This is a genomic window from Catenovulum sp. SX2 (assembly GCF_052056295.1).
In the GTDB taxonomy this organism is placed as follows: domain Bacteria; phylum Pseudomonadota; class Gammaproteobacteria; order Enterobacterales; family Alteromonadaceae; genus Catenovulum.
The window spans coordinates 3,517,958-3,979,330 of record NZ_CP182493.1 but is presented as its reverse complement, the minus strand read 5'-3'; the positions used below and the strand labels follow the sequence as shown (position 1 = coordinate 3,979,330).

At 39.9% G+C, this 461,373-nt stretch carries 393 protein-coding genes, 16 tRNA genes, 4 rRNA genes, 3 pseudogenes and 1 riboswitch (2 of these 417 only partly in view); of the genes and pseudogenes, 171 read left to right on the top strand and 245 right to left on the bottom strand.

What is annotated here, in order from left to right:
- Positions 1-157, top strand: partial view of a cytosolic protein gene (locus ACMZOO_RS16845; RefSeq protein ID WP_440904454.1) — the end only. It extends 875 nt beyond the left edge of the window; only the last 157 of its 1,032 coding nucleotides appear in the window; its start codon lies beyond the left edge, outside the window; the stop codon is at positions 155-157.
- A gap of 18 nt (positions 158-175) precedes the next feature.
- Here the strand turns inward: ACMZOO_RS16845 and ACMZOO_RS16840 are convergent, their stop codons facing one another.
- The 4 genes from ACMZOO_RS16840 to ACMZOO_RS16825 are packed head-to-tail and all read right to left on the bottom strand — an operon-like array spanning position 176 to position 4,619.
- A complete protein-coding gene (locus ACMZOO_RS16840; protein WP_440904453.1) occupies positions 176-766 on the bottom strand; it encodes an outer membrane beta-barrel protein in 591 nt (196 codons plus the stop codon).
- 38 nt (positions 767-804) lie between these two features.
- A complete protein-coding gene (locus tag ACMZOO_RS16835) occupies positions 805-1,278 on the bottom strand; it encodes a hypothetical protein (RefSeq protein ID WP_440904452.1) in 474 nt (157 codons plus the stop codon).
- 34 nt (positions 1,279-1,312) lie between these two features.
- Positions 1,313-3,847, bottom strand: a complete 2,535-nt coding sequence (locus ACMZOO_RS16830) for an ABC transporter permease (protein WP_440904451.1) — start codon at positions 3,845-3,847, stop codon at positions 1,313-1,315.
- 25 nt (positions 3,848-3,872) lie between these two features.
- Entirely contained in the window at positions 3,873-4,619 is a 747-nt protein-coding gene (locus ACMZOO_RS16825) for an ABC transporter ATP-binding protein (protein ID WP_440904450.1), read from the bottom strand.
- On the opposite strand from ACMZOO_RS16825, the gene ACMZOO_RS16820 reads away from it, so the two are divergent.
- From ACMZOO_RS16820 to ACMZOO_RS16810, 3 genes are all read left to right on the top strand, one after another.
- Positions 4,620-5,246, top strand: coding sequence for an arylesterase (locus tag ACMZOO_RS16820; RefSeq protein WP_440904449.1), 627 nt, complete (start codon positions 4,620-4,622; stop codon positions 5,244-5,246). It abuts the gene before it with no gap.
- Between the two features lie 78 nt (positions 5,247-5,324).
- Positions 5,325-5,834 (top strand): DUF2058 domain-containing protein, encoded by a 510-nt coding sequence (locus ACMZOO_RS16815; protein ID WP_440904448.1) that lies wholly within the window; start codon positions 5,325-5,327, stop codon positions 5,832-5,834.
- A gap of 20 nt (positions 5,835-5,854) precedes the next feature.
- Complete coding sequence (locus tag ACMZOO_RS16810; protein ID WP_440904447.1) at positions 5,855-6,520, top strand: YceI family protein; 666 nt, start codon at positions 5,855-5,857, stop codon at positions 6,518-6,520.
- Between the two features lie 37 nt (positions 6,521-6,557).
- On the opposite strand, the gene ACMZOO_RS16805 is transcribed toward ACMZOO_RS16810, so the two are convergent.
- The 4 genes from ACMZOO_RS16805 to ACMZOO_RS16790 form a co-directional block, all read right to left on the bottom strand.
- Positions 6,558-7,178, bottom strand: a complete 621-nt coding sequence (locus tag ACMZOO_RS16805; RefSeq protein WP_440904446.1) for a hypothetical protein — start codon at positions 7,176-7,178, stop codon at positions 6,558-6,560.
- Between the two features lie 105 nt (positions 7,179-7,283).
- Positions 7,284-7,691, bottom strand: a complete 408-nt coding sequence (locus ACMZOO_RS16800) for a GNAT family N-acetyltransferase (protein ID WP_440904445.1) — start codon at positions 7,689-7,691, stop codon at positions 7,284-7,286.
- Between the two features lie 22 nt (positions 7,692-7,713).
- The gene (locus tag ACMZOO_RS16795) at positions 7,714-8,070 is read right to left on the bottom strand and encodes a GFA family protein (protein WP_440904444.1); all 357 of its coding nucleotides are present in this window, start codon (positions 8,068-8,070) and stop codon (positions 7,714-7,716) included.
- Between the two features lie 17 nt (positions 8,071-8,087).
- Positions 8,088-9,071 (bottom strand): LysR family transcriptional regulator, encoded by a 984-nt coding sequence (locus tag ACMZOO_RS16790; RefSeq protein ID WP_440904443.1) that lies wholly within the window; start codon positions 9,069-9,071, stop codon positions 8,088-8,090.
- A 130-nt stretch (positions 9,072-9,201) separates the two neighbouring features.
- Here ACMZOO_RS16790 and ACMZOO_RS16785 point away from each other — a divergent pair.
- The 4 genes and pseudogenes from ACMZOO_RS16785 (at position 9,202) to ACMZOO_RS16770 (ending at position 16,001) form a co-directional block, all read left to right on the top strand.
- Positions 9,202-10,402, top strand: a pseudogene (locus ACMZOO_RS16785) (efflux RND transporter periplasmic adaptor subunit).
- 14 nt (positions 10,403-10,416) lie between these two features.
- Entirely contained in the window at positions 10,417-13,587 is a 3,171-nt protein-coding gene (locus ACMZOO_RS16780; RefSeq protein WP_440904442.1) for an efflux RND transporter permease subunit, read from the top strand.
- Positions 13,588-14,997 (top strand): TolC family protein, encoded by a 1,410-nt coding sequence (locus ACMZOO_RS16775; RefSeq protein WP_440904441.1) that lies wholly within the window; start codon positions 13,588-13,590, stop codon positions 14,995-14,997. It abuts the gene before it with no gap.
- Between the two features lie 2 nt (positions 14,998-14,999).
- The gene (locus ACMZOO_RS16770; protein ID WP_440904440.1) at positions 15,000-16,001 is read left to right on the top strand and encodes a zinc-binding dehydrogenase; all 1,002 of its coding nucleotides are present in this window, start codon (positions 15,000-15,002) and stop codon (positions 15,999-16,001) included.
- Between the two features lie 93 nt (positions 16,002-16,094).
- On the opposite strand, the gene ACMZOO_RS16765 is transcribed toward ACMZOO_RS16770, so the two are convergent.
- Positions 16,095-18,092: a carbohydrate-binding module family 20 domain-containing protein gene (locus ACMZOO_RS16765; protein WP_440904439.1), complete on the bottom strand. Its 1,998-nt coding sequence runs from the start codon at positions 18,090-18,092 to the stop codon at positions 16,095-16,097.
- A gap of 518 nt (positions 18,093-18,610) precedes the next feature.
- On the opposite strand from ACMZOO_RS16765, the gene ACMZOO_RS16760 reads away from it, so the two are divergent.
- The gene (locus tag ACMZOO_RS16760) at positions 18,611-19,480 is read left to right on the top strand and encodes a diguanylate cyclase (RefSeq protein WP_440904438.1); all 870 of its coding nucleotides are present in this window, start codon (positions 18,611-18,613) and stop codon (positions 19,478-19,480) included.
- A gap of 64 nt (positions 19,481-19,544) precedes the next feature.
- A complete protein-coding gene (gene pepB, locus ACMZOO_RS16755; RefSeq protein ID WP_440904437.1) occupies positions 19,545-20,825 on the top strand; it encodes an aminopeptidase PepB in 1,281 nt (426 codons plus the stop codon).
- Between the two features lie 67 nt (positions 20,826-20,892).
- Here pepB and ACMZOO_RS16750 read toward each other — a convergent pair whose 3' ends face one another.
- The 3 genes from ACMZOO_RS16750 to purL all read right to left on the bottom strand — a co-directional run bounded on the left by ACMZOO_RS16750 (position 20,893) and on the right by purL (position 27,050).
- Complete coding sequence (locus ACMZOO_RS16750) at positions 20,893-22,146, bottom strand: hypothetical protein (protein ID WP_440904436.1); 1,254 nt, start codon at positions 22,144-22,146, stop codon at positions 20,893-20,895.
- Positions 22,147-22,459: 313 nt separating this feature from the next.
- Positions 22,460-22,870 carry a xanthine phosphoribosyltransferase gene (gpt, locus tag ACMZOO_RS16745; RefSeq protein WP_440904435.1) on the bottom strand — a complete coding sequence of 137 codons (411 nt, stop codon included), beginning with the start codon at positions 22,868-22,870 and terminating at the stop codon, positions 22,460-22,462.
- Between the two features lie 289 nt (positions 22,871-23,159).
- Positions 23,160-27,050 (bottom strand): phosphoribosylformylglycinamidine synthase, encoded by a 3,891-nt coding sequence (purL, locus tag ACMZOO_RS16740; protein ID WP_440904434.1) that lies wholly within the window; start codon positions 27,048-27,050, stop codon positions 23,160-23,162.
- 167 nt (positions 27,051-27,217) lie between these two features.
- Between purL and mltF the strand changes: the two genes are divergently transcribed.
- Both mltF and ACMZOO_RS16730 read left to right on the top strand, forming a co-directional pair.
- Entirely contained in the window at positions 27,218-28,585 is a 1,368-nt protein-coding gene (gene mltF, locus ACMZOO_RS16735; protein WP_440904433.1) for a membrane-bound lytic murein transglycosylase MltF, read from the top strand.
- Positions 28,586-28,675: 90 nt separating this feature from the next.
- A complete protein-coding gene (locus ACMZOO_RS16730; RefSeq protein ID WP_440904432.1) occupies positions 28,676-29,854 on the top strand; it encodes a GNAT family N-acetyltransferase/peptidase C39 family protein in 1,179 nt (392 codons plus the stop codon).
- Positions 29,855-29,950: 96 nt separating this feature from the next.
- On the opposite strand, the gene ACMZOO_RS16725 is transcribed toward ACMZOO_RS16730, so the two are convergent.
- The 3 genes from ACMZOO_RS16725 to ACMZOO_RS16715 all read right to left on the bottom strand — a co-directional run bounded on the left by ACMZOO_RS16725 (position 29,951) and on the right by ACMZOO_RS16715 (position 33,886).
- Positions 29,951-31,039, bottom strand: coding sequence for a hypothetical protein (locus ACMZOO_RS16725; protein WP_440904431.1), 1,089 nt, complete (start codon positions 31,037-31,039; stop codon positions 29,951-29,953).
- A 110-nt stretch (positions 31,040-31,149) separates the two neighbouring features.
- Positions 31,150-32,418: a hemolysin family protein gene (locus tag ACMZOO_RS16720; RefSeq protein ID WP_440904430.1), complete on the bottom strand. Its 1,269-nt coding sequence runs from the start codon at positions 32,416-32,418 to the stop codon at positions 31,150-31,152.
- Between the two features lie 4 nt (positions 32,419-32,422).
- Entirely contained in the window at positions 32,423-33,886 is a 1,464-nt protein-coding gene (locus ACMZOO_RS16715) for a RimK family protein (RefSeq protein WP_440904429.1), read from the bottom strand.
- A 204-nt stretch (positions 33,887-34,090) separates the two neighbouring features.
- Between ACMZOO_RS16715 and ACMZOO_RS16710 the strand changes: the two genes are divergently transcribed.
- On the top strand, positions 34,091-34,519 hold the full coding sequence (locus ACMZOO_RS16710; RefSeq protein ID WP_440904428.1) for a GNAT family N-acetyltransferase: 429 nt from the start codon (positions 34,091-34,093) through the stop codon (positions 34,517-34,519).
- Positions 34,520-34,617: 98 nt separating this feature from the next.
- Positions 34,618-36,282 carry a DNA repair protein RecN gene (gene recN / locus ACMZOO_RS16705; protein ID WP_440904427.1) on the top strand — a complete coding sequence of 555 codons (1,665 nt, stop codon included), beginning with the start codon at positions 34,618-34,620 and terminating at the stop codon, positions 36,280-36,282.
- Here the strand turns inward: recN and ACMZOO_RS16700 are convergent.
- Together ACMZOO_RS16700 and ydiJ are read right to left on the bottom strand one after the other, a co-directional pair.
- On the bottom strand, positions 36,279-37,010 hold the full coding sequence (locus ACMZOO_RS16700) for a TerC family protein (protein WP_440904426.1): 732 nt from the start codon (positions 37,008-37,010) through the stop codon (positions 36,279-36,281). The genes recN and ACMZOO_RS16700 overlap by 4 nt on opposite strands.
- A 281-nt stretch (positions 37,011-37,291) precedes the next feature.
- Positions 37,292-40,351, bottom strand: coding sequence for a D-2-hydroxyglutarate dehydrogenase YdiJ (gene ydiJ, locus ACMZOO_RS16695; protein ID WP_440904425.1), 3,060 nt, complete (start codon positions 40,349-40,351; stop codon positions 37,292-37,294).
- 213 nt (positions 40,352-40,564) lie between these two features.
- Here ydiJ and ACMZOO_RS16690 point away from each other — a divergent pair, with 213 nt between their 5' ends.
- Positions 40,565-41,185, top strand: coding sequence for a substrate-binding periplasmic protein (locus ACMZOO_RS16690; RefSeq protein ID WP_440904424.1), 621 nt, complete (start codon positions 40,565-40,567; stop codon positions 41,183-41,185).
- Here ACMZOO_RS16690 and ACMZOO_RS16685 read toward each other — a convergent pair.
- The 4 genes from ACMZOO_RS16685 to ACMZOO_RS16670 all read right to left on the bottom strand — a co-directional run bounded on the left by ACMZOO_RS16685 (position 41,171) and on the right by ACMZOO_RS16670 (position 44,624).
- Positions 41,171-42,133 (bottom strand): diguanylate cyclase domain-containing protein, encoded by a 963-nt coding sequence (locus tag ACMZOO_RS16685; RefSeq protein WP_440904423.1) that lies wholly within the window; start codon positions 42,131-42,133, stop codon positions 41,171-41,173. The two genes, ACMZOO_RS16690 and ACMZOO_RS16685, sit on opposite strands and share 15 nt — an antisense overlap.
- 149 nt (positions 42,134-42,282) lie before the next feature.
- Positions 42,283-43,101, bottom strand: a complete 819-nt coding sequence (locus ACMZOO_RS16680; RefSeq protein WP_440904422.1) for a segregation and condensation protein A — start codon at positions 43,099-43,101, stop codon at positions 42,283-42,285.
- 25 nt (positions 43,102-43,126) lie between these two features.
- Entirely contained in the window at positions 43,127-43,747 is a 621-nt protein-coding gene (locus ACMZOO_RS16675; RefSeq protein WP_440904421.1) for an L-threonylcarbamoyladenylate synthase, read from the bottom strand.
- 10 nt (positions 43,748-43,757) lie between these two features.
- Entirely contained in the window at positions 43,758-44,624 is an 867-nt protein-coding gene (locus ACMZOO_RS16670) for a PHP domain-containing protein (protein WP_440904420.1), read from the bottom strand.
- A gap of 422 nt (positions 44,625-45,046) precedes the next feature.
- Here ACMZOO_RS16670 and ACMZOO_RS16665 point away from each other — a divergent pair, with 422 nt between their 5' ends.
- From ACMZOO_RS16665 to ACMZOO_RS16630, 8 genes are read left to right on the top strand one after another with little or no spacing between them, the layout of a single operon-like run.
- The gene (locus ACMZOO_RS16665) at positions 45,047-46,582 is read left to right on the top strand and encodes an anthranilate synthase component 1 (RefSeq protein ID WP_440904419.1); all 1,536 of its coding nucleotides are present in this window, start codon (positions 45,047-45,049) and stop codon (positions 46,580-46,582) included.
- 1 nt (position 46,583) lies between these two features.
- Positions 46,584-47,177, top strand: coding sequence for an aminodeoxychorismate/anthranilate synthase component II (locus tag ACMZOO_RS16660; RefSeq protein ID WP_440904418.1), 594 nt, complete (start codon positions 46,584-46,586; stop codon positions 47,175-47,177).
- A 12-nt stretch (positions 47,178-47,189) separates the two neighbouring features.
- Positions 47,190-48,197, top strand: coding sequence for an anthranilate phosphoribosyltransferase (gene trpD, locus ACMZOO_RS16655; RefSeq protein ID WP_440904417.1), 1,008 nt, complete (start codon positions 47,190-47,192; stop codon positions 48,195-48,197).
- Positions 48,190-49,554 (top strand): bifunctional indole-3-glycerol-phosphate synthase TrpC/phosphoribosylanthranilate isomerase TrpF, encoded by a 1,365-nt coding sequence (gene trpCF, locus ACMZOO_RS16650; RefSeq protein WP_440904416.1) that lies wholly within the window; start codon positions 48,190-48,192, stop codon positions 49,552-49,554. Before trpD ends, trpCF begins: the two co-directional genes overlap by 8 nt.
- A 13-nt stretch (positions 49,555-49,567) precedes the next feature.
- Entirely contained in the window at positions 49,568-50,761 is a 1,194-nt protein-coding gene (gene trpB / locus ACMZOO_RS16645; protein WP_440904415.1) for a tryptophan synthase subunit beta, read from the top strand.
- Positions 50,754-51,566: a tryptophan synthase subunit alpha gene (gene trpA / locus ACMZOO_RS16640; protein WP_440904414.1), complete on the top strand. Its 813-nt coding sequence runs from the start codon at positions 50,754-50,756 to the stop codon at positions 51,564-51,566. The genes trpB and trpA overlap by 8 nt, the downstream gene beginning before the upstream one ends.
- A gap of 32 nt (positions 51,567-51,598) precedes the next feature.
- A complete protein-coding gene (locus ACMZOO_RS16635) occupies positions 51,599-52,147 on the top strand; it encodes a septation protein A (RefSeq protein WP_440904413.1) in 549 nt (182 codons plus the stop codon).
- Positions 52,147-52,446: a YciI family protein gene (locus ACMZOO_RS16630; RefSeq protein ID WP_016957656.1), complete on the top strand. Its 300-nt coding sequence runs from the start codon at positions 52,147-52,149 to the stop codon at positions 52,444-52,446. The genes ACMZOO_RS16635 and ACMZOO_RS16630 overlap by 1 nt, the downstream gene beginning before the upstream one ends.
- A 96-nt stretch (positions 52,447-52,542) precedes the next feature.
- On the opposite strand, the gene ACMZOO_RS16625 is transcribed toward ACMZOO_RS16630, so the two are convergent.
- A complete protein-coding gene (locus tag ACMZOO_RS16625; RefSeq protein ID WP_440904412.1) occupies positions 52,543-53,334 on the bottom strand; it encodes a DUF2189 domain-containing protein in 792 nt (263 codons plus the stop codon).
- 314 nt (positions 53,335-53,648) lie between these two features.
- Between ACMZOO_RS16625 and ACMZOO_RS16620 the strand changes: the two genes are divergently transcribed.
- Both ACMZOO_RS16620 and yfbR read left to right on the top strand, forming a co-directional pair.
- Positions 53,649-54,863 (top strand): pyridoxal phosphate-dependent aminotransferase, encoded by a 1,215-nt coding sequence (locus ACMZOO_RS16620; RefSeq protein ID WP_440904411.1) that lies wholly within the window; start codon positions 53,649-53,651, stop codon positions 54,861-54,863.
- A complete protein-coding gene (gene yfbR / locus ACMZOO_RS16615; protein ID WP_440904410.1) occupies positions 54,863-55,462 on the top strand; it encodes a 5'-deoxynucleotidase in 600 nt (199 codons plus the stop codon). The genes ACMZOO_RS16620 and yfbR overlap by 1 nt, the downstream gene beginning before the upstream one ends.
- Here the strand turns inward: yfbR and ACMZOO_RS16610 are convergent.
- The 3 genes from ACMZOO_RS16610 to prmB are packed head-to-tail and all read right to left on the bottom strand — an operon-like array spanning position 55,452 to position 58,652.
- Positions 55,452-56,609: an MFS transporter gene (locus tag ACMZOO_RS16610; protein WP_440904409.1), complete on the bottom strand. Its 1,158-nt coding sequence runs from the start codon at positions 56,607-56,609 to the stop codon at positions 55,452-55,454. The two genes, yfbR and ACMZOO_RS16610, sit on opposite strands and share 11 nt — an antisense overlap.
- 4 nt (positions 56,610-56,613) lie before the next feature.
- Positions 56,614-57,708 (bottom strand): chorismate synthase, encoded by a 1,095-nt coding sequence (aroC, locus tag ACMZOO_RS16605; protein ID WP_440904408.1) that lies wholly within the window; start codon positions 57,706-57,708, stop codon positions 56,614-56,616.
- 14 nt (positions 57,709-57,722) lie between these two features.
- Positions 57,723-58,652 (bottom strand): 50S ribosomal protein L3 N(5)-glutamine methyltransferase, encoded by a 930-nt coding sequence (gene prmB, locus ACMZOO_RS16600; RefSeq protein WP_440904407.1) that lies wholly within the window; start codon positions 58,650-58,652, stop codon positions 57,723-57,725.
- Positions 58,653-58,711: 59 nt separating this feature from the next.
- Between prmB and smrB the strand changes: the two genes are divergently transcribed.
- Positions 58,712-59,239: an endonuclease SmrB gene (gene smrB / locus ACMZOO_RS16595; RefSeq protein ID WP_440904406.1), complete on the top strand. Its 528-nt coding sequence runs from the start codon at positions 58,712-58,714 to the stop codon at positions 59,237-59,239.
- On the opposite strand, the gene sixA is transcribed toward smrB, so the two are convergent.
- Positions 59,228-59,716, bottom strand: a complete 489-nt coding sequence (gene sixA, locus ACMZOO_RS16590) for a phosphohistidine phosphatase SixA (RefSeq protein ID WP_440904405.1) — start codon at positions 59,714-59,716, stop codon at positions 59,228-59,230. The two genes, smrB and sixA, sit on opposite strands and share 12 nt — an antisense overlap.
- Before the next feature lie 288 nt (positions 59,717-60,004).
- Between sixA and ACMZOO_RS16585 the strand changes: the two genes are divergently transcribed.
- Entirely contained in the window at positions 60,005-62,803 is a 2,799-nt protein-coding gene (locus tag ACMZOO_RS16585; protein WP_440904404.1) for an insulinase family protein, read from the top strand.
- On the opposite strand, the gene ACMZOO_RS16580 is transcribed toward ACMZOO_RS16585, so the two are convergent.
- The 3 genes from ACMZOO_RS16580 to dnaK form a co-directional block, all read right to left on the bottom strand.
- Positions 62,784-63,218 (bottom strand): hypothetical protein, encoded by a 435-nt coding sequence (locus tag ACMZOO_RS16580; protein WP_440904403.1) that lies wholly within the window; start codon positions 63,216-63,218, stop codon positions 62,784-62,786. The two genes, ACMZOO_RS16585 and ACMZOO_RS16580, sit on opposite strands and share 20 nt — an antisense overlap.
- A 100-nt stretch (positions 63,219-63,318) precedes the next feature.
- Positions 63,319-64,440: a molecular chaperone DnaJ gene (gene dnaJ / locus ACMZOO_RS16575; RefSeq protein ID WP_440904402.1), complete on the bottom strand. Its 1,122-nt coding sequence runs from the start codon at positions 64,438-64,440 to the stop codon at positions 63,319-63,321.
- Between the two features lie 72 nt (positions 64,441-64,512).
- On the bottom strand, positions 64,513-66,435 hold the full coding sequence (dnaK, locus tag ACMZOO_RS16570) for a molecular chaperone DnaK (RefSeq protein WP_440904401.1): 1,923 nt from the start codon (positions 66,433-66,435) through the stop codon (positions 64,513-64,515).
- 292 nt (positions 66,436-66,727) lie between these two features.
- Between dnaK and xthA the strand changes: the two genes are divergently transcribed.
- The 5 genes from xthA (at position 66,728) to yaaA (ending at position 72,465) form a co-directional block, all read left to right on the top strand.
- On the top strand, positions 66,728-67,534 hold the full coding sequence (gene xthA / locus ACMZOO_RS16565; protein WP_440904400.1) for an exodeoxyribonuclease III: 807 nt from the start codon (positions 66,728-66,730) through the stop codon (positions 67,532-67,534).
- 9 nt (positions 67,535-67,543) lie between these two features.
- Complete coding sequence (locus ACMZOO_RS16560) at positions 67,544-68,176, top strand: energy-coupling factor ABC transporter permease (RefSeq protein ID WP_440904399.1); 633 nt, start codon at positions 67,544-67,546, stop codon at positions 68,174-68,176.
- Between the two features lie 54 nt (positions 68,177-68,230).
- A complete protein-coding gene (locus ACMZOO_RS16555) occupies positions 68,231-69,949 on the top strand; it encodes a proline--tRNA ligase (protein ID WP_440904398.1) in 1,719 nt (572 codons plus the stop codon).
- A 134-nt stretch (positions 69,950-70,083) separates the two neighbouring features.
- On the top strand, positions 70,084-71,622 hold the full coding sequence (locus ACMZOO_RS16550) for a DUF3369 domain-containing protein (RefSeq protein ID WP_440904397.1): 1,539 nt from the start codon (positions 70,084-70,086) through the stop codon (positions 71,620-71,622).
- A 69-nt stretch (positions 71,623-71,691) separates the two neighbouring features.
- Positions 71,692-72,465 (top strand): peroxide stress protein YaaA, encoded by a 774-nt coding sequence (gene yaaA / locus ACMZOO_RS16545; RefSeq protein ID WP_440904396.1) that lies wholly within the window; start codon positions 71,692-71,694, stop codon positions 72,463-72,465.
- 40 nt (positions 72,466-72,505) lie between these two features.
- Here yaaA and ACMZOO_RS16540 read toward each other — a convergent pair whose 3' ends face one another.
- The 3 genes from ACMZOO_RS16540 to folB are packed head-to-tail and all read right to left on the bottom strand — an operon-like array spanning position 72,506 to position 74,174.
- Positions 72,506-73,303 (bottom strand): undecaprenyl-diphosphate phosphatase, encoded by a 798-nt coding sequence (locus tag ACMZOO_RS16540; RefSeq protein WP_440904395.1) that lies wholly within the window; start codon positions 73,301-73,303, stop codon positions 72,506-72,508.
- A 3-nt stretch (positions 73,304-73,306) separates the two neighbouring features.
- Positions 73,307-73,795: a 2-amino-4-hydroxy-6-hydroxymethyldihydropteridine diphosphokinase gene (gene folK / locus ACMZOO_RS16535; RefSeq protein WP_440904394.1), complete on the bottom strand. Its 489-nt coding sequence runs from the start codon at positions 73,793-73,795 to the stop codon at positions 73,307-73,309.
- A gap of 4 nt (positions 73,796-73,799) precedes the next feature.
- Positions 73,800-74,174, bottom strand: a complete 375-nt coding sequence (folB, locus tag ACMZOO_RS16530) for a dihydroneopterin aldolase (protein WP_440904393.1) — start codon at positions 74,172-74,174, stop codon at positions 73,800-73,802.
- Positions 74,175-74,283: 109 nt separating this feature from the next.
- Between folB and plsY the strand changes: the two genes are divergently transcribed.
- Positions 74,284-74,889, top strand: coding sequence for a glycerol-3-phosphate 1-O-acyltransferase PlsY (plsY, locus tag ACMZOO_RS16525; protein ID WP_440904392.1), 606 nt, complete (start codon positions 74,284-74,286; stop codon positions 74,887-74,889).
- Between the two features lie 40 nt (positions 74,890-74,929).
- Here plsY and ACMZOO_RS16520 read toward each other — a convergent pair whose 3' ends face one another.
- The 11 genes from ACMZOO_RS16520 to rluD all read right to left on the bottom strand — a co-directional run bounded on the left by ACMZOO_RS16520 (position 74,930) and on the right by rluD (position 86,676).
- Positions 74,930-75,253 (bottom strand): GIY-YIG nuclease family protein, encoded by a 324-nt coding sequence (locus ACMZOO_RS16520; protein ID WP_440904391.1) that lies wholly within the window; start codon positions 75,251-75,253, stop codon positions 74,930-74,932.
- Positions 75,254-75,337: 84 nt separating this feature from the next.
- A 5S ribosomal RNA gene (rrf, locus tag ACMZOO_RS16515) occupies positions 75,338-75,451 on the bottom strand.
- A gap of 43 nt (positions 75,452-75,494) precedes the next feature.
- Positions 75,495-75,608: ribosomal RNA gene (rrf, locus tag ACMZOO_RS16510) — 5S ribosomal RNA — on the bottom strand.
- A gap of 216 nt (positions 75,609-75,824) precedes the next feature.
- Positions 75,825-78,703 (bottom strand): 23S ribosomal RNA (locus ACMZOO_RS16505).
- Positions 78,704-78,975: 272 nt separating this feature from the next.
- A tRNA-Ala gene (locus ACMZOO_RS16500) sits at positions 78,976-79,051 on the bottom strand.
- 129 nt (positions 79,052-79,180) lie between these two features.
- Positions 79,181-79,257 (bottom strand) — tRNA-Ile (locus tag ACMZOO_RS16495).
- A gap of 101 nt (positions 79,258-79,358) precedes the next feature.
- Positions 79,359-80,886 (bottom strand): 16S ribosomal RNA (locus ACMZOO_RS16490).
- Together the 16S, 23S and 5S rRNA genes with 2 tRNA genes alongside form the textbook arrangement of a ribosomal RNA operon.
- Before the next feature lie 477 nt (positions 80,887-81,363).
- On the bottom strand, positions 81,364-82,227 hold the full coding sequence (pssA, locus tag ACMZOO_RS16485; protein WP_440904390.1) for a CDP-diacylglycerol--serine O-phosphatidyltransferase: 864 nt from the start codon (positions 82,225-82,227) through the stop codon (positions 81,364-81,366).
- Between the two features lie 43 nt (positions 82,228-82,270).
- Positions 82,271-84,850, bottom strand: coding sequence for an ATP-dependent chaperone ClpB (clpB, locus tag ACMZOO_RS16480; protein ID WP_440904389.1), 2,580 nt, complete (start codon positions 84,848-84,850; stop codon positions 82,271-82,273).
- 106 nt (positions 84,851-84,956) lie between these two features.
- A complete protein-coding gene (gene pgeF, locus ACMZOO_RS16475; RefSeq protein WP_440904388.1) occupies positions 84,957-85,709 on the bottom strand; it encodes a peptidoglycan editing factor PgeF in 753 nt (250 codons plus the stop codon).
- Positions 85,702-86,676: a 23S rRNA pseudouridine(1911/1915/1917) synthase RluD gene (rluD, locus tag ACMZOO_RS16470; protein ID WP_440904387.1), complete on the bottom strand. Its 975-nt coding sequence runs from the start codon at positions 86,674-86,676 to the stop codon at positions 85,702-85,704. The genes pgeF and rluD overlap by 8 nt, the downstream gene beginning before the upstream one ends.
- Positions 86,677-86,781: 105 nt before the next feature.
- On the opposite strand from rluD, the gene ACMZOO_RS16465 reads away from it, so the two are divergent.
- A complete protein-coding gene (locus tag ACMZOO_RS16465) occupies positions 86,782-87,540 on the top strand; it encodes an outer membrane protein assembly factor BamD (RefSeq protein WP_016957281.1) in 759 nt (252 codons plus the stop codon).
- Between the two features lie 422 nt (positions 87,541-87,962).
- On the opposite strand, the gene ACMZOO_RS16460 is transcribed toward ACMZOO_RS16465, so the two are convergent.
- The 6 genes and pseudogenes from ACMZOO_RS16460 to ACMZOO_RS16435 all read right to left on the bottom strand — a co-directional run bounded on the left by ACMZOO_RS16460 (position 87,963) and on the right by ACMZOO_RS16435 (position 91,046).
- On the bottom strand, positions 87,963-89,381 hold the full coding sequence (locus ACMZOO_RS16460; protein ID WP_440904386.1) for a hypothetical protein: 1,419 nt from the start codon (positions 89,379-89,381) through the stop codon (positions 87,963-87,965).
- A gap of 103 nt (positions 89,382-89,484) precedes the next feature.
- Positions 89,485-89,721 (bottom strand): annotated as a pseudogene (locus ACMZOO_RS16455) (DUF4172 domain-containing protein); the annotation flags it as partial.
- Positions 89,715-89,843 (bottom strand): hypothetical protein, encoded by a 129-nt coding sequence (locus tag ACMZOO_RS16450; protein ID WP_440904385.1) that lies wholly within the window; start codon positions 89,841-89,843, stop codon positions 89,715-89,717. The pseudogene ACMZOO_RS16455 and the gene ACMZOO_RS16450, both read right to left, overlap by 7 nt.
- Complete coding sequence (locus tag ACMZOO_RS16445; RefSeq protein ID WP_440904384.1) at positions 89,843-90,295, bottom strand: helix-turn-helix domain-containing protein; 453 nt, start codon at positions 90,293-90,295, stop codon at positions 89,843-89,845. Before ACMZOO_RS16445 ends, ACMZOO_RS16450 begins: the two co-directional genes overlap by 1 nt.
- Before the next feature lie 156 nt (positions 90,296-90,451).
- Entirely contained in the window at positions 90,452-90,751 is a 300-nt protein-coding gene (locus tag ACMZOO_RS16440) for a HigA family addiction module antitoxin (protein WP_016957280.1), read from the bottom strand.
- Between the two features lie 7 nt (positions 90,752-90,758).
- Entirely contained in the window at positions 90,759-91,046 is a 288-nt protein-coding gene (locus ACMZOO_RS16435) for a hypothetical protein (protein WP_440904383.1), read from the bottom strand.
- A gap of 563 nt (positions 91,047-91,609) precedes the next feature.
- Here ACMZOO_RS16435 and ACMZOO_RS16430 point away from each other — a divergent pair.
- Positions 91,610-95,128 (top strand): AAA domain-containing protein, encoded by a 3,519-nt coding sequence (locus tag ACMZOO_RS16430; protein WP_440904382.1) that lies wholly within the window; start codon positions 91,610-91,612, stop codon positions 95,126-95,128.
- Positions 95,129-95,373: 245 nt separating this feature from the next.
- Here the strand turns inward: ACMZOO_RS16430 and ACMZOO_RS16425 are convergent, their stop codons facing one another.
- Both ACMZOO_RS16425 and ACMZOO_RS16420 read right to left on the bottom strand, forming a co-directional pair.
- Positions 95,374-96,474 (bottom strand): Fic family protein, encoded by a 1,101-nt coding sequence (locus ACMZOO_RS16425; RefSeq protein ID WP_440904381.1) that lies wholly within the window; start codon positions 96,472-96,474, stop codon positions 95,374-95,376.
- 111 nt (positions 96,475-96,585) lie between these two features.
- Positions 96,586-97,668, bottom strand: coding sequence for an AI-2E family transporter (locus tag ACMZOO_RS16420; RefSeq protein ID WP_440904380.1), 1,083 nt, complete (start codon positions 97,666-97,668; stop codon positions 96,586-96,588).
- A gap of 80 nt (positions 97,669-97,748) precedes the next feature.
- On the opposite strand from ACMZOO_RS16420, the gene folX reads away from it, so the two are divergent.
- From folX to ACMZOO_RS16405, 3 genes and pseudogenes are all read left to right on the top strand, one after another.
- Entirely contained in the window at positions 97,749-98,117 is a 369-nt protein-coding gene (folX, locus tag ACMZOO_RS16415) for a dihydroneopterin triphosphate 2'-epimerase (RefSeq protein WP_016957273.1), read from the top strand.
- Positions 98,118-98,174: 57 nt separating this feature from the next.
- A pseudogene (locus ACMZOO_RS16410) lies at positions 98,175-99,087 on the top strand (TIGR01777 family oxidoreductase).
- Between the two features lie 214 nt (positions 99,088-99,301).
- On the top strand, positions 99,302-99,568 hold the full coding sequence (locus tag ACMZOO_RS16405; RefSeq protein WP_440904379.1) for a helix-turn-helix transcriptional regulator: 267 nt from the start codon (positions 99,302-99,304) through the stop codon (positions 99,566-99,568).
- 14 nt (positions 99,569-99,582) lie between these two features.
- On the opposite strand, the gene ACMZOO_RS16400 is transcribed toward ACMZOO_RS16405, so the two are convergent.
- Positions 99,583-100,089, bottom strand: coding sequence for a DNA-deoxyinosine glycosylase (locus ACMZOO_RS16400; RefSeq protein ID WP_440904378.1), 507 nt, complete (start codon positions 100,087-100,089; stop codon positions 99,583-99,585).
- Positions 100,090-100,224: 135 nt separating this feature from the next.
- Between ACMZOO_RS16400 and ACMZOO_RS16395 the strand changes: the two genes are divergently transcribed.
- From ACMZOO_RS16395 to ACMZOO_RS16350, 10 genes are all read left to right on the top strand, one after another.
- Positions 100,225-101,181, top strand: coding sequence for an AAA family ATPase (locus ACMZOO_RS16395; RefSeq protein WP_440904377.1), 957 nt, complete (start codon positions 100,225-100,227; stop codon positions 101,179-101,181).
- A gap of 8 nt (positions 101,182-101,189) precedes the next feature.
- Positions 101,190-102,149 carry a DUF58 domain-containing protein gene (locus tag ACMZOO_RS16390; RefSeq protein WP_440904376.1) on the top strand — a complete coding sequence of 320 codons (960 nt, stop codon included), beginning with the start codon at positions 101,190-101,192 and terminating at the stop codon, positions 102,147-102,149.
- Positions 102,146-102,643 (top strand): DUF4381 domain-containing protein, encoded by a 498-nt coding sequence (locus tag ACMZOO_RS16385; protein ID WP_440904375.1) that lies wholly within the window; start codon positions 102,146-102,148, stop codon positions 102,641-102,643. The genes ACMZOO_RS16390 and ACMZOO_RS16385 overlap by 4 nt, the downstream gene beginning before the upstream one ends.
- Positions 102,636-103,670 (top strand): vWA domain-containing protein, encoded by a 1,035-nt coding sequence (locus ACMZOO_RS16380; protein ID WP_440904374.1) that lies wholly within the window; start codon positions 102,636-102,638, stop codon positions 103,668-103,670. The genes ACMZOO_RS16385 and ACMZOO_RS16380 overlap by 8 nt, the downstream gene beginning before the upstream one ends.
- Entirely contained in the window at positions 103,670-105,637 is a 1,968-nt protein-coding gene (locus ACMZOO_RS16375; protein ID WP_440904373.1) for a vWA domain-containing protein, read from the top strand. The genes ACMZOO_RS16380 and ACMZOO_RS16375 overlap by 1 nt, the downstream gene beginning before the upstream one ends.
- On the top strand, positions 105,631-107,349 hold the full coding sequence (locus ACMZOO_RS16370) for a BatD family protein (RefSeq protein ID WP_440904372.1): 1,719 nt from the start codon (positions 105,631-105,633) through the stop codon (positions 107,347-107,349). Before ACMZOO_RS16375 ends, ACMZOO_RS16370 begins: the two co-directional genes overlap by 7 nt.
- A gap of 9 nt (positions 107,350-107,358) precedes the next feature.
- On the top strand, positions 107,359-107,922 hold the full coding sequence (locus ACMZOO_RS16365) for a sigma-70 family RNA polymerase sigma factor (RefSeq protein ID WP_440904371.1): 564 nt from the start codon (positions 107,359-107,361) through the stop codon (positions 107,920-107,922).
- Entirely contained in the window at positions 107,915-108,628 is a 714-nt protein-coding gene (locus tag ACMZOO_RS16360) for a DUF3379 family protein (protein ID WP_440904370.1), read from the top strand. The genes ACMZOO_RS16365 and ACMZOO_RS16360 overlap by 8 nt, the downstream gene beginning before the upstream one ends.
- Before the next feature lie 134 nt (positions 108,629-108,762).
- Entirely contained in the window at positions 108,763-110,538 is a 1,776-nt protein-coding gene (locus ACMZOO_RS16355) for a choice-of-anchor I family protein (protein ID WP_440904369.1), read from the top strand.
- Positions 110,539-110,781: 243 nt separating this feature from the next.
- Positions 110,782-111,660: an HDOD domain-containing protein gene (locus tag ACMZOO_RS16350; protein ID WP_440904368.1), complete on the top strand. Its 879-nt coding sequence runs from the start codon at positions 110,782-110,784 to the stop codon at positions 111,658-111,660.
- Positions 111,661-111,677: 17 nt separating this feature from the next.
- Here the strand turns inward: ACMZOO_RS16350 and ACMZOO_RS16345 are convergent, their stop codons facing one another.
- From ACMZOO_RS16345 to ACMZOO_RS16265, 17 genes are all read right to left on the bottom strand, one after another.
- Positions 111,678-112,478 (bottom strand): PhzF family phenazine biosynthesis protein, encoded by an 801-nt coding sequence (locus ACMZOO_RS16345; protein WP_440904367.1) that lies wholly within the window; start codon positions 112,476-112,478, stop codon positions 111,678-111,680.
- A gap of 26 nt (positions 112,479-112,504) precedes the next feature.
- Positions 112,505-113,434 carry an AgmX/PglI C-terminal domain-containing protein gene (locus ACMZOO_RS16340; protein ID WP_440904366.1) on the bottom strand — a complete coding sequence of 310 codons (930 nt, stop codon included), beginning with the start codon at positions 113,432-113,434 and terminating at the stop codon, positions 112,505-112,507.
- Positions 113,435-113,445: 11 nt separating this feature from the next.
- On the bottom strand, positions 113,446-113,970 hold the full coding sequence (locus ACMZOO_RS16335; RefSeq protein ID WP_440904365.1) for an ExbD/TolR family protein: 525 nt from the start codon (positions 113,968-113,970) through the stop codon (positions 113,446-113,448).
- Between the two features lie 2 nt (positions 113,971-113,972).
- Positions 113,973-114,515, bottom strand: coding sequence for a biopolymer transporter ExbD (locus tag ACMZOO_RS16330; protein WP_440904364.1), 543 nt, complete (start codon positions 114,513-114,515; stop codon positions 113,973-113,975).
- A gap of 362 nt (positions 114,516-114,877) precedes the next feature.
- Entirely contained in the window at positions 114,878-115,039 is a 162-nt protein-coding gene (locus tag ACMZOO_RS16325) for a hypothetical protein (protein ID WP_440904363.1), read from the bottom strand.
- Between the two features lie 243 nt (positions 115,040-115,282).
- A complete protein-coding gene (locus ACMZOO_RS16320; protein WP_440904362.1) occupies positions 115,283-115,930 on the bottom strand; it encodes a MotA/TolQ/ExbB proton channel family protein in 648 nt (215 codons plus the stop codon).
- 6 nt (positions 115,931-115,936) lie between these two features.
- On the bottom strand, positions 115,937-116,290 hold the full coding sequence (locus tag ACMZOO_RS16315) for a hypothetical protein (RefSeq protein ID WP_440904361.1): 354 nt from the start codon (positions 116,288-116,290) through the stop codon (positions 115,937-115,939).
- Between the two features lie 3 nt (positions 116,291-116,293).
- Entirely contained in the window at positions 116,294-117,112 is an 819-nt protein-coding gene (locus ACMZOO_RS16310; RefSeq protein WP_440904360.1) for a tetratricopeptide repeat protein, read from the bottom strand.
- Positions 117,096-120,125 carry a tetratricopeptide repeat protein gene (locus ACMZOO_RS16305; protein ID WP_440904359.1) on the bottom strand — a complete coding sequence of 1,010 codons (3,030 nt, stop codon included), beginning with the start codon at positions 120,123-120,125 and terminating at the stop codon, positions 117,096-117,098. Before ACMZOO_RS16305 ends, ACMZOO_RS16310 begins: the two co-directional genes overlap by 17 nt.
- The gene (locus ACMZOO_RS16300; protein WP_440904358.1) at positions 120,115-122,169 is read right to left on the bottom strand and encodes a hypothetical protein; all 2,055 of its coding nucleotides are present in this window, start codon (positions 122,167-122,169) and stop codon (positions 120,115-120,117) included. Before ACMZOO_RS16300 ends, ACMZOO_RS16305 begins: the two co-directional genes overlap by 11 nt.
- A 71-nt stretch (positions 122,170-122,240) precedes the next feature.
- Entirely contained in the window at positions 122,241-122,780 is a 540-nt protein-coding gene (locus ACMZOO_RS16295) for an AraC family transcriptional regulator (protein ID WP_440904357.1), read from the bottom strand.
- A gap of 34 nt (positions 122,781-122,814) precedes the next feature.
- Positions 122,815-123,963 (bottom strand): DUF3570 domain-containing protein, encoded by a 1,149-nt coding sequence (locus tag ACMZOO_RS16290; protein WP_440904356.1) that lies wholly within the window; start codon positions 123,961-123,963, stop codon positions 122,815-122,817.
- Complete coding sequence (locus tag ACMZOO_RS16285; RefSeq protein WP_440904355.1) at positions 123,950-124,177, bottom strand: DUF4266 domain-containing protein; 228 nt, start codon at positions 124,175-124,177, stop codon at positions 123,950-123,952. The genes ACMZOO_RS16290 and ACMZOO_RS16285 overlap by 14 nt, the downstream gene beginning before the upstream one ends.
- A complete protein-coding gene (locus ACMZOO_RS16280) occupies positions 124,170-124,700 on the bottom strand; it encodes a peroxiredoxin family protein (RefSeq protein WP_440904354.1) in 531 nt (176 codons plus the stop codon). Before ACMZOO_RS16280 ends, ACMZOO_RS16285 begins: the two co-directional genes overlap by 8 nt.
- An 11-nt stretch (positions 124,701-124,711) precedes the next feature.
- Positions 124,712-125,347 (bottom strand): outer membrane beta-barrel domain-containing protein, encoded by a 636-nt coding sequence (locus ACMZOO_RS16275; RefSeq protein WP_440904353.1) that lies wholly within the window; start codon positions 125,345-125,347, stop codon positions 124,712-124,714.
- The gene (locus ACMZOO_RS16270; protein WP_440904352.1) at positions 125,317-126,084 is read right to left on the bottom strand and encodes an SH3 domain-containing protein; all 768 of its coding nucleotides are present in this window, start codon (positions 126,082-126,084) and stop codon (positions 125,317-125,319) included. Before ACMZOO_RS16270 ends, ACMZOO_RS16275 begins: the two co-directional genes overlap by 31 nt.
- A gap of 17 nt (positions 126,085-126,101) precedes the next feature.
- Positions 126,102-128,840: a hypothetical protein gene (locus ACMZOO_RS16265; protein ID WP_440904351.1), complete on the bottom strand. Its 2,739-nt coding sequence runs from the start codon at positions 128,838-128,840 to the stop codon at positions 126,102-126,104.
- A gap of 798 nt (positions 128,841-129,638) precedes the next feature.
- Here ACMZOO_RS16265 and ACMZOO_RS16260 point away from each other — a divergent pair.
- From ACMZOO_RS16260 to ACMZOO_RS16250, 3 genes are read left to right on the top strand one after another with little or no spacing between them, the layout of a single operon-like run.
- Positions 129,639-130,811, top strand: a complete 1,173-nt coding sequence (locus tag ACMZOO_RS16260) for a hypothetical protein (protein WP_440904350.1) — start codon at positions 129,639-129,641, stop codon at positions 130,809-130,811.
- Entirely contained in the window at positions 130,811-133,294 is a 2,484-nt protein-coding gene (locus tag ACMZOO_RS16255) for a LamG domain-containing protein (RefSeq protein ID WP_440904349.1), read from the top strand. Before ACMZOO_RS16260 ends, ACMZOO_RS16255 begins: the two co-directional genes overlap by 1 nt.
- A 24-nt stretch (positions 133,295-133,318) precedes the next feature.
- Positions 133,319-134,884 (top strand): hypothetical protein, encoded by a 1,566-nt coding sequence (locus tag ACMZOO_RS16250; protein WP_440904348.1) that lies wholly within the window; start codon positions 133,319-133,321, stop codon positions 134,882-134,884.
- Here ACMZOO_RS16250 and ACMZOO_RS16245 read toward each other — a convergent pair.
- The 10 genes from ACMZOO_RS16245 to ACMZOO_RS16200 form a co-directional block, all read right to left on the bottom strand.
- Complete coding sequence (locus ACMZOO_RS16245) at positions 134,874-135,509, bottom strand: adenylate/guanylate cyclase domain-containing protein (RefSeq protein ID WP_440904347.1); 636 nt, start codon at positions 135,507-135,509, stop codon at positions 134,874-134,876. The genes ACMZOO_RS16250 and ACMZOO_RS16245 overlap by 11 nt on opposite strands.
- A gap of 187 nt (positions 135,510-135,696) precedes the next feature.
- Complete coding sequence (locus tag ACMZOO_RS16240; protein ID WP_440904346.1) at positions 135,697-136,254, bottom strand: YiiX/YebB-like N1pC/P60 family cysteine hydrolase; 558 nt, start codon at positions 136,252-136,254, stop codon at positions 135,697-135,699.
- A 286-nt stretch (positions 136,255-136,540) separates the two neighbouring features.
- A complete protein-coding gene (locus ACMZOO_RS16235) occupies positions 136,541-137,020 on the bottom strand; it encodes a globin family protein (RefSeq protein ID WP_016957239.1) in 480 nt (159 codons plus the stop codon).
- 178 nt (positions 137,021-137,198) lie between these two features.
- Positions 137,199-138,191 carry an FAD:protein FMN transferase gene (locus ACMZOO_RS16230; RefSeq protein WP_440904345.1) on the bottom strand — a complete coding sequence of 331 codons (993 nt, stop codon included), beginning with the start codon at positions 138,189-138,191 and terminating at the stop codon, positions 137,199-137,201.
- A complete protein-coding gene (locus ACMZOO_RS16225) occupies positions 138,184-138,804 on the bottom strand; it encodes a uracil-DNA glycosylase family protein (RefSeq protein ID WP_440904344.1) in 621 nt (206 codons plus the stop codon). Before ACMZOO_RS16225 ends, ACMZOO_RS16230 begins: the two co-directional genes overlap by 8 nt.
- Before the next feature lie 72 nt (positions 138,805-138,876).
- The gene (locus tag ACMZOO_RS16220; RefSeq protein WP_440904343.1) at positions 138,877-139,386 is read right to left on the bottom strand and encodes a hypothetical protein; all 510 of its coding nucleotides are present in this window, start codon (positions 139,384-139,386) and stop codon (positions 138,877-138,879) included.
- Positions 139,387-139,801: 415 nt separating this feature from the next.
- Positions 139,802-140,521, bottom strand: a complete 720-nt coding sequence (locus ACMZOO_RS16215; RefSeq protein ID WP_440904342.1) for a transglutaminase-like domain-containing protein — start codon at positions 140,519-140,521, stop codon at positions 139,802-139,804.
- Positions 140,522-140,560: 39 nt separating this feature from the next.
- Positions 140,561-140,848, bottom strand: coding sequence for a hypothetical protein (locus ACMZOO_RS16210; protein WP_440904341.1), 288 nt, complete (start codon positions 140,846-140,848; stop codon positions 140,561-140,563).
- Positions 140,849-140,910: 62 nt separating this feature from the next.
- A complete protein-coding gene (locus ACMZOO_RS16205) occupies positions 140,911-141,630 on the bottom strand; it encodes an SIMPL domain-containing protein (protein WP_440904340.1) in 720 nt (239 codons plus the stop codon).
- A gap of 299 nt (positions 141,631-141,929) precedes the next feature.
- The gene (locus tag ACMZOO_RS16200; protein ID WP_440904339.1) at positions 141,930-143,159 is read right to left on the bottom strand and encodes a nucleoside recognition domain-containing protein; all 1,230 of its coding nucleotides are present in this window, start codon (positions 143,157-143,159) and stop codon (positions 141,930-141,932) included.
- 74 nt (positions 143,160-143,233) lie between these two features.
- Here ACMZOO_RS16200 and rsmF point away from each other — a divergent pair, with 74 nt between their 5' ends.
- Complete coding sequence (gene rsmF / locus ACMZOO_RS16195; RefSeq protein ID WP_440904338.1) at positions 143,234-144,697, top strand: 16S rRNA (cytosine(1407)-C(5))-methyltransferase RsmF; 1,464 nt, start codon at positions 143,234-143,236, stop codon at positions 144,695-144,697.
- 139 nt (positions 144,698-144,836) lie between these two features.
- On the opposite strand, the gene ACMZOO_RS16190 is transcribed toward rsmF, so the two are convergent.
- The 4 genes from ACMZOO_RS16190 to ACMZOO_RS16175 form a co-directional block, all read right to left on the bottom strand.
- Positions 144,837-145,853, bottom strand: a complete 1,017-nt coding sequence (locus ACMZOO_RS16190) for a hypothetical protein (protein WP_440904337.1) — start codon at positions 145,851-145,853, stop codon at positions 144,837-144,839.
- The gene (locus tag ACMZOO_RS16185) at positions 145,843-146,286 is read right to left on the bottom strand and encodes a hypothetical protein (RefSeq protein ID WP_440904336.1); all 444 of its coding nucleotides are present in this window, start codon (positions 146,284-146,286) and stop codon (positions 145,843-145,845) included. Before ACMZOO_RS16185 ends, ACMZOO_RS16190 begins: the two co-directional genes overlap by 11 nt.
- The gene (locus ACMZOO_RS16180) at positions 146,280-146,783 is read right to left on the bottom strand and encodes a hypothetical protein (protein WP_440904335.1); all 504 of its coding nucleotides are present in this window, start codon (positions 146,781-146,783) and stop codon (positions 146,280-146,282) included. The genes ACMZOO_RS16185 and ACMZOO_RS16180 overlap by 7 nt, the downstream gene beginning before the upstream one ends.
- A 426-nt stretch (positions 146,784-147,209) precedes the next feature.
- A complete protein-coding gene (locus ACMZOO_RS16175) occupies positions 147,210-147,683 on the bottom strand; it encodes a DUF4442 domain-containing protein (protein WP_440904334.1) in 474 nt (157 codons plus the stop codon).
- A gap of 114 nt (positions 147,684-147,797) precedes the next feature.
- Between ACMZOO_RS16175 and fur the strand changes: the two genes are divergently transcribed.
- Complete coding sequence (gene fur, locus ACMZOO_RS16170) at positions 147,798-148,226, top strand: ferric iron uptake transcriptional regulator (RefSeq protein ID WP_440904333.1); 429 nt, start codon at positions 147,798-147,800, stop codon at positions 148,224-148,226.
- A 28-nt stretch (positions 148,227-148,254) separates the two neighbouring features.
- Here the strand turns inward: fur and ACMZOO_RS16165 are convergent, their stop codons facing one another.
- From ACMZOO_RS16165 to ACMZOO_RS16120, 10 genes are all read right to left on the bottom strand, one after another.
- Positions 148,255-148,908: an endonuclease/exonuclease/phosphatase family protein gene (locus tag ACMZOO_RS16165; RefSeq protein WP_440904332.1), complete on the bottom strand. Its 654-nt coding sequence runs from the start codon at positions 148,906-148,908 to the stop codon at positions 148,255-148,257.
- 180 nt (positions 148,909-149,088) lie between these two features.
- Complete coding sequence (locus tag ACMZOO_RS16160) at positions 149,089-150,057, bottom strand: PstS family phosphate ABC transporter substrate-binding protein (RefSeq protein WP_440904331.1); 969 nt, start codon at positions 150,055-150,057, stop codon at positions 149,089-149,091.
- A gap of 210 nt (positions 150,058-150,267) precedes the next feature.
- Positions 150,268-151,200, bottom strand: coding sequence for a porin (locus ACMZOO_RS16155; RefSeq protein ID WP_440904330.1), 933 nt, complete (start codon positions 151,198-151,200; stop codon positions 150,268-150,270).
- Positions 151,201-151,436: 236 nt separating this feature from the next.
- The gene (gene phoU, locus ACMZOO_RS16150) at positions 151,437-152,150 is read right to left on the bottom strand and encodes a phosphate signaling complex protein PhoU (protein ID WP_440904329.1); all 714 of its coding nucleotides are present in this window, start codon (positions 152,148-152,150) and stop codon (positions 151,437-151,439) included.
- Between the two features lie 76 nt (positions 152,151-152,226).
- Positions 152,227-153,048 (bottom strand): phosphate ABC transporter ATP-binding protein PstB, encoded by an 822-nt coding sequence (gene pstB, locus ACMZOO_RS16145; protein WP_440904328.1) that lies wholly within the window; start codon positions 153,046-153,048, stop codon positions 152,227-152,229.
- Between the two features lie 19 nt (positions 153,049-153,067).
- Positions 153,068-154,708: a phosphate ABC transporter permease PstA gene (gene pstA / locus ACMZOO_RS16140; protein WP_440906315.1), complete on the bottom strand. Its 1,641-nt coding sequence runs from the start codon at positions 154,706-154,708 to the stop codon at positions 153,068-153,070.
- Positions 154,709-154,722: 14 nt separating this feature from the next.
- Complete coding sequence (locus ACMZOO_RS16135; RefSeq protein ID WP_440904327.1) at positions 154,723-156,963, bottom strand: ABC transporter permease subunit; 2,241 nt, start codon at positions 156,961-156,963, stop codon at positions 154,723-154,725.
- A 158-nt stretch (positions 156,964-157,121) separates the two neighbouring features.
- Positions 157,122-158,399, bottom strand: a complete 1,278-nt coding sequence (locus ACMZOO_RS16130) for an inorganic phosphate transporter (protein ID WP_440904326.1) — start codon at positions 158,397-158,399, stop codon at positions 157,122-157,124.
- Positions 158,400-158,427: 28 nt separating this feature from the next.
- Positions 158,428-159,105 (bottom strand): TIGR00153 family protein, encoded by a 678-nt coding sequence (locus ACMZOO_RS16125; protein ID WP_440904325.1) that lies wholly within the window; start codon positions 159,103-159,105, stop codon positions 158,428-158,430.
- 108 nt (positions 159,106-159,213) lie between these two features.
- A complete protein-coding gene (locus ACMZOO_RS16120; RefSeq protein WP_440904324.1) occupies positions 159,214-161,175 on the bottom strand; it encodes a methyl-accepting chemotaxis protein in 1,962 nt (653 codons plus the stop codon).
- A gap of 213 nt (positions 161,176-161,388) precedes the next feature.
- On the opposite strand from ACMZOO_RS16120, the gene ACMZOO_RS16115 reads away from it, so the two are divergent.
- The 3 genes from ACMZOO_RS16115 (at position 161,389) to ppx (ending at position 165,597) form a co-directional block, all read left to right on the top strand.
- Positions 161,389-161,901 carry a glycine cleavage system protein R gene (locus ACMZOO_RS16115; RefSeq protein WP_440904323.1) on the top strand — a complete coding sequence of 171 codons (513 nt, stop codon included), beginning with the start codon at positions 161,389-161,391 and terminating at the stop codon, positions 161,899-161,901.
- 106 nt (positions 161,902-162,007) lie between these two features.
- A complete protein-coding gene (gene ppk1 / locus ACMZOO_RS16110; protein WP_440904322.1) occupies positions 162,008-164,074 on the top strand; it encodes a polyphosphate kinase 1 in 2,067 nt (688 codons plus the stop codon).
- Between the two features lie 20 nt (positions 164,075-164,094).
- Entirely contained in the window at positions 164,095-165,597 is a 1,503-nt protein-coding gene (ppx, locus tag ACMZOO_RS16105) for an exopolyphosphatase (RefSeq protein WP_440904321.1), read from the top strand.
- A 26-nt stretch (positions 165,598-165,623) separates the two neighbouring features.
- On the opposite strand, the gene phoR is transcribed toward ppx, so the two are convergent.
- The 5 genes from phoR to ACMZOO_RS16080 form a co-directional block, all read right to left on the bottom strand.
- Complete coding sequence (phoR, locus tag ACMZOO_RS16100) at positions 165,624-166,970, bottom strand: phosphate regulon sensor histidine kinase PhoR (protein ID WP_440904320.1); 1,347 nt, start codon at positions 166,968-166,970, stop codon at positions 165,624-165,626.
- Between the two features lie 3 nt (positions 166,971-166,973).
- Positions 166,974-167,663: a phosphate regulon transcriptional regulator PhoB gene (phoB, locus tag ACMZOO_RS16095; protein WP_026016920.1), complete on the bottom strand. Its 690-nt coding sequence runs from the start codon at positions 167,661-167,663 to the stop codon at positions 166,974-166,976.
- 222 nt (positions 167,664-167,885) lie between these two features.
- Positions 167,886-169,385, bottom strand: coding sequence for a ribosome biogenesis GTPase Der (der, locus tag ACMZOO_RS16090; RefSeq protein ID WP_440906314.1), 1,500 nt, complete (start codon positions 169,383-169,385; stop codon positions 167,886-167,888).
- A gap of 124 nt (positions 169,386-169,509) precedes the next feature.
- The gene (locus ACMZOO_RS16085) at positions 169,510-170,265 is read right to left on the bottom strand and encodes a UDP-2,3-diacylglucosamine diphosphatase (RefSeq protein WP_440904319.1); all 756 of its coding nucleotides are present in this window, start codon (positions 170,263-170,265) and stop codon (positions 169,510-169,512) included.
- Positions 170,266-170,383: 118 nt separating this feature from the next.
- Entirely contained in the window at positions 170,384-170,878 is a 495-nt protein-coding gene (locus tag ACMZOO_RS16080; RefSeq protein WP_440904318.1) for a peptidylprolyl isomerase, read from the bottom strand.
- A 159-nt stretch (positions 170,879-171,037) separates the two neighbouring features.
- On the opposite strand from ACMZOO_RS16080, the gene cysS reads away from it, so the two are divergent.
- On the top strand, positions 171,038-172,429 hold the full coding sequence (cysS, locus tag ACMZOO_RS16075; RefSeq protein WP_440904317.1) for a cysteine--tRNA ligase: 1,392 nt from the start codon (positions 171,038-171,040) through the stop codon (positions 172,427-172,429).
- Between the two features lie 149 nt (positions 172,430-172,578).
- Here cysS and ACMZOO_RS16070 read toward each other — a convergent pair whose 3' ends face one another.
- The 3 genes from ACMZOO_RS16070 to ACMZOO_RS16060 form a co-directional block, all read right to left on the bottom strand.
- Positions 172,579-173,004, bottom strand: a complete 426-nt coding sequence (locus tag ACMZOO_RS16070; protein WP_440904316.1) for a DUF6174 domain-containing protein — start codon at positions 173,002-173,004, stop codon at positions 172,579-172,581.
- A gap of 114 nt (positions 173,005-173,118) precedes the next feature.
- On the bottom strand, positions 173,119-174,396 hold the full coding sequence (locus ACMZOO_RS16065; RefSeq protein WP_440904315.1) for a DNA recombination protein RmuC: 1,278 nt from the start codon (positions 174,394-174,396) through the stop codon (positions 173,119-173,121).
- 133 nt (positions 174,397-174,529) lie between these two features.
- Entirely contained in the window at positions 174,530-176,056 is a 1,527-nt protein-coding gene (locus ACMZOO_RS16060; RefSeq protein WP_440904314.1) for a fumarate hydratase, read from the bottom strand.
- A gap of 95 nt (positions 176,057-176,151) precedes the next feature.
- On the opposite strand from ACMZOO_RS16060, the gene pabB reads away from it, so the two are divergent.
- Complete coding sequence (gene pabB, locus ACMZOO_RS16055) at positions 176,152-177,579, top strand: aminodeoxychorismate synthase component I (RefSeq protein WP_440904313.1); 1,428 nt, start codon at positions 176,152-176,154, stop codon at positions 177,577-177,579.
- A 7-nt stretch (positions 177,580-177,586) separates the two neighbouring features.
- Complete coding sequence (locus tag ACMZOO_RS16050; RefSeq protein WP_440904312.1) at positions 177,587-178,165, top strand: NUDIX hydrolase; 579 nt, start codon at positions 177,587-177,589, stop codon at positions 178,163-178,165.
- Positions 178,166-178,177: 12 nt separating this feature from the next.
- Here ACMZOO_RS16050 and cysB read toward each other — a convergent pair whose 3' ends face one another.
- Positions 178,178-179,152, bottom strand: coding sequence for an HTH-type transcriptional regulator CysB (gene cysB, locus ACMZOO_RS16045; RefSeq protein WP_016957202.1), 975 nt, complete (start codon positions 179,150-179,152; stop codon positions 178,178-178,180).
- 265 nt (positions 179,153-179,417) lie between these two features.
- Between cysB and ACMZOO_RS16040 the strand changes: the two genes are divergently transcribed.
- Positions 179,418-180,107: a sensor histidine kinase gene (locus ACMZOO_RS16040; RefSeq protein ID WP_440904311.1), complete on the top strand. Its 690-nt coding sequence runs from the start codon at positions 179,418-179,420 to the stop codon at positions 180,105-180,107.
- A 107-nt stretch (positions 180,108-180,214) separates the two neighbouring features.
- The gene (locus tag ACMZOO_RS16035; protein ID WP_440904310.1) at positions 180,215-180,982 is read left to right on the top strand and encodes a hypothetical protein; all 768 of its coding nucleotides are present in this window, start codon (positions 180,215-180,217) and stop codon (positions 180,980-180,982) included.
- Positions 180,983-181,078: 96 nt separating this feature from the next.
- Here ACMZOO_RS16035 and ACMZOO_RS16030 read toward each other — a convergent pair whose 3' ends face one another.
- From ACMZOO_RS16030 to ACMZOO_RS16010, 5 genes are all read right to left on the bottom strand, one after another.
- Positions 181,079-183,334, bottom strand: a complete 2,256-nt coding sequence (locus ACMZOO_RS16030; RefSeq protein WP_440904309.1) for an Orn/Lys/Arg decarboxylase N-terminal domain-containing protein — start codon at positions 183,332-183,334, stop codon at positions 181,079-181,081.
- Positions 183,335-183,540: 206 nt separating this feature from the next.
- Positions 183,541-184,041 carry a YcgN family cysteine cluster protein gene (locus tag ACMZOO_RS16025; protein ID WP_440904308.1) on the bottom strand — a complete coding sequence of 167 codons (501 nt, stop codon included), beginning with the start codon at positions 184,039-184,041 and terminating at the stop codon, positions 183,541-183,543.
- Positions 184,010-184,672 carry a fumarylacetoacetate hydrolase family protein gene (locus ACMZOO_RS16020; protein WP_440904307.1) on the bottom strand — a complete coding sequence of 221 codons (663 nt, stop codon included), beginning with the start codon at positions 184,670-184,672 and terminating at the stop codon, positions 184,010-184,012. Before ACMZOO_RS16020 ends, ACMZOO_RS16025 begins: the two co-directional genes overlap by 32 nt.
- Positions 184,673-184,685: 13 nt before the next feature.
- Positions 184,686-185,747, bottom strand: coding sequence for a lytic murein transglycosylase (locus ACMZOO_RS16015; protein WP_440904306.1), 1,062 nt, complete (start codon positions 185,745-185,747; stop codon positions 184,686-184,688).
- The gene (locus ACMZOO_RS16010; protein WP_016957195.1) at positions 185,728-186,027 is read right to left on the bottom strand and encodes a YcgL domain-containing protein; all 300 of its coding nucleotides are present in this window, start codon (positions 186,025-186,027) and stop codon (positions 185,728-185,730) included. Before ACMZOO_RS16010 ends, ACMZOO_RS16015 begins: the two co-directional genes overlap by 20 nt.
- A 166-nt stretch (positions 186,028-186,193) precedes the next feature.
- On the opposite strand from ACMZOO_RS16010, the gene minC reads away from it, so the two are divergent.
- The 5 genes from minC to ACMZOO_RS15985 all read left to right on the top strand — a co-directional run bounded on the left by minC (position 186,194) and on the right by ACMZOO_RS15985 (position 190,951).
- Positions 186,194-186,928, top strand: coding sequence for a septum site-determining protein MinC (gene minC / locus ACMZOO_RS16005; RefSeq protein ID WP_440904305.1), 735 nt, complete (start codon positions 186,194-186,196; stop codon positions 186,926-186,928).
- Between the two features lie 15 nt (positions 186,929-186,943).
- Positions 186,944-187,753 (top strand): septum site-determining protein MinD, encoded by an 810-nt coding sequence (gene minD / locus ACMZOO_RS16000; protein ID WP_016957193.1) that lies wholly within the window; start codon positions 186,944-186,946, stop codon positions 187,751-187,753.
- Between the two features lie 6 nt (positions 187,754-187,759).
- Positions 187,760-188,023 carry a cell division topological specificity factor MinE gene (minE, locus tag ACMZOO_RS15995; protein WP_016957192.1) on the top strand — a complete coding sequence of 88 codons (264 nt, stop codon included), beginning with the start codon at positions 187,760-187,762 and terminating at the stop codon, positions 188,021-188,023.
- A 96-nt stretch (positions 188,024-188,119) separates the two neighbouring features.
- Positions 188,120-188,758, top strand: coding sequence for a GTP cyclohydrolase I FolE (gene folE, locus ACMZOO_RS15990; protein WP_440904304.1), 639 nt, complete (start codon positions 188,120-188,122; stop codon positions 188,756-188,758).
- Positions 188,759-188,980: 222 nt separating this feature from the next.
- A complete protein-coding gene (locus ACMZOO_RS15985; protein ID WP_440904303.1) occupies positions 188,981-190,951 on the top strand; it encodes an acyltransferase family protein in 1,971 nt (656 codons plus the stop codon).
- A gap of 56 nt (positions 190,952-191,007) precedes the next feature.
- Here ACMZOO_RS15985 and guaA read toward each other — a convergent pair whose 3' ends face one another.
- Positions 191,008-192,585 carry a glutamine-hydrolyzing GMP synthase gene (gene guaA / locus ACMZOO_RS15980; protein WP_440904302.1) on the bottom strand — a complete coding sequence of 526 codons (1,578 nt, stop codon included), beginning with the start codon at positions 192,583-192,585 and terminating at the stop codon, positions 191,008-191,010.
- Positions 192,586-192,665: 80 nt separating this feature from the next.
- Positions 192,666-194,135 (bottom strand): IMP dehydrogenase, encoded by a 1,470-nt coding sequence (gene guaB / locus ACMZOO_RS15975; RefSeq protein ID WP_440904301.1) that lies wholly within the window; start codon positions 194,133-194,135, stop codon positions 192,666-192,668.
- Positions 194,136-194,308: 173 nt separating this feature from the next.
- Here guaB and xseA point away from each other — a divergent pair, with 173 nt between their 5' ends.
- The 3 genes from xseA to ACMZOO_RS15960 all read left to right on the top strand — a co-directional run bounded on the left by xseA (position 194,309) and on the right by ACMZOO_RS15960 (position 197,340).
- Positions 194,309-195,646, top strand: a complete 1,338-nt coding sequence (xseA, locus tag ACMZOO_RS15970; protein ID WP_440904300.1) for an exodeoxyribonuclease VII large subunit — start codon at positions 194,309-194,311, stop codon at positions 195,644-195,646.
- A 62-nt stretch (positions 195,647-195,708) separates the two neighbouring features.
- Positions 195,709-196,632 (top strand): LpxL/LpxP family Kdo(2)-lipid IV(A) lauroyl/palmitoleoyl acyltransferase, encoded by a 924-nt coding sequence (gene lpxL / locus ACMZOO_RS15965; protein WP_440904299.1) that lies wholly within the window; start codon positions 195,709-195,711, stop codon positions 196,630-196,632.
- Between the two features lie 66 nt (positions 196,633-196,698).
- Positions 196,699-197,340, top strand: coding sequence for a TcpQ domain-containing protein (locus ACMZOO_RS15960; RefSeq protein WP_440904298.1), 642 nt, complete (start codon positions 196,699-196,701; stop codon positions 197,338-197,340).
- 17 nt (positions 197,341-197,357) lie between these two features.
- Here the strand turns inward: ACMZOO_RS15960 and ACMZOO_RS15955 are convergent, their stop codons facing one another.
- The 3 genes from ACMZOO_RS15955 to ACMZOO_RS15945 all read right to left on the bottom strand — a co-directional run bounded on the left by ACMZOO_RS15955 (position 197,358) and on the right by ACMZOO_RS15945 (position 200,629).
- A complete protein-coding gene (locus ACMZOO_RS15955) occupies positions 197,358-199,019 on the bottom strand; it encodes a DUF342 domain-containing protein (protein WP_440904297.1) in 1,662 nt (553 codons plus the stop codon).
- Positions 199,020-199,077: 58 nt separating this feature from the next.
- Positions 199,078-199,764 (bottom strand): DUF2982 domain-containing protein, encoded by a 687-nt coding sequence (locus ACMZOO_RS15950; protein WP_440904296.1) that lies wholly within the window; start codon positions 199,762-199,764, stop codon positions 199,078-199,080.
- Between the two features lie 193 nt (positions 199,765-199,957).
- Positions 199,958-200,629: a methyl-accepting chemotaxis protein gene (locus ACMZOO_RS15945; protein ID WP_440906313.1), complete on the bottom strand. Its 672-nt coding sequence runs from the start codon at positions 200,627-200,629 to the stop codon at positions 199,958-199,960.
- Between the two features lie 586 nt (positions 200,630-201,215).
- On the opposite strand from ACMZOO_RS15945, the gene ACMZOO_RS15940 reads away from it, so the two are divergent.
- The 7 genes from ACMZOO_RS15940 to ACMZOO_RS15910 all read left to right on the top strand — a co-directional run bounded on the left by ACMZOO_RS15940 (position 201,216) and on the right by ACMZOO_RS15910 (position 211,404).
- On the top strand, positions 201,216-201,443 hold the full coding sequence (locus ACMZOO_RS15940) for a FeoA family protein (protein ID WP_440904295.1): 228 nt from the start codon (positions 201,216-201,218) through the stop codon (positions 201,441-201,443).
- Positions 201,444-201,447: 4 nt separating this feature from the next.
- Positions 201,448-203,793 (top strand): Fe(2+) transporter permease subunit FeoB, encoded by a 2,346-nt coding sequence (feoB, locus tag ACMZOO_RS15935; RefSeq protein WP_440904294.1) that lies wholly within the window; start codon positions 201,448-201,450, stop codon positions 203,791-203,793.
- 243 nt (positions 203,794-204,036) lie between these two features.
- Positions 204,037-205,737 carry a DUF4856 domain-containing protein gene (locus ACMZOO_RS15930; protein WP_440904293.1) on the top strand — a complete coding sequence of 567 codons (1,701 nt, stop codon included), beginning with the start codon at positions 204,037-204,039 and terminating at the stop codon, positions 205,735-205,737.
- 128 nt (positions 205,738-205,865) lie between these two features.
- Positions 205,866-207,089 (top strand): imelysin family protein, encoded by a 1,224-nt coding sequence (locus tag ACMZOO_RS15925; protein WP_440904292.1) that lies wholly within the window; start codon positions 205,866-205,868, stop codon positions 207,087-207,089.
- A 32-nt stretch (positions 207,090-207,121) separates the two neighbouring features.
- Positions 207,122-209,326 (top strand): TonB-dependent receptor family protein, encoded by a 2,205-nt coding sequence (locus ACMZOO_RS15920; RefSeq protein WP_440904291.1) that lies wholly within the window; start codon positions 207,122-207,124, stop codon positions 209,324-209,326.
- Positions 209,327-209,331: 5 nt separating this feature from the next.
- On the top strand, positions 209,332-210,324 hold the full coding sequence (locus ACMZOO_RS15915; RefSeq protein ID WP_440904290.1) for a sterol desaturase family protein: 993 nt from the start codon (positions 209,332-209,334) through the stop codon (positions 210,322-210,324).
- A gap of 15 nt (positions 210,325-210,339) precedes the next feature.
- A complete protein-coding gene (locus ACMZOO_RS15910) occupies positions 210,340-211,404 on the top strand; it encodes an SPOR domain-containing protein (RefSeq protein WP_440904289.1) in 1,065 nt (354 codons plus the stop codon).
- On the opposite strand, the gene ACMZOO_RS15905 is transcribed toward ACMZOO_RS15910, so the two are convergent.
- The gene (locus ACMZOO_RS15905; RefSeq protein WP_440904288.1) at positions 211,401-212,201 is read right to left on the bottom strand and encodes a TatD family hydrolase; all 801 of its coding nucleotides are present in this window, start codon (positions 212,199-212,201) and stop codon (positions 211,401-211,403) included. The two genes, ACMZOO_RS15910 and ACMZOO_RS15905, sit on opposite strands and share 4 nt — an antisense overlap.
- A 167-nt stretch (positions 212,202-212,368) precedes the next feature.
- Between ACMZOO_RS15905 and ACMZOO_RS15900 the strand changes: the two genes are divergently transcribed.
- On the top strand, positions 212,369-212,833 hold the full coding sequence (locus ACMZOO_RS15900) for an Hsp20 family protein (RefSeq protein WP_440904287.1): 465 nt from the start codon (positions 212,369-212,371) through the stop codon (positions 212,831-212,833).
- A 714-nt stretch (positions 212,834-213,547) separates the two neighbouring features.
- On the opposite strand, the gene ACMZOO_RS15895 is transcribed toward ACMZOO_RS15900, so the two are convergent.
- Complete coding sequence (locus ACMZOO_RS15895; protein ID WP_440904286.1) at positions 213,548-214,654, bottom strand: lactonase family protein; 1,107 nt, start codon at positions 214,652-214,654, stop codon at positions 213,548-213,550.
- Between the two features lie 152 nt (positions 214,655-214,806).
- Between ACMZOO_RS15895 and ACMZOO_RS15890 the strand changes: the two genes are divergently transcribed.
- The 7 genes from ACMZOO_RS15890 to ACMZOO_RS15860 all read left to right on the top strand — a co-directional run bounded on the left by ACMZOO_RS15890 (position 214,807) and on the right by ACMZOO_RS15860 (position 221,761).
- Positions 214,807-215,181, top strand: a complete 375-nt coding sequence (locus ACMZOO_RS15890) for a cytochrome b562 (protein WP_440904285.1) — start codon at positions 214,807-214,809, stop codon at positions 215,179-215,181.
- Between the two features lie 294 nt (positions 215,182-215,475).
- Complete coding sequence (locus ACMZOO_RS15885) at positions 215,476-216,966, top strand: xylulokinase (RefSeq protein WP_440904284.1); 1,491 nt, start codon at positions 215,476-215,478, stop codon at positions 216,964-216,966.
- Between the two features lie 38 nt (positions 216,967-217,004).
- Positions 217,005-218,339: a xylose isomerase gene (gene xylA, locus ACMZOO_RS15880; RefSeq protein ID WP_440904283.1), complete on the top strand. Its 1,335-nt coding sequence runs from the start codon at positions 217,005-217,007 to the stop codon at positions 218,337-218,339.
- A 168-nt stretch (positions 218,340-218,507) separates the two neighbouring features.
- Positions 218,508-219,065: an RNA polymerase sigma factor gene (locus ACMZOO_RS15875; protein ID WP_016957168.1), complete on the top strand. Its 558-nt coding sequence runs from the start codon at positions 218,508-218,510 to the stop codon at positions 219,063-219,065.
- Between the two features lie 21 nt (positions 219,066-219,086).
- Entirely contained in the window at positions 219,087-219,794 is a 708-nt protein-coding gene (locus ACMZOO_RS15870) for an anti-sigma factor family protein (protein ID WP_440904282.1), read from the top strand.
- Between the two features lie 6 nt (positions 219,795-219,800).
- On the top strand, positions 219,801-220,295 hold the full coding sequence (locus ACMZOO_RS15865) for a hypothetical protein (RefSeq protein WP_016957166.1): 495 nt from the start codon (positions 219,801-219,803) through the stop codon (positions 220,293-220,295).
- 143 nt (positions 220,296-220,438) lie between these two features.
- The gene (locus tag ACMZOO_RS15860; RefSeq protein ID WP_440904281.1) at positions 220,439-221,761 is read left to right on the top strand and encodes a tetratricopeptide repeat protein; all 1,323 of its coding nucleotides are present in this window, start codon (positions 220,439-220,441) and stop codon (positions 221,759-221,761) included.
- A 118-nt stretch (positions 221,762-221,879) separates the two neighbouring features.
- On the opposite strand, the gene ACMZOO_RS15855 is transcribed toward ACMZOO_RS15860, so the two are convergent.
- Positions 221,880-224,786: a glycoside hydrolase family 2 TIM barrel-domain containing protein gene (locus ACMZOO_RS15855; RefSeq protein ID WP_440904280.1), complete on the bottom strand. Its 2,907-nt coding sequence runs from the start codon at positions 224,784-224,786 to the stop codon at positions 221,880-221,882.
- Between the two features lie 322 nt (positions 224,787-225,108).
- On the opposite strand from ACMZOO_RS15855, the gene ACMZOO_RS15850 reads away from it, so the two are divergent.
- From ACMZOO_RS15850 to ACMZOO_RS15840, 3 genes are all read left to right on the top strand, one after another.
- The gene (locus ACMZOO_RS15850) at positions 225,109-225,663 is read left to right on the top strand and encodes an RNA polymerase sigma factor (RefSeq protein WP_440904279.1); all 555 of its coding nucleotides are present in this window, start codon (positions 225,109-225,111) and stop codon (positions 225,661-225,663) included.
- Positions 225,660-226,745, top strand: coding sequence for a FecR family protein (locus ACMZOO_RS15845; protein WP_440904278.1), 1,086 nt, complete (start codon positions 225,660-225,662; stop codon positions 226,743-226,745). The genes ACMZOO_RS15850 and ACMZOO_RS15845 overlap by 4 nt, the downstream gene beginning before the upstream one ends.
- 264 nt (positions 226,746-227,009) lie before the next feature.
- The gene (locus tag ACMZOO_RS15840) at positions 227,010-229,844 is read left to right on the top strand and encodes a TonB-dependent receptor (protein WP_440904277.1); all 2,835 of its coding nucleotides are present in this window, start codon (positions 227,010-227,012) and stop codon (positions 229,842-229,844) included.
- Positions 229,845-229,928: 84 nt separating this feature from the next.
- Here ACMZOO_RS15840 and ACMZOO_RS15835 read toward each other — a convergent pair whose 3' ends face one another.
- Entirely contained in the window at positions 229,929-232,934 is a 3,006-nt protein-coding gene (locus tag ACMZOO_RS15835; protein ID WP_440904276.1) for a TonB-dependent receptor, read from the bottom strand.
- 54 nt (positions 232,935-232,988) lie between these two features.
- Positions 232,989-233,441, bottom strand: a complete 453-nt coding sequence (locus ACMZOO_RS15830; protein WP_440904275.1) for a YaiI/YqxD family protein — start codon at positions 233,439-233,441, stop codon at positions 232,989-232,991.
- Between the two features lie 135 nt (positions 233,442-233,576).
- On the opposite strand from ACMZOO_RS15830, the gene ACMZOO_RS15825 reads away from it, so the two are divergent.
- Positions 233,577-234,458, top strand: a complete 882-nt coding sequence (locus tag ACMZOO_RS15825) for a hypothetical protein (protein ID WP_440904274.1) — start codon at positions 233,577-233,579, stop codon at positions 234,456-234,458.
- A gap of 104 nt (positions 234,459-234,562) precedes the next feature.
- Here the strand turns inward: ACMZOO_RS15825 and ACMZOO_RS15820 are convergent.
- From ACMZOO_RS15820 to dnaQ, 6 genes are all read right to left on the bottom strand, one after another.
- Positions 234,563-234,639, bottom strand: a tRNA-Asp gene (locus ACMZOO_RS15820).
- Between the two features lie 53 nt (positions 234,640-234,692).
- Positions 234,693-234,769, bottom strand: a tRNA-Asp gene (locus ACMZOO_RS15815).
- A 41-nt stretch (positions 234,770-234,810) separates the two neighbouring features.
- Positions 234,811-234,887, bottom strand: a tRNA-Asp gene (locus tag ACMZOO_RS15810).
- A 32-nt stretch (positions 234,888-234,919) separates the two neighbouring features.
- Positions 234,920-234,996 (bottom strand) — tRNA-Asp (locus tag ACMZOO_RS15805).
- A gap of 119 nt (positions 234,997-235,115) precedes the next feature.
- A complete protein-coding gene (locus ACMZOO_RS15800; protein WP_440904273.1) occupies positions 235,116-236,561 on the bottom strand; it encodes a TIGR03503 family protein in 1,446 nt (481 codons plus the stop codon).
- Between the two features lie 11 nt (positions 236,562-236,572).
- Positions 236,573-237,286 carry a DNA polymerase III subunit epsilon gene (gene dnaQ, locus ACMZOO_RS15795; RefSeq protein WP_440904272.1) on the bottom strand — a complete coding sequence of 238 codons (714 nt, stop codon included), beginning with the start codon at positions 237,284-237,286 and terminating at the stop codon, positions 236,573-236,575.
- A 133-nt stretch (positions 237,287-237,419) separates the two neighbouring features.
- Here dnaQ and rnhA point away from each other — a divergent pair, with 133 nt between their 5' ends.
- Positions 237,420-237,881 (top strand): ribonuclease HI, encoded by a 462-nt coding sequence (gene rnhA / locus ACMZOO_RS15790; RefSeq protein WP_016957295.1) that lies wholly within the window; start codon positions 237,420-237,422, stop codon positions 237,879-237,881.
- On the opposite strand, the gene ACMZOO_RS15785 is transcribed toward rnhA, so the two are convergent.
- Positions 237,878-238,630 (bottom strand): class I SAM-dependent methyltransferase, encoded by a 753-nt coding sequence (locus ACMZOO_RS15785; RefSeq protein WP_440904271.1) that lies wholly within the window; start codon positions 238,628-238,630, stop codon positions 237,878-237,880. The genes rnhA and ACMZOO_RS15785 overlap by 4 nt on opposite strands.
- A gap of 41 nt (positions 238,631-238,671) precedes the next feature.
- Between ACMZOO_RS15785 and gloB the strand changes: the two genes are divergently transcribed.
- Together gloB and ACMZOO_RS15775 are read left to right on the top strand one after the other, a co-directional pair.
- Entirely contained in the window at positions 238,672-239,433 is a 762-nt protein-coding gene (gene gloB / locus ACMZOO_RS15780; RefSeq protein ID WP_440904270.1) for a hydroxyacylglutathione hydrolase, read from the top strand.
- Positions 239,434-239,494: 61 nt separating this feature from the next.
- Positions 239,495-241,105, top strand: a complete 1,611-nt coding sequence (locus ACMZOO_RS15775) for a LysM peptidoglycan-binding domain-containing protein (protein WP_440904269.1) — start codon at positions 239,495-239,497, stop codon at positions 241,103-241,105.
- Positions 241,106-241,169: 64 nt separating this feature from the next.
- On the opposite strand, the gene ACMZOO_RS15770 is transcribed toward ACMZOO_RS15775, so the two are convergent.
- Positions 241,170-242,372, bottom strand: coding sequence for an ABC transporter permease subunit (locus tag ACMZOO_RS15770; RefSeq protein WP_440904268.1), 1,203 nt, complete (start codon positions 242,370-242,372; stop codon positions 241,170-241,172).
- Positions 242,369-243,148, bottom strand: coding sequence for an ABC transporter ATP-binding protein (locus ACMZOO_RS15765; protein WP_440904267.1), 780 nt, complete (start codon positions 243,146-243,148; stop codon positions 242,369-242,371). Before ACMZOO_RS15765 ends, ACMZOO_RS15770 begins: the two co-directional genes overlap by 4 nt.
- 70 nt (positions 243,149-243,218) lie before the next feature.
- On the opposite strand from ACMZOO_RS15765, the gene ACMZOO_RS15760 reads away from it, so the two are divergent.
- Positions 243,219-243,908, top strand: coding sequence for a YIP1 family protein (locus ACMZOO_RS15760; protein WP_440904266.1), 690 nt, complete (start codon positions 243,219-243,221; stop codon positions 243,906-243,908).
- A gap of 9 nt (positions 243,909-243,917) precedes the next feature.
- On the opposite strand, the gene ACMZOO_RS15755 is transcribed toward ACMZOO_RS15760, so the two are convergent.
- From ACMZOO_RS15755 to ACMZOO_RS15740, 4 genes are all read right to left on the bottom strand, one after another.
- Positions 243,918-244,361, bottom strand: a complete 444-nt coding sequence (locus ACMZOO_RS15755) for an ATP-dependent zinc protease family protein (RefSeq protein ID WP_440904265.1) — start codon at positions 244,359-244,361, stop codon at positions 243,918-243,920.
- Positions 244,358-244,855 carry a mechanosensitive ion channel domain-containing protein gene (locus ACMZOO_RS15750; protein WP_016957303.1) on the bottom strand — a complete coding sequence of 166 codons (498 nt, stop codon included), beginning with the start codon at positions 244,853-244,855 and terminating at the stop codon, positions 244,358-244,360. Before ACMZOO_RS15750 ends, ACMZOO_RS15755 begins: the two co-directional genes overlap by 4 nt.
- A 3-nt stretch (positions 244,856-244,858) precedes the next feature.
- Positions 244,859-245,764: a 30S ribosomal protein S6--L-glutamate ligase gene (gene rimK, locus ACMZOO_RS15745; protein WP_016957304.1), complete on the bottom strand. Its 906-nt coding sequence runs from the start codon at positions 245,762-245,764 to the stop codon at positions 244,859-244,861.
- A 138-nt stretch (positions 245,765-245,902) separates the two neighbouring features.
- A complete protein-coding gene (locus ACMZOO_RS15740; protein ID WP_440904264.1) occupies positions 245,903-247,150 on the bottom strand; it encodes a valine--pyruvate transaminase in 1,248 nt (415 codons plus the stop codon).
- Positions 247,151-247,418: 268 nt separating this feature from the next.
- Between ACMZOO_RS15740 and purE the strand changes: the two genes are divergently transcribed.
- From purE to ACMZOO_RS15705, 7 genes are all read left to right on the top strand, one after another.
- The gene (purE, locus tag ACMZOO_RS15735; RefSeq protein WP_016957306.1) at positions 247,419-247,913 is read left to right on the top strand and encodes a 5-(carboxyamino)imidazole ribonucleotide mutase; all 495 of its coding nucleotides are present in this window, start codon (positions 247,419-247,421) and stop codon (positions 247,911-247,913) included.
- 21 nt (positions 247,914-247,934) lie between these two features.
- Positions 247,935-249,017 (top strand): 5-(carboxyamino)imidazole ribonucleotide synthase, encoded by a 1,083-nt coding sequence (gene purK, locus ACMZOO_RS15730; protein WP_440904263.1) that lies wholly within the window; start codon positions 247,935-247,937, stop codon positions 249,015-249,017.
- Positions 249,018-249,216: 199 nt separating this feature from the next.
- Positions 249,217-249,783: an outer membrane beta-barrel protein gene (locus tag ACMZOO_RS15725; protein WP_016957308.1), complete on the top strand. Its 567-nt coding sequence runs from the start codon at positions 249,217-249,219 to the stop codon at positions 249,781-249,783.
- A gap of 188 nt (positions 249,784-249,971) precedes the next feature.
- Positions 249,972-251,135 (top strand): N(2)-acetyl-L-2,4-diaminobutanoate deacetylase DoeB2, encoded by a 1,164-nt coding sequence (gene doeB2 / locus ACMZOO_RS15720; protein WP_440904262.1) that lies wholly within the window; start codon positions 249,972-249,974, stop codon positions 251,133-251,135.
- A 77-nt stretch (positions 251,136-251,212) separates the two neighbouring features.
- Positions 251,213-252,457 carry an aspartate aminotransferase family protein gene (locus tag ACMZOO_RS15715; RefSeq protein ID WP_440904261.1) on the top strand — a complete coding sequence of 415 codons (1,245 nt, stop codon included), beginning with the start codon at positions 251,213-251,215 and terminating at the stop codon, positions 252,455-252,457.
- Positions 252,458-252,467: 10 nt separating this feature from the next.
- The gene (gene doeA / locus ACMZOO_RS15710; protein ID WP_440904260.1) at positions 252,468-253,709 is read left to right on the top strand and encodes an ectoine hydrolase; all 1,242 of its coding nucleotides are present in this window, start codon (positions 252,468-252,470) and stop codon (positions 253,707-253,709) included.
- 16 nt (positions 253,710-253,725) lie between these two features.
- Positions 253,726-255,090: an NAD-dependent succinate-semialdehyde dehydrogenase gene (locus tag ACMZOO_RS15705; protein ID WP_440904259.1), complete on the top strand. Its 1,365-nt coding sequence runs from the start codon at positions 253,726-253,728 to the stop codon at positions 255,088-255,090.
- A gap of 57 nt (positions 255,091-255,147) precedes the next feature.
- Here ACMZOO_RS15705 and ACMZOO_RS15700 read toward each other — a convergent pair whose 3' ends face one another.
- The gene (locus tag ACMZOO_RS15700) at positions 255,148-255,897 is read right to left on the bottom strand and encodes a DUF599 domain-containing protein (RefSeq protein ID WP_440904258.1); all 750 of its coding nucleotides are present in this window, start codon (positions 255,895-255,897) and stop codon (positions 255,148-255,150) included.
- A 151-nt stretch (positions 255,898-256,048) separates the two neighbouring features.
- Between ACMZOO_RS15700 and ACMZOO_RS15695 the strand changes: the two genes are divergently transcribed.
- A complete protein-coding gene (locus tag ACMZOO_RS15695) occupies positions 256,049-256,429 on the top strand; it encodes a hypothetical protein (RefSeq protein WP_440904257.1) in 381 nt (126 codons plus the stop codon).
- 431 nt (positions 256,430-256,860) lie between these two features.
- Here the strand turns inward: ACMZOO_RS15695 and tpiA are convergent, their stop codons facing one another.
- Genes tpiA through ACMZOO_RS15665 form a run of 6 tightly spaced genes read right to left on the bottom strand, consistent with a single transcriptional unit; the run spans position 256,861 to position 261,659 of the window.
- A complete protein-coding gene (gene tpiA, locus ACMZOO_RS15690) occupies positions 256,861-257,637 on the bottom strand; it encodes a triose-phosphate isomerase (protein ID WP_440904256.1) in 777 nt (258 codons plus the stop codon).
- A 9-nt stretch (positions 257,638-257,646) separates the two neighbouring features.
- Positions 257,647-258,288 carry an FMN-dependent NADH-azoreductase gene (locus tag ACMZOO_RS15685; RefSeq protein ID WP_440904255.1) on the bottom strand — a complete coding sequence of 214 codons (642 nt, stop codon included), beginning with the start codon at positions 258,286-258,288 and terminating at the stop codon, positions 257,647-257,649.
- Between the two features lie 31 nt (positions 258,289-258,319).
- The gene (locus ACMZOO_RS15680; RefSeq protein WP_440904254.1) at positions 258,320-259,501 is read right to left on the bottom strand and encodes a hypothetical protein; all 1,182 of its coding nucleotides are present in this window, start codon (positions 259,499-259,501) and stop codon (positions 258,320-258,322) included.
- 12 nt (positions 259,502-259,513) lie between these two features.
- Positions 259,514-260,233 (bottom strand): outer membrane protein OmpK, encoded by a 720-nt coding sequence (locus tag ACMZOO_RS15675; protein ID WP_440904253.1) that lies wholly within the window; start codon positions 260,231-260,233, stop codon positions 259,514-259,516.
- The gene (locus ACMZOO_RS15670; protein ID WP_440904252.1) at positions 260,233-260,925 is read right to left on the bottom strand and encodes an HAD family hydrolase; all 693 of its coding nucleotides are present in this window, start codon (positions 260,923-260,925) and stop codon (positions 260,233-260,235) included. Before ACMZOO_RS15670 ends, ACMZOO_RS15675 begins: the two co-directional genes overlap by 1 nt.
- Before the next feature lie 2 nt (positions 260,926-260,927).
- Entirely contained in the window at positions 260,928-261,659 is a 732-nt protein-coding gene (locus ACMZOO_RS15665) for an AfsA-related hotdog domain-containing protein (protein ID WP_440904251.1), read from the bottom strand.
- Between the two features lie 129 nt (positions 261,660-261,788).
- On the opposite strand from ACMZOO_RS15665, the gene ACMZOO_RS15660 reads away from it, so the two are divergent.
- On the top strand, positions 261,789-262,631 hold the full coding sequence (locus ACMZOO_RS15660; protein WP_440904250.1) for a LysR family transcriptional regulator: 843 nt from the start codon (positions 261,789-261,791) through the stop codon (positions 262,629-262,631).
- Between the two features lie 26 nt (positions 262,632-262,657).
- On the opposite strand, the gene ACMZOO_RS15655 is transcribed toward ACMZOO_RS15660, so the two are convergent.
- The 11 genes from ACMZOO_RS15655 to ACMZOO_RS15605 all read right to left on the bottom strand — a co-directional run bounded on the left by ACMZOO_RS15655 (position 262,658) and on the right by ACMZOO_RS15605 (position 270,150).
- Positions 262,658-263,725, bottom strand: a complete 1,068-nt coding sequence (locus tag ACMZOO_RS15655; protein WP_440904249.1) for a hypothetical protein — start codon at positions 263,723-263,725, stop codon at positions 262,658-262,660.
- A gap of 46 nt (positions 263,726-263,771) precedes the next feature.
- On the bottom strand, positions 263,772-264,284 hold the full coding sequence (locus ACMZOO_RS15650; RefSeq protein WP_440904248.1) for a DUF2165 family protein: 513 nt from the start codon (positions 264,282-264,284) through the stop codon (positions 263,772-263,774).
- Positions 264,278-264,598 (bottom strand): putative quinol monooxygenase, encoded by a 321-nt coding sequence (locus ACMZOO_RS15645; protein WP_440904247.1) that lies wholly within the window; start codon positions 264,596-264,598, stop codon positions 264,278-264,280. The genes ACMZOO_RS15650 and ACMZOO_RS15645 overlap by 7 nt, the downstream gene beginning before the upstream one ends.
- Before the next feature lie 92 nt (positions 264,599-264,690).
- Positions 264,691-265,326 (bottom strand): hypothetical protein, encoded by a 636-nt coding sequence (locus ACMZOO_RS15640; RefSeq protein ID WP_440904246.1) that lies wholly within the window; start codon positions 265,324-265,326, stop codon positions 264,691-264,693.
- 22 nt (positions 265,327-265,348) lie between these two features.
- The gene (locus ACMZOO_RS15635) at positions 265,349-266,359 is read right to left on the bottom strand and encodes a TauD/TfdA family dioxygenase (RefSeq protein WP_440904245.1); all 1,011 of its coding nucleotides are present in this window, start codon (positions 266,357-266,359) and stop codon (positions 265,349-265,351) included.
- Entirely contained in the window at positions 266,356-267,024 is a 669-nt protein-coding gene (locus ACMZOO_RS15630; RefSeq protein ID WP_440904244.1) for an SDR family oxidoreductase, read from the bottom strand. Before ACMZOO_RS15630 ends, ACMZOO_RS15635 begins: the two co-directional genes overlap by 4 nt.
- A gap of 127 nt (positions 267,025-267,151) precedes the next feature.
- Entirely contained in the window at positions 267,152-268,324 is a 1,173-nt protein-coding gene (locus tag ACMZOO_RS15625) for a thiolase C-terminal domain-containing protein (protein ID WP_440904243.1), read from the bottom strand.
- A 327-nt stretch (positions 268,325-268,651) separates the two neighbouring features.
- On the bottom strand, positions 268,652-268,969 hold the full coding sequence (locus ACMZOO_RS15620; RefSeq protein WP_440904242.1) for a S24 family peptidase: 318 nt from the start codon (positions 268,967-268,969) through the stop codon (positions 268,652-268,654).
- A 30-nt stretch (positions 268,970-268,999) separates the two neighbouring features.
- Positions 269,000-269,503 carry a superoxide dismutase, Ni gene (gene sodN / locus ACMZOO_RS15615; RefSeq protein WP_440904241.1) on the bottom strand — a complete coding sequence of 168 codons (504 nt, stop codon included), beginning with the start codon at positions 269,501-269,503 and terminating at the stop codon, positions 269,000-269,002.
- A gap of 8 nt (positions 269,504-269,511) precedes the next feature.
- Complete coding sequence (locus ACMZOO_RS15610) at positions 269,512-269,706, bottom strand: hypothetical protein (protein WP_440904240.1); 195 nt, start codon at positions 269,704-269,706, stop codon at positions 269,512-269,514.
- Between the two features lie 18 nt (positions 269,707-269,724).
- Positions 269,725-270,150, bottom strand: coding sequence for a hypothetical protein (locus tag ACMZOO_RS15605; RefSeq protein ID WP_440904239.1), 426 nt, complete (start codon positions 270,148-270,150; stop codon positions 269,725-269,727).
- Positions 270,151-270,309: 159 nt separating this feature from the next.
- Between ACMZOO_RS15605 and ACMZOO_RS15600 the strand changes: the two genes are divergently transcribed.
- A complete protein-coding gene (locus ACMZOO_RS15600; protein WP_440904238.1) occupies positions 270,310-270,606 on the top strand; it encodes a hypothetical protein in 297 nt (98 codons plus the stop codon).
- 37 nt (positions 270,607-270,643) lie between these two features.
- The gene (locus ACMZOO_RS15595) at positions 270,644-271,207 is read left to right on the top strand and encodes a CBS domain-containing protein (RefSeq protein WP_440904237.1); all 564 of its coding nucleotides are present in this window, start codon (positions 270,644-270,646) and stop codon (positions 271,205-271,207) included.
- A gap of 86 nt (positions 271,208-271,293) precedes the next feature.
- On the opposite strand, the gene ACMZOO_RS15590 is transcribed toward ACMZOO_RS15595, so the two are convergent.
- The 11 genes from ACMZOO_RS15590 to dapA all read right to left on the bottom strand — a co-directional run bounded on the left by ACMZOO_RS15590 (position 271,294) and on the right by dapA (position 285,284).
- Positions 271,294-273,363, bottom strand: a complete 2,070-nt coding sequence (locus ACMZOO_RS15590; RefSeq protein ID WP_440906312.1) for a TonB-dependent siderophore receptor — start codon at positions 273,361-273,363, stop codon at positions 271,294-271,296.
- Positions 273,364-273,761: 398 nt separating this feature from the next.
- Entirely contained in the window at positions 273,762-274,946 is a 1,185-nt protein-coding gene (gene nspC / locus ACMZOO_RS15585) for a carboxynorspermidine decarboxylase (RefSeq protein ID WP_440904236.1), read from the bottom strand.
- A gap of 104 nt (positions 274,947-275,050) precedes the next feature.
- Positions 275,051-276,259, bottom strand: coding sequence for a saccharopine dehydrogenase C-terminal domain-containing protein (locus ACMZOO_RS15580; protein ID WP_440904235.1), 1,209 nt, complete (start codon positions 276,257-276,259; stop codon positions 275,051-275,053).
- A 122-nt stretch (positions 276,260-276,381) separates the two neighbouring features.
- Positions 276,382-277,935, bottom strand: coding sequence for a lysine--tRNA ligase (gene lysS, locus ACMZOO_RS15575; RefSeq protein ID WP_440904234.1), 1,554 nt, complete (start codon positions 277,933-277,935; stop codon positions 276,382-276,384).
- A gap of 25 nt (positions 277,936-277,960) precedes the next feature.
- A protein-coding gene (prfB, locus tag ACMZOO_RS15570; protein ID WP_440904233.1) for a peptide chain release factor 2 occupies positions 277,961-279,059 on the bottom strand; the annotation gives its coding sequence in 2 pieces (ribosomal slippage) (positions 277,961-278,983 and positions 278,985-279,059; 1,098 coding nt in all).
- A gap of 103 nt (positions 279,060-279,162) precedes the next feature.
- A complete protein-coding gene (locus tag ACMZOO_RS15565) occupies positions 279,163-280,302 on the bottom strand; it encodes a JmjC domain-containing protein (protein ID WP_440904232.1) in 1,140 nt (379 codons plus the stop codon).
- A gap of 54 nt (positions 280,303-280,356) precedes the next feature.
- Positions 280,357-280,959: an HAD family hydrolase gene (locus ACMZOO_RS15560; RefSeq protein WP_440904231.1), complete on the bottom strand. Its 603-nt coding sequence runs from the start codon at positions 280,957-280,959 to the stop codon at positions 280,357-280,359.
- Entirely contained in the window at positions 280,959-281,822 is an 864-nt protein-coding gene (locus tag ACMZOO_RS15555; RefSeq protein WP_440904230.1) for a nitrate- and nitrite sensing domain-containing protein, read from the bottom strand. Before ACMZOO_RS15555 ends, ACMZOO_RS15560 begins: the two co-directional genes overlap by 1 nt.
- Positions 281,823-281,833: 11 nt before the next feature.
- Positions 281,834-282,985, bottom strand: a complete 1,152-nt coding sequence (locus tag ACMZOO_RS15550; RefSeq protein WP_440904229.1) for a methyl-accepting chemotaxis protein — start codon at positions 282,983-282,985, stop codon at positions 281,834-281,836.
- Between the two features lie 336 nt (positions 282,986-283,321).
- On the bottom strand, positions 283,322-284,407 hold the full coding sequence (bamC, locus tag ACMZOO_RS15545) for an outer membrane protein assembly factor BamC (RefSeq protein ID WP_440904228.1): 1,086 nt from the start codon (positions 284,405-284,407) through the stop codon (positions 283,322-283,324).
- Complete coding sequence (gene dapA, locus ACMZOO_RS15540; protein WP_440904227.1) at positions 284,400-285,284, bottom strand: 4-hydroxy-tetrahydrodipicolinate synthase; 885 nt, start codon at positions 285,282-285,284, stop codon at positions 284,400-284,402. Before dapA ends, bamC begins: the two co-directional genes overlap by 8 nt.
- A 208-nt stretch (positions 285,285-285,492) precedes the next feature.
- Here dapA and bcp point away from each other — a divergent pair, with 208 nt between their 5' ends.
- The gene (gene bcp, locus ACMZOO_RS15535) at positions 285,493-285,969 is read left to right on the top strand and encodes a thioredoxin-dependent thiol peroxidase (RefSeq protein WP_016955724.1); all 477 of its coding nucleotides are present in this window, start codon (positions 285,493-285,495) and stop codon (positions 285,967-285,969) included.
- 95 nt (positions 285,970-286,064) lie between these two features.
- On the opposite strand, the gene ACMZOO_RS15530 is transcribed toward bcp, so the two are convergent.
- Genes ACMZOO_RS15530 through ACMZOO_RS15520 form a run of 3 tightly spaced genes read right to left on the bottom strand, consistent with a single transcriptional unit; the run spans position 286,065 to position 290,515 of the window.
- Positions 286,065-287,141 (bottom strand): AI-2E family transporter, encoded by a 1,077-nt coding sequence (locus tag ACMZOO_RS15530; protein ID WP_440904226.1) that lies wholly within the window; start codon positions 287,139-287,141, stop codon positions 286,065-286,067.
- Between the two features lie 24 nt (positions 287,142-287,165).
- The gene (gene uvrB, locus ACMZOO_RS15525) at positions 287,166-289,184 is read right to left on the bottom strand and encodes an excinuclease ABC subunit UvrB (RefSeq protein ID WP_440904225.1); all 2,019 of its coding nucleotides are present in this window, start codon (positions 289,182-289,184) and stop codon (positions 287,166-287,168) included.
- Positions 289,185-289,186: 2 nt separating this feature from the next.
- Complete coding sequence (locus tag ACMZOO_RS15520; protein ID WP_440906311.1) at positions 289,187-290,515, bottom strand: MATE family efflux transporter; 1,329 nt, start codon at positions 290,513-290,515, stop codon at positions 289,187-289,189.
- 900 nt (positions 290,516-291,415) lie between these two features.
- Between ACMZOO_RS15520 and ACMZOO_RS15515 the strand changes: the two genes are divergently transcribed.
- The 10 genes from ACMZOO_RS15515 to nth all read left to right on the top strand — a co-directional run bounded on the left by ACMZOO_RS15515 (position 291,416) and on the right by nth (position 300,198).
- Positions 291,416-291,492 (top strand) — tRNA-Asn (locus ACMZOO_RS15515).
- Between the two features lie 24 nt (positions 291,493-291,516).
- Positions 291,517-291,593, top strand: a tRNA-Asn gene (locus ACMZOO_RS15510).
- A 160-nt stretch (positions 291,594-291,753) separates the two neighbouring features.
- A complete protein-coding gene (locus ACMZOO_RS15505) occupies positions 291,754-293,673 on the top strand; it encodes an EAL domain-containing protein (protein ID WP_440904224.1) in 1,920 nt (639 codons plus the stop codon).
- A 128-nt stretch (positions 293,674-293,801) separates the two neighbouring features.
- On the top strand, positions 293,802-294,383 hold the full coding sequence (gene rsxA, locus ACMZOO_RS15500) for an electron transport complex subunit RsxA (protein ID WP_440904223.1): 582 nt from the start codon (positions 293,802-293,804) through the stop codon (positions 294,381-294,383).
- The gene (gene rsxB / locus ACMZOO_RS15495; protein WP_440904222.1) at positions 294,380-294,943 is read left to right on the top strand and encodes an electron transport complex subunit RsxB; all 564 of its coding nucleotides are present in this window, start codon (positions 294,380-294,382) and stop codon (positions 294,941-294,943) included. Before rsxA ends, rsxB begins: the two co-directional genes overlap by 4 nt.
- Positions 294,944-294,967: 24 nt before the next feature.
- Positions 294,968-297,166, top strand: a complete 2,199-nt coding sequence (gene rsxC, locus ACMZOO_RS15490; RefSeq protein ID WP_440904221.1) for an electron transport complex subunit RsxC — start codon at positions 294,968-294,970, stop codon at positions 297,164-297,166.
- Positions 297,166-298,221: an electron transport complex subunit RsxD gene (gene rsxD, locus ACMZOO_RS15485; protein WP_440904220.1), complete on the top strand. Its 1,056-nt coding sequence runs from the start codon at positions 297,166-297,168 to the stop codon at positions 298,219-298,221. Before rsxC ends, rsxD begins: the two co-directional genes overlap by 1 nt.
- A 14-nt stretch (positions 298,222-298,235) precedes the next feature.
- Positions 298,236-298,859, top strand: coding sequence for an electron transport complex subunit RsxG (rsxG, locus tag ACMZOO_RS15480; protein ID WP_440904219.1), 624 nt, complete (start codon positions 298,236-298,238; stop codon positions 298,857-298,859).
- On the top strand, positions 298,856-299,557 hold the full coding sequence (locus tag ACMZOO_RS15475; protein WP_440904218.1) for an electron transport complex subunit E: 702 nt from the start codon (positions 298,856-298,858) through the stop codon (positions 299,555-299,557). Before rsxG ends, ACMZOO_RS15475 begins: the two co-directional genes overlap by 4 nt.
- Positions 299,558-299,562: 5 nt before the next feature.
- Positions 299,563-300,198 carry an endonuclease III gene (gene nth, locus ACMZOO_RS15470; RefSeq protein ID WP_440904217.1) on the top strand — a complete coding sequence of 212 codons (636 nt, stop codon included), beginning with the start codon at positions 299,563-299,565 and terminating at the stop codon, positions 300,196-300,198.
- A gap of 7 nt (positions 300,199-300,205) precedes the next feature.
- Here the strand turns inward: nth and ACMZOO_RS15465 are convergent, their stop codons facing one another.
- Positions 300,206-302,596, bottom strand: coding sequence for a TonB-dependent receptor (locus tag ACMZOO_RS15465; protein WP_440904216.1), 2,391 nt, complete (start codon positions 302,594-302,596; stop codon positions 300,206-300,208).
- 509 nt (positions 302,597-303,105) lie between these two features.
- Between ACMZOO_RS15465 and gloA the strand changes: the two genes are divergently transcribed.
- Entirely contained in the window at positions 303,106-303,504 is a 399-nt protein-coding gene (gene gloA / locus ACMZOO_RS15460) for a lactoylglutathione lyase (protein ID WP_440904215.1), read from the top strand.
- Between the two features lies 1 nt (position 303,505).
- Here the strand turns inward: gloA and ACMZOO_RS15455 are convergent, their stop codons facing one another.
- On the bottom strand, positions 303,506-305,563 hold the full coding sequence (locus tag ACMZOO_RS15455) for an ATP-binding protein (protein WP_440904214.1): 2,058 nt from the start codon (positions 305,561-305,563) through the stop codon (positions 303,506-303,508).
- A gap of 9 nt (positions 305,564-305,572) precedes the next feature.
- Positions 305,573-307,309, bottom strand: a complete 1,737-nt coding sequence (locus ACMZOO_RS15450) for a putative bifunctional diguanylate cyclase/phosphodiesterase (RefSeq protein WP_440904213.1) — start codon at positions 307,307-307,309, stop codon at positions 305,573-305,575.
- Positions 307,310-307,560: 251 nt separating this feature from the next.
- Between ACMZOO_RS15450 and ACMZOO_RS15445 the strand changes: the two genes are divergently transcribed.
- From ACMZOO_RS15445 to lepB, 7 genes are all read left to right on the top strand, one after another.
- Positions 307,561-310,308, top strand: coding sequence for an ATP-binding protein (locus ACMZOO_RS15445; protein ID WP_440904212.1), 2,748 nt, complete (start codon positions 307,561-307,563; stop codon positions 310,306-310,308).
- On the top strand, positions 310,301-310,633 hold the full coding sequence (locus ACMZOO_RS15440) for an Hpt domain-containing protein (protein WP_440904211.1): 333 nt from the start codon (positions 310,301-310,303) through the stop codon (positions 310,631-310,633). The genes ACMZOO_RS15445 and ACMZOO_RS15440 overlap by 8 nt, the downstream gene beginning before the upstream one ends.
- Complete coding sequence (locus ACMZOO_RS15435; protein WP_440904210.1) at positions 310,634-311,962, top strand: response regulator; 1,329 nt, start codon at positions 310,634-310,636, stop codon at positions 311,960-311,962.
- A gap of 157 nt (positions 311,963-312,119) precedes the next feature.
- The gene (locus ACMZOO_RS15430; RefSeq protein ID WP_440904209.1) at positions 312,120-313,037 is read left to right on the top strand and encodes a LysR substrate-binding domain-containing protein; all 918 of its coding nucleotides are present in this window, start codon (positions 312,120-312,122) and stop codon (positions 313,035-313,037) included.
- A 94-nt stretch (positions 313,038-313,131) separates the two neighbouring features.
- Positions 313,132-313,689: a YqgE/AlgH family protein gene (locus ACMZOO_RS15425; RefSeq protein ID WP_440904208.1), complete on the top strand. Its 558-nt coding sequence runs from the start codon at positions 313,132-313,134 to the stop codon at positions 313,687-313,689.
- A 52-nt stretch (positions 313,690-313,741) separates the two neighbouring features.
- Complete coding sequence (ruvX, locus tag ACMZOO_RS15420; protein WP_440904207.1) at positions 313,742-314,185, top strand: Holliday junction resolvase RuvX; 444 nt, start codon at positions 313,742-313,744, stop codon at positions 314,183-314,185.
- Between the two features lie 69 nt (positions 314,186-314,254).
- Positions 314,255-314,905 (top strand): signal peptidase I, encoded by a 651-nt coding sequence (gene lepB, locus ACMZOO_RS15415; RefSeq protein ID WP_440904206.1) that lies wholly within the window; start codon positions 314,255-314,257, stop codon positions 314,903-314,905.
- 5 nt (positions 314,906-314,910) lie between these two features.
- On the opposite strand, the gene ACMZOO_RS15410 is transcribed toward lepB, so the two are convergent.
- Both ACMZOO_RS15410 and ACMZOO_RS15405 read right to left on the bottom strand, forming a co-directional pair.
- Positions 314,911-315,834 (bottom strand): hydrogen peroxide-inducible genes activator, encoded by a 924-nt coding sequence (locus tag ACMZOO_RS15410; protein WP_440904205.1) that lies wholly within the window; start codon positions 315,832-315,834, stop codon positions 314,911-314,913.
- A gap of 226 nt (positions 315,835-316,060) precedes the next feature.
- Positions 316,061-316,543, bottom strand: coding sequence for a Spy/CpxP family protein refolding chaperone (locus tag ACMZOO_RS15405; protein WP_440904204.1), 483 nt, complete (start codon positions 316,541-316,543; stop codon positions 316,061-316,063).
- 162 nt (positions 316,544-316,705) lie between these two features.
- Here ACMZOO_RS15405 and ACMZOO_RS15400 point away from each other — a divergent pair, with 162 nt between their 5' ends.
- Positions 316,706-317,392: a response regulator gene (locus ACMZOO_RS15400; protein ID WP_440904203.1), complete on the top strand. Its 687-nt coding sequence runs from the start codon at positions 316,706-316,708 to the stop codon at positions 317,390-317,392.
- A complete protein-coding gene (locus ACMZOO_RS15395; RefSeq protein ID WP_440904202.1) occupies positions 317,385-318,794 on the top strand; it encodes an ATP-binding protein in 1,410 nt (469 codons plus the stop codon). The genes ACMZOO_RS15400 and ACMZOO_RS15395 overlap by 8 nt, the downstream gene beginning before the upstream one ends.
- Positions 318,795-318,814: 20 nt before the next feature.
- On the opposite strand, the gene ACMZOO_RS15390 is transcribed toward ACMZOO_RS15395, so the two are convergent.
- The 19 genes from ACMZOO_RS15390 to ACMZOO_RS15300 all read right to left on the bottom strand — a co-directional run bounded on the left by ACMZOO_RS15390 (position 318,815) and on the right by ACMZOO_RS15300 (position 339,166).
- The gene (locus ACMZOO_RS15390) at positions 318,815-320,566 is read right to left on the bottom strand and encodes a glycoside hydrolase family 9 protein (RefSeq protein WP_440904201.1); all 1,752 of its coding nucleotides are present in this window, start codon (positions 320,564-320,566) and stop codon (positions 318,815-318,817) included.
- A 43-nt stretch (positions 320,567-320,609) separates the two neighbouring features.
- Complete coding sequence (locus ACMZOO_RS15385) at positions 320,610-323,051, bottom strand: GH36-type glycosyl hydrolase domain-containing protein (protein WP_440904200.1); 2,442 nt, start codon at positions 323,049-323,051, stop codon at positions 320,610-320,612.
- 4 nt (positions 323,052-323,055) lie between these two features.
- A complete protein-coding gene (locus ACMZOO_RS15380) occupies positions 323,056-324,909 on the bottom strand; it encodes a sodium:solute symporter family protein (protein ID WP_440904199.1) in 1,854 nt (617 codons plus the stop codon).
- A gap of 179 nt (positions 324,910-325,088) precedes the next feature.
- Positions 325,089-325,164 (bottom strand) — tRNA-Lys (locus tag ACMZOO_RS15375).
- A 20-nt stretch (positions 325,165-325,184) separates the two neighbouring features.
- Positions 325,185-325,260 (bottom strand) — tRNA-Lys (locus tag ACMZOO_RS15370).
- 22 nt (positions 325,261-325,282) lie between these two features.
- Positions 325,283-325,358: transfer RNA gene (locus ACMZOO_RS15365), tRNA-Lys, on the bottom strand.
- Between the two features lie 189 nt (positions 325,359-325,547).
- Complete coding sequence (ybgF, locus tag ACMZOO_RS15360; protein ID WP_440904198.1) at positions 325,548-326,342, bottom strand: tol-pal system protein YbgF; 795 nt, start codon at positions 326,340-326,342, stop codon at positions 325,548-325,550.
- Between the two features lie 23 nt (positions 326,343-326,365).
- On the bottom strand, positions 326,366-326,920 hold the full coding sequence (gene pal / locus ACMZOO_RS15355; protein WP_440904197.1) for a peptidoglycan-associated lipoprotein Pal: 555 nt from the start codon (positions 326,918-326,920) through the stop codon (positions 326,366-326,368).
- 48 nt (positions 326,921-326,968) lie between these two features.
- Entirely contained in the window at positions 326,969-328,312 is a 1,344-nt protein-coding gene (gene tolB / locus ACMZOO_RS15350) for a Tol-Pal system beta propeller repeat protein TolB (RefSeq protein WP_440904196.1), read from the bottom strand.
- Between the two features lie 18 nt (positions 328,313-328,330).
- Complete coding sequence (tolA, locus tag ACMZOO_RS15345) at positions 328,331-329,230, bottom strand: cell envelope integrity protein TolA (RefSeq protein WP_440904195.1); 900 nt, start codon at positions 329,228-329,230, stop codon at positions 328,331-328,333.
- The gene (gene tolR, locus ACMZOO_RS15340; RefSeq protein WP_440904194.1) at positions 329,230-329,655 is read right to left on the bottom strand and encodes a protein TolR; all 426 of its coding nucleotides are present in this window, start codon (positions 329,653-329,655) and stop codon (positions 329,230-329,232) included. The genes tolA and tolR overlap by 1 nt, the downstream gene beginning before the upstream one ends.
- Before the next feature lie 6 nt (positions 329,656-329,661).
- The gene (tolQ, locus tag ACMZOO_RS15335; RefSeq protein ID WP_440904193.1) at positions 329,662-330,357 is read right to left on the bottom strand and encodes a protein TolQ; all 696 of its coding nucleotides are present in this window, start codon (positions 330,355-330,357) and stop codon (positions 329,662-329,664) included.
- Positions 330,347-330,754: a tol-pal system-associated acyl-CoA thioesterase gene (gene ybgC / locus ACMZOO_RS15330; RefSeq protein WP_440904192.1), complete on the bottom strand. Its 408-nt coding sequence runs from the start codon at positions 330,752-330,754 to the stop codon at positions 330,347-330,349. Before ybgC ends, tolQ begins: the two co-directional genes overlap by 11 nt.
- Complete coding sequence (gene ruvB, locus ACMZOO_RS15325) at positions 330,754-331,773, bottom strand: Holliday junction branch migration DNA helicase RuvB (protein ID WP_440904191.1); 1,020 nt, start codon at positions 331,771-331,773, stop codon at positions 330,754-330,756. Before ruvB ends, ybgC begins: the two co-directional genes overlap by 1 nt.
- Before the next feature lie 2 nt (positions 331,774-331,775).
- On the bottom strand, positions 331,776-332,396 hold the full coding sequence (gene ruvA / locus ACMZOO_RS15320) for a Holliday junction branch migration protein RuvA (protein ID WP_440904190.1): 621 nt from the start codon (positions 332,394-332,396) through the stop codon (positions 331,776-331,778).
- Between the two features lie 8 nt (positions 332,397-332,404).
- A complete protein-coding gene (gene ruvC, locus ACMZOO_RS15315; RefSeq protein ID WP_016955686.1) occupies positions 332,405-332,926 on the bottom strand; it encodes a crossover junction endodeoxyribonuclease RuvC in 522 nt (173 codons plus the stop codon).
- Between the two features lie 69 nt (positions 332,927-332,995).
- Positions 332,996-334,768, bottom strand: coding sequence for an aspartate--tRNA ligase (gene aspS, locus ACMZOO_RS15310; RefSeq protein WP_440904189.1), 1,773 nt, complete (start codon positions 334,766-334,768; stop codon positions 332,996-332,998).
- A gap of 124 nt (positions 334,769-334,892) precedes the next feature.
- Positions 334,893-338,012, bottom strand: coding sequence for an efflux RND transporter permease subunit (locus tag ACMZOO_RS15305; RefSeq protein ID WP_440904188.1), 3,120 nt, complete (start codon positions 338,010-338,012; stop codon positions 334,893-334,895).
- Entirely contained in the window at positions 338,009-339,166 is a 1,158-nt protein-coding gene (locus ACMZOO_RS15300; protein WP_440904187.1) for an efflux RND transporter periplasmic adaptor subunit, read from the bottom strand. The genes ACMZOO_RS15305 and ACMZOO_RS15300 overlap by 4 nt, the downstream gene beginning before the upstream one ends.
- Positions 339,167-339,354: 188 nt before the next feature.
- On the opposite strand from ACMZOO_RS15300, the gene cmoA reads away from it, so the two are divergent.
- The 6 genes from cmoA (at position 339,355) to ACMZOO_RS15270 (ending at position 345,727) form a co-directional block, all read left to right on the top strand.
- Positions 339,355-340,086, top strand: a complete 732-nt coding sequence (cmoA, locus tag ACMZOO_RS15295) for a carboxy-S-adenosyl-L-methionine synthase CmoA (RefSeq protein WP_440904186.1) — start codon at positions 339,355-339,357, stop codon at positions 340,084-340,086.
- A gap of 12 nt (positions 340,087-340,098) precedes the next feature.
- The gene (gene cmoB / locus ACMZOO_RS15290; RefSeq protein ID WP_440904185.1) at positions 340,099-341,058 is read left to right on the top strand and encodes a tRNA 5-methoxyuridine(34)/uridine 5-oxyacetic acid(34) synthase CmoB; all 960 of its coding nucleotides are present in this window, start codon (positions 340,099-340,101) and stop codon (positions 341,056-341,058) included.
- A 77-nt stretch (positions 341,059-341,135) separates the two neighbouring features.
- A complete protein-coding gene (locus tag ACMZOO_RS15285) occupies positions 341,136-341,546 on the top strand; it encodes a hypothetical protein (RefSeq protein WP_440904184.1) in 411 nt (136 codons plus the stop codon).
- An 85-nt stretch (positions 341,547-341,631) separates the two neighbouring features.
- Positions 341,632-342,696, top strand: a complete 1,065-nt coding sequence (locus ACMZOO_RS15280; protein WP_440904183.1) for a polyamine ABC transporter substrate-binding protein — start codon at positions 341,632-341,634, stop codon at positions 342,694-342,696.
- Positions 342,693-345,323: an ATP-binding protein gene (locus tag ACMZOO_RS15275; RefSeq protein WP_440904182.1), complete on the top strand. Its 2,631-nt coding sequence runs from the start codon at positions 342,693-342,695 to the stop codon at positions 345,321-345,323. The genes ACMZOO_RS15280 and ACMZOO_RS15275 overlap by 4 nt, the downstream gene beginning before the upstream one ends.
- A complete protein-coding gene (locus tag ACMZOO_RS15270) occupies positions 345,323-345,727 on the top strand; it encodes a response regulator (RefSeq protein WP_440904181.1) in 405 nt (134 codons plus the stop codon). Before ACMZOO_RS15275 ends, ACMZOO_RS15270 begins: the two co-directional genes overlap by 1 nt.
- On the opposite strand, the gene yfbV is transcribed toward ACMZOO_RS15270, so the two are convergent.
- On the bottom strand, positions 345,724-346,170 hold the full coding sequence (yfbV, locus tag ACMZOO_RS15265) for a terminus macrodomain insulation protein YfbV (RefSeq protein ID WP_440904180.1): 447 nt from the start codon (positions 346,168-346,170) through the stop codon (positions 345,724-345,726). The genes ACMZOO_RS15270 and yfbV overlap by 4 nt on opposite strands.
- Before the next feature lie 126 nt (positions 346,171-346,296).
- Entirely contained in the window at positions 346,297-348,783 is a 2,487-nt protein-coding gene (locus tag ACMZOO_RS15260; RefSeq protein WP_440904179.1) for a VolA/Pla-1 family phospholipase, read from the bottom strand.
- A 510-nt stretch (positions 348,784-349,293) separates the two neighbouring features.
- Here ACMZOO_RS15260 and ACMZOO_RS15255 point away from each other — a divergent pair.
- Positions 349,294-350,205 (top strand): gluconeogenesis factor YvcK family protein, encoded by a 912-nt coding sequence (locus tag ACMZOO_RS15255; protein ID WP_440904178.1) that lies wholly within the window; start codon positions 349,294-349,296, stop codon positions 350,203-350,205.
- Here the strand turns inward: ACMZOO_RS15255 and dcd are convergent.
- Both dcd and apbC read right to left on the bottom strand, forming a co-directional pair.
- On the bottom strand, positions 350,180-350,773 hold the full coding sequence (dcd, locus tag ACMZOO_RS15250; protein WP_440904177.1) for a dCTP deaminase: 594 nt from the start codon (positions 350,771-350,773) through the stop codon (positions 350,180-350,182). The two genes, ACMZOO_RS15255 and dcd, sit on opposite strands and share 26 nt — an antisense overlap.
- A 13-nt stretch (positions 350,774-350,786) precedes the next feature.
- On the bottom strand, positions 350,787-351,731 hold the full coding sequence (gene apbC, locus ACMZOO_RS15245; RefSeq protein WP_440904176.1) for an iron-sulfur cluster carrier protein ApbC: 945 nt from the start codon (positions 351,729-351,731) through the stop codon (positions 350,787-350,789).
- Positions 351,732-351,833: 102 nt separating this feature from the next.
- Between apbC and metG the strand changes: the two genes are divergently transcribed.
- Together metG and ACMZOO_RS15235 are read left to right on the top strand one after the other, a co-directional pair.
- A complete protein-coding gene (gene metG / locus ACMZOO_RS15240) occupies positions 351,834-353,876 on the top strand; it encodes a methionine--tRNA ligase (RefSeq protein WP_440904175.1) in 2,043 nt (680 codons plus the stop codon).
- A gap of 2 nt (positions 353,877-353,878) precedes the next feature.
- Complete coding sequence (locus ACMZOO_RS15235) at positions 353,879-355,066, top strand: class I SAM-dependent rRNA methyltransferase (protein ID WP_440904174.1); 1,188 nt, start codon at positions 353,879-353,881, stop codon at positions 355,064-355,066.
- A 23-nt stretch (positions 355,067-355,089) separates the two neighbouring features.
- On the opposite strand, the gene ACMZOO_RS15230 is transcribed toward ACMZOO_RS15235, so the two are convergent.
- The 8 genes from ACMZOO_RS15230 to ACMZOO_RS15195 form a co-directional block, all read right to left on the bottom strand.
- Entirely contained in the window at positions 355,090-355,419 is a 330-nt protein-coding gene (locus ACMZOO_RS15230; RefSeq protein ID WP_440904173.1) for a hypothetical protein, read from the bottom strand.
- Between the two features lie 378 nt (positions 355,420-355,797).
- Positions 355,798-357,507, bottom strand: a complete 1,710-nt coding sequence (locus tag ACMZOO_RS15225) for a TonB family protein (protein ID WP_440904172.1) — start codon at positions 357,505-357,507, stop codon at positions 355,798-355,800.
- Positions 357,508-357,635: 128 nt separating this feature from the next.
- The gene (locus tag ACMZOO_RS15220) at positions 357,636-358,655 is read right to left on the bottom strand and encodes a succinylglutamate desuccinylase (protein WP_440904171.1); all 1,020 of its coding nucleotides are present in this window, start codon (positions 358,653-358,655) and stop codon (positions 357,636-357,638) included.
- Between the two features lie 33 nt (positions 358,656-358,688).
- Positions 358,689-359,084, bottom strand: coding sequence for a hypothetical protein (locus ACMZOO_RS15215; protein WP_440904170.1), 396 nt, complete (start codon positions 359,082-359,084; stop codon positions 358,689-358,691).
- Positions 359,056-359,841, bottom strand: coding sequence for a methyltransferase domain-containing protein (locus ACMZOO_RS15210; RefSeq protein ID WP_440904169.1), 786 nt, complete (start codon positions 359,839-359,841; stop codon positions 359,056-359,058). The genes ACMZOO_RS15215 and ACMZOO_RS15210 overlap by 29 nt, the downstream gene beginning before the upstream one ends.
- A 19-nt stretch (positions 359,842-359,860) precedes the next feature.
- Positions 359,861-360,910, bottom strand: a complete 1,050-nt coding sequence (gene rlmM / locus ACMZOO_RS15205; protein WP_440904168.1) for a 23S rRNA (cytidine(2498)-2'-O)-methyltransferase RlmM — start codon at positions 360,908-360,910, stop codon at positions 359,861-359,863.
- Positions 360,911-361,270: a DUF423 domain-containing protein gene (locus ACMZOO_RS15200; protein ID WP_440904167.1), complete on the bottom strand. Its 360-nt coding sequence runs from the start codon at positions 361,268-361,270 to the stop codon at positions 360,911-360,913. It abuts the gene before it with no gap.
- Complete coding sequence (locus tag ACMZOO_RS15195) at positions 361,263-361,880, bottom strand: alpha/beta fold hydrolase (protein WP_440904166.1); 618 nt, start codon at positions 361,878-361,880, stop codon at positions 361,263-361,265. Before ACMZOO_RS15195 ends, ACMZOO_RS15200 begins: the two co-directional genes overlap by 8 nt.
- Positions 361,881-362,195: 315 nt before the next feature.
- Here ACMZOO_RS15195 and ACMZOO_RS15190 point away from each other — a divergent pair, with 315 nt between their 5' ends.
- The gene (locus ACMZOO_RS15190) at positions 362,196-362,447 is read left to right on the top strand and encodes a hypothetical protein (RefSeq protein WP_440904165.1); all 252 of its coding nucleotides are present in this window, start codon (positions 362,196-362,198) and stop codon (positions 362,445-362,447) included.
- 25 nt (positions 362,448-362,472) lie between these two features.
- Here the strand turns inward: ACMZOO_RS15190 and kdsA are convergent, their stop codons facing one another.
- The 5 genes from kdsA to ACMZOO_RS15165 form a co-directional block, all read right to left on the bottom strand.
- Positions 362,473-363,327, bottom strand: a complete 855-nt coding sequence (kdsA, locus tag ACMZOO_RS15185; protein ID WP_440904164.1) for a 3-deoxy-8-phosphooctulonate synthase — start codon at positions 363,325-363,327, stop codon at positions 362,473-362,475.
- Positions 363,328-363,402: 75 nt separating this feature from the next.
- Positions 363,403-365,709, bottom strand: coding sequence for an efflux RND transporter permease subunit (locus ACMZOO_RS15180; RefSeq protein ID WP_440904163.1), 2,307 nt, complete (start codon positions 365,707-365,709; stop codon positions 363,403-363,405).
- Positions 365,710-365,720: 11 nt separating this feature from the next.
- Positions 365,721-366,722, bottom strand: a complete 1,002-nt coding sequence (locus ACMZOO_RS15175) for a WD40/YVTN/BNR-like repeat-containing protein (protein ID WP_440904162.1) — start codon at positions 366,720-366,722, stop codon at positions 365,721-365,723.
- Positions 366,723-366,729: 7 nt separating this feature from the next.
- Entirely contained in the window at positions 366,730-368,097 is a 1,368-nt protein-coding gene (locus ACMZOO_RS15170) for a DUF1329 domain-containing protein (RefSeq protein ID WP_440904161.1), read from the bottom strand.
- A 10-nt stretch (positions 368,098-368,107) separates the two neighbouring features.
- On the bottom strand, positions 368,108-370,210 hold the full coding sequence (locus tag ACMZOO_RS15165) for a DUF1302 domain-containing protein (protein ID WP_440904160.1): 2,103 nt from the start codon (positions 370,208-370,210) through the stop codon (positions 368,108-368,110).
- 397 nt (positions 370,211-370,607) lie between these two features.
- On the opposite strand from ACMZOO_RS15165, the gene ACMZOO_RS15160 reads away from it, so the two are divergent.
- Positions 370,608-370,684, top strand: a tRNA-Met gene (locus ACMZOO_RS15160).
- Positions 370,685-370,728: 44 nt separating this feature from the next.
- Positions 370,729-370,805 (top strand) — tRNA-Met (locus ACMZOO_RS15155).
- Between the two features lie 188 nt (positions 370,806-370,993).
- On the opposite strand, the gene ACMZOO_RS15150 is transcribed toward ACMZOO_RS15155, so the two are convergent.
- Complete coding sequence (locus ACMZOO_RS15150) at positions 370,994-373,012, bottom strand: methyl-accepting chemotaxis protein (protein WP_440904159.1); 2,019 nt, start codon at positions 373,010-373,012, stop codon at positions 370,994-370,996.
- Positions 373,013-373,126: 114 nt separating this feature from the next.
- Between ACMZOO_RS15150 and ACMZOO_RS15145 the strand changes: the two genes are divergently transcribed.
- The 8 genes from ACMZOO_RS15145 to ACMZOO_RS15110 all read left to right on the top strand — a co-directional run bounded on the left by ACMZOO_RS15145 (position 373,127) and on the right by ACMZOO_RS15110 (position 377,102).
- Positions 373,127-373,528, top strand: a complete 402-nt coding sequence (locus ACMZOO_RS15145; protein WP_016955655.1) for an acyl-CoA thioesterase — start codon at positions 373,127-373,129, stop codon at positions 373,526-373,528.
- A 4-nt stretch (positions 373,529-373,532) separates the two neighbouring features.
- Complete coding sequence (locus ACMZOO_RS15140) at positions 373,533-373,952, top strand: gamma-glutamylcyclotransferase family protein (RefSeq protein ID WP_440904158.1); 420 nt, start codon at positions 373,533-373,535, stop codon at positions 373,950-373,952.
- A gap of 6 nt (positions 373,953-373,958) precedes the next feature.
- A complete protein-coding gene (locus tag ACMZOO_RS15135) occupies positions 373,959-374,615 on the top strand; it encodes an HAD family hydrolase (RefSeq protein WP_440904157.1) in 657 nt (218 codons plus the stop codon).
- A gap of 129 nt (positions 374,616-374,744) precedes the next feature.
- Positions 374,745-375,056: a hypothetical protein gene (locus tag ACMZOO_RS15130; RefSeq protein WP_440904156.1), complete on the top strand. Its 312-nt coding sequence runs from the start codon at positions 374,745-374,747 to the stop codon at positions 375,054-375,056.
- Between the two features lie 18 nt (positions 375,057-375,074).
- Positions 375,075-375,398, top strand: coding sequence for a hypothetical protein (locus ACMZOO_RS15125; RefSeq protein ID WP_440904155.1), 324 nt, complete (start codon positions 375,075-375,077; stop codon positions 375,396-375,398).
- 66 nt (positions 375,399-375,464) lie between these two features.
- On the top strand, positions 375,465-375,596 hold the full coding sequence (locus ACMZOO_RS15120) for a DUF3149 domain-containing protein (protein WP_440904154.1): 132 nt from the start codon (positions 375,465-375,467) through the stop codon (positions 375,594-375,596).
- Positions 375,597-375,683: 87 nt separating this feature from the next.
- A complete protein-coding gene (locus ACMZOO_RS15115; protein ID WP_440904153.1) occupies positions 375,684-376,115 on the top strand; it encodes a YacL family protein in 432 nt (143 codons plus the stop codon).
- Positions 376,116-376,118: 3 nt separating this feature from the next.
- Positions 376,119-377,102 carry a hydrolase gene (locus ACMZOO_RS15110; protein ID WP_440904152.1) on the top strand — a complete coding sequence of 328 codons (984 nt, stop codon included), beginning with the start codon at positions 376,119-376,121 and terminating at the stop codon, positions 377,100-377,102.
- 116 nt (positions 377,103-377,218) lie between these two features.
- Here ACMZOO_RS15110 and ACMZOO_RS15105 read toward each other — a convergent pair whose 3' ends face one another.
- The 6 genes from ACMZOO_RS15105 to ACMZOO_RS15080 form a co-directional block, all read right to left on the bottom strand.
- The gene (locus tag ACMZOO_RS15105; protein WP_440904151.1) at positions 377,219-378,352 is read right to left on the bottom strand and encodes a sodium ion-translocating decarboxylase subunit beta; all 1,134 of its coding nucleotides are present in this window, start codon (positions 378,350-378,352) and stop codon (positions 377,219-377,221) included.
- A 9-nt stretch (positions 378,353-378,361) separates the two neighbouring features.
- Entirely contained in the window at positions 378,362-380,143 is a 1,782-nt protein-coding gene (gene oadA / locus ACMZOO_RS15100) for a sodium-extruding oxaloacetate decarboxylase subunit alpha (RefSeq protein ID WP_440904150.1), read from the bottom strand.
- Between the two features lie 14 nt (positions 380,144-380,157).
- On the bottom strand, positions 380,158-380,421 hold the full coding sequence (locus ACMZOO_RS15095) for an oxaloacetate decarboxylase subunit gamma (protein ID WP_016955645.1): 264 nt from the start codon (positions 380,419-380,421) through the stop codon (positions 380,158-380,160).
- A 427-nt stretch (positions 380,422-380,848) separates the two neighbouring features.
- Positions 380,849-380,925, bottom strand: a tRNA-Arg gene (locus ACMZOO_RS15090).
- A 27-nt stretch (positions 380,926-380,952) separates the two neighbouring features.
- Positions 380,953-381,029, bottom strand: a tRNA-Arg gene (locus ACMZOO_RS15085).
- Between the two features lie 20 nt (positions 381,030-381,049).
- Positions 381,050-381,142: transfer RNA gene (locus ACMZOO_RS15080), tRNA-Ser, on the bottom strand.
- A gap of 256 nt (positions 381,143-381,398) precedes the next feature.
- Here ACMZOO_RS15080 and ACMZOO_RS15075 point away from each other — a divergent pair.
- Complete coding sequence (locus ACMZOO_RS15075; RefSeq protein ID WP_440904149.1) at positions 381,399-382,064, top strand: hypothetical protein; 666 nt, start codon at positions 381,399-381,401, stop codon at positions 382,062-382,064.
- Between the two features lie 73 nt (positions 382,065-382,137).
- On the opposite strand, the gene acs is transcribed toward ACMZOO_RS15075, so the two are convergent.
- Positions 382,138-384,081: an acetate--CoA ligase gene (gene acs / locus ACMZOO_RS15070; RefSeq protein ID WP_440904148.1), complete on the bottom strand. Its 1,944-nt coding sequence runs from the start codon at positions 384,079-384,081 to the stop codon at positions 382,138-382,140.
- A gap of 565 nt (positions 384,082-384,646) precedes the next feature.
- Here acs and ACMZOO_RS15065 point away from each other — a divergent pair.
- Positions 384,647-384,985: a P-II family nitrogen regulator gene (locus tag ACMZOO_RS15065; RefSeq protein ID WP_440904147.1), complete on the top strand. Its 339-nt coding sequence runs from the start codon at positions 384,647-384,649 to the stop codon at positions 384,983-384,985.
- Between the two features lie 27 nt (positions 384,986-385,012).
- Positions 385,013-386,299: an ammonium transporter gene (locus tag ACMZOO_RS15060; RefSeq protein ID WP_440904146.1), complete on the top strand. Its 1,287-nt coding sequence runs from the start codon at positions 385,013-385,015 to the stop codon at positions 386,297-386,299.
- Positions 386,300-386,432: 133 nt separating this feature from the next.
- Here ACMZOO_RS15060 and srmB read toward each other — a convergent pair whose 3' ends face one another.
- Positions 386,433-387,683, bottom strand: coding sequence for an ATP-dependent RNA helicase SrmB (gene srmB / locus ACMZOO_RS15055; RefSeq protein WP_440906310.1), 1,251 nt, complete (start codon positions 387,681-387,683; stop codon positions 386,433-386,435).
- 113 nt (positions 387,684-387,796) lie between these two features.
- On the opposite strand from srmB, the gene ACMZOO_RS15050 reads away from it, so the two are divergent.
- The gene (locus ACMZOO_RS15050) at positions 387,797-390,970 is read left to right on the top strand and encodes a DEAD/DEAH box helicase (protein ID WP_440904145.1); all 3,174 of its coding nucleotides are present in this window, start codon (positions 387,797-387,799) and stop codon (positions 390,968-390,970) included.
- Between the two features lie 25 nt (positions 390,971-390,995).
- Complete coding sequence (locus tag ACMZOO_RS15045; RefSeq protein ID WP_440904144.1) at positions 390,996-391,442, top strand: NUDIX hydrolase; 447 nt, start codon at positions 390,996-390,998, stop codon at positions 391,440-391,442.
- A gap of 78 nt (positions 391,443-391,520) precedes the next feature.
- On the opposite strand, the gene murD is transcribed toward ACMZOO_RS15045, so the two are convergent.
- The 6 genes from murD to fabB all read right to left on the bottom strand — a co-directional run bounded on the left by murD (position 391,521) and on the right by fabB (position 401,560).
- Positions 391,521-392,831 carry a UDP-N-acetylmuramoyl-L-alanine--D-glutamate ligase gene (gene murD, locus ACMZOO_RS15040; protein WP_440904143.1) on the bottom strand — a complete coding sequence of 437 codons (1,311 nt, stop codon included), beginning with the start codon at positions 392,829-392,831 and terminating at the stop codon, positions 391,521-391,523.
- A gap of 9 nt (positions 392,832-392,840) precedes the next feature.
- A complete protein-coding gene (locus ACMZOO_RS15035; protein ID WP_440904142.1) occupies positions 392,841-394,187 on the bottom strand; it encodes a hypothetical protein in 1,347 nt (448 codons plus the stop codon).
- A gap of 168 nt (positions 394,188-394,355) precedes the next feature.
- The gene (locus ACMZOO_RS15030; RefSeq protein ID WP_440904141.1) at positions 394,356-394,631 is read right to left on the bottom strand and encodes an HU family DNA-binding protein; all 276 of its coding nucleotides are present in this window, start codon (positions 394,629-394,631) and stop codon (positions 394,356-394,358) included.
- A gap of 137 nt (positions 394,632-394,768) precedes the next feature.
- Entirely contained in the window at positions 394,769-399,031 is a 4,263-nt protein-coding gene (locus ACMZOO_RS15025; RefSeq protein WP_440904140.1) for a FimV/HubP family polar landmark protein, read from the bottom strand.
- Positions 399,032-399,121: 90 nt separating this feature from the next.
- Positions 399,122-400,276, bottom strand: a complete 1,155-nt coding sequence (locus ACMZOO_RS15020; protein WP_440904139.1) for a 4-phosphoerythronate dehydrogenase — start codon at positions 400,274-400,276, stop codon at positions 399,122-399,124.
- A gap of 69 nt (positions 400,277-400,345) precedes the next feature.
- Positions 400,346-401,560, bottom strand: coding sequence for a beta-ketoacyl-ACP synthase I (fabB, locus tag ACMZOO_RS15015; protein WP_440904138.1), 1,215 nt, complete (start codon positions 401,558-401,560; stop codon positions 400,346-400,348).
- Between the two features lie 138 nt (positions 401,561-401,698).
- Between fabB and mnmC the strand changes: the two genes are divergently transcribed.
- The 5 genes from mnmC (at position 401,699) to ACMZOO_RS14990 (ending at position 407,064) form a co-directional block, all read left to right on the top strand.
- Positions 401,699-403,777 carry an FAD-dependent 5-carboxymethylaminomethyl-2-thiouridine(34) oxidoreductase MnmC gene (gene mnmC / locus ACMZOO_RS15010; RefSeq protein WP_440904137.1) on the top strand — a complete coding sequence of 693 codons (2,079 nt, stop codon included), beginning with the start codon at positions 401,699-401,701 and terminating at the stop codon, positions 403,775-403,777.
- A 75-nt stretch (positions 403,778-403,852) separates the two neighbouring features.
- Positions 403,853-404,446, top strand: coding sequence for a DNA endonuclease SmrA (gene smrA, locus ACMZOO_RS15005; RefSeq protein WP_440904136.1), 594 nt, complete (start codon positions 403,853-403,855; stop codon positions 404,444-404,446).
- Positions 404,447-404,580: 134 nt separating this feature from the next.
- Complete coding sequence (gene trxB / locus ACMZOO_RS15000; RefSeq protein ID WP_440904135.1) at positions 404,581-405,534, top strand: thioredoxin-disulfide reductase; 954 nt, start codon at positions 404,581-404,583, stop codon at positions 405,532-405,534.
- Positions 405,535-405,629: 95 nt separating this feature from the next.
- On the top strand, positions 405,630-406,337 hold the full coding sequence (gene aat, locus ACMZOO_RS14995) for a leucyl/phenylalanyl-tRNA--protein transferase (protein ID WP_440906309.1): 708 nt from the start codon (positions 405,630-405,632) through the stop codon (positions 406,335-406,337).
- On the top strand, positions 406,327-407,064 hold the full coding sequence (locus ACMZOO_RS14990) for an arginyltransferase (protein ID WP_440904134.1): 738 nt from the start codon (positions 406,327-406,329) through the stop codon (positions 407,062-407,064). The genes aat and ACMZOO_RS14990 overlap by 11 nt, the downstream gene beginning before the upstream one ends.
- Before the next feature lie 18 nt (positions 407,065-407,082).
- Here the strand turns inward: ACMZOO_RS14990 and ACMZOO_RS14985 are convergent, their stop codons facing one another.
- Positions 407,083-409,962, bottom strand: coding sequence for a chondroitinase-B domain-containing protein (locus ACMZOO_RS14985; RefSeq protein ID WP_440904133.1), 2,880 nt, complete (start codon positions 409,960-409,962; stop codon positions 407,083-407,085).
- 331 nt (positions 409,963-410,293) lie between these two features.
- On the opposite strand from ACMZOO_RS14985, the gene infA reads away from it, so the two are divergent.
- Positions 410,294-410,512, top strand: a complete 219-nt coding sequence (infA, locus tag ACMZOO_RS14980; RefSeq protein WP_016955625.1) for a translation initiation factor IF-1 — start codon at positions 410,294-410,296, stop codon at positions 410,510-410,512.
- Between the two features lie 75 nt (positions 410,513-410,587).
- Here the strand turns inward: infA and clpA are convergent, their stop codons facing one another.
- Both clpA and clpS read right to left on the bottom strand, forming a co-directional pair.
- Positions 410,588-412,858 carry an ATP-dependent Clp protease ATP-binding subunit ClpA gene (clpA, locus tag ACMZOO_RS14975; RefSeq protein ID WP_440904132.1) on the bottom strand — a complete coding sequence of 757 codons (2,271 nt, stop codon included), beginning with the start codon at positions 412,856-412,858 and terminating at the stop codon, positions 410,588-410,590.
- A 45-nt stretch (positions 412,859-412,903) separates the two neighbouring features.
- Entirely contained in the window at positions 412,904-413,227 is a 324-nt protein-coding gene (gene clpS / locus ACMZOO_RS14970) for an ATP-dependent Clp protease adapter ClpS (RefSeq protein ID WP_440904131.1), read from the bottom strand.
- Positions 413,228-413,453: 226 nt separating this feature from the next.
- Here clpS and cspD point away from each other — a divergent pair, with 226 nt between their 5' ends.
- On the top strand, positions 413,454-413,669 hold the full coding sequence (cspD, locus tag ACMZOO_RS14965; protein ID WP_016955622.1) for a cold shock domain-containing protein CspD: 216 nt from the start codon (positions 413,454-413,456) through the stop codon (positions 413,667-413,669).
- Positions 413,670-413,792: 123 nt separating this feature from the next.
- On the opposite strand, the gene ACMZOO_RS14960 is transcribed toward cspD, so the two are convergent.
- The 9 genes from ACMZOO_RS14960 to ACMZOO_RS14920 form a co-directional block, all read right to left on the bottom strand.
- On the bottom strand, positions 413,793-415,364 hold the full coding sequence (locus ACMZOO_RS14960) for a hypothetical protein (protein ID WP_440904130.1): 1,572 nt from the start codon (positions 415,362-415,364) through the stop codon (positions 413,793-413,795).
- Positions 415,365-415,515: 151 nt separating this feature from the next.
- Entirely contained in the window at positions 415,516-415,740 is a 225-nt protein-coding gene (locus ACMZOO_RS14955; RefSeq protein WP_440904129.1) for a DUF2835 family protein, read from the bottom strand.
- A gap of 22 nt (positions 415,741-415,762) precedes the next feature.
- Positions 415,763-418,363: an aminopeptidase N gene (gene pepN, locus ACMZOO_RS14950; RefSeq protein ID WP_440904128.1), complete on the bottom strand. Its 2,601-nt coding sequence runs from the start codon at positions 418,361-418,363 to the stop codon at positions 415,763-415,765.
- Between the two features lie 39 nt (positions 418,364-418,402).
- Positions 418,403-419,779: a sodium-dependent transporter gene (locus ACMZOO_RS14945; RefSeq protein ID WP_440904127.1), complete on the bottom strand. Its 1,377-nt coding sequence runs from the start codon at positions 419,777-419,779 to the stop codon at positions 418,403-418,405.
- Positions 419,780-419,887: 108 nt separating this feature from the next.
- Entirely contained in the window at positions 419,888-421,933 is a 2,046-nt protein-coding gene (prc, locus tag ACMZOO_RS14940; protein ID WP_440904126.1) for a carboxy terminal-processing peptidase, read from the bottom strand.
- A 57-nt stretch (positions 421,934-421,990) separates the two neighbouring features.
- Positions 421,991-422,692 (bottom strand): RNA chaperone ProQ, encoded by a 702-nt coding sequence (gene proQ / locus ACMZOO_RS14935; RefSeq protein ID WP_440904125.1) that lies wholly within the window; start codon positions 422,690-422,692, stop codon positions 421,991-421,993.
- Positions 422,693-422,706: 14 nt separating this feature from the next.
- Positions 422,707-422,979, bottom strand: a complete 273-nt coding sequence (locus ACMZOO_RS14930) for a hypothetical protein (protein WP_016955616.1) — start codon at positions 422,977-422,979, stop codon at positions 422,707-422,709.
- Positions 422,980-423,065: 86 nt separating this feature from the next.
- Positions 423,066-423,770: a DnaA regulatory inactivator Hda gene (gene hda / locus ACMZOO_RS14925; protein WP_440904124.1), complete on the bottom strand. Its 705-nt coding sequence runs from the start codon at positions 423,768-423,770 to the stop codon at positions 423,066-423,068.
- A 6-nt stretch (positions 423,771-423,776) separates the two neighbouring features.
- Positions 423,777-424,871, bottom strand: coding sequence for a DUF2066 domain-containing protein (locus ACMZOO_RS14920; protein ID WP_440904123.1), 1,095 nt, complete (start codon positions 424,869-424,871; stop codon positions 423,777-423,779).
- Between the two features lie 148 nt (positions 424,872-425,019).
- Between ACMZOO_RS14920 and suhB the strand changes: the two genes are divergently transcribed.
- Both suhB and ACMZOO_RS14910 read left to right on the top strand, forming a co-directional pair.
- Positions 425,020-425,823, top strand: a complete 804-nt coding sequence (gene suhB, locus ACMZOO_RS14915) for an inositol-1-monophosphatase (protein ID WP_440904122.1) — start codon at positions 425,020-425,022, stop codon at positions 425,821-425,823.
- A 129-nt stretch (positions 425,824-425,952) separates the two neighbouring features.
- Positions 425,953-427,917: an OPT family oligopeptide transporter gene (locus ACMZOO_RS14910; protein ID WP_440904121.1), complete on the top strand. Its 1,965-nt coding sequence runs from the start codon at positions 425,953-425,955 to the stop codon at positions 427,915-427,917.
- 5 nt (positions 427,918-427,922) lie between these two features.
- Here the strand turns inward: ACMZOO_RS14910 and ACMZOO_RS14905 are convergent, their stop codons facing one another.
- Complete coding sequence (locus ACMZOO_RS14905; RefSeq protein ID WP_440904120.1) at positions 427,923-429,044, bottom strand: hypothetical protein; 1,122 nt, start codon at positions 429,042-429,044, stop codon at positions 427,923-427,925.
- 204 nt (positions 429,045-429,248) lie between these two features.
- Here ACMZOO_RS14905 and ACMZOO_RS14900 point away from each other — a divergent pair, with 204 nt between their 5' ends.
- Positions 429,249-430,445, top strand: coding sequence for an IS4 family transposase (locus ACMZOO_RS14900; RefSeq protein WP_440903923.1), 1,197 nt, complete (start codon positions 429,249-429,251; stop codon positions 430,443-430,445).
- A gap of 54 nt (positions 430,446-430,499) precedes the next feature.
- Here ACMZOO_RS14900 and ACMZOO_RS14895 read toward each other — a convergent pair whose 3' ends face one another.
- Together ACMZOO_RS14895 and moeA are read right to left on the bottom strand one after the other, a co-directional pair.
- A complete protein-coding gene (locus ACMZOO_RS14895) occupies positions 430,500-433,796 on the bottom strand; it encodes an Ig-like domain-containing protein (RefSeq protein ID WP_440904119.1) in 3,297 nt (1,098 codons plus the stop codon).
- 217 nt (positions 433,797-434,013) lie between these two features.
- Positions 434,014-435,252 (bottom strand): molybdopterin molybdotransferase MoeA, encoded by a 1,239-nt coding sequence (moeA, locus tag ACMZOO_RS14890; RefSeq protein ID WP_440904118.1) that lies wholly within the window; start codon positions 435,250-435,252, stop codon positions 434,014-434,016.
- A 61-nt stretch (positions 435,253-435,313) separates the two neighbouring features.
- Here moeA and ACMZOO_RS14885 point away from each other — a divergent pair, with 61 nt between their 5' ends.
- A complete protein-coding gene (locus ACMZOO_RS14885) occupies positions 435,314-437,197 on the top strand; it encodes a methyl-accepting chemotaxis protein (RefSeq protein WP_440904117.1) in 1,884 nt (627 codons plus the stop codon).
- On the opposite strand, the gene ACMZOO_RS14880 is transcribed toward ACMZOO_RS14885, so the two are convergent.
- Positions 437,190-438,122: a LysR family transcriptional regulator gene (locus ACMZOO_RS14880; RefSeq protein ID WP_440904116.1), complete on the bottom strand. Its 933-nt coding sequence runs from the start codon at positions 438,120-438,122 to the stop codon at positions 437,190-437,192. The genes ACMZOO_RS14885 and ACMZOO_RS14880 overlap by 8 nt on opposite strands.
- Positions 438,123-438,285: 163 nt before the next feature.
- On the bottom strand, positions 438,286-438,630 hold the full coding sequence (locus ACMZOO_RS14875; RefSeq protein WP_440904115.1) for a Grx4 family monothiol glutaredoxin: 345 nt from the start codon (positions 438,628-438,630) through the stop codon (positions 438,286-438,288).
- A 268-nt stretch (positions 438,631-438,898) separates the two neighbouring features.
- Between ACMZOO_RS14875 and sodB the strand changes: the two genes are divergently transcribed.
- The 4 genes from sodB to ACMZOO_RS14855 all read left to right on the top strand — a co-directional run bounded on the left by sodB (position 438,899) and on the right by ACMZOO_RS14855 (position 444,516).
- Entirely contained in the window at positions 438,899-439,480 is a 582-nt protein-coding gene (gene sodB, locus ACMZOO_RS14870) for a superoxide dismutase [Fe] (RefSeq protein WP_440904114.1), read from the top strand.
- Positions 439,481-439,705: 225 nt separating this feature from the next.
- Entirely contained in the window at positions 439,706-441,628 is a 1,923-nt protein-coding gene (locus ACMZOO_RS14865) for a PrkA family serine protein kinase (RefSeq protein ID WP_440904113.1), read from the top strand.
- A gap of 89 nt (positions 441,629-441,717) precedes the next feature.
- Positions 441,718-442,986: a YeaH/YhbH family protein gene (locus tag ACMZOO_RS14860; protein WP_440904112.1), complete on the top strand. Its 1,269-nt coding sequence runs from the start codon at positions 441,718-441,720 to the stop codon at positions 442,984-442,986.
- A 9-nt stretch (positions 442,987-442,995) separates the two neighbouring features.
- Positions 442,996-444,516: a SpoVR family protein gene (locus ACMZOO_RS14855; protein WP_440904111.1), complete on the top strand. Its 1,521-nt coding sequence runs from the start codon at positions 442,996-442,998 to the stop codon at positions 444,514-444,516.
- Positions 444,517-444,648: 132 nt separating this feature from the next.
- Here ACMZOO_RS14855 and fadR read toward each other — a convergent pair whose 3' ends face one another.
- Positions 444,649-445,371 carry a fatty acid metabolism transcriptional regulator FadR gene (fadR, locus tag ACMZOO_RS14850; RefSeq protein ID WP_440904110.1) on the bottom strand — a complete coding sequence of 241 codons (723 nt, stop codon included), beginning with the start codon at positions 445,369-445,371 and terminating at the stop codon, positions 444,649-444,651.
- A 276-nt stretch (positions 445,372-445,647) separates the two neighbouring features.
- Between fadR and ACMZOO_RS14845 the strand changes: the two genes are divergently transcribed.
- From ACMZOO_RS14845 to ACMZOO_RS14830, 4 genes are all read left to right on the top strand, one after another.
- Positions 445,648-446,421 carry an alpha/beta fold hydrolase gene (locus ACMZOO_RS14845; protein WP_440904109.1) on the top strand — a complete coding sequence of 258 codons (774 nt, stop codon included), beginning with the start codon at positions 445,648-445,650 and terminating at the stop codon, positions 446,419-446,421.
- 68 nt (positions 446,422-446,489) lie between these two features.
- Positions 446,490-446,684: a DUF2788 domain-containing protein gene (locus ACMZOO_RS14840; RefSeq protein WP_440904108.1), complete on the top strand. Its 195-nt coding sequence runs from the start codon at positions 446,490-446,492 to the stop codon at positions 446,682-446,684.
- 21 nt (positions 446,685-446,705) lie between these two features.
- On the top strand, positions 446,706-447,227 hold the full coding sequence (fldA, locus tag ACMZOO_RS14835) for a flavodoxin FldA (RefSeq protein ID WP_440904107.1): 522 nt from the start codon (positions 446,706-446,708) through the stop codon (positions 447,225-447,227).
- A gap of 161 nt (positions 447,228-447,388) precedes the next feature.
- The gene (locus tag ACMZOO_RS14830) at positions 447,389-448,525 is read left to right on the top strand and encodes a patatin-like phospholipase family protein (RefSeq protein WP_440904106.1); all 1,137 of its coding nucleotides are present in this window, start codon (positions 447,389-447,391) and stop codon (positions 448,523-448,525) included.
- Between the two features lie 99 nt (positions 448,526-448,624).
- Here the strand turns inward: ACMZOO_RS14830 and asd are convergent, their stop codons facing one another.
- The 3 genes from asd to ACMZOO_RS14815 form a co-directional block, all read right to left on the bottom strand.
- On the bottom strand, positions 448,625-449,737 hold the full coding sequence (asd, locus tag ACMZOO_RS14825; protein ID WP_016955595.1) for an aspartate-semialdehyde dehydrogenase: 1,113 nt from the start codon (positions 449,735-449,737) through the stop codon (positions 448,625-448,627).
- 101 nt (positions 449,738-449,838) lie between these two features.
- A complete protein-coding gene (locus ACMZOO_RS14820) occupies positions 449,839-450,687 on the bottom strand; it encodes a pirin family protein (RefSeq protein ID WP_440904105.1) in 849 nt (282 codons plus the stop codon).
- A 35-nt stretch (positions 450,688-450,722) separates the two neighbouring features.
- The gene (locus ACMZOO_RS14815) at positions 450,723-451,331 is read right to left on the bottom strand and encodes an FMN-dependent NADH-azoreductase (RefSeq protein WP_440904104.1); all 609 of its coding nucleotides are present in this window, start codon (positions 451,329-451,331) and stop codon (positions 450,723-450,725) included.
- 112 nt (positions 451,332-451,443) lie between these two features.
- On the opposite strand from ACMZOO_RS14815, the gene ACMZOO_RS14810 reads away from it, so the two are divergent.
- The gene (locus ACMZOO_RS14810; RefSeq protein WP_440904103.1) at positions 451,444-452,331 is read left to right on the top strand and encodes a LysR family transcriptional regulator; all 888 of its coding nucleotides are present in this window, start codon (positions 451,444-451,446) and stop codon (positions 452,329-452,331) included.
- Positions 452,332-452,333: 2 nt separating this feature from the next.
- On the opposite strand, the gene ACMZOO_RS14805 is transcribed toward ACMZOO_RS14810, so the two are convergent.
- Positions 452,334-453,185, bottom strand: a complete 852-nt coding sequence (locus ACMZOO_RS14805) for a 23S rRNA (adenine(2030)-N(6))-methyltransferase RlmJ (protein WP_440904102.1) — start codon at positions 453,183-453,185, stop codon at positions 452,334-452,336.
- A gap of 216 nt (positions 453,186-453,401) precedes the next feature.
- Between ACMZOO_RS14805 and ACMZOO_RS14800 the strand changes: the two genes are divergently transcribed.
- The gene (locus ACMZOO_RS14800; protein ID WP_016955590.1) at positions 453,402-453,953 is read left to right on the top strand and encodes a DUF6702 family protein; all 552 of its coding nucleotides are present in this window, start codon (positions 453,402-453,404) and stop codon (positions 453,951-453,953) included.
- A 34-nt stretch (positions 453,954-453,987) separates the two neighbouring features.
- On the opposite strand, the gene lysC is transcribed toward ACMZOO_RS14800, so the two are convergent.
- Positions 453,988-455,340, bottom strand: a complete 1,353-nt coding sequence (lysC, locus tag ACMZOO_RS14795) for a lysine-sensitive aspartokinase 3 (protein WP_440904101.1) — start codon at positions 455,338-455,340, stop codon at positions 453,988-453,990.
- Between the two features lie 63 nt (positions 455,341-455,403).
- Positions 455,404-455,578, bottom strand: a riboswitch (Lysine riboswitch).
- A gap of 189 nt (positions 455,579-455,767) precedes the next feature.
- Between lysC and ACMZOO_RS14790 the strand changes: the two genes are divergently transcribed.
- On the top strand, positions 455,768-456,793 hold the full coding sequence (locus tag ACMZOO_RS14790; RefSeq protein WP_440904100.1) for a hypothetical protein: 1,026 nt from the start codon (positions 455,768-455,770) through the stop codon (positions 456,791-456,793).
- A 343-nt stretch (positions 456,794-457,136) separates the two neighbouring features.
- Here ACMZOO_RS14790 and ACMZOO_RS14785 read toward each other — a convergent pair whose 3' ends face one another.
- The 4 genes from ACMZOO_RS14785 to flgL form a co-directional block, all read right to left on the bottom strand.
- Positions 457,137-457,964, bottom strand: a complete 828-nt coding sequence (locus ACMZOO_RS14785) for a flagellin N-terminal helical domain-containing protein (RefSeq protein WP_440904099.1) — start codon at positions 457,962-457,964, stop codon at positions 457,137-457,139.
- 401 nt (positions 457,965-458,365) lie between these two features.
- The gene (locus ACMZOO_RS14780) at positions 458,366-459,190 is read right to left on the bottom strand and encodes a flagellin N-terminal helical domain-containing protein (protein WP_440904098.1); all 825 of its coding nucleotides are present in this window, start codon (positions 459,188-459,190) and stop codon (positions 458,366-458,368) included.
- 518 nt (positions 459,191-459,708) lie between these two features.
- The gene (locus tag ACMZOO_RS14775; protein ID WP_440904097.1) at positions 459,709-460,533 is read right to left on the bottom strand and encodes a flagellin N-terminal helical domain-containing protein; all 825 of its coding nucleotides are present in this window, start codon (positions 460,531-460,533) and stop codon (positions 459,709-459,711) included.
- A gap of 315 nt (positions 460,534-460,848) precedes the next feature.
- On the bottom strand, positions 460,849-461,373 hold the 3' end of the coding sequence (gene flgL / locus ACMZOO_RS14770) for a flagellar hook-associated protein FlgL (protein WP_440904096.1). The gene runs 702 nt beyond the window's last position; only the last 525 of its 1,227 coding nucleotides appear in the window; the start codon falls outside the window, past its right edge; it ends in the stop codon at positions 460,849-460,851.

The following is a 461,373-nucleotide window of genomic DNA, read 5'->3' as shown; positions in this document are numbered from 1 at the left end:
AGAACATCAAGCGCAAATTGATGTGCAACCTTTGGTTGAAATAGCGCTTAAACATGAAGAAGAAAATCCTCAAGACGCGATTCAGCTGTTAGAAGTGGCGCAACAATTAGCGCCGGATGATCCTCTGATTGATCACAAGTTAAAACAGCTTAAATAACCATTAAGCTATATGGCATTAAAAGTTATAGCCAAGACTTATAGTGATATTGTGTGATTTATATGCAGAAAAGTCCGCACTTTTCGCATTAAAGCGGAAGCTAGAATAGTCTAAACCCATGTAAATGTTCTGGGTAAATCTTCTTTCTATACCCAATGAATAATAACTGCCTAAACCACTAGTACTAGCTGATTGTTTCTCTGTTCGTTTTGGATTGGCAACATCCGATTGCCAAGGCAGGGTTTGGCTGTAGTTTTGTTGTTGCAACTGCGAATATGCTAAACCTAAACGCAAGTTTAATGAGTAACTCGTAGAGATTTCGGTGCTACCTTTTATGCCAAAACTGGTAGCGGTATAACGCTCAACGTCAGTGTGCAAAGAGGTATCGCCTTCTTCGTCGTAAGTGCCTTTCACTTGGCTATAACCTAGTTCAAATGAAAGCAAGTGATTATATGCATAGGCTGCTCTGGCACCATATAATGAGGCAAGTTCTAAATTGGATTTTTCGCTACTGAACGAACCTCCATATAATAAATCGACTGACAGATCCGACTCAGCGTAAACTTTAGGTGCAAATGCTAACACAGAAATAACTATCCCTGTTTTCAATTTATTCTCCGTTTAAAATGTTGAATGAAAAGGATTATTTAACCTGAACTAGCGCGGGATTCTAATGTAGATAAAACTTTATTTAAAGCATTTTGGTTAATATGTTCAGTTTGGGTGATGCGAATAAACGCAAACCGCCCTTGCATCAAATTTTTCAGCCATTCGCCTTGTTGTTTGGCTGATTCGTCCAATGCAAGTTCAAATACAACAGTCACTTTGCCTTGCGTATCAGTTATCACGGCATCAAGCGCTTTTTGCTGACAGTATTTTTGCAACGCTTTGTCTTTTACATCCAACAACTGACTGAGCAATACATCTTGGTGAACATGATATTGCTCACCCAACATCTGCTTTAATAACAAAGTCAGTTTATGTTTAGCGGATAGCTCCAAAACGTCTTTGGTTTGTGCTTGGCTAAATTTGAGTGATCCTCGCGTTTGGTTATACACCTGCCAAAGTTTTACCCCAACCAGCAAACTGACAAATACAGCAACTACAATTAAAATTTGCATAAAACAGCCAACTAAATTTTTATTTTTTCAACATTTACGACAGCGAGCGCAACAAAGCTTGAGTATTAATTTGCATCATGCGCCAACAACTCATTAAACCTAAACAACCAACAAGTGCAGCACCGGTAATGATACCAACTAACCAGTATTCAAGGTGGAAACTCGCTTGCATTTTAAATACTTCGGTTTGCAGAATATACAAAGCAACCTCATTGGCAAGCGCGGCAAACAAACCAGCCAAGGCACCGAGTACCACAAACTCAATTAATACACTGGCGCGTAAAAATTTGGATGATGCGCCAAGGGTACGTAGTATGACTAACTCTTGTTTGCGCTCAAACATGCTCGCTTGTGTTTGCGCGATAAAGACTAAAATACCAGCACAAACCACTAGAATTAAAATAAACTCAACCGCAAGCGATACTTGCTGAATAATTTCGCGTATTTGCTGAATAATCGCATCAACGTCAATCAAACTAACACTAGGATAATTCATCAACAAACCTGATAACTCGGGCTTTTTATCACTCGGTACATAAAAACTAGCAATATGTGTTGCGGCAAAATCTTGCATTGTTTGAGGGTTAAAAATCATAAAGAAGTTAGGTTTCATCGACTCCCACTTGACAGTGCGAAGACTGCTAATGATTGCGGTAAACTCAATGCCACCAACATTGAAAGTCAGCTCGTCGCCTAAGTTTAATTTCATACGCTCAGCGAGTCTTTGCTCTACTGACACATGATTTTGTGCTTGCTGTTCTGCTGGTAAATCGCTGAACCAAGTGCCCTGCACTATTTCATTTTCATCGGGTAAATCCGCTCCAGCAGTTAAGTTGAGCTCGCGGCCAATTGAACGCGGTGCATCTTCATCTGCCACTTGCTCTTCTTCTTTACTGACTCTATCTCGAACAAACTCACCATTAATTGCAATTAAACGACCACGAGTAACAGGATAAGTCTGCTCAACTTCAATGCCTTTTTCTGCAAAGTCTGCTTTGAAATTATCAATGTCAAAATCATTTACGTTAATCACAAAATGATTGGGCGTTTGTTCTGGTAATTGCGATTGCCACTGCGCTAATAAATCGTTGCGTAATACCAACACAATTAACAAGAGTTCAATAGCTAAGGTAAAACTAATTAACTGCACGCTATTAGAAGTTGCGCGACGATACAAACCCGCAACGGCGAGTTTAAAGGCACTGCCTGCATTCGCCCCAGCTTTGCGGCTAGTCCAAATAGTGCTGCGCGCCAGTAACAATAATACTAAGGTGATACCACCAGCCGACAACAACAAGGCTAAACTGAGTTTAATATTTTGGCTATAAATCCACATTAATAAGAAAATTGCCAATGCAGAAACCAGCCAATTTAACCAATCTTTCGCTTGAAAACCTTCAATATCACGGCGCAATACCCTAAGTGGAGGAATGGCAAAAAGTTTTAACAAAGGATAAACCGAAAACAGAGCCAAACTAATAGAGCCGGTTAATACCGCGAGCCACCATGGACGCATTCCCACTTGCGGAATTTGTTCAGGTAAATATTCAGCCAATAGCTGCATAATCACAATTTGCCCGACATAACCTATGCTCAATCCCAGCACAATGCCGATAACCATTAATGAAACCAGTTGGCTGTTAAAAATCCATTTAATTTGTTTGGTTGAACCACCAAGTGTTTTAATTATCGCAACTAAGTCAAAATGGCGCTCACAAAAACGACTGGCAGCTACGGCTATGGCTGTTGCCGCTAGTACTATGCCTAATAAACTTGCCAATAAAAAATACTGCTCTGCACGCTCGACTGCTCTTAACATAGCCGATTCGTCAGATTCAGTTGAACGCCAACGGTGAATATCTCTATTCAATAGGGGTAACAGATAGTCTTCGTATTCAGTTAACTGATCAAATTCGCCGGAAAAACTTAATAAATAGCCAATACGCGAAGCTGGTTGAATAACTTGGGTCGCGGCAACATCGTCAATATGCATTATCGCCATGGCGCTGGCGTTAAATACGTTCAAATCAGCATCTGGCACTGTATCTATAATTTGACTGAATTTAAGTTTAGTTGCGCCAATTTCTATCCAGTCACCCAATTTAACTTTGAGCTGGCTAACTGATTTACTATCGAGCCAAATTTCACCTGCTTTTACATTTAATTCTGTTTCTTGACCCGATGTCCAAGCAGCGTCAGTTAACATCACTTTGCCGCGCAACGGATAATATTCATCAACCGCCCGAATTGCTGTAAGCTGCATATAGTCGTTGGCAAATAACATAGAAGAAAAGCGAATTTGCTCAGAGGTATTCAGTTCAAGTTGCTGTGCTTGAACCTGCCAATTGGGGTCTATTTCCCTAGATGATTCTAACACCCTGTCTGCTGCTAGAAATTCCGCGCTTTTAACCTGCAAAGCCATTTGTAGCCGTTCGCTAAACATAGCTAGAGCAAATACACTGGAGACAGACAGCACCAGTGCCAACAACATAATAGTTAATTCACCACGTTTAAACTCTTGCTTAAGCAAGCGCCATGAAAGTGAAAACGACACAGCTAATTGGTTCATTAAAAACTCCTAAATCCTTTTAATCTTAGGCAACTTGCACATTTTTATCTGTAGCTTGCTCGTCTGCATCGCTAGCAACTTGGTCACTTTCATCAGATACAGTGCTTTCAGTTAAATGCCCTGCTTGCATGGTTAATTGGCGTTGACAACGTTTCGCCAATTGAGTGTCGTGTGTGACTAATACCAAAGTCGTGCCTGCTTGTTGATTCAATTCAAATAGTAGGTTTTCAACTATTTTGCCGTTTTCCGCATCTAAATTACCTGTAGGTTCATCGGCAAATAAAATTTTAGGCTGGCTAGCAAATGCGCGGGCAACCGCAACTCTTTGTTGTTCACCACCAGATAACTGATTCGGGTAATGGTGGCCGCGTTCTTTTAAACCGACTTTTTCGAGTAGCTCTAGCGCATGTTGTTTTGCGTCCGTTTTGCCCGCAAGCTCTAATGGCAACATCACATTTTCCAGCGCTGTTAAACTTTGCACCAACATAAAAGATTGAAAGACAAAGCCGACATATTGTTTGCGCAGCGCAGCTCTTTGTTCTTCATTTAGCTTGTGCAGCGCGTGTTCACCTAAACTGATTTCGCCCGATGAAACCACATCTAATCCAGCCAACAAACTTAATAAAGTTGACTTACCTGAGCCTGAACGACCAATAATAGCAACACTCTCGCCAGCAGCTATTTGAAAACTAATCGGGTGTAATATCTTGAGATCTTCTCCATTTGACCTTACTGTTTTAGTAATCTGCTCAACTTTTAATAATGTGGTCATATGTACAATCCTGTATCTGCTAAGTGGTTTCGGTTTATTTTATTCATTACGTTCAGTGTACCTTTATTGGTTCATTCTGCCCAATCACAAGTCAAAATATTAATTTTAGGTGACAGCTTGTCAGCAGGTTATGGTTTAGAGCTAAAAGACGCCTGGGCAAGTCAACTCGACCAAGCCACACCCAATTGGCAAATTATTAACGCCAGTATCAGCGGCGACACCACCCAAGGTGGTTTAAACCGCTTACCTAAACTATTACAACAATATCAACCAGACTATGTTTTTATTGAACTCGGTGGTAATGACGGTTTACGTGGATTTCAGCTCCCTGTTATTAAACAAAATTTAATTAAATTAGTTCAATTAACTCAAGAAAATGGTGCAAAACCTATCTTAGCCGAAATTAAAATTCCGCCGAATTATGGGCAAAGATATCTAACCACCTTTATCGCTCAATACCAACAAATTGCTGAGCAATTTCAAATTCCGTTGATCCCATTTTTTATTGAACAAGTGGCTCTAAAACCAGAATTAATGTTAAAAGACGGCATTCACCCTAATTTAGATGCACAAGCGATTATCGCCGAGCATATGAAAAAACAATTTAGCAAAGTGATTGAGGGTTGAATACTGTTAAGCCTTTAAGCACAATACGCGACAAAGATTCATCCAGAATAATCAAAAACTGAATTACGAGAACAAACGATGGCTAAATCACTCGCAGAACAGCTTATGCAAGCTGGTGTTGTAAACCAAAAACAAGCTAAAAAAGCTTCGAAAAAAAGCAAAAAGAACCGCGAACTTAAACGTGAAGTACAAGCAGCTGTGCAACAAACTCAACAGCAAAATGTGCAAAAATCTGATGAACAAAACGAAAAAATTCGTCTTGAAGCACAACAAAAAGCCATAGCTGCACAAATAAAACAATTGATTGAAGTGAACGCAATTGAAAGCAAAGGTGATGTTGAGCACAACTTTAGTTTTGACGGCAAAGTAAAAACCTTACGTGTATCGAACCAACAAAAACAACAACTGGCGAATGGTTTTGTTGCGATAGCTCACTTAGGCGAGAAGTTTTATATGTTGCCTGCTGCAGTTGCTGAAAAAATTGAACAACGTGGTGAAGGTTATATCGTGTTACTCAACGATAAAATCGAAGAAGACGAAGACGACCCGTACAAAGATTACCCAATTCCGGACGATTTAATGTGGTAAATCATTAAGGATTAGCGTTTATGACCAGTCGCCAACAGTGCTTAAATAAACCAAGCAAGCTAGGCCGAATTAGCCGAGTGTTAGTATGCGCCGGTTCGCTGTTATTGCTTAATAGCTGCTCTAGCCTGTTGGAGTTGGTTCAACCCAAATTAGCCACGGATATGGCAGTGTTTAAATCGGGCGACTTTCAATTAGACACAGCGCATAGCTCACTTGTTTTTAAAGTAAAACATATGGGCTTGTCTTATTTTGTAGGTCGTTTCAACCAATTTGACGCCAACCTAGCTTTTGATGCAACTAAGCCAGAACAAGCAAAACTAGGTGCTGTGGTTGATATGACATCACTTGATGTTGTAGATGATAACTTTGAAGAAACCATTAAAAGTGACGAATGGTTAGATACTGAAAAATTCCCCAAAGCTTATTTTGAAACAAGCTCAGCCAAACAAATTAATTCTGAAACCCTAATATTTAACGGCAACCTGACCTTTTTAGGGGTAACTAAACCTGTTGATGTAGCTGTTAAATTTCACGGTGCAGGCACAAACCTACTGACCTACAGCTATACAATCGGCTTTTCAGCCGAGATGAAATTTAACCGCTCTGACTTTGGTTTAGATAAATATATACCAACGGTTGGTGATGAGATTTTGATTGAAGTAGAAGCTGAGTTTCAGCGCAATTAAGTAAGTGACAAGTATGCCTAGCGACGACGGAGCACAACTACTCACCACCACAATATACCGAAAAAGCCTTTCCACCAATAAAACAAAATTTCTTATCTTTAGCTCTAAGAACATCGTATGTGAGAGAAATCAACGCATTTGTTTGCAAATTGCCTCTGTTTACAAGGCTCGACGATTCAATACTTGCAATGTTTTTTAATATCAGATTTTCGACATTCTCGAAATTCAATTCATTTACTTCGGTTGCCAATAAGTGGTTTATTTGGTCGACAGTAGATTGCTTTCTGTGAGGTAAAACCCTTATTGGAAAATCTACATTAGCCAGAACCGGCTTCTTTATTTTTACTAAAGTAAATTTTTTATATTGCTCTGGATATTTGGATTGAACCTTATCCCTTAAAATTAAATATTTTCCACCTAATGGTTCGCACCATTTGCTACTGTAGTGATTAATATATCTAGATTTTCTCGGTTTTCCGTCGAAACCACACAGAATCTTGCATACGAGCTTATTTTCAAATTCATCTCCAAGACCATAACTTGGATATTCTTTTTGAAAAAAGGGTTCTACTACGTATTTTTGAGAACCTAAAACTTGGCAAACCCCGTCTTCAGTTACCAGCCAATCATTTAGTTCGAACTCTCGGATATTATCCATAACTTAACAGTACTTATAAGCCTTACTATTAGACGTAAATAAACTTGGCTATATTAGTGAAGAATGAGCGCAGCCAAGCTTTTTAGTCCGCCTTTTATAAAATTGTTATACGTTTACAAACCGCATTAACTTGATATTACCCACGTCAGTGGTGAAACCTTGATTGATATAAAAAGGCTCAAGTTCAGGTAAACAATATAATTCAAAGCATTTAACGGCCCTTAATTTTTGATGCTCTTTGATTAGGCGAATTAACTCATTACCTAAACCTGTTTTTCTTTGGTCAGGTGCTACAATTACATCAAAGATTAACGCCTTAAAAGTAAAGTCCGTTAAAACACGTGCAAAGCCATTTAAACGTCCATTTAAATCGACTAACGCCACACATATTTGCGAACCAGAAACACAATTTTGAGTTTCCTCAAGAGTCCTTCCTTTTGTCCACCATTCATTTTGGTATAGAGCATGTAGCTCACTAATTTGCTCAGCATTTAATTGGTAGATTATATCCATGAAAATGTTACTTCCCTTCTTGTCACCAACACATTTTAGATTCAACAAATATGTTTTTCACCGATTTTGGCTCAAATTCCACATCTAGCGAGGCAATTGCTATAGATACCCAATCAGGAAATTTTGTGCCACTACGCCACTCGATATTAGAACCACAATTACCGCAGAATTTGCGTACGACGTTATCTGAAGATGTATAGGACGATAAGGCTTCTTCACCCGCCACATAGAAGAAATCATTGATTGGAACGCTCGCATACGTAGCGAAAGCTGCACCGTGTTGTTTTTGACACATGCTACAATGGCAATTGGTGACATTTTTCAATGCACTTAGAATTTGATATTTAACTTTACCACACAAACAACTTCCATTATACATAACCAATTTCCTATTCTTTACGCCGTCCACCGGCCTATCGGGCTTGCATCTCTAACTTCAAAGCCATACATATTTTCAAAACCTGGAATATTCTTTTCCCAACAAGGAATACCTTTGCCGATATAATCTCGCACCGCTTCCAAAAACAACTGGGTACGCACTGGTAATCCCCTGTGCGGGTATACGGCTTGCACTGTATGATAATCAGGTAATTTAATATGGGTTAAAATGGGTTTAAGCGCGCCACTTTTTACTTCATCGTTAATGGCAAATGCGGGTACTGCACAATAGGCTGTGCCAGAGACAGCTTTGGCAATTAGTACATCACCATCGTTAGCTCTAAACACACTGTTTATGTCAATTGTCGTGTCATTGCCTTTGTCATCAAAGTAAGGTAATTCGGATATTCGTAAACCATCACTAGCGTAAGTCGCAGCCGGTAACTTTGCCAGCTCTTGCATGTTTTTTGGTTCACCGTATGTTTGCAAAAATTTTGGCGCGGCAACTATCAACATTCTGTTACGCGCTATTGCTCGTGAAATTAAACTGGAATCGCGTGGTGGCCCTACTCTAAATGCCAAATCGTAGCCTTCTCCCACTACATCGACCAATCTATCTTCAAGGCGCATTTCAACTTGTACTTGAGGAAAGCGCTGCTGAAACTCAATCAGCACAGGCAAAATATAACGTTTGCCGATAATGGTTGAACTGGTAATTTTTAATAAGCCTTTAGGTTCTGTGTGGTAATTTTGCGCAATTGTCAGCGTTTCACCGAGTAAATCCCTTAACTCTTTGGCTTTTTTTAACATTTCAGAGCCCGCAGCCGTTAGCGAGAACGAGCGAGTTGAACGATTTAACAAACGCACGCCTAAGTCGTCTTCTAGCTTATTCATCTGTTTTGAAACGACGGATCTATCTATATTTCTCAGTTCGGCAACTTTAGCAAACGAGCCCTGCTCGACCACTTCAAGAAACATTAAAATTCGACTGGTTGTATCCATATCATTGCCTATGAAAGCGTAAACACAAAATCTATTGTTGCCATTGTGGCACTAATAAATGGAAAAATGAATGCTTTTTCTTTGCTTGGTCAGTTTTTAATATGGTGTCATTGATATTAGGAGAAAAAATATGTTCGTATTAAATAAGACTATCACCCAACTGGTTTTCGCAACTGGTTTTGCTATTTCAGTGGTAGCTTGTAGCCAACCGGAGCAGAGCCAGCAAGCACAAGCGGGTCAGCAAATGGCGTTACCAATAGAAGTTGCGCAAGTAGTATATAAACCATTACAAAGTTGGTTTACCTATTCAACTCGCCTAGAAGCGCCAGAAAGAATTGCATTACGTCCACGTGTTTCAGGGGTAATAGATTCAGTTGAGTTTACTGAAGGCCAGTTGGTTAAAAAAGGTCAATTATTATTTACCTTAGACCCTCGCCCATTCGAAGCACAAGTTGCACGTTTAACGGCCGAATTAGCCAGCGCACAAGCAGCTTTTGAGCAAGCTCAAAATGAAGCTGAGCGTGCACAAAGATTACGCAGCCGCAACGCAATTTCAGCCGAAGAAGCGGAAGCGCGCACTACAGCCGTTAAACAAAGTGAAGCGCATATTGCAGCAGTTCAAGCTCAGTTAAACACAGCTGCACTTGATTTAGAGTTTAGCCAAGTACGCTCACCAATTGATGGCATTATCTCACGCGCTGAAATTACTAAAGGTAATACGGTAAACGCCAATCAAAGTGTATTAACTAGCATAGTTTCAGATGAAAAAATGTATGCGTACTTTGCGCACTTGGAACCAACATTTTGGTCAACAAGCCTATCAAGCAGGTTTATCTGTGGTTATGCAGTTGTTAGGTAATGACAGCTTCCCACACCAAGGTGAAGTCGACTTTATCGATAACCAAATTAATACTTCAACCGGTACTTTGCGAGTACGTGCTGTATTTAGCCAAACAGATGGTGATTTACGCTCAGGTGCCTTTGCGCGGATAAAAATTGCAGGGCAAAAAGCCTATGAGCAAGTGTTGATACCGGAAAAAGCCTTAGGCACAGATTTAAAAAATCGTTTTGTACTAATTGTTGATGAACAAAACATTTTGCAATACCGACCTGTTACTTTAGGCGATAGATATGGCGAATTTAGAGCCATTACCTCTGGCTTACAACCGCAAGATACCATAGCAGTAAACGGCCCAGCACGTGTTGGCCCAGGTATGCCAATTGCGCCACAAGTTACCCATTTAGATACGTCAAAAATTGCTTTAACACTTGAACATTTTCTGCCGAATAAAGACGGCGCAACAACATTATTAACGGCTCAAGCGCAATAAGGGTCTGATACTACATGAACTTTTCACATTTTTTTATTAAGCGGCCGATATTCGCGGCCGTGCTTTCAATGATAATTTTTATTGGCGGCGCAATATCTTTGTTCCAATTACCTATTAGTGAATACCCTGAAGTTGTGCCACCAACTGTTGTAGTTAGCGCTTCATACCCAGGTGCGAACCCAAAAGTAATTGCTGAAACAGTCGCAACGCCATTAGAGCAAGAAATTAACGGTGTTGAGAGCATGTTATATATGTCATCTCAAGCAACTGGTGATGGTCGTATGTCACTCACTGTTACCTTTGCATTGGGCACAGATTTAGATAAAGCACAGCAACGTATTCAAAATCGCGTAAATGCTGCATTGCCGCGTTTACCCGAGGAAGTTCAGCGTTTAGGTGTTATTGCGCAAAAATCTTCACCAAACTTAACTATGGTTGTGCATTTATATTCGCCAGATGAAACGCGCACTTCGGATTATTTATCTAACTACGCTGATTTATATGTCAAAGACCAAATTGCCCGTATTGGTGGTGTTGGTCAAGTTCGTGTATTTGGTGGCGGTAAATATGCAATGCGAGTGTGGTTAGAACCTGACGCATTAGCCGCACAACAGTTAACAGCATCTGATGTGGTATCTGCATTACGTACGCAAAACCGTCAAGTAGCGGCTGGTAGTTTAGGCTCTCAACCTGTGCCAAGTGATGCACAATTTCAATTATTGCTAAACGTTAAAGGTCGTTTAGAGAGTGTTGAAGAATTTGAACAAGTTATCATTAAAGTTGGTGAAAATGGCGCAATTACGCGTTTGCAAGATGTTGCACGGGTAGAAGTTGGTCAAGACAGTTACGCCCTTCGTTCGTTATTAAACGGCCAACAAGCTGTAGCTATGCCGGTTTTCCAACGCCCTGGTTCCAATGCAATTGAATTATCCGATCAAGTTCGTGCAACTATGGCTGAATTAGCCAAAGAATTTCCGGCTGGCATGACCTACGACATAGTATACGATCCAACTGTATTCGTACGTGGTTCAATTGAAGCGGTAATTAAAACTCTAATTGAAGCCATTATCTTGGTTGTAATTGTTGTTGTGGTGTTTTTACAAACTTGGCGCGCATCCATCATACCGCTAATTGCTGTACCTGTATCATTAGTGGGTACCTTTGCAGTAATGCAATGGTTAGGCGTAAGCATTAATACCTTATCCTTATTTGGTTTAGTGTTAGCCATAGGTATTGTTGTTGATGATGCCATAGTGGTAGTCGAAAACGTTGAGCGTAATATCGCAAATGGCTTGTCGCCTTTTGAAGCGACTAAAGTTGCGATGACCGAAGTTACAGGGCCAATTATTGCAATTGCACTGGTATTGTGTGCGGTATTTATTCCAACTGCTTTTATCACAGGTTTAACCGGACAGTTTTACAAACAGTTTGCATTAACCATTACCATTTCTACGATAATTTCTGCATTTAACTCGTTAACTTTATCACCGGCATTGTCTGCGATATTGCTAAAACCGCATGGGGCAAAACCAGATTTATTAACGCGTGTGTTAGATAAATTGTTCGCCAACTGGTTATTTAAACCCTTTAACCGTTTATTTGACCGTAGTGCCAATGCGTATCAATTTACCGTTAAAAAACTGATTCGTTTTGCTGCTGTTGTTGGTGTGGTTTATGTTGGTTTATTAGCCTCAACTGGCGGGTTATTCACCTCAGTTCCGGGTGGGTTTATTCCAGCGCAAGATAAACAATATTTGGTTTCTATTGCGCAGTTACCTGACGCATCTAGCTTAGACAGAACCGAAGCTGTGGTGATGCAAATGTCGGAAATAGCCCAACAAGTTCCGGGTGTTGCAAACTCAGTCGGCTTCCCAGGTTTGAATATTAACGGCTTTACCAATAGCCCAAACAGTGCAGTAATTTTCACTCCACTTGAAGATTTTGACAAACGTAACGATCCAAGTATGTCAGCCGCAGCGATTGCCGCTGAATTAAACAAACGTTACGCGGTAATTGATGAAGCTTTTGTCGCTGTATTCCCGCCACCACCAGTATTGGGTTTAGGCACTACAGGTGGGTTCAAACTACAGCTAGAAGATAGAGGGAATTTAGGTTTTGAAACTTTATTTAATAGCTTACAAACAGTTATGGCTGCGGGCAATCAAAGACCTGAATTAATGGGCTTGTTTTCAAGCTTCCGAATTCAAGTACCACAAATGGATATTGATATCGACCGTGAACAAGCTTTATTACAAGGCATTCCATTAACTGAAGTATTTAACGCCTTGCAGGTTTATTTAGGCTCAGTTTATGTAAACGACTTTAATATGTTTGGCCGTACTTATCAGGTAACAGCGCAAGCTGATGCTGAATATAGGTTGGATGCTAAACAAATTTTAAGCTTAAAGGTGCGTAATAACCGAGGTGAGATGGTACCGCTGGGCGCAGTTATTAAAGTTACACCAACAACTGGGCCAGATCGGGTAATGCATTACAATGGTTATCCGAGTGCTGAATTAAATGGTAGCCCTGCGTTTGGCTACAGTAGCGACCAAGCCAAACAAGCAATCGAACAAGTATTGGCTGAAACCTTACCTGAAGGTATGGCGTATGAATGGACAGAAGTAACTTATCAACAAATATTGGCCGGCAACACCATGATATATATCTTCCCACTAGTTGTGTTGTTGGTATTTATGGTGTTAGCGGCTCAGTATGAAAGTTTGCGTTTACCGTTGGCAATTATTTTAATTGTACCTATGACAATATTCTCAGCACTTGCGGGCGTATGGTTAGTTGGTGGCGACAATAATATCTTCACCCAAATAGGCTTAATTGTATTGGTAGCCCTGGCCTGTAAAAACGCAATATTAATGGTTGAATTTGCCAAAGACCAACAAGATGCAGGCATTTCAAAACTGCAAGCCATTATTGAAGCAGGTCGTTTACGTTTACGCCCAATTTTAATGACGTCAATAGCCTTTACCGCTGGTGTGGTGCCACTTGTATTAGCATCTGGTGCAGGCTCAGAAATGCGTCAAGCCATGGGTGTCGCTGTATTCTCAGGCATGATTGGGGTCACTGTGTTTGGTTTATTATTCACTCCTGTGTTCTATGCATTAGTTGCAAAAGAAACAGACAAAACCATTGAATCGAAAGAAAGTTTATCAAGCGAGTCGAAATAAATGAACAACTTGTACACTAAGCCAAAAGCGGTATTTGCTGCAGTTGCAACCAGTTTATTATTGGCAGCTTGTAGCAGTACGGCCGATTACCAGCAACAAATGGCGACAGAAACAGCTAAACATAGTTATTTTAGTAGCCACCCTCTGTTGCAACAAAACAAAGCAACAGGCGAAATAAGCCAGAACAAACAATGGTGGTTTAACTATCAAAGTGAACAGTTAAACGCTTTGGTGGTAAAAGCACAGCAAAATAATCTTAATTTACAAAGTGCGGCAAAACGTTATTTGGCTGCGCAACAGAGACTAGGTGCCAGCGAAGCGCAATATTTACCGCAAGGTGGATTAAATGCTGAAGCGACCCGCGCATCTGTTGCCAATCAAATTAGTGAAGAAGCCAGCTTTGGAATTGGTTTGTCTTGGCAGCTTGATTTATTTGGCCGCATTTCCGCCCTAGTAGATGCGGCGCATGCGGCAAAAGCGAGCGCATATGAAACTCAAGTGGCGATCAATACGCAAGTCACCTCTGGTGTTATCCGCAGCTTTATTGAGTGGCAAGGTTTGTCACTCAAACAACAAATTGTTCAAGCGCAAATTAAAGCGTTAGAAGAAAGTGTTGAAGTATTACAAGCACGTGTGGATGAAGGTTTTGCGTCTAATTTAGATTTAGACAGAACCTATGCTCAGTTAAATCAACAACTCGCAATATTGCCACAGTTAGACAATCAAAGGTTTAACTTGCAAGCAAGCATTGCTGTGTTATTAGCAAGCACACCAGAGCAAATTAAACTTACTTTTGAACCTGAACTATTCGCTGATGGATTATCAACTCAGTTAGACATAGCCGACAGCAAACAAGCTTTATTACTGCGCCCAGAAATTGGCCAAGCATATTATCAACTTATGCAACAAACGGCTTTGTCTGATTCAGCTAAAGCCGCGCTGTGGCCGGATATTTCGATTGGTGGTTTTGCTGGCTTATTAAACCCAACGAATGTCAGTTTATCGACACGTGATGATGCTTGGTCGGTTACCCCAAGCATTAGCTGGTCTATTTTAAGTTGGCCAGCGCTTAAGCAACAAGCTGATGCGCAACAAACCTTAGCAAAAGCGGCTTACGACAATTACCAACAGAGCATTGTTGAAGTAATTGCAGAGTCTCAAGTCGCGTTAAATAGTTTGGCACAATCGCAAAAGCATACCGAATATGCAGATGCCAGATTGGGTTTTGCAGACAATGCGTTAAACCAAGCACAGGCTATGTATGAAGAAGGACAAGTTCCATATTTAGATTTATTGTCGGCTCGGCAAGATGCTTTACTTGCCAAACAGTCTGCAGTAGATGCTAAAATTAACCTAATGTTAGCTAAAGTTACAACGTACAAAGCTTTTAGCGGTATGTGGAGTCGTTAATCATGCAAAATTTACCCAAGTTTATGCAAGCCATAGCGCTTGAATCAGCTAATGAAAACTTTAAATTAGTTGAAGTTGAATTGCCTGTCCCTACTCCAGCTGATAACGAATTATTGGTTAAAGTTGAGTATGTAGGTTTGAATCCGGTAGATGCCAAACTGGCTAAAAAAGGATTTCCAGATTGGCAATATCCACATATTCTTGGGTTAGACGCGGTTGGCACTGTAGTTGAAGCGCCAGTTGGCGCATCACCTGGTGTTGGCGAGCGAATCATGTGGCACGCTGATTTGTCTGGGCAAGGCGTATTAAGTGAATACACCACAATTGCCAATTACGCAGCAACCGCTGTTTCAAACAGTATTGAACCGCAAGATGCAGCAACATTGCCTTGCGCTGGATTAACAGCAATGTTTGCGTTAGATAAAATGCAAATTAAACAAGGTGACTTATTTTTTGTTGATGGTGGTGCCGGTGCTGTTGGCCAATATGCTATTCAATTAGCTGCAAAACGTGGTGCAATTGTGTATGCAAGTGCTTCAAAAAAGAATCATGCATTATTACAGAAGCTCGGTGCAGAAATGGTGTTTGACTACAAAGAGAAAGACTTTGTAAAACACGTGCAACAACAAATTGGCCAAACCCAATTTGATGCTGTGTTAGATACCATAGGTGGTGACAACACAGCGCGTAACATAGAAATGATGCGTTTTTGTGGACGCATTGCTTGCTTGAACGGTTTACCACCACTAGACAATAATATGTTATTTAGGAAAGCACCTAATATCAGTATTGTTGCTTTAGGCGGCGCATGGTTAACCAAAAGTTTATGCGCACAACAATGTATGAGTATGTGTGGGAAAAGTTTAATTGAAGAAGTGCAACAAGGCGACCTACAAACTCTAGAAGTTATTCCAGTTGATTTTAACGCCTCTGCTATTACCCAAGCTCTGCATGATCAATTAGCGTTTAAGCAAGTTGGTAAGCGAGTGGTAAAGGTAAGCTGAACTCGGGATAAGCAAAAATAAAAGCCCGCGTTAATCTAAACCGCGGGCTTTGTTTTAAGCAAGTTTATCGGAACTTGTTAAATCATTTCAAAGTTAGAAACTACCTTGAGCTTGAGTCACGTCACAATTACCTGTGTTAAAGTTATTGTTCGGATCTTGCTCCCATTGACGTACAGTAAATGGTGAATCTTCTTGGCGAATAATACATTTCCACGATACTTGCGTATTTGTAGGTAGATTGATTACACCTTCCCAAGTTGGATAGTTAGTTGGATTTAACTTAACCGCAGCTGCTGCATCCCAGCTACCTATTGCAGCATCACTACCAACAACATACACACTGTCACCCATATTGGTATTACCATTTGCACAACTGAAGGTAATTGGGCATGAACCACCCGTGATTGGCTGCTCAACTTCTACTGATAACCCAGCGCAGTTCGCTACAGCAGGATCAAAAGTGATTTTGTAGGTTGTATTAGCATTTACGGTAAAATCAGCAGTTGGGCAGCTATTGTTCCAGTTAGTATTTGAGTCACGTACTTTAAAGCGAGGGCCACCATTCGCATCACCCGTACCAAAAGTTTTAGTGATAGTATAAACACTGCCTTCTTGGGTCATAACATCAGCGCCCCATTCATTTTCAGTGCCACTGAAATACCAAGCAGCCGGAGGTGGTGGAGGTGGATTTCCGCCGCCCAACCACATACGCGCCGAACGAGCCGGAATTGTTACGCCTTGGCTAGCACCAGAAATGGTTAAAGTTGAACCAGAAATTTGATCTGTGTAAGTGCCTACATTTAAGCCTGTGGTATTAAGTGTATGAGTAACAGCGTTACCACATTTGTTGATACCGACTAAACCAGAATCACCACGGCGGAAGTAGATAACACAGCCATCAGAAGACAAGACTTCCATAGTTGTGCCTTGCACTGTGTTGTGGAAATTAATCATGCTGGTTAGATCAACATCTTTATATGCGTCAACCCAACGGCCGTTAAATTTAGTTGTTTCATTGTTATCGGTGTAAACCAATGGCACACCACCATCACGACCTAAAATATAGGCATAGGCTAGCTTTTCATCTTCTTCTGAAAATAAGAAGCCATTAAAACCATCGTTTTGTGGCATATCATGGGTGATTACAAAGGTAACAGCTCTATCGTTTGGTAAGGTGTTCGGTTGAGCTAACGAAGACAAACTACCACTCACATCCATAGCGTGGTCAATATCGTTAAATAAACGGAAATCGTACGCGCCCATGCGCACATCTGTATTGTCTAGATATGGCTGCAAATAAGTGCTGTCATCTGCACTGCTGTGAGAAATAATTTCAGAGAATACATGAATGCCATCTAACACATCTGAGTTAAACACCCAATTTAAATGTTCCCATTTCATGTGTTTAACCGCATCGATACGGAAACCGTCTACACCTAAAGCTTTTAGCGCTTCTAAGTAGGCGATTTGATTAGTACGTATCCATTCGCCAGAGCCATCAGTCGCTTCGCCACGTAAATCTGGTAAACCAACATCTGGAGCAGCACCACATAAACGGTTCCAAGTTGAATCCCACCAGTTGCCCCAATCAGAAATACAATTTGCATTTGCACCATCATGAAAATCACCCGGGCCAAATAAACCACCTGACAAATCGCCATATAGTTTGTTCGCATTGTATTCAGGCGTATTAACATCAAAGCCTGGATACTGCTCTTGGCCTTTGGTCATGCCCATATTAGCCATATGGTTAAAAATAACGTCAACATATAAATTAACGCCACGTGCTTCTAATGCGTTAACCATATCGATAAAGTCTTGTTTATTACCTAAAGGGCCTAACAAAATTCGGTAATCTAATGGCTGATAACGTGCCCACCAAGAGCTACTTGGATTTGAAAGATAAGGTGGTGACACTAAAACTGATTTATAGCCTAATGCTGCAATTTCATCAGCACGCTCAGTAACTGAGTCATATTGCCAGTTAAATGCATGTAACATTACGTCTGCCGACGCTGTATTGGAAAAAGTAGTTGATAATACGGCGGCCGCAAGTGCGCCCTTCACCGCTTGTGTGAGTTTTTTGTTCATTTTAATCCCTCGGTTTTTGTCATGTGTATGTATGCTTGTTAGATTCAAAGAAACATTTAAGTAACATTTAAATCACATACATTAATACCTAACAAAACCTAGGTCTGGCAATTTGAATACGTATGCATTTTTGCAAGTGAAAGTTAATTTTCGAGAAAATAAAACCATGGCTTAAACATTGCTATAACGAACAAAAACATACTAAACAAATGATTTTAAATAAGTTAATTTCCACACACAAAACAACAAACTCGATAAGTTCACAACAAAGAGCCAGCAATATTTTTTATATAAAACTAGAGTTCGAACAAATTAATACTTGCATTATTGAATTAGTGGAAATTAAAAGCTGTTACAAAATATACATAAAAAGATACGTAACGTAAGTTTTCAGCTGTAACAGCAATAGAAACAAGCTAGCTAATGAGTAAAAATAAACAGTGCCACCGATAGACACGGTTAGGTAAAATCCGTATATTTAGTCTAGAGTGTTAATAACTCTTTAAGGTTTTGTGTGTATGCTGCAAATTTTCAAATTAAAATCGATTCGCTCTGTCTTGGTTATAGTCATCTCTAGTTGCTGCTTTAATGCCATTGGCGCAACAGATGTTGTAACCAACAAAAAATCAAACGCAAAAAGCAATTATATGACAGGCTTACTTGAACTCGCTCTGTCATATTCAGATAAAACTTACAGACTAACCGACACCGACGAATTGTTATCAAAATCTCGGGTATTAGAGTCAATGAAAAATGGAAGCGTTCATGTGACTTGGGGTGGTACATCTGAAAAAATGGAGTCGGATTACATCCCTGTTCGAATAGATACCTATCGTGGCCTTATGAGCCACAGAATATTGTTAATCCGTAGTGGTGATCAAGCAAAATTCAGTCAAATAAAAACAGCCGCAGACTTACAAACTATTAAGTTCGGCCAAGGCCGTCGCTGGCAAGATACAAAAATTCTTGAAGCGGCTGGATTAAAAGTTATTAAGTCGAACAAGAAAAATAATTTGTATTTTATGTTGGATGGCGATCGTTTTGATGCCTTCCCTCGAGGCGCAAGCGAAGCGATAGTTGAGGTAAACAACCACCCGGAATTACCACTGGCTATCGAACAAGATCTAGTGATTATTTATCCTTTACCAACCTACTTTTTTGTGTCCAAACACTATCCAGCATTAGCCAAAGATCTTGAATTTGGAATGGAAGCTATCTTAGCGGACGGTAAATTTGATGAATATTTTTACGGTAGCCCTGAAATACAAGCAACACTTGAGGGGGTTAAGCTAAGTCAACGTCGCGCTATTCGCTTGGAAAACCCATACTTACCAAAAGCGACCCCTTTGCACCGTAAGGAGTTATGGTTAAATTTAACCAGTAATTAGCGGCTGCTGAGTCGCGAAAAAAAGCGTATATTAGCCAGGTGAAAAATCACTTTGGTTAATAACAATGACGGACAAATTACAGGTATCTCTTTCAAACGACACCCCAACAGCACATTGGGGTGACGACGCTATTCTTTCCACCACTGAACTCGGTTTTGTGATCCATGGTGCATTTAAAAAATCCGAACAGTTAGAATTAATTCAAACATGCGCACGTAAAATTCAAAGTTTTGGTGTAAATGATGTTCAGCTAGCTGGCCCTTGGGGCGTTGAACAACAGTGGGCTTTCTACCAAGGTTTTGCCACTGCCAAACTAAAACAAAATGTAGAATGGACAGCTGTTGGTGCGCCTATTTTACAAGATTATAAAACTGTTTATGATTGGGCAAAACTGCTAATTAACCTACCCCCACAAGACATTTACCCGCAAAGTTTAGCTGAACAAGTACAAAGCTTTATATCTTTGTTGGCACCTGATTATGTCTCTAGCGAGATATTGGTTGGTGACGAATTGTTAGAGCACGGCTGGGTTGGCACCCACACTGTTGGCCGCGCCAGCGTTAAACCACCAGTTATGCTGATTTTAGATTACAACCCTACAGGCAATGACAATGCGCCGATTGATTATGCGTTAGTCGGTAAAGGCATCACCTTTGATAGCGGCGGTTATTCGCTTAAATCGTCAGAAGGTATGCTGAGTATGAAATGCGATATGGGCGGCGCGGCAACTGTAGCTGGCGCGCTGGCACTAGCTATTTTGCAAGGTAGCACAAAACGCATCAAGCTCATTTTATGTTGTGCTGAAAACTTAGTGGCCGGCAACGCAGTTAAACTAGGCGATATTATTACCTACAAAAACGGCACAACGGTTGAAGTTGTTAACACTGATGCTGAAGGGCGTTTAGTATTAGCCGACGGGCTTATTTTGGCAACTGAACTTGGCGCTAAACATATAATTGATGCTGCTACTTTAACGGGTGCAGCCAGTGTTGCGCTTGGTCGTGACTACAATGCTTTATTCGCACTCGATAAAAACATTCTAAAACGTACCATAGAAGTAGCTGATGAATGTAATGAAGGTGTTTGGCCACTACCACTTGAAAAGTTCCATCGCGACAGGTGCCCTTCTCCATATGCCGAAACAGCGAACAGCCGAGCAGTTAAAGGCGGCGGTGCTGGCGGCGCATCTAACGCAGCAGGTTTCTTATCAAGATTTGTAAATGAAGAAGGTATTGGCTGGTTACATGTAGATTTAGCTGCTGCATTTAACCAATCCGATACTCCCCTATTTGCCGCAGGTGCAACTGGCGTGGGCATTAGAACAATTGCGGCGTTAATTGTGTAACTGTCTCGTAAAATCGATAAGCCCTCTAAACATAGAGGGCTTTCACAGTTTAACTTTGCTAATCAGTTTATTTAGTCCAAGTATAAGTTAAGTTTTGAGTCTGTGATGAGGTAACACCACCGGCACTCACAGAGATAGTTGCAGAGTATTTAATTACGACTTTATTGGCTGTTCGCTCAACTTCTTCAAATGAAAAATCACTAACAGTAACCCCTTCAACTTCAGTGATTTCTTTAAATTGACTGCCTATCTGATCTGTATTTGTCGGAGGTGTGGTGTTTTGAATAGTAATGCTCGGTATATCCACAGTAACCTCAACAGGCGAAGTAACAGTCGATGTACCGGTAACGACTAAAGTCCAGTCACCGTCACCACCCACACCAGGGTCGATTACTATTCCATCACCTTCAAAGGTGATATTGTCTGGCCATGCGAATTGTGCCAAATCAGGAATTGTAATGCCTGTAGGTAATTCACCAGATGCGTTTAACGCACTATATAAATCATCATATCTTGCTTTTAACGTGGACAAGTAACTTGAAAAATCAGTGGTTAAGCCATTATTGTCCAATGAAGCACTAATGCCCATATAAAACTTTTCAATTTCTGCAGTTATGTCTGTCTCAGTGGCAAAGCTAGCATTTAGCATGGCAAGCTGAGATTTAAATGATGACTGTGAATCTGAGCTCAAAGCAGTCGCCAACATAGATGCATCAGGGATCTCAATATCAAACAGATTGGTATTGGCATCCGAAGATAAACCAAAAGAAGTCATAACAACCTCAGTGGCGACTTTTTGTAAATTTTCTAACGCAGCAGGCGTGATATTTTCTAAACTGCCGACTTGCGACAGAATAACCTCTGTAGCAGCGCTGGTGAGTGAATTGACAGGAATATCACTGACTGCACTAGCCCCTTGTTCAAGTGAAAAATTCGACTTTAATTCTAAACCAGCTAACTCAGTTGCTGTCATGGTATCACCGCGATTAACCGAGCCACATTTGTCGGCATCACACACCATAGTTGTATTAGCGTTTGTCGTTACTTTAACAACCATTGCCATATCACCAGAAGCAGCAGGAATAGATATATCAAACTGACCATTTTCATCTGTCATCCCTGAGCCAACAGAAGTACTCATGTCACCACCAGCATACAAGTTAACATCAGCATTTGCCAAAGTGCCTTTTACAACTTTACCTTGAACGCTGACCTGCTGAACTTTGTCATCGTCATCATCACCCAAACAGGCAGTTAAACCACTAATCAATATAAGACTGCAAATGAATCTAGTGGTATCCCAACTAAATTTTGTGCTCATTTTTATGTTTCCTTATAAGTTAATCAGAACTAATCCCAAGCAACTTTAATCTGCTGAAACACAGCCTAAAGCCAACATATTAAAGTTGTTAAGAAGATGCCCAAACGAGGGAAGGATTGAACTCACAGCTTCGATGCAGTGTGCTCAAGTCGTCTGGGTAATTAAAAGGTTAGTAGAGGTGTGGGGTTATTTCGCGCAAAAACTTGTACTTTGTTAGACAAATAACCAATATATTTAGTCTAAAAAACTATACAAAAATATTAAATTTTGGCGCGTTAAATGCGTAACATTGTAGACGTGATACTTAGTGGTTCTAATTCTCCCAAGGAAAATCTATCCAGATCTCTTGCTCGACTTGCTCCACGCTGTACTTAACCAAATCAGCGCCTTGGGGTTTCACATAGACACAGGCAAAATCAGCATGCGGATAAGACTGCTTTAAGAATTTAACCGTACTGCCAGTATCCACTAAATCTTCAACAAACAACCAACGTTGCGGCTGTATACGCGCGCTTTCTAGCAAATAAGCGGGTTTAACTAACTCTATTTTACCTTGCTGTGTACCTCGATAGCTTTGCACACCTATAGTTTCAACCATGCGAATATCTAACTCACTCGATAAAATAGCCGCAGGCACTAAACCACCTCGAGTTACGGCAACGATACCGTCATATTTTTCTAGCGGAATTAATTGTGCAAGCCGTTTACAAGCAAAGTTTGCCAATCTAATACTAATTTTTCTGTCATTTTACGCTCTTTTTAACACCTTTATTTCAGTATGAATTTGATATAAAAAACCGATGTTAGTGGAAGTGATGGGGTAGTTATTTAGAGCAAAACTTCTTTTTCATGGATGAAAAAGCAGAGCGTACAAGGACGTATTCACAGCGTTTTTGCGAAAATAACTACCTCATCTCTTCATTTGCACTGTTTATCCCAAACACAAATAAAAAAGGCGTGATCATCAGACCCCGCCTTTTAAACATAGTCAAATTATAGAATAAATTCGACTATTAACCCGCAAATACTCGCGCATTACGGAACATACGAACCCATGGGCTATCTTCTTTCCAGTCATCTGGATGCCAAGAGTTACTTACAGTTCTAAATACACGCTCAGGGTGTGGCATCATAACAGTCACACGGCCATCTTTACTTGCAAGTGAAGTAATACCAGCTGGTGAACCATTCGGGTTAGCTGGGTATTGAGTCGTCGGCTGACCATAGTTGTCTACAAAACGTAATGCTACTGTGCCGCTAGCTTCAGCTGCTTGTAATGCTGCATCGTTAGCAAATTCCGCACGACCTTCACCGTGAGAAACGGCGATCGCCATACGTGAACCTTCCATACCTTGGAAGAAAACTGAGTTAGACTTTTGTACTTCAACCAAGCTGAAACGCGCTTCAAAACGCTCAGAAATGTTGCGTACAAAACGAGGCCAGTGATCAGTACCAGGAATTAACTCTTTTAAGGTACTTAACATCTGACAACCATTACACACACCTAATGCAAAGGTGTTGTTGCGCTCAAAGAATTGTTGGAACTGCTCACGTGCACGGTCGTTAAATAAGATTGATTTAGCCCAACCTTCACCCGCACCTAAAACGTCACCGTATGAGAAACCACCACAAGCGACTAAACCAGCAAATTGGTCTAATGATATGCGGCCAGATAAAACGTCACTCATGTGTACATCAATTGCTTCAAAACCTGCACGGTCAAATGCCGCTGCCATTTCAACATGAGAGTTAACGCCTTGCTCACGTAAAATCGCCATCTTAGGATTAACACCTTTAGCAATATAAGGCGCAGCTACATCTTCATTTAAATCAAAAGTTAATGAAGGTTGTAAACCTGGGTCTTTCGCATCCGCTTTAGCATCAAACTCTTGTTTAGCACAGTCAGGGTTATCACGTAACGCCTGCATTTGGTAAGTTGTTTCCGCCCAAGCTAAACGGAAGTTTACGCGGCTATCTGCTAATACAGTTTCACCGTTAAAGCTAAACTCAACTTGGTCAGTGTCGTTTAGTGTACCAATATCTGTGCTTAACTCAGCTAAGTTGTGTGCTGCTAATACAGCTTCAACTGCAGCTACATCTGTTGCTTTAACTTGAATAACAGCACCTAACTCTTCTGCGAATAAGGTAGATAACGCATCAGCACCTAAGTTAGAAACATCAACAGTTACACCAGTCTTACCTGCGAATGCCATTTCAGTAACAGTTGTGAATAAACCACCGTCTGAACGGTCGTGATAAGCCAATAATTTGCCATCTGCAATTAATGCTTGAATTGCATTGTAGAAGTTAGCCAATAGTTCAGGTTTATCTAAGTCTGGACCTACAGAACCAAGTTGTTGGTAAACTTGCGCTACACAAGATGCACCTAAACGGTTTTGTTTGTTACCTAAATCGATTGCGATTAAACGAGTTTCACCTTGGTCAGTGCGTAATTGAGGTGTTACGGTTTTACGTACATCTTCAGTACGTGCAAACGAAGTAATAATTAACGACATTGGCGCAGTAACAGATTTGTCTTCACCGCTTTCATTCCAAGCGGTTTTCATCGACATTGAGTCTTTACCAACTGGAATAGTTAAGCCTAATGCAGGACATAACTCTTCACCAACGGCTTTAACCGCTTCGTATAAACCAGCGTCTTCACCCGGGTGACCGGCAGCAGACATCCAGTTAGCAGATAATTTAATGCGTTTTAATTCGCCAATGTTTGCTGCCGCAATATTGGTAATACTTTCAGCAACAGCCATACGCGCTGACGCACCAAAGTTAAGTAGTGCAAGTGGTGTACGCTCACCCATTGCCATTGCTTCACCGTGGTAGCTATCTAAAGATGCTGTTGTTACCGCAACGTTAGACACTGGCACCTGCCAAGGACCAACCATTTGGTCACGTGCAACCATACCAGTAACAGAACGGTCACCGATTGTGATTAAGAATGTTTTTTCAGCGATAGTTGGTAAACGTAATAAACGATATGCAGCTTCTTTTACATCTACATCTAACGATAATTCTTCAGCGGCTAATTTAGCAGACTGAACATCACGATGCATTTTCGGCGCTTTACCTAATAAAACTTCTAACGGTAAGTCGATAGGTTTGTTATCAAAATGGCTATCGTTAAGCGTTAAGTGACGTTCTTCAGTCGCTTCACCAATCACAGCATATAAGGCGCGCTCACGCTTACAAATTGCTGCGAAGATATCAATTTTTTCAGCTGGAATTGCTAATACATAACGCTCTTGTGACTCGTTACACCAAATTTCTAATGGTGACATGCCAGGTTCGTCGTTTAATACGTCACGTAATTGGAAAATACCACCACGCTCACCGTCATTTACTAGCTCAGGCATAGCATTAGATAAACCACCCGCGCCCACATCGTGGATAAACGCGATTGGGTTGTCATCACCCATTTGCCAACATTTGTCGATAACTTCCTGACAACGGCGTTCCATTTCTGGGTTTTCACGTTGCACAGAAGCAAAATCTAAATCAGCACTTGATTGACCTGAAGCCATAGATGAAGCAGCACCGCCACCTAAACCTATGTTCATTGCTGGGCCACCAAGCACAACTAACTTAGCGCCAACAGGAATAATACCTTTTTGTACGTGATCAGTACGGATATTACCTAAACCACCCGCCAACATAATTGGTTTGTGATAACCACGAACTTCTTTACCGTTAAAGCTAGATACTTCAGCTTCGTAAGTACGGAAATAACCCAATAATGCAGGACGACCAAACTCATTGTTAAATGCTGCGCCACCTAATGGGCCTTCAAGCATAATTTCTAATGCGTTAACAATGCGCTCTGGTTTACCGTAGTTGATTTCCCATGGTTGAGTGAAATCAGGAATATTTAAGTTAGAAACTGTGAAACCAACTAAACCCGCTTTTGGTTTAGAACCTCGGCCTGTTGCACCTTCGTCACGAATTTCACCACCAGAACCTGTTGCTGCACCTGGGTATGGAGAAATAGCAGTTGGGTGATTGTGCGTTTCAACCTTCATCAAAATTTCGATATTTTCTTGATGATAGTTATAAATGCCTGTATCTGCATCGGCAAAGAAACGACCACCAAAAGAACCATCCATTACAGCGGCGTTATCTTTATAAGCAGACTGAACATAATCAGGTGTAGTTTCGAACGTATTTTTGATCATTTTGAACAATGATTTAGGTTGTGCTACCCCATCAATTGTCCAATCAGCATTGAATATTTTATGACGACAATGCTCAGAGTTTGCTTGTGCAAACATGTATAATTCGATGTCGTTCGGGTTACGACCTAATTTTTGGAAGTTTTCAACTAAATAGTCAATTTCATCTTCCGCTAGCGCTAAACCCATTGCAACGTTGGCAGTGGCCAAAGCTTCACGGCCACCGCCTAAAATATCAACCGAACGATGTGGCGCAGGTTGCGCTTTTTCAAACAATGCATTCGCTTGGTCAAATTCAGCAAATACAGTTTCCATCATGCGGTCGTGTAATAAATCTTTTAATACATCAAGTTGCTCAGCAGATAATGCATCAACACCTTCAACATAATAAGCAATACCACGTTCAATGCGTTTAACTTTGTCTAAACCACAGTTGTTGGCAATATCAGTTGCTTTAGAAGCCCAAGGTGAAATAGTACCTGGACGTGGCGTTACCAATAACAAAGTGCCAGCTGGCTCATGTTCTTCAATAGTTGGGCCGTACTTTAATAAGCGCGATAACTTTTGATATTCATCTTCAGTTAGCTGTGCAGTTACATCAGCAAAGTGCATGTATTCTGCATAAATATTGGTAATAGCTAAGTTGTTTTGTTCGCAACTGGCAAGCAGTTTTTTAACGCGAAAATCGGACAATGCGGGAGCGCCACGCAAGATTTCCATAAGCAGTTTCACCTGAAAAATATGTCGATGGGATGTAAAGGCGCACATTATACTCAAGATCCACAAAAATGCACGTAAACCATAGCTGCAAATCAAGCTTTGATTGACCAGCTAAACTAGATTCAGCTACTCTTAACACTCAACTCATAATTTTATAAAAATAAATTTTGCAAAACAAAGCAGTTAACCTAATAAAAATAGCCACCTTGATACTTGCTTTTATGCTTGTTGGATGCGAGCAAGATAGCTATCAAAGTAAAGCTGAACAAATTGTTGAAGCAGGCAAAGTGCGTGTGGGTACTTTGTATGGCTCGTCAACCTACTACCTAACTTCGGATGGCGCGGCAGGTTTTGAATACGAACTGGCAAAATCTTTTGCTGATTATTTAGACGTCGAATTAGAAGTTGTGCCTGTTTACGATTTATCTGACTTATTTCCACTGCTAGACAATAATAAAGTTGATTTTTTAGCCGCAGGTTTAACTGCGACCCAAACTCGTGAACAAAAGTATCGTTTTGCCCCAGCTTACCAAGATATCAGTGAAAAACTAGTGTTTAAACAAGGCAAAGAGCGCCCACGTGATTGGACTGATTTAGCCGGCAAGCTAGTTATCACAGAACAAAGTAGCCACCAAGAAACCTTAGAAGCACTCGCTTTAGAAGGCTTTGAATGGCATGTTACCAAAGAGCAAGACGTCGAGGAGTTGATTCAAGCTGTACTCAACGAAGAAATAGACTACACCATAGTCGATTCTAATTTATTAGCGGTCAACCGCCGTATTTACCCTGAACTGAGCATAGGTTTTACTGTATCTGACGACCAACGCATTTCATGGGCCTTAGCGCGTGAACAAGATGATAGTTTGTACGCTTTATTAATCGACTTTTTCGGCAGTGTGCATGCAAGCGGTCATTTTGCCCATTTAGAAGATAAATATTTTGGCCACGTACGTGATTTTGATTACGTTGATACGCGCGTATTCATCCAAGAAATAGATAAAACTCTGCCAAAATATCGTGCTTGGTTTGAACAATATGCCGAAGAATACAAACTCGACTGGAAACTACTCGCGGCGCAAAGTTATCAAGAAAGCCACTGGAACCCGAGAGCTAAATCCCCTACTGGCGTGCGCGGTATTATGATGTTAACCCTACCGACGGCTAAACAGATGGGGGTTAAAAGCCGATTAGATGCTGAAGCGAATATTCGTGGTGGCGCTCGTTATTTATCATCGCTAATTAAACGCATACCTGAGCGCATTCAAGAGCCTGACAGAACTTGGTTTGCCCTTGCCGCATACAACCAAGGCATGGGACATATGGAAGACGCAAGACGCATTTGCCAAAGTTTAGGCGGCGATCCTGACAAATGGCATGAAGTTAAAAAATACCTACCTCTGCTACAAAAGAAAAAATACTATAAATGGACACGCTACGGCTACGCCCGTGGCCAAGAAGCCGTGACTTATGTAGAAAATATTCGCCGTTACCACGATTCATTAATCTGGTTTTTTGGTAGTCAAAACCAGCAATAATTTTTAGTCCAACACTATTGGAATTTGCAATTTCGCTGTAGAATAAATCATTGTTATTTTGCAGCAAATTGCTGCTGTGAGTGTAGAGATTTGACCACAGAATCCACCAGCCAACTGTCCCCTACTTATGCTCCAATTGATGGACAAAACATCCGTATTGAACGTGCAAATTTAGACGATTTAAAAGCGCTAGTAACACTAGAAAACCAAGCGTTTGAAGGTGACAAACTGACTAAACGTCGTTTAAAACACTGGATAACAGCGCAAAATGCGATTTTTATTGTGGCCAAACATCAACAAGATATTTTGGGTTACGCCTTAACTATTTTACATAAAGGTAGCGCGCTCGCTCGATTGTATTCGTTAGCAGTTTCGCCTCTCGCTCGTGGTTTGGGTATAGCTGCCAAACTTATTCAAAAATGCGAGAAATCAGCGTTTAAACAAGGCCGGTTATATTTACGTTTAGAAGTAGCCGAAAACAACCAAGCGGCAATTTCCCTGTACCGCAAACTTGGTTTTGAAGAATTTGGTTTTTACCAAGACTATTATCATGATCATCAGGCGGCATTACGTATGCAAAAGCGTTTATATTTCGCCCACGACACAATTGTTGAACAAGATAATTCACAACAGTCGATAGCTGTGCCTTGGTATCAGCAAACCACACCTTTTACCTGTGGCCCAGCTGCTGCCATGATGGCTATGGCCACGTTGGATAACAACTACACCCCTAACCAAAACGACGAACTACATTTATGGCGTGAAGCAACCACCATATTTATGACATCAGGCCATGGCGGCTGCCACCCCGTGGGGTTAGCGTTAGCACTGCAAAAACGCCAATTTAACGTAAAAGTATTTTTGAACCAAAGTGATACTTTGTTTTTAGATGGCGTACGCAGTGATGACAAACGCACCATTATCGAATTAGTCGAAAAAGACTTTAAACAAAGAGCTGTAGAACAGCAGATTGCCGTTGAATATTATGGTTACCAATTACAAGATTTAGAAACTTGGTTCAACCAAGGCGCTATGATTATATTGCTAATATCAACCTATCAACTAGACGGTACCAAAGCACCGCATTGGGTTTGTGTATCTGGTATTGATAATGAGTGTGTATACATTCACGACCCAGACCCAACAGACGAAGACGACAACCAACTCAACTGCCAATATATGCCAATAGCACGTGACGTGTTTAGCCGTATGAATCGATATGGCAAAAATAAGTTGAGTTGTGCGATAGTGGTTGAGCGTGAAAGTTAGAATATTGTGTAAACACCCCCAACGAGTTTGCTACTCTTGAATATCAATCATATGTCCGACAGCGCATGCTAGTTCTTCCCAGAGCTAGCGGGTACTTCACCTGTCTTCACAAAACTCGTCGTATTTTGGCTTACTCTTGCCATAACCTTGAGTGATGGATACTTCGAAATAGCCACATGCTGAATCTTTATCCCCGGCCACCAAACTGATTAATCCCAAAGAATGAGCAGCTTTCGTTAGTCCCAGTTTATGCGATTTATAAATATTTTGATAAGCGAGTTCAATATACCGGACGTCATCGGTTTCCGAAAAAAGCGAAAAATAATAAGAGCCGAGACTGAATAAAGCGTCTTCAATATTAGCCTGTGCCGCTGTTTTTAAATGGGCAATAGCTTGCTCTTCGGACATAAACTCACGTCCTTCGCTAAATTCGCTGTACAGCTTATACAGAAAATAAGAAGCTTTCGGGTACTTTTCAATAACAGCTAAGCTTGAAAATTCATGGTAGATACTTTCCCAAGTTCCACTTGTGATTAGCGAATACATTTTCATCTGATTCAACATTAATCTAGCTTCCAGATGATTCGCATTTGCTGCAAACTTATAATGTTTTCCAGCCAACTCATAGTTGGCTAAACGATAATAATAAGTCGCTAATAAATAGTGTGAATTTATTTCGCCATTTCTGGCGCTTTTTTCTAACAGAGAAACACCGATTGCTTTCTTCTCAGCTGAATATTGAGAAAATACATACAAACGTCCTAGGGGTTCATTCAGCCGTTCACCATTTAATTTACCAAAATCGATAAGTAAGTCTTCTACTCGAGTTTTTAATTTTTCATCCTCAAGACTATGCGAAATTATGATATTGACAGCGCTTTGCAATATACGTGGTAGTTGCTCGATACAACTGGCTGAGTAATTTAAGTACTCGTCCGTTAAAGATAATAACCTCTGCCGAACCGTGGTTTCTAGTAATTCAATTTCCAGTTTGTACAAGTTTTTACAACTATCGCGTAAATTTGAATCACTAGGCTCGTATGCTTCAACGGGAAAAGAACCCAACAATAAGAAAAATAAGGCAGATAAAGTTACCCAAATAGAAGAATTTGTATTCATAGTCATAATGCTCTGTTGCTTGGCTAATTGACGTAATACGAGGATACCTAAGCGAATACCAGACATTTTAACCGTAAGGCACTGAATTAAACAGCCAATCAAATAAAAACAAACTCATCAATCTTTATGCAAGATCAGCTTTAAAATTAAGCAGTAACTTATAGTGTGAAAATACTTTAGGTTGTTCGACGTATCTCAATCAACTCCACGGTCAAATCAGTTACCTCAAGTGCAACCAATACATATCCATCAATTTCAACCGTATCGGTTGCTTTTGGTATGCGTTTAAATTCGTGAATAAACAGGCCTGAGAGCGTTTCGATACTTTCATAACAGTCAGGCGCAAAGTCGGCAGCTATTTGTTGAAAATCGCGCACAGCAAGATCGCCGGGCACAGTCCAACCGCCATCAGAATTTTGTTCTATTTGGTTTTGAATCGCTTCAACATCATTCAGTGCAACTAACTGCAATACTTGCCATAAAGTTACCATACCGACAACTGTGGTAAATTCGTTAATAACTAACGCCACTTCAACCTCTTGCTGTTTAAAGTTGGTAATGGCATCGGCCAAAGTTAAGGTATCAAGCAAATATACGGGTTGAATAAGCGCAGATTTATCTGCTAATAATGGCTTGTTTTGCAGCAGTTGGCTCAAAATAACGCTTGATTCAATCAAACCTAAAACCTTATATAAACCGCCATCACAAACTAAATAATAGCGCTGTGAGCTTTGTTCAATTTGCCGTTTAAGTTCGGTTTGGTCGGCGTTTATATCTAACCAATGAATATCCGCAGGCAAAGTCATAGCTTGGGTTATATTGGTACTCGGTAGCTCTAATACATTGCCTATCATGTGATATTGTTGCTGCTCAATACTGCCGTGCTCTATGCTTTGGTCAACCACTGCCACTAAATCTTCAAAGGTTATTTGATCGTCTCTATGCAGTGGTACTCTAAACAATTTAAGCAATACATCAGCTAATTTATTAAATAACCAAATTATCGGTTTAAATAGCCAGACACTAAAACGCATTAAATAAATCAACCTAAGTGACGCGGCTTCTGGCAGTACAAAACCTATGCGTTTTGGCAGTAAATCACCAAATAAAATAAATAATCCAGTTACGGTTAAAAAAGATAAGGTAAAAGCTGTTTGGTTTAACCAAGCTTCACCTACCCAATTTTGTAAAAGGCTTTGAAATATAGGGGTAAAGGCAGACTCACCAATAATACCGGCGATAATAGCCAACGCATTTAGCATTATCTGCACAGCCGCAATAAAATCTTTCGAATTATTTTGTAGTGTCATCACAGCAAGCGCTCTTGGGTCTTGCTGATCTAACAAAGGTTGTAATTTTACTTTGCGCACTGCCGCCAATGAAATTTCGCACAGTGCGAATAGCGCACTTAATACAATTAAACCCACTATCCACACGAGTTCCATATAATTAACGACCTCTGTTTTCTAAACGACGTGCCATTTCTGACATTATCATCATGTATAACTCGTCACCTAGGTACAAATCTTCTACTTCCCAATCCAAACTTGGGTTGTCGTTAATTTCAATGACATAAGCTTGGTTACCATGCTGTTTTACATCAACACCATACAAACCATTACCTATTACTTTAGAGGCTTTAATGGCTGCATCTAACACAACCCTTGGCACTTCAAACGTTGGTAAAGTTTCAAAACCGCCGGAATCTGCTGTGGCGTTTTCATGTTTATAAATTTGCCAATGGCCGCCCACCATATAGTACTTACAGGCATATAAAGGTTTGTTGTTTAAAATACCAATGCGCCAATCAAAGTCGGTATATAAATAGGTTTGCACTAACACCAAAGCGCTTTGTTGCAATAGCTCATCTAAACGAAGCTTAAGCTCGTCGCGATTTTTAACCTTGTACACCCCACGTGAAAAAGCACTTTCTGGTACTTTTAATACGATTGGGTAATCAAAGTTACTTTCAATATTGTCTAAATCATCATCATTCGAGCTGCTAACAGACCAAGTTTTTAACGCTGGTACTTTGTTGTAAGTAAAGGCGTCTTGTAAAAAAACCTTGTTACAACAGCGCAAAATAGAGGTTGGATCGTCTATTACCACCAAACCTTCTAATTCAGCCTTGCGCGCAAATTTGTAGGTGTAATGGTCTATTGCTGTTGTCACCCGTATGAACAAAGCATCGTATTCGTTTAAACGCCCATAATCTTGCTCACCAATAAACTCAGCTTTAATCCCTACTTTGGCCGCTGCTTTTACCATTTTGTTTAACGCAACTTTGTCACTTGGTGGCAATTGTTCGTTTTCATCCACCAATATTGCCATTTCCCAACGGTGTTGTTTTTTCGGCTTTTTCGGTTGCCATAATCTGTGGTTAAAGCTTAACAATGCGTCCGCAAATTTGGCGTATTGTTGTTCATTTAACTTGTTGTAGCTTTGGCAAGAAATTGAATTAATTTTCCAGCTAGCTGTGTCTATATCTAAAGCTAAAATAGGTGCAGGAAATTGACTAAATAATTTTTTAGCTAAAGCTTCAAAACCTTCAAAATCAGGGGTGCCAAAATAGATATATAAAGTAAATTGCTCTGGATGTAACGAGCGCACTTTTTTCGCAACACTTGGCAATACAGTATCGGATAACTGAGGTTTGTATAAAGCTTCGTTACGTAGGTCATTAATGGTATTAACTGACGGCAATACCTTATGGCCACGCGCTTCAGCTAATAACGAGCAGTAATAGCCTTTACTCAAATATTGTTCGATATCACACAAGTTAATAATTTTAACTTTGCGTAAGTCTTTGCGAGGGTGATCGGCAAGATACTGCTCAAAAGTTAAGACAAAATCTTCGTGCGCTTGTGCATCGAATGAAATTGGTTGGTCGGCAACTACAAAGCTGCTAATCATGGTCGCTCCTACTATAGAAAATAACAATAAATAAACGTGGAGATCTAGATGGGAGAAACGACACTTAACACTCTTGCCTAAATCCATTTTTTCGCGAAGTTTAAGGCATATTTTTCAAATCACAATATTAATTTTGATTAATTTGTTTAATTTTTTTTGAACTAAGATTAGACTAAGTTCATCGCCTAAAACCTGAGCGGCGCAATGCAAATTAGAGAAGCCCAAGCACTTGATATAGTTGACTTTAACCGCATTAGAAATCAACACAGTGACAATGCTTTACCAAGTAAAATATCCATCTCACCAAACTGCTATCTCAACTACCTAACTAAATATGGCAAAGGTTGGGTCGCAATGCAAAATAACCTGATAACGGGTTACGTAATTTGTTCAAAAAAAGAAAGCAGCATATGGGCGTTATTTGTTGATCAGCAGCATCATAGACAAGGCATTGGCTCCGCCCTACTCGCTCAAGCAATTCAATGGTTGAATCAAAATGGCATAAATAAAGTTTACCTATCCACTGGGCAAAACAGTCAAGCTGAGCAGTTTTACCAAAAACAAGGATGGCAAAAAGGCAGTTTATTAAACAATGGTCAAGTGACCTATATTCACACCACGTCTTTCAGTTAATCTTTATCAATTTCAAAATACTGTTTGACTATACAGTAAAAGTCATCTTTAATACTGTTTATACGAACAGTGCAATTCAGTAATTGGAAAATTGAATTATGTTGACTCACTTATATGTTAAAGACTTTGCCATTGTTGATAGTTTAGATATTGAAATAGACGCAGGTATGAGCACAATTACTGGCGAAACCGGCGCAGGTAAATCTATCTCAATTGATGCTTTAGGGTTATGCTTAGGTAGCAGAGCTGAAGCCGCTATGGTTAGACCAGGTGCGGATAAAACAGAGATCAGCGCAACCTTTAATATTCAACATATTCCATCAGCTAAAAATTGGTTGGCCGAGCAAGACTTCCTGCAACCAGAACAAGAAGAATGTATTATTCGCCGTGTTGTTACCGCCGAAGGTCGTTCGCGCGCTTATATCAATGGTGCGCCTGTTCCCGCACAACAATTACGTAGTTTTGCCCCTCATTTAGTGAATATTCATGGTCAGCACGCGCATCAGTTATTGATGAAAGCTGATTATCAACTCAGTTTGCTTGACCAATATGCCGATCATAAACACCTATTAGCGCAAACTGAATTGGCATATAAAGGCTGGAATAAACTTAAAACTGAATTAAAACAACTAGAAGAAATGCAATCGCAACGTGATGCGCGTTTACAGTTATTAGAATATCAAGTGGCTGAATTAGATGAATTCGCGCTCGCTGAAGGCGAATTTAGCCAAATTGAAGCTGAGCATAAAAGGTTATCTAACGCAGTTACTTTGCTCGCCGACAGCCAACAATGTTATAGCTTGTTATACGAAAATGATGAACAAACCATAGTCAGTATGTTGCAACTGGTTCAACATAAACTAGCTGATTTATCCCGCTACGACGAAACGCTATCCAACATAGCTGGAATGTTAGATGAAGCTGAAATTCAAGTGAAAGAAGCCAGTTATGAATTACGTGATTACATTGATAGCCAAGAGCCAGATCCTGAACGTTTACTGCAAATTGAAGAGCGTATGTCGACAGCTTTGGAGCTAGCACGTAAACATAAAGTAACACCAGAAGAATTGCATATTGAACATGAAAAGTTATCGGCTGAACTTGCAGAAATAAAACGTTGCGACGAACAAAACGAAGCTTTAATTCACCAAGTAGCAGAAGCAGAAGCCCATTATTGGCAAACTGCTGAACAATTGCGTGAAAGCCGTTTAGTTGTAGCAGAGCAATTGTCAGAGCTAGTTACACAAAGCATGCAAAAGCTCAATATGAAACAAGGCCAATTTAAAGTAACGGTTAACTCAATTGAAAAACCATCAAAATTGGGCTCTGATGCGATTGAGTTCTTAGTCAGTGCCAACCCAGGTCAACCTTTACAAGCCATGCATAAAGTTGCATCTGGTGGTGAATTATCACGTATCAGCCTAGCAATGCAGGTATTAACCGCGGAAAAATCTGATACACCAACCTTAATTTTTGATGAAGTTGATGTAGGTATTAGCGGACCAACAGCTGCTGTAGTCGGCCAAATGCTACGCAAAATTGGTGAATCAACCCAAGTTATTTGTGTAACTCACTTACCGCAAGTTGCAGCTTGTGGTCATCAACAAATGTTGGTGAGTAAATCTAACGACGAAACCAGTACCCAAACAACTATGCGTAAACTCTCTACAGAAGAGCGTATTTACGAACTAGCACGTTTATTGGGTGGTGACACTATCACCAATAATACGCTAGAAAATGCACGTGAGTTGTTGGTCGGCTAAATTGAATATGACTTTTTAGCTTTAAGTTTTCGTATGCGCATGTTCATTAGCTCGACGCTGACTGAGAAGAACATTGCAAAATAGATATAACCTTTGGGTACGTGCATATCTAATCCTTCCCCTGTCAAAGTAATGCCAATTAACATTAAGAAAGACAAAGCTAAAATTTTAATTGCAGGGTTACTGTCAACAAAGTCAGATATTGCTTTAGCAGTTAACAACATCACCAAAACAGATATCAAAACAGCAATAACCATAATCGAAATATGCTCAACTAAACCTACTGCGGTAATAACAGAGTCGAGTGAAAACACCACATCTAATAAAGCAATTTGCACTAATACCGCAATAAAACCAACTTTTACTTTGCCGTCTTGTGGTGAATGGTCTTCCCCATCTAACGCATTGTGAATTTCTAGAGTTGACTTAGCCAATAAGAACAAGCCGCCTATTATCAATACTAAATCTCGGCCGGATATTTCTTCGTTTAAAACGGTAAATAAAGGTGTAGTAAGCTGAACTATCCAAGCTATGCTCATAAGCAATAATAGCCGACTTAGTAGCGCTAACCCTATACCAAGTTTTCGTGCTTTTTCTCGCTGCGCTTCAGGTAATTTCGCCACTAAAATTGAAATAAATATAATATTGTCGATGCCGAGCACTATTTCTAAACCAATTAGCGCCGCCAGTGCTATCCAAGCGTTAACATCCGTTACCCATTCAAACATATTTGCTCTCCATTTTACTCTCTACACACTTTAATTTGTTTTCAATTCACAAAGGTGTAGCAGAACAATAACTTAGAGCAAAACTTCTTTTTCAGGGATGAAAAAGCAGAGCGTACAAGGATGTATTTACAGCGTTTTTGCGAAAGTTATGTTCTGGTGCACCGTTCTACCCCAAACCCGCAAACTATGACACGACTACTAGCGATTTAAAATATGCCTGCACAAATAAAAACGGGCGTATCAATACGCCCGTTTTTAACTATCAAATCAATAAACAAAATCTAGCTACTTAATAACTTCAACAAAGCCTGTACAGGATGTTTTGGTTTAAATCCATCTTCACGTTTAACTTGTGAGCGACAAGAATAACCAGTTGCCAATACAACTTCTTGTGGCAACTTAGACACTTTGTCACCCCAGCTCATTTGATAAATTTGCTGAGAATTTTCAAGGTGTGAAGCTTCATGCCCATATGTACCAGCCATACCACAACAACCAACAGCAACTGGGGTTAACTTAGCCCCCACTTTGGCAAAAATGTTTTGCCAATCTTTTTGGCTTGCCGGAACTGCAGTTTTTTCAGAGCAGTGGCCGAATAATTTAAATTCAATCTTGTATTGTTTCGCTTCAGGGAAGGCAACATCTTTAAGCCACTCATGCGGTAGCAATACTTCAAACTCACCGCGATCTTCACCTAAAGCTTTAGTATATTCATCGCGATAACATAATACTAAGCTTGGGTCAGTTCCGACCATAGTAATGTTTAAATCAGCTAATTGATTTAAAAACTCAGCGGCAGTTTTGGCTGTGTTTGCAAAACGTTTTAAGAAGCCTTTTACGTGCTGCGGTTTACCATTTGGTACAAATGGTAACAAAATTGGCGTATAACCAAGTTTGCTAATAAGTTTTACCCAATCGGCCACTACATCCGCATCATAAAATGAGGTGAATGGGTCTTGCACTATCGCAACCACTTTTAAGCGCTGAGCTTCGGTTAAGTTACGAATGCGATTAATGTCCCAATCTAATACATTTAATTCACCTACTTTAGCCACCTGCTGTTTTAGCGTTGGGTAACTTAATGTTGGTGTATCAACATAACCTAAAGTACTTTTAATTGCGCCCTGCACTAACTTAGTATTTAAAAAGAAGTTAAACAAACGCGGTGCTTTCGCCATTAATGGCGCGCTGTTTTCTATGCTACCAACTAAATAATCTTTTAACGGACGGCTATAACGCGAATAATAAAGCTGTAAAAAACGCGCTCTAAAACCAGGCACATCCACTTTAATTGGACATTGGCTAGAGCAGGCTTTACAGGCCAAACATTCATCCATAGCTTCCATGACTTCGTGCGAATAATCGTATTCACCGGCATTTTTATTTTTAGTATTTTGCCAACGCGCAAACCAAGAAGAATCGTCTTCACCTTTTAACAAAGCTTTTTCTTCGTTGTTAAAGTCTATACCTTGATTACTTAACTGGCGCAGCCACTCACGCATCAATCCTGCACGGCCTTTAGGACTATGGCGACGATCACGCGTCACTTTATACGATGGACACATAGGACTGTTCGCATCCCAGTTAAAGCACAAACCATTACCATTACAGTTCATTGCGGTTTCGACACTTTCTTTAACTTTAACTGGAATTTGTCTGTCGTAAAAACCACGTTTGGTATCATCAACCGATACTAACTTTTCGCTAGAATCAACTGGTGTACAAATTTTACCTGGGTTAACCCTATTTAACGGATCAAATGCCGCTTTTATTTTACGCAGTTCTAAAAATAGCTCGTCGCCGAAAAATTCTGGGCCATATTCACTGCGATACCCTTTACCATGTTCGCCCCACATTAAGCCGCCATATTTTGCTGTTAATGCAACAACTTGGTCAGATATTTTGCGCAAAGTCACTTCTTGTTCAGGATCGCACATATCCAAAGCTGGACGCACATGTAAAACACCTGCATCAACATGACCAAACATGCCGTAATTTAAACCATAACCATCTAACAAATCTCTAAACTCCATAATGAAGTCAGCTAAGTTTTCTGGTGGTACAGCAGTATCTTCGGCGAATGCGAGTGGCTTTTTAGTACCTTTGGTATTACCCAATAAACCAACCGCTTTTTTACGCATTTCGTAAATTGTTTGAATACTAGCTAAATCAGCTGTGACTTGGTAACCAATAATGCCAGCTTGCTTATTGGCAACTAAAGCATCTAACTTGTCGGTTAACGCAGTTATTTTGGCTTCGCTGTCAGCCGCTTCCACCGCGTTAAATTCAACAATATTAATGCCTTCCATAGTTTTGCCAGGTACATCGGTAATTAAATGTTTAACCGATTCCCAAATAATATCTTCACGCGCTAGGTTTAAAACTTTGCTATCTATGGTTTCAACCGATGTTGCGTTTGCTTGCACAAGGAAAGGTGCGTTACGCAACGCAGACTCGAAACTGTCGTACTTAACATTAATCAGGGTTTTAAATGGCGCAATTGGTGTAACATTTAATTTTGCTTCAGCAACAAAAGCTAATGAACCTTCAGAGCCGGTAATGACCCGGCCTAAATCGAATTCGGTTAAATCGTCATTAAAAACGTGCTCTAAATCGTAACCAGTTAAAAAACGGTTCAAACGAGGGAATTTTTCTAAGATCTGTTGGCGTTTGTCACGACAGCTAGATAAGACTTGCTGATAGATTTTACCTATGCTGCTGTCTTGTTTCGCAAGCGCTTCTGCTTCAGCAATTGGCATTTTTGCTGTTTCTAAAACATCACCACCTAACAGGATGTTTTTTAGCGCTAATACATGATCACTGGTTTTGCCATAAACTAAAGAGCCTTGGCCAGATGCATCTGTATTAATCATGCCACCAATAGTTGCACGGTTACTAGTACTTAAATCAGGTGCAAAGAAAAATCCATGTGGCTTTAAAAAAGCATTCAGTTGGTCTTTAACCACACCTGATTGCACACGTACCCAATTTTCTTCAGCGTTAAACTCTAAAATTTGATTCATGTGGCGGCTCATGTCCACCACTATGCCTTGAGTTAACGACTGACCATTAGTGCCTGTACCACCTCCGCGCGGCGAAAATTTAACTGCGGCAAATTCAGCTTTGCCAGCGACTTTAGTCACTAGCTGCAAGTCAGCAATATCTTTAGGCAATACAACTGCTTGCGGCAGGCTTTGATAAACACTGTTATCCGTCGATACCGAAAAACGACTGGCGTAACTGGTTTCTATTTCACCTTTAAATCCGTTTTGTTGTAGTTCGTCTAAGAAATCTAAGTAAATTTTTTCTATGGCATCAACTTGGGTTAAACGTGGGATCATCTGTCTATCAAATTCTCTAAAGCTTTGTGAGAGCGAATTATATAGAAATTTAACCGTGGAAGCTAAGCTTTGTTTGGCAAAAGCGCTCGCTTGGGTCTAGGCTAATATAAAGCTGAACGAAAGTGAGTTGATATGTGTAAACTTGTTGTATGGGTGTTATTAATAAGCTGCTGCTTAACAAAACATATAGCTGCCAACACACAAGACACACTTGTGTTCGCAGTCCCGCAATTCCCGCCCTACACATATAAAGACAATGGCACTTGGCAAGGTAAAGGATATGAGCTAGCAACCAAAGCGCTAAAAAAAGCTCAGATAAAATACACTATTCGTCCTGTCGCCAATTATGCACAAGCATTTGATCAGCTAAAACGAAATTTGGTTGATGGTTTTTTTCTAGCGTCTAAAAATGACGTACGCGACCAAATAGCCGAATTTTCAGCTCCTATCATGGTTAATAAATGGAACTGGTATGTATCACCCGATATAGTAGAGTCGCCTCTTTCGGAAACATTTATTCAAAAGTATCGAGTGGCTAGTCACTTCAAAACCAACACTCACCAATGGTTAATAAAACACAATTATCAAGTAGAAGCAGTTATTGAACTGATAAACATACCAAGCATGTTAGATAAAGGCAGAATAGACGCGGTTATGCTAGCCCAATGGGTTTTTGAAGATGCCGCAGCCAAAACAAACGTTCCTATCGAACAATTTAGAGTTTATTTACATAGCAGCAGAGATTTTGGTTTTTACGTGAGTAGACGCGTAACAAAAACTAACCCGACTCTGATGTTAAAACTTAATAGTGCTATTTTATTAGTTCGAGAGTAACTTGATTAAACGCTCACCCGATGTTTTGTGCACGCCCGCATACACCACGGATTGGTTACGCCCTAATTTTTTAGCTTGATATAAAGCTTTATCTGCGCTTTCAATAAAACTAAATACTGTGTCGCAAGAATCAGGTATGGCAGTGTAAGCACCAATAGTTAAGGTTATATAATCTGAGATCAACGAGGCGGAATTACTTAATTTGAGGTCTTTCAACGCTGAGTGACACTTTTCAGCCAATGCTTCTAAGTCCACTTCAGTTACTTGATTAAGTGCAACTATGAATTCATCACCACCAAAACGGGCCACAATGTTCTCGTGTTCAGAAAAAACTTCAACCAAGGTCTGTGCTATACGTAGCAGGCAATCATCGCCCGATAAATGTCCATATCTGTCGTTGTACTGTTTGAAGTAATCTATATCTACCAGTAGTACACCAACCTGAGTTTGTGAAATCATTGCATCCATAAAAGAGACTTCAAATGTCTCGTTAAAGTATCTCCGGTTATGGATTTTGGTCACAACATCATGATTTGAGGTATAGAGTAATTTTTGATTTAACTGCTCAATTTTTTCTAAACAGCGTTTTTTCTCAGTAATATCTCGGCTAATACCAACCAAAGCTGTTGTTTGGCCTTGTTCATTTTTGAAAGGATATTTGACGGTATCGAACAAAACTTTACTACCGTCAGGCAAAGTGCACCATTCTTCAGTTTGCTGCGCTGCATCTTGGTTAAATAGTTTAGTGTCCCACTCTCTGAACCACTGAACTACTTTTGGATCTGGAAAGAGGTCTTCGTCGAAAGCACCAACAACCTGGTTGTACTCTTTACCAACAAAGTCGCAAAAAGCCTGATTGCAGGCAATATATTTAAAGTTGCGGTCTTTAACAAAAACCAGATCATCGATTGAATCTATGATGTTTTGCAGTAACTGTTGCATGTTCATTTTGGTTAGAAACTAACCATCTCCTTTACTACTTGTATGAGAGTTGAATCTAGACATCAACTGTGTTCCGTTACCAATTCGGTTAAAGATTAACCGTTTTTTTGAGTATTTCAATTTCTCAAATAGAATTATTAAGCCTAATTTATTACTTAATATTGGCGATCGCTTAATTTAATATGAATATCTGTAAAGACTTGGTTTTGAATTAAAACCACCAGCTTTTCTTTGACCAGTTCTAAGATAGCCAAAAAGGTCACAACCACACCACTTTTACCTTCCTTTACTTCAAAAAAATCAGCAAAAGGTTGGTAGGTATCACTGGATAACTTTTCAAGGATAGCCGTCATTCTAGCGCGTGTCGACAATAACTCTGGTCTAATCTGATGATGCTTAAAATTTGATGCACGTTTTAATATAGATGAAAACGCTAACACCAGCTCTTTTAAATCTACATCAGGCTGAATCACCACAGGTTTGCAATTTTCCGCCACCATCACAGTACCGGCAAAAAAATCGCGTTCCTCTCGCGGTAAGTTATCAATTTCTTCAGCGGCTTTTTTAATAACTTCGTATTCTTGCAAACGGCGGATAAGCTCGGCTCTAGGGTCTTCTTCCTCGTCTTCATCTTGCTTCAATTTTGGCAGTAATACACGCGATTTAATTTCAGCTAAAACAGCAGCCATTACTAAATATTCCGCAGCCAATTCTAAGTTGACGTCTTTCATAACTTCTACATATTCCATGTACTGCGAAGTTATTTGAAAAATAGGAATATCCGCCACTTCAAATTTTTGTTTGCGAATTAAATACAGCAATAAATCTAATGGCCCTTCAAAGGATTCAAGTATCACCTCTAAAGCTTCAGGTGGGATAAATAAATCTTCAGGCTTTTCAATAACAGCTTCGCCTCGCACATAAGCAAGGGGTAACTCTTGTTGAATAGGTACAGATTCTACGGCTGTATTCATTTTTATTAACGACTGTTATTAGGGTTTATTCGAAAGGCTCAGGATCACCTTGGCCAACACGAATCACCTCAGCTTGATCTTCTGATAAATCGATAACAGTTGTTTGGCTTTCTGCTAAATAACCACCATGGATAATTAAATCAACCGCGTGCTCTAAGCTGTCTCGAATCGATTCAGGATCAGACTCTGCAAAAGTTTGTCCGGGCAATAACAAGCTTGAACTCATTAATGGTTCACCCAAAGTTTCTAATAACTCTTGCGCAATAATATTATCAGGAATACGAATGCCTATAGTTTTGCGCTTAGGATTTTGTAAACGTCTTGGCACTTCACGGGTTGCTTTAAAAATAAAGGTATAAGCACCCGGAGTATTGTTTTTTAACATTCGAAACGCCGTGTTACCCACTTTGGCGTAAGTTGATAGTTCAGATACGTCTTTACACATTAAGGTAAAGTCGTGATCCATATCTATTTTTCGAATTTGGCAAATGCGCTCTAATGCGGCTTTATCCCCTACTTGGCAGCCAATGGCATAACCTGAGTCAGTTGGATAAATAACCACACCGCCATTTCGAATAATTTCGCACGCTTGGTTTAATAGTCTTTTTTGTGGATTGTCTGGGTGAACATAAAAAAATTGGCTCATGAAATACTCCTTAAGCTGGATTGACCATATTCCAGTCAGTCCATATCGGCTCACAAAATTCTGGTAAAGGTAATAGGCTGCCTAATTCAGTATAGGAAGAAACTCGATGAAAGTCAGAACCTTGTGAAGATTTTAATTTAGCTTGCTGCGCGTAGGTGGCTAATTGAATCAATTCGTTATTATTTTGCCTAGGTAATCCAACTTCAATAGCATCACCTTTATGCTCTGCAAAATAATCAACTAATTTGCGTACCCATTTATTTTTAAGATCATAACGTGTTGGATGGGCAAGTACTGCATGTCCACCGGCTGCTTGTATCGCTGCAATAGCTTGTTCAACACTTATCCATTCAGGTGCAGCATAAGCTTTGCCTTTGCGCCCTAAATACTTATCAAATGCTTGTTGCATGCGATCAACTATGCCTGCTTCCAACAGTGTTTTGGCAAAATGCACACGTGAAATGCTCTGCCCTTGCGCTTTTTCTAACACTTTTTGCATAATTATTTCTGCAGTAAAACCGTAAGATTCAGGCAATACGCGTGCAAGTTTGGCAGCAATTTTTTCAGCACGTTTATCACGCGTGTTTTGTTGTTGTGTTAATAAAGCGACTAACTCTGGTTGTTTGTCATCAATATTTAACCCAACCACATGAATTTCAAAGCCGTGCCAACGTGTTGAAATTTCCACCCCAGCTACTAACTTAAGCGGCAACTTATGTTTGTGAATTGCATCACGTGCGGGTTCAAGCGCTGATACTGTATCGTGATCTGTAATAGCCAGCACATCAACACCTTTGTTTGATGCTCTTAACACTAGCTCTTCTGGCGATAATTCACCGTCTGAACATTTTGTATGGCTATGTAAATCAATTTTCATGCAAATCACGCTCTTTTTTCAATTAACGGTTGACTTTACCACAGATATGCGTTTCATTATGCATATATTTTTTAAGTACAGATTCAATTACACAGCCTTATGCAAAACTTAACTACAAACAAATCATTAGTATGGTGGTGGAGCCTCACATAAAGTGCGGGCCGGTTGTGTATTATTTATACAAAAACAAGAAAGCCCGCAAATGCGGGCTTTTTTGTTTTTAAAGCTTAGGTACAATAGGCACCCAATTATAATAGAGCGCGGAAAATTTGCTTCTATAAACTTCGGGTACAAGGGTATGGATTTAATCCGAAAATAGGTATCAGAATGACATTAGGCACTAGATTACTAATACGATGGCGAAATTGATTAAGGTTTTTTCTCATTATTTTTCTTAAACTTAATCAAGACGAAATTAAATTATGACAACACAACTTATTACCAATCAGTTAGCCACTGAATATATAGCAGACCCACTTACCGTCTACTATAACTTGGCTAAGGATCATACCAATTCATTGTTATTAGAATCGGCTGAAATTGATAGCAAAGACAATCTTAAAAGTATTTTGTTATTAGATGCCTGTTTGCGCGTGGAATGTAACGGCTTAAGCGTTAGTGTAGATGCACTCAATAGTAACGGTTTACCGGCGCTGCAATTTTTAAACGACAAACTTGCACAGCATCTTAACAGCCAAAATAACAGTCACAGTGAGTTTGTGTTTACTCGCCCCCTGCACAATTTAGAAGAAGATCAAAGATTAAAATCTGCTAACCCTTTTGAAGTATTGCGCTCACTATTAACCATTCCAACCGACAACAAACCCGTGTTTTTAGGTGGTGTATTTGGTTATGACTTAGTAGGTGTCGTTGAAGAGTTACCAAATGTGCCGGATGGCGAAAATAGCTGCCCAGATTACGCATTCTATTTAGCTGAAACCATTTTAGTTTGTGATCACCAAACACAAACTGCTGAATTAACCAGTTATAGTTTTTGCCCTGAACATGCTGCAAAGGCTAAAAGCAGTTTAGAAAATTATCATCAAGCATTAAGCAAACTCGAAGATTTTCATCCAGAGTTAGCTCCTATCAGTCAACAAGACGTAAAAGTGGACGTGAGTGATGAAGATTTTTGCCAATCTGTTATCGCGTTAAAAGAAAATATTCGTTTAGGTGATATTTTCCAAGTTGTCCCTTCGCGCACTTTCAGCTTGCCTTGTAAACACTCAGTTGCAGCCTACCGCAAACTGAAAAAACAAAATCCTAGCCCATATATGTTTTATATGCTCGACCAAAATTTTGAGTTGTTTGGTGCATCACCTGAGTCGTCGGTCAAATATACCAAAGCCAGCAATGAAGTAGAGATTTACCCAATTGCTGGGACACGTCGTCGTGGTTTTAAACCTGACGGTACAATCGACTTAGATTTAGATTCACGCATAGAACAAGAGCTTAGAAGCGACCACAAAGAATTGTCTGAACATATGATGCTAGTTGATTTAGCCCGTAACGATGTTGCTCGCGTTTCAGAGCCTGGCAGTCGATATGTATGTGATTTACAAAAAGTCGATAGATATTCATTTGTAATGCACTTAGTTTCGCGTGTTAAAGGTCAATTACGCAGCGATTTAGATGCGCTACATGCATATCAAGCCTGTTTAAACATGGGTACACTAACAGGTGCCCCAAAAGTCAAAGCGGCCGAGTTAATTCGCTTAACCGAGAAAAAACGCCGTGGTAGTTATGGCGGAGCAGTGGGTTATTTAACTAGTGATGGTGATATGGATACCTGTATCGTTATTCGCTCAGCTTTTGTTAAAGATGGTACAGCCCATGTACAGGCTGGTGCAGGAGTGGTTTACGATTCTAAACCACAAGCCGAAGCAGACGAAACCCGCAATAAAGCGCAAGCGGTATTAAACGCAATCATTTCAGCATCTACAGCATCGGAGGCGTAACATGAGCACAACCGTATTTTTATTAGATAACTTCGACTCATTTACTTACAACCTCGTAGATGAACTAAAAACCATGGGTTTTGAGCTTGTGGTTTACCGCAATAATGTTGACGCCAAGGTCATGTTTGAAAAAATGCAGGCTTGCGAAAACAACGTAGTATTAATGTTGTCCCCTGGCCCTGGTAGCCCATCACAAGCTGGTTGTATGCCAGAGCTTATCCAACTATGTAAAGGCAACTTCCCAATTATCGGTATTTGTTTGGGCCATCAAGCAATTGTCGAAGCTTATGGCGGCACAGTTGGTACTTCTGGTGAAATTATGCATGGTAAAGCTTCAGCTATTACCCACAATCACCATCCTGTGTTTACTGATATGGTCAGCCCACTCTTTGTTGCCCGTTATCACTCGTTAATGGCAACTACAGTACCTGATACTCTAGATTTAATTGCCGAAGTAAATGACATTCCTATGGCGGTAATTAATGAGCAAGACAGAGTTTTAGGTTACCAATTTCACCCTGAAAGCATTTTAACCACTTTTGGTTCAAAATTGCTGAAACAGAGTTTGAACTACCTAACCCGCCCAGCAGAATAATAAGGATTAATTATGCAAGATTTTATCAATAACGCTTTTGCCGGAGAAAGCTCAGACAAAGCGCAAACCCAAGCATTTTTTAACCAAGTGATGTTAGGCGAAGTTGAGCCGATATTATTAGCAGGTGTGTTAGGTGCGTTAAAAGTAAAAGGTGAAACACCCGAAGAAATCGCAGGCGCAGCAGGCGCTATGCGTGCAAATGCACTTGAGTTTAATCGCCCTGATTATCTAATTGCCGATAGCTGTGGTACAGGTGGAGATGGTGCCGACACTATCAATATTTCAACCACAACAGCCATAGTTGCCGCTGCTTGTGGTTTAAAAATGACAAAACATGGTAACCGCAGTGTTTCAAGCAAATCAGGCTCGTCAGATTTGTTAGAAGGTTTAGGCATCAACCTAACACCTAGCCCAGAGCAATCGCGCAAATGTTTAGATGAAGCTGGTATCTGTTTCTTCTTTGCCCCGCAATATCACTCGGGTGTAAAACACGCGATGCCAGTGCGTCAAACTATGAAAACACGTACTATTTTCAACATTTTAGGCCCGTTAGCTAACCCTGCAGCACCGGACATTCAATTGCTTGGTGTTTATTCAGCAGATTTACTTAAACCTATTGCGGAAACCTTAAAACAGCTAGGTTTAAAACGCGCTATGGTGGTTCATGGTACAGGCTTAGACGAAATCGCTTTACATGGCGAAACGCAAGTATGTGAACTTAAAGATGGTCAAATCAGTCAATATAGCCTAAGCCCCGCTGACTTTGGTGTAAGCGAATGTGCCTTAAGCGACATTAAAGGTGGCACGCCAGCTGAAAACAAAGAGATTTGTCTCAACATGTTATCTGGCGAAGGTCAACAAGCGCATTTAAATGCTGTTGCTATCAACGTATCTGCCCTTTTATATATGGCAGGTTTAGCAACTGATTTAAAACAAGGTACCCAAATCGCGCTTGATGCAATGCAATCAGGTAAAGCGCTAGCAACTTTAAACAAATTTGTGGAGCTGTCGAATGGCTAATGTATTAGAAAAAATTTGCGCGGATAAACGCGAAGAAGTTGCGGCGCAAAAACTAGCAAAACCATTAGCGAGTTTTGTTGATGGCTTAACACCTTCTGATAGAAGTTTATTTGCTTCACTATCAAAACCACAAAAAGGTTTTATTTTAGAGTGTAAAAAAGCCAGTCCATCTAAAGGGTTAATTCGCGCTGAATTCAATTTAGATGAAATAATTGATGCGTATTTACCATATGCCAGTGGCATCTCGGTATTAACCGATAAAAAATACTTTCAAGGTGATCATGAGTATTTAAAATACGTGCGTGCAAACGTAACCCAGCCTTGTTTATGCAAAGACTTTTTTGTTGATGAATACCAAGTGCACTTAGCGCGTTATTACGATGCGGATGCAATCTTATTAATGTTATCTGTATTAAACGATGAAGAATACGCAAAACTAGCGGCTTTGGCTGACAGCTACAAGTTAGATATTTTAACTGAAGTATCTAACGAAGAAGAATTGGCACGTGCAATTAAACTGAACGCGAAAATTGTTGGTATCAATAATCGTAACTTGCGCGATTTATCAACTGATTTACAAACCACTCGCGATTTAGCACCAAAAATTCCAGCAGACAGAATTATCATCTCAGAATCTGGCATTTATACCCACGACCATGTGTCTGAATTATCTAACTATGCTAAAGGCTTTTTAGTCGGCAGCTCGTTAATGGCGCAAGATAACTTAAAACAAGCCGTGCATAAGTTAGTGATTGGGGAAAACAAAGTATGTGGTTTAACCCGTGCTGAAGACGCAATTGCAGCTAAACAAGCAGGCGCTGTGTATGGTGGTTTAATCTTCGCGGAAAAATCACCACGTTGTGTAGATATTGAAAAAGCCAAACAAGTAATTGCTGCTGCCGAATTAGTTTACGTAGGTGTTTTTGTAAACGCACCAGTGTTAAAAGTAGCCGATACCTGCAAAGAATTGGGCTTAAAAGCCATTCAATTACACGGTGAAGAAGAGCAAGAATATATCGACAAGCTCCGCCCTAAATTGCCAGAAGATGTGCAAATTTGGAAAGCACATAACCCGACTATCTCGCCGTTACCTCAATTAACTAAAATTGATCGCTGGTTGATTGATTCGGGTACAAAAGCACGGCCAGGTGGCACAGGTAAAAGCATTGATTGGCAAATTTTGTCACAAATAAACTTTGAAATTCCATTTATGTTAGCGGGCGGTATTAGTGAAGAAAACGCCAAACTAGCCGCGAAACAAGGTGCATTGGGTTTAGATATTAATTCAGGTGCAGAAGACGCACCAGGCATTAAAAACCCAGCAAAATTAACCGCTATTTTTAACGAATTACGATAATACCGAGGAAAGTATGACACAGAAATTAGACGCCTATTTTGGCGAGTTTGGTGGCATGTTTGTTCCAGAGCTTTTAGTTCCAGCTTTAGAGCAATTAGAACAAGAATTTATTGCATCACAAAACGACCCAGCTTTTAAACAAGAATTCGAAAGCTTATTAAAAGAATATGCTGGTCGTCCAACGCCATTAACCTTAACACGTAATTTTTCGCCAAATCCGTTAGCGAAAATCTATTTAAAACGTGAAGATTTATTGCACGGTGGCGCACATAAAACCAACCAGGTTTTAGGCCAAGCGTTATTAACTAAACGTATGGGTAAATCACGTGTAATCGCCGAAACAGGTGCAGGCCAACACGGTGTTGCTACCGCATTAGCTTGTGCTTTATTAGGTTTAAAATGTCGCATTTACATGGGTGCAAAAGACTGTGAACGTCAGCAACCAAATGTATTTAGAATGAAATTAATGGGCGCTGAAGTTATCCCAGTAGATGCAGGCTCTGGCACATTAAAAGATGCGGTAAACGAAGCGCTACGCGACTGGTCAGCTACATACGAAGACAGCCATTATTTATTGGGTACAGCAGCAGGCCCTCACCCATTCCCAACTTTAGTGCGTGAATTCCAAAAAATGATCGGCATCGAAGCGAAAGAACAAATTGTTCAAGCTGAAGGTAGATTGCCTGATTATGTTGTCGCTTGTGTTGGTGGCGGTTCAAATGCCATTGGTATGTTTGCTGATTTCATTGACGAAAAAGACGTTAAACTAGTTGGTGTTGAGCCAGGTGGTCACGGTTTATCAACCCTCAAACATGGCGCTACTATTTGTAAAGGGACTAAAGGTATTTTACACGGCGCTGTTACTTACATAATGCAAGATGAAGACGGTCAAATTGAAGAGTCTTATTCTGTATCAGCGGGTTTAGACTATCCAGCAGTTGGCCCTCAGCATGCTTATTTACATGCAACAGGCCGCGCGCAATATGTAGCAGCAACCGATGAACAAGCATTAGACGCCTTCCAAACACTTTGTCGCTGTGAAGGTATTATTCCTGCACTTGAATCGTCACATGCGCTTGCTCACGCATTAGAAATTGCTAAAGCTGCTACAGAAGAAACAGTTATTGTTGTTAATTTATCAGGACGTGGCGATAAAGACCTTGCACATGTTCACCGTGTATTAGAGCAAGGAGGTCACTATGAGTAATAGATACAAGCAAATGTTCACCAAGCTAAAAAAACAAAAACAAGGTGCGTTTGTACCTTTTGTAACTATTGGTGATCCAAACTTAGCAATCTCTTTAGACATTATTAAAGGTTTAATTGACGGTGGTGCCGATGCACTTGAATTAGGTATTCCTTATTCAGATCCAATTGCCGATGGCCCAACTATTCAAAAAGCCAATATTCGTGCGCTTGAAGCTAAAGTAACACCAAAAGACTGTTTTGAATTAATCAAACAAGTGCGTGAATACAATGCTGATATTCCAATTGGATTGTTGTTATACAGCAACCTAATTTTCGCTAAAGGTTTAGATAATTTTTATGCTTTATGTGCAGAAGTAGGTATTGATTCAGTATTGGTTGCTGACGTACCAGCGCGTGAAAGTGCACCATTTAAACAAATGGCTGAAAAGCATGAAATTGACGCGATATTTATTGCGCCACCAAACGGCAGTGAAAAATCGCTTAAACAAATTGCCGAAAAAGGCTCAGGTTATACTTACCTGCTTAGCCGCGCTGGTGTGACAGGTACAGAAACTGTTGCCAATATGCCAATTGAAACTGTTATTGCAGCACTGAATACCTATAATGCGCCACCTGCATTGTTAGGTTTTGGTATTTCAAAACCAGAGCATGTAAAAGCAGCAATTGAAAGTGGTGCTGCGGGTGCAATCAGTGGTTCAGCCGTAGTTAAACTAATTGAAAACAATTTAGATAACCCTGCAGCTATGGTTGCGCAAATCACAGAGTTTGTGCGTGTAATGAAAGCTGCAACTCAAATTGATTAGCTAAATAATCGCCAATAGGAAACTAAAGCTTTATGGCTAATATTTTTGAATTTTTACATATAGGTGTATTTTTTGTAGTTTACAAAATGGTTGATATCTATTGGGCGACTGCCGCCCTAATAGGTACAACAGGGCTACATTTGATCTACGAATGGATAAAACAAAAAACCATGCCGAAAAAACAAATGGCATTGTTTTTAATTGTGTTAGTAATGGGTGGTTTAACCTTGTATTTCCAAGATGATGCATTTATCAAATGGAAAGTAACTGTGGTTAATGGCCTGTTTGCTGTCGGTATTTTTGTCAGCCAAGCTGTATTTAAAGTTAGCCCAATGGAGTCTTTATTAGGCAAAGAATTACCTTTACCTAAAACTTTGTGGGCAAAAATATCTTACGCATGGGCGGCATTTTTCGCAGCTGTAGCTGTACTAAACCTTTATGTAGCTTACAGTTTCTCTCAAGAAGTTTGGGTAAACTTTAAATTGTTCGGTTTAATGGGTTTAACTTTTGCCTTTACTGTCGCAACAATTGCATGCATCTACCCTCACCTGCCAAAAGAAAATAAAGAGGATAACCAATAATGTGGTATTTAATTTATAGCCAAGACGTAGAGAACAGTTTACCACTACGTAAAACTTCACGTGCAGCTCACCTTGCACGTTTAAATGAGTTAAAAGACCAGGGGCGTTTATTAGTAGCAGGCCCAAATCCTGCGATTGACGCAGAAGATCCAGGCGAAGCAGGTTTCACAGGTTCAACTGTTATCGCTAAATTTGATAGCTTAGCGGATGCACAAGCATGGGCAGACAAAGACCCGTACATAGAAGCTGGTGTATACAAATCAGTTACAATCAAACCATTTAAGGTTGCCTTACCTTAAAGCTTGATAGCTAAATTAAAAAAGCCGCTAGTTATTTGAGATAACTTGCGGCTTTTTATTTTCAGTTGCGCCTAAGTAAGCTCTGGAATAGCTTACCTACTCAAACTTACGTTTACGCTTTGTCGTAACTGTTGCTATATAACCATGCCAAGTCGCAAAAGCTAATAACGGCATTATCACTAAAAATGCGATAAATTGAGTTAAAAAGCCGATTACAACACCGACACCTATAATGCCAGCCCATACCATCATCACACCTTTGTTTGACCAAACGGCATTTACGCTAGTTAATACCGCAGTCATCAAATCAACTTTTCGTTCAACCAGAATAGGTTGAGTGAATGCGCTGATTGTAAAAACAAAAGCCGACAACAAAGCGCCAACGCCTGTGCCTAGCGCTAAAAACGGCAACAATTCACTAAAATCATCTGAAACATAAGGTGGATATAAAGCGTGAATGAGAGAAGCAATGCGTAACCAGAAAATCATGATAACAAGTAGCAGAATAGCAAATGCCCACTCATGCACACTATTTCTATGCATAGCTTTTATACTGTGCCACAAGCTCGGTTTATGGCCTTTTTCAAATTCCCAGCTAACATCGTACAAACCTGCAGCTAAAAATGGACCGATCAGCATAAAACAAACTATCGCGGGCGCAATCACTAAATGGTTTTCGGTTAACGATACTAAATACATAATGCCGATTGGCACTAGTGTAAAAATAATCCCATAAAACAAAGTCACCAAAGGTGCTTTGGTCATATCCATTAAACCTAAACGCAACCAGTTAAACGGATCGCTCCAGTCTAAGGCATTGCAAGGTATCACTCTTCCCAACTCATTATCATGCAGAGCATTTTCTTCTTTGCGCATTGTATGTGACATAATTTATTCCCCATAGCGTTCAAACTTGATTTACTACATCAAAAAACAACTCCAATTGTGGTTATTCGTCCCCGAATTTCGTATCAACCTTTATCCAATTCGCCTTGTATAAAGATTGACCTAACCTAAATATAGACAGGCATTGGAAAAGTGACAAAAAAATTTAACTTTTTTAACTTAATTTCAATAAAAACATGTTAGAAAGCTGCGGTTACTGAAAATTTAAATAAATTAAAAAGCTCTCCCCTTCACAAACACTAGCTGCAAAGGTTATCTTATGGTTTTTATTATGTTGTTATTGGAAATCGGCACAAATGAAGTTGTTTGAGCAATCGTCAAAACTAAATAATGTCTGTTATGACATTCGCGGCCCAGTTTTAAAAGAAGCAAAAAGATTAGAAGAAGAAGGCCACAGAGTACTCAAGCTCAATATTGGCAACCCCGCACCTTTTGGTTTTGAAGCCCCAGACGACATATTAAAAGACGTAATTCGCAATTTACCCACTGCTCAAGGTTATTGTGATTCTAAAGGCATCTATTCAGCGCGTGTCGCTATCATGCAGTATTACCAACAAAAAGGTATACGCGGTGTTGATATCGAAGACATCTACGTTGGTAACGGTGTAAGTGAACTTATCGTCATGGCGATGCAAGGTTTGCTCAACGCAGGTGACGAAGTTTTAGTGCCAAGCCCAGACTATCCATTGTGGACAGCTGCAGTTGCTTTATCAGGTGGAACACCAGTACATTATTTGTGTGATGAAGAAGATGACTGGAATCCAAGCATTGCAGATATTCGCAGCAAAATTACTGATAAAACAAAAGCAATTGTACTTATAAACCCAAATAACCCAACAGGTGCGGTTTATTCAGATGAAGTTTTGCAGCAAATGGCGCAAATAGCGCAAGAGCATGAATTAATTTTATTTAGCGACGAGATCTACGACAAAGTACTTTACGATGGTGCTACACACAAACCAACTGCAGCCTTCAACTCTGATATTCTAACCGTTACTTTTGGTGGTTTATCCAAAAACTATCGAATTGCCGGTTTTCGCGCTGGCTGGATGATGTTAAGTGGTGCGAAACACTTAGCCGACAGTTATATCGAAGGTTTAGACATGCTAGCCTCTATGCGCTTATGTGCGAACGTACCTTGCCAATACGCCATTCAAACAGCGCTTGGGGGTTACCAAAGCATTAACGAACTAATCGTTGGTGGCGGCCGTTTATACGAACAAACCATGTTTGCTTGGCAACGAGTCAACGAAATAGACGGCATATCCTGCGTTAAACCTAAAGGCGCTATGTATCTATTTCCAAAAATAGATACTGAAAAATTTAATATTAAAGACGATCAAAAATTTATTCTCGACTTTTTACGCCAAGAAAAAATACTTATGGTGCACGGCAGTGGTTTTAATTGGAAAAAGCCAGATCACTTTAGAATCGTTACTTTGCCGCACATTGAACAACTAGAAATTGCATTAGATAAATTGGATAAATTCTTAAAAAGGTATCGCCAATAATGACGGAACAGAGCAACCCAAGTCACTTTTTTGCATATATGGCTAGAATGAAGTTAATCAACCGCTGGCCATTAATGCGTAATACTCAACTAGAAAACGTGCAAGAGCATAGTTTGCAAGTGGCTATGATAGCGCACGCCCTAGCAATTGTTAGAAACGAGTATTTTGATGGTGACTTGGATGCAGAGCGTATCGCAACTTTAGCTATATTTCATGATGCATCTGAAGTATTAACCGGCGATTTGCCTAACCCAGTAAAATACTTTAATGCTGAAATTGCCAAAGAATATAAAAAGATTGAAACGGTAGCTGAAGAAAAATTGGTTGGTTTGTTGCCAGAACGTTTACAGAAATATTACCAGCCGCTGGTTTGTTCTGAGCACCACAATAAAGAAGAGTATAAAATTGTCAAAGCGGCGGATATTTTATCTGCCTATTTTAAAACAATTGAAGAGCTAAACGCTGGCAACCATGAATTTAGCCGTGCACAACAAAGATTAAAAGAAACCTTAGCAGAACTCAACATGCCAGAAATAGAGTTCTTCTTAAACCTATTTGAGCCAGGTTTTAGTTTAAGCTTAGACGCAATTACCGAGTAGTTGCGTCTTTCGCCATTAATGCAACCATAGCCCCAATTAATGCAAAAGCCGCAGCAAAATAATAAGTTGCATCATAAATTAAATGCCAGCCCCAACCTGCGCACCAAGCGCCTAACGCACCACCAACACCATAAGACACAGATAAATAGAAAGCTTGCCCTTTAGCTAATGCTTCTCCGCTAAACTCGTTGTGCATAAACTTTTGCGCACATACATGAAACAAACCGTAGCTAAACGCATGAATTATCTGGATTAAAATGAGCAATAAAACCTGCTCAGCAAACAAGTTTAATGTTAGCCAGCGCAATGCAGTTAGCGCCAAACAAAACGCAATTAAATGATGCAAACTAAATTGTTTAACTATTTTGCCCGCATAAATAAATACAATTATTTCAGCCAATACCCCAACCGAAATAAACATCCCGGTTTGGTAACCGCTATAACCCAAGTCGTTCATATAGATGGAGAAAAAACCATAATAAGGTGCAAAACTAAATTGCAGCAAAGTCGAACAAACTAAAAATGCAATTATGTGCTTTTGCTTAAGTAACTGCTTAAATGGTTTAACGGGCTGTGTATCGCGCTGTTTTTTGCTTACTTTAAGTTGCGGTAAACGCAAACTATTCAGTAATAATATAATCAGCAAAGCAATGGTCAGATATTCAATCGTATAAGTTACCCCGTACTGCTCGAACGACCAGCCTGCGATAATAACAAACAAAATAAAACTAATACTGCCCCACAAACGCACCATACTGTAGGCGCTCGCATTACCTTTGAGTTTAGCTTGGGTGAGGGTTTCTATTTGTGGCAATACAGCCGACCAGAAAAAAGCAAAGCCGCCTAAAGCAAAATATATGAACAAGGTATTTTGTTTAAATAACAATAAACAAAAGAATAACAGTGCCAATAAACTACCGAGCTGAATACGTAAATGGGTATTTTGTTTAAGCCAAGGTAAATGCGCCCACGTACTCGGGCCGATAATTCGACCTATGGTCATAACAGCTAATATGCTGCCTATGGTTGTAGCTGGAAGTTGGAGGGAATCTAAATAAAAACCAAGATAATGTGAGACCACCCCAATAATAGTAAAATAACTAAAATATATTTGGGACAGTCTCGCTTTCGCCGAATTAAATAACATTCAATTATTTACGGGCGATATCCGGCGTGTCGGTATGAACATCAATGTTTTGTGCACGATGACGCAATACATGATCCATTAAAGTTAAAGCTAACATAGCTTCGGCAATCGGCACTGCACGAATCCCTACACAAGGGTCGTGGCGACCTTTAGTCACAACTTCAGCACTTTCACCTTTGGTATTAATAGATTCACCAGGTACGTGAATACTAGAAGTTGGTTTTAACGCAATGCTGGCGATAATTTCTTGGCCAGTTGAGATCCCACCTAAAATGCCACCGGCATTGTTCGATTTAAAACCATCTGGCGTCATTAAATCTCTATGCTCTGAACCTTTTTGTTCAACTGACTCAAAACCAGCGCCAATCTCCACACCTTTAACCGCATTTATGCTCATTAAAGAATGGGCAATTTCAGCATCTAATCTATCAAATACAGGCTCACCTAGACCAACAAGTACGTTAGTTGCGCATACAGTGACTTTAGCACCGATAGAATCACCTTCTTTCTTCAAGTCACGCATATATTGATCTAATGCGTCTAACTTTGAAGCATCTGGGAAGAAAAATGGGTTTTGGTTAACTTGTTCCCACTCAAGCGCTTCAGCTTTAATCGGCCCAAGTTGAGATAAATAACCTTTAACTTCTATGCCAAATTTCTGTTTTAAGTATTTTTTAGCAATTGCGCCTGCGGCGACACGCATTGCTGTTTCACGAGCAGATGAACGGCCACCACCACGATAGTCACGAATACCGTATTTTTGATGATAGGTATAATCTGCGTGACCCGGACGGAATAAATCCATAATGTTTGAATAGTCTTTACTGCGCTGATCGGTATTCTCGATAATCATACCAATAGAAGTACCAGTGGTTTTACCTTCAAAAATACCCGATAAAATTTGCACTTGGTCTGGTTCACGTCTTTGAGTTGTGTAACGAGAAGTGCCTGGCTTACGACGGTCTAACTCAAACTGAATTTCTTCTTCTGTTATTTCAATTCCTGGAGGGCAACCATCAACAATGCAGCCCAAAGCTTTACCATGGCTTTCACCAAAGGTAGACACACTAAATAATTTACCTATAGAGTTACCTGACATCTTAACCTCTGTTGTTATTCTTTCACGAACGCATCGCGATATTGGATCAATTGGCTTCGAGTAAATTTAAATACGCCAATACCACCATTGTTAAATTCTATCCAATCAAATTCGACACCTGGATATGCTTGCTCCATATGCACTAAACTATTGCCTACTTCGACAATTAATACGCCATTTTCGGTTAAATGGTCTGCCGCTTCAGCCAAAATGGTATTTACGATAGATAAACCGTCCACACCTGCTGCTAAACCTAATTCAGGTTCATGGTGAAATTCACTCGGTAAATCCGCCATATCTTCAGCGTCGACATAAGGTGGATTAGAAACGATTAAATCGTATTTTTGCCCTTGAACACCACTAAATACATCCGATTGGATAGGTGTAACATTGTGCCACATGGCATGATGTTCAATATTGTTTTCACACACTTCCAACGCATCAACACTGATATCAACCGCATCAACATCAGCCTCTGGAAATGCATAAGCGCAAGCAATTGCAATACAACCACTTCCAGTACACAAATCTAGAATTCTATTTGGTTGTTGTTCAACTATACCGGCAAACTGATTTTGAATCAGTTCACCAATTGGTGAGCGTGGCACTAATACACGTTCATCAACGTAATACGCTTTGCCACAAAACCATGCTGTATTGGTTAAATAAGCAAGTGGAACTTGATGATTAATGCGTTGCTCAGCCCAAGCTAAAATACGTTGTTTTTCATCATCCGTTATCTGACATTGGTCAATCTTATCATTTGGGTCAACCGCTAAGTTAAGCGCTTGATAAACTAGGCTATAAGCTTCATCCCAAGGATTGTCTGTACCATGACCAAAATAAACATCAGATTGGTTAAATTGAGAAACTAACCATCGAACAAAATCAAAAACTGTATTGAGCTGTTTGGCAGCTTGTTCGCTTGCATGCGACTCTAACATTGAATTAACGCACTAAGTTATGAATAATAGCGCGCTATTGTACACTAGATTTTTGTTTAATGACGGAAAAATCTCACTTGAAAGATAACGATAACAACAGCTTTGCCGAACAAATGCGAGGGGTAAAACCGCTTAAACAAGATACTGTGGTATTAAAAGCGAAAAAAACTAAAAAAGACGCACTAATACAAGAACAACAAGCGGCTACGCGTGAAGCCAACTTTTATTTTTCCGACCAGTACAGCCCGCATTTTGCCGACACCAATACCATTAGTTACGTACGAGAAGGCTGCCCAAGAGATTTGGCTAAACAGCTAAGAAAAGGTCACTATTACCCTGATTTAATTCTAGATCTGCACGGGTTAACCCAACAACAAGCAAAGATTGAAATCGCCGCGTTAATTCAAGAAGCAATCAAACAACATATAGAATGTGTGTGTGTTGTACATGGCTTAGGTAGTGGAATTTTGAAACAGCGTACACCTGCTTGGCTTGTACAACATCCAAGCGTTAATGCAATTCATCAAGCACCACTTGAATGGGGCGGCAATGGCGCATTATTGGTGTTAATAGAGTTAAGCACGTAAAGCGCTTAATTGCTGCGCCTGTTCAGGTGACACAAGTAACTTCAAATGCCCGTTGACTTGATTATCGTTCAGTTCAATCAATGCTGCCGCACCGGTGACAAATAAAGGACAAGTTTCGGCAACTAAACCATCAACCAAATGGCAAACCAAAGGTAAATGAGAAACGACTAAAACTGATTTCGCGTCCGCGCAATAACCCTGTATTAGGTTGATACAAGTCGCAACGTCGGCTTCTGGTTCAAGTTCAGTTAACTGCACAAGCTTATTTGCGACTAAACCTTGTTGCTCCATTTTTTGCCAAGTTTGAAAGGCTCTGTCGTATGGACTGACTAATACATAATCGAATAGCTTACACTGTTGTGCAATCCATTGGCCTACCTGTACACTCTCACGTGTTCCATTTTCGTTTAGTTGGCGAACGCTATCTGACGGTGCGATAAGGTCAGCTTCCCCGTGACGAACGATAAATAACTGCATACCCTACTCTATCTGACCAAAACATATACAAACATGGGTCAGTTTAGTTGCTTATTGATGTAACTTACGTATATTACCAATCTGCAACACAAAACTGCTGTGTAGATAAAATAAAACACTTATAAAAAAAAATATAGTAAAACTTACGAAAAATTCGGTGCTACAATAAAAAACAACGGGATTTTAATAACATACCTAGCCGTGTAGTCCGTATTAAACTTTTTAGTACCTAGGTATCGTTTTGCTATTAAAAATTGAACGACTAGCACACTTCACGGGGCTACTATAGTGATTACCAAAAGTAAACAAGATACTTATACCTATCAAATAGCCACACTCAGCAACGGCTTACCTTTGTTGCATATCCATATGCCTGAGAGTAATCGAGTTGCGTCGGCGGTTTCAGTAGCTGCTGGTCACTTTGATGATCCAAAAGAATACCCAGGTTTAACCCATTTATTAGAGCATATGCTCTTTCAAGGTACAGAAACCTTCCCAAGCGACACAGTAGACTTTAATCAAATGCTCGCGCAATACGGAGGTAAATCTAACGCCTGGACCAGTAGTGAACTGATGAATTTTTATTTTGACGCTCACGCAAATGCTTTCGAAAATGCTTTTCACCATTTTAGCCAATTTTTCGTCTGCCCAGAATTTTCATTGCAGAGTTTAGAAAAAGAAGTTAGCGCGATTGACTCAGAGTTCAAACTAAAAACAAGAGATGAGCTACGCCGTTTAAACGAAGTGCACAAAGAAACTTGTAACCCAGAACATCCGTTTAGCAAATTTAGTGTCGGCAATAAAAAAACTTTTTTAACATCCAACCTTCAACAGCTAAGAAATTCACTGGTAGAACATTTTAATAACTGCTTTAGTGCAGATAAAATGAAACTTGTGGTTGCAAGTCCGTTTGAGTTTGAACAAATTCAACAAATAGCAGAACAATATTTTGCTGAAATTCAGGCCACTGCGGCTAAAAAAGCAGTGTTGCCACAACTATATCGGCCACAAGATTTAGCAATTCAAATTCAAGTAAAACCGTTAAAACAAATTTATCGAGCTATCTACACTTTTGTATTGCCAAGCGAAGGCGAAGATTACAGCAGTAAAAGTGTCCATTACCTTTCAGCCATTTTAGGGGACGAAGGACACGGCAGTTTATTTGAGCAATTAAAATCGCAAGGTCTAATTGTCGGCTTAACCGCGGGTTGTGGTATAGATGATGGTCAAAGCTTAGATTTTAATTTAAGCATGCAATTAACACCTGCTGGCGTAGATTGCATCAGCAAAATTTCTGAAGTTGTTTTTGCCTATATTAACTCGCTGAAAACTGCAGACTTTACACAGCACATATACGCGGAAAAAGCGCAAATGAGTCGCTTAGCTTTTCAACACTTAGAACCGAAAAAGCCGATTGAATGGGTTGCGGAGCTCGCGTTGAAATTACATACATATAACACCGAAGATGTTATAGCAGGCGACTATTTAATGGATGGACTAAACCATCAATGGCTGAATAAAGCCTTAGCTTGTCTGTCACCGTCACGACTTAGACTAGTTGTGTTGAATCCTAATCATTCGTTTGATTATTTATCTGAATGGTACCAAAGCCCGTATAAAGTAGAAAAAATACCAGCGGATATACAAGCACAATGGAGCAAAGCGCAACAATCTAGCTTTGTATTACCACAACCAAATCCGTATATTCCAGAGCGAATGACAGCATTAGAGTCATCCCATATTGATTCAACACCGCAGAAAATCATAAATGACAAGGGTATGGTATTATGGTTTAAACAAGACCAAGTATTTAAACTGCCCCACGCCCACGTTTATGTCGGTTTAGATCTCCCTAACAGCCAAGGTAGCGCAAAAAAACAAGTCCTCACCCGCTTGTATGTTGAACTCGTGCTCGACAGTATTATGGGTGAGAATTACCAAGCTGAAACGGCCGGATTAACTTATTCAATTACCCCGCACCAAGGCGGATTGACGCTGCATATTCAAGGTTACTCAGATAAACAGTCGAAGTTTGTCAGCCATTTAATCGGCCAGTTACGTTTACGCCGTGTAACAGAAAGAGACTTCAACCAAACTAAAGTTAAATTAATAAATGCTTGGAACAATCAAAACCAAATAAAACCAGCAAATCAGGCATTTAACTTATTAACTCAGAGCTTACAGAACAACCAATATCCCGCAGAAATGCTGGCTGAAGAGCTCAAGGATATAGAATATGCCGAATATGCAGAATTTAGTGTTCACCTATTTGACCGAGTGAACGTTGAAGCTTTTGTATATGGCGACTGGGATTTAACCCAAGCGTTGCAGCTGGGCGAAAACATTAAAAACATTGTTTTTCAGCGCAGTAAAGCCAGTCCAGAAGTCAGCCGAAAAGTATTCAAATTTGCACAGCAAGCTTTCGATTATCACTTAGCTTTACCTATTGATAGTACTGACACAGCTGTTGTGCAATATTTTCAATCGAGCGAAATATCTGAGCGGGCAACCGCATGTTATATGTTGATAAACCAACTGCTATCGCCGATAGTCTTCCATGACTTACGCAAACAAAAGCAGTTAGGATATTTAGTTGGTAGTGCTTACTTTCCTATCAATTTAATGCCCGGTGTCATTATTTACGTTCAATCAGATAATTACGATGAAGTGACTATTCTTCAGCAACTCGAAAATTTTTATCAAAGCATTCCAGCCTATTTAAGCCAGTTAGATGAGCAGCAATGGTATAACATGCAGCAAGGTTTAATTCATCAACTCAACGAAAAAGACAGTAGCTTGCGAGCCAGTGCACAAAGGTTATGGATGTCTATCGGTTTAAAAGATTCAAGTTTCAGACGCACGCGTGGAATATGCCAGTGGATAGAATCATTAACTTTCGACGAAGTGTTAGAAGAAATGTCTGAGTTATTTGCACCTGATGGCGACAAAGCCTTAATTAACTTGTCAGCTTCTAAACAGCAACAAAACGTCCGCTCTGAGTCAGCCGAACTTGTTGTAGGCAGTGCAACTGAATTACGCCGCCACTTACAATCAGCAGTAGAAGCAGTTAGTTTAAAGCGTGGTTAACCTCAAAGCGGTAATACATCATTACTTTTTGATTCGAATCAAATTGAACAATTAAGTATTGATAGATACCGCTATTGATATCGTACGACAGTAGGTAGTTATATTGTTTTTGTTTATCAAAAGAATCAGGAAGACCTAGTTTTTTCTCAACCGTCGTCACATCCATTCCATTAGCTAAATGATTACGCAACACGTCTAAGTATAAGGCCTGCCTCGGGTTAGCACTCGAATAATCCCCTTTCCCTTTCGCCCAAACAAAAGGATTAAATGCACTTTCACTTAAGTGCTGTGCAGTCGGTGTTAAATTGCTTGGCCGCAAATACTCAAACCACAAATAAAAAATAATCAGTGAGACTATGCCCACTGACCAAGTAATTAACCGAATGATTTTGTAAGTTCTATTACTTGAAAACATTGATGCGTAAATTACCGTTTGTAAATAATAGGATTAGAGAATTGCAAGGCGTACAGAGCAATAAAAAAGCCACTCGAAAGTGGCTTTAATCATAATCAATTTAACTGCGTAAGTCGTCAAAGAATCGCTTCACGCCGTCAAAAAATCCAGTTTCTTTTGGTCTGTGCTTAGCACTGCCCTCTTCCATTTCTGTGTCTAATTGACGTAACAAATCTTTTTGTGAATCTGTTAAGTTAACCGGTGTTTCTACCACAACTTTACAAATTAAATCGCCTTCAATACCACCACGTACAGAACGCACACCTTTGCCACGCATTCTAAACATACGGCCAGTTTGTGTTTCTGAAGGTATTTTTAATTTAACTTTACCATCAAGTGTCGGAACATGAATTTCGCCACCTAATGCAGCTGTAGCAAAACCGATTGGCACTTCACAATATAAGTTGCTGCCGTCGCGCTCGAAAATTGCGTGATCTTTTACATGTACTTGTACATATAAATCACCGGCTGGAGCACCGTGCGCGCCTGCTTCGCCTTCACCCGCTAAACGAATTCTGTCACCAGTATCAACACCAGCTGGTATTTTAACCGATAAAGTTTTGTTCTTCTGAACGCGACCTTGACCGTGACAGCTCTTACAAGGGTCGCTAATAATTTTACCCTGACCATGACAAGTTGGACAAGTTTGCTGTACAGCAAAGAAACCTTGACGCATTTGTACTTGGCCTTGGCCATGACAAGTAGAACAAGTCTGAGGTTTGCTGCCAGGTTTTGCACCTGAGCCATCACAAGGACTACAAGTTACCCAAGTAGGTACTTTAATTTCGACGTTTTTGCCTTTAACCGCCTCTTCTAAGCTCAACTCTAAGTTGTATCTTAAATCTGAGCCGCGTTGCGCTCTAGACTGACGACGGCCACCGCCACCAAATATATCGCCAAAAACATCACCAAAGATATCAGAAAAGTCTTGGTGTCCACCACCGCCGCCCATTTGCGGATCAACACCGGCATGGCCATATTGGTCATAACGCGCTTTTAGATCAGCGTTGGTTAAAACCTCATAAGCCTCTTTAATTTCTTTAAACTTCTCTTCTAATTCTTTATCACCCTTAGTTCTGTCAGGATGATATTTCATCGCCAAGCGCTTATAGGCTTTTTTGATATCTTTCTCACCGGCGCTTTTTTCTAGCCCCAGGACTTCATAATAATCTCTTTTAGACATATATCTCGCCTAGATTAACGTACAAAACGGGTGCAAGCACCCGTTTGTATACATATACTTTTCGATTACAAATTACTTGTTATCGTCTTTTACTTCTTCAAACTCAGCATCAACAACATCGTCTGCTGCTTGAGCTTGTGGTTCTGCTTGCGCACCTGCGTCAGCACCTTGTGCTTGAGCTTTTGCTTGCGCAATTTCAACTAATTTTTGCGAAGCTTGAATTAAAGCTTGAGACTTAGCATCAATTTCTTCTTTATCAGAACCTTTAAGTGCAGTTTCTAACTCAGAAATAGCTGTTTCGATTGCTTCTTTGTCATTAGCGGCTAATTCAGCACCCGCTTCTTCAATTTGCTTCTTAGTTGCATGCACTAAACCATCAGCTTGGTTGCGCGCTTGAACTAATTCTTCAAACTTTTTATCAGCATCAGCGTTTGCTTCAGCTTCACGAACCATTTTTTCTACTTCTTCATCAGATAAACCAGAAGAAGCTTTAATGGTAATTTTTTGCTCTGTACCCGTATCTTTATCTTTAGCAGATACGTGTAAGATACCATCCGCATCAATATCAAAAGTTACTTCGATTTGTGGTACACCACGTGGTGCTGGACGAATACCTTCTAAGTTAAATTGACCTAGAGATTTGTTCGCGCTCGCTTGTTTACGCTCACCTTGGATTACGTGAACAGTTACTGCAGATTGATTGTCGTCAGCAGTTGAGAAAGTTTGTGACTTCTTAGTTGGGATAGTCGTATTTTTCTCGATTAAAGCTGTCATAACGCCACCCATAGTCTCAATACCTAAAGACAATGGCGTTACGTCTAACAATAATACGTCAGTTACGTCACCAGAAAGAACACCACCTTGAACAGCAGCACCAACAGCTACAGCCTCATCAGGGTTAACGTCTTTACGAGGCTCTTTGCCGAAGAATTCAGTAACAGCTTTTTGTACTAGTGGCATACGTGTTTGACCACCAACTAAAATAACGTCATTCACGTCACTTACAGTTAGGTCGGCATCTTTAAGCGCTTGTTTTAATGGCTCTAAAGTTGCTTTAACCATATCTTCTACTAAAGACTCTAATTTAGAACGAGTTACTTTAATATTTAAATGCTTAGGACCTGATGCGTCAGCTGTAATGTATGGTAAGTTAACTTCTGTTTGTTGCGCAGAAGACAACTCAATTTTAGCTTTTTCAGCAGCTTCTTTTAAACGCTGCATAGCTAATGGGTCTTTACGTAAATCAAAACCTTGATCAGCTTTAAATTGATCAACTAAGTAGTTGATTAAACGGTTATCGAAATCTTCACCACCTAAGTGAGTATCACCATTAGTCGCTAATACTTCGAAAGTATGTTCGCCGTCTACTTCGTCAATTTCAATAATTGAAATATCGAATGTACCACCACCTAAGTCGTATACTGCAATAACGTTATCGCCAGACTTTTTGTCCATACCGTAAGCTAAAGCAGCAGCAGTAGGCTCATTGATGATACGTTTTACATCTAAACCAGCAATACGACCAGCATCTTTAGTTGCTTGACGTTGCGCATCGTTAAAGTAAGCAGGAACTGTGATTACTGCACCAGTTACTTTTTCACCTAAATAATCTTCTGCTGTTTTTTTCATTTTTTTCAAAACTTCAGCAGAAATTTGTGGTGGCGCCATTTTCTCGCCTTTCACTTCAACCCAAGCATCACCATTGTCAGCTTGAGTAATTTTGAATGGCATAATGTCTACGTCACGTTGTACTTCTTTATCAGTAAAACGACGACCGATTAAACGCTTGATTGCGAATAAAGTATTTTGAGGGTTAGTTACCGCTTGACGTTTAGCAGGTTGACCTACTAATGTTTCGCCGTCTTCTGTATAAGCGATAATTGATGGGGTTGTACGATCACCCTCAGCATTTTCGATAACTTTTGCTTTGTCGCCGTCTAATACAGCAACACATGAATTGGTAGTACCTAAGTCAATACCGATGATTTTGCCCATTTGGAAAATCTCCGAATAAAATTAAATGTGTTAAAACCTGCTTTTTTAGTGGGGTCTTTCTATTCAGTATTCAATACCCGAAACTAAAAAAATTTGATGCTAAAAGTCTCTGCTTTATAGCCTTGACCTATAAGTAAGGCTGCAATTGAGCTTTTCAAGCCATTAAAGTTAAATAAATTAAAAATAAATCGACGTTTGCTGATTTTTCGCACAGATAAAGCCAGCTTGCGTTTGCCAAGCGAAAAACAAATCCCTAAACTTCTCTCAAACCAAATTTAGCGAAAATATTTTTATGAAAATTATCTCATTCAACATAAATGGCTTAAGAGCACGTTTACACCAGCTGCAAGCGGTAATAGACAAACACCAGCCAGACGTAATAGGTTTACAAGAAATAAAGGTGCACGACGATGCTTTCCCGTTACAGGCTATTTTAGATATGGGTTATCACGTGGAATTTTTTGGTCAAAAAGCCCATTATGGTGTTGCATTGGTTTCGAAACAAAAACCAACTTTTGTGCAAAAAGGTTTTAAAACCGATGACGAAGACGCACAGCGCCGTATGATTATTGCAACATACCAAGACGAAAACGGTGACGATGTAACTGTATTTAATGGTTATTTTCCACAAGGTGAAAATCGCGACCACCCAATTAAATTCCCAGCTAAAGAAAAGTTTTATCAAGATTTAATGGCTGAATTAAACAACAACTATACGCCTGAGCAAAATATTGCCGTTATTGGTGATGTGAACATTTCACATACAGATTTAGATATAGGTATTGGTGAACCAAACGCCAAACGCTGGTTAAAAACTGGTAAATGTTCATTTTTACCGGAAGAGCGTGAATGGTTAAATACCTTAATAGATTGGGGTTTCACCGACACTTACAGAAACTTACATCCAGAAACAACCGAACGATATAGCTGGTTTGACTATCGCTCTAAAGGTTTCGACGACAACCGCGGCTTACGTATAGACTTAATTTTAGCTACACCTGCATTGAGTGCACGAGCAGTTGAGAGTGATGTAGATTATGAATTGCGCGGTATTGAAAAACCTTCTGATCACGCGCCAATTTGGACAACCTTTAAATAAGGCTCAACAATGCTGTTAAACCTAATTGTATTTGTCGCCGTTGCTTATTTAGCTTATGACAAAAATACCTTACGGTTACTACTGACCGAAAAACCTAAACAACATTTGTTTTTCGGTTACACAGCGTTATTAACCATATTGTGGTCTATTCAAGCCAGTATATATGAAGGGCTAGAAGTACATTTTTTATGGATGACAGCCTGTACATTATTTTTAGGTCCAAGGTTAGCTGTTTATGCTGGCTTAATCGCCACTTTGATAAATTGCCTGTTGGGCAGTTATCAATGGGATAATGCCTATATTCAACTTTTATCTGGTGTTTGCCTGCCCGTACTAGTCAGTTATTTGGTTTACGTGATTAGCTTTCACAAACTCCCTAGACACTTTTTCATTTATGTATTTGTCTGCGGTTTTTTTGCTGGCGCACTCTCTATCGGGCTAAAAATGCTGGCTATCTCAAGTATATTTACTTTAACCGGTCAATATGCTTGGGATGTAGTATTTGATAACTATCTGATCTTGCTAGTTTTGTTAGCTTTTCCTGAAGCTTTGTTAAATGGCATGACAATGACTATCGGGATCATTTATGTGCCTTCATGGGTACGCACTTTTTACGACAGTCAGTATTTAGATGACAAATGAAATAACTGACATAAAATATACAAAATTTTCGTTTTATTAATGGAATTTGCTTAAATGCGCACTACTCAATATTTATTATCAACACAAAAAGAAACACCATCTGATGCTGAAGTAATCAGCCACCAACTTATGTTGCGTGCAGGTATGATACGTAAATTGGCTTCAGGTCTATATACTTGGTTACCATCAGGTTTAAAAGTTTTACGTAAAGTCGAAAACATTGTTCGCGAAGAAATGAACAAAGCTGGCGCAATTGAAGTGTTAATGCCAGTAGTTCAGCCTGCCGATTTATGGGAAGAATCAGGCCGCTGGGAAAAGTTTGGCCCTGAATTATTGCGCATTAAAGATCGTCACGATCGTCCATTTTTGTTAGGCCCAACCCATGAAGAAGTTGTAACTGAACTAGTTCGCAAAGAAATTAGCAGCTACAAACAATTGCCGATTAATTTGTATCAAATTCAAACTAAATTCCGAGACGAAGTTCGCCCTCGTTTTGGTGTAATGCGCTCACGTGAATTTTTAATGAAAGATGCTTATTCATTCCACTTAGACGCAGAGTGTTTAGAAAAAACGTACCAAACAATGCATCAAGCTTACTGCAATGTATTTGATCGTCTAGGGTTAGAATACCGTCCAGTGTTGGCCGATACAGGTTCAATTGGTGGTAGCACATCACACGAATTCCATGTATTAGCTGAAAGTGGTGAAGACGCGATTGTATTTAGTGATGGTAGTGACTACGCAGCCAACATAGAAAAAGCAGAAGCACTCGCTCCGGCTGGTGACAGAGCACAAGCAACGCAACAAGTTGAAAAAGTAGTAACCCCAAATACTCATAGTATTGAAGAAGTCAGCCAGCTATTAAAAGTAGATGCTAAACAAACAGTAAAAACTTTATTGGTTGTCGGTGCAAACGAAGAAGGCGAAGCTGAAGGTGTAGTTGCTCTTGTACTACGTGGCGATCACGAACTTAACGAAGTAAAAGCGGAAAAATTTGCAGAAGTATTTGCTCCACTTACTTTTGCCAATGAAGAACAAATTAAACAAGCAGCAAATTGTGATGCAGGTTCAATTGGCCCAGTTGGCTTAGACATCCCTGTAATAGTTGATTTAAGTGCAGCCCACTTAGCCGACTTTGTTTGTGGCGCTAACGATAACGGCTTCCACTTAACAGGTGTAAACTGGGATAGAGATATTGCAGAATACAAAACTGCAGACATCCGCAACGTGGTTGAAGGTGATCCAAGTCCTTGTGGGAATGGCAAATTAAGCATTAAACGCGGCATCGAAGTTGGTCATATCTTCCAACTAGGCACTAAATACAGTGAAGCAATGAAAGCTGGCGTATTAACTGAATCAGGCAAACATGAAACTTTAACCATGGGTTGTTATGGCATAGGTGTATCACGCATTGTTGCTGCAGCTATCGAACAAAACCATGATAAATTTGGTATCAAATGGCCAGCGGCTATTGCCCCTTTCCAGGTTGGTATTTTGCCAATGAATATGCACAAATCGCATCGCATACCAGATGTTGCCAACAAATTATATGACGAATTAGCAGCGGCCGGTTTGGACGTATTATTTGACGACAGAAAAGAACGTCCGGGTGTTATGTTTGCTGATATGGAACTAGTGGGTGTTCCACACGTTATCGTAATCGGCGAGCGCAACCTAGATGAAGGTGTCGTGGAGTACAAAAATCGCATCACTGGCGAAAAACAATCAATTGCGATTGATGATGTTATTAAATTTATTAGGGAAGCAGTGTAAAGCCTGCCAGACCTGTTTATTAGGGCTAGGTAAAAACTAGCCCTAAATTATCAAAAAATCTTCAATTTCAACTCGCATTTCAGCAATTTAGTCTACACTCATTATAAGTTTAACTAATTGACTATTCGTATTTTATGAGTGATGACGACTTGTTTGAGTTCGCTGATGACAGCGACAACGAACAGACAGAAACACAGTATTGGAAAATACTTGTTGTTGATGATGATAACTTTATTCACCAAGTAACTGGACTTGTCCTTAATGAACTTGAAGTAGAAGGTAGAAAATTACAGCTACTGAACGCTTATAGTGGTGCGCAAGCACGCGACATTCTCGAGCAAGAATCAGACATTGCCCTCGCCTTTGTCGATGTTGTAATGGAAACCGACCATGCAGGTTTAGACTTAGTTAGATGGATACGAACAGAGCTGGTTAACAAATCTATACGCTTAATTTTGCGCACAGGCCAAGCTGGAACAGCGCCAGAAGAACAAGTTATTCGCGACTATGACATCAACGATTACAAAGAAAAAACCGAGTTAACCGCCAGAAAGTTAGCCACTTGTGTTTACTCTGGGATTCGCTCATATAGAGATTTAATGACGATTGAAAAAAGCTTAAAAGGCTTTCAACGTTTAGTCTCTGCATCAACTAATATTTTAAAAACCCACTCAATTATAGAATTCGGCTCTGCATCTCTCATTCAGCTTTTCGACCTATTAGAGATAGAGTGCTCATCATTATACGTAGCTCATACCAGTTCAGAACTATATTCAGAAGATGATAAAATTATTCTAGGTGCGACCGGAAATTATGTCGGTTATGGCCATGACTATAGTAGCATCACCATCAGTGACAGTTCTAAGCAACTCATAGACAAAGCCTTTAAAGAGAAAACAACCTATATCAATCAAAATATATATGTTGGATATTACGAAACAGCTGACCAAACCGAATCAGTTTTATTAGCCCAATTTAAACAGCCAGTCGACGAATTTCATATTCGTCTACTAGAAATCTATGCAACTAATATTGCGCTTGTATTTGAAAACGTTACTTACAGAGAAGATTTAACCACGACTCAAGCCGAGCTTATTTATATTCTGGGTGATGCAATCGAAATGCGCAGCAAAGAAACGGGCGCACATGTAAAACGAGTCTCTTTAATTTGCCATGAACTCGCAACACTCTACGGTTGTGACGAAAAATTTGTCACCACTCTCACCCACGCAGCACCACTACATGACGTAGGAAAAATTGCCATACCCGAACAAATACTGCACAAACCCGGCAAATTAGATCCTAAGGAGTGGAGCATAATGCTTAAACATGCAGAGATAGGTGGTGATTTATTAAAAAACTCACGTAAGGCAATACCAAAAGCAGGTGAAAAAATTGCACGATACCATCATGAAAACTGGGATGGTACAGGTTATCCTGAAGGGTTAATTGGCGAAGCAATACCGCTAGAAGCAAGAATCGTTGCAATTGCCGATGTTTTTGACGCATTAGGCTCGAAACGCAGCTACAAAGAGCCTTGGAGTGACGATAGAATCAAAGCTTTGTTGGAAGAAGAGTCAGGCAAAAAATTTGAGCCTAAGTTAGTTGAAATTATGCTAGAACACTATGAATTGTTTACCACGATTCGAGAACTTAATCCTGACGAGCACTAAGCTGTATTCTAGTGCTCGTTCGCGTTAAACTTAGGTTTTTATCGTCCAAACCTAAGATTTCTAAGATTTATGATTATTGTTATTTCTCCTGCGAAAAACCTAGACTACGAAACTGCAACGCCGACTCAACAATACACTCAACCAGAGTTATTAACTGACAGCACTGAACTTGCTGATGTTTGTAAAAATTTGACTCCGTTAGATCTTTCAAACTTGATGCACATTAGTGACAAGCTAGCAGGCTTAAACGCAGCTCGTTTTGCCGATTGGACTAATTCATTTACCTTAGAGAACGCTAAACAAGCACTTTTCGCTTTTAATGGCGACGTTTATACTGGCTTGGACGCTTATACATTAAAAGCTGAAGATATAGATTATGCACAACAGCACCTGCGCATACTCTCTGGTTTATATGGCTTGTTAAAACCTTTAGATTTAATTATGCCCTATCGCTTAGAAATGGGCACTAAATTGGCTAATCCGAGAGGCAGTAATTTATATCACTTTTGGGGCAGCATTATTACCAATAAGCTAAATGAAAGTGCCGAAACAATAGGTAGTGAAACTTTGGTTAATCTTGCCTCGAACGAATACTTTAAATCGGTAAAAGCCAAAGAGTTTAACGGTAAAATTATCGCACCTGATTTTAAAGATTGGAAAAATGGTCAGTATAAAACCATCAGTTTCTTTGCAAAAAAAGCACGTGGCATGATGGCCAGATATATCATTGAAAATAAGATAGAAACAGTAGAAGGTTTATTGGAGTTTACTCAAGCTGGTTATCAATACAACCCAGACTTGTCTACTGACATCAAGCCGGTATTTACCCGTCAGGAGCAATAAACCAGCTTGATTTGAACTTGCTAGACAATAGTTAATAGCGCTACATCATTAGCGCTATTAACACACCACCCAATAACAGCCTATAAATAACAAATGGCAGCATACCCATTTTTTCGATAACGGCTAAAAAGAAATAAATACACGCATAAGCGCTAATAAAAGATAGAGACGTGCCTAAGATAATTGCGTTCCAATCAACAGCTTCAGTGCCAGTTGCTAGCTTTAGCGTATGGTAAGAACCTGCAATTAAAATAATTGGAATCGACATTAAAAAAGAAAACTTAGCGGCTTCACTGCGGCTTAGCCCTAACATTAAACCGGCAGTAATAGTGATACCAGAGCGAGAAGTACCTGGGATCATAGCAATAGCTTGAGCAATACCTATAATTAACGCTTTTTGCCAGCCTAACATCTGCATAGAAACAGTTTGTTTTGCTTTGACATCCGCCCACCACAACAACAAACCAAAAACGATAGTCGTAGTCGCGATAACAGCAGTTGAACGCGCGTACACTTCAATAATATCTTTAAATGCAAGGCCAAACAGCAAAGCTGGGATTGTAGCAAGAGCCACTAACCAACCTAAATTAGCTTCAGAACTGGCTTCTTTGCTAATCACTTGTTTAAACATTGCCGCTAAAATAGTTTTTACTTCTTGCCTAAAATAAATAACGACTGCGGCTAAAGAGCCAACATGTACAGCAACGTCAAACGCTAATCCTTGGTCTTGCCAGCCTAGAATTTGTGAAGGCAAAATTAAATGAGCAGAGCTTGAGATAGGTAAAAATTCAGTGAGTCCCTGTATTAGCGCTAATACGATAATTTCTATTATTGACATCTATCAATCCCAGTTAAATTTAACAGTCCAAAGTTTTTGTTGCGGGTTGTTGTATTCAGCTTTTAACTGACCATAAGTTTTCTTTAAAGCTGGGTGGTGAACATCTGAAAAAATATCCGACAACGGCAGCAATACAAATGCATTTTTTGTTATTTCGTCTCTTGGTAATTTTATCGGCTGATCACATAAACTATCACCGTAAAACAACAAGTCCAGATCTAAAGTAATTTCTGATTTATTGTTACTACTTCTATCGCGACCATATTGGTTTTCGATAGATTTAAGCAATTTAACAAACTGCTCCAACGACAGATTTGTTTCGCCACCAAACACAATATTTTTAAAATTAGCACCGCCAAAACTGACAGGTTCACTTTCATACACAGGCGAAATTTTTAATTCATTAATAAATGGCCGAAGTAAAAATATTGCTTTTTTTAGGTGAAATTCAGTCTGCTTGTTTGTACCTAAACTTATTGCTACTAGTGCCATATGTTTAATGACCCACAGTAGCGTAATCTTCAGAACAACGCTCTATTACAATACCAACATGAGCGTTTTCTATTGCGTCTGGTTTAGTGATTTTTAGCTTAATATGCTCTATCGGGAAATGTTTAAACAACATTTGGCAAATCTTTTCAGCTAAGGTTTCAATCAACTCAAACTGTCGCGCAGCGCAATAAACTTGAATAAGGTCTGTTACCGCAGAGTAATCTAGCGCAAGTTCAAGCTCATCTTTTTCTGCTGGTTTAGAATTATCCCACTGCATATCTAAATCAAATATTAAACTTTGTTTAATATTATGCTCCCAATTAAAAACCCCAATAATGGTTTCTATGGCTAGATTGTGAATAAACACAATGTCCTTCATCTAAGTACCTAAATTTATTGTGACAGTTTGGTGAATTGAATTCAGAAATAATGTAAGCTCTAAGCTTGTGCAGTTTACCCTGTTTTATCTTTGGAAAAAACCTAACTCTATGTCAACATCCCTATTAATTATGCTAGTTGCTGCCTATTTAATCGGATCAATGTCTGGCGCTCGAATTACGGCCTTCTTGTTTAATACTTCCAATCCAACTGAACATGGTTCAAAAAACCCAGGTGCAACAAATATGTACCGTATAGCGGGTTTTAAAGCAGCAATCGTAACTTTTTTGTTTGATGTTTTGAAAGGTACAATTCCATTATGGGGCGCTTATTTTTTAGGTTTTCAACCATTGGAGTTAGGACTTATTGCAATAAGTTGCTGTATAGGTCATATATTTCCTATCTACCACAAATTTAAAGGTGGTAAAGCAGTCGCAACCGCTTTTGGGGTTTTACTGCCCATTGGTTTGGAATTGGGATTAGCGCTAGCTTTGACATGGTTAATAACGGCTTACAAAACTCGCTATTCTTCAATAGCTTCTATTGTCGCAGTTTCTCTAGCGCCGCTATATGTTTGGTTACTCAAACCAAAATACACTTACGCAGTTATTATGCTGACAATCTTAATCATCATTCGCCACTTACCTAACATCAAACGACTGCTACAAGGGCAAGAGCCTAAGATTGATGACAAGCGTGACAGAACAAACAACTAGCTTATCAAACTATCCAACATTAAGATTAGCTAACCTGAGTTCAAATTTGTTGGATTTCGATTATATCATCAAGCTTTAATATGCCAGCGACCAGCTTTTCTTTGACAGACTTGGTTAAGCGCTTGATTCTATATTCAAGTTGATAGGCCTGTTTCTTTGATTGTGTCTCGTAACTGTATTCCAATGAGATAGCTTTGCGTGCTCGAAAGTATTTAGCTGCTAGCTTAGGGTTGGATTTATGTTCGTTAAATCTGCGTTCAACGTCCGTTGTCACCCCCGTATATAAACTATTATCATCTGTACGTATCATATACACGTACCAATTCACTTGGCTAGATTTAGATGTTTGTTCAAGTTTAGACATTAGCAAAGGTGAAAGTTATAACAGTTTATTTTTTGTGACTAGTATAAACGAAAAAACCCAGCAAAAGCTGGGTTTAAAATGAGAACCTGATAATGTGCTACTCTCACATGGGAACTCCCACACTACCATCGCCGCAATTGTGTTTCACTTCTGAGTTCGAAATGGATCAGGTGGTGCCACAATGCTATCGTCATCAGGAAAAACTGGTTAATTTCTAGTTTTTCTTTTATTTAAATTTGAAGCCTGGCAGTGTGCTACTCTCACATGGGAACTCCCACACTACCATCGCCGCTATTGTGTTTCACTTCTGAGTTCGAAATGGATCAGGTGGTTCCACAATGCTATCGCCGCCAGGCATAAACTGACGTGAATGGATTCACTAATGTCGCGATGCCATGGATGGCAAGGAGCGACGTCTAGCAGACAATATATTTGTCTATCCAAACACTTTAATCTGAAATTATAAAAGCCTAATCTTTAAGTTCTATTCAATCTGTTGTTTATCTAATCTATTCAATCAAACAACTTCTTTCTTTGTATTCTTCGCAACCCAATAAACATTTGGCGTTGTATGGTTAAGCCGCACGGGCAATTAGTATTGGTTAGCTCAATGCCTCACAGCACTTACACACCCAACCTATCAACCTCGTAGTCTACAAGGGCCCTACAGGACCTCAAGGGTCTGTGACAACTCATCTCGGGGCTCGCTTCCCGCTTAGATGCTTTCAGCGGTTATCGATTCCGAACTTAGCTACCCGGCAATGCTCTTGGCAGAACAACCGGAACACCAGAGGTTCGTCCACTCCGGTCCTCTCGTACTAGGAGAAGCCCCCCTCAATTCTCAAACGCCCACGGCAGATAGGGACCGAACTGTCTCACGACGTTCTAAACCCAGCTCGCGTACCACTTTAAATGGCGAACAGCCATACCCTTGGGACCGACTTCAGCCCCAGGATGTGATGAGCCGACATCGAGGTGCCAAACACCGCCGTCGATATGAACTCTTGGGCGGTATCAGCCTGTTATCCCCGGAGTACCTTTTATCCGTTGAGCGATGGCCCTTCCATTCAGAACCACCGGATCACTATGACCTGCTTTCGCACCTGCTCGACGTGTCTGTCTCGCAGTTAAGCTGGCTTATGCCATTGCACTAACCGTACGATGTCCGACCGTACTTAGCCAACCTTCGTGCTCCTCCGTTACGCTTTGGGAGGAGACCGCCCCAGTCAAACTACCCACCAGGCAATGTCCGCATCCCAGATTATGGGACAACGTTAGAACATCAAACATACAAGGGTGGTATTTCAAGGATGGCTCCACACACACTGGCGTGCATGCTTCAAAGCCTCCCACCTATCCTACACATGTAGGTTCAATGTTCACTGCCAAGCTATAGTAAAGGTTCACGGGGTCTTTCCGTCTAGCCGCGGGTACACTGCATCTTCACAGCAAGTTCAATTTCACTGAGTCCCGGGTGGAGACAGCGTGGCCATGATTACACCATTCGTGCAGGTCGGAACTTACCCGACAAGGAATTTCGCTACCTTAGGACCGTTATAGTTACGGCCGCCGTTTACCGGGGCTTCGATCAAGAGCTTCTCCAAAGGATAACCCCATCAATTAACCTTCCGGCACCGGGCAGGTGTCACACCGTATACGTCATCTTTCGATTTTGCACAGTGCTGTGTTTTTAATAAACAGTTCCAGCCACCTGGTTACTTCGACCACCTCTCGCTCCAGGCGTAAAGCCCTTCACAATAACGTGGCGTACCTTCTCCCGAAGTTACGGTACTATTTTGCCTAGTTCCTTCACCCGGGTTCTCTCAAGCGCCTTAGTATTCTCTACCTGACCACCTGTGTCGGTTTCGGGTACGGTTCTTATTAACCTGATGCTTAGAAGATTTTCCTGGAAGCCGGGCATCAACTACTTCGTTACCTTAGTAACTCGTCTCGTATCTCAGCCTAATAAAGTTCCGGATTTGCCTAGAACTTTAGCCTACTTACTTTCACTTGGACAACCAACGCCAAGCTAGTTTAGCCTTCTCCGTCTCTCCATCGCAGTTAATAAAAGTACAGGAATATTAACCTGTTTCCCATCGACTACGCATCTCTGCCTCGCCTTAGGGGCCGACTTACCCTGCCCTGATTAGCATGGGACAGGAAACCTTGGTCTTTCGGCGAGCGGGTTTTTCACCCGCTTTATCGTTACTCATGTCAGCATTCGCACTTCTGATACCTCCAGCATGCTTTACAACACACCTTCAACAGCTTACAGAACGCTCCCCTACCACTCATACAAAGTATGAATCCGCAGCTTCGGTTACTAATTTAGCCCCGTTACATCTTCCGCGCAGGCCGACTCGACTAGTGAGCTATTACGCTTTCTTTAAAGGGTGGCTGCTTCTAAGCCAACCTCCTAGCTGTCTAAGCCTTCCCACATCGTTTCCCACTTAATTAGTATTTGGGACCTTAGCTGGCGGTCTGGGTTGTTGCCCTCTTCACGACGGACGTTAGCACCCGCCGTGTGTCTCCCGGATAGTACTCACTGGTATTCGGAGTTTGCAAAGGGTTGGTAAGTCGGGATGACCCCCTAGCCTTAACAGTGCTCTACCCCCAGTGGTATTCGTCCGAGGCGCTACCTAAATAGCTTTCGGGGAGAACCAGCTATCTCCCGGCTTGATTAGCCTTTCACTCCGACCCACAGGTCATCTCCTAATTTTTCAACATTAGTGAGTTCGGTCCTCCAGTTGATGTTACTCAACCTTCAACCTGCCCATGGGTAGATCGCCGGGTTTCGGGTCTATACCCAGCAACTGAACGCGCAGTTAACACTCGCTTTCGCTACGGCTCCCCTAAAAGGTTAACCTTGCTACTGAATATAAGTCGCTGACCCATTATACAAAAGGTACGCAGTCACAGAACTAGTCTGCTCCCACTGCTTGTACGTACACGGTTTCAGGTTCTATTTCACTCCCCTTACAGGGGTTCTTTTCGCCTTTCCCTCACGGTACTGGTTCACTATCGGTCAATTGGGAGTATTTAGCCTTGGAGGATGGTCCCCCCATATTCAGTCAAGATAACACGTGTCCCGACCTACTTAATATGTATCATAGTGTTTTTCGCATACAGGACTATCACCTACTATGGTCAAACTTTCCAGAATGTTCTGCTGAACACTATGATATCGGCTGTTCCGCTTTCGCTCGCCGCTACTGACGGAATCTCGGTTGATTTCTGTTCCTCCGGGTACTTAGATGTTTCAGTTCTCCGGGTTTGCTTCTTACAGCTATGTATTCACTGCAAGATACTCTATAAAGAGTGGGTTGCCCCATTCGGAAATCTTGGTCTCATGCGTCTTTTATCGACTCGACCAAGCTTATCGCAGATTAACACGTCCTTCATCGCCTCCAATTGCCAAGGCATCCACCGTGCACGCTTAGTCACTTAACCATACAACCCGAATGTTTATCGGTTTGCATCATTAAACAACGCTTCGTTTATTTGAATATGTCTTTCGACATATTCTGGATTAGAATACTTGGTTTGCTTGATTAAACTCGTTAGATTCAGATTTAAAATTGAACTTAAAAATTTAATTTTAGCTTTTACATTTTCAGATTGTTAAAGAGCATAGGTTATTAAAACCAAATTAAAATAAGCTTGTTTATCATAAAGTAAACTTACTTGGATTTGATTTCGACTTCGTGTTAAGTTTTAGAAAGTGGTGGAGCTAAGCAGGATCGAACTGCTGACCTCCTGCGTGCAAGGCAGGCGCTCTCCCAGCTGAGCTATAGCCCCATTTTCTGGTACTTTTCTTTCATCGTTCGCTGTGAGTTTTTCTGTTTAATTTAGTGCTAGGCAAGGCATTTTGATATAAAGTTTAGTTCGCTAAACGAATATCAAAATAACGCAGCATAGTGCTAAATTTGGTAGGTCTGGGCAGACTTGAACTGCCGACCTCACCCTTATCAGGGGTGCGCTCTAACCAGCTGAGCTACAGACCTATTCTTTCAAACTTCAGCCTGTAACGACTTTTTGAAGTCTTTAACCTTTAGTAACCAATTTATTTATCTGTGTGAACACTCAGCACGTTTAATAGCATCATTAAGGAGGTGATCCAGCCCCAGGTTCCCCTAGGGCTACCTTGTTACGACTTCACCCCAGTCATGAACCACAAAGTGGTAAGCGCCCAATGTTAAGCTACCTACTTCTTTTGCAGCCCACTCCCATGGTGTGACGGGCGGTGTGTACAAGGCCCGGGAACGTATTCACCGCAGCATTCTGATCTGCGATTACTAGCGATTCCGACTTCATGGAGTCGAGTTGCAGACTCCAATCCGGACTACGAACAGCTTTAAGGGATTCGCGTACTCTCGCAAGTTAGCTGCCCTCTGTACTGTCCATTGTAGCACGTGTGTAGCCCATCCCGTAAGGGCCATGATGACTTGACGTCGTCCCCACCTTCCTCCGGTTTATCACCGGCAGTCTCCTTAGAGTCCCCAACTTAATGCTGGCAACTAAGGATAAGGGTTGCGCTCGTTGCGGGACTTAACCCAACATTTCACAACACGAGCTGACGACAGCCATGCAGCACCTGTCTCAGAGTTCCCGAAGGCACAATTCTATCTCTAGAAAATTCTCTGGATGTCAAGGGATGGTAAGGTTCTTCGCGTTGCATCGAATTAAACCACATGCTCCACCGCTTGTGCGGGCCCCCGTCAATTCATTTGAGTTTTAACCTTGCGGCCGTACTCCCCAGGCGGTCTACTTAGCGCGTTAGCTTCGCTACTCACGCATTAAATGCACAAACAGCAAGTAGACATCGTTTACGGCGTGGACTACCAGGGTATCTAATCCTGTTCGCTACCCACGCTTTCGCACCTCAGTGTCAGTAATGGGCCAGGGGGCCGCCTTCGCCACCGGTATTCCTCCAGATCTCTACGCATTTCACCGCTACACCTGGAATTCTACCCCCCTCTCCCTTACTCTAGACAGACAGTTCTGAATGCACGGCCGAGGTTGAGCCCCGGTTTTTCACACCCAGCTTATCTATCCACCTACGTGCGCTTTACGCCCAGTAATTCCGATTAACGCTTGCACCCTCCGTATTACCGCGGCTGCTGGCACGGAGTTAGCCGGTGCTTCTTCTGTTGTTAACGTCACAGATAGCAGGTATTAACTACTACCCTTTCCTCACAACTGAAAGTGCTTTACAACCCGAAGGCCTTCTTCACACACGCGGCATGGCTGCATCAGGCTTGCGCCCATTGTGCAATATTCCCCACTGCTGCCTCCCGTAGGAGTCTGGGCCGTGTCTCAGTCCCAGTGTGGCTGATCATCCTCTCAAACCAGCTAGAGATCGTCGCCTTGGTGAGCCATTACCTCACCAACTAGCTAATCTCACTTGGGTTCATCTCGTCGCAAGAGCCTAAGCCCTCTTTAACCCGTAGGTATTATGCGGTATTAGCCATCGTTTCCAATGGTTATCCCCCACAACAAGGCAGATCCCCAAGCATTACTCACCCGTCCGCCGCTCGTCATCATCTAGCAAGCTAGATATGTTACCGCTCGACTTGCATGTGTTAGGCCTGCCGCCAGCGTTCAATCTGAGCCATGATCAAACTCTTCATAAAAAAGTTTTAATCTTTGTCTCAATCTTACTGAATTAACAAGTATGTCACTTCTGATAGATTGAATAATTTTTTGTCTATTCAAACTATGCGAGTGCCCACACAGATAAATAAGGTTACTAATTTTTAAAGAACATTTTAGCGAGCAACTTATGTTTAACTCGTTAAGTGAGGCGCGCATTCTACGCTTCTCATTCCGCTTGTCAACCCTTTATTTTTAAGCTTTTCGAGAAAGTTTTAAAAACAAGTTTTTGATTCAAGCTAGCAGGATTTGGAGGAGTTGAACTTCACCGCGTCGCTGCGTTGTGGTGGCGCATTATAGGGAGAAAAGAATTGCCGTCAATACGTTTTTTGAAGTTTTTATCGTTTTTAGATTCGTTCGGTTATTTTTCAAACAAAAGCTAAGTTTTTGCATGCATAAAGAACAAAAAAGCGGCAATTAAGCCGCTTTTTTATTTGTTCGATGTTATCCGAGTAAGTTTATTTATCAGACTGCTCTTTTTTATCTATGTCGGTTGTCTCTATTTCTGTTTGCTCGCCGTCGCTTACTTCATTAGAAGTTTGTTCAACTGAAGAATCTAATTCTTCAGGATCTTTCTCAACTACATCTCGTGCTTTTAATTCTTTAACGCTGCGGTAGGTAATGATTGGTCCAGACAAAGCGTATAAAGAAAACAAAGTAAACAATACTAAAGCTGGTTCAGTTGCTACTACTACAAATACAAGTACCACTAACAAAATACCAATAAATGGTACGCTTGATTTCCAGTTAACTTCTTTAAATGAAGAGTATCTAAAGTTGCTCACCATTAATAAGCCAGTTAAGATGGTGATCACAGTTGCTAAAAAGCCAAATGACCCTCTATCTAAATCATACTCAGCGCCCAACCAAACCATACCAGCAACAATTGCCGCAGCAGCTGGGCTGGCTAAACCTTTAAAGTAACGTTTATCGGCAGTATCAACAGTTGTATTAAAGCGAGCTAAACGCAGCGCGGCACCCGCGGTATAAATAAACGCAGCCAACCAACCTATTTTACCTAAATCGTGTAACGCCCAGTTATACGCAACTAATGCAGGCGCAATACCAAACGACACCATGTCGGCCATACTGTCGTATTCAGCACCAAATGGACTTTGCGTATTGGTCATACGAGCGACACGTCCGTCGAGCGCATCAAAAATCATTGCAATAAAAATGGCCACTGCCGCACTTTCAAACTGGTTATTCATAGATGCAATAACTGCATAAAAACCGGAAAACAAACCGCCAGTGGTTAATAAGTTAGGAAGAAGATAAATTCCTTTTCTGTGATTGTGCACAGTTTCGCTATTGTCAGACATATTTTCTCTAGAGATAAAAGCCTGCGCTGAGGCAGGCTATATTTTATGATTTTGAAATGAATACTAATTTATCATCTTTTTCATCAACAACAATGGTTTTTTCCAAAGGGAGTTTGCCAGAGAGCAAATCTTGCGCTAACGGATTCTCAATTTGTTGTTGAATTGCGCGTTTAAGTGGCCTTGCGCCAAATACAGGATCAAATCCCACTGCAGCAAGTTTATCCAACGCACGTTCACTAATTTTAAAGCCATAACCTTTTTGCTCTAATCTAGCTTTTAAACTAGATAACTGGATTTTGGCAATATTTTTAATATGTTCAGCTTGTAAAGGGTGGAACACAACAGTTTCATCAATACGATTAATAAACTCAGGTCTAAAGTGTGTACCAACAATTTCCATCACTGCACTGCGCATATCTTCAAAACTAGCATTCTTAAATTGCTCTTGAATAACATCCGAACCTAAATTCGACGTCATAATCACAACAGTATTTTTAAAGTCGACCGTGCGCCCTTGTCCATCGGTTAAACGGCCGTCATCCAACAACTGCAATAAAATGTTAAATACATCAGGGTGCGCTTTTTCAACTTCATCCAACAAAATAACTGAATAAGGTTTGCGTCGCACTGCCTCAGTTAAATAACCGCCCTCTTCGTAACCAACATATCCAGGAGGCGCACCAAGTAAACGTGACACCGCATGTTTTTCCATAAACTCAGACATGTCGATACGCACCATAGAGGCTTCAGTATCAAATAAAAAGTTCGCCAAGGCTTTACACAATTCAGTTTTACCCACGCCTGTTGGGCCTAAGAATAAAAACGAACCGATTGGACGATTTGGATCAGACAAACCAGCGCGTGAACGACGAATTGCATTTGCCACAGAAGCAACAGCTTCGTGCTGGCCAACTACACGTTTGTGTAATTCATCTTCCATACGCAACAATTTATCACGTTCACCTTCAAGCATTTTAGCAACTGGAATACCTGTCCAACGCGACAAGACTTCGGCAATTTCGGCATCTGTTACTCTGTGTTTAAGCAAACTCATATCTTGCATTTCAGCTTGTACAGCTAAATCGAGTTGACGCTCTAACGCTGGAATTTTACCGTACTGCAATTCAGACATACGGTTTAAGTCACCCGCACGGCGAGCAATATCTAAATCTAACCTTGCTTGTTCAAGCGCAGTTTTAATATTTTGCGCACCTTGCAATGCCGCTTTTTCAGCATTCCAAATTTCTTCTAAGTCAGCAAATTTGCGTTCATTCTCGTGAATTTCTTGTTCAAGCAACTGCAAACGCTTTTTACTTGCATCGTCACGCTCTTTTGATAACGCCTGCTTTTCCAATTTTAATTGAATAGTACGGCGCTCTAATCTATCTAACTCTTCTGGTTTAGAATCGATTTGCATACGAATGCTAGAAGCTGCTTCGTCAATTAAGTCGATGGCTTTATCAGGCAATTGGCGATCTGCAATATATCTATGCGACAAAGATGCTGCCGCAACAATTGCTGGATCGGTAATTTCTACTGAGTGATGCAACTCGTAGCGCTCTTTTAAACCACGTAAAATTGCAATAGTGTCATCGACTGTTGGTTGTTCAACTAATACTTTTTGGAAACGACGCTCAAGTGCTGCATCTTTTTCAATAAATTGGCGATATTCATCTAAAGTGGTTGCGCCAACACAATGGAGTTCACCACGAGCAAGTGCAGGTTTAAGCATATTGCCAGCGTCCATTGCGCCTTCACCTTTACCTGCACCAACCATAGTGTGTAATTCATCAATAAATAGAATGACTCGGCCTTCTTCTTTGGCAAGCTCGTTTAACACAGCTTTTAAACGCTCTTCAAACTCACCACGGTATTTAGCACCCGCAACTAAAGAGCCCATATCTAACGACAATACACGTTTGTCTTTTAAGCCCTCTGGCACTTCACCATTAATAATGCGTTGAGCTAACCCTTCAGCAATAGCAGTTTTACCTACACCCGGCTCACCAATTAACACAGGGTTATTTTTAGTACGGCGTTGTAATACTTGAATAGTGCGGCGAATTTCTTCATCACGGCCAATTACAGGGTCTAACTTGCCTTGCTCAGCTCTGGCAGTTAAATCTAATGTGAATTTTTCTAACGCTTGGCGTTTTTCTTCCGCATTTGGATCGTCAACATTTTGCCCACCACGAATTTGCTCAATGGCTTTTTCTAAACTTTGTTGGCTAGCACCTAAACGACGTAAAATACCACCTAACTCGCCTTTATCTTCAATTGCAGCAAGTAGAAATATTTCCGATGAAATAAATTTGTCTTTGCGTTTTTGTGCAAGCTTGTCAGATAAATTAAGAATATTGATAAGAGAGCGCGAAAGCTGAACTTCGGCATCTGCTCCTTCAACTTTGGCAAGCCTGTCTAATGCTTCAGCTAGTTGTGATCTCAAACCAGTAACGTTAACACCGGCTAAATTTAAAATGCTGCGAACAGAACCGCTGTCTTGATTAAGCAGCGAGTACATTAAATGAATAGGTTCAATAAATTGATGATCGCGCCCAAGCGCTAAAGACTGAGCATCAGAAATTGCAATTTGAAATTGGCTGGTCAATTTATCTAGTCGCATAACAACCCCATTTACCTGTTTGGCTGATATTTTGTATAACTAGAAAATGGGTATCAGGAAAAAATAATTCAAGAGCAACTAAAGATAAAATATGATCTAGCGCAAACTAATCGATCCAGATCAAACTTGCTTGCCGACCAGTCACCCCTTCTTTGCGATAACTAAAATATTTATCGCTATTGGTAACAGTGCATTCAAAATCAGAATAAATTTCAGTAACGTTAAGTTTATTTAACTCAATACTGGCTAACTTAAAAATATCCGCCAAAAACTTAGTTTGATTAGACGAAGGTTTAAAAGCCTGCGCGTAACTTTCATCCACGTCAACAAAAGCTTGTTTAACCTCAGTGCCAACTTCAAAAGCATCTTTACCAATTGCCGGGCCAAACCAAACTAAAATATCACTCGCTACAATCGCATTTTTAGCTATGGCCGACTGAATAACTTGGGTTAACAACTGCTGCTGCAAGCCACGCCAACCACAATGCACTGCCGCAACAAAGTTTGCGTTTTTGTCAGTTAATAAAACAGGTAAACAATCTGCCGTCATTACCACACATACTTGTTTAGGTTTATGAGTGATAGAGGCATCGGCCACTGGCACAGTATTAAAATTATCTAATTTAGATAAATCGACACAATTATTACCATGCACCTGCTCAAGCCAAACAATAGGATGTTCAATATCTAACAATTGGCGGTTTTGCTCAACCACAGCGGCGTCATCTGCTACATGCATGGCTAAATTAAAACAGGAATAAGGCGCTGTGCTTAAACCATTTAAACGTGTTGTTTGCATGGCCTTAACCTTGGCAGGTGCAGGCCAATTGGGCTCAAAACAACGGTTTGAATTAGTCATTATCCAAACCGTTTAATTTAGTGTCTTCACGCAAAATAGCAGCAATGGTGGTCATATCTTCTGGTACTGGTGCTTCAAACTGCATCCACTCACCTGTTGCTGGGTGTTCCAACTCCAAAATTGCAGCATGCAAAGCTTGACGACGAAAACCACGTAACGCTTCAATTAAACCTTCAACCGCACCTTTTGGTGGGCGAACTTTACCGCCGTATGCATAATCACCCACCAAAGGATGTTTTAAATGCGACATATGCACACGAATTTGGTGAGTACGGCCAGTTTCTAACCGCAAACGCAAACGTGTATGCGCGCGATATTTTTCAGCAACACGATAATGCGTAACCGCTGGTTTACCGTCGTGCACTACAGCTTGAATAGTACGTTTAGTTGGATGACGACCAATTGGGTAATCCGCCACACCACCCGCTGTCATAGTGCCATTTACAATAGCTTCGTATTCACGCGTTACCGTTTTGTCTTGCAATTGAGCAACCAATGAAGTTTGTGCAGGTAAATTTTTCGCAACAACCATTAAACCTGTAGTGTCTTTATCTAAACGATGCACAATACCCGCGCGTGGCACTTGCTCAATTTGTGGGTAATGATGCAGCAACGCATTTAAAATTGTGCCTTTTGGGTTGCCCGCACCTGGGTGCACAACCAAATTAGCCGGTTTATTTATCACTAAAATATCGTCGTCTTCGTAAACAATATCTAGCTCAATATCTTGTGCCGGCGCTTCAACTTCAGCTTTAATTTCGGCTTCAATTTCAATAAGTTCGCCGCCTAAAACCTTTTCGCGCGGTTTAGTTGCAACCACACCATCCACAGTAATATGGCCAGCTAATAACCATTCTTTTAAACGAGATCGAGAATATTCAGGGAACAATTCTGAAATTGCTTGATCTAAACGGCTACCAATTGCGGTTTGGGGTAGCGTACCAGTTAATGTAATTTTTTCTGTCATATCGCGCTCTGAATGATAAATCTGTGCAACTTGGCTTGCCCTAGGTTAGAATGGGCAGATTATTATACAGATTAAATTACCATTTAAAATAAGAGGGAGTTCAGGTTGAACTTGAAACATAGCCTAATTGTGGGTGCTTTGGCGCTAAATGTACTTGCTGGATGTTCAAACACCCCAGATGAAATAGTAGTTGCAGAGCAATCTGCAGTAGAAGCTCAATACAACGAAGCAAAAGATTTATTACTTCAAGGTAATTATGTAAGAGCGGCAGAAATTTTATCAGCACTTGATGCAAGCTTCCCTTTTGGCCCATATTCGCACCAAATTCAGCTAGACCTAATATACTCGTACTACAAAACTGACAATACAGCGCAAGCTTTAGCGTCGATAGACCGCTTTTTAAAATTAAACCCAACCCACACAGATATCGACTATGTGTACTACATGCGCGGTTTAACCAACACCAAAGCGGCACAAAATGCCTTGCAAGAAATGGTGGGCATAGAGCGATTTGACCGCGACATTACCGAACACAGAGAAGCGTTTAACGACTTTAACACTATAATTAACCAATACCCGCACAGCAAATACGCTAAAGACGCGCGCCAACGCATGATTTTTATAAAAGACTTTATAGCAAAAAGTGAATTGGCCGTAGCGCAATACTACATGAAACGCGGCAGCTACGTAGCAGCAGCAAACCGCGCACAATATGTATTGGAAAATTTAGGCGACACCCAACAAGTAGAAAAAGCATTAGAAATGATGTTAGAAAGCTACCACCAGCTTAAATTAACCGATTTGTACAACAATACCTACCAAGTATTGAAGCTAAACTACCCTGATAACCCAATGGTTAACTAAGCTAGTATTAGCGTTTAAAGTATGAAATAAGCCAGATTTGATTGGGGATTGAATCTGGCTTTTTTTTCTTCGGCTGATAGCTCCGCTATTTTAAAATACCCATTTTGCTCTAAAGCAAACAATTCATCATCCAACAGCCTAAGGTAAGTTTCCATTACTACGCTGGATAATTTGGGAATAGACGATTAAAGAATATGTAAGTTATCGACAGAGCTGAAAATCAGTCTAATCTATAATCGTACACCTAAAGCTACCAGCATCAAAACCCGCTTAAAGCCCAACCAATTTTACATTTTTTCTGATGAATGATTGCCGTACGAGGCTATAAAACTTTTCTTTAATAGTTGGGTGAAACAAACCTCTCCCCTCTGTGAGGTTCCGACAACCATTACTTTATAGACTGAGCTATATAAGCCGGATTCCTAATTCTTTTCTTTGTGTCCATTTGCAATAACTTCATATAGCTCTTGATTTAGTTCGATAAATTTAAACATCCATTCAAAAAAATTTAGTTCATAACCTTGGACTGGATTCGGCATCAATTTATTAATATGCGATTTGGGATAAATTTCAATTCTTTTAGAATCAGTGCCCCTCATTATTATATAATTTGAATTTAGAGCAATGAATTCCATCGACTCTCCCAAAACCATTTTTTCATCAAACTCTACTAAATACATAGGCTGATAGTCATCTGATTTAATCTTCTGGATTTCAGAGTCAACTTTAGTGTTCAAATTCCAGAAAAAGCCAATGCAGACAAAAACGCAACTAAAAATTTTTATTGGATGCTTGAAGTAATGAAAAGGGATCTTCTCTATAAAATAGAGTGAAACGATTAACCCATTCATGGCAAGAACCGTGTAATTTCTACCCGAGTGGTCTTGGAATAAAGAAATCAATTCCATGATATTTATAAGTATGATCAACAAGGGAAAGGAAACTGGAGGCTTGTCGTTAATTTGAAGCTTTAGCTGATTTTCCTTTATTCTATTGTCTAATTGATTACTTGCACCTAATAAAAAGAAGACGACAAATATAGCTGTCCATATAAAAGGGGTAACAATTAGACTTACACTTGTAGAAATATAGTCAGATAATAAATAAAAATGGTCACTGTTAACATTGAGCTCGCTTAGCAAACTATGATTGTAATAATACCCACTGATTAAAAAAAGCGTTGAAAACATACTAAGTAAAATTGTTACATCGGATGGCGTTAAAGAGATTTTACCGATCTGCTCTTCTTTTACTTTTGCTATTTTATTTTTAAGTATCTGATTAAGTTTTTTCTGTAGTACTTTCCTTTCAGTCTTCACTTCATTTAACCGTTTATCAAATGACTTTGTCTCAAAGGGCTCGATATCTGCGTTAAATAACTTTGCTTTGGCGGTATGTTCGTCTGAGATTTGTGTTGTGTCTGTTAAGGAGGCTTTTGAAAAAGCATAAGAGATAGCCAAATGATATTCTGCAAGTAAATTTTGCACATTTTTATTGGTTTCTAATGTGTGCGTAAGTTCCTGAACTTGTTCGAAATCGGTCTTATCGTCTATACCTGATGCTTCGACGTTTGAAAGCTTGTAAATAGCAGCAATAGCTAAATTAATGTTTTCGCTCACAGTATTGCTATCGAAGAGCTGACTGGCAATGATACGGGCATGAGAAATAGCCACATATCTAAATACATCTGATTTATTTGTAAGGTGCTTAATTGCCCATAACTCAAGTCTATATATCGCGTTTAATACAAAAACGCCTATTTTGTGTCTTATTTTCCTCACTTCTATACCTAACCATCCGTGCCGACTATGATTGGTTTCATATTTTACTTGTTTATGCAATTTTCAACAGAGAAAGTTCTTAAATTGAAATATTAATTGCATAGCTGCTTCTACCCATCCGGCAACCGTCAAAGGTAGCTATCGTTCAAGGTTAAAAATTAATTCACACCACTCCATCAAAATCCCCCACTAACAAATACCTAGTACTCCTGCCTCCAGCACCTGACTTAACTAAACATCCATTTTCAACCAGTGCAGCTAAATGCCTTGTTGCCGTTGGTCTAATTACTTTTGTTACTTTTTGGTATTGGCTGGTGTTTATGCCTTGGTCAAAATCACCATCTAACATGCAGTTTAATACTTTAACTTCTTCGCTGGTGAGTTTTGTTTGGTCTATTCGTCATGAATTTTATTAGTCCACCTTGCTCTAAATAACCCTGTGGTGGCTAAATACAGCAAGTAACTGCGCAGTGGCGCAGGATACATAACACACGCATCTAAAATAACTGTGTATGATGCCATTAATATCCCATATCCATTTCTTGATCTAATGCAGTTAATTCATCAAGCGCAGCAAGACTTTGTTCTTCAAGATTTTTCTTATAAGCCATTACATCAGCAAAAGCGACTTTACGACGATTACCAGTCCGAGTGAAAGGAACAACTCCAGAATCTAATAACTTGATAAATGTTGGACGAGAAATATTAAGTAAATCAGCTGCTTCTTGCGTTGTAAGTTCAGCATGAATTGGTGTGATACTCACTGAGTTTCCCTGCCCTAGCTGAGTTAACACTTCAATCATTAAACTAAGCGCACTCGCTGGAATAGTTACCTCGTGAGCTTTACCACTTTTATCAACTATGTTTATTGTTTGAGCTTCTCCATTTGTTTCCATCACGGCGGAAAGCTCTTGGCTACCAAGCCTAGCCAATGCAATTTCTTCAGCACTTGGTAATGTTGTAGCTATGCTCATAGTTACTCTCGCTAACCTAAGTTATAAATTTCGGTACCTGTTTAATTATCCGAAATATTCGAAAGAAGTCAATATTTGAAATATTCGAAACAACTGTGCGAAAGCCTAAATCAAGACTTTAACTAACAGTATTTCTGTTAAGAATACATTTTAATCTCAGCCAAAAGCATAAAGCGGCTCTGCTTCCACTTCTAAATTACTGTTTACATACAAATCATACTTGGTCTGCAGACTCAGCCAAAATGCAGCATTAATACCGGTAGATCGCTCTAACTTATATGCTAACGGCGCTGTCACTGACACTTTGCCATTTACAAAATTATTCAAATGAGGTCGGTTAACATGCATCAACTTAGCGGCTTGAACAATTGTAATCTTGTGCCTATCTAAAATACGCTTTTTAAAAATAGCTCCAGGATGCTGAGCTGGTAATTTATTGCTTCTAACTATGCTCATATGTCACCTAATTAAACTCGTTTAAATTAACATTGTAAGCGTCACCGTGGCGATACAAACAGGTAACACTGCCAACTGGCTCTACACTATTAACTGTAATGGTAACCGCCCAATTTTCTGGTTCGTACTCGTCAATCTTGAAACCACCGAGTAATTCTAGGTCAGTAATACAAGTTGACGAATCTAACAAATCTAACACTTCAATTACTTCATAAACATAAATACTCGGTAATAGCGAAATATCACCCGTCGTCCATAACCTCTCTAAAACATTTGATTTAAAGCTAACAATCAAAATCTACAACCCTTTGTATAGTGTATGCTCACACAATACAAAAATAAAAATGTAATATCAATAACGATTTTGTTAAATGTAATAAATTTGGATAGCAAATTAGAGCCTTGTGCAAAATGGCTGGTTCCGCAGCTATAACTCGTTTTACCCCAAAATGAATCAACGTAAATGATCTAAGAGCGGCTTTGCGCGAAAGCAGGCAGTTAGACGGGTAAACACGTTTTTGGACCGAAATGGGTTAGGTCTGCAACTGAAAAGAACTCTAAACACATTAGTTTTTTATTGCGGTTTATTAAATTACACAAGTCTAAGATGAATATAAATGCGAAAGTTTCCTGATTTAGTTGTTCAGTACAGACAAGGGTGTACCTCGCGTACTACTCACGCAGCAACTATTTGGATTTTACCAGTGCAATGTTTGCGATACCTTCCAGAAGCCACTAATACAATTTCAAAATTGTCCATCAGCATGGCTCAGTTACCGAGTAAGAACTTGATCAAAGTTCTTACAAAAAACACTCTATTGGTAATATAATATTCGACTAAAAATTAAAGGACAGGGTATGAATAATCAAGGCTGGATTCACTATTGGCGTAATTCTCTTGCCGATGCTGATAGCGCGAAAGGTGCGTTAAAAAAGCAAGATCTGAAGAATTACGCGCGAGCTACAACCGACGAATTCAAAGAAGGTAAGCTTAAACCTGATTCTACATTGCTAGAAGATCTGTTTCGTAATGAACCAGATACCCTTAACGCTGTAGAAATTCATCATCGACCGGTTACCTATTATCTTCGGAAATTCCATGGCAAAGATTACAGCGGTAATATGCCTGGAGTACTGACACCGATTGTCTGCACTTTATGGGTTAATCGTGAAGGGTTGCTATTTCCTCACACCACGCCATTCATACCTCGTGATTTACTTGCTCCTCAAGGACATGACACTTTTACTATCGCTGACGTCGATAAGCTCGATGTATTCCTGACGAGAAATGAAATTCCAGCGCAGTCTGCTGAAAGTATTCCAGCCCAATTTAAACAAGAAGAACAGTATCAGAACCATCAAAATGAGTGGCACAACTACTACGGGCTCACCCAAAAACTATTTGCCGATTACTGCGATAGAAACCGAATCGAGCAGTTCTACGAAAACATTGAAAGTGGAGGCTTGGTCAACAAAATCAGCGAGTGCTTGGGAGCTTCAAAGCATATTTTAAAACTGTACGATAACCTGAGTAATTCAAGCACAACCTTGCCTCTGCTTGATAGTTACGCGGCAAAAACGGTAATAAACCACGATGAATGTATTGATGTGTCTAAGACAGTGAATTCGCGCTTGGGCCACTCAAATAGTCAATTCCCGCTAGCTAAAGCACAATGCGATGCCTTGGCTCATACATTAGCCATGCAAGAAGGCGATATTCTTGCAGTAAATGGTCCTCCTGGAACAGGGAAAACAACATTTGTTTTATCTGTAGTCGCGTCACTGTGGATTGAATCTGCGCTAAAAGAGAGTCAGCCACCGCTAATCATTGCGGCATCGACTAATAACCAAGCAGTCACCAACATAATTGATGCTTTTGGTAAAGACTTCGATGAAGGCGACGATGAACTATCGGGCCGATGGTTACCCGACATTTTTAGCTATGGTGGCTACCTACCATCGGCGTATGGAGCATTGGAAGCTGCCAAAAGTTATCAAACTAATCATTTTTATGAAAAAGTCGAACAGTTGGATTTTCTCGATCAAGCCCAAGCGCATTTTTTGGAAAGAGCAAAACAGGCGTTTCCACGACAGAATTTTTCTGATGTAACTCAAGTTAAAGCGTGTCTCCTTGCCGAATTGCACCAACATAAAAACCAGTTAGATCACATCCAAAACAATTGGCATCACTACAACCGCCAACTGAATGACATCCATTCTCGGCTGGGAGATAATCCTCAACAAACATTGACAAATCAACAACAAGCCCTTTCCAATGCACAAGCATTAAAAGATAACGCCAAAAAACACTTAACTGCTTGGCGAAGCTACCTCGGCAATGAATCTATATGGTTAACTTTGTTTAAGTGGTTACCGCCAATCAAAAATAAACTTGAACTCCAGCGCAGGAGTTTCATGTTAAGTTTAATTGAGCACGATGAAGAGCAAATTGAGAACCTGTCATCAGACCGGTTTGAGAGCCTACTAAAGCAAGTATTTTCTAGTAAAAAAGAAGATTTTGATGATCAAAAAAACCGTCATCAATCTTGCTTAGAGCAGTATCAAGAGTTTGAGCAATCACGACTGAATTGGCTTGAAGCTATCCATGACTTTACTGAAGACTCTCCAGAGCAAACTGTCCCACAACTGACCGACATCGATTCGGTTTTAGATATCACGACCCGTTTTCGAATGTTCCGGTTAGCTGTCCATTACTGGGAAGCATGCTGGCTGCTAAGTTGCCGAGATTTGGGCCAAGAGCTGAATAAGCAGGCCCGGAAAACAGGTTTGAAAACAGTTCGTCCTCGCTGGCAACGCCGAATGATGCTCACTCCTTGCATTGTATCAACGTTCCATTCTCTGCCTTCTCATATGACTTACCAGTCTCACGTTGGGAATAATGAATTTGAAACTGACTATCTGCTCAATGAAATCGACCTTTTGATCGTTGATGAAGCAGGCCAAGTAGCTCCAGAAGTTGCCGCAGCCTCGTTCTCACTAGCCAAAAAAGCATTGGTGATTGGTGATATTTACCAAATCCCGCCGATTAGAAATGTATGCTCATCAATTGACCGGGGTAATTTAAAGCAGCATAAAGTTATCAGTTCAGATCATGAATACACAGTCATTCAAGAGAAAGGCCGAAGTGTAGTGACTGGCAGTGTTATGCATGTAGCCCAACAAGCAAGTCGCTTTCATTATATGCCGGAAGCTGAACCTGGAATGTTTTTGCAAGAACATAGACGCTGCTACGATGAACTAATCTCATACTGCAATGACCTTTGCTATCAAGGTATCCTGATCCCCAAGCGAGGACAAGCGACCGAAGATAGTCTCTACTCTCCTTTCAGTCATTTGCACGTCGACGGTATCGCGGAATCATTTAGCGGAAGCCGATGCAATAAGTTAGAAGCAGAAACTATCGCTGCATGGTTACATGCCAACAAGGGTGAAATAGAGAATTACTACGGCGAGCCACTGGCCAAGTGTGTGGGTATCATTACTCCATTTTCAGCTCAAGTGAATCAGATCAAGGCCGCGTGTGATGAATTCGATATCAAAGCAGGCAAAGGGGATGAGCAACTAACCGTTGGCACCGTTCACTCTCTTCAAGGTGCTGAACGCAAAATCATTATTTTTTCTCAGGTGTACACCAGACACAACGATGGTGGGTTTATCGATATGGATCCGTCAATGCTCAACGTCGCTGTCTCTAGAGCCAAAGATGCATTCTTGGTGTTTGGTGATTTGGATATCATTGACGCTGCACCATCATCTTCTCCACGGGGATTACTCGCCAAGTATCTCTTCACTGATGAGCGAAATAAGCTAGAGTTTAGTGTTGGTCAACGCCCCGATTTATTACAAATATGTGGGCATCCGAAACTGCTAACCAATGCCGAAGAGCACGATGCGTTCTTATCAAAACTGCTGAGTGAAGTACAACGAAAAATAGATATCGTCTCGCCTTGGTTACTGCTAGACAAACTGCAATCAACTGGGCAGTTAGCACTACTAAAAACAGCACTGCAAAAAGGTGTCCAGATAACCATACACACCGACAGACATTTCAATACCACGGTCGAAAATCACCCTGATACCAATAAAGTAAAAGCCTTTCAGCATTGCTGCGCGACCCTGGAACAACTTGGTATCGTTATTAATGTGATAAATGGTGTTCATAGTAAAAGCGTTTTTGCTGATGATCGGTATATGGCCGTGGGGTCATTCAATTGGTTTAGTGCAAGCAGAAGTGGAAAATACACCAATATTGAGACATCCTTAATCTATGTCGGTGAGTTAGAGAAGGAGATCAAAACTCAACGAGACTTCTTAAATAGTCGAGGCACTTGCACAAACAAACAGCCCGTGACGTAGACACAAAGTGTCACTCTTTTATCCCGAAGTGCCACAAAATCATTTTCAGTATACCCTCAGACAGTTAATTGCTAATTATTCACTTTTAATTAGCAATTACTAATTAAGTTGCTGCCTTTTAGATGAATTTTATTGGAGAAATTTGGAGCTAGGAGAGCAAACGATTTTATGAACGCAAATGATAATGGGGCAGAAATGATTTTGTCAGACCGCCTGCTCTCTGCTCTAACCAGCCCCCAAACCACTCACCCTACCAACAAATATCTTGTACTCCTGCCCCCAGCACCTGACTTAACTAAACATCCATTTTCAACCAGTGCGGCTAAATGCCTTGTGGCGGTTGGTCTACTTACTTTGGTTACTTTTTGGTATTGACTGGTGTTTATGCCTTGGTCAAAATCGCCATCTAACATACGGTTTAATACTTTTACTTGTTCGCTGGTGAGTTTTGTTTGGTCTATTCGTCGCCAGTAATTTGTTTTAAATACGGTTTTATCAACTTCGGCCATTACACCTGCAAAGGTTTTATCTAGCGTTTGTAAAAACCAAACTAACCAGTTGGTTATGTTTAAATTACTTTTTTGTGTTTGTTCTAATATTTGGTAATAACCTTTGCGGTCAGCCAATATGGCAACCGACATTGCGTAAAATCGTACCGATTGTTGTTCAGCTTGCGCCAGTGCTAAATCTGTTAATAATCGGGTTATTCTGCCATTGCCATCATCCAACGGGTGCAAAGTTACAAACCACAAATGGGTTATTGCCGCGCGTAGCAAGGGGTCTAATTCGCTGTCGGTGTTGCTTTGGTTAAACCAGTTTATAAAAGCGTCGAGTTCAGCTTCTAATATTTGCCTGATTGGCGCTTCAAAGTGCACTTGTGGTTTGTCTATTCTGCCCGACACTACTTGCATAGGCGCATCACCTCTTAGTTGGCCTGCAACTATAGGGTTAAATAATGTGTAACCTGCTGGAAATAGCTTTTTATGCCAGTCTAAAATGCGCGCTAAGGTTAATGGCTCGTCGAGGTTTTGCACCGCGTCTAACATTATGTCGGCTAAACCATCGGTTTGTTCTGTGGTTGGAAAAGGTTTTTCTTCGCTTAAACCGAGTTTATTCGCAAGTGACGAGCGCACCGAAAAGGCATTAAGTTTTTCACCTTCTATCGCACTGGAATGAACTATATTTGCCAGCAAGGTATCCAGCATTGTTTGGTTTTGGTCAGCAGTTTGTGCGCCAACTTTACCCAACAATACACCTTGGTTAAGGCGGACTTGGCGTAATATAGGGTTGATTACTTGTTTATCCCAACTAAAGTTAGGCCAAGTTTCTCGTTGCCAAAGCCACATATTAACCTCGCGTGATTCAAATAAACGCCTTAATTGAATCACATTATGAGCCGAATAACACTTTTATTCAACTCACAAAATGATTCAAATAATAAATCACGCTAGTAAAAACTACTTTTCAGCTTCTTCTTCCGTATCAAATATCTGGTGCGATTCGGCTTCTTCTTCAACTTCAGTTTGGTTTGACAGCAGCACAGCTAACCAGTGGGCGGATTCAGATGAGTCGGCGGCAATTTTAACAACCATAGTTAGGGGGACAGAAAGCAGCATACCAACTGTGCCTAATAACCAGCCCCAAAATATTAAGCTTAAAAACACCACTAAGGTGGAAAGGCCTAAACCTTTGCCCATGTATTTTGGCTCTACCACATTGCCCATTACCGTATTTATAACCACATAACCTATGGCTAAACCTAAAGCGGCGCTTGGGCTTATTTGCACCAAAGCTAATAACACAGCCGGTATTGCGGCAATTATTGAACCTATATTTGGAATATAGTTAAACAAAAATGCTAGTACGCCCCACAGCACAAAATAGTCGACGCCGATAATCCAACACAAAGTTCCGGCCAATAAACCTGTGCCTATGCTGACCACAGTTTTTATGGCTAAGTAGTTATTAACCGACTTCAAAAACTCATCAATTTTTTTAATTTGTTTGGCTGGTTCGTCCCACATTAAATAGAGTTTTTTATGTGCTGTGTCGGCTTCAAACAACATAAATACTGTGGTTAATAAAATTAAAAATACATTTGCAAGTGTATTACCTAAACCCGATAACATATTGGTGGCTAACGACATAGCTGCGCCTGGGTCAAAATGTTCGGCAATTTGTTCTTTGTTTAAATGAATATTTACTGACGCTAGTTTTTCAGTTAACCAAAACAGTTCGCCTTGTAGTTTGTTTTTATATAGGGGTAGGTCTTTACTAAAGTCGTTAATTGACTGGCCAACTAAACTGGCGAGTGAAAAACCCAAAGTAATAATAAGCGCCACCACAATCGTGACCCCTGCCCACTTGGGTACTTTTATACCTTGCAACATTGTTATTAATGGCTGACATACAATGGCAATAAAGATAGATAAAATAAAAGGCACAAGCAGTTGTTGCGACGCTTTAACACCTGCCAATATCACTACAAGTGACGCCAGCACAATAAAAACGCGAAAAACAGGATGATGGGTAACAGACATATAGATGATCCATTCTTTAGTAGAATTCGTTATATTGTGCACATATTGAAAATAATTGACGAATAAATCAAGGAAAACAAATGAGCAACCAGCCGCATCTTGCCACTATTAAAATTAAAAATTTAAGGCTTAGAACTTTTATTGGCATTAAAGACGAAGAAATTCAAAACAAACAAGATGTTGTGGTAAACGCCAAAATTCAATATAGCGCTGAACAAGCTAGCCAAAGTGACAATATGGACGATGCACTTAACTACCGCAGCATTACCAAAAAAATTATTCAGCATGTTGAAAACAACCGCTTTTATTTATTAGAGAAATTAACTTCTGACGTGTTAGAAATTGCCAGCGAACATGCTTGGGTAAAATACGCTGAAGTAGAAATTGATAAACCTTATGCTTTAAGGTTTGCTGACTCGGTTTCGTTAACATTAAGCTGCGAGAAGTAGTCTATACTCTTACTCATACCCAAAAATCAGGGTTAACCATTAGCTAAGGTGTCTGTTATGAATGTTTTGATAACTGGCGGTACAGGTTTAATTGGTCGTGCATTAATTAGCAGTTTGTTAGCTGATGCTAAAGCTAACAACTCAAACTACCATATTAGCGTGTTGACCCGCAGCCCCAGCAAAGCTCAAAAATTACTACCTGCCGAAGTTGATTTGCTTTCACACTTGCCCGCCGCCCATGAGTTTAATTTTGATATTGTGGTTAACCTTGCAGGCGAGCCGATTGCTGATAAAAGATGGAGCGATTCACAAAAAGTAAAAATTTGCCAAAGCCGCTGGCAGATAACTCAACAACTGGTTGACTTAATTAACCAAACTGAACACAAACCACAGGTGTTTATATCTGGCTCGGCCATTGGTTATTACGGCAGACAAGCCGATAACGAACAAGTAGACGAAAACAACTATCAAGTTCATCCAGAATTTACTTATGAAGTATGTAAAAAGTGGGAAGATATAGCGCTGAGTTGCAATAGCAATACGCGCGTTTGTGTTATTCGCACTGGCATAGTTTTAAGTAAAAGGCGCGCTGGCAAAAATGTTATTGCCGTTCAAATTAGGTTTAGGCGGGCCAATGGGCAGTGGTAAGCAAATGATGTCGTGGATTTATATTGACGATCATATCAATGCGATTAAGTTTTTAATTGAACATCCGCATTGCCAAGGTGCTGTAAATTTAACTTCACCGAATGCTGTTTCTAATCAAACCTTTAGCCAAACCTTAGCAAAGGTTTTACACCGGCCGTGCATTTTCCGTACACCAAGTTTTGTATTGCAAACCATTTTGGGCGAAATGTCAGATCTAATCTTGACAGGTCAAGCTGTGTATCCTAAATATTTAACTGACCAAGGTTTTTCTTTTCAATATGACAGTTTAGAATCAGCTTTGTCTAAATGCGTGAACAGTTGAGCCTTAAACTGCTCCTATCAGTTACAAAAATATAATTAACGGCTTTAATCCCCTTATTTTACATGATATAAAGTCACAGATAGGAGCTTACAACCAAATATAAATTTGTTTTTTATAGGTGGTTTAAGTTATACCAAGAACAACTGAAGGACATAGTTTAACAGTTTTTCTGCGGTAGAAATCCAAATTTTAATAAGAGTAGTAGTTGGATATTATGGACAAATTTTTTAGCGGTAAACAAATTGAAGCAGCCCGTAAAGCTGTTGGTTTGGCTCAAAAAGATTTATATCAAGCAGCCAAAGTATCACGAGCAACTTATCACAATTGGGTAGTAGGCAAAAGTGAGCCAAATGTGAGTCAGTTTTTAGCTATGATGCAAGTATGCTGGCAACGCTCACCTGAGCACAAAGCTAACGACGAGTTCCAACGTTTAATTAAAAACTTGGTGTCTGTTGGCAAACCTAGCGCCCTAATCGACTAAAACCAATTAAATATTTAAAAGTTGGCATCAGCTAATGCTTGGTGCCAAACTTTTTCTTTATCTTGATACTTCATTGCAGCATATGCTGGGCTAGTTGATGGCAGCTTGTATATCTGTAATCCCTCTACCCCAGCCAGTTTTGTAAGCACTTTCTTTTCAAATAAACTAATGGCTTTTTGCCCATTTAAAAACACATGTTTAATTGTGTTGTATTCAGCAAATAACTGCTCAAACGGATTGGTTTGAATGCTACTGGTGACTATTGCTGAATCTAAACTGCCTTGGCGTTGGCAATGGGCGATAACGTCCCACAATGCAATACCACTATTATTTAATTCAATAACATTTTGTTGGTAGCTGTTATCAGCATTAAATTCGAAATAGCTGCGCATTATCGGCCAAAATGCGTTGCGTGGGTGCGCGTAATATTGCACGTTTTCTAATGATACCTGCCCCGGCATAGAGCCAAGTACAATACCTGTGCAATTTGCGCTAATTTGTGCGGTTAAACCTGTTAACAAGCAATTCACCATGTTTGTCTATTTAAACCATTGAATTATACATTTTTATCCCTATAAATACTGCATTGAACTTTTTGTACAGAGCCGAGTCTGACGTGCTCGGGTACAGATTAACTAACAGATAAGAATAAGATTATGCCGGCAGAACAATTTAACCAGCTAAAAAACTATTTAGACACTCAAGTAATAGGTCAACCAGAATTGACCGAAAGCATGTTAATTGCATTGTTAGCCAATGGTCACCTGTTGGTTGAAGGGCCGCCGGGTTTAGCAAAAACCCGCGCAATTAATGCCTTAGCTAAAGGTGTAGATGGCGATTTTCATCGTGTGCAATTTACTCCAGATTTATTACCAGCTGACTTAACAGGTACAGATATTTATCGTCCTGAAAATGGTTCATTTGAATTTCAGCCTGGGCCTTTGTTCCATAACTTAGTTTTGGCCGATGAAATAAACCGTGCGCCAGCTAAAGTGCAATCAGCTTTATTAGAGGCAATGGCAGAACAACAAATTACTGTGGGCAAAAAAACCTACGCCCTGCCCGATTTATTTTTAGTTATGGCAACACAAAACCCGCTTGAGCAAGAAGGCACATATCCGTTACCAGAAGCTCAGCTTGATCGCTTTTTAATGCATTTAGAAATTGATTACCCAGGTGCCGAAGTTGAACAACAAATTTTGCGTTTAACCCGAGGTGAAGCTTTAAGCAAATCAGTTAGCTTAACTGACAAGTTGTCACAGCAAGATATTTTTGGCGCACGTGAAGCTGTATTAAGCATTCATATGGCTGATGCAATTGAACAATATATTGTTGATTTAATTGTAGCGACACGTCAGCCAGCAAAATACGATGCTCAGTTAGCCAGTTGGATAGGTTTTGGTGCTTCACCACGTGCGACCATTTCATTAGATAGATGCGCCCGCGCCAAAGCTTGGTTAGCCGGTCGTGATTTTGTAACACCAGAAGATGTACAAGCTGTATTTCATAATGTGTTGCGTCATCGTTTGGTATTAACTTACGAAGCAGAAGCCGATGGTGTTAAAGCCAACGACGTATTAGATAAAATTTTACAACTTGTCGCTGTTGCGTAATTCGCCTTATGTCAGCTAAACATTTAGATTGGCTGCAATCTATTTCAGCCGATGGATTAAAAGTTGCTATGCCTGAGTTGCTGCATTATCGCAGCAAAACGGGTTTGCTCGACTTGTCACCTAAACATGGTTTGCAAGCGCGCCTTGCTGGTCAATATGTTTCGGCGCATAAAGGCCGAGGTATGGAGTTTGACGAAGTTCGCCATTATCAGCCGGGTGATGATATTCGTATGATAGATTGGCGTGTTACTGCGCGTACCAATGTTACCCATACCAAATTGTTCCGCGAAGAGCGCGAACGCCCTGTGTTTATTGTTACTGATTTATCTGAGTCTATGCAGTTTGGCAGTCAACTTATGTTTAAGTCGGTACAAGCTAGTCATTTAGCATCACTTATGGCTTGGTCGGTTAACCGTATGGGCGATCGTTTAGGTGGTATTGTTTTTAACGAACAGCAACATAGCGAACAAAAACCAAAAGCACGTACACCTGCGGTTTTACACTATTTGCATCATTTACAACAAATGACCAAACAAATCAGTGAGCAGACTGACGAGCAAACCGCAAACATCAGTGCTAAATCAGACAATCATTTCACCCAAACTTGTATGCGCCTGCGCCGCTTAGCCCGCCCAGGTAGCTTAGTGATTATCATCAGCGATTTTCATAACCTGAATGAAGTTGCGGCTAAACACTTAACTTTGTTATCGCAACATTGTGAGTTAATGGCTTATCGAATTTTTGATCCTATGGAGCAAGCTTTACCAAAATTTGCTGGGCGCATGAATTTGCCCGTTGAATACAATGGTGAACAAGGTGTAGTGACTTTAGGCGATAAAAAAATTGCACAGAGTTACCAAACTGAATATCAACAAATGATTGAACAGCAAGACACTTGGTTAAGACGCTGCCGCTGCACTGCAATTAATGTTAGTGCGGGCGAACCGTTAGAGGTACAACTTAGATGAATCCGAACGATTTAATGGAAGCATTTAAAGATGTGCAAGTACCAGCAGAAACAAGTTGGTGGCCGCTCGCTTGGGGTTGGTGGTTAGTTATTATTCTAGCCTTGGTGCTTGTAATTGCCCTTGGCCGTTATATCTACCAACACAAAAAATTTAATGCATTTAAAAAGCAGATTATCAAACAGCTTAAGCCGAGTTTATCTGCTAAACAAGCAGCCGTGTTGCTAAAACAACTGGCAATGCATTATTACGGTCGTACGAGTGTTGCGAGTTTATCGGCTAGCCAAATGCACGAATTTTGGTTGAATACAGTCGTTAAGCACACAGATAAGTCTGCGAAAAAATGGCAACAAGCTGAGCTTAATTTATTAAGTGCTTTGTACAGTCAGCAATATACGGCCGAAGCTCACAGCCAAGCACTTTCAGCCGAGCAATTAGCTACTGTGGTTAAATTAGTTAAACAAATCAGTCGTAAAAATGGAGCCCAAGATGTTTGAAGTTGAGTGGCCGTGGATATTTTTACTCCTTCCCTTACCTTGGTTAGTAACCAAGTTTGTGACCAATAAAACCCAGCTTGAAGGTGCGCGGTTAAAAGCACCATTTCTGTCGAAGCATAGTTTAACTCAGCAGCAAACGGCTGAGTCGAAAAAATCTATTGGCAAAACTTTAGCCGCTTGGCTTATTTGGTTAAGTTTATTGGCGTCAGCCAGTCAACCAATGTGGGTTGGCAAGCCGATTACATTGCCAGCCGAAGGTCGCGACATTATGTTAGCGGTCGATTTATCAGGCTCTATGGAAATGGACGACATGGTGATTAACGGACAAAAAGTTAATCGCTTAGATATGACTAAGTTTGTGTTAAAAGACTTTATTCAGCGCCGTTTGGGCGATCGCCTCGGGCTTATTTTATTTGCTGACACGGCCTATTTACAAACTCCGCTGACTCGCGACTTAAATACAGTTGCACAAATGTTGGATGAAAGTGTTATTGGTTTAGTGGGTGATAAAACCGCTATTGGTGATGCTATGGGTTTAGCAGCTAAACGTTTTGCCGCCAAAGACAACAGCAATAAAATTCTAATTTTATTGACTGATGGGCAAAACACCTCCGGCAACTTACAACCAAAAGAAGCACTGCAACTTGCTAAAAGCGAGGGTATAAAAATTTATACCATAGGCGTTGGTGCAGACGAGATGTTGGTTAAAGGCTTTTTTGGTTATCAAAAACATAACCCGTCTGCAGATTTAGATGAAAAAACCTTAAGCAATATTGCTAAAGAAACTGGTGGTTTATATTTCCGTGCGCGTGATGCAGGTGAACTAAGTAAAATTTACGCTGAGTTAGATAAATTAGAGCCTATTAGTGAAGAAGCAATTCAGCTAAGGCCACAAACCAGTTTGTTCTATTGGCCTTTGTCGCTCGGCTTTATTTTAACTTTATTGCTGGCACTAACGCCTATGTTGTTACAGTTTAAAATGCAGCTTAGCGATAAATTGAGTGCTAAAGCACAAGGAGCTAAATAATGAGTGACTTTCATTTTTTACGCCCTGAGTGGTTAATCGCCCTATTGCCTTGCATTGTATTGGCTTGGTATATGAAAAAACACCAGCTTATTCAGTCAAGCTGGCACAAGTTTATTCCACCCCACTTGGCAACTAAATTGCTGTCAAACAGCAGCAAAGTTAAACAGTTTCCTTTGTACAGTTTAGTATTGTTGTGGACTGTTATTATTGTCGCGCTAGCTGGCCCTGCTTGGGAAAAACGCCCTCAACCTGTATTTAGTGCCGATATTGGCAGAGTGATTTTATTCGACTTATCTATGTCGATGCGCTCGGAAGATTTAAAACCTGACCGGCTCACTCAAGCGCGTTTTAAAGCAATTGATCTAGCCCGACAAATTACCGAAGGCGAATTAGGTTTAGTTGCTTATGCGGGTGATGCTTTTACCATTAGCCCACTTACGCCAGACAGCAAAAACGTTGTTGCACTATTACCAAGTTTACAGCCAGAAATTATGCCGGTTATGGGCAGCGACGCAGGTTTAGGTATTTTAGAAGCAATTGAGTTATTAAAAAATGCTGGCCATGTTAAAGGCGAAATTTATTGGTTTACCGACCATGTCAGTGAGCTTGAGTTTAAAGATGTTGGCAGTTATTTAAAAAATACTGATTACACCTTAGTTGTTTTTGGTGTTGGTACACCACAAGGCGCACCAATAAAGTTGCAATCGGGCGAGTTATTAAAAGATAGCTCTGGCAGCATTGTTATTCCTAAATTAAATGAGTCGGAACTTTCAACCCTTGCAAGCTCGGTTGCTGGCCATTATCACAGATTAACAACCAACGATCGTGATATTAAATATGTAACTAATAGCCTAGAAAAACAAAACCGTAATGCTAAACAGCAACAAACTGAAATTACCGGTGACGCTTGGTTTGATTTTGGTGCAGTTTTATCTGTTCTCGCCCTGCCGTTGTTTTTATGGTTTGCGCGTCAGCAAAGTTTGTTTGTGATCCCGCTGCTGTTTTTATCTATGGGTTATAGCAACGACAGTTATGCTGGTGTTTTTGATTCATTTTTTAAAAATGACAATCAACAAGCTTTAACTGCATTGCAGCAGGAAAACTATCAAGATGCGGGTGCGCTAGCATCTGATCCTGCCATTAAAGGTTCAGCTTTATTTAAACAAGGTGATTTAGAAGGCGCAGTTGAACAGTTTTCTAAACTTGATACAGCAGATGCTTTTTACAATAAAGGTAATGCTTTGGCGCAGTTGGGTAAATTAGACGAAGCGATTGAAGCTTACGATAAAGCGTTAAAACGCCAAGCTGATTTTGAAAAAGCGCAAAAGAATAAAGTACTTGCAGAGCAGTTGAAAAATCAACAACAGCAGCAACAAAATCAAGATGGTCAGCAGAATCAAGATGATCAGCAACAGCAAGATGGTCAGCAACAGCAAGATGGCCAGCAAAATCAAGATGGTCAGCAGAATCAAGATGGTCAACAACAGCAAGACGGCCAGCAACAGCAAGACGGTCAACAACAGCAAGACGGTCAACAACAGCAAGACGGTCAACAACAGCAAGACGGTCAACAACAGCAAGACGGTCAACAACAGCAAGATGGCCAACAACAGCAAGACGGCCAGCAGCAAGACGGTCAGCAACAGCAAGATGGTCAGCAACAGCAAGATGGTCAGCAACAGCAAGATCAACAAACCCAAGCTGAAAAAAATAAACAAGAGCAGTTGCAAAAAATGCTCGAAAACGCTCAACAAAATGGTGAAGAGTCAGATGAAAATGGCGAGCAGCAAGTTATGCAGCCAATGACTGAAGAGCAAAGAGCTGAGCAAGAGCAGCAACAAATTATGCGTAAATTATTAAATAAGGTGGATGATGATCCCTCTTATTTACTGCGCCGAAAAATGCAACTTGAATATCAACAACGTCGTCGTTCTCAAGCACCAACAGGAGTAACACAGCCTTGGTAACAATTAAAAAAATATGCTTGTTAATTAGTTTAAGTTTAATCACTTTAGCAAAAGCTTATGCTTTAGAAGTGGTTGCAAGCGTTAGTCAAAACCCATCGGTTATTAACGAATCTATCGATTTAATAGTTACTGTAGATGATAAAGTCGACAGTTCAATATTCAATTTTAAAGTGTTAGAAAATAATTTTAGAGTTTTAGGCACATCGGTTAGCCAACAAACTCGCATGGTGAATTTTGATACCACCCGCGAAACGCGTTTTACCACTAGGTTAATTCCTAAAGCTGCGGGCACTTTTACCATTCCAGCATTTAGCTATAAAGGTGCAAGTTCAACCCCCATAAAACTGCAAGTGGTTGGCAAAAATGCACAACAAACTGCAGCACAAGATCAAGATATTTATATTGAAGCAGAGCTTTCAGCTGAGTCTGTCTGGCTGCAACAACAAGTTAGTTATACAGCTAAGTTATTTATTGGTGTTAACCTCAATAGTGGCTCATTAACTCAACCAGAAATTGCTGGCGCATTAGTTGAGCAGCAAGGTAAAGATAAAGAAAACGAAACGCTAGTGAATGGCCGCCGTTATCGTGTTATTGAACGTACTTATTTGATTACACCTCAACGCAGCGGCGAATTTGTCATTGACGGCCCGTTATTTCAGGGTGAAGTAGTTGATGGTAGACGCAGTCAGTTTTTCTTTAATCAAACCAAAACTATTACCCGTACAGGCCCATCGTTAACTTTGGATGTAAAACCTATTCCTGATAATTATGCAGGCCACTGGTTACCATCTGAATTGGTTATGCTCAATGATGAAATATCGCCACCACAACAAGAATATCCAGTTGGTGAGCCAATCACCCGCACCATTACCTTATCTGCATTGAATGTCAGCGCCGAGCAATTACCAGAGTTACAAGTTGAATACCCAAGCAGCTTTAAAGTGTATCCTGATCAAGCGCAAACCCATACCAGTGCGCGTAATAACCAAGTGATTGCCCAACGCATTGAAACTGCTGCCATAGTGCCGAGCAAAACAGGTGAGTTTATTCTGCCTGAAATTAAGCTGACTTGGTGGAATACCACGCGTGAAAAAATGGAAACCACCACAGTCGCAGAGCAAAAAATTAAAGTGGTTGCGAATCCCAATCAACAGGTTGTTACACCAGTTGCTGGCCATAACACCGAAGCAATTGAATGTATTGATGTTGCTGAGGACGACAAAACGGATGCTAGTACAACTACAACGCCTACCCCAACGAATAACAACCAATCTATTTGGTCGAATATTTATGTTTTAGGCTTAATTGCATTAACTATTGTCAGTTGGTTACTAACCCTTTGGATATGGTTGGCTAAGAAAAAATCAGCACCAGCAAAAACATCAATTGAAAACAATAATGGCCGTGATGAAAAACTCGCTTGGCAACAACTACTAAAATCACTCAAAAATAATGATGCCAGCGACATTCGCAGCAAGCTACAAGTATGGTTGAACCTACTGTTACAAACCGAACATAATTTAGTGTTGGCTAAGCTGGTTAACAAAATAGCGGATAAAACTGTCGCTGAGCAGTTGGCAGCAATGGAGGCAAGCCGCTATAGTAAACAACCAAGTAGTTGGAGCAGTGATCAACTTAAACATGCGTTAACTAAAGTTCGTAATCAATATTTAGTTAAGCAACAACCGCAGTTGAATAAATTAAATCCTTAGCGGAAAAAAATGAAATTATTTTCTCGAAATAAATCGGACAAAGTGTCGGTCTTATCTGACATGAGAGAAAAACAGCGCCAATACGAAGCTTTGGTCAGTGCATATCATAAAGATTTGTACCGCTATGCGTATTGGCTGATACAAGACCAGCATATAGCCGAAGACGTAGTGCAAGAAACTTTTTTGCGCGCGTGGAAAAGCTTAGATAGTTTGGTAGATGCAAAAGCGGCTAAGTCTTGGTTAATTACCATATTACGCCGTGAAAATGCCCGTCGATTCGAGCGTAAACAATTTGATATGAGCGAATACGACGAACCAAACATCTTAGATAAATCAACCGATATTGAAGACGACACAGAACAATATTGGTTGAATCGGCAAATTAATAAATTACCACTGGAATATAGAGAGCCGCTTGTGTTGCAGGTTGTTGCTGGTTTTAGTGGCGATGAAATTGCAGGTTTATTGGATTTAAACAAAAACACTGTAATGACAAGGCTGTTCCGAGCGAGAAATATGTTGAAAGAAGCGTTGGATAACAACTCAACGTTAGAGAGGTCCGCGAATGGATGATTTAGAATTCAGACGCAAGGTATTTGCAGATCCAAAACATTTGGATGATGAAATTAAACAAGCAGCGCAAGCTGATGCAAGTAAAAAGCGTTTTGTAGATGAAATGCAAAACCTTGAAAGCAAACTTGAGCGTTGCATGAAGGTTGACGTGCCTGACGATTTGGCCAGCCGAATTATCTTGCGCCAGTCACTTGATGAGCACAAAAGTGAACAAAAACGCAAAATGACTTGGTACATGGCAACTGCTGCGTCTGTTGCATTTGCTATTGGTATTGGTTTTAGTCAAATGAGCCAAAATCCTGAATTTACCAATATTAATCAGTTAGCTATGCAGCACGTTTATGATGATGCGCTCTACCATGCATCATTAGATTTAGATGTGCCACTAACAGAAGTAAATGCCAAATTAGCAGGTTATGGTGCTGAGTTAACCGATTCTATCGGCCATATTTATTCAGCCAATTATTGCCAAATGCAGGCTATACGCGCGTTGCACCTTGTGATCGACGGTCAACAAGGCCAGGTAAATATATTTGTTATGCCTAAAACTGACATTGAGTTAGATTGGCAACATATTGCCGATGAAAAAATGCAAGGCAAAGCCTCAAGACTACAAGGTGTAGATGTTATTTATATAGCACCGAAACAAGAAGATATGCAGCAAGTGCAAAGTCATCTTGAAGACAAACTTAAGTGGCGCATTTAAAGCGCCACGTTCCTTTCCACAAACGAGTAGTCAGATAGCCTTAATATAGCTGTCACATTGACGTAATCTAGTTGTCACTCCGGTCATTTATTGTGTTGCGCAATCATAAATAGACTAACAATGGTACAATTAGAATGTTTAAAAAATCTCTTCTTTGCGCTGCAATGCTTACAGGGTTAACGGCCTGTAGCTTAGAAATTAACACTGACACTGATTCAGATATGCCTAAAGGCGACAAACATGTTCAAATGGATATGTTAGGCCGTGTGGTTTTAAACGCCCAATCACCTGAAGGTGCAGCTGAAATTGTTGCTTTCCAAAAATCAACTGGCTACATATACGCAGTAAATAGCTCTGGTGATGACGCGACTGTTGAAGTTATTGACTTAAATGGTGCGGACGCTGACGCTTTAACAGCTGACGACGAAGGTGTAATCAACAATCAAAACCTAAGCATTATGTACACTTTAAAAGTAAGTGATGATGTTGCGGGTGATGCAAACAGTATCGCAATTCACGATGGTGAAGAGTTATTAGCGGTTGCTATGGCTGGCGCGACTGGCACTAAAGGCAAAATTGCATTTTATGATATCTCAGGTGCAACGCCTGCTTTCATTAAAGCAGTAGAAGTTGGTTATTTACCGGATATGGTGACTTTCAATAATGCAGGTACTCAAGTATTAGTTGCAAACGAAGGTGAACCTTCTGGCGATTATTCCGTAGACCCTGAAGGCTCGGTATCAATTATCATGATAGCTAACGGCGTTATTGCTGACACAGCACTTGATTTAGGTTTCGCCGCTTACGAAACTCAAAAAGATATGTTAATCAGCCAAGGTGTTAAATTCGCTAATCCAAATAATGCCACAGTTAGCCAAGACTTAGAGCCTGAGTATGTTGCGGTAAGCAGCGACGACAAAATTGCTTTTGTTGCTATGCAAGAAAACAACGCTATTGCTGTTATCGACTTAGCTAAAACTGAAATCAAAACCATTTATGGTTTAGGTTTTAAAAACTGGAACATGTACAAAATTGACGTTTCAGACAAAGATTCTGGCATTGAGCTGAACAACTACGAAAACCTATATGGCATGTACCAACCAGACACAATCGCAGCGTACACTGTTGATGGTAAAAGTTACGTAGTAACCGCAAATGAAGGTGATGCACGTGAATATATTGACGATGCATTGTCTGGCGGCAGCGTAGAAGATGAAAACAAACAAGCCTGTGAAACAAAACATCCAAATGGTTTGTATGTTTTTGATGATGAAGAAATTTGTTTCTCTTACCTTGAAGAGTCTCGCATAAAAGACTTAGATGATATCGCACCACTAAGTGATAATTTACAAGCAACTTTTAATGCTAATGGCGGGAATGATGGTTTTGGCCGTTTATTGGTTACAACTGCTTTAGGTTATAACGCGGCAAACAATAAATACGAAAAACTATACGCATACGGTGCGCGTTCATTCTCAATTTTTGATGAAATGGGTAATTTAGTATTCGATTCAGGTGATGATTTCGAAATGTACACCTCGTTAATGCACGGTGCTGCGTTTAACAACAACGAAGACGAAAATGAAGGTGATACCCGCTCTGATGCAAAAGGCCCAGAGCCGGAAGCATTAGCAATTGGTAAAATTGGTAGCAGAACTTATGCATTTATCGGTTTAGAACGTATGGGTGGCATTTTTGTTTACGATATTACCGACCCTTACGATGCTAAATACTCAACTTACGTTATCAACCGTGGATTAGTTGAGAAAGCTGACATTACTGGTGACTTAGCACCTGAAGGCATGAAGTTTGTTGATGCAGCAAACAGCCCAACTGGTAAGCCGCTATTAATTGTTGGTAATGAAATTTCTGGTAGCGTAAGTGTGTGGGAAGTAAAGATCGGTGAATAAATTAAAGGTTGAGCATAATTTTCGCAAAAACGCTGTAAATACATCCTTGTACGCTCGCAAACGTCATCCATGACGTTTGAAGTTTTGCTCTAAATTATTGCTTAACCTTTAATTATCAACCTTTGTGCATAAAGCAAAAAATGTGTAAAAAAAGGCGTTATTTATTTTCGATAACGCCTTTTTTGATCTAGGCTTAAAGGAATTAAATTAACAACTTAGTACACTTGAATAAGGATGTTCGTTTTGGCGCCACCAATAGATAAAACTAAAGTATCGCTTGCATTAGAAGGTTTTAACATCCCTCCCCGCCCAGAATTATTGCTCGCTCTGCAAAATGAACTTGATAGCAGTGAACCCGACGTTAAACGAATTTCGCGGCTAATTAGTGTCGATATAGCAATATCGGGTTTTGTACTCAAAGTGGTTAATTCACCCATATATGCTCTAACCAGACAAATAGACAATGTACAACAAGCTTGCTTGATTTTGGGAGCAAAGCGCATAGTGCAGCTCGTTCGGAGCATTTTGCTTAGGTATAACATCAGTGACAACAAACCAGATACATTTATTAATGCTATTTGGGATTCTTCAGCAAAACTTGCAGCAGCTTGTATGGCAATATGCCAGCACCTACATTTAGACTTTGCAGACGAAGCATATTCAGTCGGCATGTTTAACAATGCGGGTATGGCACTAATTTACTGTAAACATAAAAACTACCCGTCTATTATTGAACAAGCTTATACGCAAGAACAAATAGATATCTCATCGTTAGAAGAAAGCCATCTCAATACCTCTCACGAACTCTTAAGTTTTATGATCGCCGATTCATGGGGACTGAGTCATGATGTCTGCAATGTTTTAGCCTACCATCATAGCTGTCAAACTATCTTCAATACCGGCGGTTTTCATGAAAAACAAATCTTGTCAGTGCTAAAACTAGCCGAGCATATTCTGCAACTACACAAATGGTTAGGGAATACGGACGCTGATTTTGAATGGAAGATATATAGCGAGCAGGTTTTAGATATTTTAGAACTTGAGGTATTTCACTTAATAGATATCGGAGAGTATCTTTTCCAATGTGGTATCGAAAACCAATACCACGTGGAAAAGCATTAATAGTAACTAAGATAAAATCAGCAAGCTATTGAACCTTTGCTAAACAAAGAGGCTTTACCGCTGATAATAACGCGGTCGCCTTTTAGCTCTGTGAATAATTGACCACCACGTTTGGATAGCTGTTTTGCATGCATCTGGGTTTTGTTTAATCGCTCTGCCCATAATGGAATTAAATGCGTATAAGCTGAGCCCGTAACTGGATCTTCATTAATACCACACTGTGGTGCGAAAAAGCGACAGACATAATCACAATCGTCACCTTTGGCTGTTGCTACAACAAAACGCTCTGATATCTGAGTTAAAGCCAAAATATTCGGTTGCAGTTCAACTAATTGTTGTTGGCTAGAAAACTCTAAAACTAAATATTCACCTTGATAACTGGCTATTGGTTTAATGTTAAAACAATTTAACCAATCATCGTGCATTGGCACTGCTTGTGGCTTTTGGTTGGGAAAATTAAGCCCATAACCATGCTGATTTTTTTCAACTTGCAACAAACCTGATTTAGAGTTGAAGTTAATCACAGGTTGCGAATAAGCTAGATGTTCATACAAGACGAAAGCCGCGGCAAGTGTTGCATGTCCACACAAATTCACTTCGGTTTCAGGGGTAAACCAGCGGATATGAAATTGCCCCGCTTCTTCTACAAAAAAGCAGGTTTCAGACAAGTTATTCTGCTCAGCAATTTGTTGCATCAATTCATCATCAAGCCAAGCTTCAAGTGGCACAATAGCAGCCGGGTTACCGGTAAAAGGCCCGAATGAAAAAGCATTAACTACGTATTGAGTTAAATTTGCTGATGTTTGCTTGTTTGTCATTGTATATCCTATTTTAGCTATCCTAATTAGCTTGGTAAAAACTCTATGGTCCATTGAGTTGCAGTATCAGCAACCTCTTTACTAGCAAACTGAATACCACGTAGTTTAAGCACTAAACGTCGTTCCAATTTAGCATCGTTTAACTCACTACTCACAATAGAAACTTGGCTAATTTCCCCTGTGGACGTAACCAGCATTTCAAACACCACCTTGCCGGCTAACAAAGGATTTTTACGCAAAGCTTTGTTGTATATTTGATATAAACTTGCTTTGTGCGCTTCCAAGGTTTGACGAATCTCTTGCTCTGAACGACTGGCTAATTCACCACCTTCGCTCGTTTCTTCGGCAATATTTGCTTCATCATTGCCGTATAAACCTAAATCTTGCAACTGTTCATTTTCAGCTAAACGCATCTGTTGATTTGGCACAGCTTCAGTTTGTTCGGCTGCATCCACTTTTGCCACTTGTGCTTGCTGCATGCTCGCTGCTTTTTTGCCAGCTGCTGCATCTAACATATCGCGCTTAAACTCTGTTTGCGTTTGTTTGCCTTGTTTTAGCGGCTGTTTTGTTTGCTCTACTTTTACTGCATCACGCAGTGCAAATAACGAGTCTTTCATTGCAGCTAAGCCAGCTTTCTGCGCGACTTTTTTCGCAGCTGCTTTGGCTGCTTGTTTTTTTTCAACGGGCGTTGGCTCTCGTGGTTTTTCTTCTACTGTTTCTTTCGGCTTAGGCTCTGGTTTAGGTGGTACTTTTTTATCTAGTACTACTTTAGCCAATTGGGGCGGCAAACGGGTTTGCTGTTCACGGGTTAACTCAGGTACCTCGATAATAGGTACACCAACTGCTAACACAAAATAACCGATAAACAATACTGCTAATATCTGCTTAAACAGTTTGTCGGAATAACCACCATTGGCTAACCATTGAGATTCCATTTGCATACTTGCTGTTGCCATTACCAGTCTCCTTAACTTGCCTGTACTGGTTTAGATTTCTGTTCAACTGCGAGCGATAAATCTCGATAGCCGACTTCTGCACATATCGCCATGACTTCTTTCAACAAAGCATATTCGGTACTAGCATCACCCAAAATAGTCACAGGCCAGCCGGCTTCTGGTGTTTTAACACTACCGGATTGCTGCTTTTTATCTAAATGAAATTTAAGCTCTTGCTCAATACTTTGTTTTATTTTATCCAGCTCTGCCAACGCCGATTGTTTATCACTGCCCTGCCAAACTAATCTTTCATGCACGAGTATTTTATTGGCTTGAACCGTTATTGTGATGTTTTCTTTTGGCAAAGTTTCCGCAACCGAGGCAGGTAAAGTAAGCTCTTTATTATTTTGTAATACCCGAACTTCAGACTGATTCACCATTAAGAAAAACACCAAAATGGTGAATATATCCATTAAAGAAACTAGGTTTAACTTTGCCCCTGCCGCATTGCGTTTTCTGTGTTTAATTTGCCGACGTACTTTTGCTGATACACGCATAATTACAGCTCCTCTGTAGTTGGCTCAGCCAATTGGCTTGTTGGTGCATCGCCCAACGAGATATTTGGAAATAACTCAGCATCTACTAAGTTAGCCGCGACCACAGCTTTAAACGACCGCACTGTGTCCATGGTTGAGACTATAGTTTGGTAGTCAGTATTTTCAGCTAATAACAACACAATGTCGGATTTTTCGATTTTTTGCTGCTGGAAAGTTTGTTTTAAACTTTGCAAATACTCAGATAGCTTTTGATATGGGTAACTGCCATCAGCTTCTTTGGCAAAATCTTTAAGCATAACATTGCTTGGGTAATTCAAAACAAAACCTTGCTCATTGACCACAAGCTCTAGTATTTGTTGTTCAGGATCTGATTCGCTTTCACCATCTGCTTGTGCTGGTAATTGAATATTTAAAATGCGTATTTGTGAAAAGACTAAACTCAACAACAATACAGGTACTAGCACTATCATTAAGTTCATAAATGATGTGATATCCAACTCAGCATCTTGCCGTACCTTTTTTAGTTTTCTTCTTCCAAAAGCCATATTTAAACCTTTTCAATTTATCCTTTTGTGCCCATATGGCACAATTCAGTGAAGCTGCTACCGAACCAGTGGCAATCGTCAGTACCAAAGCATAGTTTTCGCAAAACCGCTAAATTCAGAGGCGACTATTCATCCCTGAAGGTGAGGCCCTGTCGTCATCCCTGACTCCACCTCATCAGACTGCGAAGCGGTGCTTCGGTTCTGATTCGCCCATGAAAAAGAAATTTTGCTCTAAACTATTGCTTCGATACCTCCTGAATTACCAACAGTGTTGCCAAACACCCAACTCAACCAGCAACTCGAAACTCATAAAACCCAACAATTATCTGACAGAGCACAGTTAAACAATCTTACGAAAACGCTTAACCAGCCAACAACTCAATACCCAATAACTCAGCTCTGTCATGTAGCATGATCGAGTTAAGCAATTGAGCAATAATTAAAAGCAAAACTTCAATCGCCATGGATGGCGTTTGTGAGCGTACAAAGACGTATTTACAGCGTTTTTGCGATAGCTTTTCCAAGATTTTCGCTCAAATGCTTAACGTGCCGACAACTCCAAACCCCATAGCTCAACTCTGTCATGTTGCACAATCGAGTTAAGTAATTGAGCAATAATTAAGAGCAAAACTTCAATCGCCATGGATGGCGTTTGCGAGCGTACAAGGACGTATTTACAGCGTTTTTGCGATAGCTTTTCCGAGAGTTGCGCTCAAATGCTTAACGTGCCGACAACTCATAACTAAACCAATCGAGTCGCTGAGCTTTTATGCGTCCGAGTTTTGCTTCTTATACGACAAACCATTTAACAACTTGATACCAGCCATCTCCAACATATCCTCAATTTCCGCCGTCTTATTCTGCAAATTGGTATGAAAGAAAATAAGCGGAATAGCCGTAATTAAACCAAATGCAGTGGTATTCATAGCCACTGAAATACTCGAAGACAGCAAATTCGCTTTTTCAGCAGGATCAGCATTTGCAACCGCAGAGAAAGCAGCGATTAAGCCCATAATTGTTCCTAACAGACCTAATAAAGTTGCTATATTTGCAAGCGTTGCCAACATAGGCGTGCGCTTTTCTAAACGGAACATATGCTCCATCACAGTTTCTTCCATCGCGTATTCTAAGTCTTCACGGCGTTTAACCTCACCCATACGATTAATACCAGCTTGCAAAACCTGTGACACTTGCGCATCTGACTGAGCAACTTGTTGTTTAACACGCTCCAAGTCACCTGCTTTTAAACTCGGATGCAAATTACGCATGGCAATGCGGTTGGCTTTTAAGCTTGAAGATAAAACTAAATATCTTTCAATTGTAATGGCTAAACCTGTTACCAATACGGCGGCGATCACATAAATAAATGGACCACCTTCTTGTAAAAATCGAATAATAGAGTCAAATGCTGACATTGTTATTTACTCCTTTGCTGCGTTGTTTGATTGCCCTTGAGCAGCTACATTTGGCTGATTGCTCAAGGCTTGTAATTCATTGAAATAAACCGGTGTTAGTTGTGGCAACACCAGCTGTGTTTTCGGTTGATCGATTTGAATATTTGGTGTCATATTTTGCCAAGGCATTATGTATAAAACATTTGGCTGCGCTTGCTCACCTTTTACCTGGCTATTAATAACAACTTTTTTGCCCGAGCTGGTGGAGCTGACGACTGAATCAGGGTTCTGATTTGCAGATACAGATTTAATGCTTGCGAAAACAGCAAACAACATAAAGCCAGCAATCAGTTTTACGACTATTGATAATTTATTGTTCATCCGCTACCCCTGCCCTTGCTGCGCCGCAGCAGCTTTTTGTTCTACTGCAGCTAACCACATTTTTACTTGCCTGTTATCAGGCTCCAACTGTAAAAATGCTTGATAATATTGTTTTGCGCCTTGCCAATCGCCACGATATAAATCCAATAACACAGCGTAATTAAGCATGGCTTGTTTAAATTTTGGTTCAGCTTTTAACGCATCTTTGTAGGCTTGTTCTGCCTTATCAAAAATACCTTGTTGCTGATAAACCGTTGCCAACAAATGCTGTGCGTGCGCATGGTTTGATTGCTCTGCTATAACTTGCTCAAGCAGCTGTTGCGCTTTAGCTAGGTTTTGTTGTTTTTTCGCGATTATCGCGCAGTTAATTAACACACCTGTTTGTTTAGGGTTTAGCTGTAGTATTTGTTCGAATAAACTTTCCGCTTGTTTATAATCTTGTGCTCGCATGGCGTCTAACGCTTGTTTATACAAATCTTCAATTTGCTGTTGCTGCAGTGCAAGTTTTTCAGCCTGCTGTTGGGCCGCAGCTTGTTCTACAGCGAATTGCTCAGGAGTTTTTACTGATTTGGTTGTTTGAGCGGCTGGTGTTTCTGTCGGTTCTGAAAGTTGAAATTCCGATGACTCTACACTCTGTTTTGGAGAGTCGGCAGAAATATTATCGCTAGTCGTTTGCTCGTTAGCAGTTTGATTGTTTGCAGCAACTTGCTCAGCCTTATCCGCCGTTAAACTACAAGCGTTTAGTGCCAGCACAGCTGCGATACAGACAAAGCGAAAAATAACGCAAGATGGATTTGCTAAATATTTAGTTAAGTTCTTCATAAATATCCACCTCAATTAAACTGCGTTTGTATTGTGCGGGCACTAAGGCTGCGAGTTTATCTAAACTTTGTGCTATCCATTCATCGTATTGATTTGTCCAGGTACGAGCCAAATTAACTTGGTGCAGTTCAATCGCTTTTTCTTCAAATGGATAAGCTATTTCTTCCAAAATTAATTCGTATTCTTCAAGCGCTAGCTCGTCGAGTTCAGCAGGTCGCTCTGACTGCATAATTTCTCGTGCTAAGGTGCGATATAACTCAGCTAAATGAAAATTGGCTTGAGGTACAAAATCAACCAAAGAAAAATCTAACACTTGTTGATAATAATAAATCGCATCTTTCATCGCTTGTTGTTTTTTCGCCATACTTTGCTGCAAAGGCACAACTAATTTAACTCTACCAAATGTTTGGTGATGCGCTTTTGCCAGTTCAAACGCAGCGAAACTCGCTAAGTATTCAGAGCGTTGTTGTGCTTGGGCTGAATGTAAACTTGCCTCTTTTTTATGGAATTGCACAATTTTGCGATACCAGAAATACTTTTTATTTAGGTCACGCGGCTCAGTGTAAAACTCAGCCATTTTTAATCTAACTTCTTGCGCCATATCAAAAGGTTTTGGGTAATTATGCGCGTATGTTCTAAGGGCTAACCGCGCTGCTTCCATATCTTTATCTTTGGCGTAATATTCAGCTGCTGTGTATTGAGCTTGGCGAGCTAGTTCGTAACCTTCAGGTTGTTTGGTATTGGTATTTTTTGCAATCAATTCTAATTGTTTAGCGGCAAGCGTCCACTCTTGCTGGTCGGTATACACCTTGGCTAATTTAGCTGGCACAGCTTTGGCGTAATCACTATTTGGATACTGTTTACTGATGCGTTTTAACACAGCTACACCTTGGGTTTTATCCGCTTGTTCCATCAATATATCTGCTGCTTGGGTTAATGCATTTTGGGTATATTCATTGCTAAAAACAAAGTCAGCTACTTTTAAAAATTGACTTGCGGCTTGTTGTGGTTTTAGCTCCAATAAAGATTGTGCATAAAAATACACACTGGCTGCCACTAAATTTTGCGTCTGCTTATATAAATCTTTTTGGCTATGTTTATCTATATATAACAAAGCTTGCTGATAACTTTGTTCAGATTCAACATATTGTTTTAATTGATATTGTAAGTTAGCCACCAGCAAGGTCGCTTGTTGTTTATCTTTAATTTTGCCATCAAGGTGTTGAATAATAAATTGTTGCTGGCTGATTAAGCTGACTAAATCTTGCTGGGCATAAGCGTAATCCGCTAATTGACGCGCCATATATAGTGCACGGCGATCAGCTGGATACAAAGAGATAAAATCTTGCCAGTAGTTTGATAATTGTAGCTCTGTGAATTTTTGCTGCGGTTGCACTGATGGCGACTGTTGTTTTAACGCTTGCTGATAAACAATAATTAAACTGTAGAGGCTATCCGCACTACCAGGCTGAAGTTCAACCAACTTTTGATAATGCTCGATACTCGCAACATAATCACTGGCAATATATCTAGCTTGTGCTGCCAGCATAAGTTGTTGAATAAAAGTTTGTTGTTCATCTGTGGTTAAATTCAACTCAGCTAACATTTGCTGACTATATAAGTATTTTTCAAACCAAATGGCAGCGATACGATAAGCAGCGCTTTCGTCTTCTTCCAAGTCGTAATCTGTATCTTGTGCTGTGGCATACAACTGCCGAGCTTTTAACAAACTAAACTGGCTTAAGTTGGCAAGTATTTGCTGTTGCTGCTGGTCGGTAAACTTGTTCCATGCATTGGTGCCCACAAAATAGTCTTCAACAAACTTCACTTTGTATGCAAAAGCTTTAGTGGAATTTTCTGGATATAACCCAATCACTTCTAGTAAAAATTCAGCTGCAGCGAAATTGTCTGGTTTGCGCTCTATATAAGTTAGATAAGTTGCTAAAGCTTCATTTTTAAGGTCTTTGGTTAACCAGAACTGCGCGAGTTTTTGATACAAAATGGGCTCTAACTCAGTTGTGTCTAGCCCTTGTTGCTGGGCTTGTTCAATTAATGCAACCAATGGGCTTTCAGTTTGTTGTTCTGTTGCAGTTTGTTGTTGACCTGTTTCTTGTTGGACCGTTTCTTGTTGGTCCGTTTCTTGTTGACTTAAGAGCAAAATAAGGGCGCGCTCAGCATCCGATATCATTGACGATGCGCTGCCTTGTTTAAGCTTTGCAACTTCACCACTTTGGGCAATTAACTTGATAAAGTGCTGGCTCGCATTTTGGTAATCGCTTAACTTAAATTGACTCCACGCCAACATATACAAGGCATTGTTTTGATATTTACCTTGGCCAACAGCCAAAGCTTTAGTCAGTGCATCTCGTGCTCTTGGGTAGTTATTATGCGAAAAATAAATATCGCCAATACGAAAGTAAACTTCTTCAAGATAAGTGCTGGTTGGATAAAGCTCAGCTAACTTTTCTAATGTTTGTAAACTTAATAAGGTTTCCCCAAGCAAGCTGTAAGACTTAGCCAGTTGATAATAAATTTTAGGATTATTGCTGTTATTTGGGTAACTCGCTAATAATTCTTTAAAACGGTCTATGTTGCTGCGCAACATCTCATCTGAATTTTGTGCGCTATCTGCCACTGAGTTATCTTCAAGATCACTAGCAACAAGTTCATCGCCTTGAGCTTGCTCTACTTGATAAGTATACAACTCAGCTAAACGATAGCGTATATCTTCAACCACTTGGTTATCTGGTGTGGCAGTTAATATTTGTTGATATAAATCCGCCAATTGCTGTTTACGCTTGTATGCCGACTGCCAGAGTTTTTCTTCATCTATTGATTGGTGATTTTGTTGTTGATTAACACTGACCCAAGAGCCTAGACCCTTGTTGCTTTTTACAGAAGCCTGCGTTTGTTCATCTGTACTAGAGCATCCCTGCAGGGAACTAAACAAGAGTGCGGATGCAATAACAGATAAACCAAACTTAATGTTAGAGTTTTGGGAACTAAACATCATTGACACTCCCAACTGAATCTAATTCGATTGCGCCAGCTTGGTCTTTGCGCTCTATTCGCTCAGGTAAGTTTTCCAATAAATGTGCAATAGCTTGTTGAGTGGTTAACAAGGCTTGTTCCAACATGCGTTGTTGTTGCTGATAAAAAACTTGTACCTCTGTTTGATATTGCTGAGTTACTTGCTGTTTGCTCAGCTCGGTTAACTGAACAATGTGCTGATAACTTTGCTGAATTTGGGCAAAGTTACTTTTGTACTGATTAAGTTTAAACTGCTCGCTGGTTAAACGTTGTAACCTTTGCTCTTGTTGACTAAGCTCAGCTAAAGTCTTTTCAATTTGCAGCAATGCCTTTTTGTACTGCCAACTACGCTCAGGTAATTGTTGGTGTACTTGCCAATACAATACGGCGGCAACTTTATCTAGCCTTTGTTGGTATCGCGCTTTTTTCTTGGCATCTTTCTTTTCATTAAAGCGGCTATCGATAATTTGCTGACTAAGATTAAAATCAGCTAACCAATCAGCTTGTTGTGGCTCTAACGTTTTCTTCAACTGATTTAACAGCTCAAGTGGTGTTTGTTGCGGGTTTGAATCAGCTGTGTTTGCGCCAATATTTTCAACTATAGCAAGCTCTTGGTTAAACTCAGTTAATTTAGCTGTTAGTTGACCAATCTGTTGCTGCAATTCTGCTTGTTGCACTGAATCTGCAATACGTGTAAAGCGCTTTTGCTGTACCTCAAGCAAATAATCAAACCACTCAATTTTTACTTTAAGCGCAGCTAACAAAGCATCTAATTGACTTACTTGGTTAATTAATTGCTTTGCTCCTGCTACCCCATTATTTTGCATGGCTAAACTGTGCCAAATATCTGGTTCTGGAACAAAGTTAGAGTTAGTAGATGGTGCTTGAGAAATACCAGCAACTAACATTTGCTGTTGTGAATTGGGTAATTGTTTAATTGCTTGGGTTATTTCTGTTTCAAGCTGCTGATATACATTAAAAGCACGCACATATTCTTGTTGCTGTTGCCATTTTTGTGCGAGCAATGGCATGTTTAACCAATAATAATGGCTAATGCCAAATTCTTGTTTATGCAAGTTTAAAGCAGCTTCGCTTGCGGCTAATTCGTTCATTTGCATTAAAGTTAACGCGTATAAATACAGTGCGTGCTGGCTAAATACATTGTCGCGGGCAAAGTTTTCTAATTGTTGTTTTGCTTGCAAAAATTGCCCTTGGGCGAAAGAAATTTGGCTACGAATGATAGTTGCGTAAGCGATTAGGTTTTCAAAAGTTTTGTGCGGGCTAGGTTGTAGCGAGCTACTATGCTCTAAACTATCTAAATTGAAATCTTTTACTAGTACAAACCAAGCCGTTATCTTTATTTCAGCTTGTTGATAGTTTTGCTGCTGATATTGATATACCACTTGGTTAAGTTGGTTGGTTAAATCCGCAAGGTTGATATCATGGTTGCCCGTTTTAGGATTATTGGCGGTAACTAACTCAGCTAACGTTTCATTGTCAGTACCCAAGCTAGGCCAATAAATTACTTGGGCCAAATTTAAGTACAAAGCTTGCTGCTTGACTGTTAGTTGCAACGGTTGAGTAATTTGTTCTAAATAAAACTTTGCACTGGTTAGGTCTTTTTGGGTTAATGCGACTTGGGTTAAATCTAAAAACACATCCGCCAACAAAGCTTGGGTTTTGCTGCGGCTGTCGGTTTGGGTAAATTGATACTGTTGAATGCTGCTTTGTGCTTGCCACGGCATATTCAGCTGTAAATACAATTCAGCTAATAACTGATCATGTTTAAGTTGTTTGTGCTTAAATTTTTCTAATAAAACAACAGCGTTGGATACTTCGCCTACTTGTTGTAAATAGCGAGCTTGGCGATAAATTTTATCAGCAATGGCTGTTTTATTGAGCTTGGTCGTGTTTTTTGCTATTGCTTCATCTGCGAAAGCCTTGGGGCTTGTAGAAAGAGCGAGTATTAGCACAAACACGAGCAGCATAACTTGTTTTAGCTTTGTGATTAAACCAGCTTTTTGCAAAGCAATTTCTCGTAAACAAATGCACTGCAAATTATTTATTTGAAAGCTTATCCCGCGCCCCAAATCCATATTTATAACACCCACTCTTCCACTTCAACTTTGGCTTGTTGGCTGCCGGTATCGTCCACCAACTTGAATTCAATCATGCTGGCTTCATCAAGCTTTTCAAAACTAAACTGTTTGGCTTTTTTAATATTGTTTCCTTGTTTATCTAAACCAATAAAAAACGCGGTTAAGTTATGCTCACCTTCTTTGATATTGCCAATAAAGAGTTTTTGAATACCACCTTGCTCTAGTGCCGTGCGCTGTCTGTCGGTATACAAAGTACCTGCGATTGGTTGGTCATTTAATTTAAGCTCTACACTGTCTAATTTGAAAAATTGGCCAACATCCAGTGAAATAAATACAGCCAATTGATTGCTTGCTGGAAATAATAAATCTTCTTCTAAAATAAACAGTTTGCGATTGAGCTCTAATACTTGCTGTTTTAGGTCTTGAATAGATTGGTTTAATTCACTGTTATTTGCCATAGCTAAATTGGAAAAACCGCTAGCAAAACTTAAGCTGCTAACTACCAAGGCTATTTTTAATAACTGCTTATACATTTTCATATCCTTTTCCTTGCCCTAAGGCTATCTAGTGCATTTAAAAATAAATGCTGGCAAACACTCGAATAACATCAGCCGAGAATTGATACAAAGGCTCTTCACCTATCGGCGCTTGCTGCTGTAAATCTCTAAAATTGTGATAATCAAAATCTATTCTGTCCCACTGCACACTCATTTCTGCTGGCCAATCAAAGGGTTGATAAGCTTTAGGTACAATATAAGTTAAACTTGCACCAACTGTGGTGTCGGTAAATTCACTGAGCTCCTTATCGCGAGCCAAGTAGTTTTGTGCGTTGCGATATGGATATAAATCTTGATAAAACTCAGCTTGAGTTTGCTCATAGCGGCGAGTTTTTAATTCAAATTCCCAGTCAGTAAAAATTGGCTGGCGAAATAAAATTTCGTAATCAGACGCTTGAATATCCCAGCTGTCTTTAAAACCACGATAACTGATCATAACTGCGGCTCGCCAAGGCAGAAAATAACGTAGTGATAATTTACCAGCTAGAGAGTTACGCGTATCTGGGTAAACCTCTGGTTGATAACCCACACCAGATTCAGACTCTTCATCAATAAAACGTACAGCTCGATATGGGTTGTTTAAAAAGCCGTTGGAAGCGATTGCTTCTAATTCAAAACTCGCAATTAAATTAGAGGTTAGGATTTGACTGATGCCAGTACGTACCCGGTAACTTTGGGTTTGCGCGATAAAGTTATCATCGCCATTGCGCTTTACCTCATCATCCCCATACGAAATACCAAGTTGAACTGTTGTCAGATCACCAAAAGTATCGTGTGATACATTAAAACTAACTGACTGAGCTAGATAATCATTCTCTTCACTTTGACGCAGCGATAAGGTCATTTGTGTTTTGTTATTTAGGTATTCAAAGCCTAAATTAAGTTCGTCACGTTCTTCTTCATATGGGCTGGCGGTGCTCATAACATCAACCGATGCTGAACTAATGGTATCGGCGTAATAAAAAGCACTGACGGCAAATGACTCAGAGGCTTTTTTGCGAATAAGCACTGCTGGGCCATCTATTTTCATGCCGCCACCTTCATAGCTATGGTACATAACTTCAACTTTATCATCTTCCAACACAGCGGCTTTAACTGTGCTAGATAACAACAGAGTAATCAGCAATAACTGCATGAGGTTGAACAAAGGTTTAGTTACAGCCACAACCACCGCCTCCAGTACCTTCTGCGCCACGCGCAGCTTCCCTTGCTTCGTATACGTGCGCAGCATGGCTTGCAGCTATACCATGTCGATTTGCACTCATGATAGGATCAGCCAAGTTTTGCCGCTCGTACGGCTGCACCCAAGGTTTTATTGAGCTGCAGCCAGAAAGAGCGCTGCAGCCAGCTAATAAAACCACTAAGGCCAATTTATTCACGAATAAGCCGTTTAATTGCTTTAGCATATTTCTTTTCATAACCTGCTTTATATCCTTTAAATTCGGCTCTTACTTTGCCATCTCTATCAATTAAAATTGTTGTTGGCATAGCGGCTACATCATAAGCTGCGGTTACTGTGTTTTCGCTATCAAACATAATAGGGAAAGACACTTCAATTTCTTTTAAAAAACCTTTGCCTGGCTCTGGGTCTTGCTCAACATTTACGCCCCAAACAGCAACCCCTAAATCACTAAATTGTTGGTGTAAATCTTCAAGCGCTGGCATTTCTTTACGGCAGGGGCCACACCATGATGCCCAAAAATTCAGCAGGATAATTTGCCCTTTTTGTTCCGACAGTTTGACGTTTTCACCCGAAACTGTTTTTAACGTAAAATCTGGTGCTGGTTGGTTTTCTTCTAGTGCCCATGCGTTGTTTGCCACAGCCAATAAACTGATGGATACAAGCGCAGCTTTACAGCCTTTTTTAAATTTATTCATGTAGTTATTTATCGCTAAAGTCATTTTGCAACCCGTTAAAAATAAAATGAAAATCCAGTATTAAAACTCAAGTTGTGGGTGGTTTTATTCACACCAGTAATTTGAGTATCAAAAATTAAGTTTTGCATTGAAATATCCCAAGCCAGCCAGTCGGTTAAAAACACTCGAAATTGACTCGCCACGGCTAATGCGAATTGGTCTTGCCCAGCAAATTGTACGTTTCCCCCTCCCAGTTCGAAGGAAAATGCACTATTAAATGCAAGTTCTGGGGTAATAAACACTTCGCCTGGCATTAAGTTATAACCGACATTTAGCCCATAATATTTCAGCTTTCTTTGCTCATCGTCTAACAAAGGCGAAACCCCGGCGAGTCTGTCAAAGCTAGTTAACCCCCCTTCACCTTGCGCGTAATTAGCCTTAAAGTAGAAAAACTCGTTTAAGTGATAACTTAAATTGGCTTGATACCAAGTGTCTGAGCCAAAGTCTTCAATACTTAAAAAGCCCACCTGCACACCAATAGAAAAATTTTCATCGTCGAGCTTATCTAGCGTTATCTCGCGAGTTTGATTATCTTCATCAGCTTGTACTTGTGTAGCAAACACCATCAGTGCTAATACACAAGCCATAGGCAAAATTTTGTTTAGAAAAATGCGCTTATCCCAAGTTTCCATATGGTTAAATCTTCATTTAAATCACGATCTGTTAATGCCAAAGCTTGTTGTGCTTCAGCGCGAATGACAAAATTTCTTGCCAGATGATATTTCAAACCAAACGCCGCTAACATTAGCGTATGGCTGCGTGTTTCTGCTTGTGCCAATACCGAATGAGGCTGAATATGCATATAACCGCCACCAGCTGATACATATGGTGTTACCGTCCAGTCAGGGAATAAATGCATAGTCAGTTGTAAACTATAAATATCACTATTAGAACTTTGCCCTAAAACCTTACCTGCAGTTAGCTCGGCCGCAACACTTGCGTCAAACTGATAGCTCAAATTTAAGCTGTAATACGTCGCTTCTTGCATTTGCCCAAACAATACTCCGATTTCCCAATCACGCGCTAAATAATCATCTTGGTTGATTGCCAAGTCTGATATTTTTTGCGTTGCTGTAGTTAATTTTTTAAACGCTTCGATGTGCACCCAGCCTGTATTTTGACGGCGATCTATAACTTTTATCCAATCACCTCGTTTTCGCTCTATGCTTAAGACTTCACCTTTTTCAATTACATTGGTAACTGGATACGCCCAGCCTGGGCCAGAATGTAATTCGACAAAAGCTACATTGACTTCAAGTGTATTGCCTAGTTCACTGCTAATTGCTTGCGCATTTACCCAAACAGGCAAGCTGATAAACATCAATAAAATCAGTGCCAATTGTTTAATCATTTTATCCATACTTTGCATAGTTAACTGTTATTCCTTTATTGTGGATAAAATGGGTTGTTGTAATACTGACCGCCCAAATCTAACCACTCAGCTATCAGCCTTAACTCAGCTGGGGTTAGCATATTTGTGTGATCAACTGTTTGTGCATCGGCGTCAAATTCATTGAATAATTGGAAGAATCTAGCGCTACTGCGCGCCCCTGATGTCGATAAAATATTTCGCACTGTCACAGTGGTTAACACAGGGATTGGCTGCTCATTCTCGTCCAAAATCAATTCTCCTTCTTCATCCACTTCAAATACAAGATTACCTTCACCATCAGTTTGTTGAATGAGTCTATCTTGCAAAATCCCCTCAACTACCTCTTGTTCAACATCGTTAAACATAAGTTCTCGATAGCTGGTAAAGTGTCTTGCTTGCTGCGGAGATGCACTATCAGTTAACTCAAGTTGACCCGGTGGAACTTGCGCTAGACCATCAGCATCCTGTGGAGCATGACATGCCGAACATTGATTATTGGCAATTACTACAGGGTTTTCATCATCAACAGTTGCCGGGTCAAATACTTCACGTGATAAATCCCAAATAGGCTGAATATGCCAAGGGTAGTTAATTGAAATTCGGCAATAAAATTGCCATTGGCTAAAACACACAACACCATCAGGTTGCAGGGTTTGTAAATCTGCATAAGTTAAATTTATCTCATTTAACTCAGGTTGCGCTGCAGCATTGTTAGTGTCAGTCCACACGTTGGTTAATTGCATATCGGCTTTAACAGCCTGTGCGCCTAACAGCCGCCATTTAGCTTGCGCCATTGTTTCGCCAATTTCTGCGCTTAAATCTGTTTTGCCGCCATTAAAAGCACCAGAAGCAGTTACACCTGAGTTAATAGGTTCAACTTGGCTATCAAGTCTTCCATGGGTTGAAGGATTACTTCTGTCATGACAACCAGTACATTGCAGAGTTTCGCCTGCAACTAAACTTATCCAATGGTTATGCCGGCTACCCACTCGTTGACCATTTTGGTCGACTAAACTAAGCATAAAAGGTGTATTAGCTGGCAAAGTTACTTTTACCGAGCCATCTGGTTCAATTGGCGCATAACCAATAATTTCACGCATCAACTGCCCACCACTGCGGCCAAAGTCGGTTCCCATAACATTACGAACTTCTCGTGGCGGCATAGGCACACCTCGAATAAATCGGACAAATTTAACTGGCATATTATTTTGATTGTGCAAAGTTAAATCTTGTAACTGGCCTATTGAACTGCCGTAATCAAGCTCTCCGTCCATATCAAACACACTGGCGATATCTAATACAGCTAAGTTTTCCGCAGCTAGTTCTGGCGTAAGATTATCATCGGTATTTTTAATTGCCGGCGATGAATATGCTTGCATTACAAATGCTTGTTCAATAATTTGGTTGTCCGCTTGGCCTGCTAATTCACTTCTATTAACCAACTGCTGAGTTTTATTGGTTGGATCGTACAACCACAATTCATAGGCAGGTTGGGCTAATTGATATTCCTCTGCTGCTATGTCTTTAACTTGTTGACAAGTTTTGATTTTTTCTTGGTGAATGACCCGGCATAAACTCAAACTTAACAATAAACGACCACTGCCGTCTTGCATTGGGAATACATCAGCGAGTTGTCCCGAATAAGCGCTTAAGTCTTCATCTGCCAAATTAAAATCAAAATTAAATTGACTCAACAGAGGATATTTTTGCGTCGATTCTGTCGAGACTTCTTCTGCAGCTATATCCAAATTATCTTCAACATACTCATTTATATTTAAAACCATTGGAATGGTTTTAAACTCATCATCGCCCTCTTGCTCGGCTAGCCATATTAAATTGCCATCATCCATATTGATAAAACGGCGAAATTGACTGGGCAATTGCAAGTTTTCATTGATATTGTGTTGGTCAGTAGACCAACCATACACATAGGAGTTTTCGGTACCGTCCGGGTTTACTCGATATAAGCTGATACGATCGTTACTATTGGTATCCCAGCGGTTATATAAAATGCTGCCATCTTGCAAAATATGCGGGTACAAATCATGATTCATATTAAAAGTGATTTGCTGAATATTTTGCCCTAAATCATCCATAACATGCAGATTTATTGAAGTCGCGTTACGTCTGTCATTTAACGCTAGATACTGCGGACGACCTTCATCAAGCAACAAAGCTTTTGAAGTCTGCTGACGGGTAGAAGCAAAAACAATGCGGCCATCAGGTAAATATTTAGCGGCAAAATCATCTGCCAAATTAGCAATTTCATCACTTTGAATAATGGGATAAAAAGTTTTACTCGAATGCTGATACGACCAAATATTCCAAGTTTGTTGCTCGTTTAACTCTTCAACATCATCGCCGGTAAATTGTACTTTTAGCGAAAAGAGTAACTCATCGCCATTTGGCGCTAAGGTTAAATCTTTAATATCGACTATGGCGTTTTCACCAAAATATTGTAGAAAAAAATCGTCGCTGATATTCGTCGCTTTAGATAAAACTGAGGCGTTGTGCTTAAGCCAAATAGCTGCACCTGGGTTAAATTTGGTCGGATTTAAAAACTCATGGCTGGCTTGAATTGTTTGCTCGTCAAGCAAATAGCTGGCGCTGCGTTGTAAAAACACCACAGGGTATTCAACCAACACAGGATCTAATTGTTTTCCTGACTCATCATTTGTTTGCGTGTCTTGTGTACACCCAAGCAAAAGAAGAAATGTCAGCGCGACTCCGCTACAACTCAAAACCGGATTCATGCTTAATTCCTTTAATCCTTTTCTATATCTACAGAATTATGCACCTAAGTGCGTGTCCAAATTTACCTAAAACATCGTGCCTATTGAACATACGCTAGAGTATAATTTTCGCAAAACCGCTGTGAATACAATCCCTGTACGCTTCGCTTTTTCGTCCCTGAAAAAGAAATTTTGCTCTAAATTATATCTCTACCATATGTTCAAAGAATCGGGCATCGATATATGTTGAATGTGCTCCAATTGTCCGCACACGATGGATAGCAACAACTCAAATATCTAATTGGATATGTACTAGAAATATGATTAGGAGCAAAACTTCAATCGCCATGGATGGCGTTTGTGAGCGTACAAGGACGTATTCACAGCGTTTTTGCGATAATCATGTTCTAGTGCTTATCCAACTGCACCACTCCGATACTTGAAGCTTAAAGCACCAAATGATTGCAACTAAAAGCTCAAACTGGATACGTACTAGCAATATGGTTAGGAGCAAAACTTCAATCGCCATGGATGGCATTTGCGAGCGTACAAGGACGTATTCACAGCGTTTTGCGATAATCATAATCTAGTGCTTATCCAACTGCACCAAGCCGACAATCAATAAAAATCATTTTTAGGTTAGTAGATAATTAAATAAGAAGCTAGCAAACTAATTCACAATTTTGCCAACTAGGTCAAAATAATTTTCTACAACTAAGCTACACTTATCTCCAAGCTACATGAAAATGATGTTAGCAATAGTAAAAACGTAGTTTCTAACGTCACGGAGACAATAGAATGTTTAAAAATGGTCAAAGGATGAGGTCTATCAAGACTTTATTAATTACAGCAAGCTTGATCTTACCCGCCTATGCTGGGTCGTTAGAGCAAGCTCAATATATTCACAATCGCCTTGCTGGCGTGCCAGCATCAGCAGAAACTTTGTTGCAAATGCAAAGTTTGATTGAACAAGATGATGTGCAAGCAGCGGCCGCTATCGCGGTCGAACATCCAGATTTTTATCGAGTAACACTCAAATTATTTGCATCCCCTTGGACAAATATCGACCAAGATATATACGAGCCACTTAACGACTACAGCGCAACAGTCATCGGCATGGTAAGAGACGATGTCGATTTTCGCCAAGTGCTACAAGCTGATCTAGTATATACAGCGGATACAACTAAAGTTACCGCACCAACCTATCAAGTAAATAACAACAATCACTACCAAACACTTGATGAACAAGCAGTTGACCTAAAAGCAAACCTAATCGCCCGCACTCAATCAGAATTAACCGACTTACCGAGTGAAGCAACTGCCGGTATTTTAACCTCACGCGCAGCCGCCAAAGCCTACTTCTATTTAGGTACAAATCGAGCCATGTTGCGCTTTACCTTAATGAATCATTTATGTACCGATTTAGAGGCACTAAAAGACAATACTCGCCCTGCCGACAGAATTCGCCAAGATGTCAGTCGCAGTCCAGGTGGCGATAGCCGTTTATTTTTAAATAACTGCTTAGCTTGTCATTCAGGGATGGATCCTCTAGCGCAGGCTTTTGCCCGCTACGATTATCAATTTGATCGTGATACAGATCCTGAAGGTGAAAATGGGCAAATAATTTATAGCGACACTGTAGTTGGTAAATACCATATCAATACAACTACCTTCCCTTACGGTTTTAGCACACCAAATGACAACTGGGATAACTTTTGGCGACAAGGCATCAATCAAAAACTTGGCTGGTCGCCAGCTCTTTCGGGGTCAGGCCAAGGTGCAAAATCTTTAGGCGAAGAACTGTCAAACAGTAAAGCCTTTGCTACTTGCCAAGTGAAAAAAGTATTTAATTCTGTGTGTTTGCGCCCTCCAGCAACCGAAGCAGATAATACCCAAGTGAGCAGCTTAACCGACAGTTTTATTAATAACGGATACAAACTCAAACAAACCTTTGTTGAAGTAGCCGAATATTGTTCAAAGGAGAGTGAATAATGTTGTATCGGAATTATAAAAATTTGCTCTGCGCGGCGAGTTTAGTATTGCTAAGCGCATGTGGTGGCGGTGATGTAGCAGAAAATCCACCACCTATTAAACAACCAGACACCACAACCTACCAAGGCCCAGCACCTATTAATCAAGAAGTGCAGAACTTCAAAATTGCCGTGTGGGATAATATTTCTAGCCAAAACCGTTGTGGTGGCTGCCATACCCCAGAAACGCAGCAGCCTTATTTCGCAAGCCGTGAAGATGTAAACCAAGCCTTCACCCAAGCCAGTTTATTAGTTGATTTAGCCAAACCAGAAGATTCGCGTTTAGTTACCAAAGTGTCTAGCGGCCACCATTGCTGGTTAAGCTCAGATCAAGCTTGCGGCGAAACCATGACCCAATGGATTAAACTTTGGTCAGACGATAGAGTGGAACAAAGTAACCAATTGGATTTAACCGCTCCAGCTGAAAAGCTCCCCGGTAGCAGCTTAGCTTTTCCCGATGACGAAACTTTGTTTGTTGAGCATATTTACCCAATTACCAGCCAGTTTTGTTCGAACTGCCATAACCCAAGTGCACAGTTTCCGGTTTCACCATTTTTTGCCAGTAACGATGAAACTCAAGCTTATCAAGCAGCACAAAAAGCGATTAATTTAGACCAAATAAATCAATCTCGTTTAGTTGTCCGTTTAAGCCAAGAATTCCACAACTGTTGGAGTAACTGTGGTGACAATGCCAACCAAATGCGCAGCGCAATTGAAAGTTTTGTCGCTGAGTTAGACACAAATGATATAGATGAAAATTTATTAGCCTCTCGCGCACTCGCAATGACAGATGGCATAGTGTCAGCGGCAGAAGGTCGCTACGAGTCAGACTTAATCGCATTATACGAGTTTAAAGCCGGTGAAGGTTTGCAAGCTTTTGACACTTCGGGCATAGAGCCTGCGGCCAATTTAACCTTTTATGGCCCTGTTGAATGGCTTGGTGGTTGGGGCATAGATTTAAAAGGCGGCCGCGCACAAGCAAGCACAGCCGGCAGTAAAAAATTCCACCAGCTAATTTCATTAACCGGAGAGTTTTCAATTGAAACTTGGGTTACCCCAGCCAATGTTGTGCAAGAAGGTCCAGCGCGCATTATCAGTTATTCAGCCAACGATAATGAGCGAAACATAACCCTTGGACAAACCCAATACAATTATGATTTTATGTTGCGCCACAGCGAATCAGATAACAATGGTGCCCCTGCTCTCAGTACACCTGATGCAGACGAAATACTGCAAGCGAGTTTGCAGCATGTGGTGTTAACCTTTGATCCGATAAATGGACAAAAAATTTACGTTAACAATCAATTAGTCGCCGATGGCAATGCTGAACAATTAGCTTTAGGTACATTATCAAACTGGGATTCAAGTTATGCGCTGATGTTAGGTAATGAAGCCACAAACAATCACCCTTGGTTGGGTCAGGTGCGATTATTAGCTGTATATAACCGTGCGCTATCACAAGAAAGCATCACAAAAAATTATGATGCAGGTGTTGGTGAAAAGTTTGTACTGCTGTTTTCAGTCGGCCATTTAATTGATTTAGCCGATAGTTACATTATGTTTGAAGTCAGCCAATTTGATAACTACAGCTACCTGTTTGCTACACCTAAATTAGTTAATTTATCGGGCGCAAGTTTAACAACAGACCTCAACATAAAAGGTTTACGCTTAGCCATTAACGGCCGCGACACTTCAGTTGGGCAAACCTTTATAAACTTGGATGTGAACCTAACCAGTGGCACTAATTTAACTGAACCTGTTAGCTTATCTGAGCAAGCCAGTTTATTGGCTATCGAAAAAGGTTTTACCCAAGATGAGTTTTTCTTAACCTTCGATAAAATTGCAGAACATACTTATGCCCGCAGCGAACCAGCCATTAGCGAAGAACAAGCTAGTACAAGTTCAACTGAATATTCAAAAATTGCCTTGCGTAACTTTGCGGAAATCAGCGCGAGTATGAGCCAATTAACAGGTGTAAGCGAAAGCACAAGCTCAGTTGCTAATTTGTACCACACTATCAAGCGCCAACTACCAAATATAGAATCAATTGATATTTTTGTTTCAGCTCAGCAAATGGCAATCACTCAACTTGGCATTGCCTATTGTGATAGCGCTTTAAACGATGAACAAATTCGCAGCAATTGGTTTGGCACATTCGATTTTAATCAATCACCCACAACCACATATGCGGAAGCAAATCGAACAAACTTTATTGATAACTTATTGGGTAAATTAATGCCACTTGCTAATGCAGACACACAGCCGCTTGATCAACCAAGCAAAAGCGAAGTTGCTACTGAAATTAATAATTTAATCGACAGATTAAGCCAATGCGCAACCAATGGCACGAACGGCAGCAGCACGTGTGCGGCAGATAGAAGTTTAACCATAGCAAAAGCCAGTTGTACCTCTGTGCTTGCTAGTGCAGCGACCTTGCTGCAATAAGCCTGAAGGATAAGGACAAGCAAAATGAAAAAAAGACCTTTTCATGTAGATGCACCAATTTTACATTCAGACCATAGCAAACCCGTTTCGCGCCGCGACTTTATCGCCTCAGGGTTAAAAACGGGTGCGCATGTTATTGGCGGTTTGTCGGTATTTAGTTTATTTGCTAACCCAACAAAAGCATTTGCGGAGCTATCAGGCGATTTACAAACCTTGCGCCAATCTTGCGGCATTAATGTACAAGGTGCCGGTAAAATTCCGTTTATTGCGTTTGATTTAGCTGGCGGTGCCAATATTGCAGGTTCTAACGTATTAGTAGGTGGTCTACGCGGCCAACAAGATTTTTTATCAACCGCTGGTTATAACAAGCTAGGTTTACCAGGCGATATGCTGCCAGGGCAAAACCTAACCAATACAGATTTAGGTTTAGCCTTTCATTCAGACTCGCAATATTTACGCGGTATTTTAGAGCGCTGCGACGCCGCTACAGTTGAAAACATTAATGGTGCAGTAATCGCCGCTCGCTCTGAAAATGATACGGCGAATAATCCGCATAACCCTATGTATGCAATTGCAAAAGCTGGCGCGGATGGTTCGTTATTATCGTTAATTGGTTCGCGTAATACAGATTCGGGTGCAAACTCTATGGCACCACTTGATTTTATCGATTCGAATAAAAGGCCAACTAAAGTAGACAGACCGTCGGACGTGACAGGCTTAGTTGATATTGGCGATTTATTTGCCCTACTCGACCAGCAAGATGCAGTTGCGGTAATGGAGAGCATTCAACGCATCAGCGCACAAAAACTCAATAATGTATCTACGGGCATTAGCCGTGATGAAGTGATTAAAGATTTAATCAACTGTGGTTATGTTAAAAGTGCCGATTTAGCCGATAGATTTGGTGATACCTCAACTCTCGACCCAGCAGCAGATCCCGACATTGTTGGCGCAGCAGGTGTATTTAGCAGTGATGAATTTTTGAATGACAGAGAATTTCAAAAAACCGCATCTATTATGAAGCTAGTGGTTAATGGTTATGCCGGTGCTGGCACTGTGACTATGGGCGGTTTTGATTACCACACAGGTGAGCGCGGCACAGGCGAAATGCGAGATTTACGCGCAGGCCGCTGCATGGGCGCATGTTTAGAATATGCCGCACGTAAAGGCAAACCTTTAATGTTATATGTTTATTCTGACGGCTCGGTTGCCAGCAATGGCCGCATAGACGATTCAGAAGAAGGACGTGGCAAAGGTGAATGGACTGGCGATAACTCATCAACCGGTGCTGCGTTCTTTTTGGTATATAACCCAACGGGCCGTGCGAGCTTAATGGGGTCAAGCATTGAAGATCAGCTAAGGCACCAACAAATTGGTTTTATGCGCCCTGATGCTTCAGTCGAAACCGCATCTAGCCCAGCTGCCAACAATGTAAATTTATTAGTGCAAACTGTATTGCTTAACTATATGGCACTGCACGGTGAACAAGCTGATTTTGCCAATGTGGTGACGAATCAGGGTTTAGGCAACGCGGCAATGTTAGATAGATTAACCGCGTTTCAGCCTTTGGATTTTGGGGTTAATATATAAGCTTATACGCCCTAGGTGTTCCAGCTGGTAAATCAGAAATTTCGCTAAACTGAAAATTTTTGCGTTTATCGACTTTGTCCACTACATTTTGGGAGACTAAAATCTCCCAAGATTTAGCTGTATCTTCACCTAATTTACTCGCAGCGTTAACCTCGCGACCGAATACGTCTTGACCGCCTATAGATAAAATCTCTCCATAACCTATACCAATACATGGAATAATATGTTCGTTGGCAGGCCGTTCTAGATTATATTTTTTTGAGTCTTCCATCATGTCTAAAGCACATTGAATAGCTTTTTTAGGCTTTTTGAAAATTATTAATAAACTATCCCCTTCGGTTTTAATCAATATCCCGTCGTTTTCATCAACACAGTGAAGAAATATGCGTTGCGATTCGTAAATAACTTGCAAGAAATGGGTGATACCAAAATCGCTGACCGAGCGCGAAAAACCGGTTAAATCAGTGAACATAATTGCCCATGTTTCTGCAAATAAATCTTCAATTCGCTCATCAATTTTGGCTTTGTCTGCATCAGTCGTGCATGCAATACGCTTTTTTATTAACTGCGATAAACGATCGCTATACCCGCTGTTGGCAATATGTGTATATAAACTTAAAGACATTGAAAACTCTCGCTTGTGTAATTTCTTATAACATGCGCACTAACAATTTTATCTAGGTAGCATTTCTCAGCAAAAACTGTTGGCAGTGTTTATTGCTCTATTAATAAGTATAGATTTTTTCAAAAAAGGGGCAATGCAGCCGAAAAGCCATGACTACACAATCACATAGGACTGCAAATACCTAGTATTATTTGTATATGACCATATCAGACAATAAACCTTTGTCGAGAGGAACGTTCCGAGCAAATGACCTTGGTGTAAAATTATTGCTGTTGTGCTCTTCTGTCAGTAGACCCATTACCTGATAAAGCTCAGCCACTAACTCGCTGCAAAATACTGTGTCTAAATTTTCTTCTTTATTATTTAGCCACTTAAAACAAGCTCTCAACATTTCGAGCTTTCGCGTTTCAAATTGCCTATCAATAAAATGAAACTGCGCCAATTTTAGTTGGTACATATCGTCATCTGAAAATTCAACACCTTTTAAATGGCGCACACCAATTTTGCCTCGATAACTTATCATTCGGTCTGATAATGGGGTCATAATGACACTGCCCATCTTGCCACTAGACTCAAGGATTATCGGTTCATAGTTATAACACTGAGGTCGAATAACCATGGCGACGTGTGACCACTGACAAAATTGAACCACTTTAATTGTTCGTGAAATATAGTCTTTCCCGCTAAAAAATATCAGATCACCATTATTTAGCGTGTTAACAATATTTATTTTGCTTAGAAACACTGGCGCCCTCCTGACTGGTATTTGATTTAGCTATAGGAGCTGATGGAAAATGACTGTAATTCTCGTCCATCCAATAAATTGAGCCTATACATTTGGGAAAAAGAGTTGGACTTGATGTATTAGATAATACACATTACAGCTCAATAAAATAACCCCTTATTTTAATGTTCGGAGTACAATTCACGAAACTGTGGTAATAAGACAAATAAACAAGATTTAAGCAACGCGGCAATGTTAGATAGATTAACCGCGTTTCAGCCTTTGGATTTTGGGGTTGGTGTATAAACTACGCCATACCCAAGGCGCTTTTAATCTTACCAAACAATGTAGGTGCAGAGCTTGGTTTAGCGGCTTGTGCATCCTTCATTGCTTCAATCATAGTGGTAGCGAGAATGGTGTAAGCTGTTACCCAGGCTTCTTTGACTTCATCATTCCAGTCGTCACCTAATCCCTGCTCTAACGTCCACAATAGTGCATCGGCAACTATTGGGAAGTGTTCTTCTTTCACACCATAATCTATGTGTTTTACGCCGAGTTGTTGCACTACTGGTACTATGGCTTCTAGGTTGGATAAACCATTTACAGCCAAACCAATTGTTTGCATCAACTTTTTGCCCTGCTCGGCCATGTCGGTTGATTTAAACATAGGTTTTACTTGAGGGGCTATCTCAAATAGTCGACCATAAAATAATTCTGCTGCTTTTTCTGCAATTGGTGCAACTTTAGCGAATGATTGTTGAACGAGTTGTACTTGAGTTTGATTCATAATTGTCTCCTTGGCTTGTTGACCTATTAACTAGAGCAATTAATATACCAAACAGGTAAGTTACTATTTTTCAATAAGTTAAACAAACCCCTGCTTTTAAATTATTCAATTGTGGTATTTTTTATGCCACTTTTGGTTCAATAGTTTCTTTATGGTGCATTCTGTTGATGGAGCCAAGTTAGTTAGTGGATAGACCTTTAGAGAAATACATATTTAAATCATCATCAATGGCTATGGCCTCATAACCAACAAACTGATCTAATAATTTAAATCCTTGCTCTTTGCCTAAAATAAATAAGGTGGTTGAAAGTGCATCTGTGGTCATAGCGTCTGGACCAATAACCGAAACGCTTACAAGCCCCGTCGCTGATTTGCCCGTTTTAGGATTGAGAATGTGGTGATACCTTTGGCCATCTTCAATAAAATAGCGCTCGTAGTCTCCTGAAGTTGAAATTGCTTCGCTAGCCAATGGCAACAGAGCGGCTTGTTTATCTGCTTGTCTTGGGTGCTTTATCGCCACCAGCCAATTTTGTCCAAACTTGTCGCCCAACAATCCGGTGTCACCACCCGCATTTACCAGCGCATGTTGCACACCGGCTTGCTTAAGTATGTTCAAACAAGTTTGCACCGCAAAACCCTTAGCGATGCCACCTAAATCTATTTTTGTACCTTGTTTTAAAAAACGAATGGTCGATTGTTGTTCATCCAATAAAATATCTTGGTAATTGATAAACTGAGCCGCTTGCTGCAACTCTTTATCTGATGGCTTAATATGTTCACGATATTGATATAAATGCCCAGCGCTAGCAAAGGTAATATCAAAAATACCCTCGCTTAATTGTGCTATGTGTTGGGCTTTAGTAATAACAGTCAGTAGTTCATTCGATATTTTAAGTGGCTGAGCATAAGCTTGTTGATTAATTAACGACAATTCACTAGCTGGTTTATAAGGGCTCATGCTTTCATCCACCCCCTGCATTACAGCCACAAGTTGCTGTAACAATTTTTGTGCTTGTGGATCAGGCATTTTATCTGGTTGGTAAAACCGAATTTCCGCCGCTGTACCCATTACATTAAATTTATGCTCGAGCCACTTTGCATTCACAGAGCTGATAGATAAACAAGCGATAAAAGCACAAGTTGTGAGTAAAATTTTAACCAATTTATTCATAAATTATTTGCGCTATCCTGCTGCGTAATTTTGGTAATGTTTGTTCAACAAACCAGTTATTTTTATTTAACCAGATATTATTACGCGGGCTTGGGTGTGGCAAATTAAACAGCTCAACTGCTGGCAACTTTGCATTAATTTTAGTCTGTAACATCCCCTGCTTCACATTGTCAGTTACACCTAAATCATCTTCTTTTAAATAATATTTTTGCGAATATTGGCCAACTAATAACACCAAGTGTAAACGTTCGAATATATCCAAAATTGTATTATGCCAAGTGGGTGCGCAAGCTTTTAGTGGCGCTTTATCACCTGAGCCATTTTTTTGTTTGCCTGGGTAACAAAAAGCCATTGGCATAATCGCAAAGTTTTCAGCTTGATAAAATTGCTCATCTGTTACACCTAACCACTCGCGTAAACGCTTGCCGCTCGTATCGGCAAAAGCTCTATTGTGTTTATGCGCTTGCAATCCGGGCGCCTGGCCAATAATGAGTATTTTGGCTTGAGCTGATAATTGCACTATCGGTTTTGGCGACAACGGCAACTGTGTCTGACATAAAGTACAGCTGGTTATTTGCCGATATAACTCTATATTTTTTGATGCTGTTTGCAATGCAAATCCTTAAAAACGAACAAAGCGGCCATAGCCGCTTTGTTAATGCAAAAACGTAATTTAAAACTAAATTCAGCTTAACATTAAATCTGCTTTGGTATTGCTGCTATATACCTGTTTATTAGTTTGACGATGACAAAAGGCTCTAGTGCTTTTTGGATAATGTAAAACCAATTCGGTTGTTTTGTTTGCTAGCCCTAAATGCCCTGCTTCATTCAGCCAATAATGTCCTTTAGCTAATTTGTGTTTACTGTGTTGCTGGCAAAAATATGCCTCTTGTTGACACAGTTCACGGCCATTAATAAAAACCCCCGAGTGACCATTGGAAGCATTGGTAAGCACTTTATTATTCACTAACCCTTTCTGGGTCTGGCCGATTGCGGCTTGGTTGGCTAGTCCCCATAAGCCTGATTCAGCATCATACCAATAATGGCCTGCTTGAATGTCGTACCCCAATTTCATTTCAATATGTTCAATTTGTTCAGCAGATAAAACTTGTTGGTTGATGACAACTTCTTTACTAACACTATAAAAACTTAATAAACAGAAAAAGATAAAAAATGCGCGTTTGAAAATATTCATAATAACCTCTACTACTGGAAAAATGCTGCATCTGGCAGCTGACGAAAGAAAGGAAAAGGTGATATACCCAAGCTACTTGAAGATGCATGTTTCAGAGCTATCACAGCGTTTTTAGTACAAGGCATGTTAATGAAGGAATGTAGGCACCTTTCAAATTAACATAACGCAGTAATAGAAACGCTGTGAAGCTCCCGAAGGGCAAGGCTAAAAAGCATTTATACTGCGTTATTGATTTTGAAAAGGGATAACCATTATCTTCAATCAATGCCTTGTCTAAATGCTTTTTTATCTCTTGCTGAAATCTCGCATCTTCAAGTAGCTTGGGTATATTAGGTTTGATTAAATTGTAAGCAACTGCAGGCTAAATACAAGCCTGCGGTAAGTTTGTTTGGTTATAACTCAATAATAAAAATAGCTAATCAACTAGAGTTGGCGCTTGATAAATACTCTGGGGTGAATGCACAAGTATTGCATCACTGATTGGATATTTTATTTGAAATACCTGTGGGTTTTTAGCGCCCTGTACAGCAAACCTGTATTTTTGATTTTTGGACACCTTAGCATAAACAGTATGTGAACTGATATCTATGTAATAAAGATACGGATTTAACCAATTCTGATACTTCATACTATCTTGTTGATTGAATCCAACAAAAGTGATTATATCGCCGTTTTGCATAGCATTTTTTAGCTCTACCGCATTTAAAGGATACTCATCCAGCATGGCAAAAGTTTGAATTAGTGGATCGATAAACACCCACTTATTCAATTCAGACAAATAGGCTTCAGCTACTACATGACCTGCACCAAACTCTCGGCTTTCAACATCTTCGGTCATTAATCCCAGTATTCGAGTTGGGAAGCCAAGTGAATTCAATACAGCCGTAGCGACAATGGCATATTCAACACAGCGAAATGAATGCCCTTGCTGAGCTAAACGCAGTATTTCTATAGCGTCATGGGAGTTAGCTTGATTTGCACCATCATGCTGCCACTGCTGACCAACCCATTTTGCAATCGCTTCGATTTTACTTATTTGGGACACGCTATCGGCAAAACGCGTTTCCAACTCAAACTCATTCCTTAATTTAGTTAAATACTCGTTGCTAGTTGAGCTGAAATAAAACTTGTTCATCCCGTTATTCTTCTTGTTATTTATGAAACTTGTATCAGCTTATTTGTTCAATGCCTCTAGCCAATCTGAGGCTTGTTGTTGATTCGCGCCAGTTAACTCTCGGTACAACCTCATTGCTTTAAGTTTATTGTCAGAACGAACAGCATTAAATATTTCGGGGGTTAATACCGCGTCACCATGCGGTATTAAATTCTGTAGTTGAGCTAATTGAGCAACTTGTTTTTCTAATTGACTAATGCGCTTGTTTTGCCTGTCTAATAAAAGCAACAAAACAGGTAAAAAGCCACAGGCTAGCGGCAATAACCAAGTAAATTCAGTGGAATCCATAGTACTTCCTTATACGTTTCGAGAAATTAAAATATTAGTCTATCGTTTAGATTCCAGCAAGGTTACTGTAATCTGAAAACGACTTCTACGCTGGCATTAACATCCGTTGTTCCAGGTTGGCTCGCGCTATCACTACGCATTAATTTCATTTCAGCGACAGCATAGGGGCGATATCCTCCTTGCTCGGTAATTTGCATTGCTCTGCCGAGTTTGCCACCAGCGCTTTCAGCAAGAATCTGCGCCTTAAATCTAGCTTGTTCAACTGCTGCTGCGAGCGCTTGATTATATAAGTTTTGGTGATTGGAAACATCGGCTTGAACATTACCTACTCGTGTTGCACCAAGTGCCAAAGCGCTGTCGATAAGTTGATCAAAAGTATCCCAATTTTTAATTTCTACCGATAAGGTACGACTCACAACAAACCCGTCTTGAATTTGCTTGCGTGTATCTTTATCGTATTCGTAAACTGGCTGTATTGATAAATCAAAGCTGCTCACTTGGCTATTTTTTATTCCAAGGTTAATCCAGCGTTTAAGTATTTTGTCAGTATTGAGATCAACTATGCGTTTGGCTTGGCTAACACTGTTGTTTTTTTCTTCTACATAAACTTTCAGCGATAGTTTATCCGGGACTGCTGGCACACTGGCGCTGGCATTTACACGTACCCAATTCTCAGTTTGAGTGGATAAATGATTTTGCGCATTACAAGCTATTAAAAAAGCGGGTAAAACGAGCATTGAGATCCAGCTAATAGCGTGTTTTTTATAAGTTTCGATATTCATAAATTTGTTTATCCTGTAAATGAAGCGAGCAACAAAAATGCTGATTTTGGGAGATGGATTGGGGATAATTTAGAGCAAAATCTCTTTTTCAGGGATGAAAAAGCGAAGCTTACAAGGATGTACTTGCAGCGTTTTTGCGATAATTACCCCAAGCCTTCGACCATGCCACGTAATTTTTAAACAACTAAGCACTCCACACTCTTGCATAAGTCCCCATTAAATCATGCTAAGTTCCATACTCCCCAGCGGAAGTTTGTTACCAATTGTAAATCACACAGTTTTATAACTAATTCTAACCGCTAAGCAAAAAACCAATAACACACTAAAATTGCACTGGAAATCCCAGCCATATCAGCAATCAAACCACAGCTTATTGCGTGGCGGGTGTATTTAATGCCAACGCTGCCAAAATAGACAGCTAATACATAAAAGGTGGTTTCGGTAGAGCCTTGCATCACACTCGCCACACGGCCAGCGAATGAATCGGCACCATGAGTATTCATAGTTTCAACCATCATGGCACGAGCTCCACTACCAGATAGAGGTTTTAATAAACCTGTAGGTAGCGCTTCAACAAATTGGCTATCGCCATTAAACAATTGCACTAACCATCGCACGGCCGACAAAATACCGTCTAACATGCCACTGGTGCGCACAGCAGCGATAGCGACTAACATAGCAACCAAATACGGAATAATTTGCACTGCAACGGAAAAGCCTTCTTTAGCACCTTCGACAAAATAATCATACGCAGCGAGCTTTTTATAACCAGCGACTGCCAACACTAAACAGATAAAAGACAACAACAAGAAATTTGCCCAAAAAGATGACATTTCAGCTAACTGAGTGGCGGATAAAGTTAACATATAGCTGATAACAGCAGCCGCTAGTGCAAAACAGCCCGCAAAGATTACTAGCGGCTTTAATTTAAATAACGGCAATTTTTGCACTGTCGCCACAGCAATAATACCGGCCAAGGTTGAAGCAAGTGTTGCGAGTAAAATTGGCATAAATACGTCGGTTGGCATAGCCGCACCAGCTTGTGCTCGGTACATAAATACGGTCACTGGAAAAATAGTGACCGAAGAAGTGTTCAGCACTAAAAACATAATTTGTGCATCGCTTGCTGTGTCTTTTTGGATATTGTGCTGCTGCAAACTTTGCATGGCTTTTAAGCCAAGTGGCGTTGCAGCATTATCTAAACCAAGCATATTGGCTGCTAGGTTCATCGAAATATGCCCTTGCGCTGGGCTATTGGCAGGTATGCTTGGCATTAATACTCGAAACACAGGTGACATAAAATGGGCAAGTTTATCTATTAACCCTGCTTTTTCGGCAATTTTGCTTAAGCCCAACCAGAAAGCGAGTAAGCCGATTAAACCAAGCGATATATCCACACTTAATTTGGCCATATCAAATATTGCTTCAACCATACGACCAAATATATTGGCATCTTGATTAAATATCGCGCCCCCGCAGGCGTAAACAAATGCGCTTAAAATAAACGCCAGCCAAATTCTATTTAACAAACATCACTCCTTGTTAGGATCACAAGACAATTTGCGCTATATTTACGCCACAACAGACTAACCGAAAGCTTCTTGTGAACAAAGCGCTATTACCCGACCACTTTATCAATTTTATTACCCCATGTTTACCCAGCCACCTGAATTTACAAGATTTTATTGACTATTGTGGCAAACCGCTGCGCAAGAGCATTCGAGTCAATACACTAAAAATTTCAACCGAAAATTTTGTTGAAAAAGCACGTCAGCAAGGTTGGCAACTAACACCTATTCCTTGGTGTAAAGATGGTTTTTGGTTACAAAGGCCTGATGAACAAGAGCAGCAAATACAACTTGGCAATACGCTGCCACATTTAACCGGCGAGTTTTATATTCAAGAAGCCAGCTCAATGCTGCCTCCGGTAGCTTTGTTGTATAAACAAGGTCAAGAACTCGATTTAACCTGTTTAGATGTTGCTGCTGCGCCTGGTTCAAAAACCACACAAATGGCTGCGCTGCTCAATAATCAAGGTGTGATTGTTGCCAATGAGTTTTCATCTAGCCGAATAAAAGTATTATCCGCCAATGTTCAGCGCTGTGCCGTAACCAACACAGCACTTACCCACATGGATGGGCGTATGTTCATTCACTTGAAAGAGCAATTTGATGCGATTTTATTAGATGCACCATGCTCGGGTGAAGGCACTGTGCGTAAAGATGTTGATTCAATGAAAAATTGGACTGAGCAAAGCGTTCACGATATTGCTACCGTTCAGCGCGATTTAATTGATGCTGCATTTCACGCCCTCAAACCAAATGGTGTGATGATTTATTCAACCTGCACTTTAAACCAGATTGAAAACCAGCAAGTGTGTTTGTGGTTAAAAGAACAGTACGGTGATGCGGTTGAATTTGAAAGTTTGGCTGATTTATTTGAAGGCGCAGAAAACAGTACAACTGCTGAAGGCTTTTTGCATGTATGGCCGCAAATTTACGACTCAGAAGGTTTTTTTGTTGCACGTATTCGTAAAACAGCGAGTGTTGGGCATCAACTAGACAATCCATTTGCAAGGTTAGGTCAATTTCCATTTAAACCTTTGAGCAATAAAAACAGCCAAGAACTACATGCTTTTTTATCGTCTCAATTCGCCATGGATGACTTCCCTCTTGAAGCTTGCAGCCAACGCGAAACGAAAAAAGCGCTAGAAATTTGGTACTTTCCACCAAAACTCGAAGCGCTTAAAGGCAAAGTAAAATTTGCCCGCGTTGGCGTTAAATTAGCCGAACTAGCTAAACATGGTTTCAAACTAGAGCATAGCCTAGCAATTAACTTTGCCCAGTTGGCGAACAAACAAACTCAAGAGCTGAATGCAGAACAATGCCAAGCTTATAGGCAAGGCAAAGATATCGACGGTGATTTTGCTAAGCTTAAAAAAGGTGAAGTAATAGTTTGTTACCAAGGCCAAGCGCTCGGTTTTGCAAAAAAATTACCAGATAGACTTAAGAATCAACTACCGCGCGAACTAGTGAGAGATCACCTAAATTTTAGTGACTACGTGTAAAACAAGTCTTGGTGAGTTGAAATTTTTGAATATTAACAGATAAAGTAATAAAAATTAAAAACTCCCAAAAATCCAAAGTAACGTTAACAGAAATGAAAGCCTATAGGTCAACAACTGCTATAGGCTCTTTGAATAAAGCTTACATTAGGCTGTCAATACCTTTCCTAAACTCAGTGGCCTTGCAACCGAAGCCACAAGTATCGAATATCTTAACGATCATTCCTTTTTTAACTAATGGTATTGTTTTCTTATCTTTTAGGTAGATATAAGAGTATTGGCGAGTTATATATTCTTGCGCAGTTATAACCCCATCAGCAACGAACTGTAATTCACCTGAGGCTTCATCTTCCACGAATACTCTAACTTCTTGACCTTCTTGAGCCCCAAGGCCCTTACGCAAGGTTGTTTTAAAAAAAACATTATCGCCATCTAATTTTTTCTCAAGAATAAAAGCTCTAGCGGCAACTGCACTTTTGATTCTAATTTTTGTTTCACCGCCAGCAAAACCATCATCTAAGGCTTTAGCAAGTAACGATGCTTTGTTTGCTTCAGAAATAGGACATGAGCTATCTCTAGTATCTGTAAGCGACGTCTCATATCCAGAGAATGGAATGGTTTCAACTAAATTCATATTAGGTAAAGTCAATACTCGGATAAAGCCTTCCACTGACGTCCTATGAGTACACTGAGCTGGCCTTACGTGTTTTTTGCCCTTTTTGTCTTCATATACTTCTTGCTCATCGAATTTACTGTTATGCGTATAATTGACGATCTTGGCAGCTAATACCAAATCGGTAACCTTAGGTCCTTGATAAAAATCGTTGGAATCGGACTCTTCTGAAAATTCTATCTCTTCAATTAATTTTGCAGCCAAAGAACGATCTACAGTATTTGCCCCACCTTCAACGATAGCTTTATCTAGCGTACCTGGCAACAGCTCAGATAGTTTATATTTATCATGCATTTGGGGCTTTATTGACACAGAAAGAACGTTTAACGGCTTCCCATCTAGCTGAGATTGACTTGGCATTAAATTAACTGCCAACATAGGCTGAGATGGCAGTAGATTGAGATTAGATTCTGGAGTTGTTGTACAAGCTGACATTAACAACGAAACAGAAGTAACAAGCATTGTTTTCTTAAGATCAAATTTCATAGTAGTTCCTTAATTTATGTTTTAACTTTAGTTCAATAGCTTTAACTAATTTTTGTTGGGCCGATACATAGGCCTTTTCTACATTTTTTGGGCTATACCCGGTCATAGAAACCTTTTCAGAAATTATTTTCTGTCCAACTTCAATTAACGCAATGTCCGCTTCTAATTTAATTCCAATCTGCCCAAACCTTTTAATTTCCTGAGAGGAAATATAAATGTTTAAAGTTGTATGTTGATTAATCTCATTGATAGCCTTCCAATCGGAAAGTAACTGTTCGACATATGTCCGGACGAGCGGATATTCAGAGGACAGATTGAGAGTTAATTTTCTTGAACTCATACATTCAGCAAATAAGTCAGATAAAATTTGAGTATCTCTTTTTGGTTTATCCCTCCAATTGGCTTTGATAACAATAAAAAGTTGCTTCAACAATTCAATTTCTTCATTATTTGTTTTCTCGTACAGCCCGCATCTAAAGGGGGCATTTTTGAGTGGCAGAATAGCTGAATAAATTTTGTTGTATGAATCATCGTATTGAGCGCCAATGCGTTTAAAACTTCAGATTTTTTGAACCTAAATAAACCAAAGTAAATGCCTAATTTCTTAGAGTATTCATGAAGGTCAATAATTGGGGATGGATAATTAGCGCGTAATCCTACAAATTTTACTTTATTTGTGTACTCAGATACTTCTCTATTATTGATTTTATGGGATTGTAAGTTAGATTCAGATTCGACATAAGTTAATAAACGCTCTGATAATACTCTCAGTGAATCTCTTGAAGCTTCTTGTTGATTCATGCCTTGAGCAACAATAATGTATTCTTCGTCATTATCTGGCGGAGGTGCAATATACCACTCTGGAATGCCATTAGCGTAAACTATGTTCGAATATACAAAAGAGACCAGCAGAATTGTTCTCCTTAACATAATGAAACTCCTTTAAATTCTGAAACGTATACAGCGGCTCATGTCAATTAATCCGTATACAAAATACTTAATATAATAAAACTATTGTAGGGTCAAGGTTTAAAATTGTTCGCCATTTTTGAAGTGGATAGCCAAATCAATTTTGGTGTTCCTACGTAGCGCAAGCAAATTACTTCAACATGCAATGTTACTAATACAAATATCACGAACCCAACAAACATCGACGTATTAAAAAATAGATATAACCACAGGTTATAAAAATATCCTGTTTAAAGTTAAATGTTCCTTCACTTTCTGCAAAGTTAACTACACTTATTAATACTAAGTTTGAGTGTTCAGCAGTGTGCACTTAATTAGTTAGCGCAAAAAGGCTCAATCCCTTTGAGCCCTTCCCCTGTACCCGGACAGCCGTTTGTCCGGGCTTTTTTATGGGCGATATTTAGCTTTAAGTCTTACATATAAGGTGCGCTCGACCCTAGCCACCAATTTACCCTGTGTGTCGAACACTTCTAAAATAAATACAGGAAAATACTTTTCCCCATCTTTGGTACGTTCAACTATTTCATCAATCACTTGTTGGGATAATTCTGCTTGAGTATATAAGCTTGATTGGCCCGGAGAGATAAAATCAATATGCGCTGATTTATCCCATACATGATACTTGTCGCCTAAATTTGCCATTAGCATCAAGCTATAAACTGGATCTGTCATACTAAAAATACTGCCGCCATATTGAGTACGATTGGCGTTTAAATTGAATTTTTTGAATTTCAATTCAATAATCGTTTTGCGATAGTCTGCAGAAAGCTCGATAATTTTGATGCCAGAATATCGAAACGGTGGCCAAATATTCATACCACGACGAATTAACTTTGGAAATTTAAGTAACTTTTGCATCATATTTTCCACTAATAAATGTTATAGTTAGATGTTTTTCGTGCCCAGTGATATTTTTACTTTAATTTTACCCACTGGCTTATATAATCTAAACAAACTTAATAAATATTTATCATTATGTCTGATCAAAACACAGAGTTAAAAAAGGCTGGTTTAAAAGTTACCCTGCCTAGAATAAAAATATTGGAAATTTTACAACAGCCAGAAAACCAGCATATCAGTGCAGAAGATTTATATAAACTGTTATTAGATATGGGTGAAGAAATCGGATTGGCCACTGTGTACCGTGTACTCAACCAATTTGACGATGCTGGTATCGTAAACAGACACCACTTTGAAGGTGGTAAGTCAGTATTTGAACTAAGCCAGAAAAAACACCACGATCACTTGGTTTGTTTGAAGTGTGGTAAGGTTGTTGAGTTTATTGACAACATGATTGAAGAGCGCCAAGAAAAGATCGCTGAAGAGCAAGGCATGCGTTTAACAAACCACAGTTTATACCTATATGGTTACTGTGTAGATGAAGATAAATGTGGCAGCGAATAAGCTGTTACCGCTAGTGTTAATTAGGCTGTTAGGTCTGATTAACACTAACACCCACTCGTAAAGAAACAGCATTATGATCGGACGGTTCTGCTTTTAAGACCCGACTAAATACACTTCTAAAATTTTCTGATACAAAAATACAGTCAATATTATCTGCAGCAGCCAAACTTAACCTATTCATTTCAGCAAAATTTTCCAATAAGGTACCACGGCAATTGGCATTAAAGTCACCTAAAACTATGGTCGCAATATTTGGTTTAATATACTGAGCTGTAACATTAGCACTTGCTTGTTTACTCTTATGTGATTGATGGTCCCAATGAACATTGATTACATTAAATGCAATGTCTCGAATCCGAACAGAGACTACCTCACCAGTCCTTGTTGCATTCGGCCCATTAGGTAAATCAAAACGATATGAGGAATCAACGGCTACACCACTGCAACTATTTACAAAGATCTGAAAATGACGAGTCCAACATTCACCTAAAGCGTTAGCTAACGCAATTGCTCTAGAATAATCGCTGGGAAACTGAGTCGGTATTTTCCAGTCGTCTGCGCCCTCTTGAACAGCCAATATGTCAATACCTTGTTCTTTTATAAAATCTGCATATGTTCGTGCGCTTTGAGGCATGGTTTTCCAACCATAAATATTTAAAGTCATAAAATTTATAACTTGCAAATCGGGATCTAAAGTGTGTTTAGTACACCCCAGGATTAGAGGGGAAATTAGCAACATCCGACAAATTAACTTTACCAAAATCATTCCCTACCTATTTAAATAGACTTGCTGATAAAACGACAAAGGCCGCATAAATATGCGGCCTTTTAGAATTTAACACTAATTACAGGAGAAAGAATATTAATTCAAACCTAAACTAGCTAATTCTTTGTTTGCAACTGCAGCAGGAACTGGAATGTAGCCATCTTTTTCTACAATATATTGACCAGTTTTAGACAATACCATTTTTAAGAATTCAGCTGTTAACGGATCTAATGGTTTGTTTGGATGTTTGTTGATGTAAACATACAAGAAACGAGCAAGTGGATATTTACCAGTTACTGCATTTTCCATAGTTGCATCAATATAGTTAGTGCCGCTTTTTGCTAGTGGTACAGCTTTAACACCAGAAGTACGGTAACCGATACCAGAGTAACCAATCGCATTTAATGAAGAAGATACAGATTGAACAACTGAAGCAGAACCTGGTTGCTCATTTACGTTATTTTTAAAGTCGCCTTTACACAAACCAACTTTTTTAAAGTAACCATAAGTACCAGATACTGAGTTACGACCAAATAACTGAACGTCTTTACGCGCCCACTCACCTGTTAAACCTAAGTCACCCCAACGCTGTACGTCTGTGTCTGCACCACATTTTAAAGTAGATGAGAAAATTGCATCAACTTGTTGAATTGATAAACCTTGAATTGGGTTATCTTTGTTTACAAATACGGCTAAAGCATCGATTGCTACACGAACCGCTGTTGGTTTATAACCAAAACGCTCTTCAAAAGATTCGATTTCTTTTGACTTCATTTTGCGGCTCATAGGGCCAAACTGTGCAGTGCCTTCAGTTAACGCCGGTGGTGCAGTTGAAGAGCCAGCTGCTTGTACTTGAATAGTTACGTTAGGGTAAACTCTTTTATACTCTTCAGCCCAGAAAGTCATCATGTTAGCTAATGTATCAGAACCTACTGACGAGATTTTACCTGAAACACCACTAGTTTTTTGATATTCAGGTAAATCGCTGTCGATTGCGATTGCATTTGCGCTTAACAACACACCTGCCGCCAAACCAATTACCTGAGAGATACGTTTTAACATCATATGCAGCTCCAAAAGCTTGTTTATTGATTATTAACCAATCACAGCATGTGGATTGATTATTTAATTTCGATTGAGATTAGGTTATTACAAATTTATGTCAGTAATATTACAAAGATGACATTTTAAGTTTTTTGTTGTTTTATTTATTTTTGACAAAAAAAAGCCCTCAATATTTAACTTGAGGGCTTGTTTACAAATCTGTCGTTTGCTTTAGAACTTGTGTTCTATACCTAGTGCTAAAGTGTTTTTATCGCCTTCGTCTTCAGCTGTTACCCAAGTAAAGACTTTGGTAGCGCTACCTAGTTTGTAGTCAACACCTACAGAAACCGTTTTTACGCGCTCGTCAGCCGCTTTATCATCAAAGGTTTGATATTGCAGTTTGTAAGTTAATTTGCCAGCTGAGTATGCACCGTTAACCATCACACCAGTATCAGCTTCGCCTGTGCCATCAGAGCTCTCTTCACGTTGTACAACAGCACCTAACTTAAACGAACCAAATTTTTGGTTATATACAGCTCGAATGATGTCATGGTTATCAACATCATTGTCTATCGCAAGGGCTGCATATACTTTTGATTTTTTAAGTTTGGCGTCACCGTACATTACAGCAGCTGACACACCAGCGCTGTCACCTTCGGCAGTGTCATTCTCGTCATGGGCAATATAAGTCGCGCCGAACGAGAAGCCAGAAAAGCTAGGTGAAATATAAGTTACTGAATCGCTCTCACGATTTTCACCTTCAAATAAGTTTTTGATATCAGCGTTGTAGTCGTTGAACAAATCAACTTTACCTTGAGCCAATTTCAAAGCAGTATCCATACGGCCTAATCTTACTTGACCAAAACCACCTTTTAAACCAACAAACTGGTTACGAGCGGTTACGTTCTTTTCTTTAGATTCGTCAGCAAAATCAACACCAAATTCCGCTTGGTAAATAGCAGTTAATCCATTATCTAGTTCAACTTCACCTTTTACGCCAAAACGTGAAGAATTACTTTTTAAGTCAGTCGCAGTTTCAGCAGCATCAACGTATTGAAAGCTTAAATTAGCTTTACCATACACAGTAAGCGGATCAGCAGCTAAAGTGCCTGCTGAAAAACCTAAAACAGATACTGCTAAAATGCTTTTAGATAGTGTTTTCATGGAATGTTCCTGTATTAACATCTCAGCTCTTAAAGCCTAGATTTAACTGGCGAAATATCAAGCTGAATCAAAGTAAAATTAAAACTTCATTTAAACGATGCGAATATTGTATGAATGTTTTATTACAGTTTTATTTCATTGAAATATTTTTGTAGTAATTTTGAAATATTTATTTTAGTGATGCATGATTGGGGTGAAGAATTTGGTGCGAAAGAGCTCCGCACCAAAGGGTGGTATTATTTTTTTGCAGCTAACATAGCTTCAATTTTTTCAGTCGGCGTATGGCGTACATCTTTACCCTTGATCAGGTAAATTACGTGTTCACTGATGTTTTGACATCTGTCACCAATACGTTCTAGCGAACGTGTAGCCCACATTACGTCCATGATTTTTGGAATTGAGCGTGGATCTTCCATCATATAAGTCATTAACTGACGGGTAATGCCTTCGTATGCTTTATCAATTTTTTTATCCATCTTATATACGTCATAAGCAGCTTCGCTATCCATACGCGCTAATGAGTCTAAAACGGCCTTAAACATTTGTAAAACTTGTTGACCCATATGGTCAACGTCTACCAAAAATTGACGTTCAGTTTTATTAAAGTGCTCTTGCGCTGCTCGAACCATACGACAGGTTTCATCGCCAATACGCTCTAAATCTGCAATTATTTTAGCAATCGCTAGGATGATACGTAAATCAATTGCCGCTGGTTGACGCTTAGCGATTACGCGTGCACATTCTTCATCTATCAGCATTTCATAAGCGTTAATTTTTTCATCTTCTTTAATAACTTTCTGTGCCAACTTAGAATCGTACTGGCTAATGGCTTCTAAAGCTTGTGCAATTTGTTGCTCTACAATGCCACCCATGTCTAATACATGGCTTAACATATCTTCCAATTCTTTATTAAATTGGCCAGATATATGTTTATCTATTTTTAAATCCATAATTACCTCTAATTGCCCCTATTAATCAATGCGCTAGTAGATACCCAAGCCGCTTGGGTATAAGTATAGACAGCAATTAACCGTATCGACCAGTAATATAGTCTTCTGTTTTTTTCTTTTCAGGAGCAGTAAACAATTGGTTTGTATCAGTATATTCAATTAACTCGCCCATAAACATAAACGCAGCATAGTTTGATACACGTGCAGCCTGTTGCATGTTATGCGTAACAATAACAACTGTGTAGGTTTCTTTTAGCTCGTTAATCAACTCTTCAATTGTTAAAGTTGAAATTGGATCAAGTGCAGATGTTGGTTCATCCAACAGCAATACTTTAGGCTCAATCGCAATTGCACGTGCGATCACCAAACGTTGTTGCTGACCACCAGATAAACCAAAAGCACTGTCGTGTAATCTGTCTTTAACTTCATCCCATAAAGCAGCTTTCCGCAAACTGGTTTCAACCACTTCATCTAGCTGGCGCTTGTCGTTGATACCTTGAATACGCAGGCCATATACTACATTCTCATAAATTGATTTAGGGAATGGATTTGGACGCTGAAACACCATGCCGACGTTTTGGCGTAAACTTGCAACATCTACGTCTTTGTCATAAATGTTTTTGCCTTCAAGCAATATTTCGCCATCAACTCGGCAAATATCAACTAAGTCGTTCATGCGGTTAATACAACGCAACAAAGTTGATTTACCACAACCCGATGGACCGATAAAGGCAGTTACCTTGCCTTTAGGTATTTTCATGTCGATATTGTACAAAGCTTGTTTTTCGCCGTAGAACAAACTTAAGTTATTCATTTGTAATGCTGTTTGCTCCGGCGTTAAATCCGCTGGTGCAATTACATTTTTAATTTTGGCTATCTCTGGAGATACTGAAATCATCTTTTTAAACCTTTAAATCTTAATGTTCTAACGACTTATATTTTTCACGTAGGTGGTTACGAATACCAATGGCAGTTATGTTTAACGCCACAATTACGGTAACCAATAAAAATGCAGTTGCATATACTAGCGGTCTTGCCGCTTCTACGTTTGGACTTTGGAAACCAACATCATATATATGGAAACCTAAGTGCATAAACTTTCTATCAACATGGACAAATGGGAAGTTGCCATCAATTGGTAATGTCGGAGCCATTTTTACCACACCCACCAACATAAGTGGTGCAACTTCACCTGCTGCACGCGCAACTGCTAGAATCAAACCAGTCATAATTGCTGGGCTTGCCATAGGGATAATAATTCGCCATAAAGTTTCTGCTTTGGTTGCACCTAAAGCCAAACTACCTTGGCGCAATGAGCTTGGTATACGCGACATACCTTCTTCAGTTGACACTATTACAACTGGTAAAGTTAAAATTGCTAAGGTCAATGCTGACCAAATAACGCCAGGTGTACCAAAGGTTGGATTAGGTAGCGCTTCTGGGTAGAACAATTCATCTATACTGCCACCCAACATATATACGAAGAAACCTAAACCAAACACACCATATACAATAGAAGGTACACCCGCTAAGTTAATAACTGCAATACGAATAACCTTAGTTACGGTATTTTTAGCCGCGTACTCGTGTAAATAGATAGCTGCGACCACACCAAATGGCGTAACAATAACAGCCATCAACATAACCATAAATACGGTACCGAATATAGCTGGGAATACGCCACCTTCGGTGTTAGCTTCACGCGGGTCGTCTGTTACAAAACGACCTAACTGTACAAAAAATCGACCGAGTTTTTCTAGCGCTGACATATCATTCGGGAAATGTACGTCTAACACCTCAGCAATGCGTAAGGTCACAAGCTCACCACGCATGTCTTTAACCACAACTTCGTCGCGGTCTAAAGCTTTGCGCAATTGAAATAACTCATTTTCAAAACCCTGGTAAGCTTGTTTTAGCTCTTTGCGCTCTTGCTCAAATTCTGCGATGCGCTCGTCAGTTAATTTGTCTTTAAGCTCTAAAGCACGCTCTTCCAAGCGCATTTTTTCTAAACGGTAGTTTATCGAACCAATTTCACCGTTTTGTAAGTCGACCGCTTGCTCTGATATTTCTACAGCGCGCTCAATCAATTCTTCTAATCGAGCTGAATCAACCGGCTGGCCATCCAAAATAACCTTATCGACATAACCATAAAAGTTACCATTTCGACTTCGCTCAAACACACCTAAACCCGAAGGTGTGTCGGTTTTTTTGATATCAGTTTGCAACAACCAACGAAAATCTAATTCTACAAATTCGCGGTTACCGGTTTTGATCAATATACGCTCAACTGTTTCACCTTGAAAATCACCTAGGTCAATGCCCATGTTTTTCAAACGTTTAGCAGGAACTTGTTCTCTATCGTAGATTTCACCTATGATAACTTGCTTTTTGTCAGCTTGTTGCACGTCGAATTCGTACACGTCTGCAGGCCAAAAGAAGCCTAAGCCACGTGCAGCAATCATAACCAACAAACCAATTACAGAAATTAAGCTAATACTTACTGCACCGGCAGTCATCCAGATCCAAGGTGATCCTGATTTAAACCAATCTTTCATCAACAATAATCCCGCCGTTATAGTGAACTGTATTTATCACGCAAGCGCTGACGAACAAACTCAGCTATGGTGTTAAATACGAAAGTAAAAATAAACAATACAAATGCAGCTAAGAATAGAATTCGATAGTGAGTACTACCCACTTCAGATTCAGGCATTTCAACCGCAATATTTGCAGACAATGTACGCATACCTTGGAATACAGACCAATCCATAATTGGTGTATTACCCGTTGCCATAAGTACTATCATGGTTTCACCCACTGCACGACCTAAGCCCATCATAACCGCAGAGAAAATACCTGGACTAGCAGTTAATAATACAACGCGCACTAGTGTTTGCCATTGACTTGCACCTAGTGCCAATGAGCCATTAGATAAATGTTTAGGTACTGAGAACACTGCATCTTCTGCAATTGAGAATATGGTTGGAATAACCGCAAAACCCATAGCAATACCTACAACTAACGAGTTTCTTTGGTCAAACGAAATACCTAACTCATCTGTGATAAATAAACGCACATCACCGTCAAAGAAAACATCGTTAAACCAAGGGCTCGCCTCTAACAACAAGTAAGTCATCAATAAAATAACAGGGATAAGTAATAACGAATCCATACCTGTTGGCAAACTATTGAGCAATTTACGCGGTAAGTTGTGCCATGCAAAAGCGAACAAAATAATTGCAACTGGTAAAAACAGAATCAATATAGCTATAGCCGCTAAATGTTCTTCAATTAAAGGTGCTAACCACAAACCTGCTAAGAAACCTAAAATTACCGTTGGTAAAGCTTCCATAATTTCTACCGTAGGTTTAACCACAGTACGGATTTTTGCCGGCATAAAATAAGCCGTGTAAATAGCAGCTGCTAATGCAATTGGCACTGAGAATAACATAGCGTAAAACGCAGCTTTAATCGTACCAAAAGTAATTGGCACTAAAGAGAATTTAGATTCAAAATCATCAGATGCTGAGGTCGATTGCCAAATGTAATCTGGCTCACCATAACCTTCATACCAAGTTTCTTGCCATAAAGCAGACCAAGTGACTTCAGGATGTTCGTTTTCAACATCAAATAAATGCATACCTTGTGAAGTAAGGGTAATGTACGCATTTGCACGTGGTGAAATTGCCAAATCTAGCACAGCTTGATCAAACAACTTATCCGCATATAAGTGCGCTTCACTTGTGGTATAAAATACATCTAAATGACCTGAGCTTGATGTTGCAACAAAACTGCGACGGAAGAATTCTGGATATAAACCATTAATGTTGGTGTTATCACTTTTAAAGCTACGGATTTTAGTAAATTCACGACCTTGTTCTGCATTCACTTCAAACCACTGCGCAACATTGCCTTTATTGTCGGCAATCACGATTGAACTTGCACCAGCAAGCAAAGTTGAAGCTGTTACTTTGACGCCATGTTCAACCACTCGGCTCTGAGAAACTAACTTAACCTTGTTGGCATTGCGGACGTCAAATACATACATATAACCATTTTGCAGTACAAAGGCCCGCGATAAATCTGCGGTTAAATGCAGTTGGTCAACTTCACCTGTAACATTTGGTAATTCAACATTAGATTGAGACCACTCAATCTCATCAGTCATAAAGTTAACTTCGCCTAACAAACGAGAGTAAAACACGGCGGATTTGTTCTGAGTTTGATAAACAACACCAGCGCCGTCGTTTTCAGAGGTTGTTGCAAACGCAAATTGATCGATTGGCGCGTCACCCTCTATCTGTAAACCATCACGACCAAAAGGATATTCAATTCTTGGTTCTATGGTTCGACGATTGTTGGCAAAACCTATTTTAAAACCAGGTTTAATGATAACAACACTATTATCAGCAAAAGCATAAGCATACTGTTTAACATGCGGCATAGCTTTCGCAAACGCAGTGATTTCACTGCTGTTGTTTATTTCAAACTGCTCGATTAGCTTGGTTTTATCCGCACCATGAAGTTGATAATATTCAAGCGCAGGTTGATTGGTAAATCGATAAGCAGTTTCTACGTGATCATCGGTACCCAAGGCTAAAGTATTGTGATTATCCTCTAGCGCTATGGTTAAGTTAGGTTCGATAGAAACATCTTCAAATATAGGTTGTACAACATACAACAAATAGAAAAAGATCATCAAAAGAGCGACTAACACCATGATACCGCCAGTGGCGACACCATACTTGGCAAAGCGATCTTTGAACTTCCTCATCGCATGCTGTTTGTTTTGTAAAGTGTTTGACTGATACATTGAAAGCCTTAGCCTAATTGAGTTGCGCGCAGTATATGATACTTTTATGACAGTTATGTTACACACAACGTAATATTACCAAACTGTCATTTAATCAAATCGCACATACAAAAAAAGGCTTCCGAAGAAGCCTTTTCACATTCGAAACTGGTGACGAATTATAGAAGGATACTGGTTAGAAGCAAGTAAGCGATAATTGCTAAACCAGCACCAGCAGGTAAAGTAACAACCCAAGAAATAACTATGTTGCGTACAGTTCCCATATTTAACGCAGCAATACCACGTGCAATACCTACACCTAATACAGCACCAACTAAGGTTTGAGTTGTTGAAATTGGTAAACCTGTGCCAGAAGCGATTACAACCGTACTCGCAGCAGCTAATTCAGCAGCAAAACCTCGGCTAGGGGTTAAATGGGTAATACCTTTACCTATAGTTGCCATAACTCTATGGCCAAACAAAGCCAAACCAGCAACAATACCAAAAGCACCTAAAGGTAAAATCCACCAAGCTAATGCAGATTTAGCACCGATAACACCGTCGTGCTCAACCACACTGACAACCGCAGCTAATGGACCAATTGCGTTTGCAACGTCATTAGAACCATGGGCGAATGCCATACAACAAGCAGTTACTATCATTAATACCGCAAAGATTTTTTCAACGTTAGAAAACTGCTCTTCACGTGCTGCATTTTCATCAATGTTTAAACGCTTGATAAAAATACCGCCGATAATAGCCACAATAATACCGACTATGATTGCATATACATATGCTTCGGTCGTGCTAATGCTGATTGATGCATCTTTAAATACGTGTTTTAAACCTTTTTTAATGGTAACTAAAGCCATTACAAAACCACCAAGTGCCATATAAATAGGTACATAACGCTTAGCATTTTTAATAGGGTTTTCGGTATCAAATATAAATCGTTGCGCGCTCATAAAGATAATATAAGCGAGTACACCAGAAAGTAACGGGGTAACAATCCAACTACCAACAATGCCACCAACTTTATTCCAATGAATTGCTTCGCTACCTGCTGCAACAATTGCAAAACCGATAATCGCACCAACGATTGAGTGAGTTGTTGAAACAGGCCAGCCCATATATGAGGCAACCGCCAACCAAGTACCTGCGGCAATAAGCGCAGAAATCATACCGATAACGAACAATTCAGGTACGTGCATAAAGGGTTCAGCATCGATAATACCTTTACGAATTGTTGATGTTACTTCGCCACCAGCTAAATAAGCGCCGGCGAATTCAAAAATCATCGCAATAATAATTGCTTGTTTAATAGTTAAAGCTTTCGATCCAACTGAAGTGCCCATTGCATTTGCAACGTCATTGGCGCCAATTCCCCACGCCATAAAAAAGCCGACAACTGCCGCTAAAATAACCAGCATTACGCCGTAAGTAGTTAAAATATCCATTGGATTTCCTGAAATTAAACTTATTAAATTATCTTGCTAGAAGTAGCTCTAAACGACCACCGACAGATTCAGCTTTATCTGCTAAATCACCAACCCACTCAATTACGTCATATAAGAAAATAGCATCAATTGGGTTCATCTCTGTTTCAGCAGCACGAACAGATAAACGAAGACCGATTTGTAATTTATCTGTGTCTTCTTCGATGCTTGCTACTTGAGATATGATTTTTTCAACTAGGTCAACTTCACGACCACGAAAGCCGGTTTCGAGTAACTCGTCTAATTCGTTAATTGCTTTTGCCGCCATATCAACAGCATCAATACAACGGTTTAAATAAACCATAAAGTCGTTTTGTAAACTTGCTGGAATTAGTAACTCTCGACCAATCACACGACCTGCGATATCTTTTGCTTTATTGGCAATTTTGTCTTGTTGAACAAGCAGCTCAAGCAAATCAGCGCGGTCAACCGGTAAAAATAAACCTTTTGGCAACTGAATTCGCAATTCACGTTTAATTGAATCAGCGTCTTTTTCAAGTTTAGATATTTCATCTCTAACTTCTTGTGCTTTGACCCAATCAGCGTTGAATACAGCTTCAAAAAACGCTGGGAGTTTGTCAGCCGCGGCTTTAACAACATCAATGTGTGATTCAAGCGCTTTAAAAGGGGACTTACCAAATACGCCTAAAAATGAGTTTCCTGACATAAATAAACCTTTATATTTACTTTGATGACGCGGCGGATTCTACACCAATTCAACCAAAGATGACTAAGTTTCAGAAAAATTAATTATTTGTTCACAAAATTATTATGGCTACACCATGACAAGTTCGCCATTATCGGCCAAAGTTTTCATAATGTTGCTTGCTTGTAACTGTGTGCTTTGGCTGACTTTATTGGTTTTTTCGCGTGTTTGGTCAATTTGATTTTGAATTTGCATTATCGCTTTTTCAAACGCATCTATATGCTGCAATTGGTCACTTGCATTATGGAAACTTTGTAATGCTGCACTAGCTGACTCTTGTGCTTGCGAACGAACAACCTGGGCATTTTCATATAAATCGACCGCGGTTTGTTTTTGTTCATTTGAAAGCTGGTCAATATTTTTCACCACTTGCACTAATTCATCTGATGATGTGCGCAACAATTCTAGGATAGACGAAATATCAGATAGTGACTCTTGGGTGCGCTTAGATAAACTTCGAACTTCATCAGCAACCACAGCAAAGCCTCGACCATGTTCACCTGCCCTTGCAGCTTCAATCGCAGCATTCAGCGCCAACAAGTTGGTTTGCTCGGCAACACTGCCTATGGTGTCTACTATGGTACTTGCTTTGTCGACTGAATCTAATAAGAGCTCAACCGATTGATAACTAGTTTGAGTAGAAGCGTAGATTTTTTCAGCGTTGTCAGTCACTAAATTAATTTTCTTGTTGCTGTCAGCAATAAAAGTTTCGGTTTTTTGCGCGTTTTTCTGCACAGTTTCTGCGCCTGTATAGACTTCTTCAGCTAATGAAACGAGTTCTTTAATAATATGCATATTCCCTTGCATTTTGCCGTGCACTTCACCGGTTTGCAGCTCTATTTCTTTACTTTCACTGACCAAGCCGTCTAACGCAGTCGAGATTTGCGACAAGGTGTGATTTTTGCCTTCATTTTCTTGTTCTATTTGATCAAGTAGCTGATTAAAACACATAGCAACTTCATCTATTTCAGTTTTATTTTTTGAAACCTGGATACGTTCAACTTCACCTATTGCAACTAAACGATGGAAATTTTTACGCAACTTACGTACAGGTTTAACCACCCAAGCATATTGAAAAGCCATCAAGCCAATAGCTACTATCATTAGGACAATTGCAGCGGAATAAAGCACTAAACGGGTTTGACTATCAACTTGCTGCTGGTGATGCAACAATTCGTCTTCAAGTAAAATATAGTCAGCTTCAAAATTATCTACTTTATTACGAAGATTGTTGTACGAAGTGCTTACTAAACGCAGTGAGTTTTGGGTATTGCCTACTTCTTTAGGATAACGATTGACCTGTGCATTTAAGCTCGAAATCAACTCATCGCCCATTTCGTCTGCTTCGACTGCCATGCCAAGGGAAAACTCATCTTCCTCTTCTTCAGACTCTGGATATATATCAAATCTATCCAATTGTTTTAATACTTGAATACTCGCTTTCAGCTCAGCCGCTTGATTTAACAATAAGCGCGAGTCAGTGCCGGATTCAGTTGAGCTAAAAGTACGCTCACGTCGATAGGATAAACCTGCAACCCCATTAGCTATTTTGACGGCAATAGGATAATAAGCTTGCGCTAATTCAGGATTACTTTGACTACCTTGCTCTATATATTCAAGCAAACTTTGGCTGTCAGATAACAAACTTTTTTCTGCAAATTGCAACAAGGCTTCGCTATTTGCGCCTAATTTTCCAGCTGCGCGCACATCATCTTCAATAAATTGAATAAGTTGTTCAATCTGCCCTACAAGTGCTTGATAAGAAGTATTGTGACTATTTTTTAAAGTAGAAGAAATAACTTCTAACGTTTCTTTGGCTGCATTTAGCTCTAGCGAATCACTGGTGGTTAAATAACTATTGACTTGGTTCTTAAAAACTTGGGTCAATTGGTTTTTAGTTTTTTGATACTCAGCCAAATTTTGTTGGACTTGTTGCTGCTGAATATTTGACCAAACTAATAATGAGATAAGCCCTAGCCCAATTAAAATCAGGATTGATGAGGATATTATCGAAAAACGAGAAATGTTCATTTACTGCTTCATTGCGTGTTCAGCTTTTTTGATGAGGCTAAAATAACAGCCGATAATGACACTTTTGTTACAGTTGTCATAATTCTTGTCATATTTTCCGATTAGCCAAAGCGGTTTGTACAAACAAATAATTGAACGCAATATAGATTTTGTAATAAGCCTTACCTATACTTAAATTCACTTTTACAAGCCTCTGATATAGCGATTATTTTTATGCAAAACCAACTTATCATCTCAATTATTTCTGCGGACAAACCCGGTATTATCGAATTATTATCAAAAACTGTCAGAGCCAACCATGGAAACTGGTTAGCAAGTAATTTTTGCCGAATGTCTGGCCAGTTTGCTGGTATTGTTGAAGTTGAAGTCGCCCACGAACACCAAACAGAATTAACCAATGCAATCCAATCTTTAACTCAGCACAATATTCAATTGCATATAGCCTTAGGTGCCGAAGCTAATAACATTGAATGTAACCTAGCTAAGTTAACTGTTGTCGGTAACGACAAAGCCGGGATCATAAATCAAATCGCCACCAAATTAGCAGCATTAAAGGTTAATCTGCTTAATTTGAAATCTAGTTGCGAAAGTGCGCCTAACTGGGGCAGCCAATTATTTAAAGCAGAAGCGACTCTTGAACTACCTTCTGAATTAGATATAGATGATGTACAAGAAGCACTAGAAGATATAGCCAATGATTTAGTGGTTGAAATTAACCTAGAGTAATATTTTTAGCCAAATTGCTTGGGTATAAATATGACAGCTGTAATAAAACTGCAACAGACAAATTATCTAATGACTGCAGATCACTAAAAGTAAGAACAAAATTTAAATGGCAAAAGACAAATTATTTGTTGAAAAAGAGCTCAGTTGGTTATCGTTTAACGAACGAGTATTGCAAGAAGCAGCTGATAAAACAGTTCCTGTTGTTGAGCGCGTGCGCTTTTTAGGCATTTTTTCCAACAATCAAGACGAGTTTTTTCGCGTTCGTGTTGCTGATGTGCGCCGCCGCGCTTTATTAGAAAAAGAACAAAATGAAGAGCACGCGGCTAAATTACTTGTCAGTATTCAAGAAAAAGTCATATCGCTCGCCACCAAGTTTGACGCTATTTATAAAGAAGTAGTCCGTGAACTTGCAAAGCACAAAATATACTTTGTCGACCACTCACAGCTGTCTCAGTTTCATAAGTCGTGGTTGATTGATTTTTTCCAGCAGCAAGTTGTTAAACATGTACGTCCGTTAATACCATCCAAAACACGTAAACTGATTGATTTAATTGAAGACAATACCACTTATCTCGCGGTGCAAATGACCAATGGTGCGCACACTGATTATGCTGTTGTGGAAGTACCGACGAATGAAGTATCGCGTTTTATTCTGCTTCCGCCAGAAAAAAGCAAGGTAAAAAAAGAAGTTATATTATTAGACGACGTTCTGTTATTAAATCTTGCGAGCATCTTTCGTGGTTTTTTCCAATTCGATGAAATTAGCGCATACAGTTTTAAAATGACCCGTGATGCTGAATATTACGTTGAAGACGAAATTGATCAAAGTTTAGTTGAACAAATGTCTGAAAGTTTAAAACAGCGTTTTAGTGCCGACCCAACACGTGTAGTTTACGACAGGGAAATGCCGGCAGCCATGCTGAAATTTTTGAAAAAACATCTGCAAATATCAGACAACAACGAAGGTTTGTTGCCTGGCGGTAAGTATCGCAACTTTAAAGACTTTATTGGTTTCCCTAATTTTGGGCGTAAATACTTAGAAAATCCGAGTTTACCAGCGCTGACAAACAGTCAGTTTTCATCGTTTGATAGTGCTTTTGAAGCCATTCGCCACAAAGATATTTTGTTATATTACCCGTATCATAGTTTTGACCATTTCACTGAATTAGTTAGGCAAGCAGCATTCGACCCTGCTGTGACGCATATCCGATTAAACATCTATCGAGTGGCTAAAAATTCGCGCATTATTCATTCATTGATAGATGCTGTTAAAAACGGCAAAACAGTTCATGTAGTGGTTGAGCTAAAAGCACGTTTTGACGAAGAAAATAATATTGAGTGGTCACGTATTATGACTGACGCGGGTATACGCGTGTCATTTGGTATTCCTACATTAAAGATTCACTCTAAATTGTGTTTAATTCACCGCAAAGAAGGTGACAATTTAAGCCGTTATGCCCACTTGGGTACAGGTAACTTCCACGAAAAAACCGCTAAAATTTACACAGACTTTAGTTTATTTACTTGTCATCCAGAAATTACTCGTGAAGTCGAAAACGTCTTTGACTTTATTGAATACAGCTATAAACGCTATAAATTTTATCACTTGATGGTTTCGCCAATTAATACGCGTTTGTCCATTACCCAAATGATTGACCAAGAAATTCAAAATGCTCGTGCAGGTAAATCAACAGGTATTTGTGTCAAAGTAAATAACTTGGTTGACGAGCCAATTATTCATAAATTGTATGAAGCCAGCCAAGCTGGGGTTAAAATTCGCCTAATCATTCGCGGTATGTGTAGCTTAGTTCCTGATATTAAAGGGGTAAGTGATAATATTAAAATTATCAGTATAGTTGATAGATTTTTAGAACATCCGCGGGTAATGATTTTTGACAACGCAGGTGATAAAAAAGTTTATATTTCTTCTGCCGACTGGATGACCAGAAATATAGAGCATAGAATTGAAGTTACCTGCCCTATTTACGATGAAAAGTTAAAACAAAGAATCGTTGACATTTTTGAGCTTCAGTTCAAAGATACCACTAAAGCACGTGTTATCGACGCTGAGCAAAAAAATGATTATGTAGCACGCGGCAATCGCAAAAAGCTGCGTTCTCAAGTCGAAACCTATAATTATATTAAAAAGTTAGAGGATAATTATATCCCCTAGCTCCAAAACAAGGCCATCACATGACATCAGCCACAACAAATGAAAGAGAAATAATTGCCGCACTTGATATAGGTTCTAACAGTTTTCATTTGATTGTGGCACGGATTGTCGACGGCTCAATTCAAACCCTGCACAAAGTAAAACAGCGAGTTCGATTAGCTCAGGGTTTATCCGCCGATGGTACACTTAATCAAGCCGCAATCGACCGAGCGATAGACACCTTAAAACAAATGGCGCAAACCCTGCAGGACATACCGTCACATAATGTTCGTGTTGTTGCAACTTACACTTTGCGTAAAGCCACTAATGTACAAGAATTCTTAAACCAAATTGAAAGTGTTTTCCCCTACCCAATCGAAATTATCCCAGGTAAAGAAGAAGCACGTTTAATTTATCAAGGTGTAGCACATACAGTTGCAGGTGATGAAAACCGCATCGTAATAGACATAGGTGGTGGTAGTACCGAATTTATTATTGGTCAGCATTTTACCCCACTAAAACTCAGTTCTCGTTCTATGGGTTGCGTTAGTTTTACCGAACAATATTTCCCTCAAGGAAAAATAACCGAACGCAATTTCCAAAAAGCTATATTAGCCGCAGAGCGTGAACTAGAGCCTATCGCTGATTCGTACAAATCTGTTGGTTGGAAAAGTGCACATGGCACCTCAGGTACGATTAAGGCGATTAGAGAGTCTATTGTACAAAACGGCTGGAGTGACGGCGAAATAAAAGCGAATCACTTAGAAAAACTTAAACAAACCCTGATCACCTTTGAAAATATTAACAATATAGATATTCCAGGTGTGAGTGAGCACAGACGACCGGTTCTCGCTGGTGGTTTAGCTGTGTTAATAGCCGCATTTGATAGCCTTAATATCAGCAGTATGCGTTATGAAGACGCAGCGCTACGCGAAGGTGTGTTGTATGAGATGGAAGACAGGTTCCAGCATCATGATATTCGTGAACGCACAGTTGAAAGTTTGAGCCAAAGATACGCAGTAGATACAGCACAAGCGGCTCGTGTTCACAGATCAGCTAACTTCATTTTTGAACAAATTTCTGATAGCTGGCAATTAAACAAAAAAGATTTTCAACAACTGTTGAGCTGGGCAGCCAGTTTACATGAAGTTGGCCTGCATATTCATTCGACCGGTTACCACAAACACAGTGGCTATATTTTAGAACACACGGATATGCCAGGTTATAACCTAGAACAACAACTGGCTGTGGCTACTTTAGTTAGGTATCACAGAAAAAAACTAAAATCGGCCGAAATTGCCAATTTTAACTTTTATAAATCGAACAAAATTGTCAGATTAATTCGCATTTTGCGCATAGCTGTTATGCTCAATTTACGCCGTATTGAGGGTTATTTACCCCAATACAAAGTCAGTGTTGCAGGTGAGGCGTTAGCCATTCAATTCCCGGATGGCTTTTTAAGCGAGCAACCTTTACTGGAAGCAGACTTGCATTCTGAAGTTGAAATGCAGACAGACGCAGGGTTCGACTTTTCTTTTAGTTAATAAGCTATGCCTATTAGCATTGTAGTTTACGCTGATAGGCGAGGCTTTCTAGTTCGTCGTTGGCGAGTGACCACAAGGTCATTAGGAAAGCTGAAAGAAAAACAACTACCTTGGTCCACCACACTGTCTATATCCAGTTGGCTTTTATGATGAGCTAACACATGTTTGACAATAGACAAACCTAAACCAGAACCACCTGTGGTGCGCGAGCGCGCTTTATCAACACGATAAAACCTTTCTGTTAGCCTATTTAAATGCTGTGGCTCTATGCCTTCACCATTATCCGTCACACTAAAAACAGCGGCTGTGCCCTGCTTTCTCCACGACACTTTAATTTCACCGCCCAGCGGTGTGTAACGAATTGCATTTTTTACTAAGTTGGTAAAAGCACTACGCAATTCATCTTCGATGCCATGAATTAATAAATTATGGTCGATATCAAATGAGATGGCGTGTTGGCTCTCAAGATTGAGTTGTTCTGCTTCTTTTTCTAATAACAACATGGTTGCAGGTACGTCTACAATGTTGTCGTAGATATTTTCTTTATTCGCTTCAATGCGCGACAGCACCAATAATTGATTAACTAAACTGAACATACGCTCGCATTGTTCAGACATCATGCCTACGGCTTTTGTACCGGGTAAAGCTTGTGCCATATCAGGGTCTTGCATCATTTCAAGATAACCCTGCAACACAGTTAATGGCGTGCGCAATTCGTGAGAGACATTGGCAATAAAGTCTTTGCGCATTTGATTTAATCGCTGACTTTGCGTGACATCACGACCCAATATCAACACTTGGCCAAGCGCATACGGCACCATACGAATTTCTATGATGCTTTCTCTGTCTGTAGAAGAAGGGATCAGAATATATTCACCTGATGATTCTTTATCTTTGCTGTGTTTATGAAAATGCTCAATAAAGTCTGGGTAGCGTAATAAGTTGGTGATTAACAAACCTGAATCTTCAGGCCAGCGCAAACCAAATAACATTAAAGCGAGTTTGTTACACCAAATTATCTGACCTGTGTCTTCAACAACAACCGCAGCGTCAGGTAAAGCTTCAGCACCATCGCGAAAACGTTTAAGTACTTGGCCTAACTCTTTGCGGCGTTGACGATTCTTCTTTTGCAGACGATAGATACCGTCAAATGTATCTGACCACAAACCATTGCTTGAAGGTGGGTATAAATTCTTTTTCGAGGTTAACCAGTCATTCAGTCGGTTTAAATTGTAGGTATACCAGATCAGCAAAGCTGACAATAAAATCACAATACATAAAGCTATTTGATCAATCAGATATCCTATCAAAACAGCAACCGACAACAGTAAGATAAATCGACTAATAGCTCTTATGTATTGTTCTTGGATCATATTTTACACTTTAGCAGAGAAGCGATAACCCGCACCACGCACAGTTTGGATCATTTTGTCATGACCGTGCAAAGATATCGCTTTACGTAAACGACGAATATGTACGTCTACAGTTCTGTCTTCAACATAAACATTAGTACCCCAAACATGGTCTAATAGCTGTTCACGGCTATATACACGCTCTGGGTGTGACATAAAAAAGTGCAATAATTTAAATTCAGTTGGCCCCATATCAAGACCTTGCTCATTCGCGGTTACGCGGTGAGATACAGGGTCGAGTTTTAAACCTTGAACTTGAATCATCTCTTCTACGCTGGTTGGCGCAGAGCGGCGCATTACTGCTTTTATACGAGCGAGTAATTCTTTTGGCGAAAAAGGTTTGGTCATATAGTCGTCAGCACCGACTTCTAAACCACGAATTTTATCTTCTTCTTCGCCACGCGCAGTTAACATGATAATTGGAATTTGGCGTGTATATTCGTTTTGTTTAAGCTGTTTAGCTAATTGAATACCACTACCACCAGGTAACATCCAATCTAAAAGGATTAAATCTGGATACGGCTCATTAATTTTTTCTAAAGCTTCACCATAAGTTTCAGCTTCTAAGGTGTAATAACCTTTCTGTTCTAAAGCGAAGACTAACATATCGCGAATTGGCATTTCGTCTTCAACAACAAGTATACGGCTTGACATATTTTTGTTTCTCATCTTACTGTCCACTGTTGCTGATTATCTGGCTTAATTTTGACAGTTTTATGAACGTCATGCCAATTAAAAGACAAATTTGCAATATTTTTGTCACTCGCAATCTTTATCACCCATACAAGTACAAGAAATGCTTAGTTTTTTAATCGATTAAGCAAACAAACCAATTATTACACCAGCACTAAATTGTCACATATATGTAATAATAGGCTATTTTTTACCTTTGTAGTACTTCATCATACGACGACGGTTCCGCATTTGACTAAGCGATAACTTATTTTTCTTACCTGCGTATGGATTTCCACCTTCTCTAAATTCAATTCGAATAGGTGTGCCCATCATATCTAACGACTTACGATAATAATTCATTAGATAACGTTTGTAAGAATCTGGCAGGTCATCCACTTGGTTGCCGTGGATCACAATAATTGGTGGATTATGCCCACCTGCATGCGCGTATTTAAGCTTAACACGACGACCTTTAACCAATGGTGGTTGGTGGTCATCCTGCGCAGTTTCCATAATACGCGTCAACATTGCGGTTGATAGTTTACGTGTCGCTGACTCAAACGCTTCGGTAACAGATTCGAATAAATGGCCAACACCTGTACCGTGTAGCGCCGAGATAAAATGCAAACGGGCAAAATCTAAGAAGCCTAAACGACGGTCAATTTCCGATTTAATGCGCTCTTTAACATCTGTATCTAAGCCATCCCACTTGTTAACCGCCATAACAATTGAGCGGCCTGCATTTAGCGTAAAGCCTAATAAACTTAAATCTTGATCAGTTAAACCTTCACGTGCATCTACCACAATCAAGACTACGTGTGCATCTTCAATTGCTTTTAGGGTTTTAATAACTGAGAATTTTTCTACCGTTTCATTTACTTTTTTACGACGACGCACACCAGCAGTGTCAATTAATACGTATTCTTGGCCATCACGTTCCATAGGGATATAAATACTGTCACGTGTAGTGCCTGGCATGTCATAAACAATTACACGTTCTTCACCCAATATACGATTGGTTAAAGTTGATTTACCTACATTTGGTTTACCAACAATCGCCAGTTTAATCTTGTCGGCGTATTCATCTGGCTCTTGCTCTGCTTCAGCTGCTTCTTGTTCTTTTTCTTTTGCAAGCAAAGCTTCGTAATCTAAATCGTCAAAGTCATCTTCGGCTTCTTCAGCATCTTGCTCAATAACCGCATCTGGGTATTGTTCTAAAATAGGCTCAAAAGTTTGGTCTAAAAGTGCATTAACACCACGACCATGTGCAGCAGCTATTTGATAAACAGGGCCTAAAGCAAGGCTATAAAACTCAGCTGTTGCTGAGTCAGCGTCTATACCATCGGTTTTATTCGCAACTAAATAAACAGGTTTAGTTAAACGGCGTAAATGATCAGCTAACAACTGGTCTGCGGCACATACACCATCACGCGAATCAACCAAAAACATTACAATATCAGCTTCTTCAATCGCCTGCATAGACTGTGAGGCCATTTCAGCATCAATACCTTGCTCGTCGCCTGTAATACCGCCGGTATCAATAACGATAAATTGGTAACGGCCGTATGCGGCTTGGCCATATTGACGGTCGCGAGTTAATCCGGGAAAGTTGGCCACTAACGCATCACGGCTGCGGGTAAATCGGTTAAATAAGGTTGATTTACCAACATTCGGTCTACCCACAAGGGCTACCACTGGCATCATAATTTGTTTCTCCACTCTAGTGCGTTAATGACTGCTGCTAACCTTAAGTCTATATAAGAGCTTAGTAGAAGTTAGCGGGCGCGGATTATATCACAGCTTTTTTAAAGCTTAACGTTTAATGCTAAATCGTACGGGAATTATCAGGCTTTTCTACTAATGGGAAAGAATTGAGCAAAAAACCGTCGTCATTTACTTCTAAAACACTGCCTTGTGTATACCAATCACCTAATACTATACGAGTGCCGCGGCTTGGCGTGCGCGCATTTCTATGGATTTTTGGCCTATGAGTATGACCATGGATCATTAAATCTACTTGGTAACTTTCCATTAAATCGCTAACAGCTTGAGGGGTTACATCCAATATTTGCATATCCATAACTTGTTGCTGTTTTTCTTTACTTTGTTCCCTGCCCTTGGCAAAAATTTTAAAGCGTGTTTTTAGCGGTAAACGTAAAAAGATAAATTGAATGAATTTGTTACGAACAATTTTGCGATATTTTTGATAACCGGTATCTTGGGTACATAAACTATCGCCGTGCAAAATAACCACTCTTTGTTTGTTTAATTCAACAATACTGGGTTCATTTAACAACTGCACACCCGTTTGTTTGGCAAAGGTTTTACCAATTAGAAAGTCTCTATTGCCGTGAATAAAATAAACTGGGCAAACTTGCTCTGCTATATTTTTTAGTGTTGATTTAATTGGATTTAACCATAAAGATGGGTCATCATCGCCAACCCAATATTCAAAAAAATCACCAAGTATATATAAAGCTTGAGTATCGCAAGTCAACGATGAACAAAAGTCTAAAAAAGCTTGGGTGATATCGGGGCGACTTTCACTTAAATGTAAATCAGCAATAAAAAATACAGACATTAACTAACCTGAACTCTAAAAACTTGAAGAGTTAATTGAATAGAAAGGTGTATCAATAAGATAATTTTGCTGCGACAGTCGTCGTCACAGCAAAACCAGACAAATTATCGAGTAGAGATTATTCTTCTACTTTAGTCGCTGTAATCACAACATCTTCAACTGGCACGTCTTGGTGCATGCCATGGTTACCCGTTTTCACTTCTTTAATTTTGTTAACAACGTCCATGCCTTCAACAACTTCACCGAATACACAGTATCCCCACCCGTCCATTGATTCAGCTCTAAAATCTAAGAAAGTATTGTCAGCAACGTTAATGAAGAATTGTGCTGTTGCTGAATGCGGGTCCATAGTGCGCGCCATAGCTAAAGTGCCAATTTTGTTGCTTACACCATTGTTTGCTTCATTTTTAATTGGCGCACGTGTTTGTTTATCAACTAAACCCGCTTCCATACCGCCGCCTTGGATCATAAAACCGTTAATTACACGGTGGAAAATAGTGTTGTTGTAAAAACCATCTTTTGCGTATTGCAAAAAGTTTGCTGCAGTTTCAGGCGCTTTATCAGCAAAAAGATTAATTTTAATGTCACCAAAATTGGTAGTGAAAGTAATCATAATAGGTATCTCAATGTGTTGGGATAAAAGATGGCGCTATTGTATACCCAACTGGCGTGAGGATAAAGATAACAAAAGTTTTAACTTTTGCGCCGACAACAGGTAAAATGCCGCCTCTATTTAGCTTGTTAACCCCTAAAACGGATAATAAAACGACCTATGATACAGATATACAATACGCTAAGTCGCGAAAAACAAACTTTCACACCAATTAACCCAGGTAAAATTGGTTTATACGTATGCGGCGTAACTGTATATGACTTGTGCCATATTGGTCATGCACGTACCTATTTAGCTTTTGACAACATGGTGCGTTACTTTCGCTTTAAAGGTTTTGAGGTTAATTATGTACGTAACATCACAGATGTTGACGACAAAATTATCGCCCGTGCCATTCAAAACGGTGAAACCTGCGGCGATTTAACCGAGCGTACCATAGCTGATATGCACCAAGATTTTGATGCACTTAATTTATTGCGCCCTGATGTTGAACCACGCGTAACCGCACATATGCACGATGTTATTGACATGGTTGAAACCTTAATTAACAAAAATCACGCTTATGTTGCACCAAACGGTGACGTAATGTTTGATGTGTCGAGCTACGCTGATTATGGCAAACTAAGCAAACAAGACTTAACTCAATTACAAGCTGGCGCACGTGTAGAATTAGACAACAACAAACGTAACCCACTTGATTTTGTATTGTGGAAAATGGCTAAAGCGGGTGAACCAAGCTGGTCATCACCTTGGGGTGAAGGTCGCCCAGGTTGGCACATTGAGTGTTCAGCTATGAACAGCCAAGTATTAGGTAATCATTTTGATATTCATGGTGGCGGCTCTGATTTAGCTTTCCCTCACCATGAAAATGAAATTGCCCAATCATGCTGTGCACTTGAAACCCCATATGTAAATTATTGGATGCACTCAGGTATGGTGCAAGTTGACCAAGTGAAAATGAGTAAATCACTCGGTAACTTCTTTACCATTCGTGATGTTTTGCAAAAATATGCAGGCGAAACCGTACGCTATTTCTTGGTTTCAGGCCATTATCGCAGCCAATTAAATTATTCTGATGAAAACTTAAATCAAGCACATGCAGCATTGGAGCGTTTATATACTGCATTACGTGGTTTAGATGCTCAAGCCACATCAGAGCTTGATATACAAGATGAAAAAGTCGCCGCTTTTTGCCAAGCAATGGATGATGACTTTAATACCCCAGTTGCTTTATCTGTTTTATTTGAGCTAGCCAAAGAAATTAACGCAGTTAAAAACACAGATGCAGCAGCGGCCAAAGCTAAAGCACAAGTGCTGGTTAGCCTTGCAAACTTATTAGGTATATTGCAACAATCACCAGAAGACTTCTTCAAAGGTGGTGTAGATGCACAAGATGATGAAGTTGTGGAAATTGAAGCTTTAATCGCACAAAGATTACAGGCACGTAAAGACAAAAACTGGGCACTTGCTGACGAAGCGCGCGATAAACTAACGGCTATGGGAATAGTGTTGGAAGATGGCCCGAATGGTACGCAGTGGCGTCGTAAGTAGGTTATTGAATATAAAGCACATCTTGATAATTCACAGTTCAGATTTAAACATGCAAATCTGACTGTGAATTTTGTAGCAACCGGATATGCGCTACACAATCGGTAATTGGCACAATAAATCTTGCTGCATCATTAAATATTACACTCGTCCTACAAAAAAGAACTGACGGACAGCGTAAACCCGTCGCACTCTGCACTACTCAGGTCAACATCGTAAGAAATGGGATAACCAAAACTTTCATCAAATGAAGGGAGATTTTCAATTGAGTCGATAGAACTCAACATATTTTCAAAAATCTCATCTATGGTTGGATAACTGCCATCTCTAACTGCTAAGAAAGTTCCTAGGTCAGGTACGTACAGTTGTGTAATAACATTGTTTTCGACTGTTATTTCTACAGGTGGAAATATATCTACATTCGGACAATCACTAGGATAATTTGCATAAGTATAGGTATAAGTGTTTATTTCAAGATTATCCCATTTGTGTTTATTGGCACTAATTAAGCCTTCTAATTCAAACCTTGAATCTTGATCAGAGGTGCCATTACAGCCAACAAGAATCAAACTGCACATTATTAACTGGATTAACTTCATCGACCTTCCTTGTATCATTAGTTTCAAAAGGCATCATATGTTAAAGCCAAATAAAAAAGTGTAACTTATTGTTACCTTGAAGAAATACTATTACTACCCCTCACCCGATATCTTGGCCTGCTTTACGTCCGCTTCTTCAATATTCACTTGCTCGATTGATTTAAATCGAGTTGATATTTTATCTGCCGATATATGAATTTTTCGCACATCATCTGCCGCTTGGTCTATATGTCTAGCGAGCATGTCAAAGCGACCTTGGAAGCGGTTAAAATCTTCAGCCAAATGAATTAAATGTTTTTGAATGGTGTGAATTTGTCCGCGGGTTGCTTCGTCTTTGAGTACAGCTTTTGCTGTGGTTAATACCGCCATCAGCGTACTAGGTGATGTTAACCAAACTTTTTGCTGCCAAGCAAAATCAACAATATCTGAATGATAAGCATGTATTTCGGCAAATATTGCTTCTGCTGGTAAAAATAAAATAGCGCTGTCGGCGGTTTCTGGGGGCAATATGTATTTGTCGGCAATGTCTTGAATATGCTTTTTAATATCTTGTTTAAACTGACGTTCAAAAGCACGTTTTTCAATTTCGGATATTTGTGGCTGAATTAAATTTTTAAACGATTCTAGTGGGAATTTTGCATCTATCACAATATTGCCAGTAGGTTTAGGCAACAATAATTGGCAGTCAGCTATTTTACCATTAGACAAGCGCGACTGTTTAATAAATTGATTAGGCGCTAATACATTTTCAATTAACGAATAGAGCTGAACCTCACCAAATGCGCCGCGGCTGCGTTTATCGGTTAACACACTTTGTAAACTAACTACGTTGCCTGATAGCTCTGTGATCTTTTTCTGCGCTTCGTCTATCAAGGCCAAACGCTGCAAAATATCAGAGAATGTTTTAACTGTGTTTTCAAAGCCTTCGGCCAGTTTGTCATTCATTTTTTGCGACATTTTATCTAAACGGCTTTCAGTCACATTCGACAATTCATTTAAACGTTTAGCAACGGTTTCACTGTGGTTTTGAATGGCTTTAGACAACTCTTGCCTATGCTCATGGTGTTGACGAGTCAGTTTATCTAGCAGCTCGATTCTGTGCTGGGTGTCTGATTTATCCGCAGTATGAATTAAATTAAGTAACTGCTGGAATTGTTGAGTTTGCCTAGATTCTAAATTGGCAAATGACTCATGTACTTGATTCATTAACGACATACGCAAATCGTTAAATTCATTCATTTGCAGCTGTAAAAATTTGTTTTTATCGTTAGAAACAAAACGTGTAATGGTCAAAACCAATAATAATAAAGTGGAAATGGCGCTGAGGATAAAAATAGCCGGGAATAACCAAGTCGAATCGAACATATGCATATCAACTGTAAATATTTACAGTAAATTTAGCATTAGGGAAATTTGTTGGCAATTATTTATTTGTAGATCAAGATACTTTAGAAACAAGGAAGGCTATGTGTAGCCTTCCCATTCTGCAGAAAAACTTAAGTGATTACTTTAATTTTTCATCTAACTCAGCAATTTTAGCACTCCAAATTGCAGGGCCTGTTTGGTGAACATTATTACCGCTTGAATCTACAGCAACGGTAACTGGCATATCTTCTACTTCAAATTCGTAAATAGCTTCCATACCTAAGTCTTCAAATGCGACTACTCGCGCCTTTTTAATCGCTTTTGCAACTAAATAAGCAGCACCACCAACAGCCATTAAATACACAGCTTTATGGTTTTTAATTGATTCAACAGTAGCTGGACCACGCTCAGCTTTACCTATCATACCCATTAAGCCAGTTTCAGCTAACATCATGTCGGTAAATTTATCCATACGTGTTGCAGTTGTTGGGCCTGCAGGGCCAACAGCTTCGTTACCTACAGCATCAACTGGGCCAACGTAATAAATAAAGCGGCCGTTAAAATCAACACCATTTGGTAAAGCTTCACCACGGGCTAAATATTCTTGGATACGTTTATGTGCTGCATCTCGGCCGGTTAAGATTTTGCCCGACAATAACACTGTGTCACCGGCATTCCAGCTTTGAATTTCTTCTTGGGTAATGCCATCAACATTTACACGGCGAACATTGTCACCAATTTCCCAAGTAACTTCAGGCCAATCTTCTAACTTAGGTGGAGTTAAATCCGCAGGGCCTGATCCATCTAAATAGAAATGAGCATGGCGAGTTGCTGCACAGTTGGGGATCATCACAACTGGTTTAGAAGCTGCGTGAGTAGGCGCAGTTTTGACTTTAATATCAACTACAGTCGTTAAACCACCTAAACCCTGTGCACCTATACCTAAATCATTTACTTTGCGGTATAACTCTAAACGCAGTTCTTCTTCAGCGTTTTGTGCGCCGCGCTCAATAAGCTCTTGAATATCTACCGATTCCATTAAGCTTTCTTTGGCTAAAACACCGGCTTTTTCAGCCGTGCCGCCAATACCTATACCTAACATACCCGGTGGACACCAACCAGCGCCCATAGTTGGTACTGTTTTTAATACCCAATCTACAATTGAATCGCTTGGGTTTAACATCACCATTTTCGATTTGTTTTCTGAGCCGCCACCTTTGGCTGCGATCATCACTTCAATTTTATCGCCAGCAACCATATCAATATGAACAACTGATGGTGTGTTGTCTTTGGTGTTTTTACGTGCACCTGCAGGATCTGCAACGATAGACGCACGTAACGGGTTATCTGGATTCAAATAAGCACGGCGCGTGCCTTCATCAACCATTTGTTGTACGGTTAAATCGTGTTTGTCCCACTGCACTTGCATACCAATTTTTACAAAACAGGTAACTATGCCGGTATCTTGACAGATAGGTCTGTGCCCTTCAGCTGACATGCGCGAGTTAATTAAAATTTGCGCCATTGCGTCTTTCGCTGCTGGGTTAATTTCTTTGTTGTAAGCCGCTTCAACAGCTTTAATATAATCTAATGGATGATAGTAGGAGATAAACTGCAAAGCATCTGCAATGCTTTCAATAAAGTCTTGTTGCTTTATTACTGTCATGATCTTTCCTCGGTGGCTTGATATATTTTATATTCCGTGTGCAATATGATAACCTTGTTGTCCATTTCTCGCCATTGGCACATGCAATCGTTTAAATGAACACCAGCCCATATTGTACTCAGCTTGAGCTGTCGCCAACTATAGACGCAGCCAGTATTTTTTCAGTCGTAGCGCATGAAAATGGCGCAATGTTTTTAGACTCTGCCAACGCACAGCACCAAAATAGCCGCTACGATATATTACTCTGTCAACCATTAGCAACTTTACGCTACCAAGCGGGTAAAACCCAAATAAAATTACTAAATGGTGGCTATCTTGCTGAAACCTCTGAAGACCCATTTAAAGCGGCGAGACGTTTACATAAAGAATTAATGCCCAAAGTAACTTTAGCACCGGCTGAATTAGAGCTATTGCCTTTTATTGGCGGCACTGTAGGTTGGTTTTCTTATGATTTAGGTCGCTGTATCGAGAACTTGCCAAGCATTGCCCGAGCCGATATTGAATTGCCTGATATGTATATTGGTATTTTCGACTTTGCTTTGATTAAAGATAACCAAACACAAACTTGGTATGCACTAGATTATCAACCTGAGTTAAATAGAATAAATGCTTGGCTAGATAAATTTAATAACCAAACTGAACAAGCAGCTAGTTTTGTTTTAACCTCAGCCTGGCAGTCGAACATGAGCAAAGAGGCTTATCAACAAAAATTCGACCAAGTAAAAAACTACCTTGCCGAAGGTGATTGTTATCAAATTAATCTAGCACAAAGATTCAGCGCAGACTATTCAGGCGACAGCTGGCAAGCGTATTTAAAATTGCGCGCTAAAAACCAAGCGCCCTTCTCTGCTTTTATCCAACAAGGCAAACACAGTGTTTTGTCGATTTCACCAGAGCGTTTTTTACAAGTTAAAGCTGGGCAAGTTGAAACTAAACCAATAAAAGGCACACTTGCGCGCGGTCAATCAATTACTCAAGACAATCAACAAATTGAAAAACTAAAAAACTCAGATAAAGACAGAGCCGAAAACTTAATGATTGTTGATTTGTTGCGCAACGATATCAGCAAAGTGTGCAAAGCAGGTTCAGTGAAAGTACCAAAACTGTTTGATGTCGAAAGTTTCCCAGCTGTTCACCACTTAGTTAGTACAGTAACAGGTGAGCTGAGTGAAGGAAAAAATGCCTTTGATTTGCTCAAAGCTTGTTTTCCAGGTGGCAGTATTACGGGTGCACCAAAAATTCGCGCCATGGAAATTATTGAAGAATTAGAGCCACACAGACGCTCAATATACTGCGGCGCGATTGGTTTTATTGATTGGCGTGGCAATATGGACACAAATATCGCCATTCGCACCTTAGTCGCTGATTCTGAGCAAGTTCATTGTTGGGCTGGCGGTGGTTTAGTTTACGACTCTAAATGCGCACACGAATACAAAGAAACTTACGACAAGGTTTCTAAAATTCTCCCAGTATTAACTAACATGAAAAGTTTGCAGCAAAACCAACAAACACAGGGTGTATAAACCGTATATGGCTTGGCAAGATAACAACTTTGACCACTTGTTAAGCCGTATTCAAATGCGCTGTCGTCCTAAGCTTAAATCTCGCGGTTATCAGCTCAAAGCTCAAGTAAAAAACGCAGCTGTGTTGATTTTGTTAGTGGAAGCCGACAAACCTTATTTATTATTAACCCATCGCAGTGCCTTGCTAAAACACCATGCCAACCAGGTGAGTTTACCTGGTGGACGCCAAGACATAGGTGAAAGTTTATTTGAGACAGCACTGCGCGAAACTGAAGAAGAGCTCAATATTCCACGCGAGCAGATTAACTTTTTAACACAAATGGAAAGCATTGAAACACCATCTGGTTATCGCATTCACCCTTTTATTGGTTATACCAAACAAAACATAACAGCCGTGGCCAACCCATCAGAAGTGCAAGGTGTAATACAGATAACAATTGAAGACTTGTTAGCGAAAAATATTCTAGTGCAAGAGTATAAGATGGGTAGCCGCCAGCACAGAGTGTTATCTTTTAGTCATCAACAACTGTTAATTTGGGGTGCAACTGCGGCTATTTTAGATCAATTTAAACGCTGGATTCTTTAAGCTAAACTTTAGCTACTTAACTGGCAATTTAAAATCTTTAAATAATGCATCTATGTCATCGGCATTTTTCAAAGCGATTGCTTTATCCACTATATCTCTCGTTAAATGCGGGGCAAAACGCTCGATAAAGTCGTACATATAGTGACGCAAGAAAGTGCCTTTTCTAAAACCAATTTTGGTTGTGCTTGGTTTAAACAAATGAGACGCATCTATTGCAACTAAATCTGTGTCATTTCTAGCATCCACCGCCATAGTTGCGATAACACCAACCCCAACACCCATACGCACATAGGTTTTAATGACATCTGCATCTGTTGCAGTGAAAACTATTTTTGGCTCTAACCCTGCTTTACTAAATGCACTGTCTAATTCTGAGCGGCCGGTAAAACCAAACACATAAGTGACAATTGAATGCTGCGCAACATCTTCAAGGGTGATTTGTTTTTTCTTGGCTAGCGGATGGTCACGTGTTACCACAACACTGCGGTTCCAGTGATAACAAGGCAACATAATTAAATCGTTGTATAAGTGCAAAGCTTCTGTGGCAATTGCAAAATCCGCTTCGCCCTTGGCTGCAGCATCACTAATTTGTGACGGCGTCCCTTGCAACATATGCAAAGAAACCTTTGGGTATTTCTGCATAAAACCTTTGATAACCGGTGGCAACGCATAGCGAGCTTGGGTATGGGTAGTAGCGATATTTAATTTACCTTGATCTGGCAAGGTATGTTCACGCGAAACTGACTTAATGCTTTCAACTTTGGATAAAATTTCGCGCGAAATTTGAATAATTTCACGACCTGCAGAAGTTACGTGGGTTAAATGTTTACCGCTACGCCCGAAGATTTGCACACCGAGCTCGTCTTCCAACATCCTTACCTGCTTACTAATTCCGGGTTGTGAAGTGTATAAACTCTCTGCTGTCGCAGATACGTTTAAGTTGTGATTCACTACCTCGACAATATAACGCAATTGTTGAAGTTTCATGGTTCCACCGCTAATTGAGACGCTTTATTCTGATTTAGAATAGTTTGTTAGGGTTTTATTACTTTTTATAAGTTTATACTGGCTAAAAATAAAATTCGATGATTAATTAATACTTTTGCGTTAAATTCCAACAATAGTGTGAAATTGTCACAAAATTGTTTGATAACTTATACTTATCAGAGAAATACGAATCTATACACCTAAGCTCCTTGAAGATGTATCGTCAAGACGCTTGGGTATAAATATGATAGCTACGAGGGACTAAATGAAAGACGATCCAAAAATAGATTTTTCAACTGTATTGGCATCAGCCGTACATGATATGAAAAATTCCTTGTGTATGTTAATTCAATCTATAGAACACTTAGGTCAAAGTAGCGCGCAAGACAACCCTGAACAAGCGGACGAACTCGCCAGTTTGCATTACGAAGCATCACGACTAAATACTAACCTACTGCAATTGCTTTCTTTGTACCGAGCTGAAAAACATCAACTACCACTGACAATTGAAGAAAATTTTGTTTCAGATGTTGTAGAAGAAATGCTCGCAAAAAACGAGCTCTATATAGAGAAAAAAGGTTTAACCGTTGAACTAGATGTTGCCGAAGATTTATGTTGGTTTTTTGATTTAGACCTGATCGGTAATCTACTTAACGATATTTTTATCAACGCCATGCGTTACAGTAAAAACCTGATCAAAATATCCGCCGCGATTAAAGATGATCAGTTAGAAATCACCATTGAGGATAACGGCAATGGTTATCCGCAAAACATGCTTGAGTTAATTGATATGCCGATGCAAGAATTAAATTTGACCACTGGTCGCACAGGTTTAGGACTATTTTTTGCTCGTATGATTGCTAACGCCCACAAAAACAACAAAAAAACCGGCAAAATTGAACTGAGTAACGGTGGTATCTATAAAGGCAGCATCTTTAAATTGATGCTTCCGTAACACAAAATTTTAATCTTGTGTTTGCAAGTCGACTAATAACGATTATTCTTGTACTATCAGAAGGTTAAAAATTTAACAATAAAAACCCTTATCAATCAGGAACTGAGATGATTTTTTCTATTGTAATCGCGCTTGTAGTCGCTCTAGTAGTGTTGGCCATCATCATTAACGCAGTGCAGCAACACAAAGAAAAGGTGGAAGCTGAAAAACGAAATGAGATAACAAAGTACAAAACAATAATCGAAGATACCGAGGCTTTGTTAATGAGCATTGGTAATATTCCTGTTAGTAACCAACTTGTTTTAGTGTTACATCAGCGTGTACTTGATGCCGTAAAAAACATGTCTGAGCTGATGCCCGAATCGACAGAGCTTAGGCAAAGAGTTCGTGATGCACAAAATCGTGTGCAAAGTATGGATCCAAACGAAAAAGTTCAGTCTGAAGAAAGCTTTAGCTTACCTGATGATGAGCGTGCGACTATCGCCCTATTGCAAAGCATCAAAAAGCTTAGAGCAGCATTAAGAGCTGAACATAGTAAAGGAAAAGTTGATACGCATTTGTTTATGAGCGAAGACAAACGTTTAGACAAATTGCAATTACGCATCAATGTTGAAAGTTTAATGAAACGTGGTCAAGCTGCACGTCAAGGGCAAATGTTGGGTTCAGCTCGACAATATTATGAGAAAGCCCTAGCAACTATTACTGGCCAGTCAAGCCGTGACGAATATAGTAATCAACGCAAAACTGAATTAGAGCAAGTTTTAGCTGAAATCAACGATGAACTTAAAAACTCTAATGCTCGAGATAGACTGAAAAAACAAGCAGAAGAAAAAGACGATTTGGATATGTTATTCCAACCGAAGAAAAAATGGTAAGCCGATTGAAATGGCGTTACTGCTAAACTAAAAATAAATAATTGATACAAAAATGGCAGCCTCGGCTGCCATTTTTTATGCTTGTTGGTTAGCTAGCTATTCAGCAACTACATCAACAAAATATTTAGATTCACCATTAATATTTTGTTTAATCAAACCGTGAACATCAGTTTCAAAGCCTGGGAAGGCGCTATTAAAGTCACGGGCAAACTGTAAGTACTTAATGATAGTTGAGTTGAAACGCTCACCCGGCACCATTAATGGAATACCTGGAGGATAAGGTGTTACCAACATGGCTGTGATACGCCCTTCTAACTCATCTATACTCACGCGCTCAACATCTCTGTGGGCCATTTTCGCCCATGCATCAGCAGGTAACATAGCCGTTTCGATTTCAGAGGTGTACATATCTGTCGTAATGCGCGCAACGTCGTATTGGCGATAAATATCATGGATTTTTTTACATAAATCAGCCAAACCGACACGCGCATATTGAGGACATTTAGCTGCAAATTGTGGCATAACCCGATACAGCGGCGCATTGACATCAAAGTCATCTTTAAATTGTTGTAGTTCAGTAACCAAAGAGTTCCAACGACCTTTGGTGATACCAATAGTAAACATAATAAAGAATGAATATAGGCCAGTTTTCTCGACGATAATACCGTGCTCAGACAAGTATTTAGTTACGATAACGGCTGGAATACCTAAGTCGGCAAAATCACCGTTTAAGTCTAAACCAGGGGTTACTAAAGTCGCTTTAATCGGGTCTAACATATTAAAGTCTTCAGATATATCTGGGAATCCATGCCAGCTATCTTGTTGACGGATAATCCAGTTTTCGCGTGTGCCTATGCCCTCTTCAGGCAAAGTATCTGGCCCCCAAACTTTAAACCACCAGTCATCATCGCCGTATTCATTGTCAACTTTAAGCATTGCACGTCTAAATTCAATAGCTTCGTTAATCGACTCTTCAACTAAGGTTCTACCACCTGGTTGTTCCATCATGGCTGCTGCAACATCACAAGAAGCAATAATTGAATATTGTGGGCTAGTTGATGAATGCATTAAATACGACTCGTTAAATCTGTGTGTATCTAACTGACGTAAATTAGCATTTTGCACTAATATTTGTGACGCTTGTGAAATACCAGCCAATAACTTATGTGTCGATTGCGTTGCAAAGATAACTGTATTGTCGGCTCTGTCACCCGTTTGGCTGATGGCATGCATGTCTTGATAATATTCATGGAAAGTTGCATGCGGCAACCAAGCTTCGTCAAAGTGCAATGTATCAATATAATTGTCTAACTCGCCTTTAATTTGCTCAACGTTATATAACACGCCGTCATAGGTACTTTGGGTAATAGTCAAAATACGTGGGGTTTTATTTTTCGCATTGGCAGCAAATTTGTTTTTCGCAATTTTCGCTTTAATTGCTTCAGCACTAAATTCACGTTTTGGAATTGGTCCAATAATGCCGTACTGATTGCGCGTTGGCATTAAAAACACCGGAATTGCGCCAGTAATAATAATTGAATGTAAAATTGATTTATGACAGTTACGGTCAACTACTACTATGTCACCAGGCGCTACAGTTGAGTTCCAAACAATTTTATTTGAAGTAGAAGTACCATTAGTCACGAAGAACAAGTGATCACAATTAAAGATACGCGCTGCGTTTTCTTCACTTTTTGCTACTGGACCTGTGTGATCTAACAACTGACCTAACTCATCTACTGCGTTACACACGTCGGCACGCAACATATTCTCACCAAAAAATTGGTGGAACATTTGTCCAACTGGGCTTTTTAAGAAAGCAACACCACCTGAATGGCCAGGACAATGCCAAGAATATGAACCATCTTCGGCATATCGTACTAATTCTTTGAAAAACGGTGGCGCTAACGCTTGAAGATATTTTTTCGCTTCACGAATGATATATTTAGCCACAAAGTCAGGCGTATCTTCAAACATATGAATAAAGCCGTGTAACTCGCGTAAAATATCACTTGGGATATGACGAGATGTACGGGTTTCACCATATAAAAATACTGGAATATCAGGGTTGCGACGTCTAACTTCACCGATAAATTGTCTTAAGCTGTCTACCGCTTGAGGGTTGGCATTTTCGTCTTCATCCACTAGCTCGTCATCGTCAATTGAATAGATGAATGCACTTGCACGGCTGGATAGTTGAGCAATTGACCCTTGGTCTAAATAGCTGGTTAAACCAACAATGTCCATGCCAGCATTTTCTATTGCTTCGGCAAGTTCACGAATACCAGAGCCTGAAATATTTTCAGAGCGAAAGTCTTCATCAAAAATGATAATTGGAAATTTAAACTTCATGTATAGGTTCCACGGTTATTGCCCGTGCCATACAAAAACGCAGACTACGGACGGTGACAATAATCAGGCTTGTTGCCTACCCTGACCGCTCTGCTTGGGTACGTCTAAGAAAGGAAACTTACGCCAGCTAGTCTGGCGCGAATTAAAACATGTTTATTTAAAATGAAAAGCTTTTTTATCAGAATTTTTTGTTAAATTTTTAAGCTTTAATCCATATCCTTAAGCGGCCACTTAACAATATAGTCTTCAAAGAAATCAATATCTACCTCATTGTCTTTAAAAACTTTTCCGCGAACTGTGATACCTGCCTGATGCATCTTAGATTTTTTGCCTTTATTCAGCAGCGGATGCCATGATGCAAGGCCTCTGCCTTCTTTTAGTCGTCGATAACTACAACTTGGCGGCATATAAAAAATATCAGATAAATTTTCAGGTGTGAGTTCAACACAATCAGGTACTAAGCGGCGTCGTTCTGAATAAACAGTGCAACTACAGGTTTTATCATTAAGGTATTGGCACACAACATTGGTATATTCAAGTTGCTCACCGTCTTCCATATAATCTGTGGTTGTTAAAGATTCAGCTGTATCATCAGCAATAAATTTATGCAAACAACATTTGCCGCAACCATCACAAATTTGTTCCCATTCCGCTCGGGTCATCTCTTCGAGAGTTTTAGTTTCCCAAAACGCTGGTTTTGAATTCATATTGGTCAAACTTTAAAGTTAATTGATCGTTCGGGTTTAAATTAGCCACACCTGCCGGCGTGCCTGTTAATACTATATCACCTGGTAACAAAGTAAACTGCTGACTAATTTCAGCAAGCGCCTGGGCGATGCTACGCTCCATATTCGCACTATTAGAGGCTTGCCTAATCTCGCCATTTACCGCCAATGAAAAGTCGATATTTTGTACATCAGCTAGGTTAGCCATAGGGATAAAAGCAGATACAGGGCAAGATGCATCAAAAGCTTTCGCACGCTCCCATGGGCGACCTTGGCTTTTTAAGCGTTTTTGCACATCACGTAAGGTTAAATCTTGCGCTATCGCTAGACCCCAAATGGCAGCTAAACAAGTTTGTTCATCGGCTTTGCACAACTTAGATTGAATTAGCACAGCGATTTCAGTTTCGTTATGACACGCGCCTTTGTCAGTTGGAATAGAAAATGACGGCGTCAAAGGCACCAAAGCTGTGGTAGGTTTCATAAACACCACAGCTTCTTCTGTCACTAACGACGACATTTCTTTGATATGGTCTGCATAATTACCGCCTAAACAGACCACTTTTCCTACTGACAAATCTATCCTGTTACCATTTATATCTATATGTTGATACAAAATAAAATCCGCCCTATTTCACTGCTGGATAACCAATTCTGTCAGCCAAATAACCGACAGTGGTGACGAAATAATATGAGCGATTCCAATGCATTAATACTTTGTAATTGTCGTAAGCTAAATAGACTCGGCCTTTTTTACCGTCTGGAATTAACATAGCCGCTTTTAAATTCACATTTGGCAAATCGCTGCCATCCATACGGCGCACACCTCTAGCTTGCCAAGTGGCTAAATCAACTTCTGTTTCTTTCCATTTTTTTAACCAATGCGAACGGCCGTTGGTACTTTTTGGAATGGCTAAATCAAAATCAAAATCAGCTGGTACTTTTACTTGACGTCCCCAAGTTAAATCATCATTCCAACCTTCACTTTTTAAGTAGTTTGCCGCACTAGCAAAAACATCCGCAGGGTTTGACCAAATGTCTTTAATGCCGTCTTTATCGTAGTCGACTGCATAAGCTTTAAATGAACTTGGAATAAATTGCGCTTGGCCCATAGCGCCAGCCCACGACCCTTTGAGTTTTTCAAAAGGTGCTTGACCAGTTTGCACTATATCCAAGGCGTCCCATAACTGACGTTTAAAAAATGCGCCACGGCGACCGTCATAACTAAGGGTAACTAAAGATGATATAACCGGATCATTACCCTGAATTTTGCCAAAGTTACTTTCTAAGCCCCACAAAGCAACAATAAAACGTGGTTGCACACCATAGTCTGCACCAATTTTATCCAGTAGTTCTTTATGCTCTTTATATTTTGCGCGCGCACGTTCAACTTTCCAATCAGGTACACGCTTTGGTAGATAAGTTTCTAGCGTTTCAACAAACTCAGGTTGGTTACGATCAGCTTTGATAATTTTCGGTTTAAATTTTACGTCCGCAAAAGCTTTTTCAACCAAACTCGCTGAATATCCTTTGTCTAAAGCTTCAGCTCTAAGCTCAACCACAAATTGATTAAATTTTTGTTCGTCAGCAACCGCATCGTAATCTTCAGCGATAGACAATGGCGATACTGCAAATAAAACAGCAGCAGAAATAAGTTTAGTAACGCCGAACTTAGTCAGAAGTTTTTTCATTGTTTAGATCCTTTTTAACGTACTCTTTGAGTTCATCCAACAAATTCTCTTTGGCTGGTGGCAATTGCAAATAATAACCTTTGTTGGCTAAATCATCTTTAACCTTATTAATATCAGCCAATGCCAAACGTTTTTTCTTGGATAAATCTAAAATAATTACAAAATGAGCTAGACCAAAAGATTGCATTAAAGGTTCAGGAACTTGAGCAAAATCTTCTTTTTTTGCCAAATACAAATAGGTATCTTCTTTTTTAGAACTTCGATATATGTAACACAACACTGTGATTCACCCTAGCGGAATAGAAAAGACTGGATTTAACAAGCGCTAAATGTTTTTAAAGCTTGCGTTCACAAGGGGTGCACTATACCATGTTGAGCAAGTTTATATAGCACAATCTCATGTGCGCGCTAACTTTCACAGAGCAAATAAAATAACAACACCAACAATGTCAGATACCAATATCGAACTTAAAGGCAGTGGTTTTACCCTGTCAGTTTTGCATTTGCAAAATAATGATTTAGCAGCAGCGGCGCAAGCTTTAGAAAGTAAAATTTCCCAAGCACCTCAATTTTTCATGATGGCTCCAATTGTCGTAAACATCGAAAAACTAAACGGTGAAGCTGTTGACTTTCAATTATTAAAACAAACTTTTGAACAGTTGAAGCTGGTTGTTGTTGGCATAGCTGGTGCAACAGACGAGCAAAAAGTTGCAGCAAAAGCTGCCGGTTTAGCGACGTTAAACGCAGCAAAAGGCCAAATAACCCCAACTGATACAAATGCACCAGTACAAACACAAGTACGTTACGAGCGAGTTGAAGTACCGGTTGAAGTTGAAGTGCCAACTTACAAACCAGCTATGGTAGTTAAACAAAATTTGCGCTCTGGTCAGCAAATTTACGCACGCGACACTGATTTAGTGGTTATTGGCGCAGTGAGCAACGGTGCTGAAGTGATTGCAGATGGCAATATTCATATTTACGGAAGCCTACGCGGCCGTGCAGTTGCCGGTGCAAAAGGCAACGATAGTGCTCGCATATTTGCGCAAAAAATTGAAGCAGAATTAATTAGTATTAACGGTAACTACTGGACAAGCGAGCAACTACAAAAAGTGTGTTGGCAACAGTCTGGTTGTATTTATTTAGACGGCGATAAAATAACCGTTTCAAGTTTAGAGATTTAGTGAGGGAGTAATTAAATGGCTCGTATTATTGTTGTGACCTCGGGTAAAGGTGGTGTTGGTAAAACGACATCAAGCGCAGCTTTAGGTACAGGTTTAGCTTTAAAAGGCTTTAAAACAGTTATTATCGACTTTGATATAGGTTTACGTAACTTAGACTTAATTATGGGTGTTGAGCGCCGCGTTGTTTACGACTTTGTAAATGTAATTAATGGTGACTCAAACTTAAACCAAACACTAATTAAAGATAAAAGAGTTGATGGTTTATACATTTTGCCAGCTTCACAAACGCGTGACAAAGATGCGTTAACCCGTGAAGGTGTTGAAAAAGTCCTCAATGAATTATCTGAAACTTTCGACTATATTATTTGTGATAGCCCAGCAGGTATAGAACAAGGTGCTTTAATGGCACTTTATTTTGCAGACGAAGCCATAGTTGTAACTAACCCTGAAGTTTCATCAGTCCGTGACTCAGACCGAATTTTAGGTATTTTAGCTTCAAAATCTCGCCGTGCTGAAGAAGGCAAAGAGCCAGTAAAAGAACATTTATTATTAACTCGCTACAACCCAGGACGTGTTGAACGTGGTGATATGTTAAGTGTAGAAGATGTTTGCGAAATTTTGGCGGTTAAGTTAATTGGTGTGATCCCTGAATCTCAAGCTGTACTGCGTGCTTCTAACGTAGGTGAACCTGTAATTTTGGACGAACAAAGTGATGCCGGCCAAGCTTATATGGACACGATAGAGCGATTGTTAGGTAATGAAAAAGAATATCGTTTTATTGAGGAAGAGAAAAAAGGCATCTTTAAACGCTTATTCGGAGGTTAATGGATTATGTCATTACTAAGTTATTTTCGCCCAAAGAAAACAACCGCGGCAAACCAAGCTAAGGAGCGTTTGCAAATTATTGTAGCGCAACGACGCAGAGCGGATGATACTTCTGAAACACTCAGTGCAATGGAAAAAGATATACTTGAAGTAATCCGCAAGTATTACATTAATATCGACTCTAGTGCGATTTCTGTTCAACTTGAACAAAATGAAGATGATTTGTCGGTGTTAGAGTTAAACGTTACCCTACCGGAAGACGACAAATAATATCAGTGTGTTGCAAACTATAGCGTCGTTTTATTCGTATAACTAACCTGAAATCGGGCAAACCAATAAAACGACACTGCAGCAAACGGAGTACCCATGGCGAGTAGCGCAGCATTAAAAGTTAAACAAGCTTTAATTGCTAAAAACCTTGAAACCCCACAAGTTGAAACCACATTGTCAGCTGACGACAAGAAGCTAAAAATAGCCGAGCATATGACGGCTGTTATGCAAATTCTTGGGTTAGATTTAACTGACGACTCTTTAGCTGAAACACCAAAACGCATCGCCAAAATGTATGTGAACGAAATATTTGGTGGATTAGATTATGACAAATTCCCTAAAGTAACTGACATCGAAAATAAGATGGGCGTAGATGAAATGATCACTGTTGATCAAATCAGCGTTAGCAGTACCTGTGAGCATCATTTTATTACCATAGACGGTTATGCTCGCGTAGCTTACATACCGAAAGACAAAGTTATAGGTTTATCTAAAATCAATCGTATTGTGCGATTTTTCGCCCAGCGTCCACAAGTGCAAGAAAGATTAACCCAACAAATATTAGTTGCTTTACAGACTTTGTTAGAAACTGATGACGTTGCAGTGTCCATCAAAGCCACTCACTTTTGTGTAAAAGCCCGAGGTGTTATGGATGCAAATTCACTGACACAAACAACCGCATTGGGTGGTTTATTTAAAAGCAATCCAAGTACTAGACAAGAGTTTTTGGCTTAACTCATAACAAAACATCCCGCTTTAAATTAGTTAAAAGGCTGCAGTTTTGCTGTTTGTTCATGATGTTCTACACAGCAAAACATTCCTTTTTCTCAAAACTCTTCTATAGAAACTATTATTTTAACTAGACTCGCTATAACTCAAAGCGTATGCTTAAAATGCGAGCAATAACAGGTGGCTAAGTATTAAGGTGCGACTTTTATAAATTAGGGAACAATACCATTGAACTATAGAAAAGAAATAGATGGGCTTAGAGCTGTAGCCATACTTCCAGTTATTTGGGTGCACTCAGGATTGCCTTTCGTTTCGGGCGGGTTCTTAGGTGTTGACGTATTTTTTGTTATAAGCGGTTTTTTAATCACGTCTATTTTAGTTAAAGAATTAGAGTCAGGGAAGTTTTCGCTCGCAACTTTTTACGAGCGCAGAGCCAGAAGAATATTACCTGCTTTAACTATAGTCATATTAGTAACCTCTATAGTTGTACCATTTGTAAGTGGGCACCCAAAATATATTGGCGACTACGGTGACAGTGTATTAAGTACTGTTCTTTTTTCATCCAATATATATTTCTGGCAAACTTCAGGCTACTTCGGCTCCGCATCTGAACTTTCCCCTATGCTTCACACTTGGAGTTTGGCCGTTGAAGAACAGTACTATATTTTTTTCCCACTGTTTATTACGGCTATATTTGCACTGAATAAAAGAGCCATAGTTACGTCTTTCGTGCTTATATCAATCGTCAGCCTCACTATCTCCGAATGGGGTGCAATCAATCATCCACATGCAAATTTCTACCTATTACCGTCCAGGGCTTGGGAGCTTTTAACTGGAGGAATAGCCGCCATATTATACTCTTCAACTAAAATAAAAAGCATCAGGGATAGTTTTTCATCCCCCCTTTCAATCATAGGTATATCTTTAATTGCTATCTCATATTTGTTATTTACACCATCAACTTCACACCCGACCTCTTTGACCTTATTTCCGGTTATGGGCACAACATTAATCTTATTGTTTTCACAGCCAAATAACCTTGTTGGGAGACTATTGTCATTTAGATATATTTCATTTATTGGTTTGATCAGCTATAGCTTGTACCTTTGGCACCAACCAATCTTAGCTTTACTGAAAAAAAACTATTCGATACATCTTAATCCAGGCCAAATCATTATTGCTATTTCTCTCACTTTTCTACTGAGCTATTTAACCTGGAAGTATGTTGAGGTTCCTTTTAGAAATAAAGTCAAGTTCAATAAAAACAGCATAGTGAGGCTTTCAGCAGTGGCGATGATAACCATTTTTGTTTGCGGGATACTTCTTAGACAAAACTTAGTCATCCAAAATATAATATCGCCAGAAAATATGGCTCGGTTCGAAAAACTAGCTGAAGCCAACGACTCACATACTCATCAAGTTATGTTTGACGATAACGAGTGTAAATTTTGGTCTAAAGAATTTAATCAAAAATTTATCAGTAGATTCGATGCTTGTTCAAAAAAATATGGAAGAGCAATATTTATTTTAGGTGGAAGTCATGGAATGGATATGTACAACGCCTTAGCATCAGTAACCTCTAATCCGTTTGTGGTTAGTGTGTCTAGAGGGTTCTGCCGAGCACATACATTTGATGGCAATCAAAAAGATTTACCCAAATGCCAATACGAAGACTTCAAGGATTTTGCTGCTAGCCATTCAGAACACATTTCACACGTATTGTATACTCAGACACCAGATAGATTATTTAAAATCAACCGCTTAGACTACGCTAACACAAGTGATCTATCTGAAGAAAAAGTTCGAGAGGTCGCGCATTATTTGGCAACGATTAGGAATGATTATTCTCTCAATGTAATTATGATTGGTATGCTTCCGCCATTAAAAACCTCTCCAATCTACTGGGATTATGAACGGCCTTATTCTGAACAATTAGGTGATATTGTGTCGCAGAACGCAGTCGAGCTAACAAAATATGTTGATAAAATGTTTGTTAAAGAATTAAGCAAGTTCGATATACCCTATATTTCAAAGTTTAAAGCCTTCGCTTTAGAGTTCCCAAGAGATTTAATTATTGATGGTAAACCAACTTATTCTGACTATAGACACATCAGTGATACTGGAGAAAAAGCTTTCGGTGGGAGAATGATCAAGTATATGCTATCTAAGGGATACAAAGAAATGGACGAAAGCCAATAAGCAAAAGCAATTAATAAGCCTGAACCGAGAACTTTCAGTCCTCGGTTCATACTGAATTATTCCCACTCAATAGTCGCTGGTGGCTTACCAGAAATATCGTAAACAACACGTGAGATACCATCAATTTCGTTAATGATACGGTTAGAAACCTTACCTAAGAAATCATACGGTAAATGCGCCCAATGAGCTGTCATAAAGTCGATTGTTTCAACTGCTCGTAAGCTAACAACCCAGTCATATTTACGGCCATCACCCATAACACCAACAGAGCGCACAGGTAAGAATACTGTAAAGGCTTGAGATACTTTGTCGTACAAACCATCCGCACGTAATTCTTCGATGAAGATAGCATCAGCACGACGCAATAAATCAGCGTATTCTTTCTTCACTTCACCTAAAATACGCACACCTAAACCCGGACCTGGGAATGGATGACGATATAACATGTCGTACGGCAAACCTAATTCTAAGCCGATTTTTCGTACTTCATCTTTAAATAATTCACGCAATGGTTCAACTAAACCTAGTTTCATGTAATCAGGTAATCCACCTACGTTATGGTGCGATTTAATTACATGCGCTTTACCTGTTTTAGACGCGGCTGATTCAATGACATCAGGATAAATAGTGCCTTGTGCTAACCATTTAGCATTAGCCAGTTTTTTCGATTCTTCTTCAAACACATCAACAAAAACGTTGCCGATAATTTTACGTTTTTTCTCTGGATCATTTTCACCGGCTAAACGGTCTAAGAAACGATCTTCGGCATCCACTTTAATGATATTTAAACCAAAGTGATCACCAAACATATCCATAACTTGCTGACCTTCGTTTAAACGCAATAAACCGTTATCAACAAATACACAAGTTAACTTATCACCAATAGCACGGTGTAACAGCATAGCAACTACTGAAGAATCAACACCACCAGAAAGACCTAAAATAACTTCGTCATCACCTACTTGCTCTTTCATTTTAGCAATTGCATCTTCGATGATTGACGCTGAAGTCCAAAGTTTTTCACAACCCGCAATATTACAAACAAAGTTTTCTAATAAACGCATACCTTGTTTAGTATGGGTTACTTCTGGGTGGAACTGCACACCGTAAAAACGCTTTTCTTCATTCGACATAATTGCGAATGGACAGTTGTCAGTTTGTGCAACTACTTTAAAATCAGCCGGAATAGCACTTACTTTATCGCCATGAGACATCCAAACATCTAATAACGCATTGCCGTCGGCTGCAATTGAGTCTTCAATATTTTTAACCAACGCAGATTCTGAAACCACTTCAACTTGCGCGTAACCAAATTCACGCTCCATAGAAACTTCAACCGAGCCACCAAGCTGGTGTGACATGGTTTGCATGCCATAGCAGATACCCAACACAGGCACACCCGCTTCAAAAACGTATCGAGGTGCTCGAGGTGAATTTTCTTCGGTAACTGATTCAGGGCCACCAGCAAGAATAATCGCGTTAGGATTAAATTCTTTAATTTGTTCTTCGGTTACGTCCCATGCCCAAAGCTCACAATAAACGCCTATTTCACGAACACGGCGAGCAATTAATTGAGTGTACTGCGAACCAAAATCTAAGATAAGAATTCGGCTGTCATGAATATTTTTACTCATTAGTAATATCCAGTCTTATAAATGAAGAAGGCCAGCCTTTTCGCAAAGGCTAGCCCTAGAATTATTTAGCGGTTAACGTATTAACCTAAACGGTAGTTTGGTGCTTCTTTAGTAATTTGCACGTCATGTACATGTGACTCGCCCATACCAGCTGAAGTGATTTTCACAAACATAGCTTTGGTATTTAACGCTTCAATTGTACCGCAACCAGTTAGACCCATAGCTGAACGTAAACCACCCATTTGTTGATGGATAATATTGGCTAATGGACCTTTATACGCGATACGGCCTTCAATACCTTCAGGTACTAACTTGTCAGCTTCATTCGATTTTTGGAAATAACGATCGCTTGAACCTTCTTTTTGGCTCATTGCACCAAGCGAACCCATACCACGATATGATTTGTAATAACGGCCTTGGAATAATTCAACTTCACCTGGCGCTTCTTCAGTACCAGCAAACATTGAACCAACCATCACACAGCTAGCACCTGCTGCTAATGCTTTAGCAACATCACCAGAAAAACGAATACCACCATCGGCAATAACTGGAATACCGCGCTCTTTTAACGCTGCAGCAGCATCTGCAACCGCGGTAATTTGTGGTACACCACAACCTGTTACAATGCGTGTAGTACAAATAGAACCTGGGCCGATACCAACTTTAACAGCATCAACACCTGCGTCAGCTAGCGCTATCGCGCCTTCAGCAGTTGCTACGTTACCAGCAATTAATTGTACTTTAGGGAATTGCTCACGTACCCATTTAACACGGTCAATAACACCTTGTGAGTGACCATGTGAAGTATCGACTAAGATTACATCAGCACCCGCCTCTACTAAGGCTTTTACACGCTCATCTGTACCAGCACCAACACCAACAGCTGCACCAACACGTAAACGACCAAACTCGTCTTTACAGGCATTTGGTTTGTTTTCAGCTTTGTAATAATCTTTAACTGTAACCATACCTGCTAGTTTAAATGCATCGTCTACTACCAATACTTTTTCAATACGGTGACGGTGCATTAAATCAAGAATCACTTCTGATTTTTCGCCTTCTTTGATAGTTACTAACTTATCTTTAGGCGTCATAATTGAAGTAACAGGCAATTGTAAGTTGGTTTCAAAACGAATGTCACGCGCGGTACAAATGCCAACTAGGTTATTGTCTGCGTCAACAACAGGGAAACCAGAAAACTTAACTTGCTCTGACAATTCAATAACCTCTTGAATTGTCATTTCAGGCGTTACAGTAATTGGGTCAGATACAATACCTGATTCAAATTTCTTAACTTGACTAACTTGAGCTGCTTGCTCAGCAATTGTCATGTTTTTATGGATAAAACCTAATCCGCCTTCTTGCGCTAGCGCAATAGCTAAACGCGCGTCTGTTACTGTATCCATAGCAGCAGCTAACATAGGAATGTTTAAGCGAATTTTTTTAGTTAATTGGGTTGTTAAATCCGCAGTATGCGGCAACACGGTCGAATGACCGGGTACAAGGAGAACGTCATCAAACGTTAAAGCTTCTTGAGCGATTCTTAGCATTGCAACTTCTCACCAAAAGGTTTCAGGGTATATATAGTTGCGGCAGAATTTTAACGACTTTGATGGGTTAGGTAAACTTATATTTTATTTATTTTGGATTAAATTTGCCTATAAAGGGTAATTACCTTTAACATTAACGGCCAATTGCATATCAAAAGCTTTATTTAAGCCTAATGTCGACTTCAGCCAACGTATTATCTGTTAGCCAGTTAAATGGCCAAATTAAATATTTAATTGAACAAAATTTTAGCCACATCTGGTTAGAAGGTGAAATATCTAATTTAGTTAAAGCCAGCTCTGGTCATTGGTATTTCTCTTTAAAAGACGATAGAGCACAAGTTCGCTGCGCTATGTTTAAAAGTGCCAATAACCGTGTTTCTTTTCCAGTAAAAGATGGTTCGCAAATTCTACTCAGAGCCAATGCTAGCTTGTACCAACCACGCGGCGAATTCCAACTTGTGGTGGAGTCCATGCAACCAGCCGGCGTGGGCAAATTGCAGCTAGAGTTTGATGCACTAAAAAACAAACTGAATAACGAGGGTTTATTTGCCGCTGATTTAAAGCAGCCCCTCCCTACCAATATTAGCCGGGTTGCCGTAGTAACATCCGCCAAAGGCGCTGCCATTCACGATATTATCAGTATTTTAGCGCGCCGAGCGCCAAATATTGAAGTAGAGATATATCCATGTTTAGTTCAAGGTGAAAACGCCGCTATGGATATTTGCCAAAAACTTCATTGGGCCTCAGAAGATAATAAATGTGATGTGATTATTGTTGGCCGTGGTGGTGGTTCAATCGAAGATTTGTGGGCATTTAATAACGAAACCTTGGCCTATACTATTCACCAGATAGATAAGTGTGTTATTAGTGCTGTCGGCCATGAAACTGACTTTACCATTTGCGACTTTGTCGCAGATATTCGCGCAGCTACCCCTTCAGCGGCGGCTGAGTTAGTGAGTCAAACTAGTTTAGATGTGCAAACTAAGTTACCGCATTTGCAACATAAACTTGAACACGCCATGCAGCTCAAAATAAATGAGCTAAATCATAAATTTAATGCTTTGCAGCACCAATTAACTCGATTAAATCCACTTAATCAAGTTCAACTTAAACAACAATGGTTAGACGAAGCTGAATTAAGGTTAGCGCAAAAGCTGAATGCACAATTACACAGAAATCAAAATAAATTGGTGTCACTGCAACAAAGGCTCGCCGAGCATAACCCCAAATATTTGTTAAGTCGCCAACAACAACAGCTTAGTTATTTAACTCAAAATCTAGATGCAAAAATTGAAAAAGTACTGAATAAAAAATTCGACCAATTGCACTATTTAGCGCAACAGCTCAACACTCTCAGCCCACTCAACACCCTAAACCGTGGCTTTTCCATCACAAGTATTCATGGCAAAGCGGTTAAATCCATTCAACAAGTTGAGGAGGGTGACAGGTTAGAGCATAAAGTTGCAGATGGGATAATTCATAGCCAAATTATCAGTAAAACAGAGTCTTAACTTGCAGTCATTTAACGATGTAAATAAAATGCCTGCGCATTTAGCTTATTAGGACATTTGTTTTGGAAATACCACAATTTAGCTGGCGTTTTTTCTTGCCTAAATATTGGTTTACTTGGTTAGGCTTAGCCATTTTATATTTAATCAGTTGGCTACCTTATAGATTACAGCTGGGTTTAGGTGTTGTGGTTGGCCGTTTGCTCTATTATCTAGCAAAGCGCCGTCGTCATATTGCCAAAACAAACATAGATATTTGTTTTCCAGAATTGTCAGTTGCAGAAAAAACAAAAATGCTTAAGGCAAATTTTGATTCTGCTGGTATTGCATTTTTTGAGTCTAGTATGGGTTGGTTTTGGCCAACTTGGCGGCTCAAATCTTTATGTCACTATGAGGGTATAGAGCATATAGAAACAGCAAAAAAACACGGCAAAGGTGTTTTGGTTGTTGCTTACCATATGATGTGTTTAGAGATCTGTGGCCGAATATTGGGTTTAAAGAATCCGAATGTCGCTTTTTACCGACCTCATAACAACGCGCTAATGGAATATTTTCAATACCATGGCCGCGCACGCGACAACAAATATTTAATTGGCGCAAAAAATGTCAAAGGTTTATTACACGCGTTAGCCGAAAATGAATCCTGTATTTATTTGCCGGATCAAGATTATGGTCGTCGTCGCTGTGCATTTGTACGATTTTTTGCTGAGCCACAAGCATGTACCACCACTGGCACAACTTTATTTGTTGGTCAATCAAATTGCCAAGTTGTTATTGCTCACACCCAAAGGCTCAAAAATGCCCGAGGGTATAAAATTACTATCACACCTGCATTAACCAATTACCCAACGGGTAACGACGAAGCCGATGCAGCTTATCTCAATAAGTTAATTGAACAGGGTATACGCCAAGCGCCGGAGCAATATATGTGGTTGCACCGTAGGTTCAAAACACGCCCAGACAAAAATGCACCATCAGTGTACAAATGATTGAAAATCACTCAACAATTTAATAACCTGATGCCCCTAGGATATCTTTATAACTGGAAGTGAATCATGTGGTTTTGGATCCGGCACGCAACTGCGGCTATAGTCCTCATATTTATCGGCGCATATATTATTATGTATGAAAGTCCAATAATCACTCGAGATACCATTAGCTCAGCTTCAAACACTAGTAAAGAAGGCTCACGTAAAGCAATGGAAGGCTTTGGTAACTTCTATTCTGATCTTAAAGAAAAATACGACAAAGCTATGGCTGGTCAAGGTGATGAACAATATGTAATTGACCTAAAAAAACCAGATAGCACCCTCACACAAGAATTGCAAAAAATCGGTGTTGCAACCCGCTCGGTCAGTGGTTCTTGGGTGGGCAAACGACAAAACCGTCGTTTCGTTCAAGGTGATACACTGCGTGAGCGCATGCAAGAAATGGCCGCCGAAGAAAACATGCATTTAGTTTGGTGGTTAGACAGAGACTTTGTCGTCAAATTACCCTTCAGAGTTGAAGAAACCACAGTGGGTACTTTGTATAAAATGAGTACCGCAATTGACAGTGATTTTGAGCGTGATGTTTATGCCTTCTTCTGCCCGCTGCAGCGCACTTTAGTGGTAACAGATGTTGTTGAACATTATATCAGAGATAATTGCGCACCGGCCCGCTCAGACGATTCAAGCCAATGGCGCTTGTTTAGGTAACCACTGCTTCAAAAGCCTTATTGGCGGATAAACTTTCTATCAATAATTTTAACTCGGCTATTGGTGTGCTCGCCGGTTGTTAACTTGTTTAGTTCGCCACAATGAATGTATATATGGCTAAACATAGTTCGACTAGCGTAAACATAAACTTCTTTTACTTTTTGTTGAATTTTCTTTTCCAACAATAAATAAGCTCGTTTAAGTTTTTTGACTTTGAGCTCACGTTCTTTGTATCTAGTTGCGATTTGGTTATTTTTTTCTTCACTGATCCCTTTTTCTTTTAGTTTTAACCAATTTGAACGTAACAACTCTAATTCATGCGCTTTGTCTTTTAAGCGTTTAAATACAGCCTGCTTTTTCGTCACATCCGCTTGATAGTTTGGATATAAAGTAATGTGCAGAGCGGTAGAAGCTGGCGCGCCAATGGTTGCACAAGCTAAAAAGTTATCGACGTGAAAACAACCACTAATAATTTTGCCCATTGGTGAGTTTTCCGCTCCACCAACAACAGATTTAGCTTTAATAAATGAATGTGAAATTTGACTAGAGAACACAACATCTTTAGTGGTTGATATTCTAGCGTACTGGATATACTTACTACACACCACGCCTGTGGCTTTAATTTGACAAGAGAATTCTGTTTCGTCTGAAATTTGTTCGTCTTCGACCTTTCGACCGATAATCCCACTCAAAACTGTGATATCACCATCAACTTCTAAATAGGCATTTTCAACAAAACCATTGATAGTCACATTGCCTTTGGCTTTTAAACGCATTCCTTCGGCGACATTGCCATTCACAATAACTCCGCCGTCAAAATCAATATGGCCAGTAGAAACGTCTACACCTTTTAACTCAAGTACATCATCAACTCTTGCGCCTGTATCTGTGATATAAGGTAAACCCGCGTTTAACGCGACCAATAAATTTTCATCGCTTGCGGAAATCTCAGTACCTTCGCCAATATCAAAATCAAGTAACTCGCCAGGAACGGCTGACAGAGCATCGCCCTTAACAGTAAAACCAGGTTTACCATGGGTTGGCAAATGTCTTTTAACCAAAACATCTCCAGGTTTTACCGATATCAACTCGCCTAAATCACGCATATCCACTTTGCCTGAATCATTGACTTCTTGTGGCTGTAATATTCGGTCTCGCGCATTTTTTGTCAGCGCTTCAAAAAAACTATCATCCCCTTTTACTGGCTGCTGCCCACGCGCAATCTCAGCAACAAGAAGTTGACCAGCTTTACTGTCCTGCCCTTCAAGCGCTAATTTTTCAACTGCAGCTTTATCAATACCCATGGTCACACCTTGTTTAGTGACCACACGTAAAATTTGATTAGCAGTTAACGGCTCGCCGCCATATGGGCCAGTCAGTTCAATTTTTGCAGACATAGCGTCTGGCGAAACTATCACTTTAGCTTTACCATGACGACGTTCAGCGATAGGTGATGAGAATTCAATTGGCTCTGATGATGTGAGTTGTGTTAGCTTTTCGTTATACAAAGCAACACAATCGGCCACCAAGTTATCTAACAAATAACAATTTGCAACATCGCTTTGGCTAAACAGCTCTTTGATGAGCGAGTCTTTGATTGGAGAAGCATTTTTATCAATTTGAGTCGTCGCAACTACTCGGTTTTTATCTTCATCTAACGTGAATTCAAATTGCGACATATTTATCCGTACCTAAACAACAACAGCCAAAACAAATGCCAATAAATCATATTTGCTGTTAATTCTCAAATTTTTCGAAATGCGCTTTGTATTCTTTCAACAATTTCGCAAATTCAGTTGACGAGCGGTCAAATGCCGTTTCGGGGATCAGTAAGTCATAACCACTGAGTTTTTTGAGCCATTCCATTCTATGTGCAAACATGCCTCTCAACCCTTTATATACATGGCCAGATGCAGATTTATAAGGTTCGGTATTTAGTGTTATATCACTCGGACAAGTGCCTGTTGGGCAATCATTCATCAAGTATTTGTGCAAAATTGCCCGCTGTTCCATCAACAAATGCGAGATTAACCGCAAACTAACCGCGCCTAACAATTTTTCTGGATCTTTTAAGTTTAATCCAATGTAGGATAACTCTTTGTTATCTAAACCATGTTGAACACTTGGAATGCCAATTCGTCTAATATTGCCCCACTCCACCAGCATAAAACCACGCTTATGGTGGTATAACACGCCTTGGTTATTCAACATAAAACTCAAATCAGGCTCTTGTAACTTAAACAAGGCGATCACAAATGAGACTACAGTGCACATCATCAAAAATAGCAGCGGTAGTTTAGCTATTTCAGAAAACTGAAGATAAAGAATAAGTGAGATAACAAAAGCTATAGCGCTATAAAAAGCCAAGCTATAACCATGTTGTTTTGCGGAAGATTTGATATATATAGTATCTAGCTGTGGCATAACTCAGCTATCCAGACAAACGTGGGAGGTAAACATCTAAAACATACCAAAGCATGCACGCCCCCCAAATAAGCATTAAGCGCCATTTACGACACTTAGGGCAATTTGGCCATAATAATTTGTATAACTGCTTCCACATAATTACTGAATAGCCAAACTATGTCACCCAACATAATGTTGGGTGACATATAAATTAATATCTACGAATACTTTCTAAACTGTGCAACAGTTCTGAGCTCAGTGTCGAACTTGCATCTGCGCCTTCAATTGCGCCATGAGTTTGACTGACTAATTGCTGCATTGTTTCTTGAATAGCTTCAGAGTTTTCTAATTGAACTTTAATTTGTTCAATCATGTTAGCCATAGATTGTGCGCTGCTTTTCGCAACACTAACCAATGAACTTAGCTGCTCACTTGTGGTATCAGCAATTGTAACGCTATTATCAATTAGCTCTTCAACTTCCTTTTGCTTAGTAATAATTGAGCCTGAAATATCCATAATTTTGCGCATTTCAGTTTGAATTTGATCTGCTGATTGGTTAGCCGTATTCGCTAGTGATCTAACTTCATCTGCTACTACAGCAAATCCTCGGCCATGCTCACCAGCACGTGCTGCTTCTATCGCTGCATTCAAGGCTAATAAGTTAGTCTGTTCGGCAATACCTTTAATCGCCTCAACCAAATGGTCGATGTTTTTACTGTTTTCTTCTAAGTTCGACAAAAGTTGAGTAAATTCTGAAATATATTGAGCTGAGCTTCTGATGTTATTTACAAGATTAACCAACTCGGTGATGCAGTCTTCACTGGTTTTTGACGTTTCTGCTGCAGCTTCATGTGAACTTTTAGCAATATCTTCAATTTCCATTGACTGCTCAATGAAGTGTTTAACCATATCGAAACTACGCTCAATCATTTCTAAGCCTTCTTGGTTAGAATGATTAACATTAGTCGCGTTCGCTTTAATTTGTTCTGCTACGTCATAGGCATCGCTGTCTAACAGCTTATCAAGCAAGGCCGCTTTTTTCTCTAACTCAACTAACTCAGACTGGTCAACTAACGTTTTACCAGCCGGTATTGCAGGTTTCATCCAACTCAGCATATCCGACCCTTTATTAGATTAACTAAATGATTTTATTAATATAATTATCAAGTTTTAACAAACTTATCAATTTAATTCAATGGAAAACTGCCTATGGTTTTTGCACACCTGTAGAAGTTATAAAACTTGCAAAAGCCAAAGTTTTAGCCAGTATTATTGAAAACAAAAACACTGTTAAAACAAGTAAATGCAATTCACAGCCACAGCAATTAAACTAACTTTAGATTAAGTCCGCGAACTTGAACAGTTTTTTATCGGAAAAATCTCAATTTACTTTAATTGATTGTTTTAGATGATAATCAATATCATTTGCAATATACTATTTACATTAAAGATAACTCAGGGCAAAACCATGACCTTAAACAATATTGCTGTTGGGCAAAGTGCGACCGTTGTAGCAATAGCGCCAACCGAAGCCGGATTTCGTAAAAAGTTGTTATCTTTGGGTATGACACCCGGTGCGCAAATTAAAGTAAAAAGACTCGCACCATTGGGCGATCCAATGGAGATAGAAGTTCGAGGTTTTAGTTTGAGTTTACGTAAAGCTGAAGCACAAACAATTCAGGTAGAGATAAAATAAGCATATGCAAAGCACAGATACCGTATCGGTAATAGGCAACCCAAACTGTGGTAAAACCACCTTATTTAATTTATTAACTGGTTCAAAACAAAAAGTTGGCAACTGGGCTGGTGTCACAGTCGAAAAAAAAACAGGCATCAGCTATCTAAAAAACAAACAAAAGATTGAAATTACCGATTTACCTGGTACTTATTCGTTAGAAAATGAAGAGCAGGAATTATCGTTAGACGAAAAAATTGCACGCGATTACTTACAGAGCCACAAAGGTAATTTGGTTTTAAACATAGTTGACGCCACTCGCCTTGAGCGCAGTTTATATTTAACGACGCAGTTAATCGAAATGGGTGCAAAAGTCATTCTTGTGTTGAACATGCAAGACGTGGCAGAAAAACAAGGTATAAAAATTGATACAGCTAAGCTGTCTTCTTTGCTAAAAGTCCCTGTTGTTAGTATCTCGGCGATTAAAAAACTTGGCATTGAAGAATTACAATTAGCCATTGAAAATAGTTTAGTGCAGCTGCAACAAAAAGCAGAAGTTGTGCAAGAGTTGGAACAAGGTGTAGAACCAACAAGTTTATCCCAGCTTCAGCCAGAACTAAGCTCACTAACCGAAGAGCAGATTAAGCAGCTCTCAACCTCTCCAGAAAATTATCAAAAAAATGCCGAATCATTGGCCAACTGGTTAAACGTTGAACTAAGCCAAGCAAAAGAGCTCGCAGAGTTGCTTGACCAAAATTGCCAGTCACTCAAAGCAAATCATAGATATCAAGTGATTCAAAACTGGCTAGCCCAAGTTTATCAACAAGCACAAGCAGATAAACGCACACTGACGGATTACATTGACGACATAGTATTAAACCGATGGCTAGGCATACCCGTTTTTTTATTGGTGATGTACTGCATGTTTATTTTTGCAATAAATGTAGGTGGAGCGTTTATCGACTTTTTTGACATCACCTTTGCAGCAGTTTTTGTTGAAGGTGCAGCCATTTTTTATCAATCACTTGGTTTACCGCTTTGGTTAGTCACATTGTTGAGTGATGGTATTGGTGGTGGTATTCAACTTGTTGCTACCTTTATTCCGGTAATTGCAGGTTTATATTTTTTCTTATCTGTCATTGAAGATTCTGGCTATATGGCACGTGCCGCATTTGTTATGGACAGATTTATGCGCGCAGTTGGTTTACCTGGCAAATCTTTTGTGCCTCTTATTGTTGGCTTTGGCTGTAACGTGCCATCAGTAATGGCCAGTCGTACTTTAGACACACACAAAGACAGGCTGTTAACCATAGCTATGTCGCCTTTTATGTCGTGTGGTGCACGTTTGTCCGTATATGCCCTTTTTGCCGCAGCTTTTTTCGCTAACAGTGGTCACAACGTGGTCTTTTTGCTTTATCTATTGGGTATAGTTATGGCAATTTTGACAGGCATGTTATTAAAAAGAACTCTTTTCAAACCAAGTTTAACGCCTTTTATTATGGAGCTTCCGGCTTACCATATGCCGTCAGCGAAAAACGTACTATTAAAAACCTGGGACAAATTACATGGATTTATTACCCGTGCCGGTAAAACCATAGTTGTTGTAGTTACCTTATTAAGTTTCTTAAACTCATGGGGAACTGATGGCACTTTTGGTAACCAAGATTCAGAACAATCTGTATTAAGTGAAATTAGTCGCACCATTACACCAGTATTTGAACCTATTGGTGTACAACAACAAAATTGGCCTGCAACCGTGGGTATATTCACAGGTATATTCGCTAAAGAAGCAGTTGTCGGTACGCTTGATGCGTTATATGGACAAATGGATATAGGCCAAGCAAGCGATTTAGCCGAGGAAGAATCGAGTGAATTTAGCCTAACAGAGCGCTTTGCTGAAGCTTGGCAAACCATTCCAGATAACTTAGTTGATATGTATAACAATATTTTTGACCCGCTTGGTTTAGGTATTATCAGCGAACAAGACTTAACCAGTGCAGCCGATGCACAAGGTGTGCAAATATCAACCTTTCAAGCAATGGCGTTATTATTTGGTAGCACAGCTGCTGCGTTTTCTTATTTAGTATTTGTATTGTTATATACACCTTGTGTTGCCGTTATGGGTGCTATGTATCGTGAAGCTGGCTTTAAATGGATGAGCTTTATTGCACTTTGGTCAACAGGTTTAGCTTATATTACAGCATCAGTTATTTACCAAGTAGCTACTTTTAGCGCCAACCCATATTTCAGTGCAATTTGGCTTGCTTCATGCGCAGCTATAGTCGCATTAGTCCTACTCTTAATGCGATTACATGGTAAAAAACTCGCGAAAAAAGAAGCTTTACTGATACCTATTGTCAATATTCAATAAACTAATAAAGCAGGCAAAGCTACTTTGCCTGCTCCAATATTGCAACGCTACGCCCCTTAATTAAAGTCTCTACAGAAAATGCGGCGAATAATTTGCCCTTTATCTATTAGTGGACTATATAAATAAAATTTATTTCGTTTTCTAAATGATATTGATTCGTATAAGCTCTCTTGTATAATTCACACAGAAATAAAAATTACTCTCATTTTCATAGCCACTAAGATTTAAAGGAACATGTGTTATATGTTTAATTTCAAACACTCAGTAATCTTCTCTGCTTTAGCTTTGTCATTAACTGCTTGTGGGAGCAGCTCTGACGATAAAAATACCGCACCATATGGCGTAACACTTTCTAGCAATACAGTTGCAGAAAATACAGTGGGCGCGACTGTTGGTACACTTTCAGCAACTGACGACCAAGGCAACGCAGTTACTTTCACTTTAGCAAGTGGTGCTGATGAAAACTTTGAAATAGACGGCAACACATTAAAACTAATTGCAGGAAAAAGCTTAGATTATGAGCCAAAAGGCACACCACAACCTGAAATTCCCCTAGCAATTATCGTTTCTGATGGCGAAATGCAAAAAGAAGAAACGATTGTTGTTAAAGTAGATGACGTTCTAGATTTTTACGGTTTTTATGACGGTAATGGGGAAAGTACTGTTAGTTATAGTGGCCAAATTGCGCGCCATGCAATTATTGCTGAATTAAATAACTATATTTCCTCTGGTTTAGAAGCAGACTTAAATAGCACAGAAGTAGCAACAAAAGCTGAAATTTTAGCAAAATTACATGCGTATTATTACGCTTCAGCCAATTCCGCTGACGACGTAGATGTGGCTGCTATTCTCGCAAAAGACCTTACTTTGGTAGCCAATAGCGAACAAGCAAATGTTAACGCCATTTCTACTGGAAAAAATCTACAAGGAAAAATTGCCGGTAATGATAGTGCAACCGATCACAAAGATTGGAATGCTGGTGATACTTTTATTGGTTTTAGCAATGCTTTCTTAGGTACTTTTGAAAATACCCCCGAAGGTTTGTTACTGCGCTTATTTGATAAATTAGCAGATAACGCTCTTGCAAAATTTAACGCCGGTGAAGCAAATATTTATATCACGCCTGAAGGCCAAGACTTAAAACAATTAATCCAAAAATTCTTGTTAGGTGCAGTAGCTTTCCAACAAGGTACTGACGACTATTTGAGTGATGACGTAGATGGCAAAGGTTTAAAAGCTGACAACACTGCTATCGTTGATGGTAAAACCTATACCAACTTAGAACACCAATGGGATGAAGGTTTTGGTTATTTTGGCGCTGCGCGTGACTACTTATCTTATACAGACGATGAATTAGCAGCTAAAGGTGGACGTGATGGCTGGAGCAATGGTTATTACGACACAAATATGGACGGAAAAATCGACCTAAACAGCGAATACAACTTCGGTAACTCTACCAATGCGGCAAAACGCGATCGTGGTAGCAATGGCACAACTGATTTAACTAAAGATGCAATGGAAGGCTTCTTAAAAGGCCGCGCATTAATTAATGCAAATGCTGGCAATGCATTAACTACCGCGCAAATGACTGAGCTTCAAGGTTATCGCGATCAAGCTGTATTAGCTTGGGAAAAATCTATTGCTGCCACAGTTATTCACTACATTAACGATACCATTAATGATTTAGAAGGTATCGACGATGGTATTGCAACAGCTGATTTGGCTAAACACTGGTCTGAATTAAAAGGTTTCTTATTGGGTTTACAATTTAACCCAGCAAGCAAAATAGATGATGTCGACTTTGCTGCAATAAATAATCTAGTGGGTGATCGACCTAATGTAAATGTTGCAGGAAAAGGATTCTATATCGGAGAATTGAAAATGGCGCGTAATATCTTAGTAATCAGATATGAGTTCGACCAAGCAGTTGCAGAGAGCTGGTAATCAGCTATAGTACAAGGCCGCAAGTCAAATATTACTTGCAGTCAACATAATCACACAAAGGTTAGGTGTTATGCACCTAACCTTTTGTCGTATATAAATCACAATAACTTTAACGAGAGAAAAGCTGCATGAAATTGCGAAATACCATAAGCGCTATCGCTATTGCCGCTACAAGCTTATCAATTTTCGGCTGTGGAGAAAAAACAACAAGTGAAAAAGGCCCAGAATACGGTCTGGTCGCTAAATTCACCGAAGCAGAGCTTATCAATCACCTAGTCGACAATGTGGTTTTACCAAAACATCAAACTTTCTTAAGTGCATTTGAGCAACAAACAATAGCGCTGAATGACTACTGCGCGGCAGTCACAGCAAACAGTCAAGTTGCTGATAAACAGCAAGTTCTACAACAAGCTTTTACTCAGAGCTTTTTAAGCTGGCAACATATAGAGATGCTGCAACTAGAACCGCTCGCCACTGATTTTTTCGCATTAAGAGATAAAATTAATTCTTGGCCAAGTACAGCGGCATGTGGTGTCGACCAAGAAGTCGCTTTTTATCACGCAGGCGAAGTAAATGGCCAAGCTTACCAACTGAGTCAAAGGTTAAATGAGCGCAAAGGATTATTTGCCCAAGAATATCTGTTGTTCAAATCAACAACTGAACATTCATGCCGAGTTGAATCTGGTGCGCTTGTTGGCTGGAACGACCTAGCAGAACAAACTCAACTAGAGCGTCAGTGTAACTATTTGCAAGCTGTGCACACTGAACTTGAAGCAAATTTAACTACTTGGCAAAATGCCTGGCAACAAGGTGATTCAGCTTACGTTAATCAGCTAAAAAATGGTGATGCCAAAGCAGCAATCAATGCCCTTGGTCAAGCACTGTTTTATCTAGACTACCAATTAAAAGATGTAAAACTAGGCTGCCCTTTATCTGTCGGTCCTAGTTCATGTCCAACTACAGCTAACGAAGATTTGATCGAAGCAAGATACGCCAAATTAAGTAAAGCAGCTATCGGCAATAATTTAGCGACATTTTATCAATTATTTACTGGCGCAACGGATAGCTTAGCGGCTGATAACGAAGATGCACTCGGTTTTGATGACTTTTTAGATGCAGTTGGTGACAAAGAAACTTCTGATACTATCATTAAAGCGATTACAGATGCCCAAGCAACGCTTGCAAGCATAAATAGTGATTTCGCCACTGCAATTACCACTCAAAATGAAGACTACAACCGCTACCTAACGCTACATACACAGATAAAAGTAGCGACTGACCAATTAAAAACACATTTTATTACAAGTTTAGCGGTTGATCTGCCAGAAACATCTGCTGGCGACAACGATTAATTAACGGTTTTTAAGGTTTGGATAAAATAACAATGAGCAAAATTTCAAAAGTTACTTTGGCCGTTACAACCAGTTTAATAGGGTTAAATGCGCCAGTTTTCGCAGCTGAGGCAGCAAACGCGACGGAAGAAAATAGCAGTGATAGTCGTTTTTATGAGCGGATACAAATTTTAGGCTCACATGACAAACTACGCACCCAAGGCGGCGCCACTAGCTTAGTGTCAGAAGCTGAATTAGAAAAATTTGAATTTGACGACATCAATAAAATTTTAGCTACAGTACCTGGTGTCAATATTCGTGAAGAAGATGGTTATGGTTTACGCCCGAACATAGGTTTTCGTGGTGCTACACCAGAGCGCAGTAAAAAAATATCTTTGATGGAAGATGGTGTATTAATTTCACCAGCCCCCTACTCTGCACCTTCTGCTTATTATTTCCCTATGGTTAGCCGCATGACAGCCGTTGAGGTATTTAAAGGCCCAGCAGCAATTAAATATGGCCCAAATACAGTTGCCGGTGCACTTAATTTAGTAACCCGCGAAGTGCCTGATATGGCAACAACCGCTTTGGATATTGCTTATGGCTCTGACCAATACGGCAAAATTCACGCGTATCACGGCAACACCAGTAATCATTTTGGTTATTTAATTGAAGGTTTATATACACGTGCAGACGGTTTTAAAACAATAGACTTTTCTGAACAAACGACAGGTTTTGAAAAATCAGATGTTATGGCTAAATTCAATTATGATTTTAGCCAAGGAAAAATGAAAAACTTTGTTGAGATAAAACTTGCGTACGCAACCGAACAATCAGATGAAACCTACTTAGGTTTAACCCGCGAAGATTTGGCAGCCAATCCATATAGACGCTACGCAGCTTCACAAAATGACCAAATGAATTGGGATCACGACACCATTCAATTGACTCATTATTACGAGCAAGGCGCGTTTGATATCACTACTCGTATCTACCAACATAACTTTGCGCGTGATTGGGCTAAAGTATCAAGCTTTGGTGCAAATACACCGTCTTTATTAGACGTACTGATTAACCCAACAACTGAGACCAATCAAAGTTATTACCAAATTTTAACCGGCACAGGCAGCGGCGAGTTTATCTTAGGTACCAATGACAGAAGCTACCGCTCTCGTGGCATACAGTCAGACTTAGGTTTTAGTTTTAACTTTATTGGTTTAGAGCATAAGTTAGATGCTGGTGTTCGTTTGCATCAAGACTATATCAACCGTGACCATTTTGAAGAAACTTATGCCATGGCTGTAGGTGGTCAAGTTACCAACCAAAATGACAAAACCTTCACTACGGTTAACCAAGAAAAATCTGATGCTATATCTGTATATATTCAAGACACTGTTACTTTAGAAGCGCTGACGTTAACAGCAGGTGTGCGTGGTGAGTTTATCGATTCACATTACATAAATGGCAATAACGAGCTTGATTACCTGAAAAAAGACAGCCGAATTTGGTTGCCTAGCATCAGTGCTTTTTACAAATTAGATGAAGATTATGGTGTATTTGCAGGTATACATGAAGGTTATGTACCGAGCAGCCCACAGCAAAATGATGAAAATGTTGAAGCTGAAAAAAGCATAAACTACGAAGTTGGTTTTAGGTTTAACAACAACCAAATTAATGGTGAAATTGTTGGTTTCTTTAACGACTATAGTAATTTAAAAGAAAGCTGTTCGTTTTCACAATCATCTAATTGTGAATTAGATGCAGACTTTAACGGCGGCGACGTAAATGTATTTGGCATAGAAGCTCACTTAGCTTCGCGTTTAAGTTTGTCCTCTAGCTTAGATATGCCGTGGAGTATTACCTATAGTTACATCAATTCAGAGTTCCAACAAAGTTTTGATTCTGACTACCCGCAGTGGGGTGAAATTAACAAAGGTGATAGCATGCCTTATCAACCGGATCACAGCTTTACCTTAACAACAGGTTTAGCTGCTGATGATTGGCAAGTGAACTTACAAGCTAAATACACAGGCGAAATGCAAGAAGCTGCCGGCGATGGTGTTAATCTATCAGGCAGTGTAATCGAAGCACAAACCATCTTTGATTTATCTGCGAGTTATTTTATTTCATCTGCACAATCTGTTTATTTAAAAGTAGACAATATTACCGATGAAATAAACATTATTAGTAGTCGCCCGAACGGCGCGCGCCCGGGTAAACCTCGCATGTTTGTTTTAGGCTACAAAGTTAGCTTGTAGTCAATATGCTAGACTGGCTGCAATTAAATTTGCTTGAGTTGGCGTCGAATATTACCGACGCCAACAAACGCATTTTTGCACTCTATCTAGCCAGCTCAACCCTAATTGCCATAGCTGTCTACTTTTTTACCCTAAGCTCACCCCGGCAAAACGGCTTAATAAAATACCTCTTCAACAAAAAAGTTTGGCTGCACAAAAGTGCCCAAGCTGATTACCAATTAATGCTTTTAAACAAATTTATCAAAGCCTTGTTGATAGTGCCGTTTTTATTCGCAGCCGCCCCCATAGCCATCAACACCAATCTTTTTATCAGTGAATTATTCGAATTATCATCAAAACCCGTTGTTGGTAGTCAAATGGCTATTTGGGTATTCACCCTAGTGCTGTTTTTATTGGATGATTTTTCACGCTTTTTACTGCATATGTTGTTGCACAAAATCCCTGTGTTATGGCGTTTTCACCAAATTCATCACAGTGCAGATGTATTAACCCCACTAACTATATATCGCAGTCACCCTATTGAAAATTTACTCTATGCGATGCGTATGACCTTAGTACAAGGTTTAGCAATTGGCATTTGCATGAGCATGTATGGCCCATTTCTCACTATGTTAGATATATTGGGTGCCAACGCATTTGTATTTGTTTTTAATCTTGCGGGGGCAAATTTGCGCCACTCACACGTATGGTGGAGTTGGGGTAAGCTTGAGCATGTTTTTATCAGCCCTGCGCAACACCAACTTCATCATGGTAAACAAGCACAATATTACGACTGTAATTTTGGTACAGCATTGGCCATTTGGGATAAATTATTTTTAAGTTTGCGCTTGGCAAGTAAAAAACGTCCATACAAGTTAAGCTTTGGCGTTGAAAATAAACAAAAAAATCCACACTCATTATTAAACTTGTACCTATCGCCTTTTATCATTAAGCCGGTAAAAAATAACGCCACTTTGACTAATGATAAAAAAAGCATACACTTAGAAAATTCTAAATAAAAACAACAACCGCTTATGCAACGGAATCGCCTAACCGCCGTTTTAATGGCCAGCTTAACCACAATCCCAACCTTACAGGTATGCGCAGACGAAATAAACTTAACGGCTGCTTATCTCCAAGCTCGCACAGATAAACCTTCAGCCGGCGCTTTATTGGGTTTTAGTTATGATAGTAAAAGTTGGGGCGGCGTTTATTTAGACTATTTGAACATTGATAATATCGAATTCATTGACGACAACAATGTTGAACAAAAAAATTCATTACCTGCTTATTTACTAGGTTATCAATATACAGTTCCGCTTAATCAAAAGCTCTCAGTCGCTTTTAAACTAGGTGCGGCAATTGCCAACCAAGAAATTACTGATAGCACACAAACTTGGTTAAAACCGGGTGACACGGCTTTGAATTATGCTGTGACAATGAACTGGGCAGTTAGTGATCTGCTAAGTTTAAATATAGGTTTAAACCGTATTCAAGGCATGAATTATTTTGGTGATATCTCTAGCCTACAACTTGGCGTCAGCTACCGCTTCACCTTTGCGGAGAAAACCGACAAAGTTGTGCGTGGCGAAATATCCAAACCGGCACCATTAATAGCAACCAATAAAACTGAAGCTGACAATAGAAAACCAGTTAAAGCTGAAAAAGTAACGATACAAACACTACAACAGCAACCTGCATCAAATGCGACAGACAAACCACAGGTACCTGTCTCAGCAGCACCTGTGCTACCTGCTCAACCCACTACAACTTTAGTTGAACAAAGAATGGCTGAGCGCAAAGCACAAGGCCAAGCCGAAACTCAACCTAAAGAGTTAACGGAAAAAATCGAAACTAATGTGCAAAAACGCAGTGAATTAGGTGAATACAAAATTCAGTTAGGTGCATTCTCTAATCCAGCCAATGCCAAGCAGCTTGCGAGCAAGCTCGAAAACTCTGGGTATCAAACTCAAGTCGTTCAGAAAGACAGTTTAAACCTAGTATACGCAGTTGGTTTTGCAAACCGCAATGCAGCAGATACGGCAAGAAAAGCAATTGAAGATAAATTTGCTATCAAAGGCATAGTTAGAACTAATTAAATAGCAAAACAGCTCTGGGTGTTGTCCCAGAGCTTTTCTGCCAACAACTCTGGTGATTTATAGCTGGAGTTATTAGCAAACAAAGCATGTAAAGCGGTAAATATTTCAGGTAAAAAACCCGGTTGATTCGGCTGGCCTTGTTTACCAAATATCGGCATATCTGGGCTGTCGGTTTCTAATAACAAATTATCCACCCCTACGGCCTGTATCGCTTGTTGCGTTTTGTTCGCTCGGTTATAGGTAATAGTGCCTCCAATACCTAAATAAAATCCTAAATCGATTAAATTTTTTGCTTGCTGCGCGCTACCTGAAAACGCATGTACTACGCCACCGTATTGGAACTTTTGTTGCTTTAGATATTTGCAAATATCATCAAGGCTTTTTCTATGGTGAATAATAACCGGCTTGTTAAATTGACTAGCAACTTCCAATTGCTGCAAAAACAAATGAATTTGCCTTTGGTTAACCTGTTGATTAGAACAAACAAGCGGCGAATAATCTAAGCCAATTTCACCCACTGCAACACAAGTTTTATCAGCCTGTTGTAGTTTATTGGTGAGTAAATGGCCCACTTCAGCAAGCTTATGCTGCGCTAAAAAATAAGGATGAAAACCGTAAGATTTATACAATTTTGCCGAGTTTGAAAGCAAAGCATCAATCGCCTGCCAGCTCCCATGTGTAGTTGCCGGAATTAACATGGCCTGCACATTACTTTTTTGTGCTAGCTCGTACACGTTTGCCAATGGCACTTTGGCGGCCAATAAATCTAAATGGCAGTGCGAATCAAAAAATTTCATAAAAAGCCTTGAAAGGCAAAATAACCGCCCTATATATAATTTAACAAGACAACAATGTCTTGGGTAAGACGCCGGTAACGGGTCTAACCAAACAGTCGCTTCGCTCAATAGTGAGGAAGGGACAAAAACTAAACTTTACCATATTGCTTAATAGCGAGGATATGATTATGAAAACTTTAGACTTTACTCCACTATACCGTTCATTTATTGGTTTTGACCACTTAGCAAATTTAATGGACTCTGCTGCACGCTCTGACAAATCAGCAGGCTATCCACCTTACAATATCGAACTTACTGCAGAAGACAAATACCGTATCACCCTTGCCGTAGCAGGCTTCGCTGATAACGAGCTTGAGATTAACCTAGAAAATAATACGCTGACTGTTACAGGGCGTAAAGAAAGCAATGCTCAACAAAACGAAGACGAAAAACGTTTTATTTATAAAGGTATTTCTGAGCGTAATTTCGAAAGAAAATTCCAATTGAGCGACCACATTAAAGTAAGTGGTGCAGATATGGATAATGGTTTATTACACATTGATTTATATCGTGAAGTGCCAGAAGCACTTAAACCTAAAACCATTCCAATTGGTAATAAAAAATCAGCTGGTGAGTTGTTAGAAAACAAATAGTTTTTCCTTATTTAACACTCAACAACCTTTGATAAAGCGCGGTTTATACCGCGCTTTTTAGTTTCATTTATGGGTATGACTCATTAGGACCTACGGTTACATTCCCGACTTCACAATTCTATTAAGCATTTTCAATCAGAGTTGCCTGCAAAAACACTAGAGCATAACTTTCGCAAAAACGCTGTAAATACAATCCCTGTACGCTTCGCTTTTTCATCCCTGAAAAAGAGATTTTGCTCTAAGTTATTGCTCTAGCATTTTTAAATTTTGTATCGCTAGCAGATCTATAATTTATAACAAACCAAAGTCAAAAAATGAGGCTAAACGGGCGCAAAGAGAAAAACACCTCTTCTAAAGCTGGCATGAGTTACATACTCTAAAACCAACATCAATCTAGCTCATATCCTGCATGACAATTTCCGATGATTATTGATGGTTATTATGTTTGTCTATATCTGTGCCACATAACATTGAGGCGACAGAGCAACTTACGATAGCGATATAATAGCCAAGAAGGTGAATGGATGTGTTGCGAACAAAACTTCATAAAATAGGGATATTTTATGGGAGCGCGCCAAGGACGGCCTTGCAGCGTTTTTGTGAGGAATACTCCATTTGGCTTCGATATTCTATGCCACCTTACACAAGCACCTCGAAATATCAGCTAGATGGCAAGCGGTTAAGCCGAGCACAAAACTCGGCTTAACTAAGCAATTAATATCCCGCCGGTACGCCCTGCACAAACTTGACATTCTCAGCTTTAATCTCAAAACCTAAGTCTGTTAATTTACCCGTGTTTTTATCACGACTATATACAGCAATATTATTGCTCAAACGATTAGCAACCAATAAATGAGCTTGATCGTAACTAAAGTTAAAATCACGCGGCCAGTTACCATTAGTACTAATGTGCTGCACCAACTCAACTTTACCAGAAGTTAATACTTTAAATACCGCAATGGAGTTTTCACCACGGTTAGTCAAATAAATAAACTTACCATCAGCCGATAAACGAATGGCCGCAGCTTGCGATTTTTTATCGGTCGACAAAGTATTAATACGCTGAATTTGCGTTAATGAACCATCCACACCAGACTGCTGATACGCAACCAAAGTATTTGACAACTCATTTAACACATAAGCATAATTTTTAGTTGGGTGAAAAGCTAAATGACGAGGGCCATCACCTGCTTGTAATTTAGCCGCCACAGTTGACATCCAAACACCATTTTTCGGACTAAATTGAAAAATGCTATCCGTACCTAAATCAACGCCATATAAAAATTTACCTTCAGGTGACCAGCCCATCCAATGCGGATGAGGTGCATCTTGGCGCTCATGCGGGCCTTTACCACTATTAATGATCTGCCCAGATAAACTAAAGTTTTTACCATCAAAATCTAAAATAGAGTAATTTGGTGATACATAAGTTGCAACACTCACTAAGTTAGTGTTTTGGTTCCAACTAATGTGGCAAGGATAATCACCCAAACCTTCAATTGAAGCAGCTGCAGACCAATTACCAGCTTGATAACTATAGGCAAATGCTCCAGAGTTTGGCTCTTCGTTAACTGCAACTAAAGCTTTGTAGTCATTGCTGATAGCTATATACGACGGGTCTTGCGTCGCGATTAATTGCTCAATTTGGTATTTTTTATCCGCATAAGAATCAATTGTTAATTGATACACGCCGCTATTCTTTTCAGGATCTGCCCCCAAAATAAAATAGTCAGCTGCCGCAGCGGATGCCTGCATAACAATTGCACCAGTAACAGTTAATGCAATTGAAGTTTTTTTCCATGTGTTAAATAAAGTTTTCATAGTATGTATTATAAATATCGTTATTTTGTGAATAAAGCGCCGACAATTAACGCATAAAACGTTTTCATTGTGCAACTAATAAATCGTCAGATATTGCACTCAAGTACGATAAAGTCTAGAGTTAAACCAACAATAATAACGGAAGCCACGAAATGAAAACTAAAATATTCTTCACCGCTGTATTAACTTCTGCGCTGTTAATCGGCTGTAGCAAACCAAATCCAATCCACGAAGGTATGGAATCAATGGGCAAAAGTTTCAAAGCTTTACGCCAAGCTGAAACTTTAGCGGATAAAAAGCAACTTATCGCTGAATTCGAACAACACGTATTAATGGTACAAAAACAACAAGTAAAACCTGAAGATCAAGCGACTTTTGATGAAGGCATAGATAAGCTCTTGAGCGAAGTTCAAGCAGTAAAAGCCGCATTAGAACAAGGCAATATTGAAAATATCAAACCTCAATTAAAAGCATTACATGATTTAGAAGAAGAATATCATGAGCTTTTAGGTGTTGAAGAGCACTAAAAAACACTGATCTTGGTTGCAAAGCTTTTTTGCAACCAAGCGTTTTATTCCTGCAAAACCTTAGTAAAAACCTTCGCGCAAAATTGTGTTAAAACGTCGATATTTTTTCACAATCCGCATAGCAAAAACGCCTACAGCCCAATAAAATTCGTATTAAAACAGCAAAAACAAAATTTCATACTAAAACAATAAATTTTGATACTTGTCGCTTTTTCGTCCTCCCCATAAACTTATTGTCAAGTTAACAACCGTAGCGCAGCGACGCGCTTGTAAATTTGAATAGGTTAAGTGGTTATGTACTTTTTAGGTTTAGATATAGGCAGCTCATCAACCAAAGCATCAATTTTAGATGCAGCTACAGGTAAAAGCCTTGCCTCTACCCATTACCCAAAAAGCGAATTAGCAATTACAGCTCCACAAGCAGGGTTTGCCGAACAGCAACCTGAAACTTGGTGGGAGTGTGTTAAACAAGCCTGTGCTGAATTATTTGCCCTTGAACAAGTTGACGCACAAAAAATTGAAGCTATTGGCATTTCATATCAAATGCATGGTTTAGTCTGTGTTGACAAAAACCAACAAGTGGTTCGCCCAGCGATTATTTGGTGTGACAGCCGCGCGGTTGAAATTGGCGAGCAAGCTTTCAATCAACTGGGTCAGCAAAAATGTTTACAACAGTTTTTAAATTCACCGGGTAACTTTACCGCATCAAAATTAAAGTGGGTTAAAGAAAACCAACCTGAGCTTTATCAGCAAATTGACAAAATAATGCTGCCGGGCGATTACATCGCAATGAAACTTTCTGGTGATGTAACCACAACCTCTTCCGGTTTAAGTGAGGGTGTACTGTGGGATTTTGAAAATAACCAAGTCGCCACCGACATCATCAAGCATTATGGTTTTGAACAAAGCTTAATTCCAACTTTAGTCCCGTCATTTGGTGAACAATGCACAGTTAGCCAACAAGCAGCCAAAGAGCTTGGTTTGCGCGCTGGTATTAAAATTACTTACCGCGGTGGCGATCAGCCAAACAACGCATTGTCATTAAATGTAATGCAAGCAGGTGAAGTGGCCGCAACAGCCGGCACGTCAGGCGTTATATACGCTGTAACAGATAAAAACGTATACGACGAGCAATCACGGGTTAATACCTTCCAACACGTGTCCAGTACCACAGACAACAATGCTAACGGCGTATTGTTGTGTGTAAATGGCACGGGTCGTTTATTTAGCTGGTTGCGTTCAATTGTGTCAGTTCAAGGTCAACAAGTTGACTACCCACATTTAAATGAATTAGCCAAAGATGTCGCAATAGGCTCTGACGGCTTAAGCATGTTGCCTTTTGGCAATGGTGCTGAGCGCGTATTACAAAATAAGAATATTGGTGGCCATATCCAAAATTTAGATTTTAACCGCCATCAATTAGGCCATATGGTGCGAGCAGCACAAGAAGGCATAGTGTTCGCACTTAAATATGGTTTTGACGTTTTAAAAGATATGGGCGTGAGTAGCCAAGTTATTCGCGCAGGCAAAGGCAATATGTTTTTAAGCCCGATTTTTGTCGAAGCTTTTGTCAACAGCTGCCAAACCACAGTCGAATTATACCAAACCGACGGTGCCGAAGGCGCAGCGCGCGGTGCAGGATTTGGACTTGGTTACTACAGCAACCGAGCCGAAATGTTTAAAGGCTTAGAGTTATGTGCTCAATACGAGCCAGAAGCCGCCAAGGTAGACGCATATGCAAATGCCTACCACAACTGGCAACAACTCTTACAGCAATCAATTTAACCTAGAACTTAAGTTCCGAAACTAATGAGGTCACAAGCATGAGTATTATCTTAGGTGATAAAGAATTTTTCCCAACAGTTGGCAAAATAGAATTTGAAGGTCGTGATTCAGACAACCCATTTGCGTTTAAATGGTACGACGAAAACCGCATAGTTGCAGGCAAAACCATGAAAGAGTGGTTACGTTTTGCAGGTTGTTACTGGCACACTTTCTGTGGCCAAGGCCATGACCCATTTGGCCCAGGCCCACAACGTTTTGCTTGGAACGATGCTAATTCAGCCAAACAACGCGCAGCAGATAAAATGGATGCCGCTTTTGAATTCTTTACAAAAATGGGTTTGCCTTACTACTGTTTCCACGATACTGATTTAATCGACGAAGAGAACTCAACAGTCAGTGAATTTGAAGAAAAAATTCAATTCATCACAGATATCGCGTTAGAAAAACAAAAAGCATCAGGCGTTAAATTGCTTTGGGGTACATCAAACCTATTCTCTAACCCAAGATATATGAATGGTGCTGGTACTAACCCACACTTCCCTACGTTAGCGCGTGCCGGTGCTCAGCTTAAAATAGCGATGGACGCTACAATGAAGCTAAACGGCGAAAACTATGTATTCTGGGGTGGTCGTGAAGGTTACATCACTTTATTGAATACTAAGATGCAACGCGAGCAAGAAAACTTTGCACGTTGGTTACATATGGCTAAAGACTACATGCGTAGCCAAGGTTGGAATGGTACTTTCTTCATTGAACCTAAACCAATGGAACCAACTAAACATCAATACGACTTTGATACAGCAACTGTAGCTGGTTTCTTACAAAAGTACGGTTTAAGCACAGACGACTTCAAAGTAAACATTGAAGTTAACCATGCAACACTGGCAAGCCATACTTTCCAACACGAGTTACAAGTAGCAGCTGATAACAACATTTTAGGCTCTATCGATGCTAACCGTGGTGATTACCAAAACAGCTGGGATACAGACCAATTCCCGAACAATATCAACGAAACAGTTGAAGCTATGTTGGTATTCTTAGAAGCTGGTGGTTTACAAGGTGGTGGTGTTAACTTTGACGCTAAAACTCGTCGTGAATCAACAGATATGGAAGATATCTTCTTAGGTCACATTGGTGGTATGGACACGTTTGCACGTTCACTAATCGTCGCTGATCAAATCATCACTAAATCTAAGTACACTGAATTACGTAACAAGCGTTACGAGACTTTCGAGTCTGGCCAAGGTAAAGACTTTGTTGATGGCAAACTCACTATCCAACAGCTAGCTGAAATTGGTACAGCTGTAGGCGAGCCAGAGCAAATTTCAGGTAAACAAGAATTGTTCGAAAACATCATCAATCAATACATCTAGTTTCATTTCCTTGTTGTAGTCTTTCATGACTAGCCCGTGCGAAACCCATATACACGGATGATGTGGGTTTCGTTTTTTTCTGAAAAAAAATTCACTTTTTTTGCAACCTTTTTATCTCAGCTACGTTATAGGTTTATAATTCTTATAAAACTTGCAGTTGTAGCGAATATGAACAAGGTTGTATCACTGCTATTTGGCAAAACCAACAAACAAAGCTTTGAACAAATTGTCACGCCCTATTTAGACTTAATGTTTAAAGTTGCCTACCAATACACAGGCAAAACCGAAGACGCTGAAGACTTGGTTCAAGAGGTTTTAGCAGATCTTTATCACAACCTGACTAAGTTACAGCAAGCTGAAAAAACCAAAGCTTGGATAATGCGCTGTTTATACAACAAATTTGTCGATCAATATCGTGCGCAAAAAGCCCGCCCGCTGATTGATAGCTTAGATGACGAACAACAAATTCCACTAACGCAAATAACGCCAGATCAAGAGCTATTACTGACGCACAAACAAGTGTTAGCCGGATTATCACAACTAAATTCAAACCAACGTGCATTAGTAACCATGCACGATATTAATGGCTATACCCTAGTTGAGCTTGCCGAAATCATGCAAAAACCTGTCGGTACGTTAAAGTCGGATTTGCACCGCGCACGAGCCAAATTAAAAATTTTATTTAACTTGCAACCATCCGACATCCAATCCCGTCATTGTGTATAACGAATGTGTGAGAAAACAATTATGAACTGCGAATTTATCCATCAAAATATCAACGACGTATGCCACAGCAATTTAACTGAGTTGGAGCAGCAACAAGTAAACGCACATTTAACTAATTGTCCTGATTGCCAACAAATGCTGAGCCAACACCAAGCTTATTTAGCAAAATTAGCTAATTTACAAACACCTGAATTAACCGCAGAGAATAAACAGCGTCTGATAAACCAAGCACAGATAATTAAAACCGCAACCAACAGAAATAATGGTTTTGTAAAAGGCTTTGCTGCAGCGTCAGTGTTGTTTTTATCGATATTTTTATTTAATCAGCAGCAAGTTGATCCTGTTGTTGCGCCCATTGCTAAAAACATCAACCTAGTGCCATTTACCACACAGGTATCGCTGATTATTTACGTGCCTGAAGATATGCCAAATGCAGATTTACAACTACAAATACCAGATGAAATTGAATTGGTCGGCTACGAAGGTTTAGCGAGTCTGTCATGGCCGGTAGATCTCAAGCAAGGTGCTAACGTATTGCAATTGCCAATTGAAGTACCTGAAGGCATAGACCTAAACCAAGCGATTCAATTTATCGCCAACATTAATAATAACAATACACAAAAGGACTTTGCGCTCGAAGTAAAACTTGTTTCACCTCAACAAGGTGCAGCGGATTCTGTGTTTAATCTAACTAATCCTACTGCCAATAATTTCAACAATTTAGGATAATTTATTATGAAAAACCCAATGATTAAATTTACGTTATCAGCCCTATTTGTCGCAACTTGTTTTGGTGCTAATGCAGAATCGCTAGACGATGTAACCATGCAAATAACCAAAGAGCATGTGCGTTTAGGTCACAAGTTACATATACCAGGGCAAAATTTGGTAATTGAGCACATGTTGGAATCAGGCGCAGTTACCGAGGCCGAGCTTGAAGCACAAAAAGCCGAACGAGAAGCAGATCGCGCAGAGCTAAAAGCGTTAAAAGAAGCAGGTGACGACGAAGCTCTAGCCGTGAAACTCGCTGAAATGAAAGAAAAACGCCAAGCCAATAGAGAAGCCATTCGTGAATATGTTGATAACAACGATGATTTAAAAGAACAATTACAAACTAAAAAACAAGAAGTGCGTGAAAAAATCCGCGAAGAAATTCGTGATAAACGTAAAGAGCGCAAAGACGAAAGAGAAAAGCGTCGTGAAGAGCGTGATGCAGCTAAAGACGAATAATAAAACAGTTTGAGGTGCAAGCTTGGCTTTGGTTGAACTTGTTCGGCCTTAGCCAGGCTTTTTTACCTCTAACCACAACACCTCAAGCAAATAATACGGGTTAACTAACAATGGCGTTGGTAAAACCCAAGATAGGAACCAATATGAAGTATATCAGTGCTTTATTGCTCATTATTGTGTGTCTGGCAAAAGGTTATGCCAATGAAAATGCAGGCCACCAAGCTTTTGCCCAACAAGACTATCAAAGCGCCCTCACCCACTATCAATCAGCCTATCAACAAAATCCATTAGCCAGCACACTATACAATATTGCCGTATGCCAATTTAAACTCGCACAATGGCACAAGGCGCAGACCAGCTTCAAACAAATAAAACAACAAAGTGGCGAAAGTGACTTAATAAACTACAACATAGCAGTCACCTATAAAAAACTTGGCAATACAGAACGAGCGACTGAATTGTTTGAAAACTTAGTTTTATTTGGAGAAAACGAACAAATTGTTCAACTGGCTAGCCGACAATTAGACCAGCTAGAATTTGCTGAATTTGACCAACAACTCAATGAGCAAACAGCTCAAGCTGAAGACTCATACCCAGCTTGGTATCTATCCGCACAACTCGCGCTTGGTAGTGACGATAATGCCGTCGCTATCAGCACTGAAAGAAGCAGCAATAAAAGTGATAGCTTAGTTGAAGCTTTAGTCTCAGCCGGATATATAGGCGAACAACAAACGCAAGAGTTTTGGTCAATCAACACTCTGCTACTAAACAGTAAATATCAAAATAATTCAGACTATGATTTTTCAGTTATAGGTATAGTGGCAATTAAACACTTTACCTTTGCTGGCATAAATCAAGCAGACAACAACGACTATTTTTACGCAGCCGCAAACTACGAAGCACTATCAATTGCTGGCAACTCCTACCTTAACAATACACGTTTGACCCTTGGCTACTATTACCCTGTAAATACACAACAAGTGATTAAGTTTGAAAGCCAATACAAAAAATCCAGTGCAGCAAACAGTGGTTACCATTACCTAGCAGGTGACGCATGGCAACATAGAGTGAGCTGGCAATTAGGCGAGTATAACAACCGCTTAAAAGTAACCTTAGACTACACAATTGATGATAGAAATGACTTAACAACTGAGGACAGCTTCACCTCGTATTCAGCCAACCGCAGCGCAGTTAAAATAGACAAAAACGTCCAATTAAATCACTGGTTATTAAACTTTAGCGCCCAATACAAAGCTTCGAATTACCACGACAAACACTTATATTCAGACGGCAGTGAATTATTAAGAAAAGACAATAAACTCAGTTTATCGCAACGCACTGAATACAACTTAAATAACAACTGGCAGCTATTTTTAGACGTAAACTGGACCGATAATAACTCCAACTCATCAACCTACAGCTACCAACAAACCTTATTAATGTTTGGTGTTAGTTTTGATTTGTAAGCTAAGCTCATCATAGAAGTTCGAGAAAATAATCAAACAAAGTACTCTACCCTGGGGTTTGTTAGTAAAGTACTCTGCCTGATTAAACAGCTTTAATTTTTACGACAAAACATAAAAATTAGTAAATAGTAAGCTTAATATTGCTAATACCACGCTCTGAAACTGGTCGACCTTGCGGGCCTAAATAATGTGCAGCATGAAACTTAGAGCCAATAGCACTGATACGGTGTAAAAAGCTAATTTCACCATCGAATTTTAAGCTTAAAGTATTGTCTGGACGCTGACCATCATCTGGCTGCATTACACGCACATACAAATCAGGCGTAGCAGTTGAGAAGGTAATTTCATTGTTTTGTTGGCCTAAAGTTAACCACTGAATATCAGAGAAGTAACCTTTAAACTCAGGGAATTCCCACTTCTCACCAGCCACTCCTTCGTTGTAGTCATTTTCCCAGACAGAAAAGTTGACACCTTCTAAACGGTTTGCCCAAACTCGGTAAGGGCCGTCGCCCATCCAACGTTTGTGAGCAATAGCTTGTTTAGGGTAGTCAAAGCCAACACCGTGTAAAATATATTCACCATTCAACCAGTAATTTACATCCATCGACAAGTGACCTTGCGGATGTACTGTCCATACCAGCTTAGTAATACCTGCGGATGGATTAACCACTTCGATAACTAAATCATAACCAACAAAGCTGGTTTTGAGTTCTGTGGCTTTGTCAGATTTGCCATCAACAGTTGGATCATGAGTTGTCCAAGTACCTTTACCATTGTAGACACCTTTATTCATGGAATTATCTGAACGCAATAGCTTAGGACCATTGGTCAAAGCATAGGATTGGTTAGCTTTCTTATACGACTGTAATAAACCAGTTTGAACATCAAAAGTGATAACTCTATCTGCTGCTGTTACTTTTAATATGTTGTCAGTTTGTTCAACTATTTCAGCTTGTTTTGCACCACTTGCTTTAGCGACAAAATCTTGTTGAGTTAACTTAGCCAACTGAGCCGCTGTTTGAATCGGCCATGCATTGGTCAAAATTGAGTTGTTTTCTTGATCAAAAAACTCCACTTCTAACCAGCCTTGCTTTTGCCAATTTTCCGGTAAGTTTAACTGCAACGCGCCAGTTGCATCTGGTTTCGTTGCAGGCAGAGATACACGACCATTTGCAACTAGCTTTTTCTCAGCCGAAAAAGCAGTTACCGGACTGTACAAGCGCCATTCAACGGCAAAGCTAGATAGGTCAATAAAATCGTATAAGTTTTTAACTTGTAATTCGCCGTTAAAACTTGCAGGCAGTTGGCGACCATTTTTCAAATTAGTCACTTGAATAGGCGACCAAATTTCTTTAATGGTGAAATAGCTCGCCTCTTTTTGTCCGTGTGGACCCACTATGCCATCTGGCGCGTGGTTAAAATCGGTATCTATAATGTTATTTTTGTCTGTTCTAACAATGCCTTCATCTGCCATTACCCATAAAAAGCCACCTGCGCCTAATGGTGTTGACATCATAAAGTCCCAGAAATCTCTTAAACCAGCACCGTGGCCACCGTCGTATAAACCATGCAGAAATTCAGTCGGGAAAAACACTTCGTTTTGTGGCTTCTTCGCTAAAAGCTCTGAATAAGTTGGATAGTGGTCTGTATCTATGTTGCGGAATAATTCCCACGGGTGCAGTACCGGACGTTTCTGCAGGTCATAAATATCGTAGTCGTCATCCACTTCTATATTCCAACCACCTTCATTACCATTCGCCCAAAATAATATACTTGGGTGTGTTTGGTCACGTTTAATCATTTGAGCAATTAAACGACGAGCTGGTGCTGTATCCAATACAGGCTTTTGCCATGTGCCCAATTCGTTAATCACATAAATCCCCATACGATCTGCAGCTTCTAAGAAATGCACGTCTGGTGGGTAATGTGCCATTCGAACCGCATTCATATTCATGCTTTTAATTAAATTGATATCATCAATACTGGCTTGTTTAGTCATAGTACGACCCGTTTCTGGACGGAAACTATGGCGGTTCACACCTTTTAAAATAATTTTTTCACCATTTAGATATAGGCCATCATGCGGTCTTAATTCAAAGGTTCTAAAACCAAAGGTTTTGGTTAAAGTATGCAGTATTTGGTTTTGCTGTTTAACTTGAACTTGTACCTGATACAAATTTGGAGTTTCAGCAGTCCAAAGTTTTGGTGTATCGATTTGAGTAGCAAGCCTTGCTTTTTCTGCTGAAACTACGGCAACAAATTCTTTGCCAACAGCCTTGCCATCTAAATCTAAAATTTGTGCGGTTACCGAACTAACATTGGCATTTTCCAAGCCGTCTAAATAAACATCCATTTTAAATTCGCCGCTTGCTTGTGCGTCAAGGCTAACCCAATCAACATGAGTTTTTGGTAAAGACTGTAAAAATACTTGTCTGTATATGCCACCAAACACCCAATAATCAGCATTGCGCTCTGCCGCTTCAATGCTTTTATCGGCAGACATTTTATCAACAATTACTTTGAGTTCGTTTTGTTGGCCAACTTTTACAAAAGGTGTGATGTCAAAACTAAAGCGGTAAAAACCACCTTGGTGCGTTGGGCCAACTTGCTCACCATTCACCAACACAGTTGCATCTGTCATAACACCATCAAATACAATTTCTATGCTTCTATCTTGCCACTCTGCCGGAACATCAAATTGACGACGATATATGCCCTGCTCGTCGTGTTTTTCAGGGATATAGCCATAATCGTAATTACCAAATCCTTGTTGTTCCCAATTTGATGGCACTGGAATTTTTGTCCATTCGCCACAGTTATTGCCTTTGTTGCAGTAAAAATCCCATTCAACGGCATCATCACTACCAGTACCACTTAACATTTTAACTTCGGTTAGTGCGGCAGCTGGAATATCCGCCACTTGCTGCTTCGAAGCACAACCAATAAATATTAAACCTGTTATAAATGCTAAACACACAAGTATCCAACTACGCTTTGTTATGTGCTTGAACGGCACGCTACTCATAGCCTACTCCTCATATATAGTTATTGTGTTAAATAAACTAATTAGCCCTGCTCTACACGAGTAAATCTAATTTTGTCTATACTTGGTGTATAACCAAGTACATAAAGAAACTGGGCACAATGCCTGCCCAAAAAAGTAATAATCTTTTTGTCCTTGAAACTATGACTTAACTACTAAACAAAACCCGTAAAATTAATATTTTGATATTACTAATTCAATTTAGGTACTTAACCTGAATTAAAGTTACGTCGTTTACGGATTTTCAAATCTGGTACGTCATAATTATAGTTGTGTATTTATTTAGGCCAAATTGGATAACAAGATGTCGATGATTTCCCGCATTTTTGTCGAAAAAAGTGCCTTTTTAAAAAACTTTCTAAAAAAATTTATTGGCACAGATCAAGACGTAGATGACATCTTGCAAGAGGTCTATTTAAAAGCACATCAAATAGAAAATAGAACCGACATCAAAAACCCAACCGGCTTTTTAGTACAGATAGCTAAAAACATCGCAATTGATGAGCTAAATAAAAAAGCGCGCCAAGCAACTGGTTATATAGATGAACATTTAGATGAAATTCCAATCGAAAAAACCGCCTCGTTAGAATCAGAAGAAGAAGCCGAAGAATCCATTCGCTTGTACTGCCAGGCAATCGAACAATTACCAGAAGCGTGCCAAAAGGCATTAATTTTGCGCAAAGTTTATGGGCTTAAACACAAAGAAATCGCCGAAAAATTAGGTGTTTCTGTTAGTACAGTCGAAAAAAATCTCAAACTCGCTGGGTTATTCTGTGATGAATATCTAAGCAGTTTTAATCTGACAACGAACGTATCAACCGTGGAAAAGCAGACTTTATTAGCGGGGAATGACAAATGAGTACATTCGAGCAAGTTATTCAAAATGCCAGTGAGTTAAAACTGCAAACTTGGGATTGGATAATTCGAATTGACGGCGACGAGCCACTGAGCCAGCAAGAAAAGCAGCAGTTAGCAGCATGGCTAAACGAAAGCCCAGAGCGTAAACAAGAGATTTACCGCATAAACAAATTTTGGCACCAAACTTTGTTAACTGAATTGGTCGATTTAAATGAAACACCAGTTAAGCAGCAAAAACCCAAGAATTGGCTAAAATTTTCTTGGACAGCAATAAGCGGTTATGCGGTTGCGTGTTTATGCCTATTAAGCCTAAGTGTTTATTGGATTGGTGAACAACAAAACCTAACCACTCATTACCCAGCTACTAGTTATGCCACCAATATAGGTGAACAACAAAGCGTCAACTTGCTTGATGGCTCTAAGCTTATTATTGATTCAAACAGCCATATTGAAGTGAAGTTTTCAGAAACATCTCGCGATCTTTGGTTACACAAAGGCGAAGTGCACTTTGATGTAGCGAAAGATAAAAGCAGGCCTTTTAATGTGCATGCGTTAAATGGCCGTGTACAGGCGGTTGGCACCGCATTTAATGTTGAGCTGATTGATAATAAACAATTTAATGTATTGGTTACTGAAGGCAAAGTTGCTGTGGCTTTATCAGAAAGCGCAGCCACAACTAAAACAAGCAACAGTACTCAACCCCTAATACAGAATATTACCTACATGACTGCAGGTGATTACACCAATGTGCGTTTAACCACTAGCTTAGAGCAAAGTAAAAAACATATGCTCAATACGCTAGTTAAGCTTTCTAAAGAAGAAATTAATAAAGCCAGTGCATGGCAAAAAGGTGAATTAATATTTACCGGTGAACCACTTATACAAGTAATAGAAAAGCTTAAACGTTACACAGAACTAAACATCCAAATTAAAGACTCAGAGCTTGAAACACTCAAAATTGGCGGCCGTTTCGAATTAACCAACATTGAAAATTGGCTTAAAAGTTTGCAGTACAACTTTAACCTCAATGTTGAAAAAACCGCTGAGAACACCATAACTATTTCGGCCAAAGGGCAAGAATAGCAAAGCTTCAGCTTGTTATTCTTGCCCAGTATATCCAGCGCCTTTAACAATTACCATCCTCTAACAAGTCTTCAAACATATCAATAAAAACAACTTTAAAACACGAACAAAACATATTTACCCAATTATTTTTACGGATTTAAAACAACCATAAAGTCATACCATAGTAGTTAATAGGTTTTTAGTTACTACACACACGCCCGCACTTTGACCGTGCGGCAACTAGGTTATGAAAAATATAAAATCCGTATCGAGGAGATAAAAATGTCACGCTTATGTATCCCATTTGCGAAAACCGCACTGTCAGTCGCGCTAGCGACCGTTCTCATACCAAGCCAAGTACTCGCACAACAAACAGATGCCGAAGTTGAACAAACAGAACAAGCAACAGACTCAACAGATGCAGAAGTCATTCTTGTAAAAGGTTTACGCTCAAGTTTAATGAAAGCCCAAGATATCAAAATGAACTCAGACTCAATTGTTGATGCAATTGTGGCTGAAGATATTGGTAAATTACCTGATTTAACCGCAGCAGAAAGTATTGCTCGTATTGCCGGTATTCAAGTAAACCGCCGTAGTGATGAGGCGCGTGATATTTTAATTCGTGGTTTACCAAATGTAACCACAACCTTTAACGGTCGCGAATTATTCACCGCTGAATTACGCCAAGTGCAGTTGCAAGATTTTCCATCGCAAGCTTTAGCTGGTATTGAGGTTTATAAATCGGGCACAGCCGATTTACTTGAGCCAGGCTTAGCAGGTTTAGTTAATGTGCGCTCTCGCCGCCCATTTGATTTTGATGGTGAGAAAATTTCTGGCACTTTACGTTACGCTTATAACGATCAAAGCGAAAAATCCTCTCCAACAGGCAGTATTTTATATTCAAATCGCTGGACTACAGGTCTAGGCGAAATTGGCTTTTTGGCTAACGCGACTTTCACCCAATCTGAATACCATAATGGTGTACGTTACAATGACACTTGGTTTAGAAATGCAAACAAATGGGGTTCAATTAGCCCAGAACAGTTTAGTGACGGTGAGTTTTTAATCCCAAACCGAGTGGGTATTTATCAAGATTCAGGTAAACGAACTCGTCCATCATGGAATATGGCTGCACAGTGGCGACCAAATGACCAATTAGAAATTTACGCTGATGCAATCTATCAAGGTTTCCGTGGTGAAGGCCAAGCTGATAGTTTTTGGTTTCATTTAGTCGATTGGGATAGATATCCAACTCAATTTGGCGACCCAACTTTAACGAATGTGGTTATGGTAGAAGGTACAGATGACGGACAAGCAGCCAGTTTAACTAAGTCTGGTGGTTTACCAGCAATGGCCTATCGTTCAACCAACAAAGGTGCGACAGATACATATCAATTTGCAGTAGGTGCTAAGTGGCAAAATGGCCCATTAAAAATCGAAACAGATTTAGCTTATACAGACAGTACCTACGAAAAAGAAGAATGGAGTTTCGATACGTCAACACGGGAAGACTGGCTAGTAAACGTCGACTTTTTTGGTGAAGAAGGTGGTGTAACTTTTGATGCGCCGAACGCCAATGTTCACGATCTAGACGCTTATAACTTCCGCGGATACTTTGAGAGCCATTATAAAGTTGGCGGCTCGGGCGTACAGTGGAAAACCGACCTTACCTATACTTTTGACGACGGCATATTAAATAAAATTCAAGCTGGCGTGCGTTTTACCGACCGTGATGCAACGCGTGATTCAGGAAATCGCTTAGCAGGTGTTCTATATTTAAACAAACCATTGTCGAGCCTTGATTTCTTAGAATATGAACAAACGTTCAACCCATTCCGTAGTGATAAACAAGGTTTTACTACATACCTAGCACCAACCCGCGATAGCATAATCAATAATCACGAAAAGTTGAGCCAAGTTGCTTATGAGTCTGCAACTGAGTTAGGTAATAGTGATCCTGCTCGCTTTGGCTGGGCATTAGGTGAAGCAGAAAAATTTTTAACGCCTAAAGTCGCTTACGATCCGGCGAATTACTTTGAAGCGAAAGAGCAAACCTACGCTGCCTATTTACAGGCAAAATTTATGTTTGATCTTGGTGATATGCCAGTAGACCTAGTTGCAGGTGCTCGAGTTACTCGCACTGAAACCGAAGTAACGGGTACCTCAAGACTGTTTGACGAAAATTATAACCTTACGCTCGAAAATATTACAGTTGGCGGCGACTATACTGATGTCTTACCAAATATCAGCTTGGCAATGAATTTAACTGATGATTTAAAATTAAGAACTAGTTATACCAAAACTCGCACAAGAGTAGACTTCGCTGCATTGAACCCTAGTTCAGAAATCAGACCTGAGCCACCGTCGGATAATCCTAACGATAACACTAAAGACTATGATGCAACCGCTTCATCTGGTAACCCTTATTTAAAACCATTAACGTCTGATAACTTTGATATTAGCTTAGAATATTATTTCTCTGATTCAGCTTACGTAAGCGGTGCAACTTTCTATCGTGATTTGTTTGGTTTTACACGCAACTATCCGCGTAACGTTGAAGATCAACAATATGGCACGGTAAGGCTTTCGAAACCTGAAAATACAGGCGATGGTGAAATTTGGGGTTGGGAATTAAATGCTCAAACCTTTATGGATTATGACTTTATGCCTGAAGCTCTGCATGCTTTTGGTATATCAGCAAACGTTACTCGCTTAGAGGGCAAGGAGCGCTTCCCGGGAGAGCTAGACGCTGTAGGAGAAGAAACTTATGGTCCAATTCCAGGCTTGTCTAAATACACCTACAACACTGCAGTTTTTTATGAAAAAGACGGATTCTCAGCACGACTTTCTTATAACAAACGTGACACTTGGGTGAACTGGTTCCGCAACACCATTGGCGCCGAAGGATTTACTGGCAACAAAACCAAAGCAAGAGATAGATTAGATTTATCTGCAAGCTACGAAATTAACGACAATTTCACGGTTTACGCAGATATTTCAAATATTATGGCCAACCCTTTCCATAACTATGTTCAACACAACGATAACATTGCATATACGCAAGACATTCGTGATGAAGGACGATATTACGGTGTAGGGCTTAAATTTAGCTTTTAATCCTTTTAGTTAAAGTGTGTCCTCCAATAGGCTGGGTTATACCCAAACGGGTCGGGTATAGTTGTACCAGCCTATTTATAAAATTTAATACTCCATACGCATACCAAGCGTTAAATAGCGCCCTTCGTCTCTTACATCTTGTGGAAACTTAATATTGTCACCAACGCTAGTGAAATTGCGTAATGGCTCGGCTAATAAATTACTAACGTGGCTAAAAATAGATAATCGGTCGCTAAAATTATAACTAACCGCTAAGTCTAACCGACCGCGAGATTCTGTTTTATTAACCAATACCGCATCTATATCTTGTTGATAGCTAGCCCAGTTTGTCCAACCTGAACGATAGTTATACGAAACTCTTGCACTTACATCAGCATAGTCGTACAAAACAGCCAAGTTATACGTCCAATTAGACAGTGCCCATATGTAATCATTTTTAAAGTTGCCAATTGGCACTCTGTCTGTTTGCCCGTCTTGATAAGTTAAATTTGCGCTCACTCCAAATCCGTTAAAGGGTTTGTCGAGCCAATCAAAAAACGATTGCACATTAATCTCGCCACCCACGAGTTTGCTACTGCCGATATTCTCTGGTCGAGAAATTGTTATTGGCCCATATGCATAATCGTCAACAGCACTTGTACTGCTCACTGGCATATCGTACAAATTACGCTTAAACAGTGCCGCGGCAATGTATCCTTTATCCGAAAAATAGTACTCTAAACTCATATCATAATTGTCGGATAGCCCGGGTTTCAGCTTAGAATTACCACCACTGCCGTTATAGCTTTTTACAGCGTCATCCGAAATTTGTACATTTAATTCATTGCCCGGATTGTATTGAACAAAGTCGCTACGAGTTAATGATTTACTATAGGCAAGGCGCAACAGCAGTTCATCTGTTATAGATAAGTTTAAATTGATACTAGGCAATAGGTTTAAGTAGCTATTACGTTCATTTCGAGCGGTAATTGAAGTCTCGCCGTTATCTGTAATTACTGAGTTACCACTGATATCTAATCTTGTATTAACCAATCGAATTCCAAAAATTCCGTCCAAATTCATAGATGATATTTGATTGTACGTTTTGGCTTGTAAGTATAAGGCTTGAGTTTGTTCGCGCCCTTCTAGCCAATTGACTGGATTTGGCAGTACGTCTGGACTTTGCCAATTTTCAGCTGCCGATTCAGCCCACTGCCATTGCTCTCCTTGCTGTGATAATGCAATTAACCCGTCGTGAGCGTACTCAGCTAACTCCAGATGATTAGCTTGTATGCTTTGGCGTGTTGGCGCTATATATTGGCTGAAGCTTGAATTATCATGCCGGTATGGATTTGGCGTTAAAGTAAAACCAACAAACGAGACATCCGATAAAGACCGATGTAAATCGAGCAAATAAGCATAGCGGGTGCCACGTTCAATGCTCATATCCCTATCAGTTATTCTAAAGCCTGATTGTAATGTATGGATAAAATCAAAATTTGTACTGTACTCTGCATCGAGTCGCCACTGCACAGCTTGGCTTTTGGCGTTAAAGTCTAGCTCAAAATATCCACGCAATTGATAGTTATTGACATTGCTCGCATCAATGCCAGTTAAATAAATACTCGCACCTTGTTGGGTTGCAAAACGAACATCTGCACTTGCGGGTTGGGCAAAAGCCGAGTCTAAACTCCAGTGCTGATCACTATATTCGCTATCTGTATATGCTAAATCCGTCTTTATGACTAATTTATTCGCTCGCCAACTTGCGCCAACCGCATGTTGATATGTGTCTGTTTTACCACGAGAAGTGGAACGATAAGCATAAGGCGGGCGCCCTGCTTGCTTATGCAAACTAACCGCTTGCTGCGAATTATTAGCGTCGAACTCAATCTCACTAAAAATCGGCTCCGAAAAAGTCGCATCAATTGCAGCTAAGTTATACATTAAGTGGTCAACATACTTTTCGCTGTCGAACCCTTGATAAATGCTATCAAAATAAAACTCAGTGGTTTCATTTGGTTGCCACTGCAAACTGACATTGACCGACGGACGTTTTCTATAACCACCGTTGTTATACAAACCAACCGAATTGGGAATGATGCCCTGACCGTCTATTTGGCTGAAGCTTGTCGCGTTGTATTTTACCCCGTTGTAATATTCAGCTGTCGATTGCGAGATATTGCCAAGAAAACCAAAGCGTCCATATTGAGTTTGCCAACTGTTGCTATATAACAAATGTCCACTCGGAGATACTGTATCGATTTGGTCGTTGTAGGTGGCTGACAATGCACCGGTAATTTTTTCACCGGAAAAATCTAACGGCTTGTGTGTGCGTATGTTAACTACACCCGTTAACCCTGGTTCAATAATGTCGGCTGATGCTGCTTTATGTACTTCGATTTCAGAAATAGATTGTGAGGAGAAATCTTGCAGGCGCGCTGTTCTCAACTCTGCGGTAAAAAATTCGCGTCCATTATAGGTAGTGGTAAAGTTAGGCAAACCGCGAACTAAAATGCGGTTTACTTCATCATTGTATCTTTCAACTTGAATACCGGCTAAATGCGACACTGTATCGGCAGAAGTGATATCTGCCAATTTGCCAATTTCTTCTGAGGCGATGGCTTCAATAATTGTATTAGACGAGCGTTTAATATCTTGCGCTCGGTATAAACTTGCGCGCAAACCACCTACTTTTATAACCTCCACCGCTTGAACAAACTCAGTGGATGATTGAATCTGCTCAGCTGGCTTTGTTATAGCTTGGGCGGAAGTATTTACAACTTGGATTGGCTCAGCAAGGATGACGATTTGACCGTCTTTTTCCACTACGGCTAAACCAGTATCGCGCAGTAAATAGTTCAGAGCGTCTTTGACAGCAAAATAGCCGTGTAAAGCGTTGCTCTCGACTTTTTCTGCCATTTCATATGAATACACCAAAACCACATTGGCTTGTTGAGCCAGCTGGTTAAGTGCATTCGCAGCATCTGTTCTAGCAATATTAAAATAGTGAACTTGTTGTTTTTGTTGGCTAACAACCGCCTCAATACTATGCGCGCAACCACAGGTAAACAAACCGAACAGCAATACATAATATTTAGGATTAGCCATAAATAGTTAGATACAATAAAACTTTAGTGAACAGAATTCAGGTTTAGCATTTTATCACTTTAGGCTACCCGCTAACCATCTATCTAAATAATTAGCAAACTGTTGGCGATCGGCTTGGCTTAATGCGGCTGGACCACCGGTTTGAATTCCACTGGAGCGTAGCGTGTCCATAAAGTCACGAATATTTAGCCGTGATTTTATATTCTCTTTGGTAAAAAGCTCCCCTCTTGGGCTTAAAGCTAGTGCGCCTTTGCTAATAACTTCATCGGCAAGTGGGATATCAGCTGTGATCACAAGATCACCTACTTCAGCACGTTGAACAATCTCATTGTCTGCGATATCAAAACCTTTCTCTACTTGAATGGTTTTAATAAATCTCGACGGCGGTGTTTTAATGTATTGATTGGCCACTAAAGTAACAGTTTTTTGCGTGCGATTCGCCGCACGAAACAAGACTTCTTTAATGACTACGGGGCACGCATCAGCATCAACCCAAATACTCGTCATAAACAACCTATTTGCTTTTATTAATAATTTGACGCAATTAAGCATCATCCACCAGCAAGATGCAAGTTGGCAATTCAGCATTCAGCTTCTAGACTTAACTAATCTGCAAGTTTTGGGGTTATTTTGAGGTTAGCAATGGCACGATATTGGCTAAAGTGCATGATGTTAGTTGTGCTTGTAACACACACCAGCGCCTACGCACTTGATTATGTCCATTATCAACTGAATACTGAAATTCGCCCAGGAGAAAAACCTTTTTTGCTGACTATGCTAGAAAAGGCACTAGAGCATACCCGGCCCGACTATGGCGACTATTTATTAAACCCTATGCTAACCACCGAAAACTTTCCTAGAACTAGGCTAATCAAACTAGTCCAGCAAGGAGAGCTAAGCATTATTTGGAGTGTACCAAACCCCAAATTAGAACAAGAACTGCAGGCAATATACATTCCTTTATACAAAGGAACTCAAGGTTTTAGAATTTTTCTAATTCGACAAAATGAACAAGCTAAATTTAATAAAATATCAAATTTATCTCAGTTAAAAGCCCTGATAGCTGGACAAGGTTATGGCTGGAGCGACGTAGCTGTACTTGAGCATAATAACTTTAAAGTGTTGCAAGGTAATCCAGACAGTTTGGTCAGAATGTTGGAGTCAAATCGATTTGATTTTTATCCTAGAGGTTTGCACGAACCATGGAAAGAACTAAAACCAGACAGACAAATCAAAGTGGAATCCACCATAGCGCTGCACTACCCGCTACCCATTTACTTTTTTGTGAGTAAAGAAAATCGTAGGTTACAACAAAGGCTCAATATAGGATTGGATGCATTATTTGATAATGGCGAATTTGATCGCTTATTTTACAACCACCCTAGATATAAAGAGATCTTGCAGAAAGCTAACTTAGCCAATAGAAAAATATATAAATTAGAAAATCCAACATTGTCTGCTCAAAGTAAAGCAATCTTGCAAGAAAAGAAATACTGGTTGGATACAAGTGTTATTTATAAATAAGCAACCTAACCAACTGAACTACCACTTGGTAACAGAATATAAAAATGGTTTTAGAGTATTGCAAATAAATAAAAATTAGAATGGGGATATAAAAACTATAAAAGTGGCGGAGTGGACGGGACTCGAACCCGCGACCCCCGGCGTGACAGGCCGGTATTCTAACCAACTGAACTACCACTCCGCAGTGGTATGATTTTTTTGAAACTTCGCGAATTTGAACAAGCATTATGAAGATGGCGGAGTGGACGGGACTCGAACCCGCGACCCCCGGCGTGACAGGCCGGTATTCTAACCAACTGAACTACCACTCCGCAGCGGTATGCTTTACGCAAAATGTTCATAACGATAATAGTGGCGGAGTGGACGGGACTCGAACCCGCGACCCCCGGCGTGACAGGCCGGTATTCTAACCAACTGAACTACCACTCCGCAGTATTATCAAATAAATCTAAGAAGAAAGTTGGCGGAGTGGACGGGACTCGAACCCGCGACCCCCGGCGTGACAGGCCGGTATTCTAACCAACTGAACTACCACTCCGCATTATCTTATCTTTCAAAGATTTACTCCCCTAACACAAGTTGCCCTGCGTCAGAAGCGGGCGCAATAATAAGGACTCAGCACCCATGAGTCAACAGCTTTTTTATAAAAAATTATAATTAAGTTTCATCTGGTAGGGTTAAGTCTATTATATCGTCAGGTTCTGATGATATTTTGTCCACAGCGTGCTGTTCAGGCAATTCCATCTCATTGGATGCCTTTTTATCACGTTGCCAAAATTTCCAATTAAACTTGAATTTGCCTTTGGATTTTCTCGCTGGTGTTTTGTTACCTTTGCGAAATACAAACCAATAAATAGAAAATGCGATTAGCAATACAACTAAATTACCCAGTATCACCAACAAAATTAGCATGCTTGGTGATAAACCTTCAGGCTCTTTGGCTTTTTCAGCCTCTTCTGGCAAATTTTCCACCGCCTGCTCTACCGGAATTAACGCACTTTCGTCTATTTCAACCGGTAAAGGTGCAACGTTAAAAGTAAATTCAGGCACATCTATCATCATGTCGCGGCCATTGGCATTTTTACCGAAAGCAAACACTTTAATTTTGTATACACCGTCGGCGTAATTGAACAATGGGAAACTCTGTTTGCCTTCAGTTGATTCTGTCATGGCGAATTTTTCTGCTTCACCGTTTGGATAGAAAATTTCACCGCTAAAAGCAAAAGTGGAAAAATCAATTAACGAGCTTGCAGGCTCAATATGAAAAACATGTTTTTGGTCGGCTTCTATCGCTTTGTCGGCAGACAAGATAAAGGGCACTGCCTCAACAATTATAGGGTCAAGCAACAGCTCACGATTAAACAAAGCCAAATCGATGAACAAACTTGGTTGCCATTCACCCGAGGTGATATTGAGTTTAAACTCGCCAGTAAATGTGCCATCTTTGCGCCTTTCATCAAAACCTTGGCCATCATCTTTAAAAGTCGCAACTTTTTCAGCATCCGCTCCAAAATTATCATAGTTGGAATTATTGGTACTGGTAAAAGTAACATCCAACTTAACCACATCACTAAAATCTGCATAATCTATCGGCTTGCCACCATTCAATAGATGCGCGGTCAATTTAATGGTTTCACCGGAAAAAATAACTTGCGGCAAAGGCTCGGCTTTAAGCTTAACGTCTGACAGCACCATTATTTTACTGCCCGACTCTATTTTACCAACGGCTTGCCAAGGCCCAACCATAGGGTCTTTTAAGCGGATCATGTCAAAGTTGCTGTCGTCGAACCACTGCCCTTGTTCGGGCGTTATCATAGGAGCGTATATTTTTGAACCATCAGGTCGAATAAGAATAACAGGTGGTGAACCTTTTTTACGAAACAACACCATAACAATTTCTTTGGTGTGTGCATCTATACGAAAGCGATTATCAATCAGCTGTATGCCACTTAGATGTTTTGGCAAATTTAAATTTTTAACTGCATCTAAAGCAACATTCCCAGGTGTTGGTATATCAATAGAAACCATAGCTTGCTCGTTACTACTAACGTTAAACGCAAGCAGTAATGTCACAAATAAGATAAACCCAGAATGTCGCTTCAATTTTTTGTCCTCTATCCTCGCCAGATTGTTGAACCGGCACTTTTTTCAACAATATCAAGCCTTTCTTCGTGTGCAGTTATTTCATCGGCTGATGCGGCAATAACCTTTAATTTTTTTCTGTCAGCTGGCAAACGAATAATTTGATTAGATGGGCCAGATTCATTTGCATCTGATGATAAGTTCAGCGCAGTTTGCCCGCCTGTCATCAATAAATAAACGTCGGCAAGAATTTCGGAATCCAGTAAAGCGCCATGTAGAGTACGGTGCGAATTGTCGATACCGTATCTATCACACAAAACGTCTAAGTTATTACGTTTTCCTGGAAATATTTCCTTAGCCATAACTAAGGTATCTGTTATTGTACAAATATCAGCGGTTTTGACATTTTTGCCGCATTTTTCGAACTCGTGATCCATAAAACCAACGTCGAACGGTGCGTTATGAATAACCAGCTCTGCGCCATCAATAAATTCTAAAAATTCGTCGACTACCTGTTCAAAAGGTGGTTTATCGGCCAAAAAGTCATCGGTAATACCATGAACTTCAATCGCTTCAGGATCAACTAAGCGGTCTGGTTTAATATAAACGTGAAAATGGTTGCCGGTTAATCTGCGATTAATAATTTCTACACAACCAATTTCAATAATTCTGTGACCTATATATACCGGGCCGCCGCCCATGTTCATACCCGTTGTTTCCGTATCTAAAACGATTTGACGTGCCATTTTGTTACCTAAAATACCTAACTTACTAGTTCTGCTTTTAATATTAACTGATAGCGAACTATACCCCAAATGCATTTTCAACTAGTTTGGGTATAATCCACTGCAACAAATAAAAGTATCTTTATTATAGATTATGAAAAAAATTCAATTATTTACCGATGGTTCTTGTTTAGGTAACCCTGGGCCAGGCGGATTTGGTGCGGTATTGCGCTATGGCAAACACGAAAAACATTTAAGCCAAGGCTTTAAACTAACCACTAATAACCGCATGGAGTTATTAGCTGCAATCGCCGGTTTAGAAGCGTTAAACGAGCGCTGTGATGTGTCACTTACAACTGACAGCCAGTATGTTAAAAACGGCATAAATCAATGGATTAAAAATTGGAAGAAAAAAGGCTGGATAACCTCTGACAAAAAACCGGTGAAAAATGTCGACCTGTGGAAACGATTAGACGCAGCTTGTGAAAAACATAAAGTTGAATGGCACTGGGTTAAAGGCCACGCTGGTCATGCCGAAAACGAATTGTGTGACGACTTAGCCCGTAACGCTGCACAAAGTGCTAACTTATTAGAAGATACAGGTTATCAGAGTTAAACCTGACTCTTAGGGTGAACCCCATTGCGAATACGCACATTGCCCACTGTCGCTAAATTGGGTTTTACTTTCCATTTAGGTTTAATTGGTGTCAGTGGTAATTCGCGTTTACGCGCAACTAACAAATAAACGGCACCAAATCTTTGTAAATATTGATGGGTTATCGCTGGTAACCACCTATTATGAAAGTGCCGAGGTTGATGACCCAAAGGCCCATAAATAAACCTTTGGTCGTTCACCACTTCACAACCTAATAAATTTAGCCAGTCACCTATTCTATTGGTACTAAAAAATCGTGCTTGTTTGAGTGCACTGTGTTTGCGCCCTGGCAATATTTTAAATAATCCAGCTAGGCTCATTGGGTTGAAGCCAGTGATAAATAAATAGCCGTTGGCCACCAATACCCTATGCGCTTCACGTAATATTTGATGTGGATCATGGGTGTAATCCAAGGTATGCGACAGTAAAACCGCATCAACAGAGTTTTCTTTAAATGGCAAATGATGGATATCGGCAACAACGCCTTGTCTATCACCTAAAGTAGCCACATTCACTTGATGTTTAATCGGGCAAGCTAAACTGTCTATTTCTGCACTTAAACTGCCGACTTTTAATAAGTGGTAGCCAAACACAGTTGGCCACCATTGGTTTAAATGTCGCTCAACTTGTTTTTTGACAAAACCGCCCTGTGGAATATCATTCCAACTAGTAGGAATATCCAGTAACAAATCTTGTAGTGCTGGTTTCATCAAAATATAAGTACCTTAAACACGTTTAAGCTGAAGTTATTATGTTATTAGTAGAACCGATTAAAGCCCTATCCGACAATTATATTTGGCATGTGCATAACCAGGAATACAGCCTTGTGGTTGATCCAGGTGACGCAACACCTGTAATGCAAGCCCTTGGTAATCAAAGCTTAGTCGCAATTTTAATAACCCACCATCATTGGGATCATACTAATGGTGTTGCAAGGTTAAAACAACAGTATCCAGATATTACTATCTATGGCCCGAGCAGTTGCCCGTTTGATTTGATTGATGTAAGACTAAATGAAGGTGATACAGTTAAATTTCAACAGCTTGGTATCGAATTTAATGTAATTGAAATACCAGGCCACACGCTTGACCATATCGCCTATTTTAATGACGATTATGTTTTTTGTGGTGACACCTTGTTCAGTATAGGTTGTGGGCGGATGTTTGAAGGTACAGCAGCTATGTTTAATGGCAGTTTAAACAAACTCAAACAATTAAATGACGAGACTAAAGTCTGTTGTACCCACGAATACACTCAAAGCAACATCACATTTGCTCGGCATATTGACCCAAATAACCAAGAGCTCGGCGAATATCAAAACCAAGTCACAAAAAAGCGTATTAATAATCAAGCCAGTTTACCTTCTGCTATTGGCCTAGAAAAACAGTTAAATCCGTTTCTCAATACCGACAAAACTTGGTTACAACAAAGGCTTAGCCAACTCACACAGCAATCAATAAATGATCCTGCTAGTGCTTTTGCTGCGCTTAGAAAGTTAAAAGATACCTTTTAAACATTGCGTAAACGAACGTGAATCAGTAACATTCTGACAGCAATTTTATACAGGTTAATTTATGTACAAACGCACCACCATTTCGGCAGCTCTTATGATGTTGGCTGGCTGCCAGTCAATTCCTGATTTAAAACAAACATTTACCACGACTAACCAAGAAATAGAGGTAAATGAACAGAGCAATTTTATTGCGGCTGTAGACGACACAACTGAAGTTTATCCAGATATCAGTCAAGTTGTGGCGCTAAACCAAGGAACTGAAGCGAACGAAGTTGTATATGGTGACGTTTGGAAACGCATTCAAAGCCAGCTTACTTTACCTGTTGCTGAAAACCGTCGTTTGCAAATTCAACGCGCATGGTACGTAAATCATCCTGATTATTTAAACCGTGTTGCTAAACGTGCTGAACCATTTTTATATTACATAGTAGAAGAAATAGAAAAACGTGAGTTACCAATGGAACTGGCGTTATTACCTATTGTTGAAAGTGCGTTTGACCCATATGCCTACTCACCTTCTGCTGCTTCTGGTTTATGGCAATTTATGCCAACTACCGCAAAACGTTTTGGTTTAGCACAGAACTGGTGGTACGACGGCCGCCGCGACATAGTCGCTTCAACTAAAGCTGCGCTCGATTATTTAGAAAAACTCCACCAGCAGTTTGATGGTAATTGGCTGCATGCCCTTGCTGCTTATAACTCAGGCGAAGGCCGTGTTGCACGCGCGATTCAAAAAAATTACCGCTCTGGTGAAAATATTGACTATTGGTCGCTGGAACTGCCACGCGAAACCGACGCTTATGTACCAAAATTATTGGCTTTAGCTGATATAGTTAAACGCCCACATAAATACGGCATTGATATTTACACTATTCCAAATGTACAAGTGGTTGATGTAGTAGAAGTTGAATCGCAAATTGATTTAGCCATTGCCGCTGAATTAGCCGAAATGAATGTTAATGACTTAACTTCATATAACCCTGGGTATAATCGTTGGGCAACCTCGCCAGACGGGCCACATCAATTTTTATTGCCAATAGATAAAGCTGAAGCTTTTAGAGCCAAACTTGCAAGTAAAACGGCAGATACCTTGATTAGTTGGCGTCGCTATCAAATTCAATCAGGTGATACACTCAGCACTATAGCGCAGCGCCATCAAACGACAGTTGAGACCATTCGCACCGCCAATAAAATTAAAGGGCATCATATTCGCAAAGGTGATTACCTAATGATCCCAACCTCGGCAGCAAGCTCAAGTATTTATCCAGCGAATGATGATGGTGCATCAGTAACAACTATTGCCAGCCAAAATGACCAAAGTAGTATTCAATACACAGTTAAACGTGGTGATACTTTTTGGGATATTGGCAAAGCGCACAAAGTAAATGTGCGTGACTTAGCTAAGTGGAACAATATGTCGCCAAGCGATCCTATATTCCCTGGGCAAAATTTAACCATACAACAACCTGATTCGTTTATGGGTAAATATGGGGATGTGCCGACCACACGCAAAGTGAAATACAAAGTGAGAAGTGGTGATTCACTCGCACGTATCGCGCAAAAATTTAAAGTCACCATTTCAGATATAGAAAACTGGAATAAAATTAGCCGCCGCAACTATTTGCAGCCGGAGCAACAACTGGTACTCCATGTTGATGTGACGGGCATCTAAAGCCTTAGAGCAACTAACAGTCAAAATAAAAACGCCAGATTAACAGCTAATCTGGCGTTTTTTGTTAAGTTCTAAACAATACTGACTCACGTTTAAACCAGAAAGTCGCAAATGCAATTAATGCAACAGCGGCAACAAGCTGACTCGACCAAACGGTAAATAACAATATCGTATCACCCTGCCCTTTAAGTATTTCTTTTATCGCTAATGCTACATTACTCACTGGTACAAATGCCCATTGCCAGTTCAATTCAATGCCCGGCATCATAGCTGCGATTAACGGCACAAAAATTAAAAAGCTCAGCGGCGCCATAAAGTTCTGCGCTTCTTTAAAGTTTTTCGCGTAAATTGAGATACACAACACCAATGCAGATACACTCATCACCAAAGGCAGCATCATCATCAAGGCCAAGGTCAAATCAAATAAACCGAGTGTACCGACAATTTTTGCAATTATGTCTATGGCAAAACCTTGGGCAAAAACAAAACTCCAAAAAGCTAAACTAAAGAGCGCGCTAAAAGCTGAGATAAAAGAGGCGGTAAACACAGTTAAAAATTTGCCCATAACCAAGTCAAGTCGAGTAGAAGGGGTAATCAGTAACGACTCTAAAGTGCCACGCTCTTTTTCACCTGCGGCAATATCCACTGCGGGGTAAATAGCGCCCAATAAACACAGTGGCAACAATATATACGCAACTAACCCACCAAGCTTAGAGCCTAAACTTTCTTTTTCTTCAGCAATGTCCTTATTGATAAGTTTTATCGGTGTTAATACCCCAGATATATTCTCTGCATCTAAACCAAGTGCAATCAGCTTAGTTTCCGTCAGTTGAGTATTAATATCGGCAACAATACGTTCGACTCTGTATTTAGCTGAATTTACCCCACTGGCATTGTTGTAATAAAGCTGCCATTGGCTTTGGTGATTACCGGCCATTTCACCTGTGTATTCTTGTGATATATCTAACCAAAAATCGATTTTGCCATGGCGAATTAAACTCGCGATGTCATCCGGCAGATCTCCTTGGTACAGCTTAAAGTCGGTTTGTTCAGCAAGTTTACTGATAACTGGATTTTGCTCAGTTGCGCCCGTTACAACATAGGTTAAGGTACGTGTTTGCTCTTGCTTAATTGAGTGGCTAGCAAATACCGCCAAAGCGCCAAATAGAGCTGGAAAGATTAACAAAGGCAATAAAATCATAAACACCAATGTTTTTTTATCGCGGATAAGCTCTAACATTTCTTTTTTATAAATGACTGAAATCATGCTGACTGCTCCATGTAGCTTAAAACTGACTGGTATAAATTACCTGCGCCTTGCTGAATAAGCTGCTGTAATTCACCAGCAAACTGTACTTGTCCTTGGTCAATTACAAATACTTGTTCACATAACCGCTCTACTTCAGATAAATCATGGGTTGAAAAAATTACCCCAACACCTTGTATTTTTAAGCCTTCGATAAAACTTAAGATCACTTCGCGTGCTTTAATGTCTAACCCTGTGGTTGGTTCATCTAAAATAACCCACTTAGGTCGGTGCAATACGGCACGGGCAATCGCAACTTTTTGTTTCATGCCGGTTGAATAGTCGTCAAAACGACGATGAATAAAATCTGTCATTTGTAACTGTTCAACCAATTCGTTAATACGCGTATCCAAAGCTTGGGCTTTTAAACCATAAAGCTCGCCAAAATAACGTAAATTCTCAAAGCCGGTTAAGCGCGCATAAAGGCCAGTGCTGCCAGATAAAAATCCAATAGATTTTCGATAATAAACTAGGTCTTTGGCTACGGCTTGACCATCAATACAAATATCACCACTATCAGCTTGCAGCGCGGTTGAAAGCACACGTAACAAAGTGGTTTTCCCAGCGCCATTTGCCCCAAGCAAAGCAACAACTTGACCTGCCGTACAATGAATATTGATGTCTTTTAATGCATAAAAAAAACGGCCGGATACCCTAGGGTCGGTTGCACATAAGGTGTTACTTTGTTTAGCATCTTTTAGCCGAAACCGCTTATTAATATTGTTGAGTTGTAACATGACACTTCCTAGTGAATTTGATTAGAGCTATGTTAAACTTATGTTTTACAAAAAAACAAATAAATTCAACATGAAACTGCAGCTAAGTTTATTTCAAGATATGGTCACTAGACCTAAATATGCCTTTACTGAAATTGCCGAAAAAAACATATCGAGCTGGCCTGCTTTTATCTTAATCATGTTAAGCATGCAGCTGTTTTATGCATTGTATTTTAATAATGTCGATATGGCTTGGTTAGTTGACTACACAGTTAATACATCGTTAGGCCAAGCAACACCGGCTGAAAAAGAACAACTTAGCCAACAGCTCACAGAAGAAACAATACGTTTATCTGCATCTATTGGTAGCGTGTTAATGCTGGTTTTTTATGGATTAATTACCAGCGTTTATTTGAACGTAATTACTAAATTAGATGAACAGAACACCGATGGTTTTAAAGATTGGTTTGGCTTTTATTGGTGGGTGCAAATCCCTGCAGTTTTACAACTCGCCTTATCAAGCTTAGTTATTCTTGTCGCTGATACTAGCCAAACACCATTAATGGATTTGCAAGTTACTTCGCTCAATCAAATACTCGCGTTATCACCGACAGACAAATTTTATAATTTTGCCGCTAGTTTTGATTTATTTAGTATTTGGTCTATTGTGCTGTTGTTTTATGGTTTGTCAGTGCGAACTCAATTAAAAACCAGCACAATTGCAAATATTTGCATCATTCCGTTTATTTTTATGCTGGTTTTTAGCTTGGTATTTGGTTAAGCGCCCCAATTATTCTGGATTGTCGCCGGAGCAAATAAAGGTTTCAGATGGGTCGACTAATACATGGTCTGCCATACCTTCACGGCCAAACAACATTAAATAGGTCATATCTGAGCGGTCGGTTAAAGTAATTTGAATCGGCCACTCTCTGTTACCAATTTGGAATAAAGTTTCAATCACATATCTTTGTTGACGCGTACCATTCGAGCTTTTGATCCAGCGAACGTCTTTTAATTTAGCTTCCGCTGTTACTACTTCATCTACATTGTACAAATTCGGGTGAATATCAAATTTAACCCAAGGTTTACCATTCTTTTTAATTGAACGGATATTGTCTACGTGCAATGAAGAAGTTTGTGCACCCGTGTCGACTCTAATTTTTAAATCAGTGATGCCAAGCTCTGGCAAATTAACGTTTTCTAAAGCGCCAATTAATAATTTATCGCGGATCATACATTCCCCTCAGGCTGAATAATCACAGCTTTTTGAAAGACCATGCTATTAGGATAGGTCGACAATTGATTGCCTTCACCAACTAAAATTACGTGAAATAAAGTAATTTCTTTAATCTTGCCTTCAATACTATTGTCGCCATCAACAATTTTCACTTTATCGCCCACTTTATACGGGAAGAAAAAGTACACAATAATGCTAGCCGTAACATTGCTGAGGATCGACCACTGTGCAAAAAACGCCACACCAATAACAGCAAAGGCTGACGAAAAGAAAATAGTTAAATGGCTATAATCTATGCCTAACGACAAGCTGACTAAGATAAAAGTGACCACTATCATGGCCAAGTTCAGCACTGTGCGCACATAATAGACACGCTTTTCGTCAATCTTTTTTTCTTGGCCTATTTTGTCGACAACTCGACCAACTGCTTGTTTAACCAACCAATAACCAGCAATAACTGCTAGCGCGAACAATAGTCCGATTAAATTCATTGTTTATCCTTTACCTCGGGTGCGAGTAGCATTTTTCTTAGCATTTTTTTCGAGAAACTCAACTATCATACCTGCTACATCTTTGTTGGTTGCAGTTTCTATTCCCTCTAAACCAGGAGATGAATTTACTTCCATCACAACTGGGCCGCGGTTTGCACGTAAAATATCAACCCCACACATATTAAGACCCATAGCTTTTGCCGCATTAACGGCTGTTGCACGCTCTTCTTTACTTAAGCGTACAAGTTCAGCGCTGCCACCTCTGTGTAGGTTAGATCTAAACTCACCTTCCGCACCTTGACGTTTCATTGCTGCAACAACTTTATCACCAACAACAAAACAGCGAATATCCGCACCACCTGCTTCTTTAATAAATTCTTGAACTAATATGTTAGCTTTTAAACCCATAAAAGCTTCAATAATGCTCTCAGCGGCTTTAGTGGTATCAGCTAAAACCACACCTATACCTTGAGTGCCTTCTAACAGTTTAATCACCACAGGTGCGCCGCCCACACCGGCAATTAAATCACTAACATTGTCAGGATGATGAGCAAAACCGGTTTTTGGCAAACCAATACCTTTACGCGACAATAATTGTAAACTTCTTAATTTATCACGCGAGCGGCTGATAGCGACTGATTCATTAATAGAAAAAGTGCCCATCATTTCAAACTGACGAACAACTGCAGTGCCATAAAATGTAACAGATGCACCTATACGTGGAATAACCGCATCATATTCAGGTAAAGCCTCACCTTTGTATCTAACCATTGGGTTAGAGCTGGTAATATCCATATAACAATGCAATGTATCGATTATATCAACCTCATGCCCTCGCGCCTCACCAGCTTCTTTTAATCTGCGAGTCGAATACAATTTTGGGTTACGAGATAAAATAGCAATGCGCATGTTTATATCCTTGAATTAGAGTTAGTTAACAGTTTATAGGCTGCCCCGAAAAGGCGCGCTATCATTACATTAAATTTTTAAGAAACAAGTGTTTTGCAAAAATTATTTATTGTGAACTCACTTAGTTATAAATCTAAGCTATTTAGTTAATCCTTCAAGTGTAGTCGCTAAAATTTCAATCGCCTGTTCAATCACCTCATCACTTTGACAATACGACAAACGAATACACTGATGTTTATGTGGCCAATCATCTTTAACCGCAAAAAAGAATGGCTCACCATCCATCACCAACACGCCTTTTTCTTTTAACAACTGATAAAGTTCGGTTGAGCTAATTGGCAAATTTTCAAACCATAACCACAAAAAGAACGCCCCTTCTGGTTGATGAATTCGATATGTGTTTTTAGTTAAATTTTGACGAATACAACTAAGCATATGATCACGTTTATGCTGATAAAACGGCAAAATATGCTGGCTACATACTTGGTTTAATTGTTTGTTCGCTAACAAACGTGACATCAACTCAGGGCCTAAATTGCCATTGGCTAAGCTCATTATGGTATTTACTTTAACAAACTGACTAATCAGTTCGGGATGGCCTACAACTATCCCAGTGCGACAGGCTGGCAATCCTAACTTAGATAAACTAAACACATATAGCCTGTGTTCATCCCACTGACAGGTCACATCTTGATAAACGATATTTGGAAAAGGTGCACCATAAGCACAATCGATAATGAGTGGGATATTGTGATTTTTTGCCAAACGCGTTAGTTGTTCTAGTTCATCATCACTGACCACATTGCCAGTTGGATTGGTTGGACGCGACACACATAAAGCTGCGGTTTCATCACTAATGTGTAAGTTAGCAAAATCTATATGGTATTTAAATAAATCATCACCTTGCTTTTCAATCAGTGGCTTGCAGGCTTTAAAATAATCATCCGCCAAAGCTTGGTCACTATAACCTAAATATTCAGGCACTAACGGAAACAAAAAGTGTTTTTTGCTATCACCTGCTTGCCCTGCCAACATATTAATTAAAATAAAAAATGCTGATTGGCTGCCATTCGACAATGCAATGTTATCAGCACTGACTGGCCAACCCATTTCAGTTTGAAAATATTCAACTAAAGCATCAATGAGTTTTTCAGAGCCGCGCGGGGACTGGTAAATACCGAGTAATTTATGCAACTCATCAGGATTTTGGCTAATATCCGCCAAATGTTCAGCCATCAGTTGCTCAAAAGCATCAACTTTAGCTGGGTTGCCACCACCTAAAAAGAGTAAGTCTGGGTTAACATTAAGTGCATCACCCAAATCTTCCATCAAACTCACTATGGCTGAATCTTGCGTGAGTTGTTTACCTAAATCTGAAAGTTTCATCTTGCCTCGAAAGGTTTTTGTAAAATCATAAACGGGTTTTATTAGCTTGTTGGGGCTAACACGTGTTATTATAGTCGCTTGCCAATCAACTTGCCGCGCACCCTCGCGGTTGCAAAGTGCAAACGGCTCCCAAGTTAATATTTATTTTATGTCACTGCAATTATTGTGGTGATTTTATTTATTGTATTGAACGATAATTTGATTCATCGCTAATTAGATGAAATAAAACGGTTTAAACATAACCTAAATGGGTTATTAGGAGTTTTTAGTGAAAGCAAAAGTAGCCATTATCATGGGTTCTAAGAGTGACTGGCCAACCATGAAAAATGCGGCCGATGTATTAGACTCACTGCAAGTGCCTTACGTTGTTGAAGTTGTATCTGCTCACAGAACACCAGATAAATTAATGAGCTTTTCAGCAAGCGCTGTAGAAAATGGCTTTGAAGTGATTATTGCTGGTGCAGGCGGCGCTGCTCATTTGCCTGGTATGGTTGCCTCTAAAACCCGTTTACCTGTATTAGGTGTTCCAGTGCAAAGCCGCGCTTTAAGTGGTGTCGACAGCTTATATTCAATAGTGCAAATGCCAAAAGGTGTTGCAGTTGGTACTTTAGCTATTGGTGAAGCAGGTGCATACAATGCAGGTTTGTTTGCCGCACAAATTTTAGCGACCACAAATCAAGAATTGGCTTTACGCATTGAAGCATTCAGAAATGAACAAACGGAAACTGTCCTAGCCAACCCTGATCCTCGCGAAGAACTTTAACCATTTGTAAGAGTTAATAAAATGACAGCTTATTTTGATCAAACTGTTTGGGTACTTGGTGCAGGCCAACTTGGAAACATGTTGCAACACGCAGCTTATCCATTAGGTGTAAAAGTAATACCTGTTGATATTGATGCAGATACCGCACCTGTTTTAGGTGAAAATGATGTGGTAACCGCAGAGCGTGAACAATGGCCAGAAACACCTGTGACCAACGTTTTGGCTGCGCACAAAAATTTCGCCAACCAAAACTTTTTTGCCACTATTGCCGACCGTTTTAAACAAAAATCTTTATTAGATTCGTTAGGTCTAGCAACTGCACCTTGGCAATTGGTTGAAGCAAATACCACAGAAGCAGACTTACACAACAAACTAGGTGAGCGCGTATTGTTAAAACGCCGCACAGGTGGTTATGACGGTCGTGGCCAACATTGGTTAAAACAAGCTGAAAGTTCGACTATACCTGCAGACTGGCACAACAATGCAATTGCAGAACAAGCGATAAACTTTGATGAAGAAGTTTCCTTGGTGGGTATGCGCGATAAAAATGGCCAATGTTATTTTTATCCACTGGCGTTAAACCTACATCAAGATGGTATTTTAACCGCAACAGTTGCGCCACTCGCGCGTTTAGATAAATATCAAGCCGTGGCTGAAAAAATGCTGACTACTTTAATGGAAGCGGTTGAGTATGTAGGTGTAATGGCGATGGAATGTTTCCGCGTTGGTGACGACATCCTCATTAACGAGATTGCCCCACGTGTACATAACAGCGGCCATTGGACGCAAGCAGGTTGCAACATCAGTCAATTTGAAAGCCATGTACGCTGTGTGACAGGTTTACCTATGATTGAGCCAAGCGTGCGCAATACTAACTTTATGATCAACCTAATTGGTTGTGACTTAGATGCGCAGTGGTTAGCGGTCGAAGGTTCTGAATTATTCTGGTATCAAAAATCTGTACGCCCAGGGCGTAAAGTTGGTCATATAAACTTTAGTAAAACAGGTAAAAAGAACATTGAAACTGCACTAGATCAAATGCAGCCGTTATTACCTGAACGTTATGTTAAAACCATAGCTTGGTTGAAAAACGAGCTTTTATAAGCCGTTCACTCTCCTGAGGCACTTCTGAGGGCTAGATACACTTCTAGCCCTAAAATTTTTTTTCAGTTTCTACGCTAGATTCCATCATAATTCTTACCTCAAAGTAACTGACTTCCTATTTGGTAACTACTTAATTTTATTGATTTAAATCGTTAGCATAGCCGCCGGTTAACACTCAATGGAACCTTAAGGATATCAAATGAAAAAAATCAGTTTAATTGGCGCGGCAATGTTTGCTGCAATTTCAACTAATGTTGTTGCTGACAACAAATTCGCAATTGAAACCGACCCTTATACTTTTGTACAAAGTGGGGATTCACTCCATATTAAATTTAGCCCAGCAGCTGCACCAAATTGGCGGTTAGGTTTAGGTGTTTATTCACTTGAACTACCTAGCTTTATGGTTGATTTAAACTCAGAAAACGACAACAAAGATTGGACTGTCGATTTAGAACGAGGTGTAGGTTTGTTTGCTGACTATTACTTTAATACCAACCAAGAAGGTTGGTATGTAGGAGCACAAATATCCACCCAAGATTACGCAGTATCAGCAGAAAATAGTTATGCTGAATACACTAATGGTTTATTAATGTTCAGTCTTGGTTACCGCTACCCATTGTTTGACAGCAAACAATGGTATGTACAACCTTGGATGGGCTTAGGCTATACAAAAACCACAAGTGGTAAACAAGATAGACTAGCTGCTGGATATGATGTAGATCCACTGGTTGGTTTTGCAACTTTGCATATAGGTTATCAGTTTTAACGCGGATAATTTGACTGAATGAACTTCAACTAGGTTAGGCCAACTAGGTCTAACCTGCATACCCTTATACCTAATAATTCTAGAACTCCATTTGCGACAAGCCATCACAGCTCCTACACTGAGATTAGAAAATAGTTTAATTAATCAACGAGGTGTACAGCTGCACTAAACTTTAGCTAGGGAGTCTTATGACAAACTGCACCACCACTTTATTTGAAAACGCCATTGAAACTCGCAGATTTTTGCACGCGCACCCTGAATTGTCGTGGCAAGAATTCAACACAGCTGACTATATACGCCAGCAATTAGATCTATTGAATATCCCTTGGGAAAAATGTACTGAAACTGGCACTATCGCTAGGCTCGCACCACAATTAACAGCCAAACCCCATATCGCGTTACGCGCAGATATAGACGCTTTGCCAATCAAGGAGAACAATCAGTGCGATTGGAAATCTACCCAGCAAGGCACAATGCATGCCTGTGGGCACGATGGCCACACTGCAACTTTATTGGCTGCCGCCAAATGGCTAAAGCAAAACGAAGCAGAGTTACCTCAGCCTGTAAGTTTGATATTTCAACCTGCTGAAGAAGGTGGCCATGGTGCTAAAAAGATGATTGAAGCTGGCGCGCTCAAAGGTATTGATGTGATCTACGGTTGGCATAACTGGCCAACGCTCGAATTAGGTCAAATCGCCTGCCCTGACTCTGTGGTTATGTGCGGCAATGGTACTTTTACGATAAAAGTGCAAGGGCTAGGCGGCCACGCAAGCCAACCAGAAAATTGCCAAGACCCAATTCTAGCCGCAAGTGCTATCACTCTCGCTTTACAGCAAATTGTCAGCAGGCTAAACACGCCACAAAACCCATTAGTGCTGTCCGTCACAGGTATACAATCGGATACAAACGCGCCGACCGTCACGCCAAATATAGTTGAATTAACCGGTAGTTTTCGTATTGCCAACGAAAATTATCGCAGCAAATTGGTTGAACAGATCCAACAAATTAGTCAACAAACGGCCCTAGCTTATCAAACAACTGTTGAGGTAAAAGTTTCACCGCGTTATCAAGCGACGCAAAATCATCCGCAAGCTGCGCAAAAGGTACGTCAAACCTGGATCGACGAATTTGGTGCTGAAAAAGCGCATGCGCAAATTAATTTACCCGTCATGGCTTCTGAAGATTTTAGCTATTATTTACAGCACATTCCTGGTGCTTTTGCGTTAATTGGTGGCAAAGAAAACCAAGTTACACCAGCTCCATTACACAACCCAAACTACGATTTTAATGACAAATTAATTCCTTTAGTTTGTCGCCTATTTGCACGCCTTACTGGTGTTGCAATTCCTTGAACCTAGTCAACGTCGACTAGCAAAAAACACTACACACATTTGTTTGTAGTCCCTTCACAACCTTAAGGAGTACTTGTATGAGTATTTTTACCGAAAGAGAGTCTGATATTAGAGCTTATTGCCGTGTATACGATACTGTGTTTGACACAGCAAAAAACGCCATTCAAATCGATGAAAATGGTAAAAGTTATATAGATTTTTTTGCTGGTGCTGGCGTACTGAATTTTGGCCACAACAACCGAATAATGAAACAAGCCATCATAGATTATCTAAATCAAGATGGTGTCACTCATAGTCTAGATATGCACACCACGGCAAAACGAGACTTTATTCAAGCATTCAGTAAAACAATACTCGAACCAAGGAAAATGCCGCATAAATTGCAGTTTATGGGGCCAACAGGCACAAATGCGGTTGAAACCGCGTTGAAATTGGCGCGACGAGTAACCAACAGACACGAGATTGTTGCTTTTAGTCATGGTTTTCATGGCATGACCTTAGGCGCACTTGCCTGTACCGCTAACGACTATTTTCGCGGTGCAGCCGGTGTACCTTTAACCCATGTTAATCACCATAGTTTTTCTCCACCACAAAATGGTGTAACCAGCGCAGATTTAGCTGAGTTACGCGCACAATATCAAGACAGCTCTAGCGGGGTAAAACCACCTGCAGCTTTTATTGTTGAAGTTATCCAAGCAGAAGGCGGTGTCAATGTAGGTAGCAAGTTATGGCTACAAGAACTCCAACAACTCGCGAAAGACTTTGGTGCGCTTTTTATCGTCGACGAAATTCAGGTTGGTTGCGGTCGAACAGGCAGTTATTTTAGCTTTGACCAACTTGATTTAGATCCAGACATCATATGTCTAGCCAAAGGCATAGGTGGTTTTGGTACACCACTGGCAATGAATTTAGTCAAACCTGAATACGACAAACATTGGAACCCAGGTGAACATACAGGCACATTTAGAGGCCAAGGTTTAAGTTTTATCGCCGGAAAAGTTGCGCTCGATTATTTCAAAGATGATGAATTAATGAGCCAAGTTAACCAGCATAGTCAAACCATTGAAGATGCGCTCTCTCCTATTTGTGATCAACACTTAAACTGGCAACTACGTGGTAAAGGTATGATTTGGGGAATTGATTTGGCAGATGGTGAATTCGCTAAACGCGTGGTAGCCAACGCATTCGCTCAGGGTTTACTTGTTTCCGCCTGCGGCAGTGGTGGCAGTGTAATCAAGGTGATACCGCCTCTAACCATTGAAGCTGACACCTTACAACAAGGTTTAGATATTTTAGTTAAATGCCTACAACCAAATTCATAAGGACAGAATTATGCTAAATCGAGACGATATGACATTTCCGTTCAGTGAATATGAACGTCGAATTAACGAATTACGCGCGCGCATTTTAGAGCGCCATTTAGATGCAGTTGTGATCACAGATCCCGAAAATATTATGTATCTAACCGATTACCAAACAACAGGTTATTCTTTTTTTCAAGCTGTCGTTGTACCGCTTGAACAAGAGCCGTTTATGATCACTCGCGCTATGGAAGAGTCAAATGTTATTGCCCGCTCTTGGGTTGAAGTAACACGCCCCTACCCTGACACAGGAGATGCAATTCAAATGTTAGTAGATGCACTGCGCGAATTTAATCTTGCCGATAAACGCATCGGCTATGAGCGCAATAGCTACTTTTTTCCGGCGTACCAACAAGACTTTATTCATACAACCCTAACAGATGGCAAGCTATTAGATTGTTTTGGCATAGTAGAGCAAGGACGAGTGTGTAAATCGGCCGTTGAACTAGAAGTAATGCGCCAAGCTGCTAAAGCGACCCAAGCTGGCATGCAAGCTGGTATTGAAGCCTGTCAAGCTGGTGTAACCGAAAATGAAATTGGTGCAGCCATCAGCGCCGCTATGTTTAAAGCCGGTGGCGAACCACCAGCTGTTATGCCCTATGTAACTTCTGGTCCCAGAACTATGATAGGCCATGCAACTTGGGAAGGCCGTAAAGTACAAAGTGGTGAACATGTATTTTTAGAAGTGGGCGGATGTTATCGGCGTTACCACACTGCAATGATGCGAACTGTGGTATTAGGTGAACTATCCGACAGCATGTACAAAGCGCAAGAATGCATGAAATTAGCTTTAACGACTATGCACGAGTATATCCAACCCGGCATGACAGTTTCAGATGTTGATAATTTAATTCGCAACATAATCACAGCCAACGATGTTGGTGCTAGGTTAATAACTCGCTCTGGATATTCGATTGGCATTGCGTTTCCACCTAGTTGGGACGAAGGTTATATCATCAGCCTCAAACAAGGAGAATCGACTGTGCTCAAAGAAGGCATGACCTTCCATGTGATCCCTTGGATGTGGGGCGTCGACGGCGATAAAACTTGTGGTATATCCGACACCATAGCCATTACCGAAAATGGTTGTGAATCATTTTTTGACTTTCCACTCGACTTTGCGGTTAAAAAATCTACATCGGTGAAAAATAGCGAAGCAGAACCCGCTAAAAACGTAAAACAGCTTAAAGCTGCAGCTTCGGCTAATAAATGAATATAAGGAGAAATGTATGTTAGTAAGTACAAATCCGCATAATGGTGAGCATATCAACAGCTATGCAACCTTTAACAAAGCCGAGATAGATACTGCGTTAAACGCCGCCAATCGGCAGTTTCAAAGCTGGCAACGGACAAGTTTTGAACAAAGAGCGCAAACATTAAAAGCGGTCGCTGCGGCCCTGCGTAACGACAAAGAGAACCTTGCCCATTTAATGGCAATAGAAATGGGCAAACCATTAAAAGAAGGTTTAGCCGAAGTTGAAAAAGCGGCATGGTGCGCCGAGCACTATGCAGATAACGCCAAAAGCTATTTAGCCAACGAAGAGATTGAGTCAGACGCGGTTGAAAGTTATGTCTGTTATCAGCCACTTGGTAGCATACTCGGCATACTGCCGTGGAATGCGCCTGTATGGTTAGCATTTCGCTTTTTGGCGCCGTCGTTAATGGCAGGTAATACCTGTATTATGAAACACGATCCAAGTGTGCAAGGTTGTGCGAACGCCATTATGAATGCATTTAAAAGTGCAATGGCACCAGACAATATTGTGGTTAATTTACCTATCGACAATACTGAAGTTGCCAACATTATTAAAGACAGACGGATAAAAGGTGTTTCTTTTACCGGCTCTAGTGCCACTGGCGCAAAAGTCGCATCGGTTGCTGGTTCAGTAATTATCCCGTCAGTGCTCGAATTAGGCGGTTCAGATCCTTGTGTGGTATTGGCAGATGCTGAACTCGAAAAAGCGGCAGATATTGCATGTTTATCGCGCATTATCAACGCCGGACAATCCTGTATAGCGGCAAAACGCATTATTGTCGAAGCGCCTGTATACGAGCAGTTTATCACTTTACTTGAAGATAGACTGGCAAGACTGGTTGTTGGTAATCCGCTAGAACATGATAGCCAAATTGGTCCACTGGCGCGGCAAGATATTCAACACAATCTACATCGCCAAGTGTCACAAAGCATAGAACAAGGTGCAAACTGTTTGTTAGGCGGCAGACTGCCCGCTGACAATCCAGGTTACTACTATCCAGTCACTTTATTAACTGACGTCACCCCAACTATGACAGTATTTAATGAAGAAACATTTGGTCCAGTAATGTGCGTGTGTAAAGCCGAAGATGCGGACGCTGCGCTGGAACTGGCCAACCATACAGTTTATGGCTTAGGCGCCGCCATATGGAGTAAAGATTTGCAACAGCAACAAAAGTTTGTTGAACAGCTACAAGCTGGGCAAGTCGCGGTAAATGGTATAGTTAAAACCGACCCGCGGTTACCCAGTGGTGGGATTAAAAATTCTGGTATAGGCCGCGAACTTGGCCCACATGGCATTCGACAGTTTGTTAATTGCAAACAAGTTTGGATAGGCTAGTTTAAGCAAAAAGGCTTAAGGTCATTTAACCTTAAGCCTTTTTATTATTTATTTTTATTACTCGTCTTTCTTAAATTTTAATACTTCGTTATCTAAATAATATTGGCTCATGGATAATCCATCGACCAAAGTTTTTAGTGAACGTGACTTAAATTCACGTTGATACAAAATGCGCACAACTATAACCGCAAATAACAAAAACAGCACAGGGTGAATAAACCAACCGACCACAGACAAAGCGAAATAATAAGCACGCATGCCATTGTTAAAGTTATGCCCTGCTTGATCTATTAATTTACCCGCGTTAACTGAAAAGACTTTTTTCATTTCAGGTGTTGCACGTTCGTCGTCTGAATTAGGTGCCGCACCTATCATCACAGAAGCAAAACCATATTGGCGCAGCGCCCAAGTAAATTTAAAAAACGCATAGATCAGGATACAGATAATGGTAATGACCTTAATTTGCACCAAAGTAATGGTGTGCGGCCATACCCCAGGAATTAAACTGGTTAATTCGTGAATAGACTGGGCATTGGTTAATGCAGTTAACGAACCAGCGATAATAAGTAGCGTAGTTGAAGCAAAAAAGCTCATGTTTTTTTCGATATTGCCCATTAGCGCTGCGTCTAATATACGATTATCCCGCTCTAACAAATGGCGCATCCAATCAATACGTAAAATGATTAACACACTAGATAAGGATTCACGACATTTAGCCGCTTTACGGGCAAACATTGCGTAACCAATCCATAAAGCCAAAAATGGGATTAACACACCTAAATCGATAATCTCTGCCCAACTGAGCATATATCGTACTCCTTAGAAAAATATCTAAAATTAAACCAGCAAATTTGTGACTATTGTCGCGCAAAAACGCTTATGCCGCAAAAGTTTACTCTTTTGTCATTTAACTCTGATAGAATCAAATAAATGATTCATGTAAGTGTTGGAGAACAACATGAAAGTAAATATTTTATCAAGCGGTTTAATCGCATTCACTTTGTCTTTTTTGGCTGCTGGCATTCATGCGAATGAAAAAACATTGCCACCTTCACAACAATTAACCGATTCATCGTTATTTTTACAACACAAAGAAAAATACACCAAATGTGTATTAGAAAAAGCTGAAGCTTTCAGCCAAGTAACTGAATTAGACACGGCATTTAAATATGCGCCAATTGCCTGCCGACGTGATTTATTGCAAATAAAAAAAATGCTTATTGGTGGGCCATATAAAATAGAAGTCATAGACCAACTAGTTGAATCGGTACAAGAAGGTGTCGAAATTGATATGGTTAACCATATCTTTACTAACAAAATCAAAGCTGCGCGCCATTAAATAAAATACACCTAGAACTATCATTTGTAACTTTCACACGGAATCTTTACCGTGTGAAAATTTTATTCAAAACATCTCCTCTTACCTAAGCTTGCCAAATATCCTTAAAAAGTTTAAACCGAGCCACTGTTTGTCTACTCTTGAACTCATTTACCACCAATACGCCGACAAAATGTACTAAAATTACATATGAAAGTTAAAAACCTGTAAAAATTTGTAATTATTGCTGTTAAAAGGCTTTTTTTGAAATTTTTATGAAATTTTATGTTGTAAAATTACAAAACAACGATATAATAGACCCATCTTTGAAAAACACGGTTTAACCAGTTTTTCTTGACATCCCTTTGTTAGTGCTTGAGTGCCTTTATTAGGCCAATTTTATTGCCCAGTCCCCCAACTGGGCTTTTTTTTGCCTAAAATTTGACTAGGCTCTAGCAAACTTGCAATACGCCTTTACTGGATATACCCAGCTCTGCCCTATCACATAAACACAAGATGCTGGTTTTGCAAATAGATGCACCTCCAACAATTACGCCATCCACAAATTCAATTGCAGCTATATCAGCAACATTATTGGCATTTACACTACCGCCATATAGCACTTGAACGCTTGTGTTGTATTGCATAAATAGGTTTTTGATGAAGGCATGAACAATTTTAATATCAATAGAACTTGCTCTACTGCCGGTCCCAACACACCAGATTGGTTCATACGCGATAATAATTTTAGCCTGAGGACGTGCTCGAATTAAGGATATAGCGCCCTGCAGTTGCTGACGGATAACGGCGAGAGTATTACCGGATCTGCGTTGTTCAATACTTTCACCCACGCACAATATAGGAACCAACTCGTGTTCTATTGCAGCGTTTAGTTTGCTGGTAATGACAAGATCACTTTCTAAATTTAACTGCCGCCTTTCAGAGTGGCCAATTATGACAAACTCTGCGCCAATATCTTTGAGCATATCAGCTGAGGTATTTCCGGTCGCAGGCGCAGAGCCAAACCATAAGTCTTGCGCGCCTACTGATAAGTTTGTCCCATGCAAAGTATTATGTGCACTTGCCAAATATAGATTGGGTGGGCAAATTATCAGCTTAAGCTTGGGCCAAGTGTGGTGTTTAAGTTTCAGTGCTGCAAGCAGTTCGGCAGCCAGACTTCGGCTGCCATTCATTTTCCAATTTGCAACAATTAGGAAAGAATTTGGCATAACAGCGCCTTATGCCATTTCTACGGCATAACTTTCAGCAAAATCAGCAATTTTTTGTTTAGCTGCTTTATATGAAGCATCAACAAACTCTTGCCCTGCTGCGCTCAAGGTCATATTAATCATGTCAACATCACACCCCATACAGGTACCGAGCCAAAGCTGCATATATTTAATAACAAAATCTTCATCTTCATTGCCTGAACCTTGGGTGTAGTCGCCACCACTGCTGGTAATTAATACTGCTTTCTTCGGATTAAGTAACGAGGTATAGCCAGTTTCAGGCGACCAGCTAAAAGTTAACCCAGGTTGAGTTACCACATCAATATAATGCTTCAATACATATGGCACACCCCAATTCCAAGTTGGCGCGGCAACAACAACTATATCTGCCTGTGAAAAACGTTGAGTATGTCGGTTTAATTCCGCCCAATGCTTCTCTTGTTCTTGGCTTAATTGTTTGCCTTCAAAAATAGCGTATTTAGCAGCTAAGTTTGTGCCCGACATATGTGGCAGCTCAACATTCCAAAGATCAATTGTGTCAATTTCAAACTCGCCAACTTTTGTTAGTTTATCCATAAGTTGCGCTGCAACATCAGAAGTTATTGAGCGGTCTTTTCGTGGTGAAGATTCAATAAATAAGATTTTTTTCATGGGTCGTATTCCTTTAAGTTAATTTAATAAGTTATTCACTTTGATCTAAGCTATTTATGTATTGGGTAATTTGTTTTACGGCTTCATCGTCAATCACATTGGTGCCAACAAAAGGCATTTTCACCCCAACAGTTAACGAGAAGCCTGCACTGTGATGCCATTCAGGAATTTCAAAAGTGTATGCCTCGTGCTCCTCAGTCATGCGATATAAAATGGCACTTTGTTCAGGTTGACCTGGGTGAATTAATAAATCAGGTGAACCTTGTGGTTGCAGATACTGGCTAATAGGTTTTGCTATCGCAGTCGCGTAGGTACCATTTTGTTGAATAAATTTCGCTGTAGCTTTGTGGCGGAAATTGGTGGTATTGGTGAATTCAGCTAAACCAGTTTGATTGTGGCAATGTCCACAATTTGCATGTAAGTAACCAAATACAGGACGCTGCAACGGAAACTTTTCTGATTCAGGTATTGCTGGTAAATAATCTAACTCATCAGTCACCTTTGCTAATTTTTGTAAACGCGATAGTGTGAGCATGCTAGCGGTTAACGCCTCTCCATGAATGGCGTTTTGGTCTCTGTCGTCCGACAATTGAAGTGCACTAAAGCCTAATACAGGCGTTGAAAGTGGTCCGTTTGCTATGCCCGCTTTTGAGTGGCAATATTCACAATCGTGTTTGCTTGGAATATCGTAAAATTTACCACTGCCTAGCGCATAGAAATCTTTTATGCCTTCATCTGGCGCCAAGTGTGCAGCCGTTTGAGATTCATTCCAAACGTAGGTTTCCATCAACCACTCGCCGCTGGGTAGTTTCTCTAATAAACGAGTTTCTATTTTCCGGTTAATACCATTTTCTTCATCAAACGAAAATTCTTTCCATAATTTAGTGCCTATAGGAAAAACCCACTGATCCGGATTACTTGTGTCAATCTTTTTTCCCCTAGGTAGATATATCCATCTACGTTTTTTTGCGCCGTCTGTCCATAACGGATACTGAGGTGAATAAGCGGCAAACATAGGTCGGTGTGCAACTAATTTTCGCCACAATTTATTCGTTTTACCTTGATTTTCTCTAGCTTCTAGCCGCTCAAAATCAGTAAACTCAAACCGTTTGGCATATTGGTAAAAACCAGTTTCATACAAAGATTGGTAGGCTTGTGCTGCATTGGCTGCAAACATAAACGCCAGACAAGTTATCAACTGAGTAATTTTCATTACAAAATCCTTTTAAAAATGAAATTTCAATAAAGCACTAACATTGCGTTCATCGGTATTAAATTCAGGCGTGTCTTTTATGCCAAATTTGTTATTCCAGTATGCATACTCAACACCCAAGTAAATTGGATATTTTTTTGATTGATTGACCTGAATTTTCAACTGAGACGTCATATTGAAAGAACTGGCGTACCCTTGCGTACCACTGTTCCAGTCGTAAAAGCCGTCATACAACCAGTTTTGACCAAACAAGTTAAATGGCACAGCCCAAACCATCATAAGTAAGGTATTGTCTGGGTAAAATTCATTCTCTCTATGTAAGGTGTTAATTTTAAAATAGGTAAAACCTGGTAAGTCTAAATCGACCCCAAAGCCCAATAAATAATTGCGTTCGCCTGTAGCTTCTGCGTACTCAAACCGCGTCGCCAACAAAACATCTTTTATCACGCCAAATTTAAATGCATCATCAAAAAACGCATTACCACTAACTCTTGGCATAAACTCAGCGTAAACAGTTGCTTTGTCTAAAGCTCGATCGATTCTGTCAACAAAGAAAAAGTGATCTCCCCAAGAATGACCTGCAGCATGTTCCAAAGTAATGACATTTCTGTACTTATGGCCAACTTGATAGTTTTGCCCATATAACAATGAGATACTTGCATCACTCCAAAGCATTTTCGCTTGTGAAATAAATGACGTACTCAACAAAACGATAAAAATAAGTGCTTTCATTAGTTACTCTCTAAATTAATAATTTGATTTGGTTTTAGTGTGTGTGTCGCGGTAAATTGCTGTCGCATATGCTCGCTAGGATTGATTAAGCGCGCCTGCCCGACCGTTGTTAACATGGGCAGATCGGATACATGGTCGCCATATGCGTAACAATGTTGCAAATCAAGCTGATGTTCAGCGGCATAACGCTCAACCGCATTTGCTTTGCCTACGCCTATCATGGGTTCAGCCAAAAGTTGACCTGTATAAAAACCATCGACAATTTGTAACGGTGCGGCTAAAAGAACCGATACACCAAGCTTGCCTGCTATTGGCTGTAACAATGGCGCACATGAACCTGATACAAAAGCCACCTGGTGACCCAATACCTGATGTTGCTTTAATTGCTCAACAACTCGGCTGTTGAAGATATTTCGAGTGCCTTCCACTGAGCGAAACCAGTCTTGTGCAAGTTGCTCAACTCTGGTTACTGACAATCCAGCAAAAGATTGATAATAAAAACGATTAATCTCTACCCGACTAATTTGTTTACTAAACATCGAGGCCAACTCATGTTCAAATTGGACAAATTGTTCGGTTTGAAAATGCGGGTCGTGTTCTTTAGCAAAAGCTAAAAAACTAAACATAGTTTTTATATTGATTAAGGTGTCGTCGACATCAAAAAAAGCCGCAATTCGCGTAGCAAAAGTCATTTTTAGCCACGCTCACTGGTAATTTTTTCAACCGCTAATGCAGCTGCTTTAGCTTCTCTGTCGTTTAAAAACGCGGCATCATATGTGGTGAAAACATAGTGAATGCGTGCACATGCTTGCTTGTTTTGCATCACTTCCATTACCACGTTAAATCTATAATTACCTGACTCTTTCAACTGTGAGTCCAATATTTGATAGTCAATTTGTATATCAAGTGGAAAGACGAATTGGAGATACTCAGCGCGACTTTCATTGATGACAAAATAAGCATTGCACTTATCTTGTTTTAAAAAGTATTCTTCCGTCACGGCCAAAAACATTTGCCGACAAGATTCAACCAAAGCCATACCGGGTATGTGCTGGCCGGAAATGTGGTCTTTCATTTCGTCACATTGGTCATCTATTAAAACATCCGCAATAAAATGAGTATCAGATAACCTTTGTGGCAACGAAATCATCGAATTTGCCAAATTTTCTTTGTGAACTAAATTCTTGCAAGCTTTTTGGATTTCGTTGAAACACAACTTTATTTGTGCGTTGTTTGTTCGCTTAACCATGCGCAGTAGATTATTCGCACGCTCAGCCGAAACACCTTGACCCAACAAATATTCACAGCTTCGATGCGTTAACTGCCCATTAAAAAGCTCTTTTTCAATTTGGTTGATCGAAATAATATTGTTATTTTCGATAAATTTGGCGAAGCGATCGCCCACAATGTAAACTTTTTCAGACATAAATCAGATTCCTTTTCAATAAATTAATTTACAAGCCGCAAACCTTAGTAATACGGGGCTTGGGTATGTATACTAGATAAAAGGAACACACACAGGTATAGACAATTTAGAACATGGAGATGTGAGATTATGTTCAACTTAAACTGGGGTTTATTACGCCACGCACTATTTACTTACCGCAAAGGCTCAGCACTAAAGGCATCGGAAGCATTGAACGTTACACACGCAACCGTCATAAGAAGTTTAAAACGCTTAGAAGAAGAATCAGGCACTAAACTATTCAACAAATCATCTTCTGGTTACACGCCCACCGACAAAGGCAAGTTGCTGATTGAAACAGCTGAAAAAATAGAGTCTCTGATATATCAATGGAAGTTGGACGCAGATAAAGACAATAATAATCCCAGTGGTTTAATTAAAATTACCACGACGGAAGCTGTGATGGACTATATGCTCTGCCCACAATTAAATAACTTTTACCAAATGCACCCAGATGTCGATTTGCAAGTAACAACCTCAAATGGGTTTAAAAATATTGCCCATCATGAATTTGATGTTGCTTTACGCTCCACTAGCAAACCACCCGAACATCTAATTGGTCGAAAAGTTGCGGAATTGCACTGGGGTGTATACGCAGCTAAAAACTGCCAAGACAACGACAACTGGATAGGTTTAACTGACATTTCACTTTTACCTATGCAATGGTTAAAAAGCTTATATCCTAACGCCAATATAAAGTGTAAATCGTCTTCAATTGTAAGCTTGCTTGCAGCCACACGAAGTGGCCTAGGCAAAAGCATTTTGCCAAATTTTGTTGCCGAAAAATGTACCGATTTACAACTTATCGAGCCACTCTCACAAAGTCACCATACTGATTTATGGCTTCTTTATCATACTGAAGCGCGCAACTGCTCTAAGGTTCAAGCCTTCGTGAAATGGTTTTACTCAACCAACCAAGCCAGTTTAAATTAGCTTTAAACTGGCTTGAGTCATTTTAACTAGCGCGCTGAAACGGCTTCCTTCTGCAACAAGCGTTTATTACTGGGTAATAAATTAGTTACCGGCCAAAACTTTAATTGGTCGGTAATAATGACCAACAGTGGAAAACTAAAGGCCAACATTGCATTCGCTACCCACAATTCATGCTGATAAAGCATCTCGGCTCGCTCTATAGGTAACATATTGTATGCAAAGTAAAAGTACATTAGGTTAAGTAAATAACCGCAAATTGCACTTATGCCAATTAAATACAGTCCTTTATAGGGTTGTTTGGCCGACGAAAGCAACTTACCAGCACATAAGTTTAATGGCACAAAAGTTCCGAAAATATATGAGATGGGCCCATTAACCAAATAAATCACAGGATCAATTCGCAGCACCAAAACAAAAGTGTAAAACAGCAAAGATGCAAGTATTAGAATAATGCATGAATTGACCAATGCGGACGCTGCAACACTCGCTTTAGGAAATAAGCTTGTTGCAGGCCAAAAGTCCAATAAAACTAGCGAGAATATAATTGCAACAGTTGTCACCATAAAAGCAATAACATACCAAGCGTTAAACCAACCACTTGGGTCCATCGCTTGTATATATAAACCACTGCCTTGTAGGTGCGAAAAGTCAAAGGCCAGTGCATAAATGCCAGCAGCTGCCGCAAAAGCAACAAACACAACACCGACAGCAAATACATAGGGATTTGTGCTCATGTTTGCAATAGGCCAACCATTCCAGACAATAACAAACCAAAAAGTAACCACCACCATAATAATGGCATAGTTAATTAGTTGTGGTTTAGGCAGAGCACTTGCCGAAAATACATAATAAATAACTATGCTAGCCATAGCGCTTAGTAGCGCATATAAACCAACGAGTGCCAATTTGCTCACAATCTTAGTTTGATTGTTTATCCATCTTGAGAATACAACCTGAAAAGGCACAGCAACAATAAATGCCAAAGTAAGCCAAGATTCAACTATTTGGTATGGTATGTAGTACATAATTGCACAAGTACTGATAACAACTAAGCTCAGTACTAAAATAGCATTTAAGTAATCAGTTTTATTCATAAGAATTTCCTTATTTAACCTTGCGTTGTATACAAGGCATTGGTTTTTAAACCTGTGTATTCATATTAGGTAGGTGTAAATAAATTAGGGTCAGAATTGAGATAATTAATAAAGTGAAATGCACCATTTGCACATTGCCCATTTTTATCCAATATCCAAACCATAACCCGCCCAATATGAAGCTGATCCAAATCAACATAAAAGCAAAAACAGCCAAAGTGGCCCAGTCTAATGCTGCTGTTACCGGCACGTCGATAAGCTGCATTGAAACCAGCATGACCAAACCACCTGCTATCATTAAAAATAACGCGACCAAAATTTGGCAACTGGCGATAAGTTTTAATAGCTGGCTCATCCAATGGGTATTTTTTAAAGCACGTCTTAACAAGCCTAAACCGAAGTCATTGTCTATTTTAATCGCCTGCATACTTGTCATTTGTGATAACAATTGCACATTGGTTTGGGGGTCAATTAAATTGTTGTAAGCGGCCAACAATAACCAACTGCCAAGCGCTAAAACCAAGCCGCCTTTTGTAAACAAGAGTATGTCTATCAGCATGCCGACTCCATGAGCTCTGTACATTTAACAGTCAATGGTATCAGCCTTTGGCTTGTTGCAACTTCAGTTAAGTTTTGTGCGAAGTAACCTTGGGTATAGCTGGCTTGCATGTGCAGTGCAAAGGCATTCTCATCAACCCAACTTTCCCATAGATTAAAGCGGTAAGGATCCCCCTTGACCTGGCAGACAGAAAACTGAATGCATCCAGCTTCTTGTAAGGTCAGTTCCTGTAACTTAAGCAACTCAGTTTGTGTTTGTTGCAGCTTTTCTGGTTGAGTGACCACCAGTTCTGCTTGTATCCAAAATTGAGACATAACATCCGTATCCTTTTGTAATTGAAGTAACCCAAGAGTAATGCTTTATGCACATACTCTTGGGTGATTAGGGCTACTTAATAGACGGGTGTTTAATTTAAGCTTGCCAAGTCTTGCTTCAACTCTTTTACATACGGGTCATGCAACCAAGCGGGCGTTGACCGACGGTTTAAGGTTGTATTCCAAATAACTTCTCGTTCAAACGAAATTATCTGCTGGTTACGACCAACAATTACCCAACCCCAAGTACCCAAATGCTCAAAAAACAGCTTAACTCGCACGCCCGTGACTAACTGGTTTCTACCGTGTAGGTCAGTAAAAGGGAACGGTGACTCGTGTGGAATTTTATTGGGCTTTTCTAGCTGAGGCATAATCCATTTCACCTCATACTTTCCAACTAAATCAGGGGCAACTTTTGGGATAAATTCAACAGCAGTGGCTTTTGCTTCTTCTTCCGAAGGCAAACCAGCGCCACAGTGCTGCTGCTCAATATGCATAAAACCCATAATCTTGCTCGCATCCAGGTCAACACTGACACTAAAGTGCTCACCACCTAAACAACACTTTTCTTCATAGGTTTTTTGATAACGAAACACAAAAACAGGCACTTGATCGTGACTAAATAACAAACAGCTCACCAAACCATAACCTTCTGGAATAGTTAATGTGTTTTCAACTAACAGTTGCGCTTTATCACGCTGGCTTGCAATATTTTCATTCATCAACATTTGTTTAAATCTCCATATAACTTTATAAAAGAATGCCACCACGTTTTACCCCACCTTCAACCGAGCCATACAAGGGTTCAAACTCGGGTGCAAGCGTACGGCCTTCGTAAGCTGCTAACCAAAGTCGCATTAATAGCCTTGTATGTTCTGGGGTATCTGTATAGGTATTGCGCGAATGGCAAATTGTAAAATTGTTCACAAGCTGTATGTCGCCCACATCAAACTGTAAGTTAAAACATACGTCTGGCTGCTCTAACCTATTATCTAAATAATCAAGCGCCTCAACTTGTAGGTCTGTTAATTTAGGAACGTCTGGGTAATCTTGGCTTAGCTCAATAAATCGGCGTAAATATCGGCTGGCAAATTTGCCTTTGCATTGAGTGAATATGGGTAATTGATACCAAGGTGATAAAGATTTATCTTCAAAGGGGGCTCGCCCATGGTAAAAATTACTGCACAAGACTTCGGCTAAATCTGGGCGCTCTTGTTTAATTTTATTGTATACATTGGTCAAGCTTGCTAGCTTACTTTCACCACCAGTTGCTGACTTATTGATACATAACAAAGAAACAACATCACTTCTATCTGTGTGCCAAGGCAGTTTATCGCTGGTGTTTGTGCCACGACCCGAGTTTGCGTATAAGTTCTCCCCTCGGTTAAACACCTCTTGCAATAACTCACCGTGTAAACTTTGTGGTAGTGCCCAACCTAAATAATGACCAATCCCTAAAAAGATGATTTTGAGTGCATCTTTTGAATATTTAGCCACAGGCAAACCTTTAATCACCTTCAAGCCAAGATCATTTTCTACGTCTTGGCGCATTGCGACTAAAGTTTTGCTCAATGTAGGCAAAACAAAGGTGTGTTGGTTAATTTGCGACAATGACAATTTAGCTGCTTCTGCTTTAGCTAAAGCAGCATCAATTTCAGTTAAATCTTGCGCTGTTAAATAGTACTTCCAACTGTCATCTTGTAATAAGGTTTGCGGTTGCCAAGCAGAACGGTCAGTAATAAAGTCTAGTTGGGTGTTCATGCTAACGCCTCTTTACGCTCTGCTAAGAAAAAGTTAATTGGCGTATCACCATTGATGAAATCAAAAGTTTGGTTTGAGAATTCATCCAATTGACCTTGCATAACTTGCAAAATAACACTGACCACATCGTCACGTGAAATAACTGATTGCGCGTTGTTACTATCCGCCCAGTCAAACTCACTGGTAATTAAACCTGTACCTTCTGAATCTAATAAACGACCAGGTCTTAACAAGGTGTAATTTAAGTTTGAGCGAATCAATCTGTCATCCGCCAAATTTCGCGCCACAAGATAGTGGCGAATTTTTTCTGGCCCTCTAAGTGGCTGGTCTGCTTTTAATGAGCTCACCATAATAAAGCGCTCAATTCCTTGTTTGACACTTTCATCTACGGCTCGAATTGAACCCCATAAATCAACCAATAAAGTTTTGTGTGGTGTTGTACCTGAGCCAGAGCCAGCAGTGAATATAACCTGCTCACAACCTGTAAAAGCTTGGCTGATGTCGCCTTCTAAATCACCCAATACAGCTTCAATGCCCAATGCAGTAAAGTAGTCATATTGCTCGGTATTACGCACCATAACTCGAATATCCATGCCCAGTTTGTTGCACTCGGCTACCAGTTTTTTGCCAATTTTTCCGTTGCCGCCAATAATTAAAGTTTTCATGTTTAACTCCATCTAATTTACTTATTTAAATATTTGAATGATTTACAGTATGGCTTTGCCCGTGTTTAAGCTGAATAGCCATTATGTCTTAGCGCATTGTGCATTTTTGAACATGCATAGCTGTGCACTAACAAGCAGCCAAAATGTTAGTGAATGCTACAGACGCTGCCCCTGAAAAATTTTGTGTCATTGCAATACCCGAATGCCTAGCTTGGTTGTCACCGGCTTGCCCTGTGAGTTGCAAAAAACACTCAGATATCTGATACAAACCTGTCGCGCCAACTGGATGACCACGCGCTTTTAATCCGCCAAAGGTACAAATTGGTAAGTCGCCATTCAGGTTAATCATATTTTCTTGCGCAAATGCGGTGCCTTCACCTTTGGCGGCAAATCCTGCCGCTTCCAAGCTCAAAGCAGTCATCACAGTGTATGCGTCGTGCGGTTCAAAAATACTAATATCACTTGGCTGAACACGTGCCCATGCATAGGCTTTTTCAATTGATAGTTCAGCGGCAACTAATCTTGTAGGCTCTTTACGGTGGGCAATTGCAAGCTGGTCGCTGGCAACTGTTGAGGCCAGAATTCTCACCACTGGCAAACCAAGTTTTTGGTAATATTTTGCCATTTGGCTATTACCTAAAATAATGGCAGATGCACCATCACAAATTGGCGGCGCGTCCAACAATCTTAATGGACCATCTAATACCCTAGATTGAACATAGTCGTCGTTTGATACTGGCTTTCTTAACATTGCCACAGGATTGGTTAACGCATTTTTGTGTGCGTTCACCGAAAACCCAGCAAAGTTGGCCGAGTCAATATTATACGTAGACATGTATTGACGCATTATCTGCGCATTTAAACTTAAGAAAGTAGCACCTTGGCTGCTTTCACTTTCGCGGTGAGAAGCAGTTGCAAGTGTCTTTACAACGAGCTCTCTATCTCTATGGGTCATTTTTTCAACCCCACAAACGGCAACAGTTGAGTGACAACCACTTGCTATTGCAAGATAACCCAAGCGTGCCGCAGCAGCGCCACTTGCACAGGCACCTTCAGCCGTTATTGCTTCAACACCTGCAATACCCGCCTGATTAGCCACTGCAGTCGCAACCAATTGTTGATGACATAACTGGCCAGCCATCATATTGCCAGCATATAGCGCACCAATTTCATTTAAATCTAAGCCAATACTGTCAGTTGCTAAGCGAAGAGCCTGAGCGCCCATTTGACCCACACACAATTCACCATTTTTACTAACTGGGGTCATACCAACACCTAATATATACACATCACAGCTCATGATTAATTTCCCTGTATAAGATGAAATTTTATTTTATACGCGAAAATTAAATGCTCGCTATGGCAAAAAATGAACAACAGGTAAGTAAAAAATGGCTAGATTACAATCGAAAAACTTTAATTATTTAACTTCAGCTGCGCGTAAACAGAGTTGAAGTAAATTTATGCGTTTTAACACTAACTCGTTTATCTTTACTATCCAGTACGGACAGTTTTTCATCTATCAAGGCATTTTTATGTATCTAGTAGCTAGCTATTAGTAGTAAAAATAACGCAGATAGATGGAAAAATAGACATATTGGGCAATTTTGATTATGAGCAGCTGAGGTTATTTAGGTTTTATACTGAGCAATAGTTTGGCTGAAATTTGTTCAGGTTTTATAACACCCATTTCTCTAATAGATACGCTCTCACTATTCATGCCTTGTAGCCAAAACGCACTGTGGTTTTGTTCTATCTGGCAAATTTGTTTAATGATATTGCCGTAAAGCGGGTGATTAACTCGAACAATATCACCGACTTTTAATTTGTGGTGACGAAATTGGGTATAGAAAAGAATATAAGAATTGGCGGGAATAACAGGCAACATGCTGTTGCCTGTTACTTTATTAATTTGTAAGCCAAGAGCTGATAAAACTGATAACAATGAAATTTAGCCCTTCACTTAAATTAATAACTAAGCGTCTAGTTTAGGATAAACAACTTGTTGTGCCGGTGGGTACGGGCATTCAGCTTTAAAAGTAGCAACGCCTTTACTTTGCCAAAATATTTCAGCAAATTGATTAACTTTATCCAACAAATCTAAAGTCGCTGCTTTATCAATATGTTGTTTCGCTTTAGACGCAGCAAGATTAATGCTGTGCACCAGCTCATGCACATGCGGAAATTGGTCGATTTGAGGTTGTTTAATGTAGTCACCCCAAATAACTCGTACTCCTTCTTTTACCTTAGCGCCGTGCTCTTCTTTTTGCATCACCAAACGAACAAATTGTGCTTGTTCGTTAGCAGTTAAACTGTCTTTGGCATTTAACTCTTCCAACAGATCAACCATGCGGATCATAGTTAATACCGCGATTTGCGCAGTCGACGGATCGTAAATTTTACAAGGGATATCGCAATGTGCTGAAACTGACTCGAAAGCATTTTTTGCATCAAGCTTGTTTAATAAATTGTGTAACATAGTGCTTCCTATTTCTGATTATTTTTAATTGCTCGGTTCAAACCTACTTTTAACAAAACAACCGCCAATGCAATTGGTGCTAACCAAAGCAAATGAACTAAATCAGCATATGCTGATGCATGGTCATGACCTGGATGCGCAAACACACTAGCTGGTAGCAATAAGCTTGCGCCAACAACTGTTTTTAAGACTAAGTTTTTCATTTGATTCCTCTATATATTTTAATGAAATCGTGATTCTGGTTGAGTTACCGCCAAATACTGAGTCATTAATCTATCACTGCAGCTTTGGCATATTGGGAAGTCTTGGGTAAATTCTAGTAACGCGGTTAAAGTAATTTTGGTTGCTCTAAACGCTATAAGTTTGTGGTCGTCATCTAAACCCTCTCGTTCAATTAAATGCATCATTGATTGATGGGGTATTAACAAACAGCGCTGAGCTTCTACTACATTGCCTGTTTTTACATGTAGCGCGGATAAGTTGTGATAACCACATATCCAACCTTGAATTGCTTCAACTTGTTTAGGATTCTCTAATAACATGGCATCGAGCTGTTCAATTGCCCCTTCGTAATAACCTTGAGCTTGTTGCCAAGCTTGCTGATTAAAACAGTCATTCCCTTTGGTCATTAATTGTTGCCAATTCATAGTTATTCCCCAAACTTGCAATAGCACAAAGTTAAACACAAATACAAATCATTATCAACTCCAATTAAAAAGGAATAAATCGTTTCTAAAAAGGCCTTTCTATTAAGGCTAATTGGCTATATATTAAATTTAACGGCAAATTTCAGAGGTACAAAAAAAGTGGCAAAATACTTTCGTCTATTTTTAAGTATCTTATTGCTCAGCTGTGTTGTTGTTGAAACTGTACCTTCACAAGCCAGCTTCACCGGTGAACTAGAACTTTCATATAGTGGCAGTACAGTGCCAACCTGTGACAATAGCGACAGCGATTCTTTTGGCATACTGCCAAATTTTGCCAAACTCAACTTTGCTCTCACCCACAAAACACAATTACCCGATTTATACACCTTTAGTCATAAACTCACTTATCAACGCCCAAGTATTCGCTCCCCACCTGCCATTAGCTTTACCACATAAACAATTTTTTATTAATTTGATTTAAGAGGTATTTGCTATGCGAGCAATCCAATTACATGTATTAACCAATGTAGAACACTTAGTTCAACCTGAAGACTTTGATGAGTTATCGGTTAACTCTCCTGCTTTAGCCATTTTTACCGATTTCAAAAAACACAAACCTTTAATGATCGACAGTCAAACCACAGCACTCTCGGCTGAACAAGAGATGTTGCGCACACATGTAAAAATGAAGTTAGTTGTCGATGCAAAACGCGAGTTAGTTGGGGTGATTAGTTTTGAAGATATCTGTAAACAAAACATTGTGAAAATGGCCGCCAATGGTTATCAACAAAGTGAAATATTGGTCACTGATTTAATGCGCCATAGAAGTGAATTAAAAGTCCTAGATTTTAATGATATCGCGCACGCTCGAATAGGTGATGTGATTGAAACGTTGAAACAAAATGGTGTGCAGCACTGTTTAGTGGTCGACAGTCAACAGCATCATATTCGCGGTTTAATCTCCGCCAGTGATATTGCGCGTAAATTGAAATTAAATATTTCTATTCAATACCCACCCTCTTTTGTCGACATTTTTAATGCGATAAAAGACCATTAAACTTTAGCGTCCTATTCAAATACGTCTGCTTCAACGAGCAGACGTATTTCTTTGTAGAACAGCACTCTTAGTGTTATCTAGGGATCTTAAAAACTATAACTAACAGTTACGCTGCCATTAGCTGGTGCTGCGTAATAACCTATAGTATGTAAACTCGTTATGTATTTTTCATCGGTAATGTTGTTTATGTTCGCCTTAGCTGACAAAGCTTCGGTAATTTGCCATTGGACAAATCCATTTAACAACAAATAGCTGCCTTGAGAAACATTGTAGTCAACATTGCTTACTTCAGACTGCCAACGACCACCTAAACCCAAGGTTAGTGTTGATAACAAGGTGTAATCAACACTAAAGTTGACTGAGTCTCTTGGTGCCCAAGTGTTGGCATCATTGCCTTGCATATCTTCTACATCAATTTTGGCATAACCGATAGAAACATTAAGGTCGTCTGTTACTTTACCAACTAACTCAAGTTCAACACCCTTAGATTCTACGTCAACACCGTAATACCAATATTGGAAGTTTTCATCAGTACCGCCATAAGCGGCTAAATTGTTTTGCTCGGCGATGAAATAAGCCGCTGTAAATAATAGTCTGTCGTCAAACAGTTCTATTTTTACCCCAGTCTCATAATTTTCACCTTTAGTTGGTGCTAAAAACTGACGATCTATACTGTATTGCTCTTGCGGTTGATACACATCTGAATAACTAATATAAGTTCTTACATCATCGGTAATTGCATAAGTTAAGGCTGCGTATGGACTGATTTCGCTCTCGTCATTGTCTATTTCTGCACCACTATTGTTACCTGAACGCTCATAAGCAATGGCGTTAAAACCAACTACAGTAAATAGATTTTCAGTAAAACTGATTTTTGCAGAGCCGTAGAAACGGAATAAAGTTTGGTCAATTTCCGAATAGACGAATTTATCACCCCACTCAGGCTCTGGTATAGCATCCAAAGCGTATGGGAAAGCTGGTGTTGGGCCTAATGCAGGTGTTGTAGCCGAGTCAAAAGCATACTGATGTAATACATCGGTACTTTTTGCCGCGCTCGCACCTAAGTTAAATTCATGATCTAAGCCAAACATATCAGCCACACCACGCAACTTAAGTTCCACTAGGTCTGATTCAAGCTTTCCACCAAAACGACCCGGCCAGCCTTGCAAGCCTAAACCAGTATCTTTATTGATAGCACCGTAGGCGTAGAATAATTTGTCGTCTTCGGTAGAATTACGTTTGTTATAACTTGCTTGCAACTGCCAGCTATTGGCAAATATGTAGTTGAGTTCAACAAATGCTTGTTCTATTGTAGTATCCCAATAGGTCCACTCTTGCGTAGTAGAATCACTGGTATCCCACTCTGCTTGGCTACCGTCATCATAGTTAAACACTAAACCGCCCCAAGTATTGCCATCAGTATTAGCATCTTGATAAGAATAACCTGCAGCAATAGTTGCATAATCACTGATTTGTCCATCCACCACAGCATAAATAAACTGACGGTCATTCTCTAAGCCATTTAAATATGATTCTTTATCTTCAACTGCGGCAACAAAACGGCCAGCCCATTTGTCATCATCAGTTAAGACAACTGAAACATCAGCTTGGGCACGCATAAAGTTATATGAGCCCGCAGACACAGACACTTCACCCGTGTTCTCATTCTTAGGTCTTTTACGCACATAGTTAATCGTACCAGATGCATTACCAACACCAGTTAATAAACCATTTGCACCACGAATCACTTCTATTTTTTCATAACCATAAGAGTCAATTGCACCTGTTACTATGCCCCAGTTATTTGGTAAACCAACACCGTCGATTTGGGTGTTTTTAATTTCATAACCACGTGCTGTATAGTTAGTTCGGTTGGTTTCCCATTCTTCTACGGCAATACCCGGTGCTAATTTAAGCGCGTCATTAATGCTGTTGGCCGCAAATTTTTGAATTTGCTCTTGCGAAACCACACTAATAGATTGTGGCGTTTCACTAATTTCAAGGCTTAAGCCGGTTGCACCTTGGCTTACGCGATTTTGACGCATACCAACAATTTTAATTTCTTCTACATTTCCATCTGTATCTAACTCTTCCTGAGTAACTTCTTCAGCCATAGTATTTAAAGGGTTCAGCGCAAACACAACCGCCGCTGACAAAGGTAGATATTTAAACTTCACAAATAAACTCCAGTGAGAGTAAATTAATTTCAATTGGATAATTGAAAAAACTAGTTACAGAAATATCGCAAGGTCAAATAGTTAAAAACACTACTCCACTTGCAATTGCAGCGGATTATAAGGCAAATGATAATAATTATCATCTTTATTTTTAAATTTACGTTTAATATCTTTTACCTTGATCGCCCAATACTCTCGATAAAAAGTTATTTGTCACCTAATTACTAGATGTTTGTTGTTATCCCGATCTCGGATTAAATAATATTTGCAGCGACGCCGTAGTTGAGGAAAGTCTGTTTGTTAGAAATCAGGCTGTTATCCCACTTAGGAAAAGATGGGATAACAAGCTGATAAGGGGATGAAAATATAGTTTTTAGTTACAATCGACTCTTAAAATTATCGTAACCAAATTCTTTGATAATACGCAGTACATCCGTTTGTGAATTCCACAAAGCAATACTTGGCAGTCCAATGCCATTAAAAGTTGTGGTTTTAACCATAGTGTAATGCGACATATCATCAAACATTAAACGTTGACCAATTTGCAGCGGCTGCGCAAATGAATAATCGCCCATAACATCACCGGCCAAACAAGTTTGCCCGCCAAGTCTATATGTATGCTCTAGCTCATCTTTTTCGCCAGCACCAATAATATCCGCCCGATATGGCATTTCAATGGTGTCAGGCATGTGGCAAGTGGCTGAACTATCTAATATAGCTAAGTTCATTGCATTGAAGGTTAAATCCAATACTTCGCTAACAAGCACACCTGAATGTATTGCAATGGCTTCGCCCGGTTCTAAATACACTTGTACATCATATTTTGCTTGAAAAGCTTTAATGCGCTCAATTAAACCTTCAACATTATAATCAGGTTTAGATATATGATGACCACCACCAAAATTAACCCATTTAAGTTTTGGCAAAATATCAGCAAAGTGTTTTTCTACTTGATCTAAGGTACGTGCCAAAGGTTCAAAAGCTTGTTCACACAGGGTATGAAAATGTATGCCGGTAATGCCTTCGAGCGACTTGCCTGCAAACTCTGGATACGGAATACCTAAACGCGAACCTGGCGCACAAGGGTCGTAAATAGGCTCTGCGCCTTCTGAATGTAATGGATTTACGCGTAAACCAAACTCAAGTTCAGGGCGCTGCGCTTTTGCAGCTTGGATCAGTGGTTGAAATCTTTGCCATTGGCCAAACGAGTTAAATACCACATGATCAGAAATTTTTAAGATTTCTGCTAAATCTTGCTCTGTGTAGGCTGCGCTAAAAGTATGTACTTCGCCCTTGCCTGCTTTACCTGAGGTAAATTCTTCATGGCCAAGTCGTGCTTCGTGCAACCCGCTGGCACAGGTGCCGTGCAAATATTTACCAACCAAAGGGGCTAAGCTGTACATAGAAAAGGCTTTAAGTGCCAACAAAATTTTTGCGCCAGATTGCTGCTGAACATAATCAAGCACTTTTAAATTATTTTCGACTGCGACTTCATCGACCACAAAACAAGGTGAAGGCACACGTGAAGCATCAAACTGCAAAAAAGTTTTACTATTTATCATGGATTTCAAACTTTAACAGGGCGACTAACCGCCAATAGGAGAAACAACAAACAAGGTTGACCAACTTAAGGCCACCTTGTTTGTTAAGTTTGAGTCAGGTTAATTTAGATTAAATCAAAACCTGGATTTTCAATTACTTGCCATGGCAAGCCGTATTGATTCATATCGTCCATAAATGCGTCTGGATCTAATTGTTCCATATTCCAAACACCGGCTTTTTTCCAATTGCCTTGTAAAATCATTTTCGCGCCAATCATAGCTGGTACACCTGTGGTGTATGAAATTGCTTGAGATTGAACTTCACCATAACAGTCTTGGTGGTCTTTAACATTGTATAAATAAACGGTTTTCTCTTTGCCGTCTTTAATACCTGTTACCACACAACCTATACAGGTTTTACCTTTAGTACGCGGGCCTAAAGTTGAAGGGTCTGGTAATAAAGCTTTTAAGAATTGAATTGGCACAATTTGTTGGCCTTGGAATTCAATTGGCTCAATACCTGTCATACCTACATTACCTAACACTTCTAAATGTTTTAGATAACTCTCACCAAAACTCATCCAAAATTGCGCGCGTTTAAGTGTTGGGAAATGTTTGGTTAATGACTCTAATTCTTCGTGGTACATGCGGTAAATATTATAAGTACCAACTTCATCAGGACAAGTGAAACTTTGTTTGCACGACATAGCTGGGGTGGTCACAAATTGACCATTTTCCCAGTGACGACATTCTGCCGTTACTTCACGAATATTAATTTCTGGGTTGAAGTTAGTTGCAAACGGATAACCGTGATCACCACCGTTTACATCAATAATGTCTAACGTGTGTATTTCATCAAAATAATGTTTAGCCAAATATGCGGTAAACATATTGGTTGCGCCCGGATCAAACCCCGAACCTAATAATGCAGTTAGGCCTGCTTTTTCAAATTTTTCTTGATATGCCCACTGCCATTTGTATTCAAATTTTGCTGTGTCTAATGGCTCGTAGTTCGCTGTGTCCATGTAGTGAACACCCGCTTCTAAACATGCATCCATAATAGTTAAATCTTGATATGGCAATGCTACGTTTATCACTAGCTCAGGTTTTATTTTATTTAATAGCTCCACTAATTCAGGAACATTGTCTGCATCCACTTGCGCAGTTGCTATGTCACGATTTAATGTTTGTTTGATTTTTTGGGCGATGTCGATGCACTTAGCTTCCGTTCTGCTAGCCAAGGTAATTTCGGTAAAGACCTCAGGTAATTGTGCACATTTAAATGCAACAACCTGACCGACACCGCCAGCGCCAATAATAACAACTTTACTCATGATAACTCTCTCATTAAAACTCTTTTAAATTCGCACAGTTAACTACTAAGCTTAACCAAGAATCTAAAGATTACAACTCACAATCAAAAAGCCCGCAGTTAAGCGGGCTTTGTCGGCTTAACTTATTCTGCTGCTCCCAGCGGGCGCATATGCGGGAATAAAATTACATCTTTAATGGTTGAACAATCGGCAAACAACATCACCAAACGGTCAATACCTATGCCCTCACCAGCTGTTGGTGGTAAACCATATTCAAGCGCAGTAATGTAGTCAGCATCGTAGTGCATTGCTTCTTCATCACCTGCATCTTTTTCTTCAACTTGTTTGCGGAAACGCGCAGCTTGGTCTTCAGCGTCATTTAACTCAGAGAAACCATTGGCTAATTCACGGCCACCAACAAAAAATTCGAATCTGTCCGTTACAAATGGGTTGTTATCGTTACGGCGTGCCAGTGGCGATACTTCCCACGGATATTCAGTGATAAAAGTAGGCTGCATTAATTGGTGCTCAGCAACCTCTTCAAATATCTCACATAAATATTTACCTGGACCCCAAATACCATCTTGCTCAGGCTCTTTAATATGCAACTGTTTAGCAATTGCTTTTAAGCCATCCAAATTATCTTGTGGATTGTTAATAACATCTGCGTCTAATTCAGGCGCATACTTCAAAATAGCCGCTGACATGGATAAACGCGCAAATGGTTTGCCAAAGTCGTATTCAATGCTTTCAACTACTTCACCATCATCGTTGCGTTTAGTATTAGTCACTATGCTAGTGCCTAATACATCTTCCGCTAAGGTGCGCAACATGTCTTCGGTTAAGTCCATCAAGTCATTGTAATCTGCATACGCTTGGTAGAATTCAATCATAGTGAACTCTGGGTTGTGGCGAGTACTTAAACCTTCGTTGCGGAAGTTGCGGTTAATTTCAAATACACGCTCAAAACCACCAACGACTAAACGTTTTAAATAAAGCTCAGGGGCAATACGTAAAAACATTTCAATGTCTAACGCGTTGTGGTGGGTAACAAATGGTTTAGCCGATGCACCACCAGGAATGGTTTGCAACATAGGCGTTTCAACTTCCATAAAACGACGAGAAGTTAAGTAGTTGCGAATACCACTAATAATTTGTGAACGAATTTGGAAAACATCACGTGTATGTTCATTGATAATTAAATCAACATAACGCTGACGATATTTAGTTTCTTGATCAGCAAGGCCGTGATATTTTTCCGGCAATGGGCGCAATGATTTAGTTAATAAAACATAACTGCTCATATGCACGTACAAGTCACCTTTACCTGACATGCTGACTGGGCCACTAACACCAATAATGTCACCAATATCAATGTTGCCGTATTTTTCTTTTAACTCTTTTTGCACTTGTTTATCTGCATATGCCTGAATGCGACCAGACATATCTTGCAATAACATAAAGGGACCACGTTTAGCCATAACACGGCCAGCCACTGCAACTTGATTGTCTTCTTCTTGTAAAGTTGCTTTATCTTTGTCGCCATGCGCTTTTTGTAAGTCACCCGCATAATGTGAACGCTCAAAATCGTTCGGATGACCATTTGCAGGACAAGTTTCACGAATTGCCGCTAGTTTAGCTTTACGCTCGGCAATCAATTTATTTTCTTCTTGATTAGCTAAATTCTGTTCAGACATTTTAATATTCCTGACTCAATAAGGGTTACAGACCGGCTTTAAGCGCAGCTTGAATAAATGGGTCTAAGTTGCCGTCTAATACCGATTGTGTATTGCGGTTTTCAACCCCTGTTCGTAAATCTTTAATACGTGCATCATCTAATACATACGAGCGAATTTGGCTGCCCCAACCTATATCAGACTTACCGTCTTCCATCGCTTGTTTTTCAGCATTTTGTTTTTGTAACTCAAGCTCATACAGTTTTGCTTTTAACTGTTTCATCGCTTGGTCTTTATTTTTATGCTGTGAACGATCGTTTTGACATTGCACCACAGTATTAGTTGGTAAGTGGGTAATACGCACCGCAGAATCGGTTCGGTTAACGTGCTGACCACCCGCGCCTGATGCACGGTAAGTATCTATACGTAAATCCGCCGGATTTATATCAATTTCGATATCATCATCAACTTCTGGATAAACAAACGCAGATGCAAATGAGGTATGACGACGATTTCCCGAATCAAATGGTGATTTACGTACTAAACGATGTACACCTGTTTCTGTGCGTAACCAACCAAATGCATATTCACCAGCAATACGAATGGTTGCTGATTTTAAACCGGCAACCTCACCTTCAGATACTTCGATTAGTTCTGCTTTTAAACCATGTGCTTCTGCCCAACGCAAATACATACGCAATAACATGCTGCACCAGTCTTGCGCTTCTGTACCACCAGAGCCTGACTGTAAGTCAATATAACAATCGCTCGCATCTTGCGGGCCGCTGAACATACGGCGAAACTCTAGCGTTTCAATTTTTTGTTCAAGCTCGGCAAGTTCTTGTTGCGCTTCATTAAAGGTTTCTTCATCTTCAGCTTCAACCGCAAGCTCTAATAAACCATCAACATCCTCTAACCCTTGAGTTAAATCGTCTATGGTTTTTACAATGGCTTCTAAGTTTGAGCGTTCTTTACCTAAAGCTTGGGCTTTTTCTGGATCGTTCCAAACAGCTGGGTCTTCTAGCTCGCGGCTAACTTCTTCTAATTGTTCTGCTTTTTGTTCGTAGTCAAAGATACCCCCTAAGCAGCTCTGTACGCTCTGCTATATCTTTGATTTTGTTTTGAACTGGATTAATTTCAAACATCAATTTGTCCACAATGGCAGGGTGAAAATTTAAGCCGCGAATTGTAGCGAAATTTCACCCGTTTGAATAGTTTTAGTCGGATTATTCCTAACTTGTTTGCAAGTTATTCTTCACCATCTTCATACGGGTATATATAGCCCTCATTAACCAAAGCACTAAACAATGCAAGATTGTCGTTTTGTTGCAAATATTCGGTTAATTGTTCAGCTGAATAGAGCAAGTTATCCGCGATAAAACGGACAAAATCAGCTTGGCAACTTTGGCTATCGACCCACTCACCATTCACAAATAAGCCATTATCTAAAGTTAATATTCGCAAACCACCAGCACGCAACCAAGCTTCAATTTGCTGATTGATTTCAACCACATCATCTTCGGCAAAACTCGGTTCAGGTACTTGAATATCTAACTCATGTTTAGCTTGAGTTAAATAACTCCCTAACCATTTATTCACTTGTTGTGGTTGACTCAAGGTTTGTTTTACCAATTCAATTAACTTGGCAGCTTCGCTTGATGTGACATCACCTGCAAGCTGAGTTGGCTGCAAGTCTGGATCTTGATATCTTTGCTGGAAACATTCTTCTTGCAAGGCAAAATCAGCAAACGAAGATAAAAGGTCTTGCTGATTAGGCGCGCGAAAACCAACTGAATAATTAAGCGCTGGTTCAAGGGCATAACCTTCATGTGGGCAGCCAGGTGGAATATATAAAACATCCCCCGGCTCTAGCACTTCATCAATGCAAGGTGCAAAACCTGTTACTTGCAATAAGTCTGGATGGGGTACGCTTGATTGTAACGGCTGCTGCTCACCAACTTTCCAATGGCGTTTGCCCATACCTTGAATGATAAATACATCGTATTGGTCAACGTGTGCACCTACGCCACCATCTGGAGTAGAAAAACTGATCATTAAATCGTCAATGCGCCAATTGGGAATAAATCTAAATGGTTCTAACAACTGTGCGCTTTGCAAATGCCAATGGTCAACAGCCTGTACTAACAAGGTCCAATTGTTTTCACCAAATTGCTCGAAGCTGTCAAACGGCCCATGTTCAACATGCCAAGCTTGTTTTTGTCTTTGCACAACTCGGCTTTCAATTTCACTTTCTTGGGCAAGACCAGCTAATTCATCTGGCTCTAATGGGTCGATAAAATCCTTAAACAAACCTTTGAGTAAAATAGGTTTTTTCTGCCAGTAGGTTTTAAGAAAAGATTGTGGGTCAAATTGATTAAACTGGTACATATCAAGGCCATAGTGCAGATTGGAGAATGGCCATGAGTATAACGCAAATTATGCTTAGATGATTTTTAGTTGCTGAAATAAATCAAGTAAAGCTTGATGACCAACAGTACGGTATGCGTCTATTCCAAGCGCTTTTGCTGTATCCACATTCACTTGGTTATCATCTATAAACAAAACTTGCTCTGCGGGTACATCTAAGTCATCCAGCATCTTTTGATAAATTTCTTTATCAGGTTTTACGCAGCCCATTTCAAACGAGACATAATGTTTATCTAACGGGTTTAATATGCCAGTTGCGACAATTTCAGGCCAATGCATCAGATTAGTATTAGTTAAACAGGCTAGTTGATAGTCAGCTTTGAGCTGTTCAAGCAAAGCAAGTCGCCCAGAGAAAATGCCTTTAATCCAATAACGGTATGATTGCTCAAACGTCGTGTAGTCAATCGGCAGCTTAAAGTGGCTTAACACACTATTGACGAATTCGACTTCGCTAATTTCGCCTGATTCAAATTGTTTAACCGCTGGGCAATGCAACCATAGATACCAAAAATCGGCTAGCTCAATTTTATTATCTAACCAGCCGAGAATGTCTTCAACCCCGGATATATCCAGTAATACACCACCGAGATCAAAAACAATTACTTTATATTTATTCATTACTTCTTAACTAAAAAACGTTCTAATTCTTCAAGTTTAAAGTCAAAAATTTGGTTAAGCGAATTAATTGCTTCAGTTGCTAACGAAAAGTAGTTTTTAGCATCTAATTGAATTTGTTCGCATTCAACCAGTTCATGCTCAATAACAGAGCATAGATAACGGGTTTGTTTGCTAGCATGTTCTATTAGGCTCACTAATTTCTGGCGGTTTTCTGCGCTTTGATTATCTTTTAACTGTGCATAAGTCACTTCAGCTGTTTCGGTAATTTTCTGGCGTAAGAAACCTAAACGAATTTTTTCTACTCGACTACATACTTTAACTGTTGCCACACCTGTCCCTAAAGCTCGCGACTGACCAACACATTCACTCACTTGCAATAATTCACGCCATAACAAACTAATGTCTGGAAATTCACCCAACTGCTCTTTGGTTAAAAAATGACTTTCGGCGATATCTTCTAACAAATACAACATATTGCCGATTAATTGGGTGTGTTGTTTAAAACTATTATCTGCCGTTAAACCAGTTGCGCTTGAGGATAATCGTTTCCAATGCTCCGAATAACCAAACCAACGCTCGAACTTTTTGATGCTAAATTGGTTTTCAATTGCTAAAGAGGTTTGTGCAATTTTGCGTTGCAATTGTTGAATATCACCAATAACAGATTTATCACCACGTAAATAAGCACTACACCAGCCTCTATGCTGCTGAATATTTGTGATTAATTGTTTAACCTGAATAATAGTACCAACACCTTCAACCTGCAGTTTTCGTACTTTGCGCTTTTGTCTAATCACAAAATAGATCAACAGCGCGACAACAAACAAACCAATTATTATGGGTAAAATTTGATGAAAAGCCATTTGTTTGATCCTTATACTTTAACTACAGATTGGGTAAGATTTTTTAAATGTTCAGCGACTTTTGCTGCTTGTTCAGCCACTCGTGAATTGTCCTGTGCGCCTTCAACCACCAACTCAACATGTTGTGATATTTCTAGCGTGGCCATATTTTGTTGTTCAGCATTGGCTGAAATAATGTGAATTTGATCTTGTACACTTAAGGTTTGTTTACCAATTTGCTCAAGCACTTCGTCGGTTTCTTCGGCTGTCTCTAAACAATTAGAACTTGCGTCCACAACCTGAGTCATTTTATCCGTCACTTGATGGCTTTGTTCACGAACTAGATTTACATTGCTAATTATATTGTTGGCGGCTTCGCTACTGCGCTGCGCAAGCGCTCTAACTTCTTCAGCAACCACTGCAAAACCACGACCAAAATCGCCAGCACGAGCAGCTTCAATTGAAGCATTAAGTGCTAATAAATTCGTTTGTGCTGAAATATCTTGAATAGATTGCGACATAACCGCTACTTTTTCGGCAAGGTCGTCTAGTGAGCTCATCTGCCCTTGGGTTTGTTCGGCTTGAAGTTTAACTGTTTGGATTTCTGATTTTAAATTTTTAACACAGTTTTTACCGTGCTCTGTAATGGTTTGTGCTTCTTTTGAACTTTCGAGAACTCGGTTCACTTTATCTACAACTTCAGCTAAAGATTGACTCATTTCTAAAATTGCAGCAGCGGTTGAGGTGGTTGAATCAGATTGTTTTTTCACGTTGGCTGAAACTTGTTGGGCAGACTCAATAACTTGCACTGATGAATGCTCTACTTCACTCATACGTTCAGATAAATTAACTTTGATTCGAGTTAATTCACGCAACATATCCACCAATCTATCTATTGGTGTACCTAGCGCCACTGTGTGCAATTCAAGTTTGCGGTAATCAAACCCATCAACCTGGCTTGATTTGAGTTTTACTTCTAACTCTTTTAGTTCGCTTAATATTGCAATTAATAAGCTTGCGAAAAAGTAAGCAGATGTACAGGCAAAAACAGCAAATGCGACTTTAGGCATCCACAGATAACCTGTTAAAGTGAAAATTAAGAAAAACCAATATACCCAAGCTGTTTTACGAATGCCTATATTCTTGATCATAAAACAAGCTGGCTGCGCCATTACAGATTTCATACACTACCTCTCAGTGTTAACAAACCTTTTATTGCAATTAAAATGCCAAAATAAAAATTGGTTTGATTTAGTGCATAAACGCCAAAACTTGTTACAAAATACAATCAAAAAAAACAAAAACGTAAAAACAAAGTTTTTAAATTAATAAATTTAATTAGTTATTAACTTTCTCAACGCCTTAAAAATTGAACAAACCGCACCAAAAAAATGCAAGAATCGTCGAAGTAAGTCGCTAATATAAATTGTGGCGATTAGAATTTAGAGCGCTACAAGGAGCCTTGTGGAATTTTATTGCACCATAATAAGCTGGTTAAATTATGGTGCAATCTAAGATTTTTAGTCTAAGTCTTCGCCTAAACGTTGCTGTAACTTAGGCAAAACTTTTTCTAATTGGCTTTGAGTGATAGAAGTTAAAGTTAAATCATTAAAGACTACATAAGTTTTGTCGCCGTCTTTAATCAGCTCGATAACATAATCACCTTTATCCAAACCAAGTAAACCTTCTTCTTTGCCAAATAAACCAGACCAAAAACCTGAGTTGTCGCGGCGCACTTTAGCATGCACACGGCCTTGGATTTTATTTACGTCCGTCATCAAGAGTCCAAAAAAGTCTAATGCTTCAATTGTTCTGATCCAAGCATGTTCATAACCAGCGTTAACTAATATAGCTGGATCACCATTTGGTGCTTGTTCAATTGAAACTTCAATCCCTTTTACGTATTGAGTACGGCGGTTTTCTGCGTCTAATCTAAGTCTGTATTCAAAGTGACCTGCAATTGAATTTAATGTATCTGTTGCCAAAGAAACATCATCTAACATAAAAAATTGTGTTTCTTCTTGGTCAAGTAAAGACTCACGGCCAATTAATTCTACAGTTAACGAACCAGAACGACCATGAGGTTTCATTTTGACCCAGAAACGATACTTTTGTTTTTCGATGTCAAAGGTAGTTTTCCAAAATCCCCAGCCACTTTCTCGGCTGACGACTAACCATTCAGATTCAGCTACACCTTCGGTTTTATCTTGCTTAACAAATGATATACCTTGTTTATCTAAATAACCGGATATGGCATTCCAGATAGCATCTTGTAGATTATCAATTTGCTCACTTTGCTCAAACCAGATAGTGGTGCGAGGGTCTGCATCATCGATATGGCTAGCGGTAACAATTGGTGCAATTAATCGAGGCGGAAAAATTTCAACTGCTTCGCCTGTTTTGCCGTTTAAATTACGCTGATGATCTATCTTAAATTGTGAACTAACAGCAGGTGTTAGCTTATCAGCTGGAATTTTTAACCTTTGGTTCGGTTGAGCTTGCTCGTAAGCAAAACTCCCATCTGCTTTGTTTGGTTTGCCCGCGCATGCAGCTAACAAAATAGCTAACACGCTAGGTACAATCCATTGACAGCTTTTATTAATCATTTAGAAAACCTGATTGGCGTAAAGCTTGTTCGATTACTTTTTGTGAATTTGGTTCAGGTGGAAGCAAAGGTAATCTAAATACACAGTGTTCAATTTTATGCATTCTATACATTGCCCACTTTACTGGCACAGGGTTCGACTCAACAAACAAGTCCCGATGCAATACTTGTAAATTATCGTCAATCTCTTTTGCTTCAGCAAACTTACCTTCAGCAGATAAGTTACAAATCTGTGCTAGCTCTGCCGCTGCAACATTAGCTGTTACCGAGATAACCCCATGTCCGCCCGCGCGCAAAAATTCTAACGAAGTCGCATCATCACCACTTAACAAACTAAAGTCGTCGGCAACTAGCGCTTTTATTTCTTTGATACGTTCTATACTGCCAGTTGCTTCTTTAATGCCTATGATTTTTGGGTGCTTAGCTAAATGAGCTACAGCAGGTGGCAATAAGTCAACGGCACAGCGTCCTGGGACATTGTATAAAATTTGTGGAATTTCACTACAATTTGCAATCGCTTCAAAGTGAGCAATTAAACCTTTTTGCGACGGTTTATTGTAGTACGGCGTTACATTCAAGAAAGCGTCTATTCCTGAATTTGCCATTAACTTGGTCAGTTCGATTGCTTCTGAGGTTGAATTTGCGCCATTGCCAGCAATAACTTTGATACGACCCGCAGCTTTTTTAACAACAGTTTCGACAACCTTTACATGCTCATCTACTGGCAAGGTTGCAGATTCACCAGTCGTTCCAACTGCAACAACACCATGGCTGCCAGCATTTACGTGAAACTCTACTAACTGTTCTAAACTTTGATAATCCACCGTGCCATCTTCGTGCATTGGTGTAATTAACGCGACAATACTTCCTCGGATCATTTAATGCCCCCATAAAATCAAGCGCACTATGGTAATGGCGAGAGCGCAGAAAGACAATAATTAACCTGCATTTTGAAAAGATTAATTCTAAAAATTGCTTGCCCGCGCATGCAAATCGGTCATTTTTCAAGCAAACGACTACTAGCATTGAACCAATAGCAATAAATTACGGTAGAATTAGTTTACCCAATTTAAGGAATATTAAGATATGCAATATTTAGCCGAAGGCAGCCAAGCACCAGATTTTACTTTATTAAATCAAAACGAAAGCTCTGTCAGTTTGAGCGAAACGTTAAAAAGCCACCAAGTTTTAGTCTATTTTTATCCAAAAGCACTCACCCCTGGCTGTACAACTCAAGCTTGCTCACTGCGTGACACTAAAGCTGAATTATTGGAACAACACAATACAGTGGTATTTGGTTTGAGCCCTGATGAACCAAAAAAATTGGCACGTTTCCAAGAGAAACACGATTTAAACTTCGATTTATTATCAGATTTAGACCATAAAGTTGCTGATGGTTTTGGTGTATGGGGCTTAAAAAAGTTCATGGGCAAAGAATATGATGGCATTCACCGCATCAGCTTTTTAGTTAACCAACAAGGTGTCGTCGAAAAAGTGTTTGATAAGTTCAAAACTAAAGACCATCACCAAGTGGTTTTAGATTATTTAAACGCTAAAGCTTAACTGTCAATCTAAGCTCAAACTTTGTGGTTAGGGCTTTAAACAGCCCTAGAGCTAAATCAATATAAATAGCTAATTTATATTGATTTAGCTCCACGTCATACTTTGTTTAATATCTCTTCTGGTTCATCAACCCTTGGCCAAGCATTGGCGACAGCTTTGACTAAAGTCGCTAGTGGGATGGCAAAAAATACCCCCCAAAATCCCCAAATACCGCCAAAAAACAATACAGCAATAATAATAAACACAGGGTGAAGATTGACCGCCTGTGAAAACAATACAGGCACAATGACATTGCCATCAATTGCTTGAATGACAGCATAGACTATCATCACATACCAAAATTCGGGTGAGATACCAAATTGAAATAGTGCAACTACAGCAACCGGAATTGTAATAACCGCAGCACCTATATAAGGAATTAATACAGATAAACCAACCCCAACACCTAACAATACGGCATACCTTAAATCCAACAATAAAAATGCAATAACAGACACAGTGCCAACAATCACAATTTCAATCGCTTTACCTTGAATATAGTTACCAATTTGTTGATTCATTTCTGCCCAAACTGTTATCGCCAAACGACGCCGACGAGGCAAAATAACTCGCATTTGTCTTAATAGTTTGTCTTTGTCTAACAACATAAACAAAACCAATAAAGGCACTAATACCAAATACACCAGCAGCGCAACTAAAGTCACTAATGAGTTTAGAGAGGCAGTGACTAGACCTTTGCCAGTATCAACCAATTGTTGTTTTAGTGAGTCAACAATATTTTTGATTTGTTCAGCATTAATATAACCCTGATATTCAGGCGGTAAGTTTAATAAATAGTCTTGGCCTTTTTGTAAAATAATTGGAATTTCACTGATTAAATTACTCATCTGCTGCCAAATATGTGGGGTTAAGCCGATAAGTAATGTAAACACAATACAGCTAAAGACAATCAATACACCTGCAACTGAAATGCTGCGGCGCACACCAATTTTAACCAGTTGGCTAACTGGCCACTCAAGTAAATAAGCAATCACAAGTGCGACAATAGCAGGCGCGAGTATGTCGCCTAAATACAATACAACCGCAAACAAAAACAACAGTATAAAAACTAAAGTGACCGCATCTGGGTCAGAAAATCTATTGTTGTACCACTGTTTTAATAAATCGAACATATAGCTTCCCTGAATGGAAAATAATTACATAGTTAATAATTGAGCTTGCAGATCTTGAATTTCGTCTCGCAGTTTTGCGGCCTTTTCAAACTCTAAATTACGTGCACATTCGAACATTTGCCCTTCCAAGACCTTAACTTGTTTAGTCAGTTCTTCAACTGATTTAGCTATGTATTGGGCCTTTTTATCACTAACTTTTCTTAACTTCACTTGATTTGCTGAGCTTGGCTCATCATCATAACCGAGATCCATCACATCAGTGATTTTTTTGTTTAGCGCTTTCGGTGTAATGCCATGCTTAACATTATAAGCTTGTTGTTTTTCACGGCGTCTATCAGTTTCGTCTATCGCTTTACGCATAGATTTAGTAATAGAGTCAGCGTATAAAATCGCTTTACCATTTAAGTTGCGTGCCGCACGACCAATTGTTTGAATCAGTGAACGCTCTGAGCGTAAAAACCCTTCTTTGTCTGCATCTAATATTGCAACTAAAGACACTTCAGGCATATCCAAACCTTCACGTAATAAGTTAATGCCAACCAAAACATCAAACTTGCCTAAACGTAAGTCTCGAATAATTTCCATGCGTTCAACAGTATCTATATCTGAATGTAGATAACGCACTTTAATATCATGATCGTTTAAATAATCAGTTAAATCTTCAGCCATGCGTTTGGTTAAGGTTGTACACAATACGCGCTCACCAATAGCGATGCGCTTGCGCGCTTCTGACATTAAGTCATCTACTTGAGTGCCAACTGGCCGCACCTCAATTTCTGGATCAATTAAGCCGGTTGGGCGCACGACTTGCTCTGCTATGTCACCTTGAGATTTTTCAATTTCATAGGCACTCGGCGTTGCTGAAACATAAATAGTTTGTGGTGCTAATTGCTCAAACTCTTCAAATTTTAATGGTCGATTATCTAATGCAGATGGCAACCTAAAACCATATTGCACAAGATTTTCTTTACGCGCCCTATCGCCCTTATACATAGCACCTAATTGTGGCACTGTTACATGCGACTCGTCGATTATCATAATGCCGTCATCTGGCAGATAATCAATCAAAGTTGGTGGTGGCTCGCCCTCTGCCCGACCAGACAAATATCTTGAGTAATTTTCAATACCTGAGCAATAACCCAGTTCTTGCATCATTTCTAAGTCGTATTGGGTGCGTTGGCTGAGTCTTTGTTCTTCAACTAATTTGTTGTTGTCTCTAAATTGCGTTAAGCGCTCTTTTAATTCAACTTTTATTCTATCTATTGCACCTAATATCTGTTCTCTTGGCGTAACATAGTGTGTTTTGGGATAAACGGTTGTGCGCGCAAGGTTGCGTGAAACTTCACCGGTTAATGGGTCAAATACACTGATTCGCTCTATTTCTTCATCAAATAATTCAACCCGGATAGCATCACGCTCTGAATCCGCTGGAAAAATATCAATTACATCACCCCGCACTCTATAAGTACCACGCTGAAAATCAATGTCATTGCGCGTATACTGCATTTCGGCTAAACGCCTAAGTATGCCCCTTTGCTCAATGATGTCTCCTTGGCGCAAATGCAATAACATCTGCATATAGGATTGTGGATCGCCCAAACCATAAATGGCTGAAACTGACGCGACTATTATAACGTCACGACGTTCCATCAGTGCTTTAGTCGCTGACAAACGCATTTGTTCTATATGGTCGTTAATTGAAGCATCTTTTTCGATAAAGGTATCAGTCGAGGGCACATAAGCTTCAGGCTGATAATAGTCGTAATAAGAAACAAAATACTCAACCGCATTATTTGGAAAAAAAGCTTTCATTTCTCCATATAATTGCGCGGCCAAAGTTTTATTAGGTGCAAGCATAATCACAGGTCGGCCAAGCTCAGCAATCACATTCGCCATAGTAAAAGTTTTACCTGAGCCTGTTACCCCAAGCAAGGTTTGGTGTGCTAAACCACAGTCTAACCCTTCTACCAACTTTGCAATTGCAGTGGGTTGATCACCGCTGGCGACATAGTCTGAAACCAGTTCAAAGGTTTTGTCTGACATAATTAAACCTGCAACTCGACTTTACTGAAGTATTGATTAAATCTTAGATAAGACACCACAGCCATCAATATATTACCAACAACACAGCCAATAAAGAGCCCCCAAATACCAAACAAGCTCCCACCAACATAAGCACATGGCACATAAAAGACAAATAAACGCAGCACACTAAGCTTTAATGCAATAGCTGGTTGGTGCAAAGCATTAAACGAAGAATTAGTTAATATAACTATGCCTTGTAACCCATAACCTAGTGGCACAATCCAAATAAATAGCTGAATTAATTGTTGTACTTCTGTTTCTTGCGCAAATGCGCGTGCGATTAGCGGCGCGCAAATAGCCAATAAAATAAATACGCCAAATTGCCAAGCCAGCACAAATCGGCAACTCATTTTATACGCCTGCTGTACCCTTTCGTTTTGCCCTGCCCCTAAATTTTGACTGATAAAAGGTGGCAAAGTCATAGACATGGCTAACACCAACATACACGCAATAGATTCAATACGGCTACCTACACCAAAAGCCGCGACAGCTTCATGCCCATAAGCGGCAACAATGGCAGTTAAAATAGACATAGCTATAGGGGTTAACATATTTGCCCCTGCTGCTGGTAAACCAATTTTAAGAATGCTTTTGGTCGCAAATATAAATTCATTTGGTTTGGGGATTGCAAGGTCGATTAGCTGACGTTTATGTGATAACAAATACAACATAACACAAGCACCTATCATCCAAGCAACTAAACTGGCGATCGCAGCACCTTCAATGCCCCAACCGTTAAAATCACCAAGACCAAAAATTAAGATAGGATCTAATACAGCATTAATCGCACCACCCAATGCCATAATCATACTAGGTGTTTTAGTGTCACCCGATGCACGTAATATAGCGTTACCCACCATAGGAATAACCAGAAATACCGAACTGAAATACCAAATTTTCATATAAGCGGTAATAAATGGCTGAGTATTTTCATCACTACCCAATAATGAAAACAGTGGCTCGATAATAAACCAGCCAAGGGTTGATAACGCCGCAACCAAAATAACCGCAATAATAAGTGCTGTAGTTGCTTGGTCTTTGGCCAAATGATGTTTTTGTTGCCCTATTGTAGTTGCAATGACAGCCGATGTACCTATACCTAAACCAATAGTTAAGCTAATCACAGTAAAAGTAACCGGAAAAGTAAAACTAATTGCCGCCAATTCGTTTGTGCCTAACAAACTAATAAAAAAGGTATCAATCAAATTAAAAGACATTAATGCGATCATGCCCATTACCATAGGGATAGTCATATCCTTGAGGGTTTTGCCAATCGGACCTGTCAGCATATCTTTATGATTTCGACTATTTGACACTACAAACCACCAAACGCGTCTTCTACTAAAAATTGAGCAGTAGTTTACGTGATCTAGCAATAATCAGCGAGCAATCCAACCAAATAAGCTAAAAATAATCGTGAGTAACTATAAAATGTCAGTCAAACCGAATATTCCATGTTTTTTATAAATTGTAGTCTTTGTTAACAGGGAGTAAAAACTATAAATCAGTGATTTAAAAATGTTACAGCTGAATTTCTTTTTATTTAGCAATCAATATGCGTGATTGTTTATTTCTCGATGGATATATGCACAAGATACGTGCAAAGTTTAAACGACTGTTTATTTAAACAACAATTTCATCATTACTACAAAATAAAATATTAAATGATTGATTTATATGAACTTTATACTTTCATTGCATTTTTCTTAAAATAACTATTGACACAGTAGCCATGGGGCGTTGCTCAAGATATTCCATTTTGTTCACACAGTTATCCACAGCTTTAGTGGATAACCAAAGCGACCCCTGTATTTATCTAGGCTTGCAGCTAGGCCTGTCACTTTTTGTACACAAATTTAATATTTCTAATTGTCTGCTAGTCAACAACCAATTTAGTGCAAATTATTTCAATGACTCGGTTTTCACCCATAGAAAACTGTTGATAAGAAGGCTCTTAGCTTGTTTTTAAGCTAAAGATCTCAAAATAACATGCTTTTCTAATGATAGCAGGCCGTCAAGTGCAAACTTGTTTGCCACCCCTTTAACAACAGCATTTAATACCGATTGCACAACAAACCGCCATCTGCGCATGAATTTTGAGCGATTAGAAATAAATTCAATTTTTTGTAAAAAACATTGTTGACAGCACCCCCATGTATCATTAAGATGCGCCTCCGTTGACGAGATGTTCCCCCTTAGCTCAGTTGGTTAGAGCGACGGACTGTTAATCCGCAGGTCCCCCGTTCGAGTCGGGGAGGGGGAGCCAACTTGTTAACTGTTAGTTTAGTGTTCCCCCTTAGCTCAGTTGGTTAGAGCGACGGACTGTTAATCCGCAGGTCCCCCGTTCGAGTCGGGGAGGGGGAGCCAATAACTGGCTCATATCTAAATATTCTCAGTGTATTCCCCCCTACTCTTTTATAGTTTCCAAACAAGATTACAGTTGCGTTAAAAGCATTCTACAGATACCATTTCCATATCACAGGGACTGACCTCATAACTATAAACGTGTGATGGAGTATCGAGTTTAATGAATATATTTCAACGGATTATTATTCAAAACCTAATTTTTCTACTTATTTTAACCAGCTGCAGTGCATTCACACTCTGTGGTGTTTATCAAAGTTACCTACAGCAAAAACAGCTAGACCACGTTGCTCAGCTAAATCGTCTATTTGAGTTCGACAAAAATACTCCCAAACAATTGGTTAAAAATTTAAAAACCAGTTTCGATTATCAATGGCTTAAAGTTGAACGCCTCAGCGGTGAAGTTGAGCATATGTATGAATCGAACCAAAGCGATTTAATCTTATCTGAGCGTATAGCGTCGTTAATGGGCGCTAAAATTGAAGCGCAAACTTATGCCAACCAACTCGCTGATATTCGTATTAGTTTTGTGCTGTCGAGCAAAGCTCAATATCAATTAATCGATAAGCTAATTTATAGCTTGGCAGTGTTGTTTTTAATTCTGACCTTAATCAACGCCATTATTAGTCGTAGTGTGCTTAATCGAATTATTGTTCGCTCTGTTCACCACATAGTGCGCTCTTTCAACCGCACCCAAGGCAATGAACCAGAGAAAATTTCCGCTCATCTATTACCAAATGAATTTAAAGAGCTGGCAAATAAAGTAAATGACTTACGCTCACAGTTAAAAGGGCAAATTGATCATTGGCAACAATCTGCCGAAAGCTATCGCAATGAAGCGACTCAAGATGAATTAACCGGTTTGGGTAACCGACTTAGTTTCGTCGAAGATTTAGAAAACCTGTTATCCGACAAAGAAGAAGAAAATTTTGGTGTTTTAACTATTACCCGCGCATCAGAACTACAACAGCTCAACCAAAATCGAGGTTATGAAGCTGGTGACCAATATGTATGTGATGTCGCGCAAAATATTCAACGCGTTGCCAACAATTATAAAAATGCACGTCTTTATCGAATTAATGGTTCTGATTTTGCGTTATTAATTCCAAATGTAACCATTAAAGAAGCACAGAATTTTGCCCAGAACTTATTTGGCCGTTTTACCGAATTACAACAAGTGTTAGAAACTAACAGCATAGGTTATAGTGGCATAGTGCCCTATCAAGCTGGCGACTCTATGGGTGAGCTGTTAGCCTTAGCCGACACAGGTATTAGCATAGCGCTCACCAAACAAACAAACGGCTGGCATATTCAAAATGATAAGTCGATATTAAATAGTGTCAGTGCCAAATATGGTAATCAAAACTGGAAATCTGTTATCGACGAAGTTATCGAAAAACAGCAAGTTAAACTCTATTACCAACCGATACAGCCAGCGAATAAAACCGCTAAAGTGTATTCAGAAATACTCGCTCGATTTGTCAACGTGCATGGTGATGTGTTGCCAACGGCCTCTTTTGTCGCTATGGCAGAAAAAATGGATAAAATTATCGAGATTGATAAGTTAGTTGTCGATGCAACCATTAAAACTGTGCAAAACAAAAACTTAAACAATCAGTTTTTTGCGATCAACCTAACCGCTCGCTCGGCGCACGATGAACAATTTTGTGTCTGGTTAGAACGCAGATTATTACGCGATTCAATGATCAGTGCCAAACTTGTATTCGAAATATCCGAATTTGGTCTACAGCAAAACATACAAGCGTCACAACGCTTTATCTCAATGCTACACCGCACCGGCGCACGTTTAACCGTTGAAAGATTTGGTGTTGGTTTTACATCGTTTAAATTTTTCCGCGATATTAAACCTGACTTTATTAAAGTGGATGGCAGTTACAGCAGAAACATTGATGAGGATAAAAATAATCAATATTTCTTGCGCGTAATTGTCGACCTAGCCCACCGTCTTGGTATCTCGGTACTGGCAGAAAGTGTCGAAACCCAAGAAGAAAAACATGCACTAGAACAAATTTTTATTGATGGTACTCAAGGTTACTTCATCGGCAAACCAAGTGAGTTATAATCAAACTAGCTATAATTCGTCAATTAATTTAAAAACCTTGCGCAACACAAGTTGTTAATTGCCGCACAAATAACGATAATACGCGCTTAATTTGGCAGACTGCCAAAAACAAACACTTCCTGAAGGTTATGACTGAATATCTACTATTATTTGTTGCTACCGTATTGGTAAATAATTTTGTCCTGGTTAAATTTCTTGGCTTGTGCCCTTTTATGGGTGTTTCTAGCAAGGTTGAAACGGCTATTGGTATGTCAATGGCAACAACTTTTGTTTTAACTTTAGCTTCAGTTGCCAGTTATTTAATTGAACAATACATACTGCAACCGTTAGATATTACTTTTTTACGCACCTTAGCATTTATCTTAGTGATTGCAGTTGTCGTGCAGTTCACTGAAATGGTGGTACAAAAAACCAGCCCAGCTCTCTACAGATTATTAGGTATATTTTTGCCTCTCATTACCACTAACTGTGCTGTATTAGGGGTGGCACTGCTAAACCTCAATGAAAGACATAATTTAATGCAATCCGCCGTTTATGGTTTTGCCGCTGCAATAGGTTTTTCGCTAGTCTTAGTGTTATTTTCAGCCATGCGTGAACGCATTGCGGCCGCAGATATTCCAGTAACCTTTAAAGGTTCTGCCATTGCGATGATCACTGCGGGTTTAATGTCGTTAGCATTTTTAGGATTTACAGGGTTAATTAAGCTGTGAGTATTTTAATTTATGCCCTGATTGCTATTGGTGTGCTGGCGATTATTTTTGGTGCTTTGTTAGGTTATGCACAAATCCGTTTTAAAGTTGAAAGTGACCCGTTAGTTGAACAAATTGACGAAGTTTTGCCACAAACTCAATGTGGTCAATGTGGTTACCCTGGTTGTAGGCCTTACGCTGAAGCCATTGCTAATGGCGACGATATCAACAAATGTCCTCCAGGCGGCGACGCCACAATCAAAAAGTTAGCCGATATGATGGGTGTTGAGGTTAAACCTTTAGTTGGCAGCGAAGACACAGCTCAACAAGAGCCAGTAAAAAAAGTCGCCTATATACGTGAAGACGAATGTATTGGCTGTACCAAATGTATTCAAGCGTGTCCTGTAGATGCAATAGTCGGTGCTGCCAAACATATGCACACTGTCATTGTTGACGAATGCACTGGCTGCGATTTATGTGTTGAACCCTGCCCCGTAGATTGTATTGACATGTTACCGATTGAAACTAAACCCGAAACATGGCGATGGAAAATGCACTCTATCCCAGTAAAAACCTTATAACACGTAACGTTAGTTGGAGTATTCGTGGAATCCTTAATTGAAAAAATTAAATCAGGTTATTTATGGGACTTTCCTGGCGGCGTTCACCCACCAGAACGAAAAGAGTTATCCAACTATCAAACAATTAGCAACTTAGCCTTACCTGAAAAACTCTATGTTACGGTTAAACAACATATAGGCCAGCCCGCGCACTTGTTGGTTAAAGTTGGCGACAAGGTCAAAGCAGGTCAAGCATTAAGCCAAGTGCAAGGGCCAATGGAATTGCCAGTGCATGCACCATCTTCTGGTGAAGTTGTCGAAATAAAATCACACCCAATTGCACATGCTTCAGGTTTAGAAGCTGAAACAGTTGTTATCCAAACAGATGGTTTAGACAATTGGATTGATAAACAACCCGTCGCCAATTACCACGAGTTATCTAAAGTAGAAATCGTCGATAAACTTAAAGCTGCTGGCATAGCAGGTTTAGGTGGTGCAGCCTTTCCAACCTATGTGAAACATAATAACTCGCAACCTGTAGATGTATTAATCATTAACGGTGTTGAGTGCGAACCCTACATCACGGCAGACGATAGGTTAATGCAAGAACATGCCGCAGAAATTATTTGTGGCATTGAAATATTCACCCATTTGCTCAAACCTAAAATGGTTGTTATTGCGATTGAAAACAATAAACCAGCTGCGATTGCTGCAATGGAACAAGCTTGCGAAGGCAAAACCCAGTTTATTGTTCGGGCTATACCAACTAAATACCCTGCAGGCGGTGAAAAACAGCTGATTCAAGTGATCACTGGCAAAGAAGTACCCAGTGGTGGCATTCCGTCTGACATAGGCGTTGTCACCCAAAACGTTGGTACGGCTTACGCTGCATATAAAGCAATTGTGCACGGTGAACCTTTGGTTGAACGAGTTGTTACCGTAACCGGAGAACAGGTGAGCCAACCTGGTAACTACTGGGTTAAATTAGGCACACCAGTTGAATTTATCTTAGCGCAAACAGGTTACCAAGCAGCAAAGCCCGAACATTTGATTATGGGTGGCCCTATGATGGGTTTTAACATCCCGAACAAACAAGTGCCGGTGAGCAAAATAACCAACTGCATCCTCGCGCCAAGCAAGCAAGAACTGCCTTTACCTGAAGAAGAACAAAACTGTATTCGCTGCGGTTATTGTGTTGATGCTTGCCCTGCCAATTTGTTACCTCAACAATTGTATTGGCATACCAAAGCAAAAGAATACGACAAAGCGCAAGAGTATAAATTAGCCGACTGCATAGAATGTGGTGCTTGTGCGTATGTATGCCCAAGCGAAATCCCCTTGGTGCAATATTATCGTATTGCCAAAGCTGAGATTAAAGCCGAACGTATAGAGCATGAAAAAGCCGAAAAAGCCAAAGAACGTTTTAATGCACGTAACGAGCGCTTAGAAAAAGAAAAACAAGCAAGACTAGATAAACATAAACAAGCAGCCGAAGCACGTAAAGCAGCGATGGAAAAAGATCAAGGCGCGAAAGACAAAGTTGCTGAAGCGCTTGCTCGTGTGCAAGCGAAAAAACAACAAGCTGCTTCTAGCGGCAATTCAAACGCCGACAACAGCAAAAATGACACTAAGTCAGCCGCACAAGCTGCAATAGAAAGAGCCAAAGCACGTAAAGCGGCGCAAGCAGTAGAAAAAGCACAAACGGCTGATATACAACAAACAGCAAGTGCCGAGCAAGCAGAAGCACCTGCTGAAAACGATGCTAAAGCAAAAGCCAAAGCTGCAATTGAACGCGCTAAAGCACGCAAAGCGGCGCAAGCAGCAGAAAAAGCACAAACTGCGGATGCAAAAACAACAGCAAGTCCCGAGCAGGCAGAAGTCGCAATACCTGCTGAAAACGACGCTAAAGCAAAAGCCAAAGCAGCAATAGAAAGAGCCAAAGCGCGTAAAGCGGCGCAAGCAGCAGAAAAAGCACAGACTGCGGATACAGAGCAAACAGCAAGTGCTAAGCAAGCAGAAGCACCACCAGCTGAAAACGACGCTAAAGCAAAAGCCAGAGCTGCAATTGAACGCGCCAAAGCACGCAAAGCGGCAGAAGCAGCGGAAAAGTTAGCTCAAGAGTCAACAGAACAAACTGAGACATCGAGCCCTCCAGCAAACGAACAATCAGATAAAGATGCCCGGATTAAAGCGGCAATTGCTAAAGCGAAAGCAAAAAGAAAACAACTTGGAGAAGATCAATAATGAGTTTTCGAGTCGCCAGTTCACCACATAATCATGTAAAAAATAAAACCTCAAGGGTGATGATGCTGGTCGCACTGGCTTGTGTGCCAGGTATACTCACTCAAGTGTGGTACTTTGGTTATGGCAGCTTAATTCAAATTTTGCTTGCGATAACAACTGCAATCGCTGCAGAAGCTTTATGTTTACAACAAAGAAACTACCCTGTTGTAAAAAGACTTAAAGACAACAGCGCATTGTTAACTGGCTTATTATTGGGTATTAGTTTACCGCCTCTCGCCCCTTGGTGGATTGCAGTTATAGGTAGCTTATTTGCTATTGTCATTGCCAAACAAGTTTATGGCGGTTTAGGCCAAAACATCTTTAACCCAGCTATGGCGGGTTATGTTGTATTGTTAGTTTCATTCCCGTTATCAATGACTTTATGGCTACCGCCGTTAACTTTAGTCGAATACGACATCAGCTTTGTTGATACTCTGATGTTAATTTTTACCGGCTATAGTGAAACTGGTTACTCGCTTGCGCAGTTAAGGGTCGATCTAGATGGTTTTACCATGGCGACCCCGTTAGATACAGTAAAAACTGGCTTGAGCAACCAACAGACCTTCTCAGAGCTGAGCCAAATAAAAGTGTTTTCAGAACAACTTGGTATCGGCTGGACAGCGGTCAATGTCGCGTATCTGTGTGGCGGGCTAATATTAATATTTTTAAAAGTTATCAATTGGCGAATTCCGGTTGCCTTCTTAACCTCATTATTTATCTTTAGCTGGATCTGTCATGTTGCTAGCCCAGATGGTGCAGCCACTGCAAGTTTGCATTTGTTATCTGGTGCAACTATGTTCGGCGCATTTTTTATCTTAACTGACCCTGTATCAGCATCGACCACACCTAGAGGCAAAATTATTTTTGCTGTACTTGTTGGCTTATTAGTATTTTTCATTCGCCAATATGGAGGTTACCCAGATGCCATTGCTTTTGCCGTGTTGCTCGCCAATATGTGTGTTCCTTTAATTGACTACTACACTAAACCTAGAGTGTATGGTCATACAACAAGATAATGGAGTGAAATTAAATGTTAAATATTCACCCTATCAGTAAAACCAGTTTCATTTTAGCTGCATTTGCTTTGGTCACTACAGGCTTAGTTGCGCTCACCCATTTGTTAACCAAAGATACCATAGCCCAAGCACAAGAAAATGCGATTCAGCAGACCATTAATCAGCTTGTGCCTGCGGATATGTACAATAATGCAATTGCGCAAGACTGTATTGTGAAACAAGATGTTAATGGCGAAAACATACGTGTTTTTAGAGCTAGATTTGACGACCAACCAGTAGCTGTTGTTTTAGAATCAATCGCACCAAACGGTTACAATGGCCGAATAGACTTGTTGGTTGCAATCGACACTGAGCAGAAAATTTTAGGTGTTAGAACAGTTAAACACACAGAAACACCTGGGTTAGGTGATAAAATAGAGATAAAAAAATCTAATTGGATCACCTATTTTGCTGGCCTTAGTGTAACCGAGGACAATCAAAAAAATTGGGCTGTGAGAAATGACGGTGGCATGTTTGACGCATTCACTGGCGCAACCATAACCCCAAGAGCCGTTGTAGGTGCGGTGAAAAACACCCTAGTATGGGCGCAAGAGCAAAACTTATTTGCTCAAGGCCAAACTTGTGGAGAGAAGCAATGAACCAATATCAAGAAATAAGCTGGCAAGGTTTATGGAAAAATAACCCAGCATTAGTCCAAATGTTAGGTTTGTGCCCGCTGTTAGCCGTAACCAATACAGTAGTTAATGCATTAGGCTTAGGTTTAGCGACCTTATTTGTGCTGATAGGCTCAAATATTACCGTATCAATTGTGCGCAACTGGATCCCAAATGAAATCCGTATTCCAGTGTTTGTTATGGTTATTGCATCGCTTGTGACTATAGTGCAATTACTGATGAATGCCTATACTTATGAGCTCTACCAAACCTTAGGTATTTTTATCCCGCTTATAGTGACAAACTGTGCGATTATTGGCCGAGCTGAAGCATTCGCTTCAAAAAACTCAGTACCATTTGCAGCCTACGACGGTTTAATGATGGGCAGTGGTTTCCTAGTGGTATTGTTAGCATTAGGTGCGATACGCGAAGTGCTTGGCAATGGCACTTTATTGCAAGGTGCAGAGCAAATATTTGGTGAAGCTGCTAGCAACTGGCACTTAGTCTTATTCTCCCCAGAACAAAACTTTTTGCTCGCTATACTGCCGCCAGGTGCTTTTATTATAATGGGTTTACTCATAGCGCTGAAAAACAAATATGACAAACGCATAGAAAAACTAGTGATTGGCGAAAAAACCAAACAAACCATAGAAAGAGCCAGAGTAACTACAGAGTCGGCTTAATCCTTATGAATAAAGAAAAACGTTTAGAAATACTGACAAGGCTACGAGATGCCAACCCGCATCCAACCACTGAGTTAGAGTTCTCTACGCCATTTGAACTCTTGGTCGCCGTCACTTTGTCAGCGCAAGCAACTGATGTGGGTGTAAACAAAGCAACTCGTAAGCTATTTCCGGTTGCTAACACACCAGAAAAAATCATCGAACTAGGCTTAGATGGACTAAAAAGTTATATTAAAACCATTGGCTTATATAACAGCAAAGCTGAAAATGTCATGAAAGCCTGCAAAATGCTGGTAGAAAAACACAACAGCCAAGTGCCAGAAGACAGAGATGCACTTGAAGCCCTACCCGGTGTTGGCAGAAAAACCGCTAACGTAGTGCTCAATACAGCCTTCGGCTGGCCGACCATAGCCGTGGATACGCATATATTTCGTGTGTCTAACCGGACTAAATTTGCTATGGGCAAAAATGTTGATTTGGTCGAGCAAAAACTGCTTAAAGTGGTGCCAAAAGAATTTAAAGTTGATGTGCACCATTGGTTAATATTACACGGCCGCTACACCTGTGTTGCGCGTAAACCTCGCTGCGGTTCATGTATTATTGAAGATTTGTGCGAATTTAAAGAGAAAACTGAATACTAGACGGCTCTTACCACGCATAGTCTAGTCGCAAGCCAATAAGCGGCTCAGCTTCGCTGTCGTCTTTCACTATCACACCGCGGCGGTAGTCAAATTCGCTATCGTCACTTGATGATGCTGCCGTGACGTTTATAACATCAAGAAAAGCGGTTAAATCTATAGCACCAAAGGCTCTGCGGTAGTCAATACGAACATTCAACAACCCAGAACCACTTTTGCGACCAACATTGCGCTCAATGATCTCTTTCGAGTAACGTAGCGGTTGTCCTTGTCCCAACACATCTTCGTGAATAATAAACTCATCGTCTGGTCTACCAGAAAGATATTTGTAGCGACCGGCTAACTTCCAATTATCGTTGATTTCCCAAGTTAGGCCGACAGTTGCGACATGCTCACGACTAAATTCAGCAGCTACATCACCACGACCGTCGTTGCGGTCAACTACTGCATCGTTGTACGAGTATGTTGCACTAGCGTAAAGGCCTTCGAAAATAGTGCCGTTAACCACAATATCAACGCCATACGAGGAGCCATCACCTATGTTGGCAAAAGTGCCGCTTGCTCTATCCAAATCTACCACCAATCTGTCGAGACTCTGATAATAAGCCTCAGTTAACACAGACCAATCGTTCGTCGGGAAATACTTAAAACCAATACTGCTATGGGTGATTTTTTCGGTTTTCAGGTCGTTTTCCTCATTCGCCGCCAGCTCTAAATACCTAGGGGACTGATGAAAAAGTCCAGCTGTTGCAAAGTATCTAACCGATTTGCTCGGTTGCCAGTTGACACTGAATCTTGGCGAAACGAAACTTTCGTCGGCAAAACCGTCACGCTCAACCCTAAAGCCAGAAGTAAAATCCCAATCAGCAAATTCAAAAATTTGATCTATATAACCAGCATAGTTGGTTTCTTTTTGATGGACAGAAGAGTTTATATTCTCTGGCGTCAATACAATAAAACGCTGCTCAGGATCAGGTCGAAAATCGTCTTCATCGTAGACAAATCGATTCCAATCACCATCTAACACTGTGGTGTAATCTAGTGCAACTTGTGTTACCCGCACTCCAGCACTGAACATCCCCCATTGGTTTCGAGTTTCAAAGTCGCTGCGCCAGCCAAACTCTGTTTCTTTTTCACCTATAGTAATAATATTCTCTCGCACAGGAAAACTCGATGCAGGCGATCCTGCCGGTACTTGATCAGGAAATGCTTCACCTTCTGAGCTGAGTTTGTCACTTTTGCGGTAGTAAACTTTATTGTTCCAAACAGCTTGTTCACCTATCAATGAGCGCAGCGTCAAACCATATAAGTCACTATCTTGTTCAGAATCTTGCAACGCTGCATCTTCAAAATTTGGTGAGGCAAAAACGTGTGTGACACCACGAGTGTAGTCTTCGTGTGTGTCCATCAACAAAATTTCAAATGTATGCTGCTGATTAATTGGTATAACAGACTTAACAATGACGTCTCTTAACACCGGCTCACCTATATCTAATTCTTCAATGGTTTCAAACAATGCGCCAAAATCTAATCGCCGAGCAGAAAGCAGCATAGTGGCATCTTTTGACAAACCAGCTGGCCCATCGTAACCCAGTTCGTAACCAGCAAGATCGTAGCGAAAACTTGCTGACGGACTGGGATTACCATCGGCGACTTCAAGTTTGAGTAAAGATGCGGCACGGCCACCATAAGCAGGTCCCCAACCGCCGGGTGAGAAATCTGCACCGCTAATCACATTTGGGGCAAAAATTGAGAAACGGCCACCACCACCAACATCTTCCTCTTCACCTAGGGTTGCATCAAAGTGCACAGCTTTATCAAAGGGAAAGTCATCGACAAAAATCAAATTATCTCTTGGACCGCGGCCGCGCACGCTAAAACTGGCAAATTCACTTGCTGAAGCCAAGCCTGGCAGCCCATCTAATGAGAGTAGCGGATCTGCGCCGCCACCAACAGATCCGCGCAATGCTTCTCTATCGAGATAAGTGCTAGAAGCTAATGCATTCGCTTGCTGGCCTCGGACCACCACAACCTCAATAGCTTGCTGTTTAAGTTCAAATTCTAGTTTGATATTTTTGCGTGTAACGACTCGTACACTCGGCTCATATAGCGAAGCAAAACCATCTTTGGATAAGTTCAAAGAATAAAGACCAGGGTCGAGCTGTTCGATAACAATCCTCCCTTGCTCGTTGCTTTCTATAGTTTGGCTTGAAGCTGTTTCTCGTTCTTTGAGTATGATCTGCACGTCTGAAAGCGGGCGATCTGTATATTGGTCTTTAACTATAATAGTGAGTGCACCGGGCGATTCTGCTGCGCTTACACAAAATGATAAAGCCAAAAATGGCCAGCCAAATAGCCGTGTACAAAGTGCAACCCAAGATATTTTGCGTAGCGGGCTCATAGTTTTATCCCTCTATAGTTAATCTAACCTGCATTCTGGAAGACGGTTTTAATTGTTTGTTCATCTTACTCTCGTTCAATAATAGACGGCATTTATCATCCGGGTAGTAAAGCTAGTGAGAATAGAAATTCACCTAGACATAAAGTTTGCAGCAAACAACAATTGAAGACTGACAGTTACACTAAGCTTAGGTTGATGTAGAGCTAAATCAATATAAATTGCGAGTATCAGAGCCATCACAGACAGTTCAATTCAAGGCGTATCATTGCAGGAATGTAGGCACCTTTCAAAATGATACAACACAGAAGTGGGCTGTCTGTGGGGCTCCTGAAAGGCTGGGCTAAAAGCCATTTATTCTGCGTTAAGTTGGCTTGATATAGAACCACTATGCCTGTGCCAACTTGCCTTGCCTAAATGGCTTTTATCTCCAGCTGATTATCGCTATTTATATTGATTTAGCTCTATAATGAAAATCTAACAGACAATAATAGATACAAGGACAACAACTTATGCGTATTCTTCATACCATGCTACGTGTTGGCGACTTAGACAGATCAATCCAATTTTATACCCAAGTCATGGGTATGCAGTTGTTGCGCAAACACGACAATGCTGAATACAAATACACCCTAGCCTTTTTAGGCTACGCTGACGAATCAGAACAAGCTGTGATTGAATTAACCTACAACTGGGGTGTCAGCGAATACGATTTAGGTACAGCTTATGGGCATATAGCAATAGAAGTGGATGATGTGTATCAAGCTTGTGAAAAAATTCGTCAAGCGGGTGGAACAATTTCACGTGAGCCAGGGCCAGTAAAAGGTGGAACCACAGAAATTGCTTTTGTTAGAGATCCAGATAATTATGCTTTGGAGCTCATTCAGAAAAAATCTGACAACGCATTATAAATTATTGTGCTAAATGCTGGTGCACAACTCTCTTTAATTCATCTGTTTGCACCGGCTTAGACAAAAAGTCATTCATACCGACTTTTAAACACTTTTCTTTATCGCCCGCCATTGCCGCCCCCGTCAGTGCAACAATAGGTGTAGGTATTAATCCTTGCTCGGTTTCGTATTGACGAATTAAATGCACCATATCGTAGCCGCTTAAATTAGGCATATGGCAATCGGTAATAACCAATTTATATGAATGGTTTTTAAAAGCTTGTAGCCCTTCGTAACCGTCATTGGCGACAGCAGGATCAACACCTAATACTTTTAGCTGCTTTTTTATTAATTTTTGATTCAGTGGATTATCTTCCACCAGCAAAACATCTTCACAGCCCAAATTAGTTTCAGATTCAACATTTTGATTGGCCGTTTGTAAATACACTTCTTGCATGCTTGTTTCTTGCTGCAAAACTACTACATCATCGGCCATAACATGTTTAATAAATTGAAACTTTGTCAGCGGTTTAATAGGTAAAGCTGGCATTTGGGGGTACAAAGTACGTAGTTGCTCAAGTTCATTGCGTTCCACTGCGACCATTTTATTGCCATCAGGAATATCAAGTGTTTCGAACATGTGTAAAACGTCAATATGCGGTTCTATTTCACCAAGCATCAGAATAATTGAACCCGACAAGGATTGCATTTGACCAGAGGTCGATAACTCTTGCCAGTCATGGCAATAAGCCTCTCCACCTTCGCTTTCAGCATAGTCAACTAGACGACCGGTTAATTTTTTTAAGTAAGGATTGCATTCAATAAAATGTAGCTCTCGAGCAAATAATGGTGGTAAATCTTCCTCAAGCACTGCAATTTTGCCTAAAGTTAAGTGGATACAAAACTCAGTGCCCTGACCTTCTTCAGAGGTTAAAGAGATGCCCCCTTGCATCATTTCAACTAGCTTTTTACAAATTGCTAAACCAAGACCTGTGCCACCAAACTTACGGCTAGTTGATTTTTCTGCCTGTTTAAACGGCTGGAATAGTTTGGCTTGTACATCTTTGTGTATTCCTATACCGTTGTCTTTCACTGTTATCGCTAATTTGTATTCTGTATCCGTTTCGTTTTCAACCGACACATCCACCACAACCTTACCCACTCGCTCACTTTGTTTAGCGGTAAATTTAATTGCGTTGCCAACAATATTAAACAGTACCTGCCGTATACGGACTGGATCACCGATCATTTTATCCGGCATGTCACTTTGTTCTCTAACTTCAAAAATAAGTCCGAGTTCCATAGTCGAGGGGACAAAAGTTTTAACCACACTGTCTAAGGTTTCGGAAAGTAAAAACTCAGTTTTTTCTAGTTCAAATTTGCCCGATTCAATTTTACTAATATCTAAAATATCGTTAAGTATTGCGACCAAGTTCAATGCAGAAGATTTTGCGGTATCAATTAAATCCATTTGCTCAAAATTTACTTGAGTATGTTTGAGTAAATCAAGTGATGCGACTATACCATTCATTGGCGTGCGAATTTCATGGCTCATCATGGCTAAAAAATCACTTTTAGCTGTACTCGCCTGTTTGGCCTGCTCAATAGCTTGTTGCATTTCTTCAGTGCGAATTTCAACCATTTGCTCTAAATTTGAATTAAGCTCTTCTAATTCAGCAGTTTTGTCGTGAACTTTTTGTTCAAGGGATTGATTCGCCGAAATCAAAGCTGTCGCAAGCTGATTTACAGTGTCAGCAAGTCGACCAAATTCATCGTCACGTTTTAGATCAATTTTGTGATCTATGTGGCCGTGAGTGATTTTTTCAGCACCTTGGGTAACCTTATATAGCGGGCGTAAAATCAACTTAACCATATAAACAGACAACAACACACCAAGACCAAGAGAGGCAATAAAACTGTAGGAGACAAGTTCTACAAGCTGCTGAACCGCTTCTGAAGGTTCTTGCAAATATAAGATTAAAAATGCAGTACCCGGAACGCCAATACACACCAGTAACAATGTAGTTTGGGTTAAATACAACTTGCTACGAATGCTTGCTGTATTGTCTATGCTCATCATTTGGATTACCTAAATAGCCTGATTATGTTCGTTAGTCAGTTGAAATTGGCGGCAAAAGCGCTCAAAGTCAGCTATATCACCGATAGGTTTAGAAAAGTAATAACCTTGCAGCACTTGTGCGTTAAATTTTTCACATAAAGTTGCTTGTTCAATGGTTTCAACGCCTTCAACAACTACATTCATTTCTAAGCTTGAAGCCATAGAAATAAGTGCCTTAAGCAAATTGCAACCTTTTGCGTCGCTGGGAAGTCCAATTACAAACGAGCGATCAACTTTCAAGGTAGTTACAGGTAAGTCCCGCAAGTACGCTAGTGACGAATAACCAGTACCAAAATCATCAACTGCAAAACCAACACCAGCGTCCACCAATTCTGCGATTGTATTGCGTACTGATTCCATGTCATGTATCAATACACTTTCGACAATTTCCAACTCAATCACTTTAGGTGGCAAGGCAAACTGCTGCAAACAATCGAAAAGCGATTCGGTAAAATTTTCATCTGCAAGTTGCATTGCCGATACGTTGATAGACATACGAAAGTCCTCGGAAACAACGCCTTGGCAGCGCCAGTCTAATAATTGGCTACACGCCTGTTGCATAACCCATTGGCCTAATTGGATAATTTTTCCAGACGATTCAGCAAAAGGAATAAATTTATCAGGTGAAAGTACACCTAAACTTGGATGAAACCAGCGAATTAGAGCCTCAGCCCCAACAATCCGCACTGGATTGACAGCCAACTGCGGCTGATAAAATAATCTAAATTCACTATTTTTAATCCCAGCCAACAATGAGTTTTCAATTTCTAGCTGTTCTTCAAGCTGCTCATGCAGCACTTTCGAATAAAAATAAAATTTGTTTTTACCTGCCTGTTTTGCTTTGTACATGGCAATTTCTGCGGCTTTTAATAACTCTTTGTGATCTAAAGCGCTGTCAGGATACATAGCTACGCCTATACTGGCCCCCAATTCTAACTTATGGCCCAAACACTCAACCGGTGCGGAAAATACCTGCTGCAATCTATTGGCAAAATTGTATAAAGCTGAACCACTATCTAAATTGTTGGCTAATATAGCAAATTCATCACCGCCAAAATAACAAACCAAATCCCCGTCTCGGCAAACTTTCGTCAGCTCTTTTGCTACTTTTTGTAAATACATGTCGCCGACATAATGACCATAATAGTCATTACAAGATTTAAAGTTATCTACATCAATCAGGATTAAACTAGCCTTAGCTTGGTCACGCTGCGCTCTTTGCAATAGCGCCCTCAATGACGAGATGAAAAAGTCTCTGTTTTTTAATCCCGTGAGTTTGTCGGTGCGTGAAACATGCTTAATATCTTGAGCTTTAGTGGAGAGCGCTTGATACAAACTCACCCGAGAAACAGTTCTAGCATAAGTTTTGTATAGCAAGGTTTTATTTAATTGCTCCGCAGTTACTATTTCATCAATCCCCTTGCTTAAACATTTGTTGATTAAGCTATCGTTCACTTCACTGGCGACCGCAATAAAAGCAGTTCCACCAGCAAGTTTATTTTGGGTCATGTTGACCAAAGTTAAAATATCTAAATCAGGCAAAACTAAGGGTAGGATAACAATATCAAAATGAGTGCGGCTCATATGGTTAATAGCTTGTTCACCGTCATTCACCACTACGATAGCTATATCACTGATATCAAATGACAATTGCTCAGCTAAATATTTGGCATCATGATAAAAATGATTAACTAACAATATCCGCATAGGGCACACCAAACTTTCAACACTCAGTTTATTCGCATGTATAAGTGTTTGGCATAAACGCCAAATTAGCAAATTTCCATATATAAAATTCAGTTTTTTGCCAGTGCAAAGTATCTCTACTACACTTATTTTTGGAATGCATCCTGATAGTTTTGGGTACAAGTTGTGTAGGAATACAAAAATCTGTTTAAGCAGAAATACTCTGCTTTGATAGCTAAGTGTAGTTGAAGATTTTATTAAGATTTATTTTTATGCCACAAACAACACTGACCACAAGTAAGAATTACGAACAACAAGAAAACTACAATTTCTTATTTGCACAAGACGGCAGTTTACTCTCTGAACTCCCTGACATTCGGTCGGATAAACTAATTGCGCGTCTAGATAAACTGACTAACAGTGGTAGTTCAACAAACAGCCTGTCACAACTGCTAGGTAAAGATACTTTTGAGAAACTGCGCCATGCCAGTTGGCAATTTACTCGGCATGCAGTTTTACCACCTTCGCAAATTCCTAAATGTGGTGTTTGGGATATTAGCTGTTTTCCTACACAGTTAAACAACCAAAGCATATTGTGTGTGAGTTTTACTTCTTCGCCTATAGCCATAGCAACGCACTTAACTAATAGTTACCAAATAGCAGCCGAAGCAACACAAATTGGCGTTTGGGACATTCGCTTTATTGAAGAACCTAGAATGATGGATGAAGTAGATTGTTTCCAACATATTTTGGATAACCAATTTGTTTTTTTTTCACAAACGGCGCAAGACATTTTATCGCTTCACACGAGCAAAAGCTCAACTTGGCGGGGTGTCTTTTGTCGAATTCATCCTGATGACATGATCACATTCGAGCAAATGTTTTTAGGCAATTTATACCATGGAATTCGACTACATTTTGATTGCCGCATTGCCGACTTAAATCAAAACTACCGCTGGTACACAATCAGGGGAGAATCAATCTCAAATGAAACTGGTCTACCTCTTAGAATGTGCGGTAGTGTATTTGAATGTACAGAGCAAAAAGAAATGCTCAACTCAATTGTTGAATCAGAAAATACTAAAAAATTAGCACTTGAAGCAAGTAGCATTGGTGTTTGGTCTGGAACTAGCCTTGATGGTATTTGGGCCTGGGATGCAAATGTTGCGAAAATAATGAACTTGGATAAAAAACGCCAAGGAAAATTGTCAGAGCTGCTCAAATACATTCAAAATGACGATAAAAAACAATTAATTGAACAATTGCGTAAAGCCAGCGCAGGTCAAGCTACGATTGATTGTGAAGTAAAAGTTGACTTAGAACCACAAGGCACACATTTTGTCGTGATTAAAGGCAATGTGACACGAGATATTATGGGTAATGTCAAAAGGATTGACGGTATTTGTCATGATAACTCAACCGAGCGCCTTGCAAGCCAAAAAATTAAAGAGTTGAATGAAGCACTAGAGAAAACGGTTAAACAAAGAACCCAAGAATTGGTAAAAGCTCGTGATTTAGCTGAGGCTGGTAGCATTGCCAAATCAAACTTTCTTGCAATGATGAGCCACGAAATTCGCACACCAATGAATGGTGTTATCGGTGCGCTCGATTTAGTTGAAAGATCTCAATTAAATTCAGAACAATTAGACCTAATTCACACAGCAAAAACGTCCGCATTAAACTTAGTCGACATACTCAACGACATTTTAGACCTGAATAAAATCGAAGCAGGCAAAATGCAACTCGAGTCAACCCAAGTATCTATCTCAGAGACAGTAGATAATGTGGTTAATATGTTTCTTTCGATCGCCGACAATAAAAACGTTCACATCACTTTAGATGAAGACAATGATTTACCGGATTGGGTTAGCACAGATCCAGTTAGACTAAGGCAAATATTGATTAATTTTGTATCAAATGCCATTAAATTTTGTGGCAGTGACAGCAAACCAGGCCATGTACATATTAGTATTAAAGTCGACCAACATCAGTCTGTTAGCAAACAAAAATCCATTGTATTTAGTGTTCAAGACAATGGCATAGGTATGACAGCTCAAACAATTGATAAGTTGTTTTCACCATTTACTCAAGCAGAAGCCTCAACAACACGCAAATATGGTGGTACAGGTTTAGGTTTGGCCATTTGTGGTAGGTTATGTGAATTGATGGGTGGACAAATTGAAGTTGAAAGTAAGGTTGATGAATATTCACAGTTCACCATTCGCCTACCCTTGTGGCAAACAGACCACTTAACAGATATATCTATGTTATTTGGCCAACTAATATTTTTACAAAATTTATCTGCGACACCAAAGCAACAACAATGGGTGGAAACACGTCTTGAGCAACTCGGGGCTGAAATAGTTGATAATCCGACTAACGCTGAAATAAATCTTATATTAGCCAACCAAAGCACAGATTTAACCCATATAAAAAATGCCATCGAACAAGATAACGACTTAGCTTCATCCACTCAAATCATACTCGTTTGCCCGCGTAACTTTCGAACGGCATTGTGGCAAATTTGGCCTGATTTAACAGTGATAGCGAGCGATCCTATGACACGTTATGCGTTTGAAAAAATAGATTTAAACTTCAATGAGCCAAATGAACTAAATACAACAGAGGAAAAAACTTCATCACCAGCCAACGCGAGCATCTTGTTAGTTGAAGACAATCCACTCAATCAAAAGTTACTCCTCAAGCAACTCAGTGTACTAAACATAAAAGCCGACCTCGCCCACAATGGCAAAATTGGATTCGAGTTGTTTAAAAATAACGACTACAAGCTGATATTAACGGATTGCCATATGCCTGTAATCGATGGGTACAAGATGACTGAACAAATTAGGACATATGAAATTGAGCAAGGGCTAGCGTCTACGCCTATAATTGCAATAACGGGAGCAGCAATGACGGGTGACAAAGAAAGATGCCTAGAATCAGGGATGAACGACTTTTTACCTAAACCCATCGAAACACATAAGCTAAAGGCAATAGTGGAGAAATGGCATGAGTGAAATCCCTGTTTATGATCCAAATGTATTAACCGGCTTGATTGGTGATGATATTGAAAGTATCCAACAGTATAAATCTGAATTTTTACAACAATGTGTGCCAAGTTTACGGGAAATCGCAGCCGCCTTTAATAAAAACGATAAACATGCGGTAAAAGAAGCTGCACACTATTTAAAAACATCAGCCAAAGCTGTCGGAGCAATGCGTTGTGCTAATCGCTTACAGGCAATTGAAGAGGCGGCGATGGCAGAACAAAGAGCAGTACTCAAACAACATATCACTCAATTACAACAAGATATTCGTGATATAAAAAAGGAGTTTATGTAAATGACTGCTAAAAGTACAACAAAGCGCACTTTAGCTAGCAGACATCCACAAGTATTATTGATTCACTCTGTCGATATGGAGAGTGGTGCTGCTGTCATTGCTTCACAACACATGGAAGACTTTCGTGCGTTTAAACAAGGTGAGGAAGCCATAACTGCAATTAAAGAGTTTCAACCCAAAATTCTGCTACTTGAATTAAACTCAGTGAAAGAAAGCGTTGCATTTTATGTCAGTTTGGTCAAAGAACACGAGTTACTCACCCACCCGCACCAAGTGGTACTTTTATGTAGTAACAAAGAAGCAGGATTAGCTTATGCTGTATGTGCCAAAGGCAGTTTTTATGATTATTTTGTCTCCCGTCCCATTTACGAGAAATTCCGCTTAAAATCTATCTTAAACAACTTAGGTAAGATGCTCGCAATCCAAGAAGAAGCTTCGACATTAAACGATAGTTATATAAATACGTTAGACGCAGATATCGACGCATTAATTAACGAAGCAAATGGTTTCCAACAAAGTATTCATAACAGTATAGAAAATTGTCGTACCGCATTAATCAACAATGGTGGACAACAAAGTAATGGAGAGGACATTACACAAGTACTGACACCGCTCATTTCTCAGATAGAGAATGAAGTGCACAATAGCTTAAGAGCATTTATTGAAAATTTAACTAAACAGAAAAAAACTAACTACTCTCACAACGAACAACTGAAAAAATCTGTTACTCCTGAATGCAAATTTATTAAAGATATACCTGCAGAAGAGGCAGACGGGCCTTTTGAAGTAGAAGCCGATAGCCCACCGTCAGAAGAACTATTTCAGCAAGCAGCTGAAGAACAAAGTGAAGAAGCTGCACGTTTGTTGGCCGAACAAGCTTTGTTGGACGATAGTATTTTGTTAGGTGATGAAGGTGCGGTAGAGCAAGAGCCAGCTAAACCCAGTCCGAAAAAGATCCTGATTGTCGAAGATAACCATATATACCGAGACATGATCAAAAAGATCCTTATTGGCGCTGAATATGAAGTTGTCGAGGCAAGCAACGGTATGGAGGCGCTTAAGATTTCCACTAAAACTAAATTCGATTTAGTACTAATGGATTTATTTATGCCAGGGTTAGACGGACTAAACGCCACCAAACAATTTAGAAAACGCATGGGCAAAAAAGATTTACCTATCTTAGCTTTAACCGGCAATAAAAATAAAGATCTTGTGATGAAATGGGTATCATCTGGCATTAATGGTTATATTATGAAACCTTCAAGTAAAGAGAAAATAATTCAAGCAGTTGAACAAGCTATCAGTAAAAAAGAAGCACAAACTAACTAACCTCTGCTGCGCATACTCAAAATTGCCCTAACAAAAATATCTGTGTACAGCCAATTTTTGTCCCTTAGTCACAAAGTAATTTATTGTTGCATCTATAAGCACAACAATTAAAATTGAAAAAAATGCAAAAAAAAATAAATTACGTTGAATTTTATTCATGTTGGAAATTAAACATCTAAAAACCGTGCGCGCCTTGGCACATACAGGCTCTTTAGCCAAAGCGGCTGATTGGCTGCATACAACCAGTTCAGCTTTGTCGCATCAACTTAAAGAGTTAGAAGTGCGTATTGGCCACCCCATCTATCTGCGCAAAACCCAACCAGTAAAATTTACCGCTGAAGGGGAAATCATTTTGCAACTGGCAGAACAAATGTTACCTATGCTACAACAAACTGAAGAGCGCATTAAAGATTTACGCACTCAGGCCAAAGGGCAACTACGTTTAGCAATTGAATGTCATAGTTGTTTTCAGTGGTTAATGCCGGCAATCAGCCAATTTCATAAACGCTGGCCCATGATTGAACTGTCGTTTAACAACGATTATATGTTTGATGCCCTGCCCGGCTTAGCCGAAGGTGAGCTTGATCTAGTGATCACTGCCGATACCTTTGAATCGGACGATTTTCACTTCGAACCTTTATTCAGTTTTGAAATGGTGTTAGTTACAGCACCAGAACATCCGCTTAGTCAAAAAGCCTATATTGAAGCGACTGATCTTACCCAACAAACTTTATTAACTTATCCGGTTGAACCAGCTCGTTTAGACATCTATAAATATTTATTGCACCCAGCCAACTGCCAGCCAAAACAAGTTAAAAAAGTCGATCAAACTTTAATGATTTTACAAATGGTCACGGCTAATTTAGGGGTTGCGGCTTTGCCTTCATGGGCAGTGACTGAATATCAGCAACAGGGTTTAGTTGAAACTGTGCAAATTGGCAAAGATGGTTTAACCAGCAAATTATTTGCAGCGGTAAAACAAAGGCAAAAAAACTTGGGTTATATCAAATCGTTTTTTGAGATCAGTCAGCGTACTAGCCTAACAAATCTAGCCAATGTGTCACCAATCAAGTAAATATCTACCCAGCTAAATTTTATTGAGCTTTGTACTGCAATTTTGCCATTCATCAACCATAATTATCTTACCTTATCACGTAAATTGAGTGGATATGAAAAACCTGCAAAACCAAATTCTCATTGCCATGCCATCTCTCGAAGATGGCTATTTTGAACGCACGGTAACTTACATTTGTGAGCACAACGAAAATGGCGCTATGGGTATTGTGATTAATCAACCACTTGAAATGAAAGTCACTGATTTACTCGAGCAAATTAAAGTGCCACTCAAAGATAAACTGATTTTACCGGAAATCCACGTATATGCAGGTGGGCCAGTTAGTCCAGAGCGCGGTTTTGTCTTGCACCGCCCGCAGAAAAAATGGCAAAGCTCGATGCAATTAACCCCAGATATTATGGTGACCACCTCACGTGACTTATTAGAATCTATTGGCACCAAAGACGAACCAGAAGATTATTTAATCTGTTTGGGTTATGCCGGTTGGGAAAAAGGCCAGCTGGAGCAAGAGCTATTGGATAACGCTTGGTTAACCATTCCAGCAGACGCAGATTTAATTTACACCACACCAATACATTTACGCTGGCAACAAGCCTCTGAAGTGCTCGGCATTGCTACTTGGCAAATCAGTAATCAAATTGGTCACGCCTAAGCGCTAAATTTGCTAAACTAGCAGCATATTTTGCAAATTATTGAATCAACAGATGACTCAAATCTCATCAAAAATTGGCCAACGCAACGTAATGGCTTTTGACTTTGGCTTAAAAAGCATAGGTGTCGCCATTGGCCAAGAGCTGTCTTACTCCACCCGCTCGCTGCCAGCATTAAAAGCACAAGACGGTATCCCAAATTGGGATTTAATTGAAAAACAGTTAAAAGAATGGCAACCCGATTTGCTGTTGGTCGGTTTACCTCTAAATATGGATGGCACCGAACAAGAAATTACCCAAAGAGCGAAAAAATTTGCCAACCGTTTGCACGGTCGTTTTGGTTATCCTGTTGAAACTTGGGACGAGCGTTTAACCACAGTAGATGCCAAAGCTTATTTATTTGAAACTGGTGGTTATCGTAACTTGGCCAAAGACAAAATAGATTCTAAATCGGCTGAAATAATTCTGATGAGTTGGTTTGAAAATCAAGCGCTCTAATTCCCCCAATATATGGAACTAATCTAGCTTTAAACATACTAATGTAAAAACCAATTCAAGGAATTAGATATGCAAAGCTGGCTGCGCAAAACACTTAAACAAAACCGTTCGTTTGTTATTTTCATTAGCTTAATGTTGGTATTTCGTAGTGCCTTTGCCGATTGGAATGTCGTACCAACAGGTTCAATGAAACCTACTATAGTTGAAGGCGACCGCATTTTAGTTAATAAAATGGCGTACGATTTGCGTGTGCCCTTTACCAATATTTCGCTTTATAAAATAGCAGACCCAAAACGCGGCGACATAGTCACCTTTGATTCAGCAGTGTCTGATTTAACACTTGTCAAACGTATTATAGGTGTACCTGGCGATGTGGTTGAATTGAATGATAATGTCTTAACCATTAACGGCCAGCAGCTAGACTACACTCAAATGGCACAATCGAATTCAGCCAACGACCAAATTGAAAACTTATTTGGTGTAGCACATGCGATACGGGTGCAAAAACAAGGTTCGGTATTAGCTAACTTCCCCCCAGTGTTAGTTCCAGCTGGTCATTACCTTGCACTAGGTGACAACAGAGACAACAGCTCTGATTCAAGGGTAATAGGTTTTGTCCCAAGATATGAAATTGTAGGCCGCACCAGCAGCGTGGTCTTTTCTGTTGATTACGATAACTACTATTTGCCCAGAGCAGATAGATTTATGCGGGATTTGTGATCCCGCTAGTCAGCGTCGGCTTCAATTTCTGCTAACAAGTCTTTTATTACTGCAGCTAGTTTATTAAAGATTACAGCTCTACGTGTGGTTTGACGCCAGACCAAACCAATTTGGCGGCTTGCGGCCTCTTGCGCTGGTTTTACTAGCTTTAAATCGCTTCCTTCTAACAAACCCGCACTTACAGCCATTTGTGGCACAAAAGTCGCGCCAGCTTGGCACTCAACCATAGTAATCAGGGTATGTAAGCTACTGGCTGAAAACGGATTAATTTTACGGCTATCAACCAAGCGACAAGCCGATACTGCATGCTCAGTTAAACAGTGTTCTTTTTGCAGTAAAAAGATACTTTGATCTGGTAAAGCTTGATAATCAATATCTGCTTCTTGCCCAACTGGATAATCTTTATGTGCAGCCATCCAAAATTTATCTTCACCAACAACTTTGCTATGGAACGCACCTGTATCAACCGGCAAAGCTAAAATTAAACAGTCTAATTCACCCGAGTCTAAACTCTTTAACAAATTTTCAGTTGTATCTTCTTTTAGCTGCAACTGTAAGTTGGGAAAAGCTTGTTTAACCTTTAGATAAAAATCTTTAAATAGAAATGGTGCTATGGTTGGAATACAACCCATCTTAACTCTACCTGCCATAGGATTTTGTGCTTCACTGGCAATTTCAGCTAATTCACTCGCCTGCTGAACAATTTGTTTGGCCATTTCAACCATAGCCTCACCCATTTCAGTAAAAACAAATGATTTATGATCACGCTCAATTAATTGTCCACCTAGCTGGTCTTCTAAGTTTTGGATACCGGCACTTAAAGTCGATTGACTGACGAAACAGGCTTCCGCCGCTCGGTTAAAGTTTTTAAGCTCATATAGTTTGATTAAATATTGTAAATTTCTAATGCTTGGAAGTTTGTTAGCCATTCTTGTATTAATTTGTTTACGCCTGATTAGTCATACTTTAGTGCATAACCTGTGCTTGTGACAACAAAGAATCAACTTGGCTTAACGCCTCTGAACTTACACGAACAAATTTCCACCAGTTTGTTTGGTATTCGTCCAGCGATGGGGTGGATGCGGAGGAATTACAGCAGGGCTTATATCAGCCCTGCTATCAAATTATGAGAGATAGTGGCAAGTAAAAACTAAATTAAGATCTATCGTGTCTTTTACTCATACGCTCAGACAACTTTTCTCTTTGCTCTGGTGTTAACACTAACCAAATTTCATGGTGAACCTTGCTCTTGGCTAACATTTTATCTTGCATATCAGCTTGATATTGGGCAAACAAAGCTTTAACCGCACTTTCATCATAGTCTTCGCTATGAGTTAGTTGAGTTAACTCTTTTTTCATACTGTGTAAACTACCACTCTGCTCTTTGCGTTCAACTTTGGCAGCGGCTAAAATAGCTTCAATTTTGTCGGCTTGTTCATCGGTTAAATCTAGTTTGCGTTTCATATGTTTAACTGATGGAAAATCTTGGCTTGAGTGTTTGTGTTTTTTGTGTTTCATGCAATGAGCTGGTTTACCTTCACCATCATGACCACGCTCACCCGCCATAACAGGTGAAGCCATAACAGCTAAAGTTAACGCTGTTGCAATACTGGTTTTAATTGAATTAGTTAGTTTCATTGTCGACATTCCTCTTTGGGTTGTTGATGTTTTTGACGATTTTAGTCTAGCTAACTGAACGCAAAGAAACGCAAAGGCAATGTAAAGTTTAGGTAAAGAGTTTGGAGTCACCAAACACAGCCAGTACAATTAAACTGTCACAACAAAATAGTAAGAGTAAAGATGCAAGCAAACATTCTGATAATTGACGACGACGTTGAACTAGTTGAGCTACTTAGTGAATATTTAGGTGCAGAGCAATTCAACTGTGCGAGTGCGGCAAACGGTCAAGAAGGCATAGAGATGCTGCAACAAGCTTCTTATGATCTGATTTTATTAGATGTGATGATGCCTAAAATGGATGGGTTTGAAACCCTCAAAGCCTTGCGCCAAAAAGATAAAACCCCAGTATTAATGTTAACCGCGCGCGGTGACGATTATGACCGTATTCTCGGTTTAGAGTTAGGCGCAGACGATTATTTACCTAAACCCTTTAATCACAGAGAATTACTCGCACGCATTAAAGCCATATTACGCCGCTTCGACTATGCCAAAAGCTTAACTCAGCAACAGCCGGTACAGATAGGTAAATTACACATAGATCACAATACCCATAGCGTCTATATCAATAACCAAGAAGTAGAGCTCACAGGCACTGAATACCAATTTCTAGATTATTTAGTGCAAAACCTTGGTCAACTGATTAGCAAAGAAACCTTGAGCGAACAAATTCTCGGTCGCCGTTTAATGCAGTTTGACCGCAGCATAGACATGCATATTAGTAATTTGCGCAAAAAACTAAAAGAAGAAGAAAGCATAGAAATTAAAACCGTTCGTGGTGCAGGTTACCGTTTGGTGGCGCATGATTAACTCTAAGTTCAACCCATTTCGTTCGCTGTTTGGCCGTATTTTTATTGGTTTCTGGGGCACAGTATTAGTGGTTATCGCCGCCACTATTTTTATCAACCAGCAGTTTAATCAATATAATAATGTGCGACCGATAGATGATTTTAATAAACATCAGCTCAAGCACACTAAAAAAGAGTTGCAACGCGCCAAGGATATGCAGCAATTAGAGAAAAAAATCTATCGGCTGCAAAAACACTCTAGACCACAGCGTTGGTTAGTTTTACGTGACACTGAAACAGGTGAGTTAATTAAAAATGATTCGCCATTAGACTGCCCAAATGCCGAGTTAAAACAACTTGCCTACGAAGCTGAACCCTTGCAAGTGAGAGTTAAAGACCACGTATTAATTGGCCCTGATTCGTTATCGCTTGACGGCAAAGAATACAAATTAATGATGGTGTATAAAACCAGTCCAAGAGCTGATTTTTACCGAGCTTTGTGGCACTCCCCCGAATGGTTGAAATTTTTAATCGCTGGTTTATTAACCATTCTACCCTGTTGGTTGATAGCCCGAGGGATTGCTATTCCGATAAAAGCACTTAACCAATCTGCACGTAACTTAGCCGAAGGCAAACTCAGTTATCGAGTTCCGAATAAAGTAATAGCGCGTGGTGATGAAGTGGCACAATTAGCCCAAGATTTTAACCATATGGCAGAAAAAATTGAGAGCAATTTAGCTTTGCATCAAAGGTTGCTCGCCGATGTGTCCCACGAGCTGCGCACGCCGCTCACCCGCTTAGGTTTATCTTTGGCATTAGTTGCGAAAAATCCACAAAATAGCCAAACACAAATCGCGCGTATGGAGCTAGAGCTAAATAAACTCGACCAAATGATAGGTAATGTTTTACGCCTAGCCAAACTTGAAAATGACGATGTGCAATTAGAATTTTCCCCGGTGAACATCAGTGCACTCTTACGGGATATTAGCGCTTCCGCCCAACTTGAATGTGACGAAAAAAACATTCAATTTGATTTATGTATAAATGACGGCTTGTGTGTCGACGGCGATGCTATGTTGTTAAGCACAGCAATTGAAAACATCGTGCGCAATGCAATTAAATATTCACCGGTTGATAGCCAAATTAAATTAATGGCCGCACTGAGTGAAAATCAACAATGCAGCATACAAGTGACGGATAGTGGCCCAGGTGTGCCTGATGAAGATATAGACAAAATCTTCAACCCATTTTATCGAGTTGAAAGAGACCGCGACCGCCAAACCGGCGGCACAGGTTTAGGTTTGAGCATAGCGAAAAAGGCCATTTCACGCCATGGTGGTGATATAGATGCCAGCAATAATGCAACTGGTGTTGGTTTAACTGTAGAAATTTGTTTACCAGCCAAACAAGGTGACTGCGAATAAGCTATTCGCAGTCCTAGCCATTATTCATTAGCAGCAGCCATTGCAACTGCGTACAACAAAGGTGCATTCCAATTGATTGCTGTTTCATTGGTTGCATAACTACACCAAGCGTCTACATACGACAAAGCTGGTAGTTTTGATGGATAGTCACACTTGTCCTGTTGGCCTGAATGTGGCCCACCAGCAACTAAACCAGGTACAGATTCAATCACATCATCCGCTTCAGATATTCTATGATGCAGATGCATAGGTGTTTTAACCCCCAAACCAGAGACATAACTATATCCGGTTGGATTAGTGCCAAATAAATAATCTAAATTCGTTGTCATTAAGCGACTGACTTTAGCTTGATTAGCGACATAAGGTTTTGCAGCATCTAAAAGCATAATGTGATTAGCCATTACTCCATTACTTCCCCACACAAAATCACCTTGATACGCGCCCAAACTGATTTTTATCGCAGATTTATTAGCAACGGTTAGCATATGCTCTGCGGTTTGTTGCAACTTAGTTTGCGCCAACGTCTGCCACCCTTGGTTTAGTGATTGTTCAGCTAACGAGATCCAACCTAAACCTTTAACATCAGCCCAGTTTGGCACCGACATGTCAATTTGCTTAAATTTAGCGAGATCTTGCCAATAACTCGCTTGATTAAAGCTGATCGCCATTTCAGCCGCAGCCCAAAACCATTCATCTTGATAGTCATCACTGCCAATGACATAAGCACCGGTTTTAACATCATCAGGCTGCACATAAGCTGTGTTTGGATTGTCTTGTGCCCACAGATACGCTTGTATTGCTGCATCAGCACATAGCTTTGCCCGGGTCGGGTCTATATCTTTGAGCTGACGGGCAAAATAAGCCGCGGTCGCAGCAAAATCTAAAGTGGCACCAATTGACTTAGCTATCATATATCTTGGCTGAGTGCCTGCTTCTGGCATAATCACACCGCTAAAGTTGAGTGTAGTGACTTTGTGATAAGCACCACCATCATTTGGATCTTGCATGGTTAAAAACCAATCTAGCTGCCAAAATAACTCATCTAAAATATCTGCGGTTTGATTAGTTTGCTCTGGAATATTTAGCTTTAACTGGTTAAAAAACTCAGGTTTACGCATGTAAGCACGTAAAATGCTGTACATACTAATGGCACTATTAACTGTGTATTTGTTGTAGTCACCCGCGTCATACCAACCTTTAGGCGAAGAGACAATTGTGCCTTCTGGACGCTGTGCTGAAGCGGCTGATTTGTGAATTATCACAGCGTCATCCATATGCCCTGCCGCTCTTGCAAATTTACCTGCATACTTGGCTTCAATTGCATGGCTCGCACGGTTGTAATAAAAACCTTCGGCGATCACTTTAGTCGCATTTTTATACAAAGCGCTGGCAATTTTAAAATCAACCAAAACTGTATCCGCATAAACAACTTGATAGTCACCTGGTTGCTGAATATCAGTTAGATCCAATTCAACAAAATTTTGCTCTGAAAACGGCCAGAACTTAGATCCAGACGTTTGTTTAGTTGCGACAATTTGCTGGCTGTTTTTATCCACTATATCCACAGACAAAACTGTATCAGCTTGCAAATAGATCAACTTATCAGCATCACTTGCATAACCGAGTTGGTTGTATAGTACAGCCTGAACTTGTGCAGCTGTTGTTTGTTTAACATCGTCTGTATTATTGTGCGATTGCTCGGTATTTTGGCAAGCACCGAGCAAAAGTGCGGTTAAACTGATTAGCGCACTTTTGCCTAGGTTATTTGTCATTATTATTTTTCCTATCTAGTGTGTGTTGTTAACCAGAAACTGTTTAGCCAATATAAAACTCAACCACATGATTTTCTGTATATTTTGCAGAGTCAATTGTATTGCCCGCAATTGCCTGACCATCAATATACAAACCTTGTTTATCACTTGAGTTATTATGCACACTAATCTGGTAGTGTGCGCCCCTAAATTTACGCTGCACAGTAAAACTAGGCCAGCTTTTTGGAATACATGGCGTTATGCTCAAACCTTGGTAGTCTGGTCGAATACCCAAAATATACTGCACTGCCGCATAATAACTCCAAGCAGCTGTGCCGGTTAACCAAGAATTTTTTGCTTCACCCGGAATCGCTGCATCTTTACCAGCAACCATTTGCGAATAAACATAAGGTTCAGTTTTATGCGTTTGCTGCAAATCTTGCAAATAGATTGGGTTAATGCGCTGATAATACGACAAAGCTTTATCAGCCCGGCCTAACATAGCTTCACCTATGCAGATCCACGGGTTGTTGTGGCAGAAAATACCAGCGTTTTCTTTATAGCCAGGTGGATATGAAGATATTTCGCCCAAAGCTATATCGTAGCGACTAAAAGCAGGTTGCTGTAACACTATGCCAAAATCACAAGCTAAATGCTCTTCTACCGCATCTAGTGCACTTTGTGCTTTGCCGTTTTCCAGGCCAATTCCAGCCATCACACAAAAGCCTTGTGACTCAATGAATATTTTACCTTCCGCATTTTTATGACTGCCAATCGCTTTACCATCCGCATCATATGCGCGTAAAAACCACTGACCATCCCAACCATATTGCTCAACTGCAGTTATCATTTTCTCAATATGTGTTTTAGCCGCGTTTGCCTCTTCAAACATGCCTATATGCTGACATAAGCGCACATATTCTTGGCCGTACAATACAAATTGGCCTGCAATCATCAGAGATTCGGCAACTGAATCTTTTCTGTGTTCAGTTGTTTGGAAAGATTCATTTGGATCGTTTGAATAACAGTTTAAATTTAAACAATCATTCCAATCAGCGCGGCCAATTAACGGCAAACCATGTGGACCTAATTTGTTGGCCGTGTGATTAAACGCAGCGCGTAAATGCTCAAAATGGCTGACCGCTTGGCTGTTGTCATCAAATGGGACTTTTTCATCTAAAATCGACCAATCGCCAGTTTCTTTAATATAGTTAGCTGTGCCTAAAATCATCCACATAGGATCATCATTAAAATTACCACCTATATCTGCATTGCCTTTTTTCGTTAACGGCTGATATTGATGATAAGCCGAACCATCTTGTTTTTGTGTTGCCGACAAATCTAACAAACGCTGACGTACAGCAGCAGGTGCTATATGGGTGAAACCTATGGTGTCTTGATGTGAATCTCTAAAACCCATACCACGGCCTATGCCTGATTCATAATAAGAGGCACTGCGCGACATATTAAATGTCACCATGTTTTGATATTGGTTCCAGATATTAATTGAACGGTTAAATCTGTCATCCGGCGTATTCACCTGACAAACGTCTAAACACTCCTGCCAATAAGACCGTAATCGTTTACATTGATGGTCGAATTTTTTAGCCGTATCCACATGAGCAAACAACTCACGTGCAGGTGTTTGATTAATTTGGTTAAGTGCTTGCCATTTATTTTCTCGGCTCAACTCACAATAACCCAACATAAAGACGATTTCTTCACTTTGCCCAGCAGCTAATTGCAAATTGAAATAATGCGATGCAATTGGCGACCAACCATGTGCCACACTGTTTGCCGCTTTATTGGCACTGACAACTTGTGGATTGTTAAAGCCGTTGTACATACCAACAAAAGTTTCGCGATCTGTATCGAATCCATCAATATCTTTGTTGCATGCAAAAAATGCATAGTGATTGCGGCGTTCGCGATATTCAGTTTTGTGGAAAATAAAATTGCCATCCACTTCTACTTCACCAGTTGATAAGTTGCGCTGGAAGTTTTCGCCATCGGTTTGCGCATTCCACAAACACCATTCAATAAAAGAGAATAAGCCAATCTGCTTAGTCTGTTCACTGTTGTTGGTGAGTTTGAGCTTATAAACTTCCGCGTTCATCTCTAGCGGGATAGTCACAGTTAACTCAGCTTCTAGTTCATTTTTACGGCCGATAAAACGGCTGTACCCCAAACCGTGGCGGCACTGGTAAAAATCAAGCTCAGTGTTACACGGACGCCCAGCCGGATTCCACACCACACCATTATCATTGATATAAAAATAACGGCCACCACTGTCCATTGGCACATTGTTATAGCGATAACGGGTTAATCGTCTGAACTTAGCGTCTTTATAAAAACAATAACCACCCGCTGTATTGGAAATCAGTCCATAAAATCCATCATTGCCGAGGTAATTAATCCAAGGCAATGGTGTATGTGGTGAGGTAATTACAAACTCTTTGTTTTCATCGTCAAAATAGCCGAATGAAGTTTCTGTGTTTTGTGTCATAAGATTAATCTTCTAATTTGTTATACCAATTAATTTTTAATGTGATTGCTGAACAAACCAACAAACTCAAGGTAATAGCAACTGCGAGCCAATTCTTCATAATGATGTAGATTGGCAAGGCAACTAAGCTGGTTTGCAATACAATACCGACTGCGACGTTAAACATATCGCGTTTGAAATTTTTATTTACCGGGAAGTCAGGCTGCTCTGCCAATACAGCTTGTTTAATTGGCCCCCAAAATCCCCAAGGGCGCACCTTGCTGTAAAAAGATTTTAGAATTTCCGGATCTTCCGCTTTGGTTAACAAACTGCCAGCAATAGCACCAACAGCCGATACCACCAACAAGAGCGGGAATAAATACAAAGGTAAAATATCACTGGCTATCTCAGGGAAAACGCCGTCAAAAATGACCGGGAACGACATAGCACCTAGAATACCACTGAGCATACCCCAGAAGTAGCCAAAACCATTTAGGCGCCACCAGTACCACTTGAGCACGTTTGAAACCACATAGCCGCCCCACAGCCCTGAAACTATCCATTGCAGTACACTATTGATACTGGTTACCGCGAACCCGATAAATGTGCTGATTACCACAACCAAAATAGACACTAAATAACTGGCATGAATGAGCTTTTTATTTGACGCTTGCGGATTGATATAGCGTTTATAAATATCGTTAACCAAATAAGCAGGTGCCGCATTGACTGTTGAAGCAAATGTCGACATAAAGGCCGCCAACAAACCAGCCAGTAATAAACCTAAAATACCAGTTGGTGCAAATTGTAAAATTGCACTGGGTAGAATGCCTTCAAAATCGAGTTGTCCGCCAACTAACAAGTTTAAATCTTGATAATAAACAATGGCTAAAACAGTGAAACCAGCGATCATAAAATAACGAATTGGCATTAACGCAACAGATACAAAACCACTCATTAAAGAGGCTTCTTTTGGCGACTTGGTTGCGAGAATTTTTTGCATGTCATAGTTTGGCGCAGGGCCTGCTGCACTAATTAAGATGCCTTTGAACAATAACATCATCACAAACAAACCAAATAAGCTATAACCGTCTGCTTGAATTTTATCGTTCACTTCGTTGACTAAACCTGACCAGTCGAGATCTAAATTCCAGCCAAAAAATGGATTATCCCAACCTTCTGGTGTTGCTGCCTGCAGAGCTTCAGGTGAAACTTGGCTCATGGCAATAAAACCAATGGCCAGTGACGCTATGGTAATAATTAGAAACTGGACAACGTCAGCCCAAACAATACTCATCATACCGCCGAGCATCACATAAAAAGTAGCGATACTGGTGAAGATAATTCCATAAAAATGCGGTACATATTCTGGTGCTATATCAAAAGGCAAATAAGGCGCAACGGCAGACCAAGGGACAAATATTTCGACAAACTTACCTATGCCAATAAAGCCGTATGCCAAGAAACCTAACACACTAATCACCGCAAATAACACCACAACCATATGCGACAGTTTGCCGCCCGTATCGTCACCAAAACGTGTGCGTATCCATTCAGCGCCAGTTAGCACCCCGGAACGGCGAACCCAAGCGGATAAAAAGATCATTAAAAAGACTTGGTTAAATACCGGCCACAACCAAGGGATCCAGACACTCTTCATGCCATAAACAAAACACAGGGTTACCAGCCACATGGTGCCAGATATATCAAACATGCCAGATGCATTGGATAATCCAAGCATGTACCAAGGTAGCTTGTTGCCACCCATGTAATAACTTTTCATATCTTTACTTGCTTTGCGCTTAAGTAAGATACCTATGATGATGGTCGTTGCTAAGTACGCCAAAATTATAAATATGTCTAATGACGACATTGTCATGTTTGAGCCTGTCTATTGTTATTCTGTTTGTAGCAATAAAATAACCAACAAAGAAAACGTTTTCAATAGCATTTACAAAAAAACACACAAAAATCGCACAATAAGATTACAAATCAAAAACAAAGTTATGATTAAAGGAAATTTGATAAAAGAAGATGTATAACTGATGACGGAGAAAATGGTGGGTCATGCAAGATTCGAACTTGCGACCAATGGATTAAAAGTCCACTGCTCTACCAGCTGAGCTAATGACCCGTCAGGGAATCGCTAAAGAATGGTGGGTCATGCAAGATTCGAACTTGCGACCAATGGATTAAAAGTCCACTGCTCTACCAGCTGAGCTAATGACCCATTCAAGCGATAAAAATAAAAGTGGTGGGTCATGCAAGATTCGAACTTGCGACCAATGGATTAAAAGTCCACTGCTCTACCAGCTGAGCTAATGACCCACTTTCATTTACAAGCTTAGTTACCAGAACCCCGCTTGCCAACGCGGGGCGTATAATACTGATATAGAGACCGAACGCAACAAATATTTCATTTTTTTTTTGATTTTTTTGTTCACAAGCATTGTTTGCTGAATATCTATACAAAGCCTGCTATTTTTTGCGCAATCCAGCCAATAATTAGTGTTTAAATTAGAATTCGTTTAAACGACCCGCCGCTAATTTAGCAGAGGTTGAATCAGGATATTGGCTAATCACCTGTTCAAATTTTTGTTTGGCTTTAGTTTTATCACCTAACTTTTGTGCGACCATAGCCAACTTAAACAAAGCATCCGCTCTTTTATTTGAGTTTGGATATTGCTCAACCACAGTTTCAAAACTTTTTGCTGCATCAGCTAACTCACCTTTGGTAAACAAAAGTTGGCCTAACCAATAATGTGCATTCGGTTGATAAATTGAATCCGGAAATTTTTGAATAAAAGATTTAAACTCTGGGATAGCTTTGTCGTATAACTTGTCTTTTAAAACTAGATTGACCGCTTTATCGTAAGCTTGGTTCTCATCTAAATTTTCAGTGTACGAAGCTGTAGCTGCCGCCTGAACCGGATTAATTACTTTATTGTCTGTGATTAACGGTAGTTGGTTAGAACTGCTGTTAGGCGCTTGTACCTTAAGCGCATTCATTTGTTGGGTTAATTGGGCAAGCTTGTCCAGTTCTTGATATAACTCTCGTTGGCGCTCTAATATTTGCGACAACTTGTAGTTATGCTCTTCTGAAATGCCACGCAATTCACTGATTTCAGACTGTAAATAATCCACTTGTTGAGCTAATTCAACTTGTGAGCGTCCACGAGCATCATTCGCCCTTTCTATCATATCTAGGCGTTCACCTAGTGATAAATTTCTATCCTCTGCATAAACAAAAGGAGCGCACGTCAATGACGCCACTCCCATGCTTATAGCCACTAATTTACTTAGTTTAGCCATATTATCAGTACTTTTTGTTTAAATTAGTAAACTAACACTGCTCGACGATTTTTAGCGAAAGCAGCTTCAGTGCGTGATTTGTCTAATGACTTCTCTTCACCGTAACTTACTGTCGAGATTTGTGAAGACATAACACCTAAATTTTGTAGGTATTTTGCAACACTCTTAGCACGACGCTCACCTAAAGCAATGTTGTATTCTGGAGTACCACGCTCGTCACAGTGACCTTCAACCACAACTTTAGCTGTAGGATTTGCACGTAAATAAGCCGCGTGAGCTTCCAAAATTTCAAAGTATTTACCTTGAATTTGTGAGTCATCAAAATCGAAGAATAACATGTTAGTTTGACGTAAAGTTGCTTGTTTACGCTCTTCTTCTTCAACTTGCATTTGACGTTTTTTCGCAAGTGTCATTACTTCAACAGTATCACCATCGTTACCAGCCACTGCACCTGTTGTCGCAGTTTCTTTAGCGTTAGTAGAAGTTGCAGTGTCATCTTCACCAGTTGTTGTGCTACAAGCTGCAGTTAACATAGGTAGAGCAACAACTAAGTACTTCAATAATTGGGTAGGCTGCATGTGCTTTTCCTTATTATTAGTTAATTTTAAAAAGTTAAAAATTCCCCATTACATGTAGGGAGACCAAGCCGGTGACTTAACCTGTCCGATACCTGATGGTAAACGCGCTTTAAAGCGCCCATCAACAGATACCAGCGCAAGTACCTGATTCTGGCCATGTAATGTGCTATAAATTATCATATTTCCGTTCGGAGATACACTAGGCGATTCATCCAAATATGTTTTGGTTAATACCTGTATTGCTCCTGTGCGCAAATCCTGGCGCGCAATATGATAGTTTCCCCGAGTTCTGTTTACGGTAATTAGGCTTTTTCCATCTGGGGTAATCGAACCACCTAAGTTCATTTCACCGGTAAAAGTTAAACGTTTTTTCTTACCTGTGCGTAAATCAATTTGATACAACTGCGGACGACCGCCAATTTCAGAGGTTACCACTAATGACTGGCCATCAGGATACCATGATGGTTCTGTGTCAATTGCTCTGTTATTAGTAACACGCGTTAACTTACGTGTTAATAAATCCATCACATAAATTTCTGGATTGCCGTCTTTACTCAGCACCATAGCCATTTTTGAGCCGTCCGGTGACCATTTAGGTGCACCATTGATGCCCGGATATGATGCAATCATCTCACGACTACCTGAATATAGGTCATGGATAAAAATTTGTGCTTGACGATTTTCAAAGGTCACATAAGCCAATTTAGTTGCATCTGGCGACCAAGTTGGCGACATGAGCGGTTCGTTGCTACGAATCACTTCTTGTTCGTTGTAACCATCATAATCTGCAACCACAAGTTGATACGGTCTTTGTGGCTGCTCTGTCACTAAAACGTATGCTATCTTAGTTTGAAATGCACCTTTTATGCCAGTTAGCTTTTCAAATACATTGTCGCTAATCGCATGGGCGACACGACGAAAATCAGCAGTTTCAAATTGAATCGGCCGACTCGCCAACATGACATGGTCGTTGGATGTGACTAACTGACCATCACTTAACATTTGTGCTCCACCACCTGTGATCTGGCCACGAATGATATCTATGATTTGATAAGTCACAGAAAATATTCCAGGGCGAGCATCACGTATTTGCCCGAGAATGATTGTATCTATGCCCTTTTCCGCCCAGGCGGTAAAGTCTACATCTTTATCGGTAATTGGCTGTTGCGGCATTTCCATCACAGCTTTTGGGTTGAATTTACCACTGCGTGCAAGGTCTGCCGAAATCACATCCGCTAGGCTTACCGGTAGAGTTTGAATACCATCGTATGAAAATGGCACAACAGCTATAGGTTTAGCCCCATCTAAGCCTTCTGTGATTAAAATTTCAATCGCTGCAAAACTCGGGGTAACAAACAACAATCCAAAAATTAGGGTTAAAACTTTTTTCATTATTTAGCGCTCTAAATTTTATTTCTCTGGTGCAACGGTTAAATTTATATCTCTTAATTGAGCTGTAACTTCAGGATCTTCCGATACCGGCATCTGATTTGTTTTATACACAGCTCGTTCAGCTTCTTGGCAAGTTTGTGGGTGTCCAGACAAGGTCTTAACCTGAGTGACAAACCCATTGCTTGCTAATTTAATATTCAGTTTACAACTGGTTCCTGCTAACGAAGGATCAGTAAACAAATTGCTTTGAATTGCCGAGCGAATCAGTGCGACAAATTTAGCGCGCTCGCCCATTACATACTGCTGACGCTGTGCGTTACGCGCTTCCATTTCAGCTTTCATTTGCTGCTCTAACATTCTTTGTTGTTCAGCTTTTTCTATTGCTTCTTGTTCTTTGCGTTTACGTTCAGCTTCAGCTTTTTTCAATTCTTCGGCTTTACGTTTTGCTTCAGCTTCGGCTTTTTGTGCAACTTCTGCTGCTTTTTTCGCTTGTTCTTCTGCTCGACGTTTAGCTTGTTCTTGCTTCTCAACTTCTTGTTTAAGTTGTTTGGCTCGCTCTGCTTCTTTAATTTGTCGCTCTTTAGCCGCTTTTGCTTCTGCTTCAGCTTGCTTTTGTTTCTTTTCTAAATTTTGAATGTCTTTTTCATTCGAACGACGTTTTTGTTCAGCTTCACGTGCTCTGCGCTCTAAATCAGCTACGCGTTTTTCTTCTGCTCGCTCTTTAGCAAGCTTCTGCTGTTGCATTTTTTCCACTTGTTCGGCCAATGCGGTTTTATCAACAGATACAGCACTAACGACTTCCACTTGCATAGGCTCTGGTTTATGTTTTGGTGTGACAAACTCCATGCTAGAGACCAACACCCCTAACATCACTGAATGTAAAATCACTGAAACAACTAAAGCGATAGGAAATTGCATTATTGCTCTCCCACCGGATCTGTCATTAGGCCGACAGATTTAACGCCTTGCTTTTGCAGTAACACCATTAAACTTACCACAGCGTCGTAATCTACTTTACGGTCACCTTCAACCATAATAGGTCTGTCAGGTTCAACCTGTAAAAATGCCGCTACTATAGTGGCAATTTCACTTGGATTTAATGGCCCATCTTTGTTGCTGCCGTCTGTTACAAAATATTCGTAGTCGGCGGTCACTGATACTATGATAGGAGGTTTGCTGTCTTCAGCTAGAGGCTCAGCTTCAGCTTTAGGCAACTCAACATTTACTCCAGCAGTAATCAGTGGAGCTGTCACCATAAATATAATAAGAAGCACTAACATTACATCAATATAAGGTACAACATTGATGTCAGAAACCGGACGACGGCGCTTGCGCTGATACATAGCCGATTATTCTCCGCCCTTTTCTGTTTTAGCAATAGCTTGGCGATGAATGATAGACGAAAACTCTTCCATAAAATTAATCATGCCATTTTCTATTTTTTCAACGCGATTTGAAAAACGGTTATAGGCAATAACAGCTGGAATAGCAGCAAACAACCCCATAGCAGTTGCAATTAGAGCCTCAGCGATACCTGGTGCAACCATAGACAAAGTAGCTTGTTGTACTTCACCTAATGCAATAAAAGCATTCATTATGCCCCAAACGGTACCAAATAAACCTATATACGGACTGATAGAACCAACAGTCGCTAAAAAAGGTAAATGTGTTTCTAACTTGTCGACTTCGCGTGACATAGATACTCGCATTGCTCTGTGCGTCGCATCCATAATAGCCTCAGGTGAACAATGTGGCGTTTTACGCATGCGGGCAAATTCTTTAAAGCCTGCTTTAAACACACTTTCACTGGCGGTAGATTCACCCATTTTGTGCGAAACTTCATGATATAAATTTGCTAGCTCAACGCCCGACCAAAATCTATCTTCAAAAACTCGGCTATCTTTATGTGCTTTATTAAGAATGCTGCTGCGTTGAAAAATCATCGCCCAAGAAACAATAGATGCAACCAGTAATAAAATCATCACTGCTTTAACCAACAGGCTAGCTTGTAAAAAAAGACCGATAAAAGACATATCAGCTGACACTGTGTAATTCCCCTAAAATATATTCTGGTATACGTACCGGTTTGAGTTTTTCTAAATCTATACAAGCAATTTCAACTAAAGCTGTATTAATTACTTTATTCTCTTTTTCGATACGTTGCTCAAATTCTAATCGAGCTTTTTTTAGCGCACTAATTTTGGTCACCACAGTTAACCTGTCGTTAAACTTTGCTGCCAAAATATTATCTATAGTTATACGTTTTACCACAAAACCTATTTGTTTTGCGAGTAAACCGTCTTGTTCTATGCCCAAATGTGATAAAAATTCTGTTCGAGCGCGTTCATAATACTTCAAATAGTTTGCATGATAAACCAAACCACCCGCATCTGTATCTTCGTAATAGACACGTACAGCAAAATTAAATTCCATTGCCGCCATTATTTATTTTCTCCGGCTGCTGGATATTGCAAACCGAAATGCACATAGGCGTTAGCTGTGGCAATTCTTCCTCTAGGGGTACGTTGAATAAAACCCTGTTGGATCAAAAATGGCTCAATCACATCTTCAATTGTATCTTTTTCTTCACCTATTGCTGCGGCTAAATTATCTAAACCAACAGGGCCACCGGCAAATTTTTCAATAATGGCTTCCAACAATTTTTTATCCATATAGTCGAAACCTTTACTGTCAACATCAAGTAAATCAAGCGCTGTCGCTGCAACTTGCTCATCAGCGATACCAGCTGATTTTACATCAGCAAAATCACGTACGCGGCGTAATAACCTGTTGGCAATACGTGGCGTACCACGTGCGCGCCTTGCGACTTCTAGCGCCCCTTTGTCGTTTAAATCCATTGCCAAATGATGCGCCGAACGTTTAACAATAGATTGTAATTCATCAACCGAATAAAATTCTAATCTTTGCACTAAACCAAAGCGGTCACGCAAAGGTGAAGTAAGCGAACCAGCCCGCGTGGTAGCACCAACTAAAGTGAAAGGTGGTAAATCTAATTTTATTGAACGTGCTGCAGGGCCTTCACCTATCATAATATCCAGCTGGTAATCTTCCATTGCTGGATATAACACCTCTTCAACTACTGGGCTTAACCTGTGTATTTCGTCAATAAATAACACATCATGTGGTTCTAAATTGGTTAACAAGGCTGCCAAATCACCAGCTTTTTCTAACACAGGGCCAGAGGTGGTTTTAATGTTGACACCCATTTCATTGGCGATAATGCGCGCAAGCGTTGTTTTACCTAAACCCGGTGGGCCAAATATCAAAACATGATCGAGTGCATCCGCACGTTTACGTGCCGCTTCAATTGCAATATTCATTTGCTCAACCACGCGTTTTTGCCCTGTATAGTCGGATAACTTTTCGGGGCGAATGGCGCGGTCGATTATTTCTTCTTCTGCTTGTGCACTAGCACTGATTATTCGATCTGCTTCAATCATGTTTACAACATACTCTTAAGGGCTTGGCGAATAATTTCTTCGCTCGACAAACCAGTTTGTGCAACCTTTTTCACTGCACTTTCTGCTTGATTGGCTTTATACCCTAAAGCGATTAAGGCTTCAATTGCATCTTGGCTACTCGATTGCGCTTGGCTCGCTTGCGCAAATTGTTCTGGGGTCGACTCAGACAAGATACCAGTTGACACCATATTCGCCGACCACTTCATCAATTTGTCTTTCATTTCCAGCAATAAACGTTCTGCGGTCTTTTTACCAACACCCGGCACTTTCACCAACAAACCGAGTGATTCGTTTTGCACAATATTGATAAATTCTTCGGCACTCATAGCCGATAAAATAGCCAAAGCGAGTTTTGGCCCAACACCATTGGCTTTTAACAATTCGCGAAACAAATCTCTATGTAATCTATTATGGAAACCATATAGGGTATGCGCGTCTTCACGAATGACTTGGTGTATATAAATACTGGTTGATTGAGTCAATTCAGGTAATTTGTAAAAACTCGTCATAGGTAGAAAAACTTCATAACCTACGCCATTTACATCTATGATGCACTCTGGTGGTAGCTTTTCTATAACCTTGCCGGTTAACTTAGCTATCATACTGACTCCTAACGTAAACGACCACGCACGGTTTTACGTGCTTGGCCGGCTAAACTGACTAAACTTTGTTGAGTATGGCCGTGGCACAAAGCAACAGCTAATGCATCGGCCGCATCTGCTTGAGGCGACTTAGTTAACTTTAAAATATGGCTAACCATGTGCTGCACTTGTGTTTTTTCCGCATTACCTTTACCCACAACTGCTTGTTTAATTTGTCTGGCAGAATATTCTGCGACCGGTAATTTAGCATGCCCCGCAGCCACAATTGCCGCACCACGCGCTTGCCCAAGTTTTAATGCTGAATCTGGATTGTGTGCCAAAAACACTTGTTCAATCGCAAATAAATCAGGTTGGTATTGTTCGATTAATTGGCTAACCGCATTAAAAATAACAATTAACCTTTCAGCCAAAGGCCCGTCACCTAAACGAATACAGCCGCTGCCAAGGTAGTGAAAATGACGCCCTTGTTGGCGAACAACCCCATAACCTGTAATGCGCGAACCTGGATCTATACCTAAAATAATGCTCAAGAGCGTCTCAAAAAAGGTTACTTAAAAAAAAGGCGGTGATATCACCGCCTTACAAACAATTAATCAAGCTTATTTAGTTGGCAATTTAACTTCAATTGCAAGGTCAACTAATTGCTGTGGATTAGCCGTGCCAGGTGCGTCGGTTAACGGACATGCCGCAGTCGTTGTTTTCGGGAATGCCATTACGTCACGAATAGACGAAGCACCAGTCATTAACATAACTAAACGGTCTAAACCAAAAGCTAAACCTGCATGTGGTGGCGCACCAAATTTTAATGCATCTAATAAGAAACCAAATTTTTCTTGTGCTTCTTCTTCGCCAATACCTAAAATTTCAAATACCACTTGTTGCATATCTTGGTTGTGAATACGGACAGAACCACCACCTACTTCACAGCCATTTAATACCATGTCGTAGGCATTAGATAAGGTATTTTCTGGTTGTGCTTTTAATTCAGCAGGCGTCACACCAATTGGTGCGGTAAATGGGTGATGTAATGGGGTTAAACCACCATCTTCGAGCTCTTCAAACATTGGGAAGTCAACAACCCAAAGTGGTTTCCACTCATCAGCAACTAAACCTAAAGTTTCACCAATTTTTAATCTAAGTGCACCTATGGCTTCACTAACAACTGTGTATTTGTCACTACCAAAGAATAAGATATCGCCGGTTTCAGCTTGCGTGCGTTCCATTATCGCCAACGCTACATCTTCTGGTAAGAATTTAAGAATCGGAGACTGTAAACCCTCAACACCTTTGCTTAAATCATTTACTTTAATCCAAGCTAAACCTTTAGCGCCGTAAATACCAACAAATTTAGTTAATTCATCAATATCTTTGCGTGAAAACTTGTCTGCACCTTGTGGCACTTTAAGTGCTGCTACACGGCCTTTAGGGTCGTTTGCTGGGCCTGAGAATACTTTAAACTCAACACCTTGCATTAAATCAGCCACATCAACCATTTCTAATGGAATACGTAAGTCTGGCTTATCACTACCATATTTTGTCATGGCTTCTGCATAAGTCATGCGTGGGAATTCGCCTAAATCTACGTCCAATAAGTTACTGAATAGCTGACGTGTCATATCTTCAGTCACTGACATCACTTCATCAGCAGACATAAATGAAGTTTCGATATCAATTTGGGTGAATTCTGGTTGACGATCTGCACGTAAATCTTCATCACGGAAACATTTAACGATTTGGTAGTATCTGTCCATACCTGCCATCATCAGCAACTGTTTAAACAATTGTGGTGATTGAGGTAATGCAAAAAAGTGACCTTTATGTGTACGACTAGGTACTAAATAATCACGCGCACCTTCTGGTGTCGCTTTAGTCAAAATTGGTGTTTCAATATCTAAAAAGTCTTTGCTGTCTAGATAGCTACGAATTTGGCTAGTTACTTTTGCACGGAATTTTAGACGGTCAGCCATTTCTGGGCGACGTAAATCCAAATAACGATATTTTAATCTTTGTTCTTCAGAGTTATTTAAATGGCCGTCCATATTTAATGGTAATGGTGCAGCTGCATTTAAAATGGTTAATTCTGATGCCAAAATTTCAACTTCACCTGTCGCCATATTTTTGTTTACTTGGCTATCAGGACGGGCACGCACAGCACCAGTTAACTGAATACAAAACTCATGTTTTAATTTGTTAGCTGTTGCAAACAAATCTTCAAAGTCAGGGTCAACAACTACTTGAACTATCCCTTTCACGTCTCGAACATCTAAAAAGATTAGACCACCTAAATCACGGCGACGGTTAACCCAACCACACAGAGTTACGTTTTGCCCAACTAAAGATTGATTAATTTGTCCACAATAATGGCTTCGCATAATGAGTTTAATTCCTAGCTAGAATAATAGCGGATGTGGGAAAATCACCACATCAGCTTGTTTGATCTGAAAATTGTGCGGGATTATAGCTAGATTTAAGCAAATTTAACAGCCATCATAATGGCTAATGCCGACTTGTCATTTTTGCTTCAAGGTTATGCCACCAAGTTAAACACTTTTGCAGTAGTAAATAATTAACTGGCACCAAAAACAAAGTAACAAAAGGCGCAAATAGAATGCCAAAACCTAAGGATACAGCCATAGGTACTAAAAATTGCGCTTGTGACGAGCCATCTAAGATCAGGGGTAATAACCCAAGAAAAGTCGTCATCGAAGTTAACATAACAGGTCTAAGCCGAGTTGAAGTTACTTTCATCACGGATTCAATCACAGAATGTGTTTTTTGATATTGTTTATTGATAAATTCGACTAATACCACAGCATCGTTAACCACAACACCAACCAAGGCAATCAAACCAATAAAACTCATCATTGTCAGCTCAATAGACAATAACCAATGTCCAGCCATTGAACCAATGACACTAAATGGAATAACCGACATCACAATCAGTGGGTGAATATAAGATTTAAATGGGATAGCCAATAAACCATAGATGATAATCAGCGCTGCTAATATGCCCCACTTCAAAGAATTGAGCGTTTGTTTTAACTCACTACTTTCGCCAACCAATTTAAATTTAAGCTGCGGATAATCTTCGGCAAGCTCAAGTAAATAACCATCTAACATCTTATTTAATTTGCGAATATCAATTTTTGGATTAGAAAAGTCCGCGGATATTTCGATACTGCGTTGATGGTCAACCCGACGAATAACTTGCGGGCCAGTGTCAATGCTAAAGCTTGCCAATTGAGATAAAGGGACTTCTTTGCCGTCTTTTAAATGGATCATAAAACGTTGTAAATCTGGCAAACTACTGCGCTCATTGGCTGGTAAACGTACTTTTACTTTTACTTCTTGGCCATGACGAATAATGCGCTGAACCTCTATGCCCCAAAAACCAGCCCGAACTTGAGCGAGCAAATCTGAACGAGTCACACCCAAAGATTTCGCCAACGGCGTTAGCTCTAAAAAAAGTTGTTGCCTGCCCGGTGCATAATTGTCGGCAATGTCTTCAACAAAAGGAATAGTCGATAATTTACTTTTTATGATTTGTGCAGCTTTTTGTAGTTCAGCTAAATTTTGCCCTGAAACTCTAATGTCGATTATGTTATTCGTTTTGCCAGCTTGGGCTTCAAACACTAAACTTTCAGCGCCAATAATTGGCCCAATTAGCTTGCGCCATTCATCTTCTAATTCAAGACTAGTAATAGTTAAACTATGTTGCTCTGCTGGCACCAAATCAAAACTAACATATCCCATATATGGATTGTTTTCTTCATTTCCAGCCGCACCAGTAACCGAAACTATGTTGCGGATGATGCTAGTGCCCGTTGGTTGATCAACATAACGACTACGTAATCTTTGTGCTTGTTCACTAATATGCTGAATATTGCGGTCAACTATATGGGTATTTGTCCCTGCCGGCATAGTTAATACAACTTTAACTTGATCACTGGTGATCTTTGGGAAAAACACAAATTTGTTTTCACCAGTAAACACCGCCGAGACAACCACTAAAAAGAAGCCAAAAAATATCACCAAACAGCTAAATTTGTATTGAATACACCAAGCAAGCGCAGGTCGATAATAACGCTCACTATGATATGCAAATGCCTTATTAATATTATGCTGCCACTTAGCCAACCCCTTCATTTGATTGCCTGTTTCCAAACGAACAAATTTGAGCCTAGCCGGCAACACCCATTTAGTTTCAATCAAACTAAATAACAATACAGGGATCACCACAGCGGCAATCTGGCTCAAAATAATCCCTTGACTACCAGCGACAAAAAACAACGGGATAAATGCAACAATAGTTGTGAGCAGCCCCAAGGTTACAGGCTGGGCAACTTCTTTGGTCCCGGCAATAGCCGCATGTAAACCAGACTCTGCATGCTCCAAATGGCTATAGACGTTTTCACCTGTGACGATAGCGTCATCCACCACCATACCCAGCACCAAAATAAAACCAAACATACTGATAAGATTGAGGCTGACACCAAATAACGGCATAACGGCAAATGCGCCTAAAAAACTTAACGGAATACCTAAAAACACCCAAAACGCCACCGCAGGACGCAAAAACAATGTCAGCATCAATAACACTAAAATACTGCCGTATACAGCACTGTCGACCATACCTGAAATACGGTTTTCCAAACGTTCAGCGTTATCACTCCAGTGACCGATATAAATACCTTGTGGCAGACTGTGTTGTTTTTGTTGGACAAAATCTTTAACCAGATGGGCAATGCGAATCGCATTTTGTTTTTCCGTTTGCTGCACTTCCATAAATACCGCAGGATAACCATTAAACCTTGTACTCAATGCTACTTCGGCAAAACCATCATCAATATTAGCGATTTGGTGTAGTTTGACCGTACTGCCATCTCCTTGATATTTAACCACTATATTATTGAGCGCTTCGCCGGTATATGCCTGACCTTGCGAACGAATGATAATGTCGCCGTTAGGTGAATATAAATAGCCAGCCGATAAGTCTTGTGCGTTCTCAGCTATCGCTCTTGCAACTTGGTCAAAACTTAATTGGTACTTCTGCAAATTTTCTGTTGGTATCTGAATAGATATTTCATAGTCTGGCGCATGTTTCATCACAATTTTACGCAGTTCAGGTAAGGTCGCCAACTCACTGTAAATTTGCTCAGCATAACGACGTAAAACTTGTTGCGGCTGTTCGCCGTATATCACTACACCTAATACTTGGGTAAATTCGTTTTTGATTTGTATTTTGGGATTATCAATTTCTTTCGGCAGAGTATTAATTGCGTTAATTTTTAGCTGAATTTTTTGCATTGCATCTGTGACATCGACATTATTATGCAACCTAGCCACTACGTGACTGTATTCTTGGCTCGACTGGCTTTTTATCTGCTTAACTTCAGCCAGCTCTCGCAGCGCAGATTCAATATGCGTGGTCACTTTAAGCTCAACGTCAGACGGCACTGCCGCCGGATAACGCACATGCACTTCAACTTGTTCAGCTTCTAACTTTGGTAGTACTTGTTGTGGTATTTGGTAAACCAATGACCAAGCGCCAGCTAACAACAAACAAGCCATAAGTAAATTAGCGGCTATATCATTTTTCGCAAACCATGCAATCATTGAACACCAGCCACAGTAAATGCATTGACATGAATATTTTCTGGCACTTGCCCTAGCGGGGTGACAACTAACGAGTCTCCATCATTTAAACCTTTTTTGACCACCACGTTTTGATGATCGCGCCAGACAATATCGAGTTTACGTTTTATCAGCTCGTTACCTTTAACAACATAAGCATATTCATTTTGATAAACTGCTTGTGGTGAAATAACAAATACATCAGACACTTGCACGCCATTAAAATAAGCAGTGACATATTGACCAATTTTTAGTGGCTGATCATATACACTCGACTGGTAAGGTTTAGGAATAGAGACAATGACATGCAATTGCTGACTCGCGCTATCAATAGCCCCTTCGGTTCGAATCAGTTTTCCTTGCCACTGCGAGGTTTTGCCTAGGTTAGATGTAATGGTCACATTGGTCGCAGCATCAATTTCAGTCTCGCCTTTTACAACACTTGGTAATTTAACCAATGGCAAATCTTCGTTATTGAGTGGCAGCCTAACTTCAAATGCATCAATGGCGTAAATTTCTCCTAGAACATTATTTGCCCCAATCACCTGACCTATAGCAACGTTTTTCTTCAGCGTATATCCATCGTAAGGCGCGGTAATTTCAGTGCGTTCCAAATTAAGCTTTGCTTTATTCAGTTTAGCTTCGGCTGAAACTAAATTGGCTTCAGCGGCGGCAAGTTGCGGTTTGCGCAATACCAAATCGGGTGGAATACTATCCCCTTGCGCTCTATGCCAATCTTGTTTAGCTTGTTTGGCTTTAGCGAGTTCTTGTAAATAATTTTGTTTAGCGTTGAGGTAACCCGCGTTGGCAACGTCGACATCTGATTGATAGTCGCGTTTATCAATCGCGACCAACAATTCACCTTGTTGGAAAAATCCACCATTAAAAAAACCAGTATTTAAGTAGGTAATTTGCCCTCCAATTTGACTCACCACCTGGCCTTGAGTGCGAGCTTGTACCCGTCCATACGAAGCAATAACAGGGGTAAAAGATTGTTTATTTATCATCTGCACTTCAACATTTAGTTGCGCTTTTTTTGGCACTTGTACAACCAAGCCGTCGTCATCCGTTAACCAATAAAGAGCGATAAACAAACTAAATAAGGTTGCCAGTACAAGAGGAAAGCTATCTCGCATTATTATTATCCTAGGGCAAAAGTAATTAACAGAGTATGCAACAGTCTAAGCTTAGAATTAACTTTTTGTTTTAACAAACTAATAACTTAATTTATCTCCACGCAAAATCCCCCCTTATTGCAGCAATTACCTGAAGTTTAGGGTAGAATCCGCCCAACCTAGCAACAAAGCCTATTTAAACTTTAGAAATGAGCAAAAGAGATAACATATACGCCAATCCACAACATCAAGTGAAAGACTTTGTTTTTGATGACAGTGTTGTTGATGTTTTTTCCGACATGATTGAACGCTCGGTGCCGGGTTATCAAACCATCATTTCAACCATAGGTCATTTAGCCAAAGCCTATGTAACAGATGATAGCCACATATATGATTTAGGTGCATCTTTAGGCGCAGCCAGTTTATCCATGCGCCGTAATATTACCAGTGCCAACAATACTTTATTTGCAGTTGACTATTCTCAACCTATGGCTGAAAAATGTCGCAAACATTTGCTCAATTACAAATCCAATGTGAAAACCATTGTCTTATGTGATGATGTACTTAAATTGGATATTCACAATGCCTCTATGGTGGTGTTGAACTTCACGCTGCAATTTATTGCGGCCGATTTGCGTGAACAATTAATTAAACAGATATACCAAGGATTAAATCCGGGTGGCATTTTGGTCTTATCCGAAAAACTCATTTTCAACCAAGATAAAATTCAACATACACTCAATGATTTGCATCTTGATTTTAAGCGTGCCCATGGCTACAGCGAACTTGAAATCAGCCAAAAACGCACCGCAATAGAAAACGTAATGAAACCAGACAGTTTAGATACCCATTACCAAAGACTAAAAAATGCTGGATTTAACCAATTTAATCAGTGGTATCAGTGTTTTAATTTTTCTTCGCTAATTGCTATAAAAGACTAGAGCTTAAACCGCATGTTTAACCAATTTTACCAAGACATACTCAATAATCAGCTACACAGTTGGATAGAAACCATGCCTGCGCTATTAGCAGATTGGCAAAAAAACGCCCTGCATGGCGAATTTAAAAGCTGGCAAAAAACCATTGAAAATTTGCCTGAAGCCACGGCAACTTGTGTTGAGCTTAAATCAGCAGTGGCTATCGGCCACAGCGACGACTTAAACCTAGGTCAACAAAAACGCTTAGAAGTTTTATTAAAACAATTTATGCCTTGGCGCAAAGGCCCTTATCAGCTATTTCATATTGATTTGAATACAGAATGGCGCAGTGACTGGAAATGGGACAGGCTCCTACCCCACATTCAGCCATTAAAAAACCGCACTGTGTTGGATGTAGGCTGCGGCAACGGCTACCACATGTGGCGCATGTTAGGTGAAGGCGCAAAATTTGTGGTTGGCGCAGACCCTTCGCAATTGTTTGTAGTGCAATTTCAAGCAATGCAAAAATATGCTCAGCAACCGGGCATACATTTATTGCCGTTAGGTGTGGAACAGCTGCCAGCAAGTAACGCATTTGACACAGTATTTTCTATGGGTGTTTTATATCATAGACGCAGCCCATTTGAATTTTTGCAGCAACTAAAAGACCAGCTTAGACCCGGTGGTGAATTAATCCTTGAAACCATAGTTGTTGCAGGGGATGAAAATACTGTTTTAGTACCAGGTGAGCGTTATGCAAAAATGCGCAACGTCTGGTTTATTCCAAGCAGCAAAGCTTTATGCCACTGGTTAAGTCGACTTGGTTTCAAAAATATTCGAGTTGTAGACGAAACCGTCACTTCGTTAGACGAACAAAGAAAAACGGCTTGGATGGAGAACGAATCATTAGCTGACTTTTTAGATGCTGACGACATCAATAAAACTGTCGAAGGTTATCCTGCACCGATTCGTGCTGTGATAATCGCCAATAAATAGTTGAAGTAATTAACATTTGCACATAGGCTTAACTTTACCAAAATATAAGTTAGCAAAAGCATTAGGAAAAAATAATAATGAACCAAGCTGAAATCACTAAATTGATGCAAGAATCAGCACAAGATGCCGTTAGCTATATTAATGAAGAATATGGTGTACAGCTTGACTACTCGATTGAAAGCATAGCGCAAATTGATAAAGCAATTTTGTGGAGCATAGCTAAGTTAAAAGATGAAACCGACCGCAAACAAGACTTTATCTTTGTCATTTGTAATATGCTCGGCGCTTATATGGGAGAAACTTTCCGTAAACATATAGGTGGTGAATGGTTATATGATGATTCAGATCCAAATGCACCAACTGTCATGTTGGCTTTTTCCGGCCATACATTTGCATTTCCTGGTATTTGTTATCAAAAACTCGTGGTTGATGTGAATACAAATGTCCGTCGTTATTTTGAAATGGCGATTAGCAACGTAACTCAGTGACAAAAAATAACCAACAAATTGCTAACTTTGTAAAATCTTATATATACTGAAGGAATTAGATAAAAATTTAGACAAATTGGATGTTATGCAAAAACAAAGTATTTTCACGTTTGCCACTTTAGCTCTACTCGTTGCTGCAAGTTCTGTGCGTGCTTCTGAAATTACTTTGTTGACTTGGCCCGAATATATATCACAATCCCTGTTAGATGCTTTCCATAGCCAAACTGGCACACGCGTAAAACAAATCCATTACGACTCTGATGACGCTAGAGATCGGCTGCTTAATTTAACCCAAGGTCAAGGTTACGACATAGTGCTAACCAGTAGGGTTAGATTACCCATGTACCAAGAGCAGCAATGGTTAGATAGTTATGACAAATCTCAACTATCAAATTTACCCCACATAGAAGCCAAATGGCAGCATGCGGCGAACGAATTTGGCGACTATTGTGTGCCCTATTTTTGGGGCACTATAGGTATTCTTTACAATAAAAAATTTGTCACTCAACCACCAACTAGCTGGCAAAGTTTTTTTGCACAAATGCCCCAATATTCGGGCAAAATAAATTTACTCAATGATTCGCGTACTTTATTACCCATGGCGTTAATCGCAGCAGGGTTTGACAGCCATTCTGACGACCAAAGGCAAATTAACCAAGCAGCAACACTTATCCATCAACAGCTTAATCACATCAACAGCTTTAGCGCATTAAATTTAGATGAAAATAACCGACTAAATAAAGAAGAAATCTGGATTTCCATGGCATACAACGGCGATGCACTTTACCTAAAAGCACTTAATCCAGATCTTGAATTTATCCAGCCTTCCGACGGCACGAATGCTTGGCTAGATTGTTTAACCATAAGTAAAGCGAGCGGACAAAAAGAGCACGCACACCAATTTATCAACTTTTTATTAGAGCCAAAAAACTCGATGCAACTCGCGTTAGATTTACAATACCCAACACCAAATTTAACCGCGTTTAAGCTGCTACCAGAAGAAGTTCAAAACAACCAAACCTTATATCCCAAGTTATCCGCTAAAGTGCAACTCAACAAAGTGATTGCAGCAACGACTGAGCGTTACTTCCAAATGACTTATAAACAGCTGGTATTTGCCCATAAACAGCTTAGCCAAGGAAGACCATGAAACTCAGCAACAAACTGATTGTACTTATATTGTTGCTCGTAGCTTTGCCAATGACTGGTATAGGTTTATATGCCATTTATATGTCGGTGGATAATAATAGATACCAGTTTAACAACCGTCTAAAAAATCAAGTTGCCCAGCAAGCTTTTACCTTAGAGCATTATTTCTCTGATACACATTCGATCCTCGAGCTTCTTAGTCGCAATACCAGCTTAATTGAATATATTCAGCGCAGCCAAAACAACCAAAGATATACCCTGCTGTTACCTCAAATACTCGACAATTTTGCTCAATATATTCAGTCGTACCCCAAAATCGACGAAATCCAACTTATTCGACCAAATGGGTTAATAGATGCTCGACTTGCTGCCGATTTTAGTCCAATCAATGAGCAATGGCTGACCCAGACTAGTTGGTTTGACAAGCTAGACCAAACAATTGATCTGCAGTTTATTTTTGCAAGTGAACAACCAATGTTTCCCAGCTTATACGCAATTCGCAAGTTAGAATTAGCCAATAAAAGCCATTGGGGTTACCTGCTGATTAAAGTGAACCCAGAAACCATTCACAACGTCATTCACAATATTGTTGGTGACTCAGGAATAAATGTATTGGTGGACAGGCAAGGAGAAATTCTTGTTTCCAGTTTTAGTTACCCGAGTCGCAAACTACCGCAATATCTCAACAATCAACTGCAAAGTACTTCAGCTAATCTGATTCAAACTTATTTTAATGATCAAGATTTGCTGATCGCTAAACAGCCGATTAATGGTGATTTTGTGCTGGCAACCGCAGTACCGTCAAACGAATTAGCCATCACAAAACATATATCCTACATTGTTTTATTTGCGGTACTTATATCTATGTTATTAACCAGTTGGTTAATCTTCTTTTCGTTAGAAAAACTCATTTTAAAACCTATAGCTCAATTGAATGCCGCGAGTAAATCAATTGCATCAGGAAAACTTGTGATGCGCTTACCGAGCAATCGAAATGACGAAATGGGTCGACTATTTGAATCTTTTAATCGCATGGTCAATTCAATTAAACAAGCTCGTAGTAGCATAGAAGATTATAAAGATCATCTAGAAGAAAAAGTGCAATCACGCACACTTGCTCTGCAAAACGCCAATCGAGAATTAACCCAAGCACGGATCCTTGCAGAACAAGCAAGCGAACTAAAAAGTCGTTTTCTGGCTAACATGAGTCATGAGATACGCACGCCTCTGACAGCTATCTGTGGTTTTACCGAGCAAGCCTTAGTCCATCAAAACGATGCGCAATTACGCAACGAATTGTTAGAAAAAGTTTTGAGTAGCAGCAACCATTTAATGTCGCTGATAAGTGATATTTTGGACTTATCAAAAATTGAGTCTGGCAAACTTGAGGTTGAATCAATCTCTGTTGAGCTAAGCCAAATGCTTACAGAACTGAGCAATATTGCCGAGAAGTTATGCCAAGAAAAAGCTTTAGCTTTTACCATTAATTTAGCCGACGCTTTACCCGCTAAGTTTAAATCTGACCCAACACGATTAAAACAAATCTTGATAAACTTAGTTTCAAATGCAGTCAAATTTACCCATGAGGGTAGTATAAAAATTGAAGTTGCATATGACCCGCTAAGCCAACACCTGTCATTTAGCATATTAGATACAGGTATTGGGCTGTCAACCAAAGCGCAAGCCAAATTATTTCAGCCTTTTGTCCAAGCCGATTCTAGCACCACTCGAAAATATGGTGGCACAGGTCTAGGTTTAGCTGTCAGCCAATCTTTAGCTGAATGCCTAGCGGGTTCTATTTCGGTTAGGAGCCAAGAAGGAAAAGGCTCTGTTTTTACCCTGACTTTAGATTTGTCACAACAACAAGTAGCTAACTTAACCTCAATAACCCTGAATAACAGTCTATTGAAAAAGGCCACAACCCAACTGGATTTATCAACGGCTGAAATATTATTAGCTGAAGATAACCCAGACAATCAACGCCTAATCCAATTAATTCTTGCTCCGACTAAGGTAAATATTCAAGTGGTTAATAACGGCCAAGAAGCGGTTGAAAAATGTTTAATTGAGGACTTTGACTTAGTACTTATGGATATGCAAATGCCGATTATGGGAGGCTTAGAGGCTACTCAATTAATTCGACAAACCGGTTTTGAACAACCTATTATTGCATTAACTGCAAATGTAATGCGTGAAGAAATATCTCATTATTTAGAGCAAGGCTGCAACGGTCACATAGCTAAGCCAATAGACTCAAGCATATTGTTAGAAACCTTAGCTAAATATCTGCTAAATGATAATCAACAAGCACAGGCGATTGACTTCGAACAAATAGCAGCTAACCTTAAAAATAACGAAGATGTACAACAACTTACTGATGAGTTTTCTCGAAAGTTACCAGGGCAGTTGGCCGAAATGCAGCAAGCTTTAAACAGCGAAGATTTTCAACAACTTGCGTTGATTGCTCATACATTAAAAGGCAATAGTGCCAGTTTTGGCAAACAAGAATTAGCCAAACCAGCAGCTGAACTGGAGCAAGCAGCATATACTTGTAACATTAGTTTAGTACAAAAGAAATTTGTAAACTTACAGAGTTTAATTACCAGTCAAAATTTCAAGGAAGCTTAATGAACGACAAAAAAAAATTAACACCGCTTCGTAGCGAAAAAGTGCTGATTGTCGATGACTGCCGCATTATGCGTGATTATTTGCGCCAAATGCTACTCGAAATGGGTTTTAGTCGCTTTGTAGAAGCGGATAACGCTGAAGAAACATTAGAGAAATACCAAACAGAGCAGCCTAATATAGTCTTTTTAGACATAATGCTCGATGAAGAAGATGGTTTGATCGTATTTGAACAGCTGTTGGCTAAAGATGCTAATGCTAAGGTGGCCATTATCAGCGCACATTCAACCGCCGACAATGTAAAAAAAGCGATGTCACTAGGCGCGAAAGGCTTTCTGGTAAAACCATTTCAACCTAAAAAGCTATTTGTAACCTTAAAAAATATGGGCTGTGAGTTTGTTGGCTAAAACCACTCTTTCCACCAGCCCTTTTCTAACTCTTTAAAGGCTAAATTAAGTAATAGCGCCATATCCAAATATCTGAGTTTGGAAGAGTTAGATTTAACACTCACGCCCTGCTGCAACAATTTAGTTTCTAATTGTCCATACCAGTTTACTAAACTCATAGGCAAAGGTTGTTGTGCTCTTTTCCCCAACCAGTAATAACCTTGTAGTGGCATACTTAATATTAAACATGCCATTGCCAGTGCTTGTGGCATAAATTCATAACCTAATACTGCGACCTGAATACAAAATGAAATAATCGCGATAATTGGCAGAAACATAGCCGCAAATTGAGTTGCTTTGATTACTCGACATTCAGGGAAGATAGCATATAGCTGAGGTTTAACCGGCCATTTTTTACTATATTGGTGACCAGTAACAAGATCATGAAAGAGATTTGACAACATATTGGGTACCCCACACACAGCGACGCTGTTAGTATTTATAATATGTCATCCTTGAGCAGGATCAAGTTGATTTATGATAAAAAGGTCAAACTTTATCAGTTTGACCTTGTTATCTGGCGTAATGAGTTATTTAACCACTACAGTTGAACTGTCATTAATATCGATTTCTGTGCCACCACTTGCCAAGAAGCTTGCAATACTGGTTTGCATTTCTGTTGTCACTGTCGCATTGACTGATGGATCAAGCAACGAGCTATGCCCACCAGTATTGTAACGAATCAAACCAGATGTCGGCGTGTCACCTTCCACATCCGCTGTGACTGCAGATATACCTAACAATCGAGCAAAACTTTCTGTTCCGGAAGTTGGTAAACCAGGTACCCCACCAGTAAAAGGAGGGATAACTTGATCCCAAGTTGTAGGATCTAGACCATCACCAAAAATTTCTGTTATCAATACAGGCATTCCACTTGCAGCTAACCAGCTAGCATATCGATTTGGGTCACCTTCATCCAACATAGTTTGCACTGCAAATCCATATTGACTGATAACACTGCTAATCGCAGTCACACCCGCAGGATTAGTTGTCGCCAACACAGCTAAATAATTATCAAAATGTTGATTATGATCCGCGGCCGTCAAAGCTTGTAAATCCGCACCATTTTGCGCTAGGTAGGTCGCATATCCTTGAGCTAACGCTGCTAAACTTGCATTATCACTACTCAAGTTTGCAAGCAGTACACTGCCCTTAATAAATCGACCGAACGAACCACTGTCTAATAAAAAGTTCGCCACACCACCGGAGGCGTTGGCAAATACACCAGCCTTGACTGTAAATAAAGCATCAGCACCTGCTTGCGCTAACTCATCAGAGCCAAGTGCAGCAAAACCTGTATTAGCAATTGCAGTAAAACTAGCACCAACAATTCCACCTAAGCTGTGACCGACAAATGAAACGTTAGAAACATCGAGCATTTGTCCATCAAACTCTTGCCCAGCCAAACTCGCAATTGCGGCTCTAAGACGTAATAAATCAACAATGCTTTGACGCATGTTGTCGCGCATAGCTCGAGCGTTTTGCAAATTCATATACGCAGTCGCGCCCTTTTCATCGTTTGCAACCACATCAGCATTGCCATCACCCGTGACATCAAAGCCGCGCGAACCATGTAACACCATATCCATTGCAATTGTAGCGAAGCCAGCTTTGCTCAATGCCGCAGTTAGCGCCAACATATCTTCTTTGCGACTGGTTATACCGTGTTGCAAAATAACTACAGGCCAGCCTGCTGTTGGCATTTGCACATTTGCTTGATTAAAAATGCTGACATAAGCGGCATCTGGCACAGTCACCTGCAAGTTAGTGTTCACTAAACTTTTAACTGCCGGCACTGGATTATATTGGGTAGTATTGCGCTCAGTATCTAAACCTAAATCGCGTAAACCTAAAGCTTTACATGTCGCATCGTTAGCACCGGCTGGCAATGCATTCAAATCTACACCAGCAGCTTGTGCACCTAACAAAGTTGCTCCACTATCACACATAGCTTGCCACCAAGCACCATCACCTGTTGCACCCGTTGGATTGTCAACGCTCGCTGTACCATTGTAATACGGTAATGTGATGTTAGATGTATACAATTTGGCACCACAAAAACCAATAGCGCCCTGCTCTGCCGCACTGGCAGTGCCAGCTTGAATTTTACCCAATAGGGTTTGGCATGAATCTGCGCTGAGCTTTAACGCAGTTTTAACATCTAAACCAGTAAAAACTGGCGTTGCCATAGTTGGCATAGCGGCAGGATTACTCACCATTAATTTTTTCAATGCTGGCAATGAAGTAGCAGATTGGGTGGTGACGGCTGCAGTCAGAATAACCGAATCTAAATCGACACCTTGGGTTGCAATAGCGGCTTCAAATGAGTTTATTGCGCCTTGCAAGGCTAATTGGGACTCACTGCCAAGTGGATGCGTATTAATATTTTGTCGAACCGTTAGGTAAGTAGCCGACGGCTCTAGCGGTCGCGACAAACCATCTTCCAACATATTGGTCACTGTTACAATGTAAGTTGATTGTGCATCCAAAGGTTTCATCGGCACAATAGCAATACTTTCGCTGCTGGCTTTTTGTGTAACAAAATCAACGCCAAAAGTTAACTCACTGACAATTTTACACGCTGCGCCTCTTGGCACTGCAGCACATTCAGTGTGGTTTGGATCTTGTGAACCACCCATAATAGCTTTGAAGATTCGAACTGCACCCGGTGTTTGCGCTGAGGTTTCGTCTATACCTTCAGCTGCTGCCGGTACTGAAAAAGCTATGGTAAAAGGTTGTTGATAAGACCAGCCATCTAGTGATGACAAAGCAACAGAAGGATCGGTAAAATCAGTGGCATCAACCACAGGAATATTTAACGTGCCATCTGTTGTACCAGAAAATAATAAGTCATTAGGAACAGACAGTACCGAAGCGCTTGGGTCGTAACTAACACGCGACTTAGCCACAACTGGCTGATTTTCAGTACTATTTTGTCGGTCTTCAATAGTCTCGTTGTCGCACGCGCCTAACATGGCGATAGATAAGGCGATGATTCCAAGTTTAAATTGCTGCATTTTATTCCTCTGCTTGTGTGGCTGCAGTAATAGCTGATTATTTCAATTTATGTTTATCTAGCTACACACTGATTAGACCAGTTAAAAGTAACCTAAAATTCGCGTTTTAGCCAGACACTTGTAAATAAAAAGTAAATTATCTTAGAGCGTGGTAACCTTTTGAGTATAGTTTTGCAGCCGATTTTGCGCAATTTATACAAGGCAGAGCGATTGCTGTATGGTTGTTCCATATAAAAGAGCGATAACGCAGTAAAAATTGCGCAAAATCCCTGCCCAAAGGGTTCAATTAAAAACACTTTACTCTTCGTTGCTAGATTTTGACTTAGCCCACTAGGCCTTCAATCAAGCGCCTTGATTAAAGTGTTTTTAATTTGAACAAAATCTATACTCCAAAGGTCACCGCGCTCTCATTAAAGTCAATGCTTGCAAAAATTACAAACCTTTATCTTGATTTTGTTGTGTTTCTAAGGACAATGAGCCTCTACCCAAGCAAGACATGATTCATTAGGAATGCAATTAAAGTATTTAAATATTGTTGCAATTGGCGGCGGCCATGGACTTGGCAAAGTACTCAACACCTTCGCAGATCTTGGTGCCAACTTAACCGGCATAGTTGCTACCACAGACAATGGTGGTTCCACCGGTAGACTCAGAGAAAACAACCAAACCATAGCTTGGGGCGACTTGCGTAATTGCATTACTCATCTAGCACAAAGTCAATTGGGTTCAAAACTACTTAACTACCGTTTTGACGGTGGTGAACTGGATAAACATTGTTTAGGAAACCTAATATTTTTTGCGTTGGAACAGCTCGATGTTAAACCGGTTGAAATCATGGAAATTGTTCGACGTTTGCTAAAAATTGAAAGCAAACTCTACCCTATGACAGAGCAGCCGACTGATTTAATCGGTCGTTTTGCCAATCAACAAATTCACGGTGAAGTGGCGATAGATAACCAAAATGATATGCCGGATAGCTTGTCATTAGTCGATAATGTAACAGCGCCATCGCGCGCTCTACGGGCTATTTTTAATGCAAATGTCGTTTTGCTTGGGCCTGGGAGCTTTTTAACCAGCGTCATGCCAGCTTTACTAGTGGACGATATTTATCGCGCAATTAGCGAATCAAACGCCAAAGTGATATTTATTGATAACTTGGGTGTCGAGCACGGCACTTGCCAAAATACCAGTTTGCAAAGCCGTTTAGACTGGTTACAACAGCTGAGACCAGAGATGGTGATTGACGGCATACTTTCTGGAGCAGACGCAAATGACGAGGGCAAGGTTGAGCTTAAACAAGCCAAACCTGTAACCCACATTAGAGCCGAGTTATCTGATGCTGAAGTGTATTATCGCCATGACGAAAAGAAATTGAGGCAAGCATTAACCGAGCTAATTAGCTCGATTTGTCATCCTCACTAATACGGCTCGCTACCGCACCAGTTTGATCTCGATATTTTGCGTCTTCACGTTTATTGTATGGACGCAGCGCACTGCCACTCATAGTTTCAAAATTAAGCGCACCAATTTTCATTTTCGGACGCAACGCCAGTGGTAATTTACCACTATTAAAAAACTCTAAAACAATTTGCCCAGACCAACCCGGATCAATTCTATGTGCGGTTACGTGCACCATCAAACCTAAACGCGCAAGCGAGCTGCGGCCATCTAACCAACCAACAATATTATCCGGTAAAGTGACTGATTCATGGGTCATAGATAAAGCCAGTTCACCTGGGTGCAAAAAGAAAGCATCACCATCAGCAATTTCAATTTCATCTGACATAATAGAATTAAGTGCTTTGTTTACTTCGTGTTTTGGGCCACTTAAATCTATGTAAGGCGCAGCGTGGTCTTGAAAAACTCTAAATTTATTGCCAAGTCGAATATCCACACTAACACCGCTGATCATATCGTTGCTCGGTCTAGGTTGGATGTTAATATTGCCTTCATCTAACATGGCAATGATATCTTTGTCGCATAAACGCATGGTACTTGCTCAACTAGTCTTTTATCTGAATACTCGGAATATTCTGTCCAACCGACTTAGCAGGCTCAAGTGCACAGAGTTGTGCGGCTAACTTTAATGCCATTTGGTTAAATTGAACAAAATAAGGAGCGCTATTAAACCCTGTTCCGTCACCATTATCCATACTTTGACGAATTTTTATATCAAGTGGTAATTGGGCTATTAATGGAATTTGGTGTTTTTGCCCAAGTTTATCGCCGCCATCTTGACCAAAAATTGCTTCGGTATGACCACATTCACCACAAGTATACAAGCTCATATTTTCCACCACACCAGCAACCGGAATATTTAACTTGTTAAACATAGCTATGGCTTTTTCCGCATCAGCCAGCGCTATATTTTGTGGTGTTGTTACCACCAGCGCACAACTTAATGGCATTTGTTGGGTGAGTGTTAATTGAATGTCACCCGTGCCCGGCGGTAAATCAATAATCAACACATCGAGTTCACCCCACAAGGTTTCATTAAACAATTGCATGAGTGCCCTACTTGCCATTGGCCCACGCCAAATGGCTGCATCTTCCGCCGGCACCAAATAACCGATCGAGTTACTCACTATGCCTTCAGCGCTAACCAAAGGTTTCATCCATTTTTGTTCGACTGCTTCTGGCTGTTGTTTATCTAAACCCAACATAATTGGAATAGATGGGCCGTAAATATCCGCATCTAAAAGCCCAACCTTTAAACCTAAATGTTTTAAGCTGCGGGCTAAATTGACACTAACGCTCGATTTACCCACACCACCTTTGCCTGAGGCGACTGCAACTATATGTTTAATGTTGCTACGTACATTTGTACTTGCACGATTTAGCGTTGAACCTGAATCAAGTAATTGGGCAATTAACCCAGCTTCATCTGATGATTTATCCAAGATTGTTTTAGCCTGAGGCTTTTTTAAATTAAAAATTTGCTTAAACACAATAATTCACGCCTAAAAGTCAGTTTGCAGATGAAATTAACCGCTATTTTCAGTAGTATTCACCCAATTCGCAAACCTTATTAATTTATCATCCAAAAATATATGACTGACAGCAGAAAAATCCTTGTTACCTGTGCATTGCCGTATGCCAACGGCTCACTTCATTTAGGCCATTTATTAGAACATATTCAAACTGATGTTTGGGTACGTTTTCAAAAATCTCGTGGCAATGAAACCTACTTCGTTTGTGCATCTGATGCACATGGCACGCCTATTATGCTTAAAGCAGACGAGTTAGGTATCAGCCCTGAAGACATGGTTGAACAAATGCGTGCAGAGCACATGCAAGACACTGCTGACTTTTTAGTTGAGTTTGACAACTACCACTCTACTCACTCAGAAGAAAACAAAGTATTGGCGCAAAGTATTTACACTGAGCTTGAGAAAAAAGGTCACATTGGTAAACGCACAATTGAACAGTTATTCGATCCAGTAAAAGAAATGTTTTTACCGGACAGATATGTAAAAGGTGACTGCCCTAAATGTGGCGCGGACGATCAGTACGGCGACAACTGTGATAAATGTGGTTCAACTCATTCACCAACTGAGCTAAAAAATCCACGTTCAACTGTGTCTAATGCCACACCTGTTATGAAAGAAAGTGAACATTATTTCTTTGAACTCGACCAGTTCCAAGACATGTTACAAACTTGGTTAAAATCAGGTGCTTTACAAGAGCAAGTTGCGAATAAATTATTAGAATGGTTTGGTGACGGTTTACGCGGTTGGGATATCAGCCGTGACGCACCTTATTTTGGCTTTAACATTCCAGGTACAACAGATAAATTTTTCTATGTTTGGTTGGATGCACCTATAGGTTACATGAGTAGCTTTAAAAACTTATGTGATAAAAAAGGTATAGATTTTGATGCATTTTGGAAACTAGATTCTAACGCTGAGTTACACCACTTTATTGGTAAAGACATCATTAATTTCCATGGTTTATTCTGGCCGGCAATGTTAGACGGCGCAGGCTATCGTAAACCAACAGGTGTACATGCACATGGATTTTTAACCATAGACGGCGAAAAAATGAGTAAGTCTAAAGGCACATTTATTAAAGCCAGAACTTACTTAGAACATTTAAATCCTGAATACTTACGTTATTACTACGCGGCTAAACTGACACAAAGAGTGGATGATTTAGACTTAAACCTAGATGATTTTGCCAAACGGGTAAATTCAGACCTAGTCGGAAAATACGTAAACATCGCCAGCCGCTGTGCTGGTTTTATCACTAAGTTTTTTGACGGCAAGCTCAGCGATACAGTGCTACAACCAGAGTTATTAGCAAGTTTTGCTCAAGCCGCTGATACTATAGCTAACCATTATGAACAAAGAGACTTCAGTAAAGCAATACGCGAAATTATGGCGCTAGCAGACAAAGCTAACCAATTTATTGCCGATGAAGCTCCCTGGGTATTAGTTAAAGAAGAAGCAAGTTTAGAGCGTGCACATCAAGTCTGTTCATTGGCGATTAACTTATTCCGAGTATTAACTATTTATTTGCAGCCTGTTTTACCAAAACTGGCAAATGAAGTCGCGGCTTTCTTAAACGACGAGCTAACTTGGGACAAACACAATACAGTGTTAACTGGCCATGCAATCAATAAATTTAAACCTTTATTGCAACGTTTAGACACTAAAACAATCGACAAAGTGATTGAAGCGTCGAAACAAAGCACACCTGCGGCGAAAAAAGCGCAACCGGCAAAAGCTGCGAAAACAGAAGCTAAAAAAGCTGATGAAGCCATTGCGCCTGAAATTGAATTTGACGATTTTGCCAAAATTGATTTGCGTATCGCAAAAATTGTTAGCGCCGAACATGTTGAAGGTGCAGATAAGCTATTAAAAATTCAAGTGGATATAGGCACAGAACAACGCCAAGTATTTGCCGGCATAAAATCAGCTTATCAACCCGAAGACTTAGTCGGTAAACTGACTGTAGTTGTGGCCAACTTAAAACCGCGAAAAATGCGTTTTGGTATGTCAGAAGGCATGATTTTAGCAGCGGGCCCAGGTGGACAAGATTTATGGGTATTACACCCAGACCAAGGTGCACAACCTGGCATGCGAGTTAAATAGTCATGGCGGATACTTTTAAAATCACCTTAGCGAGCAAACGTGAAAAATCTGTATTGCGTCGCCACCCGTGGATTTTTTCCCGTGCAATTGAAAAACTAGATGGTGAACCTAAATTAGGTGATACGGTTGAAGTGTATGCAAAAAATGGTCAGTGGTTAGCCCGTGCGGCTTTCTCGCCACATTCACAAATACGTGCACGTGTATGGACTTATGAGCAAAACCAACAAATCGACCAAAGCTTTTTTCATCAGCGTATTCAAACGGCTTATCAAAGCAAAAGTGCATTAATTAACAATAGTGATGCACTTAGAGTGATAGCCGGTGAATCAGACGGTTTACCCGGTTTAACTGTTGATTTATATAAAGACATCTTAGTCTGTCAGTTTCTTGCTGCTGGGGTTGAAAAACACAAAGCTGATATAGTTGCAGCACTTGAACAGGTATTTCCACAGCTTGCTATTTATGAACGCTCTGATGTGGATGTTAGACAAAAAGAAGGCTTAAAACCTATTTCTGGTTGGTTAAAAGCAGGCGCACAAACCTCAACTTGGATCAACGAAGCTGGTAGCCAAATTTTAGTTGATGTTGAACAAGGGCATAAAACCGGTTTTTATCTTGACCAAAGAGACAACCGCTTAATTGCTGCAGACTACTGTAAAGGCAAACAAGTATTAAACTGCTTTAGTTACACTGGGACTTTTGGTTTGCACGCCTTAAAAGCAGGCGCTGAACATGTCACCAACTTGGATGTATCGCAACTTGCTTTAGATACATCAGCAAAAATCTACCAACAGAATCAGCTTGATGAGAGCAAATATACCCATTTAAATGCAGATGTGTTTAAACAACTGCGCCAATATAAAAAACAAGGCCAGCAATTTGACTGTATTATTTTAGACCCACCTAAATTTGCAGAAAATAAAGGCCAAGTGATCCGCGCTTGTCGTGGTTATAAAGACATTAATATGTTGGCGTTACAAATTTTGAAACCGGGTGGATTTTTATTAACTTTCTCTTGCTCTGGGTTAATAGAAGCGGATTTATTTCAAAAAGTAGTAGCAGATGCGGCGCTGGATGCAAATGTAGAAGCGCATATCATAGAGAAGCTGACACAAGCAAAAGATCACACTGTGTTATTAAGTTATCCAGAAGGTTTTTACTTGAAAGGTTTAGTGGTACAGAAACGCTAAGCTGTTAAATATAATTTAGCCAGTTAACAACTGGCTAAATTCAAATTATTTGTTGGTTCTAAAGCAGGGCTTGTCGACGATTCGACCTGCGGCAACCTGTCGATAGTTCTGAATAATATTTGCCCACAATCGTTACAACTATGCACACGTTTGTGGTCGTCACGCTTTAATAGACCCCACTCTTTAATATCTTCTGATCCACAATCTTTACAAGTAACAGTTTGCCCTGTTTTATCCATTTGGAATTGCTGTAAATATACGGAACGAATGGTGATACGGCGATAAGCTTTAACTTTACTCAATTCGGGAGATTGCTGTGCCGCAGAATTATTTTGGAAAAATTGTCTAAACATAACAGACCTAAGCATAAAGAGTCCTTCTCAATCAACTTTGAGCCCCATTATATCAGGGTTCACAAGCTGTTGTGGTGACTTTATTGTGAAATGTTTGGCAATTTTTCTAATAGAGCGGAATCAATATAAATAGCGATAATCAGCTGGAGATAAAAGCCATTTAGGCAAGGCAAGTTGGCACAGGTATAGTGGTTCTATATCAAGCCAACTTAACACAGAATAAATGGCTTTTAGCCCAGCCTTTCAGGAGCCTCACAGACAGCCCACTTCTGTGTTGTATCATTTTGAAAGGTGCCTACATTCCTGCAATGATACGCCTTGAATTGAACTGTCTGTGATGGCTCTGATACTCGCAATTTATATTGATTTAGCTCTAGATCATTTAATGGTGAAATCCAATTTAACACTGACATTTTCGATACGAGTTGGCTCTGAGTTGATCATAGGTGGTTGATAACGCCATTTAGCAACTGCTCTGCGAGTTGATTCTTCAAAAACTTGCTCAGGGGAAGCACTGACTACTTGCACATCTTCAACTCGACCTTGTTCGTTTACGGTGAAGTTCACTCTTACCCAGCCTTCAATAGCTTTGTGCATAGCCTCCGCTGGATAATCAGGGAAAGGCCTTGAAACAGGTTTAAGATCTTTTTTAGAAAATACTAACTGGCTATGGAGTAATTCTTGTTCCGTTTGCTCATCTATCTCTAAACCTCTTGTATCTAAAGTCACTTCGAGACTATTTGCCAACCTAATGTATGGCTTTAACGGCACTTGACGTGCAATCGCATGATTCAAGGCTAAATAAAAATATTCATACGCTCTATCAACTGATGTTTGACCTAGATATGCAGCCGCTAAAATAGCATGGTAATCAGGATTTTTCGGGTCTTCATATAAACCATCTTTGGCCATCAAGCCGGCTTTAAATGGGTAATAAAAATCATCATATTTGGAAGTTGCGTAAATATAAGCTAACGCTTGGTGAGCATTTTTATTGCCCTGCTCTGTCAGTTGCTCCAATATGGTGACAATTTTACGTAATTGTCGCTTGTTTGGTTTGCCTGCAAGTTGTTTACGCACTAATTCAAATTGTGCAGTTGCATAGCCTTGATTAGCACTTTGCTCCAACCAATACTGGGCTTTGTTTGCATTAGCTAAACAACCAACACCTGCATCTAAATGTTTTGCTAACATGTATTTCGCAGCGGCATCACCATTAATAGCGGCTTGTAAGTACCAGTAGACAGGCACAGCTTCTATAGAGCTCTTTTGCGCTTTCACTACCTCAAGACTCATCAATTGCGCCAACATGTATTGAGCATCAAGGTCATGATTATCAGCTTTATCTAATAGCGCATCATGGTAGGTTTTTAATAATTTGGTATAAGTACGGTGATTTTGTTCATTCTGTGCTCTGAACTCTATTTTTAATAGAATATTTTCGTTAATTAACAACTCGTTATTGTCAATTAATGGCGGATAATTTTGTGCTAACGCATAATCGATTGCTGCTTTTTCAAATCGATTCGAAGGTAGCGCTTGGGTAACAACCAAGTTGAACAATTGACCATTTTCATTGATGTTACCTTGCAATATAACAAAACCACTCTGCTCTGCTGGTAAAACCCCGAGTTGAACGGTCGAAGAAGCAGGCAAGGTACCAAATGAACCATCATAATCCGGATATAATTTGCGGCTTAACGCCGCATTGCCGTATTGAACACTTAACTGCTCTGCCACTTCTTTAGCTTGGCGTTTGGAAGGAATTTCTCTACGCATGCGTCGAATTTCTTCACCTGCTGCGCGAAATCCATTTTCATCAGCTAAAGAAAACCAAGCGTAGGCTTGATAGATATCAGCAGCGCCGCCTTTTCCCTGATAGTACATAATGCCCATGTAGTATTGGGCTTTTGCATGCCCATGTTGAGCAAATTGTGCAAATTCGGAGCGGGCTTGTGCATACTGTCTTTTTTCAAACAATAACTCTGCATCTTCAATGCTTATCGCGTAAGCAGGTAAAAATATAGAGAAAAACAAACAGGCAATTGCAACGAATAGATTAACAAGATTGAAGTTGATGTACGGCAAAGTATCCTTCCTACTACGGCAGTTAATATTCCTTTTAGCTAGCGCTAATATTAACCATTAAACATCGAATGTCCACAGCAATAACACAATAAAACCCATTTTTATTAACTTTTTTAAAACACAATACACTAATGCTTCAATCGTTTGAGAATTAACGCTGCCCTATGGCCAATTTCAACTTGCTGATTAGCAAAACAAATAAACTCTTCTCCAAATGAATCTATCGTTTCAGTGCCAGACAGCCGAACGAATGGCTGAGCATGAACAAGAGGGTGAAAATTAACCAAAACATCTGGGCTAATAAAATGAAAAAACTTGTTATGTTTGACAATCTCATCACTAACAACAAAATGCCGATCGCTGTGTACACAAAAACGCGGTATTAGCTCGGTGCATGCTAACCCCTCGACTAAATGTACATAAATTTGTCTAAGTAGATTCGATTGATTGTTATAGAGCTTTGCAGATTTACCAAGCTCCAAAGTAGCGGAAGAACAAGCTAATAGGTTGCATGTGTAAAAACTTAAAGTTGACGATGGTTTACGCGCATGAATGATAGCTTGCACTGGATAGCGCAGAGGCGTGTTATATACAACCACTGGCCCACCAACTAACTTAACCGGTTTAACCGCAAAAATAGGATATATAGAAGGCTTTATAGAACAATGTAAATCTAAATGAGTGCGGAAAGGGTATAGTCCAGCGGAATAAATTTTTGCTAAACAAGTACAAATTTGTTCTGCTCTATGTTCTTCATAATTACCTGCTTGTGTCGGCTTATTCAACAAATCAGTGGTAAATAATCGATTTAGATTAGTATCAATATATCGCTTGTTTTGTTTAATCGCAGCTATATTGGCAAAGACTATGACTAAGTGAGTGTTTAAATGAATTTTCCCAACAACAATGTCGGCCAAAATTTTATCTAAAACTTCTACCGGCGCCGTTTCGTCGCCATGTACAGCACAAGATAAAATGAGTGAATGTTTAACCAGCGTTGCCGGTATTAGCTCAAGTATGCCAGCACTATGCTGCTTAATCTCAACTTGATAGCGAGTTTTTTGCTGGCAAACATAACTAACAGGTTTAAAAGCATCTTCAGGCTCATTTAACAAAGCATTAAGGTAATTGGTTAGCAAGGTATACATAAGCACCTCCCTAACCTAAGTCTAGTCTATTTGCTACAAGTTGAATGGTTTAGGGCACTTGGCTTCTATATAGTTGCGCTCGACATAATTGTAGGTGCGTAAATAAAAGTCATAGCGAATTAGTTTGCGCCAAAATTCTATTGCTTCAGCTTTTGGGCATATGGTTTCAATTAAATAACTTTTATGCTGCACTTCTGAGATGTCTAATCTATCTGGTATTTGAATATAAACGGCAATGCCTTCGTCAATTGCACGTGCGCCACGATAGCGCCACACACCTTTGACAAACTCAGGTGCCATATATCTATCAACTTCTTTGAGTAAATCAACTGGCGCGTAATGCTCGCGCTCGCCACAGGCAGACAACAAACAAACAGCCGTTATCACAACAGCCAATAATTTAGTTTGAATGTTTTTCCACCACCACATGTATATATTTCCCCATAGAGATAAATGGCTCTGAATCCGATACTGCAAGCTCTTGTTCGACAATTTGTTCAAAGTGACTGTGCCACATAGCGCGGTCAATCATATAGTCGTGAAAACAACGAACGCCGCGTTTATGCACTATTTTGCCGTACTGCTCTAACCAAGTATAAACTTGTTGTGGCTCTTGTGGGTAATTTGGACTTAATCTAACTTGCTTCTTCGCCCGCATGCCACTATTGATGTAATCAAAATTGCCGTACAACAAATTGCCGATTAATTTTGCTGTGTTATTAAAAAACATTATCGACAGTTTGCCGCCAGGCTTGAGTACTTTAAACAAATAGTCGATAAAAGCTTGTGGCTCGGCAATCCATTCCAACACAGCATGGCAGATTAACCAGTCGAATTGTTCACCTTGATAAACTCGAATAAAATCTTGCGCTGGCTGACAGTGAAAATCAACTTCCACTGCTAACTGCTGGGCAAAAACTTTCGCCGATTCCACCATATTGGGCGCAACTTCTACAGCTGTCACCTGATGTCCTTGCTGTGCCAACCACACTGACATATGACCCAAGCCAGCACCAACATCAAGTATTCTTTGTAACGCGATATCTTGATTTTCACATGCGACTAACCCCTGATTGGTTAAATCTTGCTGCAAGACTGCTAGGCGCAAACGTCCTTTGGAGGTTTTATAAATATTGTCAGCAAATTTATTCGCGATATCGGTAAAGTTTTGATCGGGTTTATACATTAACTATGGGCCTAGAAACCTAGATGCGCGACAAATAACAAGTAACCTCTTCCCTGTCATGGTACAAGTGTTTAACTTTAAGTTGATAACGCACACCACCTTCATATAAAGATACCTGCATTTGCTCAATTACTTGTTGCAAATGTTGAAACCTTTGTTTCATCGGTAACTTCAAATTAAAAATAGCATCTTGGCACCAGCCATTGACTATCCACTTAACCATCAAGTCCGCAACTCTGGCTGGCTTTTCAACCATGTCGCACACTAGCCAATGCACATTGCGTTTTTTCGGCTCATATTTAAAACCGTCTTCGCGAAAATGTTTCACTTGGCCAGTTTCCATCAAGTCTTTGTTCATTGGCCCATTATCAATCGCACTAACCATCATGCCACGTTGCACTAATTGATAAGTCCAGCCACCTGGTGCTGCACCTAAATCAACCGCATTTAACCCACCAGATAACTTTGTCGGCCAATCATCTTTAGCAATAAAATAATGGAATGCTTCTTCCAGTTTAAGGGTTGAACGACTCGGCGCGGCTGCTGGAAACTTCAAGCGTTTTATCCCTAGGTGTAAATCACTTCTATTATTACTAGGGCTAAAACCAACTAAGATATGTTGTGAATTAAAGAAAAATACATGTAAAACAGCTGTTGCTTTGCGTTGAATGACTTTTTGTTTTTCTAATGCTTTTTTAAGCGGCACTGAGAATTTTTTGGTAAATCCAGAAACTGCTTTGCCTTCATTGGTATCCGCATAATCCATGGTAATATCTGCATACTGCTGACCCACTAATGCTTTTACCAAGGGTGAAATTCTGTCTACCGGATCTAAGTCAAACAGCTCTTCAATTAAACAAAACCATTGGCGGGTAAATACTAGCTTATCAAGTTTTACCTTGGAGAATAATGCGCCACTGTCGCCATTGGTCAGCTCAAATTCAACATAACCTAAGTTATCTTTCGCGCGGCAAAAACCAAATAACCCAGCTTCAGCTGCGTGGTGTTGAATTTCATTTGCGCAATCTTTTTCAAAACCAGCGCGGCAATACAAAACATAACGAGACATTTATTTACCTTTAAAAAACACAGAAACCATTAGCAGCAACCAAGCAAGAATAAACAAGCTGCCACCTATTGGTGTTAATGTGCCAATTGTAACAATAGAAAATGCCAGTAAATATAAATTTCCGCAAAATAATACGATAGCGCTGGCAAAACAGCCTAAAATCACTGTACTCAGGCGAGATTCGGGTAATATAAATACAAGGCAAAATAATAAAACAGCATGGACTAATTGATAAAACACAGCCGTGTTTAACCAAAGTTTAGCTTGCTCAGGCAAAGCAGCATGACTTGCATAAGCGCCCAAAGCCACAGCCAATGCGCCAGCTAAAGCGGCAAAACTTTGAATAATATTTCTATACATGGGCTTTTATAAACTCAACAATTGCATGACTAGCAGAGTCTAACGCCTGCTCGTGACTCACTCCAGATGATTTTAATGGCTTTAAACTATGATCGGCTGCAGTAATCCAATTAATTCGTATGTTGTTGCTTAACGCTTGCTGTTCAACCCAATCACGATTACCAAAAGTATCTCTTTCGCCTTGAATGATTAAACAAGGTGCTGAGGTTTTCTGCAGTAATTCAAGTCGATGTTTTTCTGCTTTGCCGGGCGGATAAAATGGATAACCCAAAGCAATTGCCGCATTAATCGTACGATTCGAAGCTAAAACGGTTTCAAGCGCAACCCGCGCGCCCATAGATTTTCCTGCAACAAAGATAATGTCGTCTGCAGAAACTTGCCCTACTTGTTGTTCAAACGCTGCAACCAACTTTGCCATTTTGTCAGGTGGACGCTTTTTTCCTGTCGCATGTATTTGTTGCATATAAGGAAAATCAAACAAAATGACTTCAACATTTTCTTTCATTTGTTTTTTTGTGAACTCTGTAACTTTATTACAGATTGATTGCATAAAGTCCGATTGGCTACCCGCACCGGCACCATGTGCTAATATTAATTTAACACTTTTCAAACCAAAGCCTCCAAAATAAAAATATAAACATTAAATATCAACACCTTAAATAAAACACAGATAATCAAAACCACAATTAACCCAAAGAAGTTTTAACAATTTTTTGATAGAAAAAACGTCATAAACTAGGCTAAATTCATTTAATATTCCAAAAAGAAATATAGTTATTTGCTTTCAATATTGTAATTAAATTACACAAGAGTATACTTAAAACCGTTGAGAGAACAAAATTAGTTCAAACAACAACCAAATGTTAATAAAAATTGAAAGTTAATTACAAGCCTAACTAAATGTTAGTGATTTAAGGAGTACACTATGTCTATATTAAAAAGTTTTGTATCAGTTGTTGCTTTTGTTAGCTTTGCTGCAACAGCCAACACAAGTGATTCTTTAAAAAGTTCAGTTGAAGCTGACTTAGTAAAAGATATCAAATTAGAAGTAGCAAGTTTAGTTGCTGACGTAAAAGTAGAAGACGCTATCGTAATTTCGGTCAACAAAGCAGTATTGGCTAACGATAAAGAATCTGCAGAACAACTAGACACTATCATTACTCAAGTAGCTGAATAAGAGATCCAGTTATCCTGCAACACGATTAACGTGGGATATCAATAGGGTCAAAGCTTTTGACCATATCGTCAAGTGCTTTGATTTGAGCCAAAAACGGTTCAAGTTGCGCTAATGGGAAAGCAGAAGGACCATCACATCTTGCTTCAGCAGGATTAGGATGTGCTTCCATAAATAAACCCGCTATCTTAGTGGCCATACCGGCACGAGCTAGCTCAACGGTTTGATGTCTGCGACCACCTGAAGCCGACCCCATAGGATCTCTGCATTGCAGTGCATGAGTTACATCAAAAATAATCGGGCTACCGTCTGATACCTCTTTCATTACGCCAAAACCTAACATATCTACTACTAGGTTGTCGTAACCATGGCAGCTTCCACGCTCACATAAAATAACTTTTTCATTGCCTGACTCAGCAAACTTTTCAACTAAATTAGTTACTTGTGAAGGCGACATAAATTGTGGTTTTTTCACGTTGATAACAGCACCAGTTTCAGCCATAGCTTTAACTAAGTCAGTTTGACGGGCTAAGAAAGCTGGTAACTGAATTACATCAACAACTTCTGCCACAGGCGCAGCTTGAAAAGTTTCATGTACGTCGGTAATAGTTGGTACGTTGAAAGTGTTTTTGATCTCTTCAAAAATTTTCAAACCTTCATCCATACCAGGACCACGATATGAATGCACTGAAGAGCGGTTAGCTTTATCAAACGACGCTTTAAAAACGTATGGAATACCTAACTTGTCTGTGACTTCTTTGTAGCTTTCTGCAATGCGCATCGCAAGATCACGCGATTCCAACACATTCATGCCACCAAAAAGGACAAATGGCTTATCATTGTTCACTTCTAAAGATTGAACAAATACTGACTTTTGACTCATTGTTTTCCTTTAACCTATTGGTTTGTCTAAAGTCAGTATTATATACCCAAGTAGCTTGGATATACCATGCCTCGGCTAGTGTCGCCACCAAAACAGCCGACAAATGGCAGGCAAGAAGAAGATTGCGCCTAACATGTTCACTAAAAACATAAAGGTTAATAAAATCCCCATATCCAGTTGGAATTTTAGATCAGAAAACACCCAAGTACTGACACCAATTGCCAATGTCACGCCAGTAAAGATAACCGCACTTCCCCGTTCAATTAACGCTTGGCGATATGCTTCAGATAATTGCATACCTTGTTTTAACTTGCCCATCATATTCGACAGAATATAAATACCATAATCGACGCCAATCCCTACCCCTAAGGCGATAACGGGCAAGGTGTAAACAGTTAAACCTATATCCAACTTGGTCATTAAAGCTTGGGCCAATGTAGAAACAACAAATAAAGGGATAATCACGGCTAAAGTTGCACGCAAGCTCTTAAACGACAATAAACACAAAATAAATACCGCTAAATACACGTAAATCATCATAGGTATTTGCGCTTCAGCAACCGCTTCATTGGTTGCCCCCATAACCCCAGCTGGGCCTAAAGCGAGTCTAAAAGTCAATTTGTCGGTTTCGTAATTGGCTTTTTCAGCTTTAACCACCTTAATAACACGTTCAATGGTTTCAGCTTTATGATCTTGTAAAAACAGTAATATAGGCATTGCACTACAATCTGTGTTTAATAACCCAGTACTTGTAGGCACACGTGCAACCGACTGCGCCATAGAAGCAGTGTCTTTTGGCAAGACTCGCCATTTAGGGTTGCCCTCGTTATATCCAGCGGTAATGGTTTTAGTTACACTGGTTAAACTAATGCTCGATTGTACGCCTTCAACATTGGATAATCTGAATTGAAAATCATCAATGTTTTTCATAATGGCAAAATCAGTACAAGCATCCGGCACACTTTCTGCAATCACTGACAAAATATCCACGCCAATTTCGTATTTATCAGTAATCAAAAAAGTATCTTGGTTATAACGTGAATCTTCATGCAGTGCAGGCGCGCCAGCGTGCAAATCACCTATTTTCATATTGCTAGAATAAACCCAGCCAAATGCAAACAGCGCTATCATAATTAACACCAATACAGGCGCAAAAGCTCTATCTGTGAGTTTGACTAAAGCAGGCCACAAAACGGCCATTTTGCTTGATTCGATGCGCGATTCGTAATCGTGCGGGAAACGAATATAAGAAACCAACACAGGCAGTAAAATCAGGTTGGTTAAAATAATCACACCTACACCAATTGATGCAGCTATTGCCAATTCTTGGATAATACCAATATCAATGCTGAGTATTGTTATAAAGCCAATACAATCGGAAACAAGTGCGACAAATCCTGGTAAAAATAATGCTTTAAAGCTCTTTTTAGCGGCAATTTTAGCCCCTGCGCCACTGGCAACCCTTTTACCTATGCTGTTTATCATTTGCACACCATGGCTGACGCCTATGGCAAATATCAAAAACGGCAGCAAAATCGACATAGGATCTAAACCAAAGCCGAGCACAGACAACAAACCTATTTTCCAAATCATAGCTATCACTGAACACACAATAGGCAGTGCGGTTAACAAAGCAGAATGGCAGAATAAATAAACCAAAACACAGGTGATCAGCATAGCGACAACAAAAAACAGTAAGACGTTTTTTGCGCCTGCTGCAACATCGCCGACCATTTTGGCAAAACCAATAATATGGATAGTATGTTGTTTACTTTGCAGCTTTTCGCGTAAATCTTGCTCTAAGGTTTTAGCAAAATTTATCGTATCTATCGGCTTTTTAGTGGTTGGATCAACTTCAAGTAACTGAGCTGTCACCATAGCACAAGCATAATCACCCGATACCAAGCGCCCTACTTGGCCTGACTTTTCAATATTACGGCGTACTTTAGCTAAATCACTTTGTGTATTGGCGTAATCCGCAGGGATTACGGGTCCACCAATAAAACCTTCTTCAACAATTTCGGTATAACGAACAGCTGGTGAGAAAAGTGACAATACGCTCGAGCGATTTACCCCTGAAATAAAGAATAACTGGTCGTGGACTTTTTTTAACTTGTCAAAAAAATCTGGGTTGTAGATATCACCACTGCTATCACAAACAGATATCAAGATATTATTAGCACCACCAAAATCATCGGCATACTCAAGGTAGGTTTGCATATAAGGATGTTCAAGTGGAATGTTTTTAGTAAAAGCCGCGTCCAACTTTATTTGTGTCGCAAAATAGCCGAGTAGCAGGGTTATCACAGCAAATATGGCGATAATAGGTAATCGATTTGCAAAGATTTGTTTTTGGGAAAAATCAATAAACTTAGAAAACACGCTCACCCCACCTAATTTGCTAGCCGCAGTTTGTTATAGCTATTTTCGCCAACTAGGTAAGCAGTTCTTTCATCAAGGATAATGGCGGATACAAAACTTTTGCTCTTAAATTTCTCAACGACTAACACTTCATTGTCGTCAATTTTCCATACAGTTTGGCTATTGCCCAAGACAATGCAAAGCTCTTGCTTACATGTAATTTTGTTTAAGTTGACCGGCTCCGGAAAATCTATTTTGTTATCGTCCAGCATAGTTTCGCTGTCTGACAAGGCATTTGTAATACTTTGTTGCCCAATAAAATAAAGGTTTCCACGCATGCCAGAGATCCAAATACCTTGCTTAGCTTGCGCGACATCATATAGCGAGCCTTGATAACTAATATTCAGCCTTTGCCAACTTTTTCCGAAATCAGTTGACGCAGCAAAAAGACCTAATTCGCCCACAACATATAGAGTGCTGTCAATCAATTTAACTTGATTTAAATGCGGTAAAATACTCGATAGTTCAAATAGGTAGTCTTCTTCTGATTGCTCACGAATTTCATTTAGGTACTCTATGTCTTCGACTGGTAACAAGCCCGAATGGAATTCTTGCTGCCAATTTTCACCACCGTCGTCAGTGCGCAGAAACAAACCGTAAGCACCAATCGCTATACCATGTTGTTCGTCAAAGAAATTAATATCAAACAGTGCTCCTCCATTGTCATGCTGATAATTAATCTCCCACGATACACCACCATCTTTGCTTTTGACTATAACCCCTTCGTGGCCAACCGCCCATAAAACATTACCTTCAGATGAAGTAATAGCCGTTAACATCACATCGGTTGGCGTTTTAATCAGAACGGGTTTGTCACTTTGCTGCCAATCTAATTTTGCGATATAACCACGCTCAGCGGCGGCATACAGTTGGTTTTGATGTTCTATTACATCAAGGAGTAAAATTGGCCCCGCAACTATATTGAAGCTGCAAAGGCCAACAAAGAGTGAAAATAAACGCAAGCCTTTAAGCATATAAGCCTTATCTTAAACCCTGTCTACGTAACGCTTGTGGGGTAAAATCACCTTTGTCCAACTTAACGTCAAAATCATACATTTTTTCGTTGTTATCTAAACCTAACGCCAAATAACGACGCGAATTTAAATCATGGTAAACATCTAATGTTGTCCAAGTTGTTGGTACTTCATAATAATTAACCGCGTGCGTCATGTTTACTCGATACAATTCGTTACGCGCATCATATGCATCTGCAACAGCAATTTGCCAGCTGTCTTCGTCAATAAAGAACACGCGTTTTTGGTATATATGACGCATATTGTCTTTTAGATTAGCTTCAACTACCCAAACTCGGTGTTTTTCATAACGGGTTAACTCTGGATTAATGTGGCCAGGTTTCAAAATGTCATCATATGAAACACCTTTAGCATGTAATGCATAACTATTATATGGAATGTACAGCTCCTTTTTGCCAACTAAAGTCCAGTTATAGCGACCAGGAGAACCGTTGAACAAATCAAAATCGTCCGTTGTTCTTAAACCATCAGATGCGGTACCCGGTGCATCAAATGCAATATTCGGAGCTTTACGTACACGGCGTTGACCTGTGTTATAAGTCCAAGCTTGGCGTGGCTGTTTAACTTGGTCTAAAGTTTCATGTACTAACAAAGCAGTCCCTTTTAAACGTGCAGGTGAAGTCACTTCTTGTTTAAACATGGAGATAATATTGTCTTCAGCAATTTTCGCTGACGTCATATCTTGTTGCGAATACAAGAACATAACTTGTTCATCAAAACCTATCATAGTGTAATCACCGCTCGCGGTTGGGCCAGCTTGCCCACCCCAACGTGCAACTCCAGGCCCACGATAACGTAATACGTGATTCCAAATGGCTTCTAAACCATTTTGTGGAATTGGGAAAGGCACACCTATGATTGCATTTTCAACACCTTCACCATCAGATACCAATTGCGCACTTGTCGCGTTTTTTATCGTTGCATCGTAAACAAACTGAGGCAATGAAGCTGTGCGGCGACTTTGGTATACCGGCATTTTAAAAGTTTCAGGATAGGCTTTAAATAAAGCAATTTGACCTGGCGACAAAAACTCGCTGTATTGCTGATAGTTGGCTGCGGTAATGACGAACTGCACTTTATCTTGCGTAAATGGATCTGGATGATGATCACCAACAGTATACCCAGCTGGAGCTTGAGTGATACCACCAGTCCAAGCCGGAATACTACCATCTTTATTGGCAGCTTTTTCGGCTCCTAATGGTGTTAAAGTGGTCCCTAACTGTTTCGCATCTTGCTCTGATACTTTGGCTTGAATATTCAAACTGCAAGCTGAAAGCACAATAGCAGTGGTGATAATGGATTTACAAAACTTCATAGACGACGCCCTAAATTGAATATTTAACACTGAAAGATACATAATCTCTATCAGCAAAACTGTTACTTTGACCTACGCCACCCCAAAATGCGTTATAACCCATATCAAATTGAATTTTATTTTGATAATCAAAATTAATGCTTAGTGCAGCAGATTGTCTGTCTTCAACAAACAAATACATTGGGTCTGGCGTAATGCCGCTAACATCATGCGAAAATACCAGTCTAGGAGAAACATTTACACCAGAAAAAACGTTGTTAAAGGTAAAACGCGCTAACGCTCGATAACCCCAAGCATTTTCAGTTGGAAATGGAGTGGTTTCAGCGCCATTCGATAAAGCGAGTTGTAAACCTTGTTTGCTGGTTGCAGCGCCCGCTCGTGCAGTGCCTGGGCCATTTAAACGCAATACATCAGGATCTGGCATATCTTTAACTTGCACACCACCCACTTCAAATACAACAGCTATCGCATCCGCACCTAGAGTCGGACCAAATAAATGCGTTAAAGTTGCTTGTGCCTGTAATGTATCTAAACGTATATAACCTTGAGCTATACCGCCAGACTGAACATGTGGCAACTGAGATATACCAGCTAAATCAGGACGAAGACCCGCGTTAGCTAATTGCTCCGGCATGCCCATGTACAAAAGTTCAACATCATCGATTTGGAAAGGCTCATCTTGGCGATAAGCAATTTCGCCAGCTAACGCCGTTTCATCAATACTGGTATTAAAACTAAAACCGTATAACTGAATATCTTCAGGGTATTCTAAAAATGCCTGAGTAAATGCTTTAAGTTGGCTGGTATTTTCAACCGAAATATCGTTATCCAATAGGTATTGGATATCTGAGTACAATGAACCAGGGGTAAAGTTTGACGCACGGCCCGAAATTACCGGACGTCGACTGTGGTAATTTAAATAATATAAGCCAAATTCAGAATCGTTTAACTCTGGCGAATAATAAGTTAATTTTAATCCATACTGACCAGAATCTTTTGGATATCTATTTTCGTGTGGCTGCGCCATGATCGCAACTTTAGTTGCATTAACATAATAAGCCGAAGTTAAATTGTAAAACTCAGCGGCCGCAGCTTGTAATGCGTTAGGATCAGAGGATGTCGCCAAAATTGCCATTTGCGCATCAATATCGCTTTTATTGGCGGTCATAGTTTGTTTAACCCAAGTATTAAGCTGCTCTGCTAAATAGGGCGCATCAATGTCTGGATTCTGGGTGAAACCTATTTGTACAGCATTGTAATAACCACCGTTACCAGCAAAGTCATTGGTCGAAAAATAGCTGCCTGCTGCTGGTAAAATGGTTTTTTCCCATTCATATTGGTAATAGGCATCAACCGACAAGTTTTCAGTTAAACCAATTGACGTCCAAACCATACCAACCGGAATAAAAGCTTCTTTTAATTCCGCACCAGGTGCACGTAAACGGGTAATGTCGACAGGGTTGATTGAGTTAATGCCATGAGTAATCAGCGTGCTTTCCCCCCAACTCACAACTTGATCACCAATACGTAATGACACTGGCATATCACCAATATCAAAATCAAAATAAACAAAAGCATCTAATAAACGAAAATCTTTACATAAACGCTCTTCTGCTTGCTTATCACGGCATAAATCGTACGTTTGTCCTGTCAGTGGATTTTTCCATGCTTTAGTATCATGCGCTGCGTCGTCATAAAAATACATAAAACGAGTAAAAACACCCCAGTTATTCTGACTGACACTTAATTCGTGCGTACCCGAAAAAATACGCGAAAATGCTTCACCTGGATCATGGTTTAAATTAGCCAGATCACCATTGGCTGAATAAGAGCCTGCTTCAGCCCAGACATCTTGTGCTGTGTATACATTATTAACGGCCGTATTATACGGACCATTGTCATTACTCCAACTTAAGTTGGTTTGATTGTTTTTACCGATTAAAGACCAATCTCTGTTTTCTACCCGATAACTTGTACCCAAAGTAAAAGATGAGTCAAAATTAACTTCGAAATCTCCAAGCTCAAATCGAGCCGCATTAACTGAAGAAACAGAGCTTACTGCGAGTGCGCAACACAAAGCGCTATATTTTAATTTATTGGATTTAATCTGCATAAACACTCCAATGGCTTAGCATCAATTTACAAAACAGTTTTGATAACTATAGAGTAGTACACCAAACTTGCTTATTATTTTCTTACATAATCTTAACACACTTTAATGGTCGTACCAGTTATTAAATGAATTAATAAGCAGATATATTTCAGACACCTAAAATTGATGAAAAAGCATTCGATTAATAGCTCATATTTTGATTGAGAGATAAAAGTTGAATTTGCAAGCAGGATGTTAAATTTTTTAAACCTTCCCGTCACTTTTTCAGCTACTCAGAGCTAATCGTTCAGTTTTCCACCGAACAGTCATAAATTTTACATAAAGGCTTGCATTTAAATAAAAATACCTTAGTATGCACGCCACATCAGCAGCACATGCAGCTGATTAGTAACAGTGTCGCGGGATGGAGCAGCTTGGTAGCTCGTCGGGCTCATAACCCGAAGGTCGTTGGTTCAAATCCAGCTCCCGCAACCAATTTTCTTTTCTAAAGATGTTACTGTTATTCTTGTCTTAAGTGTCGCGGGATGGAGCAGCTTGGTAGCTCGTCGGGCTCATAACCCGAAGGTCGTTGGTTCAAATCCAGCTCCCGCAACCAATTTTCCTATTTATTATATCTTCTACATTAGTGCCATAACGGGTTATTCGCCCTGGGGCTCGCTAATTCTACGTTCGAAACTCACTTAAAGCCGAAGGTCGTTGGTTCAAATCCAGCTCCCGCAACCAATTCTCTTATTTATATATCTTCTACTTCAGTGCCATAACGGGTTATTCGCCCTACCCATACTAGCTAATTTTAAATCTTTGAATAACTTGGCTGAGCTTTTCCGATAAGCGACTAATTTGTTCTGATTGTTTGACTGCATCAGCAGCGGTTTGCACGTTTTTGCCCGCAATACCTTCTATCTGACTTGCAGAATCATTTACATCTTCAATTGAATCACTTTGCTGTTTCAAAGCGACTAGTGTTTGTCCAAACTCAAGCTGAATGGTCTCAATATCTTGTTTAATTTTCTCCATTGAGTTGTCTAACTGGCTGATACTGTCGGTGACATCAGTACTGGTTTGAATGCTCGACTGCATGGAAACATATGCGCTATCAATCTCTTTGAGCAGTTCAGCAATAATAGATTGAATTTGTAACGTTGAATTCTGTGTTCTAGAAGCAAGCTCACGAACTTCGTCGGCGACCACGGCAAAACCTCGTCCCAACTCGCCTGCTCGTGCAGCTTCTATTGCAGCGTTAAGGGCAAGCAAATTTGTTTGTTCGGCTATTTTTTCTATGGTATCGACAATATTATTAATTTCACTTGAGCGGCGTTTCAGCTGTTCAATATTCTGGCCCGACTGTTTTGCTTGTGAATTTAGTTGATGAACCAGCTTTTTAGAATTGACACAATTGTCGCGGCTATTTTTTACGTGGATAACATTGTCATTCATATGCCCGGCAAAAATTTCTAAATCAGACGAGACCTTTAACGCGCTTTCTTCCACTTGCTGTGTGTTATGCTGAGTTTTTGCTGATAAATCCAAGGTCACCGCCAGCTGTTGACCTAAATGGCTATTTTTCTCGAAAGCCAATTGCGCCGATCTATTTAGTTGTCCAGACACATCACTTACCAGCCTAACTAAGGTAAGTAAATTGTCAGTCATCTTATTGATATCGCCGGATAACTGACCTAACTCATCATTTCCACGAGTACGCAATTGGCGGGTCAAATCGCCACTTGCAATCGCGGCAACAACTTTAGCAATTCCAGAAATAGGTGTAATAATCGCTTTAATGGTTAACCAATAAGTCACAGCCCCGACAGCCAAACTAATCAGCATGATAATTAAAGCCATGTGTTTGGCAGCTTCGACATTTTCCCCAACCGCTTTTTGAATATCTGACATATTATGTTCAGCGGCCAATTTAATCTCGTCAGCGACAGCCAATGCTTCATTAACTTGGCTTTCGCCGGATTTGTGAAGAACCTTTTGCTGTTGAATACTAGCTAACAACTGCTTTTTAATACTCAACAAACCTTGATTATTATCCTGTAGAAGTGCAAATGCAGTGAACGCAAGTTGATCTAGTTGTTTGATTTGTTCATCAAACATTTGTGGCTGAAGGTTTTGTGATAAGTAGTCTTTTTTAATTTTATAATCGCTCAAGGCAAAACTCAGTGATTCTTCTATCTGCTCTAGCGCAGTTTTTTTCTGTACACTATAAAGCTCCTTACCAATTCCGATAATGGTAAAGAGTGCAGTATCTAACTGATTGGCAATCGCTTCTATTTGCGCAGAATTGTCTGCGTGATCTGCATAAGCAATATCTAATATCTGCGCACCAAGTTCATCTGCGGCCTGCTCAAACTTAAGCAATGTATCATCTAGTTTTGCCGTTAATAAAAATATTTCGCTACTATTGTCAAATAAGGCTTTGGCACTTTGGCTATAGTTGTGGGTGCTTGTCGCTAACTGTTCTAATAGTGGTTGTGAAGTTTGTTGGTTCTGTTGTTTAAACTGTTGGAAATTTTGCTCAAACTGCTGACGTAAAGTTTGATAACTGCTGGCTAATTCCGTTACTGCAGCTGCATTAGCCGCCGCCAAGCTCGCAGAACTCAGTTTGATTTGCTGAAGTAGATTAAGCTGAATTTGTGTTGCTTGTTGTTGTACCAATACTGCTTTATTTTGTTGTGTCACAGCCAATTTTTGCATATCGCTGATACGCGACAAAGACGACAAACTGACCAAAACTAATAAAATTAGATAAACAGCTGTGCTAATTAATAAACTTTTTTTCAAGCTAAGTTGGATCACGGCTCACAATTCTTAGTAAATAACGTATACTTTTAACAGACTAGATTATTTTTAGCACTTTACAATGCTAGAGCAAGAATAATCTAACTATTCCAAGATGTTAGAGGACAAAAAATGGGCGATTCAAAAGCTTGCGCTGAAGGTGAGTTAATTTTAAGAACACAGGCAATGCCTGCCGATACTAACGCCAATGGCGATATTTTTGGTGGCTGGATTATGTCACAAATGGATATTGCCGGTGGCATGTTGGCTAAAGCAGTCGCAAAGAGCCGCACAGTAACAGTCGCCGTTAATAATATTCTATTTATAAGCCCAGTTCATGTTGGTGATATTTTCAGCTGCTACGGCACAGTCGCTAAAATTGGTAACACCTCAATGAAAATAAAATTGGAAGTATGGGTAGAGCCAGTACTTAGAAACTTAGAAAACAAACAGAGTTTTAAAGTATGTGAAGGTGAATTTACCTATGTTGCGATAGACGACCAAGGTAACAAACATAAAGTAGTTAGAGATTAACCGCTTGGCCAATATATTCACCTATGGCTCGTTAATGTACGAGCCAGTTTGGCAAAAACTAGTCCGCGGTCACTACAAAAAAGTCCCAGCCCAGCTAGACAAATTCAAACGAGTCAAAGTAAAACAAGCAAGCTATCCAGTTATCATAGAAGACGCTGATCATTCAGTGAATGGTATGGTTTATTTTGATGTTACACCTGAAGATGTGCAGTTACTCGATATATTTGAAGGTGATTACTACCAACGCACCAGCTTAACTGTTGCTAGTGAAAGTGGAGAGCTTGTGGTTGACTGTTATTTATTGAACCCACAGCACCACAACATATGTTCGAGTGAGCTTTGGTGTGAACAAGAGTTTATCGACAAATATTTAATCAATTTTGTCGACGACTATCTTGCTGAGAAAAACAACGAGTCAATATAACTATCTATGAAAGAATTTATTTTGCCGAATGTTAACGCCATCCTATTTGATATGGATGGTACTATATTTGACAGTGAAACTATATATTGCCAAGCATGGGTAGATACAGCTGCGAAATTTAACCAACATTTTACCGCAAAAATGTACGACCAATTTGCCGGTGTTCGCTCAGCAGAATGTTATCGAATGGCCAGCGAAATGTTTGATGCTAGTGTAGATATGCAAAGTTTTATCAGCGCCCATCAAGCATCAGTTGCGCAATTAAAAGTACACAACCTCCAAGTAAAACAAGGTTTTGAGCAATTTTTTCGACAATGTATTGATAAAAATCTACCCATGGCTTTGGCTACATCCACGCGACGCGAAGTTGCTATCAAAAATTTTAGCAATACAGATTATTTAACCTACTTCGATATATTAGTCTGTGCTGAAGATGTGAAATTAGCCAAACCTGAGCCAGAGTGTTATCTAAAAGCTTGTAGTGCGTTAAACGTGGCGCCACATGATAGTTTAGTGTTTGAAGATTCGAACCCTGGTGCGCTAGCCGCAATACGAGCCGGCTGCCAAACTGTCATTATCCCAGATTATTTACCGATAGAGCGCCAAATCGCAGAAAAAGCGCTAGCAGTTGTTGAAAGTTTTAATCAGCTAAGTTTTGAATAGACTATCTGGCAAGGATTGTGGACACTGATGAATTTACTTGCCGAACAATAAATAGTTGCTACTTTTATTTAGTAAAAATAACGGCTATATTTTTTGTATATAGTTGGATTAATTTAAGGAGAACTTGTTATGGCTGAGGTCGATAATACACAACAAGTGCAATCAAGTAGTGCTGAATTGTTACGTCAGCTGCAAGCAGAAGAAGCCAACCAAACACAACAAACAACTGAGGTTGAGCAAGCTGAAACAGAATTGGCCACATCACCACAGGTTGAAAATACTCAAGTGTCAACCAGTGAACAGTTAGCCGCTGACGATAATGCCGACGAACAAGCAGCCGAACAAGAGCTTGAAAGAGTACTAGAGCAAGTCAATTCAGATCCTGCATTAGCACAACAAGCGCAAGCGAATCAGTCAGCACAAGAAGTGGTTGGTCTATAATTAGAGGAATGCGCTTAGGTGGAAAAACCACATCCTATTAATGCATATCAGCTCCATCAATTGTCAGCAGATCCCGCGGTTAAGAGACTGCTGGCAACCATTGAAAATGGGATTAAAGCCTGCCAGCAACAAAATCAAGCTAAGTTAATTAAAGTGATTTTGTTATTACACAAGTCACTCGATAAACAGCTATGGCCAGAGTTTGCTGAGCAATCAATCAAATTTTACCAACAATTACTCGGTTTAGCCGAACAAAAAAACTACCCAGCTTGCCAAAAATTACTAGTTAAGCTCCACAATGGCTGGCAGCAAACTAATTTAAATAACCTAGCTAATTATTGATCTACAACAAATAACCATTTGCGACTGTTGCCTATACTAAAAGCGTATAAAGAGTCGGAGGTTATTATGAGCAATATAATGAGTGATCCAGTTGTATGGGGTTCTTTACTTGGTTTAACTGTGGTTTTAGGCCTATGTAGCTATTATGTTTGGCTTATCGTTACCAATATTAAAAACGCCAAACCACCTATCGAATAAATCGGCTTCACAGCTAAAGCTTGATTTAGCTAGTTATTTCGCGACAATAATATTCCGGTTGTGGTAAATTCCACTTCCGGAACTATTATGAGGTGGAGTAACGTGGATTACGACTTTTATCGAGATGCAAATGGTGTTTACGCCGCCGAGTTTGCTAGCGAACAAGAAAGTTTTGGCTATTGGTTTACCGATGAGTTTGCGACCAATAAGCACAAGATTGCCGAAGTTTTAAATATTATCGTTCGCTTAGAAAAGAAAGAAATTCAACAACATGTCGTGCAAGGCAAAACGCATCAATTACTACTTGAACGTCTAGAGGTTCAATTAATTGACAATGCTCAGCCGCTTAATGCACAAGCCTACCCTACAATCGCAGATTCTGGCGAAGATGAAGAGCAAGAGGATAACTCAGAGCAACAAGTGCCAGTATTAAGTGAAGATGCACTTATATGTGGCTGTGGTTTAGTAGACTTTAAACAAGCCCTCACAGCTTGGTTAAGATTTGTTAGTGAAGACTAAACAATGATAATTGAAAGTCATTTTAAACCGGCTTGGTGGCTAACCAATAGGCACATGCAAACCATTTGGCAAAAAATTGAAAGACGTAAACTGCCCTGCCCAACAGTTCTCAAAAGACTTGAACTGCCCGATGGTGATTTTTTAGATTTGCACTGGACACAATTACCAAATAAAGATGACACTCGTAATATTGTCTTAGTACTGCACGGCCTTGAAGGTTCAATAAAGAGCACTTATGCACGTGGTATGCTCAATGCTATTCGTGCCAAAGGTGATATAGGTGTACTATTGCATTTTCGTTCCTGTGGTGGATTAGCCAATCGGCTAGCTAGGGCATACCATTCAGGTGAAACTAGCGATTTAGCCTTTGTCGCTAATTGGTTAAAAACTCACTTTCCACAGAGCTCATTATTTGCGGTTGGTTTTTCTTTAGGTGGCAATGTATTGTGCAAATATGCTGGCGAGCAGTTAAATAACAATCCATTTAAAGCCAGCGTCGCCATCTGCCCTCCGCTCAACTTGTCAGCAAGCTGCCAATACATTATGAAGGGCACATCAAAAATCTACCAAAAATATTTGTTGGATATGATGATGGACAACATTGCGCGCAAAATGCAAAGAGTTGACCTGAGCAAATATCTTAAAATAGATGCTCACAGCTATAGAAAAATAAAAACCTTATGGCAATTTGACGACTTAATCACGGCTCCGTTACATGGCTTTAAAAATGCTGAAGATTATTATCAGCAATCTGCTGGCATGCAATTTTTAAAACAAGTAGAACGACCTTTGTTGGTGCTGCAAGCTAAAGACGATCCCTTTTTATCCGAAAAGTGTATTCCTACAACCAATGACTTATCGCACAAGGTAACGGTTGAAGTGAGTAGAAAAGGCGGTCATGTTGGTTATGTCAGTGGAACAAAGTTATTCAAAGGCGATTATTGGATGGAAAAACGGACACTGCAGTTTATCCATAATCATGCCTAGCAACTTAGTACTAGAGTAATTTAACCCAGATCCCAAAAACAAAAATTTATTGCAGATAACAAAAAACCCGCCGAAGCGGGTTTTTGCATAAATAGTGTCAAGCTATTGCTAGTGAATTAACCACCAACCAAAGCTAATAAGATACCTGCCGCGACTGCTGAACCAAGTACACCAGCAACGTTAGGGCCCATAGCATGCATTAACAAGAAGTTATGTGGGTTAGATTCCAAACCAACCTTATTAACTACACGAGCCGCCATAGGAACCGCTGATACACCAGCAGCACCAATTAATGGATTAATCTTACCGCCGCTCAGTTTACTCATTAACTTAGCCATTAATACGCCACTTGCGGTACCAATACCGAATGCACAAGCACCCAATGCAAGAATACCTAAAGTTTCTACCGTTAAGAAAGCTTCAGCAGATAGTTTAGAACCTACAGCTAAACCTAAGAAGATAGTCACTATATTAATTAATTCGTTCTGAGCTGTTTTACTTAAACGGTCAACAACACCACACTCACGCATTAAGTTACCTAAACAGAACATACCCACTAAAGGTGTTGCTTCAGGTAACAATAACAAAGCAATAGTTAGTACCATTAACGGGAAAATGATTTTTTCGCGTTGTGATACTGGACGTAATTGTTCCATAACAATTTTACGTTCTTCTTTGTTTGTTAAAGCTTTCATAATTGGCGGCTGAATAATTGGTACTAATGCCATATATGAATATGCTGCTACCGCGATTGCACCTAACAAATCTGGCGCTAACCGCGACGCTAAGAAGATAGCTGTTGGGCCATCAGCACCACCAATAATCGCAATTGCAGAAGCATCAGCTAGAGTGAAATCAAAACCTGGGATCAAGTTAAGTAAAATTGCACCAAACAAAGTTGCAAAGATACCAGCTTGCGCTGCAGCACCTAATAACAACATTTTCGGATTAGCAATTAGCGCACCAAAGTCTGTCATTGCACCAACGCCCATAAATATCAATAACGGGAACACACCTGTATCGATACCTATTTTATACACGTAGTACAATACACCGCCTGGATCACTAAAACCGGCAATCGGAATATTGGTTAACACCGCACCAAAACCAATTGGTAATAATAGTAACGGCTCAAACTTTTTCGAAATAGCTAAGTACAATAAACCAAAGCCAACAGCAATCATAATCAACTGTTGCCAATGGAAGTTGGCAATACCAGTTGAAGCCCAAAGAGTCGCTAAACCTTCCATCTGTATTCCTTATGCAAGGCTAATCATTGGGTCGCCAGATTGTACTGAATCACCCGTTTTAACATGTACAGAAACAACTTCACCATCTTTCGCTGCACGAATTTCAGTTTCCATTTTCATAGCTTCCATAATGATAACCACATCACCTGCAGCAACATGATCACCTGGATTTACGTTTACTTTGAAAATATTACCTGACAATGGAGCATTTAACGTTTCAGCGCCAGAAACAGATGCAGACTGAGGTACAGACTCATCACTACCACCAACTGATTTGATATCTTTAATTTCACCACTTGGCGCAACATCAACTTCATAGACTTTACCGTCAACACGCACACTGTATGAAGCAGGGCCTGACTGTGATACCGCAGGCGAAGCTTTTGCAGGCGCAGCGTCTTCAGCTGTTGGCACTGGTTCAAAAGCATCAGGGTTGTTGCGGTTTTCTAAGAATTTCAAACCGATTTGTGGGAATAACGCATAAGTTAATACGTCATCGATTTTTTCATCCGCTAAAGTGATAGATTTTTCTTTCGCTAAGCCATCTAATTCAGCAGTTAATTTATCTAACTCTGGCTCTAATAAATCAGCTGGACGACAAGTAATTGGCTCACCACCTTCTAACACGCGCTCAAGTAATTCTTTGTTTACTGGAGCAGCTGTCGCACCGTATTCACCTTTTAACACGCCTGCAGTCTCTTTAGTAATAGACTTATAACGCTCACCAGTTAACACGTTTAATACAGCTTGAGTACCAACAATTTGCGAAGTTGGAGTTACAAGTGGAATAAAACCTAAGTCTTCACGTACTTTAGGAATTTCTTTTAATACGTCATCAAGTTTGTCAGCAGCACCTTGCTCTTTTAACTGGTTTTCCATGTTAGTTAACATGCCACCAGGTACTTGTGCTGTTAAGATACGAGCATCAACACCTTTAAGTGCACCTTCAAACTTAGCATATTTCTTACGTACTTCACGGAAGTAAGTTGCAACTTCTTCCATTGCAGCTAAATCTATACCTGTATCACGATCTGTCCCTTCAACAATAGAAACAATTGTTTCCGTTGCAGTGTGACCGTAGGTCATACTCATTGAAGAAACTGCGGTATCTAACATATCTATGCCAGCATCAATTGCTTTCATATATGTAGCTGTGCTTAAACCTGTAGTTGCATGACATTGCATTGCAATTGGAACACTTACTGTTTCTTTTAATCGAGTCACTAACTCTTCAACAACATATGGTTTTAATAGACCAGCCATATCTTTGATAAAGATAGAGTGAACCCCCATATCTTCCAACTGACGAGCCATATCAATCCACATGTCCATAGTATGAACAGGGCTAACTGTATAAGAAAGTGTACCTTGCGCGTGTGCACCAACTTGAATTGCCGCTTTAACTGCAGTTTGCAAGTTGCGAACATCATTCATTGCATCAAAAATACGGAAAACATCCACACCATTGGTGTGTGCTCTTTCAACAAATTTTTCTACAACATCGTCAGCATAGTGACGGTAACCAAGTAAATTCTGGCCGCGTAACAACATTTGTTGTTTAGTATTCGGCATCGCTTTTTTCAATTCGCGAATGCGATCCCATGGATCTTCACCTAAATAACGAATACACGAGTCGAAAGTTGCACCACCCCAGCTTTCAATTGACCAGTAGCCTAATTTATCTAGCTTTTCAGCGATAGGCAGCATGTCGTCTAAACGAAAACGCGTCGCCAATAGTGATTGGTGTGCATCTCTAAGTACCACATCCGTAATTGCAAGTGGTTTTGCCATGTTGATTCTCCTGGTTACTGTTTCTTGTCTTGACGATATTGGTGGACAGCAGCTGAAATAGCAGCGACCACTTTTTTGTCCTGGTGTGCACCAGATGATTTTACTGCAGGTCGGTTAGGAACATTCACTTTGGTAGGGGCTGGAATCTCTCCAGCAAAGAAGTGTGACATTAGTTTGATTAAAAAAATCAAAATCCCTAAAAATACGAATACTACGCCCATGCCGACAACTAATAGGTTTGCAGCTTCAAGCAATACAGAGCTTAAATTGTTTTCCATATATCGTCTCAAGTTAGTTAAGGTTAACCCAACGGTAACGAGTTACCGCACAATTTTCAACCAGCTGGAAAATTTCACCTGGTCAAATGGGTTGTTTAAAGTTAAGAAAATAAACAAAAAGCACAGCTTTTACAGCCATTTTAATTGAAAGTAGCATAACATAGCCACTTTTTTAGTACTTTTTGTTTATTTTCCGCTTAAAGCCCAGCAAATAAGCATGCAAAAGCCAATTGCCAACAAGTTAAATTTTGTACAGAGCTAAATTTGTTTGGGAATATATCAGATTCGGTTGTAAACAAATTCAGCGTTTTTTAATTGGAACTGACTAAAATCCAGTTCTAAGGTGTATAAAAAGACTTTATCACCTTCACAATCTATTCAACACTGCTCATTTAATGACATCAACCGGATGAAGAAACATGAGAAGTGGCGCGCGTGGAAGGATTCGAACCTCCGACCATCTGGTTCGTAGCCAGGTACTCTATCCAGCTGAGCTACACGCGCATATCGTAAGAAACATAATTTGAAAAGTGGCGCGCGTGGAAGGATTCGAACCTCCGACCATCTGGTTCGTAGCCAGGTACTCTATCCAGCTGAGCTACACGCGCGCATTTTCAAAGTTACGAAATGGCGGTGAGAGAGGGATTCGAACCCTCGATAGGGCTACAAACCCTATACTCCCTTAGCAGGGGAGCGCCTTCGGCCTCTCGGCCATCTCACCGTTTTCGTGGGGCGCATAATAATGATTCTCAAAATATTGTCAAACCTTTTTCTACAATAATTTCAGTTTTTTTATCGAACCATCAAGTTTTGAACAGTTTTTGTTTAATAAGCAAGCAAAGCATAAGATTACGTTTAATAAACAAACAATTTAATACTAGCTAAATTTCGAATTCAGATAAGCACATACTAGACTTGCCTTTTAATCGCACAAACTTAAACTATTGCTCTGCTTAATGTAGGTCAATGTTTAATTAATGAAAACAAACTATCTATTCAACACAATCAAACAAGCACTGTTAAATAACTTACTACCAGGGTTTGTTTTACAAGTGTTTGCCCTGTCTATCGTACTCGTCTATTTTTATCTGCCTGCAAGCCAAACCAGCTTCAACGCAATTGCCGAGTTAAAACTTAATCATGGCTGGCGCTATACTTTTATTGCGACAGCCCTATTTGGTGGTTTAATCCCCTTTATCTATCTGCACCTAACCAAATCATTGCCCAAACAGTCAGTCATTAAACTACTCTGCTTCTATTTAATATTTTGGGGTATCAAAGGGGTTGAGGTTGATTTATTTTATCAATTGCAAGGTTATTGGTTCGGTTATGACAATACAGTCGCAACTATAGTGAAAAAAACTGCAATGGATCAGTTTATCTATAGTGCATTGTGGGCAGCGCCTAGTATAACTCTGTGTTATTTGTGGTTAGAAAACAATTTTAGTTTTAACCAAACGGTCAAAGCTGCAGATAAACACTTTTTCTCGTTAACCTTGCCGAGTGTGATAGTTTCTAATTGGTTGGTGTGGATCCCTGCGGTATCTATTATTTATACCATGCCAGCTGAGTTGCAAATTCCTTTGTTTAATCTAGTTTTGTGTTTTTGGGTGTTAATGTTGGCAGCGCTTAACCGCAAGTGATCTAGGCTCAGTTAAAAAAGCCAAACATATAAGTTTGGCTTTTCTGTTATTTAACGCAGTTGGTTAAATAAAATTACTTGTTTAACCTATTTTCGATAAGCGCATCAACAACGCTCGGATCAGCCAATGTTGAAGTGTCACCTAATTGCTCATATTCATTAGCGGCAATTTTACGTAGAATACGACGCATTATTTTTCCTGAGCGTGTTTTCGGCAATCCAGCAGTCCAATGAATCAAATCAGGTGTGGCTATCGGGCTTAAATCAGTTCTAACCCAATTGCGCAATTCTTTAGTTAACGCCTCAGACAACTCGGTGCCTTCAACTGGTGTTACATAAGCATATATGGCTTGACCCTTAATATCGTGTGGGAAACCCACTACAGCAGCTTCAGCAACACTAGGGTGAGCAACTAAAGCACTCTCGATTTCTGCAGTACCTAAACGATGACCAGATACGTTTAATACATCGTCAACACGTCCTGTTATCCAGTAATAACCATCTTCGTCTCTGCGAGCGCCATCGCCAGTGAAGTACATATTCTTGTACGCACTAAAATAGGTTTGTTCAAAACGTTCATGATCACCATAAATGGTGCGCGCTTGTCCAGGCCAGGAATCTAGAATAACTAAGTTGCCACTGACAGCACCATCTAAAATAAGGCCATCTGCATCAACTAAAGCTGGTTTTACACCAAAAAATGGTCGCGTGGCCGAGCCAGGTTTTAACCCAGTCGCACCAGGTAATGGCGTAATCATCACCCCACCCGTTTCAGTTTGCCACCAAGTATCCATAATTGGACATTGGCTATTGCCAATATTTTCATAATACCAAGCCCAAGCTTCTGGGTTTATCGGCTCACCGACACTGCCGAGTATTCGTAAACTTGTACGTTGATTATTTGCATAAGCTTCATCACCTTTGGCCATCAAAGCTCGGATCGCAGTCGGAGCTGTGTACAAGATATTGACTTGATGTTTATCCACAACATCACCAATGCGTGAAGAAGAAGGATATGTCGGCACACCTTCGAAAATAACTTGTGTCGCTCCATTTGCCAGTGGCCCGTAGACAACATAACTATGGCCTGTGATCCATCCAACATCCGCCGCACACCAATAAATATCACCAGGCTGGTAGTCAAAAATATACTGATGCGTCATAGAGGCATATACTAGATAGCCACCAGTTGTATGCAATACGCCCTTAGGTTGGCCGGTTGAACCTGATGTATACAAAATAAATAATGGATCTTCCGCATTCATCACTTCAGGTGGACAATCAGCAGGGACCGACGCCATGAGTTGTTCAGCAGACACATCAACTGTTTGATTGAAGGCAACATCCGCACCCGTGTTTTTAAAGACAATGCAGTTAGTAATAGTGGAAACATCTTTTCGGCGTAATGCTTCATCAACATTAGCTTTTAACGGCACGGTTTTACCACCGCGTCGACCTTCGTCAGCAGTAATGATTACTTTGGCGTTACAATTTACAATACGATCAGCAATTGCATTTGGTGAAAAACCACCGAAGATAACCGAATGAACAGCGCCAATGCGGGCACAAGCCAGCATTGCATATACAGCTTCACAGACCATTGGCATATAAATGGCAACGCTGTCACCTTTGGCAACGCCTAAAGATTTTAAGCCGTTTGCAAGACGCGCAACATTGTCGTGAAGCTGCTGAAAAGTCACCTTGTGGCTTTGAGATGGGTCGTCCCCTTCAAAAATTAACGCTATGTCGTTGGCTTTTTCAGGTAAGTGACGATCAACGCAGTTATAACAGGCATTTAACTGACCATCTTCAAACCATTTAATCGACACATTTCCGGGTGCATAACTGGTGTTTTTAACTTTGGTAAAAGGGGTTATCCAATCCAACCTTTTACCTTGCTGCGCCCAAAATGCATCAGGGTTATCGACTGATTCTTGGTACATAGCTAAATACTTGTGGTTATCTATATGACAGTTTTCAGCTAAGTTTTCCGCAACTGGGAAGTAACTTTGATCCATATCAACTCCGTATTTATATTTTTATTTATACTTTAGTAGCACTTGTTTTGGATACCCAAGCCACTTGAAGATGCATGTTTCAGAGCTATCACAGCGTTTTTAGTACAAGGCATGTTAATGAAGGAATGTAGGCACCTTTCAAATTAACATAACGCAGTAATAGAAACGCTGTGAAGCTCCCAAAGGGCAAGGCTAAAAAGCATTTATACTGCGTTATTGATTTTGAAAAGGGATAACCATTATCTTCAATCAATGCCTTGTCTAAATGCTTTTTATCTCTTGCTGAAATCTAGCATCTTCAAGTGGCTTGGGTATATCAATCCACCAATATATACCCAAGCTGCTTGAAGATGCAAGACTTGAAAAAACTGACATATGTTCAATTTTGTCCCGCGATACTGAACCCTCACCATTAAAATGCAACCAAATACTGAAACTTACCAACTTGCCCCAAAACAGTTTGCATCTAGTAATTTTTTATAACATTTGATCCACAAAGGTGCTTTTTCTGCTATCCTTCGCCCCAATTTAGTGAAAAACCAATACAAATAAGTGGGATAATTATATGAAAAAAATAACCGCAATTATAAAACCCCATAAACTTGAAGAAGTTAGAGCTGCACTAAGCGAAATAGACATTAAAGGCATGACAGTTTGTGAAGTTAAAGGATTTGGCCGACAAAAAGGACATATAGAGTTGTACCGAGGTACAGAATACGCAGTTGAATTTGTTGTTAAGACAAAACTGGAAATTGTTGTTGATGATGAGCGTGTTGATAACGTGGTCGATACCATCATTGAAGCAGCTAAAACCAATAAAATTGGTGATGGCAAAATTTTTGTAACGTCAGTAAACCAAGTTGTTCGCATCCGCACAGGCGAACAAGGTCCTGACGCCATTTAGTACTTTAAACACTTAGGAAACTTTAATATGCGAGCGATTATAGCACTTTTGCTCATGCTGCCTTTCGCAGCTTCAGCTGAAGGTTTAGATACAGGCGACACAGCTTGGATTTTAACCGCATCAGCGTTAGTTTTATTTATGACCTTACCTGGCTTATCCTTCTTTTATGCAGGATTAGTCCGCAGTAAAAACGTTTTATCCGTTTTAATGCAATGTTTTGCTATAGGTTGTTTAGCCTCAATCGTTTGGCTAGCTTTCGGTTATAGCTTAGCTTTTGGTGAAGGTAATGCTTTTATTGGCGACTTATCTAAAAGCTTTTTAAACGGTGTTGGTAAAGACACTTTGAGTGGTTCAATACCTGAGCCGTTATTTTTTGTTTTTCAAATGACCTTTGCCATTATTACCCCAGCCCTTATGGTTGGTGGTTTTGCTGAGCGTATGAAATTCTCTTCTGTTTTACTCTTTTCCATTTCTTGGTTAATTCTGGTTTATTTACCTGTTTGCCACTGGGTATGGGGCGGCGGCTGGCTTGCTGAAATGGGCCTACTAGATTTTGCTGGTGGTACAGTTGTACATATCACAGCCGGTGTTGGCGCATTAGTCGCGGCACTTGTGATTAAAAACCGTCGCGGTTATGGCAGCGCTTCTATGATCCCACATAACTTAACTATGACAGTGGCTGGTGCCGGTATGTTATGGGTAGGTTGGTATGGCTTTAACGGCGGTAGTGCTTTAACTGCTAGTGGCGATGCGGCAATGGCAATTTTGGTCACACATATTTCTGCGGCTGCAGGTGCATTAACTTGGGCAGGTTTAGAATGGGCTAAATACGGTAAACCTTCGGTATTGGGTATAGTTACTGGTATGGTCGCTGGTTTAGGTACTATCACCCCTGCTTCTGGTTTTGTCGGCCCGGCTGCATCCTTAGTTATTGGTATTTCTGCAGGTGTTGTCTGTTTCTACGCAACAAACTTAATTAAACAAAAATGGCAGATTGACGACTCATTAGATGTTTTCCCTGTGCATGGTGTTGGTGGTATTTTAGGTACCTTCTTAGCTGGTATCTTCTGTTCAACTGAGCTTGGTATCTTCAGCGGTTATGGCTTTGGTGGAGACAACACCAGCATTGGTCAACAGTTGGGTGTACAAACTATCGGTATTTTAGCCACACTAGCATACACAGCAGTAGTTAGTTTTATCCTACTGAAAATTGTAGCTGTGGTCACTAAAGGCATTCGTGTTGATAACGAGCAAGAAGTTCAAGGTTTGGATATTACCAGCCATGAAGAGCGTGGTTATAACATTCAAAACTAAGCTCAATTAGATAGCTAAAGTTTAGCCAGAACGATCCCTTGAGTACTCCCCGTCTCATCGGATCGTTTTTTTATTCCTTCAATACACCCAGCTATATCCTTATACTTCCTTGTTATCCAGAGTTCAGGTTATATTATCGAGCTTTTTTCGCTTGTTTCTTCTGCTTAGCTTTAACTTGTTTTTTCTTCAGCAGACCACGCACTTTTTTCTTTGGTTTTTTAACTGGCACTTTCGCTTCTTTGTGTTTAGGCTCTAATCCTTCAACTACGCGGCGCGCAAGCTTCTCTTGAATGTAGCGTTCAACTTTACCCAATATCTCCATGTCGTGCGCTTCAACTAAACTAATCGCAGTGCCCTTCTTGCCTGCTCGACCTGTGCGGCCAATACGATGGATATATACATCAGCAGTACGAGGCATATCAAAGTTAAATACATGACTGACATCGGCTACATCTAAACCACGCGCGGCAACATCAGTTGCGACTAATATCTTTTTATGTCCTGATGTGAAAGCCTTAACCGCTTTTTGGCGTTTATCTTGTGGCATTTCACCTTGTAACCAACAACAATCTAATTGTGCAGTGGTTAATTGACCACTCAGTTCCGCCACGCGCTCACGTGTTTTAACAAAGACTACAGCTTTGCTGACTTCCTCTTTTGCCAACCAATGCACTAAAAGTTCTAGTTTATGTGGGCGCGAATCCGCCATGTGTATCCATTGGTGAATTTTAGCTTTTTCACGACGTGGAGACTCGGCTTCAACTAATACTGGATCTTTTAAAACCTGTTTGGCAAAACGTTCAACACCTTCACCTTCGAGTGTTGCTGAAAACAATAAACTTTGTTTACGCCAGCGTGCTTCACCACTGACACGCATCATAGTTGGACCAAAGCCCATATCTAACATGCGATCAGCTTCATCTAACACTAACCATTCAATATCGCGACAATCGAATGATTCGTCTTCAATGTATTCAAGTAAACGTCCCGGCGTTGCAACCACAATATCGACGCAGCCTTCAGAAATTTCTTTATGTTTACCATAATTAATACCACCGGTAATTAAACGGCTGGTCACTTCAGTAAACTGACTGAGCTGACGGACGACTTTAAAGGTTTGTTCGGCAAGCTCACGGGTTGGCGACAAAATTAAAATACGTACACCATTGTTTTGTCGGCTTCGTGGAAAATCTAAAATATGCTGAAGTGCTGGCAACACGAAAGCTGCGGTTTTACCCGTACCTGTTGGTGCACTGGCTAGAATATCCTTACCATCCAAAGCTGGTTCAATAGCTAAGGTTTGGATAACGGTTGGGCGGGTATAACCCTGTTGTTCAATGGCCGTTAAAAGGCTTTCATCTAGGTCTAAATCAGCAAAATTCACGATAATCATCCGCAGTCATTCAAGGCTGCACATTCTAACCCTTCAGACCTTTAAGTAAAGAAAAGCTGATTTTTTTAAATGAATTTATCATTAAACTGGTCAATTTATCAGATTTGTTTGGTAGACTGGCTGATGCGCGTGTAATTTTAACCGGACAAGCAGGTTTAGTATTGATGAGTGTATATGACGCAGAGTTGGTTGAGCAATTTGGAGAAACCATCTACCAAAAGGGATTGAATTTTTATCTGCAAGATCAGGTTAGAAAACTTAAACCCATATCATCACTTAACACAGTAACTGGTGTTGTTGAGTGTCGTAACCAAGTGTATCGAGTTGCTATCGACAAGGCGGATCTATCTTCACTCTGTTCATGCGACAAAGGTGGCAATTGTGAACATGCAGTAGCAGTGCTGATTGCGGCTGAAGCTGCTAACTTAATTAGTCGCTCACCCGTAAGTGCCTTTTTACAATGGCAAGAAAAACTGCATAAACAGCCCAACTGGGATCAGGGATACTTCACACAACTCACCGCAAGCAACGACAACTTACTGCATTTTGTGTTAAATCCAATTGTAGAACCCAATAGTGGTTTTACCCAAATTCAATTGCAACTGCATAACATCAAACATAAAGCCAATGCAGAAGATGCAGAAATACTCACAACACTCAATCAAAATGTCAGCAGTAAATCATCTAGTCAAAGATTATTAATAGGTAACAATGCCAGCGAAGCTTTACCTTTATTATTAGAATCAAACCGCTGTTATTGGCAAAGCAATAAATCTAAAGCACTAAAATATGGTGCCCCACGCAAGCTCATATTGCAGTGGAAAAAACAAAGCGATGGCCAATTTAAATTGCAAATGCAATTAGATAAATCTGAACGCTGGTTTTTAATTGCCAGTGACAGACCTTGGTATATAGACCCCCAAAAAGGCACTATGGGTGTTATTGAACACAATTTATCTGGGTTTAACTTATCTGCCTTAGCAAATTTACCAGAACTAGATAAAAATGAACTATTAGACTTTTCGGTTTGGCAAAATACCTATTGGCCAGAATGCACAATAGCTTTACCGCTCGAACAAGTGATAGAAAGAGTGGAAGAAAAACTCACGCCTGTGTTGCGTATTGGGTTAAATGAAGCTGGTTATATTGCCAAACTGAGATTACGTTATGGCGAGCACGAAATTCCAATGAGTTTAATCAGTGCGCCTTTTGTCCAACTGCAACAACAAGACAAAATCATTCAAATTCAACGTACGCCGTCTATTGAGCGCAAAGCCTTTTATTTATTAGAGTCGTACGGGTTCGCCCATACCAAAGGCAGTTCAACTAGCCAAGATTTTGAATTTTTCTACAACAGTGAAATTGGTGTACGTTACGACCAATTTTGGTTGAATATATTTGAAGAAGTATTCCCACTGTTATTATCACAAGGCTGGAAAATTGAATTTGAGCCAGGTGTACAACCAATTAATGTCATTCAAGATCCTAGCTTTGAGTATCAAATTAGCGAAAGCCACGACTGGTTTAAACTTGGATTAAAAATTGATTTTGACGGACAAAAAATTGATTTAATCCCGGTACTGATTAACTGGTTGAAACAAACTGAAAACTGGAAGAATCAAACCGGTCGGGTCAAAATTGCGCTGAACCGTCACCAGTTTATTAAAGTGGATATAGAATCGCTTAAACCTGTATTGGCAATTTTACAAGAAGCGAATAACAAACAGGCTAAGTTTTCTAATAGACAAGCGCATATACTCAACCAGATTCCGGAAATCAATTCCTGTATTGGTGGCCAACATGTGCGCAAACTCGCGCATTTATTGGAAAGTTTCGATGGCATAAAACACATAGATGTGCCTAAAAGCGTCAACGCAAATTTACGCCCATACCAACAGCAAGGCTTAAACTGGTTAAGCTTTTTATTTGAATACAATTTTGGTGGCATATTAGCTGACGACATGGGTTTAGGTAAAACGCTGCAAACTTTGTGTTTATTAGAATCAATGCGCTTACAGAATAAATTGGATAAACCTGCATTAGTTATTTGTCCAACCAGCTTAGTTGGCAACTGGCTGAATGAAGCGAATAAATTTACCCCAGAGCTGAATATTACCGCAGCATACGGACAAAACCGCCAACAAGTGTTAGATGAGCTAGAGTCATACCAAGTTGTGGTGACCACCTACCCTCTAGTTAATCGTGATTTTGAATTTTTGCTTGCGCATGAATACAGTTTGATTGTATTGGATGAAGCGCAAAACATTAAAAATCCACGTGCACAAATGACCCAAAATATTAAGCAACTGGTCTCTCGTCAAAGATTGTGTTTAAGTGGTACACCAATTGAAAATCATCTCGGTGAATTATGGTCGTTGTTCGACTTTTTAATGCCCGGATTTTTAGGCACGTTAAATAAATTCAGCAAAGAATATCGTAAGCCTATCGAGCAATTACGAGACAGAGAAACGCAAAATCGTCTACATAGCAAAATTCATCCTTTTGTATTGCGCCGTAAAAAAGAAGAAGTTGCCAAAGAATTGCCAAAGAAAACCGAAATCATCAAACACATCTCGCTAGAAAACGAACAACGTGTATTGTACGAAGCAATCCGTGCGAGCATGGAAGATAAAGTGCGTAACATTCTAAAAATTAAAGGTTTGGCTAAGAGCCACCTTGAGTGTTTAGATGCGCTATTAAAACTTAGGCAGATTTGTTGTGCGCCACAACTGTTAGATTTAGAAAGCACTCAACAAATTGAACAAAGCGCCAAACTTGAATATTTAATAGATGTTGTGCCGGAAATGTTAGAAGAAGGCCGCAAGATACTAATATTCTCGCAGTTTGCCAAAATGCTGCATATTATCTCAGGCAAGCTGACCGATTTAGGCATAGAGCACTCTAAACTGACGGGTGAAACACGCGATCGACAAACACAAATTGATGCCTTCCAAAATGGCGAAGTATCTGTGTTTTTAATCTCGCTCAAAGCCGGTGGTACTGGCTTGAACTTAACCGCTGCAGATACAGTGATTCATTATGATCCATGGTGGAATCCTGCAGCTGAAGCGCAAGCGAGCGATCGTGCCTACCGTATCGGCCAGAAAAAACCTGTGTTTGTATATAAGCTGATTTGTGAAAATACCATTGAAGAAAAAGTATTGCTGATGCAGGAAAATAAAAAGCATTTAAACCAGAGCATGTTCGCCAAAGAACAAGTTGATTCAGTAAAAGATTTAACCGCTGACGGTTTATTAGAGTTGTTTAAAACAGCTTAATTAATTTTAAAAAAATAAGACAATAATGAAAATAAGAAATATCGCAATTTGCCTGATTGAACACCAAGGGAAAATTTTTGTTGGTGAAGGTGTCGACGAAGTAAAAAATGAGACTTTTTATCGCCCACTCGGTGGCGGTATTGAATTTGGAGAAACCGCACGACAAACGGTTATTCGCGAATTTCAAGAAGAAATGCAAACAGAGATTGAAGTAGGCAACTACCTGACGACCTTTGAGAATTTATTCACCTTTAATGGTGTAATTGGTCATGAAATCGTTTTATTGTTGTCGGCTAAATTTAAAGACAAACAAATTTACCAACAGGATAACATTCCGTGCAACGAAGAGGGTACGAGTTTTATTGCTAAGTGGGTTAACATAGAAGAATTTCTCAATGGTACAAAAATACTCTATCCATCGGGTATTGTCGACTACCTCAAACACCAAGCCCCCATCCACGAGCTAGGCTGAGGCTATGTAGTTTGCAAACTCACTCAATAGTAACTTTCAGCGGCAGACTGTCGTTACCACTAAAAATCCGAACTCCAATTAACGAGAAAACGACAAAAACAATTTGCCACGCTCAGCAAAATTAACAAATTCGCCAAAGCTTGGCGCTGCCGGAGATAATAAAATCACCTGACCGGCTTTGGCGTGCTGATTTAACCAGGCCATACCAATAGCCATGTGATCAAAGTATTGAGCTTTACTCGCCAAAGCTGCGGGTAACTGTTTTAAGATGCGTTTACCTGTTTCACCCAACAATAGAATTTTGTTCAAATGATAGTTTTCGAGTGCGCTAATCAACTCAACATAACATTGGCTGCGCTCGGCACCACCCAAAATTAAATTGATCTCTTGGTTTTTATAACAGTCTAGTGCACATAAAGTAGAATCAGGTGTAGTGGATATGCTGTCGTTTACATACAAAACAGAATTTGTCCCCTGCACTTCCTGCAGTCTATGCTCTAACGCAGCAAAACCGTTTAACTTAGTTAAAACTTGTTGCCAATCAAATTTCAAGTAGTCAACTATAGCTAAACAAGCTGCTAAGTTTTTTAGGTTGTGTTGGCCTTTTAGTGAAAAGTTATGTGTTAGTTGTTCGTTCTTATAGTGGAGCTGATTATCTTTAATGTGGAATCCACATTCATCGGCAAACGCCAGCTTGCACACGCCACTTGATAGTTCGTCTAAAGCAAGATACTTAGCGGATAGGCTAGATTTTGCGTTATACACCACGGCATCTGCAAAACTATCGCGTGCCAGCCTAGTCTTATCTAAATAATATTGCTCAGCGGTTTGATGCCAAGGAACATGTTCTTGAAATAAATTCAGCAATAAAAAGATGTCTACTTGGCTATGTAAATCCGCCAGTTGGTAGGACGACAACTCTAAAATAGTCCAACTATTATCATCAGGTTTTACTTCTAAAATAGCCCGACCTAAATTGCCCGCAAGTTCGCTGTGCATACCTAATGCATTAAACAAATAATGCAGTAGACTTGCTGAAGTACTTTTACCTTTTGTACCAGTTACAACAATTGTTTTTGCTTGAGGGTATGCATCGAACCACATTTGGGTAGTTGAAGTAATAGTACTGCCCGCTTGCTTAAACAAATTTACTTCAGCTCGGTATAAGCTAATACCCGGACTTTTAACCACATAACTAAATTGCTGTTTGATTGCCTGTTGAATACCCGAGTCACCATATAAGTATTCAATACCATGTTGCTGAGCATAGTCGTGAGTGGTTTGCTCATATACATCAGTCAATAGGCTAAAATTGAGCTGCTTGTTGGCTAAATGAATGGCTGCACTTTTTCCTTCAACCCCAAAACCCCAAATTAGATATGTCTTCATCTTATCGTCCTAACTAAACAAAGCAGCCCAATGCGCTGGGATAAAATGCTCCTGGCGCAATGACATTAAGTCATTTTCGCTACGCTGTAATAAGCCTGCTCCGTAGTTTTTTACAACCTCGGGAGCAAGTTTTTTGACTATAGGCCAATCCTGCGAGTTAGCTTGCTGAGATAATATATAAATTGCTACTGCAGATTCCAGTTTTTCACCAACACATTCCCAAGGTTTTTCTGTGGTTAAACCAACAAGCGACTGGTAATCAGCTAAAAATTCAATATTTTTTAACGGGTTGCCAGCAAATATTTGCGACATTCTTTGCTCTGAAATACCGGCAACAGCAAACATTAAATGAACAAACTGGCATTTAGGGCAAGCCAAACACCAGCGCTGCTGTGATTTTTTCTCGCGTAACTTAAAAGCCTTATTACATGAGGTGAACACAGCGTCATATTTGTCCGTTTGGCAAAATTGTTTAACTATGCGCATTTCAGTTTGCTGACGCAATAAAGAAAAATATCGAAAAGGTACAGTTAATTCATTTGCCAATAACTGGCTAAAATCTCGCTCAAAAGCCGAAGATTTACTGTATTGGTGATTAACCTCAACCCCATTATGTACCACAGTTGCTTCACTAGCAGAGGCTTCATTACTAGTGACAACATAATCACAACCTAAAGCAATTGCGACAAAACTCGCAATAAAACTGATTATTGCAGTAATTGGCACATGGCCATTCAAGCCACCTTGCGCGTTTAACTCAAACAACTTTTCGTCTAATTGGCGTTTTACGGTAATTAAAGGCAAACCTGCTGCTTTTGCACAATCAATTATAGGTTTGGCCGGATTAACCGCAAAAAGAATAACTTCAACGTCTTGTTGTTTTAGTGCTTCTATCGAAACTAACGAATCTTTACCGCCACCAATAAGCACTAAAGCTTTATGGCGCTGCTCAGTCTTTGTTTGGCTCGGATTTACCGTGTCACCTTGTCTTTCCACTTCGCTACTGCTGTGGAATCGACATTTATCGGTTAAATCTAATCGATTACGGTAAGCAAATTCGGCTAAACCCATGCGGTACAACTGAGTAAAAAAGTCACTTGCGTTAGACGACAAGGATATTGAATTATGCTGTAGCTGCGCGTAGGGACTGAGCTTTAAATAACTAACACCTGCGACTATTAATAAATAGTTAAGTAGCTTGTCTAAGTCTGCGCTAATCGCTGGAAATTGATGCTGAGGAAAATCAAAACTTAAAGTTTCCACAAAATGATAGTTATCAGCGTGATAATTTAAAACAATTTGTTGTTGATGGGCTATATATTGGTAACTGTCGAATGAAAACTGCTGAAACAACAAAAGAATTATCCCACTGATTAAAATGAGATTATTTTAACCTATATTGGATATTTTGAAACTAGCGAACGAGATATTTAGGAAGTAAGTGATTTAAATCGGGAAGATATGTGAGGGTCGAACCATTTATCGAGCGTGCGCTCGTGTATTCGACCCCGCAAATCAACTTAATTAAGCGTTACAAACGTCTTTTAAGTTTTTACCAGCTTTGAAAGAAGGTACGTTAGCCGCTGCAATTTCAATAGGTTGACCAGTTGAAGGGTTACGACCAGTACGAGCTGCACGGTGTTTAACACTAAATGTACCAAAGCCAATTAGCTCAATACGGTTACCCGCTGCTAATTCTTCAGTAACAGTGTCCATTAATACGTTTAACGCTTTACCTGCTTGAGCTTGAGATAATTCAGCACCATCGGCGATTTTTTTAACGAGTTCCGATTTATTCATTATTATTCCTCAGTTATTAACATCTGATTTATTCGAGAGAGCCCAATCTATAAGACCTCAAAGCAAATTGCAATGGAATTTTTCACTAAAATTAAAATTAACTCGTTGCAATTGATGACATTAGGTCAGTTTCTTGGTTACACCAAGATCTTTGTCAAAAGGTTTTGCGCCTCTGCTTGCTGTTCAGCATCCCCTTTTTCAATTACTTCTTCTAGCGCAGTTTGCGCAGCTTCTATATCGTCAATTTCGATATAAGCTATGGCCAAATCTAACTTAGCTTGCATACCATTGGCATTTTCTGCATCAACATCTATGCTAGAAATATTTTCTTTTGCAATAAAATCGTCCAACCCAACATCATCTAAGGGTTTAGAATAAGGTTCATCTCCTTGCTCTTGGTTATCAAGCTCTTCTAATAAAGAGTCAACATCAACCCATTCGTCAGCATTGCTATCAAGCTCAGCAATGTCTTCAACTAAAACATCATCATCTGCAATTGGCTCTGCCGCCAATAAACTATCCATATCAAGTTCATTGTCAGTTGATGGCAGTTGCTCATTTTGCTCAATGGATAATTCATCTAGCAGTGCGTCAAAATCAGCATTTTCGAGATCTGCAAGTTCCTGCAGTGAAGTGTCGTCGCTAATATCTATTTCAGCATCTTGGTCTAAAACTAAATCATCTTCTGTTGGCTCAGCTTCAGCATCCAATAAAGCTTCAATGTCAAAGTCATCTTGTGCAGCTAAATCTATTTCTGAACTATCTTCTTCATCTAACAAGGAATCCCAATCTAATTCTTCAGCAACTTGAGGTTCGTCGTTTTCTTCCGCCAACTCAGTGAAGTCTTCAGCTAACAAGTTATCATCAATTTCTGGCGATAGTTCGTCTTCAACAGATAATGCCGCGTCTTCTTCGGTGAAATCGTCTGCAAGTAAATCATCATCTAATTCTAGTGATAACTCGTCATCAACTTCATCTAGCTGTGCATCTAGCTCAGGCTCTACATCGCTTGCAACTTCATCATCTAACGCTAGCTCTGCTTCTAAACCTGTGTCTAATTCATCTACAGATAACTCTGCATCTTCTTCGGTGAAATCTTCGGCAAGCAAATCATCATCTAATTCTAGTGATAACTCGTCGTCAACTTCATCTAACTGTGCATCTAGTTCAGGCTCGACATCAGTTGCAACTTCATCATCTAACGCTAGCTCTGCTTCTAAACCTGTGCCTGATTCATCTAAAGATAATTCTGCATCTTCTTCGGTGAAATCTTCAGCGAGTAAATCATCGTCGAGTTCAATTGATAACTCGTCATCAATTTCATCTGCTTGTGCTTCTAGTTCTGGCTCGACATCAGTTGCAACTTCATCGTCTAGTTCTAGCGATAACTCGCCATCAACTTCATCTTGTTGTGCTTCTAGTTCTGGCTCAACATCAGTTGCAACTTCTTCATCTAATGCTAGCTCTGCATCTAAATTTGTGTCTAAGTCATCTACAGCTAGTTCTACATCTTCTTCGGTGAAATCTTCAGCGAGTAAATCATCGTCTAATTCAACTGGTAACTCGTCATCTACTTCATCTGCTTGTGCTTCTGGTTCTGGCTCGACATCTGTTGCAACTTCATCATCTAACGCTAGATCTGCTTCTAAATCTGTGTCTAAGTCATCTACAGATGGTTCAGCGTCTTGTTCGGTGAAATCTTCAGCAAGTAAATCATCATCGAGTTCAATTGATAACTCATCGTCAACTTCATCATCTAACGCTAGCTCTGGTTCTAATTCATCTAAAGATAATTCTGCATCTTCTTCGGTGAAGTCGTCGGCAAGTAAATCATCATCAAGCTCAACTAAAAGCTCGTCGTCAACTTCATCTGCTTGTTCTTCTAGCTCTGCCTCTACGTCGATTGCAACTTCATCTAGTTGCTGTGTAGCTTCTTCACCAACAAAGTCACTATCCAGAGATAAATCTTCGGCGTGTTTTTCTTCGGCGGAAATTTGTTCTTGTTCAGCAGTTGCTAAATCATCTTCAGCGACGTCATCCAACAAACCATCAATATCTAACGTTTCTTCGCTAATATCCTCTTGCTCTGAAGTTGCTATATCATCTTCAGCAACTTCATCCAACAAGCCATCAATATCTAATTCTTCTTCGCTAGTATCGTCTTGCTCAGAAGTTGCTATATCATTCTCAGCAACTTCATCCAACAAACCATCAATATCTAATTCTTCTTCGCGAGTATCGTCTTGCTCTGAAGTTGCTAGATCATTCTCAGCAACTTCATCCAACATGCCATCAATATCTAGTTCTTCTTCGCTAGCATCATCTTGCTCTGCAACTGTATCGTTGTTAGCCACTTCGTCGAGCAAAGCGTCAGCATCCAGTTCATCAATCTCTTGCTCTTGTGTTTCATCAAGCAGCGCGTCAATATCAATGTCATCGTCGGCTAAATCAGAGGTTTCATGCTGTAACGCGTCATTAGCTTCATCTACGGCTTGGCTTTGTTGATTATCACTAACAGGTTCGTTTTTACTTAACAATGCATCAATGTCTATATCATCATCGTCAGCTATATCTTGCGCTGGCTCTGATTCGGCTTCAACATCATCAATCAAGTCTTCATCTTCAGCCAACATAGAATCCAAATCGACATCTTCACTTATTTCGGATTCGTCGATAGGTTTGTTATTTGCCATGTCTTGTTCTAACAAGGCATCAAGATCGTCTAAGTCATCATTGTCGAGCAAATCATCTTCTGCAGCCTGTTCATCAGTCTCAGGAAGATCATCTTGCGCACTTTCTAATAACGCATCTATGTCTTCATCCGCTACATCAGCTTGCGCTTCAGCGGCTTGGTTTTGACTATCTTCTAATAAAGCATCTATATCTTCAGCGGCTAAGTCACCACCAGCGTCTATATCGTCGGCTTGATTTCCAGCTAATAAGGCATCGATATCGTCGACATCTACTACTGAGTCATCTGAGTTATTTTGTTCAAGCAATGAATCTATATCATCAGCATCCACCAAGGAGTCGTCTGTGTCTGAATCAACCGAATCAAATAGTGAATCTAAATCATCTTGTGATAGCTCGTCAGACTCTAGTGCCTCACTTTCTGATAAATCATCACCTAAATCTGCACTCGCTTCTTCTAACAAGGCATCAATATCATCCGCAGCGAGATCGTCATCACCTATAATATCGTCTAAAGATTGATCTAGTAGATCATCAGCCAATTCATCATCTAATGCACTGTCAGGTACATCTAATAAATCGTCGTCATCTTCTTCGAAAATTAAGTCGTCACTTTCTGTATCTTCATCAAGCGGTGGCAACAAATCATCGTCATCATCTAAACGAATTTCTTCTGAGGATAAATCAGGTGCTAACGGAGCAACCGGTGCGGCTGGCGTTGGTGCTTGTGGCGCTAGATTAAAATCATCTTCTGGCGCAAATTGTTGGCTAGATTGAGCTTGAGCAGGCGCTTCAGCCGTTTTTTCTTCTGAGCGATTTTTCGCTTTAAACCACCAAACTATCCCACCAATAATCAACAAAGCAGGTAAACACGCAAGAAGTATCATGTACACAATACTATTCGACACAGCCTCGACAAATTTTGTCCAGCCGCTTCTATTCGCTTCTTCTATCTCTTTGCGTTGCTGATCCAATAACTCAGTTTGTTGTGTCAGCATTTGTTCCATTTGCTGTTGTAAAACACTACCTTGTCCAACTTGTTGTTTTAACGACACCACTTCTTCATTAACATTGGTCAAGCGATTTTTTAACCGCTCGTTCTCTTCAAGCAAGGCTTGAATATTTTCTAATGAAGCGGCGAATTGTTCTCTTAATACACCATACGACTCTAACTGTGCTTGTTGCAGCTCAGAAATCTTGTCTTGCAGTTTGTTTGCGGCATTTTCTAAATCTGCTTGTTTGGCGGTTTCTTGCCGTTTTTTCTCTTCAGGATTGGTTTTCGCGGCAACATAACGCCTTTGTTTTTCTGCCCAAATTTCGTCATCTAGATCTGACTTGTTTTTTGCTGCGGTTTTATTAACTTTGCGAATAGCAGATAAGGTGGGTAAATTAAGCACGGCACCATTGCGCATGCTATTTAGATTGTTATCAACAAATGCGTCAGGATTTGCTTGATAAATAGCAACCATAACTTGATAAGTAGATAAGCTAGGATCTGGTTTGTGTTCAGTGGAAATTTGCCAAAGTGTATCGCTGGAGCGAATCGGCCCATAAGTTAAGCCAGATAATCCATCATCGTTTTCTTTGTCACCTCGAATACGCATTTCAGCATGCGCGTCATTGCTTACACCCACTTGGAGTAAACTGACCGGAGCTGCCGTTGCCAACAAGCATAATGTTGTTAATCCGAGATTTTTTAACCAGCGCATTCTGTTAATGTCCTACCCTTTGGCGTTTTTTTGACGCATTTTTATAGTTTTAAGCAATCCTTGTTCCATCAATGGATTTTCGAATCGTTTTTATTCACCTTTTATTAAACTGGTATTAAAACCAAGGTTTGTAAAGGTTGGATACAAAGTGTCATCACAGTATATTTTCAACGATGTTAGTTCGCGTCTAATTGAATAGTTACGACGTAAACTGTCAAAACTATCCGGTGATTTAGCTAACCCTAAGCGGAAATCAACATCATCGTTACGAATATCATAGACCAAATTCATCAAAGCTCTAAATTGGCGCTGACTTAATTGGTATTTTTCGGTTAAAACCATATGGTCTACTGCCATTGCTGGTAATAAATCTTGTAGTTTTATTTCAACCGGTAGTTCCAACCTTTGACATAAAATTTGATACAAAATTTCAGTACCGCGAGCTTTACCTTCTAAACTGTGCCCTGCAATATGTGGCGTGCCAAATTCTAATAAAGGCAACAATGCCATTTCTATTTCAGGTTCGTTTTCAAATACGTCTAACACAACACGCAAGTCATGTCCTGCAGTTAGCACTTCTACTAAATCTGCATTATTAATAACTTCACCACGACATGCATTAATTAAAATGGTTTCTGGTTTTAGTTTTAATAATGTTTGTTTATCAAACATATGGTGTGTCGTATGTTTGCCCGACTTAACATAAGGCACGTGGCAAGTGATAAAGTCACAGGCTAACACATCAGCAAAACTCGCACTGGTAAAAGCGCTCTCAAGCTCAGCTCGTACTGGGTCAAACTGAACAACTTCACAACCTAAAGCGGCAAAACGCTTAGTTAAGCGTTTGCCAATTTGTCCAACACCAACAATAGCAATTTTTTTATCTTTTAATGCAAAACCATACTTATTGGCTAAGTTCAAACCACTACTGATAACATAATCAGCTACCGCATCGGCATTACAGCCAGCGGCTGGCGCCCACTCTATATTACGCTCAGCGAGGTAATCTGCATCTATATGGTTATAACCCGCAGTAGCAGTACCAACAAATTTCAGTTTAGTACATTTGTATAATAAAGCTTCATTTACTTTGGTGGTTGAACGGGTTAATAAATAATCGGCGTCTTTGATGTCATCTGCAGTAACAGTTCTGCCAGAAAAACGCGTTATTTTGCCAAGACCGGCAAAAAATTCTTCAGCGTATAATAAGGAATCTTCGATAAAAAAATGCGGTTGAGTTGTCATGTTGCACCTGAGGTTTACACCTTAAGCACTATATGTATATAGGCTTAAGGCGTAATTACTGAGTTTGATTTATTGGTCGAAACGCTTGAATACTAAAGTAGCGTTGGTGCCACCAAATCCAAAGCTGTTAGACATAACCGTATTTAATTTTTGCTCACGGGTTGTCATTACTACGTCTAAACCTTCAGCTTTCTCATCTAAAGTTTCAATATTGATCGAAGGTGCAATAAAGTCATTTTCTAACATTAATAACGAATAAATTGCTTCGTGCACACCAGCTGCACCTAAAGAATGGCCTGACATGGCTTTAGTTGCACTAATTGCTGGTTTGTATTCGCTAAATACAGCTTGAATGGCTTCTAATTCTTTAACATCACCAACAGGCGTAGAAGTACCATGAGTATTAACGTACTCAATTTGTCCGTCTACCGTTGCCATTGCTTGTTGCATACAACGAATCGCACCTTCACCAGATGGAGCCACCATATCGTAGCCATCAGAAGTTGCGCCATAACCAACAATTTCAGCGTAAATTTTTGCACCACGTGCTAATGCGTGTTCAAGCTCTTCAACAACTAAAATACCGCCACCACCAGCGATAACAAAACCATCACGGTCTGCGTCGTATGTGCGAGAGGCTTTGTCTGGTGTATCGTTATACTTAGTTGAAAGTGCCCCCATACCGTCAAATAAACACGCAAGGGTCCAGTCTAATTCTTCACTACCACCAGCAAAAACAACATCTTGTTTGCCTAATTGAATTTGTTCCCATGCGTGACCAATACAGTGAGCAGAAGTTGCACAGGCTGAACTCATTGAGTAGTTAACACCTTTAATTTTAAATGGTGTTGCTAAACACGCTGATGCGGTTGAGCCCATAGTTTTAGTCACCATATATGGACCAACACGACGAACACCTTTTTCACGCATTGTATCGGCAGCAGCTACTTGGTTAGCCGAAGATGCACCACCTGAGCCAACAATTAAACCTGTGCGTGGGTTTGAAACTTGGTCTTCTGTTAAACCTGAATCAGCAATCGCTTGTGCCATAGCGATATAAGCATAACCAGCGGCATCACCCATAAATCTTAATTGTTTTCTATCGATATGCTCTGATAAGTCGATATCAACCTTACCCCAGACCTGACTACGCATGTTAACGTCAGCAAATTGTTGAGAGTGTGTAATACCCGAACGGCCAGTTTTAAGTGAATCTGTCACTTCTTGTGCATTATTTCCGATACTTGAAACTATGCCTAGGCCTGTAATCACAGCTCTTTTCATATTAATCCTCTCATTTGTAGTCGCACCTTTGTGCATGCTTACCATGTAATTCTTTTATCAAAGTTCGTATTATACCCAAGCTACCCTAAGATGCTAGATTTCGACAAGAGATAAAAAGCATTTAGAATAGGCCTATTTATGGGTAAAATGCGATGTTTGACCTTCTTTGAGCGCAGCAACTTGACTAAAATTACCCCCGCCCAGATAGAATTTAGACAAAATGGTACGCCTGTATCACAAAGTTTTGATGACATTTATTTTTCACAAGAAGATGGTTTAACTGAATCAATTGAAGTTTTTCAACAAGGCAACCAGCTATTTGAACGCTGGCAAACCTGTGAAAAATCAGTTTTTACCATAGCGGAAACTGGCTTTGGTACGGGTTTAAATTTTTTAGCGCTGTGCCAAAGCTTTAGTCAATTTGTTGCACAAAATCCAACACATAAATTAAAACGGCTGCATTTTATTTCGTTTGAAAAGTTCCCTTTAACAAAAGCGGCACTGCAACAAGCATTAGCGAGCTGGCCAAGTTTGCATACTTGGTCACAAGCGCTAATTGAAAATTATCCTTACTTAATTGCAGGCCCACACAGAATTTTGTTGAATGAAAATATTCAACTCGACTTGTGGTTAGGTGATGTGCAAGACAGCTTGCAACAAATGCAAGATCACAAATTATACCAAGTGAAAAAACCGCCCTACTTTGGCGAACAAGCCGAGCGCAAAAAAATTGGCCAAGGTTTTGTTGATGCTTGGTTTTTAGATGGCTTTGCCCCAAGCAAAAACCCAGATATGTGGCAACAAAGTTTATTTGAGCATATGGCACGGTTATCAAGCAACAATGGCTCCTTTTCAACTTTTACCGCCGCAGGTTTTGTCCGTCGAGGCTTAATATCAGCTGGGTTTGACGTAAAAAAAGTCGCTGGTTTTGGCCGTAAACGAGAACGCATTCAAGGACAACTAACACAAAAAAATCAGCTTAATCCACCCAGCCGACAAGCGGTTGCTGTTATTGGTGGTGGTATAGCCGCAATTTGCACAGCACTACAACTCGTCAAACGAGATGTACCTGTCGATTTATATTTTGAAAAAGCGGCCAACGGCGCTTCTGGTAATCAACAAGGTGCCATTTATCCACTATTGCAAAACGAGCATAACAACTTAATTGAAATTTACATCAAGGGTTTTTATTTCGCGAAACAGTTTTATCAAAACTATTTAAATCTATTCGACTTTCCGCTGCAATGGTGCGGTGTTGCTCAACTTAATTTTTCCAAGATTATTGCTGAGCGTCAGCAGGCTATAACGAATAATCCCTATTTTCCAACTGATTTAGTCAGAGCTGTCAGTGCTGAAGAATTATCCAAACTTGCAGGCATTAAACTTGACGTTGATGGTATGTATTATCCGAGCGGTGGTTGGATGAGTCCAAAATTATTTGTCCAAGCAGCCATTGAATATTTAACTGAGCATAACCAATGCCGCGTCTACCCACAGCATAAATTGCTCGATTTAACCTACAGTGGTGAGCATCCAAGTTGGCAACTTAATTTTTTATGCGCTGATAAGTCAGCAACAACTAATAGCTATACTAAGGTGGTTTTAGCAACTGGCCATCAGCTTGAGCAATTTGCGGTAACCGAACATGTTGTTATTGAAGCGCTGCGAGGACAAGTAAGCCATTTAACCGCAACCGCTGAAATGGCAAAACTTAAAACGGTTTTGTGCCATAAAGGTTACTTAACGCCGAACTGGCAAGGTGAATATTGTATTGGTGCAACTTTTAGTCGAGATTTGAATCTAACGTCAAATATCTCGAGTGACAATCTAACAAATGTACAGCAACAACAACATTTTTTACCAAACCAAGCTGACAGTTTTGCCGTACAACATATAGTGAGTGAAAGAGCTGCTATTCGAGCAGCCAGCTTAGATCATATACCTTTAATGGGTGAAGTGCTTTCAACCACTGAACTTAAATATTGTCATGCGAAAAAACATAGGCAAAGACCTGAAGAATTGACCGCAGAACAGCAATATAAAGGATTGTATTTGTTATCTGGTTTAGGCTCTAGGGGATTAACAACCGCGCCTTTGTTGGCAGAAACACTTGCTGCGACAATAAACAATGAGGGGTTGCCATTGTCGCACAAGATGTTCGAGGCGCTTAATCCAAACCGTTTTTTTTATAGAGGGATAAATCGCGGTTTGGTATAACTAGTTCTATGGGTATGTGAACTTAAACCTTGTATCGGTAGACGATCAGCAAACTTGAGTGGAATTTTTAAAATTATGCAACAAGATGACGATTGGGATTTGTTTAACCAAGAAATGGGTGACATAAAACCGCTTAAACAAGATAAAGTGTTGGTGAATACAACCAACAAAAAAGCGCTTGACCCACAAGCAATGGCTGAGCATTTATACAAATTAAAACAACAGCAAAAAATTGAGCAATTAGGTTTAACCACTGGCTATGTTGAACCCATAGACCCATATGACCCACTCGATTATAAAAAAGATGGTGTGCAAGATGGCGTTTATAAAAATTTACGCCAAGCAAAATATTCAGTAACCAACAGGCTAGATTTACGCCAACTATCGGTAGAACAAGCACGTGTAGTTTTGTTTGAATTTATCCAACAAAGCCAGGATGACAATCATAGATGTTTATTGATACAACACGGTTTAGGTTTAAATAATCAACCTCATCCAGCTGTGATAAAAAGCTATTTGAACAATTGGTTAGAGTGTTTTGAACAGGTACTTGCTTATCATAGTGCACCAAAAAATTTAGGTGGTTTGTCTGCAACCCTTGTATTGTTGAAAAAATCTGACGAGAAAAAGCGCGAAACCAAAGAGCATATTCAGAAACGATTAGGCTAATTGATTTTTTCGATTAGCTTTTAGATTAACTGACGCTAGACTTGATATAATTTTATCTAACCCCATTTTGTAAAAAATCATCACTGATTGAGCTACCCTGCTCGTCAGCTTATATAAGAATTTGGAGAATAATCATGAGTGACGCAAGACATTGCCGACTACTAATTTTAGGATCTGGCCCTGCAGGTTATACAGCCGCGGTTTATGCAGCACGTGCTAACTTAAATCCAGTATTAATTACCGGCATGCAACAAGGTGGTCAGTTAACCACAACAACTGAAGTTGAAAACTGGCCTGGTGATGCACATGACTTAACAGGTCCTGCGTTAATGGAGCGTATGCAAGCACACGCTGAGCGTTTTGAAACTGAAATTTTATTCGACCATATTCACACAGTCGATTTTTCAAAAAAACCTTATACCTTAGAAGGTGATTCAGGTCAGTACACTTGTGATGCATTAATTATCTGTACTGGTGCTTCTGCTAAATATTTAGGTTTACCATCTGAAGAAGCGTTCCAAGGTCGTGGCGTATCTGCTTGTGCAACTTGTGATGGTTTCTTCTACAGAAACCAAAAAGTCGTGGTTGTTGGTGGTGGTAACACTGCTGTAGAAGAAGCCTTGTACCTTTCTAACATAGCGTCTGAAGTACATTTAATTCACCGTCGTGATACCTTCAAATCTGAGAAAATTTTGATCGACCGCTTAATGGATAAAGCACAAAACGGTAACATCACTTTACACCTAGACAGAACTTTAGACGAAGTATTAGGTGATGACATGGGTGTAACTGGTGTACGTATTAAAGACACCAAATCAGACGGGACTGAAGAATTAGAAGTTGCAGGTGTGTTTATCGCAATTGGCCACAAGCCAAATACCGACATTTTTGCTGGTCAGTTAGAAATGAAAGATGGCTACATAGTGATTAATTCTGGCTTAAACGGTAATGCAACTTCGACTAGCGTTGAAGGTGTTTTTGCAGCCGGTGATGTATGTGACCACATTTATCGTCAAGCAATTACTAGTGCCGGTACTGGCTGTATGGCAGCATTAGATGCTGAGCGTTATTTAGACGCACAAAAATAGTTGTGTAGTTATATTATACTAACCAACTCAAAATAGAATTGCAGAGCGCTGCAATTCTATTATCTTCTGAGTTTACTCAAGCCTGGAGGTGCCAAATAGCCCTATATCAACTCGACCCCCAGCATATCTATTTTCCACCCGCTCAATTAGCACTCGAATCACCCAATGGTTTATTAGCTATAGGTGGTGAGCTCAAGCCGGCTTGGTTATTAAAAGCCTACAAAAACGGTATATTTCCTTGGTTTAATCCGGGTGAGCCAATATTGTGGTGGAGTCCAGATCCGCGTGGTGTTATCCGGCCTAATCAAATTCAAGCAAACAAAAGCCTACGTAAATATTTAAAAAAATCTGGCTTTAGCTACAGCGTCAATCGAGCTTTTTCTCAAGTTATTCAAAACTGCGCTACACTTAGACAAAAGACCGATGGCACTTGGATCACCAATGAAATGATCCAAGCTTATATCGAGCTACATCAACAAGGTCACGCCCACTCAATTGAAGTTTGGCAAAACCAGCAGCTTGTCGGTGGCCTATATGGTATCAATATTGGTGGATTGTTTTGTGGAGAATCTATGTTTCATTTAGTTTCTAACGCATCAAAAGCAGCTTTTAATTGTTTGGGGCAAGTTTGCCAACAATTGAATATTCAATTAATTGACTGTCAAATGGTCAACCCCCATCTCGAAACTTTAGGGGTTTATGAAATGTCTAGAAACGAGTTTTTGACTGAGTTAAGCAATTTAGCACAACAAACCATTTCAGCAGATGCTTGGATAGCTAGAGAGCTGATTTATGAGCCATAATATTCCAATTCAATTTGGTATTTCACAAGAATTTGCTTGTGACTATCTCCCGAATGAAACTGAACGTTTATTGGTTGCGCTCGACAATATAGTTTATACCCCTGAAAATTACGAAAAGCTTATGGCACTTGGTTTTCGCCGCAGTGGTTATCAAGTGTACCGCCCACATTGTCAGCACTGCCAAGCCTGCCAATCAATCCGCATAGACAGCCAAGAATTTAAACCGAGCAAAAGCCAAAAACGTCTGCTGAATAAAAACCAAGATATCCAAGCGCGTATCGTTTATAAAGTAACAGACACAGATTTTTATTATCCGCTTTACCAAAAATATATCGAACATAAACACGCCGACGGTAGCATGTATCCACCTTCCATCGAACAGTTTAATAGTTTTGTAAAAGCAGCTTGGCTCAACATAGGTTTTTTAGAATTGTCAGTAAATGACAGTTTAATTGCTGTATCAGTTATTGATGCGCTACCGAACAGTTTTTCTGCTGTTTATACATTTTATGATCCACTTTTGGCAAACCGCTCGTTAGGCACGTATGCCATATTACAATTGCTTGAGTTAGCGCGAATGTCGCAGCGCCAATATGTTTATTTAGGTTATCAAGTGGATGGCTGCAATAAAATGAACTACAAATCGCGTTTTTATCCGCACCAAAGATTACAAGCAGGACATTGGCTAACGCTAGATAAAGAAGAAGCTAGCTCAACAACGAGCTAGCTTAAATCTACACACCAATTAGTTGTTAGCCGCAGCTTCTGACTCTGTTGGCGACAATGGGTGAGAAACTAAACGAATATTATCAAAATACGCTTCGGTTCCTTCCGCTGGTGCACCTTGATAACTTAATTCAAATTGATCAACTCTAATTTCCGTACCTGTGCTTGATTTAAACTGTGCAAATACAGTTATTGATGTATTTGCTCCAGAATTAAAACTAATTTGATCTTTATAGAAACTATCATCACCTTTTGTAGTGCCCGCAGATTTAAGTGCAGAATAAATTGACTCTTTACTTGCAAGCCAATCAGTTGTTACTGTGATATCCGCATTAGTAGAGGCACCAAAGACAATTGACGAATCATCATTTGATTGTTTGTATAAATTATAAATCGACATTGTATAGTCTGTGTTTGCTAACACAGTAATGGTTTGTGCAATATACGGATTATGCGGCGTGCCTGTATCCGCACCTGAATTCCAGACAAACTTGATTGACCCATCCGCGCCGCCAGCTGAATTGCTCGAATCTTGCACTTGACCAATACCAGTGCCCTCAACCACAGTCCAGCCTGTTTGTTTATCATCAAAGTTTGCATTAACTATAGGCGCTTTGCTGCTAACAAAATCGTCAACGGCAGCAGTGATCACAGCGGTAGTTGCATTGGCAGAGTTAAAACTAACAGATTGAAAGCCATATGAGCTTGAGTTGGTTTCAGCTGCATAAGTTTGTCCGTCAACCGTTACAGCAAGCTTAGCAGCGCCTTTCATAAAAGCTGATAGTGTATAGTTAGTATTTGCTGCTACTGTGACAGTTTGACTAACATTCGCTGAATTGCTCGTTACCTTCAAGCTATTGCCACGAGAAAATACTTCATCATCCGCAGTCGTAATAACCGCACCGTTATTAGTCCAACCAGTGAAATCACCGCTATCAAAGTCATGATTCGCAATAGCGACTTTCTCAACATATACTTTACCAGGTGTCGGACGATAATTTTTTGGGCCAACGTCTGCCGGGGTCAGCGGCGCTAATAAGATGGTTTGATCTAATGCTTCATCAGCACCAGAAGTCGTAACACTAGAACGAGTTTGCCCGTCCATATCAATAGCAGGCGAGGTAAAACTACCAAGATTAACCACAGCGGCAGTTAAACTTGGGCTGTTGACTGTCGGGCGATATAAACCATCATTTCCTTTAGCCAATTCAGCATTCAACATAGCAAAACCTGTTACCGAAGTTAAACTATCCTGATCTGAAAACTTTTGCCCACGAATATAGTTGCCATCAAAAGTAGAGCCTGCAGGCATACTTTCGCCATTAGTGCGAATAACAGGTCCAATTGCATCCGCAATTACATTATTTACAAAATAAATATCTTTAGGCGCTTGGTTATTATTGCCACCAGCTAGGTTCAAACTATTCACACTATCAACAATAGTATTGTATGCAACTAATACGTTTTCGACATTTTGATAACCATTTTCAGTGTCACCCGAACCATCACCTGTTGTTAACACTATGCCGCCGTTCCAGTTAGAACTTTGAAAACGAGCACCTTCGATATAATTATTGGTTACTACATGGCCATCATCGACCAAACGTATACCGCCGGAAAACGGATTGTCATCACCAAAAATAAAATTATTGCTGATTGTCGCTTCAGCACCATGGCGGGTCACAATAGAGCCATTACTGTCACGCACTGTGTTGTTGCGAATAATATTATTGGCCGACTTGTTCGAGATAATTTCAGCTTCACCTTGAATACGTTCAAAATAATTGTATTCGACTATAGTATGAGAAGGTGCTGAATGTGTGGTACTTAAACCTAAACGAATGCCTTCGTATTCATTGTCACTGCTACCTGCGTATGCTTGTCCAAATGCAGGTGGTCTATCGGCAAAATAGTTGTGATCGATTTGTCCATAGTCAGCAGGAAAGCCGTTAGTTGCAAAGTCGTCTTCGGATGTCCAACGAGGGAATACCATTAGAGCGCCGCGAGATTCTTTACCAGAAAACCAACTGTGATCAACTCGATTATGGTGACCGTAAAACTCGACCCATTTTGAGCTACTGTAGTCTCCTCCGTCCATATCAATAATAGAAACTTCAGTCACTCGGCAATAACTGCACTCTGTTTCTTTCTCAAATTTAATAATTGAACTGCCTGATTCACCATCTCGAAAAACCAACCCTTGTAATACTATGTATTCACCACCTAAACGAGCTGAAATTTCTCCACCGGTAATGATGGCTTTTCCAGGATTTTCAGCTGCAACTGTGATAGGTTGTTCTTTAGTACCAACACCTTCGACACGTAATTCAAAATCTCCTGTATAAGTTCCATCGGCTAAACATAATGTATCACCAGCAACTAAATCTTCAGCAGCATCTTCCAGCGCAGAAATTGAATTAACCACTTGGGTACAATTGACCGTAGGCACAGTATCGTCAGCTGATACTGGCGTTGTGTCTACAACGACCGGATCTACGCCCGTAATTGTGATGACTAAATCAGCAGTGGTGCCGTCAATCGAACTAACAGTTATAGTGTCTGTCAACATATCACTGGCTGACGCTAACGCAGCAACCGCACTATCCGTTGTATTCAACTCATAAGTCCACTCACCTTCTGAGTTGATAGAAAAAGTACCGTATGTAGTTACCACATCATTTTGCGGGATAGCCGCTTCCTCAGAATCATCGTCTGAATCATGAATATATATTTCACCTTCCACTGCAGTTGCAGCATTATTAGCAATGGTTTTTGCCAAACCTGAAATTGATGCAGCTGTATTGGTGCTATCGTCGTTATCTTCATTGTCAGACGTATCAAAGTCGACACAGGCAGTCAAAGACATAAGCAACGCCGCTGTTATTAACTTTATTTTCATTAGAATGTCCTTTGTTAGTTTTTGTATGCATGATTTATCTAGACCAAATTATCAACATCTCAAGTTTGATCAAAACAAAAATACAACAAAGGTAAAACAAAATAAACAATTAATGACTTACATAAAAGAAAAATAAAACCAATTTAATTGTCAGACAACATTGAGTTTGATGATTTAATAAAATGGCAAGTCAAAAGTAATTGCGCTAAGAAAATTAAAACAGCCAATATTAATGGAGAAAAAATCAGCTAAAACTTTACATACGGGGCGGCTTAGGGCATGATCTGCGCGATTTTTTTGAACGAGCTAAATTTCCGAGGTTTTTAACTGAATGGCTAAAGAAGATTGCATTGAAATGCAAGGTACGGTTTTAGATACCTTACCTAACACTATGTTTCGAGTAGAACTAGAAAACGGACATGTGGTAACTGCCCACATCTCTGGCAAAATGCGTAAAAACTATATTCGTATTTTAACTGGCGACAAAGTAACTGTTGAAATGACTCCATACGATCTTTCAAAAGGCCGCATCGTTTTCCGTCAACGTTAATTCTACTTCTGTAGCTCAGTTCGGTGCCTCACTGACTTTCATCTAGTGAGGCACATGAATGCTTCTACTCACTGGTTAATGAGTTTCAGCTAAGTCTTTTTCACTTTCAAATTGAAATGCTAACTCATCACCATTAACAGTAATAGTCACAGCACCACCTTTGCTTAAGGCACCAAACAAGAGTTCGTTTGCCAAAGGCTTTTTCAAATGCTCCTGAATAACACGCGCCATTGGTCGTGCGCCCATAGCTTTATCATAACCTTTAGTTGCTAACCACTCTCTCGCGTCACTTTGTAAATTAAGTGCCACACCTTTTTTATCCAACAAGCTTTCAAGCTCTGCGATAAATTTATCCACCACTTGCACAATAATTTCTGGCGATAAGTGATCAAACCAGATAGTGCTGTCTAAACGGTTTCTAAACTCAGGCGTAAAGGTACGGTTGATTTCATTCATCGCATCTGTGCTGTAATCCTGTTGGTTAAAGCCAATAGACTTACGAGTTGTTTCTTGCACACCCGCGTTAGTGGTCATAACAAAAACCACGTTTCTGAAATCTGCTTTACGGCCATTGTTGTCGGTTAAAGTACCGTGATCCATAACCTGCAACAGAATATTAAATACATCCGGATGCGCTTTTTCTATTTCATCCAACAACACAACTGAATGCGGATGTTTGATAACTTGGTCAGTTAACAAACCACCTTGCTCATAACCTACATACCCAGGAGGCGCACCAATTAATCGCGATACCGCATGTCTTTCCATATATTCTGACATGTCAATACGGATTAATTCGATACCCATAGCTTTTGCTAATTGCTGAGTCACCTCAGTTTTACCAACACCTGTGGGGCCTGCAAATAAAAAGCTACCTATTGGTTTAGTTTCGTCACGTAACCCACTACGCGATAAGCGTATAGCTGCGGTTAAGGTTTCTATCGCTTGGTTTTGACCAAACACTACCATTTTTAAATTGCGCTCTAGGTTCTGTAACACAGCTTTGTCTGAAGACGACACTGATTTTTCTGGAATACGCGCTATTTTCGAAATGATATGCTCAATGTCGCTAACATTGATGGTTTTTTTGCGTTTGCTAACAGGCAACAATCTTTGGTTTGCGCCAGCTTCATCAATAATATCTATCGCTTTATCAGGTAAACGACGTTCATTGATGTATTTGGCAGATAACTCAACAGCGGCTCTTACCGCTTTGTTGGTATAACGCACACCATGATGCTCTTCATAACGCGATTTTAATCCCAACAAAATTTTGGTTGTGTCATCAATTGATGGTTCAACTACATCGATTTTTTGGAAACGGCGTACTAAAGCTCTGTCTTTTTCAAAAATACCTTGGAATTCTTGATAGGTTGTCGAGCCAATGCATTTAATTTTACCACCTGACAATAGTGGTTTGAGCAAGTTCGACGCATCCAATACCCCACCAGAAGCCGCACCCGCGCCTATAATGGTATGAATTTCATCAATGAATAGGATGGCCTGCTCATCTTTTTCTAGCTCTTTTAACAGTGATTTAAAGCGCTTTTCAAAATCACCTCTGTATTTAGTTCCTGCCAACAAGCCACCCATATCTAACGAGTAAATAGTCGCTTGTTCGATAACTTCTGGTACTTCACCGTTAACAATTCGATAAGCTAAACCTTCTGCAATCGCAGTTTTACCAACACCAGCTTCACCAACCAATAATGGGTTGTTTTTACGGCGACGACACAATACTTGAATTGTTCGTTCAAGCTCTTGATCACGACCGATAAGCGGGTCGATTTTGCCAGCTTCAGCTTCTTTGTTCAGGTTGGTCGAAAATGAGCGTAAAACACTACCAGTTTCAACTGAATCATTGCTTTCTTCTGCTTCAATAGAGGGTGGTTCGGCAGAGTCTTCCCCTTCGGTTTTTTTAATACCATGAGAAATATAATTGACCACGTCTAAACGAGATACATCTGCTTTTTTCAGCAAGTAGACGGCTTGAGATTCTTGTTCGCTAAAAATAGCGACTAATACATTCGCGCCTGTAACTTCAGATTTACCAGAAGACTGCACATGAAAAACCGCACGTTGCAATACTCGCTGAAAGCCCAAAGTTGGTTGGGTTTCACGCTCTGCATCGTCTTCAGGAATAACAGGAGTGGTTTCTTGAATAAAGTTATTAAGATCTTGCTCTATTTGCTCAATCTGCGCACCACAAGCAACCAAAGCGTCGCGTGCAGCCGGATTGTTTAACAGTGCCAGTAATAAGTGCTCAACCGTCATAAACTCATGGCGGTGTTCTCTGGCGTCACGAAAGGCTTCATTCAAGGTTGTTTCTAAATCTTTATTTAGCATAAGGTACTCCACAGGCTAACAGTATTTGCTTTTGCGTCCTTACCATTACGCTTGTTCCATAGTGCACATTAGTGGGTGCTGATGTTCACGAGCATATTGATTGACTTGCGCGACTTTAGTTTCTGCAATTTCAAAGGTGAATGTACCGCACACACCTTTGCCCTCGTAATGAATCGTCAACATTATTTGATTGGCTTTTTCTAAGTCCATTCGAAAAAACTTAGTTAATACTTCGACCACAAAATCCATAGGTGTATAGTCATCATTATTGAGTATCACTTTGTACATTGGCGGTGGCTTAACCGCTTTCCGTACTGCTTCTTGTAATTCTCCTTGGTTTGGATCTTTTGTATTAGTAAATTTACTCATAACTCAAATATAGCTCGCGTTTTACCGAATGCATAACGATTTTCTCTTAAAGTTGAAATATACACTTTTTTTCAAATTTTGTTCTAATTTAACTTGACTGATTGCATAATTTATCTACAGTTTGATATGTAGTCGTTAAACTGAATTTCAAGTGGTATCAGAAAACGGCTGTTTAAGACGATTTTTAATTATCGACCCTGTTCAAGATTCAGAAGGAATTAGTAGTATGGCTACAGGTAAAGTGAAATGGTTCAACAACGCTAAAGGTTTTGGGTTCATCGTACCAGAAGGTAAAGATGATGACGTTTTTGCTCATTATTCAACAATCAGCATGGACGGTTACCGCACGCTTAAAGCAGGCCAAGAAGTTGAGTTTGAACTTGAAGAAGGTCCTAAAGGTCTTCACGCTACCAATATCAAAATCTCTGATATGGTTAAGTAACCCTTAGGTTAATCAGCTTTCTGATTTACTTGAAAAAGCAGCTTAAGCTGCTTTTTTTATATCTAATTTTCAAGTAAAGAAAGAATGGCATCGAGCGACAGTGTGATGCCATTGAGCTTTCAACTAAGGCGCAGGCCAACCATAAGGAATTGTGGGTACATTAATTCCCCTAGCAGCTAAACCTTGTGGCACAGTGTGACTGCTATCCGTTGGACTCCATAAATCATTGTTAAACGACAAGGCTGGATCTTCCTCTGCAATATCAGCTAAAGTGCCGCTGGCATCAATATCAAAAACAAATGTTCCCAACCCATCGTAATCACAACTGCTAGTTGGTGCATATTCAATATTGGCCCTGTGATCTGTGCCAACATAAACATGATTTGACTCATCAAATTCAAACGCTTGTCTTTGAGTTGCAGTTATCAAGGTATGATCTGCGCCTGGTGCAGCCCAATTACAAATAAAGCCTTCTATCCAGCCATTAGTATTGTCCATTTGGTCGCCATAACCGAAATGACCTTCACCATTAGCTAGGTCAGGATCGTTTATGCCAACCAATAATATACGGCTATTTGAATCACCCACGCCAGCTTGCCATGCATAAGCGTAATCGCCTTCAATTGTTACCACATCAAACTCAGCGCCAAAAATACTGAAGTTTTCACTCCAGCCGTCCGAGTTAGCAGTTGAATCGTATTTGTTGCTAGGGTCCACCAAACCATCTGCGTCAAACGAGCCTACAACTGAGTGACCACAAAGAGTCGCGGCTCTAGCTTGTAACGACATATCATCGCCATCACGGACGTAAGATAATGAGCCAGCAAGCGTACGCTCGTTTTGTTGGCAATTGCCGCCAGGAAGTTGAATACCCGCAATCGTTTCATCACCTTCCACCAAATACTGTAAGTTGCCTTCATATACATCAAAATCAGCAGTTGGTTCGTGGGTCATTTGCAGCCAAATCGAATAGTCTTGCCCGTCTACTGTGTAATCCAAATCAACTGTATATAGCCAGATGCCACTTGCATTACTAATAGTCGCATCGTTAAAACTGACATCCATTATGCCTTGATTGTCCATCGCAACTGTTAAGTCTAGTGTTTCACCGTCTTCTGGTAAGTCTTCGCCCTCACTATTGGCGACCGAGACTAAACTCGCTAAGGTCATAAGAGCCATACGCGAACGCGCTTGCACACCTCGCATTAAACTATTGGTTTGCGCAACAACACAAGCCTGGCCAAACTGATTTTCAACTTGCCAAATGCCTAAATCGCCCCCAGGTAAAGTTCCATCTTGCATATCTACAGAAGTCGCGTCAGGATGGCCTTGATAGCTGACTTGCGGGCCAAAGCAGTCTGCGCGTCCACCAGTACGATAAAATGAATCAATCGTAAATTCATCGCGCAAGGGTGTCACTCCGTTTAAAACTCGGCCAATACGCTGAGTAGCCCATAAATAATGTGGAACTGTACCACCACCGCGTTTCGCCGTACCACTCACTTGGCTTTCATCAGTTTCATCTTCAAAAGGTGACGCAACCATTAATCCCGTAGGAAAGACTTTCTCGCCTTGTTTATCAACTTGGCCACCCGAACCAGCATCAGCATTTTCATCATCAACTTTGATATCAACAGAGCAGCCGACGGTAAACAAACTAGCGGCAATTAGTGAAAGTTTAAATTTATGAATCATCTAGTTGTCCTTAATAAGTTTTTAATTGTTAGTTTTTGACTTTATTTAAGACTAAACCAGAATGGCTAAATTGCGACAAATTGACCAACAAAGTGCTAAGGTCGCCGCACTTTCAACAGAAGAAAAAAGTAAGCAGTAAAATTGTGAACTGTTACCTCAAGCGTTCAAAAGCCACTGCTTTGTTGTTCTGGTCTGTTAACAAACGAAAACGGCCAAAAATACCCCGACTATTAATATGCTGCTTTAATAAGTTAATTGGCACTTGTACGCGTACACCGTTTTCAGCGATTAACACCACATCATAAAAAGAGCCAGAGTATAAACTCTGGCACTCGGTGTAACTGACGTCTAATGTAAAAAAGTAGCTGTTTAGCATTAAACTTTCCATCAAATGCTATCTATTGCTGCAATGCCTTAGATATTTTTTCAAATAAGTCTTTAGACAAGTTTGGAAGTGCCGCCAACTTTTCAAGTTCTGCGCGAATAATAGTGATACGTGCAGCATCTAATTTGGCAAATTGAATTAGAGGTGTGATCATACGCGCAGCAACTTGAGGATTGATACTGTTAAGTTTTTCAATCACTTGCGCCAAGAACTTATAGCCTCGCCCGCTACTATGGTGGAACTGTACTGGGTTAAACATAGCAAACTGACCAACTAAAGCACGTACTCTATTTGGATTATTCCAATTAAAATCAGGATGTGATTGTAAAGCGGCTATTTTCTCCAAAATATCATCAACATCTTGGCGCGCTTGCACCGATAACCATTTGTCCATAACTAAAGCGTCGCCACGCCATTGTTGGTCGAAATGTAGAATAACAGCCGTGAATAACTCGCCACCAACTATGCTAGCTGCCGACATAGCCGCCAGTTTGTCTGTCATATTATCGGCCGATTGATATTGCTGATTAATTAACTCAAGCAAGTTTGCATTGTTGCTTTGCTTTGCGTTAATCGCCAACAAATTTAAACAAGCATTAGCTAGCGCACGTTTTGCAATGGCTGCTTGGCTATATTCATACTGACGTGCATGGTTTTGTTGATAACAAGCCCGCAATTGCTCAACCAGGTTTTGCGCCAAATCTTGTTTAAGGGATTTTTGCGCAAAAATAACATCATCAATATTTGCGCCGCCGGCAATTTCAAGCAAACTATTGACGCTTGGTACCGAGAGTATCTCAGCGAGCAAAGCCTTGTCTGTATCAGAGTCTGCGAGTAAAGCCTGAATGGTTTGGTAGATAACACTAGGGAATTGATAACTTTTATCGGCAATTTTTGCCATTAAGTGTTTATTGTACAGCGCCTGCATTAATTCCCATTTGGTATATTGACTGGTTTCAGCTGGGATTAAACAGGCTAACGCCGCATCCGAATAGTCGAATGACAATTTAACTGGGGCAGAAAAATCACGTAATAAACTGACAAATGGCTCAACTGATGTTTGAAATTCAAAAGTTTGTGTTGCTTGAGTTAGCTGTAAAACTTGTTCTGCGCCACCTTCAACACCAGTTAATAGTTGACCTTGCTGATCAAAAAACGCAACGTTTACCGGTATATGCAACACCTGCTTTGCTTTTTGCTCTGCCGTCGCAGGCGTGTGCTGACTCAGAGTAATACTGAAGACACCATCGGCGAAACTCGTTACCGCCGACACTTCTGGTGTACCACTTTGGCTATACCAACGCTTGAATAAGGATAAATCAACATTATTTGCATCTTGCATAGCTGCAACAAAGTCATCACAAGTGACCGCTTGACCATCATGGCGCTGAAAATAGAGTGCCATACCCGCTTGGAAACCAGCTTCACCTAGAATACTGTGCATCATACGTATGACTTCGGCACCTTTATCATACACAGTCACTGTATAAAAGTTATTCATTTCAATAACTGATTCAGGACGAATCGGATGTGACATAGGGCCAGCGTCTTCGGCAAACTGGTGCTCACGCATAACTTTAACTTGCTGAATTCGATTTACCGCCCGAGAGCCTAAGTCCATACTAAACTCTTGATCTCTAAATACAGTTAAACCTTCTTTCAAACTAAGTTGAAACCAATCACGACAAGTTACCCGATTACCTGTCCAGTTATGGAAGTATTCATGACCAACAATTGATTCAATACTTAAATAATCTGCATCCGTAGCACTTTGTTGATCCGCTAATACGCATTTAGAGTTAAAGACATTTAAGCCTTTGTTTTCCATTGCGCCCATGTTGAAGAAATCAACCGCAACTATCATGTAGATATCTAAGTCATACTCTAAGTTAAAACGCTCTTCGTCCCACTGCATTGAGGTTTTCAACGAACTCATAGCATGTGGTGCACGTTTTAAATTGCCTTTGTCGACAAATAATTCAAGTTTAACTTCTCTGCCTGATTTAGTTGTATAACTGTCTTCAAGTAAATCAAAATCTCCGGCAACTAAAGCAAATAAATAACAAGGTTTACGGAAAGGGTCTACCCAAGTAACTTTAGTACGACCATCAGCTAAGCTTTGTTCATTGACTTTATTACCGTTCGACAACAGATATGGAAATTGAGATTTATCCGCAATGATATGTGTGGTGAAAACAGCCAAAACATCTGGTCTATCTTGATAATAAGTAATTCGTCTAAAACCTTCGGCCTCACATTGGGTGCAATATGCACCAGCCGACATATATAAACCTTCAAGTGAGGTATTATTCGCCGGATCAATCTCCGTTTTAATGATTAATTCAAAACGCTCAGGTAGATTATTTAGCTGGAGCGTTTCGTCAGTCAGTTGGTAGTCACTTGCAGCAAGCTCTGAGCCATTCACTTGAACACTGATGACTTTTTGTTGTTCGCCATTGAGCACTAAACTCGCGGCACTGCTTGAAGACTTTTGATATTGAACTTTTGATTCAACTAAAGTTTTTTCGGCTAACAATTCGAATGTTAGCTCTATGGTATCCACCAGATAGTCTGGTGCTTGATAGTCTTTTAAATACTTGGCTTGCATTGTCATAACGGCTCCAAAAAAAGCTAAACCTTGGCTGATATTTGCTTAAAACTTCACAACACCTATCAAATTTAGAAACACAGCGATAATAAAGATAGGTGTGATAACTTTGAGTAACAAGATTAATGTTTGAAAAATCGCTTGCGGTAAATTTAATTCATTTTCCAAGTCAGTTTTGTTTACTTTCCAACCAACAAATAACGCGATGAATAAACCACCTAAGGGTAATAATATGTTAGATGCAAAATAATCGAGCACATCAAAATAGGACTTAGTTTCGCCGAATATATTGGTTTGCGCCCAAGTATTTGGTGCAAAACTATAAACGCTTAATAAACTTAATATCCACAAACCAATACCAGCAACAATTGCAGCTTGTACACGACGGAACCCACACTTTTCAACCAACCAAGCAACACTAGATTCGATCAGGGCAATTGCCGAAGTAAAAGCGGCAAACACTAACATAACAAAAAAGACAGTGCCGATTAATTGACCCGCTGGCATTTGCCCAAACGCAAGTGGTAAGGTGACAAAAATCAGTCCAGGACCTGCGCCAGGTTCTAAACCATTGGCAAAAACAATAGGAAAAATTGCTAATCCGGCTAACAAGGCAACTAAAGTATCAGCACAAGCAATCCAAACAGAAGTTTTAACGATTGAGGTTTTTTCAGGTAAATAAGCACCATACATAATCATAATGCCGGAAGCCAAACTAAGTGAAAAAAACGAATGACCTAACGCAGTTAATACACTATCAACTGTGAGTTTGCTAAAGTCAGCAGCGAACATAAAACTCAATGTCGCGCGCATATCACCATACATGCTTGAATAACCAACAATGACTATCAACAGCAACAACATAGCTGGCATCATAAAACGAGTGGCTTTTTCTAGACCTTGCTGCAACCCCCTCGCCACTACAAAAACGGTTAGCGCTAAGATGCAGCTAGTCCATACAAGTAGTGATGAGGGTTCGGCAATAAAATCACCGAATGTTTGGCCTAGAGCTGTTGCATCTTGGCCGTTAAACTCACCTGCAGCGGCTTTGAATATGTAAGCACATGCCCAACCAGCAACAACCGCATAAAAAGATAAAATTAAATAACCAGCAAGTACACCCATGCCACCTGCAAGTTGCCATAGCGGAGATGCTGAATTTTGTTTTGCAACTTGAGCAACCGAGCGCATTGGACTCAATCGACCTTTTTTGCCTAAATAGACTTCAGCTATCATTATGGGCACGCCGACCAGTGCGATACAAGCTAAGTATACAAGGACAAATGCTCCACCACCGTTTTCACCCATAATATAAGGAAATTTCCAAATATTACCTAGACCAACGGCGGCACCTGTTGCAGCTAAAACATAGGTAAATTTATTAGACCATTGGCTATGGATTGATTGTTGTGTACCAGACATACCTCACTCCAATGAGTTAATTATTATATTTAAGTAGATAGTTGAATTGGTAACCTGAAATCAGGATAAGAAAAAAGCTCTGAGCGGTAACTCAGAGCCTTGAATTTATTAATTATTATTTTGTGCTAATTTATTTAAGCCGATAAAGTCAAACATGATATTGGCTGTTTCATTTAAAAATACGTCGTATTCTTCAATTTCATCAGGAATATCATCAACGCTTTCAACCTTTTCTTTGCCCTTACGTACCAGCCTTTCATTTGCTCGTTGTAAGCGCATAGTTTTAGCATCATCACGCTCTTTAATACGCTCAGCTTCATTTAAAGATTGATACTTTTTATCTTTGTTCTTTTTGTATTCAGCAATATCTTCAAATATGTAGATAAACTCAGGGTCTTTTTTGATACGCTGCTCGTGTTTAGCCTGCAAGGTATTTACTTCGTTATTACTTACTTTACCGACAGGTAGATAACTGGCGCTATTTATTTTATCCCAAGGCAAGGCATTCTCTTCTTTACTTTCGCCCCACTCATCTGGATTGATTGGTGACGGGAATAAAATATCCGGAATAACGCCTCTGTGCTGAGTACTGCCACCATTGATGCGATAAAATTTAGCAAAAGTATACTGAATATGGCCTAAAGGTTTTTCTAACAGATCAAAACGTTTTTCTAATGACCTATGTTGCTGAACAGTACCTTTACCGAAAGTTTGTTCGCCAATGACAATACCACGTGCATAGTCTTGAATAGCAGCGGAGAATATTTCAGAGGCAGACGCGCTATAACGATCAACCATAACCATTAACGGTCCGTGATAATAGACGCGAGGATCGCGGTCATTTTGCACATCAATGCGATTGCCAACACTACGCACTTGCACAACCGGACCTTTTTCAATGAATAACCCAGTTAAATTAATTGATTCTGGTAAAGAACCACCACCATTGCCGCGCAAATCTATTACTACACCTTCAACTTTCTCTGACTCTAGTGTTTCCAGCAATTTGATAACATCACGCGTTAAACCTGAATAGAAGCTAGGTATTTCAATCACACCTAATTTACGCCCAGCATAAGGGCCTTCTTCTGGTGTATAAACTTTAGAATCGGCTGCTCTATCTTCAAGTTTAATTTTGTCACGAACAAGTTTAACCACTACAGTTTGATTATCCGCTGCGCCACCTTTAAGCAATTGTAAACGTACTTCAGTGCCTTTAGGGCCTTTAATTAAATCAACTACATCGTCCAAACGCCAACCAATTACATCAACAAAATCATCGTCTGCTTGCGCTACACCAACAATTTTATCTTCTGGTTTGATTTGTTGTGATTTATCCGCAGGGCCACCAGGGACTAAACTACGAATGACTGTATAGTCATCTTCAGCGAATAACACGGCACCAATACCTTCGAGTGATAAATTCATTTCCATTTCGAATCTATCTGCCCGGCGTGGTGACAAATAACTTGTATGCGCTTCAATGCTACGAGCAAAGGCGTTCATGACAGATTGAAATACGTCTTCACTTTGTGATTGCGCCAAACGTTTAATGGCAGTGGTATAGCGCTTAGTTAAAAGCTCTTTGATTTTTGACCATTCTTTACCGGTTAATTTAAGATTAAGTGCATCATACTTAACTCTTTGTAACCAGTAGCTTTTCAGCTCAGCTGCATCTTTAGCCCAAGCGCTGTCTTCGCGGTCGTAATAATAGAATTCTTGTTTATCAAACTTCATTTCTTCTTCAGCTGAAATGACCGACAAAGCATATTCAAACATTTGTTTACGACGCTGAAGATTTAGCTCAAACATGTCGTAAACAAAATCTAATTTGCCGCGATAAAATGCTTCATCAAATTCGCCTTGATGTTTGGCCATTTCATCTATGTCTGTTTGTAAAAAGAATTGTTTGTTGTAATCAAGCTGGTCAATGTAACGTTCAAATACCTTTTTCGAAAAAGTATCATCCATTGCAAAACGCTTGTAATGTTCACGAGTAAATAAGTGATAAATACGTTTACTGGCCAGAGCATGTTGGCTTTCTTGCGCTAAATCAGGTAATTCAAGCGGATCCTTACTGGTACTTATTGCACTAACAGTACCAACATAAGTTATTGCCAAACCGAGTAATATGCCTCGACACAGTAACTTCATACACCTACTCCAAACTTCTAAACATCTAATTTCAAAACTTGATTATTTAACTATAGCCTAAACTAAGTTTTTCTTTTCAGTTTTAATCGTCATTCCTGTCATGGTTTGCACAACAACTTCATCACCACTGACTTCAGTAACTGTACAAGGAACAGGCGAATTGCCTAACTTAACTCTGATTTCCATACCTAATTTTAGTTCACCGTTAAAAGGCTCAATGGCTTTGCTTTTAGGTTTGTATTGGATTTTTGCAGAAGGTTTCGCATTTGCAGTGCGTTTGCGTGGAGCAAACTTGCGCTCGCCATCTTTGCCTGTTTTATCCGCTCTAGGTTTACGAGCTGGTGCTTTTTTCTTACGGTTTTCCGCTGCTCGTTTTTTACTTTCTGCCAATTGAGTTTGTGCATGCTCTGCATGTTCAGCTTCAATTAAACCAGCATCTGCACCTTCTAAATCAACACGCTGCATACCTTCTTGCACACAAGCTAGATAACGCCAGCTTGAGGTATATTTGCGTAATGCGGCACGTAAACTGGTTTTAGAGATAGGATCTTCTTCTGATAATTGCGCTGCAATATCTTGAAAAATACCGATTTTCAAAGGTTTTGCGTCACCTTTCACTGAAAAACATTGTGGGAAGCGCTCTGCCAAGTATTCAATTACTTGTTGTGTATCTTTAATTTTGTCTGCCTGACTGCTTTGTTCTGTGGTTACAGTTTCCATTTGGGTTTCACTTTTTACGTCTTGATTAGTTTGTTGCATTCATACCACCATAATCATGATTCTTGTTGAGATAAAAATTGCTCAACCCAAACCATAATTTCGTTCTCATCTTCAAATTCTGTTAAATATTCGTCCGCAGCCAGGGCATACCAAACTTGCTCTAATAAACCGGACAGTTTTTCAGTTTCGATATCATCTTCAACTTGTTCATAAAGTAAATGAATCGCAACATTGTAGTTATCTGCCGCTAATTCACTATCTTGATGCCAATCAGACAAATCGTCGGGTAATACTAAAAATTCATGTATTGAAACAAGTTCTTTCAATGTTAGACCTTTAGCTTATCTAATAAACACGCATGATACATGCAAATTAGAATAAAATTAATCTTATTCGCCCGAATTTAGGCGCTTTACCATCCCATTACACTTTTGACAAAAGGAATGGTTAATTTACGTTTCTCTGCCAATGATTGTTGATCCAATACATCTAGGCATTTAATGATACTGGCATTGTCTTGCTGACAGCGAAGGATAATATAACTTGCTAGTTCATCTGGCATAGCTATCCCCCTGTGTTCACTGCGTTGCTGTAACATCTGTTGACGAGCTAACTCATCAAGTGGTTGTATCGCCCACTTTTGTCCCCAGTTTAACCTTGATACTAAATCCGGCAAACTGAATCCAACTGCATCAGCCGGTAAAGCTGAGGCAAATATTATTTTATGCTCAAGCTCTAAACTTCGATTAATTAAATCAAACATAGAGGTTTGCCAGCTAGAGTCGTTTGCTATCGCATCAATATCGTCTACCAGCAGTAAATCATTTGCTTCTAACCCTTGAGAAAACTCAGGTGGCATTTGTTGAATCACTTTACCAGGCAAATATTGCGCACTAATATTGAGATCGTCCGCGTATTGACATAAAGCTTGCAATAAGTGTGATTTACCACACCCAGCAGGACCATGAATAAAAGCTAAATTTTGCGCATGGCTTTGTGCTTTTTGCTGGATAAGTTGCTGTAAACTAGCCACTAATACTTCATTACCAGCAGCATAAAAAGAGTTTAATTGAGCTTCAGGTTCAAACGCAAAGTCGATTGTGAGTTGTTGTTTCAATGGAAATTACCTGCCTTTCCATCGATAAAGGTTGTCAATTTTATTATCCGCATCTGCAAAAATAGGAACGATTTTTTCTACTCTATTATCTAGCGCCAAAGCTTCAAGCACATCGATGGCTTCACCAATCAGTTGAAGTTGATATTCTACACCAGCTTGATCGATTTTTTTAATTAGCGCCGTATCAACAGCGGATATTGTAGTTAAAAATTTCTGAATGGCTACTGCTTGGCCGGTGTTTTCAACATTCGAGATGGTGATATGTAAATTTGATGATGAATATTGCTGTGCTTTTATCGCATATTGTTGTGCTAGGGTATCAGAAACCCAGTTCACCATAGTCGGCCAAACTTGCTCTAATTCTGCGACAATAAATTCAGCGTTAAACTTTCTCAGATTGTCTACTAAGGTAATTTGTACTATCCAGTCTTGGGTTAACACTGATTTAGCTTGGGTTGACTGGCGATAAACCCTTGCTATCACACTGGCCTCGGGCTGATATCTTTCATTAGCGGCCTCAAGCGCTTGAGCAAACCTACCCCAAACGTCTGTGATGGACACATTCATTTGGTCTTCAATATCCATAATCGGCATTAAGCTTGGCACACCACGTAATTTGGTCTGCTGTTTAATCGCCTGAGTGACTTGCTTGTCAGAATCTGCGACTATACGCCGAGTGCCATCTTCTTCCAACGCAATCCACCATAAAGTGAGTGGCCTGCGTGCGCCCCACAAATTAATTCCCGCATCTTTAACCAATTGATTGATCAATTTTTCATTGAAGTTGGCTTGTAGATACAGCTGCTGCTCCTCTTCAACGAAACTATATTGAATTAAGTATTCGGTAGGTTGTTTTAAGGCTCTTCGAATATTTGGCTGCGATAATACAGCTTGATTACCTGTTACTCTGATAAGGACTTGCGCAAGTGCTTCGTCATATGCTTTGCTTCTATCTTGATATGATTGCCCGTCTACTGCGATTTTACCTAAATACAGCCCATTAACCTCAATCGCAAAAACGCTAAAAGGTAGAGAAATGAATATAATAAAAGACCAGAGTAATGATTTTTTATAGCCGCCCACGCGCACAAAATTGTCCATAAAATTTCAACGAATTAATTCTGGCGCCCATATTAAAATATTTTGCCAACAAAAACGACCTGATTTCAGCTATATTCTTTGCCTGTATTGCCGCCTTTATGTATAATTCGCGCCGATTTAATGTTCTTTTTAAAAATAGGGTAAGAAAATGCATCCAATGCTGACTATCGCCGTACGTGCTGCACGTAAGGCTGGCCACGTGATCGCTCGTGGTTTTTCAGAATTAGACCTAGTTAAGGTTGAAAACAAAGCTGACAATGACTTTGTCACAAATATCGACAAAGAAGCCGAAAAAGCAATTATCGGCACTATTTTACAATCTTACCCTGACCACAGCTTTATTGGCGAAGAAGGCGGCCACCAAGCAGGTAAAAATCCTGATTATTGTTGGGTGATCGACCCACTAGATGGCACGACCAATTTTGCCCGTGGTGTTCCTCATTTTGCAGTATCAATTGCCCTAAGAGTTAAAGGCAAAACCGAAGTTGCCGTTGTCTATGACCCTATCCGCGATGAACTTTTCAGTGCAGTCAGAGGCTCTGGCGCACAATTAAACGGCTACCGCATTCGTGTTCAAAACAAAAAAGAATTAGCTGGCACTTTATTAGCAACTGGCTTCCCGTTTAAAGCTAAACATTTGTTTGACGCTTATATGGGTACTTTTAGTGCATTGTTTAAAGCAGGTGGCGATGTTCGTCGTGCTGGCGCAGCTGCCTTAGACCTAGCTTATGTTGCCGCTGGTCGCATTGACGTGTTTTGGGAGTTAGGTTTAAAACCTTGGGACACTGCCGCGGGTGATTTATTGGTTCGTGAAGCTGGTGGTATGGTAACTGATTTCACTGGTGGTTACGGTTATTTTGACTCAGGCAACATTGTTGCTGCTAACCCTAAATTATTAGGGGTAACGCTAAAAGAAATCCAACCTTTTATTACCCCTGAATTGAAGAAATAGTTAAAACCAATCAATCAGCCCCCTATTTGACCTAACACGGGTTAATTATATTGGGGGCTTGTCTTCCCTTCCCTGCTAATTGTTTGTTAATCTTCTCAATACCTTAAGATCCGCTGAAGTGCGCTTGTTATGCATCTACGCCAACAACTTGCTCATTTAATTAATCATGTTGAGTTCTCAGCTCGAACAATTTTTATTGCTATCCTGATCACCCTTAGTTTGACCGCCGCTAATACTTATGTTGGCTTAATGGTGGGTATGACTGTGTCGGCATCTATTCCAGCGGCCGCATTGAGTATGGCGATTTTAAGTTGGTTTCGTAACAGTAACATTCAACAAAGTAATATGGTGCAAACCAGTGCATCAGCAGGTGAAGCACTAGCCGCTGGCATGATATTTATTACCCCTGCGCTGGTGATTACTCAAGCCTGGAGCCAATACCACTATTGGCAATGTTTATTGCTGGCACTCAGCGGAGGTTTACTTGGGACTATTTTTACCATTCCGTTGCGTAAATCTTTTATTGTTGAGCAAGCTTTGCCCTATCCGGAAGGAGTTGCAACCGCCAAAATTTTACAAGCGGGTTTTACCAATAAAGTAAAAACAGGTTTTGCCAGCGTGGGGACACGCCATTTATTGCAAGCAACCGGCATAGGCGCTTTGTTTAAACTGACAGCCGATGGATTTGGCATGATGGCGCAAAAAATCACCTTAACTTCAACTTGGTTTAACCAAAATATCTTAGTACACGCAAGTGCACAACTCAGCCCAGCTCTACTGGCGATTGGTTATATTCTGGGTTTTGGCATAGCAGCACAGGTTTTTGTTGGTGGCCTAATTACCACTCTAGTCGGCATTCCACTACAATTACTGCTAAACGAGCCTGTTTGGTTGGATTCGACTAACCAATTATCTATGTGGTCAGCAGAACAACTGCAACAACTTGCAGGTCAAATTTGGCAACAAAATCGCTCTATAGGAGTGGGTACTATTTTGGTTGGTGCCATTTATACTTTCTTAAAACTTATCAAGCCGTTGTTTTTTAGTATTAGACACAGCATTTTATCTTTTAGAAATAATCCAACAGACACTCTCTCGGAACAACAAGATTTACCTTTAGCCTGGTTGTTATTGTTAGTACCTATTTGTTTAGCAGTTCCGAGCTTTATGATTGCTGCGCAGTTTCCTACAGGCGCAAATACTCTAGTCGTTGGCCTTTTAAGTTTTATCTTGCTACTTATTTTTTCTTTTGTTTTTTCAAGTGTTGCGGGCTTTATGGCTGGTGTGGTTGGTAGTTCGAATAACCCAGTTTCAGCGGTAACAATTTGCACTGTGTTGTTATGCTCAGTGATTTTTTACCAACTCAGCTTGGTTGTTGATGCATGGATGAGCATAGCGCCAATCGCTGTTCTTTTCATTGCTGCTGTTGTATGTTGCTCTGCTGCTATTGCAGGCGATACTTTGCAAGATTTAAAGTGTGGTCATGAGGTCAAAGCCGCACCGTGGAAACAACAATGTTACCAAGTGCTAGGGGTAATTCTCGCCGCGCTAACCCTACCACTTATATTAAATTTATTAGACTCAGCCTATGGCATTGGTCGCCCTGTTAACGACAATATTAGTTATTTGGCTGCGCCACAAGCAGGTTTAATGGCTGAACTGACTCAAGGTATTTTTCAGCAAACACTCAATCTGCAGTATTTAGCCATAGGTGTTGTTATTGGTTTATTGATACTCGCGTTCCAAGCTGTGCTGCTATGGCGAAAATCTAATGTCAAAATTCATATATTAGCCGTTGCCATTGGTATGTATTTACCATTTTCACTGGTTGCAACACTATTTTTAGGCGGTTTATTAAGCGCAATATTAAGCTACAAACAGCGTAATACAAGCAGCGAGCACAAATCCTCCGGCATTTTAATCGCATCAGGCTTAGTCACTGGAGAGGCCTTAATGGGCGTTTTTCTAGCCATTTCAGCGACTTTATTTATGCCACTACCAAGTACAATTGCAGCCGCAGAATACACAGGTGCTTTTGCTTTTGTGTTAGTTGTGTTGTACCTATATAAACGAGCGCGTAGTAAGCCTTTTTAAGCCCCCTAGAATTGATAATTCAGCCCAAAATTGAGAATTATAGCTTGTGCGTTGACTAAATCAGTCGTTTCACTGCCTAGGGTAAAATGCACAACCGGGTGTTTAACCGAAAATATGTACGCATTCGTCTTGAGTTGGTAACCAGCTTCAATTCGCCAGTTTTGTATATCATAACCAATACCAAAACTTGGGAAAGTTTTACCATCAGATACGTAAACCTCAGACCATAGTGGTAAACCCCATTCACCATCTAATCTAGCGTTTATTTGGCTAGACATATCTAGTTTATGCGCACCATCTGGATATGAACCGATGAAACTAGGATTGATGTCAAAAGTACCATCATCGTTAAACACTTCAGTGCGAGTGTCTAACTGGCCGCTAGTTTTACCTAAATGTTCAAATTCAAACTTGTTGTACAAATCATAAATTGAAACAGCAAGCTGCCAATTGTTGGAAAATTGATACGCTAAAAATACATCTAAGCTATAACCTTTACCGTCGGTAATCCAAGCGCCATGACAACCTGCTTTTGGCGGATCTGTTCTTGGGCAGTTTTTCCTGTCTAACACGGCATCATCAAAATAGGCGTAATCTATTTCACCTGTAACTTCGAAGGTATCACCATCGTCATTAACTAAAAAAGTCCCATCTACTTCACCGTCTTCCATGTAACCCACATCCCAATAACTTGCGGCTATTTTGTAGGAAAAATTACCTAAGTTATTATCGTAAGCAAAACCAAATCCATTGGCTCTAATATGCTGCGCTTTAAAATAAATAGCATATTCATCTTTATCAACCGGTCGCTCTGAGCGGTCTAAAAAAAACAACTGCGCCGCATCAGGGGTAAAATCTATTGAATAATCGTAACGGGTTGCTAAAAACACAGTCCAGTTGTTACGCGAGAAATTCAAATAGGCTTTATTGTGCGTTAAACCGTGACGACCTTCTTCGGGAGCTTCAGAAAAGCTTGCTTGTTTACCAATTTTACCAATTGGTATCACGCCACCAAAAGTTTGAATTACAGGCATAATTTCGCTGTAACTGAAAGATTCTAACGAGTGGCTAATTTGGTATGTGTCTTCTTCTTGGGCAACTGCTAAATTTGGGACTGATAGCAACAAACATATTCTTGTTATAGTTTTACAGTTAGGTTTCATCCAATTTCCATCATTATATTAAGGTTACAAACTAAAAAAGGGGAGCTTAGCCCCTGAGCTATCCCCAGAAATTATTTATATAAAACAAAGGAATGAGAGTTATTTGGGGAACTTTCATAGTGCTTGGTGATCTGATCAATTGCGAAAAATCACAAATCATTGAGCACCATGAAAGCAAAATCTATTTTGAATAAAACATTGACTCTTGTCACGCCAAATATGCACGGACATAGAAGAAATGCCTTAGTTGTAGCGGTGCAAAGTTTAATTTCAGGCTCTGCGGCAACGGTAACTTCACTTGGTCGAGGTTTAGCATCTAACTCTAAAGAAAAACACAAGATAAAGCGTGCAGACCGATTACTATCAAACAAAACCTTACACACTGAGACGTTTTCTGTGTATCAAGCTTTAGCCAATTTTACCGTCGGTAATTGCAAGAGACCAATTATCTTAGTTGATTGGTCTGATTTAGACGAATATCGCCGACATTTTTTAATACGTGCCACACTTGCTTCGCATGGCAGAGGGTTATGTGTTTATGAAGAAGTTCATGACGCGAAAACTAAAGAAAAGCGTAACACCCACACCAAGTTTTTATTTAAATTGGCTGAACTACTGCCCCTAGATTGCAAACCAATAATCGTTACTGATGCTGGGTTTAAAGCGCCATGGTTTCGTAGTGTGCTCACAATGGGATGGGATTTCGTTGGGCGAGCTCGTATTCCTAATTTGTATGCAACAGGTGTTGATAACTGGCAATGTGTCAGCACATTGCATGCAAAAGCAACATCTTGTCCTAAATCATTTTCAGTGCAAATGCCTAGGTATGACCCACTACACTGCCAGCTTGTCGTTTATAAACAAGATAATAAAGGCCGACACTCGTACAATCGTCGAGGTCAACTGCTAAGAACCACAACCGCAATGAATAATCGCCGCTCAGCGAGAGAGCCTTGGGTACTAGCAACTTCGTTACCTCAAGGTAATCAATTAGCCAAGCGGGTGGTAAAAATATACAGAATGCGGATGCAAATTGAAGAGGGATTTAGGGATATGAAAAGTCGACGTTTTGGATTGGGTTTTGAATACAATAAAACGACTCACCTAAAAAGGTTATCCATTCTAATCTTTCTAACCACGCTGGCGCACTGGGTATTGATGATTTTTGGAATGATGGCAAAACTCGAAAATAAGCACCGGCAATACCAAGCTAATTCTATAAAAAGTGACACTGTCTTATCTCTGGCTTTTATTGGCCGAAGAGTAGCAGCCGATCAGCGATTTGTTTTTAAAATTAGAAGTTGCCTGCTTGCTATCCGGCAACTTCAAATTTGTAGTGACGGTGTTGGTTATGAGCTGCTTTAAATTTCTGGGGATCGCTCAGGCTTAGCCCCCCTTTTTTACTTAAACTAGTCTGCTTTAGTATAGCGTTTCAAATCTATTCGTTTCAGTGTAGAACACAGTAACAAGATCTCCAGCTTGTTCAAAGGTCGCTAAGATTTTGTTGTTGTCTCTAGTATCACGAATAATAGCGACAATCTTAGCAGCATCTGGGTCTGTATCGTCAACTTCACCTATACCATCTTCATTATATTCAAGCACAAGACCATTGCCGTTTTGCACGTCGAAACTATTGCGGATAATGAGTTCACCTTCATCATCTGAATCCAGTGCAATATGAATTTCACTGTTGCTATCAGATAACTCTACGTCAACCTCAACCTGCTCATAACCCACGCGACGAACAGTCAATTCAATTTCACCTTGCTGCTGCACAGAAGGATTTGCAAAGAAAGATAAAACACCTGTCACATTTAACCAATTGTTTTCATCTTCTAATTGACCTTCAACATCTTCTTCGTCCAAATCAAATATTTCAATCGGACCAGCTAATTTATGCTCTTTAGCATTCGCAACCATAATATCCAATGATGCTTCAAAATCATCACCATCATTTACCACAAACGCCCCTTTGGCAAAGATTTGTGATGGTAAATACAAATCGAATACTTCTGTTTCTGTTACACCATCGTCAGTATCATGATTGATAACAGTAAACTCTTGGCCTTTTACAACAGTTGCGCGTAACTCACCACTAAACTCAACCTTGTCGTCAAGTTCGTTGGCAATCACGTCTTGCATCAAGTTTACAACTAAGTCAAATTGAATGTTTAATACTTCATTTTGCTCTTCTGTTGCGTGATCCGCACCTGCAATTAATACAACAGCAGTACCTTCTGATATTTCAATGCTTGTTGTACCAGCGTCTAACATACCAACAATTTCTAGTGATAAAGTTTTATCAACAACAGAAGTGTCTTCCTCTTCATCCGGTAACATCAATTTCAAAGTACCGGTTAAAGTAACACCATCTTGTTCAAGATCAACGTCATAACTTGCTTCGCCGTCAGCTAATTCTTTAACTTCAATTCGGCCGGTTATCGAGCTGTCATAGTTGGCAATGTCTGCCGTTTCAAATACTTCAAGATCAGTCACATCATAAATAATATCGTCCGTGATGTTCTCAAGCAGATTTGCTACATCACCAATCATGTCCAATTCAGCTACTTCGTCAGAGAAAACAGGCATAGCAGCATCAATTGCGTCGAACAACTCTTCCGTATCTTCAACTAAATCTCTTGGTCCAGTGAATTTGTCAGGGAACATATACGCGCCCCAAGTACGAATATCATCAACCATAGCAATAGCACGATTGGTCGCGCTGTTTTCTGTCACTGTCACTGTTACTTTAGCAGTTTCAGTTACACCATTGGTCGTGGTCACTTGATAGCTAAACTCATCCGAGCCAAGTTTATTATCAAGTGGCTGGTAAGTTAATGTGCCATCAGCCTCGATAAAGATATCAGCAATAGCTGTGGTTAAACTCTGTACTGGGTTGCTGCCATCTAACAAAGCTATGCTAGCTACGTTTGCTTTAACAAACTTATCATTTGCAAGTAAATCAATTTTCTCTTTGAAAACAAATTGCAGCGTAGAAAAGGTGTCATCTAACGCATCGACGATAGATGCTACATCATAATTAATTGTACCAACTTCAATTTCACTACTACCGTCAGCCAATACTACGTTAGTTGTCACTGCATAAACTAGACTGTCTGTACCATTAAAGTCTGCGTTTGGTGTATATACCAAACTTGTACCATTTACTTGCACTGAACCATTTTGTGGTTGGGTGGTAACTTCAATTTTTACAATGCTATTTGCGTCATGGCTCGAAATGGATGTGGTAATTTGATTATCTTCATCCAAGCTTTCACTGTGGTCCATAGTGTCGCTTTGTGGATTAACCGTAAAAGTAATATTAGCAGTTCGAGTCTCATCTAAAATTTTAACAGTATAAGTAATTGTATCTTGACCATTAAAATCAGCATCTGGTACGTATTTTACCTTGCCATCCACTATGCTTGCTGTACCAAACGACGCGGAACCTATACTGTCTAGGGTTGCAACAGAACTTGTGTCGTTTTCAACACGTAATGTGTCATTTTCTAGTGGGTCAAAAGTGATGTCACCATCTTCATTTAATCTTTTGGTATCAACGAATAATTTACCAACGATTACCGGACCTGTTGGCTCTGGCTCAATATCGTCTGCATCTAGTTCATCACCAGCACGATCTGTTTGATTTTGCACCGCATCAGCAATAACTTCTTCAGTGTCTGCTACATATCCAGTCGCAGCGGCACTAATTTGATCATTATTTTGGAAAGCTTGATCTGCTTTGTCTTTAGCCTCTTGCTTTTGCTGATCAGTTAAGTCGGTTGAACGATCAATTTTCTCTTTAATTTTGGTTTGTAAATTGTCGTTTAAGTTTTTAACTTGGGCTACCGTATCTTCTAAGGTGATTTTGAACTTATCATCATCAGCATTAGTTGCAACCGAAGCTTTTACTGTACCTTTATTATCAGCTATATCTTGTGCCGCTTGTTGTAAGAAGCTTGATAAGTTTTCAGATTTAACCGCTTTTGCCGCGATTGCTGACACAACTGCTGCGGCTTGGAAGGATTCTGCGTCCGCATTTTCAATTTCATCTTGGTCAGTGATATCTATGACCGGAATTTCAGAAACATCAACACCATCGCCTAACTTAAATATCGCAGCAACTTGTTTGTTAGCCGCTTTTACCACATCTTCGGCGTTAACTTGTGTATCACCTGCGTTTGCAACTGTCTCAGCAAAAATTGCCGCAGCTATGTCTGTTAACGGGGTAACATTGGTATTAACAATCGCTTTGTCTTGGTTAGCTTCTTTAACAGCCTTAGTAACCGCAGCAAGTTTAAAGCTTGAATCTAGGGTTAACTCATCACCAAATTCGACTCCGGTACCACAACCTTCAACTACGTCACATATCATTCTAGTGTCGGCCGACGGTGTCACCTCAATTTTAATTGCACCTTGATAATCTTCGACTATTTCCGCCGTATAATTACCTTTCGCATTGGTTATAACCGGTGATGGCTCAGTTTGTAACTGCGCACCAAGCGTACCATTAGCTTCAACTCGGTATAAAGTCACTACACCATTTTTTATAACACCTTTAGCTGCAATACCAGAAATTTCAGCACTCGCGGTAGGAGTTGGGGTCGGTGTAGGTGTCGGTGTTGGTTTCCCATCAGAGCCACCAAAACATCCAGACAACAAACCAACAGTCATGCACAGAGCAAGGTTAGATTTTAGTTTGTTAGGCATTTTCATTGTTCTTATCCTGTATCAATCTAGCAATTAAAATTCCGAGAACTAGCAGAAAGTTTAAATAACCGTTCCATCAAGCTTATCTAAAAGTCATTGCAAATAAATGAACGTCCGGCTACAAACCCATCATCAATTTGATAAATTAAATGTAGCAGCTAAAAGAGTTGCTTCAAAGTTAATTTAAGTTAAATATGCAACATATTTCTCACAAATGCCACTTTTATTTAGCTACCGGTAGCACTAACACACTTTCACCCTGCTCAACTCCATCTTGTTCTTTTTCAAGAACAATTAAACAATCTGCATGCGCGAGCTCAGACAAAACCCCAGAACTTTGTTTTGCAAACGGAGTTACCGCAATGGGTGTCCCTTGTTCATTCCTTTGGATACTTGCTCTTTGATAGTCTCGACGACCTGGGCGCTTTTTAATCGCTTTATTTGTCGGTAAATAGAGCGTATTAGTTGGCTGAGCTTGTTGACTACTCATAAGTCGAAGTATAGGTAAAGTTAAAATTTCAAATGTGACAGCCGATGATACTGGGTTACCTGGCAGTCCGAATAAGAATACTGTGTTTTGTTGATGTTTAATTGAACCAAAGGCAAAAGGCTTGCCTGGTTTCATTGCGACTTTCCAAAAATCAATTTCGCCAAGCTCGGCAAATGCTTTGCCAGTATAATCAGCAACCCCAACCGACACCCCACCACAAGTAATGATAGCATCGCACACAGCAGCAAGTTTTTTTATACCGGTTTTAATCGCCTCTAGCTCGTCTGCAATTACACCAGCGTCAAGCACATCAAAACCTGCTTGCTTTAACAGTGCTTTTAACATTGGCCTATTGCTATCGTATATTTGCCCTGTTTTTAATGGCTCGCCAGGCTGAGCTAGCTCATCGCCTGTTGTAAAAATACCAATAGTTAACTGCTTAATGACTTGGATGTGCTTGAGACCTAACGAGGCCAAACAACCTATATCAATCGCAGATAATTTGCGTCCGATGGCAAAAATAGTCTCACCTTGACTAATATCATCACCACTTCTGCGAATATTATCTCCAAGTTTTACACCTTTAGTTAGCTCAATGCAGTTATCGTCAACTAGACGAACATTTTCTTGCATTATCACAGCATCGCAGCCAACTGGAATTTTACCACCCGTCATAATACGTGCACATTCACCAGCTTTTATCTCGGTATCATTGGGTTTACCAGCTAAAATTTGGCTAACTACTTTATATCGACTATTTGCAGACTTAGCAGATAAGTTTAGTGCGTAACCATCCATAGCTGAGTTATCATAAGCAGGTACATTGATTGGCGAACAAATAGTTTCAGCCAAAACTCTGCCTAAAGCATCCTGCAAACAAACAGTTTCAGTTTGCTTAATGGGGCGTACTGCATTAGCCATTCTGGTTAATGCTTGATCAACCGTAATAAATATATCGTTGTCGCAATTCACTGCTACACTTACCCTTAAAATATTGTTTGTATGCAATTACCAACATGGAGATGGTTTTACTATGAACCCACTTGATAACCTTTCTATTCAGCACCGCAGTTTACTCAACTTAGGTGTTACATTAATTGGTATCGTCATATTGGTCACTTTTCTGTTCAATGAATTCGAAAAGCTTGGAAAACTTAATCACACCTTAGTTCATTTATCCGAATTAGAAAGTGATGTGCAATCGCTGCGTAATACAGCCAGTAGATTTCAATCTGAAAAAGACCTTGAATACGCAGATCAGTTTAAACAAGAATATCAACAGATTACCAACAAAACGAATGAACTGAGCGAAATTTTTATTGCGCAAAACTTATCAACTTCAGTAATCCAAGTATTTAGTAATAACATTCAACAGTACAGTAAATTGTTCGTCCAAGTTGTCTCACATCAAACAAATATAGGCTTAGATCCTAAATCGGGTCACTACGGCGCATTACGTCAAGCGGTTCATAACGTGGAAAGTGAAGTCAAAGCACTGAGTGAATACGAACTACTAAGTCAAATGTTGCAATTACGCCGAGCTGAAAAAGATTTTATGTTAAGGCTAGATAAAAAATACTTGGATAAATTTAACGACAGCATCAATGTATTTTCGCAAAAGCTGGCCGCTTCCACTATCTCAATACAGACACAACAAAAAATCGCGCGCTTAATGCAAGACTATGCACTAAACTTTGAAAAGTTTGTGCAAGCTCAAGACACCTTGGGCTTAGACCTAAACTCAGGTTTAGTTGGCAATATGGTCAGGCTATCTGAGGATACGATCAATGCTTTGTCCAAGCTCAAGCGAGAAACACAACAAGAAATAACCGATAAACAAAACAGCATATTTGTTTTTACCATCTCAATGGCCAGCATTGTTGTCATCATAATCTTCGCTTTAGGTATCTTTTTATCAAGACATATAGTTAATCCAATCAACCATCTATATAAATCAATAGATACAATACGCAGGACAAATGACCTTACCATCAGAATAAATGTCAAAGGACAGAACGAGATAAGTTACTTAGCGCACAGCTTTAATGAGCTGCAATCAGAGTTTTCTCAGGCAATTAATTATATTCACCATGCAACGGAATTGCTCGAATCTGCCTCTATCGATTTAAACGACATGACCACCAGAACACAAGACGCGACAAAAACTCAGCAAGACGAAGCAGATCTTGCCGCGACCGCAACTAATGAGTTGCAATCAACGGTGGCGGAAATTTCCAGAAACACCGAATTAGCTGCTAGCAATGCCGCAAGCACAGCTCAGCTAGCCAAAGAAGGTAAAGGCCAAGTAGAACATACAGTTAAGTCTATCCAAAATTTGGCATCACGCGTTGGTAATGCAAACTCTGAAATTCTGCAATTAGATGAAGACAGTAAAACCATTGGCAACATTATCGAAGTTATTCAAAACATAGCGGAGCAAACAAACTTACTAGCACTAAACGCTGCAATTGAATCTGCTAGAGCGGGTGAACAAGGGCGAGGTTTTGCAGTTGTCGCTGATGAAGTACGTAATTTAGCTATGCGTACTCAAGAATCAACTAAACAAATTGAACAAAACATTGCTGGCCTACAAAGCCGCTGTGGCAGCATAGTCACAACACTTCAAGCTTGTTTAACTGACAGTGAACAATCGGTTACTGAGGTAAAATCTGCCAGTCGTATGCTGCAAGATATTTCGTCAGAGATTAATCAAATTTCAGATATGAATACAACAATTGCTTCAGCAGTAGAAGAACAAAATGTTGTGACCGAAGAAGTTAGCCGTAATGTGACTAATATTAGAGATTTAGCAGTAGAGATACATGGTATGGCTGCCACCAATCAGGATATTTCGTCTAAGCTGAATACCAGCTTAGACGAGCTGGTGACATCTGTTGCTAAGTTTAAAATTAATTAGTTGCAACTTCATTGATTAAACGGCGCAACCAAATGTGGCTTGCGTCGTGATGTAACAATGGCGACCAAATCATATCTAATTTGATTTCTGGTAGCTCTAATGGCGGCTCCATAATCGCGATATTTGGCTCGTGCACATAATTTGCTGTCGCGCGTCTTGGTACAGTCACCAACATTTTTTTCGCTAAAGCCAGTTGAATTGCAACATGGTAATTACGCGTGAACACTCTGATATTACGTTTTTTACCTAACTCTTCGAGCTTTTCATCTACCCAGCCAAGTTTCTGAATATCGGTCGGGTCCATACCCAAACCAACACCAAAGCCGGTTTTACTCACCCAAATGTGCTGAGCATCGCAGTAAGCATCTAAATCCCAGTTTTCAATTGCTGGGTTTTCTTTGTGGGTTAAACACACAAAACTATCAGACCAGATCACCTTTTGATGGAAAGATAACGGCAAATCATCAAATCTATTGATTGCCATATCAATTTTACCTTCTTCAACATCATGGAAAGTTACGTCACTTGGTGTCATTACATCCAAAGTTACGTTTGGTGCTAACTCCTGTAAGCGAGACAACAATTTCGGCAATAAAGTAGAAGCCGCATAGTCACTTGCCATAATTCTAAATACACGTTCGCTGCGAGCAGCGTCAAATGGATCTGTTGGCTGCAAAGCTTCTTCTAAATCTAATAATATTCGACGAACGGTCGGCTGTAATCGACGCGCTTTTTCAGTTGGCGACATACCGTCGGAGGTGCGTACCAACACTGGGTCATTTAGTAATTCGCGTAAGCGTTTTAAGCCATTACTCATTGCTGGTTGAGTAATACCAAGTTGTTGCGCTGCTCGAGTTACATTTTGCTCTCTCAGCAAAACATCAAGGTAGATCAATAGATTAAGATCAATTTTAGAAATATTCATTTAGATTATAGATTTTCGCAAGCCAATTAACATGGTGAATGTTAGTAAGTTTTTGCTGAATGAACAAGGGGGGAAACAAAAAATACTTATAAAAAGTGTGGAAATGAGCTTAAAAGCAATCTGCTCGGATCAGTTCCGAACAGATTGAACACTAATAAGAAGCTTATTCAGCAGCTGAATCGTCTTTTTTATGTTTTGCCGCAGTTTCTTTGATCAATGGCTGCAATTCGCCTTTTTGGAACATTTCTAAAATAATGTCACAACCACCAATTAACTCACCTTCAACCCAAAGTTGTGGGAAAGTCGGCCAATTTGCATACTTAGGTAGCTCAGCACGAATGTCTGGGTTTTGTAAAATATCAACATAAGCAAAAGGTTCACCACAATTCATCAATGCTTGAGATGCTTGAGCAGAAAAACCACAACTCGGTAATTTAGGGCTACCTTTCATATAAATTAAGATAGGGTTTTCACCAATTTGTGTTTTAATTTTTTCGATTGTTTCCATAAAGCTGTTACCAATTTAGTTAAACTAGATGGCGATATTGTAGCGAAAAATAACTCAACCCCCTAGTGCTATCTCTAATTCACTAAACAAATGTTGAAAATTGTTGCCCTGATTTGCGATTAGCACTTGAGAATTAACCAATAAGACCTTACCTTTATCTTCACAATAAAAAGTATGATAATTCCCTATAAAATATAAGGTTTTATCTTGTGGGTTTTTATTGAACAACACGCTTGTTTATTACTAGAGCCAAACGGAGAAAAAGACTATGGCATTTGAATTACCAGCATTGCCTTACGCAAAAGACGCATTAGAGCCGCATATTTCTGCTGAAACAATTGAATACCACTATGGTAAACATCACCAAACTTATGTAACTAAATTAAATGGTTTAGTTGAAGGTACTGAGTTAGCAAACAAATCTTTAGAAGAAATCGTTAAGACTTCTGAAGGTGGTATTTTCAACAATGCAGCGCAAATCTGGAACCATACTTTCTACTGGAACTGTTTAAGCCCAAATGGCGGTGGTGAGCCTACCGGTAAAGTTGCTGACGCAATCAATGCAGCTTTCGGTTCATTTGCTGAGTTTAAAGCGCAATTAAACGACAAAGCAGTTAACAACTTTGGTTCAAGCTGGACTTGGTTAGTTAAAAACGCAGACGGCTCATTAGCTATCGTTAATACTTCTAACGCTGGCACGCCTTTAACTGAAGCAGGTGTTACTCCACTACTAACTGTAGACTTGTGGGAACACGCTTATTACATTGATTACCGTAACGTTCGTCCTAACTATTTAGAAGGTTTCTGGGCGTTAGTAAACTGGGAATTCGTTGAAAAGAACTTAGGTTAATTTCAACTTTCCGATAAGCAAAGCACACCCGTGCTTTGCTTTTAAACCCCTTATAATTCCGCCCTTTTTAACTGTTTTTTCAGCCACAGCATTTTCGATAAGTCAATCACATTTTTTTACTTTATTTTCTTGTAGTTACTTCAAAACTAGGTCTAAGCTTAATTTAAGTTAGCAAGCTTTCTAATTTCCTTAATCTTGTTTCGCGACACTATGCTGGAGGCCTTTATGGGTATTTTTGAGCACTACAAACAAAGGTACGAACTTAAGCAAGAAGAAGAATATTCTATTCAAGAATTTCTTGAACTTTGCAAAACAGATAAGACAGCTTACGCCAACGCGGCTGAGCGTTTGTTAATGGCTATTGGTGAACCAGAAATGGTTGATACGTCACAAATTCCAAGGTTAAGTCGAATTTTCTCCAACCGAGTAATCGCCCGCTATCCAGCCTTCTCTGAATTCTATGGTATGGAAGAAGCTATTGAACAAATAGTTTCTTACTTGCGTCATGCCGCTCAGGGCTTAGAAGAGAAAAAACAAATACTCTATTTGTTAGGCCCGGTTGGTGGTGGTAAAAGCTCGCTAGCCGAAAAAATTAAAAGTTTAGTTGAAAAGTGTCCAATTTATGTGATTAAAGGTTCACCAGTTAATGACCACCCGCTTTGTTTGTTTGACGTAAATGAAGACGGCGAACTGTTAGAAAAAGAATACAAGATCCCACAGCGCTACATTAAAACCATAATGTCACCTTGGGCACGTAAACGCCTACACGAATTTAATGGTGATATCTCACAATTTAAAGTAGTGAAAGTTTATCCTTCTGTGCTTGACCAAAGAGCAGTTGCTAAAACCGAGCCAGGTGATGACAACAACCAAGATATTTCCGCACTAGTGGGTAAAGTAGATATTCGTCGCTTAGATGAATATGCCCAACACGATCCAGACGCTTACAGTTACTCAGGTGCTTTATGCCGAGCGAATCAAGGTGTGATGGAATTTGTTGAGATGTTTAAAGCACCGATCAAAGTGCTACATCCATTGTTAACAGCCACGCAAGAAGGCAACTACAATCCAACTGAAGGTATGTCGGCTCTGCCGTTTGACGGTATTATTCTTGCCCACTCGAATGAATCAGAATGGCAATCATTTAGAAACAATAAAAACAATGAAGCATTTTTAGACAGGGTATACATAGTCAAAGTACCTTATTGTTTGCGTGTTTCTGAAGAGATTAAAATTTATACCAAATTAATTGAAAGCAGCGAATTAGCCTCAGCACAATGTGCGCCCGGTACGTTAGAAACTTTGGCACAATTTTCCGTGTTATCTCGGGTCAAAGCACCAGAGAATTCGAGTATTTATTCGAAGATGCGTGTATACGATGGTGAAAGCTTAAAAGACACAGATCCAAAAGCTAAATCTTATCAAGAATACCGCGACTTTGCCGGTGTTGATGAAGGCATGAACGGCTTATCCACCCGCTTTGCCTTCAAAATACTCTCGCGGGTATTTAATTTTGATCACAGTGAAGTTGCCGCCAACCCAGTACATTTATTTTATGTGTTGGAGCAACAAATTGAACGTGAGCAGTTCCCAGCCGATTTAGCAGAACAATACCTAGAGTTTTTAAAAGGCTATTTGGTTCCTAAATACATAGAGTTTATTGGCAAAGAAATTCAAACCGCATATTTAGAATCATACTCTGAGTACGGGCAAAACATCTTTGACCGCTATGTGACTTATGCTGATTTTTGGATCCAAGACCAAGAGTATCGAGATCCAGAAACAGGCCAACTATTTGACCGTAGCGCGCTAAATAACGAATTGGAGAAAATTGAAAAACCAGCTGGTATCAGTAATCCCAAAGATTTCCGCAACGAAATCGTTAACTTCGTATTACGTGCTCGAGCTAAACACTCAGGTAAAAACCCGAGCTGGACAAGTTACGAAAAACTTAGAACCGTTATTGAGAAAAAAATGTTCTCAAACACAGAGGAGTTATTACCTGTAATTTCATTTAATGCTAAAACTTCATCTGAAGATCAGAAAAAACATGATGACTTTGTCGCCCGTATGATGGAAAAAGGTTATACGCGTAAACAAGTTAGATTATTGTCTGAATGGTATTTGCGTGTACGTAAATCATCATAATTTAGGTGTAGATCAGTATTGGGTTAAACCTAGTCGCTAGGTTTAACCAATCTCAACCTATAGCAGACAAGTTAAGTAGTGAGGATTGTATGGCGAATTTTATCGACAGACGTCTAAACGCAAAAAATAAAAGCACAGTAAACCGTCGCCGTTTCCTGCGCCGATACAATCAGCAGATAAAAGAAGCCGTATCGGATGCAATAAATAAGCGCAGTGTTACCGATATTGAATCAGGCGAAAGTGTCAGCATTCCAAAAAGAGATGTATCAGAACCTTTATTCCACCAAGGTAAAGGTGGAGATAGAGATATGGTGCATCCAGGAAACGACCAATTTAAACCAGGTGACCAAATAAAACGTCCGCCTTCTGGGCAAGGTGGTGGCGCAGGTGAAGGCCAAGCAAGTCAAGATGGTGAAGGCGAAGACGAGTTTGTTTTCCAAATATCTAAAGACGAATACCTAGATATTCTGTTTGAAGATTTGGAGTTGCCTAACTTAAAAAAGAATCAACTCGCCAAAGTGACAGAGTACAAAACGGTTCGCGCTGGTTTTAAAGCAGACGGTAATCCGTCTAGCATTGATATTGTGCGCTCGTTAAAAAACTCGTTAGCTCGCCGCACTGCAATGGCTGGCAAACACAAGAAACAATTAAAAGCTGCACAGCAACAGCTAGAATTATTGTTACAAGCACCTGAAGAAAACCAAGCTGACATTCAAATTCTTGAACAAGAAATAGAAGAAATAAAAGCTCGTATCAAAAAAGTCCCTTTTATCGACGAGTTTGATTTGCGCTACAAAAATTACGAAAAACAACCAAAACCAACTAGCAAAGCTGTGATGTTTTGTTTAATGGATGTATCTGGCTCTATGGATCAAGCCACTAAAGACATGGCCAAACGTTTTTATATTTTGTTGTATCTCTTTTTAACTCGAACTTATAAAAACGTTGAAGTGGTTTATATTCGCCACCACACCCAAGCAAAAGAAGTGGATGAGCAGGAGTTTTTCTACTCGCAAGAAACCGGCGGTACTATAGTTTCGAGTGCGATAAAGCTAATGCAAGAAATAGTTGCCGACCGCTACTCACCACATGAGTGGAACATATACGCAGCACAAGCATCTGATGGTGATAATTGGGCAGACGATTCGCCATTATGTAAGGAGCTACTACACAACAAAATTATTCCTTTTGTTCGTTATTATGCCTATATCGAAATTACTGCGCGCAACCACCAGAGTTTGTGGCGTGAATATGAACAATTAGCAGCCGAACACGAGAACTTCGCCATTCAGCATATTCGCGAAGTTTCAGATATTTACCCAGTGTTTAGAGAGCTTTTCAAAAAACAGGTCAAATAAGGTGAGTTTATGGCAAAAGCAAAAAAACCTTTGAGTGATGGGCCAGATTGGACCTTTGAACTGTTAGAAGAATATCATGTTGAAATTAAACGGGTGGCAGAACATTACAAACTAACCACCTACCCTAACCAAATTGAAATTATTACTGCTGAACAAATGATGGATGCTTATTCGAGTGTTGGTATGCCAATTGGTTATACCCACTGGTCGTATGGCAAAAAATTCATTCAAACGCAGCAAAACTACAAACGTGGTCACATGGGGTTGGCTTATGAAATAGTCATAAACTCAGACCCATGTATCTCGTATTTAATGGAAGAAAACACCATAACCATGCAAGCACTGGTTATGGCACATGCTTGTTATGGGCATAATTCCTTTTTCAAAAACAACTATCTGTTTACCACTTGGACGGATGCCAGCTCAATCATTGATTATTTGTTATTTGCCAAGAACTATATTTCAGAGTGTGAAGAAAAGTACGGCATAGATAAGGTAGAAAAAACCGTTGATGCTTGCCACGCACTCATGAATTTTGGGGTAGACAGATATAAACGCCCACAAAAAATTTCGATTCACGAAGAACAAAGAAGACAAAAAGAGCGAGAAGCTTATTTGCAATCACAAGTGAATGATTTGTGGCGGACCATTCCAAAAAAATCAGTTGAGTCAGAACAAAAGAAAATTCGTTTTCCCAAAGAACCACAAGAAAACTTGTTGTACTTTATTGAGAAAAACGCCCCCATGCTTGAACCATGGCAGCGTGAAATTGTGCGCATTGTGCGTAAAATATCCCAGTATTTTTATCCACAAAAACAAACCCAAGTAATGAACGAAGGTTGGGCAACGTTTTGGCACTACACCATACTCAATCACTTGTACGACGAAGGTTTAGTCACTGATAGATTTATGCTGGAGTTTTTACACAGCCATACCAACGTAGTATACCAACCGCCATACAATAGTAATTATTATTCAGGCATAAACCCGTATGCCTTGGGTTTTAATATGATGGTGGATATTCGCCGTATATGCGAAGAGCCAACCGAAGAAGATAAACGTTGGTTTCCAGATATTGCAGGTTCAGATTGGTTAGAAACTTTACATTTTGCGATGGAAAATTTTAAAGATGAGAGTTTTATTTCGCAGTTCTTATCGCCCAAGGTCATGCGAGATCTCAAGCTATTTCATATTAAAGATGACGATCAACAAAACTACATAAATGTGGAGTCGATTCATAATGAACAAGGTTATCGAGATTTACGTGAATCTTTATCACGCCAATATAATTTGAGTAACCTAGAACCAGATATTCAAGTACATAGTGTGGATGTAAGCGGCGACCGCTCTTTAACCTTAAGATATAAACCACACCACAGAATACCACTAGCTGATAGTAGCGCTGAAGTATTGAAACATCTCTATCAGCTATGGCAATTTGACGTTAAGCTTGAAGAAGAAAAAGCCGACGGCTCAGTTGTGATCTTAGAGCGCTGCCCTGGGGTTAGTAAAAAAGTTGAAATTGATTAAAGCCAGCAAGTGAATCTAGCACCCAAACACCAGCTTATCGCTGGTGTTTGTGGTACTTAAGCTGAATTGTGAATAATCAATAAGGGAAGTTTGGATTACCCAAAGTTCAAGTTTCCAAAAACATGCTGAGGATTATTTAACCACGACAGATTCAGCCAATGTTGGCATATTGTCTCGGTATTGTTGAAAAATCTCACCTGAATTGACCCCATAACGACGAATTAACTCAGGAGCCGCGTTAAAATCACCTTGCTCTGCCAGTAATTTAAAATCTTGATAAAAAGTTTTAGCTAAGCTTCGCGCTTCGGCATGAGAGAAATAAAACACACCTAATTTATCATAGAGTGTTTTAAAGCCATTGATAATCAGCACATAGATAAGATTATTCGAAGCCATTGCTAACGCGTGATGGAATTTGTAATCGTATTCTGAATACGCCTCACCTGTATCATCAACTTGCTCCAAATCAGCCAAAAAGTCTAATACTTGCTGAGGATTATTTTTAATTGATGCACGAGCATAAATGGTTGCAACATTTGTGCGCGCAGATAACAGATTATCAACGAGTTTGTCGGCATTCTGAGTATCCAAACGAACCACAGTTTCTAGAATATTGAGTCCTGAGGTATACCAAACATCATTCACTTTAGTTGATTTACCATGCTGAATAGTTAACCAGCCATCTCGGGCTAATCTTTGTAAAACTTCACGTAAAGTTGTACGGGTTACGCCAATTTCTTCAGATAATTCACGCTCTGCTGGCAAAATAGTGCCAGGTGCGTATTTGCCATTCCAAATAGATTCAACTAAATACGCCTCTGCAAACGCTGCAGGACTCTGAGCCTTGATGTACATATGTCTTCCCCAACCGAATTAATGCTGCATTTCGTCGAACGTTCAACCGCGCTTGTTTTAAAAAGTGTAGCAAAGATAACCGACAGGTCTAACCTCTCGCTCATTTAATTACAGAATTTCCCTGTTACATTTCAGCCAGCAGTTTTATCAGTAAAATACGCAATAATCTAGCCCAATTCTTGTATGACCATTATAAAATTTTCTCATTGGTCGAAATAGCCTAATTGCAACTTTGTCATGTTAACATAACAAAAATTGCCTTATTTAGTTTTCTCTATGTTATTAAATTATACCCAAGCAGGTGCTGGTAATAACCTAGTGTTATTACACGGATTATTCGGTAGTTCAGACAATTTAGCTCAATTGGCCAAGTACTTATCGGAATTTTTTCTCGTTACCAATATAGATTTACCTAATCATGGGGCTTCCGCACATAGCCCTAGTCACAGCTACTTAGACATGGCTAGGGATCTAACAGACACGCTAGCAGCATTAAACATTGATAAGTGTCATTTGTTTGGCCATTCAATGGGTGGCAAAGCAGCAATGACATTTGCGCTACTGAATCCAAAAAAAGTAGCAAGTCTAATAGTAGAAGATATCTCACCCGTGACCTACCCTAACCGCCATCAAGATGTTTTTGATGCACTGACTGAGCTGAATTTGCCCCAACTAACAAGCCGTAATCAAGCTGTAAGTCAGCTCAACCAAAAAATAAACAGCATGGGAATCAGCCAATTTTTAGCAAAAAATCTGCAAAGGAATGGCGATAGCTGGCAATGGAAAATGAACTTGCCTGTGCTGCAAAAGGCTTATCCAGATATAGCAGCTTTCCCACAAAATATTGGTCAAGCCTATCAGGGGGCGACTTTGTTTATTAAAGGTATGGATTCAGATTATATTACCGCTGAGCATCAAAATGACATTTTGCAGCGTTTTCCCAAAGCACAAGTAAAAGTGATTCAAGGCACTGGCCACTGGATCCACGCAGAAAAGCCGAATATTTTTAATAAAATTGTCGCTGATTTTCTGCAAAAACAAGAGTGTTAATAATTTTTATGGTATAGTTCGGCCACTAAAAATGATTCTCAGTTAACCGATTAAAAACAGCCTATCTTATGACATTCGAGCAATTTGAAACTTTAAGTTTTTACCTAGGTATTTCAGGTCTATTTTTACTGATTGGGCTCGCAATTAAAGATGTTTTACAAACCGGTGATGTACCTTTGTTTGGTAAAATTATGGTTTGGTTGGTGCTGTTTTTAGGATGTGCGGGTTTTCTGGTTAAAGGTTTAATACAAGTATTTTTTTAAGATTTGTAGAGAGAGATTAGCATGGCAGTTGTTGGTTTATTTTTTGGTAGTGACACAGGTAATACTGAGGCCGTTGCCAAAATGATCCAAAAAGAATTGGGTAAAGACATTGTAGCGGTTCACGATATCGCTAAATCAACTAAAGAAGAAATTGAAGCATTTGATTTCTTATTATTTGGCATTCCAACTTGGTATTACGGCGAAGCGCAATGTGACTGGGATGACTTTTTCCCAGACCTTGAAGAAATTGACTTCAATGACAAAATAGTTGCTATCTTTGGCTGTGGCGACCAAGAAGATTATGCTGAATACTTCCTTGATGCTATGGGCATGGTACGTGACATAGTTGAGCGTAAAGGCGCAACTATTGTTGGTCACTGGTCGACCGATGGTTATGATTTTGAAGCATCAAAAGGCTTAGCAGACGACGACCATTTTATCGGTTTAGGTATTGATGAAGACCGTCAACCTGAATTAACCGAAGAGCGTGTTAAAGCTTGGTGTAAACAGATTAAAGACGAAATGTATTTGTCAGAATTGTAAAATTAAAAACTCTCTAGGGTATTGTTTTAAAAACAATACCCTGTGTTTCTTCCTTCAAACAAACTTCCCTTCAAAACATTTTAATTCATATTGACCTGACTGTACCCACAGACATAATTGCGTATATACTTATATTTATTACATAATAATGACAGGTGCATATGGCAGATAGATCCCGCTTTAGTTTGTTGTTGCTTGGTGGAGGTGCTAGAGCTGCATATCAAGTTGGTGTACTTAAAGCGATTGCAGGTGAAGTACCCAGAACACATTGCACGCCATTCCCAGTTATAACAGGAACATCCGCAGGAGCAATAAATGCTACTGCATTGGCTTGTTACGCTCCTTGTTTTCATTTGGGGGTGAAAAAACTTGAGTGGGTATGGAAAAATTTCCGTACCGAAATGGTCTATACCAGTAATTTTTCTACTTTATACCGTAACGTCGTCAAGAACCTAACATCCCGTAATGAACACCCCACACTGAAACAAACCATCAGCTGGTTTGATAATTCGCCGTTACAAGCCTTATTAACTCGTTTATTAGATTTAGAGCGCATTCAACGCAATATAGACAGAGACCAATTAAGAGCTTTGGCCATTACAGCTTCGTCATACCACAGCGGCGACTCAGTGTGTTTATTTCAATCAAAAGATAATATTGAACCTTGGATAAGAGCCAAACGCCGTGGTATTCATAGCCCAATAAAAATAGAGCACTTAATGGCCTCGTCAGCTATTCCTATGGTTTTTCCATCGGTTGAACTACATGGCGAGTATTTTGGTGACGGCTCTATTCACCAACTTGCACCACTCAGCCCGTCAATTCATTTGGGTGCAGATAAAATATTTATTATTGGTATGGAGCAACCAAAAAACCGTTTTAGTTACCAAGACGAAGTCGCTATGCCGCCAACTGGTGGTGCTATTATTGGCCACCTGCTAGACACTATATTTACTGAAGCTCTCACATCAGACATAGAGCGCATGCAAAGAATTAATCAAACTCTGCATTTTATTCCCACTGAATCACGCAAAAAATGTGGGTTAAAACCTATCTCTGTCATGCAGCTTAATCCGTCGAAAAACTTTAATGAAATTGCAGCACGTCATTACAACAGCATGCCATTTTCTATTCGGAGCATTCTCAAAATATTAGGTATTAACAATAATACTGCGATTAATTCGAGTTTAATCAGTTACTTATTATTTGAACAAGCGTATTGCCAAGAACTGATTGAATTAGGTTTTCAAGACGCACAAGCGAAAATGGATGAAATTAAGAATTTTTTACAGCTGTAAAGAAAACTAACGGCGTAAAACGATTGAAGGATAAATGTTTGAGAGGATAAGCGCTTTGTGAAAAAACAAAGCGCTTGATATCCAAGCTGAATTAGAAAATTAATCTTCTAATAAAATACGTAACATACGACGTAAAGGCTCTGCAGCACCCCATAATAATTGGTCACCAACAGAGAAAGCAGACAAGTACTCACCGCCCATAGCTAACTTACGTAAACGACCAACTGGTACATCTAAAGTACCAGTTACTTTAGCTGGCGTTAATTGGTTGATGGTACTTTCTTTGTCGTTCGGTACAACTTTAGCCCATTGATTGTGGCTAGCTAACATATCGCTAATTTCATCTAATGGGATATCTTTGTTCAACTTTATAGTGAATGCTTGGCTGTGACAACGCATAGTACCAATACGCACACAGATGCCCTCTACTGGAATCTGAATACCTGAATGGCCTAAAATCTTGTTGGTTTCAGCACCACCTTTCCATTCTTCACGGCTTTGACCGTTACCTAAGTCACTATCAATCCAAGGAATTAAGCTGCCCGCTAACGGAACAATAAAGTTTTCACTTGGGAACCCTTGGTCGTTTAATTGCGCAGTTACTTTGCGATCAATTTCTAAAATTGCACTTGCAGGATCAGCAAGCTCTGCTGCAACAGATTGGTTTAACACGCCCATGCCAGCTAATAGCTCGCGCATGTGTTTAGCACCGCCACCAGAAGCAGCTTGATAAGTCATGGATGTGATCCAATCAATCGCTTTGTTTTCAAATAAGCCACCTAAGCCCATCATCATTAGCGATACAGTACAGTTACCACCAACAAAAGTTTTAACACCTTTGCTGATACCGTCTTTAATCACGTTTTGGTTAACTGGATCTAAAATGATGATAGCTTCGTCATCCATACGCAATGAAGACGCAGCATCAATCCAATAACCATTCCAACCTGCTTGACGCAGTTTAGGATAAACAGCTTTAGTGTAGTCACCACCTTGACAGGTAATCACTACATCCATTTTCTTTAACTCTTCAATATCAGTTGCGTCTAACAAAACACCCGCATCTTTACCAAAATTTGGTGCTGCTTTACCAGCTTGAGATGTTGTAAAAAATACAGGTTCGATTAAATCAAAGTCTTGCTCTTCGACCATGCGGTTCATCAAAACAGAACCTACCATGCCACGCCAACCGACTAGACCAACTTTCTTCATGAAAACTTATCCTCTATGAATTGAAAGAGTAAAAAATTAAAGCGCGATCATACATAAAATAGCCGCTTTTAGCTAGTAAACATTATGTTATCGTCAATATTTTAGTCAGTGAGTACGCCATTCTGATAGTCGATAATTGCCTGATTTATCTCATGCTGAGTATTCATAACAAAAGGGCCATACTGCACCACTGGCTCATTCAAAGGTAAACCTGCAATTAACAAAACTCGGCTATTTTCTGCCGCTTGAAATTCAATTGAATCGCCAGCAGAAAAACGCGCAAGTTTGCCTGCAGCCACCCTAACATTCTGTGCTGGATGACTAAACTCAACAACGCCCTCAAACACATACAGCATTAGATTATACTCAGCGGCAAGGTTTAATATATGTTGGCTGTTGGCAACTAAACTGATGTCAGCGATAACAGGTTGAGTCACAGGATGACTGATTGCGCCTATTATCGTCTGATTATTCAGTTTAAATTCTCCGGCTAATGCTTTGACGGATGCGCCCTCAACCTGAGTCGTCGAAAAATGACTCGCCGGAAAATCCGTATATTGTGCCGGGGTTAATTTTTCTTTGGCTGGCAAATTCAACCAAAGTTGAAAACCGTTCAATAATCCCGAGGTTTGTTTAGGCATTTCCGAGTGAATCACGCCTTTGCCAGCGCGCATCCATTGCACGCCACCATCTTCGATTAAACCGACATTACCCAGATGATCTTGATGCTCCATTTTGCCGTTAAGCATGTAAGTTATGGTTTCAAACCCTCGATGCGGGTGCGGCGGAAAACCCGCGATATAGTCGGCAGATTCATCCGAGCCAAATTCATCTAACATTAAAAATGGATCGAAGCGCTCTAGCCCTCGTCCACCAAACACGCGTTTGAGTTTAACCCCAGCGCCATCAGAAGTTGGCCGAGCTGGTATTACTTCAACTATATTTCTCATCTCCGCTCCTAAAATTTTACAAACCAGACAGTTAATTAAACTGTCGCAACAGCTTGTTTAACTTGTTGCTCAGCTTCAACCAAGGCTTTTTCTTTATTGTCTTGCATATTCAAACCTTCAGCATAAATGAACTCTATTTGGGTTAACCCAATAAAGTTTAAAAAGGTTCGAATAAACTGCACTTCGGTATCGCGAGATGTGTCTTTGTGCATACCACCACGAGTTGTCACAACAAACACTGGTTTATCTGCCATTAAACCAACAGGGCCATTTTCTGTATACTTAAAGGTCACACCTGCTCTAGCTAAATGGTCAAACCAAGCTTTAAGCATAGAAGGCACGTTAAAGTTGTACATAGGTGCGGCAATTACAAGATAGTCAGCCTCTTTCACCTCGGCAATTAATTTGTCTGAGAATTGTGTTTTAGCAATTTGCTCATCACTCTTGTCTTGCTCTGGGGTCATCAAAGCCCCTATCCACTCACCATCAACATGCGGAATAGCTTGAGTCGAAAAGTCTCGAGTAATCACTTCAACATGAGTTAACTTTGCAGATAATTGCTCAACTAAATTATCAATAATCTGCGTTGAAGCCCCATTGTTACCAAATAAACTGCTGTTAATACGTAAAATTTTGTTAGCCATAAGTCACCTGCCTTTTAAATGTTTTTCTTAACTAAGACTAATAATACATTCACTTTATTGACCTAAATCGCTAAAATACTGGTTAAATACATCAACTTTTTAAATGTATTAAATGAAACTACCTAAAACGACACTTGAACAATGGGCAACCTTGATTGCTGTGCATGAAGAGCAGAGTTTCGCAGCAGCAGCAGAGCGGTTAAACAAAAGCCAGTCGAGTATTAGCTACAACATAAAACGGTTAAATGATTCTTTACCAGTTGACGCTATCACACTCAAAGGACGTAAAGCAGAATTAACTGAACAAGGTAAAGTTTTGTTGCGAAAAGCCTACTGCCTGTTGGAAACAGCCAATGATATTGAAACCAGCGCACACTATTTATCCGCTGGTTGGGAAGCGGAACTAACTATTGCAGTAGACGCTTTGATTTATGTACCAGAAGTCCTGAATAAACTTGCAAGCTTTTCCAACCAATATCCACAAACTCGTTTGCGAATTTTAGAAACAACATTATCAGCAACTGACGAAGCTTTGTTCGAGAAAAAAGCGCAATTGGCCTATGTAGCACGCATTCCGCAAGGTTTTATGGGCACACCAATTGGTTCGGCGAAAAAACTGATTGTCGCGCATCCAAAACATGCAATATTCGCAAAACAACAAGTGCTAACGGAAAACGAGTTGCGTCAACACCGCCAGATTGTCGTGCGTGACTCCGGCATTAAACGCAATCAAGACGCAGGATGGTTAGGTGCAGAGCAAAGATGGACAGTAAGCTCATTTTCGTCGTTAATTGATGCTGTTAAAAATCAAGTTGGTTTTGCGTCTATCCCAGAAAGGTTTATTCGACAGGAACTAGAGAGTGGTGAATTAAAACAAGTACCACTACAGCTGGATAATAATCAAGTGATCACCCTCTACCTTATTCTGGCAGAAGGTGAGAATGCAGGACCAGCGGCCAAAGCTCTCTACCAGCATTTGAAAGCATTGCCGCTAAGTTAATTTTAAGCAGGCTCAATCAGCCATTCTACTTTAGCAAAGGCTTTGTCATCTTGCGCCAATTTTTGCGCTAGTTGCCTTACCACCGGCTGCATAATTTTATCTAACTGGTATGGTGCATTAATCACTAACATCCCAGAGCCAAACATACCAAACTCTTGTTGCTGTTGCTCAACGGCGAGCTCTATAGATAACAGATTACTGATTGGTAAATTGGCAACTTTCTTTTTCAAATCACGGCTTCTATCTCTTTGTGCGGCTAAAATTGGATACCAAAGCAAAAAGATCCCATGTGGCCATTTTTTGATTGACTGCTGCAATGCTTTCACTGCATCGGCATAATCTTGTTTAACTTCGTAAGCAGGATCTATCAAGACTAAACCCCGCGCTGGCTCTGGTGGCATGCATGCGTTTAATCCTTCAAAACCATCGCGATTGTGAATAGCGACTCGCTCATCTTTGTAAAAATTACCCTTGAGTTTAGAAATTTCATCACTATGTAATTCCATGAAGATACATTTATCTTGCTCACGCAAAAAGTCACAAGCGATTTTGGGCGATCCAGGGTAACAAGCTGGTGTTTGATTGATATATTGACCAACATATTCACAATAGTCGGTTACAATCTGTTCACAACCTGCTGAATTATCCAGCAAACGCTGAATTCCCTGCTCAAACTCAGCAGTTTTGCGTGCTTCAGCGCTAGATAAATCGTATAATCCACGCCCAGAATGGGTGTCGATGTAAACAAAAGGTTTATTCTTTTGCTTGAGTTTTTCAATAACAGCTATCAAGGTAATGTGTTTGATGACATCAGCATGATTGCCTGCATGAAAGCTGTGGCGGTAACTTAACATAAAGATATTTCTAAAATGACGTTTAGGGTAAAAGATAACGTTAATTATTGAATTTTAACAGGAAAATCCTTTAAAAATAGGCCTTTGACAAAAAATGTTTACAAAAAATAAAAAAAGTTAAGAATAAATTGAACTTTTACACTTGATTAACATCTATAAATAATACAAATTAGAAACAATTAAATAACAATTATGAGTTCTCAAGGTGATTTAGTTATGAAGCTTACATCAAACAAAGTATTAGGTAGTCTTGCCTTGATGTTTTTGCTGCCTTTTAATAGTCAAGCGGATGAAAGCGCAACCAATAGTTCATCTGAGTTGTCTGTTGATGACGACACAGTAAAACTTGCGTTAAAAGTAAACCGCAAAATGATCGAACAAGATCTACAAGAGGCTGAACATATATCGGCTATAGACCTGTCAAAGCCTGCGGAATACCAGTCGTATATTGACTATTATTTCCAAGAGTATCTGCCAGTGACCAAAGAAGACGGTCAACCAGTTAATTTAGCAATTAAGTCAACTAATATCGAAGGCGATACTGTCGTATTTAACTTGGAAGCTCCATTAGACAATGCCAATACTTTGAGCATTAACAACCGAGTATTATTCCACTCTAATGATGAACAAGTTAACAAAGTACAAGTACGTGACAATAGTTATACATTTACTAGTGCAGTAGATGAGCCATTAATTGTTTGGCAAAAAGATGAAAAAAGTTTAGAGAATTTACACACATTTTCGTTGCAAGATACCAACAAGGCCTAAGGTTTAGGCCTTATTAATTTGTATCTAGCTGAGGTTAGATAGCGTCAAACAACTCTTCATGTAAATGTTCTACCACTTTAGCAGCGTCATCAGACTGGGTTAAGAAGCAGAAATTATGTGGACTTGCACCTTGGCAAATCATACGTAAATTATAGTTTTCTAACGCGGCAATCAATTTACCACCCACACCTGAATTTGCTTGTAAATGGTTACCGATAACGGCCACTAACGACAAGTTATCTTCTACACTCACCTCACAGAATTCAGCTAACTCATCTAATACTTCCTGTTTAATACCACGCGTAGTTGTATTATTTGGATTATCAATGGTGATAGCAACAGAGATCTCAGATGTTGTGATTAAATCAACGCTGATCTTATGCTGAGCTAAAATACCAAATACTTTAGCCAAAAAGCCGGTCGCAAATAACATTTTAGGGCTTTTAACTGTTAATAAAATTTGGTCACGACGTAACGCGATGGCTCTATATGGTGGTTTATTTTCAGCTTTGTTGCGGATCCAAGTACCACCCGCTTTTGGTTCGCGGCTACTACCAACAAATACACCTGTGCCTTTACGCACAGCAGGAATTAAAGTTGCTGGGTGTAAAATTTTCGCACCAAAGGTCGCCATTTCAGCCGCTTCGTCAAAGCTCAATTCAGGAATTGGGCGCGCTTGTGCAGTTAAACGTGGATCTGTTGTATAAATACCTGTTACGTCAGTCCAAATTTGTAAAGTTTCGGCTTCTAATGCTTCAGCCACTAACGCCGCAGAATAATCACTCCCACCACGGCCTAAAGTGGTTGTATTACCTTGGCTATCCGAACCAATAAAACCTTGAGTTACAAATACTGTGCCTTCTAACTCGGGTGCAATTAACTTCTCAGCTTGCACACGTGTTTGTTCTACATCTGGTTCAGCTTTACCAAAGTTGCTATCGGTTTTTAAGACTTGGCGAATATCAAAGTTAACTGCATGAGCACCACGTTGGCGTAATACTTCAGCAAATAATAAAGAAGACATTTGTTCACCAAACGATTGAATTTGGTCTTTCAAACGCATAGAGCCAACTAGGTTATCCGAATAAGCAACCTCTTTTAATTCTGCCAACAAGTTATCTAAAGCTAAAGTGACCCACTCTGGCTTACCTAATTTATCAACGATTGCGTACTCAGTTGCACGAATTTCCGCCAAAATAGACTCACGCTCTTGCGCGGTAACATCCATATGGGTTAAACGCACTAATTTGTTGGTCACGCCAGATTGCGCAGACACACACACAACACGAATATTTTGATCTTCTAAGATAATATCAGCGCAACGAGACATAGCTTCAAAGTCTGCAACACTGGTTCCGCCGAATTTGGCAACAATTAGGTTTTTCATGATTTTCCCATTTCAATAAACAAAGGGAAAGCAAGGCTGTGGAATGAAGAAAGGCTTCAATTCTAGGCCGAAAGCTCTCCACCGATTCAGGTGACAGTTAGTTGGATTCAACCAAATTAACCGAAAATACTTCCACTAAGACAAGTAGTTTTCTCGGCGTATATCCCCCTGGCTAACATTCAAACAAGGCTTAGTCCTCTAATGTTAGTTACCTGAATAACGCACCTCTTTCGGTCTTGGTAGGAGTAATCACTACTCCTAGGTAAGACGCGCGCGCATTAAATAGTAAATTGCTGTAAAAATCAACACTAGGTTAAAATATTTTTAGCGCAAAACTCAGCTAAATGTTTCTTAATTAGCGGATTTAAACTAAAGTTTTTAAATAGACGTCAGATAACAGACCAATAGAAAAATTAAGTTAGTTAGCATGCAAAAAAACAAATCAACCGAAGAAGAATTATCCTTAGACACAGATTTAGTTCCAGACAACTGGGAAGATTTACCCGATCTTGAAATATTTGATGATGAAGATTTATCTTTCGTAAAACATCAAGACAAAGACCTGCCGCGAGAATCGGATGATGACCTAGTGTTAAACGAGCTGGATGAAATTCTCGACGATGATTTATTAGATGATTTGCACGCAGATACTCAGGATGGCGCTGAAGAATTATCTTTAGACGACACTCAATTAATTAATGATGACCTGCTGATAGATGAAGATGAGTTACTTGAAGAAGATTTAACGGATTCAAACTTAAATGATCAAGCACTTGATGAAACAAGTTCTGAACAAATGGATTTACATGATATAGAGCTAGATGATATCGACTTAGTAGAAGATGACTTTGAGTTGGATGCAGAGCCAGCCAGAGCTAAGGATTCTAGTGCGTCGCCATCAACTCGCACTATGGATAAGCTTGCCCAGCACCAAAGTGAAAAAACCAATCCGGTTTCGGCTATAGCTCAAGAACAAGATGAGCATGTCAATCAGCAACTTATGAACAGCCTAGATTCCCTGGCAGCTCAATTGAATCAATTAACTCAAGTTGTCAGCGACTTATTACAGCAAAAAAGCCACACGGACTCTGAACCAGTTAACGTACAAAAATTATTTTCCACCGGCGTATATTACGCTAAACATGCCGATTATATTCATGCTGCTAAATGGTTTAGACGAGCGGCTATGGCGTCACATGGTAAAGCCATGTTTTATTTAGGCATGATGTTTATTAAAGGTGAAGGCCTGCCAAAATCTATCATACATAGTTATGTATGGATGTCGTTAGCAAACGTATATGGTGTATCAGAAGCAAAAGCCGCTATGATGGATATTCAACATAGGCTGACAGCGCATGAGCTTAACCAAGCACAAAGACTCGCGGCAGAAAAGTATGAAGAAATCGAAAATATTCAAGCTAAATTGGCGTTGAACGTACCTTCGGCTGATTAGCAAAAGCAGCTGGAGTTTAGTTAAAACCTTTTCAGTTTGTTTATTTGAATCTATTAAACAGAGGAAAAACCAACCAACTAACAGAAATAGCGCCAGGAGGTAGTGAGGGTTGAGGTGTTAGCCACTATTCCTGTCAGTTGGTATGCTCAAGTTAAACAATCTGGAAAGAGGGATTTCCGTCAAATAATTGTCTAACTAATGCATTTGGTCGCAAATTGTATTTGCTAAAATGATTAAAGCAATATGCTTGCCAAAAGATCTGACACATTAATTTAATCGGTTTCCAAATTGAACATCCATGTCCAGTCACTTAATAAACAACCAAAATGAGTTGTTATTCTGTTTAACCACCTAATAAAGATAATGCTGATTGTGGTCTTTGATTTGCTTGGCTTAGTACAGTTGTACTTGCTTGCTGTAAAATTTGGTTTTTGGTTAATGATGCTGTTTCTGTTGCAAAATCAGTATCTCGGATACGTGAACGTGCAGCTGAAACATTTTCCGCAACATTGCTTAAGTTACGAATAGTTGACTGAAAGCGATTTTGTAGCGCACCTAAGTCAGCACGAGCAGCGCCAATAGTAGAAATCGCAGTGTCGATTGCAGTTAATGCTGCTGAAGCATCTCTTTCTGTTTGGACCGACAAAGTTCCGATACCTAAGCCAGAAGCACCGAAACCACCTGTGCGTGACATATTAACTGAAATAGACTGGCCACCGTTTGCGCCAACCAAGAATGCCGCTGAATATGCCCCGGTTAATAGCTCAACACCGGCAAATTGTGTAGTTGAACCAATACGGCTGATTTCAGTTTTCAGCGCCGAAACTTCTTTTTGTAGTGCTAAACGGTCAGACGAACTGTTGATACCATTTTGCGCTTGAATAGATAATTGGCGAATACGTTGTAATGCAGTAGTAATTTCTTGCATTGCACCTTCAGCTGTTTGCGTTAACGAAATCGCATCGTTGGCATTACGTACCGCTTGGTTAAGACCCTCAATTTGAGTAGTCATACGGTCGGTAATTTGTAAACCAGCAGCATCGTCTGAAGCGCGGTTGATACGAAAACCTGAAGATAATCTTTCGAAAGCAGTATTTAAACCTAAGTTTGAGTTAAATAACTGACGTTGTGCATTTAATGATGAAACATTTGTATTTACGAACATTGACATTTTGGTCTCTCCTAACTGAGTTTATTAAGTGCCTTATTTTTGTTGTTATCATCCGCTGACACTTAATATATCGGAGAGGCCGCGACAATCTTTATAGACTGGCAGCAAAATAATGAGGGAAAGTTTTGCCGTTTTGCGGCAAAACCTCACAACTTTGATCGGCAAATGGGATATAACCCATTGATTTAACTAGCTCTACAACTACACTGCCCGCCTAAAAAAATTTCCGTTTTTAGAGAAAAAAAAGTGCAAAAAAGTTCTAAAGGCAAAAATAAGAGCCGAGATTTACCACTCCTCGGCCCTTATTGGAGTGAGTACAACTCACCCGTTTGGCCTGAAAAACCCGTCGCACTACCTCCTGGCTATTCCCAAACGGGCGGAAGCAGAGCTTAAGTCAATAATTAACCCAATAGCGATAAAGCCGATTGAGGTCTTTGGTTTGCCTGACTTAAGATAGTAGTACTTGCTTGCTGAATAATCTGGTTACGAGTTAACTCAGCAGTTTCAGTCGCAAAATCTGTATCTTTGATACGAGAACGTGCACCAGAAACATTTTCAACAATGTTACTTAAGTTACGAATGGTAGATTGGAAACGATTTTGCAACGCACCCAAGTCCGCTCGCGCACCACCAATAGTAGAGATTGCCGCATCAATTGAAGTTAAAGCAGCAGAAGCATCTGCAGCCGTTGCTACAGACAAACTACCAATACTTAAACCTGATGCACCATAACCACCACTACGAGATAAATTCACCGAAATGGTTTGACCACCATTTGCACCAACCAAGAAGGCTGCAGAATAGCTACCAGTCAAAAGTTCAACACCGGCAAACTGAGTTGTTTGGCCGATACGGCTGATCTCAGTTTTAAGTGCAGAAACTTCTTTTTGTAGAGCAGTTCGGTCAGCAGAGGTATTAATACCATTTTGTGACTGAACAGCTAACTGGCGAATACGTTGCAATGAAGTGGTAATTTCTTGCATTGCACCTTCAGCAGTTTGAGTTAAAGAAATAGCATCGTTTGCATTACGTACCGCTTGATTCAAACCTTGAATTTGGCTCGACATACGGTCGGTAATTTGCAAACCAGCAGCATCGTCTGACGCACGATTAATGCGGAAACCAGACGACAAACGTTCAAAAGAAACGTTCAGCGCAGAGCCAGAATTAAATAACTGGCGCTGAGCATTTAATGAGGACACATTAGTATTTACGAACATACTCATAGTACTCACTCCTATGCAATTAAATGTTCAACAAATGAAGGCAAATGCCTACAATTTACTTATAAAGGGTAAAATAATAAAACTTTACTCTTCTTCATTTTTTATATCGGCATTTAATAAAGTCTCTTTAGAAATTATTTGAACATTTTTTGATATATTTTTCCAAATTAAATAAAACTAATAAGGGCATTAAATAAATATTTAAATGAACTTTGTTTTATTAATAATTTAATTAGAAAAGATCAACTAAACAGTTGCAAGAATATGATATGAATAGCAAAACAGCTGGGGAATAAACTTCCCCAGCAAGTCGCTACACAAGTTAGGAGAGAGTGCGCGAACTGGTTGACACACATGTGCTTGAACGATGTAAACAAAACATCTACAGCACAAATATGTATTTAAAGCACCCTGTAGCGTTTTACTCTCAAAACAAAGAGCAAAACGCAAATCCACTCGTGAATTACAGATGTATTTGTTTAGCGCGAATAAAGATTCGCATACATTTAGCCATTAAATTAACCCAACAATGACAAGGCAGATTGAGGTCGCTGATTTGCTTGGCTCAACACTGTCGTGCTTGCTTGTTGTAAAATTTGGTTTTTAGTTAACTCTGCCGTTTCGGTAGCAAAGTCTGTGTCTTTGATTCGAGATCGAGCGCCCGATACGTTTTCAATAATGTTGCTTAAGTTTCGAATGGTTGACTGGAAACGATTTTGCAGCGCACCAAGATCAGCCCGTGCAGAGCCAATTGTCGAGATTGCAGCATCGATTGCAGTTAATGCCGCAGATGCGTCATTTTCAGTTTGAACCGACAAGGTACCTACTCCCAATCCTGACGCACCAAAGCCACCTGTTCTCGACAGGTTAACCGAAATGGTTTGCCCACCATTTGCACCGACTAAGAATGCCGCAGAATAAGTACCAGTTAATAGTTCAACACCTGCAAACTGAGTGGTTTGGCCGATTCGACTAATTTCTGTTTTTAATGCAGATACTTCTTTTTGTAGCGCTAATCGGTCAGATGACGTGTTGATACCATTTTGCGATTGCACCGCCAATTGGCGAATACGTTGCAACGAGGTAGTGATTTCTTGCATTGCACCTTCAGCTGTTTGTGTCAGTGAAATTGCATCATTCGCGTTTCGCACAGCTTGCTGTAAACCTTGCACCTGAGTGGTCATTCGGTCGGTAATTTGTAAACCGGCAGCATCGTCTGATGCACGGTTAATACGAAAACCGGATGACAAGCGTTCAAACGCAACATTCAGCGAATTGCCCGAGTTAAACAATTGACGTTGGGCATTCAACGACGAAATATTTGTATTTACAAACATAGACATAATTACTCTCTCCTACGATAGATAGTTTTTGTACCTTGTTGTTTTAACAACAACCAGAAGCACAAATTGCCAATCAATTTGTTTATTCTAGTTTTTGTATTTGCCTTCCTTTGACACTTTATATATCGGTGAGAAAAACTGACTCTTTAGAGAAAATATTAAAATTTATGCTTATAAATTAATGAATTAGACTCTAAAGTTTTATTAAGTTCTGCCGAGTCGGACGATAAGATAAAACTTTAACTAAAATTTAAACGCAGAAATGCAAAAACCCGCCGAAGCGGGTTTAACTAACAAAAAATTTCTAAAGAAAAATTACAAGAAGTTAAATAACGACAAGCCGGTTATGCGGCCAAAAGTGGTATTAGATACCTGATAGGCAGTTTCTTGTTTTTGTAATTCAGTGACAGCCTCAGCAAAGTCAGCTTCCGACACTTTTGCTTTAGCCTCTTTGACATTTATTTCCAAATCTTGGTTAGACATATCAACACTATCAATTACATTGATACGGCCACCAATTTCAGAGCGAGCAAAACCTATATTTTCTTGCGACTGATTTATTGAAAACAAGGTTTTTTGAATAATGTCATTGAGCCCATCGCCACCAGTTTCGTCACTCTGTAATCTAGATATCAATTCATCTAAAGAATTGAGGATATTACTTTTGGCCGGATCATTTAAGGTAAAATCAATTTGTTGACCCGCTGTAGGTGTGCCATTGACATTAAACTCAAGCCCTTTAAATTTGACTGGCTCACCAGCGGTAAAATTGCCTGAATCTAACACAGTGCCGCCACTATCTTGTACCTGATAAGTGCCTGTACCAAACACCACACTATA

Coding starts and splice junctions, on each gene's coding strand:
- ACMZOO_RS16835 (WP_440904452.1), bottom strand. CDS start 1,278: ATGCAAATTTTAATTGTAGTTGCTGTATTTGTCAGTTTGCTGGTTGGG.
- ACMZOO_RS16830 (WP_440904451.1), bottom strand. CDS start 3,847: ATGAACCAATTAGCTGTGTCGTTTTCACTTTCATGGCGCTTGCTTAAG.
- ACMZOO_RS16825 (WP_440904450.1), bottom strand. CDS start 4,619: ATGACCACATTATTAAAAGTTGAGCAGATTACTAAAACAGTAAGGTCA.
- ACMZOO_RS16820 (WP_440904449.1), top strand. CDS start 4,620: ATGTACAATCCTGTATCTGCTAAGTGGTTTCGGTTTATTTTATTCATT.
- ACMZOO_RS16815 (WP_440904448.1), top strand. CDS start 5,325: ATGGCTAAATCACTCGCAGAACAGCTTATGCAAGCTGGTGTTGTAAAC.
- ACMZOO_RS16810 (WP_440904447.1), top strand. CDS start 5,855: ATGACCAGTCGCCAACAGTGCTTAAATAAACCAAGCAAGCTAGGCCGA.
- ACMZOO_RS16805 (WP_440904446.1), bottom strand. CDS start 7,178: ATGGATAATATCCGAGAGTTCGAACTAAATGATTGGCTGGTAACTGAA.
- ACMZOO_RS16800 (WP_440904445.1), bottom strand. CDS start 7,691: ATGGATATAATCTACCAATTAAATGCTGAGCAAATTAGTGAGCTACAT.
- ACMZOO_RS16795 (WP_440904444.1), bottom strand. CDS start 8,070: ATGTATAATGGAAGTTGTTTGTGTGGTAAAGTTAAATATCAAATTCTA.
- ACMZOO_RS16790 (WP_440904443.1), bottom strand. CDS start 9,071: ATGGATACAACCAGTCGAATTTTAATGTTTCTTGAAGTGGTCGAGCAG.
- ACMZOO_RS16780 (WP_440904442.1), top strand. CDS start 10,417: ATGAACTTTTCACATTTTTTTATTAAGCGGCCGATATTCGCGGCCGTG.
- ACMZOO_RS16775 (WP_440904441.1), top strand. CDS start 13,588: ATGAACAACTTGTACACTAAGCCAAAAGCGGTATTTGCTGCAGTTGCA.
- ACMZOO_RS16770 (WP_440904440.1), top strand. CDS start 15,000: ATGCAAAATTTACCCAAGTTTATGCAAGCCATAGCGCTTGAATCAGCT.
- ACMZOO_RS16765 (WP_440904439.1), bottom strand. CDS start 18,092: ATGAACAAAAAACTCACACAAGCGGTGAAGGGCGCACTTGCGGCCGCC.
- ACMZOO_RS16760 (WP_440904438.1), top strand. CDS start 18,611: ATGCTGCAAATTTTCAAATTAAAATCGATTCGCTCTGTCTTGGTTATA.
- pepB (WP_440904437.1), top strand. CDS start 19,545: ATGACGGACAAATTACAGGTATCTCTTTCAAACGACACCCCAACAGCA.
- ACMZOO_RS16750 (WP_440904436.1), bottom strand. CDS start 22,146: ATGAGCACAAAATTTAGTTGGGATACCACTAGATTCATTTGCAGTCTT.
- purL (WP_440904434.1), bottom strand. CDS start 27,050: ATGGAAATCTTGCGTGGCGCTCCCGCATTGTCCGATTTTCGCGTTAAA.
- ACMZOO_RS16725 (WP_440904431.1), bottom strand. CDS start 31,039: ATGTCTGGTATTCGCTTAGGTATCCTCGTATTACGTCAATTAGCCAAG.
- ACMZOO_RS16720 (WP_440904430.1), bottom strand. CDS start 32,418: ATGGAACTCGTGTGGATAGTGGGTTTAATTGTATTAAGTGCGCTATTC.
- ACMZOO_RS16715 (WP_440904429.1), bottom strand. CDS start 33,886: ATGATTAGCAGCTTTGTAGTTGCCGACCAACCAATTTCATTCGATGCA.
- ACMZOO_RS16710 (WP_440904428.1), top strand. CDS start 34,091: ATGCAAATTAGAGAAGCCCAAGCACTTGATATAGTTGACTTTAACCGC.
- recN (WP_440904427.1), top strand. CDS start 34,618: ATGTTGACTCACTTATATGTTAAAGACTTTGCCATTGTTGATAGTTTA.
- ACMZOO_RS16700 (WP_440904426.1), bottom strand. CDS start 37,010: ATGTTTGAATGGGTAACGGATGTTAACGCTTGGATAGCACTGGCGGCG.
- ydiJ (WP_440904425.1), bottom strand. CDS start 40,351: ATGATCCCACGTTTAACCCAAGTTGATGCCATAGAAAAAATTTACTTA.
- ACMZOO_RS16685 (WP_440904423.1), bottom strand. CDS start 42,133: ATGAACATGCAACAGTTACTGCAAAACATCATAGATTCAATCGATGAT.
- ACMZOO_RS16680 (WP_440904422.1), bottom strand. CDS start 43,101: ATGAATACAGCCGTAGAATCTGTACCTATTCAACAAGAGTTACCCCTT.
- ACMZOO_RS16675 (WP_440904421.1), bottom strand. CDS start 43,747: ATGAGCCAATTTTTTTATGTTCACCCAGACAATCCACAAAAAAGACTA.
- ACMZOO_RS16670 (WP_440904420.1), bottom strand. CDS start 44,624: ATGAAAATTGATTTACATAGCCATACAAAATGTTCAGACGGTGAATTA.
- ACMZOO_RS16665 (WP_440904419.1), top strand. CDS start 45,047: ATGACAACACAACTTATTACCAATCAGTTAGCCACTGAATATATAGCA.
- ACMZOO_RS16660 (WP_440904418.1), top strand. CDS start 46,584: ATGAGCACAACCGTATTTTTATTAGATAACTTCGACTCATTTACTTAC.
- trpD (WP_440904417.1), top strand. CDS start 47,190: ATGCAAGATTTTATCAATAACGCTTTTGCCGGAGAAAGCTCAGACAAA.
- trpCF (WP_440904416.1), top strand. CDS start 48,190: ATGGCTAATGTATTAGAAAAAATTTGCGCGGATAAACGCGAAGAAGTT.
- trpB (WP_440904415.1), top strand. CDS start 49,568: ATGACACAGAAATTAGACGCCTATTTTGGCGAGTTTGGTGGCATGTTT.
- trpA (WP_440904414.1), top strand. CDS start 50,754: ATGAGTAATAGATACAAGCAAATGTTCACCAAGCTAAAAAAACAAAAA.
- ACMZOO_RS16635 (WP_440904413.1), top strand. CDS start 51,599: ATGGCTAATATTTTTGAATTTTTACATATAGGTGTATTTTTTGTAGTT.
- ACMZOO_RS16630 (WP_016957656.1), top strand. CDS start 52,147: ATGTGGTATTTAATTTATAGCCAAGACGTAGAGAACAGTTTACCACTA.
- ACMZOO_RS16625 (WP_440904412.1), bottom strand. CDS start 53,334: ATGTCACATACAATGCGCAAAGAAGAAAATGCTCTGCATGATAATGAG.
- ACMZOO_RS16620 (WP_440904411.1), top strand. CDS start 53,649: ATGAAGTTGTTTGAGCAATCGTCAAAACTAAATAATGTCTGTTATGAC.
- yfbR (WP_440904410.1), top strand. CDS start 54,863: ATGACGGAACAGAGCAACCCAAGTCACTTTTTTGCATATATGGCTAGA.
- ACMZOO_RS16610 (WP_440904409.1), bottom strand. CDS start 56,609: ATGTTATTTAATTCGGCGAAAGCGAGACTGTCCCAAATATATTTTAGT.
- aroC (WP_440904408.1), bottom strand. CDS start 57,708: ATGTCAGGTAACTCTATAGGTAAATTATTTAGTGTGTCTACCTTTGGT.
- prmB (WP_440904407.1), bottom strand. CDS start 58,652: ATGTTAGAGTCGCATGCAAGCGAACAAGCTGCCAAACAGCTCAATACA.
- smrB (WP_440904406.1), top strand. CDS start 58,712: ATGACGGAAAAATCTCACTTGAAAGATAACGATAACAACAGCTTTGCC.
- sixA (WP_440904405.1), bottom strand. CDS start 59,716: ATGCAGTTATTTATCGTTCGTCACGGGGAAGCTGACCTTATCGCACCG.
- ACMZOO_RS16580 (WP_440904403.1), bottom strand. CDS start 63,218: ATGTTTTCAAGTAATAGAACTTACAAAATCATTCGGTTAATTACTTGG.
- dnaJ (WP_440904402.1), bottom strand. CDS start 64,440: ATGTCTAAAAGAGATTATTATGAAGTCCTGGGGCTAGAAAAAAGCGCC.
- dnaK (WP_440904401.1), bottom strand. CDS start 66,435: ATGGGCAAAATCATCGGTATTGACTTAGGTACTACCAATTCATGTGTT.
- xthA (WP_440904400.1), top strand. CDS start 66,728: ATGAAAATTATCTCATTCAACATAAATGGCTTAAGAGCACGTTTACAC.
- ACMZOO_RS16560 (WP_440904399.1), top strand. CDS start 67,544: ATGCTGTTAAACCTAATTGTATTTGTCGCCGTTGCTTATTTAGCTTAT.
- ACMZOO_RS16555 (WP_440904398.1), top strand. CDS start 68,231: ATGCGCACTACTCAATATTTATTATCAACACAAAAAGAAACACCATCT.
- ACMZOO_RS16550 (WP_440904397.1), top strand. CDS start 70,084: ATGAGTGATGACGACTTGTTTGAGTTCGCTGATGACAGCGACAACGAA.
- yaaA (WP_440904396.1), top strand. CDS start 71,692: ATGATTATTGTTATTTCTCCTGCGAAAAACCTAGACTACGAAACTGCA.
- ACMZOO_RS16540 (WP_440904395.1), bottom strand. CDS start 73,303: ATGTCAATAATAGAAATTATCGTATTAGCGCTAATACAGGGACTCACT.
- folK (WP_440904394.1), bottom strand. CDS start 73,795: ATGGCACTAGTAGCAATAAGTTTAGGTACAAACAAGCAGACTGAATTT.
- folB (WP_440904393.1), bottom strand. CDS start 74,174: ATGAAGGACATTGTGTTTATTCACAATCTAGCCATAGAAACCATTATT.
- plsY (WP_440904392.1), top strand. CDS start 74,284: ATGTCAACATCCCTATTAATTATGCTAGTTGCTGCCTATTTAATCGGA.
- ACMZOO_RS16520 (WP_440904391.1), bottom strand. CDS start 75,253: ATGTCTAAACTTGAACAAACATCTAAATCTAGCCAAGTGAATTGGTAC.
- pssA (WP_440904390.1), bottom strand. CDS start 82,227: ATGTCTGACAATAGCGAAACTGTGCACAATCACAGAAAAGGAATTTAT.
- clpB (WP_440904389.1), bottom strand. CDS start 84,850: ATGCGACTAGATAAATTGACCAGCCAATTTCAAATTGCAATTTCTGAT.
- pgeF (WP_440904388.1), bottom strand. CDS start 85,709: ATGACTAATTCAAACCGTTGTTTTGAGCCCAATTGGCCTGCACCTGCC.
- rluD (WP_440904387.1), bottom strand. CDS start 86,676: ATGACAGAAAAAATTACATTAACTGGTACGCTACCCCAAACCGCAATT.
- ACMZOO_RS16450 (WP_440904385.1), bottom strand. CDS start 89,843: ATGGCATCATACACAGTTATTTTAGATGCGTGTGTTATGTATCCTGCG.
- ACMZOO_RS16445 (WP_440904384.1), bottom strand. CDS start 90,295: ATGAGCATAGCTACAACATTACCAAGTGCTGAAGAAATTGCATTGGCT.
- ACMZOO_RS16440 (WP_016957280.1), bottom strand. CDS start 90,751: ATGAGCATAGTTAGAAGCAATAAATTACCAGCTCAGCATCCTGGAGCT.
- ACMZOO_RS16430 (WP_440904382.1), top strand. CDS start 91,610: ATGAATAATCAAGGCTGGATTCACTATTGGCGTAATTCTCTTGCCGAT.
- ACMZOO_RS16425 (WP_440904381.1), bottom strand. CDS start 96,474: ATGTGGCTTTGGCAACGAGAAACTTGGCCTAACTTTAGTTGGGATAAA.
- ACMZOO_RS16420 (WP_440904380.1), bottom strand. CDS start 97,668: ATGTCTGTTACCCATCATCCTGTTTTTCGCGTTTTTATTGTGCTGGCG.
- folX (WP_016957273.1), top strand. CDS start 97,749: ATGAGCAACCAGCCGCATCTTGCCACTATTAAAATTAAAAATTTAAGG.
- ACMZOO_RS16405 (WP_440904379.1), top strand. CDS start 99,302: ATGGACAAATTTTTTAGCGGTAAACAAATTGAAGCAGCCCGTAAAGCT.
- ACMZOO_RS16395 (WP_440904377.1), top strand. CDS start 100,225: ATGCCGGCAGAACAATTTAACCAGCTAAAAAACTATTTAGACACTCAA.
- ACMZOO_RS16390 (WP_440904376.1), top strand. CDS start 101,190: ATGTCAGCTAAACATTTAGATTGGCTGCAATCTATTTCAGCCGATGGA.
- ACMZOO_RS16385 (WP_440904375.1), top strand. CDS start 102,146: ATGAATCCGAACGATTTAATGGAAGCATTTAAAGATGTGCAAGTACCA.
- ACMZOO_RS16380 (WP_440904374.1), top strand. CDS start 102,636: ATGTTTGAAGTTGAGTGGCCGTGGATATTTTTACTCCTTCCCTTACCT.
- ACMZOO_RS16375 (WP_440904373.1), top strand. CDS start 103,670: ATGAGTGACTTTCATTTTTTACGCCCTGAGTGGTTAATCGCCCTATTG.
- ACMZOO_RS16365 (WP_440904371.1), top strand. CDS start 107,359: ATGAAATTATTTTCTCGAAATAAATCGGACAAAGTGTCGGTCTTATCT.
- ACMZOO_RS16360 (WP_440904370.1), top strand. CDS start 107,915: ATGGATGATTTAGAATTCAGACGCAAGGTATTTGCAGATCCAAAACAT.
- ACMZOO_RS16355 (WP_440904369.1), top strand. CDS start 108,763: ATGTTTAAAAAATCTCTTCTTTGCGCTGCAATGCTTACAGGGTTAACG.
- ACMZOO_RS16345 (WP_440904367.1), bottom strand. CDS start 112,478: ATGACAAACAAGCAAACATCAGCAAATTTAACTCAATACGTAGTTAAT.
- ACMZOO_RS16340 (WP_440904366.1), bottom strand. CDS start 113,434: ATGGCAACAGCAAGTATGCAAATGGAATCTCAATGGTTAGCCAATGGT.
- ACMZOO_RS16335 (WP_440904365.1), bottom strand. CDS start 113,970: ATGCGTGTATCAGCAAAAGTACGTCGGCAAATTAAACACAGAAAACGC.
- ACMZOO_RS16330 (WP_440904364.1), bottom strand. CDS start 114,515: ATGGCTTTTGGAAGAAGAAAACTAAAAAAGGTACGGCAAGATGCTGAG.
- ACMZOO_RS16320 (WP_440904362.1), bottom strand. CDS start 115,930: ATGTCAGCATTTGACTCTATTATTCGATTTTTACAAGAAGGTGGTCCA.
- ACMZOO_RS16315 (WP_440904361.1), bottom strand. CDS start 116,290: ATGAACAATAAATTATCAATAGTCGTAAAACTGATTGCTGGCTTTATG.
- ACMZOO_RS16310 (WP_440904360.1), bottom strand. CDS start 117,112: ATGAAGAACTTAACTAAATATTTAGCAAATCCATCTTGCGTTATTTTT.
- ACMZOO_RS16305 (WP_440904359.1), bottom strand. CDS start 120,125: ATGATGTTTAGTTCCCAAAACTCTAACATTAAGTTTGGTTTATCTGTT.
- ACMZOO_RS16295 (WP_440904357.1), bottom strand. CDS start 122,780: ATGAAAATGTATAAGCAGTTATTAAAAATAGCCTTGGTAGTTAGCAGC.
- ACMZOO_RS16280 (WP_440904354.1), bottom strand. CDS start 124,700: ATGACTTTAGCGATAAATAACTACATGAATAAATTTAAAAAAGGCTGT.
- ACMZOO_RS16275 (WP_440904353.1), bottom strand. CDS start 125,347: ATGGAAACTTGGGATAAGCGCATTTTTCTAAACAAAATTTTGCCTATG.
- ACMZOO_RS16270 (WP_440904352.1), bottom strand. CDS start 126,084: ATGCAAAGTATGGATAAAATGATTAAACAATTGGCACTGATTTTATTG.
- ACMZOO_RS16265 (WP_440904351.1), bottom strand. CDS start 128,840: ATGAATCCGGTTTTGAGTTGTAGCGGAGTCGCGCTGACATTTCTTCTT.
- ACMZOO_RS16260 (WP_440904350.1), top strand. CDS start 129,639: ATGAGGTCTATCAAGACTTTATTAATTACAGCAAGCTTGATCTTACCC.
- ACMZOO_RS16255 (WP_440904349.1), top strand. CDS start 130,811: ATGTTGTATCGGAATTATAAAAATTTGCTCTGCGCGGCGAGTTTAGTA.
- ACMZOO_RS16250 (WP_440904348.1), top strand. CDS start 133,319: ATGAAAAAAAGACCTTTTCATGTAGATGCACCAATTTTACATTCAGAC.
- ACMZOO_RS16245 (WP_440904347.1), bottom strand. CDS start 135,509: ATGTCTTTAAGTTTATATACACATATTGCCAACAGCGGGTATAGCGAT.
- ACMZOO_RS16235 (WP_016957239.1), bottom strand. CDS start 137,020: ATGAATCAAACTCAAGTACAACTCGTTCAACAATCATTCGCTAAAGTT.
- ACMZOO_RS16230 (WP_440904345.1), bottom strand. CDS start 138,191: ATGAATAAATTGGTTAAAATTTTACTCACAACTTGTGCTTTTATCGCT.
- ACMZOO_RS16220 (WP_440904343.1), bottom strand. CDS start 139,386: ATGAATATTTTCAAACGCGCATTTTTTATCTTTTTCTGTTTATTAAGT.
- ACMZOO_RS16215 (WP_440904342.1), bottom strand. CDS start 140,521: ATGAACAAGTTTTATTTCAGCTCAACTAGCAACGAGTATTTAACTAAA.
- ACMZOO_RS16210 (WP_440904341.1), bottom strand. CDS start 140,848: ATGGATTCCACTGAATTTACTTGGTTATTGCCGCTAGCCTGTGGCTTT.
- ACMZOO_RS16205 (WP_440904340.1), bottom strand. CDS start 141,630: ATGAATATCGAAACTTATAAAAAACACGCTATTAGCTGGATCTCAATG.
- ACMZOO_RS16190 (WP_440904337.1), bottom strand. CDS start 145,853: ATGAAATTTGATCTTAAGAAAACAATGCTTGTTACTTCTGTTTCGTTG.
- ACMZOO_RS16180 (WP_440904335.1), bottom strand. CDS start 146,783: ATGTTAAGGAGAACAATTCTGCTGGTCTCTTTTGTATATTCGAACATA.
- ACMZOO_RS16175 (WP_440904334.1), bottom strand. CDS start 147,683: ATGATGCAAAAGTTACTTAAATTTCCAAAGTTAATTCGTCGTGGTATG.
- fur (WP_440904333.1), top strand. CDS start 147,798: ATGTCTGATCAAAACACAGAGTTAAAAAAGGCTGGTTTAAAAGTTACC.
- ACMZOO_RS16160 (WP_440904331.1), bottom strand. CDS start 150,057: ATGATGTTAAAACGTATCTCTCAGGTAATTGGTTTGGCGGCAGGTGTG.
- ACMZOO_RS16155 (WP_440904330.1), bottom strand. CDS start 151,200: ATGAAAACACTATCTAAAAGCATTTTAGCAGTATCTGTTTTAGGTTTT.
- phoU (WP_440904329.1), bottom strand. CDS start 152,150: ATGGATTTAAAAATAGATAAACATATATCTGGCCAATTTAATAAAGAA.
- pstB (WP_440904328.1), bottom strand. CDS start 153,048: ATGATTTCAGTATCTCCAGAGATAGCCAAAATTAAAAATGTAATTGCA.
- ACMZOO_RS16135 (WP_440904327.1), bottom strand. CDS start 156,963: ATGTATCAGTCAAACACTTTACAAAACAAACAGCATGCGATGAGGAAG.
- ACMZOO_RS16130 (WP_440904326.1), bottom strand. CDS start 158,399: ATGGATATTTTAACTACTTACGGCGTAATGCTGGTTATTTTAGCGGCA.
- ACMZOO_RS16125 (WP_440904325.1), bottom strand. CDS start 159,105: ATGTCAGGAAACTCATTTTTAGGCGTATTTGGTAAGTCCCCTTTTAAA.
- ACMZOO_RS16120 (WP_440904324.1), bottom strand. CDS start 161,175: ATGAACATTTCTCGTTTTTCGATAATATCCTCATCAATCCTGATTTTA.
- ACMZOO_RS16115 (WP_440904323.1), top strand. CDS start 161,389: ATGCAAAACCAACTTATCATCTCAATTATTTCTGCGGACAAACCCGGT.
- ppk1 (WP_440904322.1), top strand. CDS start 162,008: ATGGCAAAAGACAAATTATTTGTTGAAAAAGAGCTCAGTTGGTTATCG.
- ppx (WP_440904321.1), top strand. CDS start 164,095: ATGACATCAGCCACAACAAATGAAAGAGAAATAATTGCCGCACTTGAT.
- phoR (WP_440904320.1), bottom strand. CDS start 166,970: ATGATCCAAGAACAATACATAAGAGCTATTAGTCGATTTATCTTACTG.
- phoB (WP_026016920.1), bottom strand. CDS start 167,663: ATGTCAAGCCGTATACTTGTTGTTGAAGACGAAATGCCAATTCGCGAT.
- der (WP_440906314.1), bottom strand. CDS start 169,385: ATGCCAGTGGTAGCCCTTGTGGGTAGACCGAATGTTGGTAAATCAACC.
- ACMZOO_RS16085 (WP_440904319.1), bottom strand. CDS start 170,265: ATGTCTGTATTTTTTATTGCTGATTTACATTTAAGTGAAAGTCGCCCC.
- ACMZOO_RS16080 (WP_440904318.1), bottom strand. CDS start 170,878: ATGATTACTTTCACTACCAATTTTGGTGACATTAAAATTAATCTTTTT.
- cysS (WP_440904317.1), top strand. CDS start 171,038: ATGATACAGATATACAATACGCTAAGTCGCGAAAAACAAACTTTCACA.
- ACMZOO_RS16070 (WP_440904316.1), bottom strand. CDS start 173,004: ATGTGCAGTTTGATTCTTGTTGGCTGTAATGGCACCTCTGATCAAGAT.
- ACMZOO_RS16065 (WP_440904315.1), bottom strand. CDS start 174,396: ATGCATATGTTCGATTCGACTTGGTTATTCCCGGCTATTTTTATCCTC.
- ACMZOO_RS16060 (WP_440904314.1), bottom strand. CDS start 176,056: ATGACAGTAATAAAGCAACAAGACTTTATTGAAAGCATTGCAGATGCT.
- pabB (WP_440904313.1), top strand. CDS start 176,152: ATGAACACCAGCCCATATTGTACTCAGCTTGAGCTGTCGCCAACTATA.
- ACMZOO_RS16050 (WP_440904312.1), top strand. CDS start 177,587: ATGGCTTGGCAAGATAACAACTTTGACCACTTGTTAAGCCGTATTCAA.
- cysB (WP_016957202.1), bottom strand. CDS start 179,152: ATGAAACTTCAACAATTGCGTTATATTGTCGAGGTAGTGAATCACAAC.
- ACMZOO_RS16040 (WP_440904311.1), top strand. CDS start 179,418: ATGAAAGACGATCCAAAAATAGATTTTTCAACTGTATTGGCATCAGCC.
- ACMZOO_RS16035 (WP_440904310.1), top strand. CDS start 180,215: ATGATTTTTTCTATTGTAATCGCGCTTGTAGTCGCTCTAGTAGTGTTG.
- ACMZOO_RS16030 (WP_440904309.1), bottom strand. CDS start 183,334: ATGAAGTTTAAATTTCCAATTATCATTTTTGATGAAGACTTTCGCTCT.
- ACMZOO_RS16025 (WP_440904308.1), bottom strand. CDS start 184,041: ATGAATTCAAAACCAGCGTTTTGGGAAACTAAAACTCTCGAAGAGATG.
- ACMZOO_RS16015 (WP_440904306.1), bottom strand. CDS start 185,747: ATGAAAAAACTTCTGACTAAGTTCGGCGTTACTAAACTTATTTCTGCT.
- minC (WP_440904305.1), top strand. CDS start 186,194: ATGTCAGATACCAATATCGAACTTAAAGGCAGTGGTTTTACCCTGTCA.
- minD (WP_016957193.1), top strand. CDS start 186,944: ATGGCTCGTATTATTGTTGTGACCTCGGGTAAAGGTGGTGTTGGTAAA.
- minE (WP_016957192.1), top strand. CDS start 187,760: ATGTCATTACTAAGTTATTTTCGCCCAAAGAAAACAACCGCGGCAAAC.
- folE (WP_440904304.1), top strand. CDS start 188,120: ATGGCGAGTAGCGCAGCATTAAAAGTTAAACAAGCTTTAATTGCTAAA.
- guaA (WP_440904302.1), bottom strand. CDS start 192,585: ATGAGTAAAAATATTCATGACAGCCGAATTCTTATCTTAGATTTTGGT.
- guaB (WP_440904301.1), bottom strand. CDS start 194,135: ATGCTAAGAATCGCTCAAGAAGCTTTAACGTTTGATGACGTTCTCCTT.
- xseA (WP_440904300.1), top strand. CDS start 194,309: ATGTCGACTTCAGCCAACGTATTATCTGTTAGCCAGTTAAATGGCCAA.
- ACMZOO_RS15960 (WP_440904298.1), top strand. CDS start 196,699: ATGTGGTTTTGGATCCGGCACGCAACTGCGGCTATAGTCCTCATATTT.
- ACMZOO_RS15955 (WP_440904297.1), bottom strand. CDS start 199,019: ATGTCGCAATTTGAATTCACGTTAGATGAAGATAAAAACCGAGTAGTT.
- ACMZOO_RS15950 (WP_440904296.1), bottom strand. CDS start 199,764: ATGCCACAGCTAGATACTATATATATCAAATCTTCCGCAAAACAACAT.
- ACMZOO_RS15945 (WP_440906313.1), bottom strand. CDS start 200,629: ATGGAAATTGAAGATATTGCTAAAAGTTCACATGAAGCTGCAGCAGAA.
- ACMZOO_RS15940 (WP_440904295.1), top strand. CDS start 201,216: ATGACCTTAAACAATATTGCTGTTGGGCAAAGTGCGACCGTTGTAGCA.
- feoB (WP_440904294.1), top strand. CDS start 201,448: ATGCAAAGCACAGATACCGTATCGGTAATAGGCAACCCAAACTGTGGT.
- ACMZOO_RS15930 (WP_440904293.1), top strand. CDS start 204,037: ATGTTTAATTTCAAACACTCAGTAATCTTCTCTGCTTTAGCTTTGTCA.
- ACMZOO_RS15925 (WP_440904292.1), top strand. CDS start 205,866: ATGAAATTGCGAAATACCATAAGCGCTATCGCTATTGCCGCTACAAGC.
- ACMZOO_RS15920 (WP_440904291.1), top strand. CDS start 207,122: ATGAGCAAAATTTCAAAAGTTACTTTGGCCGTTACAACCAGTTTAATA.
- ACMZOO_RS15915 (WP_440904290.1), top strand. CDS start 209,332: ATGCTAGACTGGCTGCAATTAAATTTGCTTGAGTTGGCGTCGAATATT.
- ACMZOO_RS15910 (WP_440904289.1), top strand. CDS start 210,340: ATGCAACGGAATCGCCTAACCGCCGTTTTAATGGCCAGCTTAACCACA.
- ACMZOO_RS15905 (WP_440904288.1), bottom strand. CDS start 212,201: ATGAAATTTTTTGATTCGCACTGCCATTTAGATTTATTGGCCGCCAAA.
- ACMZOO_RS15900 (WP_440904287.1), top strand. CDS start 212,369: ATGAAAACTTTAGACTTTACTCCACTATACCGTTCATTTATTGGTTTT.
- ACMZOO_RS15895 (WP_440904286.1), bottom strand. CDS start 214,654: ATGAAAACTTTATTTAACACATGGAAAAAAACTTCAATTGCATTAACT.
- ACMZOO_RS15890 (WP_440904285.1), top strand. CDS start 214,807: ATGAAAACTAAAATATTCTTCACCGCTGTATTAACTTCTGCGCTGTTA.
- ACMZOO_RS15885 (WP_440904284.1), top strand. CDS start 215,476: ATGTACTTTTTAGGTTTAGATATAGGCAGCTCATCAACCAAAGCATCA.
- xylA (WP_440904283.1), top strand. CDS start 217,005: ATGAGTATTATCTTAGGTGATAAAGAATTTTTCCCAACAGTTGGCAAA.
- ACMZOO_RS15875 (WP_016957168.1), top strand. CDS start 218,508: ATGAACAAGGTTGTATCACTGCTATTTGGCAAAACCAACAAACAAAGC.
- ACMZOO_RS15870 (WP_440904282.1), top strand. CDS start 219,087: ATGAACTGCGAATTTATCCATCAAAATATCAACGACGTATGCCACAGC.
- ACMZOO_RS15865 (WP_016957166.1), top strand. CDS start 219,801: ATGAAAAACCCAATGATTAAATTTACGTTATCAGCCCTATTTGTCGCA.
- ACMZOO_RS15860 (WP_440904281.1), top strand. CDS start 220,439: ATGAAGTATATCAGTGCTTTATTGCTCATTATTGTGTGTCTGGCAAAA.
- ACMZOO_RS15855 (WP_440904280.1), bottom strand. CDS start 224,786: ATGAGTAGCGTGCCGTTCAAGCACATAACAAAGCGTAGTTGGATACTT.
- ACMZOO_RS15850 (WP_440904279.1), top strand. CDS start 225,109: ATGTCGATGATTTCCCGCATTTTTGTCGAAAAAAGTGCCTTTTTAAAA.
- ACMZOO_RS15845 (WP_440904278.1), top strand. CDS start 225,660: ATGAGTACATTCGAGCAAGTTATTCAAAATGCCAGTGAGTTAAAACTG.
- ACMZOO_RS15840 (WP_440904277.1), top strand. CDS start 227,010: ATGTCACGCTTATGTATCCCATTTGCGAAAACCGCACTGTCAGTCGCG.
- ACMZOO_RS15835 (WP_440904276.1), bottom strand. CDS start 232,934: ATGGCTAATCCTAAATATTATGTATTGCTGTTCGGTTTGTTTACCTGT.
- ACMZOO_RS15830 (WP_440904275.1), bottom strand. CDS start 233,441: ATGACGAGTATTTGGGTTGATGCTGATGCGTGCCCCGTAGTCATTAAA.
- ACMZOO_RS15825 (WP_440904274.1), top strand. CDS start 233,577: ATGGCACGATATTGGCTAAAGTGCATGATGTTAGTTGTGCTTGTAACA.
- dnaQ (WP_440904272.1), bottom strand. CDS start 237,286: ATGGCACGTCAAATCGTTTTAGATACGGAAACAACGGGTATGAACATG.
- rnhA (WP_016957295.1), top strand. CDS start 237,420: ATGAAAAAAATTCAATTATTTACCGATGGTTCTTGTTTAGGTAACCCT.
- ACMZOO_RS15785 (WP_440904271.1), bottom strand. CDS start 238,630: ATGAAACCAGCACTACAAGATTTGTTACTGGATATTCCTACTAGTTGG.
- gloB (WP_440904270.1), top strand. CDS start 238,672: ATGTTATTAGTAGAACCGATTAAAGCCCTATCCGACAATTATATTTGG.
- ACMZOO_RS15775 (WP_440904269.1), top strand. CDS start 239,495: ATGTACAAACGCACCACCATTTCGGCAGCTCTTATGATGTTGGCTGGC.
- ACMZOO_RS15770 (WP_440904268.1), bottom strand. CDS start 242,372: ATGATTTCAGTCATTTATAAAAAAGAAATGTTAGAGCTTATCCGCGAT.
- ACMZOO_RS15765 (WP_440904267.1), bottom strand. CDS start 243,148: ATGTTACAACTCAACAATATTAATAAGCGGTTTCGGCTAAAAGATGCT.
- ACMZOO_RS15760 (WP_440904266.1), top strand. CDS start 243,219: ATGAAACTGCAGCTAAGTTTATTTCAAGATATGGTCACTAGACCTAAA.
- ACMZOO_RS15755 (WP_440904265.1), bottom strand. CDS start 244,361: ATGATCCGCGATAAATTATTAATTGGCGCTTTAGAAAACGTTAATTTG.
- ACMZOO_RS15750 (WP_016957303.1), bottom strand. CDS start 244,855: ATGAATTTAATCGGACTATTGTTCGCGCTAGCAGTTATTGCTGGTTAT.
- rimK (WP_016957304.1), bottom strand. CDS start 245,764: ATGCGCATTGCTATTTTATCTCGTAACCCAAAATTGTATTCGACTCGC.
- ACMZOO_RS15740 (WP_440904264.1), bottom strand. CDS start 247,150: ATGAAACTTTCAGATTTAGGTAAACAACTCACGCAAGATTCAGCCATA.
- purK (WP_440904263.1), top strand. CDS start 247,935: ATGACAGCTTATTTTGATCAAACTGTTTGGGTACTTGGTGCAGGCCAA.
- ACMZOO_RS15725 (WP_016957308.1), top strand. CDS start 249,217: ATGAAAAAAATCAGTTTAATTGGCGCGGCAATGTTTGCTGCAATTTCA.
- doeB2 (WP_440904262.1), top strand. CDS start 249,972: ATGACAAACTGCACCACCACTTTATTTGAAAACGCCATTGAAACTCGC.
- ACMZOO_RS15715 (WP_440904261.1), top strand. CDS start 251,213: ATGAGTATTTTTACCGAAAGAGAGTCTGATATTAGAGCTTATTGCCGT.
- doeA (WP_440904260.1), top strand. CDS start 252,468: ATGCTAAATCGAGACGATATGACATTTCCGTTCAGTGAATATGAACGT.
- ACMZOO_RS15705 (WP_440904259.1), top strand. CDS start 253,726: ATGTTAGTAAGTACAAATCCGCATAATGGTGAGCATATCAACAGCTAT.
- ACMZOO_RS15700 (WP_440904258.1), bottom strand. CDS start 255,897: ATGCTCAGTTGGGCAGAGATTATCGATTTAGGTGTGTTAATCCCATTT.
- ACMZOO_RS15695 (WP_440904257.1), top strand. CDS start 256,049: ATGAAAGTAAATATTTTATCAAGCGGTTTAATCGCATTCACTTTGTCT.
- tpiA (WP_440904256.1), bottom strand. CDS start 257,637: ATGCCAAATTCTTTCCTAATTGTTGCAAATTGGAAAATGAATGGCAGC.
- ACMZOO_RS15685 (WP_440904255.1), bottom strand. CDS start 258,288: ATGAAAAAAATCTTATTTATTGAATCTTCACCACGAAAAGACCGCTCA.
- ACMZOO_RS15680 (WP_440904254.1), bottom strand. CDS start 259,501: ATGAAAATTACTCAGTTGATAACTTGTCTGGCGTTTATGTTTGCAGCC.
- ACMZOO_RS15675 (WP_440904253.1), bottom strand. CDS start 260,233: ATGAAAGCACTTATTTTTATCGTTTTGTTGAGTACGTCATTTATTTCA.
- ACMZOO_RS15670 (WP_440904252.1), bottom strand. CDS start 260,925: ATGACTTTTGCTACGCGAATTGCGGCTTTTTTTGATGTCGACGACACC.
- ACMZOO_RS15665 (WP_440904251.1), bottom strand. CDS start 261,659: ATGTCTGAAAAAGTTTACATTGTGGGCGATCGCTTCGCCAAATTTATC.
- ACMZOO_RS15660 (WP_440904250.1), top strand. CDS start 261,789: ATGTTCAACTTAAACTGGGGTTTATTACGCCACGCACTATTTACTTAC.
- ACMZOO_RS15655 (WP_440904249.1), bottom strand. CDS start 263,725: ATGAATAAAACTGATTACTTAAATGCTATTTTAGTACTGAGCTTAGTT.
- ACMZOO_RS15650 (WP_440904248.1), bottom strand. CDS start 264,284: ATGCTGATAGACATACTCTTGTTTACAAAAGGCGGCTTGGTTTTAGCG.
- ACMZOO_RS15645 (WP_440904247.1), bottom strand. CDS start 264,598: ATGTCTCAATTTTGGATACAAGCAGAACTGGTGGTCACTCAACCAGAA.
- ACMZOO_RS15640 (WP_440904246.1), bottom strand. CDS start 265,326: ATGTTGATGAATGAAAATATTGCAAGCCAGCGTGATAAAGCGCAACTG.
- ACMZOO_RS15635 (WP_440904245.1), bottom strand. CDS start 266,359: ATGAACACCCAACTAGACTTTATTACTGACCGTTCTGCTTGGCAACCG.
- ACMZOO_RS15630 (WP_440904244.1), bottom strand. CDS start 267,024: ATGAAAACTTTAATTATTGGCGGCAACGGAAAAATTGGCAAAAAACTG.
- ACMZOO_RS15625 (WP_440904243.1), bottom strand. CDS start 268,324: ATGAGCTGTGATGTGTATATATTAGGTGTTGGTATGACCCCAGTTAGT.
- sodN (WP_440904241.1), bottom strand. CDS start 269,503: ATGTTACACAATTTATTAAACAAGCTTGATGCAAAAAATGCTTTCGAG.
- ACMZOO_RS15610 (WP_440904240.1), bottom strand. CDS start 269,706: ATGAAAAACTTAGTCTTAAAAACAGTTGTTGGCGCAAGCTTATTGCTA.
- ACMZOO_RS15605 (WP_440904239.1), bottom strand. CDS start 270,150: ATGAATTGGCAACAATTAATGACCAAAGGGAATGACTGTTTTAATCAG.
- ACMZOO_RS15595 (WP_440904237.1), top strand. CDS start 270,644: ATGCGAGCAATCCAATTACATGTATTAACCAATGTAGAACACTTAGTT.
- nspC (WP_440904236.1), bottom strand. CDS start 274,946: ATGATAAATAGTAAAACTTTTTTGCAGTTTGATGCTTCACGTGTGCCT.
- ACMZOO_RS15580 (WP_440904235.1), bottom strand. CDS start 276,259: ATGAGTAAAGTTGTTATTATTGGCGCTGGCGGTGTCGGTCAGGTTGTT.
- lysS (WP_440904234.1), bottom strand. CDS start 277,935: ATGTCTGAACAGAATTTAGCTAATCAAGAAGAAAATAAATTGATTGCC.
- ACMZOO_RS15565 (WP_440904232.1), bottom strand. CDS start 280,302: ATGTACCAGTTTAATCAATTTGACCCACAATCTTTTCTTAAAACCTAC.
- ACMZOO_RS15560 (WP_440904231.1), bottom strand. CDS start 280,959: ATGAATAAATATAAAGTAATTGTTTTTGATCTCGGTGGTGTATTACTG.
- ACMZOO_RS15555 (WP_440904230.1), bottom strand. CDS start 281,822: ATGGCTTTTCATCAAATTTTACCCATAATAATTGGTTTGTTTGTTGTC.
- ACMZOO_RS15550 (WP_440904229.1), bottom strand. CDS start 282,985: ATGAAATCTGTAATGGCGCAGCCAGCTTGTTTTATGATCAAGAATATA.
- bamC (WP_440904228.1), bottom strand. CDS start 284,407: ATGATTAATAAAAGCTGTCAATGGATTGTACCTAGCGTGTTAGCTATT.
- dapA (WP_440904227.1), bottom strand. CDS start 285,284: ATGATCCGAGGAAGTATTGTCGCGTTAATTACACCAATGCACGAAGAT.
- bcp (WP_016955724.1), top strand. CDS start 285,493: ATGCAATATTTAGCCGAAGGCAGCCAAGCACCAGATTTTACTTTATTA.
- ACMZOO_RS15530 (WP_440904226.1), bottom strand. CDS start 287,141: ATGTTCGATTTATTAAAACAGTGGTACAACAATAGATTTTCTGACCCA.
- uvrB (WP_440904225.1), bottom strand. CDS start 289,184: ATGTCAGACAAAACCTTTGAACTGGTTTCAGACTATGTCGCCAGCGGT.
- ACMZOO_RS15520 (WP_440906311.1), bottom strand. CDS start 290,515: ATGCTGACAGGTCCGATTGGCAAAACCCTCAAGGATATGACTATCCCT.
- ACMZOO_RS15505 (WP_440904224.1), top strand. CDS start 291,754: ATGAATATATTTCAACGGATTATTATTCAAAACCTAATTTTTCTACTT.
- rsxA (WP_440904223.1), top strand. CDS start 293,802: ATGACTGAATATCTACTATTATTTGTTGCTACCGTATTGGTAAATAAT.
- rsxD (WP_440904220.1), top strand. CDS start 297,166: ATGAGTTTTCGAGTCGCCAGTTCACCACATAATCATGTAAAAAATAAA.
- rsxG (WP_440904219.1), top strand. CDS start 298,236: ATGTTAAATATTCACCCTATCAGTAAAACCAGTTTCATTTTAGCTGCA.
- ACMZOO_RS15475 (WP_440904218.1), top strand. CDS start 298,856: ATGAACCAATATCAAGAAATAAGCTGGCAAGGTTTATGGAAAAATAAC.
- nth (WP_440904217.1), top strand. CDS start 299,563: ATGAATAAAGAAAAACGTTTAGAAATACTGACAAGGCTACGAGATGCC.
- ACMZOO_RS15465 (WP_440904216.1), bottom strand. CDS start 302,596: ATGAGCCCGCTACGCAAAATATCTTGGGTTGCACTTTGTACACGGCTA.
- gloA (WP_440904215.1), top strand. CDS start 303,106: ATGCGTATTCTTCATACCATGCTACGTGTTGGCGACTTAGACAGATCA.
- ACMZOO_RS15455 (WP_440904214.1), bottom strand. CDS start 305,563: ATGATGAGCATAGACAATACAGCAAGCATTCGTAGCAAGTTGTATTTA.
- ACMZOO_RS15450 (WP_440904213.1), bottom strand. CDS start 307,309: ATGCGGATATTGTTAGTTAATCATTTTTATCATGATGCCAAATATTTA.
- ACMZOO_RS15445 (WP_440904212.1), top strand. CDS start 307,561: ATGCCACAAACAACACTGACCACAAGTAAGAATTACGAACAACAAGAA.
- ACMZOO_RS15440 (WP_440904211.1), top strand. CDS start 310,301: ATGAGTGAAATCCCTGTTTATGATCCAAATGTATTAACCGGCTTGATT.
- ACMZOO_RS15435 (WP_440904210.1), top strand. CDS start 310,634: ATGACTGCTAAAAGTACAACAAAGCGCACTTTAGCTAGCAGACATCCA.
- ACMZOO_RS15430 (WP_440904209.1), top strand. CDS start 312,120: ATGTTGGAAATTAAACATCTAAAAACCGTGCGCGCCTTGGCACATACA.
- ACMZOO_RS15425 (WP_440904208.1), top strand. CDS start 313,132: ATGAAAAACCTGCAAAACCAAATTCTCATTGCCATGCCATCTCTCGAA.
- ruvX (WP_440904207.1), top strand. CDS start 313,742: ATGACTCAAATCTCATCAAAAATTGGCCAACGCAACGTAATGGCTTTT.
- lepB (WP_440904206.1), top strand. CDS start 314,255: ATGCAAAGCTGGCTGCGCAAAACACTTAAACAAAACCGTTCGTTTGTT.
- ACMZOO_RS15410 (WP_440904205.1), bottom strand. CDS start 315,834: ATGGCTAACAAACTTCCAAGCATTAGAAATTTACAATATTTAATCAAA.
- ACMZOO_RS15405 (WP_440904204.1), bottom strand. CDS start 316,543: ATGAAACTAACTAATTCAATTAAAACCAGTATTGCAACAGCGTTAACT.
- ACMZOO_RS15400 (WP_440904203.1), top strand. CDS start 316,706: ATGCAAGCAAACATTCTGATAATTGACGACGACGTTGAACTAGTTGAG.
- ACMZOO_RS15395 (WP_440904202.1), top strand. CDS start 317,385: ATGATTAACTCTAAGTTCAACCCATTTCGTTCGCTGTTTGGCCGTATT.
- ACMZOO_RS15390 (WP_440904201.1), bottom strand. CDS start 320,566: ATGACAAATAACCTAGGCAAAAGTGCGCTAATCAGTTTAACCGCACTT.
- ACMZOO_RS15385 (WP_440904200.1), bottom strand. CDS start 323,051: ATGACACAAAACACAGAAACTTCATTCGGCTATTTTGACGATGAAAAC.
- ACMZOO_RS15380 (WP_440904199.1), bottom strand. CDS start 324,909: ATGACAATGTCGTCATTAGACATATTTATAATTTTGGCGTACTTAGCA.
- ybgF (WP_440904198.1), bottom strand. CDS start 326,342: ATGGCTAAACTAAGTAAATTAGTGGCTATAAGCATGGGAGTGGCGTCA.
- pal (WP_440904197.1), bottom strand. CDS start 326,920: ATGCAGCCTACCCAATTATTGAAGTACTTAGTTGTTGCTCTACCTATG.
- tolB (WP_440904196.1), bottom strand. CDS start 328,312: ATGAAAAAAGTTTTAACCCTAATTTTTGGATTGTTGTTTGTTACCCCG.
- tolA (WP_440904195.1), bottom strand. CDS start 329,230: ATGCAATTTCCTATCGCTTTAGTTGTTTCAGTGATTTTACATTCAGTG.
- tolR (WP_440904194.1), bottom strand. CDS start 329,655: ATGTATCAGCGCAAGCGCCGTCGTCCGGTTTCTGACATCAATGTTGTA.
- ybgC (WP_440904192.1), bottom strand. CDS start 330,754: ATGGCGGCAATGGAATTTAATTTTGCTGTACGTGTCTATTACGAAGAT.
- ruvB (WP_440904191.1), bottom strand. CDS start 331,773: ATGATTGAAGCAGATCGAATAATCAGTGCTAGTGCACAAGCAGAAGAA.
- ruvA (WP_440904190.1), bottom strand. CDS start 332,396: ATGATAGCTAAGTTAACCGGCAAGGTTATAGAAAAGCTACCACCAGAG.
- aspS (WP_440904189.1), bottom strand. CDS start 334,768: ATGCGAAGCCATTATTGTGGACAAATTAATCAATCTTTAGTTGGGCAA.
- ACMZOO_RS15305 (WP_440904188.1), bottom strand. CDS start 338,012: ATGATTGCATGGTTTGCGAAAAATGATATAGCCGCTAATTTACTTATG.
- ACMZOO_RS15300 (WP_440904187.1), bottom strand. CDS start 339,166: ATGCGAGATAGCTTTCCTCTTGTACTGGCAACCTTATTTAGTTTGTTT.
- cmoA (WP_440904186.1), top strand. CDS start 339,355: ATGAGCAAAAGAGATAACATATACGCCAATCCACAACATCAAGTGAAA.
- cmoB (WP_440904185.1), top strand. CDS start 340,099: ATGTTTAACCAATTTTACCAAGACATACTCAATAATCAGCTACACAGT.
- ACMZOO_RS15285 (WP_440904184.1), top strand. CDS start 341,136: ATGAACCAAGCTGAAATCACTAAATTGATGCAAGAATCAGCACAAGAT.
- ACMZOO_RS15280 (WP_440904183.1), top strand. CDS start 341,632: ATGCAAAAACAAAGTATTTTCACGTTTGCCACTTTAGCTCTACTCGTT.
- ACMZOO_RS15275 (WP_440904182.1), top strand. CDS start 342,693: ATGAAACTCAGCAACAAACTGATTGTACTTATATTGTTGCTCGTAGCT.
- ACMZOO_RS15270 (WP_440904181.1), top strand. CDS start 345,323: ATGAACGACAAAAAAAAATTAACACCGCTTCGTAGCGAAAAAGTGCTG.
- yfbV (WP_440904180.1), bottom strand. CDS start 346,170: ATGTTGTCAAATCTCTTTCATGATCTTGTTACTGGTCACCAATATAGT.
- ACMZOO_RS15260 (WP_440904179.1), bottom strand. CDS start 348,783: ATGCAGCAATTTAAACTTGGAATCATCGCCTTATCTATCGCCATGTTA.
- ACMZOO_RS15255 (WP_440904178.1), top strand. CDS start 349,294: ATGCAATTAAAGTATTTAAATATTGTTGCAATTGGCGGCGGCCATGGA.
- dcd (WP_440904177.1), bottom strand. CDS start 350,773: ATGCGTTTATGCGACAAAGATATCATTGCCATGTTAGATGAAGGCAAT.
- metG (WP_440904175.1), top strand. CDS start 351,834: ATGACTGACAGCAGAAAAATCCTTGTTACCTGTGCATTGCCGTATGCC.
- ACMZOO_RS15235 (WP_440904174.1), top strand. CDS start 353,879: ATGGCGGATACTTTTAAAATCACCTTAGCGAGCAAACGTGAAAAATCT.
- ACMZOO_RS15230 (WP_440904173.1), bottom strand. CDS start 355,419: ATGTTTAGACAATTTTTCCAAAATAATTCTGCGGCACAGCAATCTCCC.
- ACMZOO_RS15220 (WP_440904171.1), bottom strand. CDS start 358,655: ATGTATACCTTGCTAACCAATTACCTTAATGCTTTGTTAAATGAGCCT.
- ACMZOO_RS15215 (WP_440904170.1), bottom strand. CDS start 359,084: ATGTGGTGGTGGAAAAACATTCAAACTAAATTATTGGCTGTTGTGATA.
- ACMZOO_RS15210 (WP_440904169.1), bottom strand. CDS start 359,841: ATGTATAAACCCGATCAAAACTTTACCGATATCGCGAATAAATTTGCT.
- rlmM (WP_440904168.1), bottom strand. CDS start 360,910: ATGTCTCGTTATGTTTTGTATTGCCGCGCTGGTTTTGAAAAAGATTGC.
- ACMZOO_RS15200 (WP_440904167.1), bottom strand. CDS start 361,270: ATGTATAGAAATATTATTCAAAGTTTTGCCGCTTTAGCTGGCGCATTG.
- ACMZOO_RS15190 (WP_440904165.1), top strand. CDS start 362,196: ATGTCTATATTAAAAAGTTTTGTATCAGTTGTTGCTTTTGTTAGCTTT.
- kdsA (WP_440904164.1), bottom strand. CDS start 363,327: ATGAGTCAAAAGTCAGTATTTGTTCAATCTTTAGAAGTGAACAATGAT.
- ACMZOO_RS15175 (WP_440904162.1), bottom strand. CDS start 366,722: ATGCTTAAAGGCTTGCGTTTATTTTCACTCTTTGTTGGCCTTTGCAGC.
- ACMZOO_RS15170 (WP_440904161.1), bottom strand. CDS start 368,097: ATGAAGTTTTGTAAATCCATTATCACCACTGCTATTGTGCTTTCAGCT.
- ACMZOO_RS15165 (WP_440904160.1), bottom strand. CDS start 370,210: ATGCAGATTAAATCCAATAAATTAAAATATAGCGCTTTGTGTTGCGCA.
- ACMZOO_RS15145 (WP_016955655.1), top strand. CDS start 373,127: ATGGGCGATTCAAAAGCTTGCGCTGAAGGTGAGTTAATTTTAAGAACA.
- ACMZOO_RS15135 (WP_440904157.1), top strand. CDS start 373,959: ATGAAAGAATTTATTTTGCCGAATGTTAACGCCATCCTATTTGATATG.
- ACMZOO_RS15130 (WP_440904156.1), top strand. CDS start 374,745: ATGGCTGAGGTCGATAATACACAACAAGTGCAATCAAGTAGTGCTGAA.
- ACMZOO_RS15120 (WP_440904154.1), top strand. CDS start 375,465: ATGAGCAATATAATGAGTGATCCAGTTGTATGGGGTTCTTTACTTGGT.
- ACMZOO_RS15115 (WP_440904153.1), top strand. CDS start 375,684: ATGAGGTGGAGTAACGTGGATTACGACTTTTATCGAGATGCAAATGGT.
- ACMZOO_RS15110 (WP_440904152.1), top strand. CDS start 376,119: ATGATAATTGAAAGTCATTTTAAACCGGCTTGGTGGCTAACCAATAGG.
- ACMZOO_RS15105 (WP_440904151.1), bottom strand. CDS start 378,352: ATGGAAGGTTTAGCGACTCTTTGGGCTTCAACTGGTATTGCCAACTTC.
- oadA (WP_440904150.1), bottom strand. CDS start 380,143: ATGGCAAAACCACTTGCAATTACGGATGTGGTACTTAGAGATGCACAC.
- ACMZOO_RS15095 (WP_016955645.1), bottom strand. CDS start 380,421: ATGGAAAACAATTTAAGCTCTGTATTGCTTGAAGCTGCAAACCTATTA.
- ACMZOO_RS15075 (WP_440904149.1), top strand. CDS start 381,399: ATGAAAACAAACTATCTATTCAACACAATCAAACAAGCACTGTTAAAT.
- acs (WP_440904148.1), bottom strand. CDS start 384,081: ATGGATCAAAGTTACTTCCCAGTTGCGGAAAACTTAGCTGAAAACTGT.
- ACMZOO_RS15065 (WP_440904147.1), top strand. CDS start 384,647: ATGAAAAAAATAACCGCAATTATAAAACCCCATAAACTTGAAGAAGTT.
- ACMZOO_RS15060 (WP_440904146.1), top strand. CDS start 385,013: ATGCGAGCGATTATAGCACTTTTGCTCATGCTGCCTTTCGCAGCTTCA.
- ACMZOO_RS15045 (WP_440904144.1), top strand. CDS start 390,996: ATGAAAATAAGAAATATCGCAATTTGCCTGATTGAACACCAAGGGAAA.
- murD (WP_440904143.1), bottom strand. CDS start 392,831: ATGAAGACATATCTAATTTGGGGTTTTGGGGTTGAAGGAAAAAGTGCA.
- ACMZOO_RS15030 (WP_440904141.1), bottom strand. CDS start 394,631: ATGAATAAATCGGAACTCGTTAAAAAAATCGCCGATGGTGCTGAATTA.
- ACMZOO_RS15025 (WP_440904140.1), bottom strand. CDS start 399,031: ATGCGCTGGTTAAAAAATCTCGGATTAACAACATTATGCTTGTTGGCA.
- ACMZOO_RS15020 (WP_440904139.1), bottom strand. CDS start 400,276: ATGACAACTCAACCGCATTTTTTTATCGAAGATTCCTTATTATACGCT.
- fabB (WP_440904138.1), bottom strand. CDS start 401,560: ATGAAAAGAGCTGTGATTACAGGCCTAGGCATAGTTTCAAGTATCGGA.
- mnmC (WP_440904137.1), top strand. CDS start 401,699: ATGGGTAAAATGCGATGTTTGACCTTCTTTGAGCGCAGCAACTTGACT.
- smrA (WP_440904136.1), top strand. CDS start 403,853: ATGCAACAAGATGACGATTGGGATTTGTTTAACCAAGAAATGGGTGAC.
- trxB (WP_440904135.1), top strand. CDS start 404,581: ATGAGTGACGCAAGACATTGCCGACTACTAATTTTAGGATCTGGCCCT.
- ACMZOO_RS14990 (WP_440904134.1), top strand. CDS start 406,327: ATGAGCCATAATATTCCAATTCAATTTGGTATTTCACAAGAATTTGCT.
- ACMZOO_RS14985 (WP_440904133.1), bottom strand. CDS start 409,962: ATGAAAATAAAGTTAATAACAGCGGCGTTGCTTATGTCTTTGACTGCC.
- infA (WP_016955625.1), top strand. CDS start 410,294: ATGGCTAAAGAAGATTGCATTGAAATGCAAGGTACGGTTTTAGATACC.
- clpA (WP_440904132.1), bottom strand. CDS start 412,858: ATGCTAAATAAAGATTTAGAAACAACCTTGAATGAAGCCTTTCGTGAC.
- clpS (WP_440904131.1), bottom strand. CDS start 413,227: ATGAGTAAATTTACTAATACAAAAGATCCAAACCAAGGAGAATTACAA.
- cspD (WP_016955622.1), top strand. CDS start 413,454: ATGGCTACAGGTAAAGTGAAATGGTTCAACAACGCTAAAGGTTTTGGG.
- ACMZOO_RS14960 (WP_440904130.1), bottom strand. CDS start 415,364: ATGATTCATAAATTTAAACTTTCACTAATTGCCGCTAGTTTGTTTACC.
- ACMZOO_RS14955 (WP_440904129.1), bottom strand. CDS start 415,740: ATGCTAAACAGCTACTTTTTTACATTAGACGTCAGTTACACCGAGTGC.
- pepN (WP_440904128.1), bottom strand. CDS start 418,363: ATGACAATGCAAGCCAAGTATTTAAAAGACTATCAAGCACCAGACTAT.
- ACMZOO_RS14945 (WP_440904127.1), bottom strand. CDS start 419,779: ATGTCTGGTACACAACAATCAATCCATAGCCAATGGTCTAATAAATTT.
- prc (WP_440904126.1), bottom strand. CDS start 421,933: ATGAAGTTACTGTGTCGAGGCATATTACTCGGTTTGGCAATAACTTAT.
- proQ (WP_440904125.1), bottom strand. CDS start 422,692: ATGCAACAAACTAATCAAGACGTAAAAAGTGAAACCCAAATGGAAACT.
- ACMZOO_RS14920 (WP_440904123.1), bottom strand. CDS start 424,871: ATGGACAATTTTGTGCGCGTGGGCGGCTATAAAAAATCATTACTCTGG.
- suhB (WP_440904122.1), top strand. CDS start 425,020: ATGCATCCAATGCTGACTATCGCCGTACGTGCTGCACGTAAGGCTGGC.
- ACMZOO_RS14910 (WP_440904121.1), top strand. CDS start 425,953: ATGCATCTACGCCAACAACTTGCTCATTTAATTAATCATGTTGAGTTC.
- ACMZOO_RS14900 (WP_440903923.1), top strand. CDS start 429,249: ATGAAAGCAAAATCTATTTTGAATAAAACATTGACTCTTGTCACGCCA.
- ACMZOO_RS14895 (WP_440904119.1), bottom strand. CDS start 433,796: ATGAAAATGCCTAACAAACTAAAATCTAACCTTGCTCTGTGCATGACT.
- ACMZOO_RS14885 (WP_440904117.1), top strand. CDS start 435,314: ATGAACCCACTTGATAACCTTTCTATTCAGCACCGCAGTTTACTCAAC.
- ACMZOO_RS14880 (WP_440904116.1), bottom strand. CDS start 438,122: ATGAATATTTCTAAAATTGATCTTAATCTATTGATCTACCTTGATGTT.
- ACMZOO_RS14875 (WP_440904115.1), bottom strand. CDS start 438,630: ATGGAAACAATCGAAAAAATTAAAACACAAATTGGTGAAAACCCTATC.
- sodB (WP_440904114.1), top strand. CDS start 438,899: ATGGCATTTGAATTACCAGCATTGCCTTACGCAAAAGACGCATTAGAG.
- ACMZOO_RS14865 (WP_440904113.1), top strand. CDS start 439,706: ATGGGTATTTTTGAGCACTACAAACAAAGGTACGAACTTAAGCAAGAA.
- ACMZOO_RS14860 (WP_440904112.1), top strand. CDS start 441,718: ATGGCGAATTTTATCGACAGACGTCTAAACGCAAAAAATAAAAGCACA.
- ACMZOO_RS14855 (WP_440904111.1), top strand. CDS start 442,996: ATGGCAAAAGCAAAAAAACCTTTGAGTGATGGGCCAGATTGGACCTTT.
- fadR (WP_440904110.1), bottom strand. CDS start 445,371: ATGTACATCAAGGCTCAGAGTCCTGCAGCGTTTGCAGAGGCGTATTTA.
- ACMZOO_RS14845 (WP_440904109.1), top strand. CDS start 445,648: ATGTTATTAAATTATACCCAAGCAGGTGCTGGTAATAACCTAGTGTTA.
- ACMZOO_RS14840 (WP_440904108.1), top strand. CDS start 446,490: ATGACATTCGAGCAATTTGAAACTTTAAGTTTTTACCTAGGTATTTCA.
- fldA (WP_440904107.1), top strand. CDS start 446,706: ATGGCAGTTGTTGGTTTATTTTTTGGTAGTGACACAGGTAATACTGAG.
- ACMZOO_RS14830 (WP_440904106.1), top strand. CDS start 447,389: ATGGCAGATAGATCCCGCTTTAGTTTGTTGTTGCTTGGTGGAGGTGCT.
- asd (WP_016955595.1), bottom strand. CDS start 449,737: ATGAAGAAAGTTGGTCTAGTCGGTTGGCGTGGCATGGTAGGTTCTGTT.
- ACMZOO_RS14820 (WP_440904105.1), bottom strand. CDS start 450,687: ATGAGAAATATAGTTGAAGTAATACCAGCTCGGCCAACTTCTGATGGC.
- ACMZOO_RS14815 (WP_440904104.1), bottom strand. CDS start 451,331: ATGGCTAACAAAATTTTACGTATTAACAGCAGTTTATTTGGTAACAAT.
- ACMZOO_RS14810 (WP_440904103.1), top strand. CDS start 451,444: ATGAAACTACCTAAAACGACACTTGAACAATGGGCAACCTTGATTGCT.
- ACMZOO_RS14805 (WP_440904102.1), bottom strand. CDS start 453,185: ATGTTAAGTTACCGCCACAGCTTTCATGCAGGCAATCATGCTGATGTC.
- ACMZOO_RS14800 (WP_016955590.1), top strand. CDS start 453,402: ATGAAGCTTACATCAAACAAAGTATTAGGTAGTCTTGCCTTGATGTTT.
- lysC (WP_440904101.1), bottom strand. CDS start 455,340: ATGAAAAACCTAATTGTTGCCAAATTCGGCGGAACCAGTGTTGCAGAC.
- ACMZOO_RS14790 (WP_440904100.1), top strand. CDS start 455,768: ATGCAAAAAAACAAATCAACCGAAGAAGAATTATCCTTAGACACAGAT.
- ACMZOO_RS14785 (WP_440904099.1), bottom strand. CDS start 457,964: ATGTCAATGTTCGTAAATACAAATGTTTCATCATTAAATGCACAACGT.
- ACMZOO_RS14780 (WP_440904098.1), bottom strand. CDS start 459,190: ATGAGTATGTTCGTAAATACTAATGTGTCCTCATTAAATGCTCAGCGC.
- ACMZOO_RS14775 (WP_440904097.1), bottom strand. CDS start 460,533: ATGTCTATGTTTGTAAATACAAATATTTCGTCGTTGAATGCCCAACGT.